A 363,454-nucleotide genomic window follows, 5' to 3' on the forward strand; every position below is an offset into this window, starting at 1 on the left:
CATCCCGGGCCGGCTGCGCAGACGCCCGGTGCAGAGCCCGGACGCCGACCCGCAGCTGCGCGGCCTCGTCCTGGTCGACCTGCCCGACCACGACTCCGCCGCCGTGCAGCACCGTGAGCACGTGGACCGCATCCTCGGGCTCGTCGACGCCGTGATCTGGGTCGTCGACCCGGAGAAGTACGCCGATGCCGTGCTGCACGAGCGCTACCTGCGGCCCATGGCGGGCCACGCGGAGATCATGTTCGTCGTCCTCAACCAGATCGACCGGCTGCCCGGGGAGGCCGCCGACCAGGTCCTCGACGATCTGCGGCGCCTCCTGGACGAGGACGGGATCGCCCTCGGGGAGTACGGCGAGCCGGGCGCGACGGTGCTGGCGCTGTCCGCGCTCACCGGGGACGGGGTCGGCGAACTGCGGGAGGCGATCGGCCAGTTCGTGGCGGAGCGCGGGGCCGCTGCCCGGCGGATCTCCGCCGATGTGGACGCGGCGGCCGAGCGGTTGCGGCCCGTCTACGCCGCGCGGCGGCGCGCCGGACTCAGCGAGGAGGCACGCGAGGAGTTCGCGGCGCGGCTGGCGGACGCCGTCGGCGCCACCGCCGCGGGCGACGCCGCCGAACGGGCGTGGCTGCGCAATGCCAACCGCGCCTGCGGCACCCCGTGGCTCCGGCTGTGGCGCTGGTGCCACGCCCTGCGCGGGGCCGCCACCGGGCGCCACGCGGTGCGCACGCAACCGGACGAGGAGGCCACGGCCCGGCAGCGCGTCGAACAGGCGGTGCGCACGGTGGCCGACCAGGCCGCGACCGGCCTGCCGGCGCCCTGGGCCCAGGCGGTGCGGGAGGCCGCCGTACGCGGGGCCCAGGGGCTGCCCGAGGCGCTGGACGAGCTGGCGACCCGGGCCGGGCTGCCCCCGGGGCGGCCGCCGCGGCCGGGTTGGTGGCCGGCGGCGGTGCTCGGGCAGGCCGCCATGACGCTCCTTCAGATTCTCGGCGGCCTGTGGCTGGTGGGCCAGATCGCCGGTGTCATGGCGCCGAACCTGGGCGTGCCGGTGCTGCTCATGCTCGCGGGCATCGCCGGCGGTCCGCTCGTCGAGTGGAGCTGCCGGATGGCGGCACGCGGCCCGGCCCGGCGGTACGGCCAGGAGGCGGAACGCCGGTTGCGCGAGGCGGCGGCAGGATGCGGACGGGCCCGGGTGCTGGATCCCGTGGCGGCGGAGCTGCTGCGATACCGGGAAGTGCGGGAGCAGTACGTACGGGTGCTGGGGTCGGGGGCGGGATGAGCCGGCGGGGGCGGTAGAAGTACGAGGTCTTCGGCGTACGAGGTCTTCCACGCACGCCGTGTTCGACGTACGAGGTCTGCGAAGTACGGAGGGGACGGGACGACGTACACATACACCTCCCGGGACGAGGGGGCCGTGGGCCGGCCGTCCCCCGTACGGGTGGCGGAGTTTTCCACAGGCAGGTGACGGTCCACAGGGCTCAGCGGGCTCGTCCCGGCGGAGGCAGTCTGGTGGCGCGGCGATCGCGACGGACGCGGTCGGCGCGGCGGACGCAGCCGTACGGGACGGGCCCGTACGTGTGTCGGCCCGGCGAGCGGCCGGGCGAGGGAGGGACTCACGATGAACGAGACAATGGTCTGCGCAGTGGGGAACGTGGCCACGCAGCCGGTGTACCGGGAGCTGGCGTCGGGCGCGGCGACGAGGTTCCGGCTCGCGGTGACCTCGCGCTATTGGGACCGAGAGAAGAGCACGTGGACGGACGGGCACACCAATTTCTTCACGGTGTGGGCCAACCGCCAGCTCGCCACGAACGCGATGGCCTCGCTGAACGTGGGCGACCCGGTCGTCGTGCAGGGCCGGCTCAAGGTGCGTGTGGAGAGCCGGGACGGCCAGAACCGGACCTCGGCCGACATCGACGCGGTGTCGATCGGCCACGACCTCGCGCGCGGCACGTCCGCCTTCCGGCGCTCGGGCAGGCCCGAGCCGGGCCCGGCGGCCTCGCCCCGGCAACCGCCCGAGCCGGCATGGGAGACACCTGCGGCCGCCGAGGGCCGGCCGCAGGCGGAACCGGTTGCCGTGACGTGACGTCGGAGAGGTGCCGAGACTCCCCGGCCGAACCGCGGCTCGTCGACGAGCGCGCTCGGGAAAGCTCCCGTGGCCCTGCCGATGTCCTCTGCTCGCAAAGGGTGTTGGCGATAACGATTCCGATTCGGATCAGCCATCCGAGCATATGACGGGGGGTGGCGCTGCGGGTGATCTCTAGGATGCCGGACATGGTCCTCGGGGCCTGAAGATTCTGCTGGTGGGACCGTGCCCCCCACGTCAACGGGTCCTGCTCGAAGGGGAATTCTGTGTGTGCTTCGTTCTCTGCGCCGCCCGCGGGCAGGCGAGGGGTGGCGCGTCTCGCCGCCGCGACCCTGATGACCGGGCTCGTCGCCGCCGGCGTGCTGACCGCCGCCGGCCCGGCCGCCGCGGGCACGGCACCGCAGAGCCAGGGCGGCGCGACCGCCACCATGGGCGGCCTGAAGACCTACGGCACCGCAGTCGTCCACGACGACGGCGGCGACTACCAGGTCTCCGCGGGCCTGTTCGAGATGTTCGTCGACGGCGGCGGCATGCTGCAGACGTACTGCGTCGACCTGCACAACCCCACGCAGCGGGACGCCAAGTACCACGAGACGCCGTGGAGCGGCTCCTCGCTCGGCACCAACAAGGGCGCCGGGAAGATCCGCTGGATCCTGCAGCACTCCTACCCGCAGGTGAACGATCTCGCGGCACTCGCCGCCAAGGCGGGCGTCACCAACCTCACCGAGCAGGACGCGGCGGCCGGCACCCAGGTGGCCATCTGGCGTCACTCCGACGGCGCGCGCGTCGACGCGCTCGACCCGCGGGCCGAGAAGCTCGCGGACTACCTGGACAAGAGCGCCCGCGACCTGCCCGAGCCCGCGGCCTCGCTGACGCTCGACCCGCCCGCCGTCTCCGGCCACCCCGGCGGCCGGCTCGGCCCGGTGACGGTCCACACCAACGCGAACGCCGTCACGATCACGCCTCCGGCGGACGCCGCCGCCAGTGGCGTGCGGATCGTCGGCAAGGACGGCAAGCCGGTCACCTCCGCCACCAACGGCAGCCAGATCTTCTTCGACGTGCCCGAGGAGACGTCCGGGGACACCGCGCACGGGCCGGGCGACGCGGCGGGATCCGCGGAGCTGACCGTGCAGGCCTCGACGACCGTGCCGGTCGGCCGGGTCCTCACCTCCGACAGCCGCAGCCAGACCCAGATCCTGGCCGGCTCCAGCGAGTCGACGGTGGCGGCCACCGCGAGCGCCACCTGGGCCGGCGGGGGCGCGATACCCGCGCTGTCCGCGGCGAAGGACTGCGTCAAGGGCGGCGTGGACATCACCGCGGCCAACAAGGGCGACGAGGCGTTCGCCTTCGAGCTGATGGGCGTCGAGCACAGCATCGCCGCGGGCGCGTCGCAGAGGGTTCTGATCCCGTTGCGGGAGGACCAGGCCTACGACTTCACGATCAAGGGACCCAACGGGTTGGGGCAGCGCTTCACGGGTGTCCTCGACTGCCGGATCCAGGGCGGCGCGGGCGGGACGGCCACGCAGACGCTCAGCGAACCGGGCCCCGCGACCGTGGGCGGCACCGCCGGCGGCACCAACCTCGCCGACACGGGCGGCACCAGCACCACACCCCTGATCGCCGCCATAGGGCTCAGCCTGCTGATCCTGGGCGCCACGGCCCTGAGCATCGTCCGCAAGAAGAAGGCCCCGACCCAGGACTGAGCGGCGCCCGCCGCATCACCTGTGGACCTCGGAAACCGCCGGGGTTCGCCCGGCCTCCTCGCTCTAGCCCCCGGACGGCCTGGGAGGTTCCGCTGCCCGGACCACAGGGCGGGCACGCCGAGAGGGTGCGACTCCCAGGCCGCGTTCCCTTCATTCCTTGTTGCGGGCACGGAACACGTTGGCCTTGCAATCCGCCGCGAGGTCCCACGCACCCATGCTGTTCCCTCTCTCCAGGAACCGTGTCACCTCCGACCGGCAGGCGGGGCTGCGGAACAGGCTCGGCGTAACGATGACCAGCAACAGGGTCACCGCGTCCAGTGCTTCGTCGATGCGCTGCTGCCAGTTCTGGCCCCAGGCGACATCGTTGCGATCCTGGAAGATCGCGAACTCCTCGCCTGTCTGTGCCCGCACCTCGGCACCAAGCCGTTCCCTGAACTGGCTGAGCAGGCCGTCATCATGCTGATCGTTGAAACGGACATAGCTCATGAACGCCGCAGGCTGACCGGACACGCCGTACCTCCCCCATCACGGTTTGCAAATCCTGACACACAGTGAGTCGTGACGTGTCCGATTCCTACCGGCCGGGATCTCCAAGCGATGTACAACAGCGCGGTACCGCTCCCCCAGCGACTGTCCCCGTCAGGTAGCGCCTCCCCGGGCGTCATAACGGCCGGTATGACCGTCGCTAACCCATCTGGCTAGAGCTACGGATCAGAAGGCTCCTGACATCCATGACTGACATCAACGACGCCGGACGGGGGCGCACGCCAGTGGCTCTGTCCGGCTGTCGCTCCAGTCGACAACAGCGGCCGGAGCGGGCTCGTATCGAACTCCTAAAGCGGTGCTCAGCGTTAGCCGGCTCAGGCCGACGCGGTAAAGCCGCCTAACTGGTGGACGCCGGCGCCTGTGCCGGAGTCACTGGCCGAGCTGAGCGGCCAGGAACACCGCCGCCACCGAGGGGCGGACTGCGTACGTTGCGCCCGCGCTCCCCTCAGGAGCTTCCCACCAGTAGAACGGAAGCCGCCGCCCGCTGTTGTTGTGTCCCTTGCTCATTCCCCTCACCACGCCTGCCACGCGCTGTGCCGGAGCGCCCTCATTTGGACCGCCCAGGGCCATATCCACCAGCTCCGTGCAGTGGATCTTCCGGCCAGGGTTGCGCAGCAGGTACGCGAGCATCTGCCGGGCCTGCGGTGCGAGTTCTGCCAAGAACCTTGTGGCGCGCTCCAAGTCCTCCGGGCCCCATTCGGGGGCACCGTAGTGCCCCTCTTCGCCAGAGTGCTCAGCCCATCGCGGATCAACCTCAGGCAGATACTCCGTCATGCCCGCCCCCAACAGTTCGTCCCTAGCGTGTGTGTCGTTCGCACCGTACAGATCCGCCAGGACACTAGGTGTCGAATCCGTGTCGAAGTTCTACCGGCAGGCGGCTCAGCTGGGGAAGAGGGACAGGTCAAGAGGAGGTCGGGACGCAGCCACAAAGCGCCTTCTACGCGCCTGCCCCTCGGTTCGCCTCCAGCGCCCCGAGCCAATCGGCGAGTACCGAGAAGTCGGCGTCTTCCAGGCCCTTGGTCGGGTCGACGCGGCGAAGAAGCGACGGCCCAGGATGTTGGGTAGCGACCCACAGGCGGTCCATGCTGCTGATCTCGTCGTCGACCCAGATGAACGGCCGGCGGTTGGCCCACTCGACGAGATGAGGGGTCTTCCAGTGCAGGCCCCGCGGACTGCTGTCGGTACAGGCGTCCGGCCACTCGACGACGGGTAGCCGTGGTAGTCCGATGCGTGGGGCGACGGCCTCGTTTGCCTCTTCCATCCATGTCGACGCCCACACGAGATCACAGCGCAGTGCCGTGAGGCGCGATCCAAGATCAGGATCAAGACGCCCAAGCAGGGGGTTTCCCTGGTCGACGGAAACCTCAGAGTCGGAAGCCGGGGCTTGCAGGCTGCTGGATGCCGCCCCGAACGGGATGAGGGGTCCGTCGACGTCGAGAAAGAGGATGGGGCGCTCCGCTGCGCTTGTCACGGCCGCACCATAGCCCCACATGGCAGGGCGTGACACTCTCAGTCCTGGGCCGTCTCCGGGCCGTGCGAGGGTGCCCGAGGTCGACCGAAGGTGACAGGCGAGTCCAGGGCAGCCGCAAGGAAACCCCAGGTCAGAGCCCCCCGACCTAACGGGTTTCCGCTCAGGGGTGGCGGTCAGGCAAGATGGGGTGTATCTGCCCACTGCCAGATTTCAAGCTGCCGGACGGTTTCTCTTGGCTGAGTTCATTTACACCATGCGCAAGGCGCGCAAGGCGCACGGCGACAAGGTGATCCTCGACGACGTCACCCTGAACTTCCTTCCGGGTGCGAAGATCGGCGTCGTCGGCCCGAACGGTGCCGGTAAGTCGACCGTGCTGAAGATCATGGCGGGGCTGGAGCAGCCCTCCAACGGTGACGCCTTCCTCTCGCCCGGGTACAGCGTCGGCATCCTGCTGCAGGAGCCCCCGCTGAACGAGGAGAAGACGGTCCTGGAGAACGTCCAGGACGGCGTCGCCGGGATCAAGGGCAAGCTCGACCGGTTCAACGAGATCGCCGAGCTGATGGCGACCGACTACTCGGACGCGCTGCTCGACGAGATGGGCAAGCTCCAGGAGGACCTCGACCACGCCAACGCCTGGGACCTCGACGCCCAGCTCGAGCAGGCCATGGACGCCCTCGGCTGCCCGCCCGGCGACTGGCCCGTCACCAACCTCTCCGGTGGTGAGAAGCGCCGTGTCGCGCTCTGCAAGCTGCTGCTCGAGCAGCCCGACCTGCTGCTCCTCGACGAGCCCACCAACCACCTCGACGCCGAGTCGGTGAACTGGCTGGAGCAGCACCTGGCCAAGTACGAGGGCACCGTCGTGGCGATCACCCACGACCGGTACTTCCTGGACAACGTCGCCGAGTGGATCCTGGAGCTCGACCGCGGCCGCGCCTACCCCTACGAGGGCAACTACTCGACGTATCTGGAGACCAAGGCCACCCGCCTCAAGGTCGAGGGTGCCAAGGACGCCAAGCGGCAGAAGCGTCTGAAGGAAGAGCTCGAGTGGGTGCGGTCCAACGCCAAGGGGCGTCAGGCCAAGTCCAAGGCGCGCCTGGCCCGCTACGAGGAGATGGCCGCCGAGGCCGAGAAGATGCGGAAGCTGGACTTCGAGGAGATCCAGATCCCGCCGGGCCCGCGTCTGGGCAGCGTCGTCGTCGAGGTCAGCAAGCTCAACAAGGCCTTCGGCGAGAAGGTCCTCATCGACGACCTCAGCTTCACCCTGCCGCGCAACGGCATCGTCGGTGTCATCGGCCCGAACGGCGCCGGCAAGACCACCCTGTTCAAGATGATCCAGGGCCTGGAGACCCCCGACTCGGGCGACATCAAGGTCGGCGAGACCGTCAAGATCTCCTACGTCGACCAGAGCCGCGAGAACATCGACCCGAAGAAGACGCTGTGGGCCGTCGTCTCCGACGAGCTGGACTACATCAACGTCGGCCAGGTCGAGATGCCCTCGCGGGCGTACGTCTCCGCCTTCGGCTTCAAGGGCCCGGACCAGCAGAAGCCGGCCGGTGTCCTCTCCGGCGGTGAGCGCAACCGCCTGAACCTGGCGCTCACCCTGAAGCAGGGCGGCAACCTGCTGCTCCTCGACGAGCCCACCAACGACCTCGACGTCGAGACCCTGTCGAGCCTGGAGAACGCGCTGCTGGAGTTCCCCGGCTGCGCCGTGGTCGTCTCCCACGACCGCTGGTTCCTGGACCGCGTGGCGACGCACATCCTCGCCTACGAGGGCGACTCCAAGTGGTTCTGGTTCGAGGGCAACTTCGAGTCGTACGAGAAGAACAAGATCGAGCGGCTCGGCCCCGACGCGGCCCGTCCGCACCGCGCCACCTACAAGAAGCTGACCCGGGGCTGATCTTGCGCCACATCTACCGCTGCCCCCTGCGCTGGGCGGACATGGACGCGTACGGCCACGTCAACAACGTGGTGTTCCTCCGCTACCTGGAGGAGGCCCGTATCGACTTCCTGTTCCGCCCGGACAAGGAGTTCAAGCAGGGGTCCGTGGTGGCGCGTCACGAGATCGACTACAAACGCCAGCTCGTCCACCGGCACGCCCCGGTGGACATCGAGCTGTGGGTCACGGAGATCAGGGCGGCGTCCTTCACCCTCACCTACGAGGTCAAGGACGGCGACCAGGTCTACGTACGCGCCTCGACGGTGATCGTGCCGTTCGACTTCGAGGCGCAGCGGCCGCGCCGGATCACCGCGGAGGAACGGGAGTTCCTCGAGGAGTACCGGGACGACGCCGGCCGCGCGGACGGAACCGAGGGCGAGGACGACGAGGAGGGGGCCGTCGCCGCATGACGGTCCTCCACCTCGCCGACGAGAGGGAGGCGGCGGACCTCGCGGCCTTCCTCTCCCGGCTGCTCCACTACGACCGTTCCGCCGCCGTGCGGCTGCAGGCGGCGGGCACGGCGCTCGCGGTGTTCGGGCGGCCCGCCTCCTTCGAGGTCCTGGCGGTGCGCGCGGTCCGGCTCGCCAAGCCCTACGAGGACGGGCTCGACGTCACCCTCGACCGGACCGTCTCCGCGGGCGAGTTCCTGGAGTCGGTGGACGAGCCGGCGGCCACCGCCCATGTGCCGGTTGCGGTGACCGGGCCGCCCTGGGCGGGCGTGCTCCCGCCGCGCGGCGGCTGGCGGCCGGAGCCGGGGCTGCCGCCGGCGGACTCCCTGCGCGCGACGGTCGCCGCCGTCGTCGCCGAGTTCCGTTCCCGGACACAGGAGTTGGCGCCCGAGCGGCGGACGCGGGCCGAACTCGACCGGATGGGGCGGGACATCTGGTCCCGGCCGGTGGGGGAGACCCCGCTGCCCGTGCGGGCCGTGCACGCGGCCCAGTCCCTGGGGTTCCTGAGGTCCGCGCGGGCCGCCGCGGGCGAGGAGGCCCCGGCGGAGCTGTTCGCGTCGGGCGCGTGGCTCCGGCTGCGCACCCCGTACGGATCGATCGCGGTCCGGCGAGCGGGTCTCGGCCCGCTGGGCGTCAGCGTGCGCTGAGCCCTCCGGCACCGCGTCGTGCGGTGCGCGGAGGGAGCGACGCGGCGCGACCCGGCACCCGTCGGTGCGGGGAGCGGGTCACTCGGGGGTGTTCACCATCGACGCGGCCGCGTAGGTCAGGTAGTTCCACAGGGTCTGCTCGTGCTCCGGCGACAGGCCGAGCTCGTCGACGGCGGTCCGCATGTGCCTCAGCCAGGCGTCGTGCGCCGCCCGGTCGACGGTGAAGGGCGCGTGCCGCATCCGCAGCCGGGGATGACCGCGGCGCTCGCTGTACGTCGTCGGGCCGCCCCAGTACTGGATCAGGAACAGCCGCAGACGCTCCTCGGCCGGGCCCAGGTCCTCCTCCGGGTACAGGGCCCGCAGTTCCGGGTCCCCGGCGACTCCCTCGTAGAAACGGTGGACGAGGCGGCGGAAGGTCTCCTCCCCGCCGACCTGCTCGTAGAAGGTCTGCTCCTGAAGCGTGCCGCGCGGAATCTCTTTCACCCGTCCATGGTCTCAGACCGCCGGGCCGAGGACTCAAGCCCTACGTCCACCCCGTCCGGCGGCGGAAGGCCCGCGGTCCCGAGCGTCGGCCCGCGGGAGGCGTACGCCCGGGGGAGCGGGAGGGACGGCCGCCGCGCGCACGGCAGGGGATCACCGCGCGCGGCCGGCCCGCCGGTGGACGCGTCCGGACCACCAGGAGGAGCCGGGTAGGTGGCTCCTCCTGGTCCGAGGTCCCTGGTCGGGACGGGTCCTAGCCGCGCCGGACGGTGATCGTCGTCCAGGCGCCGACGTGGACCCGGTCGCCGTCCTGCAGTGGTACCGGGACGAAGGGCTGGATCGGCTCCTCCGAGCCGTTGACCGTGGTGCCGTTCGTCGAGTTCTGGTCGACGACCGCCCAGCCGCCGTCCGGCTGCTGGACCAGCACGGCGTGCTGGTGCGAGACGCCCGGGTCCTCCGGCGGCACCGACAGGTCGATGTCGGGGGTGTCGCCGGTGGAGTGCCGGCGGCGGCCGATGGTGACCTGGTTGCCGGTGAGGGCGCGCTGCTGCTCGGGCGAGTACGCGGGCAGGTTCAGGCCCGCGGCCTCGGGGCCGGAGCGCTGCATCATCGCCATGAAGTACTCGCGGTCCGGACCGATGGTCGCCGTCCACGTCGCCGGCTGCTGTGGCCGGTGCGGGAAGCCGGACGTGGGCGGGGCCTGCGTGGAGCCGGGCTGCGGATAGCCGTACCCGCCCTGGCCCCCGGGACCGCCCGGGGCGGTGGACGACGGCGGCGAGATCACCCAGTCGTCGTCACCGCCGAAGGACGGAGGGCCCGGCTGCGGCCGGTTCGCCTCCTGCGGGAAGCCGGGCGGCGCCGGCGGACCGGACGGCTGGAACGCCTGCGGGGCGCCTCCCGGGGCCCCGGGACCGGCGGGCGGAACCGGCCGCGAGGGGTCGGGGCCGAAGTGGGAGGGGCCGGACGGGCCGGGGAAACCGGAGTCCTGGCCGAAGCCCGAAGCCCCGGGGCCGCCCGGACCGCCCGGACCGCCAGGACCGCCAGGACCACCGGGACGGCCCGGCGGCTCGGTGCCGAACGGCGGGCCCGGCGGGATCGGCTCGGCGGGCCGGTTCACCTGCGAGGGCCGGGAGCTCTGGTAGTCGAACGCGTCGCCGCCACCGCCGAAGGCGGGGCCGGGCGGCTGCGGGAAGCGGGCGCCCGGGCCGGGCGCCGGCGGGCGCGGCGCGGCCGGGGTGTACGAGGTCGCCGTGTTCGTCAGGAAGTTCCACCGGCACTCCTCGCAGAACGGCGCGCCGCCCTCGCGGGGCGTGCGGCACTGCGGGCAGAGCTCCGGCTCGGCGTCCGGCACGGCGGACAGGTGCGAACGCCCCGCGGGCCCACCGGGCCGACCGTGGCCACCGGGCTGACCGGGGCCGCCGGGGCCCGGCGCGGGCGGGAAGCCGTAACCGCCGACCGGGGGCGGCGGGGGAGGCGGAGGCACGGCACCGGCCATGCGGTGACCGCAGACCTCGCACCAGTCGTCGGAACCCGACTGGTGTCCGTTCGGGCAGGTCGGCATGTCGGCGCTTCCCCCTTTCCTCTTCCGGCCGCTACGGCCGGATTACTCCCACCCCGAGGGGCCGGGCTCGCTGGTGCCGGAATCCCTTCCGGCTCACTTCTTCACGCGAACGGTCTTGGTGGACCGAGTCTCGAGAGTCATCTCGTCGGCCTCCGCGACCTTCGCCTTCAGTCGCACAGTACCCGTCGCCGCATCGACCACGTCCACCACCTTCGCAAGGAGTTTCGCAGTATCCGCGTTCCCGGAGGCTCCGGCGAGCTGTACGGCCCGGCCCAGTTTGGCGGTCGCTCCGTCGAAATCGCCTGCTTTGCGGAGTTCGAGGCCCTGCTGGATGGCCTGGGCCAGTTCGGCCTGGCCGGTGTAGTGGGCCACCTGGGGGTTGATCGAGGTGGAGGCGGCCATGTCGTCGGTCCACACCGCCCGTACCAGGCCCTGGGCGCCGAGACTTTGGGTCGTTCCGTCCTGTTGTGGCACTACCAGCGAGATGCGCGCGGCGAGCATCTCCTGGCCGACCTGGGCCTCGGGGACCCGCACGCAGAGGTGGTAGTCGCGGGACTCGTCGCCCCACGACCCGGTGGGGTAGTCGCCCGCGCGCGGCCCGGCCTCGGTGCGGCGAGCCGTCAACTCCTCGACCGTGGGCGCGACTTGCTTGACGAACCGGATGGTGCTGCCGACCGGTGTCCACACCCGCAGGGCGACGTCCGCGACCTCTTTGCCCATCGCGGTCTCCATCATGTGCGTGAAGTCGGCGGCGAGGGCCGCCGGATCGGCGACGATGTCGGCGGTGCCGAGGAGCGCGGAGGCGATCCCTGTGACTTCTTTCACTTCCCAGTCGGTGCCCACGCCCCGGGCGTCACAGGTGAACCGTCCGGCGCACGCGTCCAGCGAGGCCTTGAGGTCCTGGGGCGACTCGTGCTCGTTGCGCCCGTCGGTGAGCAGGATGCCGTGCCGGATGGCGACGTCCGCCGACGACAGCAGCCGGTCGGCCAGCCGCAGCCAGGTGCCGATGGCCGTGCCACCGCCCGCGGCGAGCTTGCGCAGCGCCTGCTTGGCCTGGTCGCGGGTGGTGGCGTCGGCGACCGCGAGCCTGCCGGCGCCCGGGTAGATCTCCTTGGCGACGTGCGTGCCGCCGATCACCGCGAAGTGCACGCCGTCGCGCAGGGTGTCGATCGCGGCGGCCGTGGCGTCGCGGGCGTTGCGCATCTTCGTCGGCGGGTAGTCCATCGAGCCCGAGCAGTCGACCATGATCGCGACGGCCGCGGACGGGCCCTGGCCGGGCGCGTACAGACGCGGTGCTGTGACCGCGGTCCCGATCGTGCCGCCGCCGGTCGCCGACACCGTGACGATCGCGTTGACCTCGCGGCCGCCCTCCGGCAGGTACTCGTTCTGGTAGACGTCCACCGAGAACTGCGGCACGTTCGACTTCGAGAAATTGGCCATGCCTTATCGGATCCCCCTCATGACCCCCGCGGGCGGGGGCGGCGACAGTGAGCGGGCCGGTCCCCTCCGGCCCGCAGGAGCTTCCCCGTGCCGAGGGGTGCGCCGGGATTGCCGTCGTCCCTCCCGGCGTACGCCCTCAGGCCGATCCTGCCCCCTGCGGCGGCGCCGGGAACGGCAGGACGGCCACTGTTACGTTGTCGTGGCCCCCGCCGTCCAGGGCGTGGCCGACCAGCACCCGCGCGCTGTGCAGAGGGCGCACGGCGGCGTCGAGCGGGACCGCCTCGGCCATCTCCTCGGCCGTCTCCGCGTAGTTCCACAGCCCGTCGGTGCAGACCACGACCACACCCGGCCGGTCCGGCTTGAAGGAGGCGGTGTGCGGCTCCAGTTCGTAGGCGTCCGCGCCGAGCCAGCCGGTGATCGCGTGGGCGCGCTCGTCGGCGTACGCCTCCGCGTCGCTCATCAGGCCCGCGGCGACCATCTGCGCCGCCCAGGAGTCGTCCTCGGTGAGCCGGGCCGGGGGTGCGTCGCGGTCCACCGGGACCCAGTAGACGCGGGAGTCGCCGACCCAGCCGACGACCAGCAGGCCCGCGGTGACCACCGCGCCGACGAACGTGCAGGCCGGCGCGTTCTGGTGGGGGGCGTGCTCGCGGGCCGTGGCGGGCTCCTCGGCGAGCGCCTCGACCGCCTGCGCGGCGGCGACGATCGCCTCGTGCATGGCCTGCTGCGGGTGGGTGCCGCGGGGCAGCGCGGCCAGCAGGGACTCGCTCGCCGCCTGTGAGGCGGCCAGCGAGGCGTCGTCCGGGCGGGTCGCCGAGGAGACGCCGTCGCAGACGACCGCGAGGAGCGCGGGGGAGCCGTCGGGCAGCGCGGTGCCGCCGACGGCGAACGCGTCCTCGTTGCGGTGGTGGCGCAGGCCCCGGTCGCTGACCGCGGCCACCGGACCCGACTCCTGCTCCATGTGGTCCCGCTCGCGCGGCTGGGCGTGCCCGCAGTTCTCGCAGTAGCCGTCGCTGTCGACCCGGCCCGCCCGGCAGGCCACGCACACCGCGGCGCCCTCGGCCGGCGCCCCGCCCTCGGCCGGCGCGGCCCGGCCCGCCGCCGGACGCGGGTCCGGCGCCTGGAGCGGGTACTCCTCGGGCTCGGCCGGGCGGTCGAAGCGGACGCCGGAGGCGGGGGAGGCCGGTGAACCGGTGGCCGGTTGCTGCGGCCGGGCCGCGCCCGGCGACAGGGGCGAGCCGCCCGAGTCCGTGCCCGGCAGGTCCGACGGCAGATGAACGGAGGCCGGGGCCCCGGAGGCGTCCGCCGGGCCGGGGGAGGGCCACCCGGCGCCGCCGTCGCCGGGCGCGGCGGGGTGCGGCAGCGCCGCCCCGTCGCGCATGGTCAGCGTCGGTGTGTCGGGCGAGGGCGCGGCGGCCGCGGACAGGTCGTATCCGCACGCACCGCAGAAACGGTCACCCGACTCGAGGGGCTCCCTGCAGCTCGGGCAGGCGGACAACTGGTGCGTCTGCGACATCGATTACACCCACGTCCGGGGGCGGTAACGGTTGGCACGTTCCACCAGGTCGATCCTCTCCTCGCCGCCGGGCGCCAGTCGGGCCAGCATGCGGTACGAACGCTCCAGGCCGAAGCGGAGGCCCCGCTCGTCCAGGTCGCTGCCGAGCAGCACCCGCCGGGAGGCCGGGCCGGAAGCCCCACCTCCGGAGAGTATCCAGTCCAGGGCGCAGCCGAGGACTTCCGCCGACAACTGCTCACGCCGCGCCGGGTCCAGACCGTACGCCTCCAGCGCCTCCACCTGCCGAGCGGCGGCGGTGAGATCCTCCAGGAACGGCGTGTCGGACGGGACGGCCGTCCGGTGCCGCAGCCGCGCCCGTACGGCCGCCACCCGCGCGGCGGTGCAGTGGACGGACGCCTCCGGCACCGACTCCAGGGTCCGTACGGCGGCCCGCCGGTCACCGGCGGCCAGCTGGACCCGGGCCAGGCCGAACGCGGCGCTGACATGGCTGGGGTCGGTCGACCACACCAGCCGGTAGTACTCGGCGGCGTTGTCGAGCTGGCCGAGCACCTCGGCGCACAGGCCGAGCGCCAGCTTGGGCGCGACCTCGCCCGGGAATGCGTCGTAGATCGCGTCGAAGGCGAGGGCCGCCTCCTCGTGGTCGCCGGTGACGAGGGAGGCCACGCCCCGGTACCAGACGATCCGCCAGTCGTCGGGGTCCTGTTCCTCCAGCGAACGCAGCCCGCGCAGCGCGGTGGCAGACTCGCCGGTCTCCAGCCAGGCGCGGACCTGGCGCAGCCGGGTCTCGGGCGAGGGGGCCGGCGCCGCCGCGAGGGCCTGGACCAGGTCCCCGGGCGAGGACGTCAGCAGACCGGCGAGGAAACCCGCGTTGGGGTCCGACGGGGCGACGTGCGGAACCGGCAGGGCGAGGGCCGCGGCAGGGGTGTGCACGGGCTTCACCAGGCTCATGGTGCCCGGCGTGCCCCCGGCCGCCCCGCCCGGCGCCCCGGGGCCCCCGGCCGTGACCGCGGGCGCGCCCGCCCGGCGGCGCCCGGGCAGCGCCCGGGTCCCCAGCCGTGACACGTCCCCGTCCAGCTTCGGGAACAACTCGGTGTCGGTCACCTTCAGTTCGGGGCCGAACAGGGTGGACAGCGCGGGCCGGGCGTGTCCCGTCTGCAGGGAGACGACCTCCCGCAGGACACCCGTGAGCTGCTCCGCCATCTCCTGCGCGGAGGAGAACCGGCGGGCCGGGTCCGGGTCCGTGGCGCGGACCAGCAGCCGGTAGAAGGACTCGTAGTGGCGGAAGACCTCGATGTGGTCGGGGTCGGGCAGGGAGTCCGCGAAGACGTTCGTGTAGCCCTGGAAGTCGAAGGTGAGCACGGCGAGCGTACGGCCGACCGTGTACAGGTCGCTCGCCACCGACGGGCCGGCCTCCGCGACCTCCGGCGCCTGGTAGCCGATGGTGCCGTAGATGGCCGACTCCTCGTCGTCCATCCGGCGCACCGCGCCCATGTCGATCAGCTTGAGCTGGTCCTCCGTCTGGATCGCGTTGTCGACCTTGAAGTCGCAGTAGAGCAGGTTGCGGCTGTGCAGGTGGCCGAGCGCCTCCAGGGCCTCGATGCCGTACGCGCAGGCCTGCTCCACCGGCAGCGGCTCGCGCCTGCCGTCCGCGGTGCGGCGGGAGTTGGCGATCTCCTTCAGCGACTTGCCGCCGACGTACTCCATCACGATGTAGCCGTCGAGGGAGCCGGTGCGCTGGTCCAGGTGCTCCACGAAGTTGTAGATCCGCACGATGTTGGCGTGCTCGATCTCCGCGAGGAAGCGCCGCTCGGAGATCGCCGCCGCCATCGCGTCCTGGTCCCCGGTGTCCAGCAGGCCCTTCAGCACCACCCAGCGGTCGGCCACCGCGCGGTCCACCGCGAGATAGATCCAGCCGAGGCCGCCGTGCGCCAGACAGCCCGCGACCTCGTACTGGCCGTGCACGATGTCACCGGCCCGCAGCTTGGGCACGAACGAGTACGGGTGGCCGCACTTGGTGCAGAACCCCTCCGTCCGGCCCGGCCGGTCCCCGCGGGCCCGCCCCACCGGAGCCCCGCAGTCCGAGCGCGAGCAGAACCGCTTGCGCTCCGGCACCTCGGGGTTCTCCAGCACCACCGAACGCGGATCGGGCCGCGGCACCTGCGGCACCTGCACCAGTCCGGCGCCCAGCCGGCCGCGGCCGCTGCTGCCCGAGCCCGTGCCGGAACCGCGCACCGACACCGAGCGGCCGCCGGTACGCCCCGAGAGGGAACGCGCGAGCCGGCCCGACACCGAGCGGCGCGACCTGGAGGACTGCGAGGAGGTCCGGACGCTGCGGGCGCTGGAGGGGGAACTCCCGCTGCCCGAACCGCCCGAGTCCCCGCCGCCGGTGACGCCGGTGGGCGGCGAGCTCACCGAGCCGTTCGCCGAGACCACCGGCGCCAGACCGCAGGTGTCGCAGTACAGCTCGCCGCCGCCCACGTCCTCGTAGGCGCCGCCGCAGCCCGGCCGCTGACAGGTCTGCCCCGCACGGCTCATGACTCCCCCCTCCCGTCCTCGGGTCCGCCCTGCTCCGGCACCCGCGGGGAGCCCAGCAGTTCGGCGGCCGCCCGCTGGTAGCGCAGCACGGCCTGCTCGGCTACCCGCAGGTCGCACGGCGCGCTCCACAGCATGCGGCGTGCCGCGTCGTACCGCTCCACCAGCAGCGGGTCCTCCGCCAGCCCGTGCCGGGCCACCTTCGCCCGGTACGCGTCGAGACGGCCGCGCAGCTCGGCGCGCACCGCCAGCGGCGCGGTCACCGCGGTCAACGACTCGCGCGCCCGCAGCAGTTCGTCCTCCGCCTTCTGCTCCAGCGACTCCAGGAGCGGGGACAGCCGGTGCCACTGGGCCTTCCTGCGGTACTCGGCGGCCGTCGCCAGCTGCTCCTGCAGCACGGTCGGCGGGCCGCCGACCACCGGCACCTCCGTCGCGGCGATCTTCGCCAGGACCTCGCCGCGCGCGGTGCGCGCCTCGGCGAGCGTGCGGTCCGCGCGGGAGAGCAGGTCCCGCAGCTTGATCAGCCGCTGCTCGGCGTCCTGCCGGACGCAGAGCACGGCGTCGATCTCCCGGCGCACCTCCTCCAGGGCCCGCGCCTCACCGTCGTACACCGTGGTGTCCGGGCGGCCGCCGCCCGGTGCCGAACTGCCCTGCGCCGGGACCCAGAAGGCGAGCGGGTCGGAGACGACCTCCGCGCGCAGCTTCGTCAGCGTGCGCGTGATGCGTTCCAGGTCGTCGCCGGCCGGGTGCTCGCCGGGGCGCACGCCGACGGAGTGCGCGAGCTTGCGGGTGCGCTGGAGCTCGGCGGCCAGTAAATCTATCCGGGCGGGCAGCGCCGACCACACGGCGTCGGCGACGACCACCATGTCGAGGCTCGTCGCGTACAGGTCGTTCATCCGGTCCACGAGCGCCACCAGGGAGAACCGCTCGCTGAGCCGGGCCGCGCCGCCGTGGAGCGTCGGCGCGTTCGCGGCGGCGGTGGCCGCGCCGGCGACCGTGACCGACTCGCCGCGCAGGAGCTCGGTCAGCTCCACCAGGTCCTCACGGCTGGACCAGCGGCGCCGGGCGCGGATCTCGCGGGCGGTGCGCAGCGCGCCGCTGTAGGCGTCGAAGTACGCCCACAGCAGCGTGATCGACGCCTCCGCGGCCGCCCAGCGCTCCTTGGTACGGCCGGTCAGCTCGGCGCCCTCGAGAAGTCTGCGGCCCGCGTGGTCCTGCAGGGCGAGGAGCGAGGTCTCGATCGCCTCGTGCTCCGCGCCGAGCCGCGCCAGCGCACGGTCCACCTCGTCCCGGTCCATCACCGGCCCGGCGGGGTCCGTGACGCCCATCGATCACCTCTCGCTGCTCGTGCGGTCCGTCGTACAGGGGTGCGGCCGGCGGTCACCGGTAGCTCGCCGCCGGCGGAGTCGCCGACTCCGAGTCCCTACCCAGCGTGGGGGAGAGCCACTTGTCGTACGACGTCTTCCAGCCCCCGTCCTTGCGGTAGTCCTCCAGCACGCGGTTGACCCGGCGTACCAGATCCTCGGCGCGCAGATTCATCGCCACGCCGTAGTACTCCTTGGTGAAGGTGTCGCCCTTCAGGGCCACCGTCGGGTCCTGCGCGGCCTGGCTGGCGGCGAGCGCGCCGTCGGTCACCACCGCGTCCACCTCGCCCAGTTGCAGCCGCACCAGGCAGTCCAGCTGGTTGGGCACGGTGGTGGAGACGTCGGCGGAGGCGGGGATCCGGCCGGACGCGCGGTCCGCGGCCAGGCGGTCGTGGGCCGTGGAGCCGCTGGCCGAGCAGATCCTGCGGCCGGCGAGCGACGTGTCGTACCCCGTGATCGTCGACGTCTTCGGGGCGAGCACCTGCTGACCGGTCAGGAAGTAGGGCGCGGAGAAGGCCACCTCGCCCAGGCGCTTGCAGGTGATCGTCATGGTGCGGACCACCATGTCGACCCGGCCGCTGCGGATCGCGGGGATCCGCTCGTTGGTGGGGATGGCCTTGAACTGGATCTTGTCCTCGTCGCCGAGGATGTCCCGGGCGATCCGGTGGGCGAGGTCGATGTCGAAACCCTCCAGCTCGCCCGAGGAGTTGTTCGGGTTGCGGTAGCCCCAGCGGTAGCTGTTCTGGTCGACGCCGACCGAGAGGTAGCCGCGCTCCTTGATGTCCCGCACCGTCTCGCCCTCGGCGCCCGACGGGGCCGGGCTGCGGTTCTGCGCTTCGCCGTCCTTGCAGTCGCCGGCCCTGGCCTGGGTGGCGTGGGCCGTCCGCCCGCCGCCGGACGGGACGCCGTCGGGGCGGTCGTGCGGGCGCGTGAGCGGCAGCAGCAGGACGAGTGCCAGCGCGAGGGCGCAGACGGCCGCCATCGCCCCGACACCGCCCCAGCCCTTCAGGCCGGCCCGCAGACGCCGTGCTCGCATCGTCACGCCCCCTTTCACCGGTACTCCGACAGCCGTCGCCCGATGCCCAGCAGGGCTCCGGCCGCGCCCAGGACCGCGAGTGCCGCGGAGCCCGCGGTCAGGCCGGTCATCGCGGCCCGGCCGTTGCCGGCGGCCTGCTGGAACTCGCCGGTCTCGTGGGCGAGCGCCGACTTCAGCGATGTGTCCACGTTGTCGAAGCACTCGCCGGTCGACTGGTCCGCGGCGGCGGTGCCGATGACCTTGTCGCGCGCCTTCTGGTAGTCGCCCGAGTCGTTGGCCTGGCGGGCCAGCGCGTGCCGCGACTTCCACACCTTCATCGACTGGCCGGCGACCTTCACCGGCTTCGCCCCGGCCGGGTCGTCCGCGAGGGCGCCGGCCCGCGCGAGCGTTCTGCCCAGGGCGGCGATCTCCTGGTCGTACGCCCAGTCGTAGGCGTCCATGACCCTGCCGTCCGGCAGCTCCTTCGTCTCCGCCCCGCGGCTGACCAGGGTCAGGTTCTCGTCGCTGCGGGCCTTCAGGGAGGCGATGCGGGCGTCGTGCAGCACGCTGAGCGAGCGGACGCCGTGCGCGTAGGAGCCGTTGAGGCCCGCCCGGGCGACGGTGTGGCCGACGACGACCCACAGCAGCACCACGGCGGTGGCGGCGGAGGCGGCCACCAGGCCGTGGTTCAGCACCCGGTTGGTGCGCCGGTAGTTGCGGTGCTGGGCCCAGCCCAGTGCGGCGAGGGCGAGGACACCGAGCGCGATCGCGGCCCACGGGTAGGGGGTCGCGTCCGCGTAGTCGGCGCGCAGGCGCTGGTTCTCCTTCTGGTAGAGGTCCTCGGCCGCCGGGAGCATCTGCTTCTGCATCGTCTCGTTCGCGGTGCGCAGGTAGGCGCCGCCGACCGGGAAGCCCTGCCGGTTGTTGGCGCGGGCGGACTCCACCAGGCCCTTGTAGCGCGGCAGGAGTTCGTTGAGCCGGGTGATGGTGGCCGCGGAGGGCGAGCCCGGGTCGGAGTTGGCGGCGGCCGTGACGAGCTTCGCGGCCGCCGTGCGCACGTCGCTCTCGTAGCGCTCGCGGGTGGCGGTGGTCTCCTGCAGGCCCGCGAGATAGCCGCTGGTCGCCATGGTGTTGGCGTCGGCGAGGGAGCGGTAGATGTCGGCGGCGTCGGAGCTGAGCGGCTGGCTGCTGTGCAGCACGTCGTCGGCGGCGGTGGCCCGGTCCGTCGTCTGCCAGGCGGTGACGGCCCCGAAGGCCACCACGAGGACGGCGAGGACGGCGCCGATGATGCGCAGCCGGCCGGGCTCGGTGGTCGCGGCCGCGCGCAGCCGGTCGACGCCCTCGGCGAACGCGGTGCGCCGCGGCCGCTCGGGCGGGCCCGGCGGCACGGGCGCCGTGGGGACGGACGACGGGCCGGGCTGCGGTGGAACGGCGGGCATCGTGGGCAGGACGGAACCCGCGGGCGCCGCACCGCTGTTCGGCGGGTGTGTCACTGCTGACCTCCCCCAGGGTCATCCGTCGCCGCAAGTATCGCTGCCGGGGCCGACATCCGCACCGGCCTTCGCCCGATCTTGATCCGATCGCAGCGCAGTCGCCTCGCGGAGGGCGCACGGCACGACACTGCGCACCACCCCCCGCCCATGAATACGCCGGGTGGATCGGTTCGGTTCCCATGGCGGGAAGGCGGTGCGGACGCTCACCGCTCGAAGTGCGCCCGCACCCTCGACCGCGCCCCGGCCGGCGCCCCCACGTGGTCCAGGCCCAGCAGCGCCGCGCCCAGCACCGGAGGTGCGGCGACCACGTGCGGCACCGCCTTCGGGGCGCGCTCCGCCAGCAGCGCGCGGACGCGGTCGTCCAACTGCGGGTGCCGTGCGGCCAGGACGCTCCCGCCGAGCAGCACCGGCGTCTCCTCGTCCAGCAGGTCCAGCCGGGTCAGCGCCACCGCCGCCATCACCACGACCTCCTCGGCGAGCCGGTCCACGAGGGCGCGGGCCACCGCGTCACCGGCCGCCGCCGTGGCGAACAGGACGGGGGTCAGCTCGTGCCGGCGGTGGGCGCCGATGTGACCGAGGTGCAGTGCCTCGACGAGGGCGTACATCGAGCCGAGCCCGAAGTGGGCCGGAAGCGTGCGCGCCAGCGCCGTGGGAGCCCCGCGGCCGTCCTCCGCGCGGGCCGCGTGCCACAGCGCCTCCTCCGCCAGCACCCAGCCGCCGCCCCAGTCCCCGGAGACACGGCCGAGCGCCGGGAAACGGGCGGTGCGTCCGTCGGGGCACATGCCGACGCAGTTGATGCCGGCGCCGCACACCACGGCGACCCCGCGCGGCTCGGCCACGCCCGCGCGCAGGATCGCGAACGTGTCGTTGCGCACCTCGACCGTCGCGCCCCACGCGCGCGTGTGCAGGGCCGCCGCCAGCCGCTCCTCCTCCACCGGGAGATCGGCGTTGGCCAGACAGGCCGAGACATGGGAGACGGCGGTGACGCCGGCCGCCGCGCGGGCCCGCCCCATCGCCTCCTCCACCGCCTCCTCCAGCGCGTCCACCGCCGCCCCGACGCCCACGGCCGGCGGGCGGAACCCGCCGCCGCGGCCCGTGCCGAGGACGGTTCCGTCGGCCGCGACGACGGCGGCGTCGGTCTTGCTGTTGCCCGCGTCGATGGCGAGGACGCTCGCGGTCAGGCCCACGCGAGGTGCTCCCGGTTGTGCGCGATCAGCCGGTCGGTCAGGGTCTCGGCGAGGGCGTACTGGCCGATCAGCGGATGGGCGAGCAGGGCGCGGAACACCCGGTCGCGGCCGCCGCGCAGCGCCGCCTCCAGGGCGAGGTCCTCGTACGCCGTCACGTGAGCCATGAGGCCCGCGTACAGCGGGTCCACGGCGGGCACCGGCAGCGGGGCCGCCCCCTTCGGGCCCACCGCCGCCTGCACCTCGATCACCGCGTCATCGGGGAGGAAGGGCAGCGTGCCCCGGTTGGGGGCGTTCACCACCTGGTACGGGCTGCCTCCCCCGCCGAGCAGGGCGGCCGCCAGGTCCACCGCCGCCTCCGAGTAGTAGGCCCCGCCGCGCCCGGCGAGCAGGGCCGGCTTCTCGTCGAGCGCCGGGTCGCCGTACATCTCCAGCAGTTGCCGCTCCATCGCGGCCACTTCGGCGGCCCGGGACGGTTTCGTGCGCAGCTCGTCCACGACCTGGTCGTGCGCGTAGTAGTAGCGCAGGTAGTAGGAGGGGACCACGCCGAGGCGGTCCAGGAGCGTGCGGGGCAGGCGGAGGTCCTCGGCGATGCGGTCGCCGTGCCCGGCCAGCAGCCCGGGCAGGACGTCCTCGCCCTCGGGGCCGCCCAGGCGCACCCCGGTCTCCCAGGTGAGGTGGTTCAGGCCCAAGTGGTCCAGGTGGACGTCCGCGGGGGAGAGGCCCAGCAGGGCGGCGAACTTCCGCTGCAGGCCGATCGCCACGTTGCACAGGCCGACCGCCCGGTGCCCCGCGCGGAGGAGGGCGCGGGTGACGATGCCGACCGGGTTGGTGAAGTCGATGACCCAGGCCCGCGGGTTGGTACGGCGGATCCGTTCGGCGATGTCCAGCACCACCGGGACCGTGCGCAGGGCCTTGGCGAGGCCGCCCGCGCCCGTCGTCTCCTGGCCGACGCAGCCGCACTCCAGCGGCCAGGTCTCGTCCCGCTCGCGGGCGGCCTGCCCGCCGACGCGGAGCTGGAGCAGGACCGCGTCCGCGCCGTCGACGCCCGCGTCCAGGTCGGAGGTGGTGACGATCCGGGCGACGTGGCCCTGCCGGGCCAGGATGCGCCGGGCCAGGCCGCCCACCGACTCCAGGCGGTCCGCGGCCGGGTCGACGAGCACCAGCTCCTCGACGGGCAGGGTGTCCCGCAGACGGGCGAAGCCGTCGACGAGTTCGGGGGTGTAGGTCGAGCCTCCGCCGACCACGGTGAGTTTCACAGGCGGTCCCTTCACTCCGGTGAGCGTGACGCCCTCGGCGAACGCCTTCTGGAAAAGAGAGGTCTACGGCGGCCGGCGCGCGGTGTCGAAGACCTCGTCGCGGGTGGTGGCGAGCGCGCTCTCCAACGCCCCGCGCAGCACAGGCCGTTCGCGGACCTCGCCCACGACGAGCCGCGGGCGGGAGGCGGCCAGCTCCGCCAGCTCGGCCTGGACGAGCGCGCGCAGCACCTCGCCGCCGGAGGTGAGCGCGGCGCCGCCGAGGACGACGAGCTCGGGGTCGAGGACGGAGACGAGGGAGGCGAGACCGGTGGCGAGCCGGGTCGCGTACGCGCGCAGCAGCTCGTGGTGGGGGCCGGTGGCGTGGTCGGCGGCGCGGGCGAGCAGCGCGGCGGCTGCCTCCGCGTGCGGGCCGGTGGGTACGTCCTCGACGCCGAGCTGCCGGGCCAGCTCCGGCAGCGCCCGACAGCCCGCCAGCTCCTGGTAGCCGCCGCTGTTGGCCCTGGTCACCCGGCGGACCAGCGGCGCGCCCGGCACCGGCAGGAAGCCGACCTCGCCGGCGCCACCGGTCCAGCCGCGGTGCAGCCGGCCGCCGAGGACGAGGGCGGCGCCGAGGCCCTCCTGGTTCCACAGCAGGACGAAGTCCCGGTGGCCGCGGGCCGCGCCGAGCCGCTGCTCGGCCAGGGCGACGAGGTTGACGTCGTTCTCGTACCCGACCGGCATCGGCAGCGCGGCGGCCAGTTCTTCGAGGAGGGCGGGGGAGTGCCAGCCGGGCAGGTGGGAGGCGTAGCGCAGACGGCCGGTGCGGGGGTCGAAGGCCCCGGGGGTGCCGATGACGAGCCGGTGGACGTCGGCCCGGGACAGGCCGGCCGCCTTCACCGCGCCGTCGAGGGAGTCGGTGACCTGCCCGACGACGGGCCGGCCCGGGCCCCGGCCGGGGGTGGGCAGCTCGTACGTGCCGACCGTGCGGCCGGTGACATCGGCGACGGCGGCGAGGATCCGCTGGGGCGTCACGTCCAGTCCGGCCGCGTACGCCGCGGCCGGGTTGATCGCGTACAGCCGGGCGCCGGGGCCGGGCCGGCCCTCGGTGGTGCCGGTGGCCAGGACCAGCCCCGCGGCCTCCAGGCGGGCCAGGAGCTGCGAGGCGGTCGGCTTGGACAGGCCGGTGAGCCTGCCGATCCGGGTCCGGGACAGCGGCCCGTGCTCCAGGAGCAGGTCGAGGGCGGCGCGGTCGTTCATGGCGCGCAGGACGCGCGGGGTGCCCGGCGTACCGGCGGTTCCGGCCATGCGTCGTGCACCTCACCTTCGGCTGCCCGATCCGCGTGTGCACGGGTGATCGGCAACCCTCACCGCCAGCACTGTTAGGAAAGTTTCCTATTCCGGGAAGGTATTCCCGGCGCGAGGGGGCGTCAAGAGAGAGGGGGCGTCTAGAGAGACGACACCCCCGCCGCAACGGAAGTCGTTGCCTGCGGGGGCGTCGTGCCGCCTGCGGGGGTGCGTCCTACTTCGGCGTCGGCCGCGGCGCGGTGAGGGGGGTGGCGGCCTCCGACTGCGGAGAGGCCGAGTTGGAGTACACCGAGGGCGCGGCCACCGTCGCCGTCGGGTCGGCGGGCTCCTCCTCCGCCGGGGCGGTCGCGCCGCCGACGATACGGATGTCGGCCGCGTCGAAGGCGCGCTTGACGCGCCAGCGCAGCTCCCGCTCGACCGAGAGGGCCTTGCCGGGCATGGTCTTCGCGGAGACCCGGACCACCATCGAGTCCAGCAGGACGCTGTCCAGGCCGAGGACCTGGATCGGGCTCCACAGGAGCTCGTTCCAGGGCTCCTCCTTGGTCATCTTCTCGGCGACCTCGTCGAGCGTGGCCTTGACCCGGTTCAGGTCCTCGGCCGCCTTGACGGTCACGTCCACCCCGGCCGTCGCCCAGCCCTGCGAGAGGTTGCCGATCCGCTTCACCTCGCCGTTGCGCACGTACCAGATCTCGCCGTTGTCGCCGCGCAGCTTGGTCACGCGCAGCCCGACCTCGATCACCTCACCGGAGGCGATCCCCGCGTCGATCGTGTCGCCGACCCCGTACTGGTCCTCCAGGATCATGAAGACACCGGAGAGGAAGTCCGTGACCAGGTTGCGGGCACCGAAACCGACCGCCACACCGGCGACACCGGCCGACGCCAGCAGCGGGGCCAGGTTGATCTGGAAGGTGGCCAGCACCATCAGCGCCGCGGTGCCGACGATCAGGAAGCTCGCCACCGAGCGCAGCACCGAGCCGATCGCCGCGGAGCGCTGCCGGCGGCGCTCGGCGTTCACCAGCAGGCCGCCCAGCGCCGTCCCGCCCGCCCCCTGCGCGGCGGTGCGGTTCATCCGGTCGATGAGCTTGGTGATCGCCCGCCGCACCGCGACTCTCAGCACCGCCGCGATCACCAGGATCAGCAGGACCCGCAGGCCGATCGCCAGCCAGGTGGACCAGTTCTGCTCGACCCAGCCGGCGGCGTTCGTCGCGCTCTGCTGGGCGTCCTGGAGCGTAGGGACCGCCGGGTCCGTCGTCCCGGACCGGGACGGCGACGGCGACGGACCGGCAGCCAGCAGGGCGGCGGGCAAGGACACGGCAGGTACCTCCAGATGCGTCCGCCCTCCGGCGCGGCGGTCAATGTCGTCTGGGTCACGATCAGGTCACCGGACGGGCAGAACCCCACATTATCGGGGCGCGGTGTGCCGATTCCCGTGAACTTCCGAGGAGGTACGGCGCCCACCGGCTCTGAACTGGCCGTGTGAACGGGGCGCCCCGCGGGGGATGAATACGGATGTGGTCGAAAACACTCCCAGCCCGTTACCGGGACATGGTGGCGCCTCCACCTGGTATGAGGGGAGACTGGCTGCAGATCGTCCCGGCGCGAGCCACGCGCCGCCGACGCCCAAGGAGGCATCCGTGCCGCATGTCCTGGTCCTCAACGCGTCGTACGAGCCACTCGGCGTCGTACCGCTCCGCCGCGCGCTGGTCCTCGTCCTCGAGAACAAGGCGGTCTGCCTCGAGGAGTCCGGCGCCTTCCTGCACAGTACGACCGTCACCGTCCCCGCACCCAGCGTGGTCCGGCTCAAGCGATTCGTGCGGGTTCCCTACCGGGGGCCCGTTCCGCTGACCCGGCGGGCGCTCTTCGCGCGCGACGGCGGCCGGTGCATGTACTGCGGTGGCGTCGCAACCAGCGTCGACCACGTCATCCCGCGCTCACGCGGGGGCAAGCACGTCTGGGACAACGTGGTGGCCTCCTGCCGCCGCTGCAACCACGTCAAGGCCGACCGCCACCTCGTCGAACTGGGCTGGCGGCTGCGTCACAAGCCCGCGCCGCCCACCGGTCTGGCCTGGCGCATCATCGGCACCGGCCATAGGGACCCGCGCTGGCTGCCCTACCTGCAGCCGTTCGGCGCGGACGACGCCCTGGCCCGGATCGACGGCATTTCCGCCTGACGATCCGGGCTTTCGTGTGGCCGCGCCCCGGCACGGGGGTGCGCAGGCGCGGGGGTGCGCCCCGGCACGGGGGCGCGCTCAGGCGTAGCGCAGTTCCGCCGGGTGCGTGGAGCGGTGGAGCAGGGGCAGGGAGGCGGCCGCGGCCAGCAGGCAGACGGCGTACACGCCGAGCGGGACGAGCAGTGCCACGTACGGGACCGGCAGCTCGAGGCGTCCCTCGGCCACGACCAGCCCGTACAGGGTGCCCGCCGCCATGCCTCCGGCGCCCGCCACCAGGACGGAGGGGCCCAGCGGCAGCGCGGTCTCCAGCAGCAGGGCCCGCGCGAGCACCGCCCGTGGCACTCCGGCGGCGACCTGCGCGGCCAGGCCCCGGCGCCGGGTGGTCACGGACTCCGCGGTGCCCACGGCGAGCCCGGCCGCGGTGATGACGAGGGCGACGAGGATGGCGGCCGCGGTCAGGTTCAGGCCCGTCGTGTAGAAGGACATTCCGGTCGCGCCCCGGCGGCGGGACGCGTCCACGTCCGCGGCCAGCGCCTGCCGGACGCCCGCGAAGCAGCTCCCGACGACCGTCACCAGCAGTACCGCAGCGTGCGTCCGGGCCGCCGCCCACGGGTCGTCCCGCAGCCGCTCCGCCGCGATCAGTACGGCCGCCGACCCGGTGCGGGCCGCGAGCAGCCCTCCGGTCAGCCGGGAGACGGCGCCCGCCAGGAGCACGGTGCCCGCCCCGACCGCGAGCACCGTCCCGAACACGGCCAGCGGCACGGTCCCGGTCGGCCGGCCGGACTCGCCGAAGGACGTACTGGCGACGGCCACGGGTGCAGCCACGGCCACGACCAGCAGCGCGCCCAGGAACAGCAGCCCCGGCCCCCGGCCCGTCCCGGGCCGCGTCCGGCGTGCCCAGCCGAGCGGCGAGGCCACCACCCGGCGCAGCGCCAGCACCCCGGCGGCCGTGCCCAGCACCGGCACCCCGGCCGCCACCAGCGCGACCCCGGCCCAGGCGAGCCCGGGCGGGCGTTGCCATGCGCCCAGCAGCGCCGTCACCGTGACGGCGGTGGCGAGCGCCGAGCCCAGCAGGCAGGCCAGTCCGTTCTCCAGCGCAGCGATCCGCCGGACCTGGCCCGGCTCCGCGCCGGCCAGCAGCAGCGCCGCCGCCCGCCGGTCGCGGTGCACCGCCCCGATCCGGGCGCACTGGCCGAGGAAGCCGAGCACCGGGACCAGCAGGAGCAGCAGGACGACGATCACCCCGGACCGCTCGCCCGGGTTGTCCAGCAGGCCGTCGCCCACGGACACGCTGAAGTGGCCGCGGAGCGAGGCGAGCACCGCCGCCGCGAGGCCGAGCCCCGTCGCACCCAGGGCCCCCACCGCCGTCAGCGCGATCCGCCACCACTCGTGCCGGTCGGATCCCCGGATCAGCAGCCAGGCCAGCCGCAGGTCGGACCTCACGCGGCCACCCCCAGCGGAACCGTCACGCCGTCCTGCAGCCGCACCTCGCGGTCGGCGTACGCCGCGACCTGGGCGTCGTGCGTGATCAGCAGCACCGCGGTGCCCGACGCGCGGGCCGCCTGCACGAGCGACGTCATCACCTGCTCGCTCGCCAGCGAGTCCAGCGCCCCGGTCGGCTCGTCCGCGAAGACCACCTGCGGACCGGTCACCAGCGCCCGCGCCAGTGCCGCCCGCTGGGCCTCGCCGCCGCTCAGCTCCCCCGGACGCGCGTCCCGCCGGGCCCCGGCGCCGAACCGCTCCAGCCACGTGCCCGCCTCCTCCCGGGCTCGCGCCCGCGCGGTGCCGGCGAGCATCAGCGGCAGCGCCACGTTGTCGAGGGCGGTCAGCTCGGGTATCAGCTGGCCGAACTGGAAGACCACGCCGAAGTCGGTGCGGCGCAGTTCGCCGAGGCGCCGCTCCGGCAGCGTGTCGAGGCGCTCCCCGCGGTACGTCACCGAGCCCCCGTCCGGCCGGACGATCCCGGCCAGGCAGTGCAGCAGGGTGGACTTGCCGCTGCCGCTGGCACCGGTCACGGCGACGATCTCGCCGCCGCTCAGCTCCAGTCCGGCGCCGCGCAGTGCCGGGTTCCGGCCGTGGGCCTTGACGAGGTCTCGGGCCACCAGAAGGGGCACCGGTGAGGTGGTCATGCTCGGTCGACCTCCGTGGTCAGATGGGTGAGGCGGGCCTGCGTGGTGCTCATCCAGCGCAGGTCGGCGTCGAGGTGGTTGAGGGCGTAGTCCGCTGAGAGGACGGTCGCCAGGGCGGCGCCGGGGGCGGTCTTGACCGCCGTCAGCTCCCGCATCCGCGCCATGTGGGCGGCCCGCTGGGCCGCCAGGTGCGCGGCCGGGTCGCCGTCGGTGAGGATCGCGACGACGACTTTGGCGAAGATCTCGTTGGTCACGAACGGCGCGGGAGGCGTGACCTGGGCCGCCCAGGCGGCCACCTCCCGGCCGCCCTCGGCGGTGACGCGGTACAGGGTCCGTTCCGGGCCGCCGTCGGAGTCGGTGCCCTCGACCTCGGCGAGTCCGTCGCGCACCAGGCGTTGCAGGGTCGTGTAGACCTGCCCGTAGGCCAGTGGACGGGCCTCGGGGAAGTGGTCGTCGTGGCGCCGCTTGAGGTCGTAGCCATGGCTCGGCCCTCCGGCGAGCAGCCCCAGCAGGATGTGGCGGGTGCTCATGACGATCATTATGTACTCAAGATATGTACTGAGTGAATAGCTGCGCAGAGAAACCTCCGGGAGATACCTCCAGGGAGCAGCTCCGGGAGAACTCCCGAAGAAGCCCCTCCGGGAGGCCGTCCGAGAGCGGAGGGGCCAAGGCCCTAGTCGGCGGCGACCGCGTACGCCTCCACCGACCACAGCGAGTACCCGAACCGGGTGGCCCGCTTGTCGCCCTGCACGCGTACGTACCGGACGTCCCGCTCGTCCATCCGCAGGACCTCGCGGCCGCCCCGGCCGTCCCGCACGGTCGTGGCGGTGCGCCAGCGGCGGCCGTCGGCGGAGACCTGGACCCGGTACGCGGCGGGGTACGCGTCCTGCCAGCGCAGCGCCACCTGGCCGAGCCGCACCGGGGCGGCCAGCTCCACCTGCCACCACGCGCCGTCGTCGACCGGTGAGGACCAGCGGGTCCCGGGGTCGCCGTCGTTCGCCGCGGACGCCGGGAAGTCGGGGGTCTCGTCGCCGGACGACCTCGCGGTGCCGGTGCGAGCCACGTCGGGGCCCGCGGTGCGCGGGAAGGTGCGGACCGTCAGGGTGCGGGTCACCCCGGCGAAGGAGACCCGGACCTCGTACGGCCGGGACGGCGCGTCCTTCGGCACGGTCACCTCGACGGGTACGGTCACCGTCGTCCCGCGCGTCACCGTCAGCGGCCCGGCCGGGGCGTGGACCGTGATGCCCCTGGGCGCCTCGACCGTCACCCGGCCGGTCGCGTCGGCCGGGCGCAGGGCGGTCAGTTCGGCCGTCACCCGCTGCGTGCCGCCGATCTGCGCGTCCACCTCTTTGCGCGCAGGCTCCAGCCGCACCGCCGGGGAGTCGGCGAACCACGTGACCAGATGGCGCACCCGGGACGGATCGGCCCCGGTCACCCGGACCGCGTCGACGAGCGTGCCGGCCGCCGGCGAAGGCACCACGGCCGGGGGCCGCGTCCAGGCGCCGGACGTCGTGGGCGAGGGCGGCGCGACGGCCGGCGGGCGGGTCCGCGCACCGGTCGCCGGGAGCTGCCCGGCCCCGACTTCCGTCGCCCCGCTCCGCGCCAGCGTCCCGACCCGGCGCCAGCCCTGCCCGGGGACGTGCACCTCGACGTCCCCGCCGGTGCCGGGATCCGCCAGCACCGTCACGGCGGCCAGCGGGCGCGCGTGCGGGAGGCGGACCGTGCGCCCGTCCGCCGCGCCCGGAGCGGCGGACGGCTCGTGCGCCAGGCCCGCCCAGGTCTCGTACGCCGTCCCCGCCCGGTCGAGGAAGGGGTCCAGCACGCCCTTGCCGACGGTCGCCCCGCCGCGCCTCACCTCGGCCCGCAGCCGGCCCAGGGACCGGTACGCCGTCCAGGCCGCCGCCGCGTCACCGGCGCGCTGGGCGCGCAGCATGTCGAGCGCCACCGTCCCGGCCTCGCCGTAGCGCGCCGACTGCGCCGACCACGGGGCGACCTCCGCCGCCAGCCCGGCGTCCGGGGCCAGGCGCCGCGGCATCTCGCGCAGCACCGCGAAGGCGGCGCGCAGCTGCTGCTCGGCGGTGTCGTCGGCGGCCCGGTCCGTGCTCGTCCGGGCCTGCCACAGGGCCGCGATCAGCGGGCGCAGATACGCCGACTCGGTACCGCCGAGCACCGACGAGGCGTCGTTCCCGGCCAGCGCCGACAACGCCTCGGCACGCCGTCCGTCGCCCCCCGCCAGATCGGCGATCGCTGCCCGCCAGGAGGCGTCGGGGCGGTAGTCGCGCGGGTTCCAGGCGTAGTCCGCCGCCGTGAACAGCGGGATGCGGGACGCCTCCGCCTGCTCCATCGCGTTGGCCAGCAGCGCCGCCGAGCCGCCGGCGACGGCCGGTTCGCGGCCCGTGTAGGGGCCGAGGAAGATGCGGTCCTCGGCGTAGTCGTTGACCGGGTAGTTGTCCATGGTCACCAGCGGGTGCCCGAAGGCCTCCCGGGCCCCGGCCAGCTCCTGTCCGGTGATGGTCCGGGGCACTACGCCCACGCCCGTCCACGCGACCTGGACCTCCTGGTCCAGCGCGGTGGCCAGTGCCGTCCGGTAGGGCGTGGCCCCGTCCTCGTAGTACTCGGTCGGCATCAGGGAGAGCTGAGCCGCGCCGGGGTGTCGCTCGGCCAGGTGGCGGGCGACCGCGTTCGCCACCCGCGCCTGCGCCCGCGCCGCCGCCCGAGGCCCGGAGCCGAACCGCCCTGCGTCCGCGCCGCAGTGCCACTCGCTGTAGCTGACGTTCTGGAACTGCAGCTGGAAGGCCCGGAAGCCGAGCGCCCACATCGCGTCCAGCTTCCGCGTCAGCGCCCGCACGTCGGCGTCCGAGGCGAAGCACAGCGACTGTCCGGGGGCCACCGCCCAGGCGAGCGTGACGTGGTTGCGCCGGGCCCGCTCCGCCAGCTCGCGGAATTGCGCGCGCTGCCCGGCCGGATACGGCTCGCGCCAGCGCTCCTGCCGGTACAGGTCGTCGCCTGGGGCGTAGAGGTACCGGTTCTGCTTGGTCCGGCCCATGAAGTCGAGCTGCCCGAGCCGCTGCTCCTGCGTCCAGGGGGTGCCGTAGAAGCCCTCGGCGGTGCCGCGCACGGCGGTGCCGGGCCAGTCGCGGACGGTGACCCGGGGGATCGTCCCGTCCGGGCGCACGAGCTGCCGCAGCGTCTGCACGGCGTGGAAGAGGCCGTCCTCGCCGGCTCCGGTGAGGGTGACGGTCGCCGGGGCGGCGGTGTCTCCCCGGCCGGGGGCGCCGGGGGTGGTGACGCCGGGACCGATGACGGGCCCGCCGGCGGCGGCCTGGCCGGGTGCGGTCTGGTCGGGGACGCCCCGGTCCACGGTGAGGAGGTAGCCGCCGGAGGGCAGGGCGTGGCGCGGGTCGCCGTGCGGGCGCTCGCTTTCCGCCCGCACCACCAGGGCACCCGCCGGAACCGGCTCACCGGCGCCGACCTCCGTGATCGTCCGCGCCCCGGCCCCGCGCAGCAGCGCGCGCAGCGCGTCGAGGGCGTACGGGTCCGCCGCCGCGTCGGCGACCAGCGCGACCTGGTCGGTGACCCTGACTGTGCCGCCGGCCGCCCGCAGGGACTGCGGACGCGGCCACACGGCGACGTCGGAGGAGGACGTGGCGGGCTGCTCCGGGTTCGTGGTCTCCGTGCCGGGCGCCGGCGGAGCCGCGACGGCCGCCGGAGCGGCCCCCAGAGTGCCGGCGACGACAGCGAACGCGAGGGCGGCCGCCCCCTTCCCGCGCCGAAGCTGCACGGACCCCCTCCTCCTCGTCGGCCTTCCCCAAGGCGGTGTCGAAGAGCTTCGAGCCCACCATCCGGGCGCCGGGGTGTCAATGAGAGTGGCCGTTGTGTCGCTTTTGCCCCAGCCTGAAGAAAGTGGAATGTGAGCAGTGGCACGGTCTTCACGTTGTACGTCTGCGATCGCGCGCACTGGGTAGGGCTGCGGTAATCCGCTGATGTCGTTTCGACAAGGAGGCTTACCCGTGGCGCACCTTCTGCTCCCGGCCCCGTCCAAACCCGCCGCGGAGCCGCTCACCGCGGACTCCGCCGCCGACCCCTACCTGCTCGTCTACAGCGCGGAGAGCGCCTCCACCGAGGCCCCCCTGACCAGTGAACCGCCGCTGCCCGACGCCGAGCCGCTGACCAGCGAACCGCCGCTCGCCGAGACCACCCCCCTGACCAGCGAGACCGCCGCCGAACCGGACCCCTGCTGCGCGGAGATGTAGATGACGTCGTTACGGCCGGCCGAACCCCCCGACGCGGATCTGACCCGCCTCGCCGACCTGCACGGCGTCGCGACCTCCTACAGCCCCTCGCCGGACCGCACGGTCGCCGCGTCCGCCGCCGCGGTCGTCGCCGTCCTGGCCGCCCTCGACGTCGACGCGGGCACCCCCGAGGCCGCCCGCGCCGCGCTCACCGCCCGCGAACGGGAACTGGGAGCACGACTGCTGCCCCCCACGGTGGTGTGGTGGGGCGGGGTCGGGGCGAGTGCGGGGGGTGGTGGGGGGCCCGCCGGGGGCGCGCCCGGTGCGCGCGGAGCCGGTGATGCGCCGGGTGCACGCGAGGCCGGCGATGAGCTTGATGCCGAGGTTGCGTTTGGTGCTGATGAGGCCGGCGACGCCGCCATAGCGCCTGAGGCGCCTGAGGCGCCCCGGGCGGGCCGTGAGCCCGGGACCCCGCGCTCGCCCGAGGCCCTCCTCGCCGCGCTGCCCACCGGCACCCGAGTGCGAGTCGAGACCGAGCAGGGCGAGGTCCGCGACCGCGTCGACGGCCTCCCGTACGGAGTGCACCGGCTGACCGTCACCGCGCCGGACGGGCGCACACAGCTGACGCACCTCGTCATCGCCCCGGCCCGGCTGCCCACGCCGTCGGGACGCTCGTACGGCCTGCTCGTCCAGCTCTACTCCCTCCTCTCCCGGCACTCCTGGGGCATGGGCGACCTCGGTGACCTGGCCGAGCTGAGCGCCTGGGCGGGGCGGGCCCTGGGCGCCGGATTCGTGCAGGTCAACCCGCTGCACGCGGCCGTGCCCGGCGCGCCGACCGACCCCTCCCCGTACCGCCCCTCCTCGCGCCGCTTCCCCGACCCCGTGCACCTGCGCGTCGAGAGCATCCCCGAGTTCGCCTACGTCGAGGACCGCGAACGGCTACGGACCCTGCTGGAGCAGGCCGAACGGCTGCGCGCCGGCGTCCTCGACAAGGGCGCCCTGATCGACCGGGACGCGGTGTGGGACCTCAAGCGGCAGGCACTGGAACTGGTCCGCCGGGTCCCGCTCGGCCCCGGCCGCCGCGCCGCCTACGCCGACTTCCTCGCGCGGGAGGGCCAGGCCCTGGAGGACCACGCCACCTGGTGCGCCCTCGCCGAGGTGCACGGCTCCGACTGGCACGGCTGGCCCGAGGGGCTGCGGAACCCGAGGTCCGCGGAGACCGCCCGCGCCCGCGCCGACCTGATGGACCGCGTCGACTTCCACTCCCGCCTCGCCTGGCTCACCGACACCCAGCTCACCGCCGCCCAGAGCACGGCGCGTGAGGCGGGCATGCCGATCGGGATCGTGCACGACCTCGCGGTGGGCGTGCACCCCGAGGGCGCCGACGCCTGGGCCCAGCAGGACCACTTCGCGGCCGGCATGTCGGTCGGCGCCCCGCCGGACGCCTTCAACGCCCGCGGCCAGGACTGGGGCCTGCCCCCCTGGCGCCCCGACCGGCTGGCCGAGTCCGGGCACGCCCCGTTCCGCCGCCTGCTGCGCGCCCTGTTCCGCTACGCCGGAGCGCTGCGCATCGACCACGTCATGGGTCTGTTCCGGCTGTGGTGGGTCCCGCAGGGACGACCGCCCACCGAGGGCACCTACGTCCGCTACGACGCCGAGGCCATGCTGGCCCTCCTGGTGCTGGAGGCCTCACGGGCCGGGGCCGTGGTGATCGGCGAGGACCTCGGCACCGTGGAGCCCGGGGTGCGCGAGACCCTGGACCGGCGCGGGGTGCTCGGCACCTCCGTACTGTGGTTCGAACGGGACTGGGACGGCGACGGCCGCCCCCTGCCCCCGGAGCGGTGGCGCGCCGACTGCCTGGCCACCGCCACCACCCACGACCTGCCGTCCACCGCGGCCCGGCTCACCGGCGAGCACGTCGAACTGCGCCACCGCCTGGGCCTGCTCACCCGGCCGCTGGAGGAGGAGCGCGCGGAGGCGGCGGCGGACACCGGGGAGTGGCTGGCGCTGCTGACGGAGCTGGGGCTGCTGCACGGCACGAGCGGCGGCCGCGGCACACCCTCGGAGGAGGCCGAGATCCAGGCCGTGCACCGCTTCCTGCTGCGCACCCCCGCCCGCATGATCGGCCTCTGGCTCCCGGACACCGTGGGCGACCGCCGCCCGCAGAACCTCCCCGGCACCTGGGACCAGTACCCGAACTGGCGCCTGCCGGTCGCCGACGCCGAGGGCCGCCCGGTGACCCTGGAGGAACTGGCGTCCTCCACCCGGCTGCACGCGCTGACGGACGTACTGCGGGAGGGAGTGCCCGGGGAGCGCCGGGAGGGCTGAAGGACGGCGCGGGCCTGCGCCTCGCCGTCTGACGCATGACGGATGCATGACGATCCCGCGCCCGGCCACATGACGATCCCGCGCCCCGCCGCGCACCGGTGCCGCTCCGGCCCATACGGCACCCCGGGCGCGCGGCCCGTTCCGGCGTTCGCTACTTTTGCACCGTGGACAAGAAGAACGCCCTGCGCGCCGGCGCCCTGGCCGCCGGTACGACGCTGATGATGCTGCTCATGTCGTCCCCCGCGCTCGCGCTGACCCGCGACGACGGCGACGACCCCGGCTCGGGCCTGAGCGTCATCCAGACGCTGGGCCTCTACGTCGTCCTCCCGATCGTGCTGTTCGTGGTCATCGCCGGCCTGGTCATGGTGCTGAGCAAGTCCAGCGACAGGCAGGACACCGGCCGCAGCGCCGACGCCAGGCTCTGAGTCACCGGCGCTGCCGCAACGGCGCGCCGCCGCACACACCCGCCCCGAGGGCGCCGACCCCGACGTACGTGCACGCACCGCCGTACGACGCCGAGGCCGGCGCCCTCGGCGTTTCCACCGGCGCCCGCCCCGGCCTCGGCGGGCCGGCCCCGGGGGCCGGGATCGGCGTGGGCGCCGCGGGTCAGGGACTCGGCGCGGTCAGGTACCGCTGCAGCGTGGGCGCCAGCCAGGCCACGATCTCCGGACCGGACAGCTCCACGGCCGGCCCGAAGCGCAGGACGTAGCGGGTGAGCGCGAGCCCCAGGAGCTGTGAGGCGCACAGCGCGGCCCGCCCGGACACCTGCTCGGGGTCGGGGCACACCTGCTGGGCGACCGGCAGCAACTGCTCCCGGAACACCGACTGCATCCGCTCGGCCCCGGCGGGGTTGGTGACACCGACCCGCAGGATCGCGGTCAGCTCGCCGTTCCCCTCCCACAGCGAGAGGAAGTGCGACACCAGCGCCCGCCCGATCTCGCCGCGCGGCAGCGCGGTCAGGTCGGGCAGCCGCAGATCGAGGGTGACGGCCGCGGCGAAAAGACTCTCCTTGTTGCCGAAGTAGCGCATGACCATCGACGGATCGATGCGCGCGTCCTTGGCGATGGCCCGGATGGTGGCCCGTTCGTACCCGTCGGCGGCGAAGCGCCGGCGCGCCGCGTCGAGGATGGCACCGCGGGTGGCGTCGGAGCGGCGTGCGGGGGAGGGCGGTGGGGGCGGTGGGCCCTGGCTGGCGTCGACCATGTCAACAACCGTAGGCCAACGTAGGTAGGCCAACAAGCGTAGGCGTGCGTCAACAGCTGTTGGCCAACAAGCGTTGACAGGCTTGTTCCGCGACCCCTACTCTTACCAACAAGCGTTGACCAACGTTTGTTGGCCAACGACCGCTGGCAGCCCAGGAGGGCCCACATGACCGGCACCACTGGCACCACGGGAACCACCGACACCAACGCTTCCGCCCCCACCCCAGGCCCCGCCCCCATCGCAGCCCCGGTGATCGTCGTCGGCGCAGGCCCCACCGGCCTCCTTCTCGCCGGCGACCTCGCCACAGCCGGCGTCCCCGTCACCCTCGTCGAGAAGCGGCCGCACCGGATCAGCAACCTCTCGCGCGCCTTCGTCCTGCACGCCCGCGCCCTGGAGCAGCTCGACGCGCGGGGCGTCGCCGACGGCCTGGAGGCCGTGGGCCGTCCCCTCGACCGGCTCCAGCTCTTCGGGCGGCTGGGCGTCGACCTCACCGACCTGCCCTCCCGGTTCCGCCATGTGCTCGTGCTTCCGCAGTACGAGGTGGAGAAGGTGCTGGAGCGGCGCGCGGTCGAGGCCGGCGTGGACTTCCGCTACGAGACCGAGGTGACCGGACTGGCCCAGGACGGCGACGGCGTGACCGTCGAGGTCCGCGGGCCCGGCGGGCGGCCGGAGTCGCTGCGGGGCGTGTACGTCGTCGGCGCCGACGGGATGCGCAGCGAGGTGCGGGAGGCGATCGGGGTGCCGTTCCCGGGGCGGTCGGTGATCCGGTCCGTCGTGCTCGCGGACGTGCGGCTCACCGAGCGGCCCGGCACGCTGCTCACCGTCAGCGCCGTCCGGGATGCCTTCGCCTTCCTGGCGCCCTTCGGGGACGGCTACTACCGCGTCATCGGCTGGCGGCGCGGCCACGAGGTCTCCGACCGTGAGCCCCTGGACCTCGACGAGGTCAGGGAGATCACCCGGCTCGCCCTCGGCCGTGACTACGGGATGCACGACGCCCGCTGGATGTCCCGCTTCCACAGCGACGAGCGGCAGGCGCCCGCCTACCGGGTCGGCCGGGTCTTCCTCGCCGGCGACGCCGCCCACGTCCACACCCCGGCCGGCGGTCAGGGCATGAACACGGGCCTGCAGGACGCGGCCAACCTCGGCTGGAAGCTCGCCCAGGTCGTGTCCGGCCACGCTCCCGAGGCCCTCCTCGACACCTACCAGGCCGAACGCCACCCCGTCGGCCGGTCCGTGCTCCGCAGCAGTGGCGGCATCATCCGCCTCGCCATGGCGCACCGCCCCTGGACCCTCGCCCTGCGGGCCGCGCTCGTCACCGTCCTCGACAGGGTCGGCCCCGCCCGCCGCAGGGCGGCCGGTCGGATCACCGGCATCGGCTATCGCTACGCCGCTCCGCGCGGCTCCCACCCTCTCGTGGGCACCCGTGTCCCGGACGTGGCCCTCGCGGGCGGCGGCCGCCTCTACGAGGCGCTGCGCGGCGGCCGCTTCGTGCTGATCGCCCCCCGCCCCCACGACGTCGGCCCCGACCGCGCCGCCCGGCTCACCGCCGCCCGCTGGGCGAGCGACCGCCGTACGGCCGTGCTGGTGCGCCCCGACGGACACGTGGCCTGGGCCGCCGACAGCGCCGAGCCCGCCGCGATCGAGTCCGCGCTCGCCGCACACGTGGGCTGATCGACCCACCTGGCACAGAGGCCCGGCGCGGCCGAGCCCGCGCACCCTGCGCCTCGGTCCAGCAACCGTCCCGGCAGACACGCCGGTCGGGGCAGCGCCCGGGGCAGTCGTGGGGCCGCTCGCGCTCGCGTGGCGGCGACTGACCACGGGCGGTCCGCTGATCGCGCCGTCGCCCTCCTGACCGAGGGAGCACCACCCGGGCCGTCCGCGTCACCCGGGCCGTCCGCGCCGCCCGGGCCGCCCGCGTCACCCGCGCCGCCCGCGTCAACCACGCCGCCCGCGTCAACCACGCTGGACGGCCGGGCCGCCGGCGGCCACCGCCACCCCGCCCCGGCCCCGCGCCGACGGCGAAGGGGCACCCGGCGGATCGCCGGGTGCCCCTCACGCACGTACATCCGAGGTGGTTACGATCCGGCCGCCGCCGCGTCCGCCGCCTGGGCCTTCAGAGCCCGTTCGACGCCCGCGCGGGACTCCGAGACCAGCCGGCGCAGGGCCGCGCTCGGCTCGGCGGAGGCCAGCCACGCGTCCGTCCGGCGCAGGGTGTCCTCGGACACCTGGATCGCCGGGTACAGGCCGACGGCGATCTGCTGGGCCATCTCGTGGGAGCGCGAGTCCCAGATGCCCTTGACCGCCTCGAAGTAGGTGTCCGTGTACGGCGCCAGCAGTTCGCGCTGGTCGGTCTGGACGAAGCCCCCGATGACGGCCTCCTGCACGGCGTTCGGCAGCTTGTCGGACTCGACGACCGACGCCCACGCCTCCGCCTTGGCCTCCGGGGTCGGCCGGGCGGCCCGGGCAGTGGCCGCGTGCCGCTCGCCGGCGGCCGTCCGGTCACGCTCGTACTCGCTCGCGATCTCCGCCTCGTCGAAGCGGCCCACGGCCGCGAGCCGCTCCACGAACGCCCAGCGCAGCTCCGTGTCGACGACCAGGCCCTCCACCGTCTGCGAGCCGTCCAGCAGGGCGTCCAGCAGATCGAGCTGCTCCGGCGTCCGGGCCGTCCCCGCGAAGGCGCGCGCCCAGGCGAGCTGGTGGTCGCTGCCCGCCTCGGCGGCGCGCAGATGGGCCAGGGTGGCGTCGGTCCAGCGGGTGAGCAGGGTCTCGCGGGCGGCCGGGTCGGCGTACAGGTCGATCGCCAGCTTCACCTGGCGGTGCAGCGACTGCACGACACCGATGTCGGACTCCTTGCCGATGCCGGACAGCACCAGGGACAGGTAGTCGCGGGTGGCGAGCTCGCCGTCGCGGGTCATGTCCCAGGCCGAGGCCCAGCACAGGGCGCGCGGCAGCGAGTCGGCGAAGTCGCCCAGGTGCTCGGTGACGAAGGCGAGCGACCGCTCGTCCAGGCGGACCTTCGCGTACGACAGGTCGTCGTCGTTGAGCAGGACCACGTCCGGGCGGCGCCGGCCGGCCAGCTGCGGTACGGCGGTCAGCTCGCCGTCGACGTCCAGTTCCACGCGCTCGACGCGCACCAGCTTGCCGCTCGCCTCGTCCCGCTCGTAGCAGCCGACGGCGATGCGGTGCGGGCGCAGGGTGGGCTCGCCCTTCGCGCCGGCCGGGAGCGCCGGGGCCTCCTGGCGGACGGCGAAGGAGGTGATGACCCCGTCGGCGTCCGTCTCGATCTCCGGGCGGAGGACGTTGATGCCCGCCGTCTCCAGCCACTTCTTCGACCAGGTCTTCAGGTCCCGGCCGGAGGTCTCCTCCAGGGCGCCCAGCAGGTCGGACAGGCGCGTGTTGCCGAACGCGTGGCGCTTGAAGTACGCCTGCACGCCCCGGAAGAACTCGTCCATGCCGACGTAGGCGACGAGCTGCTTGAGGACGGAGGCGCCCTTGGCGTAGGTGATGCCGTCGAAGTTGACGAGCACGTCGTCCAGGTCGCTGATCTCCGCCATGATCGGGTGGGTGGAGGGCAGCTGGTCCTGACGGTAGGCCCACGTCTTCATCGAGTTCGCGAAGGTGGTCCACGCGTGCGGCCAGCGGGAGTCCGGCGCGTACGCCTGGCAGGCGATCGAGGTGTAGGTGGCGAACGACTCGTTCAGCCACAGGTCGTTCCACCACTCCATGGTGACCAGGTCGCCGAACCACATGTGCGCCAGCTCGTGCAGGATGGTCTCGGCGCGCATCTCGTAGGCCGCGTCGGTCACCTTGGAGCGGAAGACGTACTGGTCGCGGATGGTCACCGCACCGGCGTTCTCCATCGCGCCCGCGTTGAACTCGGGGACGAAGAGCTGGTCGTACTTCCCGAACGGGTAGGCGTAGTCGAACTTCTCCTGGAACCACTCGAAGCCCTGCCGGGTCACCTCGAAGATCGCGTCGGAGTCGAGGTACTCGGCGAGGGAGGGCCGGCAGTAGATGCCGAGCGGCACGCTCTGCCCGTCCTTCTCGTACACGCTGTGCACCGAGTGGTAGGGGCCGACGATCAGGGCCGTGATGTACGTCGAGATGCGCGGCGTCGGCTCGAAGACCCAGACGTTCTCCTGGGGTTCGGGGGTGGGCGAGTTGGACACGACGGTCCAGCCCTCGGGCGCCCGCACGGTGAACTGGAAGGTGGCCTTCAGGTCCGGCTGCTCGAAGGAGGCGAAGACGCGGCGGGCGTCCGGCACCTCGAACTGGGTGTAGAGGTAGGCCTGGTCGTCGACCGGGTCGACGAAACGGTGCAGGCCCTCGCCGGTGTTGGTGTACGCGCAGTCGGCCGCGATCCGCAGGATGTTGCGGCCCTGGAGCAGGCCCGGCAGCGCGATCCGCGAGTCCTTGAAGACCTCGGCGGGGTCGAGCGGGTCACCGTTGAGGGTGATTTCGTGGACGGCCGGGGCCACCAGGTCGATGAAGGACTCGGCGCCGTCCTGGGCGGTGTCGAAGCGGACCGTGGTCACGGACCGGTAGGTGCCGCCCTCCTGTGCTCCGGAGAGGTCGAGATCGATCTCGTACGAGTCAACGGTGAGCAGCTGCGCCCTCTGCTGCGCCTCTTCGCGAGTCAGGTTTGTGCCAGGCACGCGGTCATCTCCTCGTGATGTGTGGGTGTGGTCATCCTTCCACGTCACATCTCCGGCGGGCGCCTCCTGGGCGATCCCCGAGGCCGCGGCGCGGCCGAACGCGTTCGACGGCCCGTCCGTGGCGCTCGTCCACGTCCGGGCCGTCGGGTACGGCTGCCCGCCCTGCGGGGCGGAGGGAGCCAGAGTCTCTCTTTCGGATCAGGCCGGCTCCGCGCGACGGTGCCTTCCGAGGTGTCCGGGCGGCGTCTGGTGCGTGCCGGGCGCCGCGAGCCCGGCAAGATCCGAAAGAGAGGGCCTAGTCGCGCAGCTCCGCCGCCACCAGCTCCGCGATCTGGACGGCGTTCAGGGCCGCACCCTTGCGGAGGTTGTCGTTGGAGAGGAACAGGGCCAGGCCGTTGTCCACGGTCTCGTCGCGGCGGATGCGGCCCACGTACGACGAGTCCTTGCCGGCCGCCTGGAGCGGGGTGGGAATGTCGGAGAGGGCCACGCCCGGGGCGCCGGACAGCAGCTCGGTCGCACGCTCCGGCGACAGCGGCCGGGCGAAACGGGCGTTGACCTGGAGGGAGTGGCCGGAGAAGACGGGGACGCGCACGCAGGTGCCGGAGACCTTCAGCTCGGGGATCTCCAGGATCTTGCGGGACTCGTTGCGGAGCTTCTGCTCCTCGTCGGTCTCGTTCAGGCCGTCGTCGACCAGGTTGCCGGCCAGGGGGACCACGTTGAAGGCGATCGGGCGCTGGTAGACGGCCGGTTCGGGGAAGTCCACCGCCGCGCCGTCGTGGGTGAGCTTGTCGGCGTCGGCGATCACCTTCTGCGCCTGGCCGTGCAGCTCCGCCACGCCCGCGAGGCCCGAACCGGACACCGCCTGGTAGGTGGCGACGACCAGCGCCTGCAGGCCGGCCTCCTCGTGCAGCGGCTTCAGCACCGGCATCGCGGCCATCGTCGTGCAGTTCGGGTTGGCGATGATGCCCTTGGGCCGGTTCACCGCCGCGTGCGGGTTCACTTCGGACACGACCAGCGGCACGTCGGGGTCCCGGCGCCAGGCCGAGGAGTTGTCGATCACCACGGCGCCCTGCGAGGCGACCTTCTCGGCCAGCGCCTTGGAGGTCGCGCCGCCCGCGGAGAACAGCACGATGTCCAGACCGGTGTAGTCCGCCGTCGACGCGTCCTCCACCGTCACGCCGTCGAGGACCGTCCCCGCCGAGCGGGCCGAGGCGAACAGACGCAGCTCGGTGACCGGGAAGTCGCGTTCCGTGAGGATTCTGCGCATGACCGTGCCGACCTGACCGGTGGCTCCGACGATTCCGACCCTCACCATGACTCCCTACGTACGTGTGCTGTGCGTGCGTGTGCGCTCGGCCGAGCCTTTCCATCATGCGGCCGACCCCGACCCACGTGTCCAGTTCTTTGCGCGGCGTGCCCGAGGAGTGGGACGAGCGGCATCGCCCCACGGCTGCGGTCCTTCGGGCCGCACCCGCGTTGAGCTGCAGGAATTCGCCCTGCGGGGCCCGCGGGCCGCAAGCTGTGCTGCCCCGCCCCTGCCCGGTCCGGCCCGGCGCATACGGCGATGTGACGTACGCCTCTGCCCCGTGGCGTGGAGTCCCGGGGCAGTGGACCGAACGTTCCGGGCGGCTGCGGCGTCGTAGAGGGGACACGGTGAGGGGGTGGCTTGTGCTGCGCGGAAGGGCGCGCCGCGGGCGCGGGACGGACCGGGGCGCGGACGATCCGCTGGACGCGGCCCAGGAGCGGCGGGTGCGGGCGGTGCTCGCGCTCGGCGGGGTACCGCAGGCGGACCTGTCGGACGGGGTGCAGCAGGTCCGCCTGCGGCTGTTGGAGCGCGCCGCGAGCGGGCAGGAGGCGCCGCGGGACGTCTCGGCGTGGGCCGCGGTGGTCGCCTCCCGTCTGGCGATGGACTGGCACCGGGCCAAGCGGCGGCAGGAGCGGCTCGGGGAGCGCCTGGCGGCGCTGCGGCCGGCCGAGCACGCCGCGGGCGAGGAGGCCCGGCTGCTCTCCCTCGCCGTCGTCCAGGGCCTGGACGAGCTGCCGGACGCCCAGCGGCAGGTCCTGGTGCTGCGCTTCTACGCCGACCTGCCGGTCCGTTCGATCGCCGAGCAACTCGGCCTTCCCGAGGGCACGGTCAAGAGCAGGCTGCACGCGGCGGTCCGGGCGCTGCGCGACCGGCTGCACGAGAACGAGGTGGTGTGACATGACCGCCGCAGACGGGCGCCACGACGGCGTCGACCCGCTGCTGGCCGCGCTCGCGGACGAGCCGCTGCCGCCCGGGGCCCGCGCGGACCCCGCCTTCATGGCCGCCTACCGGGAGTCCCGTGCGGACCTGGACCTGATCCGCCGACATCTGCACATCGCCGGAGACGCGCTGGCGCAGCCGCCCGAGCCGCCCGAGTCACGGCCCGACCGGGCAGGTGAGGGGTGGCAGGAGGGCCGTCCGGCGGACAGGAGGCAGCGGACCCGTCCGGCCGGCGGGCGCCCGTCGGGGAGCCCCGCCCCGCAGGCCGGGCAGCGGTCCCGGGGGCGGCAGGGCGTACGGGCGTTCGTGCTCGGGGCCGTCGGCGCGGCCGCCGTGGTCGCCGTGGCCGCCGTCGGGTCCGGTGTGCTCGGGCCGGGGTGGCTCGCGGCGCCGGGCGGCGGCAACGACAAGGCGAGCAGTGCGGACAGGGCGAGCGGGGACGAGAAAGCGGGCGGTGACGCAGGGGCGAAGGGTGACGGCGAGGCGGGCGCCGGGCGGGGTCCCGGCCTCTCCTTCGCCGCGCCCGGCTACCTCGCCTGCGCCCGCCTGGTCGTCGAGGGCGACGTCACCGGCGTCCGGCCGATCGCGGACACCGGCAGGGAGCGGGTCACCCTGCGCGTGACCCGCTCCTACAAGCCCGCGAGGGCGAGGGCCGAGGTCACGTTCCCGGTCGACGGCCCCGGCGCCTTCCGCCGCGGCGACCACGTCCTGATCGGCATCCCGGGGCGCGCCGGCTCGCCCGACCTCTGGGCCGTCGGCGAGCGGGACGTCACCCGCGAACGGGCCGCCGTCGAGCGCGCGTTGCCCGAGTCGGCAGCCCTTCCCTGCGACTGAACACCGGCCTGGAGGGCGGCACCGCCCCCGGCCACAGGCCGGGCGGGTCCCGCACCTGGCCGCCCCGGGCACGGCCGGGCGTCGGGTCCGGCGGTGGCATCCGTCCGGCAGGGAAGGGCGCGGTCGCCGCGCCCGCAACCGGCCCCGGGGGGCGGGTCCGGCGCGACGCCCGCGCCCGCGTCGCCCCGGACACGGCCGAGGGCGGGCGTCCGTGCCGGACGCCCGCCCTCCTGTGGGTGTATCGCCCTACTGCGTGACCTTCTCGATCTTCACGTTGCCCAGGCCCGCGACCGTGCCGCGCGCGTCGACCAGCTGCACCCGCCCGAAGAACTCACGTCCCTCGGGGGCCGCGGCCGCGGCCGTGACCTGCCCGGTCACCGTGGCCGAGTCGCCCGTGCCCAGCTTCACCGGCGCCGAGCCGTCCACCGTGACGTTGCCGAGCGCGGAGGAGAAGAACACGTCCCGGTAGTCGTACGCCGTCGAGCCGGACGGTACCGAGTAGCCGACGACCTCGACGGTGTAGGTGCCGGCGGCCGGCTCGGCGATGGACACCGCCTCCTCCGAGTCGCCGTCCGCGGACTGCGCGACCTTCTTGCCGCTCGCGTCGTAGACCGTCAGGTCCAGGTCGGCGGCCGTGTCGCTGACGTTGCCGATGGCGACGTCCAGCGACTGGGCGCCCTCGGGGACGACCACGGTCGTGGTCTGCTTCTCGGCGTTCTTGATGGTGGGCCGGGCCGTCTTGGACGAGCCGAGCGGGCCGCCGACCAGCTTGCCGTCGAGGGGCGCGAACCTGTTGGTGACCTTCCAGGAGGCGGTGGCGGGGGTGCCGACCTTCGCCTCGGGCACGGTCACGGTCTCCGGGTCGAAGACCGCGCCGAGGACGGAGACGTCCAGCTTGTAGGTGTTGTCCAGCAGCGGCGAGGTGCGGCGCGACTCGACCTCGACCTCCCAGACGCCCGGCTGCGGGTCGGCGTAGGAGCGCACGTCGGGCTTGCAGCCGTTGCCGTCGAGGTAGTTGTTGTAGCAGTACGGCGTGGAGGTGTTGTCGACCGGAGTGCCGTACGGGTGGATGGCGATGAACCGGGTCTGGCTCTTGTCCGCCAGCCCGCCGATCGCGACCTCCAGCGACTTCGCGCCCTCGGGCACGGTCAGGAAGTACGACCGCGTGCTGTTGCGCTGCACCGAACCCGACGTGGACCAGGTGTAGGCGACCGGCGACGCGACCACGACGGTGGTGAGGATCTGCTTGTCTACGCCCTCGGTGAACGGGTCGTCGACCTCGAGGATCGCGCTCTTGACGCCCGCGGAACCCGGAGCGGCCTGGACCCGCACGGTCACCGGCTGGTTCAGCGGCAGCTTCACCAGCGGCGAGCCGACGATCCGGAACGTGTCACCGGCGTTGTTCGCGAACTGCAGCGTGTGCCAGACCCCGCGGTCCGGGCCGGAGGTGCGGGTGACGGTGACGTCGTACGTCTTCTTCTCGCCGGCCTTGAGACCGCCCTCGCGGTCGTACAGACCGGTGCCGAAGCCCGGCGTCTTCAGGAACTGGTCCAGCGCGGTGTCGACCGGGGCCTTGACGGTGTAGTCGTGGGCGGTCGCGTCGAAGCGGATCGCGTCCCAGGCGTCGACGACGTCGATGCGGCCCGCGCCCTCCTCGTAGGCCTGAACGCCCTTGATGTGGTGGGCGGTCGAGGTCACCGCCGTGCGCAGATCCGCGGGCTTGAGCTCGATGCCCTTCTGCTTCGCCGCGCTCAGCAGCAGCGCGGAGGCGCCGGTGGCCTGCGGGGACGCCATCGAGGTGCCCTGGAGCATGGAGTAGCCGGCCGGCAGCGAGTAGCCCGCCTCGGCGACCGGGGAACCGGGCAGCCAGGTCTGGGTGGTGTTGATCGCGGCGCCGGGGGCGACGAGGGTCGGCGTGAAGCCGCCGTCCTCACGCGGGCCGCGCGAGGAGAACGGCATCATCGCGTACGGCTTCTTCACCGCCGAGCCGTAGTTGGCGGCCCAGGTCTCCTTGGAGATGCCCGCGCCGACCGAGATCACCTTGTCGGCGAGGCCGGGGTCGCCGATGGTGTTGGCGCCGGGGCCGGAGTTGCCCGCGGAGATCACCAGCTGCACGCCGTAGGTGTCGATGAGCCGCGTGTAGAGCTCGGCGCGCGCGTTGTTTCCGTCGTTGAGCGCGGGCAGGCCGCCGATCGACATGTTGACGATGTCGACGCCGCGGTTGACGACGAGGTCGATCATGCCCTCGGTGAGCGCGACGTTGGTGCAGCCGCCGCTCCAGGTGCAGGCGCGCGAGGAGACGAGCTTCGCGCCGGGTGCGGCGCCGTTCATCTTCCCGCCGAACAGGCCGTTGGCGGCGGTGATGCCGGCGACGTGGGTGCCGTGCTCGGACTCGATGACGCCGATGTTGACGAAGTCGGCCTTCTTGCCGACCCAGGACCCGCCGTAGGGGTCCATCGAGACGTCCTTGCGGATCTGCACCACGAACGGCTGGCGCTCGACGACGTCCGTCTTCGGGTCGTCGGTGCCGAACCAGCCGATCTGGAAGCCGTCCTTGTACGGCTTCATCGGCTCGTCGTCGGTGAAGTCGCTGTTGTTGTTCAGGTCGACGCGGACCGTGCCGGCGGCCGCGTCGTACAGGACGCCCCAGGAGTCGGTGGTGTCGCCGTCGCGGTTCGCGTCGCCCTTGGCGTCGCCGCCCGCGGTGACGGACTCCCTGAAGGTGCTGACCTGGTAGGAACCGGCCGGGGCGGTCCAGGTCTGGTTGCCGTAGGTGAAGCTGGGCCCGGAGACGGAGGTCACCATCGGGCGCCAGGTGGCGTCGCCGTCGACAATGGGGTCCGTCGCCGTCACCCAGTCGACGATCTTCCGCTCGCCGGTGGTGGTCTTCTGCAGCGCCGGGTGGCCGAGGTCCACGCCGGAGTCGAGGATGCCGATGGTCACGCCCCGGCCGTCCGCCTTCGGGTTCTGCCGTACGAAGTCGACGGCGCCGGTCTCGAAGGAGGGGTTGTACGGGTTCGCGGCCGGGGTGTCCTTGCCGGGCCCGGAGTAGGTGGCCGCCGCGGTGCCCTGGGCCCCCTTGGCGGTTTCGGCGCTCGGCGGCGGGTCGTCGAGCGCGATCTCCTGCCGCAGGTCGATGGCGTGCACGGAGGACAGCTTCTCGGCGGCGGCGATGGCCGCGTCCGCCTCGGCCGTGGGCACGGTGGCGCGGACGTAGCCGAGCTTGTCGTAGGCGCGGCCGACGGAGCCGCCGTCGACCGCCTCGAGCTGCCGGGCGACCTGCTCGGTCTGCCCGGGCGCCGTCGCGACCATCATGGTGACGTTCTTGGCGCCGTCGGCCTTGGCCTCGGCGAGCAGGTCGGCGTCGTCCGAACCGAGCTTGGCGCTCGCCGACTTGACGGCCGGGTCGGCCGGGGAGGGACTGTCCTGGGCGGTGGCCAGGGGTACGGGCCCGGCCGCGGAGAGCGCGGCCACCACGCCTGCGGCCACGGCGATGCGGGCCAGGCGTCTGGCGCCCGTGAGCGGAGCGCGCTGGGGATCGGAGGTCATCGGCATCCCTTGGAGGTAAAGGAACCAGGCGAGCGGCGATCGAGTCGATCGCCCCAGTCCGGAATTCGGAGCCGGACGATCGCTCAGCTTTACCCAAGGGAAAGTTGTTTGGGGAGAGTTGACTCTGGCGGGATGGACTCATGGCGTACTTCCGCCATGCGCCACAGGGGAGATAGCCGTGCAAAGGGTGACGTGTCTCCCGATGGTGCCCCGTTCGACCGGGGCCTCCGGCCGGGCGCGGTCGCCGGCGGCCGGATGCAGCCGCGGGCGGCAACCCCGGCTTCGTCCGGGTGCTGTCGCCGCGCGCACCGCGGACCCGGCGGGACGTGGCCTGTCCGGCGGATCGTCCGCGTCCGCCGCACGGTCCGCCGGACAGGCCGTAATGTCGCGGTGTGCGACAGAAGTTGAGGGTGGCGGCCTACGCCGTGTGCGTCCGTGGCGGGCACCTCCTGCTGGCCCGCGGCCGGGACGACGACGGCGTACCGGAGTGGACCCTGCCGGGCGGCGGGGCGGAACACGGCGAGGACCCCCACGACACCGTGCTGCGGGAGGTGGGGGAGGAGACCGGCTACCGCATCGAGATCGCCGGCCTGCTCGGCGTGGACTCCCTCCGCCGCCGCGTCCCGCGCCGTCTCGGCCGCACCGTCGACCGCCACGCCGTACGGCTCCTGTACGAGGGCCGGATCACCGGCGGCGAACTGCGCCACGAGGTCGGCGGCACGACCGACATGGCGGCCTGGCACCCGCTGGACCAGGTGCCCGCCCTGCACCGGATCGCCCTGGTCGACACCGCGCTCGTGCTGTGGCGCGAGCGGCCGCCCGCGGGACGCGCGCCACGCCCCTAGGTCGTGGTGTCGAACTCCCGCCTGCCGTGCGAGTTTGACGACAGGACCCGGCAGCTCTCCGGTACCCCGGAAGATGAACACCGCGTGACCGGTTCCGGGCCGCCCGGAGAGCGCTCGCGGACGCGCGTGGTGGGCCGAGATCCACGTACCGTGATCGGCGCCGCGCGTTGCCGTCACGTTCACGCACAGGCCACTCCCGGTGCGAAGCATCGAATGCGAGCGGGAAGTTCGCGGCAGCGAGCGCCCGTGACCACTGCCGACGCGTTCGCACCCGGGGAGACCGCGCCATGTCGCGCACACGCTCTGTCACCGCCTCCGTGCCGGGGGTCCACCGGCGCTCCGTCCTCGCCGCCGCGGGAGCGGTGTCCCTCTCCGCGGGCGTCGCGCACGCCCTGCGGGCCACCGACAGCCAGGCCGCCACCGGCCACCGCGCCGGCGCCGAGGGCTCCGGCCAGGCGCCGGTGGCGTCCTCGCGCAAGGCCCCGGCGGCGCCTCTCGCGCCGTACACCAAGGGCACCACCGTCGCGGGCGTCGCCGCCCCCCGCACCGCGTCCGGCTACCGCCGGCTCGGGGACGGACCCGGATGGCAGCGCGTGGTGCGCCGCGAGCTGGCCGCGCCCAAGTCGGGCCGCGCCGCCCGGCGCACGGCGCTCGCCGCGTTCGTGCAGTTCACCGACCTGCACCTGATGGACGTCCAGCACCCGCTGCGCCTGGAGTACCTGCGCTCCGCCGACCCGCACGCCTGGCGTCCGCACGAGGCGCTCACCGTGCCGGGCGCCGTCTCACTGGTCGAGCGGGTCAACGCGCTGCGGGGCGCCCCCGTCACCGGCTCCCCGCTGCACTTCGTGATGACCACCGGCGACAACACCGACAACAACGCCCACTGTGAGCTGGAGTGGTTCATGAAGATCATGAGCGGTGGGCGCATCACGCCCAACTCCGGCGACCCGCGCCACTACGAGGGCGTCCAGAACAGCGGACTGAAGCTGTACTGGCAGCCCGACTCGGACACCCGTGACGCCGACAAGCAGCTCGGCTTCCCGCACCTGCCCGGCTTCCTGGCCGCCGCGGTCCGCGAGGTCCGCAGCCCCGGCCTCAACCTGCCCTGGTACTCCACGGTCGGCAACCACGACGCCCTGCCGCTCGGCTGCTACGCGCACGGCGACTCCTACCTCACCGAGTACGCCATCGGCGGCCGGAAGCTCATGAACCTGCCGCCGGCTCAGGCGAAGAAGCTCCAGGACGCCGTCAAGAACGGCACGGACCCCAGGGGCGTGGACTTCCGCGACCTGCTCAAGTCCCACAGTCGCGACATGCGCGCGGTCACCCCGGACGAGAAGCGGGCCCCGTACACCCCCGCCGACTACCTCAAGGCCCACCTGGACCCCGCCCACGCGGGTCTCGGCCCGGCCGGCCACGGCTACTCCTCCGCCAACCTCGACGCGGGCACCCAGTACTACAGCTTCCGCATCGCCGACGACGTCGTCGGCATCAGCCTCGACACCACCGACCCGGGCGGCCATTACGAAGGGTCCGTCGGGACGGCCCAGTTGAAGTGGCTGGACCGCACACTGGGCGAGAACAAGGACGCGTACGTGGTCGTCTTCAGCCACCACACCAGCAAGACGATGACGAACACCCGCCCCGACCCGGCCCGTCCGGGCGAGCGCCGGCACAACGGAGCCGAGGTGGTCGCCCTGCTGGCCGGCCACAGCAACGTGCTGGCCTGGGTGAACGGCCACATCCACCGGAACGTCGTCACCCCGCACTCCGCGTCCGGCGGACACTCCTTCTGGGAGATCTCCACCGCCTCGCACGTCGACCATCCGCAACTCGCCCGTGTCGTGGAGCTGGTGGACAACAAGGACGGCACCCTGTCGCTGTTCACCACGCTGGTGGAGTCCGCGGCCCCGCACCGCACGGACTTCGCCGACCTCAGCCAGACCGGACTGGCCGCCCTGTACCGCGAGCTGGCCTTCAACGCGCCGGGCGCCAACAAGGCGCTGGCGGGCGATCCGGAGGACCGCAACACGGAACTGGTGCTGAAGAAGGGCTGAGCGGCGGTGGGGCGGGAGCCCCTGCGCACGAGGAGGGGCCCCGTTCGGGCGGTGGCCCCTCCCCTCCCCCCCTGGCGATCCGGCCGCTCCCTACCGGGGCAGCACCACCACGTACGCGGCGGGGTCCCGGTCGGCCGCCGCCATCAGCGCCGTACGGACCACCGTCGCCTGCTGGTCCATCGTGTCGCGCAGCCTGCGCGGGGTGATGTGCACGACCGTGATGCCGAGACGCTCCAGATGCTCCCGCTTGCGGGTGTACTCCGACCCCTCGGGCTCGTCCTCCGGCCGGTCGTCCGGGCGGGGCGCGCGGGTGTCCAGCTCCACGGCGACCGCCCGCTCGGGCCAGTACGCGTCCACGCCGCCCAGGTGGGGGCCGCCCGGCAGCCGCAGGTCCACGTTCCACACCGGCTCCGGCAGGCCGTACTCCCGCACCATGCGGTACAGGCGGGTCTCCGCGAGCGCCCGCCCCTCGGCCAGCAGCGAGTTCACCGCGTCCACCACGTGCGCCCGGCTCAGCAGCCGCGCCTCGGTCAACTCCCGTACCACCGCTGCGGGTTCGCAGTGCCCGCCGCGCACCGCCTCGGTCAGCAGCCGCCGTACGGCCTCCCCGTCGGTCAGTTCGGCCACCGCATCCGCGAGGGCGCGCGGCACCGGGGCCACCGGCAGGCCAGTGACGGTCTCGGGCGCGGGCAGGGCGCCGGTGCGGACGATCCGCGCCGGGCCGGCCGAGCGCACCCGACGCAGCCGGGGCACCAGCACGTCGATCCGCTCCAGCGACGGCAGCGGTGGCGCGGCGCGGAAACCGTGCAGGGTCAGCGCCGCCAGGCCCGTGATCAGCGCCTCCGCGTACACCGGGCGGGGCGGCTCGCCCGCGGTCGGCTGGACCGGCACCCCGGGGGCGATGTGCGGGGCGGACTCGCGCGCCGCGTACATGAGTACCGCGTGCAGGCGCTCCTCGCTCGTCGGCGGCCCCGGGTGGAGCAGGTAGACGCCGGGGAGGAACTGCTGCCAGCTGCCGCCCGGGCGGCACCGCTCGGCGGCCTCGGCCGCCGAGACGCCGTGAGCGCGGAGCTGAGCGGCCGTCAGAACCCGACGTGGGCCGTCGGCGAGGTGGCGGAGCGGACGGGAGGAGAGGGGGGTGTTGTGGTTCATGTCCCGGGAATTCCCGCGTCCCGTCTCCCCCTTAACCCCTGTTACACGCCCGTCGGCAAACCCGGACAGGCCCGTCCTCAAGGACGGGTGTTCGGATGCCGAAAACCCCTGGTCCGCTCGGGGGCGGGCCAGGGGTTACGGCATGTCCTGCCTGAACTTCGTAACGGTTACCGAGGACTGAATCCTTGGCCAGAGGCGGCGGCCTCGTCACACGCCTGTCCGCGCAGCGCCCGCGCCAGGTCGTCCCGCGCCTCCAGTACCAGGCGGCGCAGGGCGGGGGCGGCCTGCTCGTGCGCGGCGAGCCAGGCGTCCGTCGCCTCCAGCGTCTCCCGGGAGTCCCGCAACGACGGGTACAGGCCGCCCACCACGTCCATCGCGATCTGGATCGACCGCTCGGCCCACACCCGCTCGATCGCCGCGAAGTACTTCGGCGCGTACGGCGCGAGCAGCTCGCGCTGCGAGGGCCGCGCGAAGCCCGCGATGGTCGCCTCGGTGAGCGCGTTCGACAGTGCGTCCGACTCCACCACCTGCGCCCACGCCTGCGCCTTGACGGCGGCCGAGGGGCGCGCGGCCAGGCAGCGCACCTGGTGGCGCTTGCCGGAGGCGGTGTCGTCCCGGGCCAGCTCCTCGGCGAGCGTCTTCTCGTCCGCGACCCCGTGCACCGCCAGCGGCTCCAGGAACGCCCAGCGCAGCTCCTGGTCGACGTCGAGACCGTCGATGCCGGCCGTGCCGGACAGCAGGTCCGACAGCAGGTCCAGGTCCTGCGGGGCGTGGGCCACCTTCGCGAAGAAACGGGCCCAGGCGAGCTGGTGCTCGCTGCCCGGCTCGGCCTGCCTCAGCTCGCGCAGCGCGCCCTCGGCCACGAGCGCCCCGCCCGTCTCCCGCCAGGCGGGCGCCGCGTAGTGGACGAGCGCGGAGTCCGTCCACGCGTGCAGCATCTGCAGCACGCCGATGTCGGACTCGCGCCCCGCGAACCGCAGCACCAGGCCGACGAAGTCCCGCGCCGGCAGCAGCGCGTCCCGGGTCAGGTTCCACAGCGCCGACCAGCACAGCGCGCGGGCCAGGGGGTCGGTCAGCTCGCCGAGGTGCTCGCGCAACGTGGCCAGCGAGGTGTCGTCGAAGCGGATCTTGCAGTACGTCAGGTCGTCGTCGTTGACCAGGACCAGCTCGGGCGCGTCCGCGCCGGCCAGCTCCGCCACGACCGTGCGCGGACCCTCGACGTCCACCTCGGCGCGCGCGTACCGCTCGAGGGCGCCGCCGTCGCCGCGCCGGTACAGGCCCACCGCCACCCGGTGCGGGCGCAGCTCCGGGTGCGCCTCGGCGGCCTCCTGGAGCACCGCCAGCTCCTGGATCCGGCCGTCCGGGCCGAGCAGCACCTGCGGCGTCAGCGAGTTGACCCCGGCCGTCTGCAGCCACGCCCGCGCCCACGCGCCCATGTCGCGGCCGCTGGTCTCCTCCAGCACCTCGAGCAGGTCGCCCAGCCGGGTGTTCCCGTACGCGTGCCGCTTGAAGTAGCGCCGCGCGCCCTCCAGGAAAGCGTCCTGGCCGGCGTACGCCACGAGCTGCTTCAGCACCGAGGCGCCCTTGGCGTAGGTGATGCCGTCGAAGTTGAGCTTGGCGTCCTGCAGGTCGCGGATGTCAGCCGTGATCGGGTGCGTGGAGGGGAGCTGGTCGGCCCGGTACGCCCACGCCTTGCGGCGGTTGGCGAAGGTGACCCAGCCGTCCGTGAAGCGGGTCGCGCCGACCAGCGAGAACGCGCCCATGAAGTCCGCGAAGGACTCCTTCAGCCACAGGTCGTCCCACCACTCCATGGTGACCAGGTCGCCGAACCACATGTGCGCCATCTCGTGCAGGACGACGTTCGCCCGGCCCTCGTAGGACGCCCGCGTCACCTTGCCGCGGAAGATGAACTCCTCCCGGAAGGTCACCAGGCCCGGGTTCTCCATGGCGCCGAGGTTGTACTCGGGCACGAAGGCCTGGTCGTACTTCCCGAAGGGGTACGGGTAGTCGAAGTGGTCGTGGAAGAAGTCCAGGCCCTGCTTGGTGACCAGGAAGACGTCGTCGGCGTCGAAGTGCTTGGCCAGGCCCTTGCGGCAGAGCGCGCCGAGCGGGATCTCCAGCCGGGTGCCGTCCTCGAGGACCCGCTCGTAGGAGTCGGTCACATGGTGGTACGGGCCCGCCACGACACAGGTGATGTACGTGGAGATCGGCTTGGTCTCCGCGAACCGCCAGACCCCGTCGTGCAGTTCCCCCGCTCCGTTGCTCCACACCGTCCAGTCCTCCGGCGCGCGCACCTGGAAGCGGAACGGTGCCTTGAGGTCGGGCTGCTCGAAGTTGGCGAAGACCCGGCGGGAGTCGGCCGGCTCGTACTGGGTGTAGAGGTACACCTCGCCGTCTTCGGGGTCGACGAAGCGGTGCAGGCCCTCGCCGGTGCGCGAGTAGGCGCACTGGGCGTCGACGACCAGCTCGTTCTCGGCGGCGAGGTCCTCCAGCCGGATGCGGCAGCCGTCGAAGACCTCGCCCGGGTCGAGGTCCTTGCCGTTGAGCGAGACGGCGGTGACGCTCGGTGCGAGAAGGTCCGCGAAGCTCGTGGCGCCGGGCTCGGCGCAGCGGAAGCGGACGGTGGTCACGGAGCGGAAGGTCCGCGCCCCGTCCCCGGCCTCCCCGCCCACCGCGGAGCGCACGTCGAGGGACACCTCGTAGCCGTCGACCGAGAGCAGGGCGGCCCGCTCCCGGGCCTCGTCGCGGGACAGGTTCTCACCGGGCACGGGCGGTACTCCCTCAGCTGGGTCTCGGATGTCGGACACGACGGAACAGGACCGATCCTGCCATGTGCTCCTGTCGCCGGACAGCAGGGAATGGGACGCGCGAGGGCGATGTTGCCTGTTGAAGTACGTGTACGGTCCGCAGCCCGGTCACCGGGCTCCGTCCGAGGAGAAGCATGTCCGAGACCGCGACCCCGTCCGGCAAGACCCCCGTCGACTTCTGGTTCGACCCGCTGTGCCCGTGGGCCTGGATGACGTCCCGGTGGGTGCTGGAAGTGGAGAAGGTGCGGGACATCGAGGTCCGCTGGCACGTCATGAGCCTCGCGGTGCTCAACGAGCCCAGGCTGGACGAACTTCCCGAGAAGTACCGGGAGATGCTGACCACCAAGGCGTGGGCGCCGGTACGGGTGGTGACCGCGGCCTGGCAGAAGCACGGCGCGGACGTCCTCGGCCCGCTCTACACCGCGCTCGGCACCCGCTTCCACAACCGCGGCGAGGGCCCGACCGTCGAGGCGATCGCGGGCGCGCTCCAGGACGCGGGCCTGCCCGCCGACCTCATCGAGTACGCGGACCAGGAGGACTTCGAGTACGACGCCGAGCTGCGCGCCTCCCACAAGGAGGGCATCGACAAGGTGGGCCAGGAGGTCGGCACCCCGGTCATCGCCCTGCCCGGCGCCGACGGCGAGCAGATCGCGTTCTTCGGCCCGGTCGTCACCCCGGCCCCCAAGGGCGAGGAGGCCGCCCGCCTGTGGGACGGCACCGTCGCGGTCGCCTCGATCCCCGGCTTCTACGAGATCAAGCGAACCCGCACGGCGGAGCCGGACTTCAGCAACCTGTGAGCCTCACTCCGGTTCGGGCATCTTGACCGGCGGGTCGAAGGGCTTGTCGTCCCAGGCGTACCGGATGTTGCGGCAGTCCCCGCCGGGAGTGACGCAGATCCAGTAGTCCTCGACGTACGTCTTCTTCACCAGCGCGCGGATGAACGCGCGCTCCCGGTCGTCCCGCGGCTGCCGGTGCGGCTCAGAGGCGCCGCAGGTGTAGCAGTGGTAGGTCATCTCCCTCGGCATACCCCCACGATGACCCGGAATCCGGCATACCGGAACAGGAAGGCCCCCACGTGTCCGCGTGGGGGCCTTCCGGGTGGCGGCGGGGGTCAGTTCCGGGCGCGGGCACGCTGCCAGGCGTACCCGATCGCGGCCAGGACCAGGGTCATGACGCCCGTCGAGTAGAGCTGCACCCGCGTGTCGGGCTGCCGGGCCATCAGGACGAAGATCGCCGCCATGCCGGCCAGGGCGACCCACGTCAGCCACGGGAAGCCCCACATCCGCACGACCAGCTTCTGCGGCGACTCCCGCTCCAGCCGGCGCCGCAGACGCAGCTGCGAGACGGCGATGAAGATCCACACCACCAGGATCACCGCGCCGATCATGTTCAGCAGCCAGGGGAAGACGTCGTCCGGCCGCCAGTAGCTGAGCAGCACGCACGCGAAGCCGAAGACGCAGGACACCAGGACGGCGATCCGCGGGGCGCCGCCGGAGACCCGGGCCAGCGCGCGGGGCCCCTGACCGCGCCGCACCAGGGAGTACGCGATGCGGGAGGAGCCGTAGACGTTGGCGTTCATCGCACTCAGCAGCGCGACCAGCACCACCACGTTCATCAGCTGGCCGGCACCCGGGATGCCCAGGTGGTCGAGCGCGGCGACGTACGGGCCCTTGGCCACGACCTCCTTGGAGTCCCAGGGGACCAGGGTGACGATGACCGCCATGGAGCCGATGTAGAACACCGCGATCCGCCACATCGCGGTGCGCACGGCGCTCGCGACGCCCTTGACCGGGTTCTCCGACTCGGCGGCGGCGATGGTGACCGTCTCCAGACCGCCGTAGGCGAACACCGAGGCGAGCAGCCCGACGACCAGGCCCTCGCCGCCGTGCGGGAGGAAGTCGGTGAGGTTCGAGGCACCCGGGGAGGAGGTGCCGGGCAGGACACCGGCGACGGCCAGCACACCGAGCACCAGGAACAGCGTGATCGCGCCGACCTTCAGCGCGGCGAACCAGAACTCGAACTCGCCGAAGTTCTTCACCGCGGCCAGGTTCGTGGCGCAGAAGACCACCATGAACAGCGCCACCCACGCCCACTCGGGCGTGCCCGGCAGCCAGCCGGTGACGATCTTCGCCGCGCCGATCCCCTCCAGCCCGACGGCCGTGCAGAGCAGGACCCAGAAGGACCAGCCCGCGGTGAAGCCCGCCCAGGGACCGAGCGCCCGCTCGGCGTGCGCGGAGAAGGACCCCGACGAGGGGTAGGCGGCCGACATCTCGCCGAGCATCCGCATCACCAGCATCACGAGGATCCCGGAGAGGGCGTAGGCGACGACGATCGAGGGGCCGGCGGCGGCGATTCCCGCGCCGGAGCCGACGAACAGGCCGGCGCCGATGACGCCGCCGAGGGCGATCATCGACAGATGGCGCTGCTTCAGGCCGTGGGACAGGGTGGCGTCGTCCGCCTCGCGTGGCGTCTCGACGGTGGTGCTGCTGGGCATGGGCGCGACTCGTCCAGTACGGGTGTGGGGGGCGAAAACGGTCCACAGTCTGGGCAACCTCTCCGCCCGGACGAAGCGGCCGCCCACCATCCGGACACGCGACGTACGAAGGGTGAGCGGGCGGCTACGCGGCGGGCCGGTACGGCGACCGGAACCCGGGCGGGGCGGCGGGGAGCGTCCGACGGGCGGCACCGCGCCACGACCGGGCCCGCGGGAGGTTTGGCGGAACCCTACAGTCGCCTCAGCGGCCCCCGATGTGAGGTGGGCGCCTCTGCCTCCGTGACCGGCATCACGCCATCTCGCGTGTAGGGCGCACCGTTTGTGCGGAGCCCACCAAACCGTGGTTCCCGCCTTTGTCGATCGCTGACGGTGATCGGCTCGACCGCCCTGGGATAGCGTCACCGTGTCCCACCCTGTCCCTCACCCGCGGAGTCCCCATGAGCACCGCCACCGCCACCGCTCGCCCCGGCGAAGTCCTCGCCGACCTCCTGCCCGCGTCGCGCGTGCGCGATGTCGCGCTCGTGCTCGGCGGTGCCGCGCTCACCGGCCTCGCCGCCCAGATCTCCGTGCCCGTGCCGGGCTCCCCGGTGCCGGTGACCGGTCAGACCTTCGCAGCCCTGCTCGTCGGCACGACACTCGGTGCCGGCCGCGGCTTCCTCTCCCTGGCCCTGTACGCGCTCGCGGGCGTCGTCGGCGTGCCGTGGTTCGCGGAAGGCGCCTCGGGAGCGGGGGCGGTCTCCTTCGGCTACGTCCTCGGCATGATCCTCGCCTCCACCGTCGTCGGGGCCCTGGCCCGCCGCGGAGCCGACCGCGGCGTGCTGCGCATGGCGGGCACGATGATCCTCGGCGAGGCGGTCATCTACGCCGTCGGCGTCCCCTACCTGGCCGCCGCCACCGGCATGTCCGCCTCCGCCGCCGTCGCGGCCGGCCTCACCCCGTTCCTGATCGGCGACGCCCTCAAGGCCGCCCTGGCGATGGGCGCGCTGCCCACCGCCTGGAAGTTCGCCGGCAGGCGCTGACGCGGCGACGCCCCTGGAGAAGGCTCGCCGGGCCGAAGTCCTACCGCGACTTCGGCCCGGCGAGCCTTTTTCATGTCCGGGAGTCGAGGAGCCGGCCGGGACCTGGTCCCTCCTTTCGGCCTCGGCGCCGGCCACGCTCTCGCCGAGGCCCGATCAGCCCTGCCGTCGGTCCCGCGGCCGTCCCCGCGACCACCACAGCCCGGCCGCGCCCGCCGCGACCAGCGCCGCGGCCGCCGCGCCCAGCGGCAGCACGTCCCGCCCGGCCCCCGTCCGGGCCAGCTGGTCGCCCCCCGGGGCGACCGGCTCGTTGTCGGTGCCGAGCAGCAGCGGGGTGGCCGGGGCGTTCGGCGACGGGTTCGCCGCACCGAAGGGCACCGGGCCCTGCTGCCAGTAGGTCTTCTTTCCGTCCGCGGTCTGCACGGGCAGGCAGATCTTGCCCTCCTTGGTCAGGTCGTACGTCGCGGCGACGGCGTACGACGTGGTCCTTCCGGGCGCCAGACGGCCGACGGTGCAGCTGAAACCACTGTTCGAGCCGGCCGGGAGGTCCTTTTCGGCGATCGCCTGGCAACCCGGCACACCGGTGACCCGGAGGCCGCCGAAACCGACGACCAAAAGCCTGATGTCCCCGCTGTCCTTGGTTCCTCCGTTCTTCACCGTGGCGGTGATCGCCGTCTTTTTCGAATGATTGTCGACCGAGATCTTCCTGGGCAGTGCGGTGGTCACCCGCACTCCCGCCGGTGCCTTGTCGACGACTTTTCCGCCCTGACCGCCGCCCGTCCCCGGGGCATCCGCCCCGGCCGGTGCGGAAAGGATCACCACCGCCGAGAAAGATGCCACGACCAGCGATGTCGCGATGGCACTCAGATGACGAGAACTCATGTTCGTCCCCCTTGGCTGCGCCTGAATTCGCAGTACTTGAAGAGGTACCACAAGATTTCTCCGCACTATGCTGGTACGGCCCCAAGTGTGACCATCGTGTTCCCGCAGGGGCTGTTCGGTGCGTTGTCGAGGGGGGTGCAGCGAATTGCCGGGGAATTCGATGAACGGCGGTGTTCCAGGGCTATTGGTGACGGGGCGTTATCGGCTGGTCGAAAGTATCGGTCAGGGGGGAATGGGGCGTGTGTGGCGGGCCGCCGACGACATGCTCGACCGGCAGGTCGCGGTCAAGGAAATGCGGATAGACGGCCGGGACCCGGAGGACACCCGCACCCGCCGGGAACGCGTCCTGCGCGAGGCCAGGGCCACGGCCCGTATCGACCACCCCAACGTGGTGCGCGTCTACGACGTGGTGGACGAGGGCGAACGGCTGTGGATCGTCATGGAGCTCGTGGCGGGCCGCTCGCTGGAGCAGATCATGGTCGCGGAGGGGCCCCTCGGCCCGCGCGAGGCGGCACGCATCGGCCTCGGGCTGGTGGCCGCGCTGCGCCAGGTGCACGCGCGCGGGGTGCTGCACCGCGACATCAAGCCGGGCAACGTCCTGGTGGGGAACGGCGGGCGGCGGATCGTCCTCACCGACTTCGGGATCGCCGCGATCCAGGACACCGAGGCGCTCACCATGGTGGGCATGTTGGTCGGCTCGCCCGACTACATGGCACCCGAGCGCGTCTCCGGCCGCCCGCAGGGGCCGCCGTCCGACCTGTGGTCCCTGGGCGCGACGCTGTGCGCGGCCCTCGGCGACCGCTCCCCGTTCTCCCGCGGCACCACGCTCGCGACCCTGCACGCGGTCCTGTACGAGGCACCGCGACTCCCGCCCGGGGCGGGCCCGTTGCGGCCGGTCCTGACCGCCCTGCTCAGCAAGGACCCGGCCCTGCGGCCGACCCTGACCGACCTGGAGACGGCACTGGAAGCGGTGGCCTCCACCACCGTCGCACCCGGACCGGCACCCGCACCCCCGCCGGCACCCTCACCCCCACTGGTACCCCCACCGGCACCCGCCCCGGCACCCCCACCCGCGCCCCCGGCGCCGACCGCCGGGACGTCCCTCGACCCGGCGGCCCCCTCACGCGGCGGGCGCCGTACCACCGTCGTCGCCGCCGCGGGCGTGGCGGTCGCCGGCACGGTCCTCGGGGTGGTCCTCGCCACGACGGACGGCGGAGCGCGCCACGACACCCCGGGCGGCGCCCCTCCCTCGCCGCCGTCGTCGCCCGCCGCCGTGACCACCCCGCCCCCCACCGTCGAGGGGACGTCCCGGCCGCGGAGCCTGCCCCCGGGTGCGCACCGGGAGGCGGGCGGGTTCGCGTGGGCACCGCCGCAGGGGTGGCGTCGGGACGTGAAGACGGGCGCCGAGGTGCACTACACCGCTCCCGACGGCACCCAGGAGCTCGTGGGGAAGTCCTCCCTGGCCCGTGGCGACCTGATGGAGACCTGGCGCGCCTACGAGCGGGACGCCCGTCGGGGGCGGGACTACCGCAAGATCCGTCTGGAGCGGACGGCCTTCAGGGGCCACCCGGCGGTCCTCTGGGAGTACACCTTCACGCTCAAGGGCACCCCGTGGCACGCCCGGCTGCTCGGCTTCGACGCGAACGGCACGTCGTACCAGGTCAGCACCTGGTACCAGCCGGGGGTGGCGCCCCAGGCACTGACCACGTACGACCGGGTCAGGGAGAGCTTCACGGTGCTGTAGAAGACAGAAGACGGTGCTCCAGGAAGAAGAAGGAGAGGGAGTCCCGGGGCGGGACTCCCTCTCCTGTGGTCTGCGCGAGGCCAGGTCAGCCGGCCGAGACCTTCTCCGACTCGGCGGCGGGTGCCGCGACCGCCGCCCGGTCGCCGGTCATCTTCTGCTTGACGACGGCGATCACGATCACGACCGCGGCGACCAGCAGTGACAGCAGCACCGTCGTCCGCCCGCTGCTCTCGCCCTCGGTGTCGGTCAGCATGTAGCCGAGGACGAAGACGATGAGCGCGGCCGTGGCCCAGGTCAGGTACGGGTACAGCCACATCTTCACGACGAGCTTCTCCGGCGCCTCGCGCTGGATGATCCTGCGCATGCGCAGCTGCGAGAAGCAGATCACCAGCCACACGAACAGGGCGACCGCACCGGAGGAGTTGACGAGGAAGAGGAAGACGGAGTCCGGGAACTTGTAGTTGAAGAACACCGCGACGAAGCCGAAGACGACCGACACCACGATCGCGGCCATCGGCACACCGCGGCTGTTGGTCCGCGCGAACGCCTTCGGGGCGTCACCGCGCTCGCCGAGCGAGAACGCCATGCGGGAGGCGGTGTAGAGGCCGGAGTTCAGGCAGGACAGCACCGAGGTCAGCACGATGAAGTTCATGATCTGACCGGCGTGCGCGATGCCGAGGGAGTCCAGGGCGGCGACGTAGGAGCCCTTGTCGGTGATCGCCTTGGAGTCCCAGGGGAGCAGGGAGACCACGACGAGGATCGAGCCGAGGTAGAAGACGCCGATACGCCAGATGATGCTGTTGGTCGACTTGGTGACCGCGCGCTGCGGGTCCTCGGACTCGCCGGCGGCCAGGGTCGCGATCTCGCTGCCCATGAAGGAGAAGACGACGAGCAGCACGCCGGTGAGGATGGCGCCGGGGCCGTGCGGCAGGAAGCCGCCGTGGCCGGTCAGGTTGCCGAAGCTCGCCTGGTCGGCATGGACGCCGGGCAGCACGCCGAAGATGGCCAGCAGGCCGACGATGATGAACGCGCCGATCGCCACGACCTTGATGCCGGCGAACCAGAACTCGAACTCGCCGTAGGAGCCGACGGAGACGAGGTTGGTGGCGGTGAGCACCACCATCACGATCAGGGCCCATCCCCACTGGGGCACGGCGGGGATCCAGCCCTCGAGGATCTTGGCGCCGGCGGTCGCTTCCACGGCCAGCACGACGACCCAGAAGAACCAGTAGAGCCAGCCGATGGAGAAGCCGGCCCAGCGGCCGAGCGCGCGGTCGGCGTGCGCGGAGAAGGAGCCGGAGGTCGGGTTGGCTGCGGACATCTCGCCGAGCATGCGCATCACGAGGACGACGAGCGTGCCGACGAGGGCGTACGACAGGAGGATGCCGGGTCCCGCCGTGGCGATACCGGAGCTGGAACCGACGAACAGTCCCGCACCGATGACACCTCCGATGGCGATCATCGTCAGGTGTCGGTTCTTGAGTCCGGCCTGGAGCCCCGAACCTGGTTCTTCGGGGCTTCCGTGGCCGCTTCCGGCCTTCTGCAGGGTCGGCTGCGAGGTCATGGAGGGATTTCCTTTGCGCCGGGTGAGCGGTTTCCCCGTACGAGCGGAGTACGAGTCGGACCAGTGAATCCGAGGCAAAGGGATTCGTGAACCTTCGAAATGCAATCGTTACTTGAGGTTCTCTTGAGGTTTGTAATGTCGCTCACATTTTTTCGGGGGGTGTGATAACCCCGTAACCCGGGGCGTCTGCCCGGGAACCGGCGTGTCACACTCGGACCATGCGCGTGTATCTCGGCTCGGACCATGCGGGCTTCGAACTCAAGAACCACCTCGTCGAGTGGCTCAAGGCGGCGGGCCACGAGGCCGTCGACTGCGGGCCGCACATCTACGACGCCCAGGACGACTACCCGCCCTTCTGCCTGCGGGCCGCCGAGCGCACGGCCGCGGACCCCGACGCCCTCGGCATCGTGATCGGCGGCTCCGGCAACGGCGAGCAGATCGCCGCGAACAAGGTCAACGGCGTCCGGGCGGCCCTTGCCTGGAGCGAGGAGACCGCCTCGCTCGGCCGGCAGCACAACAACGCGAACGTCGTGGCGGTGGGTGCGCGCATGCACACGGTGGAGGAGGCGACGAAGTTCGTCGAGACCTTCCTCGCCACCCCCTTCTCCGGTGACGAGCGTCACATCCGCCGCATCGACATGCTCACGGCGTACGAGACCACGGGCGACCTCCCCCCGATCCCGGCCCACCACCCCCAGCAGTAACCCGCGCCCGCCGGTCCGCGGCGGCGACGGCTCCCGCACCCGGGTGTGGGGCGGGAGCCCGGGCCGGGCGCCCGAAAAGGAGACCCGCACGTGCCAGAGGGGCACACCATTCACCGGCTGGCCCAGGACTGCGCGGCCCGCTTCGCGCACGGCGCCCCGCTCACCGTCCGCAGCCCCCAGGGCAAGTTCGCCGACTCCGCCGCCCTCCTCGACGGCAGCCCCCTGCACACCGCCGAAGCCCACGGCAAGCACCTCTTCCTGGGCTTCCGCGACGGCGACTGGGTCCACGTCCACCTCGGCCTCTTCGGCAAGGTCACCTTCGGCGACGCCCCCGCGCCGCCGCCCACGGACACCGTGCGCCTGCGCCTGGCCGACGCCGTCTCCTGCCTCGACCTCCGCGGCCCCACGACCTGCGCGCTGATCACCGACGCAGAGAAGGCGGCCCTGCACGACCGTCTCGGCCCCGACCCGCTCCGCCCGGACGCCGACCCGGCCGCCGCCTACGCCCGCGTCCGCCGCAGCCGTACGACGATCGCCGCACTTCTGATGGACCAGAAGGTCATCGCCGGCGTCGGCAACGTCTACCGCGCCGAGGTCCTCTTCCGGCACGGCATCGACCCGTACCGCCAGGGCCGGGACATCACGCCCTCCGAGTGGGACGCCCTCTGGAGCGACCTGGTCGAGCTCATGCGCGAGGGCGTCCGCAACAACCGCATCGACACCGTTCGCCCCGAACACACCCCGGAGGCGATGGGCCGCCCGCCCCGCCGCGACGACCACGGCGGCGAGGTGTACGTCTACCGCCGGGCCACCCTGCCCTGCCACGTCTGCGCCACCGAGGTCCGCACCGCCGGCCTCGCCGCCCGCAACCTCTTCTGGTGCCCCACCTGCCAGACCGGCGCCGGCCGGTGACCGTCCTGCCGCGGCGCGGGTGACCGTCCTGCCCCGGCGGGCGGCGGCAAGCGCGGCGAGGTGTCAACGGCTGAGCACGGAAGCGGCTGTTGACGGCCTGGGAGGCGTCTGTGAAGTTGAGTCTCCAACGAGGGATAAGTCAGACCTCCCGTGCGAAGAGGCTGCTCGGCTGGATAGGGTCCCGAACTGATGGCAGCAGGACGAGGGCGGCGCGCGGAAGCCGAGACGTTCACGGCCCGGTTGAAGAAGCAGTGGCACCGGGCCCGCGTCGGCGTGCGCAGAGCCGCCGTCGACTACTTCCGCGGGAACGGCTCCGACTGGGTGGCGCTCGGCGGCCTGCTGCTGACCATCCCGCTGATCGCGGCCGTGACGCTCGCCAACCCCGTGTGGTTCGCGCCGGTCGCGCTGGTCCTGCCCATCGTCGCCGGAGGACTGCTGCTGCGCCCGGCCAGCCTGCTCGGCCTGTACGCGGCGGCGGCCACCGCGCTCATAGTGGAGTCCGTGCGGCTCGGCCCGTACACGGAGGGCCCCTCCCGGGTGACCCCCGGCACGGTGCTGGTGGTCGCCGCGTGCGGGTTCTTCGGGTTGCTGATCGCGCAGTTCCGCAGCCGGGTCGGCGTGCCCTGGCGGCGCGGCGGCACCATGCTGTTCGACCTGCGGGAGCGCATCCGCGTACAGAGCAAGCTGCCGAAGCTGCCCGACGGCTGGCACCGGGAGATGGCGCTGCGTCCGGCCGGCGGCCAGTCCTTCTCGGGCGACTTCGTGGTCGCGGCCCGCACCAACGGCGGCCGCACCCTGGAGGCCGTCCTCACCGACGTCTCCGGCAAGGGCATGGACGCCGGCTCCCGGGCGCTGCTGCTGTCCGGCGCGTTCGGCGGCCTGCTGGGCAGCCTGCCCCCGCACGCCTTCCTGCCGGCGGCCAACGGCTACCTGCTGCGCCAGGACTGGGAGGAGGGCTTCGCCACCTCGATCCACCTGGTGCTGGACCTCGACTCCGGCGACTACGAGCTGTACTCCGCGGGGCATCCGCCGGGCCTGCAGCTCAGCGCGGGCAGCGGCCGCTGGGAGGAGAAGACGGCCGAGGGCCCCCTCCTCGGGGTGTACGACGGTGCCCAGTTCGACCCCGTCAAGGGCTCGCTGAGACCCGGCGACGTCCTGATGCTGTTCACCGACGGCCTGGTGGAGACCTCCGACCGGGACATCGTCGAGGGCATCGACCGCCTCACCGGCGAGGCCGACCGCTATGTCGCCGGCGGCTTCCACGGCGCCGCCTGGCATCTGATCGAGGCGGTGGCGAAGGACGTCAACGACGACCGGGCGCTGCTGCTGATCTGCCGTGAGGGGCCGACGGCCCAGGCGCTGCCGCGCTGAGCGGCCACCGCGACCGGCACACTGGCGCTATGACCGACACGCGCCCCCCGCTCACTCCGGCCGAAGTCGAGGCCGTCGCCCGCGCCGCCCACGAGGGCCAGGCCGACAAGGCGGGCCGCCCCTACGCCGAGCACCTGCGGGCCGTCGCCGAGGGGGTGCGGGCCCGCGGCGGCGACCCGGACCAGATCGCTGCGGCCTGGCTGCACGACTCCGTCGAGGACGGCGCGCTCTCCGCCCGCTGGCTGCACGAGGCCGCGCTGAGCCGCCGGACGAAGGACATCGTGCTGGCCGTCACCAAGCGGGCGGGGGAGGAGCCGGAGGCGTACGCGCGGCGGATCCTCGCCACGCCCGGCGCTGCGCTGGTGAAGGAGGCCGACCTGGCGCACAACGCCGACCCCGGCCGTCTCGCGGTCCTGGACGAGAGCACCCGGAAACGACTGACCGAGAAGTACGCACGGATGCGCGCGCTTCTCGGTCTGACGGAAGAGGGGGACAAGAGGGTCAGGGGGGACGAGCTGGACGAGGCGGTCCAAGAGGGGCCGGGAGAGCCGGGGGAGAGCGGGAACCCCGGCAGCGGCGGCGGGGCTAGGCGCTGACCTTCTCCCGCTCGCGCCGTTCCGCCTTCGCGCGCTCGCGGGCCAGTGCGGCCGCGTCCTGCTTGAAGGCCCACTCCATCTTCGGCTCCATCGCGAACCGGAAGACCCGCCGCACCGGCGAGGTGCACAGCAGGGTGACGACGGCCGCGGCGAGCACGGTCACCGCGATCTCGCCGAGAGGGCGGTGCAGCGCGGGGTGGTCGAACCAGCCCCGGTAGTCGCCGGCCTTGATGAGGAAGCCGTGCAGCAGGTAGCCGTAGAGCGTGCCGGCGCCGAGCGAGGTGAACCACATGCTCCGGCGCGGCACCCAGGCGAAGAAGCAGGCGGTCAGCAGCAGCGAGCAGCCGAACATCGCGAGCACCATGATCGGGCCGGTCCACCAGGGCGCACCCAACTCCTGCGCGGAGTCACGGTGGTAGAACCACGCCGTGGTCATGTGGGGCACCGCCCACCAGCCCACGGCCAGCGCCGCGGCGAACACGGGCACCGACAGGATCCGCACCGACCGGCGGCGCACCATGTGGAAGTGCTCGGCCTTCATGCACAGTCCGAGCACGAAGTAGGGCAGGAACTGCAGGACGCGCTGGAGGTCGAGGTCGTCGCCGATGCTGGAGGCGACCGACGCCAGCATGGCGATGCCGAGGGCGATCGGCAGCGGGTGGCGCACCAGCTTCCAGATCGGGGTGGTCAGCCGCCAGATGAGCAGCGCGCACAGGAACCAGGTGAGGAACCAGGGATCGAGGAGGCTGATGTCGTGGTCGGGGGCGTGGTCGACGACGCGCTTGAACAGCGAGTAGCCGGTCTCGAAGACGACGTACGGCACGACCACGCCCGTGATCAGGCGCTTGAGCCGGTCGGGGCGCATGTCGAAGCTGCGCGAGAAGAAGCCGGAGATGATGATGAACGCCGGCATGTGGAAGCTGTACACGACCGTGTACGCGGCCTCCACGATCCGGCTGTCGCCCTTGAGCGGTTCCCAGACGTGTCCCACCGCCACCAGGACGATCGCCAGGTACTTGGCGTTGTCGAAGAACGCGTCGCGCTGTTTGCCCGGCCTGCCGCTCTGTTCGGCGGGCTTGCGCGGGCTCGGCACTCCGGGCGCCGGCGACTGTGCCGGAGGGAGCGGCGATCTGTTCTGGCCGGGGGACGAGGCAGCGTGGAACATCTGAGGCACCCTAGCGTTGTCTACGGGATTCCGTAAAACCCCCGACGTCATTCCTGGCTATCCGCTGCGGGTACCCGGGATTTGGCGAAGAAGACGTGACCGTGAGGGTGACTGCGGACACATCGCGGGTGTCGTTTGTGCACATCTCATGCACCCTCAATGTCCAGATATGTTATGACTGATGGGGTCATAGGGCCGTGTCTGCGCCAACAATTCGAATTACCTGCGCACGCGATGTGTGGACATGGAAACGACAGTGCTCCATTTCCGTCGCGGGTGTGCCCTCGAATTGCCGTGCGGCGGGGGCCTCTTGACCGCCTCCCACCGGGGGTTCCGCCCGGCCGGGGACGGTTGGTGACACGGTCGTGACCGATGTTGCGCCAGCGGCCGCATACGCGGGGCGGGTTGGTGGCACGATGGTTCTGGCGGGGGCGTGCGGGGCAGGCGTCCCCGGGCCGGGAGAGCGGAACCGACCGAGGGTGTGATCAGTTGTGGCCATTTCACTGTCTGTGGTGGTGCTGTTGGCGATCATCCTGGTGGTGTTGCTCCGGGGAGGATCGATCAAGGCCGGTCCGGCCATCGTCGCCATGCTCTTCGGCTTCTTCCTCGCCTCCACCGGCATGGCCCCGTCGATCAACCGCTTCCTCAACTCGATAGCGGAGACGATCAACTCGATCAGCTTCTGACCGCCGCGTTCGCGCCCCCGATGCCGGGGTCGGTGTTTCACGGTCGTCAGGGTGTAGGTGCATCCCGGCTTGAGCTCGACGGTGCCCCCGTGGGGTTCACCTCGTTGATCGCCGTCACCAGTTCGCCGGCGCTGCAGGTGGTGAGGGTGACCGTCGTCGCGGCCGCCGCGGTGGCGGGGGCGACGCCCAGCGCGGTGAGGGCCGCCGCGGCGGCCGCGGCGGCCGGGACCGCGCGTCGGCGGCCTCCGTCCTGGTGGGAGTGACGCATGCTCTGCCCTTCCTTCGCGACATGGGCGCGTGGATGCGGGAAAGGGGAAAGGCGGACCGTAGTGACATGTCCCGCGAAACGCCCCGCTCCGGACCGGCGGCGGCGTGTTCCGCTCGATCGATCGAGTCATTGAATGCGAGCGGAGCTGTCGAGTTGCCGAATGCGCGGAGGGCAGGTCGGCCGGCGAGGGCCCGCACGCGGACCCGGAAAGCACTCGGGCCGGGTCGGAGGGGAGAACCTCCGACCCGGCCCGGGCCGTACAGAGCGGGCGACGGGAATCGAACCCGCGTAGCCAGTTTGGAAGATCGCGTATGCGGGTGGGTGCTGACCAGGCGAGACGCTGACCTGGGCGTTTCCGGTGCGTTGGCCGCGACTCCCCGCTGTTCCCCGTCCGGCCCCCTGCGGCGGGCACGCGGAGGGCACGGTGCTTCGCTGTCAGACGCCGTCTCTATGAGCCGTCCCCGGTCGGGCGTGGTGCCCGAGTGCTGGAAGTCTTCACGCCCCCTCGATCGTCGGCCGACCACCCCGCCTCGGCAGCACTTCAGGGATCGGTTCCCCGGCCGCGGGCGAGTCCGGCTGCCACTACAGGTAAAACGGTCATAAAATCTGCATTAACGGGCACAAACGGACATTAAACGGAATAGAGTGGGCACTGTGCAGCCAAGGGGTGCATCACCGGGATAGTCCCGACGCCAGGAGAATCTCAATGACCTACGGAACGATGGCCGCTCCCGAGTCCAACCCCCGCGCCAACGCCGCTTTGGCTGCCGACTGCGAGGTGTGCAACGGCTGGGGAACCGTGATCACTTCCCAGGGGCGGCACGAACTGTGCCAGGCCTGCCAGTCCCCCGCCGAACGCGAGTGCCACGACAGCAGCTGATTGCACGGGGTGCTAGGTCCATGCATGCACTCTGGATCAACAACCTCTTGTCCATGTGCGGGTCGCACCAGACAGAGCGGTCGGTGTAGCGACTTTGGCCGGGAGCTGCTTTGGCGCGAGTGATCATGGCCCCGTAAGCTTCCGGCGCGTCGGGCAGTCTGTGGACCTGCCCGGTAAAGCACGACGTTGGGGCCATGATCTTCGAGGCTCGCGCCAAAGTGGCTGGCTAAAGTCGCGGAGCCGACCGCCCCAGCCACGACGTGTTCTGACCTCATGCACTGTGTGCCTACCTCTTGGGCGGGAGCGGGCGGCCGGCGGTGCCGAGCGGGGCGGAGACATGAGCGCGGGCGCCGCCGGCCGCCCGCGCCCGCCCGGAGGAGCGAAGCGACGACGGGTGCTTGATGAGGTAGAGAAACCCGTAACGGGCTCCCTGGGCGATCAAGCACCCCGGCTGCTGGGCGGCCTACTGAAGGTCGTACTCCGCCGCTAGAACACGCCCTGGGCCCATGAAGTCGCGGGCGTACTCGGTGATCTGTCCGTGCTGGTCCCAGTAGTGGTTGGCCATGCTCAGTACAGCGGTGCCGGGGTCGAGGTCCAGGAGCGACGCGACGTTCTCCGGCAGCTCCTCGATCGACACAGTGTCTCGGCGCTTCACGGCTCGGCGGCCGGTGCGGTCCTCGATCAGACCGAACGAGGCAAGGACGTGCCCGCCACCGTGCGGGATCACCCCCGGGTCTTCGCCACCCTCACCGCCCCCTCGTTCGGTCCCGTGCACAACCGGCCCGACTCCGGCCGCTGCCGCTGCGGCGTCCAGCACGCCGCCGACGACCCGGCACTCGGCACAGCACTCGACCTGGAGCGGTACGACTACGCGGGCGCAGTGCTGTGGAACAACCACGCCGGGGACCTGTGGCGGCGCTTCACGATCTACCTGCGCCGGGACATCGCCGCCCGCGCCGGGCTTACCCAGGCGGCCTTGCAGGAGGCGTGCCGGGTCTCCTTCGGCAAGGTTGCCGAGTTCCAGAAGCGGGGCGCCGTGCACTTCCATGCCGTGGTCCGCCTCGACGGCCCGGACGGACCGGACACCGCGCCCCCGGCCTGGGCGAGCGTCGCCCTCCTCGATGACGCGATGCGCCGCTGCCGCTCGGGTCGCCGTGCCCGTCCCGCCCGCCGGCACTTTCGCTGGACGCGTCCTGCGCTGGGGGACCCAGGTCGACGTGCAGCCCATCGGGGCCCTCGGCCAGGAGGAGCTGACGGAACAGGCCGTGGCCTCCTACGTGGCCAAGTACGCCACCAAGGCCGCCGAGACCACGGGCACGGTGGACCGCCGGATCGGGGAGCTCTCCGAGCTGGACAAGCTGCCCGTGCCCGACCACACCCGGCGGCTCATCGAGGCGTGCTGGGTCCTGGACGACGCCTACCCGGATCGGCTGCTGGCGCGGTGGGCTCACATGCTCGGCTTCCGCGGTCACTTCTCGACCAAGTCCCGGCGCTACTCCACCACCCTCGGCGCCCTGCGCCAGGTGCGCGCCGACTACCGCGCCCGCCAGGAACGCCGCGAACGCGGCCTCTCCGAAGACCTCGACGACACGGAGGGCTCCACGCTCGTGCTCGCCCACTGGACCTACGCCGGACAGGGCCACACACCCGGCGAATCCTGGCTCGCCGCCACCATCGCCCGCAATATCCGACTGAACCGCGAGACCGCCCGCGACGCCCTGACCGAGCTGCGAGACGAAGAGACCACGGGGGAGTGGTGACCATGGAACGACTTCTCGACGTGCACCAGGTGGCCAAGCTGCTCGGTACGACTGTGCGCTTTCCCAGGCGTCTGATCGAAGAGCGGCGGATCGCCTTCGTCAAGGTCGGTCGACACGTCCGCATCCCGGAGAGTGCCGTGTCCGCCTTCATCACCGACCACACCGTCCAGCCGGTCACTACTCGTCCGGGAACGCTCAGGAGGGTTGCCTGATGCCCGCGAAACGTCGACAGTTCGGCCGCGTGCGCAAGCTTCCGTCCGGCCGCTACCACGCCCGATACGTCGGCCCCGACGGGTTGCTGCGGCCCGCTCCGGACACCTTCCGCACGAAGAGGGACGCGGACGCCTGGCTGGCCGACAAACAGACCGAGATGCGCCGTGGCGGCTGGCACGACCCGGATGCCGGGAAGGTCCCGTTCGGCTCGTACGCCGCTGCGTGGATCAAGGAACGGGAGTTGACGGGCAGGACGCGTCAGCTCTACGAATCGCTGCTGCGACTCCACCTCGCACCCACCTTCGGCGGCGTCAACGTCTCGGAAATCTCGCCTCCGCTCGTGCGACGTTGGCGCGCTGATGCCCTGGGGGCCGGCACCGGGCCGACTACGGTGGCCAAGGCGTACGCCCTGCTGCGCGCGGTCATGACGACGGCCGTGTCGGACCAGATGATCAGGCGCAACCCGTGCCAGATCAAGGGCGCCAGCACCGTGCACACCCCCGAGCGTCCGACCGCCACCGTGCAGGAGGTCTACGACCTGGCCGACGCCGTCCCGCACCGCTACCGGGCGCTGGTGCTGATGGCCGGGTTCCTCGGTCTGCGCTTCGGGGAACTGGTCGGGCTGCACCGTCGTGACGTCGACCTGGACCAGGGCACCGTGCGCGTTCGCCGTGCCGTTGCCGAACTCGACAACGGGCAGCGGCAGATCAGGGCGCCCAAGAGCGCTGCGGGCAAGCGCACGGTCTCCATTCCTGCGGCGATCGTGCCGGACATCGGGGAACACCTGGCGCGCTATGCCGAATCGGGGGCCGATGGGCGCGTCTTCATCGGAGCCAAGGGCGCGACTCCTCGACGGAACCACTTCAACCGTTTGTGGCGCAGGGCGTGCAGCGATCTCGGCATCAAGGGGCTGCATTTCCATGATCTTCGGCACACGGGAAACACGTTGGCGGCCTCGACTGGAGCCAGCACGCGCGAGCTGATGGCGCGGATGGGGCACAGCACCGCGCGGGCCGCGCTGATCTACCAGCACGCCAGTGCCGACCGTGATCGTCTGATCGCCGATGCCGTGAGCGGGCTCGTCGACAAGGGCCGACGGCGCAAGGGGCACGCGGGGGACACGCAGGACTGAACGGAGCCCAGGGAAACGCTCAGGGCCAGGCGGAGGAACTAGCCTCCGACCTGGCCCTGAGCCAGTTGGAGCGGGCGACGGGAATCGAACCCGCGTAGCCAGTTTGGAAGACTGGGGCTCTACCATTGAGCTACGCCCGCACACATCGCGCCGCGGACCAGGTGATCGCGGCACAGAAGGCATCGTAGCGGGTCGTACGGGGTCGACGCACACCCCTTCTGTGAAGGGGGGGTGCACGGGTGCGCCGGAGCGGATCGCGCGCGCCGCGATGCGCCGGGACGCTCGTGAAATGCGGCAGCCCCGCTGCCTGCGGGCATGTACCCTACGTGTCGCACCAGACGGGGTGTGGCGCAGCTTGGTAGCGCGTCCGCTTTGGGAGCGGAAGGCCGTGGGTTCAAATCCCGCCACCCCGACCACCCGCCGGCTCCGGGTCGGCGCCACCTCGCATGATCGCCTTTTGGGGCGCTGTGCGGCTGCGGTTACTATGCAAGCTGCGCGCCCGTGTCTCAGTATCTGAATCCTCCCGGGCGGCGAAATCCGCCGGACCTGTCTGGCTCCGGCAGAAACCAAGAAGTCAGCCACAAGGAGACCGAACCGTGAAGAGCGCCGTGGAGACCCTGAACCCGACCCGGGTTCGGCTCACTGTCGAGGTGCCCTTCGAGGAGCTCAAGGACAGCCTCGACGCGGCGTACAAGAAGATCAACCAGCAGGTCACGGTGAAGGGCTTCCGCAAGGGCAAGATCCCGGCCCGCGTCATCGACCAGCGGTTCGGCCGCGGTGCCGTCCTGGAGGAGGCCGTCAACGACGCGCTTCCGAAGTTCTACACCGAAGCGGTCAACGAGGCCGAGCTGAACCCGCTGGGCCAGCCCGAGGTCGACATCACCGAGCTGAAGGACGGCGAGACGCTGAACTTCACCGCCGAGGTCGACGTCCGCCCGGCCGTCGAGATCCCGGACTACTCCGGCATCGAGGTCGAGGTCGACGCCGTCGAGGTGACGGAGGAGGACGTCGAGAAGGCGGTCGAACAGCTGCGCGAGCGCTTCGCCTCGACCAGCCCGGTCGAGCGCGCCGCCGAGGACGGCGACGTCGTCACCATCGACCTGGAGGCCAAGGTCGACGGCGAGGTCCTCGAGGACGGCGTCGCCAACGGCGTCTCCTACACCATCGGCTCCGGCGAGCTGCTGGACGGCATCGACGACGCCGTGAAGGGCCTGTCCGCGGACGAGGAGGCCACCTTCACCTCCGAGCTCAAGGGCGGCTCGGCGGCCGGCAAGGAGGCCGAGGTCACCGTCAAGGTCACCCAGGTCGCCGCGCGCGAACTGCCCGAGCTGGACGACGACTTCGCGCAGCTCGCCTCCGAGTTCGACACCCTCGAGGAACTGCGCGCCGACAGCCGCAAGCGCCTGGAGAGCATGAAGCAGTACGACCAGGCCACGCAGGCCCAGGAGCGCGTCCTGGACAAGCTGCTCGAGCTGGTCGAGGTCCCGGTCCCCGAGAAGCTGCTCGAGGACGAGATCAACACCCGCAAGCACAACCTCGAGCACCACCAGCTCGGCCAGATGGGTCTCACCCTCGACAAGTACCTGGAGCTCCAGGGCAAGACCGCCGAGGAGTTCGACACCGAGACCCGCGAGGCCGCGGTCAAGGGCATCAAGACCCAGTTCGTGCTCGACGAGCTCGTCAACAAGGAGAAGCTCAACGTCAGCCAGGAGGAGCTCACCGAGCACCTCATGCGGCGCGCGGCCTCCTCCGGCATGTCCCCCGACCAGTTCGCCCAGGCGGTCGTCCAGCAGAACCAGGTTCCGCTGCTGGTCGGCGAGGTCGCCCGCGGCAAGGCCCTCGCCGTCGTGGTCGAGGCCGCGACCGTGAAGGACACCAACGGCGAGATCGTCGACCTGGAGGATGAGGACGAGGCGGAGGAGACCGCCGAGGCCGCCGAGACCGAGGCCGCCTCCGCCGAGGGCGAGGGCGAGGAGAAGGCCGAGGCCTGATCCCGCGCACCCTCCGACGCGGCCACGACGGGCCCCGGGACGCTCACCGCGCCCGGGGCCCGTCGCCGTACCGCCCTGCCGCCGCACCACCCGTCGCCGTACCGCCCTGCCGCCGTACCCACCTGCCGCCGTACCGCCCTGCCGCCGCACCCACCCGTCGCCGAGTCGCCCCGCCGGTCGTACCGGCTCATGGCCGTACCACGTACGGGATTGTCGCCGGACATGCGCTGACAGCGAACAGTCGCGGAACCGGGATGGCACCCGCCTGCCTGCGCGTTAGGGTCCATGAATACGAGGGCAGGGGAGTCCCCGAAGCCGCCCCGGACGGCGGCGAGCCGGGGTCCCACGCCCCGGCAGAACACGTGAGACGGCCCGGCGCCGTCGTAAGACGAGCAGGTGGATACGTGACGAATCTGATGCCCTCCGCCGCCGGCGAGCCTTCCATCGGTGGTGGCCTCGGCGACCAGGTCTACAACCGGCTGCTCAACGAGCGGATCATCTTCCTCGGCCAGCCGGTCGACGACGACATCGCGAACAAGATCACCGCGCAGCTGCTGCTCCTTGCCGCCGACCCGGACAAGGACATCTACCTGTACATCAACAGCCCCGGCGGCTCGATCACGGCCGGTATGGCGATCTACGACACCATGCAGTTCATCAAGAACGACGTGGTGACCATCGCCATGGGCCTCGCGGCCTCGATGGGCCAGTTCCTGCTGAGCGCGGGCACCCGCGGCAAGCGCTTCGCGCTGCCCAACGCCGAGATCCTGATCCACCAGCCCTCCGCCGGCCTGGCCGGCTCCGCCTCGGACATCAAGATCCACGCCGAGCGGCTGCTGCACACCAAGAAGCGCATGGCCGAGCTGACCGCGTTCCACACCGGCCAGTCGGTCGAGCAGATCACCCGGGACTCGGACCGCGACCGCTGGTTCGACGCCCACGAGGCCAAGGAGTACGGCCTCATCGACGACGTGATCCCCACGGCCGCCGGCATGCCGGGCGGCGGCGGCACCGGGGCCTGAGCCGCTCCCACGGGGCCCTGAGGGCCCCGTGGGCCCAGCCGCGCCAGCCGCGCCCCGCAGGGCCCTGCCGAGCCCCCTGCGGGGCCGCAGCAGCCCCAGCCCGCCCCTCAGCCGACCGCCCAGCCCCTTTCCAGGAGACACCGTGAACGACTTCCCCGGCAGCGGCCTCTACGACCGCACGCGCGCCGAGTACACCGGCCCCTCGGCCGAGTCCCGCTACGTGATCCCGCGCTTCGTGGAGCGCACCTCGCAGGGCGTCCGCGAATACGACCCGTACGCGAAGCTCTTCGAGGAGCGCGTGATCTTCCTCGGCGTCCAGATCGACGACGCCTCCGCCAACGACGTCATGGCGCAGCTGCTGTGCCTGGAGTCGATGGACCCCGACCGGGACATCTCGGTCTACATCAACAGCCCCGGTGGCTCCTTCACCGCGCTGACGGCCATCTACGACACGATGCAGTTCGTGAAGCCGGACATCCAGACGGTGTGCATGGGCCAGGCCGCCTCGGCCGCGGCCGTGCTGCTCGCCGCCGGCACCAAGGGCAAGCGCATGGCCCTGCCCAACGCCCGTGTGCTGATCCACCAGCCCTACAGTGAGACCGGCCGCGGCCAGGTCTCCGACCTGGAGATCGCCGCCAACGAGATCCTGCGGATGCGCTCGCAGCTGGAGGAGATGCTGGCCCGGCACTCCAACACGCCGCTGGAGAAGATCCGTGAGGACATCGAGCGCGACAAGATCCTCACGGCCGAGGAGGCGCTGGAGTACGGCCTCATCGACCAGATCATCTCGACCCGCAAGATGAACAACGAGAACGTGCGCTGACGCGCCGGATGTATCGTCTGCCGCCCCTTGGCCCGGTTTGACCGTGCACGTCGCAGTGAACCGCGCCAAGGGGGGCCCGAACCAGGGGCCCGGCAAGGTACCGTCGACATAAGGCAGCACCAGGAGCCGCTGGACCTAGGCGTCTCCCAGGCGAAGGGGAAGCACACCGTGGCACGCATCGGTGACGGCGGCGATCTGCTCAAGTGCTCGTTCTGCGGCAAGAGCCAGAAGCAGGTCAAGAAGCTCATCGCAGGGCCCGGTGTGTACATCTGCGACGAGTGCATCGATCTCTGCAACGAGATCATCGAGGAAGAGCTCGCGGAGACCAGCGAGGTGCGCTGGGAGGAGCTTCCCAAGCCCCGCGAGATCTACGAGTTCCTCGACGGGTATGTCGTCGGCCAGGAGGCCGCGAAGAAATCCCTGTCCGTCGCGGTGTACAACCACTACAAGCGGGTCCAGGCAGGTGAGAACGGTGGAGCGCAGGGCCGCGACGACGGCATCGAGCTCGCCAAGTCCAACATCCTGCTCCTGGGCCCCACGGGCTCGGGCAAGACACTCCTCGCCCAGACCCTCGCCCGCATGCTGAACGTGCCGTTCGCCATCGCCGACGCCACGGCGCTGACGGAGGCGGGCTACGTCGGCGAGGACGTCGAGAACATCCTGCTGAAGCTGATCCAGGCCGCCGACTACGACGTCAAGAAGGCCGAGACCGGGATCATCTACATCGACGAGATCGACAAGGTCGCGCGGAAGAGTGAAAACCCCTCGATCACGCGGGACGTGAGCGGCGAGGGCGTCCAGCAGGCCCTGCTGAAGATCCTGGAGGGGACCACGGCGTCGGTCCCGCCGCAGGGCGGCCGCAAGCACCCGCACCAGGAGTTCATCCAGATCGACACGACGAACGTGCTGTTCATCGTGGGCGGCGCCTTCGCCGGCCTGGAGAAGATCATCGAGGGCCGCGCGGGCGCCAAGGGCATCGGCTTCGGCGCGACGATCCGCTCCAAGCGGGAGCTGGAGGCCAAGGACCAGTTCGAGGACGTCATGCCCGAGGACCTGGTCAAGTTCGGCATGATCCCCGAGTTCATCGGCCGGCTGCCCGTCATCACCTCGGTCCACAACCTCGACCGCGAGGCCCTGCTCAAGATCCTGGTCGAGCCGCGCAACGCCCTGGTGAAGCAGTACCAGCGCCTGTTCGAACTCGACGGCGTGGAGCTGGACTTCGAGCGCGAGGCCCTCGAAGCCATCGCCGACCAGGCCATCCTCCGCCAGACCGGCGCCCGTGGTCTGCGCGCCATCATGGAGGAGGTGTTGATGTCGGTGATGTACGAGGTCCCCTCCCGCAAGGACGTGGCCCGCGTCGTCATCACCGCCGACGTCGTGCACTCCAACGTCAACCCGACCCTGATCCCCCGCGAGGCCCGCGGCCGCGGCCCGGGCGAGCAGAAGACGGCCTGAGGGTCTCAGCGCTGACGGGCAGGCACCCAGCGCAGGGTGCCTGCCCGTCGGCGTGTCGGACCAGAGACGATCTGATCGTGCCATCCTCCCGGCGCGAACTGGGGTTCACCCTGTCGTCGTGGTCAGATGAGTCCGACCAAGTCGGACGTGTGATCGAATATCTGGCTGTGTAAAACGGGAGGACTCAGAATGACTTTCCAGAGGGCGAGGCGCATCGCGGCCGCGGCCAGGGTGGTGGTGGCGGCAGGGGCCCTCCCGATCCTCGTGGCCTCACCGGCGAGCGCCACACAGGGCGCCTGCAGCAACTACGTGGCCAGGCATGGATACTTCGCCGGCCCGAAGGTGAAGGCGGCGTGCGGTCACGAGCATCTCCCGATCGGGGCCAGCCCTCTGTGCCTGACAGGGCTGCTCAGCATCCAGGTGGACATAGCCACCGCACAACGCGCTTGCAGGCTTGCCTGAGCCAAGCCGCCAGGACGGGACGGGGCGCCGATGGAAAATCGCTGGGCGCCCCGTTGGGTGTATCTCTGCGTCAGGCCTTGACGCGAACGTCGTTGCGGAGCTTGGCGGCCAGGGACGCCGTCTCGTCGACCGAGTCGCTCCCGCCTGTGGCCAGGGAGGCGAGGCTGAACGTCATCACGTCGGCCACGGTGCTGTGGTCGCCCCAGATGCAGATGGGCATCTTCACCGTCTTCGCTCCACCGGCGGCCGCTGAGGACGAGCTGTCGTTCGCGAACTCCGCCACCTGGCACTTCATGACGCCGTGGGTGAATCCGGACGGAGTCACCGTCTGCGGGCTGCCGATCAGCCGGCCCTTGTCCTTCTCGTCCTTCTCGGACTCCGCCTTGATCTTGGCGAACATGGCGTCCACGACGGCCTCGGGGTCGTCGATGGTGCCGTACACGCCGCTGAAGGCGAGGTTCTTGGCGGACAGGCCCGTGCCGTTCTCGTACGACGCGCTGACGTCCTTGGCGTCCTTCACGCCCCACTTCTTGAAGTCGGACAGGTCGTCGTGGCTCATCGAGTCCGGCGAACCGCTCTTGGCCGACTTCTTGTACGTCCCGTCGATCACCGTCGCCGGGGTCGTCAGCTTGTGCGGGCCGTCGTCGGCCACCGAGCCGCCGCTGGTGCCGGAGAGCAGGAAGTACGCCCCCACCGCGATCGCCGCCACGACCGCCACCGCGCCGATGATCAGGCCCGTCCTCTTGCCGCCGCCACCGGAGGCCGGGGGCTGCGGGGCGCCGTAGGGCTGCTGACCGTAGGGCGGCTGCTGGCCGTACGGGCCCGGCTGGGGCGGGACGCCCTGCGCGGGCTGCTGCGGGTAGCCGTAGCCGGGCTGCGGCTGGGCCGGAGGAGCCTGCTGGGGGTAGCCGTAACCGGGCTGGGGAGCCTGCGGCTGCTGGCCGTAGGGACCCGGCTGACCGTACGGTCCGGGCTGCTGGGGCTGCCCGCCGTACGGGCCCGGCTGGTTGTGACTCATTTCTGGGTTCCCCTCCAGATACTTATGTGTTCACGACATCCTGGCGCAGACCCCTCCGACCAGGGGTGGCGGGGTGCGGACCGTTACACAACAAACGCGTTTCGGGACGGCGTCGTGACACCTCTAAACTGACCCCGTGACCGAGAACGCTCAGCAGCAGCCACCAGCGCCCCACACCGAACTGCCGACCCAGTACGCGCCGGCCGACGTAGAGGGGCCGCTGTACGAGCGCTGGGTGGAGCGCGGTTACTTCGAGGCGGACGAGAAGAGCGACAAGCCGCCCTACACCGTCGTCATCCCCCCGCCGAACGTCACGGGCAGCCTGCACCTGGGCCACGCCTTCGAGCACACGCTCATCGACGCCCTCACCCGCCGCAAGCGCATGCAGGGGCACGAGACGCTGTGGCAGCCCGGCATGGACCACGCCGGCATCGCCACGCAGAACGTCGTCGAGCGGGAGCTCGGCAAGGAGGGCAAGTCCCGGCACGACCTGGGCCGTGAGGCGTTCGTCGAGCGCGTCTGGCAGTGGAAGGCCGAGTCCGGCGGCCAGATCAGCGGTCAGATGCGCCGCCTCGGCGACGGCGTCGCCTGGTCGCGCGAGCGCTTCACCATGGACGAGGGCCTCTCCCGGGCCGTCCAGACCATCTTCAAGCGGCTCTACGACGACGAGCTGATCTACCGCGCCGAGCGCATCATCAACTGGTGCCCGCGCTGCCTGACCGCCATCTCGGACATCGAGGTGGAGTACCAGGACGACGACGGCGAGCTGGTGTCGATGCGGTACGGCGACGGGGACGAGTCGATCGTCGTCGCCACCACCCGTGCCGAGACCATGCTCGGCGACACGGCCGTCGCCGTTCACCCCGACGACGACCGCTACCGCCACCTGGTCGGCAAGCTCATCAGGCTGCCGCTGACCGACCGCTCCATCCCGGTCGTCGCGGACGAGCACGTCGACCCGGAGTTCGGCACCGGCGCCGTCAAGGTGACCCCGGCGCACGACCCGAACGACTTCGAGATCGGCCAGCGCCACGACCTGCCGTCCCTCACCGTCATGGACGAGCACGCGGTCATCACCGCGCACGGCCCCTTCCAGGGCCTGGACCGCCTGGAGGCCCGCTCCGCCATCGTCGGCGCGCTGCGCGCCGAGGGCCGGATCGTCGCCGAGAAGCGCCCCTACGTCCACTCGGTGGGCCACTGCTCGCGCTGCAAGACCACCATCGAGCCGCGCCTGTCGATGCAGTGGTGGGTCAAGGTCGGCCCCCTTGCCAAGGCCGCCGGTGACGCGGTCCGCGAGGGCAAGGTCAAGATCCACCCGCAGGAGATGGAGAAGCGCTACTTCGACTGGGTCGACAACCTCCACGACTGGTGCATCTCGCGGCAGTTGTGGTGGGGCCACCGCATCCCGGTCTGGTACGGGCCGAACGGCGAGGTCGTCTGCGTCGGCCCCGACGACGAGGCACCCACGGGCGAGGGCTGGCGCCAGGACACCGACGTCCTCGACACCTGGTTCTCCTCCGGCCTGTGGCCGTTCTCCACGCTGGGCTGGCCCGAGCAGACCGAGTCGCTCGCGAAGTTCTACCCGAACTCCGTCCTGGTCACCGGGTACGACATCCTCTTCTTCTGGGTCGCCCGGATGATGATGTTCGGCCTGTACGCGATGGACGGCACCCCCCCGTTCCACACCATCGCCCTGCACGGCATGGTCCGCGACCAGTTCGGCAAGAAGATGTCGAAGTCCTTCGGCAACGCGGTCAACCCGCTGGACTGGATGGACAAGTACGGCTCCGACGCCCTCCGGTTCACCCTCGCCCGCGGCGCCAACCCCGGTGTCGACGTCCCGATCGGCGAGGACTGGGTCCAGGGCTCGCGCAACTTCGCCAACAAGATCTGGAACGCCACCCGCTTCGCGCTGATGAACGGCGCCACGGTGGACGGCCCGCTGCCGGATTCGGCGAGGATGTCGTCGACCGACCGCTGGATCCTGTCCCGCCTCAACTCGGTCGTCGCCGAAGTCGACGCGTTCTACGACGACTTCCAGTTCGCCAAGCTCTCCGACGCCCTCTTCCACTTCGCCTGGGACGAGGTCTTCGACTGGTACGTCGAACTGTCCAAGACCACCTTCCAGGCGGGCGGCGAGGCGGCCGAGGTCTCCAAGCGTGTCCTCGGCGAGGTCCTCGACGTCACGCTCCGGCTGCTGCACCCGGTCGTCCCGTTCGTCACGGAGACCCTCTGGACCACCCTCACGGGCGGTGAGTCGGTGGTCGTCGCCGAGTGGCCGTCCGCTGTGCTTGTTCCTGGGGCCGACGCCCCGGGCGGCTTCCGCGACACGGCGGCCGAGCGGGAGATCGAGACCCTCCAGTCGGTCATCACCGAGGTCCGCCGCTTCCGCGCCGACCAGGGTCTCCAGCCCGGCCAGCGGGTCCCGGCCCGCCTCAGCCTGGACGGCACGGCCCTGGCCCCGCACGAGGCCGCCATCCGGCAGCTGCTCCGCCTCCAGCCGGAGGGCGAGGGCTTCACCGCCACGGCGACCCTGCCGGTCGCGGGCGCCGAGGTCGCGCTGGACCTGTCCGGCACGATCGACGTGGCCGCCGAGCGCAAGCGCCTGGCCAAGGACCTCGCCGCCGCCGAGAAGGAGAAGGCGCAGGCCACGGCGAAGCTCGGCAACGAGGCGTTCCTCGCCAAGGCCCCGGAGAACGTGGTGGACAAGATCCGTACCCGCCTGGCCAAGGCCGAGGAGGACATCGCCCGCATCCAGGCACAGCTGGAGCGCCTGCCGCAGGCGTAGGACGCAGGTCCTGCACGCGCACCGTGGACGAAGGCCCCCGCAGTTCCCACTCCGGGAGCCTTCGTCCACGTCTGTCACCGGGGCTCCGTAGACTGGCCCCGTGAGCGACCTCCCCCGGCACGACGACGACGCGCAGCCCGAGCCCCTCGACTCCTTCGACGAGATCGTCTCGGCCGAGACGACCCGCGACCCCGACCTGGCGGTGATCGAGGCCGGCAGCCGCACCCTGCGCACCCAGGGCGGCCCGCCGACGGCCGAGGTGCCGGCCCGGCCCGAGGACCCCGAGGTGGACAAGGCCCTGCGCGAGGTCGAGGGGGAGCTGGCCGGCCGCTGGGGCGAGACCAAGCTGGAACCCTCCGTCAGCCGCATCGCCGCACTGATGGACGTCCTGGGCGAGCCGCAGCGGTCGTACCCGTCGGTCCACATCACCGGCACCAACGGCAAGACCTCCACCGCCCGCATGATCGAGGCCCTGCTCGGCGCCTTCGAGCTGCGCACCGGCCGGTACACCTCGCCGCACGTGCAGTCGGTCACCGAGCGGATCAGCCTGGACGGCGCCCCCATCTCCGCCGAGCGCTTCATCGAGACGTACCAGGACGTCAAGCCGTACGTGGAGATGGTCGACGCCGCGCAGGAGTACCGCCTGTCCTTCTTCGAGGTGCTCACCGGCATGGCCTACGCCGCCTTCGCGGACGCGCCCGTCGACGTGGCCGTCGTCGAGGTCGGTATGGGCGGCACCTGGGACGCCACCAACGTGATCGAGGCCGACGTGGCCGTGGTGACCCCGATCGACCTGGACCACACCGACCGCCTCGGCTCCACCCCCGGCGAGATCGCGGGTGAGAAGGCCGGGATCATCAAGCAGGGCGCCACCGTGATCATGGCGCAGCAGCCCGTGGACGCGGCCCAGGTGCTGCTGAAGAAGGCCGTCGAGGTGGACGCCACCGTGGCCCGTGAGGGGCTGGAGTTCGGCGTCGTGGCGCGGCAGGTCGCCGTCGGCGGCCAGCTGCTGACCCTGCGCGGCCTCGGCGGCGAGTACCCGGAGATCTACCTGCCGCTGCACGGCGCCCACCAGGCGCACAACGCCGCGGTGGCGCTCGCCGCGGTCGAGGCCTTCTTCGGCGTCGGCGCCCAGCGCGCCGAGCCGCTGGACGGCGAGACCGTCCGCAAGGCCTTCGCGTCCGTCGCCTCACCGGGCCGCCTGGAGATCGTGCGCCGCTCGCCCACCGTCGTCCTGGACGCCGCCCACAACCCGGCGGGGGCCCGGGTGACGGCCGAGGCGGTCGGCGAGGCGTTCGACTTCAGCCGGCTGATCGGCGTGGTCGGCGCGAGCGGTGACAAGAACGTGCGGGGCCTGCTGGAGGCCTTCGAGCCGGTCTTCGCCGAGATCGTCGTGACCCAGAACTCCAGCCACCGCGCGATGGACGCCGACGAGCTGGCCGCGATCGCCGTCGAGGTGTTCGGCGAGGACCGCGTCCAGGTCGAGCCCCGGCTGCCGGACGCGCTGGAGGCCGCCATCACGCTCGCCGAGGAGGAGGGCGAGTTCGCGGGCGGCGGTGTGCTGGTCACCGGTTCCGTCATCACCGTGGGTGAGGCCCGACTGCTCCTCGGGAGGGGCTGACATCTCGTGCGTACGCTCTGTTCCTCGACCCTGATCGGCGAGTTCTTCGTCATCGGCTTCGCCGCGCTGGTCGCGATGAAGGACCCGGACCTGGCCACCGCGACGGTGTGGACCGTCAGTGGCGTCGCCATGCTGCTGAGCGTCCTGCTGTGCGGGGTGGTGACCCGCCCCGGCGGCGTGTACCTCGGCTGGGCCCTGCAGCTCGCCCTGATCGCCTCCGGCGTCGTGGTGCCGATGATGTACTTCCTGGGCGTGGTCTTCGCGGCGCTGTGGTGGGCCTCGGTGCACTTCGGCCGGAAGGTCGACGCGGCCAAGGCGAGATTCGCCGCCCAGGCCGGGGCCGGCTCCTCCGAGGCTGACGCTGCGTAACAGGGCCGAGGACACGCCCTGTAACCTCGTCCCACCGCACCCTTGTCAGGAGAAGGAGTCTCCCCGTGACCCAGCGCACCCTCGTCCTCCTCAAGCCCGACGCCGTCCGTCGTGGCCTGACCGGCGAGATCATCAGCCGTATCGAGCGCAAGGCCGGCTGGCAGATCACCGCGCTGGAACTGCGCACCCTGGAGCAGGACACCCTGGAGCAGCACTACGGCGAGCACCGGGGCAAGCCCTTCTACGAGCCCTTGGTGGAGTTCATGTCCTCCGGCCCGGTCGTGGCCATGATCGTCGAGGGTGAGCGGGTGATCGAGGGCGTGCGCGCCCTGGCCGGCCCGACCGACCCGATCGCCGCCGCGCCCGGCTCGATCCGCGGCGACTACGGCGTGATCGTCCGGGAGAACCTGATCCACGCCTCCGACTCCGAGGAGTCCGCCGCGCGCGAGGTGAAGATCTTCTTTCCCGGCCGGGCCTGAGTCTCCTCGCCCCACCTCCGCACGGCTGACGCGAATGTCTTCTGACGCCGCGTCAGCCTGGCGACCCGCCTGACCTGGGACGGCCGGAAGAAAACGGCCGCCCCGGGGCATATCCGCGCCGATCGGGGGAACGCGTGCCCCCGATGGCCCGTCTCCGGAAGCGAGCAGGTGCGCCATCTGCTGACAATGGCGGAGACCCTCGCGCAGTGTTCGTGCAGGCGCGTCTACGATGGAAGCCTTCACGTCACAGCACCCACCTCGCCGTACCTGAAATGCCCTCAAAAGCTCCCAGGGAAGGCCAGACGAATCCTGATGGGGAACTCAATGTCGTTCATCGGCCGTGACATGGCTGTCGACCTCGGGACCGCCAACACGCTGGTGTACGTCAGGGGTCGCGGGATCGTACTCAACGAGCCGTCCGTCGTCGCGATCAACACGAACACCGGTGGAATTCTCGCGGTCGGCGCCGAAGCCAAGAAGATGATCGGCCGCACGCCCGGCAACATCGTCGCCGTCCGCCCGCTGAAGGACGGCGTGATCGCCGACTTCGAGATCACCGAGCGGATGCTCCGCTACTTCATCCTGAAGATCCACAAGCGGCGGTATCTGGCCCGGCCGCGGGTCGTCGTCTGTGTGCCCTCCGGCATCACGGGCGTCGAGCGCCGTGCCGTCATCGAGGCGTCGTCCCAGGCCGGCGCCCGCCAGGTGCACATCATCGAGGAGCCCATGGCCGCGGCCATCGGCTCCGGCCTGCCGGTCCACGAGGCCACGGGCAACATGGTGGTGGACATCGGCGGCGGCACCACGGAGGTCGCGGTCATCTCGCTCGGCGGCATCGTCACCGCCCAGTCCATCCGCGTCGCCGGCGACGAACTGGACAACGCGATCATCCAGCACGTCAAGAAGGAGTACTCGCTCCTGCTGGGTGAGCGCACGGCCGAACAGATCAAGATCACGGTCGGTTCGGCGTACGAACTCGACACTGACGAGCACACCGAAATCCGCGGCCGGGACCTCGTCTCCGGGCTGCCGAAGACCGTCGTCATCTCGGCCGCCGAGGTCCGCAAGGCGATCGAGGAGCCGGTCAACGCGATCGTGGACGCGGTCAAGACGACCCTCGACAAGTGCCCGCCGGAGCTGTCCGGCGACATCATGGACCGCGGAATCGTTCTGACAGGCGGCGGAGCGCTGCTGCGCGGTCTGGACGAGCGGCTGCGCCGGGAGACCGGTATGCCGATCCACATCGCCGAGGACCCGCTGGACAGCGTGGCGCTCGGATCCGGCAAGTGCGTCGAGGAGTTCGAGGCGCTCCAGCAGGTCCTGGACGCCCAGCCGCGCAGATGACACAACACTTCGATTCCGCCGTGCGAGATGTTCTCCTCTCGTGCGGCGGATCGTTGATATAGAGGCATAACATCCCCCAAACGGGCTCCGTGGGCCGGTGTTTTCGGCATTGCCGGCCCGACCGGCGTTCTCCGGGCCATTCGGGTCATGCGGGTTGTCCGGGTCGTTCACGTCGTCCGGGTCGTCTGGGGGCAATTCCCGATTCCTATGAGGAAGGCACGGCCGCCGCACGTGAGGGACACGAAAGAGAGCCGGCTGCTCCTGGTACTGCTGATCGCCATCGCGTTCGCGTTGATCACGGTGGACATCCGCGGGGGGCAGAACTCCCCCGTGGACGGCGCACGGCAGGCCGCCGCCACCGTCTTCGGCCCGATCGAGAACGGCGTGTCGGCCGCGGTGAACCCGGTCGGCAACGCGGTCTCCGCGGTCCGCGACTCCGGTGAACGGCACGACCGGCTCGCCGCCCTGGAGAAGGAGAACGCCGCCCTCAAGGCCCGGCTCGGCAGCGACGACCGCAGCCGCAGCCGCCTCAAGCAGCTCGACAAGATGCTGAAGGTGGCGGGCCAGGGCCAGTACGGCATCAAGGGCGCCGAGGTCATCGCCATAGGAGCCGCCCAGGGCTTCTCCTGGACCATCACCATCGACGCCGGCGCCAACGACGGCATCAAGCGGGACATGACCGTCCTCAACGGCGACGGCCTGGTCGGCCGCGTTACCACCGTCGGCCCCGACTCCGCCACCGTACTGCTTGCCAACGACCCCGACTTCACCGTCGGCACCCGCATGGAGAGCAGCGACGAACTCGGCTTCGCCTCCGGGCAGGGCGACCGCCCGCTGCGCGTGCAGCTGCTCAACGGCAAGGCCGACGTGAAGAGGGGCGACCGCGTGGTCACCTTCGGCTCGCAGGCCGACCGGCCCTTCGTGCCCGGCGTGCCGGTCGGCGTCGTCTCCCGCGTCGACCCCTCCGGCGGCGACCTGACCCGCACCGTCTACGTCACCCCGTACGTCGGCTTCACCAAGCTGGACCTCGTGGGAGTGGTCGTCGAGGCCCCGAAGAAGGACCCGCGCGACGAGGTCCTGCCGCCGAAGCCCAAGCCGACCCCGACGCCGACCGTGACCGTGACGGCCACCCCGTCCGCCGACGCGACCGCCACCGACCAGCCGCAGCAGTAGGAGCTCGAAGTCCCATGCGTCTCAACCGGATCCTGCTCTCCAGCGCTCTGGTCGTCGTCGCCCTGGTCGTCCAGGTGAGCGTGCTGTCCCGGCTGCACCTGCCGGGCGCCGTGCCCGATCTGCTGCTGCTCACCGTCCTGGGCCTGGCCATGGTCTACGGCCATGTCGGCGGCGCCCTCGTCGGCTTCGGCGCGGGGCTGCTCGCCGACCTCGCCCCGCCCGCCGACCACGCCGCCGGCCGCTACGCCCTGGTCCTGTGCGTCATCGGCTACTGCGCCGGGCTCATCAAGCCGGAGACCGGGCAGGTCAAGTCGGCCAGCGGCCCCATGGCCGTGGTGGTCGCCGCCGCGATCGGCTCCACCCTGCTGTACGCCGGTGTCGGCGCCCTCGTCGGCGACACCGCAGCCCGCCATGTCGGCCTGGCCGGTCTGCTGTTCACGGCCGCCCTGTACGACCTGCTGCTCGCGCCCTTCGTGGTCCCCGGCATCATGGCGCTGGCCCGCCGCGCGGAGAACGACCCGCTCGCCGAGACCACCGGCGCGGCCGGCAAGGCCACCGACATCTCCGCCGGCTGGCTCTCCGCCGGCACCGGCCTGCGCATCGGCGGCCAGCGCAACGGCCTGCGGGTCAAGGTGGCCCGCGCCCGCACCGCCCGGGCCGGCCGCATCAAGGGGGTCAAGCGGCTGTGAATCCACGGCAGTCGGCCGCAGCCGGCCGCACGGCTCCGCCGTGTCCGGCCGATGCGGCCGCGACAGGTACGACCACGACCCGCACACCCACGCACCACCGCGCGCACCCGGAAAGGGGGAGGCAGCCGCAGTGACCGACGCCCACCCGTCTCCCACCACCACCCTTGAAGGAATGGGCGTGGCCCATGACTAACATTCCGGAGACCGGACGGACCCCACGGGTCCAGACCCGGCTCGTCGTCGTCCAGATCCTCGTCCTCTCCCTGCTCGGCACCCTCGGCGGCCGCCTGTGGTTCCTGCAGATCCGCAACGGCGCCGAGTACCAGAAGGAGGCGTCCGGCAACCACGTCCAGCAGGTCGTCCAGCCCGCCGTACGCGGCTCGATCCTGGACGCCCGCGGGGTCCCGATCGCCGACAACGAGACCCGCCTGGTGGTCTCCGCCTCCCGCACCGACCTGCTGAAGCAGAAGGACGACGGCAAGGCGGTCCTCGCCAAGCTCGGCGGCGTCCTCGGCATGGACCCCAAGGAGGTCGAGCAGAAGGTCCGGCTGTGCGACGCCCAGACCCCGCAGCCGTGCTGGAACGGCTCTCCGTACCAGCCCATCCCCATCACCGACGAGGCCACCCCGAAGCAGGCCCTGCAGATCCGCGAGCGCGCCGAGGACTTCCCCGGCATCACCGCCGAGCCGGAGGCCGTGCGCCGCTACCCCGCGCCCGGCAAGTCCAACACCTCCCAGGTGCTCGGCTACCTCTCGCCGGTCACCGACGGCGAGATCCAGCAGGCCAAGGACACCGACTCGCCCTACCTGCGCTCCGACATGGTCGGTCGCTCCGGTCTTGAACGCCAGTACGACAAGGAGCTGCGCGGCAAGGCCGGCGTCACCCGCTACGAGGTGGACAACCTCGGCCGGGTCATCGGCAAGGCCCGGTCCGACGCCGCCGAGCCCGGTTCCAACCTCGTCACCTCCATCGACTCCCGCGTCCAGCGGGTCGCCGAGTACCAGCTGGACAACGCGATGAAGGTCGCCCGGCAGCAGTTCGACAAGATCACCGGGGAGAACTACAAGGCCGACTCCGGCGCCGTCGTGGTGATGGAGGCCAAGACCGGCCGCATCGTCGCCATGGCCTCCAACCCGACGTACGACCCGAACGTCTGGGTCGGCGGCATCTCCGCCAAGGACTACAAGGCGCTGACCGGCAAGAACTCCGACTACCCGCTGCTGAACAGGGCCATACAGGGCCAGGCGGCGCCCGGCTCGACGTTCAAGGTCGTCTCCACGGCCGCCGCCGTCCAGGCCGGCTACGTCTGGGACGGCAACTATCCGTGCACCAGCTCGTACTCGGTCGGCGGCCAGGTCTTCAAGAACTTCGAGGGGGAGAACTTCGGCCCGATCTCGCTCGGCCGGGCGCTGGAGGTCTCCTGCGACACCGTCTTCTACGGCCTCGCGGACCGCGAGTGGAAGAGGGACGGCGGCATCAACCCGAAGAAGGGCCAGCCCAAGGACTACTTCTTCAAGACCGCCCACCAGTTCGGCCTCGGCAAGGAGACCGGCATCGACCTGCCCAACGAGGTCACCGGTCGCGTCCCCGACCGCCAGTGGAAGCTGAACTACTGGAAGGCCAACAAGGACGCCTGGTGCAAGAGCGGCAAGAAGGACGGCTCGTACGTGGAGAAGATCGCGTACGAGAACTGCCTCGAGGGCAACAAGATGCGCGAGGGTGACGAGATCAACTACTCCATCGGCCAGGGCGACACCCTCGTCACGCCGATCCAGGAGGCCGTGATCTACGGCGCCGTCGCCAACGGCGGCACCATGTACCAGCCGACCATCGGCAAGGCGGTCATCAGCGCCGACGGCAAGACCGTCCAGGAGATCAAGCCGAAGAAGAAGGGCAGGCTGCCGGTCAGCCAGGCCACCCTCAAGGGCATGAACGACGCCTTCGCCGGCGTCATCACCCGCGGTACCGCCGCCTGGAAGTTCGGCGGCTGGCCGCAGGACAAGATCGCCCTGCACGCCAAGACCGGTACCGCCGAGGTCTACGGCAAGCAGACCACGTCCTGGCTGGCCACGTACTCCAAGGACTACACGGTCATCATGACCATCGCCCAGGCCGGTACGGGTTCCGGCGCCTCCGGTGAGGCCGTCCGCAACATCTACAGCGCCCTGTACGGCGTCCAGGACGACGGCTCGATCGACAACAAGAAGGCCCTGCTGCCCAGCCCGGAGAAGAGCCTGCCGAAGATCCAGCCCGACGGCTCGATCAAGGCGCCCAAGGTCTCCAAGGACCCGGCGGAGGACCAGCAGGCCACCAAGCAGGACGACACCGCCCCGGACGGCGGGCAGACGCCGGCGACCAGCCCTTCGCCCACCACGGGCAACCGCGACACCCGCAGGCGACCGCGGAAGAGGGGAAGCCGGAGGATCCTCACATGACCGGCGTGAACAGCTTCTCCGTCTCCGGATACGGCCCCGAGCGGGCCGGGTGGACACGGGTCTTCGCCCGCGACTCGATGGCCCGCCGGCTCGACTGGCCGATGCTGCTGTCGGCGCTCGCGCTGTCGGCGATCGGCTCGGCCCTGGTCTTCTCGGCCACCCGCAACCGGACCGAGATCAACCAGGGAGACCCGTACTACTTCCTGCTCCGGCACCTGATGAACACCGGCATCGGGCTCGCCCTGATGATCGGCACGGTCTGGCTCGGCCACCGCGCCCTGCGCAACGCCGTGCCGATCCTCTACGGCCTGTCGCTCTTCGGCATCCTGCTGGTGCTCACCCCGCTCGGCTCCACCGTCAACGGCGCGCACTCGTGGATCGTGTTCGGCGGCGGCTTCTCGCTCCAGCCCTCGGAGTTCGTGAAGATCACGATCATCCTGGGCATGGCGATGCTGCTCGCCGCCCGGGTCGACGCGGGCGACAAGCCGTACCCCGACCACCGCACGGTCGTGCAGGCGCTGGGCCTGGCCGCGGTGCCGGTCCTGATCGTGCTGCTCATGCCCGACCTCGGGTCGGTCATGGTCATGGTCATCATCATCCTCGGCGTGCTCCTCGCCTCCGGCGCCTCCAACCGCTGGGTCTTCGGGCTCATCGCCGCGGGCGCGACCGGCGCTATCGCGGTCTGGCAGCTGCACGTCCTGGACGAGTACCAGATCGCCCGCTTCGCGGCCTTCGCCAACCCCGACCTCGACCCGGCGGGCGTCGGCTACAACACCAACCAGGCACGCATCGCCATCGGCTCCGGCGGCCTCACCGGCGCGGGCCTGTTCCACGGCTCGCAGACCACCGGCCAGTTCGTGCCCGAGCAGCAGACCGACTTCGTCTTCACGGTCGCGGGTGAGGAACTGGGCTTCCTCGGTGCCGGTCTGATCATCGTCCTGCTCGGCGTGGTGCTGTGGCGGGCCTGCCGCATCGCCCGCGAGACCACCGAGCTGTACAGCACGATCGTCGCCGCCGGAATCGTCGCCTGGTTCGCCTTCCAGTCCTTCGAGAACATCGGCATGACCCTCGGCATCATGCCGGTCACCGGTCTGCCGCTGCCGTTCGTCTCCTACGGCGGCTCGTCGATGTTCGCGGTGTGGGTGGCGGTCGGGCTGCTCCAGTCGATCCGGGTGAAGCGGCCCATGTCGGCGTGAGCCCGCGGGCCGGACGAGCCGCACCCTCCAGGGGCACTGGGGAGCGGGGCAGTGGGCCGCGGGGCCCACTGCCCCGATCGCCGCGCTGCGACTAGATTCGGTTCATGGCGGACACCAAGCGCGAGATCGAGCGGAAGTACGAATCCGACGAGAGCGGTCTGCCGGACCTGACCGGCGTCGGCGGCGTCGCGGCCGTCCTCGACAAGGGCGTCGCCGAACTGGACGCCGTCTACTACGACACCGCCGACGAGCGCCTCGCCGCCGACGGTCTCACCCTGCGCCGCCGCACCGGCGGCTCGGACGCGGGCTGGCACCTGAAGTTCCCGGTCGCCCCCGGCGTGCGCGACGAGATCCGCGCGCCCCTGTCCGACACCGTGCCGGACACCCTCGCCGGGCTCCTCCGCTCCCGCGTGCGCGGCGCCGAACTGCTGCCCCTGGTCCGGCTCCGCTCCCAGCGCGACGTCCGCCACCTCGTCGACGCGGACGGCACCCTCCTCGCCGAGGCCAGCACCGACGCCGTACGCGCCGACCGGCTGACCGGCGACCGCGGCTCGGCCCAGTGGACCGAGATCGAGGTGGAACTCGCCGACGGCGGCGACCCCCGCTTCCTCGACCGGGTGGAGAAACGGTTGCGCAAGGCGGGCGTACGGCCCTCCGCGTCCCCCTCCAAACTCGCCCGCGCCCTCGCCGAGACCGCCCCGGACCGGCGCCCGGCACCCGAGGAGGCCGCGTCCGTCACCGCCGGCGACCACGTCCTCGCCTACCTGCGCGCCCAACGCGACGCCGTCGTCGCGCTCGACCCGGCCGTGCGCCGGGACGTCCCCGACTCGGTGCACCGGATGCGGGTCGCCACCCGCCGGATGCGCAGCGCCTTCCGCAGCTACGGCAAGATCCTCGACCGCACGGTCACCGACCCGCTCGGCGCGGAGCTGAAGTGGCTCGCCGGCGAGCTCGGCCTCGACCGCGACCAGGAGGTCCTGACCGAACGCCTCACCGCCGACCTCGACGCCCTCCCCGCCGAACTGGTCTCCGGACCCGTGCGCGACCGACTCACCGCCTGGTCGCGGGAGCGGCGCGGCGGCTCGCGCCGCCGGCTCCTCGCCGTCCTGGACGGCCCGAGACATCTGGCCCTGCTCGACGCGCTGGACGCGGTGCTCGCGGACCCGCCGCTGCGTCCGGCGGCCGCCGGCAAGCCGTCCAAGGCGATCGCCGCAGCCGTACGCAAGGACTTCGCCACCCTCGCCCGGCTGCTCGACCACGCCCTGGAGCTGCCGCCCGGCGACGAGCGCGACGTCGCCCTGCACGAGGCACGCAAGAAGGCCAAGCGCGCGCGGTACGCGGCGGAGGCGGCCCTGCCCGCGCTCGGCGACCCGGCCGCCGCCCTGGAGCGCTCCGCCAGGACCCTCCAGGGCCTGCTCGGCGACCACCAGGACGGCGTCATGGCCCGCCTCGCCCTGCGGGAGCTCGCCGCCCGGGCGGAAGCGGCGGGGGAGAGCGCCTTCACCTACGGACTGCTGTACGGACGGGAGGAGCGGCGGGCGGCGGACGTGGAGGCGGAGCTGCCCCGGGCCCGGCGGACGCTCGGCGCGGGGACGGCCGGCTGAGCGTACGGGGCAGCCCTCCGACCGGGTTACGCTAGATGGTCACCCCTGTCAGCTCACGAAGGTTTGCGAGATGCCTGCCGAAGCCGCCGAGTCGGTGTTCCCGCAGCTCGAAGCACTGCTCCCGCATGTGCAGAAGCCCATCCAGTACGTCGGCGGAGAGCTCAACTCCACGGTCAAGCCGTGGGAGTCCTGTGACGTCCGCTGGGCGCTCATGTACCCCGACGCCTACGAGGTCGGTCTGCCCAACCAGGGCGTCATGATCCTCTACGAGGTCCTCAACGAGCGGGAGGGCGTCCTCGCCGAGCGCACCTACAGCGTGTGGCCGGACCTGGAGGCGCTGATGCGGGAGCACGGCGTCCCGCAGTTCACGGTGGACAGCCACCGGCCGGTGAAGGCCTTCGACGTGTTCGGCCTCTCCTTCTCCACGGAGCTGGGCTACACGAACATGCTCACGGCCCTCGACCTGGCGGGCATCCCGCTGGAGTCCAAGGACCGGACGATCGACGACCCGATCGTGCTGGCGGGCGGCCATGCGGCCTTCAACCCCGAGCCGATCGCGGAGTTCATCGACGCGGCGGTCGTCGGCGACGGCGAGCAGGCCGTGCTGGACATGACCCGGACCATCCGCGAGTGGAAGGCGGAGGGCCGCCCGGGCGGCCGCGAGGAGGTCCTCCTCCGGCTTGCGAAGACGGGCGGGGTCTACGTACCGGCCTTCTACGACGTCGAGTACCTCGCGGACGGCCGTATCGCCCGCGTGGTCCCCAACAGGTCGGGCGTCCCGTGGCGCGTTTCCAAGCACACGGTCATGGACCTGGACGAGTGGCCCTACCCCAAGCAGCCCCTCGTCCCCCTGGCCGAGACGGTCCACGAGCGCATGTCGGTCGAGATCTTCCGCGGCTGCACGCGCGGCTGCCGCTTCTGCCAGGCCGGCATGATCACACGCCCGGTGCGCGAGCGCTCGATCACCGGCATCGGCGAGATGGTCGACAAGGGCCTGAAGGCGACCGGCTTCGAGGAGGTCGGCCTGCTGTCCCTGTCCTCCGCGGACCACAGCGAGATCGGCGACATCGCCAAGGGCCTCGCGGACCGCTACGAGGAGGACAAGATCGGCCTGTCCCTCCCCTCCACCCGCGTGGACGCCTTCAACATCGACCTCGCCAACGAGCTGACCCGCAACGGCCGCCGTTCCGGCCTCACCTTCGCCCCCGAGGGTGGCTCGGAGCGCATCCGCAAGGTCATCAACAAGATGGTCTCGGAAGACGACCTGATCAGGACGGTCTCGACGGCGTACGGCAACGGCTGGCGCCAGGTGAAGCTGTACTTCATGTGTGGCCTGCCCACGGAGACCGACGACGACGTCCTCCAGATCGCCGACATGGCCACGAAGGTCATCGCCAAGGGCCGCGAGGTCTCCCGCTCCAACGACATCCGCTGCACGGTCTCGATCGGCGGCTTCGTCCCCAAGCCCCACACCCCCTTCCAGTGGGCGCCGCAGCTCTCCGCCGAGGAGACGGACGCCCGCCTGGAGAAGCTCCGCGACAAGATCCGCGGCGACAAGAAGTACGGCCGCTCGATCGGCTTCCGCTACCACGACGGCAAGCCCGGCATCGTCGAGGGCCTGCTCTCCCGCGGCGACCGCCGCATCGGCGCGGTGATCCGCGCGGTCTACGAGGACGGCGGCCGCTTCGACGGCTGGCGCGAGCACTTCTCCTACGACCGCTGGATGGCCTGCGCGGAGAAGGCGCTGGCCCCCTTCGGCGTCGACGTCGACTGGTACACCACCCGCGAGCGCACCTACGAAGAGGTCCTCCCCTGGGACCACCTCGACTCCGGCCTCGACAAGGAATGGCTCTGGGAGGACTGGCAGGACGCCCTCGACGAGACAGAGGTCGAGGACTGCCGCTGGACCCCGTGCTTCGATTGCGGGGTGTGCCCGGCCATGGACACGAACATCCAGGTGGGTCCGACGGGCAAGAAGCTCCTGCCTTTGACCGTGGTCAACAAGTAGCCGGTCGGGCCTCGTGCGCAGCAGGGAACGCAGGGGCCCTTCCGCTGTCGGGAGGCAGGGCGGCGTCATGGCGCGGGAGCTTGCGCAGCCGGTGGCGCGAGCGGCGCGGACGCGGTCCTCGGCGCGGGCGCGCCGTCGGTGCCGCAGCTCCGGTGCGGCGATGCCTCCGGCCGTCCGGTGCGGGTGGCCGGACGCCGCCCACGAGGTCATCATGGGACCGTGACGGAGCTATTCCCACCGATGCCGTTGACGCAGTGGCGGGACACCAAGGAGACCCTGCACCGCTTCGAACAGATCGTGGGCAAGATCCGCCTGGCGGCCAGCGCCCGGCGCAACCACTGGTGGAACGTCCCGTTCCATGTCACGGGGCGGGGCATCACCACACGTCCGATGGGTCAGGTCGACGGGAATCCGATCTTCACGATCGACTTCGACTTCGTCGACCACCGGCTCATCGTCGTGACGCTGGACGGCGAAGAGCGGTCCTTCCCGCTTCCGGGCCAGTCCGTCGCGTCCTTCCACGACGCGACCCTGGACGCGCTGACCGCGCTGGGCGTCCGGGTGGACATCGCCATTCCCAGGCCCTTCGACCTGCCCGACGCCGGCCGGCCGTTCGCCCAGGACACCGAGCACGCGACCTACGATCCGCCGGCCGCCAACCGCTACTGGCGGGTCCTGAGCCAGGTGGCGGCCGTGCTGGAGGAGTTCGCGGCGGGCTACTCGGGAAAGTGCAGCCCGGTGCACCACTTCTGGCACACCTTCGACATCGCCCACAGCCGGTTCTCCGGGCGACAGATCGACCAGCCCCGGCAGGTCGACCCGGTCACCCGGGAGGCGTACTCCAGGGAAGTGATCAGCTTCGGCTTCTGGTTCGGCGACGACACCTTCTCCGAGCCCGCCTTCTACTCGTATACCGCCCCCGAGCCCGCCGGCCTGGCCGGGGAGCCGCTCAGCCCCGCGTCCGCGCGGTGGGTCCCGCGCGGCGACAACCACCTGGCCGTGCTGCGCTACGACGCGGCCCGCGTCGAGACCGATCCCCGTGCCGCCGTCCTCGAGTTCTACGAAAGCGCCTACCGGGCCGGGGCCGGACGCGCCGAATGGGACATCGCGACGCTCGCGTGCCCCGGAGGCATCACGGACGCGATCCGGCGGATCTGACTCCCGGCCCGGCAAGTCCGACGATCGAGCGCGGCCCGTGGACCTGCCCTTCCGAGTCCCCCGGGCTTGACGTCGGACATGTGTCGAGCGTCCGGCGCGCATGGCCGTGCGGCATTCTCAGCCGGTGCGTCTCTCGTCGCGTCACGCGGCATTCGAGCGGGCGGGGCCGCGCCGGGTACGGGCGCAGTCTTGGAGCCATTGGTGTGTGCCCGCGGATGGACACCTCCATCCAGAGCGGCCCGACGGGCAAGAAGCTGCTTCCTCTGACGGTCAGGAACGAGGGTCCGGCGCCGGCTTCGAGCGGGCACGCGCACTGACGGGAGCGTGGCGCTCGGTCGGGTGGTGGAGGCGCTGGCGGGGGTGAGTGAGGAGGAGGTGGCGGCTGCGTCGGCTGCTGTTGATGCTTCACGTTCTCGCCCGCCGGCACCGTCGGCGTCCTGCCGGACGCCGCTGCCGGGCTCTGGAGGTGCTCCGCCTGGCCGAGCCGGGCGGCACCCGCGTTCATGGCTCGGCCCAGCCCGGGGCCTGGCATCGGCCTGGACCGACATGCCGCGCATGGCGTAATAGGCCGCGCGGGCGGGCTTCTCGGGTCACGTTGTGCGCAGGCGGTGACCGGGGTAGGGGCAGGAGGGAGAGGGTGAACGGGGCCATGGGCGAGGAGATCCCGGAGGACCGCTCGGAGGGCTTCGGCGAGCGGCTGCTCGGTGTGCTGCTGGACAGAGCGCCGTATTTGCCGCCGCAGCTGATCGGCCCGCTGCTCGTGGAGGAGGTGGCCAGGATCGGAGGCCGTGACGTCTCCATCCTGCTCCAGGACTACGCGCAGGAGCTGCTGGTGCCGCTGCCGGGCAGAAAACTTCACAGCAGCCGGCCCCAGCCGGTGATCGACTCGCCCGCCGGCCGGGCCTTTCTGCGCGGGCAGGTCGTCGAGGTGCCGCAGGCCCACGACGGCGTCCGGATGTATCTGCCGCTGCTGGACGGCAGCGACCAGGTGGGCGTGATGGCCCTGACCCTGGACGCTGTCCGCGCCGACGACCGGCGCCTGCTGCGCAGGCTCGCCAGCCTGGTCGCCGACCTGCTGGTCACCAAGAACGCCTACACCGACCAGTTCTTCCAGACGCGGCGCCGGGAGCCGATGAGCGTGTCCGCGGAGATCCAGTGGAGCCTGCTGCCGCCGCTGTCGATGTCCGTGCCGCAGGTCGAGGTGGTCGGCATGCTGGAACCCGCCTACCGCGTCGCCGGCGACAGCTTCGACTACGCGCTCAACGACGACATCCTGCACGTCGCCCTGATCGATGCGATGGGTCACGGCCTGGACGCCGCCACGATGGCGACCGTGGCCATCGGCGCCTACCGGCATGCCCGGCGTGTGTTCGTTGGCCTCGCCGAGAAGTACGTGTTCATGGACGATGCCATCTCCCGGCAGTTCGGCCCCGACCACTTCGTCACTGCGCAGCTGATGCAGATGAACATCGCCACCGGTGAGATGGAGCTGGTCAACGCGGGCCACCCCGCGCCACTGCTGGTCCGCAACGGCCGGGTGGTGCGGCAACTGGAGAGCGCGACGACGCTACCCGTCGGCTTCGGCGGTGAGGTGCCCCGGATCAGAGAACACACGCTCCAGCAAGGCGACCGCGTGCTGTACTACACCGACGGCATCATCGAGGAGCACGTCGCCGGCGGGGAGCCGTTCGGCGAGGAACGCCTCACCCGCTGCGTCAATCGCCTGGGGGAGGAGCCGTCGGAGGGGGCACGGGCGGATCTGCGCCGGCTCTCCCACATGCTGAAGAGGGAACGCGGCGGGCACACCAGCGACGACGCCACCCTTTTCATGATCGAGTGGCGCGGAGGAACCGCCGACCACCTCGCGGTCCTTGACTGAACACGGTGGCGCAAGGCGGGTGGCTACCTTCCCGCAGATGGACACCTCCCTCCAGATCGGCCCGACGGGCAAGAAGCTGCTTCCCCTGACGGTCAAGAACGCGGCCCCGGCGCCGGCTTCGAGCGGGCACGCGCACTGACGTGGGCGAGGGCCTCGATCGGGTGGTCGAGGCCTTGGCGGGGGTGAGGAGGACGAGGTGGCCCGCTCAGGAAACACACTGGATCGTCGGGCGCGTCCTCCCTCACAGTGGCGTCATGAGCGATCACTCCGCAGCGCCTGTCGTGCCCGTCGAGGCCTTTGAACCCCCCTACTACGTGGCTGTCTTCACCTCGGTGTCCACCGGGGACCAGAGCGGCTACGGCGAGACCGCCGCACGCATGGAAGACCTGGTGAAGGACGTCCCCGGGTTCCTGGGGATGGATCACGCGCGGACTCCCGGTGGGCTGTCCATCACGGTCGGGTACTTCCGCGACGCCGACGCCCTCACGGAGTGGCGGAGCAATGCCGAGCACCGCGCGGCGCAGAAGCGCGGGCGAGGCGAGTGGTACCGGAGCTACACGCTGCACGTGGCGAAAGTGGAGCGCAGCCACGGGTTCATGCGGGCGTAGGTGCCCGCAGCTGCCCGCGGACGGACCCCTCGGGGACCCGGCGCCTCGTCAGCCGGCCTGGTCCAGGGCGCTCTGCAGGGACTGCTTGTAGCCCTGGCTGGTGTAGGTGGCGCCGGACACCGAGTCGATGTTCGCGCTCTGCGCTGCCAGGGTCTCCCGGTTGAGCTGGGGGATCGCCGTGGAGGAGATCTCCTGGCTCCTCGGCGCGGACGAGGGGGACTGGACGGCGGCCGCATCGGTGATCTTGCCGCCGGTGAGGGTGATCCGTACCTGGACGGGACCGTACTTCGTCTGGACGGTGCCACCCGTGACGGTTCGCGTCGTGGGTGCGGCGGGTGCGGCCGACGTGGTCTTCGGGGCGGAGGGGGCGCTGCTGGTCCGCGCCGGTGCCGCTGAGGAGGAGTGCGACGCCCGCGCGGTCGGGGAGGAGGACGCACGCTTCTTGGCCGTCTTCGTGGGGGAGGCCGACGCGGACGACGAGAGCGACGGCGAAGGAGAGGAGGGCGGCGAGCTGATCACTGCGCCAGGGGACGTGGCGGCCGTGGCGCCCTGGGCGAGCGCGGGATCCGTGTGCGGCTTGAGGGCGAGGAGCAACACCACGGTGGAGACGGTGGCGGCGCTGACCAGCACCAGCTGTCGCAGGGGATGCCTTTTCCTCATGCCTCTCTCAGCGCTCTTCTGGCCACCGGTGTCACAGGGGTCCAGGAGTTCCAGGATCAGAACTCGAAGGATTCGTGGTGGATGCGGCGGTCGGGTACACCCGCCTCGCGGAGCGCCGCGTAGGACTCCTCGGCGAGGCCCGGCGGCCCGCACACGTACACGTCGTGCAGGGCGATGTCCGGCAGGATCCTGCGCAGCAGCTTCGCGGTGATGGCGGGCCGCCTGCCGTCGGCGCTGTTGACCGCGTACAGCAGCTGGGCGTGGCGTGCGTCCGCGATCGCCTCCAGTTCGGCCCGGAGTGCCAGGTCCTCGGCGGTACGGGCCCGGTAGAGCAGCGTCAGGTCTCCGGGACCGCCCGGCAGGGTTTCGAACAGTGCTCGCAGCGGTGTGATGCCCGCGCCACCGGCCAGCAGCAGCACCTTGCCGCGGCTGCGGCGGGCCGCCGTCATCGCGCCGTACGGGCCCTCCGCCCACACCCGTGTGCCCGGCCGGAGCCCGGCGAGCGCGCGGCTGTGTTCACCGGCCGCCTTCACGGTGATCCGCAGCAGGTCGGGTCGGGGCGGCGCCGAGAGCGAGTACGGGTTCGCGCTCCATCGCAGTCCCTTGGTCAGGAACCGCCAGCGGAAGAAGTGACCGGCCTCCGCGCCCAGCCGGTGCAGCCGCCTGCCCCGGATCAGTACGGAGACCACGCCGGGTGCCTCCTGCGTCACCGACTCGACCCGCATGCGGTGCCGGAGGTTGAGCCGTACCGGGACCAGGACCCGGTACCAGAGCGCGAGGGCGCCGACCACGACGTAGAGGGCGTACCAGGCCGTGCGGGCGGTGGTGCTGTCGACGAAGTCGCCGCCCGTGGCCAGTTGGTGCCAGAAGGCGAGGTAGACGGCGATGTAGGTGAGCAGGTGCAGGTAGTACCAGGTCTCGTAGCGCATGCGGCGCCGTACGACGCCGGCGGAGACGAATCCGACGAGGAGCAGGATCAGCGTGCCGACCGTCGCCTTGATCATCTCGGGGTAGCCGGTCACGACGGAGACGGTCTCCGGCACGATGCCGGTGCCCCCCTGGACCGCGTACCCGTACAGGGTCAGAAGGACATGGGCGATGGTCAGGCACAGCGCGTAGCGGCCGCTCATCGCGTGCCAGCGTGTCACCCGGTCCGAACCCACCCGGCGTTCGAGGGCGGGGACGCGCGCCATCTGCGCGACGGTCAGGGCGATCACATAGCCGGCGAGGAGCCCGAAGATCCGGCCCGCGTTGGTGAGCCGGTCAGCCGTGTTCGCGGCGACGGCGGGGGTGTCGTGCCACCAGAGCCAGAGGACGGCTGCCGCTCCGGCCCAGGCGAGGGCGAGGAGGGGTATCGCGGGGGAGCGCCGTGGGCGGATCCGGCGCATGGCCTGTCGTCTTCCCGCCCGGCTGTGCCGGATCGTGGTCAAGGCTGGTTTCCTTCGCTCGCCTGATGCCCGGGCACCCTACATCGGCCGGAAGCCTTCACAACATGGCCGGAAGTCTTGCATCGGGTATGCGCAGTCGCCCTTCTCCAGAGGGCCGATTCCCGGGTCTCGGGTGACCGCGTTGGCCGGAAACGGCGAGTCGGTGCCGGGTGTCGTACAAGCTTGCGGTTTCACTGGGTCGACCTGGGAGACGGCGAATGGAAGCGATCCCGCCCCTCAGGCCCGACGACGGCACCACGGTGGGACTCTTCTGGGTCGCCGCAGAGGGTGTCTACGTGGGAGCACCGGCCGCGGCACCGGCCGCCGACGTCGTTCTCCGGACATCAGGGCCGCGCGTCACGGGTCCGCCCCCACGCGACTGGGCATGGTCCGAGATCTCCGGCCTCGAGGTCACCGAGGTCACCGAGGTCACCGAGGTCCCGATCCGTTCCACTCTGCTCCACTCTGCAGCGCTGGGCTGCCCGCGCCGCGAGCTTCGCCGCGGCGGCCCTGGACGCCTGCCGGGCGTCGATGAACAGCAGGTAGTCGGCACGCTCCCGCGCCAGGCCGATCGCCTCGGTGCGGCTCAGGTCGAACCCCTTCCAGGGGCTCTCGTGCAGTCCCCCCGGCAGTTCGGCGAGTGCCTCGCGGATGATCTCCTGGGTGCCGTCGGTCGAGCCCGGTGTCGAGGATGACCCAGGTGTCGACAAGCGGGCGCACGGATTCGAGGCAGCGCCGAATCGCATGGGCCTCATTCTTGACGATCCTATTGAGGCAGACCGTTTTCATGAATTTTTCTTGAAAAGGATCGGGCGGCGACTTTACCGGGCTGAAGAACCCCCTGCAAGGAACAGTGCCGTGGTTTTACATCCATACCGGTGACGGCCGTGACCCGCCTGCCGATCCGGTTGCCCCCGGCTGTGTATAAGTGGGCAGTTCCTGACCCCGGCATGGGAGATTCTCATGGTCATCACCGCGCCGCTTCCGTCGCCGCGCGACGAAAAACAGAGCGTCGACACGGCGGATTCCGGCTGGCGTCGGGCCGGCCTGTGGCTCTGGCCGTTCGTCCTCACCTTCGGCCTGACCTGCTACGGACTGACCGACTCTCTGCTCGGCCGCGACGAGTTGGTCACCTGGGACATGGTGAACCGGGGCACCGGCCAGATCCTCGCCACCCTCCGGAACGTCGACGTCGTGCACGGAACGTATTACCTGCTGATGCACCTCTGGGTGGGTCTGTTCGGCGATTCCGTCATTTCCCTGCGGCTTCCCACCGCATTGGCCGTGGCGGGGGCCGCGTCCGTCACCGGTCTCATCGGAGACCGGCTCTTCGGGTCCCGGGCCGGAATTCTCGCCGGAATTCTCTTCGCGCTCGTGCCGGCGGTGAGCCGCTTCGGGCAGGAGGCCCGCAGCTACGCGCTGGTGGTGTTCGCCGTCTGTCTGGCGACGCTCCTGCTGCTCCGGGCGCTGGACCGCCCGCGCTGCCCCTGGCGATGGGCCGCCTACTCCCTCACGCTGGCCGTCGTCGGACTGCTCCACCTGATCGCGCTGTCCGTCGTGCTCGCCCATGTCTGCCTGCTGGTGCCCCAGGCCCGGCGGAACCGCTCCCTGTGGTGGAAGTCCGCTCTCGCCCTGGTGGCGGTGGCCGTCTGTGTCACCCCGGTCGTCCTGCTCGGGAGTGCGCAGGTCCAGCGCCAGCTGTACTGGGTGCCGAAGCCCGACGGCTGGGCGCCGGCGTCCCTCATGCGCGACGTCTTCGCCTCCGCCCCGTGCGCCGGGGCCCTCATCACCCTTGCCCTGCTGGCCCGTTCACCGCGCAGGCCGGCGCTGCTGCTGTGCGGCGCCTGGGCCCTGCTGCCCCTCGCCCTCGTCTGGTGCGCCTCGCAGGGCCGGGTCTCCTACTTCCGGCACGTTTACGTCCTGTTCACCCTTCCGGCCTGGGCGCTCCTCGCCGGTGCCGGGCTGGCCGCGCTCGCCCGGTCCCGGAGGGCCACCGCCGTCCTCGTCGCGGGGCTGGCCGCGCTGACGCTGCCCGACCAGAAGCTGATGAGACAGCCGTTCGAGCACGACGCCCCCGTGCCCGTCGACTACAAGGCGGCGGCCGACCTGATCCGTCGGGGCCACCGGCCCGGGGACGCCGTCGTCTACGACCGTGAGAACACCTGGAAGCTCGACGGCGGGGTCCAGTACTACCTGCCCCGCGGCCTCGGGATGCGCGACGTCTTCCTGGCGAAGCCCCCCGTCGCGATCAACGACCTCTACGCGGTCCAGTGCTCCGTACCGGTCCGGTGCCTCCGGGGCGAGCGGCGCATCTGGCTGCTGACCCAGGGCACCGACTTCCCCTTCGGCGCCATCGACCCGGCGCAGGCGATCGCCTTGCAGAGCCGGTACGAGCTCTTCAGGAGCACGCCGGTGACGGGGATGACCGTGAGCCTCCTCGTGCGCAAGAACGACGGCGAGCCCCGCGTCCGGTGACGCAAGGGGTGTCCGAGAGGTCTTCGCCGAGCTCTCGGACACCCCTTATGCGTGCACCGGTTCGGGCAACCTGCCGCACCGCCCCCCGGACCCGCGAAGTGCGCCACCGTGGGGCGGATTGGTCCAAGCCATGGACAAAAGACCGTGTTTCGGTTGCATTTGCCACAACCGCGAAGACGTCTGCCCCGTGATCGCCCCGAGTTTCGGGAACGGGACACGGGTGGGCCCGGGCGCTGAGCGTCCGGGCCCGGGGCGCATCCCGTCAGGGCGTGCGTGTCTCATGCCGCGAGGGCGTGGCCGGGGTGCAGTACCACCTTCGTGTAGCCCTCGATCCGCTTGTCGAACTTCTCGTACGCCTCCGGCGCCTGGTCCAGCGGCAGTTCGTGGGAGACCACGAAACTCGGCTTGGCGCGCCCGGCGATGATCAGGTCGCGCAACTGGCGGTTGTACCGCTTGACGTTGCACTGACCGGTGCCCATCTTCTGGCCCTTCTCGAACATCCTGCCGATGGAGACCAGTAGTTGGCCGTGCTTGGCGTGCTCGTCGGGGGCACCGGGGTCGGAGGGCACGTACAGACCGGGTACGCCGAGCCTGCCGGTCGCCCGTACCGTGTCGACGAGCGCGTTGAGGACGACGGCGGGCTCCTCGTGGCTGGCGTCGTGCGCCTGTGCCTGGTAGCCGACGGCGTCCACGCCCTTGTCGGTCCCCTCGCCGCCCGTCTTCTCCTTGATCTGCTCGGCCGGGTCCCCCTTCGTGAAGTCGATGGCGATGGCGCCGATCTCCTCCGCCTTGGCCAGCCGCTCGGGCACCCGGTCGACGGAGAACACCTTCGCCGCCCCGCGCAGCAGCGCGGAGTAGGCGGCCATCAGCCCCACCGGGCCGGCGCCGTAGACGGCCACGCTCTCGCCGGGGGACACCTGGGCGAGTTCGCATCCGTGGTAGCCGGTCGGGAAGATGTCGGCGAGCAGGATGAAGTCGGTCTCGAACTGCTCACCCGGCGGCAGCTTCAGGCAGTTGAAGTCGGCGAAGGGCACGCGCATCCGCTCCGCCTGGCCGCCCTTGTACGGGCCCATGGCCACATATCCGTAGGCCCCGCCGGCGAAGCCGGGATTGACCGTCAGGCAGAACCCGGTCTCCCCGGCAAGGCAGTTCTTGCAGAATCCGCAGGCCACGTTGAACGGCATCACGACCCGGTCTCCCTCGGAGAGGGAGGTCACACCGCTGCCGACCTCCTCGACGATGCCGAGGTTCTCGTGCCCGAACACGATCCCCGGCTCCGCGGCCGTACGGCCTTCGTACATGTGCAGGTCCGACCCGCAGATCGCGGACGACGTGACCCTTACGAGGACGTCGTTCGGGTGCTGGATCTGGGGATCGTCGACGTCCCTCACAGCCACGCTGAAGGGCTTTTCGTAGACGACGGCTTTCACCTGGGTCACCTCCGCGTCGAACGCTCGATGACGGCGGCGACGTACCGGCCGCTCCCGGGGACGCACGCGGGGGGCGCACACGGAGGTGCCGGCTCCCGGCTCGTGCCGCTTCGGCCTGGGTGCTCTCGCTTCGCCGCCGGTTGGTTCCAGTACCTCCAGAAAACGCCCGTGCCAGGAGGCCTGCAACCCGCGGCGGGCGGCCTTCCGGGCAGGCGGGGCGAGCTGCATCCGTTCGTACGGTTCGGGCGTCTACGCCGGTATGGATGTGGAGAAGCGGTCGCCGTACGGCCCGCCGCCGTACGGTCCGTCGCCCGAGGGGTGCCTGGTCCGGGCGATCCGGCTGCCCGTGCGGATCGTCGTGCTCGTGCTGGTCCTGCCGGTGCGGATGCTGTGGGACGCGCTCGTCGTCGGCGGGCGGTTCGTCCGCGACACCGTGCTGCGGCCGCTCGGGCGGGCGGCGGCCGTGCTGGGGTGGGCGCTGTTCGTCTGGCCGTGGACGGCGCTGTGGCGGTACGTCGTCGTGCCCGTCGGCAGGGTGCTCGGCCTGCTCGGCCACCTGCTCGTCGTCGTGCCGCTCGCCTGGCTGTACCGCCGGGTGCTGACCCCCCTCGGGCACGCCCTCGCGGGGGTGGGCCGGGGGGCCGCCGCCGCGCTGGCCTGGCTGTACGCCCGGGGGCTCACGCCGGTCGGGCACGCCCTGACCCGGCTGTTCCGGGGGATCGGGCTGGTGCTCGCCGCGGTCGCCGCCGGGGTGTACGCGGGCCTGGCGTGGCTCGTGCGCCGGCTCGTCGTCGTCCCCGCCCGGTGGCTGTACCGATGGGTCCTCGTGCCCGTCGGGCGGGCGGCCGCCTGGTGCGGGCGCGTGATCGTCCGGTGCGGGCGCGGCCTGTGGTGGCTCGGGACCGCGGCCGTCCACGGTGTCGGGTTCGTCCTGTACTGGATCGTCCGTGTGCTCCTCGTGCTGCCCGCGGGCGCGGTGGGCCGCTGGGTGCTCGTCCCCGTCGGCCGGGCGCTCGCCGTCGTCGCGCGCGAGCTGGGGGAGGCCCTCGGGCACGCCTGGCGGGTCGCCGGGCGGATCTCGCTCGCCGTCGGGCGCTTCCTGGGGACCCTCTTCCGCCGGATCCTCGTGGAGCCGGCGCGATGGGTGTACCGCACCGTGCTCACCCCGTTCGGGCACGTCGTGCGGGACACCGTGCTGCGGCCCGCCGCCGAGGCCGCGCGCGCGGTGGGGCGGGCCACCGGGCAGGCCCTGGCCGCCGCCCGCCGGACCGTGCGGCAGGCCCGCGCGGACGTCCGCCGGGCGCTGTTCGGCGAGCCCCGGCGACCGCGGCCGGCGGCCCGGCGGGAACCTCTGGCCCGCGAGACACGTACTCTTGGTAGCAGTACGACCGCTCTCACGAAGGACTGAACGACACTGGGCAAGCGACAGCCCGAAGGCCCGCCGCCCGCACCCGCGGTGCAGCGCATCCGACTGCGCTACACCAAGCGCGGCCGCCTCCGGTTCACCAGCCACCGTGACTTCCAGCGCGCCTTCGAGCGTGCGCTGCGCCGCGCCGAGGTGCCGATGGCGTACTCGGCGGGGTTCACGCCCCACCCGAAGGTGTCGTACGCCAATGCCGCACCCACCGGCACGGGCAGTGAGGCGGAGTACCTGGAGATCGCGCTCACCGCGCCCCGCGACCCGGAGCGGCTGCGCGTCCTCCTCGACGAGTCGATGCCCGCCGGGCTCGACATCGTCGAGGCGGTCGAGGCCCGCACCTCGGGACTCGCCGACCGGCTCACGGCCTCCGTGTGGGAGCTGCGGCTGGACGGCGTGGAACCGGCCGAGGCCGGGCACGCGGTCGCGGCCTTCAACGGAGCCGGGACCGTCGAGGTCCAGCGCCTGACCAAGAACGGCATGCGCACCTTCGACGCCCGCCCCGCGGTCGTGAGCCTGGAGAGCGCAACACAGAGTCAGCAGGCTGATAGGCCGACCGAGCAGCCCTGTGCGATACTGCGGCTGGTTGTTCGGCACGTGACGCCTGCCGTACGACCCGACGACGTCCTGTCCGGTCTCCGCGCCGTGGCCGACCTGGCGCCGCCGGTCCCCGCAGCGGTGACCAGGCTGGCGCAGGGGCTGCTCGATGAAGAGACCGGCACCGTGACCGACCCGCTCGCGCCCGACCGCGAGGCAGACCCGGCCGCCCCGGCCGCTTCAGTAGGGGCCGCCGACACCGCCGCCGCGAAGGCGCCGGCTTAGGGAAGGTTCCGTAAGGACGGACGCCGAAGCGCCGCCCTCGTACTCGGGAGCCACCTGGGTCGGGCAGCGCACCGACCACAAGACTTTCGCCAGGCCGTAAGCGACAAGGCGTACGGAACCGGCGAGACAGGACACAGAAAGCTCCCGTGCGGCGCCCGCGCCCCGGACGGCGGCACCGCGCATCGCGCGAGCCGCGGACGTCACCGGCCATCCCGCCGGACCAGGTGCGGCGCCCGGGAGCCTGACGGGAGATACGCCCGCATGCTCGAGCCGATCGAACCCACCGGGTCCAAGACGGACTCCGAATCGAACACCCCCAGCGACACCCTGCCGCCGCGTCGCCGGCGCCGCGCCGCGTCCCGCCCGGCGGGCCCGCCCGTCGCCTCCTCCGAGGCCACGGCGGAGGTCACCGCTCCGGCCATACCGGCCGCCGGGTCCGCCGACCTCGCGGACGACACCGCGGACCGGGCCGCCGAGGCGGAGCCCGTCGCGGCCGCCGCGGCCACCGGGACCGTCGAGGGCGCCGAGGGCGCCTTCGCGGTCGAAGCCGCCGAGGCCCTCCAGACCGAGGAAGGCGAGGAGGGCGAGGGCCAGGAGGCCGTCGCCGAGCCCGCGCCCACGCGGCGTACGCGCCGCCGGGTCGCCGTGCCCGCCGGTACGCCGGAGGCCTCCCGGGGCGAGGCCGCCGCCGAGACCGTGGTCCCGGCCACCGACGAGGCGCCTGCCGTCGCCGAGCCCGTCGCCGCGTCCGTGGAGGCGGCGACGGACGAGGACGCCGCTCCCCGGCGGACCCGCCGTCGTGCCACGCGCCGAGTCTCCGCGCCCGCCGCCTCCCCGGCGGCCGCCGAGACCACCGATACCGCCGAGATCCTCGTTCCCGCCGCGGCCGCGCCGAGCGCCGCCGCGGAGAGCGACGCGCAGGAGGCCGTCGGCGCCGCGTCCGCCGAAGCCGCCGCCGAGACCGCGGCCGAGGCCGCGCCCCCGGCCCGCACGCGCCGCCGTGCCACCCGCCGGGCGTCCGCGCCCGCCGGTGCGCCCCAGCCGGCCGAGTCCGCCGAACCTGCCGCGTCCCCGGAGGCCGCCGAGGACGCCGTGAGCTCCGCGCCGAAGGCCGCCGAGTCCGCGGAGCCCGCTGCACAGCAGCCCGCCGAGAGCGGCGAGGCCGCCGCCGAGGAGACGGCTCCGCGCCGGACCCGCCGGCGCGCCACGCGCCGTGTGTCCGCGCCCGCCGAGGCCGCCGCCGGTCAGGAGTCCGCCGCCGAGGCGGCGCCGGAGTCCGCCGCGGCCGTGAGCGAGTCCGCCCAGGCCGCCCCGCCGGCCGCCACCGCCGAGCCCGTCTCCGAGGCCGCCGCCGAGGCGCCCGCCGAGGCGAAGGCCGAGGCTCCTGCCGCCGAGGCCCCCACTGAGGAGGCCGCCCCGCGCCGCGCCCGGCGCCGGGCCGTGCGGCGTGCCGCCACCGGCTTCGCCGAGCCCGGCCGGGCCGCCGGCTCCGCCGAGACCGAGGACGAGGGCCCGCGCCGCCCGGCGCGTCCCGCCGTCGCCGTGTTCCAGGCGCCCGTCTTCGCCGAGCCGCAGTTCCAGACCCCGGAGCGGGCGGCCGCCGCTGCCGCCGCCCAGGTCGCGGAGGACGTCGAGGAGCCCGAGGCCACCGAGGCTCCCCGCAAGGAGCGGGCCGGGCAGCCCGAGCAGGGCGAGCAGGGGGAGCAGGGCGGCGCGCGCCGACGCCGTCGCCGCCGGGGCGCCGGTTCCGGCGAGGAGCCCGAGGCCCAGGTCGCCGAGGTCGCCGAGACCGCCGCGGAGGACGAGGAGGCCGAGTCGGCCGAGGAGGCCGCCGACGGCGAGGACTACGAGGAGACCGGTTCGCGCCGCCGCCGTCGCCGCGGTGGCCGTCGCCGCCGTCGGGGCGAGTCGCTGGACGTCTCCGGTGACGAGGAGGCGGAGGAGTCCGAGGAACTCGCCGCCGAGCAGGCCGAGCAGGACGCCGAGGACACCGCCGAGCAGCTCGAGGAGGACGAGGAGGGCCGCGAGGCCGACCAGGAGCAGTCCTCCGGCGGAGGTTCCAGCAGCAGCCGTCGCCGCCGCCGTCGCCGCCGTCGCGCGGGCGACTCCGGCGGGGAGGGCGAGCCGTCCGTCGACGACCCCGAGCGCACCGTCGTCAAGGTCCGCGAGCCGCGCAAGCCCTCCGAGCCGTCCGACGAGGTGCAGTCCATCAAGGGCTCCACCCGTCTGGAGGCCAAGAAGCAGCGCCGCCGCGAGGGCCGCGAGCAGGGCCGCCGCCGGGTGCCGATCATCACCGAGGCCGAGTTCCTGGCCCGCCGCGAGGCGGTCGAGCGTGTGATGGTCGTCCGCCAGTACGGCGACCGCACGCAGATCGGCGTCCTGGAGGACGGCGTGCTCGTCGAGCACTACGTCAACAAGGAGCAGTCGACCTCGTACGTCGGCAACGTCTACCTGGGCAAGGTGCAGAACGTCCTGCCGTCGATGGAGGCCGCCTTCATCGACATCGGCAAGGGCCGCAACGCCGTCCTGTACGCGGGCGAGGTCAACTTCGAGGCGCTGGGCATGGCGGGCGGGCCGCGCCGTATCGAGGCCGCCCTGAAGTCCGGCCAGTCCGTGCTCGTCCAGGTGACCAAGGACCCGATCGGGCACAAGGGCGCGCGTCTGACCAGCCAGGTCTCCCTCCCGGGCCGCTACCTCGTGTACGTGCCCGAGGGCTCGATGACCGGCATCAGCCGCAAGCTGCCCGACACCGAGCGGGCCCGGCTGAAGACCATCCTCAAGAAGATCGTCCCCGAGGACGCGGGCGTCATCGTGCGCACCGCCGCCGAGGGCGCGAGCGAGGACGAGCTGCGCCGGGACGTCGAGCGGCTGCAGGCGCAGTGGGAAGAGATCAAGAAGAAGGCCAAGAGCGGCAACGCGCCGACGCTGCTGTACGGCGAGCCGGATATGACGGTCCGGGTCGTGCGCGACATCTTCAACGAGGACTTCTCCAAGGTCGTCGTCAGCGGTGACGACGCCTGGGAGACCATCCACGGCTACGTCTCGCACGTCGCGCCCGACCTGGCCGACCGGCTGTCGCGGTGGACCTCCGAGGTCGACGTCTTCGCCACGTACCGGATCGACGAGCAGCTCGCCAAGGCGCTGGACCGCAAGGTCTGGCTGCCGAGCGGCGGTTCGCTGGTGATCGACCGGACCGAGGCGATGGTCGTCGTCGACGTCAACACCGGCAAGTTCACCGGTCAGGGCGGCAACCTCGAGGAAACGGTCACCCGGAACAACCTGGAGGCGGCCGAGGAGATCGTGCGCCAGCTCCGGCTGCGCGACCTCGGCGGCATCATCGTCATCGACTTCATCGACATGGTCCTGGAGTCCAACCGCGACCTGGTGCTGCGGCGCCTGCTGGAGTGCCTGGGCCGGGACCGTACGAAGCACCAGGTGGCCGAGGTGACGTCGCTGGGTCTGGTCCAGATGACCCGCAAGCGGGTCGGCCAGGGCCTGCTGGAGTCGTTCTCCGAGACCTGCGTCCACTGCAACGGCCGCGGTGTCATCGTGCACATGGAGCAGCCGGCGGCCGCGGGGAACGGCGGCAAGCGCCGCAAGCGCGCCCGCGCCGGTGCCGAGGTGCCGCACGAGCACGAGGCCGTGGCCGCCGAGACCGCGGAGGAAGAGGCGGAGCGCGAGGCCGAGACGGAGGCGGTCGCGGAGGTCGCCGCGCCGGCCGCGACGCCCGCGCCGGTTCCGCTGTCGGAGGCCTTCGCGCCGGACGAGGAGCTGTACAGCAGCGTCGCCGAGGCCGAGGCCGCGGCCGGCCGTGGCCGTTCGCGGCGCCGGGCGACCCGGCGGGTGTCGGCTCCCGCGGGCGCGCCGAAGGCCGGTGCCGACGGGGCCGCTCCGGCTCCGACGGCGCAGGAGGTGACCGTCCGCCAGGAGGCCGAGCGCCCGGTGCGTCCGGAGCCGGCCGAGGAGGCCAAGGCCGAGCCCGTGGCGGTGGAGGACCCGGTCGTCGCCGCCGCGCGTGCCGCGGCCGCGGAGGCTCCGGCCGCCGAGGAGGCCGCGCCCAAGGGCCGTACGCGCCGTCGCGCGACCCGCAAGGTGTCGGCGCCGGCCGGTTCCCCGACGGGGGCCGAGGCGGCCGTGGTGACGGTGCCCGAGTCCGCGCCGCAGGCCGAGGAGGCCGCCCCGGCGGCCGAGCAGTCGGAGCAGGCCGGACCGGTGGAGCAGGCCGCAGAGGCCGAGGCGGTCGCGGAGAGCGCCGCCCCGGCCCGTCCGCGGCGCCGTGCCGTGCGCAAGGCCACCGCGCCGACCGCGACCGAGGAGACGGCCGTCGTGGTCGTCCCGTCGGCTTCCGAGGCCGAGGGCGTCACCGCCCAGGAGCCCGGTGTCCAGGAGGGCGCCGAGGCGGCCGAGGCCGGCGAGGAAGCGGCTCCGGCCAAGAAGACGGCCCGCAAGGCCGCCAAGAAGGCCACGGCGAAGAAGGCCGCGACCAAGAAGACGGCGGCCAAGAAGACCGCCGCCAAGAAGGCCACGGCCAAGAAGGCGGCGAAGACCGCCAAGACGGCCACGGCCGCGAAGAAGTCGGCGTCGAAGAAGACCGCGGCGGCGCAGCAGACGCTGTCCTCGGTCTCGGCCGCCACCGACGAGGGCTGACGTCCGTCGGCTTCGGGGTGTGCGTGCGGTCCGCGTGACCGGACGCACACCCCGGGGCCCCGGCCCGGTTTGACCCCCTTGGCCATGGCCCCGTAACCTTGACCGTCGGCGTGTCACTGAGTGCGCCACATCCCCGTAAACCTCTTCCTCCCGGTCACGGTGTTGGCCGGGAGAGGTCGCCCACGCATGTCGGGCGGCTGGACTGCGGGGGTGCCGTTCCCGAGCGAGAGAGTGAGATCCGCGTGTACGCCATCGTGCGCAGCGGTGGTCGCCAGCACAAGGTTGCTGTCGGCGACATCGTTGAGGTTGACAAGATTTCCACCGCCAAGGTTGGCGACACGGTCGAGCTCTCGACCCTGCTCGTTGTCGACGGCGACGCTGTGACCAGCGACCCGTGGGTGCTGGCCGGCATCAAGGTCCAGGCCGAGGTCGTGGACCACCACAAGGGCCAGAAGATCGACATTCTGCGCTACAAGAACAAGACCGGCTACCGCCGTCGTCAGGGCCACCGCCAGCAGTACACGGCGATCAAGGTCACTGAGATCCCCACGGCTGCGAAGTAAGGGACTGAGAACAGATGGCACACAAGAAGGGCGCATCGTCCACCCGGAACGGTCGCGACTCCAACGCCCAGCGGCTCGGCGTGAAGCGCTTCGGCGGTCAGGTCGTCAACGCGGGTGAGATCCTGGTCCGCCAGCGCGGCACCCACTTCCACCCCGGTGCGGGCGTCGGCCGTGGCGGCGACGACACCCTGTTCGCGCTGCAGGCCGGTTCGGTGGAGTTCGGTACCCACCGTGGCCGCAAGGTCGTGAACATCGTTCCGGTCGCCTGAGTCGCCTGAATCCCAGGGCTCAGACCGAACGTCTCGCGAGGCGGACCTCACTTCCCGGGTGGGAAGGCGGGTCCGCCTTTCGCGTGTTGTCACCCGTAGTAGATCCACACGTTTCTGGAGGCACTCACCATGACCACCTTCGTGGACCGCGTCGAGCTGCATGTCGCCGCGGGTAACGGAGGTCACGGCTGTGCCTCCGTCCACCGTGAGAAGTTCAAGCCGCTGGGGGGACCGGATGGCGGCAACGGCGGGCGCGGCGGCGACGTGATCCTCACCGTCGACCAGTCCGTCACCACGCTGCTCGACTACCACCACTCCCCGCACCGCAAGGCCACCAACGGCAAGCCCGGCGAGGGCGGCAACCGTTCCGGCAAGGACGGAGAGGACCTGGTCCTGCCGGTGCCGGACGGCACGGTCGTCCTCGACAAGGCGGGCAACGTCCTCGCGGACCTGGTCGGCCACGGCACCTCGTTCGTCGCCGCGCAGGGCGGCCGGGGCGGCCTCGGCAACGCGGCGCTGGCCTCGGCCCGGCGCAAGGCGCCCGGGTTCGCGCTGCTGGGCGAGCCGGGGGACCTGCGGGACATCGTCCTGGAGCTGAAGACCGTCGCCGACGTGGCGCTGGTCGGTTACCCGAGCGCCGGCAAGTCCTCGCTGATCTCCGTGCTGAGCGCGGCGAAGCCGAAGATCGCCGACTACCCGTTCACGACCCTCGTGCCCAACCTCGGTGTGGTGACGGCGGGTTCGACCGTCTACACCATCGCCGACGTGCCGGGCCTGATCCCCGGCGCCAGCCAGGGCAAGGGCCTGGGCCTGGAGTTCCTGCGGCACGTGGAGCGGTGCAGCGTGCTCGTGCACGTCCTGGACACCGCGACCCTGGAGTCCGACCGCGACCCCGCCTCCGACCTCGACGTCATCGAGGAGGAGCTGCGGCAGTACGGCGGGCTGGACAAGCGTCCCCGTATCGTCGTCCTCAACAAGATCGACGTGCCGGACGGCAAGGACCTCGCCGAGATGGTCCGCCCCGACCTGGAGGCACGCGGCTACCGCGTCTTCGAGGTGTCGGCGGTGGCGCACATGGGGCTGAAGGAGCTGTCGTTCGCGCTGGCCGACCTCGTCGCCAGGGCGCGGGCCGCCCGACCGAAGGAGGAGGCGACGCGCATCGTCATCCGGCCGAAGGCCGTCGACGACGCGGGCTTCACGGTGACCCGCGAGGAGGACGGGCTGTTCCGGGTGCGGGGCGAGAAGCCCGAGCGCTGGGTGCGGCAGACCGACTTCAACAACGACGAGGCCGTCGGCTACCTCGCCGACCGCCTCAACCGCCTCGGTGTCGAGGAGGAGTTGATGAAGGCGGGCGCCCGCGGCGGCGATGGCGTCGCCATCGGCCCCGAGGACAACGCGGTCGTCTTCGACTGGGAGCCCTCGGTGACGGCGGGCGCGGAGATGCTCGGCCGGCGCGGCGAGGACCACCGCTTCGAAGAGGCACGCCCGGCCGCCCAGCGCCGCCGCGACCGCCAGGCCGAACGCGACGAGTCCGAGCGCGAGTACGACGGCTTCGAGCCGTTCTGAGCCGTTCTCGGCCGTTCTCGGCCGTGCGAGGTGCAGGACGCAAGGCGTGACACGAGGGGTGCCCCCGGTTCGGGGGTGCCCCTCCGGCCCGCCTGAAGGTGGCCCGCGCGCACGCGCAGGTGACCGACGCGCGCCGCGGGGTGCACCACCAGCTCTCCACGAGGCTGATCCGCGAGGGCGTCCCCGGCGAGGACTTCGACGGTGTGACCGACGCCGGCGGCGTCGTCGTCCTGCGGGGTTCCGCCGGGGGACCTGCGGGCAACGGCGCCAAGGTGTTCAGTCAGAACACCGCGGGCGTCCCGCCCGCCGAGGGGGGCCCACACCTTCGGCAGGGCGCTGCACCTCCTCGACGCCGACCACGACGGCCGGGCCGGCCTCCCCGTCGGCGCGCCGGGGGAGAACGCGGACGCCGGTGCGGTGCGGGTCTTCAGGTCCACGTCCACGGGTGTGACGCCGACGGGCTCCCTCACCTTCGGCGCGGGCACCCTCGGCACCGTCGCGGCCGGCGCCCGCCTCGGCCTCGGATTCGCCCACTAGGGCGGTTCCGGTACCGGGTGCCCCGACACGCCCCGGCGGGCGGGCACCTTCCACGGCCCGTTGTGGCACGCTCACGTCCCTCGCGGCGTGCGTGCCGCGACGGGTCTTCTGCCGTCCGCCGATGCGTCGTGCGCCTGAGCACTCCCGTCCAGCGACCGGACCGTCCGGCCGCGGGAGCTTCCGGTTGTCCAAGAGGACCGTGAGGCAGGGGAGTTCGCGATGACCGCAGCACCGTCGACCGACCGCCGCCGCTTCCTGAGCGCCGGTGCCGCCGTGCTGGGCGCCGCGGCCGCCGCACCGCGGTGGCTCCCGGCCGCCGGCCAGCACGCCGAAACCCCGCTGCCCGAGCACGTGTTCGGCCTCGGCGTCGCCTCCGGCGACCCGCTGCCGGACGGCGTCGTGCTGTGGACCCGGCTCGCCCCCGACCCGCTGAACGGCGGCGGTATGCCCCACCGGGTGGTCCCCGTGGAGTGGGAACTCGCCGCCGACGAGCGGTTCGCGAAGACCGTGCGCCGGGGCGTGGCAGGGGCGCGGCCCGAGTACGGGCACAGCGTGCACGTGGACGTACGAGGTCTGCTCCCGGACCGCGCGTACTGGTACCGCTTCCGCGCCGGCGGCCGGCTCTCGCCCGCCGGCCGCACCCGCACCGCGCCCCACCCGCACAGCCGGAACGGCGCGCTGCGCCTGGCGCTGGCCTCCTGCCAGAACTGGCAGCACGGCTACTTCACGCCGTACGCCGACATGCTCCGGCAGGACCCGGACGTCGTCCTTTTCGTCGGCGACTACATCTACGAGTCCGCGCCGTCGGCGACGGCCGTGCGCCGGCACGAGGGCACGGGGGAGCCGCACACCCTGGAGCAGTACCGCAACCGCTACGCCCAGTACCGCACCGACCCCGTGCTCGCGGCCCTGCACGCGCACACCCCCTGGGTGGTCGCCTTCGACGACCACGAGGTCGACAACAACTTCGCCGGTGAGATCCCGCAGAACCCCCGCAGGCAGACGCACCACGCGTTCGTCGCCCGGCTGACCGCGGCCTACCGGGCGTACTACGAGCACATGCCGGTCCGGGCCACCGCCGTCCCTGCGGGTCCGCACATCCGGATGCACCGGCGCCTTGACTTCGGCCGGCTGGTCCGGCTGAACGTCCTGGACACCCGCCAGTTCCGCAGCCGCCGGCCGACCACGCAGGCCCGGGCCAAGGACCCGGCGCGGACCATGCTCGGCGCCCGGCAGAAGGCGTGGCTGCTCGACGGGCTGCACCACTCACCCGCCCGCTGGAACCTGCTCGCCTCGCAGATCATGATGGCCGGGGCCGACCTCCGGGCCGGCCCGGGCACGCTGTGGTACTGCGACGCCTGGGACGGCTTCCAGGCCGAACGCAACGCTCTGCTCCGGGAGTTCAGGACGGTGCGCAACCCCGTGGTGCTCAGCGGCGACCGGCACCTGACGATGGTCAGCGACCTGAAGGAGGACTTCGCCGACCCGCACTCCGCCGTCGTAGGCGCCGAGTTCGTCGGCACCTCCGTCTCCAGCAACGGGGACCAGGACCAGGCCGCCTTCCGCGCCGAGTGGGACCCGCGCCGGGCGGACAACCCGCACTGGAAGGTGGTCGACGCCCACCGCGGCTACCACCTCTTCGACGTCCGCCAGGACGGCATCGACGCGCGGGTGCGGATCGTGGACACGGTGGCACGGCCCTCGGCGGTCACGAGCACGCTGGCCCGGCTGCGCGTCGAGGCGGGCCGGCCCGGGGTCGCGGTGGTCTGACCGGCACACCGTCGACGTGGGGGCCCGGGCCGCGCCCGGCGAATCGCTCCGTCACCCGCGCCGAGACCGAAATGCTGCGGAATCTTGATGTGGAATTCCGGGGCAATGTCCTTACCGCCGAGCCCTATTACCGACTCGTCCGCAACGGCGTGGTGCCGCCCATGAAGAACGCGTGCGGTCCGGCATCCGGGGAGGTGAAGATCCGCCCCGCCCTCCCGTCGCCGGCGGCCCGGCCGCGGGCGCCGACGGAATCGCCATAAAAACCCGAAGTGTCCGAAGTGTTGCTGCGACGCTGGCCCGTCGAGGCGTCATCGCCCGTGTCGGCCGCCGCGCGATGCGGGGTCACGCACGGCAATGATCGAACCCCTGTGGAGTTACTCACAGCAATTTCCAACGGGTTCCGGGGCATCGCCAATCACCAGCCGTGCAAGGTTAATGACAGGTTGCGCGGGGATATGCGCCGGAGGTCGCTCACCTTGCACAGCGGTAACCACAAGTGGGAGCATTTCCGAGTTCCCGATTGCCCCAAGGTAGGTCACCTGTGTCCCAGCACATAGCCAAGCCCCGTACCACCGCAGTGATCCTGGCCGGTGGTACCGGTCAGCGGGTGGGTCTTTCGATCCCCAAGCAGCTGCTGAAGATCGCCGGCAAGGCAGTCATCGAGCACACCCTGGCCACCTTCGAGAACGCCGACTCCATCGACGACATCATCGTGCTGATGGCGCCGGGCTATGTGCCGGACGTCGAGAAGATCGTCGCCAAGGCCGGGTTCCGGAAGGTCACGAAGATCATCGAGGGTGGCTCGACGCGGAACGAGACCACCGAGCGCGCCATCTCCGCCCTGGGCGAGGGTCTGGCCGAGGGCGAGGACCGCAACGTCCTCTTCCACGACGCCGTGCGCCCGTTGCTGTCGCAGCGCGTCATCGACGACTGCGTGACGGCGCTGGAGCGCTTCCAGGCCGTGGACGTCGCCATCCCCTCGGCGGACACCATCATCGTCACCCGCACCCACGGCGAGGACGGCGAGTTCATCACCGAGATCCCGGACCGCTCCCGCCTGCGCCGCGGCCAGACCCCGCAGGCCTTCAAGCTGTCCACGATCCGCCGCGCCTACGAGGTCGCCGCCGGCGACCCCAACTTCCAGGCCACGGACGACTGCTCCGTCGTGCTCAAGTACCTGCCGGACGTGCCGATCCACGTCGTCGCGGGTGACGAGTACAACATGAAGGTCACCCAGCCCGTCGACGTCTTCATCGCCGACAAGCTCTTCCAGCTGGCCTCCACGGCCGCGCCGGAGCAGAAGGGCGAGGAGGCCTACCGGGAGCTCCTCTCCGGCAAGACCGTGGTCATCTTCGGCGGCTCCTACGGCATCGGCAAGGACATCGCCGAGCTCGCCGAGTCCTACGGCGCGCGTGTCTACGCGCTGGGCCGCTCCACCACCGGCACCCACGTGGAGAACCCGGAGGAGGTCGACGACGCGCTGTCCAAGGCGTACGCGGAGACCGGCCGGATCGACTACGTCGTCAACACCGCGGGCGTGCTGCGCATCGGCAAGCTCGCCGAGACCGACAACGCCACCATCGAGGAGGCGCTGAAGGTCAACTACCTGGCGCCGGTGCAGATCGCGCGCTCCTCCTACAAGTACCTCGCGGAGACCAAGGGCCAGTTGCTGCTCTACACCTCCAGCAGCTACACCCGCGGCCGCGCCGAGTACAGCCTGTACTCCTCCACCAAGGCCGCCATGGTGAACCTCACCCAGGCGCTGTCCGACGAGTGGGCCGGCGACGGCATCCGCGTCAACTGCGTCAACCCCGAGCGCACCGCCACCCCGATGCGCACCAAGGCCTTCGGCCAGGAGCCGGCGGGCAGCCTGCTCTCCTCCGAGGCCGTGGCCCGCACCTCGCTCGACGTGCTGCTCTCGGAGCTGACCGGACACGTGATCGACGTGCGTCAGCAGGACCCGACGGCGGGTGCCTCCAAGGCCTCCGGATTCGAGCAGGCGCTGGCGGGAGTCCTGGACCGCCAGGACGGCGTGGCATAATCATCTGCTAAACAGACATCTGCCCTTCAGGCCTCTGTGGTTTCCCGTTCGCCGGGGGTTCACAGAGGCCTGAGTCCGTCAGTTTCCCCGTCGTTTCGAAATATTCACAGCGTTTCGCAAGGTCCTTTTCCCGTCGATTCGGTATTCCGAGCACATTCACGGTGATTCAAGACCATGCGGAGCATTCACTGACAAAACCGGCACCCCTCCCAGAGCAGGTTCCCCCGTGATATCCACCGCTATACGCGTTGCCCGGGTGGGCAGCGCGGCCGAACTGGCCGCGGCGGCCCTCATGATGCTGGGCTTCCCCTGCGTCATGCTGGCCGCGCTCGTCCCGAGCGTGTACGCCTTCGCGGCCGCGGCCGCCGTGACGTACCTGGCGGACCACTATCTGCACCGCAAGGGCAGCTACCTCGTCAACCGCCTCGGCAAGGTGCGGGCGGGGCTGTCCATCCGCTTCCTGGTCCGCCAGCTGCTCCTCGTCCTGCTGCTCGCCCGCGTCGGCCTCACGGACCACCTGGTGTTCTACGGTGCGACCGCCTGCTTCATCGCCTTCTACGGCCTCCAGGCCCCGCACGGCGCCCTGGTCACCCTGATCCGCAACCGTCGCCGGATGCCGGTCGCCACCCGCAACGTGGACCTGGCCTCCCGCATCCGCATCCCCGACGCGCCGCCGCGCCGCCTGCTGCACCGCTCCGCGGAGAAGATGCTCCACCTCGACCTCCCGGCCGTGGCGGGCGTCCTGGTCGCGGCGGCCACCACGCGGGCGTTGTACGCCTACCTCGGCATCGCCGCCACCCTGGGCCTCGGCATCCTCTACGTCCTCGCCCTGGTGCCGTACGTCCGCGGCCGGAAGGTCCCGCCGAGGGCCGAGACGGTGCTCGCCGCCGTCGACGACTGGCTGCGCGCCTACCAGCCGCAGACCGTGCTGTACTTCTCCGGCTCCCGGGACTCCGCGTACCAGGTCAACATGTGGCTGGAGACGATGGAGCAGCTGGACACCCGCCCGCTGATCATCCTGCGCGAGCGGGTCATCCTGTCCAACCTGGCGCCCACCACGGTCCCGGTCATCTGCGTGCCCGGAGGGGTGCACCTGATGAACATGGACCTGTCCAGCGTGCGGGTCGCGCTGTACGCGGCGAACGTGGGCAAGAACATCCACATGCTGCGCGTGCCCACCATGAAGCACGTCTTCATCGGCCACGGCGACAGCGACAAGCTGGCCAGCGTCAACCCGTTCAGCAAGGTCTACGACGAGGTGTGGACCGCCGGCCGCGCGGGCCGCGACCGCTACGCCATCGCCGACGTCGGCGTCCGCGACGACGACATCGCCGAGGTCGGCCGCCCGCAGCTCGCGCCGATCCAGACCTGGCAGGGCGTGCCCGAGGACCGTATCCCCACGGTCCTGTACGCCCCCACCTGGGAGGGCTGGGACGACAACCCGGGCAATACCTCCATCCTTCTCGCGGGTGAGAACATCGTGAGGAAACTGGTGCAGGCCGACCCGCCGGTCCGCGTCCTGTACAAGCCGCACCCCTTCACCGGCACCCGCAGCGCGCAGGCCAAGGCCGCGCACCAGCGGATCATCGCCCTGGTCGAGAAGGCCGCCGCCGCGCGCGCCGCCGACCCGCGCTTCACCGCCGGGACCGCCGACCAGGCCGCGACGCGGGCGCAGGCCAAGACCGAGCTGGTCCGTATCGAGGCCCGGCTCGCCGCGCTGGCCGGCAGGGGCGGCGAGAAGCGCGACGAGGCCGAGGCCACCCGCGACGGCCTGCTCGACGTGGCCCGGCACGAGGAGACCGCCCGGCTGCGCGCCGAGTGGAACGAGGCCTACTGGCGCTCCTTCGGCAGCTGGCAGCACCGCGTCATCACCGGCGCCGAGCCCCGGCTGTACGACTGCTTCAACGTCTCCGACGCGATGGTCTCCGACATCTCCAGCGTGGTCTCCGACTTCATCGCCAGCGGCAAGCCGTACGCGGTGACGGACTCCGCGGAGCTCGGCGCCGAGGAGTTCAAGCGGAACAACACCGCGGTCCGTGCCGCCGTGATCCTCTCCAACAGCGCGGCCGAGCTGGGCGAGCTGCTCGCCGCGGTGCGCGACCCGGCGGCCGACCCGCTGGCCGGGGAGCGCGCGGAGCTCAAGCAGTACCTGCTCGGCCCGGACGAGCCCACGTCCATCGAGCAGTTCAACACCGCGGTGGCCGACCTCGCGCTCAAGGCCGAGACCCGCAACGTCGGCCAGGCCACCCGCGCCGCCGGCGGCACCGCCGAGACGGCGCTGGCGAACGCGGTGCCGGGACAGCGGATGGCGTCGGCGGGTGAGACGGACGGCGTGACCGCGGGCTGACCGCCGCCGGACGCAAGGCCACCGGACGCACCGGCCCCAGGCGGCCAGGCCCGGTTCCGAGGACAAGACCTTCGGAACCGGGCCTTTCCCGTCTCTTACTCCCGCCGCCTAGCGTCGCTGTCAGTCCGTTCGCCATGTGACCCGTGTCACGAATCCACGGGCCGCACGCAACCCCGCACCGGGGTCGGCCGTCTTAAAGAGGTAGTGATTGATGCGATACGGGAGAAATCTTCCGTTGACCAGGGGGATATGTGAACAGGGGGACGTGTGACCGTGCCGCAGCCTGACGTCAGCGTGATCATCGGGGCGTACGAGGCCATGCCGTACCTGGTCGACTGCCTGGCGTCGGTGGAGGCGCAGACCCTGGACCCGGCCCGGATCGAGGTCGTCGCGGTCGACGACGGTTCCACCGACGGCACGGGGGAGTACCTGGAGGAGTTCGCCGCCCGCGCCCCCATGTCCGTCACCGTCGTCCACCAGGAGAACTCCGGCGGCCCCAGCGCCCCGCGCAACATCGGCCTCGGCAAGGCCACCGGGCGCTACGTCTTCTTCCTGGACGCCGACGACCGGCTCGGCCCCGAGGCACTGGAGCGCATGACCGCCATCGCCGACGAGAACGGCACGGACGTCGTGCTCGGCAAGGTCGAGGGCATCAGGCGCACCGCCCCCAAGTCGATGTGGGGCAGGACGGTGGGGCGCACCGACGTGTTCTCCTCCAACATCAAGTTCACCCTCAGCGCGCAGAAGCTGTTCCGCCGCGCGCTGCTGGAGCGCCACGACATGCGCTTCGACGAGTCGCTGTTCACCGGCGAGGACGCGCTGTTCACCATGGAGGCCTATCTGCGGGCCGACGGCGTCTCGGTGATCGCCGACCACACCTGCTACTACCTGGTGGGCCGCGAGGACGGCAAGCACGTGACCAGGAGCGGCAGCTACACCCTGCGCTTCGACTCCGCGCGCGCCCTGATGAACCTGATCTCCGAGATGGTCCCCGCGGGCGCGAGGCGGGACAGCCTCATGGTCCGCCCCTTCCTCATCACCCTGCTGCCCCAGTTCGGGCCGAAGTTCCTCAAGGACTCCGAGCAGGTCCGGCGGCACAAGATGGAGCTGGCGAAACCGCTGATGGACGCCCACTGGAACGAGGGCGTGGCCTGCCGCCTCCGGGTGCACGAGCGGCTGCGGCTGCACCTGGTGGCCCGGCAGCGGCCCGATCTGCTCAAGGACGTCGTGGAGTTCGTCCGGGCCAAGAAGGAGCCCGAAGCCGTGCTGGAGCGGCGGGGCACCCGGCTCTATCTGGCCTACCCGCACTTCCGTTCCGCCCAGGCGGCCGTCCCCGACCGGATCTACCTCGCCGAGCCGCGCGAGGCCCGCGCCTTCCCGGGCTGGCGGGAGACGCCGTCCTCCTCCTTCGCCCGCCGCGCGGCCCGCAGGATCCGGCGCTTGCTGCGCGGCCTGAGCCCGACGGCCCCGGGCGGACGGACCACGGCGGCCTGAGGAGCCGCCGGGCCGCCGTGCTGCCCGGCTGCCGTTCCTCCTGCCGCCGTTCCTCGAGCCGGCGTCCCTCCTACTGCCGCCCGGACTGCAGCGCCCGCCGGAGCGGGCGGCCCACCGCCCGCCGTGCCCGCCGGTAGACCGAGGACGCCGGGACGGACACCGTGACCGTCCTCGATCCGGCCCGCGCCAGATCGCGCTTCAACCGGGTGTTCTCCAGGGAGAGTTCGAGGACCTGGCGCTGGAGCCAGCCGAACCGGTCGGCGAGCGAGGCGATGTCGGCGTCGTTCCAGGGGCGGATGCCCGGCGGGAAGGCGAGCGAGCGCATCCGCTCGTCGAAGGCGGCGCCGCCGTCGCCATGGGTGAACGTGTTCTCCAGCCCGTTGCGGTCCAGGAACGCGGTGAACCGCTCGAACCGCTCCCGGTGCCCGCCGGTCAGGCCGGTGAAGTCGGCCTGTGCGTACAGGTCCGCCGGGTCCAGGTCCTCGGGCAGCCGGTCGATCCGCCGGTGCGGGATGCCGAAGTAGCGGCACAGCTCCAGGGTGCGCGAGTCGCCGCACAGCACGGTGGCGGGCGTGCCGGCGAGCAGCGCCGCGATGTTGCCGTGGATGCGGGAGCCGAAGGAGAAGTCGAAGTCGCGCAGGTCGTCGATCCAGGTGACCGGGTCGATGTAGACGCGGACCTTGTCCTCCCGGTACATCGGGTGGTCGGGGTGCGTCGGCATCGCCGCCACCCGCCCGTTCGGGTCCGACAGGTCCCGCCAGTGCAACTGCCGCGCGTCGCTGAGGTTCTGGCCGATGAAGCGCAGGTGGGGGTAGCGCGCGTGGGCGCTCCTCAGGACCCGGTCCAGGCCCTGGGACCGTACGGCGGTGTGCGAGCCGTTGACGGCGACGCGGGAGTCGGCGGTCAGCTCCGGTGCCCGTTTGCGCACGGTGAGCCGCTCGCCGTGCAGGAACAGCGAGGGGCAGCCGATGACCTCGACATCGCGGAAGCCGAGGTCCCGCAGGTACTTCTCGGTGAACTCGCCCCGCACGCCGATCGAGGCGCTGCGGTCGAGCACCGCGGAGCAGAACGCGCGCACGGCCGGCTCGATGGGCTTCAGCCGTGCCGCGTCGTAGCTCAGGCCGGTCTGTGCGCCGACGCCCATGACCACGACCGGAATCCGCAGCTTGCCGATCAGGCGCGTCAGCCGCTTCAGTCCGGTCTGGAACGAGGGCCGGAAGGCGTTGGCGAGGGGGACGACGAAGGCGTCGTACTCCTCGTTGATGCGCTCGGCCTCGGCCGCGGCGGTCCGCATCCCGTTGGAGACGACCTCGGTGCCCGGCGTCTGCAGGATCTTGTGGGCGGCGTCGCTGAAGATCAGGTTGCCGGAGTTGGTGGCGATCACGTCCCGCTGGAGTGCTTCCTCCACGGGGACGACGTCGAAAGGGCTCTTCCCCGACCGGAGAAGGATGCGCTTCGTGGGGCGAAGGGTAGCTGGCACGCAGTTCACCCTAAGTTTGTCGGATCTTTAATTTCTATGCGCAACCACCACAACCTTTTTGTCGTACGCATTCCGTGAGCGGGCGACTACGTGCCGCCTACAGGCATCCCGTCCGTACCCTGGACCGATGCGCGGGGGGCGATCCGCTTCGCGTAGATTCGGGCGGGGCAGCCGGAACCGGGCGAGGGGACAGACAGCAAGGTGACAGGGGTAAGGCAGGCCGTGCGCGAGGCCCGCAGGATCGTCGTCAAGGTGGGCTCCTCGTCGCTGACCACCGCCGCGGGCGGCCTTGACGCCGACCGGGTCGACGCGCTCGTGGACGTCCTCGCGAAGAGCCGCAGCGGCGGAGAGCGGGAGGTCGTGCTGGTCTCCTCCGGGGCCATCGCCGCGGGCCTCGCCCCGCTGGGCCTGCGCCGCCGTCCCAAGGACCTGGCCCGCCAGCAGGCCGCGGCCAGCGTCGGCCAGGGCCTGCTCGTGGCCCGCTACACCGCGTCCTTCGCCCGCTACGGCGTCCGGGTCGGCCAGGTCCTGCTGACCTCCGACGACATGAGCCGCCGCGCCCACCACCGCAACGCCTCCCGGACCCTCGACAAGCTGCTGGCGATGGGCGCCCTCCCGGTCGTCAACGAGAACGACACCGTGGCCACCGACGAGATCCGCTTCGGCGACAACGACCGGCTCGCGGCGCTCGTCGCCCATCTCGTCCGCGCCGACCTGCTGGTGCTGCTGTCCGACGTGGACGGCGTGTACGACGGGGACCCCAGCCGGCCGGGCACCTCGCGGATAGCGGAGGTGCGCGGGCCCGCCGATCTGGCGCACGTGGAGATCGGCAGTGCCGGCAAGGCCGGCGTCGGCACCGGCGGCATGGTCACCAAGGTCGAGGCGGCCCGGATCGCCGCCGCGGCCGGCATCCCCGTCGTGCTGACCAGCGCGGTGCACGCGACCGACGCCCTCTCCGGCGGCGACACCGGCACCTACTTCCACGCCACCGGGAAGCGCTCCGCCGACCGGCTGCTGTGGCTTCAGCACGCCTCCACCCCCCAGGGCTCGCTCACCCTCGACGACGGAGCGGTGCGCGCCGTCGTGGACCGCCGCAAGTCGCTGCTGCCGGCCGGGATCGCCGCCGCCGAGGGCGAGTTCACCGCGGGCGACCCGGTCGAGCTGCGCGACGGCTCGGGGCGTCCGGTGGCCCGCGGGCTCGTCAACTTCGACGCCAAGGAGATCCCCCGGCTGATCGGCCGCTCCACCCGTGAGCTGGCCCGCGAGCTGGGACCGGCGTACGAACGCGAGGTCGTACACAGGGACGACCTGGTCATCCTGGAGCCGTAATGGGCCGAAACGTCCGTCCACCTCGGTCCTGAAGGTTGGGGGACGTTCCGTAAAACCGCCCCACGGAGCCGTGCGGCCTGCTCCACTTTTGTCTCAGGGACACATTCCGCATGAGCGCTGCGTGAAGGAGGCCGTCGTGAGACGAGTGCGCCCGGGGGCGGCGGCGTACCGCGGGGGTGCCGGCGGGTCCCCCTCCCGCGCGGCCGGGGAGGAGCGCGCCCTGACCAGCGTGGCGGCGGGGGACCGCTACGAGGAGCCGAGGGACCTGCCGCGGCTGTGGCACATCACCCTCAGCGTCTCCGGTGAGGAGGCCCCGCTGAAGGAGGTGCGGCGCGGCCTGGAGCAGCTCGCCCACGACCACCCCTTCCTGCTCACCAGCCGCTACGCCAACGACCACGCGGAGATCCGCTACTGGGAGGAGGCCCGCGACCTGCACGACGCGGCCGCCGTCGCGCTGCGGCTGTGGGGCGAGCATCGGCAGTCCGCCAAGCTGCCGCCCTGGGAGATCGTCGGCCTGGAGGTCATCGACCGCGAGACCTACCACCAGCGCCTCGCGGAGGGCTACGGCCCGCCGCCCGCGACACCGGTCGGGGTTCACCCGTTTTGACCCCGTCTCGCGGTGTGGAACAGCCGCCGGACGGGTCTGCCCGGCGCACTACCCTTCCCTCATGACCACGCTCTCGCCGTACGACTCGATGTCCCCGGTCATCCGGGCCGCCTACCGTGCCAAGGCCGCCGCCGCCGACCTCGCGCCGCTGCCGCGCGTGGAGAAGGACGACGCGCTGCTCGCCGTCGCGGACGCCCTGGAGGTCCGTACCGGCGAGATCGTCGAGGCCAACGCCAGGGACGTCGCCAAGGCCCGCGAGGCGGGCACCAGCGAGTCCGTCGTCGACCGGCTCACGCTCACCCCGGAGCGGGTGCGCGCGATCGCCTCCGACGTGCGCGACGTGGTGGCGCTGCCCGACCCGGTCGGCGAGGTCGTCCGCGGCAACACGCTCCCCAACGGCATGGACCTGCGCCAGGTGCGCGTGCCGCTCGGTGTGGTCGGCATCGTCTACGAGGCCCGCCCGAACGTCACCGTCGACGCCGCCGCGCTCTGCCTGAAGTCCGGCAACGCGGTGCTGCTGCGCGGCTCGGCCTCCGCCTACGAGTCGAACACCGCCCTGGTCCGGGTGATCCGCGACGCCGTGGGCGGGGCGGGGCTGCCCGCCGACGCCGTGCAGCTGGTGCCGGGCGAGGGCCGGGACAGCGTGCGCGAGCTGATGCGCGCCCGCGGCCTGGTCGACGTGCTGATCCCGCGGGGCGGCGCCTCCCTGATCCGGACCGTCGTCAACGAGTCGACCGTCCCCGTGATCGAGACCGGCACCGGCAACTGCCACGTCTACGTCGACGCCCACGCCGACCTCGACATGGCGGTCGACATCCTGGTCAACTCCAAGGCGCAGCGGGTCAGCGTCTGCAACACCGCCGAGACGCTCCTCGTCCACCAGGACATCGCCGCGGACTTCCTGCCGCGCGCCCTGGACGCGCTCGCCGAGGCCGGGGTCACCGTCCACGCCGACGAGCGGGTCATGGGCTACGCCGAGGACTCCAAGGCCACCGTCGTCGAGGCGACCCCGGAGGACTGGGAGACCGAGTACCTCTCGTACGACATCGCCGCCGCCGTCGTCGACTCCCTCGACCGGGCCGTCGAGCACATCCGGCTGTGGAGCTCCGGCCACACCGAGGCGATCGTGACCACATCCCAGCAGGCGGCCCGCCGCTTCACCCAGCTGGTCGACTCCACCACGGTCGCCGTGAACGCCTCCACCCGCTTCACGGACGGCGGCCAGTTCGGCTTCGGCGCGGAGATCGGCATCTCCACGCAGAAGCTGCACGCCCGGGGCCCGATGGGGCTGCCGGAGCTCACCAGCACCAAGTACATCCTCACCGGAGACGGGCACATCCGGCGCTGAGGGGCATATCGGGGCATATGTGAACGGCATGCGCCGGCCGATCGTGCCGGGGTGCGGGGAGAAGGGCGGAAAGAACGTCTCACCAGGCGGATGAATTTCCATACCGTCTGCCCAAAATGACCCCCCAGGTCTACTCTGGATCCGTGCCGGAGGACGTGGGGGGCACGCCGTTCCCTGACGGCTGGGAGCCCGACGACGACCACGACCGCGGGGTGTCGGACGAAGAGTTCGCCTCCGTGGTCTTCGACGAGGCCTTCGTGCGGGCGGCCGTGATCCACGAGCCCACCGCCGTCGAACGCCTCCTGGCCGCCGCGCAGGCCCGAGCCGAGGCCTCCGAGGCGGAAGCCCACCGCGCCCGCACCAGAGGCGAGCGCTACGAGGACGGCTACGGCCCCGACGGCCCCGGCTTCGGCCCCGGCCACGACGTCGACGACCTGGACGACCCCGACGTCCTGGAGGACCGCTGGGGCGCCCCGGGAACGTACGGCAAGCAGGTGCGCTGGCACCGTCCCGTCGCCTGGCTGCTCGCCCTCGTGATGGGCATCGGCATGGTCGCGCTGGCCTTCGCCGCCGTCTACCGCGGGGCGTCCTCCGGCGGTCGCGACCAGGCGCCGCCACCAGCCTCGACGGGCCCGGACCAGGGCGGCGCCGCGCCCCCCTCCGCGTCCGCCGACCACTACTCCGAGCGGCCCGTCCCGGCGACCCCGCGCACCCCCTGACGGTCCCGGCCGCGCCGTGCCGTTTCTGGTGAGAACCTGTCAGAACTTGACGTGGAGCAGGGCGTTTATGCGGGCTTCCCGAGACCTACCCTGAAGGTATGGGAGGGCCTGGAGACCCACCTGAGGGGACGCCCGAGGGTGCCCCGGGAGGTGCGGAGGACGAATACGGATCCGTCGTGTTCGACGAGTCGTTCATCCGCGCTGCCCGGATCCAGGAGTACTCCGCACGCGAGCGCATGACCGACCACACCCCCGCCGTACGCCGCCGTCCGCCCCTGCACCGCGGTCTGTCCCGGCAGGCGCTGATCCTGGTGCTGCTGATCGCCCTCGCCTTCGGCACCGCGATCTACATGGGCGTGCGCCACCCCTACCGGACCTCCGAGGCCCAGCGCCCCGTCGAGCCGCTGCGGATGACCGTGATCCCGCTCGCCCCCCAGGGCAGGGTGCCCGGGGCCGCCGACCCCGAGTACCTGTACGCGCACAGCCCCGCCGCCCAGTTCGGCGTCGGTGCCGAGGGCATCCCGCTGCCCGCCGTCCGGCGCACCGCGCACTTCTCCGACAGCCAGGTCGTCGCCGCCCTGACCACCGCCAAGGACTACCTCGTCGTGTCCTCGCTCCGCCCCGAGGTGCTCACCGGCGGCCAGGTCCACCCCGTGCGGGCCCTGCTCGACTCCGACCAGCTCGACCAGTTCGACCAGAGCTACGCCCACCCCGCCGCGGACGGCCGGCACGCGCCCACCGGATGGCTCGTCCGCTTCGACCCGGCCCAGGCCGAGCTGGCCGACCGCGGCATCCGGGTGCAGGGCACACTGCAGGCCGTGGAGGCCGACTCCGGCACCCTGGAGGTCACCGCGGACCACACCTTCGTCTACGCGCTGCGGCCGGCCGGCACCGGCGCGAGGACCGAGGCCTCGCTGTTCACCGTCCGGCGCGAGGTGCGGTTCCGCTTCACCCGCGACGACCTGCGCCTGCACCAGGCCCAGCTGGTCGTCTCCTCCGTCGAGGCGGGTCCCCTGTCCTGCGCCGGGGACTCCGCCGGCCACCTGCACCCGCTGCTCGCCGGTCAGGCCGCCAAGGCGGGCGGCCCGGCCGGCACGGACCCGTACGCCACGGGCAGCGCGCCGGCACTCTGCGGCACCCTGGCGGCGAGCGCCCAGCCGAGGGTCTGAGCCGAGCCCGGCTCAGTCCCCGTCCCGCGGCGGCGCGTCCGTCCCCGGCCGCTCGTCGGCGGACCCGTCCTGGGCCGGCCCCTCCTGCGCGGGCCCGTCCTTCGGCGGTGCCGGGGCGGTGAAGCCGTTGAAGCCGCGGCGCACCCGGCCGCCGAGGTCGCCGGCCCCGCCCGCCAGGTCGCTGACCAGCTTCATCAGCGGGTCCTTGGAGCTCTTCACATGGTTGGCGTAGTGCGCCGCCGACTCGCGGAACGAGTCGCCGACGGAGGTGTCCTTGTCCTCGCTGCGCCGCGGGTAGTGGCCGTCCATGAGCCGCTGGTAGTCGCGGGACTCCGCCCACTTCTTCAGCTCGGCCGCCCGCACCGTGGTGAAGGGATGCGTGCGCGGCAGCACGTTGAGGATCTTCAGGACCGAGTCGCGCAGGTCGCCCCCGGCCTCGTACTCCTCGGCCTGCTGGAGGAACGCGTCCACGTTCATCTCGTGCAGATGGTTGCCGCCCGCTATCTTCATCAGCCCCCGCATCGAGGCCCGCAGGTCCTGCCCCGCCAGCAGCCCCGCCCGGTCCGCCGACAGCTCGGACTTGCGGAACCACTCGCGCAGCGCCGTCACGATCGCCATGATCGCGAGATTGCCCAGCGGGATCCACGCCACCCGCACCGCCAGGGTGGTCAGGAACAGCAGGATGGTGCGGTACACGGCGTGGCCCGACAGGGCGTGGCCCACCTCGTGGCCGACGACCGCCCGCATCTCGTGCTCGTCGAGCAGCTCGACCAGGCCCGTGGTGACCACGATGATCGGCTCGTCCAGGCCGATGCACATCGCGTTGGGCTGCGGGTTCTGGCTGACGTACATCGGCGGGACCTTCTCAAGGTCCAGGATGTAGCAGGCGTCGCGCAGCATGTCGTTCAGGTGGGCGAACTGCTGGTCCGAGACGCGGACCGAGTCGGACAGGAACAGCAGCCTCAGGCTGCGCTCGGGCAGCAGGCCGCTGAGGGCCTTGAACACCGTGTCGAAGCCGCTGAGCTTGCGCAGGGCGACCAGGGCGGAGCGGTCGGCCGGGTGCTCGTACGCCCGCGAGGAGAGCCCGGGAAAGCGCCTGCGCTGCCTGCTCGGCACGCGCTCGTGCCCGTCGTGCCCGCGACCGTCTTCGGACATGTGATCCCCCATGGTGTGCGTCGGTGTGTCCAGCGCCCCCCGAAGCAGCGCCCAGCCTAGGCGGAGTTACCGTGGACCGGCAGTACAGCGAAGGAGTCCACGTCATGGAGCACAGCCCCGCAGCCGCCCGGCTCACCGAGGCCGCGAGCGCCGCCGCCCAGCACCAGGGGGCGGGCGACCTGCTCCGGATCGTACTGGTCGTGATGGTGGTGGGCTGTGCGCTCACCGGCTGGTTCCTGTTGCGCGGGTACAAACGGAACGACGACTGAGCCGACCGGAAGGTTCCCGGGGCGACCGCCGTCACCGACAGGCGGAGTCGGCGTGATCGGCGCGGAGACGGCCGCTTACGATGAGCCGACGTCTTTAACCCGCCCACACCCGGATAGGTACTGCCGAAGATGAGCTTCCCCAGCACCGCTGCCCAGTTGGTCAACCTCGCCGAGGGCGAGGGCGGCAACCACGAGAGCCTCAGCCCCTACGTCACCGGCGGCGGCGCCCTCCTCATCCTGCTGCTCCTGCTGTGGATCACCACCCGCTTCAACCGCGACCGCTGAGCGCCGCCGAGCCTCACCGGGGCCCGTCCCGGGACCGCTCCCGCACGCCGGGGCCGTCCGCGGGGATCTGTCGGCCGGAACCCTCGGGCCGGGCCGGTAGGGTCTGCACGCATGGGAGAGCAGGACATGCCTACCGGTCCGGCGAGTGACACGGTGAAACGCCCCGAGCACGGGAGCGGCGGCGGCCCGTCCGTGACGGGCAGGCGCCGCCTCGGTGTCATGGGCGGGACGTTCGACCCGATCCACCACGGGCACCTCGTGGCGGCCAGCGAGGTCGCCGCGCAGTTCCACCTGGACGAGGTGGTGTTCGTCCCGACCGGCCAGCCGTGGCAGAAGACCCACCGCAAGGTCTCCCTGGCGGAGGACCGCTACCTGATGACGGTCATCGCGACCGCCGAGAACCCGCAGTTCTCCGTGAGCCGCATCGACATCGACCGCGGCGGTCCCACCTACACCGTGGACACGCTGCGGGACCTGCGCGCGCTCAACCCCGACACCGACCTGTTCTTCATCACCGGCGCCGACGCGCTCGGCCAGATCCTCACCTGGCGGGACTCGGAGGAGCTGTTCTCCCTCGCGCACTTCATCGGGGTCACCCGGCCGGGCCACCACCTGGCCGACCCCGGGCTCCCGGAGGGCGGGGTGTCCTTCGTCGAGGTGCCCGCCCTCGCCATCTCCTCCACGGACTGCCGTGCGCGGGTCGCCAAGGGGGAGCCCGTCTGGTATCTGGTGCCGGACGGAGTCGTGCGCTACATCGACAAGCGCGAGCTGTACCGCGGCGAGTGAGCCGAGAGGGGCACCGGTGAACGACCGATACGACGCTGGGTACGGGGGCGACCAGTACGAACTCGTCGGCTACGACGAGTACGGGCAGCCTGTCTACCAGCAGGTCCCGACGCAGCAGGCTCCGCAGGAGACGTACGACGCGTACGGGCGGCAGGGCCACGGCTACGACCCGTACGCCACGGGCGGGCAGCAGCAGTCCCCGCCGTCGTACGGCGGCTACGACACCGGCCGGCAGCCGCCCGCCTCCCCCTACGGCCCCCAGGGCGGCCAGGGCTCCTACGACCCGTACGCGTCCGGTGCCCCCGGCGCGGGCGACCCGGGGGCCACGAGGGCGCCGTACGACCCGTACGGCCGGACCGGGGCCGCCGGGCAGCAGCCCCGTGCGGGCGGGCAGCCGCCCCGGGCCGCCGGGCAGACCGCGTACATCCCGCAGCAGGCCGGGCCCGCGCACGAGAGCGCCGAGCGGCGTGACGGGCGCGAAGACCACGGCACCGAGCAGTTCGCGTTCGTGGAGGAGCCGGACGGCGACTCCGAGGACGTGATCGACTGGCTCAAGTTCACCGAGAACCGCACCGAGCGCCGCGAGGAGGCCCGACGGCGCGCCCGCAGCCGGGTCGTCGCCCTCGTCGTGGTCCTCGCGCTGGTCGCGGTCGGCGGCGTCGGCTACCTCTGGTACACCGGGAAGCTCCCCGGGCTGTCGTCGTCCGGCCACACGTCCGGCGGCACGACGCCCGCGGCCGCCCAGAAACGCGACGTGATCGTCGTCCATCTGCACAACACCGCCAAGGGCGGCACCGCGACGGCGCTGCTCGTCGACAACACCACCACCCGGCGCGGCACCACCGTCCTGCTGCCCAACTCGCTCGCCCTGACCGGCGACGACGGCACCACGACGACCCTCGCCAAGTCGGTCCAGGACGACGGCTCCTCCGGCACCCGCGACCAGCTCGACTCCGTCCTCGGCACCGACATCGAGGGCACCTGGCGGCTGGACACCCCCTACCTGCAGAACCTCGTCGACCTGGTCGGCAACATCGACGTCGACACCAACACCGACGTGCCCGACCCGGATGCCAAGAAGAAGGGCTCCGGGCCGCTCGTCCACAAGGGCCAGGGGCAGACCCTCAGCGGCAAGATGGCCGTCGCCTACGCCACCTACCGGGCTGCGGGAGAGTCGCAGAACGCCCAGCTGGAGCGGTTCGGCCAGGTCATGCAGGGCACGCTGCGCAAGCTGTCCTCCGACCCGCAGGGCGCGACGACGACGGTGCAGACGCTGGCGCAGATCCTCGACCCCTCGCTCACCGACAAGGACCTCGGCACCTTCCTCGCCAAGCTCGCCGACCTCGCCAAGGGCGGCGACTACGGGACGGCGGTGCTGCCGGTGCAGAGCGACGGCACGCTGAGCGCCCAGACCAGTGACAGCGTCGTCAAGCAGATCCTCGGCGGCACCGCGAAGAGCCCCGAGCAGGGGGCGGCCGTCCGGGTCTCGGTGCAGAACGCCACCGGCGTCAAGGACAACACCGAGAAGGCCCGCGTCGTCCTGCTCAACGGCGGCTTCACCTTCCTGGAGGGCGGCACCGCCTCCGCCGTCCGGACCACGTCCCAGGTGCTCTACTCCGACCCCGAGGACAAGGAGAACGCCACCGAGGCCGCCAAGACCCTCGGCCTCCCCGCCACCGCGGTGACCAAGGGCACGGTCCGCTCGAACGCCGACGTCTCGGTCGTCCTCGGCCAGGACTACAGGCCGTCGTCCTGACGCGGGAGCCCCGGGCGCCCCCCTGCGGGACCCGGGGCGCGGACCGCATGCGCCCGGCGGTCCGTGAGACCCTTGGGGTCAAAAGACCGCCGACCGAAAGCCGTGCAGTGACCGCAACCGACCGTTCCCTCGAGCTCATCAAGACCGCCGCCCAGGCGGCCGCCGACAAGCTCGCGCACGACATCATCGCCTACGACGTCAGCGACGTACTGTCGATCACGGACGCCTTCCTGCTGGCGTCCGCGCCCAGCGACCGCCAGGTCAAGTCGATCGTCGACGAGATCGAGGAGCGGCTCCAGAAGGAGTGCGGCGCCAAGCCGGTGCGCCGCGAGGGCGACCGCGAGGCCCGCTGGGTCCTGCTCGACTACGTCGACATCGTCGTCCACGTCCAGCACAGCGAGGAGCGCGTCTTCTACGCCCTGGAGCGGCTGTGGAAGGACTGCCCCGAGCTGGAGCTGCCGTCCGACGCCGAGGCCACCCGCGGCAAGGCCGAGGAGCACTCCAGGCTGAAGGCCGCCGAGGAGTCGGCGGACCTGGGCGGTGAGTGGCGATGACCGGAGCCGGTGAGGCGCCGGGCGGGGAACCGGGCCGGGGCCGCCGCGTCATCCTGTGGCGGCACGGCCAGACCTCCTGGAACGTGGAGCGCCGCTTCCAGGGCACCACGGACGTCGAGCTGACCGAGACCGGCGCCGGGCAGGCCCGCCGCGCCGCCCGGCTGCTGGCCTCCCTGCGGCCGGACGCGATCGTCTCCTCGGACCTGCGGCGGGCCGCCCTGACGGCGGCCGAGCTGGCCGCCCTCACCGGCCTCGACATCACCCACGACGAGGGCCTGCGCGAGACCTACGCGGGCGTCTGGCAGGGCCTGACGCACGAGGAGATACTCGCCCGGTACGGCGAGGAGTACGCCGCGTGGAAGCGCGGGGAGCCGGTGCGTCGCGGCGGCGGCGAGCTGGAGACCGAGGTCGCCGACCGTGCCGCCCCCGTCGTGCTGCGGCACGTCGAGAAGCTGCCCGAGGACGGCACGCTCGTGGTGGTCAGCCACGGCGGCACGATCCGCACCACGATCGGGCGCCTGCTCGGTCTCGAGGCCCACCACTGGGAGAGCCTCGGCGGCCTCTCCAACTGCTGCTGGTCCGTCCTCGGCGTGGGCGCGCGCGGCTGGCGTCTGCTGGAGCACAACGCCGGCACCCTGCCGGAGCCCGTCCTCGGCGACGACGACTGAGCCGCCCCCGCCGCTCCGGACCCCGGATTTCACTTTCCGGCAGGTCGCAGGCTAAAGTTCTTCTTGTTCGCCCCGCCGAGCGGGACGAAACACCACACGGTTCCACCGCGTGGCACGAGGGGCTATAGCTCAGTTGGTAGAGCGCCTGCATGGCATGCAGGAGGTCAGGAGTTCAATTCTCCTTAGCTCCACGGACCGACGCTCGCACGAGTTGTCGAAGATCGGTGAAGAAGATCCCGTCCCCGGCAAGGGGGCGGGATTTTTTCTGTGCTCCGCCGCCTTGAGTCACTTGGGCGCCATCAGGCGTATACCTGTGCGGAGGCGCTTCCGGCGTGCGCATTCGCGCAGACCGGGACGGCCGCTGCGGGCTCCGTGGCCGGACTGGTACCGAGGCGTCGCTGACCGTATTGGTCCGGCCGTGGCAGAATCAAACGGCCGGAAGGGGGCGCGGCCCGACGGGAGGGAGTGGCGATGCCTGCGAGCATCCTCGAGGAGGTCGGTCACCTCCTCGGCGCGGCGTTGACCCGGGACACGGTCACCCGCCTCATCTGCCCCTCCTGCGGCTCGCTCCATGTGGCCCAAGTCCTAGGCGACAACGGGGGGATCTCGTACGTGTGCACGGCCTGCGGCCACAGCTGGAGCTGATCGATGGGTGCACACAGGCGGAAGTGCGACTGGTGCGGCAGCGGCACGCCCATCGTCCGGGACATGGAGCCGCTCAACCCGGACTACCAGTACTGGTGCGAGGAGTGCGCACGGGCGCTGATCATAAAAGGCGACCCCATCGAGACGTACCGCGAACTCGAGGGCGAGCCGATCTACGGCAGGCTCCTGGAGGAGCACTGCACGCTGAAGCGCTTCTATTCGTTCGTGACGGCGTGAGGGTGCGTGAGGCCCGACCGGCCCGGCATCCTCTCCCAAGCGGTCAAAACGGGCGCGGGGAAAACCGATTTGGTGCTGCGCTCCGTCCACCTGTAATGTTGGCGTCGCCGCCGGGGAAACCGGGCGGGACGAAGCAAGGGGCTATAGCTCAGTTGGTAGAGCGCCTGCATGGCATGCAGGAGGTCAGGAGTTCAATTCTCCTTAGCTCCACAGAAGTCGAAGGCGGGTCATCCGATCAGGATGGCCCGCCTTCGGCGTTGAGTCGATGTCTCGTACGAGCGGCGGGCCCGCCCCGGGAAGGGAGGACCCGCCGTACGGCTGCTCAGCGGCCCAGAGCGCGCCGGCCCCGGCCCTGGGAGAGGACCGGCAGGTTGCTGCGCGAGGACGCCTGCGAACGGGTGTCCTCCTCCAGACGCAGGGCGAGCGCCGGGCACCGGCGCACCGCGCGCAGCGCCTTGGCCTCCGCGTAGCGCGGGACCTGTGCCTGGGCGACGGTCGGGAAGCCGTCGGCGCCCAGTTCGAAGACCTCCGGGAGGATGTCCGCGCACAGGCCGTGGCCCCGGCACAGCGTCCAGTCGACGTGGATCTTCTGGCGGCTGGGGCCGCTCTCCTCGGCGTCCATGCCGCCGGGGACGCCGGTCGGGGCCCTGCCGCCCTCGAAGAGCGGCAGCACGCCCTCCACGCGCCGCCCGCAGCCGTTGCCCAGGACGTGCGCGGCGAGGTCGTCCGTGAACGCCTTGATGGTCGACTCCAGGAACATCGCGGAGCCGTCCGGGTGCGAGCACGCGCCGCGCCGCTTGACGTTCTTGGCGACCTGCTTGAGCGCTTCCAGGGCGGCCGGTCCGCCGCCGTTCAGGATGTCCTCCATGCCGCGCGCCGCGGCCGGCAGGCCCAGGTAGCAGGGGCCGCACTGGCCCGCGCTCTCCTCGGCCAGCCACCGGGCCACCTGGAGCGACTCGCCCAGCGGGCAGGTGTCCTGGCTGATCGGCAGGATCGCGCCCGCGCCCAGCGAACCGCCCACCGCGTCCAGCGAGTTGCGGGAGACGATCGCCTCGTTGACGGTGGCCGAGTCGATCCACTTGCCGTGGTAGCCACCGGTCAGCACGCCCTGCGGCACCGGCGGGGCGCCGGCGAGCTGGAGGACGTAGCGCAGCGGCACACCCGTCGGGACCTCGATCACCATGGGGCGGGCGACCGCCCCGGAGACGGTGAGCATGACGGTGCCCGGCTCGTCGTACAGGCCGGTGTTGCCGTAGCGCTCGGGACCGATCCGGGCGGCGATCGCCAGCTGCGCGAAGGTCTCGGCGTTGGACAGCAGGGTCGGCGCGCCGCCGACGCCGTTCTGCGAGGCGCTGACCTTGCGGCCCGGCGGGATCGCCGGGCCGCCGTCGATGGAGCGGACCAGCGACGCGGCCGCTCCGGTGACCATGCGCACCGGGTTGCGCTGCACGCTCGCGCGCAGCGCCGACCGGCGGCTGTTGCTGAGGCCGCGTTCGGCGAGCGCGGCCTCCATGGAGCGCTGGGTGGACTCCCGGGTGACCCCCACCACCAGCGTGCGGGCACCGAGCGCCTCCGCGCAGAGCAGGGCGCCGTCCAGGATGAGGTGCGGGGCTCGGTTGATGAGCACCGTGTCCTTGCGGCAGGCCGGTTCGTCCTCGCTTCCGTTGACGACGACGACCGGCCGGACGCCGCGCTTGATCGCCGCTTCGGCGACCGAGCGCAGCTTCTTGTGGAAGGGGAAGCCCGCGCCGCCGCGGCCCTTCAGGTTGATGGCCTCGGAGAGCTGCGCGAGCTGCTCGCCGCCCATCGGTTCGAGCGGCCCGTGCACCTTGAGGTGCATGGGCAGATCGAGTCGTTCGACAAGGTCGAAGCCTGACGTGAGCTGGGGAAGACCGACCACGCGGACTTCTGGTACGTCGGGCAGGGCCTCGTTCACCTATAGCCTCCGGAAGGCGTGTTCCAAGGTTCGCCCGAACCCGGTGCGTCGAAGGAGGCACCGGGGGGTGTTTCAGTGGCGGGACCGCTGTTGTACGTGTCGTTCGAGTTGTACGTGCCGTAGAGCGGGTTCGTCTCACCGGTGTCGTACATGTCACGTCCGCCGTAGCCGTTCGCGCCGGAATTGTTATAGGTGGGGATGTTGTATCCGGTGTCGATCATCGGGTCGTAGGCCGAGCGCTGCGCCTCGCCGACCGGGGGCGGCGACGGGATCGGCCAGCTGCCCGAGGTGCTGCCGGAGCCCTCCACGCGCGGCATCGCCTCGGTGGCCTGCATGTCGTACGGCAGGTCCATGCGGGTGGTCTGACCGGCCGCGAAGGGCTGCCCGCCGCCCGGGGGCGTCGAGACGGCCCGGTAGGCGGCCGCGAAGCCGGGGGCGGGCTCCTGGGCGGCGGGCGCCGGCGTGTCGTACAGCGGCGAGGACGGGCCCGGGACGCGCGGCAGCGGACCCGTCGCGCCCGCGGCGGCGGAGGGCCGGGCCGCCCGGTCGTAGCCCGGCAGTGTGGACTCCGTCGTCCTGGCCCGGCTCGCGTCCAGGTCGTCGAGCTCCGGCCGCTCACCGCCGCCGAGGAGCGTCACGAGCCGGTCGGCGATCCTGCGCTTGACCGGCCGCGGCGCGCCGCGCAGCGCCAGGGCCGCCATGACGCCGAGCAGGGAGAGGCCGTAGAGGATCACGAAGATCGGCTTGGCCTGGCGACCCGCGTAGAGTCCGTGGACGAGCGCGGCGCACCAGGCCGGGTAGGCCAGCATGTGCATGGCCCGCCAGCGGGCGGCCACCGGGGCCGGGGAGGCGAAGTTGCTGCGCAGCGCGCCCGTGATGCCCACGAAGATCATCAGCAGGCCCGCCACGGAACCGAGCCCGATCAGGCCGCCGCTTCCGGTGACGCCGAGCGAGAACGGGATGATCGCGGCGATGAACTGGGTGTGTTCCAGCGCGATCTTCGTGGTGATGTGCAGCAGCAGGAAGGCGATCGAGGCGACGGCCGTCGTGCGGTGCACGGCCTGGCCCACGATCCGCTGGCGGGTGTTGAGGAAGATCCGGTCCTGGGCGACCAGGCCCCAGATCACCGAGCAGCTGAGGGAGACCAGGGAGAGGACGCCCGCGCCGAAGTTCAGGAAGTCCCTGACCGTGTCACCTCCGACCAGCACGATCACGGGTATGAGGAGCAGGACGACAGCCGACGCCATCCCGTAGGCCGAACGGCCGGGTTTGGGAAGCGAGCTGTTACTGCGACGAGGGTTCATGGGGGCAACTCCGAGCGGTCATGTCGGGCAAGCGGTCCCGAGGACGAACTCTAAGCGGCTCAAAACTGAGCAGTAGGCCGTTTCAGTTATTGCGCTGTTATCAAAGAGGTCGCAGGGCAGCGCGTTGTCCCCATAGGTTCTGTTACGCCGGGTAATATTTGAACCTAGTTCAACTTTTCTGTACCTTCACAAGCGGGTGCGGGCCCTCCTGAGGGTGCGGCCGGAAGTCCGTCGCAGCGCGCTCGACGGCTGCGGTACCCTGACGCCATGCGTGCCGTACGCCTTCTGCTTAGCGAGCCGCGCTGATCAGTCCCGACCGCCGGGCGAATCGGATGGTCGGAATCGGCGCGGCGTCCCCTCCTGTGCGAGGGGATTTTTCGTTTCTTGGATGACACAGCCGCTGGCAGAGACGATCGATGGAGCTTTGAGGATCATGAGCGAGACGAACCCCGCCGCAGCCGCCGCCGTTCCGGCCGAGACGGCGCCGCACCGCTACACGGCTGCCATGGCGGCCGAGATCGAGGCGCGCTGGCAGGACGTCTGGGACGCCGAGGGGACGTACGCCGCGCCGAACCCGAAGGGCGACCTGGCGGGCGATCCGGAGCTGGTCGCCAAGCCCAAGAAGTTCATCATGGACATGTTCCCGTACCCCTCCGGTGCGGGCCTGCACGTCGGTCACCCCCTGGGCTACATCGCCACCGACGTGTACGCCCGGTTCCAGCGCATGACCGGCCACAACGTCCTGCACACCCTGGGCTTCGACGCCTTCGGCCTGCCCGCCGAGCAGTACGCCGTGCAGACCGGCACGCATCCGCGCGTGTCCACCGAGGCCAACATGGAGAACATGAAGGCCCAGCTGCGCCGGCTGGGCCTGGGCCACGACAAGCGCCGCTCCTTCGCCACGATCGACCCGGACTACTACAAGTGGACCCAGTGGATCTTCCTGCAGATCTTCGGCTCCTGGTACGACGAGGAGGCCGGCAGGGCCCGCCCGATCTCCGAGCTGGTCGCCCGGTTCGAGAGCGGTGAGCGTGCCGTACCGGGCCACACGCGCGCGTGGAGCGAGCTGAGCGAAGCCGAGCGCGCCGACGTCCTGAGCGAGTTCCGCCTGGCCTACGCCTCCGACGCGCCCGTCAACTGGTGCCCCGGCCTGGGCACGGTGCTGGCCAACGAGGAGGTCACCGCCGAGGGCCGATCCGAGCGCGGCAACTTCCCGGTCTTCAGGGCCAAGCTGCGCCAGTGGAACATGCGGATCACCGCCTACGCGGACCGGCTGCTGGAGGACCTGGAGGAGCTGGACTGGCCCGAGGCCATCAAGCTGCAGCAGCGCAACTGGATCGGCCGCTCCGAGGGCGCCCGCGTCGACTTCCCGATCGACGGCGAGCGCATCACGGTCTTCACCACCCGCCCGGACACCCTGTTCGGCGCCACCTACATGGTGCTGGCCCCCGAGCATCCGCTGGTCGAGAAGTTCACCCCGGACGCCTGGCCCGAGGGCACCCACGACGTGTGGACCGGCGGCCACGCCACCCCGGCCGAGGCCGTCGCCGCCTACCGAGCGCAGGCCGCCTCCAAGTCGGACGTCGAGCGGCAGGCCGAGGCCAAGGACAAGACCGGCGTCTTCATCGGCGCCTACGCGACCAACCCGGTCAACGGCGAGCGGGTCCCCGTCTTCATCGCCGACTACGTCCTGATGGGCTACGGCACCGGCGCGATCATGGCCGTCCCGGCGGGCGACCAGCGCGACTTCGAGTTCGCGCGCGCCTTCGAGCTGCCGATCCACTGCGTGGTCGAGCCGACCGACGGCCGCGGCACCGACCCGTCGGCCTGGGAGGACGCCTTCGCCTCCTACGACGCGAAGCTCATGAACTCCTCCAACGACGAGGTCAGCCTGGACGGCCTGGGCGTCGCCGAGGCCAAGGCGCGCATCACCGAGTGGCTGGAGCGCAAGGGCATCGGCGAGGGCACGGTCAACTTCCGCCTGCGCGACTGGCTGTTCAGCCGCCAGCGCTACTGGGGCGAGCCCTTCCCGATCGTCTACGACGAGAACGGCGTCGCCCACGCGCTGCCCGAGTCGATGCTGCCGCTGGAGCTGCCCGAGGTCGAGGACTACGCGCCGCGCACCTTCGACCCGGACGACGCCGACACCCAGCCCGAGACGCCGCTGTCGCGCAACGAGGACTGGGTCCACGTCACCCTGGACCTGGGCGACGGGCCGAAGAAGTACCGCCGTGAGACCAACACCATGCCCAACTGGGCCGGTTCCTGCTGGTACGAGCTGCGCTACCTGGACCCGCACAACAGCGAGCAGCTGGTCGACCCGGAGATCGAGCGCTACTGGATGGGCCCGCGCGAGGGTCAGCCGCACGGCGGCGTGGACCTGTACGTCGGCGGCGCCGAGCACGCCGTGCTGCACCTGCTGTACGCGCGCTTCTGGTCGAAGGTCCTGTACGACCTGGGCCACGTCTCCTCCTCGGAGCCGTTCCACAAGCTGTTCAACCAGGGCATGATCCAGGCCTACGTCTACCGCGACAGCCGCGGCATCGCGGTGCCGGCCGCCGAGGTGGAGGAGCGCGAAGGCGCCTACTACTACCAGGGCGAGAAGGTCAGCCGCCTGCTGGGCAAGATGGGCAAGTCCCTGAAGAACGCGGTCACCCCGGACGAGATCGCCGCCGAGTACGGCGCCGACACGCTGCGCCTGTACGAGATGGCGATGGGTCCCCTGGACGTCTCCCGGCCCTGGGACACGCGCGCGGTGGTGGGCCAGTTCCGTCTGCTGCAGCGCCTGTGGCGCAACATCGTCGACGAGACCACCGGCGACGTCACCGTCACCAGTGCCGAGCCCGACGAGGAGACGCTGCGCGCCCTGCACAAGGCGATCGACGGCGTCCGCCAGGACCTGGAGGGCATGCGGTTCAACACCGCCATCGCCAAGGTCACCGAGCTGAACAACCACCTGACCAAGGCGGGGGGTGCCCTGCCGCGCCCGGTCGCCGAGCCGCTGGTGCTGATGATCGCGCCGCTGGCCCCGCACATCGCCGAGGAGCTGTGGCACCGGCTGGGCCACACCGACTCGGTCGTCCACCGGGACTTCCCGGTCGCCGACCCGGCGTACGTCGTGGACGAGACGGTGACCTGCGTCGTCCAGGTCAAGGGCAAGGTCAAGGCCCGTCTGGAGGTCTCCCCGTCGATCTCCGAGCAGGAGCTGGAGAAGGTGGCGCTGGCCGACGACAAGGTCGTCGCGGCGCTGGGCGGCGCGGGCATCCGCAAGGTGATCGTGCGGGCGCCGAAGCTGGTCAACATCGTCACGGCGTGACCGGCGGCGTCAGGGTGTGACCGACGGCGCGGCGAGCCGCCTCGGGGTCGTCCCCTACGGGCAGGTTCGGGGTCCTCGTGGAACTCCGGGCCTGCCCGTTGCGTTTACCGTTGAAGGGCGGCGCGGTGTGCGCCGCGATGACCGGAGGAGGAGCGTCGTGGAAACGGTCGCCGCAGTCTTCGCCCTGCTCTTCCTGCTCTTCGTGGTGCTCGGCGCCTACGCCACCGTCAAGGTGGTCGGCGCCGCCAGGCGCAGCGTGGACCGCACGATCACCCAGGCCCGCCGCACCGTCGAGGACCACACGCTGCGGGCCAGGTCCTTCGTCCAGCCGGGCGCGGCGGGCGAGCTGGCCCAGCTCCGGCTCACGCTGCGCACGTCGATGCGTGCCACGCAGGAGGCGCTGCGCGCGGGCGTGCGCGAGGACGAGTCCCTGAAGGAGTCCCTCGCCCTCTTCGAGCGCCTCAGCGCGCACGGGCACGAACTGGACGGCGAGCTCAGGCGCCTGGAGGCCGAGCCGGACCGGGCGACCCTCGCCGAGCGGCTCCCCGCGCTGCGCGAGCGGACCCGGCGGGTCACACAGTCGGCCGACTCCCTGCGCTGGGCGGCCCGCGACCGCGCCCACCGCTTCGCCGACGACGACCTGGACACGCTGAGCGCCCAGATCGACGTGGAGTCCGGCGCCCTGCGCCACTGGACCCGGACCGACGCCCCGGACACGCCGCCTGGGTGGCCCGAGCCCCCGGCCGCCGACGCGGCCGGGCAGACCTGGCCGGACCCACCGGCTCCGTCCCCGGCACAAGAGCCGTCCCGGCCCGCCCTCACCCCCGCGGAACGCCGCGCGGCCCATCCCTGGCAGAAGAAGGCCCGTCCCGAGAGCACGACTTGATCCGGCCACGCGCGCACCCGGTGGAAGGGCCCGGGCTGCCGTCCGGGCACCACGGCAGGTAACCTCCAGCTCATGTCCCGCCATGTCGCGATCGTCACCGATTCAACGGCCTACCTGCCGCCGCGGACGATGCAGCGCCACGGCATCACCGCCGTTCCCCTGACCGTGGTCCTCGGTGACCGGGCGCTCGAAGAGGGCACCGAGATCTCGACCCGCTCCCTGGCCCAGGCCCTGCAGAAGCGGCGCTCCGTCACCACCTCGCGCCCCAGCCCGCAGCACTTCGCCGAGACCTACCGTCGGGTCGCGGAGTCCGGCGCCACCGACATCGTCTCCCTCCATCTGTCCGCCGAACTGTCCGGCACCCACGACGCCGCGGTGCTGGCGGCGCGCGAGGCGCCGGTGCCGGTGCGGGTGGTGGACACCGGGATGGTCGGGATGGCGCTCGGCTTCTGCGCGCTGGCCGCCGCGGAGGCCGCCGAGGCGGGCGGCACCGCCGACGAGGCGGTCACGGCCGCGGAGAAGCGCGCCGGCAGCACCTCCGCCTACTTCTACGTCGACACGCTCGACTATCTGCGCCGCGGCGGCAGGATCGGTGCCGCGCAGGCCCTGCTCGGTTCCGCGCTCGCCGTGAAGCCCCTGCTCCAACTCCAGGGTGGGCGCATCGAACTGCTGGAGAAGGTGCGTACGGCCTCCAGGGCCATCGCCCGGCTGGAGGAGGTCGCGGCCGAACGGGCGGGCGGCGCCGAAGTCGATGTCGCCGTCCACCATCTCGCCGCCCCGGAACGCGCGTCGGCCCTCGCGGACCGGTTGCGGGCGCGGCTGACAGGGCTCGCCGAGCTGCATGTCAGCGAGGTCGGCGCGGTGATCGGGGCGCACACGGGGCCGGGGCTGCTGGGGGTCGTGGTTTCGCCTCGCTGACGGCGGGACGGCGGGACGGCGTGGTGGGGGGACGTCGGTGAGGGCGGGACGGCGGTGACGTTGCGGGGCTGGGGACTGTCACTCGTTCAGGTGGTGGAGTTGTCCACAACCGGCCGGTAGTCCCCGGGAATCGAGCAAGATCATCGCGGTTCGGCCGGTCTGCCCGATCCTCGTCGCATGGCACTTCGATCACGCTCACGACGCACAGCGACCGCGACGAGTGGCCCGGGCCGGGGCCCCGCCTCGGACGGCCGGACCAGGCATCGCCGCCCACCCGACTGGCGTGGGGCCCGGCGCAGTCACCGTCGTGCTTCGGGTGGGGATTCGGGCTCGGGTTGGGTTTCCGGCTCGGGTTCGCGTTCGGCTTCGGCTTCGGCTTCGGCGGAGGAACTGCGCCGCCGGGCGGAGGCGCTGTTCGGCGAACGTGCCGGGCGGGTGGGGGAGTCGGGGAGCGGACCGCCGGGGATCTGGGCGCCGTCCGCGGAGGTTCCGCAGCATGCGGCTGCTTCGCCTTACCCGGAGGGGGCCGCCCGGGCCGGCGTGCGGCGCAGGCCGTCGTGGGCCGAGGTCCCCGAAACGGCCGGTCACGACGTCGAGTCGGGGGACGCACGCGAGGGCGGCACCGGCCCCGCGGCCGCGGTGGACATGGCTTCACCGGCACCGGCACCGGCACCGCGCCCGGCTCCGGCATCGGCACCGGCGCCGGACGGGGCTCGGGCCTGGCGGGAGCGGGCCGGGCTCGCGCTGCGGGACCGGATGCCGCTGTGGCTGCAGGCGCGGTGCGGTCTGGAGCGCGGGAACGTCGTCGCGCTGACGGCGCTGCTCGTCCTGGCCGCGGTCCTGGCCGCGCAGCACTTCTGGACCGGCCGTACCGAGTCGGTGCGGGCGGACCCCGGGGAATTGCATCTGATGCAGACTCGGGCGTTGGTCGCTGGCCTTGAACTGCGGGAAGTGTACCGGCTGGCTGCCTGATGTCTATCGACATCCATCGCGCCCCTGACCTGCGCGTTTTACAGGTGTCATTCATTGGATGCATGATTCCGTCCTCTGGCGAGAGAGGGTGGGGAGTGTCCGAGGGTACGAGGGAAGTGCATGGGGCCGCAGTGCTGGAGCTGGTCTCCGGGGTACGTCTGCTGCACCCCGAGGACGCGGTGCTCGACGCGATGCTGTCGGGCTGGGCACGGCAGCAGCTGGGTGGCCGGGGGCTCCAGCCGGACACTGTCGGCGGCCGACGCCGGGTCATCGAGACGTTCCAGGAGTTCACGAACGAGTACCCGTGGCACTGGACGGCCGCGCACATCGACGAGTGGATGGCGGACCTGGTGATGCGGCACAACCGCGCCAAGTCGACGCTCCGCAACTACCAGGGGGCCATCAGCCTGTTCATGGACTACCTCCTCAACCCGGTCTACGGGTGGGTGGAGGTCTGCCTGGAACGGTTCGGTACGCACCCGACCCCGATCCTCCATGACGGCAACCGGCGCGAACACCTCGTGGACTACGAGGGAGGTGAAGAGCGCCGGCCGATGACGCGGGAGGAGTGCCAGCTGCTCTTCGACCACATCGACGACCGGGTAGACCGGATGATCAAGCGAGGCCGCAAGGGTGCTCTGACGGCCTACCGGGACTCCACCTTGTTCAAGGTGATCTACGGCTGGGGTCTGCGGGCGTCGGAGGCGTCCGGCCTGGACGTGGTGGACCTCTACCGGAACGCGAAGGCTCCGCAGTTCGGCCGGTACGGGATGGTGCACGTCCGCAAGGCCAAGGGGACGAAGGGGTCAGGGCCGCGGCGGCGGAACGTCGCCAGCATCATGCCCTGGGCCGTGGAGGCCCTGGAGGACTACGTCGTCAATGTCCGTCCCCGCTACGGCTTCCCGTCCCACCCCGCCTTGTGGTTGACCGAACGCGGCGGCCGGCTCCGGACGCGCGAGATCGAGGACCGGTTCGCTCTCTACCGCAAGGAGCTGGGGCTTCCGGAGGAACTGGTGCCGCACTGCCTGCGGCATTCGTACGTCACGCACAACATCGAGGACGGCGTCGATCCGAAGTTCATCCAGGAACAGGTCGGCCACCTCTACGCGTCCACGACCGCCCTCTACACCGCGGTCAGCGACGACTTCGCCAACACGATGATGCTCAAGGCCATCGACCTGGCCTTCGACAACGACCCCGGACAGCGGGTCCTGGAACGGAGTGGACGACGATGACGGCGAAGCTCGCCTACAACTGGCACCTACGCGAGGTCATGGCCACGAAGGGCATGTTCTCCACCACCGACCTGCGGCCTCTGCTGGCCGAGCGGGGCATCGACCTGTCCGCCAGCCAGATCTACCGGCTCGTGGTGGAGGTCCCGGAACGGCTCAACCTCAAGGTCTTGATGGCCCTGCTGGACATCCTCGACTGCTCGATGGACGACCTGATCGAGCCGGTCGCTGCGGGCAGGCCGCGGGCGAAGAAGACCGCGGACGGCACCGAGACAACCGGCGTCGGCGACTTCCGGCCCAAGCGGGCGCGGATCACCCGGTCGTGACCGCGGCTTCCCGGACCGCCGTCGACCCGCACGCCGTGATCGGCGAACTGGTCGCCGCGGTCGAACCGGATCTGCCCTCGGGGACCGTCCAGAAGGCGATAGTCCAGGCGGTTCGGTCCAAGTCGGCCGCGTTCCGCCTGGCCCAGGCCCTCGAAGGTGATCCCGGGCTGCTGACGTCGGGCCGGGCCGAAGGCCCGGCCTCGGTCGAACGCTTCACCCACGCCCTCACCGAGCTCGGCGCCGTCCACGTCGTTCGGCCGCCCTGCTCGCGCTGCGGCAAGCTGCGGCGGCTCGCCAACACCGACGGCTCCGGCCGCCGGGTCTGTTCCTCATGCAGCGGCTTCAACAGCCGGAAGGCTGCGGGGTCGGGCTGGTCCTGCACGAGCTGCGGCAACAGCGAGACCCCGAGCTACGGCCTCGACCGCACCGGACGCGAGGTCTGCCGGTACTGCTTCAAGGCCCAGTGCACCGAGGACCCAGCCGCTGACCTGCTCAGCTACCTCGCTGACCTTGCTCTCGGACTCGACGAGGCCGTGCTGCGGACGATGATCGCCGGGGTCACCGGAGGGAACTCGTCGGTCACCCGCCGCCTGCTCTGGGACCTCCAGAACCAGCCCGGCATCCTGGCGGGCCTGGCCCATCACCATGGACCCAAGACCGTCCTCCTGGTCGACCGGCTCCGCGAGGCCGGAGCCCACGGAGTCCCTGCCCCGAAGTGTCCGCACTGCGGCCGCGCGGTCCGGCTGAGCCACTCGATCAACCGGCTGCGGGTCTGCGGAACTTGCTACAACCACTCCAAGGCCGAGCTCTGCAAGTGGTGCGGACGCAACCGCCCCGTCGCGGGACGCGACGACACCGGGGCCCCGGTCTGCAACACCTGCCGCAACAAGGAACCCTCCTACCAGGAGAAGTGCATTGTCTGCGGTCAAGTCGAGGGCGTCGGAGCCCGCACGGCCGACGGGCCGATATGCGCTGGCTGCCGCAAGCCGCCGGTTGTTCAGTGCGGTTCCTGCGGCAAGGTCCGGGCCTGCCTCTTCGCCGGTACCGACTCGCCCCGCTGCCGGACGTGCTCGCGCAAACTGGAGCCCTGCACCGATTGCGGACGCCCCTCGCGCGTCGTCGCCCGGACAGCACGCGGGCCCATCTGCGAGAACTGTTGGGAGAAGGCCCCGGAGGCACACAAGCCCTGCAAGCAGTGCGGCACGGTCGAGCGGCTGTTCCACTACGGTCTCTGCCGGCGATGCGCCGCCGACCGCCAGTTGCGGAAGCTGCTGACGCCGCCGGACGGCAAGCACCGTCCCGAGCTCGACAAGGTCGCCGATGCCCTGTTGAACCTCAACTCCCGCAGGACCCTGCTCTATCTGCGGGAATCAGTGACGGCCGCCCGGTTGGTCACCGACCTTGCCGCCGGGAACTGCGAACTCACCCACGAAGCCCTGGACGCGGCCATGACCAGCCAGAAGGACATGGCCGTCGACTACTTCCGGGCTGTCCTGGTCTCCGCCGGCGTCCTTCCGGTCCGCGACGAGTACATGGCCCGGCTGGAGCGATGGATCGAGCACAAGACCGCGGCCATCGAAGATCCCGAAGACCGCCGCCTGATCATCGCCTACGCCCGCTGGGACCGCATCGCCGGCATCCGGCGACGGGCCCGCGGCAAGCCGATCTCCGCCTACACCAGCGACATCGCCCAGACCCAGATCACCAAGGCCGTCACCTTCCTGACCTGGATCAAGGACCAAGGGGAGACCTTGGCGACCTGCCGACAGCCCCTCATCGATCTCTGGCTCACTTCGGAGAACAACCAAGGCCCCTACGGAGCAAGGACGTTCGTCCGATGGGCGGTCCGCAGCAAGTTCGCCTCCGAGATCAGCATCCCGGCCCGGCCGCGGCGGATCTTCCACCGCCCGCTCGACGCCGACGAACGCTGGGTGACCGCCCGGCGGCTCTTGAACGACGACTCCATCGAGACCAGGGACCGCGTCGCCGGGCTGATGGTCCTGCTCTATGGCCAGTTCCCCGCGAGGACCTGCCGCCTGACCACGGCGCACGTCATCCACGACGAGAACGGCGTCGCTCTCCGCCTCAACAGGACCCCGCTGAGGCTGCCCCCGCCCCTCGACGGCTTGGTCCTCCAGCTCGTCGAGATCGCCCACGACCACGAACGGACGGTGATGTTGAACGAGCACAACGCACCCTGGCTCTTCCCGTCGTTGCAGATGCCCGGTCGGGCGGTGACCAGCAAGCAACTCGCCCGGCGCCTGCGCGACATCGGGCTTCCCACCGAAGCCGGACGATGCGCGGCCCTGCTCGACCTCTGCACACAGATGCCCGCAGCCGTTCTCCAACGCCTGCTTGGGATCAGTCCATCGGCTGCCGAACGCTGGTCGGCCGGGGCTGTCAGGACCGCCTACGCAGCCGAGGTGGCCAGTCGATCATGAACTACTGGCTCTGATCGGCCGGAACGAGGGTGCCTTGGTGGTAGTACATCCGCCACCCAGAGTCCTCATCCAACTTTCGCCAAATCGAACTATGCCGCGACCGCCGTTCGCCGAGGACAGCTTCATACGTCACATGCACGACGCCAGGCGCCAGCACTGTCCCAGCCATACCGACAGGCTCATAGAACGGGCCATCATCAGACGCCCCGGGCTTGTCCGGCAGCTCTGCCAGCATGGCCTGCCGGTCCCACCGGCGGCCAGAAGCACCCACTTCCACGAAGTCGGGATCGAAGAGCTGTCCAGCAAGCTCCCTGGACGCCCGAACACGGGGGCTCATCAACTTCAGCTCGCCCGCGATCGCCTCAGCTACACCATCTGCCTCTTCACTCATCGGATCATCCTGACCCGCTTCCCGCCTCTCGCAACCGATTAACGGGTTGCTCGGCCGAGGACGACGTCCTATTCCGCAGCTCTGAATATCCGAACCTGCCGATACCCGAGGCCGTGCGGGCGGTGGTCCCCTACGGAGGCCGGGAGGAGAGCAGGCAGGCCACGTCCGGAACCTCGGCCGCTCCACCGGGCGCCGGCGCGTCGCCCGGGCCCGGGATCGTGGTGGACGTCAGCGGCAAGGTCCGCCACCCCGGGGTCCGGCGCCTTCCCGCGGGATCGCGGGTCGCCGACGCGCTGCGGGCGGCGGGCGGGGTGCGGCCCGGTACCGAGACCGACGGCCTGAACCGGGCCCGCTTCCTCGTGGACGGCGAACAGGTCGTCGTCGGTGGCCCGGCCCCGGCGGCGGGCGCACCGGCCGGCCCGGCCGCCGGCGGCGCGGCCGGTCCGGGGGCGGCGGGGGCTCCCTCGACGCCGGTCTCCCTCAACACGGCCACGGCGGACCAGTTGGAGACCCTGCCCGGCGTCGGCCCTGTACTGGCCCAGCACATCGTCGACTACCGCACGCGGCACGGCGGCTTCCGCTCGGTCGACCAACTGCGCGAGGTCACCGGCATCGGCGACCGCCGCTTCGCCGACCTGCGCCCCCTGGTCCGGCCATGAACCGGACCCCCGAAGGTGCGGCGTCCGACCGGCTGTCGTCTCCCGGCCTCGCCGCCGCCGGAGGCGCGGCGCCCGACCGGCTGTCGTCTCGCCGGCACACCGTGCCCGGCTGGCGGTCTCCCGGTCACGCCGCTTCCGAAGGCGGGGCGCCTGACCGGCCGTTGTCGCCCGGTCACGCCGCCGCCGGAGGTGCCGCCACGTCCGACCGGCCGTCGTCTCCCCGTCACGCCACCGCCCGAGGTGAGAGGTCTGACCGGCCGTTGTCCCCCCGCCACGCCCCCGCCGGAGGTGGGGCGCCTGACCGGCTGTCGTCTCCTCGGCACACCGGGCCCGGAGGTGCCGCGCCCGGCCGGCCGTCTCCCGGCCGCACCGCCCCCGGAGGTGCCGCCGCGCCCGACCGGCCGTCGTCTCCCCGCCACGCCGCCCCCGAGGACTCCCCGGGCTCCACCGGGGCCCGCCCGCGCCGGTCGGTGCATGCCGTCGCGGGTGGCCGGCTCGGTGTCGCCCATCCTCGGCAGGAGGGGCCGGCGGATCTGCGGCTCGTCCCGCCCGCGCTCGCGGCCTGGGCCACGGCGGCGTCGGCCGTGGACGCCGCGCCGGAGCTGGTCGTGGGCTTCGCGGTCGTCTGCCTCGCCGTCGCGGCCGTACTCCTGGTCGGCCGCCGTAGGCCCCGCGCCCCCGGACTACGGCCCCTCCGCCCGCCGCGAGGGCTGCTCCGTCCCGCCCGGTCCGCCGGATCACCTCGCCCCGCCGGCCCCGCCCAGCCCGCCGGGTCCGCCCGCCCCGCCGGGCCCGTCCGTCCCGCCGCGTCCACGTGGGCGCGTGCCTCCCTGGCCGCCGCGCTCCTCGCCGCCGCCGCGTCGGCCGTGTCCGCCGGGTTGCACGGGGCGGATCTGCGCCGGGGGCCGGTGCCGGGGCTGGCGCGACAGTTCGCCACGGTGACCGCCGAGGTGGAGCTGACCTCGGATCCCCGGCTCACCCGCCCTCGGGTCAGAGGCGATCACATGGGGGCGCCGGCCGTGCTGATCGACGCCGAGGTCCGGCGCGTGGAACGCGGGGACGGCACGACGGCCGTGGACACACGGACGCCGGTGCTGATGCTCGTCGACACCCGCTCCCGGCCGGCGGCCTACTCGCGGGACGCCTCGGCGGGAGTCCGTGGCTCCCGCGGCTCCCCGGACGGCCCGGAGCGCTCGCCCTGGCTCGGGCTGCTGCCGTCCACGCGGCTGAGGGTGACCGCGCGGCTGGCGCCCCCGCTGACGGGAGGCGACCGGATCGCGGCGGTGCTGCGGGTGCGGGGCCGGACGGCGCCCGAGGTCGTGGGCGGGCCGTCCGGCACGCAGCGGCTGGCGGGACGGCTGCGGGCCGGGCTGCGTACGGCGACCGACGGCCTGCCGGCGGACGCGCGGGCGCTGCTGCCGGGGCTGGTCGTCGGCGACACCTCGCGGATCACCCCCGAGCTGGACGAGGCGTTCAAGGAGACGGACCTCGCGCACACCCTGGCCGTCTCCGGCAGCAACCTCACGATCCTCCTCGCCCTGCTGCTGGGCCCGCCCGGCCTGGCCCAGCGCGCCGAGCGCCGCGGTGCCGCGCCGAGGCTCGGCCTCTCCCTGCGGACGACGGCGCTGCTGGGCGGCGCCCTCACCCTGGGGTTCGTCGTCGTGTGCCGGCCCGACCCGAGCGTGCTGCGGGCCGCGGCCTGCGGCGCCGTGGCGCTGCTCGCCCTGGCGACCGGCCGCCGCAGATCGCTGATCCCGGCGCTGGCGACCGCCGTCCTGCTGCTGGTGCTCTACGACCCGTGGCTGGCCCGCAGTTACGGCTTCCTGCTGTCGGTGCTGGCCACCGGCGCCCTGCTCACGCTCGCGCCCCGCTGGAGCGCCGCACTGCGCGGGCGCGGGTTGCCCGCCCGTCCGGCCGAGGCGCTGGCCGCGGCCGCCGCGGCGCAGGCACTGTGCGCGCCGGTCGTCGCCGTGCTGTCGGCGCGGGTGAGCCTGGTGGCGGTGCCGTGCAATCTGCTCGCCGAGGCCGCGGTCGCGCCGGCGACCGTGCTGGGCTTCGCGGCGCTGGCGACGGCGCCGGTGGCGATGCCGGTGGCCAAGGTGCTCGCCCGGTGCGCGAGTTGGCCCGCCGGATGGATCGCGGGCGTGGCCCGGACGGGGGCCGGACTGCCCGGCGGGGGAGTGGACTGGCCGGGCAGTTGGGGCGGGGCGCTGCTCCTGGCCCTCGCCACGGGCGCCGTGCTGCTCCTTGGCCGGCGGCTTCGGAGGTATCCCTGGCTGTGCGGTGTCTGCGCGGTGCTGCTGGTGCTGGTGGTGGTGCGGCCGCCCCCGCTGACGAGGGTCGTCACGGGCTGGCCGCCGCCGGGGTGGCGGTTCGCCGTGTGCGACGTGGGCCAGGGGGACGCGACGGTCCTCTCGGCGGGGGAGGGCACCGGCGTCGTCGTGGACGCCGGGCCCGACCCGGCGCTGGCCGACCACTGCCTGCGCGCGCTGGGCGTCAGGAAAGTCCCGCTGGTCGTGCTGACCCACTTCCACGCCGACCACGTGGCCGGTCTGCCGGGGGTGCTGCGGGGGCGCGCGGTGGGCGCGATCGAGACGACGGGGTACGAAGAGCCCGCGGACCAGGCCGAGTTCGTACGGAGGGAGGCGGCCGAACGGCACATCCCGATCACCCGCGCCGTCGCCGGGGAGCAGCGGCGCACCGGCGCGCTCTCCTGGGAGGTGCTGTGGCCACCGCCGCCTCCGGCGCCGGACCCGGACGGGCCCAACGACGCCAGCGTGGCCCTGCTCGTCCGGACCGGCGGTCTGCGGCTGCTGCTGCTCGGAGACCTCGAACCGCCGTCCCAGCGGGCACTGCTGAGATCACCGGCGGCCGCGCTGCTGGCGGCCGTGGACGTCCTCAAGGTCGCCCACCACGGTTCGGCGTACCAGGACCCGGACCTGATACGCGTGGTGGCTCCCCGGCTGGCGATCATCTCCTGCGGAGCGGACAACCCGAAGAGTCGTGACTTCCAGTTCTAGCACAACGGCCCAGGTCAGCGCAGGGTTTCAGCACCCGCGAGGCAGCGTCGGCCACGCCAACTCACGCGATTCCGGCGCCACTTACGCACGTAGCCTGGTGGCATGACTGAGCCCATAGCGGAGTACGCGGAGTCACACATCATCAGAGCAGCGCGCAACGATGCCGCATACGCGCTGACCATGGCCCAGCGCCCGGAAGTCTCGCGCGATGATCTCTGCCTCTTGATCCTGAAGTTGGCCAATGCCGTTCAGGATGTTGTCAACGTGGCGGAACTGCGCGGGGAACGGCTCAATGCGCCAGCGGCAAGGGCGCTGGAGAAAGCCTTGCGCGAGGCTTTGAGTGGGCGCTGAGCGGTCTTACTGCTCCGGCTCCCCATCGACCACGAATGAACCCTTGTGCGGCAGCGTCTCAATCCGCCCTTGCTCGCGTAGCTCACGCAGCGCCCTACGAACCGTGTGATCCGCTACGCCGAACTGCTGAGCGAGACGCAGGATCGATGGCAGGGCAGCACCGGGCGGGATACGACCAGCGTCGATTTGCTGCGCAAGATCACGGGCCACTCGCTGCCATTCGTACTCAGCCATACAGCCAGGCTCGCGCGGTGCACCGTGGCTCGCATAACCAGACCATGGTGCACCGTGGTGTTCCGTGGCCTACCGTGGTGTATCCAGACACGAAAACGCCCCAGGGCGACCGGGCAAGGGTCGACACCTGGGGCTGACCGGAAAGTAGGTCCGGCTGTGAGAGAGCTTAGGTACCTGGGAACGGACAGCGCGACAGGCAAAAGCGCCTACGTGGTGGCCGAGCCGGGCGGGGTGCTGGAAAAAGCAGCGGACGTGATCGCTCTGCAAACCGGCGCCGTATGGCATGCGCTGGCAAGCGAGATGCTGGACGCCGGACAGCTCAGCGAGGATGAGGCGAACCACATCCTTAGGTGCGTAGTGGAAGCGCTCGGGGAAGTCCTGCCCATCGCAGCGCAGGCGGTTGCCGACAACCCGGCTGCTGACCTACTGGGCTACGGCCAGGCGGGGCGGGATATTGGTGCAGCAATGAGGGACATGAGGGGATAGCAGGGGCCCCGCTCTGGCCCTAAATGATCATGAGGTGCCCGGATCCCAGTAACGGCAAGGGTTCCGGGCACCTGAGTGAGACAAGTGGGCCCATTGCAGAACCACCCCCCGAAACGTCATTACGACATCCTGGGACAGTTGTTGTCTCAGTCCAGCGCACAAGGAAAGGGCCCAGCGCCCACGTGCCAGGCTCAAAGCCAGGTAGGTGGGAGCTGGGCCCTTTCATGCCCTAAACCGTCCTGCACTCCTCACAGGGCGGGTTAGGCAGCGAGTGCAGCGCGGATGCGAGTTGCGCGAGCCTGGCCAATGCGTAGTTCGCTCTGGAGTGCGCGCAGGGTTGGGATGCGGCCCGCACCTCTCTGCATCTCGCGCGCAGTTGCGATGAGCAGATCATCGGATGCACTGGCGGGTGCAGGTGCCGGAATGGCCGTACGGCGCTCTGTGGGGCGCTCAGGCGCTGGGGCAGGCTCGGGGACTGGCGCAGGCTCAGGGGTGCTCACAGGGGCGCTCAGAGCCTTCACGCGGTACAGGACGAGCGGCGCAATGGCGCTGACAGCGATAACGAGCGGAACGGACACGGGAAGTGCGCCGGATGCAACTAGGTGCGACAGCGCATTCGTAATGACGAGTGCAGCGACCACGGCCGGAACATCGCGCCGGACAGCGAATGCACGCAGCGCATAGATGTCGAGTGCGCCAGGTACGCATCCGGCGACGAGTGCGCCGTACCCGCAGGCACGCGCTAGTTCGTATTCGGCGGATGCAGTGGCGATGAGTGCAGCGAGCAGGGCGAGTGTGCCAAGCCAGTCACGGGACTTGATGCGCTCTGTCATGGGGCAGGCACCGCCATAGGCTCACCGGGCGCGTAGATGTGCGCGAAACCACAGGAACAGCCGTGGTCACGACACCGGAACTGCTCGCCCCCATCGGCATCCCCTGCGTAAACCGTCGGCAGAGTTGAACGGGCGCTAGCGGATATCCAGCGCAGTCCGGCGAGGATGGTCTCAGCCTCAGCGCTGCGAATCGGGTTCGGCACACGGAAATAGCCAGACAGCGCGCGCAGTTCAAATGGCAGCAACTCGCGGAACGGCTGGCCGTGGGCGCCCTGCGTATGTGCTTCGATGTGAGCCAGGGTGACGACCTGGACCCGGGGGGCGTGGTTACTCATGGTGAGATCCTTACGGTAGGTGTGCGTATGAACACGCATCGTGATAAGTGCAGGTCAACTCGGTGCCGGCCTGTGGCGTGGGTCACAACCAGGGTGTCTGAACTGGGCGCACCTGACAGCGCCCTCCCCCGCGTTCTCCGTCCCCATGATCATTAGGGGTACCTCCCCGCCCCCCAGTCACTGTGTGTGATGAAATCAAGTCGCGAATTGCGCTGTAACGGCAACACTTAGTGATCATGTGGAGTGATGGTCACGCCCTCTGGCCATGTGCCGTCAGCGGGTAGCAGTGCGCCAGTGGCCAGGAAGTTCCGCACCACATCATCGGGAATAGTGAACGTGTCATGGGCCCGGTAGACCACGCCCTTGTAGAACACACCTGGGCTGAATGCAGCGACCTTTACCAGCATGGCTACTCCGATGTCTTCAGCGAGGCGGACAGGTAAAGGTCAGTTGCCATCGGCGCTAGGCCGTGGCTCATACAGAAAGCCATCAGCCCACGCGCGCTGAGTGTCCGGCCTGTGCTGTAAGGCGCCTGGCGCAGTTCTAGTGCCTGCTCGTCGGACAGCGGGAATACCTCTGCCACGTCGTCAACATGGATTGGAGTACCGGGCGCCATGACAGCGACCACGGCCCAGGTACGTTCGATGACTGACGCCAACTCGGGGCAAGCGGTGCGGGGCGTGCGCTGGCGATTTCTGCGGAACATCGGTTCTCCAGTCATGGAAGGGGCCAGGTCACATACCAGTTTTGGTAGGTGACCTGGCCCGGTTGCTAAGCGCTGCTAGTCGTCTAGGTGGAAGCTGTCCGGCACCGGGCGATAAAGCGCAGCAGCTTTCTCGCTGGTGGTCATCTCGTGCCAGGTGACTTGGTCAATTCCCGGTGGCGGATAGTCCATTGGTGATACCTGCTCAGTCATTGGCGGGCTCACCCTCAGCGAGCAGAGACGCCACAAGCGCAGGGTCGACGTAACGCGCGTCATTGCCAGCGGAGTTGACGAGCGCACGCGCCTGGTCAAGTGGCAGCGTGAGCACTACGCCAGACGAGCCGATGACGTCCACCAGGGGATTGGGCTTGAACCCATCCGCGTAAGTCTTGTGAGCCTCGCGCAGCGACTCCATAGGGCCAGTTGCCATCAGCTCACGGCCATCCGCGCGCTGCACGGAACCAGCGAACGGGGCAGACGAGCGACCACCGTTGACCCGGTCCCGCAGGTGCAGGATCTGACCCATCGCCATACCGGCTGCGTCTCGGGCGCCCTGGAAGACTCGATACGCGTCCTCAGCGGCCGTCACAGCGTCTTCTAGGCGCTTGTGGGCATCCGGTAGCAGGTCACCAGCCACAGCGTCATAGCGGCGCTTCAGCTCAGTCTCAGCGGCCCGGACATCAGCGGCCAGCTTGCGAGAAATGGCCAGCAGCTTGGGGCGCTGGGCGCGAACCTCATCGACCTTGCTGGGCAGCGCCAGGACATCAGCAGGCTTGGCACCCTCGGCCATCGCATCGACAGCAGCGCGGATGTCCTCAGCCTCAGCAAGCGCGGCCCAATTGTCGGACAGAGCGGCTGCGTGCTCAGCCTCGAACGTGTCCAGGGCGTCAAGGGCGGCATCCCGCTTGGCGCTGGCCTTGACGATGTCAGCGGGCAGGAAGTCATCAGCGATGGTGGTTAGCAGATCTTCGGTAGATAGGGCGTGAGCCATGGAATTACTCCTTTGGTGGATTGGGCTTGGCGGCGACACGCTGTACGGCATCCCACACAGCGTCAGCGATACGCTCGCGCTCGTAGTCAGTTAGGTTCTCGGGCAACTCAAGGATGCTGAACGCGTCGTAGTACGCAGCCTCTTGCGCCTGACGCGTGGACAGGTCGAAATTCTGCCGCCGGATTCGGCCGATAGCGACATAGCCCATGCGGCCACATAGGCGCGAAAGGTTACTGGCCATCGCGCTGCGCGTCCTTGGACTCGTAATAGTTGCGGGACGCCTCAGTTCGAGCAGCGATGAGGTCCGCGTGCGCCTGGACTAGCTCAGCAAACGTCTTTACGTCTTCCATCGCTGGCGTGTCCTGAGCCAGCAACGCGCGGCCTACCTTGTCGAGTAGGTCAGAGACCACCTGGCGTTCACGGACTGGGCGGCGGGGCTCATTGGTCATTGTCGGTTTCCTTGCGGATCGGTGGTGGACCACATACCAGTTTTGGTAGGTGGTGATTAGCGGGGGATGCGCAGCAGATTCAGCGCAGCGGACAGGGCGCAGAAAAGTGCGAGCGTGGCGAGCAGGGCGACCAGCATGGGCACTCCGTTTGCTGAGTGGGAACAGTCGCAGGGGCACAGCGCAGGGCGATGACCAGGGCGGACGGCATCGCCGGCAAAAGGTGGGAATTTGCGTAAGCAGCGAGGATGGCGCGCAAGCGGGAGGGGTGTCAGATTTCTTGACACCTGTACATAGGCCCTTATGTCTTTAGGGGGGTTACTACAGGTGACAACTTTTCTGACACCCCCTCACCAGCTCGACCCATCACGCTGTGCGTTTACGCGTTTTCTGCGCGGTTGAAGATGCCGGGGGCGGAACCCAGGGGGTCACTCATCATGCGGACGCCCCGGTAGACCCAGCCATTTGCCTTGGTGCGAACCTCTTCGACCTTCCCGCTGTCAATGAGATGCCGCTTCACGCTGGCAGGGCTGTACTTGTTGGATCGGTCACCGTTCGTGTCTCGCCACTCCTTCAACTCACGGTTGAACGTGGAGCGCTGGACTTCGCAATCCTCGGCGTAGTCGAACAGCTCGCCCACCAGGTCCTTCAGCGGGTCCACGGAATCCTTGTGGAACTCCGTTGCAGCGATGACAGCGAGCGGATCACGCAGACCCTCGGCGTAGTAGCGCTTGGCGCCTTCCACAATCCACGCTGCCACGCCCTCACGCTCCGGGCCCTGAATGGTCGGCTCCAGGTCCGGATCACGCCTATCAGCGAAGCTCTGACCGAACAGAATGGCCTTGGTGCGGGCCCACAGCGCAGCGCCACCGGACGCGAATTCCGGCAGATGGTTGGTTGCCAGGACAATGGTGAACGTGGGCTCAAACGAGAACGTCTTGCCGTGAAGGTGGCGGGTACTCACACGGTCGCCACCACTCATGTTCTTTAGTAGCGCCGTGTTCATCGGCGTGCCCTGGTTACCTTCCTGGGCGACGACCATTCGGGCGCCTCGCATTCCGGCGATTTGCTCAGTGTGGGGCGCCTGTCCGCGTACGTTCTCGAAGATGGAGAACTCAACCTCGCGGATGATGTCAGGGCCGAACACGCTTTGCATGGTGCGTACCGTGGTGCCCTTGCCGTTCCGGCCGTGTGCGCCGTACCAGACCCCTAGGGCGTGCTCCCGTACTTCGCCGGTCACGCTGTACCCAAGGAACGTCTGGAAGTAGCGCTGAAGTTCGGTGTCCTCCGGGAAGACCTCGTCCACAAATCGCAGCCAGCGGGGTGCAGTTGCCTCCGGCCGGTACTCGACCTTGGCGCACTGGGTCAGCATGTCCGCCGGATTGTGCTCGTGCAGTTCGCCGGTCCGCAGGTCCACCGTGCCATTCAGGAACGTCAGCAGGTGCCGTGCGCTGTCGAACTCATCCGCTGTAACTCGCAGGCTGCGCAGGTTCTCAAGCTCAGCGACGATGGCCTTACGGTGCGGACTGTTGAGCATCAGTTTTACGGCACTGTTTACCCACGTGATCGCTGTGGGGTTGTCAGTGGCGTACCGGTGCAATACATGGGCGGCATCCGTGATGGCCTGGAATGCGGCGCCGGTGCCTCCTGTGGCCTCCCAGATGGAACCACTCCAGCGATACCACCCGACGTTTTCCATGTAGCGCAGGTGGTGTCCCGTGTGGCGGGCAACGAATTTCGCGTAATTCACGTGCTGCACCGGGTTGTCACGGTTGTAGTGCAGCTTATCGGGGAGCGTTTCCCAGTTCTCGTTGGGCATGCTCACACGTCCTCATCGTCAAGCAGGTTGGCGGGCTTCTTAGGTGCTGACTTACCGTCAGGAACTTCTACGCCGTTCGCCTTGGCCAGGGCCCGCTTGAAGGACGTTGCATCGGCTGTAGCAGCAGCGAGCGCGAGGGTTGCGTGAGTTTGCGCGAGAGTGGCGTAGGCGGCCTTGTCGTAGTCACTGACACGCCCGCTGGCTACCCGCTCGGCGAGTTCCTCGGCACGCTTGTAATGGTCAATCCCGTTCACGGGTGGTGGTTCCTTCCTTGGCGGGTTGGCTAAGCGCCGAATGTCCAGGCGCGAACAGTGGGAACAGACAGGCCAGCGGTGCGGGCAATCTGCTCTTGGGTCAGGTCGGTGTCTCGGCGGAGCTGGGGAACGATTTCCTTTAGCTCTGTGTCGATGTCCCGTAGCTGCGAGCGCAGTTCTCGTCTCTTCGCTGCCAGGTTCTTGAAGCGGCTTTCAAGCGCGCTCACGTGGGCACTCCGTTCTGTTGATGTTTGGCTATCAATCAGCGGGCAAAGCAAAAGCGCCAGTCGCAGTGACTGACGCTCTGCCCCCACCCGCCAAGGTAGGAAAGCTGTGGAGGCGCGTTTCCGGCCCCTACTGTTATCTGTCGAGTCGATTACCCAAGGGGCTGTTACCGACAGTAACTCCATGTCAACGCACGGTAAGGGGGCGAGGTGGCCCCCTGTGCCTTGTCTAGCGAGTCGAGCGCCCGGTAAACGGAGGCGAACCGCTCAGTGCCTGTCTGAGTGCACGACAAAGCCCCGCCCGACCACGGGGGCCGAACGGGGCAGAGAGGCTGTCAGGCGGACGCTGAGGGGCGCCTAGTCGGTGCCGTGGGTCAACTCATCCGCCATGGCCACGAGATCCGCAGCAGCATCGCTGAAGAACGGGTCTCGCACGTCGAACGAAACTCGCCGCTCATCCAACGTGCGCCACCCTCCCCGTGTCCCTCGCTTGACGTTCAGGTGCGCCCCAGCGTCTTGCAGCAACTGCCGCTTACCGGCCACGTCTGCGCTCGCCCACAGTCGCGAGTACGTCTTGCCAGTCCGGATCTCCTCAGTGCGAGGCTCCACCTTTTCCCGGCTTTCCAGTTCAGCAAGCCGCGTGTCGAGGGCATCTGCGTGCTTTTGCCATGCTGCCTTTGCCGCATTGCTGCGCTGCTTCCCTTGCTGGGCCATGTGCTCTTCGTACTCAGCGGCCGTGGCGTCAATTTCAGGCTGCGGGTCGTATCCAGGAATGGTGCGGGTCTGCGTGACTTCCAGCGCCCCCAATATCCGCAAGAACTCACGCTCCGCGTATTCCTCGGCCCACTCGCGCTTGATGATGGCGGGCGCCTCGCACTCGCGCCCCCTGGTGTGCGCGCTGCACTTGTAGGTGTCGGTCTTGCTGGTGCTCTTGCTGTTGGGGGACGGCCGGTGCAGGTACATGCGTTCACCGCAGCTTCCGCAGTGAACGACTCGCAGCAGCAGCGCCACGGTGTCCACTCGGTCCGCAGGCTTGTTGTTTACCGAGCGCTCGGCCAGAACAGCGGCGATAGCGTCGAATTCCTCGCGGGTGAGTATCGGCTCAGACGTGGCCATGACGGGCGCACCCTCGCTGTCCCGTACAGGCTTTCCGTCGGTGATCTTCCAGCCCAGCAGGCGCTCAGACGTCAGCAGTTCTTTGATGGCGCTGTGTCGCCAGGCAAAGCGGCCACGGATCACGGTTTCACCGGCCTTGCCGCCAGTCTTCCCGCCGGTGTCCCGTCCCTTTTTGAGACTCCAGTGATCACGGGATGACGGAATTCCGTCTTCATTGAGTCCCCTTGCGATTGCAGCGAGACTCTTACCAGGAATGCTCTCGCTGGGGTCTCCCATCAGTTCCCGGATAATGCGTTCAAGGACGGCCACAGCTTCCGGGTCCTGCACCAGCGTCCAGCCGCCACCGTCCAGTGGAGCAGGCATGTAGCCATAGGGCGGACGGGAACCACGCCAGCGAAGAGGCATGACGCGCATTGCCGCCTGTGCGCTGGTGACGCGTTCACGGATGGATTGGGCTTCCATCTGTGCAGCGAATGCGAACAGCGTGACCATGAGTTGGGCCATGGGGTCCAGTCGGTTTCGGAAGTCGAGCACCAGGCGCCCGCCCGGACCCTCCGCAAAGACGATCATCTTGCAGTGCTCGCGTGCCCACTTCGCCAATTCGTGCATGTCGTCCATGGACCGAACGGCGCGATCGAATCGCCAGAAAACAAGGGCGTCGAATTCTTCGGGACGCCGAAGCCAAGAGCCCAACTCCGGGCGCTCAAACGGCGTGGTCTTGCTGGCGCTGACTCCCAGGTCGACAGCTTCCCGGTCGGCCAGGTCGATCCCCTGCGAGGCAGCAGCGCCCCGGTTGGCTTCCCGCTGGCGTTCGGGGCTGGTGGTCTCGTCGGTCAGGACGGACAGGCGGAGGCAGGACACGCCCCTGAGTTGAGTGGTCATGGGGTCGCTCTGTCGAGTCGAGTACCTAGCGCTGGTGGCGCTCCTGACCTGCGCAGATGCCGTCATGGCGGGTGTCTCCAGAACTGCTAGTTGGAGACCCTCCGGAAACCCGTACGGGCACCCGGCCCCCGGCACCGTCGCCGCCCTGCGGTCGGCGGGTGCCGCGGTGCTGCGGACGGACCGGGACGGGGCTCTGGCCGTGACCGGGGCGGGTGCGGGGTTGCGGGTGGCGAGAGACTGACCGCATGAACACCGCTCAGGTCGACGCCTACCTCCGCCGCCTCGGTGCCGAGCGCCCGGCGCGCCCCACCGCCGACGCCCTGCGCCGGCTGCACCTGCGGCATCTGCGGGCCGTGCCCTTCGAGAACCTGTCCGTCCACCTCGGCGAGGAGATCCTGCTGGAGGAGAAGCGGCTGCTGGACAAGGTGGTGGGCGCACGCCGGGGCGGGTTCTGCTACGAACTGAACGGGGCGTTCGGGGCGTTGCTCACCGCGCTCGGCTTCGAGGTCACGCTGCTCGCCGCGCGGGTGTACGGGGAGGAGGGGCGGCTCGGCATCCCCTACGACCATCTGGCGCTGCGGGTGCGCACGGTGGACGGGGGCGACCGGCTGGCCGACGTGGGGTTCGGGACGCACAGCCACTTCCCGCTCGCGTTCGGGGAGCGGGGCGAACAGGCGGACCCCGGTGGCACGTTCAGGGTCGTCGAGGCGGGGCCCGACGGGGCCGGGAGACGCGGGCCGGGCGCGGCAGGTGCGGGCGACGCGGACGGCACCCCGGACGGCTCCGCCGACCTGGACGTCGTCCGGGACGGGGAGCCGCAGTACCGCCTGGAGGTGCGGCCGCGGGTCCTCGGCGACTTCGTGGCCGGGGCCTGGTGGCACAGCACCTCGCCCGCTTCGCACTTCACGCGGTCGCTGGTGTGCTCCCGGCTCACCGAGGACGGGGGGCGGATCACCCTCGGCGGCCGGACCCTCACCACGACGAGCGGTGACGGGACGCGCGTGGTCAGGGACCTGGATACGGACGAGGAGGTGCTCGCGGTGTACCGCGACCGGTTCGGGCTGGAGCTCGCCGCCGTCCCGGCCCTGCGCGGCGGCGCCGGCGGCGGCTGAACCGGGCTCGCGGCGGTGCCGGAGAATGGCCGGGTGAGTGATGTGAGACATGTGCTGGTGCTGCCGGACCGCGAAGCCGCCGAGGAGGCCGCACAGGCGCTGGCCGAACGGTTCGGGACCGACGAGGAGCCGAGGATCGTGCGGGACGCCCTCGCCGGGGAGGACGACGCGGAGGACGCGCAGTGGCTCGTCCTGCTGCGCGACGACACGGAGCGGCTCGACCCCGCGGAGCTGGACACGTTCGCGGCGGAGTGGGACGGCTGGCGCGAGGAGCCGTAGGACTCCGACCCCGCCGCCGGGCCCACTGGCCCACCGGGCCCACGCCGGCCGCGCCACCCGCGCTGCCGCCCACCGCCCTCACCTCGCCCGTGTCCCACCCCGCCGACGCGTCACCCCAATCCCAAACCCACCCACGCCGGCCGCGTCGCCCGGGCCGTCGCCTCGCCGGCGCGGGCGTCGCCCGCGCCTCCGCCCCACCCGCTCCCGCCGCAGGCCCCGTTGTCGGTGCCGCGTGCGATGCTTGGGCCGATGGCCAGGAACACTGCGAACGACGACCCGCTTGCCCCGGTGACGCTTGCCGTGGGGCAGGAGGACCTGCTGCTCGACCGTGCCGTGCGGGAGGTGGTGGCCGCCGCCAGGGCCTCCGACGCCGACACGGACGTACGGGACCTGACCCCGGACCAGTTGCAGCCGGGCACGCTCGCCGAGCTGACCAGCCCGTCGCTCTTCGCGGAGCGCAAGGTCGTGGTCGTACGCAACGCGCAGGACCTGTCGGCCGACACGGTCAAGGACGTGAAGGCGTATCTCGGGGCTCCCGCCGAGGAGATCACGCTCGTGCTGCTGCACGCGGGCGGCGCCAAGGGCAAGGGCCTGCTGGACGCGGCGCGCAAGGCGGGCGCGCGCGAGGTGGCCTGCCCGAAGATGACGAAGCCGGCCGACCGGCTGGCCTTCGTACGGGCCGAGTTCCGGGGACTCGGCAGATCGGCCACGCCGGAGGCGTGCCAGGCGCTGGTCGACGCGATCGGCAGTGATCTGCGGGAGCTGGCGTCGGCGGTGGCGCAGCTGGTCGCCGACGTCGAGGGCACGATCGACGAGGCGATCGTCGGGCGGTACTACACGGGGCGGGCCGAGGCCTCCAGCTTCACCGTCGCCGACCGGGCCGTGGAGGGACGGGCGGCCGAGGCGCTGGAGGCGCTGCGCTGGTCGCTCGCGACGGGTGTGGCGCCGGTGCTCATCACCAGTGCGCTGGCGCAGGGCGTGCGGGCGATCGGCAAACTGCTGTCCGCGAGGGGTGGCCGTCCCGCCGACCTGGCGCGGGAGCTGGGGATGCCGCCGTGGAAGATCGACCGGGTGCGGCAGCAGATGCGCGGCTGGACGCCGGACGCGGTGTCCGTCGCGCTGCGGTCGGTGGCCGAGGCGGACGCCGGCGTCAAGGGCGGCGGGGACGACCCCGAGTACGCCCTGGAGAAGGCGGTCGTGACCATCGCCCGCGCGGCACGCTCCCGAGGCCGGGCCTGACCCTGCCCCGCTAGGGGCGAGAGGCGTCCCCGCACGCCGAAGACCCCGCCCCCCTCCCTTGGGGAAAGGGAGGGGGGCGGGGTCTTCGGTTCACGCTGTTCACGCCGTTGAGCCCGTACCCGCGTGGCGAACGCAGGCCGCGTACGAGCTCGGGGGTGCCGGCCGGGAGCGGATGAGAGAGGGCCCGCTCTGGGTCCTGCCGGCGGTCAGATCAAGGAGTGGGTCAGCCCTTGAGGGAAGCGACCTTGGAAGCCAGCGCCGACTTCTTGTTGGCGGCCTGGTTCTTGTGGATGACACCCTTCGAGACGGCCTTGTCGAGCGCACGCGCGGCAGCGCGCTGCAGCTCGGTGGCCTTCGCGGTGTCACCCGCGGCAGCAGCCTCACGGGCCTTGCGGATCGCGGTCTTCAGGGAGGACTTGACGGCCTTGTTGCGCAGCCGGGCCTTCTCGTTGGTCTTGATCCGCTTGATCTGGGACTTGATGTTCGCCACGAATGAGCCTCTACAGATTCAGGCACGCGAGGATGGACCGCGGACGGCCCGCCTCACGCGCCGGTGATTTCTTGAAGACGTGCCCCGTGCGACCTCCCGAGGAAGGGCATGAGACACAGCGCATCAGAGTACCAGTGGCCCTCCGAGTGGCCCAAACCGGTCACCGGTCCCCGGCCGTGGGACCATGGAGGCTACGTATCGATCCGACCCGAGACCGCAGACGGACAAGCACACGTATGCGGACGCCTCAAGAATCAGGACCCTGCGTGCCCGCGACCCCTCTCCACGCGCCCGAGCCGAGCCGTACCGACCCGGCTCTGATCCGCAACTTCTGCATCATCGCGCACATCGACCACGGCAAGTCCACGCTGGCCGACCGGATGCTCCAGCTGACCGGTGTGGTCGAGCAGCGGCAGATGCGCGCTCAGTACCTCGACCGCATGGACATCGAGCGCGAGCGCGGCATCACGATCAAGTCCCAGGCGGTGCGTCTGCCGTGGGCCCCGACCGGCGATCCGGGCAACACGCACATCCTGAACATGATCGACACCCCGGGTCACGTGGACTTCACGTACGAGGTCTCGCGGTCGCTCGCCGCCTGTGAGGGGACCGTCCTCCTCGTCGACGCCGCCCAGGGCATCGAGGCGCAGACCCTCGCCAACCTCTACCTGGCGATGGAGAACGACCTCACGATCATCCCGGTCCTCAACAAGATCGACCTGCCGGCCGCCCAGCCGGAGAAGTTCGCCGAGGAGCTCGCCAACCTCATCGGGTGCGACCCCGGCGACGTGCTGAAGGTCTCCGCCAAGACCGGTCTCGGTGTCGAGGCGCTGCTGGACCGGGTCGTCGAGCGGATCCCGGCCCCGGTCGGCGTCGCCGACGCCCCAGCCCGCGCGATGATCTTCGACTCGGTCTACGACTCCTACCGCGGCGTGGTCACCTACGTCCGGGTCGTCGACGGCAAGCTCAACAAGCGCGAGCGGATCCGCATGATGTCCACCGGCGCCACCCACGAGCTGCTGGAGATCGGCACCAACTCGCCGGAGATGCTCCCGGCCGACGGCCTCGGCGTCGGCGAGGTCGGCTACCTCATCACCGGTGTGAAGGACGTCCGCCAGTCCAAGGTCGGTGACACGATCACCAGCCAGGCCAAGGGCGCCGAGGAGCCGCTGGGCGGCTACAAGGACCCCAAGCCGATGGTCTTCTCCGGCCTGTATCCGCTGGACGGCTCCGACTACCCCGAGCTGCGCGAGGCGCTGGACAAGCTCCAGCTCAACGACGCCGCCCTGGTCTACGAGCCGGAGACCTCCGCGGCCCTCGGCTTCGGCTTCCGCGTCGGCTTCCTCGGCCTGCTCCACCTCGACGTGGTCCGCGAGCGGCTGGAGCGCGAGTTCGGGCTCGACCTGATCGCCACCGCGCCCAACGTGGTCTACCGCGTGATCATGGAGGACGGCACCGAGCACACGGTGACCAACCCGAGCGAGTTCCCCGAGGGCAAGCTCGCGGAGGTGTACGAGCCGGTCGTGCGGGCCACGATCCTCGCCCCCACCGAGTTCATCGGCGCGATCATGGAGCTGTGCCAGACCCGGCGGGGCACCCTGCTCGGCATGGACTACCTGTCCGAGGACCGCGTGGAGATCCGCTACACGCTCCCGCTCGCGGAGATCGTCTTCGACTTCTTCGACCAGCTGAAGTCCAAGACCCGCGGCTACGCGTCCCTCGACTACGAGCCCACCGGCGAGCAGAACAGCTCCCTGGTCAAGGTGGACATCCTGCTGCACGGCGACAAGGTGGACGCCTTCTCGGCGATCACCCACAAGGACCAGGCGTACGCGTACGGCGTGCGGCTCGTCGCCAAGCTCAAGGAGCTGATCCCGCGGCAGAACTTCGAGGTGCCGGTGCAGGCCGCCATCGGCTCGCGGGTGATCGCCCGCGAGACCATCCGCGCCATCCGCAAGGACGTCCTCGCCAAGTGCTACGGCGGCGACATCTCCCGCAAGCGCAAGCTGCTGGAGAAGCAGAAGGAAGGCAAGAAGCGGATGAAGATGGTGGGTTCCGTGGAGGTTCCGCAGGAGGCCTTCATCGCGGTCCTCTCCAGCGATGACAGCGCGGGGTCGGCCAAGGGCAAGAAGTAGCCAGGGGTTACCCGCGGTTGCCCCGGCAAACCGGGTGGAAAGGGGGTCCGTCATGCGAAAGCGCGGCGGGCCCCTGTGCGTGCGGGCCGTAGCTCTCTGTAGGAAGTGACAGTCCGCTGCCCCTTACGCGGCGGCCGGTCGCGCTTTACTCTGATCCCTGCTCGATAGTTACTCGCGAGTTAAACAAGGTCGCGAGTCACCCCAGCCGCACTGAGCCAGCCGCACTGCCGCGGGCCCCGGAGGATGTCGTGAGCGACGCACAGACCCTGATCGAGAACCGTCCGCCGACTGTGGCGGCCCTCTTCCTGGAGCGCGTGGCGGCCACGCCGGACGCCGAAGCCTACCGCTATCCGGTGCCGCCCTCCTCGGGTACGGGCCCGGACGACTGGAAGTCGCTGAGCTGGGCGCAGGCCGCCGAGCGGGTCTACTCGATCGCGGCCGGACTCATCGAGCTGGGTGTGCAGCCCGAGGAGCGGGTCGCCCTCGCCTCCTCCACCCGGATCGAGTGGATCCTGGCCGACCTGGGCATCATGTGCGCCGGCGCGGCCACGTCCACCATCTATCCGCAGACCAACGCCGAGGAGTCGGCGTTCATCCTCTCCGACTCCGAGAGCCGGGTCCTGATCGCGGAGAACGCCGAGCAGCTGGCCAAGGTGCTGGAGAAGCGCGCCGAGCTGCCCGACCTGCACCACGTCGTCGTCGTCGACCCGGCCGGCGTGGAGACGAGCGACTGGGTCCTCACCCTCGCCGAGCTGGAGAGCCGCGGCGCCGCCCACCTGGAGAAGCACCCCTCGCTCATCAAGGAGCGGGTGGGCGCGATCACCCGGGAGCAGCTCGCCACGCTCATCTACACCTCCGGCACCACCGGCCGCCCCAAGGGTGTCCGCCTGCCGCACGACAACTGGTCGTACATGGCGAAGGCGATCGCCGCGACCGGGCTGGTCGGTGGCGACGACGTGCAGTACCTGTGGCTGCCGCTGGCGCACGTCTTCGGCAAGGTCCTCACCTCCGGCCAGATCGAGGTCGGGCACGTCACCGCCGTCGACGGCCGTGTGGACAAGATCATCGAGAATCTGCCGGTGGTGCAGCCGACGTACATGGCGGCCGTCCCGCGCATCTTCGAGAAGGTCTACAACGGCGTCGCCGCCAAGGCGCGCGCGGGCGGCGCGGCCAAGTACAAGATCTTCCAGTGGGCGTCCGAGGTGGCCCGCGAGTACGCCAAGGTCTCGCAGGACAACTTCCAGCGCACCGGCACCCACGCCGTGCCGTTCGGCCTGGCCTCCAAGCACAAGGTGGCCGACCGGCTCGTGTTCGCCAAGATCCGCGAGGCCTTCGGCGGCAACCTGCGGGCCTGTGTGTCGGGCAGCGCCGCCCTCGCGCCTGAGATCGGCTACTTCTTCGCCGGTGCCGGCATCCACATCCTGGAGGGCTACGGCCTGACCGAGTCCTCCGCGGCCTCCTTCGTCAACCCCGGCGAGGCCTACCGCACCGGTACCGTCGGCAAGCCGCTGCCCGGCACGGAGGTGCGCATCGCCGCCGACGGCGAGATCCTGCTGCGCGGCCCCGGCATCATGCAGGGCTACCACAAGCTGCCCGAGAAGACCTCCGAGGTCCTGGAGGCGGACGGCTGGTTCCACACCGGGGACATCGGCGAGCTGTCCGCGGACGGCTACCTGCGCATCACCGACCGCAAGAAGGACCTCATCAAGACCTCCGGCGGCAAGTACATCGCGCCGGCCGAGGTCGAGGGCCAGTTCAAGGCGGTGTGCCCGTACGTCTCCAACATCCTGGTGCACGGCGCCGACCGGAACTTCTGCACCGCGCTCATCGCCCTCGACGAGGTCTCCCTGATGGAGTGGGCGAAGGAGAACGGCCTCGCGGGCAAGTCGTACGCGGAGGTCGTCGCCGCGCCCGCCACGGTCGAGATGGTCGACGGCTACGTGAAGCAGCTCAACGAGGGCCTGCAGCGCTGGCAGACCATCAAGAAGTTCCGCCTCCTGCCGCGTGACCTCGACGTCGAGCACGGCGAGATCACGCCGAGCCTGAAGCTGAAGCGACCGGTCGTGGAGCGCGAGTACAAGCACCTGATCGACGAGATGTACGCGGGCACCCGCGAGGCCTGAGCGGCCGTACGGAGGGGCGGGTCCCTGCGGGCCCGCCCCCTCACGGCGCTGGTGGTCCCGCTCCTGCCGGACCACGCCCGCCTTGCCCCAGTGGTCCCGCCCCCGCCGGACCACATCCGCGGGCCCAGGGCCTGTCCGGCGGACCCTGCCGCAGACGCGGGGTCCGGCAGGCCCATCTGCGGCGTTGCCGTCGGTTGCCGACGTTCCGCGCCGACGCCCTCCTCCGCCTTGCAGCTGGACGCCCCGGACCCCGCTCACCTGCGCTGATGAGGCGCCGTTGCCGCTCTGCGACCTGATCCGCCGGACAGGCCCCAGTGGCCCCGCTCCCGCCGGATCGAGTCCACCAGCCGGTGGAGCTCGCGGACCTGCCGGTGTGCCTCCGGCACGTCCGGCGGGTCGGCGGCCAGCAGCGCGTCCACAGCGGCCAGCCGGGCGGCCACCGCGGCGCAGTGCGCCTGCTCCTGCGTCAGCGTCCGTTCCAGCTGCCGGTTCTTGCGGTGCAGGTCGAGGAAGACGGAGACCTTCGCGCGCAGCACCCACGGGTCGAAGGGCTTGCGCAGGTAGTCGGCGGCCCCCGTGGCGTACCCGCGGAAGGTGAAGCCGGGGTCGTCCTCCGCGGCGGTCAGGAAGACGACCGGGACGTCCTTGGCCCCCTCCAGCCGCTTGATGCCCGCGGCCGTCTCGAAACCGTCCATGCCCGGCATGTGCACATCCAGCAGGACCACGGCGAACCGCCGCCGCGCCAGCGCCGCCAGCGCCTCCTCACCCGAACGCGCCCGCACCAGAGGCTGGTCGAGGGGTTTGAGGACCGCCTCCAGGGCGGTCAGGTTGTCCTCCATGTCGTCCACGAGGAGGATGCCGGCCGCGTCGTCGGCCGTGCCCTCGGTGGTCATGCTGACGATGCCTCATTCGGTCGTGGTCGTGGTGAGCGGGCGGCGCGCCGCGGGTGCTCGGACTTCGGCCGGAATCCGTCCCTCTTCGAGCAGGCGCGTGGCACTGTTCTCACTCAAGGCGGCCCAGTTCGGTAACTCGGCGCTTATGGGCGCAGTCAGTCTGTCACTCTGTCCGCATCGACCGAGGCGTATTCGTCCGAACTTCTCGGGGAGTTGCCGATGGGGGTCATTCCCACGCAGCGGGAGACCGTCGCCCGTGCCTCCGAGGTGCCCACGCACCCGGGCGCCGAGGTGCTCACGCACCTCGGCGCGGACGGGCACGCGCAGGCGCGGGCGACCCTGCCCGGCGGCCCCCTCGCGCCCGGCTCCGCCCGCAACCTGGTGCGCACGGCGCTGGCGGAGTGGGCGGAACACGGCCACGCCGTCGCCGCCCGGCTGACCGAGGACGCCCTCGTCGTCATCAGTGAGCTGGTCACCAACGCCGTCGTCCACGCGGGCACCGACGTGGAGCTGGCCTGCCAACTGGAGCCGGACAGCGGCGCGTTCGTCGTCGAGGTGTCCGACCACCATCCCTCGCGCGCACCCCGCGACACCTCCGCGGACCCGGCGCACCAGGCCCCCGAGTACGGCCGCGGCCTGCGCCTGGTCGCGGCGCTCTCCGAGGAGTGGGGCATCACCTACCGGACCGGCGCCAAGACGGTGTGGGCGCGGCTGCCCGCCGAGGGCGGCGCCGCGGACGACGACGGGGAGGAGGACCAGGAGGGCGAGGAGTACGCCGGGCAGCGTCACCTCGGCGTGGCCCAGGTCCTCGCGCCCGAGCCGCGGCGCGCCGAGTGGGACCGGGAGTGGCTCGGGCGCGGCGCCCTGTCCTTTCTCGCCGAGGCCTCCGACCTGCTCGCCGGCCAGCTCGACGAGGACCTGGTCGCCGCGCTCACCGGGCAGCTGATCGTGCCGCGCCTGGCCGACTGGTGCGCGGTGTGGCTGGAGGACGAGGCGACCGCCCGCGGCGGCTGGGGCGACGGGACCGGCGCGGCGGGGCCGCGGCTCGCCCGCGTCTGGCACGGCAGCGAGAACCGCATCGAGGAGCTGCGCCGGGCCCTGGAGAAGGACCCGCCGCGCGCGCCCGACGGCGTAAGGTCCGGCCCTGCCCCCTACCCCTGGCCCGGGGAGGCCCTCGGCCCGGCCGGCACCCACGGGTCGGCGCTCGCCTACCGTCTGATCGCGGGCGGCCGCCCGCTCGGCACGCTGGTCATCGGACGGGCCGGGCTGCTGCGCTTCCCCGACGAGATCACCGGGCTGGTCGAGGACCTCGGCCGCCGGGTCGCGCTCGCCGTCGGCGCGGCCCGGCAGTACGCCCGCCAGGCCACCATCAGCGCCGTCCTGCAGCGCGGGCTGCTGCCCGGCGCGGTCGCGCAGATCCCCGGGGTGCGCAGCGCCCTCGTCTACGAGCCGTGCGACAAGGGCGGCCCGAGCGGCGACTTCTACGACCTCTTCCCGGCCGGGGACGGCCGCTGGTGCTTCGCCGTCGGCGACGTCCAGGGCAAGGGCCCCGAGGCCGCCGTCGTCATCGGGCTGGCCCGGCCCTGGCTGCGGCTGCTGGCCCGCGAGGGCTACGGCGTCGCCGACGTCCTGGACCGTCTCAACCAGCTCCTGCTCGACGACGCCACCGAGGCCGCCGACGCCGCCGCGCGGGTCCTGGTGGCCGCGGGCGGCCGCACCCCCGCTCCCGGCGACGGCCCGCAGACCCGTTTCCTGTCCCTCCTCTACGGCGAGCTCGCCCCCTTCGAGGGCGGCGTCCGCTGCACCCTCGCCTGCGCCGGGCATCCACTGCCGCTGCTCCTCGGGCACGAGGGCGACGTCCGTACGGTCGCCCGCCCGCAGACCCTGCTGGGCGTCGTCGAGGACGAGACGTACACCAGCGAGACCTGCGAGCTGGAGCCCGGCGACACCCTGCTGTGCGTCACCGACGGGGTGACCGAGCGGCGCTCCGGCTCCCGTCAGTTCGACGACGGCGACGGACTCGCCACGGCCCTCGCCGGGTGCGCCGGACTGGACGCGGAACTGGTCGCCGAGCGCATCCGGCGGCTGGTGCACGAGTTCGGCGCCGGGCCCCCGGAGGACGACCTGGCACTGATGGTGCTCCAGGCGGAGTGAGCGGCCAGGGCCGGGCGCCCGGAGTGTGCGGCCGAGGGCTGGGGTCTGGCGTGTGCGGCCGAAGGCGGGGGCACGGGCGTGAGTGGCCGAGGGCTGGCGCCGGCCGGGGCCCCGGCGGGGAGCGAACGCCCCGGAGCGGGCGCCCGGCGTGTGCGGCCGAGGGCAGGGGCCTGGCGTGTGCGGCGGGCAGGCGTGCGGCCGGGGCCCCGGCCGCACGTGAGCGTCCTCGGAGCCGGCGCCCGGCCCGGGCCCCGGCGCCGGTGCTGGACAATGGAGGACATGCCTTCCGCACTTCCCGACGGCGAGCCCGTCCCCGACGACGGCGCGCTGCCCGCGCGGGCGCTCGCCGGGGCCGCCGGCCGGCCCCTCGGGTTCTACCTGCACGTGCCCTACTGCGCGACCCGCTGCGGCTACTGCGACTTCAACACCTACACCGCCACCGAGCTGCGCGGCACCGGCGGCGTGCTCGCCTCCCGGGACAACTACGCCGGGACGCTGACCGACGAGATCCGCCTGGCCCGCAAGGTCCTCGGCGACGATCCGCGCGAGGTCCGCACCGTGTTCGTCGGCGGCGGCACGCCCACCCTGCTGGCCGCGGACGACCTGGTGCGGATGCTGCGGGCGATCCGCGACGAGTTCGGCCTCGCACCCGACGCCGAGGTGACGACGGAGGCCAACCCCGAGTCGGTCGATCCGGCGTATCTGGGGGCCCTGCGGGAGGGCGGCTTCAACCGGATCTCCTTCGGTATGCAGAGCGCCCGGCAGCACGTGCTGAAGATCCTCGACCGCACGCACACCCCGGGCCGTCCCGAGGAGTGCGTCGCCCAGGCCCGCGCGGCGGGCTTCGAGCACGTCAACCTCGACCTGATCTACGGCACCCCCGGCGAGTCGGACGACGACTGGCGGGCCTCCCTGGACGCGGCCCTGGGCGCCGGCCCCGACCACGTCTCGGCGTACGCCCTGATCGTCGAGGAGGGCACGCAGCTCGCCCGCCGGATCCGCCGCGGCGAGATCCCGGCGACCGACGACGATGTGCACGCCGACCGCTACCTGATCGCGGAGGAGACTCTCGCCGCGGCGGGCTTCGCGTGGTACGAGGTCTCCAACTGGGCCACCTCCGAGGCGGCCCGCTGTCTGCACAACGAGCTGTACTGGCGGGGCGCCGACTGGTGGGGCGCGGGCCCTGGCGCGCACAGCCACATGGGCGGCGTGCGCTGGTGGAACGTCAAGCACCCGGGCGCCTACGCCGCCGCCCTCGCCGGGGGCCGCTCCCCGGGCGCCGGCCGCGAGCTCCTCACGGACGAGGACCGCCGGGTGGAGCGGATCCTGCTGGAGCTGCGGCTGCGCGAGGGCGTACCGCTGTCCCTGCTGCGGGAGGCGGGACGCGCGGCGTCCCGCCGCGCGCTGTCCGACGGTCTGCTGGAGCGGGGGTCGTACGAGGCGGGACGCGCCGTGCTCACCCTGCGGGGCCGGCTGCTGGCCGACGCGGTGGTGCGGGACCTGGTGGACTGAGGGGCCGGCCCCCGCGGCCGCGTCGACGGCTTCGCCGGCCGCGGGGCACGGTCACGTGCCGCAGGGCACCGTCACATGGTCGATGAGACGCTCGACACATCCCAGCAGATCCGGCTCCAGGTCCCGGTACGAGTGGACCCGGGAGAGGATCCGCTGCCAGGCGGCGCCCGTGTTCTCCGGCCAGCCGAGTGCCCGGCACACGCCCGTCTTCCAGTCCTGCCCGTGCGGGACCCGGGGCCAGGCGTCGATGCCCACGGAGGACGGCTTCACGGCCTCCCAGACGTCGATGTACGGATGGCCCACGACCAGCGCGTGCTCGTCGGTCACCGCCTCGGCGATGCGCCACTCCTTGCTGCCCGGCACCAGGTGGTCCACCAGGACGCCCAGGCGGGCGTCGGGGCCGGGCGCGAAGTCCGCCACGATGGACGGCAGGTCGTCCACGCCCTCCAGGTACTCGACGACCACGCCCTCGACGCGCAGGTCGTCGCCCCACACCTTCTCGACCAGCTCCGCGTCGTGCCGCCCCTCCACGTAGATCCGCCCGGCGCGGGCCACCCGGGCCCGGGCGCCGGGCACGGCGACCGAACCGGACGCCGTGCGGGTGGGCCGCACGGGCCCCGACGCGGGCTTCACCAGCGTCACCACGCGGCCCTCCAGCAGGAAGCCGCCCGGCTGGAGCGGAAAGACCCGGTGCTTGCCGAAGCGGTCCTCCAGCGTCACCGTGCCCGCCTCGCAGCCGACCACGGCCCCGCAGAAACCCGTACCCGGCTCCTCCACCACCAGACCCGGCTCCGCCGGCACCTCCGGCGCGGGCCGGGACTTCTTCCACGGCGGGGTCAGGTCGGCGGAATACTGGCGCATTCGAATGACGATAGGGAGAACGCCGCGGGCGATCAGCGCGACACGCCGAAACGCCGCGCCAGGGCGTCACGCTGTGCCCGGACGAACGCCGCGTCCACCACCGCGCCGTGACCGGGCACGTACAGCGCGTCCTCGCCCCCGAGGTCCAGCAGCCGGTCCAGGGCGGCCGGCCACCGCGAGGGCGCGGCGTCGGGACCGGCCTGCGGCTCCCCGGACTCCTCGACCAGGTCCCCGCAGAAGACCACCGCCGGGTCGCCCGGCACCACGACGGCGAGGTCGTGCCGCGTGTGCCCCGGGCCGATGTCGTGCAGCAGCACCTCCCGGCCGCCCTTCAGCTCGACGACGGCCGTGCCCCGGACCTCCTCCTGGGGACGGACCAGGGTGTCCGCCGCCACCTCGGCGGCCCCGGCCTCCAGCCCGTTGCGCACCGCGTCCGCGCACAGCTCCGCGCGCCCGTCCTCGAACACCGCGCGGGAGCCGCCCGCGGCGAAGACGTGCGCGCCCGCGAACACGGCCGCGCCGAAGACGTGGTCGAAGTGCGGATGCGTGAGTGCGAGAAACCGCACACGGCCGCCGGCCAGCCGCTCCGCCTCCCGGCGCAGCCGGACTCCCTCCGCCAGGCACGACCCGGCGTCGACCAGAAGGGCGCCGTCCTCGCCGAGGACCAGGCCCACGGTGCAGTCCCACACCGGAAGGCGGCAGCGGCCGACCCCGTCCGCCAGCCGCTCCCACCCCAGCTCTTCCCAAGTCACCGTCATACGGCGACGCTAGCCGTGACGGCCGCCCGGGCCCAGCCGCGACCGCCGTCGCGGCACGACCTCGCAGGCCGTCGCCGGACCGGCCTTGCCGCGGGCGTACCCCACAGCCGTACACTGGGCCGGGTGAAGCTGGCACTCGTATGCGCCGAGTGCCAGGCAAGGAGCCGCGGGACGACTTGGAGGTGTGCGCGATGCTCAGCGAACGACGGCTCCAGGTGCTGCGCGCCATCGTCCAGGACTACGTGGGCACCGAGGAGCCGGTGGGCTCCAAGGCCCTGACCGAGCGGCACAACCTCGGTGTCTCGCCCGCCACGGTCCGCAACGACATGGCGGCCCTGGAGGACGAGGGCTACATCGCCCAGCCGCACACCAGCGCCGGACGCATCCCCACCGACAAGGGGTACCGCCTCTTCGTCGACAAGCTGGCCGGGGTCAAGCCGATGACCGCGCCGGAGCGCAGGGCGATCCAGAACTTCCTCGACGGCGCCGTCGACCTCGACGACGTGGTCGCCCGCACGGTGCGGCTGCTGGCGCAGCTGACCCGGCAGGTCGCCGTCGTGCAGTACCCCTCGCTGACCCGCTCGACCGTGCGGCACGTGGAACTGCTGTCGCTCGCGCCCGCGCGTCTGATGCTCGTGCTGATCACGGACACCGGCCGGGTCGAGCAGCGCATGGTCGACTGCCCGGCCCCCTTCGGCGAGGCGTCCCTGGCGGACCTGCGCGCGCGGCTGAACAGCCGGGTCGCCGGCCGCCGCTTCGCGGACGTGCCGCAACTCGTCGAGGACCTGCCGGACGCCTTCGACGTCGAGGACCGGGGCACGGTCTCGACGGTGCTGTCCACCCTCCTGGAGACCCTCGTGGAGGAGAACGAGGAGCGGCTGATCATCGGCGGCACCGCCAACCTGACCCGCTTCCCGCACGACTTCCCGCTCACCATCCGGCCCGTCCTCGAGGCGCTGGAGGAGCAGGTGGTGCTCCTGAAGCTGCTGGGCGAGGCGAAGGAGCCGGGCATGACGGTGCGGATCGGTCACGAGAACGCCTACGAGGGACTCAACTCCACATCCGTGGTGTCGGTGGGCTACGGTTCGGGCGGCGAGGCAGTCGCCAAGCTCGGCGTGGTCGGACCGACCCGCATGGACTACCCGGGAACGATGGGAGCGGTACGCGCAGTGGCACGGTACGTCGGACAGATCCTGGCGGAGTCCTAGGTGGCCACGGACTACTACGCCGTACTCGGCGTGCGTCGCGACGCGTCGCAGGAAGAGATCAAGAAGGCCTTCCGGCGGCTCGCGCGCGAGCTGCACCCGGACGTCAACCCGGATCCGAAGACCCAGGAGCGGTTCAAGGAGATCAACGCCGCCTACGAGGTGCTCTCGGACCCGCAGAAGAAGCAGGTCTACGACCTCGGCGGCGACCCGCTCTCGCAGGCCGGCGGCGGCGCGGGCGGCTTCGGCGCGGGCGGCTTCGGGAACTTCTCCGACATCATGGACGCGTTCTTCGGCACGGCGTCGCAGCGCGGGCCGCGCTCGCGCACCCGCCGGGGCCAGGACGCCATGATCCGGCTGGAGATCGAGCTGGACGAGGCGGCCTTCGGCACCACCAAGGACATCCAGGTCGACACGGCCGTCGTCTGCAACACCTGCAACGGCGAGGGCGCGGCCCCGGGCACCACCGCCCAGACCTGTGACATGTGCCGCGGTCGCGGTGAGGTCTCGCAGGTCACCCGGTCCTTCCTGGGCCAGGTCATGACCTCGCGCCCGTGCCCGCAGTGCCAGGGCTTCGGCACCGTCGTGCCCACCCCGTGCCCGGAGTGCGCGGGCGACGGCCGGGTGCGGTCGCGCCGCACCCTGACCGTGAAGATCCCGGCCGGTGTCGACAACGGCACCCGCATCCAGCTCGCGGGCGAGGGCGAGGTCGGCCCCGGCGGCGGCCCCGCCGGCGACCTGTACGTCGAGATCCACGAGCTGCCGCACCAGACCTTCCAGCGACGCGGCGACGACCTGCACTGCACGGTCACCATCCCGATGACCGCGGCGGCCCTCGGCACCAAGGTGCCGCTGGAGACCCTGGACGGCATGGAGGAGGTCGACATCCGCCCGGGCACCCAGTCCGGCCAGTCGATCCCGCTGCACGGCCGGGGCGTCACACACCTGCGCGGCGGCGGCCGGGGCGACCTCGTGGTGCACGTCGAGGTGCAGACCCCGGGCAAGCTCGACCCCGAGCAGGAGCGCCTGCTGCGCGAACTCGCCAAGCTGCGCGGCGAGGAACGGCCCCAGGGCCAGTTCCAGCCGGGCCAGCAGGGCCTGTTCTCCCGACTGAAGGACGCGTTCAACGGGCGCTGAGACGGTTCCGTTTGCGGCTCTGTTCCGGCCTCTCCGGCCGCCCTCCCGGCCGTCCGCCCGGACCGCCGGGAGGACGGCCGGATGCGGTGCGGTGGACGGGACGTGACACCATGCGGACATGTCCACCGCACTGACCGATCTCTTCCCGTACCCGATCGTGCAGGCCCCCATGGCGGGCGGAGTCTCCGTGCCGCGGCTCGCCGCCGCCGTGTCCGAGGCGGGCGGCCTCGGGTTCCTCGCCGCGGGCTACAAGACCGCCGACGGGATGTACCAGGAGATCAAGCAGCTGCGCGGGCTGACCGGCCGCCCCTTCGGCGTGAACCTCTTCGTGCCGCAGCCGGACTGCGCCGAGTCCGGCGCCGTCGACCTCTACGCCCACCAGCTGGCCGGCGAGGCCACCTGGTACGAGACCGAACTCGGTGACCCGGACAGCGGACGCGACGACGGCTACGACACCAAGCTCGCCGTGCTCCTGGACAACCCCGTGCCGGTGGTCTCCTTCCATTTCGGCGTCCCCGCCCCCGAGGTGGTGGACGCGCTGCACCGCGCGGGCACCTTCGTCCTCGTCACGGCGACCACCCCCGAGGAGGCGCTCGCCGTGCGGCAGGCCGGCGCGGACGTGGTGATCGCGCAGGGCCTGGAGGCCGGCGGCCACCAGGGCAGCCACCGCGACCTGCCCGAGAACGGCTGCCCCGGCACCGGCGTGCTCGCGCTCGTCGCGCAGGTCCGCGAGACGGTGGACATCCCGGTCGTCGCCGCGGGCGGCATCATGCGGGGCAGCCAGATCGCCGCGGTCCTCGCGGCGGGCGCGAGCGCCGCCCAGCTGGGCACGGCGTTCCTCGCCACCCCCGAGTCCGGCGCGCACGCGCTCCACAAGGAGGCGCTGACCGACCCCGTCTTCCCCCGCACGGAGCTGACCCGCGCGTTCTCCGGACGCCCGGCGCGCGGCCTGGTCAACCGCTTCCTGCGGGAGCACGGCCCCTACGCGCCCGCCGCCTACCCCGAGGTCCACCACCTCACCGCGCCGCTGCGCAAGGCGGCCGCCAAGGCGGGTGACGCGCAGGGCATGGCGCTGTGGGCCGGGCAGGGCCACCGCATGGCCCGCGACCTGCCCGCGGGGCGGCTGGTGGAGGTACTGGCGGCCGAACTGGACGCCGCCCGGGCGGCGTTGTCGGGCTTTCCCACGGCCGGGGGTGAGGTGCGATGACCGCACCGGTGTTCGTCGTCGACCAACTCGACCGGATCGGGCCGGAGTTCGTGCTCGACGGCCCCGAAGGCCGGCACGCGGTCTCCGTCAAGCGGCTGCGCCCCGGGGAGGACGTGATCCTCACCGACGGGCGCGGACGCTGGGCCGGGGGCGTGGTGAAGGCCGCCGAGGGCAAGGACCGGCTGGTGGTCACGGACCTGGAGTCCGTGACCGAGGAGCCCGAGCCGTCCCCCCGGATCACCGTCGTCCAGGCGCTCCCCAAGGGCGACCGGGGCGATCTGGCCGTGGAGACCATGACCGAGGTCGGCGTCGACGCGATCGTGCCGTGGGCGGCCTCCCGCTGCATCACGCAGTGGAAGGGCGACCGCGGGCTGAAGGCGCTCGGCAAGTGGCGGTCCACCGCGCGTGAGGCCGGCAAGCAGTCCCGCCGGGTGCGCTTCCCCGAGGTAGCGGACGCGGCGACGGCCAAACAGGTCGCCACCCTGCTCGCCGGCGCGGACTTCGCCGCCGTGCTGCACGAGAGCGGCGAGGAGCCGCTGGCCACCACAGCCCTGCCCACCGCCGGTGAGATCGTCCTCGTCGTCGGGCCCGAGGGGGGCGTGTCCCCGGAGGAACTGGAGCTGTTCGCCCGGGCGGGCGCGAGGCCCTACCGGCTCGGGCGTAGCGTGTTGCGCACCTCGACCGCCGGTACGGCGGCGGCCGCCCTGCTCCTCGGCCGCACCGGCCGGTGGTCCTGACCCGGAGGGGGAGCCCGTGGAACTGGCACAGGTCCGGCTGCTCGTCGGCGACTTCGCCGCCTGCTACCGCTTCTACGCCGATGTGCTCGGCCTGAAGCCGCAGTCGGGGGCGGCGGAGGGGCCGTACGAGAAGTTCAGTCCGGCCACCGGGTCCGCGGGGATAGCCCTCCAGGACCGGGCGATGATGGCCGGGGTGCTGGGCGAACTGGGGGAGGAGGCCAACGGGCACCGCTCGCTGGTGGTGCTGCGCGTGGACGACCTCGACGCGACCTGCGCCCGGATCACCGCCCGTGGCGGGACCCTGCTGCACGGCCCCGCCCCGCTGACCGACCGGATGCGCGTGGCCCACCTCAAGGACCCCGAGGGCAACCTCGTCGAACTCCAGGAGTGGCTGCTGCTGCGCGGCTGACCGCGCGGGTCCGGCACGGTGCCGTGCAGGCCGGCCACGCGCCCCGAGTGGGGGCCACGTACCCGAGGGGGCGGGCGGCGCGCGTGTGGCCGTATGCGCTCTACCGTGCGGGGCGGGCCGGTGGCAGGCTGCCGTGCATGGGGGTACCGAGGCGTATCGGGCAACGGCCGCGCGGGCGACGGGTGATGGCCGTGGCGGGGCTCGCGGCGGTCGCCGTGGGCGGGGCCGTCGCGTGCGACCCCGGCGGGCTGAGCTCCGCGGCGGTGGCGTACACGACCGACAGGACCGCGACCGCGGAACTGAACCGGCGGCACGCCTCCGTGCGCTGGCTGACCTGCACGGCCGGCTATGAGGGCGGGAACAAGGCGTACACGCCGGGGAAGCGGGCGCCCTCGGCGTCCGTGACCACCGCCGCCACCGTCGACTGCCAGGGGCGGACGGAAGACGGCCGGAGGATCACCGTCACCGGGAAGGTGACCCGCGCCGTGGACGGCGCCTGCGTGCGCGGGAACCTGACCGCGAAGGTGGGCGGCAAGGTGTGGTTCCACGTCGACGGCCTCGGCGACTGCGACGCCGCCCCCGGACCGACGTACGCCCCGCCCGTCACCCACCGCCCCACCCACGACGGTCCCGGGCCGACGGTCACGGTGACCGTCACCAGGACCCTGTGGTGCAAGGGCGACCCCACCTGCTGGCCCGTCGAGGGCAAGTGAGGCCGCCCCTTTCCCGCGCCGGTCCGCCCCTCCGGGGCCTGACGTGCGGGAGAAGTGATCGAAACCCCTGTCCACGGGTGCCGTGGCTGCGTAGGGTGATCGGGTGACTCAGCCCACATCGTCAGCAAAGGCGTCGTCGTCTGCGTCGTCCGCCCCGCCGGCCGCCTCCGCCGCGTCGGCGTATCTCCGGTTCCCGCACCTGCACGGCGAGTTGGTCGCCTTCACCGCCGAGGACGACGTGTGGCTCGCGCCCCTCGACGGCGGCCGCGCCTGGCGGGTCAGCGCCGACAACGTGCCGGCGACCCACCCGCGCATCTCGCCCGACGGCGCCACCGTCGCCTGGACCTCCACCCGCGACGGCGCCCCCGAGGTGCACGCCGCTCCCGTCGACGGCGGCCCCGCCCGGCGCCTGACGCACTGGGGCAGCCGGCGGACCCAGGTGTGCGGCTGGACCCCGGACGGGGAGGTCCTCGCGATCAGCACCCAGGGCCAGGCGAGCCTGCGCCGCACCTGGGCGCGGGCCGTCCCGCTCGACGGCGGACCGGCCACCACCCTGCCCTACGGCCCCGTCGGCGACGTCGCCCACGGCCCGCACACCGTGCTGCTGTCCGCACCGATGGGGCGCGAGGCGGCCTGGTGGAAGCGCTACCGCGGCGGCACCGCGGGCAAGCTGTGGATCGACCCCGCCGGCGACGGGCAGTTCGTGCGGCTGCACGAGGACCTCGACGGCAACATCGAGTGCCCGGTGTGGGTGGGCGAGCGCCTGGCCTTCCTGTCCGACCACGAGGGCACCGGAGCGCTGTACTCCTCCCTCGCCGACGGCTCCGACCTGCGCCGGCACACCCCCCTCGACGGTTTCTACGCCCGGCACGCGGCCGGCGACGGCAGCCGCGTCGTCTACGCCAGCGCCGGTGAGCTGTGGCTGCTGGACGACCTCGACGGCGCGGAGCCGCGCCGGCTGGACGTCCGGCTCGGCGGATCCCGCGTCGACCTCCAGCCGCACCCGGTGAGCGCCGCCCGCTGGTTCGACCACGCCTCGCCCGACCACACCGCGCGCGGCAGCGCGGTGGCCGTGCGCGGCGCCGTCCACTGGGTCACCCACCGCTCCGGCCCGGCCCGCGCGCTGGCCGCGCGGCCCGGGGTGCGGGCCCGGCTGCCGCGCACCTTCCGCGCGGACGGGGAGGAGTGGGTGGTGTGGGTGACGGACGCCGAGGGCGAGGACGCCCTGGAGTTCGCTCCCGCCACCGGCGTCGGCGTGGGCGCGACCCCGCGCCGGCTCGCCGCCGGGCAGCTCGGCCGCGTCCTGGAGCTCGCCATGGCCCCCGACGGCAGCCGCGCCGCCGTCGCCTCGCACGACGGGCGGCTGCTGCTCGTCGAACGGGAGACGGGGGAGGTGCGGGAGGTCGACCGCAGCGAGGACGGCGACGTCGGCGACCTCGCCTTCTCGCCCGACTCCGGCTGGCTCGCCTGGTCGCACCCCGGCCCGCGCCCGCTCTGCCAGCTCCGGCTCGCCAACACCACCGACCTGTCGGTCACCGAGGCGACCCCGCTGCGCTTCCAGGACTACGCGCCCGCGTTCACCCTGGACGGCAAGCACCTGGCCTTCCTGTCCAGCCGCTCCTTCGACCCGGTCTACGACGAGCACGTCTTCGACCTGGCCTTCGTGGAGGGCTGCCGCCCGCATCTGATCACCCTGGCGGCGACCACGCCGTCGCCGTTCGGGCCGCAGCGGCACGGGCGCTCCTTCGAGGCCCCGGACAAGGACGAGACGCCCGAGAGCGAGGGCACCCCGGCCACCCGCATCGACCTGGAGGGCCTGGCCGACCGGATCGTGCCCTTCCCCGTCGAGGCCGCCCGCTACTCCACCCTGCGCGCCGCCAAGGACGGCGTGCTGTGGCTGCGGCACCCGGTGCGCGGCGTCCTCGGCGCCACCCGCGCCACGCCCGACGACCCCGACCCGAAGACCGAGCTGGAGCGCTACGACCTCGCCCAGCAGCGCCTGGAGCACCTCGCCGCCGACGCCGACCACTTCGAGGTCAGCGGCGACGGCAAGCGGGTCCTGCTGTGGACCGACGGCAAGCTGAAGGTCGTCCCCAGCGACCGGCGCGCCTCGAACGACGACGACAGCGACTCGAACATCACCGTGGACCTCGGCCGGGTCCGGCAGACCGTCGACCCGGCAGCCGAGTGGCGGCAGATGTACGAGGAGACCGGCCGCCTGATGCGGGACCACTTCTGGCGGGCGGACATGGGCGGCGTCGACTGGGACGGCGTCCTCGGCCGGTACCGCCCGGTCCTCGACCGCATCGCCACCCACGACGACCTGATGGACCTGCTGTGGGAGGTGCACGGCGAGCTCGGCACCTCGCACGCCTACGTCATGGCGGACGGCGGCTACGGCAGCGGGCCCCGGCAGGGGCTGCTCGGCGCGGACATCTCCCGCGACGAGGACGGCAGTTGGCGCATCGACCGGATCCTGCCCGCGGAGACCTCGGATCCCGACGGGCGCAGCCCGCTCGCGGCGCCCGGGGTCGCGGTGCGCGCCGGGGACGCCATCGCCGCGGTGGGCGGGCAGCCGGTCGACCCGGTGACCGGGCCTGGCCCGCTGCTGGTCGGCACGGCCGGCAAGCCCGTCGAGCTGACGGTCTCGCCGTCCGGTGGGGGCGAGGCGCGGCACGCGGTGGTGGTGCCCCTCGCGGACGAGGAGCCGCTGCGCTACCACGCGTGGGTGGCCGACCGCAGGGCCTACGTCCACGAGAAGTCCGGCGGCCGCCTCGGTTATCTGCACGTGCCCGACATGCAGGCGCCCGGCTGGGCGCAGATCCACCGCGACCTGCGCGTGGAGGTGGCCCGCGAGGGACTCGTCGTCGACGTGCGGGAGAACCGCGGAGGCCACACCTCCCAGCTGGTCGTGGAGAAGCTGGCCCGGCGGATCGTCGGCTGGGGGGTGCCGCGCGGGATGCGGCCGTACAGCTACCCGCAGGACGCGCCCCGCGGTCCCGTGGTCGCGGTCGCCAACGAGTTCTCCGGCTCCGACGGCGACATCGTCAACGCGGCGATCAGGGCGCTCGGCATCGGCCCGGTGGTCGGCACCCGCACCTGGGGCGGCGTCATCGGCATCGACAGCCGCTACCACCTGGTCGACGGCACGCTGATCACCCAGCCCAAGTACGCGTTCTGGCTGGAGGGCCAGGGCTGGGGCGTGGAGAACCACGGCGTGGACCCGGACGTCGAGGTGGTGCAGCGCCCGCAGGACCACGCCGCGGGGCGGGACGTCCAGCTCGACGAGGCGATCTCGCTGGCGCTGGCCGCGCTGGAGGACAACCCGGCGAAGACGCCCCCGGACTTGCCGGAGCCCGGCCGGCGCACGGCTCGATAGCATGCCCCCGTACGCGATCAACCGGCGTGAGGAGGCACCCGTATGACCGGGGAGCCGCAGGACGACTGCCTGTTCTGCAAGATCGTGGCGGGGCACGTCCCGGCGACGATCGTCCGTGAGACCGAGACGACCGTCGCCTTCCGTGACATAAACCCGCAGGCGCCCACCCACGTCCTGGTGATCCCCAAGGTGCACCACAAGGACGCCGCCGCGCTCGCCGCCGCCGACCCGGCCGCGGCGGCGGACGTCCTGCGGGAGGCGCAGGCCGTCGCCGACGAGGACAAGCTGGAGAGTTACCGCATCGTCTTCAACACCGGCCACGGCGCCGGGCAGACGGTCTGGCACGCGCACGCCCACGTCCTCGGCGGCCGCGGCCTCGAGTGGCCCCCCGGGTGAGGTGCCGTGTCCGTCCGTGAACTGGTCGTCCTCGGCACCGCCAGCCAGGTCCCGACCCGCCACCGCAACCACAACGGCTACCTGCTGCGCTGGGACGGCGAGGGCATCCTGTTCGACCCCGGCGAGGGCACCCAGCGCCAGATGGTGCGCGCCGGGGTCGCGGCGCACGACCTGAACCGGATCTGCGTCACCCACTTCCACGGCGACCACAGCCTGGGCCTGCCCGGGGTCGTCCAGCGGATCAACCTCGACCAGGTGCCGCACGAGGTCACCGCGCACTACCCGCGCTCGGGGCAGCGGTTCTTCGACCGGCTGCGGTACGCCACCGCCTACCGGGAGACCGTCCCGCTCACCCAGGCGCCGGTCGACACCGACGGCGACCTGGCGGTGACCCCGGCGTACACCCTCCAGGGCCGCCGGCTCTCCCATCCCGTCGAGTCGTTCGGCTACCGGCTCGTCGAGCCCGACGGGCGCCGCATGGTGCCCGAGCGGCTCGCCGCGTACGGGATCAAGGGGCCGGACGTGGGCCGCATCCAGCGCGAGGGGGCCCTGGGCGGGGTTCCGCTGGAGGCGGTGAGCGAGGTGCGGCGCGGGCAGCGGTTCGCGTTCGTCATGGACACCCGGCTGTGCGACGGGGTGTACGCCCTCGCCGACGGTTGCGACCTGCTCGTCATCGAGTCGACCTTCCTCGACGACGAGGAGGGACTCGCCGTGGAGCACGGCCACCTGACGGCCAGTCAGGCGGCGCGGGTGGCCCGGGAGGCGGGCGTACGGCATCTCGTGCTGACCCACTTCAGCCAGCGGTACGGCGAGCCTGGGGGCACCTCCCAGACGGAGTCCGGGGGAGAGTTCGAACGGCAGGCGCGGGCGGCCGGGTTCGAGGGTGAGCTGACCGTGGCGCACGACCTGCTGCGGGTGCCGGTCCCGAAACGGCGCTGAACCGGTTGTTCCGCATCGCCCGCCGGACGCCCGTACGATGCTGCGATGCCCCTCCCCAAAGCTGAACTGCACCTCCACATCGAAGGCACCCTCGAACCCGAGCTGGCCTTCGCGCTGGCCGCCCGCAACGGCGTCGCGCTGCCCTACGCCGACACCGACGCACTCCGCGAGGCGTACCGGTTCGAGGACCTCCAGTCCTTCCTGAACCTGTACTACGAGCTGATGGCCGTGCTGCGCACCGAGCGGGACTTCGAGGACCTCGCCGACGCCTACCTCGCCCGCGCCGCCGCGCAGGGCGTGCGGCACGCGGAGATCTTCTTCGACCCGCAGGCGCACCTGGCGCGGGGCGTGGAGATGGGCACGGTAGTCGAGGGGCTGTGGCGGGCGCTGGGCCGCAGCGAGCGCAGCCACGGCGTCTCCACCCAGCTGATCATGTGCTTCCTGCGCGACGAGTCCGCCGAGTCGGCGCTGCGCACGCTGGACGCCGCGAAGCCCTACCTCGACCGCATCGTGGGCGTCGGCCTGGACTCGGCCGAGGTCGGGCACCCGCCGGTGAAGTTCCGCGAGGTGTACGAGGCCGCCGCCGCGCTCGGGCTGCGGCGCGTGGCGCACGCCGGCGAGGAGGGCCCGCCGGAGTACATCACCGAGGCGCTGGACGTGCTCGGCGTGGAGCGGGTCGACCACGGCCTGCGCTGCATGGAGGACCCCGCGCTGGTCGCCCGCCTGGTCCGGGACCGGATCCCGCTGACGCTGTGCCCGCTGTCCAACGTCCGCCTGCGCACGGTCGACACCCTCGCCGACCACCCGCTGCCCGCGATGCTGGACGCGGGCCTGCTCTGCACGGTCAACTCCGACGACCCGGCCTACTTCGGCGGTTACGCGGGCGACAACTTCGACGCGGTGCGCCGGACGCTGGGCCTGAGCGAGGACCGCCTGCGGGAGCTGGCCCGCAACTCCTTCGCCGCCTCCTTCCTGGAGCACGACGAGGAGCGGCGGCAGCGCTACCTCGCCGAGGTGGAGGCGTACGCCTTCCCGTAGGCGAGGTCCGCTCCGGGGCGGCCCGGGTCAGCGGCCGCCGGGGCCCGGCGCGCCCGCCGTGGCGTGCTGCGGACCCGCGGTGCCGTAGGCGGGGCGCACGGGCGCGGCGGTGCCGTCCACCTCGATCTCCACCACCGGCTGCTCCGGGGCGCCGATCTGCGGCACCGCACCCGAGGGGGCACCGGCGGAGGCGGCGACCACGGCGGCCGGGGTGCCGCCGCGGCGCCGGACCGTGCCGGGCAGCAGCGCGCGTCCGCCCGTGTGCAGGGCCACCGCGGTCATCGGCAGCGCGACCACCAGCAGGCCGACGGCCAGCACCGAGCCCATCACGGGGAATCCGGCCTGGGCGGACAGCACGCTGCCGGCCAGCGGACCCGCGGCCGTGCCGAGCGAGGAGGCCGAGCCGACGAGCACCGCCCAGCGGCCGCGCGGGTCGAGGGATGCGGCGAGGCCGATCAGATACGACAGGACGATCGGGTAGAGCGTGTTCCAGGAGATCTCGCCGGCCGCGAAGGACGTCAGATCGGTCGCGGACGCGCTCAGCACGATGCAGCCCGCGATGAGCGCCGTGCCCGCGCCGACCGGCAGTGCCCGGCCGAGGCGCGGACCGAGCGCCCCGGCCCCGATCACCCCGAGCAGTCCGGCGCCGAGCGACACCGCGAACACCGCGCCGACGGTGACCTCGCCGAGGTGCGCCTGGGTCAGGCCGATGCGGCCGCTCACCCCCCACAGGGAGTTCTGGGCGAGGGACCAGCAGAGCATGGCGGCGGCGAGCACCAGTCCCGAGCGGCGGTGCGGCAGCCGGGAGCCCTCCTGCACGGCCGTGCGTGTGGCCGTGCGCACCGGCAGACGGCCCGTCAGCGGCCACACGGCGAGCGCGCTCAGCGCGATCGCGGCGGGCGGCTGCCCGTGTCCCGGACCGAGGTGAGGCAGCGTCAGGTAGAGGGCGCCGGCGAGCGCGGAGACGGTGAGCAGGCCGAGCGTGGAGATGCGGTGCGGGTCTCTGTGTGCGGCGATCCCGGTGGCGGCGACCGTGGTGGCCGTGCCGGAGCCGAACCCGCCGACGACCAGGCCGGCGACGACCGCCGGGACCGCGTCGGTGAGCGCGGCCCCGCCGTAGCCGAGGACGGCGAGCGCGAGGCCGACGCGGGCGAGCGCGCGGGCCCCGAAGCGCTCGACCCGGGAGGCCAGGAGGAACCCGGCCGTGGCGGAACTCAGCAGCAGGGCGCTGCCGACGGCTCCCGCCTGGGTCGCGGACAGCGGGAGTCCCGTGTCCAGGCGACCGACGGTCGTCGGCAGGAGATACGGAGCGAGGTACCCGGCCGTGAACAGGGCGACGAGCGGCCAGGGGAGGGTACGAGCGGCGGACACGGGCGTTCCCAGGGCATACGAAGGGGAGGGCTCAAAAAGAGGGGGAGGGGCGCCGACCGTCGACGGACAGGAACGCGCGAAAAAATTTGTATCAAGCACGGAGTCGTGGACGGGAATCCAGAACGTGTGATCTGGGACACATTCTGTTTGCGTCTTTGCGGCCCGGGTAGAAGTGCGCGCTCAACCCCGGGTACGGCGCCCGCTGGTGAGTTCCCCGTCCCCCGCTCGGTGTGGTGCACACTGGCCTGATCCGCACCACGTCAGGGAGCGCACCGTGACCGCGTCCAACGCGTCCGCCGGAGAGGGACCGGAGTACATCGTCGGAACACCGCACGCCCACGCCCAGGTCGACCCCCTGGCCGCCCTGCGCACCCCGGACGACCCGCCGTGGGACGTCTACCTGACCGGCACCGTCTTCCTCGACATCATCTTCACCGGGCTCGACTCCGCCCCGGTGCGCGGGACCGAGTCCTGGGCGCGCGGGATGGGGTCGAGCCCCGGCGGCGTGGCGAACATGGCGACCGCGCTGGCCCGCCTCGGCCTGCGCACCTCGCTGGCGGCCACCTTCGGCGACGACCACTACGGCGAGTACTGCTGGGACGAGCTGGAGCAGGGCGAGGGCATCGACCTCTCGCCCTCGCGCACGGTGCCCGGCTGGCACTCGCCGGTCACCGTCTCCATGGCGTACGAGGGCGAGCGCACCATGGTCTCCCACGGCCACGAGCCGCCCCCGGAGGAGCCCGCCCCGGACTGCCCGCCCCGCGCGCGGGCCGCCGTCGCCTCCCTGACCCCGGGCCGGCGCGCCCCCTGGATCGCGGCGGCCGCCCGGAAGGGCACCCGCGTCTTCGCCGACGTCGGCTGGGACGACACCGGGGCCTGGGACCTGGCCGGGCTCGCCGACCTGGAGCACTGCGAGGCGTTCCTGCCCAACGCCGAGGAGGCGATGCGCTACACGGGCACCGCCTGCCCCCGCACCGCCGCCCACGCGCTCACCGCGTACGTCCCGGTGGCCGTGGTCACCCTCGGCGCGGAGGGCGCCTACGCCGTGGACCGACGCACGGGGGAGAGCGCCGAGGTGCCCGCGATCGAGGTCGAGGCGCTGGACCCCACGGGCGCGGGCGACGTCTTCGTGGCCGGTTTCGTCACCGGCTCCCTGGCCGGCTGGCCGCTGGCCGACCGGCTCGCCTTCGCGGGCCTGACGGCCGCCCTCTCCGTGCAGGAGTTCGGTGGCTCGCTGTCCGCCCCCGGCTGGTCCGAGATCGCGGCCTGGTGGCGCCGGGTGCAGTCGGTGGACGGCCAGGACCCGGCGGGCCTGCGGCGGTACGCGTTCCTGGAGGCCCTGGTGCCCGGGGCGGGCGTCGAGCCGTGGCCGCGCAGGCGGGCCGTGCCGACGATCGGCTTCCGCGGGCCGCGGTGACGGGCCGCCCCGGGGCCCGGCCCTGCCCCGGCACCCTCATACCCGTCTGACGGACCCTCACCGGCCGTGCTCGAGTTCGGCGCGTCTCCATGTCGTTGCGGCCTGCCCGTAAACCGTTCGTGCGATGCTCCGACCCGGAGCCCGGCATTGACAGGTGACGTTTGCTGCTCAATTATCCGCGGAATCAAGCACGATACTGCACGGGCTTCGGCACCTCCTGTCCCATGACCCCCGCCGTGACTCCCTCCGTCGAAGGACATGCGTCGTGCGCAGACCATCACCCAGGCCTCAACTGCTCCTCGCCGCCCTGCTCCTGATCCTCGCCCTCCCCGTCGGCACCTCGGCCCGGGCCACCGCGCAGGCAGCCCCCGAACCCGCCGGCACCCCCCGGGTCCACGCCACCGGCGGCGGACTCGCCCTCACCGTCCCGCGCAGCGGCAACGCCCCCGGCTACACCGTTGATGTGACCGAACGTCAGCTCTCGTTCGCCGTACGCCGGTCCGGCCGCACACTCCTCGCCACCGCGGACGGCGACACCGGAGCCCTGCGCTTCCGCACCGGCGAGGACTGGCAGCACGCCACGCGGCTCACCGACTGGTCCTGGACCAAGGGCGTCCTCACCCTCACCGCCGCCACCACCGCCCCCGGCGCCACCGTCGAGGCCCGCCTCACCCCGCGCGCCGACCGCTACCTGCTCGACTGGCAGGTCCGCGGCACCACTCCCGACCGCCTCGGGCTCGCCTACGACCTGAAGTCCGCCGGGCACTGGTACGGCCACGGAGAGGCCCAGACCCCCAGGGGCGGCCCCGCCACCGACCAGCCCTGGCCGCTCGACACCGGGCAGGTCGTGCACCCGTCCTTCAGTCCCGCCTCCTACTACATGATCGACCCGTTCTGGTTCACCTCCAGCGCCACCGGGCTGCACGTCGACACCGGGCAGGTCATGTCCGTGGGGATCAACGAGAGCGAGGACGGCCTCGGCCGCTTCGACATCGACTCCGCCCAGCCGTACCGGGCGACCGTCTTCGTGGAGTCCACGCCCCTGGAGGTCTACCGCGACTACGTCGGCGTGGTCGGCCGGCCCGCCAAGAGCGACGCCACCGACGCGCAGTACGCCCGGCCGGTGTGGAACTCCTGGGCGCAGTTCTACACCCACGTCGACCAGGCCAGGATGCTCGACTACGCGCAGGACCTGCACGACCACCGCGTGCGCGGGCACACCATCCAGCTCGACGACAAGTGGGAGTCCAACTACGGGAACATGACCTTCGACGAGAAGGCCTACCCGGACCCCAGGGCCATGTCGCGCAGGATCCACGACCTCGGCTTCGACTTCGGCCTCTGGGTGACCCTGTGGATCAACCTCGACTCCGACCAGTACCGGTACGCCGCCGACCACGGCTACCTGCTCAGGGACCGCGCCCATCCGGACGCACCGTGCCGGGTCACCTGGTGGAACGGCACCGCCGGGATCGTCGACCTCGCCGACCCGGACGCCCGCGCCTGGTACGTCGGCCGGCTCAAGGACCTGATGAGCGCCTACGGCATCGACGGGCTGAAGTTCGACACCCGCTTCTTCGACGACCGGTGCGCCCCGAGCCCGGGCCACAAGCCCACCGACTACCAGCGGCTCGGCGCCGAACTCGCCGACGAGTTCGACCTGCAGGGCGTCGGCATCCGCGTCCACTGGGACACCACCGCCCACCGCGCCGGATTCGTCACGCGGCAGGTCGACAAGGGCACCGGCTGGAACTCGCTGCGCGCCTCCGTCACCCAGAACCTGGCCATCTCCACGATCGGCTACCCGTTCGTCACCACCGACATGATCGGCGGCTCCAGCGGCCAGCCCGCCCCGAGCAAGCAGGTCCTGGTCCGCTGGGCCCAGTCCGCCGCCCTGCAGCCGCTGATGTACTCCTCCACCTCGCCGGTCGACACCATCGACGTGACCACCGGCCGGAAGGTGACCTACGACGAGGAGACCGTCGCCCTGTACCGCGCGGCGATCGCGCGCCACGAGCGCCTCGCGCCCTACATCCTCGACCAGGTGCGGCACACCCTGCGGACCGGCGACCCGATCATGCGTCCGCTGTTCTTCGACTTCCCGCGGGACGGGGCCGCCTACACCGTCACCGACGAGTGGATGCTCGGCCCGGCGGTCCTGGCCGCCCCCCAGCTCTCCGACAGCCCCACCAGGACCGTCCACCTGCCCGCGGGCGACTGGTACGACGTCGGGCACGGCCGGCGCATCCACGGCCCGACCACTCTCACGGGCTACGCCACCCCGCTCGGCGTCACCCCCGTCTTCGTCAGGGACGGAGCCCCGGGCGCGGCCGAGGCCCTGCGCGCGCTGCGGTGATCCGTCCGTCGAAAAGCCCTTCGGCCCTGTCACCTCCGCGTCGTACCCTTGGAATCGCGAGGCCGCCCTCAGCTACGCGGCCGTGAAGAGGAGGAACCGCAGGCCTTCAGCGCCGGCCCATGACTCAGACACCCACAGCCAGCAGCCCCGCGCAGGGGCAGGCGAGAGCGCAGTTCACCGTCCCCGCCCAGCACCCCATGGTGACCGTGCTGGGTTCCGGCGACTCCCTCCTGCGCGTGATCGAGAAGGCCTTCCCGGGGGCCGACATCCACGTCCGGGGCAATGAGATCAGCGCGGTCGGCGCCCCGGCGGAGGTCGCCCTCATCCAGCGCGTGTTCGACGAGATGATGCTCGTGCTCCGCACCGGGCAGCCGATGACGGAGGACGCAGTGGAACGCTCGATCGCCATGCTGAAGGCGAGCGAAACCGGGGAGAGCGACGGCCAGGAGACCCCGGCCGAGGTCCTCACGCAGAACATCCTGTCCTCGCGCGGCCGCACGATCCGCCCCAAGACGCTCAACCAGAAGCGGTACGTCGACGCGATCGACAAGCACACGGTCGTCTTCGGCATCGGCCCCGCGGGCACCGGCAAGACCTACCTCGCCATGGCGAAGGCGGTGCAGGCCCTGCAGTCCAAGCAGGTCAACCGCATCATCCTGACCCGCCCCGCGGTCGAGGCGGGAGAGCGCCTGGGCTTCCTCCCGGGCACTCTCTACGAGAAGATCGACCCTTACCTGCGCCCGCTGTACGACGCCCTGCACGACATGCTCGACCCGGACTCGATCCCGCGCCTGATGGCGGCCGGCACGATCGAGGTCGCGCCGCTGGCGTACATGCGCGGCCGCACCCTGAACGATGCGTTCATCATCCTGGACGAGGCGCAGAACACCAGCCCCGAGCAGATGAAGATGTTCCTCACCCGGCTCGGCTTCGACTCGAAGATCGTGATCACGGGCGACGTGACGCAGGTGGACCTGCCCAACGGCACGAAGTCCGGGCTGCGCCAGGTCCAGGAGATCCTGGAGGACGTCGAGGACGTCCACTTCTCCCGGCTGACGTCCCACGACGTCGTCCGGCACAAGCTCGTCGGCCGTATCGTCGACGCGTACGAGAAGTACGACACCAAGCTCGGCACGGAGACCGGCGCGCACAAGGGCGGCCGGGCGAAGTCCGGGCACAAGGGGAAGTAGACAAGCACAGCGCCATGTCGATCGACGTCAACAACGAGTCCGGAACCGAGGTCGACGAGCAGGCGATCCTCGACATCGCCCGCTACGCACTCGCGCGGATGCGCATCCACCCGCTCTCCGAGCTCTCGGTGATCGTCGTGGACGCCGACGCCATGGAGCAGCTGCACGTCCAGTGGATGGACCTGCCGGGGCCCACGGATGTCATGTCCTTCCCGATGGACGAACTGCGTCCGCCGTCGAAGGACGACGAGGAGCCCCCGCAGGGCCTCCTGGGCGACATCGTGCTCTGCCCCGAGGTCGCCGCGAAGCAGGGCGCCGAGGCTCCGACGGAGCACTCCATGGACGAGGAGCTCCAGTTGCTCACCGTGCACGGCGTGCTGCACCTGCTCGGCTACGACCACGAGGAACCGGACGAGAAGGCCGAGATGTTCGGCCTGCAGGCCGCCATCGTGGACGGCTGGCGCGCGGAGAGGGGCCTGACCGGCCCGTCCCCGGCTCCGACCGTCTCATGAGCCCGCAGATCGTCCTCGGCGCGATCGCGCTCGTCGTCGTCGCGTGGCTCGCCGCCTGCGCGGAGGCGGGCCTCGCGCGCGTGTCGAGCTTCCGTGCCGAGGAGGCCGTGAAGTCCGGCCGCCGCGGCAGCGCGAAGCTCGCTCAGGTCGCCGCCGACCCGACCCGCTATCTCAACGTGGCGCTGCTGGTCCGCGTCACCTGCGAGATGGCGGCGGCCGCGCTCGTCACGTACGCCTGCCTCCAGGAGTTCGCGGGCACGGCCGAGGCGCTCGTCGTCGCCATCGCCGTCATGGTCCTGGTCTCCTACGTCGCCGTCGGGGTCTCCCCGCGCACCATCGGCCGCCAGCACCCGCTGAACACGGCGACCGCGGCGGCGTACGTGCTGCTCCCGCTGGCGCGGATCATGGGGCCGATCCCGCCCCTGCTGATCCTCATCGGCAACGCCCTCACCCCGGGCAAGGGCTTCCGCCGCGGCCCCTTCGCCTCCGAGGCGGAGCTGCGGGCGCTGGTCGACCTCGCCGAGCAGGAGTCGCTGATCGAGGACGAGGAGCGCCGGATGGTGCACTCGGTCTTCGAGCTGGGCGACACCCTGGCACGTGAGGTCATGGTCCCGCGCACCGACCTAGTGGTGATCGAGCGCTACAAGACGATCCGCCAGGCCCTCACCCTCGCCCTGCGCTCCGGTTTCTCCCGCATCCCGGTGACCGGCGAGAGCGAGGACGACATCGTCGGGATCGTGTACCTGAAGGACCTGGCCCGCAAGACGCACATCAGCCGGGAAGCCGAGAGCGAACTGGTGTCCACGGCCATGCGCCCGGCGGCCTTCGTGCCCGACACCAAGAACGCCGGCGACCTGCTGCGCGAGATGCAGAAGGACCGCAACCACGTCGCCGTCGTCATCGACGAGTACGGCGGCACGGCCGGCATCGTCACCATCGAGGACATCCTCGAGGAGATCGTCGGCGAGATCACCGACGAGTACGACCGCGAGCTCCCGCCCGTGGAGGACCTCGGCGAGGACCGCTACCGCGTCACCGCCCGCCTCGACATCACCGACCTCGGCGAGCTGTACGGCCTGGAGGAGTACGACGACGAGGACGTGGAGACGGTAGGCGGGCTCCTCGCCAAGGCCCTGGGCCGGGTGCCCATCGCCGGGGCCTCCTCGGTCGTCGAACTGCCCGACGGCCGCGAACTGCGGCTGACGGCGGAGGCCTCCGCCGGCCGCCGCAACAAGATCGTGACGGTCCTGGTGGAGCCGGTCGGACCGGCGGTCCCGCCGGAGGAGACGGGGTCGGAGTGACCCCGCGGGAGCTGCGCGCCCTCTGCCTGTCCTTCGAGGCGGCGGTGGAGGACTTCCCCTTCAACCCCGAGACCTCCGTCTTCAAGGTCCAGGGCCGTCTCTTCGCCCTGACGGCCCTGGACGCCCGCCCGCTGACGGTCAACCTCAAGTGCGACCCGGAGGACGCGATCCGCCTGCGCGCGCAGTACCAGGGCCTGATCGTCCCGGGCTACCACATGAACAAGCGCCACTGGAACACGGTCACCGCCGACGGCGGCCTCCCCGACCGTCTCCTGCGCGAACTCGTCGAGGACTCCTACGACCTGGTGGTGGCGGGCCTCCCGCGCGCCCAGCGCCTGCGCCTGGACCGTCCGTAGGACGTGAGGGACCCGGTACCGGGGCGGGCGGCGGGGTGACCTCGGCGGGCGCGGGTGGGGGCTCCGTGTGCGTGGGGTTCGGTGCGGCTTCGTATGCTCGGGGCATGACCGACAGCAACGCGCTCGATCCCGAGGACCGCAAGATCGTCACCCTGGCCCGCTCGGCGCGGGCCCGCAACGGTGTGCCGGAGGGGGCGGCCGTGCGGGACGACACCGGCCGCACCTACGTCGCCGGGACGGTTCACCTGGCGTCGCTGAAGCTGAGCGCCCTGCAGACGGCGGTGGCGATGGCGGTGGCGTCCGGGGCGCAGTCGCTGGAGGCGGCGGCCCTGGTCAGCGAGACGGAGAGCGTCGAGCCCGGGGACCTGGCCGCCGTCTCGGACCTCGGTGGGCCCAGGACGCCGGTGCTGCTCGCCGGTCCCGACGGAGCCGTCCGGCTGACCGTCCCGGCGGGCCCGGCCGCACAGTAGCCCGCAGATCCGGCCCGTCCCGCCGATCCGGCCGGCTGACGCCGACGACCCCGCCGACCGTGCGTCGGCGGGGTCGTCGGCGTCAGCCGGCCGGTGTTCGTCGCGGTGTGCGGTGTCGCTCAGAGCGCGTCGGGGCCGCGCTCGCCCGTGCGGACCCGGACGACCGTCTCGACGGGCACGGCCCACACCTTGCCGTCGCCGATCTTCCCGGTCTGCGCGGCCTTCACGACCGCGTCGATGACGGCCTCGGCGTCCGCGTCCTCCACGACCACCTCGATACGGACCTTGGGCACCAGGTCCACCCGGTACTCGGCGCCGCGGTAGACCTCCGTGTGGCCGCGCTGACGGCCGTAGCCGCTCGCCTCGGTCACGGTCAGCCCGTGCACGCCGAGCTCCTGGAGCGCGGTCTTGACCTCGTCGAGGCGGTACGGCTTGACGACGGCGGTGATGAGCTTCATGGCTGGGTCTTGACCTTCTGGGCGGCGGAGACGAGAGCGGACGCGGCGACCGGGGCGCCGTGGCCCAGGACCCCGTGATCGTAGGCCGTCTCGGCGTGCACCGTAAGGTCCAGGCCGGTCTGCTCCTCATCCTCGCTCGCCCGGAAGCCCATCGCCCTGTCGAGCAGCCTGCCGAGGCCGTACGTCAGGGCGAAGGCGTACACCGCCACGGCCACCACCGCCACCAGCTGTTTGCCGAGCGGGGCGAGGCCGCCGCCGTACAGGAGGCCCTCGGCGCCGCCGGTCATCGCCTTCACCGCGAACAGGCCGATCAGGAGCGTGCCGACGATGCCGCCCACCAGGTGGACGCCGACGACGTCGAGCGAGTCGTCGTAGTTCAGCTTGAACTTCCAGCTCACGGCGTAGCTGCACAGCACACCGGCGGCCAGGCCGACGACCAGGGCGCCGACCAGGGAGACCGTGCCGCAGGACGGGGTGATCGCGACCAGGCCCGCCACCGCGCCGGAGGCGGCGCCCAGCGTCGTCGGGTGCCCGTCGCGCTTCTGCTCGACGAACAGCCAGCCGAGCAGGCCGGTGCAGCCCGCGGCGAGCGTGTTGAGGAAGGCGGCGGCCGCGAGGCCGTTCGCGCCGAGCGCGGAGCCGGCGTTGAAGCCGAACCAGCCGAACCAGAGCAGCCCGGCGCCCGTCACCACCATCGGCAGGTTGTGCGGGCGCATCGCGTCCTTCCTGAAGCCCAGCCGCGGCCCGAGGACCAGGCACAGCGCCAGCCCCGAGGCACCGGAGGTGATCTCGACCGGAAGCCCGCCGGCGAAGTCGAGGGCGCCCAGGCCGGCCCCGATCCAGCCGCCGGGACCCCACACCCAGTGGGTGACGGGAACGTATACGAGCAGCGCCCAGACCGGCACGAAGACCAGCCACGCCCCGAACTTGGCCCGGTCGGCGATGGCCCCGCTGATCAGCGCTGCCGTGATGATCGCGAAGGTGAGCTGGAAGGTGGCGAACAGCACGGTGGGCACGGTGCCGTGGACGCTCTCCGGACCGAGGCCCGCCATGCCGGCGTGACCGAGCCCGCCGACGAGGCCGGCGAAGGCGTCGTCGCCGAAGGCCAGGGAGTAGCCGCCCGCCAGCCACACCACCGTCACCAGGGCGATCGACACGAAGCTCATCATCAACATGTTGAGGACGCTCTTCGTGCGGACCATGCCCCCGTAGAACAAGGCGAGGCCCGGGGTCATCAGCAGGACGAGGGCGGTGGCGGCGAGCAGCCAGGCGGTGTCGCCGGTGTCGATGTGCGCGGCGGCCAGGGGCACGGATTCCACGGGCGGGTCTCCTCGGAAACGGGGGCTGCCCCGAGCCTCACCGGCCCGCGTTTCCTGTCGCGTACGGCCGTGTTTCCGTGACGTTTCGTGTTGCGCGGGGGTTTCCGGAAACTCACCACGGACGGCCGCGGGACGCGGGGTGCGGCGGGGCTCCGTGGATCAGGGACAATGGTCGCCATGAGCGTGCGTACCCAGTCATCCGAGCAGCCGGCCGAGACCGTTCACCGTGCCGGCTTCGCCTGCTTCGTGGGCCGCCCCAACGCGGGCAAGTCCACCCTCACGAACGCTCTGGTCGGGCAGAAGGTGGCAATCACCTCCAACCGGCCCCAGACCACGCGGCACACCGTGCGCGGCATCGTGCACCGCCCCGACGCGCAGCTGATCCTGGTGGACACCCCCGGGCTGCACAAGCCGCGCACCCTGCTCGGCGAGCGCCTGAACGACGTGGTGCGCACCACCTGGGCGGAGGTCGACGTGATCGGCTTCTGCCTGCCGGCCGACCAGAAGATCGGCCCCGGCGACCGCTTCATCGCCAAGGAGCTGGCGGGGATCAAGAAGACCCCGAAGGTCGCGATCGTGACCAAGACCGACCTGGTGGACCCCAAGGCACTGGCCGAGCAGCTCATCGCGATCGACCAGCTCGGCGAGGAGCTCGGCATCACCTGGGCGGAGATCGTGCCGGTGTCGGCGACCGCCGGCAAACAGGTGGACCTGCTGGCGGACCTGCTGATCCCGCTGATGCCCGAGGGCCCCGCGCTCTATCCCGAGGGCGACCTGACGGACGAGCCCGAGCAGGTCATGGTGGCCGAGCTGATCCGGGAGGCGGCGCTGGAGGGCGTCCGCGACGAGCTGCCGCACTCGATCGCCGTGGTGGTGGAGGAGATGCTGCCGCGCGAGGACCGCCCCGCGGACAAGCCGCTCCTCGACATCCACGCGAACCTGTTCATCGAGCGGCCCAGCCAGAAGGGCATCATCATCGGCCCCAAGGGCAAGCGGCTGAAGGACGTCGGCATCAAGTCCCGCAAGCAGATCGAGGCGCTGCTCGGCACCCCCGTCTTCCTCGACCTGCACGTGAAGGTCGCCAAGGACTGGCAGCGCGACCCGAAGCAGCTGCGCCGGCTGGGCTTCTAGGTTCCGGACCCCCGGCGCGGACCGGTCCGCCGGACAGCGACCCGCCGCCGCCCGGGCGTGGTCACCGCTGTGTCCGCAGCACGTCCCGGAACCAGGCGTACGACGCCTTCGGCGTCCTCTCCAGCGTCTCGAAGTCCACGTGCACCAGCCCGAACCGGCGCGCGTACCCCTCCGCCCACTCGAAGTTGTCCAGCAGCGACCACACGAAGTAGCCGCGCACGTCGACGCCCGCCTCGATCGCCCGGTGCAGGGCGCGCAGATGACCGTCGAGGTAGGCGATGCGCTCCTGGTCGTCGAGGCCCTCGTACGAGCATCCGTTCTCGGTGATCATGACGGGTGGGAGGCGGTCGCCGTAGCGGTCGGAAAGGTGGGTGAGCAGCTCCGTGAGCCCCTCCGGGACCACCGGCCAGCCGAAGTCGGTGACCGGGCGGCCCTCGATCTCGCGCAGCGAGAAGGGCAGTTCGGCGGGCAGGGCCACACCGCCGACCTCGGTCTGCGCGCCCCGCGGTGCGCCCACCCGCGCCGGGGCGTAGTAGTTGACGCCGTACCAGTCGACCGGCTCGGCGACGATCTTCAGGTCCGCCTCCACGTCGCCCGGCATCAGCTCCCCGATGCCGTCCGGGTAGCGGCCGAGCAGCAGCGGCTCGCAGAACAGGCGGTTCAGCAGCAGGTCGTAGAAGTCCGCCGCCGCCACGTCGGCCGGGTCCTGGGACGCGGACCAGGTCGGTCCGTGCGAGTTGGCGATGCCGATGTCCGTGGCCCCGGCCGCGCGCAGCGCCCGGACCGCCAGGCCGTGCGCCAGCAGCTGGTGGTGGGCGACGGGGAGGGCGTCGAACAGCAGCCGCCTGCCGGGCGCGTGCACGCCCAGGGCGTGGCCCAGCAGGGTGTGCTCGGCCGGCTCGTTGAGCGTGATCCACGTCGGGACGCGGTCTCCGAGGCGCCCGGCGGTCACCGCCACATGGTCGGCGAACCGCGCGGCGGTGTCCCGGTCCAGCCAGTCCAGCTCCGCCGGCAGGTCCCAGTGGAACAGCGTCGGCACCGGGCGCACGCCCACCCCGCACAGCTCGTCCACCAGGCGGTCGTAGAAGTCGAGGCCGCCGGGGGAGCTCACCCGGGGCCAGGAGACCGAGAAGCGGTACGCGTTCACGCCGAGGCCGGCCAGGAGCGCCACGTCCTCCCGGTGGCGGTGGTAGTGGTCGCAGGCCACCGCCGCGGTGGAGCCGTCCTTCACCCGTCCCGGCTCGGCCGTGAACGTGTCCCACACGGACGCGCGGCGCTCGTCCGCGGCCCCCTCGATCTGGTGCGCCGAGGTCGACACGCCCCACAGGAAGCCGGCCGGGAACTGCGGTATCGGGTCCGTCGCCATGCGCGGATCATCCGTACCGCCGGTAACGGGTGTCAACGCCCGTGCGGGAAAAGGAAGTTGAGCCCCCGGCGGGCGGGCGTGGGGGGCGGGAGCCGGTCACGCGCCCTCCTTCAGCACGCGTGTGACCAGCTCGCGCTGCTCCCGCGTCAGCCGGGGGTCGGCGAAGTACACCGTCCTGCCGTCCACGGTCAGCTCGTAGCCGAAGCCGTCCGGCACTCCGAGCGGTGGTGTGCCCTGGCCGTCGGCCAGCGCCTTGTCGGCCAGGGCTCGCCACTCGTCGGCGTCGGGCCGCCCCGAGGTGTCCACCTCGGCGTGGCGCTCGATGCCCGCGAATCCGCCCGTGCGCCTTACTTCGATACGCATGGGTCCCTGTCTAGTACGGAACTACAGCGTGCGCACCCCGACCTGCTCCCAGGCCTTGCGCACCGCCTCCAGTTCCTCGCCCTCGCCGTAGCGCTCCCGTGCCGTGGAGAGCGTGAGGGTGGCGAAGTCCGCGAACATCGCGTCCTGCTTGAGCCGGCCGCCGGTCAGCACGTCGTACCAGATCTGCCCGGCCCGCTCCCAGGCGTGGCCGCCGAGCGCGGTGGCCACGAGGTAGAAGGCGTGGTTGGGGATGCCGGAGTTGATGTGGACGCCGCCGTTGTCCCGTCCGGTGCGGACGAAGTCGTCCATCGTCGCCGGCTGCGGGTCCTTGCCGAGGACGTCGTCGTCGTAGGCCGTGCCCGGCTCCTTCATGGAGCGCAGCGCCTTGCCGGTCACCCGCGGGGCGAGCAGTCCGGCGCCGATCAGCCAGTCGGCCTCGGCGGCGGTCTGGCCGAGCGAGTACTGCTTGATGAGCGAGCCGAAGACGTCGGAGAGCGACTCGTTGAGCGCGCCGGGCTGGCCGAAGTACGTCAGGTTGGCGGTGTACTGGGTGACGCCGTGGGTCAGCTCGTGGCCGATGACGTCGATCGGGAGGGTGAAGTCGAGGAAGATCTCGCCGTCACCGTCGCCGAACACCATCTGCTCGCCGTTCCAGAAGGCGTTGTTGTACCGCTCGTCGTAGTGGACGGTGGCGTTCAGCGGCAGCCCGTTGGCGTCGATCGAGTCGCGCTCGTAGGCCTTCAGGTACAGCTCGAAGGTGGCGCCGAGGCCGTCGTAGGCGCGGTTGACGGTCGAGTCCTGGTTGTCCCGGTCGCCCTCGGCGCGGACCTTGGTGCCGGGCAGGTCGGTGCCGTGCCGGGCGTCGCAGATGGTGCGGTGCGGCTTGCCTGCCTCGGCCGCGGCGGGCGCGGCGATCGACGGGGCGCCGATGACCGTGGTCAGCCGGCGGTGGGTGCGCTCGTAGGCGTCGCGTTCCAGGGTGCGGCGCGCGGGATCGGCGAGCGCGGGGTCCTCGTGTCGCGCGAGGCGGTCGAGGACGTGGGGCGGCACGATCGTGCAGAAGACGGGCTCGAAGCCCCCGTTGTGGGTCATGCCCGGCACCATCGCACTCGGTTATGCCAATGTCACTACCCGCAACCATGATTGGTGAAATATCCGGGCACTGGATGTAACGCTCCGTGGCGAAGCGCCAGGGGGCGACGGTCGGCGTGATATGGCGCACTGATTGTCCTATTGGTCCCTCTGGTTTCGCATACTGGGACAGGCCAGCGCATCCGGCGCGGCTCGGTTAGGCTGCGGAGCATCATGCGTTTCGGGCTGCTTCTTCTTAGCTGCCGCGGCGAGGGCCTGTAGTCGAGGCCGACTCCCTCCCCGCGGAGTGTGGCGTTGCGCCGTCGGCCGTCCTTCCGGACCCGCGGACCCGCGGACTTTTCGAGGAGCCCACGCCCCCATGGCCAACCGCCAGCAGCCCAGTTCCCTGCCGATCCGCAAGTACGGCCGGTACGAGCAGGTCGACATCCCCGACCGCACCTGGCCGAACCAGCGGATCACCACCGCCCCCCGGTGGCTCTCCACCGACCTGCGGGACGGCAACCAGGCCCTGATCGACCCGATGTCCCCGGCCCGCAAGCGCGCCATGTTCGACCTGCTGGTCCGGCTGGGCTACAAGGAGATCGAGATCGGCTTCCCGGCCTCCGGCCAGACCGACTTCGACTTCGTGCGCTCGATCATCGAGGAAGAGGGCGCGATCCCCGACGACGTCACGATCTCCGTGCTGACCCAGGCCCGCGAGGACCTGATCGAGCGGACCGTGGAGTCCCTGAAGGGCGCCCGGCGCGCCAACGTCCACCTCTACAACGCGACCGCCCCGGTCTTCCGCCGGGTCGTCTTCCGCGGCTCCAGGGACGACATCCGGCAGATCGCCGTCGACGGCACCCGCCTGGTGATGGAGTACGGGGAGAAGCTGCTGGGCCCGGAGACCGAGTTCGGCTACCAGTACAGCCCCGAGATCTTCACCGACACCGAGCTGGACTTCGCCCTGGAGGTCTGCGAGTCCGTCATGGACGTCTGGCAGCCCGGTCCGGACCGCGAGATCATCCTCAACCTGCCCGCCACGGTGGAGCGTTCGACGCCGTCCACGCACGCGGACCGCTTCGAGTGGATGCACCGCAACCTCTCCCGGCGCGAGTTCGTCTGCCTGTCCGCCCACCCGCACAACGACCGCGGCACCGCCGTCGCCGCCGCCGAGCTGGCCGTGATGGCCGGCGCCGACCGCGTCGAGGGCTGCCTGTTCGGGCAGGGCGAGCGCACCGGCAACGTCGACCTGGTCACCCTGGGCATGAACCTGTTCTCGCAGGGCGTCGACCCGCAGATCGACTTCTCCGACATCGACGAGATCCGCCGTACGTGGGAGTACTGCAACCAGATGGAGGTCCACCCGCGTCACCCGTACGTGGGCGACCTGGTCTACACGTCCTTCTCCGGCTCCCACCAGGACGCCATCAAGAAGGGCTTCGACGCCATGGAGGCCGACGCGAAGGCCAAGGGCGTCACGGTCGACGACATCGAGTGGGCGGTCCCGTACCTGCCGATCGACCCCAAGGACGTCGGCCGCTCCTACGAGGCCGTCATCCGCGTCAACTCGCAGTCCGGCAAGGGCGGGGTCGCGTACGTCCTGAAGAACGACCACAAGCTGGACCTGCCGCGCCGGATGCAGATCGAGTTCTCCAAGATCATCCAGGCCAAGACGGACGCCGAGGGCGGCGAGGTCACGCCGAAGGACATCTGGGCGGCCTTCCAGGACGAGTACCTGCCGAACCCGGAGAACCCCTGGGGCCGCATCCAGGTCAGGACCGGCCAGTCGACCACCGACACCGACGGCGTGGACACCCTCACCGTCGAGGCCACCGTCGACGGCGAGGACACCGTGCTGACCGGCTCCGGCAACGGTCCGATCTCGGCCTTCTTCAGCGCCCTGGAGTCCATCGGCGTCGACGTACGCCTGCTCGACTACCAGGAGCACACGATGAGCGAGGGCGCCTCCGCGCAGGCCGCCTCGTACATCGAGTGCGCCATCGAGGACAAGGTCCTGTGGGGCATCGGCATCGACGCGAACACGACGCGTGCGTCGCTGAAGGCGGTCGTCTCGGCCGTCAACCGCGCGGCCCGCTGACCACTCCCACCGGCGAATTCGGGACCCCGGCCGCCCACCGCGGCGGCCGGGGCCCCGTCGTATCTCGGCCATGTGCCCGCGGAGGTCACGGAAAGGTCTCGTCCGGGGTACTGACTCCGCCTCACCTATGTGGCTAACATCACGCCTGCGCGGCAATGTTGCCGTGGGGTTACGGAGGTGCGACGTGCTGCCTGGACGGGGACGAGACGGCCGTGTGGTCCGGCGCGCGTGCGTGCTGGGCACCCGGACCGCGTGGTCGGCCGTCGGCGACGGCGAGTTCTTCTGCCCCGGCTGCGGCGGCGACCGCAACTACCAGCGCCTGAGCGGGCGCCGGCGCTTCACCGTCCTCGGCATGCCCCTGCTGCCGCGCGGTGTGACCGGGCCGGTCGTCGAATGCGCCGCCTGCCGCGGCCACTTCGGCACCGACGTCCTGGACCACCCGACCACCATCCGCTTCTCCGCCATGCTCCGCGACGCCGTGCACACCGTCGCCCTGGCGGTGCTGGCCGCCGACGGCACCTGCGCCCGCCCCGCGCTGGAGACCGCCGCGGCCGCGGTCCGCGCGGCCGGCTTCGACGACTGCACCGAGGAGCAGCTCGCCGTCCTGGTCGAGGGACTCGCCGCGGACACCGGGCGGGTCCACGGGCAGCCGTGCGGCCCGGGTCTGGCCATAGAGCTGCACGAGGCGCTCGACCCGCTCGCCCCGCACCTCGCCCCCGCCGGCCGCGAGTCCATCCTCCTCCAGGCCGCCCGCATCGCCCTGGCCGACGGCCCCTACACCCCGGCCGAACGCGACGCCCTGACCACCGTCGGCGCGGCCCTGACCATCTGCACGGACGACGTCACCCGCCTCCTGGCAGCGGCCCGGACACCGTCCTGACTCCGTCTCCACCGGTTGGATCCAGCGGCGGAGGCCGCGTCAGCGACTCCGGCGATGTCGCAACGAGCTGGAGAAGCGCGACTCCGACACATATGTGCTCGTGAACCGGGCCATCTGGGTTCTTGCCTGCCACGGTCCCGCCGAGGGGCGTCCCCTGGTCGATCGGATCAAGGGATCGGCCCTGCACAATCTCGAGGAACGGCGCAGGTGGCGAGCGTATGGGAGTGAGCAAAGGCCGCGTCTCACAGATCGAGAGCGGCCAGGTTTCCGGAACGGAGGTCGTGGCCCGCTACGTCGAGGCGCTGGGAGGCAACCTCGTGACGGTCGCGGTCTTCGCCGACGGAGAATTGCGGAAGGTCGGCTGACCGGAAGAGACGGACGCCTAGAGCAACCCGGCAGCCGATAGGAACTTCCCCACGTGTTCCACCTCTTCCGGTGACAACGGGATCTGCGGGTCCGCCGTGGACGGGCAGGCGATGACGCCCCGCAGGTGCAGGGCGGCCTTGAAGGCGCCGAGGGCCGAGGAGCCCGGGCCCATGCGGGCCGGGTCGCCGGCGCCGGTCATGCGGAACAGGGCGGCCAGACGCTCCTGTTCCGCGCGGGCGCCGTCCCAGTCGCCCGCGCGGGCGAGGCGGTAGAGGCGTACGTAGCCGTGCGGGTCGACGTTGGCCAGGCCCGGCACCGCCCCGTCCGCGCCCACCGCGAGGGCGGCGTCCGTGATCAGCTCGGAGCCGGTCAGCACGCTGAAGGCGGCGGTCGCCGGGTCGGTACGGGCGCCCGTGACGACCTCCCGGAAGCCCCCCAGATCGCCGCTTGAGTCCTTCAGCCCCGCCAGGACGCCCTCGGCCGCCAGCTCCAGGACCACGGCGGCCGGAAGCCGGGCGGGCACCGACACCGGGATGTCGTAGGCGAGGACCGGGACCGGGCTGCCGGCCGCGACCCGGCGGTAGTGGCGGGCGATCTCCGCCGGGTGGTGAGTACGGGCGTAGAACGGCGCGGTGACCACGACCGCCTGCGCGCCCGCCGCCGTGACCGCCGCGACGTGCTCGAGCACCCGCGCGGTGGTCATGTCGATCGCCCCGGCCAGGACGGGCAGCTGCCCGCCGACGTGCGCGACGACCGCCTCCACCACCTGCCGTCGCTGCCGGTCCGTCAGGAAGGCCGCCTCGGACGTCGACCCGAGCAGGAACAGCCCGTGCACCCCGCCCTCCACCAGATGGTCGACCAGCCGCAGCAGCGAGGGCACGTCCACCTCGCGGTCGGGGGTCAGGGGCGTGCACACGGGCGGGACGACACCCGTCAGCGGGGTGGGAAGAGTCATGAGGACCTGTATAGCCGCCCGCCGCGCCGGGACACGTCGCAGACGCGAGCTCCCCACGGCCCCGACGAACTCCGCGCCCCCTCGGCGGCGGCCGGAAGTGGGACCGCGCGGCGGAGCTGGTGCGGGCCACCCCGGCCGATCGGCTCAGCACGGCCACGGCGCGCACCAGTGCCCGCGGCCGCGGCGAGGTGCCGTGAGCCGAGAGGTCTCACCGGCCGGGAAGCTCCTGCCGTAGGGTGCGGGCGCATGAGTTCGTGGAACGTGTCGACATTGCTGAACATGTCGCGGCTGTCGAGGTGGAGGAGGCCGCGGGCCAGTCGCCGCTACCCGGTCCCGCTCACCCGGCACCAGTTGTGGATGGTCTCGTTGAGCGCGCCGGTGAGCCGTGGCCCGGAGGCCTCGCGGACCACGCTCTACCCGCTGCGGCGGATCGACGACGACAGCTCCCGGCGGTGGCTGGCCGACCAGTGGGAGATCACCACCCCGCGGGAGCTGGCCGACCGGCTCGACTGGCTGGCGGGCGCCGGCTACCGCACGCGGGCGCACCGGCTGCTCGGCGTCGCGCCGCTGGCCTGGGACGCCGCCCTGTACGCGGACATCTCCCGCCGGGGCTTCGCCGCCGGGCTGATCACCGAGGCCGACGCGTGGACGGCGCTCAAGAACATCGTGCCGTCGGTCGCGGGGACGTACGGCTCCTGGCGGGAGTACGCCGACCACTATCTGCTGGGGCGGAAGGTGTGGCGGGACGACCTCAGGGGCCGTACCGGCGCCGTAGGTGCCTCCGACGCCGCTCTCCCCGCTCCGCAGGCCGTCGCGGACGCCCATCTGCGCTCCCTGCTGGACCCGGGGAACCGGGCCAGCCCGTGGAACCTCGCCCCCTGGGACGTCATACGTCACCCCGACCGCCCACGCTGACCCCGTACGCGACAATGGGGCCATGAGTCTGTTCCGCGACGACGGCATCGTGCTGCGCACCCGGAATCTGGGTGAGGCGGACCGGATCATGCTGTGCTCTCCCGGGGGACGACCCCCGGACCCCCGGCCGGACTGCGGCGGGGGTGCGCGATGAGTCTCTTCCGCGACGACGGCATCGTCCTGCGCACCCAGAAGCTCGGCGAGGCGGACCGGATCATCACGTTGCTCACGCGCGGGCACGGGCGGGTGCGGGCGGTGGCGCGCGGGGTGCGGCGGACCAAGTCCAAGTTCGGCGCCCGGCTGGAGCCGTTCTCCCACGTCGACGTGCAGTTCTTCGCGCGGGGGAGCGAGCTGGTGGGCCGCGGGCTGCCGCTGTGCACGCAGAGCGAGACCATCGCCCCGTACGGCGGCGGGATCGTGGCGGACTACGCCCGCTACACCGCCGGGACGGCGATGCTGGAGACCGCCGAGCGGTTCACCGACCACGAGGGGGAGCCGGCCGTGCAGCAGTACCTGCTGCTCGTCGGCGCGCTGCGCACCCTCGCCCGCGGCGAGCACGCCCCGCACCTGGTGCTCGACGCCTTCCTGCTGCGCTCGCTGGCCGTCAACGGCTACGCCCCGAGCTTCGGCGACTGCGCCAAGTGCGGAATGCCCGGTCCGAACCGGTTCTTCTCGGTGGCGTCGGGCGGCTCGGTCTGCGTCGACTGCAGGGTGCCCGGCAGCGTCGTACCCTCACCGCAGACCCTGGAACTGCTGGGCGCGCTGCTCACGGGAGACTGGGAGACCGCGGACGCCTGCGAGCCGCGGCACGTCCGGGAGGGCAGCGGGCTGGTGTCCGCCTATCTGCACTGGCACCTGGAGCGCGGGCTGCGCTCCCTGCGCTACGTGGAGAAGTCCTGAACGACACGACGTCCTGACACGAAGGAGACGAGAGACACATGGTGGTAAGCGGGTTCCTGGGACGCCGGCGCCGCGAGTACAAGGCGCCGGAGCCACACCCGTCCGGTGCCCGCCCGCCGAAGCTGCCCGGCGAGCTGGTCCCCGACCACGTGGCGATCGTCATGGACGGCAACGGCCGCTGGGCCAAGGAGCGCGGCCTGCCCCGCACCGAGGGCCACAAGGTGGGCGCCGAGCGCGTGCTGGACGTGCTCCAGGGCGCGGTCGAGCTCGGCGTCCGCAACATCTCCCTGTACGCCTTCTCCACGGAGAACTGGAAGCGCTCGCCCGAAGAGGTCCGCTTCCTGATGAACTTCAACCGCGACTTCATCCGCAAGACCCGCGACCAGCTCGACGAACTGGGCATCCGGGTGCGCTGGGTGGGCCGTATGCCCAAGCTGTGGAAGTCGGTCGCCAAGGAGCTCCAGACCGCCCAGGAGCAGACCAAGGACAACGACCGGCTCACCCTCTACTTCTGCATGAACTACGGCGGCCGGGCCGAGATCGCCGACGCCGCCCAGGCGCTCGCGCAGGACGTGAAGGCGGGCCGTCTCGACCCGTCGAAGGTCAACGAGAAGACCCTCGCGAAGTACCTGTACTACCCGGACATGCCGGACGTGGACCTGTTCCTGCGTCCGAGCGGCGAGCAGCGCACCTCCAACTACCTGCTCTGGCAGAGCGCCTACGCCGAGATGGTCTTCCAGGACGTGCTGTGGCCGGACTTCGACCGGCGCGACCTGTGGCGGGCGTGTCTCGAGTTCGCCTCCCGCGACCGGCGCTTCGGCGGCGCCATCCCGAACGAGGAACTGCTGGCCATGGAGGGCCGCAGCGAAGACAGTTGATCACTGCCGCTACGATTCCGCCTCATGGTCATGGACATGAACACGGGGCGGGATGCCGCGCGGGACGGGGTCGAACTGGTGTACCAGCCGACGGTGGGGGACTACGCGTCGGCGCTGCGGGCACGCAGACGGGCCGGGCGGCTGGGCCGTATGCAGCGATGGCTGCCGTACGTTCTGCTCGTCTGCGGCGGGCTCGAGGCCGCCCTCGTGATCGCCGGACGCCGTGGTTCGGTGAACGTCGTCGTGTACGCGCTGGTCGCCGCCTGCCTGGTGTGGTTCACGCCGTGGCTCCAGGCGCGGCAGGTGCACCGGCTGTCCCAGCGGCAGGGCACGTTCCGCGCGACGGTCACGGAGGCCGGTCTGGCCCTGAGCACCGACCACACCACCGCCTCCGTGGACTGGGTCGCGCAGCCGCGCTACGCGGAGACCCGGGAGGCGTTCGTCCTGCTGAGCGCTGACAAGAACGCTGTCGGGTTCACCATGCTGCCCAAGCGCGGCCTGAGCGACCCCGCCGAGGCGGACCGGCTGCGGGAGATCCTCGACCGCAACCTGACCCGCGTCTGATCCGCGTCAGCGGTCCGCCGCCGCGCACTCCGCGCAGGTGCCGAAGATCTCCACGGTGTGGGCGACGTTGACGTAGCCGTGCTCCGCGGCGATCGCCTCGGCCCACTTCTCCACGGCCGGCCCCTCCACCTCGACGGCCTTGCCGCAGACGCGGCAGACGAGGTGGTGGTGGTGCTCGCCCGTCGAGCAGCGGCGGTAGACCGACTCGCCCTCGGAGGTGCGCAGCACGTCGACCTCGCCGGCCTCGGCGAGGGACTGAAGGGTGCGGTAGACGGTGGTGAGCCCGACCGAGTCGCCCTTGTGCTTGAGCATGTCGTGGAGGTCCTGCGCGCTGCGGAACTCGTCGACCTCGTCGAGGGCCGCCGCGACAGCGGCACGCTGCCGGGTGGCGCGGCCCTTCACGGGCGGTCCTGCGGTCGTCACCGGATGCCTCCTACTCGATGGCCCGTTCACCTGCTGGGTGCGCCTGCCGGCACGCCCCGTCGGCTCCCGCACGGCCACGTCTGCGCCTGCCGGGCCATTGTGCCAGCCCGGACCGCGTGGGGTCAGACGCCGACCTCGTCCGCGGCCCCCCGGGTGGCCGGAATCGCGCACTCCGCCGGGTCCCCGGAGGGCCGCCCGGTGTCGAGCGCCCGCGCGCGCCGCCGGGCCAGCGGTGCGGCCAGCGCCGTCAGCGCGACGAAGGCCGCGATGGTCAGCAGCACGATCGTCGCGCCGGGCGGGACGTCCTGGTAGAAGGAGGCGACCGTGCCGCCGATCGCGACGACGACGCCGATGCCGACGGAGATGGCGAAGGTGGCCGCGAAGCCGCGGCTGAGCTGCTGGGCGGCGGCCACCGGGACGACCATCAGCGCCGACACCAGCAGCAGTCCGACCACCCGCATCGCGACCGACACCGTGACCGCCGCCGTGACGGCCGTGAGCAGGTTCAGGGCGCGCACCGGCAGGCCGGTCACCCGCGCGAACTCCTCGTCCTGGCTGACCGCGAAGAGCTGGCGGCGCAGGCCCACGGTGACCACCACGACGAAGGCGGCGAGCAGGCAGATCGCCGTCACGTCGGACCGCGAGACCGTCGACAGCGAGCCGAAGAGGGACGACATCAGGTTCGCGTTGGAGCCGCCCGGGGCGAGGTTGACGAGCAGCACGCCGCCGGCCATGCCGCCGTAGAAGAGCATCGCCAGGGCGATGTCGCCGCGGGTCCTGCCGTACCAGCGGATCAGCTCCATCAGCACCGCGCCGAGCACGGAGACGGCCGTCGCCATCCACACGGGGGAGGCGGACAGCAGGAAGCCGAGGCCGACGCCGGTCATCGCCACGTGGCCGATGCCGTCGCCCATCAGGGCCTGGCGGCGCTGCACGAGGTAGATGCCGATGGCGGGGGCGGTGATGCCGACCAGGACGGCGGCGAGCAGCGCCCGCTGCATGAAGTCGTAGTTCAGGAGGTCCATCAGCTCAGCAGTCCCGTCCGGATCGGATCGGCGCCCGGGGCGTCGTGCGGGTGTACATGGTCGTGGCCGGGCAGGGCGTGCTGGCCGACCGCCTTCGGCGGCGGGCCGTCGTGCAGGACGCAGCCGTCGCGCAGGACGACGGCCCGGTCGATCAGCGGCTCCAGGGGACCCAGTTCGTGCAGGACGAGCAGCACCGTCGCACCCGCCGCCACCTGCTCCCGCAGAGTGCGTGCGAGCACCTCCTGGCTGGCCAGGTCGACGCCGGCCATCGGCTCGTCCATGATCAGCAGTTCGGGTTCGGCGGCCAGCGCGCGGGCGATCAGCACCCGCTGGTGCTGGCCCCCGGAGAGGGCGTGCACGGAGTCCCTGGCCCGGTCCGCCATGCCGACCTGCTCCAGGGCACGCCGTACGGCCGTGTGGTCGGCCTTGCGGAAGACGCCGAAGCGGGTGCGGGAGAGCCGACCCGAGGAGACGACCTCGGTGACCGTCGACGGCACCCCGCCCGCGGCGCTGGTGCGCTGCGGGACGTACCCCACGCGCGCCCAGTCGCGGAAGCGGCGCAGCGCGGTGCCGAACAGCTCGATCTCGCCCGCGCCGACCGGCACCTGGCCGATGGCGCTGCGCACGGCCGTCGACTTGCCCGAGCCGTTCGCGCCGAGCAGCGCGACGACCTCGCCGCGGCGCACGGTGAGGTCGATGCCGCGCAGCACGGGGCGCGACCCCAGTTCGGCGCGGACGCCGCGCAGCGCTATGACGGGCTCGTCCACGACGTTGGTGACGTCCATGACGTCCTCCCTCACGGTCACTTGGTGCCCAGGGCCTTGCGCAGGGCCTGGAGGTTGGCGTCCATGACCTGGATGTAGTCACGGCCGCGGGACTTGCCGGTGATGCCTTCGACCGGGTCGAGGACGTCCGTCCGCAGCCGCGCGTCCCGGGCGACGGTCCGGGCGGTGCCGTCGTTGACGAGCGTCTCGTAGAAGACCGTGGTGACCCCGTCGGCCTTCGCCATCCGCTCCAGCTCCTTGACCCGCGCCGCGCTGGGCTCCGACTCGGGGTCGAGGCCGCTGACGGCCTCCTCAGTCAGGCCGTAGCGCTCGGCGAGGTAGCCGAAGGCGGCGTGGGTGGTGAGGAAGACCCTGGTCCTGGTGTTCCTGAGCCCGGTGGCGTACCGGGTGTCGAGGGCCTTCAGCTTCTTCACCAGGGCGGCGGTGTTCTCGCGGTAGTCGGCCGCGTGGTCCGGGTCGGCCTTCTCGAAGGCGCTGCCCACGCCCTCGGCGATGCGCGCGTAGCGCACCGGGTCGAGCCAGACGTGCGGGTCCTTGGCACCGGACTCCTCGCCGCCGTGCGTGTCGTGGGCCTCGGCGTGGCCGCCGACCTCGGTGCCGTGCTCCTCCAGCGTGGTCAGCGAGGTGGCGTCGATCTTCGTCCCGATCTCCGACTGCGCGACGGCGTCGTCGACGGACGGCTGAAGCCCCTTGAGGTAGAGCACCGCGTCGGAGTCCTGGAGCTGAGCGGTCTGCCGGGCGCTGATGTCCAGGTCGTGCGGCTCCTGGCCGGGCTGGGTGAGCGTGGTGACGTGCGCGTGGTTCCCACCGATCTGCTCGGCGAGGAAGGCCATCGGATAGAACGACGCGACGACGTCGAACTTGCCGGTGCCGCCCGCGGCACCCGCGGTCGAGCAGGCGGAGAGGGCTCCGAGGCCGAGGGCGGCGGCCGCCGCGGCCGCGGTCCCGGATATGAGGCGTCGTCGTACGTTCATGACAGTCATTTTCATCAAACATGGAAACCGTTGTCAACAAGCTGGGTCGGAGCCCCGCCGGAGGCCCGCATTCCGCCCGCACCCGGCACCGATTTGATTGAGGGGGAGCCTCCGCCGGTACGCTGAAGCATTCGCTCTGAAGCGTCTCGCTTCGTCGCCCGTCGTCGTAATGAAGAGAGCACCGTGGCCGCCGACAAGATCGACACCATCGTCAGCCTGAGCAAGCGCCGTGGCTTCGTATTCCCCTGCAGTGAGATCTACGGCGGCCAGCGCGCCGCGTGGGACTACGGGCCCCTGGGTGTCGAGCTCAAGGAGAACCTCAAGCGCCAGTGGTGGCGCTACATGGTGACGTCGCGCGAGGACGTGGTCGGTATCGACTCGTCCGTGATCCTGGCCCCCGAGGTCTGGGTCGCCTCCGGCCACGTCGCCACCTTCACGGACCCGCTCACCGAGTGCACCGCGTGTCACAAGCGGTTCCGCGCGGACCACCTGGAGGAGGCCTACGAGGCCAAGCACGGCCGTGTCCCGGAGAACGGCCTGGCGGACGTCAACTGCCCCAACTGCGGCAACAAGGGCCAGTTCACCGAGCCCAAGCAGTTCTCGGGCCTGCTGTCCACCCACCTCGGCCCGACCCAGGACTCCGGCTCCGTCGCCTACCTGCGCCCCGAGACCGCCCAGGGCATCTTCACCAACTTCGCCCAGGTGCAGACCACCTCGCGCCGCAAGCCGCCCTTCGGCATCGCGCAGATGGGCAAGTCCTTCCGCAACGAGATCACGCCCGGCAACTTCATCTTCCGCACCCGCGAGTTCGAGCAGATGGAGATGGAGTTCTTCGTCAAGCCGGGCGAGGACGAGAAGTGGCAGGAGTACTGGATGGAGCAGCGCTGGAACTGGTACACCGGCCTGGGTCTCCGTGAGGAGAACATGCGCTGGTACGAGCACCCGAAGGAGAAGCTCTCCCACTACTCCAAGCGCACCGCCGACATCGAGTACCGCTTCCAGTTCGGCGGCAACGAGTGGGGCGAGCTGGAGGGTGTGGCCAACCGCACCGACTACGACCTCGGCGCGCACGCCAAGGCCTCCGGCCAGGACCTCTCCTACTTCGACCAGGAGGCCGGCGAGCGCTGGACGCCTTACGTCATCGAGCCCGCGGCCGGTGTCGGCCGCGCGATGCTCGCCTTCCTGCTCGACGCCTATGTCGAGGACGAGGCGCCCAACGCCAAGGGCAAGATGGAGAAGCGCACCGTGCTGCGCCTGGACCACCGCCTGGCCCCGGTGAAGGTCGCGGTACTGCCGCTGTCCCGCAACCCGGAGCTGTCCCCGAAGGCCAAGGGCCTCGCCCAGGCCCTGCGCCAGAACTGGAACATCGAGTTCGACGACGCGGGCGCCATCGGCCGCCGCTACCGCCGCCAGGACGAGATCGGCACGCCGTTCTGCGTGACGGTCGACTTCGACACCCTCGAGGACAACGCGGTCACCGTCCGCGAGCGTGACTCGATGAAGCAGGAGCGCGTGTCGCTGGACCAGATCGAGGGCTACCTCGCGAGCCGCCTGCTCGGCTGCTGAGGCCGCCCGCCGCTCGTCACGCCGGTGCCGGGTCCCTTCCGGGGGCCCGGCACCCGCGCGTCGGCGCCCCGGCCGCGGTGAGCCGGAGCGAGCCCGTCGCGGCCGATCCGTGACCGTCCGCGACGGCGCTGCCGGTCACAGATCGAGGTCGGCAGAGAGGGCGGCGTGGTCGGAGGCCTCGTCGGCCTTCGGCGTCACCGTGTCGAAGGACTTGATGGCCGGCGGCGCCCGGACCCCGCGCCGCTCCATGCCGACGTGCTGCACCCGGCCCCACACTGGCGCCGGGAACAGCAGGTAGTCGAGCTTGTCGCTCGGCCTGGTGCCCGAGCCGTGGGTGCCGGGGTCGCCCCGGTAGGCGGGGTGGCTCATGGCGTCCCGCAGGCCGGCGTCCGTCAGCGTCCTGATCGGCGGGCTGTCCAGGAAGTCGTTGAGGTCCCGGCGACCAGCACGTTCGGGGACTGCTCCGCTGCGGCCCGGCGGATCCTCGCGACCTGCTCCGCCTGGGCCGGGCGCAGCTCCGGGTCGTCGCCGGCCTTGCTCTTGAAGTGGTTGCCGAGGACCCACAGGGCGCCCCGTCCAGTTCGATCTCGAACTCGGGGCAGTCGCGGCTGAACACGGGGCCGCCCGGGTGCTCCGGACTGGTGTCGAAGATGTGCGAGCGGACGGACCGGATCGGGTGCCGGCTGAGGATGCCGACGTCGATGCCGCGGCTGTCGTTGCCGTCGGTCAGCGTGTTGAAGGTGTAGGGACGCCTGCCCAGCACCCCGCCCAGGACCTGCGTGTTGAAGCGGTCCAGGGTGAGGCGGTCCTCCACCTCGACGGTGAGCGGGACGTCGGCGTCGATCTCGGCGATCACCCGGCCGGTGTTCTTCACGGCGGCCCGGTCGAGGTCGTCACGCTCGAGCCCGGCCCAACCGGCCCAGGGGCCGCGGCCCCTGGCGACGACGCGGATCTCCGGATCCTGCGGGTGGCCGCTCCTGCGGAAGAGTGCCACGGCGCCGCCGCAACTCGTCGAAGTCGTCGAGGACCTCCTTGCGGTGGGCGTCGTCCGGAAGACCGAAGGCCCGGGGGCGGCGGAACAGGTTCTCGGCGTTGAAGGTGGCGACGCGGATGGTCGTGGCGCGCCTCCCGCGGCGGCGCATGGGATGCCGCGGGGCCGGCGGCAGGCGCCGCCGGGGTGACTGCTCACCGACAACACCCATTCTCCGAGCCGGGGCGGACCAGGTCGAATGCGGCGGCGCCGACGATCTTCGTCGCCGTCCGGGCAGCCGGATGCTGACAAGTAACGAATGACAGATATTGAAATCTGTCATTCGTTATGCCAGGGTGGAGCCATGACGATCCAGACCCGCCCCCTCGGAACCACCGGACCCCAGGTCTCCGCCCTCGGCCTCGGCTGCATGGGCATGTCCGCGCTGTACGGCGACGCGGACCGGACCGAGTCCGTCGCCACCGTCCACGCCGCCCTGGAGGCAGGCGTGACCCTGCTCGACACCGGCGACTTCTACGCCATGGGCCACAACGAGATGCTGATCGGCGAGGCCCTGCGGACCGCCCCCGCGGCCCTGCGCGAACAGGCGCTGCTCAGCGTCAAGTTCGGCGCCCTGCGCGACCCGGACGGCGGCTGGAGCGGAGTCGACGGACGGCCGGCCGCCGTGAAGAACTTCGCCGCGTACTCGCTCCAGCGCCTCGGCGTCGACCACATCGACGTGTACCGGCTCGCGCGCCTCGACCCGGACGTGCCCATCGAGGAGACCATCGGCGCGATCGCGGAACTGGTGGAGAAGGGGTACGTACGCCACATCGGCCTGAGCGAGGTCGGCGCCGACACCGTTCGGCGGGCCGCCGCCACCGCGCCCATCGCGGACCTGCAGATCGAGTACTCGCTCATCTCGCGCGGCATCGAGGACCGCATCCTGCCCACCACCCGCGAACTGGGCATCGGCGTCACGGCGTACGGCGTGCTCTCCCGCGGCCTGATCTCCGGGCACTTCGGACGCGACCGGCAGCTCGCCGCGCACGACTTCCGGGCCCACTCCCCGCGCTTCCAGGGTGAGAACCTCCAGCACAACCTGAACCTCGTCGACGCGCTGCGCAAGGTCGCCGAGCAGAAGGGCGTGACGGTCGCGCAGATCGCCATCGCCTGGGTGCTCTCCCGCGGCGAGGACATCGTGCCGCTGATCGGCGCCCGCAGCCGGCAGCGGCTCACCGAGGCGCTCGGCGCGCTGGACGTGACCCTGGACGAGGGCGACCTCAGGGCCGTCGAGGAGGCCGTGCCGGCCGACGCCGCCGCGGGCGCCCGCTACCCCGAGGCGCAGATGGCACACCTCGACAGCGAGCGCTGACCCGGGCGCCGGGTACGGTCTATGCCATGGCCACCACCGCCGAGACCCTGACCGCCGAACGCATCCTCGAGGCGACCGAGGAGGTGCTGCGCCGCCACGGCCCGGCGAAGGCCACCGTGGTGGACGTGGCCCGCGCGCTCGGCGTCAGCCACGGCAGCGTCTACCGCCACTTCCGCACCAAGGCGGCGCTGCGGGAGGCGGTGACGAAGCGATGGCTGGACCGTACCTCCGAGGCGCTGGCCGACATCGCGGCCGACGGGGACCGCGCCCCCGAGGCACGGCTGCGGGACTGGTTCGCGACCCTGTTCGAGGCCAAGCGCCGCAAGGCGGGCGACGATCCCGAGCTGTTCGCCACCTACTCGGTCCTGGTCGGCGAGAACGGCGCGGCGGTCGGTGAGCACATCGCCGACCTGACCGCCCAGCTGACCCAAATCGTCGCCGCGGGCGCCGACGCCGGCACCTTCACCGCCGCCGACCCGGCCGCCACGGCCCGCGCCCTCTTCCACGCCACGGGCCGCTTCCACGATCCGTGCTACGCGCCGGAGTGGGAACAGGCGGGCATCGAGGACGAGTTCGCGGCGGTGCTGGACCTGGTCCTGCGGGGACTGCGGACCTGACCGCGCGGTCACGGGACCGCGGGGGCGGAGGCGGGTGACCGGCCCGCCGGTGGTCACCCGCCCCCACGTCCCTCGTGCCGCCGTGGGGCCCGCCGGGCGCCCGGCGGACCCCACGGAGCTACCCCACGGTGCGCGGCAGGCGCAGGCTCAGCAGCGCCGTCAGTGCCACGCCCGCGAGCTGGACGAGGAGCGTCGCGACCAGCGCGTCCCGCATCCCCAGGCCCGGGACCAGGGAGAGGAACAGGGTGCCCAGCGTCGCCACGCCCAGCGCCAGCGACGACTGCTGGGTGGTGACCATCACCCCGCTGCCGACTCCGGCCCGCGCGGCCGGCACCTCGGAGAGGACGACCCGGAAGAGCACCGGCAACTGGAGCGCCTGGCCCGCGCCGGCCACCGCCGCGCCGGGCAGCAGTGCGGCCGGCCCCAGGTCCGGCCAGTCCCGCCAGGCGGCCAGCGCCAGCAGTCCCACACCCACCGCCTGGATCAGCGCTCCCGCGGTCACCACGCGGGTGCCGTACCGGGCGACCAGCCGCGGCCCGGCGAGCGAGACGAAGAAGAACACGACCGCCATGGGGGCCAGCGTCAGTCCCGCCGGGACCGGACCGAGCCCCGCGCCGCGCTGCAGGGCCACCGCGACCACGAACATGAAGCCGCTGAACCCGATGGAGAACGGCACGATGATCACCAGCCCGCGTCGCAACGAGGTGAGCGCGAACAGGCTCGGCGGCACCAGCGGCGTACGGCCCCGCCGGTCCGCCCGGCGCTCCACCGCGTAGAACGCGGCCGCCAGACCCGGGAACGCGGCGAGCGACATCCAGGTCCACAGCGGCCAGCCCGCCGCGCGGCCCTCGGTCAGCGGGACCAGCAGCGCCAGCAGGGACGCCGCCAGCAGGACCGTGCCGGGACCGTCCACCGGCTCCGGGCGCGGGGAGCGGGTCTCCGGGACGGCCCGGGCCCCCAGCACCAGGCCCGCGATCACGAACGGCACGTTCACCAGGAACACCGAGCGCCAGCCGGTGCCCGCGACGTCGGCGGCGACGAGGACGCCGCCGAGGATCTGCCCGGCCACCATGGACAGGCCCGCCGTCGCGCCGTACAGGCCCATCGCCCGGGCCCGGCGGGGGCCCGAGGTGGCCGCCTGGATGGTGGCGAGCACCTGCGGCAGCATCGCGGCGGCCGCCGCGCCCTGCGCCACGCGGGCCGCGACCAGCGACCAGGCGTCCGGGGCGAGCCCGCACACCAGCGAGGTCAGGCCGAAGGCCGTCATGCCGCCGAGGAAGAGGCGGCGGCGGCCGAACAGGTCGCCGAGCCGGCCGCCGAGGACGAGCAGGACCGCGTACGCCACCCCGTACCCGGCGACGACGAGTTCCAGGACGGCCTCGCCCGCCCCGAGGTCCCGGCCGATCGTGGGCAGGGCGACGTTGACGATGAAGAAGTCGATCAGAGGCAGTGCCGCGGCCAGCAGCACCGTGAACAGTCCGAGTCCGCCGAGCGCGGGTGGCGCCACCGGTGACCGGACGGTGCGTGAGGAGATGGTTTCGGTCGTCACGGTCACGAGCCTGCGCCCGCCCTCAGGGTGGTACCAGAGTCTTCTTGTCCTGGTAGCGGGAGTACCTGGAAACAGGCTCCGGGCGCGGGCACTGTGGAATCATGACGACCATGGCCCAGGAGACGCCGGTACGTGAAGCCCAGGCCCCGCGCCCCCCGAAGGCGGCAGCCTCGGCGATCCGGCGGCACGAACTCGCCGCCTTCCTGCGGCACCGCCGCGAGCACATCAGCCCCGAGCGGGTCGGCCTGCCGCGCGGCAGCCGGCGCCGCACGCCGGGGCTGCGCCGCGAGGAGGTCGCGCACCTCTCCGCGGTCGGCGTCACCTGGTACACCTGGCTGGAACAGGCCCGCGACATCCAGGTCTCCGTGCAGGTGCTCGACGCCCTCGCCCGCACCCTGCTGCTCGACCCCAGCGAGCGGGCCCACCTCTTCCAGCTCGCGGGCGCCACGGACCCGACCCCGGCGACCACGTGCCCCTCGGTCACCCCGGCCCTGCGCGCCATCCTGGATCAGCTCGAACCCATGCCGGCGTGCCTGCAGAACAGCAGGTACGACATCCTCGCCTACAACCGCACGTACTCCCTGCTGCTGTGCGACCTGGACGCGGTGCCGCCGGAGGACCGCAACTGCATGATCCTTTCCTACACGAACGAGGAGTGGCGCTCCTCGATCGTGCACCTGGAGGAGACCACCCGGCTCATGGCCGCCCGCTTCCGCGCCGCGATGGCCGGGCATCTCGGCGAGCCCGCCTGGAAGATGCTGCTCAAGCGGCTGCGCACGGAGTCGGCGGACTTCCGCGCGGCCTGGGACCGGCACGAGGTGGTCGGCGCCCGCACCAAGCGCAAGGAGTTCCGCAACGCCCACGTCGGCCGCCTCGTCGTCGACCACACCGACCTGTGGCTGAGCCCCGACGTGGGCCCGCGCATGGTCACCTACGCACCGGCCGACGAGGAGACCCGCGAGCGCCTGGGGAAACTGCACGCCATCGCCGCGGCGAGGTGACGCGCTCCGCCGGAGTCGCGGTCCGCGCCGCTGCGACGGACCGCGACCCCGGACTCCAGGGACGCCGCGACGCCGGTGCGGCTGCGCCCGCGACGCCGGTGCGGCTGCGCCCGCGACGCCGGTGCGGCTACGCCGAGACGCCGGTCGTCTGCCGGATCTCCGCCGACTCCAGGCGCCGGGCCGTCCGCTCGGCGGTGTGCCGGGCCCAGCGTCCCGAGGTCACCGCGCCCAGTCCCAGGACCGCCGCCCCGCACGCCACCAGGACCCACCAGCCCGGCCGCGCGGCCGTCACGAACGTGTCCGCGTACGAGGACGAGCCCACGCCCGCGGCCAGCAGCGCCCCGACCACCGCGACCCCGAGCGTCTGCCCGAGCTGCCGGCTGGTAGAGGCGACCGCCGCGGCGACCCCGGCCTGCGCCCGCGGCATACCGGAGACCGCGGTGTTGGTGATGGGCGCGTTGACGAAGCCGAAGCCGATGCCGAACAGGACGTAGCCGACGAGGAGCGTCACGTTCGACGTCTCGGCCTCGAAGGCCGCGAAGAGCACCGCGCTCGCGGTCATCGCGCACCCCGCGACCAGCAGCGGCAGCCGCGGCCCCCGGCTGCCGACCAGCCGTCCGGACAGCGGCGCGCACAGGAACGTCGGCACGGCCATGGGCAGCATCCACAGGCCCGCGTGCAGGGCGTCCAGGCCGCGCACGTTCTGCAGGTACAGCGTGGACAGGAAGAGGAAGCCGCCGAGCGCCGCGAATGCGCTGACCGCGATCCCGGTGGCCCCGCTGAACGGCGCGGAGTGGAAGAAGCGCAGGTCGATGAGGGGTTCGGCGCGGCGCGGCTCGTACCACAGCAGGGCGAGCAGGGCCGCGAGAGCCATGGCAGCGAAGGGCAGCACGGTGCCGGGGCCGGCGTCCGGCGCCTCGATGATCGCGTAGGTCAGCGAGCCGAACAGGGCGATCACCAGCACCTGCCCGACCGGGTCGGGGCGGCGGGGCTTCGGCGCCCGCGACTCGGGGACGAAGCGCAGGGTGAGCAGCAGCGCGGCGAGGGCCACCGGCAGGTTGACCCAGAAGATCGAGCGCCAGCCGACCGACTCCACCAGCAGCCCGCCCACCAGCGGACCGGCGGCCATGGATATGCCGATCACGGCGCCCCAGGCGCCGATCGCGCGGGCGCGCTCGCGCGCGTCGGTGAAGGTGTTGGTGATGATCGACATGGCGACGGGGTTGAGCATCGAACCGCCGACCGCCTGGACCATGCGGAAGACGACCAGCAGCTCCAGATCGGGCGCGAGGGAGCACAGCAGCGAGCCGACGCCGAACACGACCAGGCCCGTGGTGAACACGCGCCGGCGGCCGATCCGGTCCGCGGTGGAGCCCGCGAGCATCAGCAGCGAGGCCAGGACCAGGGTGTACGCGTCGATGGTCCACTGCAGGCCGGAGGTGGCGGCGTGCAGCTCGCGCTGCATCGAGGGCAGGGCGACGTTCAGGACGGTGTTGTCCAGGCTCACGATCAGCAGGCTCATGCAGCAGATCGCGAGCACCAGCAGCCGTCGTCGGTGGCTGAGCTCGGGCATGGGGACCATGGTACGCGGTTCAATAGTGCGGTTAACTAATGACTGATACATGATCTTTGCCCGGTGCCTGCCCGGTTGTCCACAGGCCGGGCGGAGCATCCGCCGGCGTACGGGACAATGGAGCAATGTCCACGCCGACCACCACCCCCGTGTCCCCGTTGCAGATCGGCCCGCACACGGTGCAGCCGCCCGTCGTGCTCGCACCGATGGCCGGGATCACCAACGCGCCCTTCCGCACCCTGTGCCGGGAGTTCAGCGGTGGCAAGGGACTGTTCGTCAGCGAGATGATCACCACCCGCGCCCTGGTCGAGCGCAACGAGAAGACCATGCAGCTGATCCACTTCGACGCGACCGAGAAGCCGCGCTCGATCCAGCTGTACGGCGTCGACCCGGCCACCGTCGGCAAGGCCGTCCGCATGATCGCGGAGGAGGACCTCGCCGACCACATCGACCTCAACTTCGGCTGCCCGGTGCCGAAGGTCACCCGCAAGGGCGGCGGCTCCGCGCTCCCGTACAAGCGGAACCTGCTGCGGGCGATCCTGCGCGAGGCGGTCAGCGGCGCCGGTGACCTGCCGGTCACGATGAAGATGCGCAAGGGCATCGACGACGACCACATCACGTACCTCGACGCCGGCCGGATCGCGGTCGAGGAGGGCGTGACCGCCATCGCGCTGCACGGCCGCACCGCCGCCCAGCACTACGGCGGCACCGCGGACTGGGAGGCGATCGCCCGCCTGAAGGAGCACGTCCCGGAGATCCCGGTGCTGGGCAACGGCGACATCTGGTCGGCCGAGGACGCGGTGCGGATGGTCCGGGAGACCGGCTGCGACGGCGTGGTCGTCGGCCGCGGGTGCCTGGGGCGGCCGTGGCTGTTCGCCGACCTGGTGGCCGCCTTCGAGGGGCGTACGCAGGACGTCGCACGGCCCACGCTGCGCGAGGTCGCCGACGTCATGGTCCGGCACGCCACGCTCCTCGGCGAGTGGATCGGCGACGAGGCACGGGGCGTCATCGACTTCCGCAAGCACGTCGCCTGGTACCTCAAGGGCTTCGCGGTCGGCTCCGAGATGCGCAAGCGGCTCGCCGTCACCTCCTCGCTGGCCGAACTGCGCGCCGGCCTGGACGAGCTGGACCTCGGCCAGTCCTGGCCCACCGGCGCCGACGGGCCCCGCGGCCGCACCTCCGGCAACAACCGCGTGGTGCTGCCGGACGGCTGGCTGAAGGACCCCTACGACTGCGCGGGCGTCTCCGAGGACGCCGAGCTGGACACGTCCGGGGGCTGAACCCCCTACGGCTGAGCACTCACGGGGCTGAGGATCGGGGGCCGGACCGGCCGGCGGCCCAGCCCCCTGCCGGTCCGGCGCGGTCAGCGCTTCGTCGGGTGCGGCGTGGAGCCGTACGCCGTCAGGAACCGGTCGCGGAAGGCGCTCATCCTCCACACCGGGGCGTCGTGCGCGGGGCGCAGCCCGTCCGACCAGCCCCAGCCGGCGATCTTGCGCAGCACCTTCGGGTCCTTGGCGACGATCGCGCAGGGCACGTCACGGCTGGCGTGGTCGCCGCTGACCCGGGCGATGGGCTGGTGGTCGCCGAGGAAGACCAGCACGGTGTTCTCGTTGCCGTACCGCTCCAGCCACTGGGTGAGGGCGGTCACCGAGTACTGGACGGACTTGCCGTACTCCTCGCGGGAGCGGGTGGGGTCGGTGATGATGTCCGCCGGCCGGGTGCCCGCCGCCTCGATGCCCTTGTAGACCGAGCCGTCGCCGAGCCGGTCCCAGCCGACCGTCTTCGGGATCGGTGCCCAGGGCTGGTGGCTGGAGGTCAGGATGACGAACCCCATCAGCGGCTTGTCGCGCTTCCGGCCGTGCTCCAGGCGCTGGAAGGACTCCAGGGCGTACTGGTCGGGCATGGTGGACCAGCTGAACTTCGGTCCCTTGTAGCCCAGCTGGAAGGCGTTGTAGACCTTGTCCAGGCCGTACCACTTCGCCTCCGGCCAGCCCTTCTGCACTCCCGGCATGACCCCGACCGTGTCCCAGGCGCCGGTCTTCTTGAAGGCGTCGGTGAGGGTGAGGTGATCCCCGGCGGTCACCGTGCGGTAGCGGTACTGGTTGTCGATCCACAGGCCCGACATGAACGTGGAGTGCCCGAGCCAGCTCCCGCCGCCGTACGTCGCCGACGTCAGCCAGCCGCTCTTGGCGTGGAAGCCCGCCTTGGCGAGCGCCTGGGTACTGGTGTCGAGGGTCCGGTCGACACCGGGCGCCATGATCGGGTCCTCCACGGCGCTGCGGCCGTAGCTCTCGATGAACGTGAAGATCATGTCCTTGCCGCGCAGGTCGGGCACCAGCTCGCTGCCCGGGGTGCCGCCGAACGCGTCCGCCCGCGCCGTCCTCGCGAACTCACGCTCGTCCCGGATCGTCGAACGCAGCGCCTGCCCGTGGTACTTGAGCATCGCCACCGTGTGCTCGGCGGCCAGCGGGACCCCGCGGACCTCCAGGTTCAGGGACGCGCAGGTCATCCAGAGCGCGCAGAGCAGCAGCAGCCCGCGGGTGGAGCGGGTCCGGTGACGCCCCAGCCAGGTGCCGACGCGGACGACCGCCAGGGCCATCAGCGCGAGCACGGCGAGCACCAGGACGACCAGGCCGACGGTCGCGAGCAGCGCCACCGTCCCGCCCATCGTGTCGACCAGGTAGGACCGGGCGTCGTCGAGGAGCTGCCAGTCCAGGATCACGTTGAAGCTGCGGCCCAGGTACTGGTTGAACTCGATGTCCGTCAGGTTCAGCACCGTCAGCACGCCGAGCGCCACCCCGCCGAGGGCCGCGACGACCGTCCGCGCCCGCCGCGGCAGCGCGATCAGCAAGGCCGCGCCGAGCAGCGCCTCCACCGGGATACGGGTGAACTCCGCGATCCGGAACTGCTCCCTCTTGTTCGGCAGCAGCAGTGCGACGAGGACCACGGCCAGGGCCAGTCCGGTGAGCGCGACGGAGAGCCCCCGGGCGGCCACCGGATGCCCGGCCTTCCACTCACCCCAGGCCCGCCGGACGGCCCGGGGCCGGAGCGCGCGCAGGAAGCGGAGGGGGAGGGTGCGGGGAGCGGGGGAGGCGTCGGCCGGGGTGGATCCGCCTTCGGCTGTGTCCTCCGCGGCCGGTCCGTCTTCCGCGTCGGCCGCGGCGGGCCGGCTCTGGGCTTCGTTGCTCGGGGCGGGCTCGCCTTCGGTTTGGGCGGCCATGGCCTGCTCGCCGTCCGGTCCGTCGGCCGGGGCGGGTCCGTCTTCCGCGGCGTCGGCCGCGGCGGGCCGGCTCTGGGCTTCGTTGCTCGGGGCGGGCTCGCCTTCGGTTTGGGCGGCTATGGCCTGCTCGCCGTCCGGTCCGTCGGCCGGGGCGGGTCCGTCTTCCGCGTCGGCCGCGGCGGGCCGGCTCTGGGCTTCGTTGCTCGGGGCGGGCTCGCCTTCGGTTTGGGCGGCCGTGGCCTGCTCGCCGTCCGGTCCGTCGGCCGGGGCGGGTCCGTCTTCCGCGGCGTCGGGCGCGACGGGCCGGCTCTGGGCTTCGTTGCTCGGGGCGGGCTCGCCTTCGGTTTGGGCGGCCGTGGCCTGCTCGCCGTCCGGTCCGCCGGCCGGGGCGGGTCCGTCTTCCGCGGCGTCGGGCGCGACGGGCCGGCTCTGGGCTTTGCCGCTCGGGGCGGCCGCCCTCCCGGCCGCGTCGCCCGCTGCGACGGTCTTGTCTCCGGTCGCCGGGGCGGCGATCTCGTCACCGTCCGCCGGTTTCACGGGCGTCGGTGGCTCTTCCGGTGGCAGGACTTCGGCCCCGCCCGCCCCGGCCGTACCCGATGACTGGCGTGTACTCGTGTGCTGAGGCACCCCGGAGGTCCTTCCGTGCGCGGCGTGGCGAAGCGGCGGGCCACGCTGGGGAGGGGGGCCCGCCGCACTTCCGTACGGCCTGCCCGCCTCCCCTGTTCACGGCACTCGGCAAACACCCGGCAAACGACCGGCCGGCCGTGACAGCTACGCCCCTCCCACCGCCGTGAGCAGGGCCAGGGGGGCCGAGGCCGAGCGGGACTCGCGGACGCAGGCGTGCGGGTAGGGGACCGGTTCGGCGTGCGTGTCGCGGCCGTAGCCCGCGAGCACCTCGGGGAGGCGGTGGCCGGTGGCGGTCGCCGCGTCGACCAGGCCGTGGGCGACGGTGCGCGCCTCGTCGTGCAGGCCGTAACGGGCGAGCCCCAGCGCGATCAGCGCGTTGTCGTGCGGCCACACCGAGCCGCGGTGGTACGACAGCGGGTGGTACGCGGGCTGCCCGGCGGCAAGTGTCCGTACGCCCCAGCCGGAGAAGAAGTCCGGCTCCAGAAGCCTGCGCCCCACGGCCTCCCCGTACTCCTTGTCCAGCAGCCCCGACCACAGCAGGTGCCCGGCGTCCGAGGCCAGCGCGTCCACCTGGCGGCCCTGGCCGTCCAGCGCCAGCGCGGGAAAGGACCGGTCCGGCATCCAGAAGTCCCGCTGGAAACGGTCCCGCAGATCACCGGCCGCCTGTTCGAGCAGCGCCGCGTAGACCTCGTCCCCCCACGCCGTGCGGGCGATCCAGGCGGTGCGGCGCAGCGCGTCGTACGCGTACCCCTGGGCCCCCGCCGCCATCACCGGGCCGGAGGCGCGGGTGCCGTCGGCCGAGCAGATGGCGCCGGGGGAGTCCTTCCAGTTCTGGTTGGCGAGGCCGCCCCGGTCGGCGCGGTAGACGAGGTAGCCGCGCGAGGTCAGTCCGCCGTGGTCCAGCATCCAGCCGATCGCGGCGCGGGCGTGCGGTTCCAGGCGGCGGGCCAGCGCCGTGTCGCCGGTCCGCTCCACGTACGCGCCCAGCAGGACGAGGAACAGCGGGGTGGCGTCGACCGAGCCGTAGTACCGCCCGAACGGCACCTGGCCGAAGTGCGCCAGCTCCCCGTGCCGCACCTCGTGCACGATCTTCCCCGGCTGGGCGACCGACCGCGTGCTGGTCTCCCCGGCCTGGGTGGCGGCCAGGGCGAGCAGCGTGGCGGCGGCCGGCCGGGGGTGGTGGGGCAGCACGAACAGCGACGTGAGCAGGGCGTCGCGGCCCAGCAGGGTGAGGAACCAGGGGGCTCCGGCGGCCGGCACCCGCAGCTCCTCGCCGTCGGGGCCGGCCGCCGGGACCTGGAGCGCGGCCAGGTCGGCGAGGCCGCGGGCGCAGGCCGCCGCCAGCTCCGGCCAGCCGGTCGGGAAGGCCACCCCCTCCACGAACGCGCCTTCCAGGGAGCGGAGTCGCTCGGTGACGGCGGAGGGGGAGCGCGGCACCCGCACGGCCCGCCGGTCCCCGTGCGGCCGGGCCATCACCCGCATCGTCAGCTCCACCGTGCCGTGCGGTGCCAGCTCCAGCGCCCACACCAGGCGGCGGGCGCCGGTGCCGGTCTCCTCCACGCCGTCCGGTGCGGGGTCGGCGGTCACCGTCGTGCAGGACCGCCACTCGCCGCGCCGGTAGCGGAACTCCACCCCGTCGACCAGGATCTGACGGGAGCGCACGACGCCGGTCTTGGCGTAGGTGCGGTGGTCGGCGCGCAGCTCGAACTGGTCGGTGAAGTCGGCGTCGGCGGTGACCGCGAGGCGGACCGTAGTGGCGACCGGGCGGTTGCTGGTCACCCGCAGACACTCCACGAACGCGCTGTCGGCGACGGCCTGTTCGCGGAAGAGCGTGTACGCCGGCGGCTCGGTGCGCCCGCCGCGCGGCACCAGCACGCAGCGCGCGGCGTCCCCGTCCCCGACCGGCGCCAGCGTCTGCGGGACGGCCCCGTCGACGGTGAGCTGCCAGCGGCTCAGATGCCGGGCGTCGCGCACGAACAGCCCGTCCGGGGAGCTGCCGCCGCGTACGCCGCTGATGTCCCCTCCGTCGCCCACGGCGGCGAACGTCGTGCCGTGCACGAGCAGATGATGCCGGTCCGTCATCCCCGGTCCCCTCCCTTGACGTCCTGGGCTGCCTCGTCGTGCCTGCCGGACATGCCGGTGCCCGTGGGGGACACGGCGTGTCCCAGGGGCTCGTGCAGCAGGTCGAGCGTGAGTGCGGCGGTCCAGCCGAAGCCGAGCGCCCCGCAGGCCTCGCCGGTGTACGGGTCGACGTACTCCGCGAAGCCGGTCGTGTCCGCGGTGTGCAGGGCCGCGTCCCGCAGCGCGTCGGCCGTCTCCCGCTCGCCGTGCACCCGCAGCCCGCGCTCCACCAGCCAGCACGTGTTGAACCAGGCCGGCCCACGCCAGTAGCGGTGCGGGTCGAAGGCCTCGCCGAGCAGGTCGTAGCTCGGGACGAGGCGGGTGCTGGTGCCCAGCCCGAAGTGCGGCCCGCGCAGGGTGCGCACCAGCGCGGCGGCGACCTCACGGGGCAGGCCCGGCAGCAGCAGGGGGACGAGGCCGGAGACACCGCGCTCGGGGATCGGCCGCCCGGTGCGCACGTCCCGGCACAGGAAGATGCCCTCGGCCGGATCCCACAGCCGCCCGATCAGCGCCGCGGTCAGCCGCTCGGCGCGCGCGTGCCGGGCCGTGCCGGTCGCGCCCAGTTCGCGGGCGATCCGCGCCAGCGCGTGTTCCGAGGCGATCAGCAGGGCGTTGAACGCCGGGTCCTCCACCGCGAAGGCGCCCGCCCCGTCGGCGTAGGCCCGGTTCCGGTAGTCCGCCGCCAGCCGCACGTACCGCCCGTAGTCCAGGTCGGTCGGCCGGTCCTCCGGGGCGCCGTGGTCGAGGTCGGCGCGGCGGAAGGAGCGGGCCGGGGCCGGGGTGACCCGCGAGAGCGGGGCGTCCCAGCAGGGGCTGTTGTCCATGCCCTGCTCCCAGGGGTGCACGACGGACGCGAGCCCGCCGCCGCCCAGGTCGCGCCGGTGCAGCAGATAGCGGTGCCAGGCCGCGAGCCGCGGGTGCGCCCGGGCCAGGAAGCCGCGGGCGCGGGACAGCCCCGGGTCGGCGCAGTGCACCAGCCAGGCCGCCAGCGCGTGCACCGGTGGCTGCACGATGCCCGAGGTCTGTACGGTGCGCGGGGCGCCCGTGGCGCGCCCCGCGGTCGACGAGCGCCAGAAGTCGGGGCTCGGGAAGTAGGCGTCGAGGGGCACGGAGGGGTTGAAGACGATGTGCGGGATCCGCCCGTCGCCCCACTGGGCGTCCAGCAGCGTCTCCAGCTCCGTCTGGGCCCGTAACGGGGAGACGTGCCGCAGGCCGACGGCGATGAACGCGGAGTCCCAGGACCACTGGTGCGGATACAGGCCGCGCGAGGGGACCGTGGAGCCGCCCGTCCAGTTGTCCTCCAGCACCCGGGCGGCCCTGACATGCAGCGGATCCGGAGCGGAGGGGGGATCGTATGCGACGGCGGCGGGCGCCGTGTGCCCGTCGTGGCGGGCGGTGAGTTGGGCGGTGCGATCCACTCGGGGCTCCCCGAAAGACGTCCGGCCCGACCGGTTCGGTCGTGGCCACCGTAGAGTTACGTCTATTTAACACGCAAAACCCAATATGTAATGCAGGGTTGGGAAACACAAGGGGGTGCGCATGACGGGACGGAGCACGGCACGGAATCAGGTCGGCGCCGGCGACCTGCTCGAACTCGTGCGCAGCGGCCGGGCCACCACGCGCGGCGCGCTCCAGCAGGCCACCGGTCTGTCCCGGGCGACCGTGGGCCAGCGGCTGGACCGGCTGTTCCGCGCGGGCTGGCTGCGCGAGGGCGCGGGCGGCCCCGTCGACTCCCCGCTGGGCGGACGCCCGTCCATCACCCTGGAGTTCGACGACGCCCACGCGGTCGTCCTCGCCGCCGACCTCGACACACGGCACGCGCGTGTCGCCGTGCTGTCGCTCACCGGCGAGATCCTCGCCGAGCACGGCGGCACCCTGGTCGTCGAGGACGGCCCGGAGGTGGTGCTCGGTGAACTCGGCTCCTGGTTCGCCGAGTTGCTGCGCAGGGCGGGCCACCGCCCGGACGAGGTGTGCGGCATCGGCCTCGCGGTGCCGGGGCCGGTGGACAGCGAGACCGGCCGGGTGGTGCAGCCGCCGATCATGCCGGGCTGGGACGGCTACGACATAAGAGGCCGCCTGGCCCGGGCCTTCACCGAGCACACGGGCGCCCCGCCGGTGCCGGTGCTCGTCGACAACGACGCCAACCTCCGGGCGTACGGCGAACAGCGCACCGGATACCCCGACTGCTCGGCCTTCGTGCTGGTCAAGGTGTCCACCGGGATCGGCGCGGGTGTCGTGGTCGGCGGCTCGATCTACCGGGGCGTCGACGGGGGCGCGGGCGACATCGGGCACATCCGGGTGGGCGCCGAGGCGCTGTGCCGGTGCGGGTCCCACGGCTGCCTCGCCGCCGTCGCGAGCGGCGGCGCCGTGGCGCGGCGGCTCGCGGAGGCGGGGGTGCCGGCCGCCTCCGGCTCGGACGTACGGGACCTGCTGGCGGCCGGGCACCCCCGGGCCACAGCGCTCGCGCGCGAGGCCGGGCGACTGGTCGGGGACGTGCTGGCCACGGTGGTCACCCTGCTCAATCCGGGGGTGCTGATGATCGCGGGCGACCTGGCCGGTACGCCCTTCGTGACCGGTGTACGGGAGCTGCTGTACCAGCGGGCGCTGCCGCGCTCCACGGCCCATCTGGACGTGGTGACCTCGCGGCTCGGCGAGCGGGCGGGGCTGGTGGGGGCCGGGGCGCTGGTCGTGGAGCACCTGTACGCGCCGGACCGGGCGGAGGAGCGGCTGCTCGCGCTCGGCGTGTGAGGGGTCCGTCCGGGTCTGCCGCCGCCGCCCGCACCCGCGTGTGACCCGCCGCCCGCACCGGCGTGTGACCCGCGGGTTTCCTCCCCGGCACCTGTCCGTACACGCGTCCGGATGGTGAAATCCGCGTCCGTGTGACAGCGTGATTCTCGCCACCCCTGATAAGGGTTGCGCTCAGATGAGCGGATCTTGAGCGGCTGCACTTCTCCAAGGGGTGGCACTGAGTGCCATCCCTTGATCGTTCATCGATCGAACTCACTCGTGGCACAACTCGCTCATGTGAGCGGTTGGAGCGGCCTCGCCGGCAATGGTGCGTTCAAGAAGTGAAAACATCGGGCCCCCGTTCTGTGCCCTGCCTTGACTTTCGATCTGCTGGCTGACGATCGGTTACAGGCACATGACGCGCGAGTGGACGTACCCAGGCGCCTTCGATCTGGGTATGTTCCTCGCCGTCAGGGCAGCCACCGAGTCCTCGAGGAGTCGAGACCCGTGTCGGAAAACAAAGATCCCCAGGTAGCCGGGCAGGGCACCAGCGTTGAGGGGGTGAAGTTCGTCTACGACTTCACCGAGGGCAACAAGGACCTCAAGGACCTGCTGGGCGGCAAGGGCGCGAACCTCGCCGAGATGACGAACCTGGGCCTCCCCGTCCCGCCGGGCTTCACCATCACCACCGAGGCCTGCAAGGTCTACCTCGACAGCGGCGAGGAGCCGGCGGCACTGCGTGACGAGGTGAGTGCGCACCTCGACGCCCTCGAGCAGAAGATGGGCAAGAAGCTCGGCCAGCCCGACAACCCCCTCCTCGTGTCGGTCCGCTCCGGGGCGAAGTTCTCCATGCCCGGCATGATGGACACCGTCCTGAACATCGGCCTCTCCGACAAGTCCGTGCAGGGCCTGGCCAAGCAGGCCGGCGACGACCGGTTCGCCTGGGACTCCTACCGCCGCCTCATCCAGATGTTCGGCAAGACCGTCCTCGGTGTCGACGGCGAGCTCTTCGAGGACGCGCTCGAGAAGGCCAAGGAGGCCAAGAAGGTCACCGTCGACACCGAGCTGGACGCGGCCGACCTGAAGAAGCTGGTCACCCGGTTCAAGAAGATCGTCAAGACCGAGGCCGGCCGGGACTTCCCGCAGGACCCGCGCGAGCAGATGGACCTCGCCATCAAGGCGGTCTTCGACTCCTGGAACGGCGAGCGCGCCAAGCTCTACCGCCGTCAGGAGCGCATCCCGCACGACCTCGGCACCGCCGTCAACGTCTGCTCGATGGTGTTCGGCAACCTCGGCCCGGACTCCGGCACCGGTGTCGCCTTCACCCGCGACCCCGCCTCCGGCCACCAGGGCGTGTACGGCGACTACCTCCAGAACGCCCAGGGCGAGGACGTGGTGGCGGGCATCCGCAACACCGTCCCGCTGGCGGAGCTGGAGCAGATCGACAAGAAGTCGTACGACCAGCTCATGCAGATCATGGAGACCCTGGAGAACCACTACCGGGACCTCTGCGACATCGAGTTCACCATCGAGCGCGGCCAGCTGTGGATGCTGCAGACCCGCGTCGGCAAGCGCACGGCGGGCGCCGCCTTCCGCATCGCGACCCAGCTGGTGGACCAGGGCCTGATCGACGAGGCCGAGGCGCTCCAGCGCGTCTCCGGCGCGCAGCTCGCGCAGCTGATGTTCCCGCGGTTCGACGACCGCGCGAAGGTCGAGCAGGTCGGCCGGGGCATCGCGGCCTCGCCGGGCGCGGCGGTCGGCAAGGCCGTCTTCGACTCCTACACCGCGGTGAAGTGGTCCCGGTCCGGCGAGAAGGTCATCCTGGTCCGCCGTGAGACCAACCCCGACGACCTGGACGGCATGATCGCGGCCGAGGGCATCCTCACCTCCCGCGGCGGCAAGACCTCCCACGCGGCCGTGGTGGCCCGCGGCATGGGCAAGACCTGTGTCTGCGGCGCCGAGGAGCTGGAGGTCGACACCAAGCGCCGCCGGATGACCGTGCCCGGCGGGCACGTTGTCGAGGAGGGCGACGTCATCTCCATCGACGGCTCCACGGGCAAGGTCTACCTGGGCGAGGTCCCGGTCGTGCCGTCGCCGGTCGTGGAGTACTTCGAGGGCCGGATGCACCCGGGCGCCGACGACGCCGACGAGCTGGTCGAGGCCGTGCACCGGATGATGGCCTTCGCCGACCGCAAGCGCCGGCTGCGGGTGCGCGCCAACGCCGACAACGCCGAGGACGCGCTGCGCGCCCGCCGCTTCGGCGCCCAGGGCATCGGCCTGTGCCGCACCGAGCACATGTTCCTCGGCGACCGGCGCGAGATGGTCGAGCGCCTGATCCTCGCCGACACCGAGGACGAGCGCGAGGAGTCCCTCAAGCAGCTCCTGCCGTTGCAGAAGCAGGACTTCGTCGAGCTGTTCGAGGCGATGGACGGCCTGCCGGTCACCATCCGCCTGCTCGACCCGCCGCTGCACGAGTTCCTGCCCGACATCACCGAGCTGTCGGTCCGCGTGGCGCTGGCGGAGTCCCGCCAGGAGCCGCACGAGAACGAGCTGCGCCTGCTCCAGGCGGTGCACCGCCTGCACGAGCAGAACCCGATGCTGGGCCTGCGCGGCGTACGCCTCGGCCTGGTGGTGCCCGGCCTGTTCACCATGCAGGTCCGCGCCATCGCGGAGGCCGCCGCCGAGCGCAAGGCCGCCAAGGGCGACCCGCGCGCCGAGGTCATGATCCCGCTCGTCGGCACGGTCCAGGAGCTGGAGATCGTGCGCGAGGAGGCCGACCAGGTCATCGCCGAGGTGCAGGCGGCGACCGGCACGGAGCTGAAGCTGGCGATCGGCACGATGATCGAGCTGCCGCGCGCCGCGCTGACCGCCGGCCAGATCGCCGAGGCGGCCGAGTTCTTCTCCTTCGGCACCAACGACCTCACCCAGACGGTGTGGGGCTTCAGCCGGGACGACGTGGAGGCCTCGTTCTTCACCGCGTACCTGGAGAAGGGCATCTTCGGGGTGTCGCCGTTCGAGACCATCGACAAGGACGGCGTCGGCTCCCTGGTGAAGTCCGCCGCGAAGGCCGGCCGGGAGACCCGCCCCGACCTGAAGCTCGGCGTCTGCGGCGAGCACGGCGGTGACCCGGAGTCCGTCCACTTCTTCCACGAGGTGGGCCTGGACTACGTCTCCTGCTCGCCCTTCCGCATCCCGGTGGCCCGCCTGGAGGCCGGCCGTGCCGCGGTGACCGCCGAGGGCAGCGACCACCGGTAAAGACCCCGGGGTCCTCGTCGTTGTCCCCGACCCTCAAGACCGACGCGACGAGGACTCCGGCCTGCGAAAAGGAGGGGGCGGCACCCTGTGCGGGGGTGCCGCCCCTTCGGCGTGCGTCGACGTCGTGCGGGCGTCAGCCGGCGCGCACCTCGTACGCCGTCACCCGCACCCCCTCGTCGTCCAGGCACTGGCCGGAGAGCAGGTCGAAACGCTGCTTGAGCAGGGGAGAGGCGACGAACGGGCGCCCCTGGTGGGTGCCGGTCAGGCCGCGGGAGAGGACCGCGGCGCCCGTGAACGGGTCGCGGTTGTCGATGCCGTACAGCCGGCCCGACCGGTCGCGGAACAGGGCTGCCTGCCGGCCGTCCGGCAGCAGGGCCGCCACCCCGCGGCCGGGGAGCAGCGTGCTCAGGTCGCAGACGGTGAGCCAGCCGGCGTCGAGCTGGAGCCGGACCTTCAGGTCGGTGGTCTCTGGGGCCAGGGTCATCGCTGGGCGCTTCCTTCCAGGACGTCGTGGGCAGGGCGCCTGCCGATGGAGAGCAGCGGCAGGTCGGGCTTGATCTGGTCGCGCTCGGGGACGAAGCCGACGACCGGGTCCGGGGTGTCGGGGGCGTTGACGAAGGACACGAACCGGGCGAGCTTCTCGGGGTCCTCGATGGTCTCGGCCCACTCGTCGCGGTAGTGCGCCACATGGGCGGCCATCAGTGACTCCAGCTCCTCGCAGATGCCCAGCGAGTCGTGCACCACCACGTCCCGCACATGGTCCAGGCCCCCCGGGATCCGCTCCAGCCACACCGAGGTGCGCTCCAGGCGGTCGGCGGTGCGGATGTAGAACATCAGGAACCGGTCGATCAGCCGGACCAGTTCGGCGTCGGACAGGTCCTGCGCGAGCAGGTCCGCGTGGCGCGGGGTGGCGCCGCCGTTGCCCCCGACGTACAGGTTCCAGCCGCTCGCGGTGGCGATCACGCCGAAGTCCTTCGACTGCGCCTCCGCGCACTCGCGGGCGCAGCCGGAGACCGCCGACTTGAGCTTGTGCGGCGACCTGAGTCCGCGGTAGCGCAGCTCCAGGTCGATCGCCATCCGCACGGAGTCCTGGACGCCGTAGCGGCACCAGGTCTGCCCGACGCAGGACTTCACCGTGCGCAGCGACTTGCCGTAGGCGTGGCCGGACTCGAAGCCCGCGTCCACCAGCCGGGCCCAGATCAGCGGCAGTTGCTCCACCCGCGCCCCGAACAGGTCGATGCGCTGGCCGCCGGTGATCTTGGTGTAGAGACCGAAGTCCCGGGCGACCTCGCCGATCACGATCAGATTCTCCGGCGCGATCTCGCCGCCGGGGATGCGCGGCACCACCGAGTACGAGCCGTTCTTCTGGAGGTTGGCGAGGAAGTGGTCGTTGGTGTCCTGCAGGGCGGCCTGCTCGCCGTCCAGGACGTAGCCGTCGGCGCCGATCGCCGGGGCGAGCGAGGCGATGACCGAGGCGACGGCCGGCTTGCAGGTCTCGCAGCCGTCGCCGCCCCGGGCGCCCTCGCGGCCGTAGCGGTCCAGCAGGTCCTGGTAGGAGGCGATGCGCAGGGCGAGGACGATCTCGTAGAGCTCCTCGCGGGTCTGCGGGAAGCAGCCGCACAGCCCCTTGTCGATCTCGACACCGCTCGCTTCCAGCTCGTCGTTGACCAGCTGGGTGAGCACCTTGACGCAACTGCCGCAGCCGGTACCGGCCTTGGTGCACTTCTTGACCGCAGGCACGGTGGTGCACCGGTGCTCGGTGACCGCGCCGCGGACGGCCCCCTTGGTGACGTTGTGGCAGGAGCAGATCACCGCCTCGTCCGGCAGCGCGGACGGGCCGAGCTGGGCCGGGGCGCCCGCGCCCGCCGGGAGGACCAGCTGCTCCGGCGAGATCGGCGGCACCGAGCCGGTGAGCGCGCGCAAGGTGCCGTAGGCCTCCGCGTCGCCGACCAGGATGCCGCCGAGCAGCGTGCCGTCCCGGCCGACGACCAGCTTCTTGTACAGGCCCGCGCGGGAGTCCGAGTAGACGACGTCCAGGCAGTCCTCGGTGCTGCCGTGCGCGTCGCCGAAGGAGGCGACGTCGACGCCGAGCAGCTTGAGCTTCGTGGACAGGTCGGCGCCGGTGAAGGAGGCCTCGTCCTCGGCGATGGTCGCGGCCGCCGTCTCCGCCTGCTCGTAGCCGGGGGCCACCAGGCCGTACACCCGGCCGTCCGACGCCAGCGCGCACTCGCCGATCGCGAACACGTGCGGGTCGGTGACCGTGCGGCACTGCTCGTCGACGGTGATGCCGCCGCGCTCGCCGACCGTCAGCCCGCAGTCCCGGGCGAGCTGGTCACGGGGGCGGACACCCGCGCTGAACACCACCAGGTCGGTGGCGAGTTCGGAGCCGTCCGACAGCTTCATGCCGGTGACCGCGCCGTCCTCGCCGACGACGATCTCCTGCGTGCCGACCCCGGTGTGGACGGCCAGGCCCATGTCCTCGATGGTGCGCAGCAGAGCCGCGCCACCACCCTCGTCCACCTGTACCGGCATCAGGCGCGGCGCGAACTCGACGATGTGGCTGGTGAGCCCGAGACCCTTCAGCGCGCCGGCCGCCTCCAGTCCGAGCAGGCCGCCGCCGACCACCGCGCCGGTCGTGGCGCGGGTCCGCGCGTACTCCTCGATCGCGAGCAGGTCCTCGATCGTGCGGTAGACGAAGCAGCCCTCGGCGTCCTTGTTGGGGACGGGGGGAACGAACGGGTAGGAGCCGGTGGCCAGCACGAGGACGTCGTAGCCGACGACGAGCCCCGAGCGGGCGGTCACCCTGCGCGCCTCGCGGTCGACCGTCTCCGCCGGATCGCCCACGTACAGCTCGATGCCGTGGTCCCCGATGAACCCCATGTCGGTCATGGAGAGGTCCTCGGGGGTCTTCCCCGAGAAGTACGAGGTCAGCTGCACGCGGTCGTAGGCGGGACGCGGCTCCTCGCACAGCACGACCACGCGGTGCGTGGCGGTCAGGCCGCGCTCGGCGAGCGCTTCGAGGAAGCGCTGGCCGACCATGCCGTGGCCGACGAGCACGATCGTGGGGCGGGGCCGGGCGGCCGTCGTGGACATCAGGAGCCTCCGTCGTTGGTGAGCAGATGGAGCAGGGGGCCGCCGTCCGAGGGGAGCGGCTCCGCCCCCTCCCAGGCGCGGGCGAGCGCGCCGACGGTGCCGAGTTCGCCGACGAGGACCCCGCCGACCAGGCGGTCGTCGCGGACGACGACCTTGCGGTAGGTGCCGCGGGTGGCGTCGGCGAGCCGCACCACGTCGTCGCCGGGCAGCGGCTCGGTCTCGCCGAAGGCGGCGAGGTCGAAGGACGCGTCCCGCCCGGCCAGGGTGAGCCGGGTCAGGGAGCGGGTGCCGGTGTAGCGGGCGGCCGGGCCGTCCGTGTCCCCGGCCAGCGACTCGGCCAGCGCGTACGCCTGTTCGATCGCGGGCGCGGCGAGGCCGTACACCGTTCCGTCGTGCTGGGCGCAGTCGCCCACGGCGTGGATCCGCGGGTCGGACGTGCGCAGCGCGTCGTCGACGAGGACGCCCTTGTGCACCGCGAGCCCGGCGTCCTCGGCGAGCCCCACCCGCGGGTGGACACCGCAGGCCAGGACGACGAGGTCGGCGTCGAGGGCGTAGCCGTCGGCCATCTCCACCGAGCGGACCGCGCCGCCGGCGCAGCGCACGTCCCGCACCCGGCACTCGGTGTGGACCTCCACGCCGAGGTCCGTCAGGTGCCGCAGCACCAGCCGCGACGCCTCCGGGTCCAGTTGCCGTTCCATCAGCCGCTCGGCCTGCTGGGCGAGCACCACCTGTCCGCCGCGCACCGCCAGCGCCCGCGCGGCGGACACCCCGAGCAGCCCGCCGCCGATGACGACGGCCCGCACGCCCGGCCGGACCGCCTTGGACAGGCCGAGGCAGTCGTCCATGGTCCGGAACGCGTGCACACCCTCGGGCAGTTCGTGCCGGCCGGTGGTGAACAGACCGCGCAGCGGAGGCAGTACGGGGTTGGAGCCGGTCGCCAGGACCAGCCTGTCGTATGCGATCTCCGTGCCGTCCGCGCACCGCAGCCGCCGTGCGGCGCGGTCGATGCCGGTGACCCGGGCGCGGACCAGACCGGCGGGTGCCGGAAGGGCGATCACCTCGGGGGCGTACCGGCCGGCCAGCACCTCGGCGAGCAGGACCCGGTTGTACGGGCGGTGCTCCTCCTCGCCGACGAGCAGCGCGGGCGTGCCGAGCTCGGCCAGCCGCCGGGCGAGCGTCACACCCGCGAGTCCGGCGCCGATCACCACCACACGCGTATTCGAGGTCATGTACCGCAGCGTGCGGCGTCGACGTTACCCGGCCGCATCACGTCTGTTTCCCCCGGGGAACGCTGCCCTCAGCGGGAGCGGGGATCAGGTGTGAGGGGTGCGCGGGCGTGCCGGGACGCTGCTGTGAGGTGTGCGGGGGGGCGGGTGGGGGCGGCACTGTGAGGTGTGCGCGGGCCGGGACGGTGCCGTGGGGTGTGCGGGGTGCGCGGGCGGCCAAGCTCTGAAGTCCCTCAGGTGCATGGACGGCACACGCATCGCGTCTCTAGGGTCGCGATCATGCCCGAGATATCGCCGACCGTGGTCGCCCTGCTGTGCCTCGCCGCCCTCGCGGCCGGGTGGATCGACGCCGTGGTCGGCGGCGGCGGGCTGCTGCTGCTGCCCGCACTGCTGCTCGGGCTGCCGGGCGGCACCCCGGCGGCGTACGCGCTCGGCACCAACAAGGCGGTCGGCATCGTCGGCACCACGGGCGCGGCCGTGACGTACGCCCGCCGCGCGCCCGTCGACGTGCGCACCGCCGTCCGCATCGGTCTCGCGGCGCTCGCCGGGTCCGGCGCGGGCGCCTTCTTCGCCGCCGGGATGAGCACCGAGGTCCTCAAGCCGCTGATCATGGTGGTGCTGCTCGCGGTCGCGGCCTTCGTGATCCTGCGGCCCGCGTTCGGCACCGCCCCCGCGCCCGGCCCGGCCACCCGCCGCCAGGTGCTGGCCGCGATCGGCCTCGCGGGCCTCGGCATCGGCTTCTACGACGGCTTCGTCGGCCCCGGCACCGGCACCTTCCTGGTGCTGGCGCTCACCGCGGTCCTGCACCTCGACCTGGTGACCGCCTCCGCCACGGCCAAGATCGTCAACTGCTGCACCAACGCGGGCGCCCTGGCCACCTTCGCCTGGCAGGGCACGGTCCTGTGGCAACTGGCGGCGCTGATGGCCGTGTTCAACCTGGCGGGCGGCACCCTGGGCGCGCGCACCGCGCTGAAGAAGGGCAGCGGCTTCGTCCGCGTGGTGCTGCTGACGGTGGTGTTCGCGCTGGTGGCGAACCTGGCGTACGAGCAGTGGGTGGCGTAGGGGCCTGAGCCCCGGGAGATCGGGCTTCGACTGCGGTGGCCGGGGCGGCCGCGGGCCGGTCGGCGGCTCCCGGTCAACTGCTGCCGGTCAGATGGGCGAAGACGACCACGTTGCCCTGGTAGCCGGTGGTCCGCGAGTAGCCGCCGCCACAGGTGATCACCCGCAGCTCGGGGCGCTTCGCGGCGCCGTACACCTTGCCGTCGGGGAAGTTCCTCGCCGCGTAGACCTCGACCGCGTCCACGGTGAAGCGGGCCACGGAGCCGTCCCGCCGGTCCACCTCGATGGCGCTGCCCTTCTTCACGGCGCCGAGGTCGTAGAAGACGGCCGGTCCCTCGGTGTTGTCGACGTGGCCGGCGACGATCGCGGTGCCGGTCTCGCCCGGGGTGGTGCCCGCCTCGTACCAGCCGGCGAGGTTCTTCTGCCCGGCGGGCGGGACGTCGAGGCTGCCGGAGCTGGTGAGGCGCAGGCCCATCAGCGGGGCGTTCACCCGGATCGAGGGGATGCGGATGCGGTCCGGCGGGGACGGCGGCAGCGCGGGGGCCGTGAGCCGTGCCTCACCGGGGTCGGGCAGACCCTCGGCCACGGAGGGCTGGGGCGGGGCGTGCCCGGCGCCGTGCAGCAGCCAGGCGCCGCCGCAGAGGGCGGCCATGGTGACGGTGGCTATGGAGGTGTTGCCTATCCTGCGCATACGCACTCTCTTCCGGACTCGGTGCCCCGCCCCTCCGGGCCACGAGGGGCGTCGGACCCGGAGGGGGAGAGGCGTGCGGTACTGGCGGACGGACAGCGGAGGGCGCCCGTCAGATCCCGTCGCCTCTCGCCCGGCGGTGCAGGAGCCAGGTACCGCCCGCGGCGGCGACGGCGAGAGCCGCCACGCCGGCCGCGGACTGCACGGGGTCGGGGCCCAGCGCGCCGCCGACCCCCGTCTTCACACTTCCTCGGGGCAGCACCTGCCCGCGCACCGCGGTCAGCGTGACCACCAGGTCGCCCCTGACCTCCTTGCCGCCCTCGGCGCACCGCACGACGATCTCGTACGTGCCCTGCTGGGCGCTCTCCGGCACCCGGAACTGGCCGATCGCGTCGCCCTCGTGCGCGCTGGGCGCCAGCGTGAAGGGCCCGGCACCGACCGCGCTGGCGTCGCCCGCCGCGGTGGCCTTCTCGCCGCACGCCTTCGTGTTCACGGTGACCTGACCGCCCGGCACCACCGGGGACGGGTACACCTCCAGGCCGGCGGTGTCCGCGGCGTACGCGGGCGCGGCGAGGCCGCTCGCGGCGGCTACGGCGAGCGCGGCCCCGGTCAGCGGACGGGCGGGTCGTCGCATCGGTGCTCCTTCGAGCTCTGCGGTGGGTCGCGGCCCGCGGCATCTCCGTGTGCCGCCGTGTCGGTCGCGCCCCTGCCCTTCCGAGATAAGCCGCCCCAGGGCAGGCTCGCCTTTCGACAAAGAGTCAGAAAGTAGGATGAATGGGTGTCCATGAGACGGCCCGAGGGGCCGGGCGGAGCAGGTTTGGGCAGGTCACGGCTGTCATGCTGACGGGCCGTCGAAAACATCCCGAAGGGTGCGGGCCACGGGGGTGAACGGGTGACCGGGCCGCCGTCGTGCGCTGGGCCGCCTCCGTGGCGCTCACCCCGATGCCGTACACGCGCCAGAGGCCGGCCCCACCGGGGGCCGGCCTCCTTCGCGCGGGGTGGTGCGTCGTCCGCTCAGGGGCGGTGCGTCGTGCGCACGGGAGCGGTGCGGCGTGCCGGATCAGCCGACGTTGACTGCGCTCCAGGCCGCCGCCACCGCGTTGTACTCCGCGCTGCCGGCGCCGTAGAGGTCCTTCGCCGCGTTGAGCGTCGCGGTGCGCGCGCCCGCGTAGTTCGTGGACGACGTCATGTAGACGGTCAGCGCGCGGTACCAGATCTTGCCCAGCTTGTCCCTGCCGAGGCCGGTGACCGAGGACCCGTTGCAGGTCGGGGAGTCGTAGCTGACGCCGTTGATCGTCTTCGCGCCGCTGCCCTCGGAGAGCAGGTAGGCGAAGTGGTTGGCGACGCCGGAGGAGTAGTGGACGTCGAGGTTGCCCACCGAACTGCTCCAGCAGTCCGCCGAGTTGCCGTCCTTGGACGGCTTGTCCATGAACCGCAGCGCCGCCTTGCCGAAGCCCGAGCGGACGATCTCCTCGCCGATGAGGTAGTCGCCGGGGTCGGAGGAGTTGTTGGCGTACCACTCCACCAGTGTGCCGAAGATGTCCGAGGTGGCCTCGTTCAGGCCGCCGGACTCGCCCGAGTAGGTCAGCGCCGCGGTCTTCGACGTCACGCCGTGCGACATCTCGTGCCCGGCCACGTCCAGGGCCACCAGCGGCCCGAACGTGCTGCCGTCGCCGTCGCCGTACGTCATGCAGAAGCAGCTGTCGTCCCAGAAGGCGTTGTTGTAGTTGCTGCCGTAGTGGACGCGGTTGTACGAGCCCTTGCCGTCGCCCGCGATGCCGTTGCGGCCGTGGACGTTCTTGTAGTAGTCCCAGGTCGCGTTGGTGCCGTACTGCGCGTCCACGGCCGCCGACGCCCGGTCCGCCGTCGTGCCCGTGCCCCAGTGGTTGTCGGCGTCCGTGAAGAGCGTCGCGGGGGCGCGCTGGAAGCAGATGCCGAAGAAGCAGAGGTCGGTCTTGTTCGCGGCGTCACCGGTGTACGTGTTGCCGCGCGTCGGGTCCTTCATCTGGTACGTGGATCCCGACAGGGTGGTCTCCAGCGGCACCGTGCCGCTGTAGAGCCCCTTGCCGTCGCCGGTGGCCGTCTCGATGCTGTCCCAGCTGTCGATCTGCGCGCCGGTGCGCGCGTCGGTCAGCACCGTACGGGCGACCGGGTTGCCGCGGGAGTCCTGCGCGACGGCGTCGGTGCGCCAGGCCAGGCGCGGGGTGCCGTGCAGGGCGTCGACGAGGAGGTGGGGCTTGGCCGTGACCCGGCGCAGCGTCTCGCCGAGGTTGGCGGCGCGCAGCGCGTTCACCGCGAGGTCGGCGGCCTTGGGCGCGCTCACCGTCGGGGTGACGCTCTGGAGGGAGATGGCGCTCCTGGTGGCCCGGTTGGCGCTGCGGTAGGCGCCGTCGGGGGCCAGGTGGACCACGAAGTCACCGCCGAGGACCGGGAGTTGCTTGTACGTCCGGTCGTAGCGGACGTGCTGGGTGCCGTCCTTGTCGACGACCACGTCCCGTACGGTGGTGTCCTGGGCCGCGGTGAGGCCCAGGGAGGTGGCGTGGTCCGCGAGCGCGGAGGCGGCGTTCTGGATCGCGGTGGACCGGGTCGGTCTGCCGTCCGCGTGCGCGGTGGGGGAGAGTGCGGCGGCCAGCAGGGTGGCTGCGGTGGCGGCTATGCCGGCCGTGGCCAGACGGGAACCTCGGGAGTGCCGTGTCCGACTCATCGTTCTCCTTGAGCGCGGGCGCCCTCGGGCGCGTGGGGGTGGCGCTGGTGATGACTGAGATTTAAGGGGCCATGACATGTCATGTCCATAGCGCAGGCGGGGGGATGTGTGAGGGGAGAGAATCGTTTCTGTGACTCTCCCGTTCTTCGTCTACGGCACTCTTCGCCCAGGTGAGACCAACCACGACCGGTTTCTGCGCGGTCGCACCAGCTCCGAGGAACCCGGCAGGCTGACCGGATCCGTTCTCTACGACGGGCCCGGTTATCCGTACGCCGTCGACGAGCCCGGCGGCGTGGTGCACGGCGAGCTCGTCACCGCACGGCCCGGGGACTACCGGGAGTTGCTGGCCGTCCTGGACCGGCTGGAGGAGTACGCGCCCGGCGACGCGCGGAACCTGTACGAACGGGTGGAGCGGGGGGTCGTCCGCGCGCGCGACGGCCTGGTGATGCAGGCCTGGGTGTACGTCGCCGCGCCGCCCGCCGCGGCACGGCTGCGGGCGGGCGGGAGGCGGATCGAGGGTGGCGACTGGCGGATCCGGAGCTGACGGAACCTCAGCTTCCTCCCCTCGTTCAGGACTTCACGGCCTCCACCCGTACCGCGCACACCTTGAACTCCGGCATCCGCGAGGCCGGGTCGAGCGCCGGGTTGGTCAGGGTGTTGGCGCGTCCCTCGCCCGCCCAGTGGAAGGGCATGAACACCGTGTCCGGCCGGATGCCGGTGGTGATCCGGGCGGGGGCCACCGCCCGCCCGCGCCGTGAGACGACCGCGACCGGGTCGCCCTCGGCCGCCCCGAGCCGCGCCGCCAGCCGCGGGTGCAGTTCGACGAACGGGCCGGGCGCGGCGGCGTTCAGCTCGTCCACCCGCCGGGTCTGGGCGCCGGACTGGTACTGGGCCACCACCCGCCCGGTCGTCAAGAGCACCGGGTACTCGTCGTCCGGTTCCTCCGCGGCGGGCCGGTGCGACACGGCCGCGAACCGGGCCCGCCCGTCCTCGGTGGCGAACCGGTCGAGGAACAGCCGGGGGGTGCCGGGGTGGGGCTCCGGCCCGGGGGCGCCGGACGGGGCGCCGGGGGTGCCGGAGCCGGGAATGCCGGTCGAGGCGCCGGACCGGTGGTCGGCGGAAAGGACTTCGAGCGGCGGGGGAGCAACGGAGACGTCGTCGCGCGCCGGGTCGTCCGCGGCGACGTCCAGGCAGGCGTCCTCGCCGTCCGCCGCGGAGGCGGTGGACGTGGTGGACGTCGCGGTGGAGGCGCCGGTGGACGTGGTGGCGGGCACGGCGGCCCCGTCGCCCTCGCCGCCGTTCGCCTCCTCCGTGTGCTCCGCGTCCCCGGCCGGCGCGGGACAGGGCCAGAACACGCCGTTCTCGTCCGCCAGCCTGCGGTAGGTGATCCCGGAGTAGTCGGCCGGGCCGCCCGCGCTGGCCCGGCGCAGCTCCTCGAAGACCTCCTCGGGGTCGGTCGGGAAGCCCTTCTCCACCCCCAGGCGCGCCGCGAGTTCGTGCAGCACCTCCAGGTCGCTGCGAACCCCGTCCGGCGGGGTGAGCGCGCGCCGCCGCAGCAGCACCCGCCCCTCCAGGCTGGTCGTCGTGCCCGTCTCCTCGGCCCACTGCGTGACCGGCAGGACGACGTCCGCGAGGGCCGCCGTCTCGGACAGCACCACGTCGCACACCGCCAGGAAGTCCAGCGACCGCAGCCGCTCCTCCACATGGGCGGCGCGGGGTGCCGAGACCACCGGGTTGGAACCCATCAGCAGCAGCGTGCGGATGTCCGTGCCGAGCGCGTCCAGCAGTTCGTACGCGCTGCGCCCCGGACCCGGCAGCGCGTCCGGGTCCACGCCCCACACCTCGGCCACGTGCCGACGCGCGGCCGGGTCGGTCAGCTTGCGGTAGCCGGGCAACTGGTCGGCCTTCTGGCCGTGTTCGCGCCCGCCCTGCCCGTTGCCCTGCCCGGTCAGGCAGCCGTACCCGGACAGCGGGCGGCCCGCGCGCCCGGTCGCCAGGCACAGGTTGATCCACGCGCCCACGGTGTCGGTGCCCTTGGACTGCTGCTCGGGGCCGCGCGCGGTGAGCACCATCGCGGCCTCCGGCTCGCAGAACAGCCGTACCGCCTCGCGCAGTTGCGGGACCGGCACCCCGGTGATCCGCTCCACGTGCTCCGGCCAGTGCGCCATGGCCGCCGCGCGCGCCTCCTCCCAGCCGGTGGTGCGCTCGCGGATGTACGCCTCGTCGGTGCGGCCCTCGGCGACGATCAGGTGCAGCAGGCCCAGCGCCAGCGCGAGGTCGGTGCCCGGACGGGGGGCCAGATGAAGGTCGGCCTGCTCGGCGGTCCGGGTGCGGCGGGGATCGACGACGACGAGTGTGCCGCCGTTCTCGCGCAGCTCGTTGAAGTACCGCAGCGACGGCGGCATCGTCTCCGCCGGGTTGGAGCCGACCAGGATCACACAGCCCGTCCTCGGGATGTCCTCCAGCGGGAACGGCAGGCCCCGGTCCAGCCCGAACGCCTTCGTCCCGGCGGCCGCCGCCGACGACATGCAGAAGCGGCCGTTGTAGTCGATCTGCGAGGTGCCGAGCACCACCCGGGCGAACTTGCCCAGCGCGTACGCCTTCTCGTTGGTCAGACCGCCCCCGCCGAACACCCCGCAGGCGTCCGGGCCGTGCGCGGTGCGCGCCCGGGAGAGCCCCTCGGCGATCCGGTCCAGGGCCTCCTCCCAGGTCGCGGGCGTGAGCGTGCCGTCGCCGGAGCGCACCAGCGGGGAGGTCAGCCGCACCCGGGAGGAGAGCACCGCCGGCGCCGTACGGCCCTTGCCGCACAACGCCCCCCGGTTGACCGGGAAGTCCGCGCGCTCGGTCACCTCGACGCCGCCGCCGGGGACGGGCGTGAGATTCATCCCGCACTGCAGGGCGCAGTACGGGCAGTGCGTGGGCGTCGCGGAGGTCTGCATGCCGCCCAGCGTGCGTCGGGCGTGTTACGGGCCCGGGCGGCCCGCTGTTACACGGCCGGGACGGTGACCTCCCCGTCCGCCCCCGCCCGCCGTGAGGTGGAGGTCAGCGGCCGTCGGCCAGGGCGCGGGCCACCCCCGGCTCCTTCGGCCCGAGGAACCGCGGATCGGGCTGGAACAGCACGTCCAGGGCCGCCTTGCCCGCCGCGAAGACCTCGCGGGTTCCGCCGTAATACCAGGTCACGTCGTGCTTGTCCTGCACGCCGACGCCCCAGGAGGCGACGCCCGCCGCGTCGCACAGGGCGACGGCCCGGCGGATGTGGAACGCCTGGCTGATCAGCACCGCCCGGCGCACCCCGAAGATCTTCCTGGCGCGCACGCAGGAGTCCCAGGTGTCGAAGCCGGCGTAGTCGGTCACGATCCGGGGGCCGGGGACGCCGTGCCGGGTGAGGTACGCCCGCATGGCGTCCGGTTCGTCGTAGTCGTCGCGGCTGTTGTCGCCGGTGACCAGGACGGCCCTGATCCGGCCCGCGCGGTACAGCTCGGCCGCCGCGTCGAGGCGGTGCGCGAGGTACGGCGACGGCTCGCCGTCCCACAGACCGGCCCCGAACACGACGGCGACCTCGGTGCGCGGCACGTCCGCCGTGGTGCGCAGGCGGTCACCGGTCACCGTGTACATCCAGGTCGCCGGAAGCAGCGCCAGCACGCACCCGGCCACCAGCGCCTGCACCAGGCGCCGCCGCCCGTCCCGCGTGCGCGGCAGACGCGGCAGACGCGGTCGTGGCGGCCTCGGTCGGCGCATCGGACGTCCCCTCCCCGGGCGGCCCGCTCGGGCCTGCCCCGATCATGGAGGACGCGGCGCGCGGCACCCCGGTTCGCTTCCCGCGCACCACCTTCGCAACAGCCCGCGCACGGCGGACACCGACGCCCGTACGCCCCGAAACGTGCCCCGCTCTCCCTCACACTCCCTCGCGCCGCCCGGTGATCCCGTGGAAAACACCTGTCACGGTCACGCAACGGCGGCGCAATCCGCGGCCGGGAGAATCCCTGCATGACGGCGTCGAACCCTTCTCGCGACGAGTCCTTCCAGCGCCCCGGCGGCCCCCCGCCCGGCGGTGTCCACCTCGACAGCACGGCGCAGATCATGAACAGCATCAGCAGTCACCTGGCCGGCCGGCTCAGCCTGGTCGCGCTCGACGGCAGGCGCCGCCCCGGGCCGCCCGCCCTCGTCCTCGTGGCGCACGGCAGCCGCGACCCGCGCGCGTTGACCACCGTGCGGGCCCTCATGGACCGGGTCCGCGAACTGCGCCCCGGGCTGCCCGTGCGTCTCGGCCACATCGAACTGAACGAGCCGCTGCTCCCGGACACCCTCGCGGACCTGGCGGGCGCCCCCGCCGTGCTGGTGCCGCTGCTCCTCAGCCGTGGCCACCACGTCAAGCGGGACATCCCCGAGGCGGCGGCGGCCGCCCCGGCACACGCGAGGGTGGCCGCCCCGCTCGGCCCGCACCCGCTGCTCGTGGAGACCCTGTACGACCGGCTGGTGGAGGCCGGCTGGCGCCCGGGCGCGGGCGGCGCGGCCCGGCGCGCGAGCGGGGTGGTCCTCGCCGCGGCCGGCTCCCGCGACCCCGAGTCCGCGGCCGACACCCGCACCACCGCCCGGCTGCTGGCCGAGCGCCTCGGCGTGCCCGTCGTCGCCGCCTACGCCTCCGCCGCCACGCCCACCGTCCCGGAGGCCCTGCGCGCCCTGGCCGCCCGGGGCCGCCACCGCGTCGCCGTCGCCTCCTGCTTCACCGCCCCCGGCCGCTTCGCCACCCAGTGCGCCGAGGCCGCGCCCGGAATCACCGCCGCCCCGCTCGGCGACCACCCGGCGATGGCCCGCCTGGTCCTGCACCGCTACGACCAGGTCCTCGCCGCGCCCGAGACCACGGCCGGACCGGCGCTCGCCTCGGCCTGAAAGCGCCACGGGAAACGGACGCTGACGTCCCGAATGTCACTGCCTGCGCTTACTGTCGAGGCATGGAAGGCATCGCTCCCGGGGCACCGCGGACGTACGAGACGGAATCACGGACCTACGAGAACCACGTACCGCCCGTCGGTTACGAGGCGTCGGCCGTCGAGCGCTGGGCCGTCGAGCCCGACAAGCGGCCCGGCCGCACCGCCTTCCAGCGCGACCGCGCGCGCGTGCTGCACTCCGCCGCCTTGCGACGCCTCGCGGGCAAGACGCAGGTGGTCACCCCGGGGACGCGCAGCCAGGTCTGGGACGCCAGCCCCCGCACCCGGCTCACCCATTCGCTGGAGTGCGCCCAGGTCGGCCGCGAGCTGGGCGCCGCCCTCGGCTGCGACCCCGACCTGGTGGAGGCGGCCTGCCTCTCCCACGACCTGGGCCACCCGCCCTTCGGGCACAACGGCGAACAGGCGCTCAACGAGTTCGCGCGCGACTGCGGCGGCTTCGAGGGCAACGCCCAGTCGCTGCGGCTGCTCACCCGCATCGAACCCAAGCGGTTCGTCCGCGACCCGGAGACCGACGGCCTCGTCAGCGTCGGCCTCAACCTCACCCGGGCCACCCTCGACGCCGCCACCAAGTACCCCTGGCCGCGCGGCGCCCACCCCACCGACCCGGCGTCCGGCAAGTTCGGCGTCTACGAGGACGACCGGCCCGTCTTCGACTGGATCCGCAAGGAGGCCCCCGGCACGCGCACGTGCTTCGAGGCCCAGGTCATGGACTGGTCGGACGACGTGGCGTACTCGGTGCACGACGTGGAGGACGGCCTGCACGCCGGCCACATCGACCCCAACTGCCTGCACGCCGAGCCCGAGCGGCAGGCGGTCTTCGAGGTCGCCGTCGGACGGTACGTGCCCGCGGACACCGACACCGAGGAACTCGCGGAGGCCCTGGACCGCCTCCTGGACCAGGAGTGGTGGCCGCACGGCTACGACGGCTCGGCCGTCGCCCAGGCCCGCCTGAAGGACGCGACCAGCCAGCTCATCGGCCGCTTCTGCCTGGCCGCCGAGGGCGCCACCCGGGAGGAGTACGGCAGCGGCCGCCTGACGCGGTACGGCGCCGAGCTCGTCGTCCCGCGCGCCGCCCGCATGGAGTGCGCCGTCCTCAAGGCGGTCGCCGACCGGTACGTGATGCAGCGCGCCGAGCAGGAGCGGCTCCGCGCCGACCAGCGGATCGTGGTCGCCGAGCTGGCCGAGGCCCTCACCGCCCGCGCCCCCGACGGCCTCGACCCGCAGTTCCGCGCCCTGTTCGACCAGGCGGGCGACGACCGTGCCCGCAAGCGCGTCGTCGTCGACCAGATCGCCTCCCTCACCGACGCCTCGGCCCGTTCGCTTCACGCCCGTCTGACGGGGCACATATGACACGGGCGAGGGCCCCGCAGGTGCGCACGGGACCCAGGTGATCCAAGGGGCCCGAAGGTGACCCTCCGTGGCCTGATCGGGTCACTCCCTCTTCCCGCATCACGCTCCGTGCGGGACGCTCGCAGATGGCGGCACCGTTACGAGGAGGCATCAAGTGGTCGACGCGGATCAGACATTCGTCATCGTCGGAGGTGGTCTCGCCGGCGCGAAGGCGGCCGAGACCCTCCGCGCGGAGGGCTTCAGCGGCCGCGTGATCCTCATCTGCGACGAGCGCGACCACCCCTACGAGCGGCCCCCGCTGTCCAAGGGCTACCTGCTCGGCAAGGACGAGCGCGACAGCGTCTTCGTCCACGAGCCCGCCTGGTACGCGCGCAACGACGTCGAGCTGCACCTCGGCCAGACGGTCGTGGCGATCGACCGCGCCGCGAAGACCGTCCACTACGGCGACGACGGCACCCATGTCCGCTACGACAAGCTGCTGCTGGCCACCGGCGCCGAGCCGCGCCGCCTGGACATCCCCGGCACCGGCCTCGCGGGCGTCCACCACCTGCGCCGCCTCGCCCACGCCGAGCGCCTCAAGGGCGTCCTGGCCCACCTCGGACGGGACAACGGCCACCTGGTCATCGCGGGCGCCGGCTGGATCGGCCTGGAGGTCGCCGCGGCGGCCCGCGAGTACGGCGCCGAGGTCACCGTCGTCGAGCCGTCCGCCACGCCCCTGCACGCCGTGCTCGGCCCCGAGCTCGGGCAGCTCTTCGCCGAGCTGCACCGTGAGCGCGGCGTCCGCTTCCACTTCGGCGCCCGGCTCACCGAGATCGTCGGGCAGGACGGCATGGTGCTGGCCGCCCGCACCGACGACGGTGAGGAGCACCCCTGCCACGACGTGCTCGCCGCGATCGGCGCCGCGCCCCGCGTCTCGCTCGCCGAGGCCGCGGGCCTGGAGATCGCCGGCCGCGAGCATGGCGGCGGCATCGTCGTCGACGAGCGGCTGCGCACCTCCGACCCGGACATCCACGCCGCCGGGGACGTCGCCGCCTTCCCGCACGCCCTCTTCGACACCCGGCTGCGCGTCGAGCACTGGGCCAACGCGCTCAACGGCGGACCGGCCGCGGCCCGCGCGATGCTCGGCAAGGACGTCACCTACGACCGCGTGCCCTACTTCTTCTCCGACCAGTACGACCTGGGCATGGAGTACTCCGGCTGGGCGCCCCCGGGGTCGTACGACGAGGTGGTGATCCGCGGGGACGCCGGGAAGCGCGAGTTCATCGCGTTCTGGGCGAAGCAGGGCCGGGTCCTCGCCGGGATGAACGTGAATGTGTGGGACGTCACAGAGACCGTGCAGCGGCTGATCCGTGCCAAGGCGCCCGTGGACACCGAGGCGCTCGCCGACCCGCGCGTACCGCTGGAGAGCCTGGTCCCGTAGCGCGGGGAGTGTCCGTCCCGCCCCGTAGAATTCACGCGTGGCAGGACGGATCAACGACGAGGACGTGAAGGCGGTACGGGACGCGGTCCCGATCGACGCCGTGGTGTCCGAGTACCTCCAGCTGCGGAACGCGGGCGGCGGCAACCTGAAGGGCCTGTGCCCGTTCCACGACGAGAAGTCCCCGTCCTTCCAGGTCAGCCCGAGCAAGGGGCTCTTCCACTGCTTCGGCTGCCAGGAGGGCGGCGACACCATCACGTTCGTGATGAAGATCGATCACCTCTCCTTCTCGGAGGCGGTCGAGCGCCTGGCCGGCCAGGCCGGCATCACCCTGCGCTACGAGGAGGGCGGGTACAACCCCTCCCACCAGCGCGGCGAGCGCATCCGCCTGGTAGAGGCGCACAAACTGGCCGCCGAGTGGTACGCCGAGCAGCTCGCCGCCGGCGCCGAGGCCGAGACCGGCCGGGTCTTCCTCGCCGAGCGCGGGTTCGACCAGGCCGCCGCCCAGCACTTCTGCGTCGGCTACAGCCCGCAGGGCTGGGACCACCTCACCCGCTTCCTGCGCGGCAAGGGCTTCACCGACAAGGAGCTCCTGCTCTCCGGCCTGTCCCAGGAGGGCCGCCGCGGCCCGATCGACCGCTTCCGCGGCCGTCTGATGTGGCCGATCCGCGACATCGGCGGCGAGGTGGTGGGCTTCGGCGCCCGCAAGCTCTACGAGGCCGACAGCGGCCCGAAGTACCTCAACACCCCCGAGACCGCGATCTACCGCAAGTCCCAGGTCCTCTACGGCATCGACCTGGCCAAGAAGGACATCGCCAAGTCCAGCCGCGCCGTCGTCGTCGAGGGCTACACCGACGTCATGGCCTGCCACCTCGCCGGGGTGACCACCGCGATCGCGACCTGCGGCACGGCCTTCGGCGGTGACCACATCAAGATCCTGCGCCGGCTGCTGATGGACAACGGCTCGGCTCGCGTGATCTTCACCTTCGACGGGGACGCGGCCGGCCAGAAGGCCGCCCTGCGCGCCTTCGAGGACGACCAGAAGTTCGCCGCCGAGACCTACATCGCGATCGCCCCGGACGGCATGGACCCCTGCGAACTGCGTCTGGCCAAGGGCGACGAGGCGGTCGCCGACCTGGTCGAACCGCGCACCCCCCTGTTCGAGTTCGCGCTGCGCCAGATGGTGGCGCGCTACGACCTCGACACCCCCGCGGGCCGCGCGGCCGCGCTGGACGAGGCGGCGCCGATCGTGGCGCGGATCAAGAACAGCGGCGCGCAGCACGAGGTCGCGGTGCAGCTCGCCGGGCTGCTCGGCATCCTCGACACCCAGTTCGTGGTCAAGCGGGTGGCGCAGCTGGCCCGTTGGGCGCGCGACGGCGGCCGGGGCCAGGCGCCGGACCGCCAGCAGCAGCGCTCCCCGCAGCGGTACGCGGCCGCCGCGTCCCCGGCCCGCGGTCCCGCCCTGCACCTGCGCAACCCCGTGCACGCCACCGAGCGCGAGTTGCTGAAGCTCGCCCTCCAGCGCCCCGAACTGGTCTCCCCGGCCTTCGACGCGTACGGCGTCGACGAGTTCACCGCCCCGCCCTACGCCGCCGTACGCCAGGCCGTCCTGGACGCGGGCGGCGCGGAGTACGGCGTCCAGGACCCCCAGGAGTACCTGGTGCGGGTCCGGGAGCTGGCCCCCGACGACAGCGTCCGCGCGATGGTCACGGAGCTGGCCGTCGAGGCGATCATGATGCCCAGGGGAGCCAAGGGGGCGGACGAGGTCTACGCGGGCGCCCAACTGGTCACCGTGCGCCGCCGCGCGGTGGAGCGCCGCGTCCGCGACATCCAGTCCCGGCTCACCCGTCTGGGCGCCGGCGGCGACCCGGCCGAACTGGCCGCCGTGCAGAACGAGTTGTGGGTGCTCCAGCAGTACGACCAGGCGCTAAGGGTGCACGGCACCGACGCCCTGTGACCCGCCCTCGAAGGTCGGGGCGACGGCACGGACCAGCCGGTCGACGAACATCTGCTCGTCGTCCCGGTGCTGCGGGTACTCCGCCACGAAGTGGTTCCACTTCACATGGTGCTCGAAGTACTGTGCCCCGCCCCACGGTTCGGCCGGTACCTCCGGCGCCCACGGCGCCGACTCCGTCTTCACCCGCACCGGCGCGAACCCGTCCGCCCGCAGTCGCGCCGCGGTGCTCTCGGCCTGCGTCCTGGCCGCGTCGTGGCTCCTCGCGCCCGTCAGGGTCAGCATGGGCTGCGATCGCATCCGTCCTCGGGCCAGTTCGATGAGGGTGAGCTTCAGGCCGGCCGCGGCCGCCCAGCCGGTGAGCCGCTCGGAGTCGGCGGGGCTGTCGCAACGGACCGTCACATGGCTTTCGTACAAGGATGCGGACACCCGGGGATATTGCCAGATCAGTACGCGCGGGGGCATCCGGGTTTGCCGTCACCGTAATCGCGCGGTCACGGGCCGATCGCAAAAAGTCACCGCACGCCCCTCGTGGCAGTGATGTGTCGTACCCCACACTGGGTCCGGTGCCTGAGTCCTCGGAGCGCGGCCGATCCGTCCCCCACGGGTCCTACACCCCCGCGGTTCCACTCATCGCGTACGGGACGGACAGCGGCGTGGCCGCCGACTCCGCCCCCCGAGTACCGCTGCCGCTCCCCCTGGCAGCGATCATCCTGGAGGTCGCCCCCGTGCAGACCCAGACCCTCGCCCAGACCGATGTCGCCGGCGGCCTCGCGGTCGCCGCCGTACCCCCGCAGGACCGGGTCACGCTCCGCCTGGAGGCGGAGCCGGACGGCCCGGCCGCGGATCCCGCCGGACCCGGGGAACCGCCCGCCGGCGCGCTGGAGGAACCGCCCGCCGAAGCCCTGGAGGACGCCGGGGCCGCCGGGCCGGCCGAGCCCGCCGTACCGGCCCCGACCCGCACCGAGACCGGCGGCCCCTCCTCGGACCTCTTCCGCCAGTACCTGCGCGAGATCGGCCGGATCCCGCTGCTCACCGCGGCCGAGGAGGTCGAACTGGCCCGCCGGGTGGAGGCCGGGCTGTTCGCCGAGGAGAAGCTGGGCAGCACTCCGGACCTGGACAGCCGGCTCGCGCTCGACCTGGACCGGCTCGTGGTGCTGGGACGGATGGCCAAGCGCCGTCTGATCGAGGCGAACCTGCGGCTCGTCGTCTCCGTCGCCAAGCGGTACATCGGCCGCGGGCTGACCATGCTCGACCTGGTGCAGGAGGGCAACCTGGGCCTGATCCGGGCGGTGGAGAAGTTCGACTACGCCCGCGGCTACAAGTTCTCCACCTACGCCACCTGGTGGATCCGCCAGGCGATGTCCCGCGCCCTCGCCGACCAGGCCCGCACCATCCGCGTCCCGGTCCACGTCGTCGAACTCATCAACCGTGTCGTCCGCGTCCAGCGCCGGATGCTCCAGGAGCGGGGCTACGAGCCCACCCCCGAGGAGGTCGCCGGCCACCTCGACCTCCCGCCCGAGCGGGTCAGAGAGGTGCTGCGGCTGGCCCAGGAGCCGGTCTCCCTGCACGCTCCGGTCGGCGAGGAGGACGATGTCGCCCTCGGCGACCTCATCGAGGACGGCGACGCCGCCTCCCCCGTGGAGTCGGCCGCGTTCCTGCTGCTCCGGGAGCACCTGGAGGCCGTCCTGTCGACGCTCGGGGAGCGGGAGCGGAAGGTGGTCCAGCTCCGCTACGGCCTCGTCGACGGCCGTCCGCGCACCCTGGAGGAGATAGGGCGCATCTTCGGCGTGACGCGGGAGCGGATCCGCCAGATCGAGTCCAAGACCCTCAGCAAGCTGCGCGACCACGCCTTCGCCGACCAGCTCCGCGGCTACCTGGACTGACCGGAGGGCCGCTCACCCCGGGCGAGCGGCCCCCCATGACGGCGTACGGCCGGACAGGCCCCCTAGTCGACCTCGGCGACCGCCTGCGCGAACTGGGCCTTGTACAGCCGTGCGTAGGCCCCGTCGGCGGCCAGCAGTTCGTCGTGCGCGCCCTGTTCGACGATGGACCCGTTCTCCATGACGAGGATCGTGTCCGCGTCCCGGATCGTGGAGAGCCGGTGCGCGATGACGAACGACGTCCTGCCGTGCTGGAGTTTGGCCATCGCCTTCTGGATGAGCACCTCGGTACGGGTGTCGACGGAACTGGTCGCCTCGTCGAGGACCAGGATCACCGGGTCGGACAGGAACGCCCGCGCGATGGTGATGAGCTGCTTCTCGCCCGCGCTCACCCCGGAGCCCTCGTCGTCGATCACGGTGTCGTAGCCGTCGGGCAGGGTGCGGACGAACCGGTCCGCGTGCGCGGCCCGCGCCGCCTCCTCGATCTCCCCGCGGGTGACCTCGCGGGAGGCGCCGTAGGCGATGTTCTCCGCGATCGTGCCGCCGAACAGCCAGGTGTCCTGGAGCACCATGCCGATCGCGGAGCGCAGTTCGTCCCGGGACATCCGCGCGACGTCGACGCCGTCGAGGGTGATGCGCCCGCCGGACACCTCGTAGAACCGCATGAGCAGGTTGACCAGGGTGGTCTTGCCCGCGCCGGTGGGGCCGACGATCGCGACGGTGTGGCCGGGCTCCGCCTTCAGGGACAGGTCCTCGATCAGCGGCTTGTCGGGGTCGTAGCGGAAGGAGACGTGTTCCAGCGCGACCCGTCCGCGCAGTTCCTCCGGCCGCGTGGCCGGCACCGGATCCGCCTCCTGCTCCTCCGCGTCCAGGAGTTCGAAGATCCGCTCGGCCGAGGCGACGCCCGACTGCACCAGGTTGGCCATCGAGGCGACCTGCGTCAGCGGCATCGAGAACTGCCGCGAGTACTGGATGAAGGCCTGCACGTCACCGATGGACAGGGCGCCCGAGGCGACCCGCAGCCCGCCGACGACCGCGACCAGCACGTAGTTCAGGTTCGACACGAACATCATCAGCGGCTGCATGATCCCGCTGTTGAACTGCGCCCGGAACCCGGCCTCGTACAGCGCCTCGTTCTGCTCGGCGAACTGCCGCGCCGACTCCTCCTGCCGCCCGAACACCTTCACCAGGGTGTGCCCGGTGTACATCTCCTCGATATGGGCGTTGAGCTTGCCGGTGGAGCGCCACTGCTGCACGAACTGCGGCTGCGACCGCTTGCCGATGCGGGTGGCGACGACGAACGACAGCGGCACCGTCACCAGGGCGACCAGCGCGAGCAGCCAGGAGACGTAGAACATCATCACGAGCACGCCGATGATGGTCAGCAGCGAGTTGATGAGCTGCCCCATCGACTGCTGGAGCGTCTGCCCGATGTTGTCGATGTCGTTGGTGGCCCGGCTGAGCACCTCGCCGCGCTGCCGCTTGTCGAAGTACGACAGCGGCAGCCGCGACAGCTTCGCCTGGACGTCCTCGCGCATCCGGAACATGGTCCGGTTGACCGACCGGTTCACCAGCCGGGTCGCCACCGCCATCAGCAGGCCGGCGAGGAGGAACGTGCCGAGCGCGAGCAGCAGCACGTTCCCCACGGCGCCGAAGTCGATGCCCTTGCCGGGGGTGAAGTCCGTGCCCTTCAGCATGTCGGCGATGTCGCCCTGGCCCCGCTGCCGCATGGAGTCGAGGACCTGCTCCTTGGTCGGCCCGGACGGCATCCGCCGTCCGACGATCCCCCCGAAGACCAGGTCGGTCGCCCGGCCGAGGATCTTCGGGCCGATCACGCTCAGGGTGACGCTGAGGACCACGCACAGGATCAGCCCGTAGATCGTGACCCGTTCGGGTCGGAACCGGGCGATGAGCCGTGCGCCCGACTTCCTGAAGTCCATCGAGCGGTTGTCGGGGCCGCCCCCGGCCATCATCCGCCCCATCGGCCCGGCCATCAGGCAGCCTCCGCTTCCGTCAGCTGGGAGAGGACGATCTCCCGGTAGGTCTCGTTGTCCGCCATCAGTTCGTGGTGGCGGCCGGTGCCGACGACCCGCCCCTCGTCCAGGACGACGATCCGGTCGGCGTCCCGGATGGTGGCCACACGCTGGGCGACGATGACGACGGTCGCCTCCGCCGTCTCCTCGGCCAGGGCCGCCCGCAGCGCCGCGTCGGTGGCGTAGTCGAGGGCGGAGAAGGAGTCGTCGAAGAGGTAGATCTCCGGGCGCTGCACCAGGGTGCGGGCGATGGCCAGACGCTGGCGCTGGCCGCCGGAGACGTTGGTGCCGCCCTGCGCGATCGGCGCGTCGAGGCCGCCCTCCAGCGCGGTCACGAAGTCCTTGGCCTGCGCCACCTCCAGCGCGTGCCACAGTTCCTCGTCCGTGGCGCCCGGATTGCCGTAGCGCAGGTTGGTCGCCACGGTGCCGGCGAACAGGTACGGCTTCTGCGGCACCAGCCCCACCGTCCGGGCCAGCAGTTCGGGATCGACGGTCCGCACGTCCACCCCGTCGACGAGGACCTCGCCCTCGGTGGCGTCGAACAGGCGGGGCACCAGCCCCAGCAGCGTGGACTTGCCGCTGCCGGTCGAGCCGATGACGGCCGTCGTCTCGCCGGGCCGGGCCACCAGTTCGACGGCGCGCAGCACGGGCTCCTCGGCCCCCGGATAGCGGAAGCCGCCCGCGCGGATCTCCAGATGGCCGTGCCGGCGCAGTTCGGTGACCGGCGCGAGCGGCGGCACCACGCTGGACTCGGTGCCGAGGACCTCCTGGACGCGCTCGGCGCACACCTCCGCGCGCGGCACCATCATGAACATGAAGGTCGCCATCATCACGGACATCACGATCTGCATCAGATAGGCGAGGAACGCCGTCAGGTCGCCGATCTGCATCCCGCCGCTGTCGATGCGGTGCGCGCCGAACCACACCACGGCGATGGACGACAGGTTCACCACCGTCATGACGATCGGGAACATCAGCGCGAGCAGCCGCCCGGTGGCCAGCGACATGTCGGTCAGGTCGGTGTTGGCCCGGCGGAAGCGGTCCTTCTCGTAGTCGTCGCGGACGAAGGCGCGGATCACCCGGTTGCCGGTGATCTGCTCGCGCAGCACCCGGTTCACCGTGTCCAGGCGCACCTGCATGGAGCGGAACAGCGGGCGCAGCCGGCGCACGATCAGGGTGACGCAGACGCCGAGCACGGGAACGACCGCGACCAGCACGGCGGACAGCGGTACGTCCAGGCCGAGCGCCATCACGATGCCGCCCACGCACATGATGGGCGCCGACACCATCAGGGTGAACGTCATCAGCGCCAGCATCTGCACCTGCTGGACGTCGTTGGTGGTCCGGGTGATGAGGGAGGGCGCGCCGAAGTGGCCGACCTCGCGCGCGGAGAAGGACTGCACCCGGTCGAAGACGGCGGCGCGCACGTCGCGGCCGAGCGCCGCCGCGGTCCGGGCGCCGTAGTAGACGGCACCGATGTTGCAGACGACCTGCGCCAGCGAGATGCCGATCATCAGGGCGCCGTACGTGAGGATGTAACCGGTGTCGCCCTTCACGACGCCCTCGTCGATGATGTGGGCGTTCAGGGTGGGCAGGTAGAGGGTGGCGCAGGTCTGCACGAACTGCAGCAGCACCAGTACGGCGATGGGTTTTCGGTACGGCCTGAGATAGGTCCGCAGAAGTCGTATGAGCACGCTGGGTCTCTCGGAGTCGGCGGTGGGGAGTGGTCGATGTCCCCTGGCCCCTATCGTCGGACACTCCACCCGTGTTACCTCAACCGATTAACCCGACAGCGGGCCAACGACCGACGGCCCGTCAGCCGTCGGTCCTAGGTCCCCGGTTTCCCGGTCTGCCCCTGAACGGGTGACCGTCGCGGAGGGAAACGTCCCCGTACGGGTGACCGTCCCGCCCGGCCCGAGACCCCGGGCCGCCCCGGTTTCACGACCGGAGCGCGCCGGGGTGGGTCTGCTCGCGCACCGACACGTACTGCTGGCGCACCGCCTGGCCCACCGCCAGGTCGTCGCCGGGCTCCAGGACCTGGGCGACCGCGCCCTGCCAGGCCGGCGGGGTGCGCGGGTCGAGGGCGCCCTGGGAGACGCCGAGCGCCCAGGCGGCCTGCCGGGCGGCGCCGATCGCGGCGTAGTCCGCGGGCTGCGGCACCACGACCTGCGTCCCGAACAGCGAGGGCGCCGCCGCCTGCACGGCGGACAGCTCGGCGGCCGGCCCGAGCAGGAAGATCCGGCGCACCTCCACGCCCCGGCCGCGCAGCACGTCGAGCGCGTCCGCGAGCCCGCACAACATGCCCTCGAAGGCGGCCCGCGCCAGGTGCTCCGGCTTCATGGACTCCCGTCTCAGGCCCGCCAGTGTGCCGGCCGTGTGCGGCAGGTTCGGCGTGCGCTCGCCCTCCAGATAGGGGAGCAGGACGAGCCCGTGGGACCCCGGGGTGGACTTCATCGCCAGGTCGGACAGGCTCTCCAGGTCGGGCAGGCCGAGCAGTTCGGCGGTGCCGCGCAGGGTCCGTACGGCGTTGAGCGTGGTGACGACCGGCAGGTGCATACCGGTGGCGTCGGCGAGCGAGGTGATCATTCCGCTCTGGTCGACGAGCGCCTCGGGATGCACGGCCATCACCGACCCGGAGGCGCCGAGCGACACCACCGCGTCGCCGAGACCCAGCCCGAGCCCGAAGGCTGCGGCCATCGTCTCCCCGGTCCCGGCCGAGATCAGCAGGCCCTCCGGGGTCGTGCCGGCCGCCTCGGCGGGCCCGATCACCTCGGGCAGCGAGACCTGCTGACCGAGCGCCAGCTCGACCAGGTCGGCCCGGTAGGCGCCGGTCGCCGCGGACCAGTAGCCGGTCCCGGACGCACCACCGCGGTCCGTGGTCCGGCGGGCCGGCCGCCCGAGCAGCTGCCACACCAGCCAGTCGTGCGCCTGCAGCAGGCCGGCGATGCGCCGGGCGGCGTCGGGCTCGTTCCTGGCGAGCCAGCGCAGCTTGGTCACCGGCTGCGCGGCCTGCGGCACCGACCCCACCGCCCGCGCCCACGCCTCGCGCCCGCCGAGCGCGTCGATCAGGTCGGCGGCGGCCACCTGGGCCCGCCGGTCGCCGCCGACCAGCGCGGGCCGCACGGTGTTGCCCTGCGCGTCCAGCGGGATCAGCGCGTTCTGCTGCGCGGACACGCCGATGGCCTGCACGCTCTCCAGCAGTCCGCCGCCGGCCGCCTCGCCGAGCGACAGCAGCCACGCCTGCGGATCGACGTCGGCGGGCCGTCCGCCCTCGGGATTCTCCACCGGATGCGGCGCATAGCCCTGCCTGAGCACGGCCCCCGAGTCCGTGTCGCAGACCACGATGCGAGTGAAATCGGGCGAACTGTCCAGCCCGGCGACTATCCCCATGGCTAAAATTCTGCCGCACCGCGAGGGGTGACCGTGCCGGGTCGGTGCCGCAGGGAGCGTCGGGGTGCGGAGCGCGCCTGTGACGTACGTCTCGACGGGCCGCCCCCGTGTGCCGGGAGCGGCCCGTCGGTCGAGGCGTCGTGGGCGCTACGTGTCGCTGGTGCCCCAGTCGTCGGGGCGGTTGCCGTTGGTGTGGCGCCCGCGCAGGGAGTGCACGCGCTGGGTCACCGACTCGGGCATGTGGTCGCCGACCTTCTCGCTCACCGCGTGGTACGCCTTGCCCGCGAACTGACGGCCCTGTTGTGCCGCCGACTCCGCGGTATTGCGCACCGCCGGGTTCTGCGCGACCTGGCGGGCGGACTTCTTCAGCTGCTCGTAGCGCTCACGTCCGGCCCTCGTGCCCAGCACGTAACCCAGAGCGAGCCCGGTGATGAACGTGAGCCGGTAACGCATGGCGGCCACCCTTCCCTTGCGTCGTGGTCCAAGCCCGGGGATACCGATTGGCGGAGCACCCCCCTGCTTGCGCTAATGTATGTGTCGCAGCGAGCGCCCGCCCTCTGGCGAATACCCAGGTAGGTGCGTTCGATGCAACGAGGCATTCCTCCGTAGCTCAATTGGCAGAGCAGCCGGCTGTTAACCGGCAGGTTACTGGTTCGAGTCCAGTCGGGGGAGCTCGGTCCTCCGTAGCTCAATTGGCAGAGCAGCCGGCTGTTAACCGGCAGGTTACTGGTTCGAGTCCAGTCGGGGGAGCATGTCGAACGAGGGCCCTTCGGGGTCCTTTTTCATGTCGTCCTCATGCCCGCGGGAACCGCCGGACCCACGGTGAAGTCCTCAAGGTCATGAGGGGCCGCAGGAAGCCGACCATGGCGAAGCAGGAGATCGTATGAGCGGCTATGCTGCGGCAGACGGCGCGCACACATGTACGCGACGCGCCGTTACGGGGCGGTAGCTCAGCCGGTTAGAGCAGCGGACTCATAATCCGTCGGCCGTGGGTTCGAGTCCCACCCGCCCCACCGCACGCTACGCGTGCAGAAGCGTTTCTAGCTGCGGCGACGCAGAAGCGGGGGACGCCACTCCGCGAGGCGTCCCCCATTCACCCGATGTGATGGCCCCGCCTTCGGCGGACGGGTGAACCGCCCGCACATCAGAGTCGGCGGGACTCGATCGCCACCCGCAGCGCCGTACGGATCTCCTCCGGCGGCGGGGGAGCGTCCGGCTGGGTGCCCGTGGTGATCATCGCGGCCACCGCGCGCAGCTTGGTGTTGGACCGTTGGGAGACCTCCCGCAGGATGTCCCAGGCCTGGCGGGACGTGCAGCCGTGGGCGGCCATCAGGATGCCCCGCGCCTGGTCGATCACCGGGCGGGTGGTGAGGGCCTCGCGCAACTGGTCGAGCTCCTGGCGCAGCAGCAGGAGCTGCTCCGTCCGCTCCGCGGCCACCATGGAGGAGACCGGGGGCGTGGACCGCGGCCGGGCCGGGCGTTCCGCGGGGTTCAGCGGGTCGGTGGTGTCCAGCCCGGCCAGTTCGAGGATCCGGCGGGGCTGGCCGGTCCAGCCGGTGGCCGTCACCGGGACCGCGTGCCGGCGGCCGTACGCGTCGAGGGTGTCCAGGAACTGCAGCGCAGCGGTGTCCATGAAGGTCACCCGGGCCATGTCCAGGTCGATCCGGGGCGAACCCGGCGACACCCCGGCCAGCGCTCTGCTCAGGATGCCCGCGCAGCCGTGGACCAGCTCCCCGCGCGGGGTGAGCACGGCCCTGCCGTCCGCCTCTCTGCGGACGTCGATGACCAGGGTGTCGACCAGGATGTGCGTCCGCCGCGTGAGCGGTCGTGATGCCGTTGAGGCCATGTCCCCGCCTTGTCGTCTCCCCGACCGTCCTCCTCGGGCGTCCTCGTGACGCCGCGTCCCCCGCCGCCGCCGGACGGCGACGCATCTGTGCCCGTGCCCCTTTCCGGGGGGACTAATCGTCAGGAGGAGGACGCGATTCCGGACCGCGTGCCGCGTCCCCGGCCCGCGACTACGAGGACTCAAGAGGACGCAAGAGGACGCAAGAGGACGGGCGGGGACGCGCGGGGAGGGGCGATCCTCACCACAGCGGACCCGCGGGACCCGCGCGTCCCCGGCGACGCGCGCATACTGGGTCGCACCGCCAGGTGTCCAGGAACAGCTAGGGAGACGGCGTGGACATCCCGGACCCCGCTCGCCGTCCACCGCCCCCCGCCGGCGCGGACGCCGCGGACGTACTGCCCGGATCCGACGGAGACCGGGCCGGCGGCGCCGTGACCGGCGCCCCGACCGCCACCGCCCGCGCCGGCGCCTTCGTCCACCCCGCGCTGTTCTACCGCAGCGAGCGGGAGTACCTCGACGGGACGGTGCCCTTCGTGCGGGCCGGGCTGGAGTCCGGCGAGCCGGTGGCGGTGGCCGTGCCCGGCGAGCGGCTGCGGCTGATCGAGGCGGAGCTGGGCGCGGACGCGGCCGGGGTACGGCTGCTGGACATGCGGGAGGCCGGACGCAACCCCGGCCGGATCCTCCCCGGGGTGCTGCACGCCTTCGCCGACGCCCAGCGCCCCGGACGCCGGGTGCGGATCATCGGGGAGCCGGTCTGGGCCGGGCGCACGCCCGACGAGTATCCGGCCTGCGCCCAGCACGAGGCGCTGATCAACCTGGCGTTCCGGGGCCGCGAGGCGACCATCCTGTGCCCGTACGACGCCGTGCGCCTCGACGAGCCGGCCCTCGCCGACGCCCACGCCACCCACCCCGTCGTGATCCCGGCCGGCACCGATGAGTGGCGGGAGAGCGCCGCCTACGCCCCCGAACAGGTCGTCGCGCGGCGCAACGAGCCCCCTGCCGCCCGCGCCGGACGCTCCCGTCCTCGACTTCGCCGCTCCGACGCTGCCGCTGGCCCGGCACGTCGCCACCGCCGGGGGAGCGCGGCCACGGTCTCGCGGGCACCCGGCTGGCGGACCTGGCCCTGGTCGTCGCCGAGCTGACCACCAACAGCGTGGTCCACGGCGGGGGTTCGGGGGAACTGCGGGTGTGGGCGGAGGGCGGACGGGTGCTGTGCGAGGTGCGGGACCGCGGCCGCCTGACCGACCCGCTGGCCGGCCGCCGACCCGCCTCCCGCGACCAGCGCGGCGGTCGCGGCCTGCTGCCGGTCAACCTCGTCGCCGACCTGGTCCGCGTCCACACCGGCGAGACGGGCACCACGGTCCGCTGCTGGTTCGGCGGCTGACCGGGCCCGGCCCGCCCGCGCGCGTCGCACGGCGACGGCCCTACGGGCGAGGGTGCCGGGGGCGGCCTCAGGCGCTCAGGCGCTCAGGGGGTCCAGGACCAGGGGCTCGATCCTGCCCTCCAGCATCTCGCCCAGGCCCTGTACGGCGCACACGTCGGGGCGTTCGGCGATGTGCACCGGCACGCCGGTCGCCTCGCGCAGCATCTGGTCGAGGCCCGGAAGCAGCGCTGAGCCGCCGACCATCATGATCCCGCGATCGGCGAGGTCGGCCACCAGGTCCGGCGGGCACTCCCGCAGCACCCTGCCGATGCCGTCGAGCACGGCCGTCAGCGGCGTCTGGATGGCGTCCCGTACGGCGGCGGTGTCCACCCGCACGGAGCGGGCGAGCCCCGTGGCGACGTCCCGACCGTGGATCTCCGTGGACTCCGGGCCGTGCGCGGTGAGGCCGTTGCCGGACAGGGCCAGTTGCAGTGGCCGTACCGACTGGCTGGGCAGCATCAGCGCGTGCGCGTGACGCAGGTGCTGCACGATCGCGTGGTCGACGGCCTCGCCGCCCACGGGGATGCGCTGGGCGGTGACGATCGAGCCGAGGGAGAGGACGGCCACCTGGGTGGCCGCGGCCCCGCACACCATGATCATGGTGGCCTCGGGCTGTTCCACGGGCAGCCCGCAGCCGACGGCGGCGGCGATCAGGGTGTCGACGAGTTCCACGCGGCGGGCGCCGAGTCCGACGAGCGTCTCGATCGTGGCCCGCTGGGCGAGCGGATCGGCGTCGTGCGGGGTGCAGGCCGCCGCCCGCAGCCGGGGCCGGCGGCGCAGCGACCGGCGCAGGCGGTCGCCGAGCAGTTGCCGCAACATGCGCTGCGCCATCTCGATGTCGACGACGGTGCCGCCGGAGACCGGGCGCACCACGCGGATGTAGTCGGGGGTGCGGCCCGTCATCTTCTCGGCGAACTCGCCCACGGCGATCAGCGCGCCGTTGCGGGTGTTCATCGCGGCGACCGAGGGCTGGTCCACGACCAGCCCCGAGCCCTTGACGTACACACGGGTCCGGGCCGCTCCCAGATCGACGGCGAAATGGCAGCGGCGCAACTGCTCCAGATTGGCGGTCATGGCAGATCCTCCCGAGAGCACGGACCGTGAGGGCCGCCGGCGGTCGGGGCCTCCCTGGCATCGTGCGCGGGAGCGGGGCCCGGGCGCCTTCTGGAGGGGGCCGGGCGGGGCGCCGCTGAACGGGGGTATTCGGCCGTCCCGGTGACGGATGCCGTGGTGCCGCCGGGGTCACGGCGAGCGGCCGGTGTCCGGCCGCTGGTGCTGCAGCAGGGCCTGCCGCTCCGAGGTCAGCCGGACCGTGCACGTCACGGCGAGTCCCGGCACCGGCCAGTGGCGCACCCCGTTCTGCGCGGCGCGCTGGGCGGCGCTCGCGTGCCGGACGGGGTAGCGGCGGGTGATGCGTGACGCCTCGTCGACGAAGCGGCTCAGCAGCCGGGCGCCGACGCCGGAGGGCCGGCCGTGGACCACGGCCACCGGATCGTCGACGTGCCAGGACAGTTCGACCGTCGCCCGGAAGGCGCCCTTGCCCGAACTCGGCAGGGACACCTCGTGGGTGGCCCGGTGGGTGGTGAGGTCGACCTCGTAGTACGTCGTGACCCGCGGTGCGCGGTCGCCGCGCGGCCGGGCCGGGTCCAGCAGCGCCGGCGGGCCGCTGGGCGGGGCGTGCACGAGGGCCGTGCCGCCCGGGACACGGTGACCGAGCCGGGCGGGGTCGCCGGTGCCGAAGGGGCCGCGCACCAGGTCGCCGCCGTCCGGCCCGGCCGCCCCGCGCAGCGGGAGGCACCAGGCGAGCGGCGGGTCCTCGGGGGTGCCCCCGTACAGCGGCCGGAAGGACGGGAAGCCGGGCGCGGCGGAGCTGCGGGCGAACTCCTCGTACAGCGCCGGGGACACGACGACCACCGCGTCCTCGGTGACCCGCCGCACCGCCGACCGCGCCGAGCGGGACAGGACGGACAGCTCGGGATCGCCGGTCCAGGGGGCCCGCCAGAACGACACCCGCAGCCGCGGCACTCCGGCGGTCGCGGCGCCGGCGCCGGGGAGCAGGCGCAGTGCGGCGACCAGCAGGGGCAGGACGGAGACACCGGGCTCGGCGACGACCACACAGCCGTTGCGGCGGCCGAGGACCGCGCACCGGCCGGGGTCGAGACCGCCCCGGGCCACCAGCCCGGTGACGGCGCGGACGAGGGCATCGCGCAGCAGCGGTCGGCCGGGCAGGGCGTCGGACTCGAACGCGATCACGGAGCGGACGCGGTCCCCGCCCGGCGGACCGGTCTCCGCCGGTTCGAGGTCCTCGGGGCCGGCGGTGAGCGACCGGTGCAGGGCGCGCAGCCGGACGCGGGTGGACTCCGCGAAGGGGCCCGGGACCCCGTCGAGGGGGTCGCCGCGGAAGAGGGCGAGGGCCTCCTGGGTCAGGGCCCGCCGGGCCCGCAGGTCCTGCCACGGCGTACGGCGGCGGCGGGCGAGGAGTTCCTCGCAGTGCACGACGTCGAGGTAGCCGCCGGCGGTGTGCAGGGCGTAGCCGTCGGGGAGCGCGGCGAGGGTGCCGGGGCCGAGGTGCCGCACCAGCTCCTCGACGAGGTGGCCGACGCGTCCGCGCGTGGCGGGGCCGGTGGGCGCGGGCGGGTCGGACCAGATGCCGTGGGCCAGTTCGTGCCAGGTCACCCGCCGTCCGTGCCGCAGCAGCAGCACGCACAGCAGCGCCCAGGCCTCGGGGGACTCGGGGGGCGGACCGGCCGGGAGCCGTCCGCCCAAGGAGACGGCGGGCCGCCCGAGCAGGGTGAAGCGCATCCGGTCGGCGTGCTGGGCCGAGTCCAGCAGGGCCGCCGCGGAGCGGGCGGTCAGCCGGCGGCCGTCGAGCTGGGCCAGCAGCGCGAACTCCCGGGGCGCCCGCACGGTGGGGAGCAGCCGGCGCAACAGCCGGTCCAGGACGCGGAAGTCCCGCGCCGGGCTCATGCCCTCGGACTCCTCACCCAGCGCGAACCGGCTGAGCACGACGGTGCCGTCCGGTCGCAGCAGCAGGCCGTCCGCGCCCGCCTGACCGCGCACCAGACCACGCGCGTGCAGCGCCTGGAGTCCCGCGACGGTCTGGCACGCCAGCCGGGCGAAGACCCGGAAGCAGACCCCGGGCCCGCTGCCGGCCTCCAGCTCCGTCAGCGTCACCCCGTCCACGAACTCCGCGACGAGATAGGGGGTGTCGCCCTCGACGCCGTACGCCGTCACCGGCACCACGTGCGGGTCGTCGACCGCAGCCAGCTCCCGCGCCTGGCCCAGGAACCGCTCCGTGGACGCCTGCTCCGGGTACAGGTGCACCACCACCGGGCGGCCGGTCCGCTCGTCCACCGCCTCCCACACCCGCTCGCCGGCGCCCCGCCGGTCGACCAGCCGGAACCGCCCCCCGATCAGCTCGCGGGCGTCGTCGGCGTCCGTGCCGCCGAGCCGCCGTACGCTCCGCCGCCGCACGGCGGCGATCGGGTCCCCGGCCGCGTCCTGCCCGCCGCCCGGCGCCAGCACCCGCAGTTCGCCGGCCCGCACCCCGGCGCGCGCGTCGATCACCGCGCCCACCCGGGCCAGCAGTTCCGCCGTACGGGAGCGGTCCGTGCGCGGCAGGGTGCGCAGCAGGACCTCGCGCACGCCGGGGCGGAAGGCGTACGACCCCGGCGGGCCGTCCGCGGTGGTCAGGACCCCGCTGAGGATCACCTCGGCCAGGTGCTGCGGGCGCGGGGCGTCCTCGATGGCCGCCTGGACCAGCCGCATGACCGGCAACTCCGGCCTGCCCACCGCCAGATGACCCGCGAGCCGGAAGGCCTGCGGCGAGGCGATGGAGCGGAAGCGCAGCACCAGCTCCTCGGGGGACAGCCGGGCCACGTCGCCGCGGCCCTCCTCGTCGACGGGCGCGGGCGGCGGTGCGGCGCACAGCAGCCCCACCGCTCCCGGCAGCGCGGTCCGTGCCGCGGACCCCACCAGCTCCGCCCAGTGCGCCAGCCAGGGCGCCGACGCCTCCAGGACGGGCAGCGGCAGGGCCCCGGCGGGCAGCTCTCCGGACCCGTAGGAGTCCACGGTGCAGGCCGAGTTGGGGGCCGCGCGCCCGGGTGCCGACAGCAGGGCCGGCACGGTCGGCAGGGCGGTCGTCCGCCACAGGCGCTCCGGCAGCGGCTGGACCACCGCGACCGGCATCGCGGCCGCCCAGCGCCGCACGGTGCGGTACCAGCGGCTCCCCTCCGGGCCCTCCCGCCACTGCGCGCCCATGCAGTCGCTGACCACGAGGGCGGCGCTGCGCCCGGCGGTGTGCAGCGGCGGCGCGCTGCCGTGCCGGACGGTGCCGTCGGCCGCCAGCCGGTGCAGTTCCACCGTGCGGAACACGCCGGACTGGCCGAGAGCGGTGTGCAGTTCGCGGATCAGCGGACGCCACACGGGCATCGTCGGCCCGGAGTCGTACACGAGGTGCAGGGTGAGCCAGCGTTCGGTGGCGGGGCGCAGCACGGGCAGCCAGCAGCGGGGGTGGGCGCCGAGCCGGGCGATCCGGTGTGCGGTCGCCTCCTCGTCGACCTCCCGGCCGTGGGGGGCGGGCACCAGGCGCTTGAGCGGACGCAGGGCGCGCTGGAGCGCCAGCGGGTGGGACAGCATCGGGGGGGCGGGGGCGAGCAGCGCCCGGTGGGCGCCGGGCCGGTCCCGGGCGCCGGGCAGGCTGAGCGGGACGCGCCGGCCGGCCTGCCGGTGCGGACGGTCGGCGGGCGGCCGCGGGGGGCCGTCCGGCGGGAGCGCCGGGCCCGGTTCGCTCTCGGGAGGGGGCGGGAAAGGGTCGTGGTCCGCGGTCCGTCCGGAGTCGGCCGTCGGCTCGGGCGTCTCGGGATCGCGCAGGTGTGCTGCCAGCCACAGGACCTCCGCCAGTTCCACCGAGGTCGGCCGGTGGCCGCCGCCGGTCTCGGCGAGCAGGTCGGCCAGCCGGGCCACACCCCCCGGCGATCCGTCGTCAGAAGGCATCCGCGTCGTCCCGGGTACGGCTGAGATACGGCATGACCCGCTCCGCCAGCTCGTCCAGCGAGCCCGCTTCGGCACCGGCGGCGCCGGTCAGGTAGATCGCGTTGAGCAACTGGTCCGTGGCCAGCTCGCCCTCCGTCCCGCGGGCCAGGAAGCGGTCGATGAGCTCCCGGGCGTACGGGCCGGGCTCGCCCAGATGGGCGCGGACGATGCTCTCCAGATGGGCGTCGCGCGGCTGGTGCAGCTCCAGCCGGACACAGCGGCGCAGGAAGGCCGGCGGGAACTCGCGTTCGCCGTTGCTGGTGAGCACCACGAACGGGAACGCCCGGCAGCGGACGCGGCCCCGGGAGACCGTCACCCGTTCGTCCGTGCCGTCGACCATCACCTCCGCGGCCGGGGTGTGGCGGGCGGCGCGGACCAGCTCCGGGATCTCGTACTGGCCCTCCTCCAGCACGTTCAGCAGGTCGTTGGGCAGATCGAGGTCGCTCTTGTCGATCTCGTCGATGAGCAGGGCGCGCGGGCGGCCGTAGGGCAGCAGCGCGGTGCCCAGCGGGCCGAGGCGCAGATGGTCCTGGAGGTCGCCGTCCGGGGGCAGTTCACGGGCGGCCGCGCGGCCGGCGGCGTACAGGCGGGAGAGCGGGTCGTACTGGTAGAGGCCGTCGCGCAGGGTGGTGCGGCTGGTGACGTTCCAGCGCAGCACCGGGCCGAGCCGCAGCTCCCGGGCCACCGCGTAGGCCAGGCTCGACTTGCCGCTGCCCGGCGGGCCGGTGACCAGCAGCGGACGGCGCAGGTAGAGCGCGGCGTTGACGAGCTGGACCGTCTCGTCGCCGGGGCGGTAGGAGCAGGCGCGGTGGCGGCGGTCGGGCGAGGCGGCCGCCCGGTCGGTGTCCTCGGCGGGCGTGGGCAGGACCGGGCCGCCGTCGAAGTCCCGCCAGGGCGGCGGCGCGGGAAGCCGGCCGATGCCGTCGTGGGGCGCGCTCGCGCCGGTGTACACGGGCCACAAGGACATGCGTTCTCCCTAGGGTCGCCGTGGCTCAGCCGACGGGCGAGTGCTGGTAGGCGACGGGGTCGGGCAGGCAGCGGGGGTCCTCCCACAGCAGTGCCAGGTCGTGCGCCCAGTGCGGTTCGGGGCCGTCGGAGGCGTACGCGGCCTCGCGCAGCTCGTGGACGTAGGAGGGCAGTTCGCTCGGCGGCAGGTCCGCCAGGTGCTCGGCCAGGCGGTCCAGGAACTCCGCGCCCCGGCAGTCCTCGTGCGCCGGGCCGCCGCGGCAGCCGGAGCGCGGCCACAGCAGCACCGGCACGGCGGCGTTCAGGCTCGCGGTGAACAGCCGCCGGGTGCCGTCGGCGCGCGGCGGGGTGCCGAACCCGACGATGTCGGCGTCGTGCCGGCGCAGCCCCACGGTCAGTTTCACCGGGTCCTGGCCGAGCGCGCCGCAGCCGACCCGGTGCAGCCGGGCCGACTGACGGTCGTCGAGCTGCCGCCACTTGCGCACCAGCTTGTGCTGGAGCCCGCCGCTGCGCCGCCGCTCCAGGTCCAGCACGACGACCGGCGCGAAGGAGCCGAGCGGGCTGTCGTCGTCGGCGCTGCGCTGCCAGTGCGCCACGTCCGTGTTGAGCCAGCGGCGCGGCAGTACGAAGGCGATCAGCTCCCGTGCGTCCGGGTCCAGTTCGCGGTAGGCCTCGTCGATGCGCTCCAGCGCGTAGCCGCGCACCCCCCGCATCGGCAGGGTGCGCGAGCCCACCACGCGGCGGTGCCGGTCGGTGTAGGCGGACACCTCGACCAGGAAGCGGTCGTCGCCCAGGCCGCTGGGCGCGATCTCGACGAGGATGGGGGACCACCCGGGCCGTGCGGCGGGCCGCGCCGCCGGGGCCGGGGCGCGGTCGGTGTGCGGCCAGGCGCGCAGCGCGTACCGGGTCGGCCCGTCCTCGGCGAAGTCGGCCAGGCGCAGGGCGAACCGGGTCACCGCGGCCGGGTCGGGCACCTCGGCCAGCAGGTACCAGGCCGCGTCCCACAGCGAGCGGAAACCGTGGGCGGGCAGTTCCGGGCCGAGCGGGCCGACGGCCTCGCGGTAGAGCCGCTCGGGAGGGCAGGCCGAGGTGCTCTGCCGGGACACCGCGTCGATGAGCGCGCGCAGCCGCTCCTTGTCCGCGCGGCCGAAATGCGGCGTCGGGATCAGCTCGCCCAGCCGCGGCCAGTAGCGGGCCATGACCTGCGCGGGGAGCATCCGGCCGTTGCGGACGTCGGTGCCGCGCGCGGCGGCGGACACCATGCCGACGACCTGGCCGGTGTCGGCGAGCGTCACCGCCGCGCCGCTGAAGCCGGGCGCCAGCGGCTGGCCGTGCGCGGCCCACGCCTCCAGCTGCACCCACTCCCCGGCGATCAACTGGGTGGCGGTGGCGCGGTATTCGGCGAGGGTGCCCTCGTCGTAGCGCTTGGGGAAGCCGTACGCGACCAGCCGGCGCGGGGGGTCGCCGTACGCGTCGGAGGGGGCGGCGAACTCGGCCGGCTTCATGGGGACGGGGCGGTCGAGTTCCAGTACGGCGAGGTCGCCGGGGTCGGTGGCGCGCCCGGCCCAGCCGCCGTGCCCCACCACGCGGGCCGTCCGCTCCTCGGCGCCGGCCGAGCCGTGGGCGAAGGTCACGCTGACCGCGTCCGTGTTCCCGTGCGCCACCACATGGGCGCAGGTCAGCACATGGCAGTCGGTGACGAGGAACCCGGCGCCCGTCTCCCGCCCGCAGCCGATCCTGGCGTGCCAGGCAGCGCTCGTCATGAGCCGGGCGTGGTCTCCGGGGAGCCGTCGGACCGCCCGGGGGACCAGGAGAGCTTGACCACGAGCTGGCCCTCGACCGCGCTCTTCGCGATGAGGGCACCCGCCTCCGCCGTGAGTTTCACGCCGAACTCGATCTCGACCGCGTCCGGTTTGAGCGAGCCGTCCCGGAAGACGCGCAGCGCGGACTCGGCGGCCGCCCGCACTCCGTCCAGCGCGCCCTCGAAGGTGCGGGTCGCCTGGAGCGCGCCGTCGTCGCCGCGGGCCACCAGCCGGGAGCCGTACTCGTCGTCCGGGGTCTCGACCCGGACCACGGTGCCGTCGGCGGTCCTGAAGTCGACCAAGCCTTCCATCATGCCCCCGTCGTGCTGTCTGTGAGCGTCTCCACTGTGACGGACGGTGCCGGTGTCGTCCGGGAGCAGATGATCCCGCAGATACGCCGTCCGCAAAAACGCGCCACGGCGTCAACCGCCGGTTTCGGCCAACTCGCCCCCCTCACCGACTCGTCGGCGGCGGGGGCGACGGCCTGCCGGCGGGGAGCCGCTCAGCCCCGGGGCAGCGCCCGCTTCATGATCTTCCCCATGTCGTTGCGGGGCAGGGAGTCGAGCAGGCGCACCACCCTCGGCCGCTTGTGCGGGGCGAGCCGGCCCGCCACATGGTCTGCCAACTCCCGCGCGGCGGGCGGAGCCTGAGGGTCGGCCGGGACGATCCAGGCGACGATCCGCTCGCCGAGGTCGGCGTCGGGCTCCCCGGTGACGGCGGCCTCGCGCACCCCGGGGTGCTCCAGGAGCGCGTTCTCGATCTCGCCCGCGCCGATCTTGTACCCGCCGCTCTTGATCAGGTCGGTGGCCCTGCGGCCGACGATGCGGACGTAGCCGTCCGGGTCGCGCACCGCCATGTCCCCGGTACGGAACCAGCCGTCGGCGGTGAAGGCGGCGGCCGTCGCGTCCGGCCGGTTCAGGTACTCGGTGAACAGGTTCGGACCGCGCACCTGGATCTCGCCGACGCTCTCCCCGTCGTACGAGGCGAGAGGCGTGCCGTCGTCCTCGACGAGCCGCAGTTCCACCCCCGGCAGCGGTACCCCGACGGTGCCCGCGCGGGGCTCCCCGTCCGCTCGGACACTGGGCCGGGGGTCCGGGGGTGTCCACCGGGATGAGCACAGCATCAGGGTCTCGGTCATGCCGTACCGCTCGATGACCCGCCGCCCGGTCGCGGCGGCGATCTGCTCGTGGTCGTGCACGGGCAGCGCGGCGGACCCGGAGACCAGCAGCCGGGCCCCGGCGAGGGCCCGGGCCAGCGCCGGGTCGCCGGGCAGCGCCTCCGCGATGCGGTGGTACATGGTGGGCACGCCGAAGAGCATGGTCGCCCCGTCGCCCAGCTCCCGGGCCACGCCTTCCGTGGTGAACCGGCCCAGGTGCCGCACGGTGCCGCCGCGGCGCAGCGGTCCGAGGACGCCGAGCACCAGCCCGTGCACGTGGAACAGCGGCAGCGCGTGCACCAGTACGTCCGCGCCGGTCCACTGCCAGGCGTCGGCGAGGGCGTCCAGCGTGACGGCGACGGCCCGGCGGGAGAGGACGGCGCCCTTGGGCGGGCCGGTGGTGCCGGAGGTGTAGACGACGAGGGCGGGGTCGCCGTCGGCCGCACGGTCCTTCGGCGCGGACCCGCCGCCGTGGCCGGGGGCGCCGTCGAGGTCCACGTCGAGGCGCGCCGGCCCGGCGAGGACGGCGGGCAGGTCGTCACCGGCCGCCGCCAGCACCGTCGTGGGCGCGCTGTCGGACACGATGTGCCCGAGCTCCTTCTCCCCGGACTTCGGGTTGAGCGGTACGGCGGGCACCCCGGCGAGCAGCGCGCCGACGACCGCGACCGCCGTCTCCGGCGCAGGGGTCGCCCACACGGCGACCCGGCCGGCCTCCCGGATCCGGGCGGCCGTGGCCCCCGCGGCGGACGCGAGGTCCCGGTACGTCAGCGTCCGGTCGCCGAACCGCAGGGCGACCCGCTCGCCCGGACTGCCCGCCAGGGCCGGAAAGAGGGAGGACACGCGAGGACTCCTCACACGCTCGGGGACGACACCACCAGGCACCATCAGGACCACACCGCGGCGCACCGCGAGTCCGGCGCCCACTCCCGTTCCTACACCAGACCCCGCCCCCTCGACCGCCCGGCACCCTCGCCCGCGCCCACCGCCCGCTGTCCCGGTCCCGCCGGTTGTTAGCCTGCGAGGCGATCAACGCCGCACCGGACCGCAGGGGACGGACCGCACCGCACCCGGCCGCGCCGCCGTACGAAATGAGGGGGGAGCCCGTCGTGCCCCGCATCGCGCTCGTGACCTGCCGGCCCGGACCCGAGGTCAGTGCCGACCCCGACCTGCCCGCGCTGGTGGAGGCGTTCGCCGCCGCGGGTGCGGAGGCGGCGACCGTGGAGTGGGACGACCCGCAGGCCGACTGGGCCGGATTCGACCTCGCCCTCATCCGGTCGACCTGGGACTACAGCTGGCGGGCCGCCGAGTTCCTGGCCTGGGCCGAGCGGTGCGGCACGCTCACCCGGCTCGCCAATCCGCCGGGGGTCGTGCGGTGGAACACCGACAAGCGCTACCTGGGGCAGCTCGCCGCGGCCGGTGTGCCCACCGTGCCCACCCGGTACATGGCCCCCGGCGAGGCGGCCCGCCTCCCGGACGGCCACGAGTACGTCGTCAAGCCCACCTCCGGAGCCGGCGCCCGGTTCGCCGCCCGCTACACGCCCGCCGAGCGGGACACCGCCGTACGGCAGCTCGCGCGGATGCACGCCGAGGGGTTCACCGCGATGGTGCAGCCCTATCTCCACGGCATCGACGTCACCGGCGAGCGGGCGCTGCAGTTCTTCGGCGGCCGGCTGCTGCACGCCAGCCGCAAGGGCGCCGTCCTCGCCCCCGGCACGCCCTACGACCACAAGAAGGTGGCCCACCCCGAACTCCGGCCCTGGACTCCGACCCCGGCCGAACTCGCCACCGCCGAGCGCGCGCTGGCCGCCGTGCCCGGCGCGCCCGAACTGCTCTACGCCCGCGTCGACCTGGTGGACGGGGAGGACGGCGAGCCCCAGGTGATGGAGCTGGAACTCGTCGAGCCGAACCTGTTCCTGTTCCTGCACCCGCACTCGCTGCCGCTGGTGGTGCGGGCGACGCTGGAGGCCGCTACCCGCTGACCCGGGTCCGCTGCAGCAGCCCCCAGGTGAACTCCGCGACGACCTCGTGCGGTGTGCCGTCCGCGTCCGGCGCGGTGAAGGCCAGCCCCCACCGGGTGGGGGCGGTGCCCTCCAGGGGGCGGGCGGGGGCGAAGGCGCGGGCCGCCTCGTCGACCGTGCAGGACCAGGGGGTGAGGTCCTCCACCGTGCGCAGGCGGGGTGCCGGGGCCTCCGGGGCGCGTACCAGCCACTCGTTCCAGACCCGGCCGTCCGGCCCGGACAGCACCTCGAACCGCAGATCCGGCCACAGCGGTACGGGCCACCGCCGGGCCTCGCAGTCCAGGTCGCCGATCCGGCGGGCCGCCACCGACTCGGGGCTGCCGAGGACCGAGCGGTAGCGGGCGGCGGCGGACCTCGAGCGCGGTGAACGGACCATGGCCTGCCACCGCTTGTTGGCCTCGCGCATCTCGGTGAGGGACACGCCGAGCCGGTGGCGGGCGCCCTCGACCAGGTCCGGATTGTGGTCGGCCATGCGGCGCAGCAGCACCAGCTGAAAGCCGAGCGGGCCGAAGGAACCGGCGGAGTCGGCGGGGCCTGCGGAGCCGTTGGGGTGCGTTCCGGGGGACATGCCCCCATCGTCACCCACGCCGCCCCCCGCCCGGGTCCGGGCCCTCCGGCCCATTGCCCGGGTCCCCCACTGTGACTAGCCTGTGTTCGTCATGCCGATCGCCTGTTGATATTTCGAACATGCCTGGATCCAAGGGAGGGGGCCGGTTGTGGGACGTCTCGTACCTGCTGTGACCCGGGCTCTCGACATCCTCGAGCTCTTCCTCGACGGGGACGGCACGCTCTCCGCCCCCGACATCGTGCGCAGGCTCCAGCTCCCGCGCACCACCGTGCACGAGCTGGTCACGACGCTCGCCGCCCGCCAGTACATCGTCCCGCTGGCCGGGCAGCCGGGACGCTATCGCCTCGGCGTGCGCCCGTATCAGCTCGGCAGCCGCTACGCCGAGCAGCTCGACCTCGCCGCGGAGGGCCAGCAGGTCGCCCGCTCGGTCGCCGAGACCTGCGACGAGACGGTGCACGTGGCGATCCTGGAGGACACCGACGTCATCTACATCGCCAAGGTGGACTCCACGCACGCGGTGCGCATGGTGTCGGCGGCCGGCCGCAGGCTGCCCGCGCACTGCACCTCGGTCGGCAAGATGCTGCTCGCCTCCCTTCCCGAGCAGGAACTGGCCGCCCGCGTCCCCGACGACGCCGACCTGGCCGCCATGACCCCCAACAGCATCACCGACCCGGCCGCCCTGCGCGAGGCCCTGGGCGAGATCCGGCGGCGGGGCATCGCCGTGGAGAGCCGCGAGTCCAACCCGGACGTCAGCTGCGTGGCCGCCCCGGTGCGCGACCGCGCCGGCCAGGTGGTGGCCGCCCTGTCCATCTCGGTGCCCATGATCCGCTGGAGCGAGGAGCGCCGGGCGGAGCTGGAGCAGCTCGCCGCGAAGGGTGCCGCCGAGCTGTCGGAGCGCCTCGGCCACCGGGGCGCCGCATGACCTGGGAGGCGGCGGTGCGCGCCGAGGCCCTGCTCGGCGAGGGGCCGACCTGGGACCCGGCCACCGGGCGCCTGATCTGGGTGGACATCCTCGGCTCCCGGGTGCACACCTACGACCCCGGATCGGGCCGGCGCTCGGTGCGCACGACCGGGCAGCACGTGGGGGCGGCCAGGCCGCGCGCCGGGGGCGGGCTGGTGCTGAACCTGCGGGACGGCGTGGGCCTGCTGGACCCCGACGGCACCTTCCGCTGGCTGCACCGCGACCCGGTCCCGGGCCGCCGCGGCAACGACGCCGCCGTCGCGCCCGACGGCTCCCTGTGGGCGGGCACCATGCGCTACGACGAGGCCCCGGGCGGCGGCACGCTCTCCCGCCTCACCGGCGACGGCTCCGCCGACGTGGTGCTCGACGACGTCACGGTGAGCAACGGCACCGGCTGGAGCCCCGACGGGCGGCTGATGTACTACGTCGACTCGCCGACCCGCCGGATCGACGTCCTCGACCACGACGGTGAACGGGTCTCGGGGCGGCGGCGGTTCGCGGTGGTGGAGGAGGGCGCCGGGTTCCCGGACGGCCTCACCGTCGACGCCGACGGCTGTGTCTGGGTGGCCCTGTGGGACGGTGGTGCGGTCCGCCGCTACGCGCCCGACGGCACGCTGGACCGCGTGGTCGAACTGCCCGTCCCCCGCCCGACCGCCTGCGCCTTCGGCGGTACCGGCCTGACCGACCTCTACGTCACCACGGCCCGCACGGGCCTGCCCGCGCCCCCCGCCCTGGCGGGCTCGCTCCTGGTCCTCCCGGGCGCGGGCAAGGGCCTGCCCCAGCCCCCGTTCAGGGGCTGACGGCCCGGTCGCCCGCCCGCTCGCGTGCCGACCGCGCCGGGCCGCCCGTTCCCGGTTCCCCGGCCGCCGCGCCGGGGGCGGCGGGCCGGTCCGGTGCCGGGGCGGCGGCGCGGGCGCGGACGCGCGCCAGGCGGTCGGGGTGGCCGAGGGCGCGGGAGACCGGGCCGATCTCCCGGAGCAGGTCGGTCGGGTCGGGGCCCGCGGCGCCGTCGCTCTCCGGGCTCCGGGCGCGGGCGTCGGCGGCGTCCAGGATCGCCACCGCGGCGGCGGCCGCCCGTGCCGCGTCGGGCGCGTACCCGAGGGCGAGTGCGGCGTCGTACGCCCGGCTGCGCAGATCCTCGTCGATGCGGCGGGCGAGCGGCAGCAGCACGTCCCGGATGAACGTCTCGCGCCGGGTCAGCCGCAGCTCCGGGCTGGCCCACAGCCCCACCGGCACCCCGCCGCCGCCCACGGTCCGGGTCAGCGCGTACAGGTGCCGCAGTTCGTGGTGCGCGAGCCGGACGCGCCAGCGTTGCTGGAGGAACTGCCCCGCGTGCGGCAGGATGAAGCCGACCGCGATCAGGATGGCCGACAGGCAGGCGACCGGCGGCGCGAGAGCGGTGCTGAGCCAGTCCAGGTCGTGTCCGGTCCAGCGGGTCACGACGGCGGTGAGCTTGGAGGCGTCGAAGATCAGGTTCAGCCCGTAGCCGACGCCGAGGGACTTCAGCCCCCACCGCAGCCAGGCGTCGAGCCCGTCCGTGCGCACCCAGTTCCAGATCAGCCGCCCGGTGATGAGGACCGCCACCGCGTGCGCGATCAGGTAGAGCAGGATCTCCTCGCGCATGAACGGCGTGTTGGCGTAGTAGGTGTCCAGGTCCCGCAGCCGTTCCACGGGGGTGTCGGCGAGGGCGAACAGCACCCACAGCGCGGCGATCACGCCCGCGTAGGCCGAGAGGACCCAGCGCCGGGCGCGGCGGGTCGCGGCGGAGCGGTCCGACAGGCCGTTGCGCCAGGCGATGATCAGCAGCAGACAGGAGCCGCAGAACGCGGTGAGCAGCGAATACACCCAGGGCGCGGCGATGTTGGGCACTCCGGTGACCCGGTTGGTCCAGGCGATCGTCGGCGGCGCCACGAACACGAACACAGCGCAGGCGAGCAGCAGCAGCCCGCCGACCGCCCGCAGCAACGGGTCCTTCCACAGCCGGATGATGGTGGGCAGCTTGATCGCCAGGGCGGCGGTCAGCACCGCCGTGGGGATCCAGAAGGAGATGGAGAACCGTCCGGCCAGCACGGCCGGGTCGAACGCGGCCGGCGCGGACACGGGCGTCACCGGGGGTCACCTCCAGACAGGCCGCCGGTCTTGAGCACGGCGTCACCTCCGCGCCCGCCGCCGGGGCCGAGCCCGGCGCCACCGCTCCCTCGTCCGCCCGCCCGGCGGCCGCGGTACCCGAGGGTGCGCTGGAGGGGGTCGAGGGGCCGGCCGGTGTCCGGCGCGGTGAGGCAGGGCCGGAAGGCGGTCGCCAGGCGGTGGCCGAAGTCGTCGGCCTCCGCCTCGTCGCGCTCGCGCGAGCCGTCGCGGGCGGCCACGGGCGTGCCGCCCTGCTCCAGCGCGGCGGAGAGTCTCGGCCAGAGCCCGGGGCCGCGTCCGCCGGGCTCCCCGGCCAGCGCACGGGCGGCCGCGGCGCGCGTGGGGTGGAGATGCCGGTGCCCGGCGTGCAGATGCCACAACTCATGTCCCAGGATGACCAGCTGCTGCACTGCCTCGGCCCGCTCCTCGACGATGACCAGGTCGAACTCCTGGAACTCCACCCACAGCCCGGTGACTTCGAAGTCGTCCGGGATGCGCTCGAAGCGCAGCTCCACGGGACGGCCGCCTCGGCGGGCGGTCATCTCCTCGCACAGGGCCTGGCACAACTCGCGTATTCCGACGGGAGGGTGGGGGCGGGCGCCCAGCGCGGTGACGAGGTGGGCCGTCAGGGCACGCATGCCCGACGTCTCCCGGGCGCGGAGGGACCGCCGTCGCCGCAGCGCCCCGGCGAGCCGGGCCGCCGTACCGCGCGCGCCCGCGAACGCCATCGCCGTCACCCCTTCCGCTGCCTGTGCCGAGGCAGGTCGTCCGAGCCTACGCGGCCGGAAGTGTTCGCGTCATGTGATCCGACGACCGTTGTTCAACCAGGAACGACCGTTGTGCCGCGACTCCACCCGTCAGCTGTCTGTGCACCGAAGTTCACTTGCTGCACACTTGCGACCGAAGGTGAGCGCCGTCACATCCGTACGGTCGCCGCCCCGTCCCGTGGGGGGATCCCGTCATGAACCATCCGGGCAGACGCGCGAGCGGACACCGGATCGGCACGGCCGTGCGGTGGGCGGGGCGCCTGCTGTGCTGGACGCTGGCCGTCGCCATGGCCGCCGCTGCGGTGGACGCCGTCTTCGCTCCGGCAGCCGACTGGTGGCGGGCCGGGTGGCCGCTGCCCTGGTGCCTGGTCCCGGTGTGCGCGCTGCTGTGGGCCGTACTGCGGGCCCGGGAGAAGCGGGTGCGCGGCGACGGCCGGTGCACCGGTGAGGGCGTACCGGCCGACTTCGACCGCGCCGCCTGACGCGGCCGCGTCCCGCCGCTCACCGCCCGGGCGAGGCCACTGGTGTCACCGGCACCCCGCCCGCCGCGGCGCCGAGCAGCGTCAGCCGCACCCGGCCCGGTCCCGACAGCGTGGTGAACTCGGACAGGACCGCCAGGGCCAGCGTGTTGGTGCCCCGGGTGCGCAGGATTCCGTTCGGCAGTACGAAGGTGTGCTGCGGGCCCACGTCGTTGACGTACTGGCCCATGTTCCAGCCGTTCAGGAAGATCTGCGCGCGGTAGGCGCGGGACGGGTCGTCCTCCATGACCAGACCGATCGAGGCGTCGATGCCCGGCGGCACGGCCAGCGGGAAGGTGGTCCGGTACCAGGTCACGCCCTGGCGGCGCTCGGCCCGCGGGAAGTCCACCGCTTCCCAGTCGCGGTCCGGGAAGCCCGGCAGGTGCCAGCCCTCCCGCTCCCCGAACAGCCCGCCGTTGTTCATCGGCCCGCGCACCGGATCGGGCGCCGCCTCGCCCTGGATGCGCCACCGCACCTTCGGGGACGCGCCGGTGAAGGAGGCCGCGGTCAGGCCGCGCGCCGCCTTGTGTGTGTCCTGGGCCCTGCCGTCCTGGTCGTGCTGCATCCGCCGGACCAGGACCGACAGCACGTGCCGGCCGGGCGAGCGCCGCTCCGGCCGGACCGGGAGGACCGCCGTGTCGGCCCAACTGCCCTTGCGGATCGTCCTGCTGTCCGGCACGGGCATCCGGTGCGTGCCGAGCGGCTCCCCGTCCAGCCAGGCCATCAGCAGGCCCTGGGTGCCGGTGCTGTAGGCGAGCTCGACGGCCTCGATGCCGGTGGAGTCGGTGAAGGTGCCCCGGTACCAGACGTCTCCGTAGTGGAAGCCGTAGTCGTCGGCGAAGAGCACCGGCTGCCCCTTCGGGACCTCGGTGGTGCTGTACGAGGCGGACTTGTCGGCGAGCCGCCACCCCGAGTCGTCGAAGTTCGGCCCGGACTCCGGGTTCTCGGTGCGCGCCCGCCAGCCGCCCAGCGGGGGCAGCTCCACCTTCGGCACGCCGGGCAGCGGCGCGGCGGAGCACAGGCTCGCGGAGCCGCTGACCGAGGTCCGCACCGCGCCGCCGTTCCACACCACCCGCTCGATGCCGCGCGGCCCCCACACCTCCAGACCGGCGGCCTCGACGGTGTCGCCGGTGAGGTGCACCGCGGAGTCGCGCAGGGCGGCGGTGCGCAGCAGTTCGGGGCCGTACACGAGCAGGGAGCCCGACGGGGTGTCGCGCGGCCACAGGCGCACGGAGGCCGCCTCGTCGGCGAAGAGCAGCAGCAGCGGCCGGTTCTCCCCGTCCCCCTGCACCAGCATCCGCAGCAGCCGGCCGCCGCCGAGGGGAGCGGTCACCCGCATCAGTCCCTGGTCGTAGACGTAGGCGACGTCCGGGTCCAGCCGGGTGACCAGCGGCTCCTCGGCGGCCTCCAGGGCCAGGCTCACCATCTCCCCGCTCCATCCGGTGAACACGGCGACGTCCTGCCGCCCGGCGGACATCAGCAGCATCGGCTGCGCGGTGGAGTAGCGCAGCCTGCGCTGCCCCAGCGACAGCCCGGCCACCATCAGCCGGGCGTCCCGGGCGGGCACGGTGACCGGCAGGTCGGTGCCGCCCACGGGCAGCGTCGAGGTGACGTCCTTGTCGTGGTCGTTGCGCAGCACGTGGACGTGGGCGCCGGTGTCCGGGTTGGTCAGGTGGTACGTGGTGAGCCCGGCCGCCTTCACCTCGGGCGCCCGGTCCAGTTTGGCGAAGTCGGGGACGCGCTGCAGCATGTGCCCGATCTGGTGCATCGGCACCAGCTTGTCGGTGGGCTGCCGCCCCTCGTCGAGGGCCGCCCCGTAGTCGTAGGACGTGTAGACGACCGGCGCGGGCAGCCAGCCCCAGGAGGTGCCGCCGAAGGTCATGTAGACGTTGTGCAGGGTGATGCCGTTGGCGAGGTTGGTCAGGTGGAAGCGGCGCTCGTAGGCCGCGTCCCGGGTGCGCCGCGCCTCGGCGTACCCCTTGCCCCGGAAGGACACCCCGCCCCAGGGGTCGAACCAGCCGCCGCCGAACTCGGGCACGAAGCCGGGCGTGTGCGGGCTGGCGGTCGCCCCGCCGGTCCTGCCGCCGGTCCCGAAGTGCCCCCAGTCGGGCGGGGTCCGGGAGGGCGAGGGGTAGCCGTCGAAGCCGTACAGCCAACGCCCCTTCTCCCCGCCGGTGTCGAAGGAGCCGGGGACCCAGTGGCCGTTGCGGCCCTTGTCGTTGTGGAAGAGCGGCACGTCGATGCCGTCGCGGCGCACCTTCCGGTACAGGTGCGCCATGTAGTCGCGGCCGGCCGGCTCGTCGACGTGGGAGTCGTACTCGTTCTCGATCTGGTAGAGCAGCACCGTGCCGGTGCCCCGGGTGTACAGGTGCCGGGACACGATGGCGTCCACGTGGGTCAGCCACGTGTCGACGTGCCGCAGATAGGCGGGGTCGGCGGTCCGGGCGGTGCCCGGCGCGGCCGTCAGCCAGCCGGGGAGGCCGCCGCCGTCGACCTCGGCGTTGATGTAGGGGCCGGGGCGCACGACGACGTACAGGCCGGTCTCGGCGGCCGTGCGCAGGAACAGGTCCAGGTCGCGCACGCCGGTGAAGTCGTACCGGTCCGGCGCGGGGGAGTGGTAGTTCCACGCCACGCAGATGCTCACGGCGTTGTGGCCGTGCGCCCGCATCTTCTGCAGCACGTCCCACCACAGGGAGGGGCTCGGCAGCCGGAAGGGGTGCATCTCGCCGGACCACAGCACCAGCCGCCTGCCGTCCACCAGCAGGGAGTAGTGGTCGAAGCCGACGGTGTGCGGCCGCCCGTCCGCGTGCGGCTCGGGGGGCGGGGGCCCCGTGGGGACGGAGCGCGCCGCGTAGGCCGCGGGTGCCCCCGGGCCGCCGCTGCCGCCCAGGGCCAGGCCGAGCGCGGCGGTGCCGGCGAGGGCGCTGAAGGAACGTCTGCTGAGCGCCAAAGGTATTGCCTCCCGGGCGGCGATCTTACGGGGCGCGGGCCCGGCCATTCTCCACGGGTCCGGGGCCCGCCACGGCCACATGGGGGTCGCGGCGCGGCCGGACGGCGCGGAGCACGCGGTGTGAATGGCCGGACAGCGACCTACGCACCCCCTGACCGGATGCGTACGATGCGACCGCTCCCCGCCTTCACAGCGCATCCATGGTTTCTCCATGGGCGGGGGCATGCCCGTGCCGCTCTCTTGGCATGGACACGCTATTTCACGTCCCAGCACCCCCCACGGACCGAACGGATGGGAGAACCATGGCTGGTGGACTGCTCTTGAGCGGCGCGGTAGCCGCGCTCCTGACCTCCGCGCTGCCCGCGCACCCCTCGTCCCCGGTGGTCACCGACCCGCCGCCGGACAGGATCGTCATCGACGTCGCCACCGTGAACGGCTCCGGCTGTCCGCAGGGCACGGCCGCCGTCGCCGTGTCCCCGGACAACACCGCCTTCACGGTCACCTACAGCGAGTACCTCGCCCAGGCCGGGGGCAACTCCGACCCCACCGCGTTCCGCAAGAACTGCCAGCTCAACCTGATCGTGCACGTCCCGCAGGGCTTCACCTACGCCATCGCCAGCGCCGACTACCGCGGCTTCGCCTCGCTCCAGTCCGGCGCGAACGCCACCCAGAAGGCCTCGTACTACTTCCAGGGGTCCCCGAACACCGCCGTCAAGAGCCACCCGTTCAGCGGCCCGTACAACGACGACTGGCAGGCCACCGACAGCACCGACTGGGCCCAACTGGTCTGGGCCCCCTGCGGAGTGCTGCGCAACTTCAACATCAACACCGAACTGAGAGTCAACGCGGGCACCAGCGCGCCCGGCAAGGTCAGCTTCATGACCATGGACTCCACGGACGGCGACATCAGCACGGTCTACCACCTGGCGTGGAAGGAGTGCCCGAAGGCCTGACCCGGCGGCCGGAGGGGGCGGGCCCGGTCGCGGGACGCCCCTCCGGCAGGCAACCCCGCCGCGTCTCCGGGCATCTTCCTTCACATGGGCGGTCGCTGGAGAACCAGGACGTGGTGGTACACGGCGGTGGTGTGTGCCGTGGCGCTGGTGGCGGCCGGCGCGGGTCTTCTCGCCGCACTGCGGCCCGATTCCGGCCGGTCCGCCGTGCCGGCCGGGGAAGCCGCCGGAGTCCTGAGGATCCGGTCCGCGCCGAACACCTACTACGTGCCGCGGTACACCCGCTCCGGCCGGGCGCCCCTGCCGACCCAGTACCAGGTCGACCTGGGTGCCGCGGCGGCAGCACCCGGCACGGCCCGAGGAGCGGTCCGGAGGATCCGGGTGACCTTCGGCCTGGCCGCCCTCCTCGGGAAGACGGAGATCTGGGGCGTCAACAAGGGCTACGGGTGCGTCCGTTCGGGCGTCCGCGTCACCTGCTCGCTGCACGACATCGACTTCGGGGAGGGGGCGCTCCTCGTTCCCTTCAGCGTGAAGCCCGCACCCGCGGCGCAACGCGGCCCTGCCGGAGACGTCACGATCACCGTGCGCAGCGCCAACGCTCCCACCGTCCACCACACCACCCGCGTGATCGTCGGCTCGCCGTACCTGACCGCGCGGCAGCACTCCGGGACGGTGACCGGGGTGCGCCCCGGCGGCGAGGTGCGGCTCACGCCGGGCTTCGGCAACAAGGGGGACACCGACGTCGACGGCGGTATCAGCGTCCTGGTGTCGGTCTCGGACGCCACGCTGCTGCCCCGGTACGGCAACTGCCGCTACGACAAGTCCAAGGGCGCGACCAAGGCCCAGTGCGACTTCCCCGGGCCGCTGCGCGCGGGGACGGCGTACGAGGCCACCGGACCGTTCACCGCCGTGGCCGGCCGCACCGCGCGCAGCGGCAGCGTCGGCTACGGCGTGTGGCGCACCGGCGACCTCGACTACCGGTCACGGCTGCCCGCGTCGGCTCCCCGCGGCAGCGGTGCCCCGTTGGGGCTGCGCCCCGTCGACGGGACCCGGTTCACCGGCGTCCGGCTGGACGCCGCCCAGGTGGGCACGGCCTCACTGGACTTCGAGACCACCCGGCTCAACGACCTCGAACCCGTCGGCTTCGCCATCAAGGGCAAGGTGGGCCAGGTGGTGGACACCCAGGTGCCGTACCCGCGGAGCTACGGGCGCAGCGCGGTCGGCAACCCGACGATGTGGGTGACCCTCCCGGAGGGCGTCAGCCTGGTCCCCGTGGACCCGGAGAGTCACTCCGGCGACTTCCTCTACTGCGCCCCCGGCCCGAAGAAGGGCGGCCCCGTCGCCTGCCCCGGCCCGGAGGTCGGCGGCACCTTCCTGCGGGTGCGCATCGACAGGCGCGTCGAGGGAGCGCGCGGCAGCATCTCGGTGGCGTCCGATCCGGCCGTCGACCCGGATCAGAGGAACAACACGGCACCGGTGACGGTGGAGTACGCGGACTGAGCGGCCGGACCAACTCCCGTGCGGACACTTCATGACCCTGGCCGGGCCGGCCCGACACCCGGTCCGGTCGTCCGCGGGAGCGGCCCGTGCGCGGCGCGCACGGGCCGTCGCGGCCGTCAGTGGTCGTTGACGAAGCTCACGTAGTAGGAGCCGTTGTCGGCCCCACCCTCGAAGTTGAGGGCGATCCGGTCGTACTCGATCATGTTGTACCGGTAGCCCTCACTGGCGAGGTGCGAGGCGCACGACCCCTTGCCGCCGCGGGCCGTGAGCTTGTAGCCCGAGAGGTTGGCGTCGATGTCGCTGACCGTCACCCAGGCCGAGTGGCCGTTCGCGGACGTGTCGCACACGGACACGATGTCCCCGTGCTCCTTGACGTAGACCTTGACGCCCGCGCCGGAGTACACGTGGTCCCAGGAGGTGCCGCTGGGCGGCGCGACGGCGGCGACGGCGGACGGCGCGGTGATGGTGGTCAGCGTGGCCAGGGCGGCCGCGCCGAACAGGGCGGCGACGGCGCGGGATGCGCTGGTGTGAGGCATGGTCCCCCTCTGATCGTTCTTCTGCTGAAGTGATCACTCTACGATCCGGGCGGTGCCGCGTCTCCCGCACAAGTGCTGCCCGGCCAGGGCGCGTTGGCCTCTCACCCGCCTGATGTGTCCATAGGCAACCGCGAGGACGCGTGGGCCGTCTTACGTCGTATGAGCCGCTGGCAGGGGAACGGGTTGTGGCGGCGCCTGGCCGCGGGAGGTGCCGCGCTCGTCCTGCTCGCGGTGGTCCTGGCGCTCGTGGTGCACGGCGGCGACGGGCAGCGCGCGGGCGGTGCCGACGCCGGTCGCACGAGTCCCGCACCCTCGAATCCCGCCCCTGTACGGATCGCGTCCGCGCCCGCGGCCCCGACGCCCTCCGGGCCCGGCGTCCTCACCGTCCGGTCCGCGCCGAACGTCTACTACCTGCCCCGCTACGGCACCGCAGGGCAGCCGCCGTACACCCCCGAGTTCGCGATCGACCTGGCGTCGTCCGCCACGCCGCCCGCCTCCGGCCCGGGCCCGAGTCTCAGTCCCGAGGTGACGATCGACCTGTCGTCCCTGGACGGAAAGGCCGAGATCGACTGGGTGAGCAAAGTGTGGGGATGCGTCCGTACGGGTCTCCGCGTGCGGTGCAAGCCGCCCGGCGGAAAGCTCACCGTGATGCGGGTACGCGTCGACCGGCGCGTGGAGGGCGCCCGCGGCAGCGTCACGGTGACCTCGGACCCGGCCACCGACCCGAACCAGACGGACAACACCGCGCCGGTGACGGTGGAGTACCTCAGCTAGCGGCGGCGAGTCCGAGGAAGTCGCCCCAGGCCGCGGGGGAGACGGCGAACTGAGGACCCTGCCGGTCCTTGGAGTCGCGGACGTGGACGGTGGCGGGGGTGAGGGCGACTTCTACGCAGTCGCCCTCGCTGCCGCTGCTGTAGCTGCTCTTGAACCAGGCCAGTTCGGACGTGCTCATAGCGCTCCTCGCATCCGCTCCAGCAGACCTCTTGAGTCCTCAGGCGTGAGGGCCTGCGAGCGCAGTTTCGCATACCGCTGCTGAAGGACACTGATCTCTTTCCGGTCGCAGATGAGACGGCCGTTCTTCTGCCCCTCGGAGTAACCGAACCACTGATTGCCCGGCGTCTCCAGCAACTGCAACGGGCCGTCCAGGCCCGCGTGCACCGGCTGCCGCCGCGGCATGATCTGCACCTCCACGTTCCAGTGCCGACCGATCACCCCGAGCAGGTGGTGCAGCAGACCCCGAGTGACGTCCTCGCCGCCGGTGTGCCGGTCCAGAACGGCCTGCTCCACGATGAAGCTGAACGCACACGGCGGCTTCCGGCGGGTCGACAGCAGCTCCTGCCGTTCCAGTCGTGCGGCGACCCGCTCGTCGAGCTGTTCCTCGTCGGGAATCGGCGGCACGCTCAACGACACCGCTCGCGTGTACGCCTCCGTCTGCAACAGACCCGGCACGACCCGGCATTCGTACGTGTACAGGCTGACCGCCGTGGTCTCCAGCCGCGCCCACTGCCGGAACCAAGCCGCCAGTCCCGGCTGACGTGCCAGATGTCCCGCCGCCCGTCGTAACGCCCCCGTGTTCCCCAGGGCCTCCTCCGCCCGTTCCACGAAGGCCGGGTCCGGCATCCGCCGTCCCAACTCCACGGACGCCACCGTGTGTTTGGAGAAGCGCACCAGCTCTCCGAACTCCTCCCGGCTCAGCCCGGCGTGCTCCCGCAGCCCCTGGACCACGGCGCCGAACGTCCGCAGACTGTCCGAGGACACCGGCTCGCCCCCCGTGCCCGTACCCGTTCCCACGACACCATCGACCACTGTCGGTCACCTCCCGCACTCATGGTCACGGCGGGTCACCGGTACTGTCCATTCCGTGACCGCGTACGCTGCCCCGGCGTACGCGGCTCCGACCTGGTGAAGGGCCCCGCGCGACCGCCAGATTGGGCACATGGCACCGCACACCGCCGCCCAAGGGCCGGTCACCGTACGTATGTTCAGCCAGCGCCTCAGCCCGACTCCGCGCGGCGCCCGCCTGGCCCGGCATCTCGCGCTCGCGCGGCTCGGCGACTGGGGCGTCCCGCGCGACTCGGAGACGGCGGACGCGGTTGCCTTGATCGTCGCGGAGCTGGCCGCCAACGCCGTGACCCACGGACGCGTACCGGGCCGGGACTTCGAGCTGATGCTCGCCCTCCTCCCGGGAAGCGTCCGCATCGAGGTGACCGACACCCGCGACGATCGTCGGCCGCCCGGCGCCCGGGACGTACGCGAACCCGCGCCCCTCGCGGAGGCGGGACGCGGACTCGTCCTGGTCGACGCGCTGGCCGACCGCTGGGAGGTGGTCGACCGCGACCCACCGGGCAAGACCGTACGGGCCGAGGTGGATCTGCGGAGCCGGCCCCGCTGCGACTGACCGGGGTCACCTGAGGGGCGGAAGCGTGGGTTGCGCGTTCCGCTCCCCGGAGGGACGGGCCGCGAACGCGGCGCGGCGGTGCGCCCGGCGGAGCGCGCGGCGGGCCATGTAGGGGTGGACGCGGCGCACCACCGCGAAGTAGAGCCGACCGCGCGTGTTGTGCAGCCGCACGGCGGAGGCGAGTGTCACGGAGTCGTCGTCGACCAGAATCGACGCGCGGAAGTCCAGGTGGGACGCGTCCTCGCCGAGCATGAGCTCGTGGTCCTCGGCGCCCCGCTCGGTGAAGGGCAGGACGTGCCGCCAGGCCCGCGGGTCGCGGGGCATGCCGGGGGCGAGCGGCATGCGCCAGGCGTCGGTGAAGTCGGGCCGCTCGAAGGCGCCGTGGAGCAACCGGGCGTTCGCCGGGACCGGCAACCCGGTCGCCCGGACCCACAGGAGCCGGTTGACCAGCAGGGCGCGCCGCGGCCGGCGGGCCGGCGGGTGCGGCAGAACGCCGAGGGCGGCCCGCTCGGCGTTGTCGAAGATCTCCTCGACCATGATGTCGTGCACCGGCTCGATCGCCGTCTTGAAGAAGGCGAACTTGCCGACACTCATGGACACTTCGAGGACGTGGGAGATCCGGCAGTGGCCGGGGCCGAGGGGTTCGACGTCGAGCCGGTGGTAGCCGGTGCCGAGGCCGTCCTCGGTCGTGTCGAAGCGGACGGACCGCCCGGGTTCGTAGGCGGTGACCCGGTAACGGATCCTGCCGTGGCCGCCGTCGGCGCCGACGGTGAGGGGACGGTCCAGGACCATCGCGGGCCAGACCGGAGTGGGGAACAGGGGGTCGTCCGGTGCGGAGAGCCGGTCGACGAGGGCACCGACGGTCTCGGCCGGGGCCTGGACGATCCGCTCGTGAACGTTGCGTAGCGTGGGCATGCCACACCTCCATACGGGAGCGTATGTTGAACCGTACGGTAGCGTATGGAAACATGCACGAGCAGCCGGCCCCCCCGAAGCGGTCCACCCGCAAGCGCCTCACCGCCGACGACTGGGCGGACGCGGCCCTGACCGCGCTCGCCGAACGCGGCCTCGCCGGGGTCGCCGTGGAACCGCTCGCGGTCCGTCTGGGCACCACCAAGGGCAGCTTCTACTGGCACTTCGCCAACCGGGACGCACTCGTCGCGGCGGCCCTCGCCCGCTGGGAGGAGTTGTCCACCGAGCGGATCATCCAGGACATGGAGGCCGCCGAGCCCGACCCCGCCGCCCGGCTCGGCGCGCTCCTGCGCGGCGCGACCGCCACGGCCGCCGAGGATCCCCTGGAAGTGCGACTGCTCGCCGCCGCCGACCACCCGGAGGTCGCGGCGGCGCTCGCCCGCGTCACCGAGCGCCGGGTCGGCTACCTCGCCCACCTCTTCGAACTGCTCGGCTTCCCGACGCCGGAGGCCCGTCGGCGCGGCCTCCTCGCCTACACCAGCTACGTGGGCCACGCCCAACTGGCCCACGCCGTCCCGGGTTCCGTGCAGGACGACCCCGCGTACCTGGCGACCGTGACGGCGGCGCTGCTCAGGACCTGACCGGCCCGAGCCCCGACCCGGGCCTTCCCGCCGGGACCCGCGGCGCAGCGCCGCGTTCCGTCACCGGGCGCGCACGCCCTCGGCACTCGTCGCCGTCCTCGCACCCGCTACCCCGCCTGCCCCATCCCCGCCGCGTTCGGCCAGTTCTGCGGGCTGGGCCAGCCGGTGGCGGGGGCCGGGGTCAGGCCGGGGGCCGGGGCGGTCATGCCGCGTACCTGCGCGGCGGTGAGACCGCCGCGGGCCGGGACGCCCGGAGGGGTGGGGCCGGTCGCGGCGGGCACCGGAGCCGGCACCGGGGTCGGAGCCGGCACGTGCATCGGCGGCGGCACCGGCGCGCCCATCGGACCCGGCATCTGCTGGGCCGCCGCGGGGGCCAGAGGCTGCATCGGAGCCGGAGCCGGAGCCGGAGCCGGAGCCGGAGCCGGAGCCGGAGCCGGAGCCGGAGCCGGAGCCGGAGCCGGAGCCGGCATCGGCATCGGCATCGGAGCGGGCGCCGGGGCGGGAGTCGGTGGCTGGGGGGCGGGGCGGGCCGCCGCCGGCATCGGCATCCCACCGGGCGTCGGCGCGGCGGCGGGGAGCGGCATGCCGGTGCCGGGGCCCGGGGCGGCGGCGATCCCCGGGGAGGCGCCGGCCGCGGCGGCCTGATCGGCCAGCTCCCGCACGCCGGCCCCGTTGGTCTCGTTCATCAGGCGGTCCACCGCCGCCGTACCCGAGCTGTAGGTGGTCCCGGTACCCAGCTCGGATACGGCGGCTCCCCTCCTGGTCCCGTAGAGCACCGACTCCAGGCCGGACACCAGGCGACGCACGTCCACCTGGGGGCGCACCACGAGACGCAGGAAGCGGCTGGACGAACCGATCTTGTTGCCGCACTCGCGGACCAGGATCCGGTGCTCGGTGAGCAGCCGGTCGCGGACCACGGTGCCCTCGGCACCCACGGGCAGGCGCACGAAGAGGAAGTTGCCCTGCGACGGGTAGACCGTCAGACCGGGCAGCGCGGAGAGGTGGCTGGCCATCTCCAGGCGGTCGCGGCGCACCTGCTGGAGGCTCTGCTCGTACTCCGCGCCGTTCTCCCTCAGCATGAACACCACGTGCTCGGCGAAGGAGTTGAGGTTCCACTTCGGCAGCATCGCGCGGACCCGGCCCGCCAGCGCCGGATTGGCGACCAGGTAGCCGAAGCGGACGCCGTGCAGCCCGAAGTTCTTGCCGAGGCTGCGCAGCACGACCACGTTCGGGCGCAGCATCGCCTCCTGGACCACACTGGGTTCGGCCTCGGCGTCCGCGAACTCCAGGAACGACTCGTCGACGACGACGAGGTCCAGATCGGCCATGGCGTCCATGAACTGAACCACGTTCTGCCGGTGCAGGAAGCCGCCGTCGGGGTTGTTCGGGTTGCAGATCACCGCGACCCGGGTGCCCCGCTTGCGGATGAACTCGGCGTACTGCGCGAGGTCCAGGGCGAACCCGCTGGACTCCTGGAGCGGGAACATGTCCACCCGCTTGCCGGTCTCCATGGGCTGGTCGGTCCAGCGGCCGAAGGTGGGCACGGGGATCGCGAGGGACTCACGGACCATCAGGTGGTCGAGCCAGGTGATCAGCTCGGTCGAGCCGTTGCCCATCGCCACGCACTGGGGCGGCAGTTGGAGCAGACCGCACAGCTCGGCCGCGATGGTGTCCGCGCTGCTCGGGTAGTACGTGATGATGTCCCGCAGCCGGGCCGCCATCTCCTCGAACATCTCGGGGGTGGGGAAGTACGGGTTGCACGGAATGCAGAAGTCCACCGGTCCGGCTCCGTCGCCCTCTCGCGCCAGCGCCGCCATCGACGGGCTGTGGGCCGCGTTGCCGCGGAACAGCGAGGTGACGTTGCCGGTCATGGAACCTCCGTATGGGGCGGGCCCGGCCGGGGGGACAGCCGGGCCCGTCGTCTTCGGGTGGCCCGTGCGGGGGAGCACGGGCCGCCCTTACATACGCAGGGGCGGGGGACGCCGTTCAACACGGCGCGGGAGGCCGGGCCCCGCCGGACGGCCGGGCCCGTGCCGCTCACGCACCGGACTTGCGCTTGTTCCACACGTCGAAGCCGACCGCCACCAGCAGCGCCAGGCCCTTGATGACCTGCTGCCAGTCCGTGCCGACGCTGAGGAGGTTCATGCCGTTGTTGAGGACACCGAGCACGAGACCGCCGATGATCGCGCCGAGAACGGTGCCCACACCGCCGCTCATGGACGCGCCGCCGATGAACGACGAGGCGATCGCCTCGAGTTCGAAGTTGACGCCCGCCTTCGGCGAGGCCGCGTTCAGCCGGGCCGCGACCACCAGACCCGCCAGGGCCGCGAGCACGCCCATGTTCAGGAAGACCTGGAAGGTGACCCGCTTGTCCTTGACGCCGGACAGCTTCGCCGCCGGCAGGTTGCCGCCGATGGCGTAGATGTGGCGGCCGAAGACGGCGTTGCGCATCACGTAGCCGTACCCGACCACCAGCGCGCCCAGGATGATGAGGACGACCGGCGCGCCCTTGTAGCTGGCGAGCAGCAGGGTGAGGGTGAGGATCGCGGAGACCAGGGCGACCAGCTTCAGAGCGAACAGCCGTCCGGGCAGCACGTCGAGGGAGAACTCCTGCTGCCGGCGCCGGTCGCGCACCTCCTGCCACACCACGGCCGCCATGAGCACGAGGCCGAGGAGCAGTGTGAGGTTGTGGTAGTTGGTGGTCGGGCCGACCTCCGGCAGGAAGCCGTTGCCGAGGTTCTGCAGGCCGTCCGGGAACGGGCCGAGGGTCTGCCCCTTGAGCAGGATCTCCGTCAGACCGCGGAAGAGCAGCATCCCGGCGAGGGTGACGATGAACGACGGTATGCCGAGATACGCGATCAGGAAGCCCTGCACGGAGCCCGCGACCGCGCCCACCAGCAGGCACAGCACCACGGCGAGCGGCCAGGTCATCCCGTGCTGCACCGTCAGCACGGCGGCGAACGCGCCCACGAAGGCGGTGAGCGAGCCGACCGACAGGTCGATGTGCCCGGCGATGATCACCAGCATCATGCCGATCGCGAGGATCAGGATGTAGCTGTTCTGCAGCACCAGGTTGGAGACGTTGCGCGGCAGCAGCAGGTCCCCGTCCGTCCAGACGGCGAAGAGGACGACGATCAGGCCGAGCGCGAGCAGCATCCCGTACTGGCGCATGTTGCGGCGCAGGCCGTCCAGCATCAGCCGGAGCAGGCCCCCGTCCGCGGCCGGCCCGCTGCCGCCCGGCGGCGCGGGGGCCGGGGTCTTGGCGGTCACATCGGTGCTCATCGCGTTACCACCTCTTTGTCCTGGGTGTCCTTCGTCATCCGACGCATCAGCGCTTCCTGCGTGGCCTCGGCCCGCGGCACCTCACCGGTCAGCCGTCCGGCGGCCATCGTGTAGATGCGGTCGCACATGCCGAGCAGCTCGGGCAGCTCGGAGGAGATGAAGACGACCGCCTTGCCCTGGGCGGCCAGCTGGTCGATGACCGTGTAGATCTCGTACTTGGCGCCCACGTCGATGCCGCGCGTGGGCTCGTCCAGGATCAGCACGTCCGGACCCGCGAAGATCCACTTGCTGAGGACGACCTTCTGCTGGTTGCCGCCGGACAGCTTGCCCACCGGCTCGAAGACGGTCGGCGCCTTGATGTTCATGGACGTGCGGTAGCCCTCGGCGACCTGCCGCTCCTCGTGCTCGTCGACCACGCCCCGCCGGGCGACCTTCCGCAGCGCGGTGAGCGAGATGTTCCGGTGGATGGTGTCCATGAGGTTGAGGCCGTAGTGCTTGCGGTCCTCGGTGACGTAGGCGATCCCGTGGCCGACCGCCTCGGCGACGGTCCTCGTACGGATCTTCCTGCCGTCCTTGAGGACCGTGCCGCCCGCGTACCGGCCGTAGGCGCGTCCGAAGACGTTCATCGCCAGCTCGGTGCGGCCGGCGCCCATCAGGCCGGCGATGCCGACGATCTCCCCGCGCCGCACCTCGATCGACACGTCGTCGACGACCTTGCGCTGCCGGTCGATCGGGTGGAGCACGGTCCAGCCGCGGATCTCCAGCGCCGGGGCCGCGCCCTCCTCCGGGTGGTGCGGGGTGCGCTCGGGGAAGCGGTGGTCGAGGTCGCGGCCGACCATGCCGGAGATGATCCGCTCCTCGGTGGTCCCGGGCGCCTTCACGTCCAGCGTCTCGATGGTGCGGCCGTCGCGCAGGATGGTCACCGAGTCGGCGACCCTGCGGATCTCGTTGAGCTTGTGGGAGATGATGATCGAGGTGATGCCCTGCTTCTTCAACTCCAGGATGAGGTCGAGGAGCTTGCCGCTGTCCCCGTCGTTGAGAGCCGCGGTCGGCTCGTCCAGGATGAGCAGCTTCACCTGCTTGGACAGCGCCTTGGCGATCTCCACCAGCTGCTGCTTGCCCACGCCGATGTCGGCGACCCGGGTCTCGGGGTGCTCGTCCAGGCCCACGCGGCGCAGCAGTTCGGTGGCGTGCCTGAGGGTGTCGTTCCAGTTGATGAACCCGCGCGTGGCGTGTTCGTTGCCGAGGAAGATGTTCTCGGCGATGGAGAGATACGGCACCAGCGCCAGCTCCTGGTGGATGATCACGATGCCGCGGTGCTCGCTCGCCCGGATGTCCTTGAAGTGGCAGACCTCCGAGTCGAAGAGGATCTCGCCCTCGTAGGTGCCGTGCGGATGGACGCCGGAGAGCACCTTCATCAAGGTGGACTTTCCGGCGCCGTTCTCCCCGCAGATGGCGTGGACCTCGCCCTGACGGACCGTCAGTGTGACGTCCGACAGTGCCTTGACACCGGGAAAGGTCTTGACGATCGAGCGCATCTCCAGGACGGGTCCCGCCATGGTCGTGCCTTCCAGTCGTGTGCGGTCGGTTGGCTGCGGCGGGATTACCTGAGCTCGGCCTCGGTGTAGTAGCCGCCCTTGACCAGGACCTCTTCGTAGTTGGCCTTGTCGACGCTCACCGGCTGGAGCAGGTAGGCGGGCACGACCTTGGTGCCGTTGTCGTAGGTCTTCGTGTCGTTGACCTGCGGCTTCTTGCCGTTCAGCACGTCGTCCACCATCGTCGAGGCGACCTCGGCGAGCTTGCGGGTGTCCTTGTAGACGGTCTGTGTCTGCTGGCCGGCGATGATCGACTTCACCGAGGCCAGCTCGGCGTCCTGGCCGGTGAGGACCGGCAGCGGCTTGCTCTTGGAGCCGTAGCCGTCCGACTTCAGCGCCGACAGGATGCCGATGGAGATTCCGTCGTAGGGCGACAGGACCGCGTCGACCCGCTGGCTCTTGTAGGCGGAGGTGAGGACGTCGTCCATGCGCTTCTGGGCGGTGGCGCCGTCCCAGCGCAGGGTGGTGACCTGGTTCAGCGCGGTCTGGCCGGAGCGGACGACCAGCTTCTTGCTGTCGATGTACGGCTTGAGGACGCTCATCGCGCCGTTGAAGAAGTACTTGGTGTTGTTGTCGTCGTTGGAACCGGCGAACAGCTCGATGTTGAAGGGGCCCTTGCCGTTCTTCAGGCCGAGCTTGTCGACGATGTAGCCGGCCTGGAGCCGGCCGACCTTCTCGTTGTCGAAGGAGGCGTAGTAGTCGACGTTCTTGCTGCCGAGGATCAGCCGGTCGTAGGAGATGACCGGGATGTGGGCGTCCGCGGCCTCCTGGAGCACGTTGTTCAGGGACTTGTTGTCGATGGCCGCGACGATCAGGCCCTTGACGCCCTGGGTGATCAGGTTCTCGATCTGGGAGACCTGGGTGTCCGGGTCGTCCTCGCCGTAGACCAGCTTGGTCTTGTACCCCTTGGACTGCAGGTCCTTGACGACGTTCTTGCCGTCGGCGATCCAGCGCTCGGAGGACTTGGTCGGCATCGCGATGCCGATGGTGCCCCCCTTGGCGCTCCCCTTGTCCTCCTTGCTGCCGCCCTGGCTGTTCTGCCCGCAGGCGGACAGGGTCAGGGCGAGGGAGGCGGCTGCGGCTGTCGCGACGAGGACGGCTCTGCCATTGCGCATGATCATCATCCTTGATGTGTGTGCACGGCTCGGTCTGCGGGGCGAGGACGCTCCGGGGGCAGTGCGGGGATGGGCGACCGAGAATGGTTGTGTGGGATTGTGCGCGGCTCTGTGGGCTTGTGTGAAGCCGCGTTTCCGGAACGTTATGAGGGGGTGTCGAATCGCTTCAGCGCGCCGGGCAGCCGCGAGCCGAGCGGCGCCATGCCGCCGTCCGCGCCGTGCCGGGCGAGCAGGTCCAGGGCGAGCCGGCCGCGCCGCACCCGCTCCCGGGCGGTGGCCAGGGTCAGCTCCCGCAGATGGTGTCCGTAGGGGTAGATCCCGGGCGCCTTGGACAGCCCGAACTTCAGATAGAGCGGTGCGCCGCGCCGGATGAGCTCGGCGACCTCGTACATCCGCACATAGCCGCCGAGATCGTCGGGGGCCTCGATGTACATGTCCATGGGGGCGGCGGAGACCCGGCGGATCTCCGTGAGGTGATCGGGCGTCAGGTCGCTGGGCACGTTGACGGAGTCCGCGCCCAGCCGCTCGAAGACCGCGTACGACGCCGGGTTCACCGGTCCGATCAGCGCGGACACCTTGAGCGTGGTGTCGGCCGGGATGATGCCCGTCGCGCGCGCCCGGTGCAGCGTCCACAGCACGCCCTCGTCGGCCACCAGCAGGCACTTCACGCCCAGCTCCGTGGCCCGTACGGCGTCCTCGACGCACCCGGCGACGGCGTCGTGGCCGCGCGCCCTGAGGCCCGCGCCGCGCGAGTCGGAGCGCACCGAGCCGCCGATGTCCCAGGTGCCGCGCGGGCCGGTGAACAGGCACAGCTCGATGGCGCGTTCGGCGGTGGCCTCCACCATCTCGATGATCTCGGCGTCGGTCAGCATCCACACGCCGCTTCCCTGGCTGATCCGGTGGATCGGCACGTCCAACCGCGAGGACTCCTTCAGCACCACCGCCAGTGCCTCGGGCCCCTCGCACGAGGGGACCTCGGTGCGCCAGCGGCCACCGCCGGGGAAGGTGTGGGGCGAGGCGTCGGCGGGGTCGGGGGCGGGGGCGCCCAGGCCGAGCGCGGCAAGCGCCGGTTCACCGGGTCTGCGGGCTGCCGTGGCGGAAGCGTCGGTCACGAGTCGTCCTTCATGTTCGGTATTTCGTACAAGGTTCGCGTCTCTGGGCGTGCGTCGAGCAGGGTGCGCACGCCGGTCACGGCGCCGTCAGGTCGCGCCGTGACCGGCGCACGGCCAGGGGCGGAAAAGGGCTTGGGGAGGAGGGGCCTAGGGGCGGAGCAGGACCTTGCCGACCTTCGGGTCGCCGGACCCGACCAGCTCGATGGCCTGCGAGAACCCGGCGAGCGGCAGCTCATGGGTGACGAGCGGCAGCGGATCGAGCAGTCCGGCCCCGAACACCCGTACCGTGTGCGCCCAGGCGGCCGGCGGTGCCCCGAAGACGGTGTGCACCTCCAGCTGCCGCACCACCAGGTCGGCCGGGTCCAGCCCCTCGGCGCCCGGCGCCGGGATGCCCGTCAGGACCAGCCGCCCGCCCCGCCTGAGCAGGGAGGCGGCCAGCCGTGCCGCGTCCGCCGAGCCGGCGGTCTCGATCACGACGTCGATGTCGTCCGGGAGTTCCCGGTCCCTGGTGCGGAAGTCGGTGGCCCCGAACCGCCGCGACAGCGCCTCCCGGTCGGTACGGGTACCGACGACCAGCAGCTCGGCGGGGGAGCCGGCCTTCAGGAACTGCACGGCGAACATCCCGAGGGTGCCGGTGCCGACCACGGCCACGCGCTCGCCGGGCCGGGCGTTCGCCCTGATCGCGGCGGCCGCGACACAGGCGGCCGGCTCCAGGAGGGCGGCGGTGGTCAGATCGGCGTCCCCGGGCAGGACGTGCAGCAGCCGGGCCGGCAGGGTGAGGGTCCCGGCCATCGCACCCGGCTGGGTGAAGCCCGTCTCCTCGTACCCGGCCGTGCACAGGGTCGTCTCGCCCGCGTGGCAGCGGTCGCAGACCTGGCAGTTGTGGAAGCCCTCACCGACGACCTTGCGGCCCACCAGGTCCGCCGGCACCCCGGCGCCGACCGCCCGCACCGTGCCGGACCACTCGTGGCCCGGGGTCAGCGGGTAACGGACGTACCCCTCGGGCCGGTTGCCCTGGTACACCTCGCGGTCGCTGCCGCAGATCCCGACGGCGTGCACCGCGACCAGTGCCTCGCCCGGTCCGGGGTCGCGCGGGGTGTGGTCCGCGAGCCGGTGCTCGCCCGGCCCCTCGACGACGACGGCGGTGCTCACTGCGACCCCTTCGGCCTGCGCTGCTCCCAGCCCTCGGCCCACAGGTCGAACCGGGCCTGCTGCTGCGGGAACTCGGCGGCCGCGTCGGTGTCCAGCTCGACGCCGAGGCCCGGCGCGTCGGAGAGGTGGAAGTAGCCGTCGACGACCTGCGGGGCGCCCTTGACCACCTTCTTGATCTCCGCGTCCGCGAAGTCGTTGAAGTGCTCCAGGACCTTGAAGTTCGGGGTGGTGAAGCCGACTTGCAGCGAGGCCGCGGTGAGGACCGGGCCGCCCACGTTGTGCGGGGCCACCAGCATGTAGTGGGTCTCGGCGGTGGCGGCCAGCTTCCGGGTCTCCCAGATGCCGCCGATGTGGCCGACGTCGGGCTGGATGATGTCCACGGACTGGCTCTCGAACAGCTCGCGGAACTCGATGCGGTCGTGGATGCGCTCACCGGTGGCGACCGGGATGTCCACCTTGGCGGCGACCTTCTCCAGGGCCTTGAGGTTCTCCGGCGGGACCGGCTCCTCCAGCCAGGCCGGCTTGAAGGGGGCCATCTCCCGGGCCAGCCGGACGGCGGTGGCGGGGGAGAAGCGGCCGTGCATCTCCAGCATCAGCTCGGCCTCCGGGCCGATGGCGTCCCGGACGGCCTCGATGAGCGAGACGGAGTACAGGGTCTGCTCGTGGTCGAGTTCGAAGTGCCCGGTGCCGAAGGGGTCGATCTTCAGGGCCCGGTAGCCGCGGGCGACGACCTCCTGGGCGGCCTTGTGGTAGGCCTCCGGGGTCCGCTCGGTGGTGTACCAGCCGTTGGCGTACGCCTTCACCCGGTCGGTGACGCTGCCGCCGAGCAGTTGCCAGACGGGGACGCCGAGGGCCTTGCCCTTGATGTCCCAGCACGCCGTCTCCACGACCGCGATGCCGGACATCACGATCTCACCCGCACGGCCGTAGTCGCCGTACTTCATCCGGCGGACGAGGTCCTCGACCGCGAACGGGTCGGATCCGAGAATGTGATTGGCCTCGGCCTCCCGCAGGTAGCCGATCAGCGCGTCGGTGTGGCCCAGCATCCGGGTCTCGCCGACTCCCGTGATCCCCTCGTCGGTGTGCACCTGTACGTACGTCAGGTTGCGCCACGGCGTCCCGACCACGTGTGTGCTGATTCCGGTGATACGCACGGCGGTTGCCTCTCGGATGTTCGATATTTCGTCACCTGTTCGAAATGCTGGCGTGACAGTAAGGAGGTGGCGAGGGGGGTGTCAATGGGTCGCGCCAGTACGGTTTCGGCCAGTCTTTCCGGAGCTCTTCCGGTCCCCCACAGAACCTTCACAAAGGTGCCTAGGAACGTTATCTACCGGGAACTTAGTCTTCCCGCGTCATGGACTACTGCCACCCGTGCCGACGGCACCTGAACGGCGCCCTCGCCTGCCCGGGGTGCGGCGCACCCGCCCAGAGCCTCGCCGTGTACGCGCCTGCGGCGGACGAGCGCCCGGCGGCGTACACCCCCGAACAGCGGCACGCGAACGGTGGCTTCGCGCACCCCGGGGGCGATGCCGGGGCCCGCGCCGAGGACGACCCGGACGACGCCGGGCGCGACGCCGGCGACGGTTACGGCGACGACGGCTACAGCGACGACGGCCACGGCGACGACGGCTACGACGACGGTTACGGCGACGACGGCCACGACGACGACGGCCACGACGAGCCGCAGGGGCGGGCGGCCCGGCGCCGGGAGCAGGGCAGGGCGGGACGCAGGGCGCGCGGGCGTGACGACGAGGGCCCGGTCGGCGCGGCCGCGAGCCGCCGCGACCGCAAGGCCGCCGCGCACCGCAGGCGCAGGCGGCGGACCGTGGTGATCACCGCCGGTCTCGTGCTGGCGGCGAGCGGACTGGGGCTGGCCGAACTCGGCGTCGACGCGCCGGGCCTGCCGGGCTTCTCCCACACGGAACCCGCGGCGGCGGGGGGCGACGCGGCGGACGGCGGCGCGTCCGACGGCAAGGGCGGGACCGCCCGCCCGACGGGCGGCGCCGCAAGCGCGGGGGCGAGTGCGGGCACGGCGTCGCCGGACGCGTCGGCCTCGCCGTCGTCGTCGAAGTCCGCCAAGTCCGAGACGCCGAAGCCCGAGGCGAGTACGACGGGCGACCCGCGGCAGTCGGCCACGGCGACATCCGGCACGGGCGCGACGGCCGCCCCGGCGACCACGTCGGCACCGCAGCCCACGGCGACCCCGACCAGCGGGCCGACCTCGTCGGACCCGAGCCCGCAGCCCTCGCCGACGAAGACGTGCAAACGGATCCTGTGGTGGTGTTCCTGAGGGGTGGGAGGGTCCCGGCCGTTCCTGAGGTCTGAGACCTGAGGCCTGAAGAGGCTTTCCCGGCCCACCCGGCTCGGGCCGGCTCAGGCCTCCAGCATCCGGCGCAGCAGGTCCCGCAGCGACAGGCGCTCCTCGTCGGAGAGCCCGGCCAGCGGCTCGCGCGCGAAGCGCAGCCCCTCGCGCAGGTCACGGGCGACCCGGCGGCCCTCCTCCGTCGCCGCCGCCACCTTCACCCGCCGGTCGGCCGGGTCCGGCCGCCGCTCCGCCAGCCCCCGCGCCTCCAGCCGGTCCACGATCCCGGTGACGTTGGACGGCTCGCACTTCAGCTTCTGCGCCAGCCTGCGCATCGGCAGCGGCTCCAGCGACAGCAGGCTCAGCAGCCGCGCCTGGGGTCCCGTCAGCGCGTGCTCCCCGGCGGCTTCCTCGTAGTCCTCGTAGAACCGGGCCACGACGTCCCCGATGAGCTCGACGACCTCCATGGTCAGCGCGTCGGGGCGGCGGGTCTTCGGTGGTGTGGCCATGGCCGTCAGAATACCCCCTTGCTTGACATCCTGAAATATTAAGGAGCATGGTTGTTTCAGGTACTGAAACATTTGCCGTCCGCACCGAGGAGAGGCACCATGTCCGACACCCCCACGCTGCCCGCCGTCAGCCGTGAATGGCACCTGCTCAGCCGCCCGGTCGGGTGGCCGAAGCCGGAGGACTTCGCCCTGGTCGAGGCCGAGCTCCCGCAGCCGCGCGAGGGCCAGGTCCTCGTACGGAACGAGTACCTCTCCGTGGACCCCTATATGCGCGGCAGGATGTCGGCGGCCAAGTCGTACGTCGCCCCCTTCGAACTGGGCAAGGTCATGCAGGGCGGCGCGGTCGGCGAGGTCGTCGCCTCCCGCGCCGAGGGGATCGCCGTCGGCGACCACGTGCTGCACTTCGGCGGCTGGCGCGAGTACGCCGCCGCGGACGCCCAGCACGCCGTCAAGGTCGACCCCGAGGCCGCGCCCCTGTCGACGTACCTCGGTGTGCTCGGCATGACCGGCCTCACCGCCTACGCGGGCCTGCTGCGCACCGCCGCCTTCAAGGAGGGCGACGTCGTGTTCGTCTCGGGCGCGGCGGGCGCCGTGGGCAGCCAGGTCGGCCAGATCGCCCGCCTCAAGGGCGCCTCACGCGTGATCGGCTCCGCCGGTTCCGACGAAAAGGTCAAGCTCCTGGTCGAGGAGTACGGCTTCGACGCCGCCTTCAACTACAGGAACGGCCCGGTCGCCGAGCAGCTGCGCGCCGCCGCTCCCGACGGGATCGACGTCTACTTCGACAACGTCGGCGGCGACCACCTGGAGGCCGCCATCGGCTCCCTCAACCAGGGCGGCCGGATCGCGGTCTGCGGGATGATCTCGGTCTACAACAACACCGAGCCCGCCCCCGGTCCGCGCAACCTCGCCCGCCTGATCCAGACCCGCGGCCGCATCGAGGGCTTCCTCGTCGGCGACCACTACGACCTCCAGCCCCAGTTCGTGGGAGAGGTCGGCCCCTGGGTCCGCTCCGGCGAGCTGAAGTACCGCGAGACGGTGGTCGAGGGCGTCGAGAACACCCTGGAGGCCTTCCTCGGCGTCCTGCGCGGCGACAACACCGGAAAGATGATCGTCAAGCTCTGACGGTCGCCGGGCCGTGAGGATTCCCGGGCTCACGGTCGCCGGGCCTGGACGGCCGTCCGGCCCCGACGGCCGCCGGGCCCCGACCCGGCGGCGCGGCCCTCACCCGGTGAGGGCCGCCCGGAGCACCGCGCGGGCCAGCCTGTCGTTCTCCGGGGCCGCACCGCCGGGGAAGGCGGACCGGCGGCGGGTGTAGCCGTAGGCGAGGCCGCTCGCCGGGTCGGCGAAGGCCTGTGAGCCGGCCGCGCCGCTGTGCCCGACGGCGCCGGCGCCCAGGAACGGATGCCACGTGTCCGCCGTCGCCTGGAAGCCCAGCCCGTACGACCTGTGGCACCGGTCCACCAGGTCGTACCCGGCGGAGTGGAACTGCCCGAACTCCGCGACCGTGTCCGGCTTCAGCAGCGGCGCCTTCCCGTCGACCTCGCTGATCGCCGCCGCGTACAGCCCGGCCAGACCGCGCGCGGAGGCCACCCCGCCGACCGAGGCCGGACCCCGGGAGCGGATCACGCGCTCGTTGGGCAGGGTCTCCAGGTCGGTCGGTTCGGGCCCCTGCCGGTTGAAGGCGATGGAGGAGAGCGAGTGCGGCCCGCCGGGCAGCTCCTCCAGCAGCGCCCGCTGCTTCGGGGTCGGCGCCATCGGCTGCGTGGTGCGGAAGCGGGGTTCCTGCGAGGCGGGCAGGCCGAGGAAGAAGTCCAGGCCGTACGGGGCGCGGACCCGCTCCTCGTGCAGCTCCTGGATCGTCCGGCCGGTCGCGCGCCGCACGACCTCACCGGTGAGCGCGCCGAGGACCAGGGCGTGGTAGCCGAACGCGGTGCCGGGCCGCCAGAACGGCCGCTGGTCGGCGAGGCGTTCGGCGACCACCCGGTCGTCGGCAAGCTCGGCGAGCGTGAACCCGGTGTCGGTGCCCACCAGTCCCGCCCGGTGCGTGATCAGGTCCCGCAGGGTCACCGATCCCTTGCCCTCGGCCCCGAACTCCGGCCAGTAGTACGTGACTTTGCGGTCCAGCTCCAGCGTGCCGTCCTGCACGAGCAGGGCGGCCACGAGATGGGCGGCGCCCTTGGTCGACGCGTGCACCCCGTACAGCGAGCCGCCGTCGTCCGCCGCCCCGGCCCACAGATCGACGACCTTGCGGCCGTGCACGTAGGCGCACAACTGCCCCTCGTAGTCCGGACGTTCCTCCGCCGCGAAGGCGGCGAACTCCTCCCGCACCGGTTCGTAGCCGTCGGCGACGGCGCCGTGGATCTCCTGGGTCATCCGCTCTCCTCAACCTGACCGCTGCCGCTGCTGACACCGTGGGGGGTTCCCTGCTCCGGTACGGCGAGGCGCCCCCGATCGACTCAACCGCGCCGCCGGCCGGGGTGTCGGGGGCGGCGGCCGGGCACAGGGCGGATACGGCCGGCCACGGACCGGAGACGGTTGGGCGACGGTCGTGACACCGGCCCGCCCCGGTGCCGGCGCGCCTCGGTAAAGTTCCGCCCATGCGCGATCTTGGGGCGGGTTTCCGGTATCTCGTGGACGGCCAGCGCTGGATGGCCCGGCACGGAAAGTCGTACGGCTTCGGCCTGCTTCCGGGCCTGATCACCCTGGTCCTCTACACGGCGGCGCTCGTCGCGCTCGCCCTGTGGGGCGAGGACGCCGTCACCTGGGCCACCCCCTTCGCCGACGGCTGGCCGGGCCCCTGGCTCGGCCTCTTCCGCGGCTTCCTCACCGCCGTGCTCTTCGCCCTCGGCCTGCTCCTCGCGGTGGTCACCTTCACCGCGGTCACCCTGCTGGTCGGCCAGCCCTTCTACGAGAACCTCTCCGAGACGGTCGACCGCGACGTCTCGCCCGACGGCACCGCGCCGGAGTCGGGCCTGCCGCTCTGGCGCGAACTGTGGATCTCGGCCCGCGACAGCCTCCGCATCGTCCTCCGCGCCGCGGTGTGGGGGATCCTGTTGTTCGCCCTCGGCTTCCTGCCGTTCGTCGGCCAGACCGTGATCCCGGTGGTCGGCTTCTTCGTGACGGGCTTCTTCCTCACCGAGGAACTGGCCTCCGTCGCCCTGCAGCGCCGGGGCGTCGACCTGCGCGCCCGCCTCGCCCTCCTGCGCTCCCGCCGCACGCTGGTCTGGGGCTTCGGCACACCGCTGGCCCTCGCCTTCCTGGTCCCGTTCGTCGCGGTGCTGCTGATGCCGGGCGCGGTCGCGGGCGCGACCCTGCTCGCCCGCGACCTGCTGGGGGAGGCGATAACCGACGGCGTCGCGCAGGAGCGGGAGGCCGCCGCCGACAGCGAGGCGGAGGCCGGGACGGACCGCTGAGCCCGCCTCGCCCCGCCGCTACGGCGCGGACGCCGGTGCCGCCGTCGCGCCCCTCGCGTCCACCGCGCCCGTCGCCGGTTCCGCCGTCGCGTTCAGCGCCACGGTCAGGATCGCCCGCACCTGCGCGATGATGTCCAGCCGGTTGCGCACGAACTCCGGATCGGTGACCGTGCCCGTCGCCGGGTCGGTGTTCCCGGCCCCGAACTGGAGCACCGGCGTGTGCACATGGCCGCCGGGCAGCGTGCCGCGCAGGCCCAGCCGGTCCCGGAGCAGGGTCGCCCGGTAGGCGATCTCGTTGGAGAGGTAGTCGCCGCCGCCTCCGGCGCGGGCCGTCGAGCCGGGGGTCGGACCGTCCGGCCGCACCACGGGATCGCCGCCGCCCGCCGGGATCTCGGTCACGGAGGTGTGGTCGTACACCGGGAAGCGCCCGGTCTCCGCGGCCGCGATCTCCCGGTACGGCAGCGTGGTGGTCGTCCACTGCGGCTGCGAGGCGGGATCGGCCACCGGGACGGTCCCGGTGCTGCCGACCTCGTCGTTGTCGGGGAAGCCGCCGCGCCAGGCTCCGTTGGTGCGCTCGACGTCGAACCGCCCGACCCGCCCCTGGCTCACGGTCGCGAACAGATCCGCCCCCGGCAGGTACGGCCGCAGCGTCCGCTCCACCGTGCCCTCAGCGAAGTCCCCCCAGCGCACCGGGAACACGACGGTCTCGACGCGCGCCGGGCCCCGGTCCGTCCGGATCAGTGTGCCGTCGAGGGTGAGCGCGGTGGCACCGGACGGGTTGGAGATCCGGATGTCCCGGTCCAGGGTGAACGGGTCGAAACCGGTGACCAGGACCCTTCTCTCGCCCCCCACCCGCGGCCGGCCGAGGTCGGTCTGCCCCCGGGAGGTGCGCTCCAGCACGTCCAGCAGACCGTCCCGCTGGTTGTCGGTGAGGCCGAACTCCGGCTGCCAGGTGCGCACCTGACGCGTCATCGCCAACCGGGCCCAGTACAGCGGCCGGTCGTCGTCCCGGCTGAGGTCCCCGCGCAGCGGCCCGCGCCCCTGCGCCCGGTCCACCGCCCGCCGCCACAGGGCGGTCCCCTCGCGTACGACGACCCGGCGGGCCTGCGCGGAGGAGCGCACGCGCCCGAGGTCGCGGGCGAAGCCGTCGGCCACCGCGTCGAAGCCGGACCGTCCGAGGATCTCCTGGGGCACGGCCTGCTCGAGCCGCCGCTCCTCGGCGGTCGGTGCGGGAGCCCGACCCGCTGCGGCCGCCGTCGCGGTGGGGGAGGTGGTGAGGCCGGCCAGCAGTGCCAGGCCGAGCACGCCGATCCGAACAGGCAGAGATGTCAAGGGGGTTCAGGTCCTTCCGTCGCCGTGGGGCGCGTACCGCCGGACGGCCGCAGTATCGCGTGACGGAAGGGAGGGACGCCATGGGGCGTGATCAGGAAGGCGGGGCGGGCGGACGGCCCGGGCGTGCCGTGCGGCCCCGGGGCAGTCGGCCCCTGCCTTCATGGCCCGGGGCGAGGAAACGAACTCGTGGGCGCGTGTGAAGGGTTCGTACGAGGTTGCCGCGCGGAGCCCGATCACCGGACGCCGGGCCGGTACGGCGATTAACGTCTGATCCGGGACAAGTCCGCCCACGGGCAGCCCCGGTCCGGGACCTGACACCCGGACCGGGGCTGCCCGTGGGTCAGGCGCCGGTGGGGCGGGCGCTCGCGGGTCGGGCGCGGCCGGCCGCGCGTACCCCGAAGCCGTACACCGTCTCCGAGCGGTACACCTCGCCGGGCCGCAGCTCGGTGCTCGGGAACTCCGGCCGGTTCGGGGAGTCCGGGAAGTGCTGGGTCTCCAGGGCGATGCCCGCGCCCGGGGTGAAAGGGGCGCCGAGGTGGTCGGCGGTGTAGACCTGGATGCCGGGTTCGGTCGTCGCCACCGTCAGGACCCGCCCGGACGCCGGGTCGTGCAGCTCCGCGACCTCCTCGGGCGCCTTGGTGACGCCCTTGTCGAGGACGAAGTTGTGGTCGTAGCCGGAGCCGGCCCCACGGGCCTGCCGGAAGTCGAAGCGCGTCCCCGCCACCTCCTGCGGTCCGCCGGTCGGGATCAGCCCGGCGCCGACCGGCGTGTAGCGGGAGGCGGCGAGCCGCAGCGCGTGGCCGGCGGTGTCGCCCGAGCCGCTCAGGTTCCAGTAGGAGTGGTTCGTCAGGTTGACGACGGTCGGCGCGTCCGTGACCGCCTCGTAGGCGATGCGCAGCGCGCCCGCCTCGTCGAGCGTGTACGTCGCCGTGACCTCCAGCCGGCCCGGGAAGCCCTCCTCGCCGTGCGGGCTGACCCGGCTCAGGCGCACGCCGTGCGCGACCGGGGTCACCTCCCACACACGCTTGTCGAAGCCGCGCTCGCCGCCGTGCAGCGAGTTGTCCCCGTCGTTGCGGGCGAGCGTGTGGGCGCGCCCGTCCAGGATGAAGCGGCCCCCGGCGATCCGGTTCGCGTACCGGCCGACCAGGGCGCCGAAGTACGGCCCGGGGTGGTCCAGATAGCCGTCGAGACCGGGGAAGCCCAGCACCACGTCCGCCGGGCGGCCGTCCCGGTCCGGGATCTCGACCGACTGCACGATCCCCCCGTAGGACAGCACCCGCACCCGCACTCCGCCCCGCTCCAGGGTCCAGCGGTGCACCGGAGTGCCGTCGGAAAGTGTGCCGAAAAGTTCAGTCATGTGGGAAACCCTAGGGCCTGCCTTTCGGATCAGGCCGGCTTCGGGCGCGGGTGCCTTCTGAGGTGCGCGACCCACGGCAAGATCCGAACGAGAGGCCCTAGGCCACAGGCTCCCTCGCGGTGACCGTGCGGTAGGCGATCTCGGCCAGCCGGGCCTGCCCGTTCCGGCTCGGGTGGAACCAGTCCCACTGGCTCAGCTGCTCCGTGCCGAAGCGGAAGTCGAAGACCGCGTTGCCGTCGAAGCGGCACCGACGGTCCTTGGCGCAGACGTCCCGCAGCACCTCGTTGTACGCCTCCACCCGGGCCTGCACCCGGTCCCGCCGCCGCACCGCCGCCGCGTCCAGTGCGTCCGCGTCGCCCAGCATCGACGGGCAGATGCCCAGCCTCCACACCTGCTTGCCCAGCGGGTTGGTCCGGCCCTCCGACCACAGCCGCTTCAGGTTCGGCACACTGGCCACGTACACCTGCGTCCTCGGCAGCGCCGCGCGCAGGCGGTCCATCGCCTCCTGGAACGAGGCCCGGAAGTCCGCGACCGGCGTCATCGCGGCGGTGGAGACCCGGCAGGCGTCGTTCGCCCCGGCCATCACGGTCAGCAGCTCGGGCCTGTGCCGCACCGCCTCGGTGACCTGCCGGGGCAGGTCGGACATCCGGGCGCCCGTCACCGCGAAGTTCCAGCTCCGCCGCGCCGCCCCGGTCACCCCGAGCAGCCGTACGGCCAGGCTGTCCACCGCCGCGTCGCTGCCCGTCGCCCAGGACGACTCGGGGCAGTCGGACAGCACCGCGCAGGCGTCGAAGCCGCGGGTGATGGAGTCGCCCACCGCGGCCATCGAGTCCGGGCTGCGGTCCCACACCGGGACCGGCCGCGACGACGGACGGGCCGCCTTCGTGCCGTCCCCCGAGGCGCCGCCACCGCCGGCGTCGCATCCCGCGGCCGCCAGGACCGCCGCCGCCACGACGGCGAGGCAGGCCCGCGTACGGTCGCTTCGCTTCCGCATCCCTGGTGGTCCCCTCGGTCGGCGTGCGGTGCTCTCCACTCATGACAACGCGCCGGGGTTCCCGGCGCCGCCCGGTGCGGCGACGCGCACCCGTACAAGCGTCCCCCCGGGTGAATGGCGGACGTTTCCCGGCCGCCGGACCGACGGTACGTCACACTCCTTGCGCCGCCGCACGGTAGCCTCGCCATCAACGTGGCCCTCAGGCCGCCGCCGTCCGCCCGCCCGCAACACGTCCCGCTCAGCCCGGAGGTCCAGGTGACGACACGTGGAGTTCTGTACGTGCACTCCGCGCCGCGCGCGCTGTGCCCGCACGTCGAGTGGGCCGTCGCCGGGGTGCTCGGCACGCGCGTCAACCTCGACTGGATCCGGCAGCCCGCCGCGCCCGGCACCTGGCGCTCGGAGTTCTCCTGGCAGGGCCAGGCCGGCACCGCGTCCAAGCTCGCCTCCGCGCTGCGCGGCTGGCACCTGCTGCGCTTCGAGGTGACCGCCGAGCCCTGCCCCACCGCCGAGGGGGAGCGCTACAGCTGCACCCCCGACCTCGGCATCTTCCACGCCGTCACCGGCATCCACGGCGACATCCTGATCCCCGAGGACCGGCTGCGCGCCGCCCTGACGCGGTCTCAGCACGGCGAGACGGACCTGGAGGCGGAGATCGCCAAGCTCCTGGGCAAGCCCTGGGACGACGAGCTGGAGCCGTTCCGGTACGCCGGCGAGGGCGCGCCGGTCCGCTGGCTGCACCAGGTGGTGTGATCCTCCGGGACATGCGGAAGGGCCCCCACCGGACGGTGGGGGCCCTTCCGCATGTGCGGGGATGTGTCTCAGACCGTGCGGAACGCGAGCACCACGTTGTGGCCGCCGAAGCCGAACGAGTCGTTCAGCGCGGCGATCCGTCCCTCCACGGGCAGCTTCCGCGCCTCGCCGCGGACCACGTCCGCGTTCGCCTCGGCCTCGGGGTCGATGTTCTCGACGTTGATGGTCGGCGGCGCGACCCGGTGGTACAGGGCCAGCACGGTCGCCACGGACTCCACGCCGCCCGCGCCACCGAGCAGGTGACCGGTCATCGACTTGGTCGCGGACACCGCCATGTGGTCGGCGTCGTCGCCGAAGACCTTGCGCAGCGCCTTCAGCTCGGCGATGTCACCAGCCGGCGTCGAGGTGGCGTGCGCGTTGACGTGCACGATCTCGGCCGGGTCCAGGCCGGTGCGCTCCAGCAGGTTCTGCAGGGCGTGCGAGATGCCGCGGCCCTCGGGCTCCGGCTGCACGATGTCGTGGCTGTCGGCGGAGATGCCCTGGCCGACCGCCTCCGCGTAGACGCGGGCGCCGCGCTTGGCGGCGTGCTCGGCGGACTCCAGGACGATCACGCCGGCGCCCTCGCCCATGACGAAGCCGTCGCGGGCCACGTCGTAGGGACGCGAGGCGCCCTGCGGGTCGTCGTTGTTCTTGGACATCGCCATCATGTTGCCGAACGCGGCGATGGGCAGCGGGTGGATCGCCGCCTCCGTGCCACCCGCGACGACGACGTCGGCGCGGCCGGTGCGGATCATCTCGATGGCGTAGCCGATGGCCTCGGCGCCCGACGCGCAGGCGGAGACCGGCGTGTGCACGCCCGCACGGGCGCCCACCAGCAGGCCCACGTTGGCGGACGGGCTGTTCGGCATCAGCATGGGCACGGTGTGCGGGGAGACGCGGCGGACGCCCTTCTCCTTGAGCACGTCGTACTGGTCCAGCAGGGTCGTCACGCCGCCGATGCCGGAGGCGATGACCGCGCCGAGCCGGTCCGGGTCGATGGCCGGGTCCTCACCGGCCCGGCCGTCGAAGCCGGCGTCCTTCCAGGCCTCCTGGGCGGCGATCAGCGCGAACTGCGCGGAGCGGTCCAGACGGCGCGCCTGCGGCCGCGGGATGACCTCGGTGGGCTCCACGGCGACGGGGGCGGCGATGCGGACGGCCTGTTCCGCGGCCCACTCCTGGTCCAGGGCCTTGACGCCGGAACGACCGGCGACCAGACCCTCCCAGGTGGAGGCCGCGTCGCCACCCAGCGGTGTGGTTGCGCCGATACCGGTGACGACCACGGTGCGATTGGTCGGGCTCACGGGAATTCTTTCTCCAACGGATACGAGGATTCAGCGGCGCCACCGCCGGGTGGCGGGGCAGGTGGCCCGAGGCGCCGGCCGGGAGACCGGCCGGGGCCTGGGGTCTCAGCCCAGGTGATCGGTCGATCAGCCCTGGTGCTTGAGGATGTAGTCGGTCGCGTCGCCGACCGTCTTGAGGTTCTTGACGTCCTCGTCCGGGATCTTGACGTCGAAGCGCTCTTCGGCGGCGACGACGACCTCGACCATGGACAGCGAGTCGACGTCCAGGTCGTCGGTGAAGGACTTGTCCAGCTGGACGTCCTCGGTGGGGATCCCGGCGATCTCGTTCACGATCTCCGCGAGACCGGCGACGATCTCTTCCTGAGTGGCGGCCATGTCGGCGCTCCTTCGTAGATATCCAGAGGGTGTGGCGCCCGCCGCGGCAGCGGCAGGTTGGTGCGTGTCCGTTCCGGATGCATGATCCGGCACGGAGTGCCTAGGGGAGGGTAACGACCGTCGCGGCGTAGACGAGACCCGCCCCGAAGCCGATGACGAGCGCGGTGTCGCCGCTCTTCGCCTCCCCGGTCGCCAGGAGCCGCTCCATCGCGAGCGGGATCGAGGCGGCCGAGGTGTTGCCGGTGGTGCGGATGTCACGGGCGACCGTGACGTGCTCCGGCAGTTTCAGGGTCTTCACCATCGAGTCGATGATCCGCACGTTGGCCTGGTGCGGGATGAAGACGTCCAGGTCGTCCGGGCTGATCCCGGCCGCGTCCAGCGCCTGCTGCGCGACCTTCGCCATCTCGAACACGGCCCAGCGGAACACCGCCTGGCCCTCCTGCGTGATCGCGGGGAACTTGACGTTGCCCTCGCTGTCCAGCGGCAGCTCGGACACGTCGCCGATCCTGAAGCGGTCCCACGGGACGGTCTGCTTGATCGTCTCGGACTTGTCGCCCTCGGAGCCCCACACGGTCGGGCCGATCGCGGGCTCCTGCGAGGGGCCCACCACGACAGCGCCCGCGCCGTCGCCGAACAGGAAGGCCGTGGCCCGGTCCTCCAGGTCGGTCAGATCGCTCAGCCGCTCGACGCCGATGACGAGCACGTACTCCGCCGATCCCTCGACGATCATGCCCTTGGCGAGGGTGAGGCCGTAGCCGAAGCCCGCGCAGCCGGCCGAGATGTCGAAGGCGGCGGCCTTGTCCGTGCCCAGCTTGTCGGCGATCTCGGTGGCGACGGCCGGGGTCTGGCTGAAGTGCGAGACGGTCGAGACGACGACGGCGCCGATCTGCTCGGCGCCGATCCCGGCGTCCGCGATCGCCTTGCCGGCGGCCTCGACCGACATGGCCGCGACGGTCTCCTCCGGCGACGCCCAGTGCCGGGTCTCGATGCCGGAGCGCGAACGGATCCACTCGTCGGACGAGTCGATCGTCTCGAGGATCACCTCGTTGGGCACCACCCGCGTCGGGCGGTAGCCGCCCACGCCCAGGATGCGCGCGTACGGGGCACCCTTGCTGGGCTTGATCTTCGACATGATCGGTCGGCTCCTTAGGGCGTCAGGCGCGGGTGTGCTCGGCGATGAGCTCGCGGGCCGCGTCGAGGTCGTCGGGGGTCTTCAACGCCAGCGTCTTCACACCGGGCAGCGCGCGCTTGGCGAGACCGGTGAGCGTGCCGCCGGGGCACACCTCGACGAGCGCGGTGGCACCGAGCTCCTTGAAGGTCTCCATGCACAGGTCCCAGCGGACCGGGTTGGCGACCTGGCCCACCAGGCGGTCGAGCACCTCGGCGCCGGTGACGACGGCCCCGCCGTCCTTGTTGGAGACGTAGGCGACCTTCGGGTCGGCCGGGGTGAGCTGCCGGGCGGCCTCGGCCAGCCGGTCGACCGCGGGGGCCATGTGACGCGTGTGGAAGGCGCCGGCCACCTTCAGCGGGACGACCTTGCGCACCCCCTCCGGCTTGTCCTCGGCCAGCGCGGCGAGCTCCTCCAGCGTACCCGCGGCGACGATCTGGCCCGCGCCGTTGATGTTCGCCGGGGTCAGGCCCAGCTTCTCCAGGTGCGCGACGGACACCTCGGGGTCGCCGCCGAGCAGCGCCGACATCCCGGTCTCGGTGATCGCCGCGGCCTCGGCCATGGCCAGGCCCCGCTTGCGCACCAGGGTCAGCGCGGAGACGTCGTCGAGGACGCCCGCGAAGGCGGCGGCGGTGATCTCGCCGACGCTGTGGCCGGCGACCGCGCCCGGCGAGATGTCACCGAGTGCCGCGGCCGACAGGAGTCCGGCGGCGACCAGCAGCGGCTGGGCGACGGCCGTGTCGCGGATCTCGTCCGCGTCGGCCTGGGTGCCGTAACGGGCGAGGTCCAGTCCGATGGCGTCCGACCAGGCGGCCACGCGGTCGGCGGCACCGGGGAGTTCGAGCCAGGGAGTCAGGAAGCCGGGCGTCTGGGCGCCCTGGCCGGGAGCGACGAGTACGAGCACTCTCACACTCTCTCTTGGGGACGGGCACGGCCGCCCGTGGGGACAGGGACGAAGAACACGAAGGGGTTTTGTGGGCCTCCGACAAAACCTTAGGCCTGAGGATCTCCATCGGCCAGACGCCCCAGGATCAGCGCGATCCTCAGTGTGAAGGCGGATCGTACATCGGAGGGTGACCAGCCGGTGACATCAGTCACACGTCGGAGCCGGTAGCGCACGGTGTTCGGGTGAACGAAGAGCATTCGGGCCGCGCCTTCCAGACTGCTCGCCTGCTCCAGATAGACGCTGAGCGTTTCCAGCAGCGCGGAGCCGGCCTCCTCCAGCGGTCTGTAGATCTCCTCCACCAGCTGCTCGCGGGCGCTCGGATCACCGGCGATCGCGCGCTCCGGCAGGAGATCGTCCGCCAGCACCGGGCGCGGGGCGTCCTGCCAGGCCGAGCACGCCTTCAGCCCGGCGGCCGCCGCCTGCGCGGAGCGGGTCGCGGCCAGCAGGTCGGGCACGATCGGGCCGGCCACGACGGGGCCGGCGGCATACGGGCCGATCAGCGACTTGGCGACGGCGAGCGGGTTGTCGCTGCCGCCCGCGATGACGACCAGCCGGTCGCCGAGCACGCCCGTGAGGACCTGGAGCTTGGCGTGCCGGGCGGCCCGCCGGATGGCCTCGACGGTCAGCTCGGAGTCGCCGTCCGGGGCGGTGCCCAGCACCACGCACACGTGCTCCGGGGAGTTCCAGCCGAGGGCGGCGGCGCGCGAGACGGCCCCCTCGTCCGCCTCGCCCGACAGGACGGCGTTGACGACCAGGGACTCCAGCCGGGCGTCCCAGGCACCGCGTGCCTCGGCGGCCTGGGCGTAGACCTGGGCGGTGGCGAAGGCGATCTCGCGGGCGTAGACGAGCAGCGCCTCCCGCAGCACCGACTCGTCCCCGGGGGCCGCCACCTCGTCGATGGCGGACTCCATGACCTCGATCGTGGTGCGCACCATCTCCACGGTCTGCCGCAGCGTGATCGCCCGGGTCAGCTCCCGCGGCGCGGTCCCGAACACGTCGGTGGAGATCGCCTGCGGGGCGTCGGGGTGCCGGAACCACTCGGTGAAGGCGGCGATGCCCGCCTGGGCGACCAGCCCGATCCAGGAACGGTTCTCCGGGGGCATGGCCCGGTACCACGGCAGCGTCTCGTCCATGCGCGCGATCGCCTGGGCGGCGAGAGATCCGGAGGACTTCTCCAGCCGCCTCAGGGTCGCGGCGTGCGTATGGATGCCGTGCGCGGCGGCCTCGGGCGTGTTTGATTCGGGTTCGGGCACGGGGACAAGACTGCCTTATCGGGACTCGGGCACGTGCCGCCGGGTGGGGACCGGCCCGTTCGGCCCGGAGCTACGGTGGTGTCCGTGATGGACGTACGGCGCGCGGCAGAGCGCTACGAGGGCGGTGAGGCGGCGGCCGGGATCGAGTCCCGGCACGCCTTCTCCTTCGGCCCGCACTACGACCCGGACAACCTCCGCTTCGGCGCGGTGATCGCCTGCAACGAGGAACGCCTCGCGCCCGGCGCCGGCTTCGACGAGCACCCGCACAGCCACACCGAGATCGTCACCTGGGTGGTCGAGGGCGAGCTGACCCACCGGGACTCCACGGGACACGAGACGGTGGTCCGCCGCGGCGACGTGCAGCGGCTCAGCTCCGCGGGCGGCGTCCGCCACGTGGAGCGCAACGACGGCACGGTGCCGCTGACCTTCGTGCAGATGTGGCTGGCCCCGCTGGAGCCCGGCGGCGACCCCTGCTACGAGATCGTCCACGGCATCGCCGACTCCACGCCGTACGCGGTGCCGGAGGCGGCCGCCATGCTCCACGTCCGGCGGCTGTCGGCGGGCGAGCGGACGGCGGTGCCGGACGGGGCGTACGTGTACGTCCACGTCGTACGCGGCGAAGTGCGGCTCGGCGGCGAGCGGTTGGGCCCGGGGGACGCCGCCCGCATCACGGACGCGAAGGACCTGGAGGCGGCCGCCGAGACCGACGCCGAGCTGCTCGCCTGGGAGATGGCGGCGCGGGCGTGAGACTCAGCGCAGCTCGGCCAGGACCGCGTCCGTGAACGGCGGCCACGCCTCGACCGCCCAGGGCCCGAACGCCCGGTCCGTCAGGGCCACGCACGCCGCCCGCGCGTCCGGGTCGATCCACAGGAACGTGCCGGACTGGCCGAAGTGCCCGAAGGTGCGCGGGGAGGACGAAGCGCCGGTCCAGTGCGGGGACTTGGCGTCGCGGATCTCGAAGCCGAGGCCCCAGTCGTTCGGGTTCTGGTGGCCGTAGCCCGGCAGGACGCCCTTGGTGCCCGGGTACTGCACCGTCATCGCCTCCGCGACCGTCCGCGGGTCCAGCAGCCGCGGCGCCTGGATCTCGGCGGCGAAGCGGAGGAGGTCGTCGACCGTGGAGACGCCGTCCTTCGCCGGGGAGCCGTCCAGCGTCGTCGCCGTCATGCCCAGCGGTTCCAGCACCGCCTGGCGCAGGTACTCGGCGAAGGGGATGTCGGTCGCCTTGGCGACATGGTCCCCGAGCTGCTCGAACCCGGCGTTGGAGTACAGCCGCCGCTCCCCGGGCGGGGCCGTCACCCGGTGTTCGTCGAAGGCCAGGCCCGAGGTGTGCGCGAGCAGATGGCGGACCGTCGCTCCGGGCGGCCCGGCAGGCTCGTCGAACTCGATCGCCCCCTCCTCGTACGCCACGAGCACCGCGTAGGCGGCGAGAGGCTTGGTGACCGAGGCCAGCGGGAAGCGCCGCCCGGCCGGGCCGTGGGTCCCGAGGACCGTCCCGTCGGCCCGTACGACACCCGCCGAGGCGGTGGGAACCGGCCAGTTCTCGATCGACGCCAAGCTGTTCAACGACATGACGCCGAGCCTATGCGGCTCACAGCGCCAGGCGCATCGAGGGGTCGGGCTTGCGCACGAAGCCCAGCGAGGCGTACAGCGGCTCCGCCTCGGCCGACGCGTTCAGGTCGACCTGCCGGGCGTCGCGCTCGCGGAACCAGTCCAGCAGGCTTTCCATGCACCCGCGCGCGTACCCGCGGCGCCGGACGTCCGGGTCGGTCGCCACGCTGAAGACGTACCCCACCCGGCCGCGCGGGTTCTCCGCCCGCCCGATCCGGTACTCCAGCGCCCCCGCCGCCAGCGCGGCCAGCGCCCCCGGCCGCTCCGGGTGGTCGACGACGAACGCCACGAAGTCGCCGTCGGGCTCGGTCAGCCGGGCCCGCAGGGCGGGCAGGGACTCGGCGTGCCAGTCGGTGGACCCGCCGGCCGTGAACACGGAGTCGAGCATCACCTGGCGCAGCCGCAGCACTTCCCCGGCGTCCTCGGGCAGGGCACGTCGTACGAGACTCATGGGCCGCACGGTAGCCACCGCGCCGGCGGCGCGTCCTGTGCTTTTCTCACCGGTTCGGCTTGCTTCGAGTGCGCTCCAAGGTTTTAGCGTGGAGGCCATGACGGTGATGCAGACCACGGCCGCGGCCCGCGAGGCGACCGGGGAGGGCGCGGAGCCGGCCGCCGAGCGGGGCGACCTCTGCGCCGCCCCGCGCCCGCGGCACCCCCGCCCCGACGGACAGGACGGCTACACGATCAGCGAGGTCGTCGCCCTCACCGGCCTGACGGCCCACACCCTGCGCTGGTACGAGCGGATCGGGCTGATGGCCCACGTCGACCGCTCGCACACCGGCCAGCGCCGCTACACCAACCGCGACCTGGACTGGCTCGACCTCGTCGGCAAGCTCCGGCTGACCGGTATGCCGGTCGCCGACATGGTCCGGTACGCCGAGCTGGTGCGTGCGGGCGAGAGCACCTACGCCGAGCGTTTCGAGCTGCTCCAGGCCACCCGCCGGGACGTCCTGGCCCGGATCGCCGAACTCCAGGACACGGTCGCGGTACTGGACCGGAAGATCGGTTTCTACGCGGACGCCGGACGTCCGCACACAGCGGAGAGGACTCCATGAGCGACAGCAGGATCCCGACGGTACGGCTCGGCGACCACGGACCCGAGGTCGGTGTCCAGGGCCTCGGCTGCATGGGCATGAGCTTCGCCTACGGGCCGTCGGACGCCGGGGAGTCGCGCGCCACTCTGGAGCGGGCCCTGGAGCTGGGCGTCACGCTCTTCGACACGGCCGACGCGTACGGCGCGGGCGAGAACGAGCGGTTCCTGTCGCCGTTCTTCACCGCGCACCGGGACGAGGTCGTGATCGCCACCAAGTTCGCCCTGACGATCCCGCCGGACGAGCCGACCAGGCGGATCATCCGCAACGACCCGCCGTACATCCGTCAGGCCGTGGAGGCGAGCCTGAAGCGCCTCGGCGTCGACGTGATCGACCTGTACTACATGCACCGGCGCGATGTGCGGGTCCCGATCGAGGAGAGCGTCGGGACCATGGCCGAGCTGGTGCGCGAGGGCAAGGTCAAGCACCTGGGCCTGAGCGAGGTCACGGCCGACGAGCTGCGGGCGGCGCAGGACGTGCACCCGATCGCCGCCGTGCAGTCGGAGTGGTCGCTGTTCAGCCGGGACATCGAGGCGCACGTCGTGCCGGCGGCCCGCGAGCTGGGCGTGGCCCTGGTGCCGTACTCGCCGCTCGGCCGCGGCTTCCTGACCGGCGGCTTCACCGACGCCTCGAAGGAGCTGACGAGCGACGACTTCCGCCGGACGATGCCCCGCTTCCAGGGCGAGAACGCCACGGTGAACGCGGCCCTGCTGGAGCCGGTCCGCGCCGTCGCCGAGGCGCACGGCGTCTCGCCGGCGCAGGTCGCGCTGGCCTGGGTGCAGCAGCGGTCCGCCGTGCACGGGCTGCCGGTCGTCCAGATCCCGGGCACCCGCAAGCCGCGCCGGGTGGAGGAGAACGTGGCGGCGACCCGGATCGTCCTGACCGACGAGGATCTGACGCTGCTGGAGCCGATCGCGGCGAAGGTCGTGGGCACCCGCTACCCGGACATGTCGTTCGCGTCGAGCGGCCGGGAGTAGCCGGTCGAGCGGCCGGGAGCAGCCGGTTCGAGCGGCCGGGAGCAGGCCGGGGCCGCAGCAGGCGAAGGCGGAGCTACAGCTCCGCGAGCAGCTCCGCCTTCTTCAGCGAGAACTCCTCGTCCGTCACCAGCCCCGCCCGGTGCAGGTCGCCGAGGTGCCGGATCCGCTCCGCGATGTCGGACGGATCGCGGCGCCCCGCCGGGACCGGCACCGGGGCCGGGGCGGCCGGCCCGCAGGCCCGCACCGCCGCAAGCACCGCTGCGGCGAACGGCAGCGACTCGTGCACCGGGCCGTAGCCGAGCCCGAACACCACCGCGGCCGGATCCCGGTCCGGCTGCGGGGGCGGCGTGGAGCCCGCGTCGCGGGGCAGCAGCCGCAGATGTCCCTCGAAGACCTCGGGGGAGCGCCACTCCACCCCGCCCAGGCCGGTGACCGGGAAGCTCTGGTCGCCGGCCTTCCACTTCTCCGACGACGCCCCGGTCCACGACCACCGGTACCGCACGGCCGTGCCGTCGAAGGACGCCCTCCCGTCGTACGCCTTGAACCGCAGCGGCGTCTCGGGCGCGGCCACCAGATGGCGCTCGGCGGGACCGGCGCCGGTGAGGTGCGCGCGCAGTTCGTCGGCGTAGTACTCGGCGAGCGTCTCGCGCTCGGCGGGCAGCACCAGCCGGTAGGGGTCGCAGCCCTCCTTTTGAGCTGTCCCGCGGCCGCCTCCATCAGCGGGTCGGCGCCCGCTCTGGGCTCGGCGCGCAGCACCACGGTCCCGCGTCTGCCCGGGGCGAGCGTCACGTCCGCGAGGGCGGCCAGCGGGATCCGGCGCTCACCGAGCACCTGGAAGAGTTTCGGTGTTCGAATCCCCCGTTCGTAGCGGATGAGCACGGAATCGGACTCGAACTCCCAGGCAGCATGAAATCCGGCCAGCACGTCACCCATGCGGCTCATCGTAGGCGGCACGAGCGTCTTCGTCCCTCCTCGCGCGGACCGCAGTTCCTGCTGTCTCTACGCGCGTCCGGCCTTCGCCGTGCCGGGCAGATCGGCCCGGCACCCGTCGTCGTCACGGGCGCAGCGCACCGCGTCGTACGCGCCGACCCCGATCTCGGCGAAGTTGGTCAGGCTGTCGGTGCCCGGCTCGAAGTAGCCGGCGTGCCCCACGGCCCCGTGCGCCGACAGCACCCGCGCGCCGAAGGCCGAGGAGACCGGGTCGGCGCCGTGGCCGAGCCCGCCGAGCTCCAGGTACGGCACGTCCTGGATCCAGTCGGTGGCGTCGCGCATCGCCCAGACCCGGGCGGAGGTGCGCAGCTGCGCGGCGTCGCGGACCCGCATACCGGGGCTGGCGGCCACCGCCACGTCCGACACCCGCTGCGGCATCGAGCGCGCGGCCACCCCGCACACCACCGAGCCGTAGCTGTGGCAGAACAGCGCCACCGGCGAGCGCCCGGGCAGTGCGTGCAGCAGCGCGTTCAGCCGGACGGCGCCCTCCTCGGCGCGCATCGCGGTGGCCGCGTCGACGCCGAGCCCGCTCGGGGCGGTGTAGTCGGCCCAGGCGATCACGGCCGTACGTGTCCCGGGCCGCGCCGTGCGCTCGGCGCGGTAGAGCGACTTCGCCATGCCGACCGGCGCCGAGTAGGGGCGGTAGCTCTTCTGGAAGGAGAGCAGGTCGGTGTCGACGCCGGGGACGACGACGGAGACCCGGTCGGCCCGCTGGAGGTCGCCGAAGACCTCGGCGACCCGGCCCGACCCCTCGGGGTCGAAGGCGAGGATCTGCCGGCCCTGGCCGAGCAGCGCGGTGTAGCGGTGCATCCGGCGGCCCGCGTCCTGCTGTCCGGCCGGGCTGAGCCGGGCGTCGTGCATCCGGGCCAGCTCGTCCGCGCGCGCCTGGCGCAGCGCCTCCCGGTTCGCCTGGTAGCGCAGCCGCACCGGAGCGCCGTTCATGTTGCCGACCGCGAGCGGATAGCGGTGGGCGAGCCGGGTACCGTCCCGGGCGGTCAGTGACGCGAAGAACCGGGTGAGCCGGGCCGACGACGCCTCCGGGTCCGGCAGCCGGTGGCCGTGCAGGCGCCCGTGCTCCCACGCGGAGAGGGAGGCCTGGACGGCGGCGCTCCCGCGGTGGCTGCGCACGGCGGTCCAGCCGGTGGTCGCGAGCATCACGAAGACCACGGCCAGGGCGAGCAGCGCACGCCAGACGTTCAGGGGCGGGGAGGTGTCGAAGGAAGTCACTGGGAGGACACACTAGGAGAACGGGAGGGTCTCGCGTGAATCCAGTGACGGGGATCACGTTTGGGCCGGGGCGACAAGTTTCCCAGTCCGTACATCAGTCCAAGATCGGTCATCCGTACGCCGGTTCAAGATCGGTGGAGCGCACTCCGCGTCAAGGTCGGGCGGTCGTGCGCCAGTTCCCGGTCAGTGCGGGTCCCACCTGGTCGAGGTGCGCGGCCGTGAGCGCCCGGATCGCCTCCAGCCCGGCGTCCTCGCGCGTGCTCCACTGGCGGCCCGTGACCCTCATCACCGCGCCGAAGACGGCCACCGCCAGCCGCGGCCGCGGATCGGCGGCCACGTCGAGCCCCTCGCGATCGGCGAGCAGCCGCGCGATCTGCTCCTCGGTCTCCGCCGAGCGGCGCAGGTGCGCGGCGAGCAGGACGGGCGTCGACTCGATCACCCGGAACATGCGCAGGTACAGCTCCACCGGCACGACCGCCCCGACCGCGTCGCTGATCGTGTCCCAGCCCTCCAGCACGGCCCCGCGCAGCGCCTCCAGCGGGGCCTCCCCGGGCGGGCGGGTGCGCAGCGACTCGACGAAGTGCGCCTCCACCATCTCCTGCACGGCGAAGGCGGCCTCCTCCTTGCCCGCGAAGTAGCGGAAGAAGGTGCGTTGTGAGACGTCGACCGCCTCGGCGATCTCGTCCACCGTGGTCCGCTCGTACCCCTGGGTGGTGAACAGTTCGAGCGCGGCGCGCAGCAGCGCGTCCCGGGTGCGCCGCTTCTTGCGCTCGCGCAGTCCCGGCCGCGGTGCCGCCTCGGCGGTCCCCGCCCTCTCCATGCGTCTCCCGGATCTCGGAGTCCCAGTGTTTGCCCAGTTCAGCCTATACGGGGGTGACATGTCAGTTACCGACTAGTGAACTCGTTTGTCAACTGTCAGTCGCTGACATTAGCCTCGAACGCATGACTAGTCAGACCACCATCGACTCGACGGGACCGGGGGACCGGGCGCCGGCCGGTCCGTCGGACCCCGTTCCGGCCGGGGGGCTGCGCGGCCACCCGTGGTTCACCCTGATCACCGTCGCCGTAGGGGTCATGATGGTGGCCCTCGACGGCACCATCGTGGCGATCGCCAACCCGGCCATCGCGAAGGACCTGCACGCCAGCTTCGCCGACGTGCAGTGGATCACCAACGCCTACTTCCTCGCCCTCGCGGTCGCCCTGATCACCGCGGGCAAGCTCGGCGACCGCTTCGGGCACCGGCAGACGTTCCTCATCGGCGTGACCGGCTTCGCCGCCGCGTCGGGGGCCATCGGCCTGTCCCACAGCATCGCCGCCGTCGTCACCTTCCGCGTCTTCCAGGGCCTGTTCGGCGCGCTGCTGATGCCGGCCGCGCTGGGCCTGCTGCGGGCCACCTTCCCTGCCGAGAAGCTCAACATGGCCATCGGCATCTGGGGCATGGTCATCGGCGCCTCCACCGCGGGCGGCCCGATCCTCGGCGGTGTCCTCGTCGAGCACGTCAACTGGCAGTCGGTGTTCTTCATCAACGTGCCGGTCGGCGCCCTCGCCCTGCTCCTGGGCCTGCTGATCCTGACCGACCACCGGGCGGCCAAGGCGCCGCGCTCCTTCGACCTCCTCGGCATCGCCCTGCTGTCCGGCGCGATGTTCTGCCTGGTCTGGGCGCTCATCAAGGCGCCGACATGGGGCTGGGGCGACGGCCGGACCTGGGCGTTCCTCGGTGTGTCCGTCCTGGGCTTCGCCCTGTTCTCCTTCTGGGAGACGCGGGTGAGCGAGCCGCTCGTCCCGCTCACGCTGTTCCGCTCCGTCCCGCTGTCCGCGGGCGTGGTCCTGATGGTCCTCATGGCCATCGCCTTCATGGGCGGCCTGTTCTTCGTCACCTTCTACCTGCAGAACGTGCACGGCATGAGCCCGATCGACGCGGGTCTGCACCTGCTGCCGCTCACCGGCATGATGATCGTCGGCTCCCCGCTCGCGGGCTTCGCGATCACCAAGCTCGGCCCGCGCATCCCGCTCGCCGGCGGCATGGTCGCCACCGCGGTCGCCATGTACGGCATGTCCACGCTCAAGGCGGGCACCGGCAGCGCCACCATGTCGCTCTGGTTCGCCCTGCTCGGCTTCGGCCTCGCGCCGGTCATGGTCGGCGCCACGGAGGTCATCGTGGGCAACGCGCCCATGGAGCTCTCCGGTGTGGCCGGCGGTCTTCAGCAGGCCGCGATGCAGATCGGCGGCAGCCTCGGCACCGCCGTGCTCGGCGCCGTGATGGCCTCCAAGGTCGACAACGACCTCGCGGGCAACTGGAAGGACGCCGGACTCCCGCCGCTCACCCCGGCCCAGCTCGACCAGGCCTCCGAGGCGGTCCAGGTCGGTGTCGCCCCGGTGCCCCAGGGCACGCCCGAGGCGTTCGCCGTGAAGATCACGTCGGTCGCGCACGACACGTTCGTCTCCGGGATGAGCCTCGCCTCCCTGGTCGCCGCCGGGGTCGCGGCCGTGGCGGTCCTGGTCGCGCTGCTCACCAAGCGCGGCGAGAACGCCGAGGCGGGCGCGGGCGTCGGCCACATCTGACGGCCGGTCCGGGCCGGTCCCCGCGGGGCGGACCGGCCCGGTTCCCCCATCAGGGTGACTCCGCCGAAGATCGCTCGACCCGGCCGCGCACCGCGGGTCACAGTGGGTCACGTCCTCCGCAGGGGAGGGAGGGCGACCGGCTGCGGCGCGCTGCTGGAGGGGGGCAGCGCGCAGGCAGCGGAATCACCCGCGCGGCGGCCGGAGCCCTCGAGCCGAAGCCGGCGGAGGACCGGAGCCCCGAGAGGGCCGACGTCCGTGGAGAACCCGGACCCCGCGAAGAAGCGCGAGAAGCGGGTGACTTGCCCGGCGGAACCGGGGTACCCGATTCCGTGAACCCCTTCGGAACACCAACTCGGCCAGGGGTTCGAGGAGTTGATGATGGCGGGCTTCGGACACGGAACGCGCGGGTACCCCCGTTCACGTAGCCGTACGTGGTCACGGAACGGGCCGGATCGCGCGACGCTCGGAATCATCGGAGTCGTCTGCGCGATCGCCGGATTCTTCGTGCTGGGGATCGTCCTCGGCCCGGCGGCGGTCGTCTGCGGATGGCTCGCGATGGGCCGCAGCTGGACGGGAGACCGTTCGGTACCGGCCCTGGTCGCCCTCGTTCTGGGCGCCATCGACACGCTTCTGGCGATCCTCTGGCTCGCCGGAGCGGCCGGCCCGGGCAGCGGCATGTTCTGACCCGGGCGCGGTGCGGGACGGGCCCCCGGCGGTCGGCCGGGGGCCCACCTGCGTGGTCAGCGCGGCCACATGCGCCCGCAACTCCCGCACCTCCTCGGTCAGCCGCTCGATCGCCGCCGTCTGACGCCGTTCCTCCACGTCGTCCTTCTCGAACCGGGAGATGAACCAGGCGGCGATGTTCGCGGTCACCACACCGAGCAGGGCGATCCCGGACAGCATCAGCCCGACGGCCAGCATCCGGCCGAGCCCGGTCGTGGGCGCGTGGTCCCCGTACCCCACGGTCGTCATGGTGGTGAACGACCACCACACCGCGTCACCCAGCGTCTTGATGTTCCCGTTCGGCGAGTCCCGTTCCACCGACAGCACGGCCAGCGAACCGAACATCAGCAGCCCGACCACGGCCCCGGCCACATACGTCGTCAGCCGGACCTGCTCGGCCAGCCGCGCCCGCCGCCCGACGAGCAGCACCGTCGCCACCACCCGCAGCAGCCGCAGCGGCTGGAGCAGCGGCAGCACCACCGCGCACAGGTCCAGCCAGTTGCGGCGGACGAACTCCCGGCGCCGCCCGGTCAGCGAGAGCCGCACCAGGTAGTCCACGGCGAACGCCCCCCACACCACCCACTCCACGACCGTGCACGCGGTCGTCACGGACCGGCTCGCCGCGCTGTCCACGATCGGCACCGCGTAGGCGGCGGCGAACGCCACCGCGAGGGCCAGCAGGGGTCGCTGCGTGCGCTGTTCCCAACGGGCCTGCGCCGAGTCTTGCTCCATGGCCGCATCGTAAGGAAACGAACACGGACAAGGGCGGCGGAGCCGTCGGCCCCACCGCCCGTCCGGCGGCCCGGGGCCGGGGCGCGCGCCGCGCCCCGGCCCCGGGCCGGTCCCGCCGGAAACCCCCTACGCGTCGCCTCCCGCCGTACCGGGGTCGGCCGCCATCACGTCGAGCAGCCGGTAGCGGTCCACGGCCTGCTTGAGCACCGACCGGTCGACCTTCCCCTCGCGCGCCAGCTCCGTCAGCACGGCCACCACGATCGACTCCGCGTCGATGTGGAAGAACCGCCGCGCCGCCCCGCGGGTGTCCGCGAAGCCGAAGCCGTCGGCGCCCAGCGACTGGTACGTCCCGGGCACCCACCGCGCGATCTGGTCCGGGACCGACCGCATCCAGTCGGACACGGCCACGAACGGCCCCTCGGCCCCGCTCAGCTTCCGCGTCACCCAGGGCACCCGCTGCTCCTCCTCCGGGTGCAGCAGGTTGTGCTCCTCGCACGCCACGGCCTCGCGCCGCAGCTCGTTCCAGGAGGTCGCCGACCAGACGTCGGCCTTCACGTTCCAATCCTCGGCGAGGAGCCGCTGCGCCTCCAGGGCCCACGGGACGGCCACGCCCGAGGCCATGATCTGCGCCGGGATCTCGCCCGCGGTGCCCACGCCGATCCGGTGGACGCCCTTGAGGATGCCCTCGACGTCCACGCCGGCCGGCTCGGCCGGCTGCTGGATCGGCTCGTTGTAGACGGTGAGGTAGTAGAAGACGTCCTCGCCGTGCGGGTGCTCCTCGTCGCCGCCGTACATCCGGCGCAGGCCGTCCTGCACGATGTGCGCGATCTCGTAGCCGTACGCCGGGTCGTACGCCACGCACGCCGGGTTGGTCGAGGCGAGCAGCTGCGAGTGGCCGTCCGCGTGCTGCAGACCCTCACCGGTCAGGGTCGTGCGTCCGGCGGTCGCACCCAGGACGAACCCGCGCGACAACTGGTCGGCCATCTGCCAGAACTGGTCGCCGGTGCGCTGGAAACCGAACATCGAGTAGAAGACGTACACCGGGATCAGCGGCTCGCCGTGCGTGGCGTACGCCGAGCCGGCCGCGATCAGCGACGCCGTGCAGCCCGCCTCGGAGATGCCGTCGTGCAGCATCTGCCCGGTCGGCGACTCCTTGTACGCCAGCAGCAGGTCGCGGTCGACGGACTCGTATTGCTGACCGAGGGGGTTGTAGATCTTCGCACTCGGGAAGAACGAGTCCATGCCGAAGGTGCGGTACTCGTCCGGCGCGATCAGCACGAATCGCCTGCCGAGCTCCTTGTCCCGCATGAGGTCCTTCAGAAGCCGGACGAAGGCCATGGTCGTCGCGATGGACTGCTGGCCCGAGCCCTTCTTCACGGAGGCGTACGTCTTGTCGTCCGGCAGGGTCAGCGGCTTGGAGCGCACGACGCGCGTCGGGACGTACCCGCCGTGCGACTTGCGCCGGTCGTGCATGTACTGGATCTCCTCCGAGTCCCGGCCGGGGTGGTAGTACGGCGGCGCGCCGGACTCCAGGTCCCGGTCCGGGATGGGCAGGTGCAGCCGGTCCCGGAAGCGCTTGAGGTCGTCGACCGTCAGCTTCTTCATCTGGTGGGTGGCGTTGCGGCCCTCGAAGTTCGGGCCGAGCGTCCAGCCCTTGATCGTCTTGGCCAGGATGACCGTCGGCTGGCCCTTGTGCTCGACGGCCGCCTTGAACGCGGCGTAGATCTTGCGGTGGTCGTGACCGCCGCGCCCCAGGTGCAGGATCTGGTCGTCGGTCATGTTCTCGACCATCGCGCGCAGCCGGTGGTCGTCGCCGAAGAAGTGCTCGCGGATGTAGGCGCCGGACTCTGTGGCGTAGGTCTGGAACTGGCCGTCCGGCGTGATGTTCATCTTGTTGACCAGGATCCCGTCCCGGTCCTGCGCCAGCAGCGGGTCCCAGGTGCGGTCCCAGATCAGCTTGATCACGTTCCAGCCGGCCCCCCGGAAGACCGACTCCAGCTCCTGGATGATCTTGCCGTTGCCGCGCACCGGGCCGTCCAGGCGCTGGAGGTTGCAGTTGACCACGAAGGTCAGGTTGTCCAGGCCCTCACGCGCGGCGATGGACAACTGGCCGAGCGACTCGGGCTCGTCCATCTCGCCGTCGCCGAGGAAGGCCCACACGTGCGAGCGGGAGGTGTCCGCGATGCCGCGCGCCTGCATGTAGCGGTTCATCCGGGCCTGGTAGATCGCGCCGATCGGGCCGAGGCCCATGGAGACCGTGGGGAACTCCCAGAAGTCCGGCATCGAACGCGGGTGCGGGTAGCTGGACAGTGCGAAGGGAGCCGCGGACTTCTCCTGGCGGAAGCCGTCGAGGTGCCGCTCGCTCAGGCGGTCCAGCATGAACGCGCGCGCGTAGATGCCGGGCGAGGCGTGCCCCTGGAAGAAGACCTGGTCGCCGCCGTCTCCCTCGTCCTTGCCCCGGAAGAAGTGGTTGAAGCCGACGTCGTAGAGCGAGGCGGAGGACGCGAAGGTGGCGATGTGGCCGCCGACGCCGATGCCAGGCCGCTGGGCGCGGGAGACCATCACCGCGGCGTTCCAGCGTGTCGCGTTGAGGATTCTGCGCTCGATCTCCTCGTTGCCCGGGAAGAACGGCTCGCTCTTGGTCGGGATCGTGTTGACGTAGTCCGAGCTGCGCATCTCCGGCACGGCGACGCGCTTCTCCCGGGCGCGCTCGATCAGCCGGAGCATGAGATAGCGAGCCCGTTCGCGGCCCCGCTCGTCGACGGCGGCGTCGAGCGAGTCGAGCCACTCCTGGGTCTCTTCGGGGTCGAAGTCAGGAACCTGACTCGGAAGGCCGCCAATGATGATCGGGTTTCGATCGGATCCGGAAGCCACGCTGTTCCTTACCTGTCAGAGGGCGACTTTTCTTGGTCTTTCAGGGGTTTCGCTGCCCTATTCTGGGGTTTCTCTGCCTGTGCCTGCACCGTTCCCCATCGTGTACCTCGCGAGAGCCAAACGTCATCTCTACCGAGGGGTAATCGGGGAACTCCTGTCCTATGGGCCACCCGCGCCGGGTGCTCAACGGCGCAAACCGGGCAGAAGGGTGTGGTGTGTGTCACCGCTGATCGCGATACCGTGTCAGGAGTTGCGGCGACACAGCCGGGATCGTCACCGTTTCGGCGGTCCGAACCGCCGGGTACTTGCGCGATCCGGCCCGCCCGTGTGGACTACGGCCAATGCTTCGCGCACGCGCGTGGCTGAAGACCCAATAACGCAACATCATCAGGAGGCAACCCGTGAGCGCGACCGCGGACCACGCGGAGGAGCGGACTAACCCGGCCGTCAGGCTGGGCTTCCAGCCCGGGCAGGTGGTCCAGGAGATCGGCTACGACGACGACGTCGACCAGGAGCTCCGCGAGACCATCGAGGAGGCCGTCGGCACCGAGCTCGTCGACGAGGACTACGACGACGTGGCCGACGCCGTGGTGCTGTGGTTCCGCGACGACGACGGCGATCTGACCGATGCGCTGGTGGACGCCACCACGTACATCGAGGAGGGCGGGGCCATCCTGCTCCTCACGCCGAAGACCGGCCGTTCGGGCTACGTGGAGCCGAGCGACATCTCGGAGGCCGCGACCACGGCGGGTCTGACGGCCAGCAAGAGCGTCAGCGTGGGCAAGGACTGGAGCGGATCGAGGCTGGCGACGCCGAAGGCCGCGAAGTCCAAGAAGTGACCGTCCGGGGGGTCCGGGGTTCCCGGACCCCCGCCGCGGCCCGCTCGGGCCGCGGCCCCCGCACGCCGGACGGGCCGGCCCGTGCCCGGCCCGTCCGCCTGCTCCCGGTGGTCGCTGCGTAGGGTGGACCTACCCGAACAGCCCCACCGAAGGGATTCCAGGACGATGGCGATCCAGGTCGGCGACAAGGCCCCCGACTTCGAGCTCAAGGACAACCACGGCAGGACCGTGCGCCTGTCCGACTACCGCGGCGAGAAGCACGTGGTGCTGCTCTTCTACCCGTTCGCCTTCACCGGCGTGTGCACCGGCGAGCTGTGCGCCCTGCGCGACAACCTGCCGACGTTCGTCAACGACGACACGCAGCTCCTCGCGGTCTCCAACGACTCCATCCACACCCTGCGCGTCTTCGCCGAGCAGGAGGGTCTGGAGTACCCCCTGCTGAGCGACTTCTGGCCGCACGGCAACACTTCGCGCGACTACGGCGTCTTCGACGAGGACAAGGGTTGCGCCGTGCGCGGGACCTTCATCATCGACAAGGAGGGCGTCGTGCGGTGGACCGTGGTCAACGGACTGCCGGACGCGCGCGACCTGAACGACTACGTGAAGGCGCTCGGCACCCTGTGATCCGACACCTGTGATCCGTCGGCTCCAGGGCCTGCGGGGTGCGGGAACCCGTCACTAGGATCGACACGTTGATCCCCTATCCGATGCACGACGGGGCTCCCCGCCCCCGGACACCAATGGAGGACTCGTGGGAGTCAGCCTCAGTAAGGGCGGCAACGTATCGCTGACGAAGGAGGCCCCGGGACTGACGGCCGTCGTCGTCGGCCTGGGGTGGGACGTCCGTACCACGACCGGTACCGACTTCGACCTGGACGCCAGCGCGCTGCTGCTGAACAACTCCGGGAAGGTCGCCAGCGACCAGCACTTCGTCTTCTTCAACAACCTCAAGAGCCCCGACGGCTCCGTGGAGCACACCGGCGACAACATCACCGGTGAGGGCGAGGGCGACGACGAACAGATCAAGATCAATCTCGCGGGGGTGCCGGCCGACGTCGAGAAGATCGTCTTCCCGGTCTCCATCTACGACGCCGAGAACCGCCAGCAGTCCTTCGGTCAGGTGCGCAACGCGTTCATCCGCGTCGTGAACCAGGCCGGCGGCCAGGAGATCGCGCGCTACGACCTGAGCGAGGACGCCTCCACCGAGACCGCCATGGTGTTCGGCGAGCTCTACCGCCACGGCGCGGAGTGGAAGTTCCGCGCCATCGGCCAGGGATACGCCTCGGGCCTGCGCGGCATCGCCCAGGACTTCGGGGTCAACGTCTGAGGCGTGAGCGCCTGAGGCACGAAACCGCATCTGTCCGGCGTCGCACGGTTTGCGTGCGGCGCCGGACGCGCAGGACAACCACAGCAGCACCATCTCGGGGAGGACCAGCATCATGGGCGTCACGCTCGCCAAGGGGGGCAATGTCTCCCTCTCCAAGGCCGCACCGAACCTGACCAACGTCATGGTCGGACTCGGCTGGGACGCGCGCTCCACCACCGGAGCACCCTTCGACCTGGACGCCAGCGCGCTGCTGTGCGGCGGTACCAACCGGGTGCTGGGCGACGAGTATTTCGTGTTCTACAACCAGCTCAAGAGCCCCGAGGGCTCCGTGGAGCACACCGGCGACAACCTCACCGGTGAGGGCGAGGGCGACGACGAGTCGATCCTGGTGGACCTGGCCCAGGTGCCGCCGCAGTGCGAGAAGATCATCTTCCCGGTCTCGATCCACATGGCCGACGAGCGCGGCCAGACCTTCGGCCAGGTCAGCAACGCGTTCATCCGCGTGGTCAACCAGGCCGACGGTCAGGAGCTCGCGCGCTACGACCTGAGCGAGGACGCCTCCACCGAGACCGCCATGATCTTCGGCGAGCTCTACCGCTACCAGGGCGAGTGGAAGTTCCGCGCCGTGGGCCAGGGGTACGCGTCCGGACTGCGGGGCATCGCCCTGGACTTCGGGGTCAACGTCTCCTGAGCCGCGCCGCGCCCGAGGTGCGCCCCCGCTCCCCGGGGGCGGCCGCGCGGGGCCGCGGTTCCGGTCCGGGGCGGCCCCAGCTCCCTGGGACGGCGGTTCCGCCTCTAGACTCGGGGTCAATGTTGGGTAAAGCCGGGTACGGCGCGGGGGAGACCCTCCCCCAGATTCGTCTGGGAGGGACCCCCAACACACGATGGGGTAGCCAGTGCTTCTGAAAACCTTCGGCTGGTCGTTCGCGGTCACCGCGCTCGGTCTGGTCGCTGCGGTCTTCTACGGGGGGTGGGAGGCCTTCGGCATCGTGGCGATCCTCTCCGTCCTCGAGATCTCGCTGTCGTTCGACAACGCGGTGGTCAACGCCGGAATCCTGAAGAAGATGAACGCCTTCTGGCAGAAGATCTTCCTCACGGTCGGCGTGCTCATCGCCGTCTTCGGCATGCGGCTGGTCTTCCCGGTCGTGATCGTCGCCATCAGCGCCAAGATGGGCCCGATCGAGGCCGTCGACCTGGCGCTGAACAACAAGGACCGCTACCAGGAGCTGGTGACCGACGCCCACCCGGCGATCGCCGCGTTCGGTGGCATGTTCCTGCTGATGATCTTCCTCGACTTCATCTTCGAGGACCGGGACATCCAGTGGCTGCGCTGGATCGAGCGGCCGCTGGCCAAGCTCGGCAAGGTCGACATGCTGTCGGTCTGCATCTCCCTGATCGTCCTGCTGATCACCTCCTTCACCTTCGCCACCCACGCCCACCAGCACGGCGGCGCGCACGTCGACAAGACCCAGACCGTGCTGATCGCCGGCATCGCCGGTCTGATCACGTACATGATCGTCGGCGGTCTTTCCAGCTACTTCGAGGACAAGCTGGAGGAAGAGGAGGAGCGGGAGCACGAGGAGGAGGAAGAGGCCGCGCGCACCGGCAAGGAACGCTCGGCGGTCGTCCTGGCCGGCCAGGCCGCGTTCTTCATGTTCCTCTACCTGGAGGTCCTGGACGCGTCCTTCTCCTTCGACGGCGTGATCGGCGCCTTCGCCATCACCAACGACATCGTCCTGATGGCCCTCGGCCTCGGCATCGGCGCCATGTACGTCCGGTCGCTCACCGTCTATCTGGTCCGCCAGGGCACCCTCGACGACTACGTCTACCTGGAGCACGGCGCGCACTACGCGATCGGCGCGCTGGCCGTGCTCCTCATGGTCACCATCCAGTACCAGATCAACGAGGTGATCACCGGCCTCGTCGGCGTGGTGCTGATCGCCTGGTCGTTCTGGTCCTCCGTGCGCCGCAACCGCGCGCTCGCGGACGGCGGGGGAAAAGCGGCGGGCTCGGACGAGAAGACTGAGGTCTCCTCCGGGGTGTGACCGCCCTCCCGGTGAGGGAACGCTCTGTGCGGGGCGGCCGCCGGGGACACGGCTCGGACCGGGTCCTCGGGCCGCCCCGCGGCATGTGTGCGGGGCCGATGTGCGGGTGAAGGTGGGGGCGGGCAGACATGGGGTTCTTCGACGGGCTGCTGGGCGGACGCGTGGCCGACTTCGACTCGGGCAGCGCGGCGACCAACGCGATCGAGCTGACCAAACGGCACCATCAGGTGTCGCTGACCAAGCAGGGCGCGGCCACCGGGCATCTGCGCGTCAACCTGACCTGGCGGATGCGGACCTCCGACATCGGCGGCTCCGCCCGCGAGAGCCTGCTGCGGCACCCCTTCAAGGCGCTCAAGCCGCCGGAGGTGATGGGGCACAGCCAGAGCATGGTCAACGTCGACCTCGACCTCGGCTGCCTGTACGAGCTCGCCGACGGCACCAAGGGGGTCGTCCAGCCGCTCGGCGGCTTCCTGGGGGACGTGAACTCACCGCCGTACGTGAAACTCAGCGGCGACGACCGGTTCGGTTCCGCGTCCGGCGAGACGATCTACGTCAATCTCGACCACCGGGACGCCATCAAGCGGCTCCTGGTCTTCGTGTACATCTACGACCAGACACCGGCCTTCGACCGCACCCACGCGATCGTCACCCTGTACCCGAGCAACGGCCCGCGCATCGAGATCGGCCTCGACGAGCGGCACCCCCAGGCGCGGTCGTGCGCGGTGGTGCTGATCGAGAACGTGAAGGGCGAACTGCTCGTCCGCCGCGAGGTCAAGTTCGTCTACGGCTTCCAGGCCGAGCTGGACCGGCTCTACGGCTGGGGGCTGCAGTGGGGACGCGGCTACAAGTCGACGGCCGACAGGTGACCGTCCCGCCCTGGGCCGCGGGCCCGTCCGGCCGGCGCGGCGGGCTCAGCGGCCGATGAACTGCGGGCCCTGCGGCGGCAGCCGGAACTCCGGGTCGGGCGCGGTCGTCACCGGCTGGGGATAGCCGTAGCCCGACGGGGACCCCGCGGTGACGGCCGGCGCGGGCTGCTGCGGGTAGCCGTACGCGGGCTCCGGATAGCCGTAGGCCGGCTGCGCGGCCGCGGTCGCCGGGGGCTGCTGCGGGGGACGGGCGTACGTCGGCTGCTCCGGCGGCAGCGGCTGGGCGGTCGTGGGCGGCACCGGCTGCGGGCCCGGCTGCTCCGGCGCGTCCGGCTCCTCCGACTCGTCCACCGAGATGCCGAAGTCGGTGGCGAGCCCCTTCAGCCCGTTCGAGTAGCCCTCGCCGAGCGCCCGGAACTTCCAGCCCTCGCCCCGCCGGTACAGCTCACCGCAGATCAGCGCGGTCTCCTGGCCGGTCTCCGGCTTGATCTCGAAGGAGGCCAGTGGCTCCGCGTCGGCGACGGCCGCGTCGTACAGCAGGATGCACAGCGAACGCACCCGGTCGAAGGCGACCCCGTCGGCCGACGCCACCAGCAGAATCCGCCCGACACCGGACTCGACCCCGCCGAGGTCCGTCTGGATCGTGTCGGTCAGATGCTCGGCGACGCGCTTCTTGCCCAGCCGCCAGACCTTCCCCGAGGGGTGCCGGGGCTGGTTGTAGAAGACGAAGTCCTCGTCGGAGCGCACACGACCGTCGAGGCCGAGGAGCAGCGCCGAGGCGTCGACGTCCGGAATCCCCTGCCCGGGAGTCCAGCGCAGCACGGCGCGTACCGTGGTGGCTTCCAGCGGGACGTTCGACCCCTTCAGCATCGCGTGCGTCATGCGGTCATCCTGCCCTCTCGGTCCTGGTCACGACAACGCGGGGGTGGCCGGAAGCCGACCGGGTATACGACCCCCGTCGAACATGCGCTGACAGGGCCCGGCCACCAGAAATTCATGCCCTGCGGGAACCCCCGACATGGCTCTCTACGTACTATTACCGGCCACACTTCGCCACCTTTCACACACGACTCACGTCACCACGGGGGAGATTCATGCGTCATTTCGGGCACATCGCCCCTGAGGTGCGCCGGCGCCTCTTCCACCAGGAGCCGGTCGCGTTCACCGCCGACTCCCCGGCCCGGCTGCTCTCCACGGCCCTGGGCGCCACGCTCTACAGCCCGGCCACCCGGCCCAGGCTCGCCGACGACATCGTCAAGCAGGCCGGGCGCGGTGTGGTCTCGATGGTGCTGTGCCTGGAGGACTCGATCGACGACGCGGACGTGGTGGAGGGCGAGGAGAACCTGGTCCGCCAGTTCGCCGACCTGGCCGCCCGCGCGGACACCGACCTCCCGCTGCTGTTCATCCGGGTGCGCACCCCGGAGCAGATCCCCGACCTGGTCCGCCGTCTCGGCCCCACCGTGGAGCTGCTGTCCGGATTCGTCCTGCCGAAGTTCACCGAGGAACGCGGAGTCCCCTTCCTGGAGGCGCTCCAGGGCGCCGCGGCGGCCATTGGGCGGCGGCTGTTCGCCATGCCGGTGCTGGAGTCGCCCGAGCTGCTGTACCGGGAGTCGCGCGTGGAGACCCTGGAGGGCATCTTCCGCGCGCTCGACAAGTACCGCGACCGGGTGCTCGCGCTGCGCCTCGGCGTCACCGACTTCTGCTCCTCCTACGGCCTGCGCCGGGCGCCCGACATGACCGCCTACGACGTCCAGGTCGTCGCCTCCGTGATCGCCGACGTGGTGAACATGCTGGGGCGCGCCGACGGCACCGGCTTCACGGTGACCGGGCCGGTGTGGGAGTACTTCCGGGCACCGGAGCGCATGTTCAAGCCGCAGTTGCGGCAGAGCCCCTTCCTTGAGGTGCAGGCGGTCGAGCTGCGCGAGAGACTGATCGAGCACGCCATGGACGGGCTGCTGCGGGAGATCTCCCTCGACCAGGCCAACGGACTGCTCGGCAAGACCTGCATCCACCCCTCGCACGTGCTCCCCGTGCACGCCCTGTCGGTCGTCAGCCACGAGGAGTTCAGCGACGCGGCGGACATCCTGCGGCCGGAGCGCGGCGGCGGGGGTGTCATGAGGTCGGCGTACACGAACAAGATGAACGAGGTGAAGCCGCACCGCGCCTGGGCCGAGCGGACCCTGCTGCGCGCCGAGGCGTTCGGCGTCGCCAGGGAGGACGTCGGGTTCGTGGAACTGCTCGCCGCCGGAATACCCGGCTGACACACGCCTCACCACAGGGAACGCATGAACAACGCAGTCAACAACGGGGTCTGGTCCGGCACCTGGGTCGCCGAGCGGCTCGGGGTCGAACTCGTCGGCGACGACGAACTGACCGGCCTGCTCGGGCTCGCGCTGCGCCGCAACCCCAAGCGCGCGCACCTGCTCGTCTCCAACGTGCTCGGCAAGCACGTCCCGCAGTCGCCGTCGGTGGTGTACGGCCACGGACTCGCCCTCGGCCGACGGGTGCGCGCCCTGCTGGGCGCCGAGGAGGCCGCCGCGGCGGTCGTGCTCGGGTACGCGGAGACCGCCACCGGGCTCGGCCACTCGGTCGCCGACGGGCTCGGTTCCGCGCCCTACCTGCACTCCACCCGGCGCCCGGTGGCCGGCGTAGACCCGGCGGGCGGCTTCCAGGAGTCCCACTCCCACGCCACCTCCCACCTGCTGCTGCCGGAGGATCCGGCGCTGCTGGCCGGGGACGGCCCGCTGGTCCTCGTCGACGACGAGTTCTCCACCGGCAACACGGTCCTGAACACCATCCGCGACCTGCACGCCCGCCATCCCCGGCGGCGGTACGTGGTGGTCGCCCTGGTCGACATGCGCTCCGCCGCGGACACGGGCCGCCTGGCGGAGTTCGCCAACGAGGTCGGGGCCCGGGTGGACCTCGTGGCCGCCGCCTCGGGAACGGTACGGCTCCCGGAGGGCGTGCTGGAGAAGGGCCGGGAACTCGTCGCCCGGCACGAGCGGGCCGCGGCGCTCCCCGCGCAGCGCGCCCGCCGCGGGGCGGTCCGGGTCGAGCTGCGCTGGCCCCGGGAGGTGCCCGACGGGGGACGGCACGGATTCACGGCCGCGCACCGGGACCGGCTGGAGCGGGCGCTGCCCGGGATGGCCGCGCGGATCGCCGAGTCGCTGCCCGCGGGCGCCCGCCGGGTGCTCGTCCTCGGCTTCGAGGAGCTGATGTACGCGCCGCTGCGGCTCGCCCGCGAGCTGGAGCGGGCCGTCGGCGCCGAGGTGCGCTACTCCACCACCACCCGCTCGCCCGTCCTCGCCGTCGACGACCCCGGCTACGCGATCCGCACCCGCGTGGTCTTCCCGGCGCACGACGACCCGGCCGACGGCCCCGGGGAGCGCTACGCCTACAACGTGGCGGGCGGCGGCTTCGACGCCGTCGTCGCCGTCGTCGACTCGGCCGCCGACAGCCCCGCGCTGCACGCGGCCGACGGACTGCTCGCCCAGCTCGCCGCGCACACCCCGCACGTCCTGCTCGCCGTCGTGCCGTCGTACGTCCCCGGGGCGCCGGCACCGCACACCGGCCCCGCCCCGCACGCCTCCGAAAGGCCCCCCATGCTGTCCGAGCCCCTCCGCGGCCCCGCCTTCTCCTCGTACGCGCCCGAGGAGGTCGGCTGGCTGCTGCGGGACCTCTCGGAGGTGACGCTGGAGGCGCCGACCGAGGAGCGCGAGGAGGCCATCCAGAGCGGCGGCGCGCACTACGCGGAGTCGCTCCCCGTGGAGTACCAGCCCAGCGAGCGGTACCAGCGGCTCTTCCACACCGCCCTGGACTCCTCGGCGGCCCGCATCGCCCAGGCCGTGGGCGTGGTCACCGAGACCGTGCTCGCCGAGCGGTCCCCGCGCCCCGTCCTGGTCTCGCTCGCCCGCGCGGGCACCCCGGTCGGCGTGCTGATGCGCCGCTGGGCCGCGTTCCGGCACGGCCTGGACCTGCCGCACTACGCCGTCTCCATCGTGCGCGGGCGCGGTATCGACGCCAACGCCCTGCGCTGGCTGGCCGACCGACATGATCCCGCCGACGTCGTCTTCGTCGACGGCTGGACCGGCAAGGGCGCCATCACCCGGGAACTGGCCGACGCCCTCGAGGAGTTCGAGCGACGCGAGGGTGTCACGGGCTTCGGCCCGGAGATCGCGGTGCTCGCCGACCCGGGCTCGTGCGTGCGGACGTACGGCACCCGCGAGGACTTCCTCATCCCCTCCGCCTGCCTCAACTCCACCGTGTCGGGCCTGATCTCGCGCACCGTGCTGCGCGCCGACCTGGTGGGCCCGCACGACTTCCACGGCGCGAAGTTCTACCGCGAACTCGCCGACGCGGACGTCTCCACGGCCTTCCTCGACGCGGTCTCCGCCCGCTTCGCCGAGGTCGCGGACGGCGTCGGCACCGCCGTCAAGGAACTGCTGGCCGCGGACCGCACCCCGACCTGGGAGGGCTGGGCGGCGGTGGAGCGCATCAGCGAGGAGTACGGCATCCACGACGTGAACCTCGTCAAGCCCGGCGTCGGCGAGACCACGCGGGTGCTGCTGCGCCGGGTGCCGTGGAAGATCCTGGCGCGGGCCGGGGCCGGTGCGGACCTGGACCACGTACGGCTGCTCGCCGAGCAGCGCGGGGTGCCGGTCGAGGAGGTCGGCGAACTGCCGTACACCTGCGTGGGGTTGATCCATCCGAAGTACACGCGCGGGGCGACCGGCGCCGACGGACGGGCGGTGGCCCTCTGATGCCCGTGCTGGTGGCGAGCGACCTCGACCGTACGCTCATCTACTCCGCGGCGGCCCTCGCGCTGACCATGCCGGACGCCCGGGCGCCCCGGCTGCTGTGCGTGGAGGTGCACGAGAGCCGGCCGCTGTCCTACATGACGGAGACGGCGGCGCAGCTGCTCACCGACCTCGCCGACACGGCGCTGTTCGTGCCGACCACGACCCGGACCCGCAAGCAGTACCTGCGCATCAACCTGCCGGGTCCGGCGCCGACGTACGCGATCTGCGCCAACGGCGGCCATCTGCTGGTGGACGGAGTGTCGGACCCCGACTGGCACCGGCAGGTGACCGAGCGGCTGGCCGGCGAGTGCGCGCCCCTGGCCGAGGTGCAGGAGCACCTGGAGCGGACCGCCGACCCGGTCTGGCTGCGCAAGCACCGCGTCGCCGAGGACCTGTTCGCCTATCTCGTCGTGGAGCGCGAGCTGCTGCCCGAGGAGTGGGTGAAGGAGCTGGCCGCCTGGGCGGAGAACCGCGGCTGGACGGTCTCCCTCCAGGGCCGCAAGATCTACGCCGTGCCCAAGCCGCTGACCAAGAGCGCCGCCGTGCGCGAGCTGGCCCGCCGCACCGGCGCCGAGCTCACCCTCGGCGCGGGCGACTCCCTCCTCGACGCCGATCTGCTGCTGGCCGTGGACCGGGGCTGGCGGCCGGGCCACGGCGAGCTGGCCGACACCGCCTGGTCCGCTCCCGCGATCCGCGCCCTGCCGGAGCGGGGGGTCCTGGCCGGGGAGCGCATCGCCCGCGAGTTCCTGCGCACGGCGCGCCAGGGACCCGTCGGCGGTTTGTGAGGCGTTGGCCAACAGTTGATGTTCGTCGCGGTCTACGGTGGTGGTCGGACCGGAACGGCGAGGGGGTCAGGTGATGGACGGCGGCGGCACACGGCTCACCGGGGAACTGCGGGAGCACCGGGACGAGCGGGGGACCCCCGAGGACCCCGCCCGGCGGATGCTCGACGACGTCACGCACACGCCGTGGCCGCTGTTCCCGGGCCCGCAGGCGGTGCGGGAACGGGCCGGGCTGCTGGCGTTCCTGGCCCGGCTGACGGGCGCGTCGCGGATCGTGGAGGTGGGGACCCTCGCCGGACTGCCGGCCCGGTGCCTGGAGGGTGAGCTGCCGCCCGACGGGACGCTGCTGACGGTGACCGGCCCGGACGCCCTGGCGACGCTGCGCGCCCTGCCCGACGAGCCGCACCTCGACCTGGTGGTCGTGGGCGCGGACGCGGACCCCGTCGCGTCCTGGGACGAACTGGTACCGAGAGCCCGGCGCGGCGCCCTGCTCGTGGTGGACGCCGCCGCCGGGGAACTGCCCGCGCGCGTGGCGGCGGACGACCGGGTGGACAGCGTGCCGGTCACGGCCACGGCCGGGCTGTCGCTGGCGCGCCGCCGCTGACGCCCGCCGGGTGCCGTGGCTCCGGCCCGGCGGGGTTCCGTGGTCCCGGTCCGCCGGGGCGCCGCGGCCTCAGCCGCAGCAGCCCCCGCCGCAGCAGCCGCCCGAGCCGCCGCCGGCCCCGGGAGCGGGCGACGGAGCGGACGCCGAGCCGCCGACCGCCACCGTGGAGAGCAGTTTCACGGTGTCGTCGTGGCCCGCGGGGCAGGCCGCCGGGGCGGCGGACTCCGCCATGGGACGGCTCAGTTCGAAGGTGTCGCCGCAGGTCCGGCAGCGGTACTCGTAGCGAGGCATGGAGTCAGATTAGCGGGCGTGATCGGACACACAGAGCTGCTCGTTTCCTATGTGTTGGTTTCTGTCCAGTTCTCGTGCGGAGAAATTGAAAAGATCGCTGATAATTTTGTATAGCCGCGAGAGCCGCGAGACGGCTGGGGATGAGGGGGCCGGCGGCCGCGTTCGCGGCAGCCGTGTCCACCCGCGCGAGCAAGACCGAGTGCGGAGGGAGACTCATCCGTGACCATGGATGGGCAGGGGGCGGGCCCCGCGGAGGAAGGCCGTCGTGCGCGTGCGCGGCGGGGGGCGCCGAAACGGGGTCAGCGCCGTGCGGACGGTGGGGGAGATGGCCGGGCCGGGGCCGCGCTGCCGCCGGACGAGACCATGCAGCTGAAGGTCGGCGACGCGCTGAAGCCGGACGCCACCATGCAGCTGAACGTCGACGCGTTGCGGAAGGCGAACGCCGCCGCACGGCGTGCGGGTGGCCCCGACTCAGGTGAGGCCGTGCCCCCGGACGCCACCGTGCAGTTGCGCGTCGTCAGCCGCGATGAGGCGCGCGGACGCGCCGCCCGCCGCACCGGGCGCCGCGGCCCCGCGCTGCCCCCCGCCGTCACCCGGATCACCTCCGCCGCCGCCCGGCGCCTCGCGCCGCTCAACCGGCTGCTGGCCCCCTACGCCCGGCGGCTGAACCCGTACATCCAGCGGCTCGCGCCCTACGCCCGCAGGCTCAAGCCCGTGTACCCGCGCCCCGGCCGCACCGACTGGCGCCGCTGGCTGCCCACCTGGCGGCAGTGGCTGGGCGCCTGGCTGGCGGCCGTCGGCCTCACCGGGGCGTTCCTGGTCGTCGCCTACGCCGCCACCGACATACCCCAGAACCTGAACACGTACGCCACCCAGCAGGACAACGTCTACTTCTGGTCGGACGGCACGCCCATGGCCCGTACCGGCTGGGTGCAGCGCCAGGCGATGCCGCTGAAGGACATACCCGAGGACGTCCGCTGGGCGGTGCTGGCCGCCGAGAACGAGAGCTTCTACAGCGACCCCGGCATCTCCTTCAAGGGCATCACCCGCGCCCTGTGGCGCACGGTCGGCGAGGGCGACACCCAGGGCGGCTCCACCATTACCCAGCAGTACGTGAAGAACGTCTATCTGACCCAGAATCAGACGGTCGGGCGGAAATTCACGGAGGCCATGATCGCCCTGAAGCTCGACAACAAGATGAGCAAGGACAAGATCCTCGAGGGATACCTCAACACCAGCTGGTTCGGCCGCGGCACCTACGGAATCCAGCGCGCCGCCCAGGCCTACTACGGCAAGGACGTCAGCAAGCTCAACGCGGGGGAAGCCGCCTTTCTCGCCTCCCTGCTCAAGGGCGCCGGCCTCTACGACCCGACCCTCAACGCGGCCAACCACGCCCGCGCGGTCGAACGCTGGAACTGGATACTCGACCGGATGGTGAAGATCGGCAAACTGTCGCCGGCCGAGCGCGCCAGGTACCGCACCTTCCCCGAGCCGCTCAAGAGCAACCCGCTCTACGACACCGGCGAGCAGAGCGACTACCTGGTCGAACTGGCCGCCAGCTACGCGAAGAAGGCCGGCGGCCTCTCCGACAAGAAGTTCGACCTGGGCGGCTACCAGATCTACACGACCTTCGACCGCAAGCGGGAGACCGCACTCACCGACGCCGTCACCAAGGCCCGCAAGAAGGCCAAGGCGGACGACGCGGGGACGGCGAAGTCCGCCCACTACGGCGCCGCCTCGGTCGCCACCGACGGCCGGATCCTCGCCGTCTACGGCGGCCCCGACCACCGCACCCAGGGCTACAACGAGTCCAACGCGACCACCGTCCCCGCCGGTTCGGCCTTCCTGCCCTTCGTGTACGCGGCCGGCCTCGAACACGGCGTCACCAAGCGGCGCGACGCCCCCCGCGAACAGGTCTACCCGGAGAGCGTCTACGACGGCGACGACGCGGTGCCCGTCACCACCCCCGAGGGGCCCTACTGGGACCGCAGCGGCCGCAAGGTCGCCGCGCACAACGACGGCAACAAGTCCTGGGGACGCATCAGCCTGCGCAAGGCACTCGCGGAGTCGGTCAACACGCCCTTCATGCAACTGGGCATGGACACCGGCCTGGACAAGGTCAAGCAGACCGCCCTTGCGGCCGGACTGCTCCCCTCCAGCCTCGGCCCGCAGGTGCCCGGTCTGTCCCTGGGCACCTCCACACCGAGCGCGATCCGCATGGCCAACGGCTACGCCACCTTCGCCGCCGGGGGGATGCACACCGAGCCGTACTCGGTGCGCCGTATCACCCGCAACGGCTCCACCGTGCGGCTGGAGACCCCGGCCCGCAACCGCGCCGTCGGAGCCCAGGTCGCCGCGGAGGTCACCCAGGCGCTCGGCGACTCCTTCCGCACCGCCCACCCCGCCGCCGCGCCCGCCGCCGCCCCGGTGGGCGGAAAGGCGGGCACCACCGCGGGCGACACCGCCGCCTGGTACGTCGGCACCGCGAAGTCCGTGTCGACGGCCGTCGTCGTCTACCGCATCGACCTGGCCAAGAGCCTCGAACCACTGCCACTGAAGGGGATCGCCGGCCCACCCGCCGACAGCGTCCCCTACGGCATCTGGGCCGGCGCCATGGACCCGCTCGGCTGACCCCGCGCGGCCCGGCCGCCCCGCACCCGCACCGATGACCGCCCACGCAGATTTGAGCCGCCCATGAAGTCGCAGTCCGGCCGCCGCCGCAAGGCCCGCGCGCCCCGTCGCACCGCCCGCCCCGAGTTCGTGACCCTGGCCGCCCTCCTGGTCGTCGCGTCCGTCGTGGCGGGCTTCCTGGCACTGACCCGCCCCGACTCCACCGCGCCGACCGCGTCCGCCGGGAGCAAGGGCGACTCCAAGGGCGCCGCCAAGGCAGCCCCCAAGGAGCCCAAGTGGGACGGCAGAACCAAGGTGCTCGGCGACGGCTCGACCTCGTACACCGGGCCGCAGAAGGGCGAGTTGAAGCCCGTACCGCTCAAACCGGGTGAGAAGCCGCCCCAGTTCGTCGTCTTCTCCTGGGACGGCGCCCTCCAGGGCGACGACAGCCTCTTCTCCCACTACCGGGAACTGGCCAAGCAGTACGACGCCCACATGACCTTCTTCCTCACCGGCATCTACCTGCTGCCCAAGAGCAAGAAGGACCTCTACCACCCGCCCCAGCACCCGCCGGGCTCGGCGGCGATCAGCTACGCCACCGACGAGCACATCCGCACCACCCTGGAGCAGTTGCGCGCCGCCTACCAGGACGGCAACGAGATCGGCACCCACTTCAACGGCCACTTCTGCGGTGCCAAGGGCGGCGGCGACTGGAGCGTCGAGGAGTGGAAGAGCGAGATCGACCAGTTCTACGACTTCGTGGAGAAGTGGAAGACCAACACCGGCTTCACCGACATCGCCCCGCTGCCCTTCGACTTCCGCAGGGAGGTCACCGGCGGCCGCGCACCCTGCCTCGAGGGCCAGCCCAACCTGCTGAAGGCGATGAAGGATTACGGCTGGCGCTACGACGCCAGCTCCCCGGGCGACTTCCAGATATGGCCGTCGAAGAAGAGCGGCGTGTGGGACTTCCCGCTGCAGATGCTGCCGTACGAGTCGGGCAAGTACCAGGGCCTGTCCATGGACTTCAACTTCCTCTACAACCAGTCCGAGGGCGAGACCAAGGGCGACCCGGTCAAGTACCCCGAGTGGGAGCAGCAGACCGTCGACAGCTACATGGCCGGCTTCAACCGCGTCTACTACGGCAGCCGGGCACCGCTGTTCATCGGCAACCACTTCGAGGACTGGAACGGCGGCATCTACATGAAGGCCATCGACCAGGTCGTCAAGAACGTGTGCACCAAGAAGGGCGTGAAGTGCGTGTCCTTCCGGGAACTCGCCGACTGGCTGGACGTGCAGAAGCCCGAGACCCTGCAGCGGCTGCGCGGCCTGGACCCGGCACAGGCCCCGGACTGGTCCACAGTCGTCAAGTGACGTCCGACGGGGGTGAGGTGTTTTCCGACGGTGCTCAAGTGACGCCTGAAACAGTCTGATTCCACTTGCGCATCCCCTCTTCACAACCGTCGCACGGCCCGTGCGAAGATGCGATTGACCGGTAGGCGTACCGGCGTAGAGGGGAACATCATTGAAATCGAGAAGATTGAGCCGTAAGCGGAGCCGTACGACCATCATCGCGGCGGCCGCAGCCTCGGTGGTCGCCGGCGTGGCCCTGGTGCCCAACTGGAGCGCCGGCGCGGCGGTCACCGACGACCCGACGGTGGACCCGGCGACCAAGGCCACCTTCCAGCGACTGGCCGACGCGGTCTTCACCGACCGCACCAACGCCCTGGTGGACCAGGCCAAGGGCGGGGACGACAAGCAGCGGACGTCCGGCTTCTCCGGCAGGGTCAGGCTGTCCGGCACCCAGTCGCACCAGGAGAGCTCCGCGCTCGCCGAGCTGCGCGGCCGCAAGTCCCGTCTCGCCCGGCTGGGCGAGAAGTACAGCGCGGCCAGCACCAGCGTCACCCTGGACGCCACCCAGGTGAAGGGCCGCAGCGCCAAGGTCGCCGTCACCGAGACCACGACGCTGACCTACGAGAAGGTCAAGGGCACCGAGCCGAAGACCACCGGCTTCCAGGCCCACCACGAGCTGACGTTCAAGGCCGACCGCAACGGCGACTGGCAGCTCACCGGCATCCGCGACACCGACAGCGGCTACCTCGCGGTGAACCAGGTGGCCAAGCCTGCCGTCGCCGCCCCGGACACCGCCGCCGACGACGGCCCGCCCGAGGCCACCCGCGCGTCCACCGCGTGGCCCGCCCCGGCCAAGGCCAAGAACTTCTCCGCCACCGGCTACGACTACAAGGCCATGGTCGCGTACGCGAAGAAGTACTGGAGCAACTACAACCCCGACTACCCGGACTTCAACGGGCAGGGGGCCGGCGGTGACTGCACCAACTTCGTCAGCCAGTCCCTGAAGGCGGGCGGCTGGAAGCACGTCCCCGGCTACACCAACGACTTCCACAAGTGGTTCGGCAACTCCGAGATCCAGTCGGACTCGTTCGTCGGCGTCAACGAGTTCTCCTGGTTCGCCCTGTCCTCCAAGCGGGCCACCAGCCTCGCCAACGTCTACCAGGCGGACCTCGGCGACGTCGTGCAGATGGACTTCAACAAGGACGGGTCCAAGGACCACACCATGATCGTCACCTACCGCAGCCCGCAGGGCGTGCCGTACGTGACGTACCACTCCACCAACACCTACAACAGGTCGGTGGCGAGCCTCGTCGCGTCCTACCCGAACGCCGCGTTCTACGCCTACCGCACCTGAGCGGTGTCCCCCAGGGGCCGGGAGCCGGGCCTCAGCGACCGGCTCCCCGCTCCTCCCGGATCCGCGCGACCACCCCGGCCGCCGCCCGGCGCACCGCTTCGGTCTCGGTCAGGAAGTGCCAGTAGTCGGGATGCCGTCCCTCCAGGCCCGCGATCGCCCGCTCCAGCCGGGCCACCGCGTCGTCCAGCGGGCGGGCGTGCCGCGGGTCGGGCGCCGACCGGCCCGTCATCGCCAGCCGCTGGGCGTCCCGGATCGCGAACCGGGTCCGCTCGATCTCCGCGTGCGGATCCTTCTGCACGGCGTTCAGCCGCTTCAGGCGCTCCCCGGCGGCCGACACGGCCTCGTCGGTGGTGTTCAGCAGCGCCCGCACCGTCGACAGCAGCGCGGTGGCGTCCGCCCAGCGCTGCGCGTCGCGCGCCGCCCGCGCCTCCTTCAGCTTCAGCTCGGCCTGCCGGACGTTCTCCGCGGCCTGCTCCGGCACGTGCTGCAGATCCTGCCAGCAGGCGGCCGTGAACCGTCGCCGCAACTCGCTGAGCACGGGATCGACCTGCCCGGCGCGCGTGGTCAGCGCCTGCGCGCGGGTGCGCAGCGAGACCAGCCGGTGGTCCGTCTCGGCGGCCCGCTCCGGCAGCCGCAGCGCCTCGGCCCGGATCGCCTCCGCGTCCCGCGCCACCCGCTCGGCACGCTCCAGCGTCTGCGGCACACCGTGCTGTCCCGCCCCCTGGTTCAGCCGGGTCAGCTCGGGCGAGAGGGCGGCCAGCCGGGCGGCGAGATCGTCCGCCGCGAGCCCCGACCCGCGGACCGCGTCCAGGGCGTCGCTCGCCGCGAGCAGCGCCTGGCGGGCCCGCTCCACGGCGGGCGCGAGACGGGCCAGCTGGGTCTCGGCCTTGCCGAGCAGCGGCCCCAGACCGTCGGCGAAACGATCCAGCTCCTGCTTGACCCGGACCAGCTCCTCCCGGGCGGCGGTCAGCTCGGCGCGCGCCCGCGCGGCGGTGGCCGCCTCCAGGTCGTCCCGGTCCAGGTCCTGCGCGTCGACGGCCTGGATGTAGCGTCCGCTGGCCTCGTCGATGCGCCTGCCCAGCGCCTCGAAGTCGGCGACCGCGCGGCGGGCGGCCGGGGAGGAGTCGACCGCCGTGATCGTCTCTATGGAGATCCGCAGATCCCGCTGGGCGGTGTCCAGCTCGTAGAAGGCGGCCGCGGCGGCGTCCTTCGCCGCCTGCGCCTCGGCCCGCTGGCTCTCGGCCCGCCCCCCGAACCAGCGCCGGGTGCCGCCCCCGGCGAACGCGGCCGGCAGCGCGAGCGCGGCCAGCACCGGCAGCCCCACCAGCGTGAGCACGTCCCGGACGGCCGCGGGGGTGCGCCGGGGCCGTGGCCGTCCGTACGGCGAGTGCGGCTGCCGAGGTGTCGCCGGTGTCGCCGTCACATCCCTCTCCCGTGCCGTGGTCCGCCCTGCGTGGAGACATTCTCCCACCCGCAAAGGACGAAAACACGGCCCGGTCAGTTCGCCGCCCGCGCCACGATGCTCCCGTCACCGGGCCGCCCCGGTCCCTGGAAACGGGTTTGGAGGTGAGCGCCCCCGACAAGGTAGGCTGTCGGCTCGTCGCGGGTGCGTAGCTCAGGGGTAGAGCGCCTGCCTTACAAGCAGGATGTCGGCGGTTCGAAACCGTCCGCGCCCACCGGTTGTACGACGCGAGCAGGGCCCAGGCCGACGGGTGGCGACCCGGAGGGGCTGGGCCCTTTCGTGTACCGGCGAGCGGTGTCGTCAGCTGGTGGGGCGCAGGCCCACGGCCCGGGTCTCGTCGTCGAAGCGCACTTCCAGCAGATGGGTCACCGCGTCCCGGTTCAGGGGGCCGAAGACATGGGGGAACTCCGTTTCCTCGGGTACGCCCGGCGGTGGGGCGGGCGCGGCGCGCTCCCACTCCAGCCGGGCGGCGAGCCGGTCCTCGTCGAGGACGAGCGCCAGCAGGGGGCGCGGCGCGGACCGGTAGAAGGCGTTGACGACGGCGAGCGTCGTGGGCTCGTCGGGGGAGCAGTGCACGAAGCCGTCCACGGTGAGGGAGGCGGGCGCGTAGGGGCGGTCGGGGGAGCGGGTCCACTCGGTGAGCGGTACGACGTGGTAGATCATGCTTCTTCCGGGTCCTCCGGGGACTCGTGGGCGTGCTTGAGCAGGGAGCGCGCCGCCACGCGGTCCTGGCCGGTGAGCTCGGACCAGTAGCGGTGCGTGCTGACGAACACCGCGAGTTCGTGCTCCCGCCGGCGGAGTTTCTCGACCTCGGCCTGTTCGTCGGCCGTCCAGCCCGGGGAGGCCGGGCGCTCCACCTTGCGCCAGCCGCCGTCGTCGCTGAAGCCGTCGAGCGGCTCCACCGACCAGGGAAGCCGCTTGAGCAGGGCCGACAGCTCGGACCTGACCTGATGCAGCTCCTCCTGACCGGCGCGCAGGTCACTCGGGAAGTCGTAGGTCGTAGCCACGGCGCAATGCTACGCCTGTTCGAATTCGGCTGGCGAGTTCCAAACGGGGGTTCACGCGAACGAGTGGGGGGCGGCCAAGGCCGTTGTCAGACCGTCGCCCTACGGTGGCGGGCATGGACGAGACCGAAGCGACGGACCGGACGCAGGTACGGCTGGAGCCCTGGGGCGAGGACGACCTGTGGCTGCTGCGGCTGCACAACAGCCCCGAGATGACCGCGCACCTGGGCGGTCCCGAGACCGAGGAGCAGCTCACCGCGCGCCACCGGCGGTACGTCGCGCTGGAGTCGGGGCGGATGTACCGGGTGGTGCGGACGGGCGGCGGGGAGACGGTCGGGGCGATCGGTTTCTGGGAGCGCCCATGGGTGGACGGGACGGTCTGGGAGACCGGCTGGGCGGTGTCGCCCGGCTTCCAGGGGCGGGGGTTCGCGGTGCGGGCGGCGCGGGCCGTGGCCGAGGAGGCGCGGGCCGCGGGCCGGCACCGGTGGCTGCACGCCTTCCCGAAAACGGACCACGCCGCCTCCAACGCCGTCTGCCGCCGAGCCGGGTTCACGCTGCTCGGGCCGGTCGACTTCGAGTATCCGAAGGGGCACCCGATCACCTCGAACGACTGGCGCCTCGACCTCGCCGGCTGACCGGCCCGGCGCTCGCCGTCAGTGCCCGGCGGCCCGCAACTCCGCCACCAGACGGGCCGTCACGGGCACGGATATGCCGTGACGGTCGGCGGCGCGGAGCAGGGCGCCGCCGATCGCGTCCACTTCCAGGGGGCGGCCGGCCTCGGCGTCGCGCTGCATCGACGACTTCATGTGCGGCGGGAAGGCGTCGTAGCGGGCGAGCGCCCGGGCCGGGTCAAAGGGGCCGCCGCAGGCGCGGCTGACCGTGGCCGTCTCCTCGACCAGGGCCGTCAACTCCTCGCGGTGCTGGGCGCGTACGTCCCCGAGCGGCATTTGGTGACGGGTCGTCAGCAGGGCGAAGGGGGCGAGGAAGGACATCTTCGCCCACAGGGTGGCCGCCTCGTCGTCCAGCACCCGGGTCTCCGGGCCCGCGGCCCGGAGGGCGGCGGCGAGCGTGTCGAGGCGGTCGCGCGGCACCGTCGCGCCGGTCAGGTCGATCTCCGCGAAGGGGCTGCCGTGTTCGATCACTCCCGGGGACACACGGGTCGACTCGACCCTGATCACGGCCGGGGCCACCCGGTCCGGGCGGTAGCGGACGCGCAGTTGCGCGGGGTGCTCGACGCCGTTGAGGAACGGCACGATCAGGCCGTCGCCGAGCGCCCGGGCCGGGATGCGGCGGAGCGCCGGGCCCAACGCCGTGTGCTTGACGGTGATCAGGCACGCGTCGACCGGTTCGCGCAGCTCCGTGTCCGCCGCCACGCGGGCGGTGAAGTCTCCGAACTGCCCGCTGTGGACCCGGAGTCCGGTGTCGCGCAGGGTGCGGACGGTGTCGGCGCCGGCCAGGCAGATGACCCGGTGGCCGGCCCGGGCCAGCAGCGCGGCGAGCAGGCCGCCCACGCCGCCGGGGCCCAGGACGGCCACGGTGAGTTCGTCGTTCGCCATGAGGGACTGTCCTCTCGTCGGTCGGCCCCGGGACGGTGGCCGCCTCGGTGACGATCATGACAGCCGCGCCGGGTGCGTGGGGCGCGGCCGGGTGGATCGGGCGGAGGGCTGGTGGATCGGGTGGATCGGTCGGGCCCGTGACGGGCCCGCCGGGACGGTGACCGGGCGGACGGTGGCGCCCGGCTCCCGGCCGTACGGTCGCGCCGCGCCTACAGCCTGACCGACGCGCCCGGCGTGAGCAGGTGCAGGCGCTCGGTCAGGCCCGCGTCGGCGAACGCCTTCGTGAGGGCCGCCCCGTCCTCCGTGAAGTGTCCCCAGTGCTCGAAGTGCAGCGGGACGACGTGGCGGGCGCCGAGGATCCGCGTGGCCTCGGCCGCCTGCTCGCTGGTGAGGGTCAGGGTGGCGTCCGGTACGAGAGGGGTGCGGGCGGCGCCCGCGAACAGCAGCGCCACGTCGAACGGGCCCTCGCGGCCGGCGATCTCCCGGACCAGTTCCAGGGAGGCGTTGTCGCCGCTGACGTAGACCTTGGGCAGGCCCTCGCCGGACAGGACGAAGCCGGTGACCTCGCCGACCAGGGGCTCGGAGCCGGCCGGGCCGTGCAGGGCGGGGACGGCGGTGACGCGCAGGGTGCCGCCGCCGGGGCTCGGGAGGCCGGTGTGCTGCCAGGCGGGCAGGGCCCGCACGGGGGCGCCGAGGCGGGCCCGCGCGGACGCCGTGGACAGGGTCAGCGCGGTGCCGGACAGGTAGGCGCGGCCCGAGCCGTCGAGGTTGTCCGGGTGCTGGTCGTGGGAGAGCAGTACGGCGTCGACCGGGCCGACGTCGGCGGGCGTGAGGGCCGGGGCGGCGGTCTTCACCAGCGCGCGGGAGCCGATGGGGTACTCCCCGGGCGCGTCGAAGGTGGGGTCGGTGAGCAGGCGCAGGCCGGCGAGCTCCACGACGGCGGTCGGGCCGCCGATGTAGGTGATCTCCACGGTGGTCATGTCCCGGCAATTTCCGGACAGGCGGAGGTATTCCCTCCGGGTCCGGGGAGGGAGACTGGGGGCATGTGCCGGAGCATCAAGACACTGCGTCCGCCCGCGTTGCCCGAGGAGGCCACGGAGGAGGAGATCCGCGCCGCCGCGCTGCAGTTCGTGCGGAAGGTCTCCGGGTTCCGGGCGCCCGCCGCGCACAACCGGGAGGTCTTCGACCACGCGGTCGAGGCGATCACCGAGGCGACGGCGGAGCTGCTGGCGGGCCTGGAGGTGCGCGGGCGCGCCGCGGCGCCGGGCGGGTCCGGGGCGGCATAGAAGCCGGTCCCCCGCGGGGCGGCTACGCCGCCTGCGCCGGCTTCGGCTCGCGGCGCACCAGGTAGGTCGCGCCCGCGCCCGCCGCGAACAGGGCCGCCACCGACACCGCCGTCGCCAGCCAGGCCGCGCCCAGCCACCGGGTGCCGAAGTAGCCGAGGGCGACGCTGTACGTGGCCCAGGACAGGCCGGCCAGGGCGGACCAGGGGAGGAACTCGCGGACGCGGCGGTGCGTGGCGCCGGCGCCGAAGGAGACGACCGAGCGGCCGGCGGGGGCGAAACGGGCGAGCACCACCAGGGCCCCGCCGCCCCGCGACAGGGCCGTGCCGAGTCGTTCCTGCGCCGTGCTCAGGCGGCGGGAACGGGATATCGCGCGGTCCAGACGCTCGCCGCCGCGCCAGGCCAGCCGGTACGCCACCAAGTCGCCCAGCACCGACGCGGTGGCCGCGCAGAGGGTCAGGGCGAGGATGTCGGGCACGTTGTGCGGGACGTGGCCCGTCGCCGCGCCCGAGCCCGCGGCCGCCGCCGTGGCCGCCGTGACGATCAGGACACCGCTGGGCAGGACGGGCAGGAACACGTCGAGCAGGACGGAGAGCGCCACCACGACGTAGATCCACGGAGTGCCGGTGACCGACCCCACGCTCGCCAGACTCTCCAGCACCGGTACTCCCCCTGTCGCCCCCCGTGGACCGGACCGTGCCGTGCCGCGACGTCGCGGGGGAGCGGCAGGGGCGGCCTGTGAACAGCCATACAGCGTACGCCGAAGGCGTGACAGAAGGTTCACGGGGGGCTCGTGACTGCGGCACGGCTTTTCACCGGCGGGGACGGTGCCGCCAGGGTGGCCCGTCGCGCCGCCCGGCGCGCCGAGCGCGCCGATCACGTCCAGGGGCCGGGCGGCGCCGTGGCAGACGAAGAGACCGGAGAGGCCGAGAAAGCCGGCAAGGCCGGAGAGACCGGAGAGGAGAGGTCGGAGAGGCCGGGGAGGCGGGGGAGATCACCGGGCCAGCTCGGACTCCGCGACCGTTTCCAGCAGGGGCCGCCCGTCCCGCCCCGCCCGCGCCCGCTCCAGCCGCAGTCGTGCCGAACGGCCGCGCAGGGTCAGGGTCATCAGCTGGTTGCCGAACCAGGGCCCGCCGGTCCTGCGCCAGCTGACCGGCGGCTGCGGGCAGCGTCCGTGCCGGGCCAGCCGGCGGCCGAGGGCGCGGGCCACCGCGCTCCACCCGAAGCGGAAGCCGAGCCGTATCGACAGAGGCACCGAGTTGTGGACCGGCGAGCAGGTGAGCTGCAGGACCCGGGCGCCGGGGCCGCCGTGCCCGGCGGTGGCGGGCCACTTCGGTTCGGCGACGTAGGCGTGGTGGACGTCCCCGGACAGCACGCACACCGTCGCGGGCGCCTCGGGCCCCGACCCGGCCTCGGCGATCAGGGCCGCCAGCTCCGCGAAGGACTCCGGGAACGCGGCCCAGTGCTCCAGGTCGGCGCCCCGCCGCAGCCGCTCCCCGTACCGCGCCCAGCGTGCCCCGCGCTCGCCCCGGCACAGCGCCGCGTTCCACGTCTCGGCGTCGTGCACCAGGTGCGGCAGCAGCCAGGGCAGCGAGGTCCCGATGAGCAGGTGGTCGCAGGAGCCGGGCTCGGCCAGCGCCTGCTCACGCAGCCACCGCGCCTCGGCAGGATGGAGCATGGAGCGGCTGTCCTCGGCCAGCACCCGGGCCGCCCGCGAGTCCACCATCAGCACGCGCACCCGGCCGAAGTCGCGCCGGTAGCTCCAGCGCACGGAGGCCGGGTCGGTGTCGGCCTCGGCGGCGAAGGCGCGCAGGACGTCGGTGCCGTCGGGGGAGGACCGTACGGCCGCGTAGACCGGGTCGGCGGCCACCTCGCCGGGGGAGAGGTTGCCCAGGTGCTGGTGCACCCAGTACGACATCAGGCCGCTCAGCAGCCGCTCCTGCCACCAGTCGGTGTCCCGCATCTCGGCCAGCCAGGCGGCGGAGGTGTTCCAGTCGTCGATGACGTCGTGGTCGTCGAAGATCATGCAGCTGGGCACGGTGGACAGCAGCCAGCGCACCTCCGGGTCCAGCCAGGACTCGTAGTAGAGCCGGGTGTACTCCTCGTAGTCCGCCACCTCGCCGCCCGGTGGGTCGGACAGGTCCCGGCGGGCGGCGAGCCACTGCCGGGTCGCGTCGGAGGTCTCGTCGGCGTACACCTGGTCGCCGAGGAGCAGCAGGACGTCGGGGCGTTCGCCCTCGGGGGCGGCGGCGATCCGCGCGGCCAGGGTGTCCAGGGCGTCCGGGCCGACCTTGTCCCTGCCGTCGGCGGGCGGGGCGGCCCAGCGGCAGGAGCCGAAGGCGACGCGCAGCTCGCCGGGGGTCTCGGAGCCGGTGGAGGTGCGGATGACGGAGGGCGGGAAGGGCGTGCCGGGCAGCGGCCACACCCGCGCTCCGTCGAGGAGGACCTCGTAGGGCGTGGTGGTGCCGGGGGTGAGGCCGGTCACCGGGACGAGGGCGTAGTGGTGGCCCTCGATCTGGAACGTGCGGGCCGTGCCGCCGGCGCCGTCGGCGCAGCGGACCTCGGCCGCGCAGGGGCGACTCGTCTCGACCCAGACGGTCGCGGACGAGCCGTCGGTGTACCTCAGCAGTGGTCCCAGGCGCAGTCCGGCCATGGTCATCCCTTCCTCCGTCGCCCCGTACGGTACGGAACGACGGAGGTCAGCGGGGAGATCCCGGAGGTCAGCAGTTCGCGAGGTAGCCCTGCAGTGCGCTCTTCTCGGCCGAGTCGACGGAGAGGTTGTAGTAGTACTTCACCTGCACCCAGGCGCGGACGTAGGTGCACAGGTAGGCAGAGCGGGACGGGACCCAGGTGGCCGGGTCCTGGTCGCCCTTGGCCTGGTTGACGTTGTCGGTGACGGCGAGGAGCTGGGGGCGGGTCAGGTCGTTGGCGAAGGCCTGGCGCCCGGAGGTGGTCCACTTGCTCGCGCCGGAGTCCCACGCCTCGGCCAGCGGGACCAGGTGGTCGATGTCCAGGTCGGAGGCGGCGGTCCAGGTGGCGCCGTCGTAGGGGGAGTACCAGCTGCCGCTGGTGGCCGCGCAGGAGGAGTCGGTGACGACGTTCGTGCCGTCGCGCTTGAGGACCGTCTCGCGCGTGTTGCAGGTGCCGCTGATGGTGATCCAGAGCGGGAACAGGTCGCGGCTGTAGCCGGTGCGGTTCTCGGTCGCCACGGTGAGCGAGGCGAGGTAGGTGCGGGCGGTGGAGGCGCTGACCGGGGTGGGGAGGGCGGCGGAGGCGTTCGGGCCGTTGAGAAGGCCGACGGTGCCGAGGAGGCCGGTGAGCGCCGCGAGTATGCTCAGCCGTCGACGCGCGTAGAGCTTGGGCATGCCAACTCCTGTGGGGGTGTGGGGTGTTGGTGCGCGGGCAGGGGAATGCTCGCGGCACCGTGTTGCGGAGAGGTGTGCGTGCGGTAAGAAGCTAATGACGCGTGCATGACACAACAAGGGGTGTGACGAGACTTACGGCCCCTTCGGGACGGCCGGGGCGTCCCGTACGATGGACGGCGTTGAAGGGGAGTAGCTCTTCGCCGGACCGTCGACATACTGCTCAGCTCGCCTGAGCCGGCGCCCGGAGGCAGGCCTCGGACCACGGGGCCGGCCAGCGAGACCTTCGGCCAGCAGTGCACCCCCGTGCCGTACGGCGCGGGAGGCCCGTGTGCTGCCGTGCCGAGGTGTCTCATCGCTGGTCACAGCACTCTCGGCGGGGCAGCCCCGACCGATTGAGGAATCTTGATCAGCATCACCGTCCTGGCGCTCGTCTTCGGCGTCGTCTTCCTGGCCGAGCTGCCGGACAAGACGGCCCTCGCCGGACTCGTCCTCGGCACCCGCTACCGCGCCTCGTACGTCTTCGCCGGTGTCGCCGCCGCCTTCCTGCTGCACGTCACGCTCGCCGTCGCGGCCGGCAGCGTGCTGACGCTGCTGCCGCAGCGGATCGTGCACGCGCTGACCGGCGTGCTCTTCCTGGGCGGTGCGGCGATGCTGCTGCTGAAGAAGGACGACGACGAGGAGGAGGTCCGGCGGCCCGGGGACCAGTCCTTCTGGAAGGTCGCCGGGACCGGGTTCATGCTCATCCTCGTCGCCGAGTTCGGTGACCTGACGCAGATCATGACGGCGAATCTGGCGGCCCGCTACGACGATCCGCTGTCGGTCGGTCTGGGTGCGGTGCTGGGCCTGTGGGCGGTCGCCGGCCTGGGTATCGTCGGCGGAAAGGCGCTGATGAAGCGGGTGCCGCTGACGCTCATCACCAAGATCGCGGCCGTGCTGATGACCGGTCTCGGGGTGTGGAGCCTGTACGAAGCCGTGGCGGGCTGAGCTGAACGGCGTGTGAAGGCTTGCCGAAGCCGGTGGCGGGAAGCGGGATTTATTTTGTACCGTCGAGAAACAAAGTGGCTCCCGCCCGTTTCCCCTGACCGGCGGGCGGGGCCGCCTTGTCCCCCAAGGCCCGTTTCCCCGGCCCCCGCCTTCCCCGTCGCGCCCTGGAGCTGCCGATGACGGCCACCGCCGTGCTCACCGCCCGCGCCCTCCTGCTGGACATGGACGGCACGCTCGTCAATTCCGACGCCGTCGTGGAGCGGATCTGGCGCCGCTGGGCGGATCGGCACGGGCTGGACGGCGACGAGGTGATGAAGGTCGTCCACGGCCGCCAGGGGCACGCCTCGATGGCGCTGCTGCTGCCGGACCGGCCGGTGGAGCGGAACCTCGCCGACAACGCCCTGATGCTCGCCGCCGAGACCGCCGACATGGACGGTGTCGTCACGATTCCCGGCGCCCCGGCCTTCCTCGCCGCGCTGCGGGCCGGCGGCGTGCCGCACGCGCTCGTGACCTCCGCCGACGTGCCGCTGTCCACCGCCCGCATGGCCGCCGCCGGCCTTCCGCTGCCCGACGTACGCGTCACCGCCGAGTCCGTCGGCGCGAGCAAGCCCGACCCCGAGGGCTTCCTGAAGGGCGCCGCGGAACTGGGCGTCGACCCCGCCGACTGCGTGGTCTTCGAGGACTCCGGCGCGGGCATCGCGGCAGGACGCGCCGCGGGGATGCGGGTGATCGGCGTCGGGCCGCGCGCCGGCCTCCACCACCCGGACGCGCTGGTGCGCGACCTCACCGAGGTGCGGGTGGATCCGGCGGGCGACGGGGCGGTGCGGCTGCACATCGGGTGACGGGGCGCTCGCCCGGGTCGGGGGTGTCCCGGTCATCGCGTCCGCCCGTCCGGGCTTCGGTGGTTCCGCGTCGGGCGGGGTCGCTGGCGCGGGGGCGAGGGGGTGGCGCCTCGGTCCGTCTGCCCGTCTGCCCGTCCGTCCTTCTGCCTGTCCGTCCGTCTGCCCGGTCATCGCGTCTGCCCGTAGGGGCTTCGGCGGTTGCGCGTCGGGCGGAGTCGCTGGCGCGGGGCGGGGGCGTATCGCCTTGGCCCGTCCTCCCGTCCTCCCGTCTGCCGTCTTGCCGTTCGCCCGTCGGGTCTTGGCCTCTCCGCCTCGGGTGGGGGCCGCCTGCGTGCAGCGGGATGGCCGTCCCGCGTTCCGCCGCCTGTCCCTCGGAGTGCCGGCCTCTGCGCCTCGGCCGGCGGGGCGCCGGCGTGTGGCGGGTGGTGGCCGTCCGGGTTCTCCCTCCTGACGCTCGGGCTTGTCCCGCCTCCCCTCAGGGCTCCGACGTCTCCGCCTCCAGGCTCGCCCGGGTCGCCGGCCCGTACACGCCCGCCTCGTCCGTGCGGATGCCGCGGGCCCATTGGTAGGTGCGTACGGAGTCCTCGACCTGCCGGCCGAAGCGGCCGTCGGCAGGGCCGGTGTAGAGGCCCAACTGAGCCAGCCGCAGCTGGAGTTCGGTGACCTCGGGCCCCTGGTCGCCGCGGCGCAGCACGGGGGCCGGCTGCACCGTGGTGGTGGCCCGGACGGTTGCCGCGGTCTGCGTCGGCCCGGCGGTCCGGGCCCCCGACCCGGCGCCGGAACGCGACGGCGAGGGCGAGGCGTCCGAAGCCGAGGCCGACGGGGACGGAGACGGGCTCAAGTCGGCGGACGGCCGGGGCCTCGCGGGCGCCGGCGGCGCGGGTGGCGCGACGGTCGTGGGCCCGGACGACGCGGTGGTCGCCGGGGGCACGTCCGGCACCCGCACCCGCACCTCCCGGGGCGCGGCCCCGTCCCGCACCGGTTTCTCGTACGCGAGCAGCCCGCTCGCCAGCCCGGCTCCCGCCACCACCGCGGCCACGGCCCCGGCCGCGGCGAGCAGGGCGGTCCGGCGGGTACGGCGGGTGCGGCGCGGCTCGTCGCCGGTGGCCGGTGGGCCGGGGGTGCCTGGTGAACGCGTGCGGTCCGGCGCATCGGTGGTGTCCATCGGGCCGGCGGTGCCGGGTGGCCGGACGGTGCCCGGTGGGCTTGCGGCGCCCGGTGGTCCGACGGGGCCCGTCGGGTGGGTGGTGTCCTGCGGGTGGCGAGGGGGGCCCGCTGAGCCCGCGTCGACCGGGTCGAACAGGCTGAGGTCGGAGGCGCCGGGATCGGCTGTCGGCGCGACCAGCGGGGTGGGCGGACGGGCGGGCAGCGGGGTGGCCCGCCCGGCGGACGCCGCGCGCGGCGGCATGGCCGCCTCCACGGCGGGCAACGGCCGGGTGGTGTCGTCGTCGAGGACGGGGGGACCGCTCTCGGCCCCGGGCGCACTGTCCCCGGCGCCGGACCCGCCGTCCGGCGCGCCGTTCCCGGATCTCGCCGCGTCCGGCGCCGCGCTGCCCCCTTCCCCGCTCGTGCCGATGTCGACGTAGGGCCGGATGCGCAGCGGGTCGAAGTCCTCGGCCGCGGCCGCCTCCGCCGTCCTGGTGTCGCGCAGGGCGTCCGCCGCGCGCTGCCCGCAGGGGCACGACGGGCTGCCGTCGGCCTCCCGGGGCGTCCCGCACTCCGGGCAGGCATGCCCCCTCGGCTCCTCCACGCGTCGCCCCCTCCCGTGAGAACTCCAGAGATTATGCAGATCCTCTTCACGCCGTCTCCCCGAAGCCCCCGGAATGGCCGCGTCCAACAGGACTCGACAGGCCATAACGGGACACACCATTGACGATGGGAGAGGTCACGAGAGCCTCGGGAGGTCCGTATGGCCGGGGATGCGCACGGTGTGCCGGGAACCACCGGCGAGGTGAGGGACGTACGTCCCGCACCCCCACCGCCGCCGCAGCACGGCGCCGCCGTCGCCGAGCACGTCTCCGGCAACGTGCTGGTGTCGATCGGCGCCCTGCTCCTCGGCATGCTGCTGGCCGCGCTCGACCAGACCATCGTCTCGACGGCGCTGCCCACCATCGTCAGCGACCTCGGCGGACTGGAGCACCTGTCCTGGGTGGTCACCGCCTACCTGCTGGCCTCGACCGCCGCGACCCCGCTGTGGGGCAAGCTCGGCGACCAGTACGGGCGCAAGAAGCTGTTCCAGACCGCGATCGTCGTCTTCCTGATCGGCTCCGCGCTGTGCGGCATGGCGCAGAACATGCCGCAGCTGATCGCCTTCCGCGCTCTGCAGGGCCTCGGCGGCGGCGGGCTGATGGTGCTGTCGATGGCGATCGTCGGCGACGTCGTCTCGCCCCGCGAACGCGGCCGCTACCAGGGGCTGTTCGGTGCGGTGTTCGGCGCGACCAGCGTGCTCGGCCCGCTGCTCGGCGGACTGTTCACCGAGCATCTGACCTGGCGCTGGGTCTTCTACGTCAACCTGCCCGTCGGCGTCGTCGCCCTCGCCGTGATCGCCGCCGCCCTGCACATCCCCCGCAAGGCCCAGCGCCACGTCATCGACTACCTCGGCACCGTCCTCATCGCCTCGGTCTCCACCTGCCTCGTCCTGGTCGCCTCACTCGGCGGCACCACCTGGGGGTGGGGCTCCCCGCAGATCGTCGGCCTCGCGCTGCTGGGCGTCGTGCTCGCCTGCCTGTTCGTGGCCGTGGAGCGCCGGGCGGCCGAGCCGGTGCTGCCGCTGAAGCTCTTCCGTGTCCGCACCTTCACCCTGTCGGCGGTCATCAGCTTCATCGTCGGCTTCGCCATGTTCGGCGCGATGACCTACCTGCCGACCTTCCTCCAGGTCGTGCGGGGCGTCTCGCCCACCATGTCCGGCGTGCACATGCTGCCGATGGTGTTCGGCATGCTGCTGGCCTCCACCGGGTCCGGGCAGATCGTCAGCCGCACCGGCCGCTGGAAGGTGTTCCCCATCGCGGGCACCGCCGTCACCACGATCGGCCTGCTGCTGCTCCACCGGCTCGACGAGCACAGCTCCACCGCCGCGATGAGCGGCTGCTTCTTCGTCTTCGGCCTGGGACTCGGCCTGGTCATGCAGGTGCTGGTCCTCATCGTGCAGAACGCCGTCAGCTACGAGGATCTCGGCGTCGCCACCTCCGGCGCCACCTTCTTCCGCTCCATCGGCGCCTCCTTCGGCGTCGCCATCTTCGGCACGGTCTTCGCGAGCCGGCTCGGTGACAAGCTCGCCGCCTCCTTCGCGGGCCTCCGGCTGCCGGCCGGGGCCTCCCCGGACGCCCTCGCGTCCGACCCGCGCGGCATCGCCGCCCTGCCGCCCGCGCTGCGCCCGGCGGCCCTGCACGCCTACGCCTCCGCCATCACCGACGTCTTCCTCTACGCCGCTCCCGTGGCCCTCCTCGGCTTCCTGCTCTCGTGGTTCCTGAAGGAGGACAAGCTGCGTGGTTCGGTCACGGCACCGGACGTCACGGAGACCCTCGCCACCAACCCCGTCGAGCGGTCGTCGTACGACGAGGTGTGCCGGGCCCTGTCCGTGCTGGGCACCCGCGAGGGGCGGCGTGAGATCTACCGTGAGATCACCGAGCGGGCGGGCTACGACCTCCAGCCCGCGTCCAGTTGGCTGCTGCTGCGGATCAAGAAGTGCGGCTGGGTCGAGCCGGCCGAGCTCGCCGAGCGCAGTCCCGTCCCGCTCGGTGTCATCCTCGGCGCCGTCCGCCAGATCGAGGAGCGGAGGCTGGGCGAGCGGCGGGGCCTCGACCTCGTCCTGACCGACCGGGGCCGCGAGGCCGCCGAACGGCTCGCCGCCGCTCGTGAGGAGTCCCTCGCCGCGCTGCTCGGCGACTGGTGGGGACCGGACCGGCCGACCGATCTGGTGCAGCTGGTGAGGGAGCTGACCGACGAGATGTGCGGCTCCGACTCCGAGCGGCCGCACGACGTGCGGGCGGTGACCCGGCTCCCCTGAGCGGGGAGGTCCGGGAGCCCGTCAGATCAGCGGCTTGGTGAACCAGTGCTCGGCGTACCGGTCGTCGTTGTGCGGCGCGGTCTCCCGGTAGCCGAGGCGCGCGTACAGGGCGCGGGCCTCGACCAGGTCGCCGCGGGTGTCGAGGATCATCCGCCCGGCGCCGAGCGCGCGTGCCGCGTCCTCGGCCGCGGCCACCAGGACGGCCGCGCCGCCCTTGCCGCGCATCTCCTCGTAGAGGAAGACCCGGGTCAGTTCGGCGGTCGAGGCGTCCAGCAGCCGGACGCCCGCCGTACCGGCCGGCACGCCGTCGTGGCGCGCGACCAGCAGCCGGCCGCCGGGCGGCGCGAGGTCCGCGCCGGACCGTGCGGCGATCTCCCGCTCCAGCTCCCCGGGGTCGGTGCGGCGCCCCTCGTGCAGCAGGTACCAGCGGTCGCTGACCTCCGTGTAGTACGCCCGCCACAGCGCGGCGGCGACGGGGGAGTCGTGGGGTTCCGGGCTCACGGTCCAGCTCATGGGCGCCATTGTCGGCGGCGGACCCGGCGGGTCGGCAACCGAATAAGCGCGGCCTCCGTCCGGGCCGCCCGGCCGGGACCGTTTGTCGACTGTCTTCCGGGCAACCCGAACGGAGAACCGGCCAGTTGGGCCGAACACACCCGGAAGGCATCATGTCCACAGGTTTGATCATCGCTTTGATCGTGATCGTGGCGGCCGTCGCCGTGGTGGCGGGCGTCCTTGCCGTGCGTGCCCGGGGCCCGCACGGCGGACGGAACCTGCAACGGCGCTTCGGACCGGAGTACGAACGGACCGTCGCCCGGCACGACGGCGACACCCAGGCCGCCGAGCGCGAGCTCGCCGCCCGGGTGGAACGCCACGGCGACCTGCGGCTGCGGCCGCTGGAGCCCGCCGACCGCGAGCGGTTCGAGGCGCGCTGGACGGCCGTGCAGGAGCGGTTCGTCGACACGCCGCGGGATGCGGTGGCCGAGGCGGACCGCCTGGTCTCCGAACTGGCCGGTCACCGGGGCTTCCCGGACGGCGGGCAGTACGAGGAGCAGTTCGCCGCGCTGTCGGTGCACCACGCCTCGCACGTGCACGGCTACCGGCGGGTGCACCGCGCCGCGCAGGCGCCGGTGGACGGTCCGCAGGAACGCCGCGCGAGCACCGAGGAACTGCGCGAGGCCCTCGTGGAGGCCCGCGCGCTGTTCGAGGAGCTGCTCTCGACCACCGGCGGCGACACGGGCCGTCCGCACCATGACACCGGTGCCGGCGACCGTCACGCCCCGGCCCGCACCAAGGGCGGCGCCCACCTTCCGTGGGCCCTCAACCGGCATCGGACGAAGGAGAGCTGAACGAGATGACCGATCTGACACCGGACAGGGACGCGGAGCGTCTGTCGAAGGGCGATCGTCTGTCGAAGGAGGAGCGCCTGCCGGACAGCGGGACGGCGGGGAGGGAGACGGCGGACGGCCGGGGCGCGACGACGGGCGGGGAGACGGCCGCGGGTCGTGGGGGCCCGGGCCGTGAGGAGCCGTCCGTGGGCCGTGCGGACCTGAACCGTGACGAGCCTGCCGCCGTCCGCGAGCCGGTGGCCGGCGAGGAGAGGGCCGTGGGCTGGGACGGTGGGGCCGGCCGGGAGACGTCCATGGGCCGACCCCGGGCGGCCGGGGAGGAGCCGCTCGGCACGGCCGCCGGTGGCGCGGGTTCCCGGCGAGGAGCCGAGCCCGGCGAGGACCCGGCGCTCACCGGGCACACCTCGCCCGGTCACGACACCCTGCCCGGCGGTCGTACGGCATCGGACGGGGCGGCGGCTCGGGGCGTGGACGTGGACGGCGTGGACGCCGTCGCGGGCCGTGGCTCCACCGCGGCCGGCCGCGATGCCCGGCCGGGACGGAACGACGAGTTCTCCCCCTCGGCGACTACGACTACGGGTACGACAGCGACCGGCGCGACCGGTACGCACGGCGCGCACGGTGCCACCGGCCTGCACGGCACCACCGGCGCGCACGGCGCGCACGGCGCCGAGGGCACCGGCTCCCCGCTCCTCCCCGGTGACGAGTGCGACAAGATCGGCGCGCGGCTGCGGGAGACGGTCAGCGGGTTCGTGGACAGGCCGCAGGACGCCGTCCAGGAGGCGGACCGGCTGGTCGAGGAGCTCGCGGCCCGCTTCACGGAGGCCCTCGACGAGCGGCGCAGCACCCTGCGCGCCGCCTGGCGACGCTCCGGCGGCGAGGGCACGTCCGCCACCACCCCCGACACCGAGCGACTCCGGCTCGCCCTGCGCGACTACCGCGAACTGGCCGACCGGCTGATGCACCTCTGAGAACCGAGAATCCCGAGCGGCGTGGGCAGGCGACGGAGGCAGGACGCCGCACCCCCGCCGTTCCGGCACCCGGGCGCGGCACTCGCCCCGCCCGTCGCCTCTACCGCGCCGCCCGGCCCCCGCGCCGCTCACGCCACTCCCGGACGACCTCCTCGACGTCGTACCGCTTGAGGCCGAGCGGGGGGCCGGGCGGCGGCTTGAGCATCATGTCGAGGATCTTGGCGTTGATGTCCGTGAGGATCTTCCGGACGATCCGCTCCGAAGGGGCCGCACGGGCGGCCGCGAGCGCGTCCTCGGCCTCCTTGCGCAGGGCGAGCGACGGGGGCAGCACCGACAGGCCCTCGCTGACCATCTTGCGCTTGACCCACCACAGTTCTTCGTAGGACGTGTCGCCGGGCAGGGGCTTGCCCGTACCCGGCAGCCGGTCGAACTCCCCGCGCGCCTGCGCCTCACGGATCTGCTTGTCGACCCAGGACTCGAACGGCACACCGGGTGGCTTTCGCTCGGTCATGCGTCCATTGTGCCGGACGGGCCCGGGCCGGGCGATTTATCATGCCGCCGCGGTGCGCCAACCAGGCGCTCCGCCAACGGCATTGGCGCGGCTGAGTACGAGGAAGCGGCTCGGGCGCCCCGAAACACGAGGAGCGCACGTGCTCGAACTGACCATGGCCACCGTCTCCGGCGCGGACGAGGGTGCCACGGCCGGCATGCTCATGGCCGACGCGCCCAGCGAACCGGGCGCCGTGCTGCGGGTGGGCCGGGACCGGGCCGTGTGCCGCCTGGTGACGCCCGAGGACTGGCTGTTCGTCTCCCGGGTGCACCTGGAGTTCCAGTGCGGTCCCGACGGCGGCTGGCAGGTCACCTGGCTGCGCGGCTCCCAGGCAGACCCGTCCTCCGAGGTCAGACTCGTGATCGGCGAGTACGCCCAGGCCCTCGCCTACGGCGGGAGCGTCGGGCTGCCCCGGGGCGGCGCCGGCGAGATCGTCATCCAGGACCGCACCGGCCCGCGCAGCGTCAACGTCGGCTTCTTCCACGAGGTGTGACGCCCGGGCGGGCCCGGGCGCCGCCGCCGCGAGGGCCGGTGGCGCCGCCCGGCAGTGACCACGCCACCGCCCGGCCGTGACCACGCCACCGCCTGCCAGGAGCTACGTCACCACCCACGCCAGGGGCTACGCCACCACCCGGGCCAGCGCGAAGCCGTCGTAGCCCTTGCTGCCCACCGTCTGGATCGCCGTGCCCTGCAGTCGCGGGTGCGCGGCGATGAGTTCGAGCGCGGCCCGGGTGCCGCGCACGCTCGGGTCGGTGCTCGTGGGGTCGGTCACGCTGCCGCCCCGGACGACGTTGTCCAAGATGATCAGGCTGCCCGCGCGGGTCAGCTTCAGGGCCCACTCCACGTAGTGCGGGTTGTTGACCTTGTCTGCGTCGATGAAGACCAGGTCGAAGGGGGGCGGGTTCTCGTCGGCGAGCTTGGGCAGCGTCTCCAGGGCCGGGCCCACCCGCACCTCGGCGATCCGGTCGACGCCGGCGTGGGCGAGGTTGCGGCGGGCGACGTCGGCGTGGTGGGCGTCGTACTCCAGCGTGACCAGGCGGCCGTCGGCGGGGAGCGCGCGGGCGAGCCAGATCGTGCTGTAACCGCCGAGCGTGCCGATCTCCAGGATGGCGCGGGCGCCCTGGATCTGGGCGAGGAGGTGCAGCAGCTTGCCCTGGTTCGGCGCGACGTTGATGTGGGGCAGGCCCTCCGCGTCGCTGTCGCGCAGCGCGGCCCGCAGCGCCTCGTCCTCGGGGGAGAGCAGCGCGGTGAAGTAGGCGTCGACGTCGTCCCAGAGCTGCGAGTCGCTCATGCACAGAACCTTTCGTGCGACTAGTTAGATAATCTAAGTAGCTTCGCTAACGAATATAGCCGTACGAGAGCGCCGATGTCAGTGATTTTCAACCGATCGGAGGAGGAGCCTGCACCGGCGGCGGAGGCGGCACCGGGCGCCGGGAGCGCCGTACCGCGTACAGCGCCGCGGCGGCCACGGCGAGCGCGGCACCGCCGCCCGTGGTCAGCAGCCACGCCGGGACACCGGCCACCTCACGCAGCCGGTCCGCGTAGACCACCTCTCGGTACGGCGTGTCGGTGGCCGTACGGCGCAGGGAGTGGTCGCCGGAGATACGGGCCGGGAGCGGGAACTCTTCGCCGGCCGGCGGAGGCCGTCGTCAGCCGGCCGGCGAAGCCGACGCGCCAGGGGCTGCCGCCGATCGTGGTGGCCGGTTCCATGCGGTGGGCGGCCAGGACGAACAGGGAGAGCGACTGGGGGCTGCGGGCCAGCCGGGACAGGCGCATCGGATAGACCGGGGCGTCGGCCGCGAAGGTGAGGTGCAGCGGATCGAGGGTGCCGTTGAGGGCCGTGGGCCCGCTGCCGTCCCGCGGCGTCAGGCGGATCGCCACGTACTCCCAGCGCCGCTCCACGTAGGGCTTGAGGGCGCGGTCCAGTCGGCCGGGCAGGGTGAAGCCGTGGGAGTGGAGCCAGCCGGCGAGCGCGTCGGGGTCGGTCGCGGTCAGTCGGGCCACGTCGAACGGGCCGAGCCGCTGGCGCCCCACCACCCCGACGCCGCCCGCGCCGGCCGCGCCCGGCGGGGCCGCGCCCACGCTGTCGCCGGAGTCGTAGGGCCAGTCGCCCCGCTGCGGCCAGAAGTGGTGGCGGGTGCGGTGCGCGGGGGCGGAGGCGGCGGCGAGCTGGCCGAAGAGCGCCGGGTCGCCGAGCCGGACGGTCGCCCGGTGCGGGACCGGCATGATCCACGCGGCCCGGCCGGCGTTCCCGGTGACGGTCAGGCGCATCACGATCTGTTCCTGCCGCCCGTCCCAGCGGACGGCGGACACCTCACGGCCGACCGCGATCCGGCGGTCGGGGTCCGTCACCATGGCGCCGCAGCCGCACGCGTAGGCGGGGGCGACGAGCGAGGCGAGCTGGACGCCCAGCAGGGCCAGTACGACCGTCAGCACGCGCACGCGGTGCCCGCGCACGCGGGCCCTGGCACGTCGCGGAAAGCCGACCGCACCGATTCGGAGTTTCTCCATGGACCAACGCCCCCCGTCCCGTCACCGCCAGGGGATCAGACGGTGGGACGGAGGGCGTGGTTCCAGGGGAGGCAAGGACCTCCGGGCGGCCCCGTACGGGCCGCTCGCGCGGTCAGTGCCGGACGGCGTCCTTCGGGGCGTCCTTCTCGGCACCGGCGGCCTTCGCGGCACCGGCCTCCGTGCCGGAGGCGTCCTCGGCGCGCTCCACCGCAGGGGCGGAGCCCGGCAGCGGGCGGCCGGCCGACTCGGCCATGAACCACACCGCCGCACCACCGATCAGCGACGCCGCCATCATGTAGTAGGCGGGCATCATCACGTTGCCCGTCGCGCCGATCAGCGCGGTCACCACCAGCGGGGTCGTACCGCCGAACAGGGACACCGAGATGTTGAAGCCGATCGACAGGGAGCCGTAGCGGACCCGGGTCGGGAACAGGGCCGGGAGCGCGGCCGGCATGGCCGCGGTGAAGCAGACCAGCAGCAGGCCCAGGGCGCCCATGCCCAGCGCGACCGCCGGCAGGCTGCCCTGGCGGATCAGCAGCAGGGCCGGGACCGACAGGAACAGGAAGCCCGCGCAGCCGGCCGCGATCATCGGGCGGCGGCCGATCCGGTCGCTCAGCGCACCGGCGAACGGCTGCACGACCATCATCAGGACCATCACGCCGAGCACCACCAGCAGCCCGTGCGTCTCGTCGTACTTGAGCTCGCTGGTGAGGTAGCTCGGCATGTACGACAGCAGCATGTAGTCCGTGACGTTGTAGATCAGCACCAGGGCCATGCACAGCAGCAGCGGCTTCCACTGGCCCGCGACCATCTCGCGCAGCGGCACCTTCGGGCGGTGCGACTCCGCCTTCTCGGCCTCCGCGGCGAACGCCGGGGTCTCCTCCAGACGCAGCCGCAGGTAGAGGCCGATGATGCCCATCGGGCCGGCGATCAGGAACGGGATCCGCCAGCCCCACGAGGTCAGGTCCCCGGTGGACAGCAGGGCCGTCATCAGGGTCACCAGGCCCGCGCCGCCGACGTAGCCGACGAGCGTGCCGAACTCCAGCCAGCTCCCGAGGAAGCCGCGCTTCTTGTCGGGGGCGTACTCGGCGATGAAGGTGGTCGCGCCCGCGTACTCGCCGCCGGTGGAGAAGCCCTGCACCAGACGGGCGGCCAGCAGGAGCAGCGGGGCCCCCACGCCGATCGTCGCGTACGACGGGATCAGGCCGATCGCGAAGGTGCCGACCGCCATCAGGATCATGGTGGTGGCCAGGACCCTCTTGCGGCCGATACGGTCGCCGAGCGGGCCGAAGACCATGCCGCCGAGCGGGCGGACCAGGAAGGCCGCGGCGAAGGCGCCGAACGTGGACAGCAGCTGCGCCGTCGGGTTCCCGGACGGGAAGAAGACCTTGCCCAGGGTCACCGCGATGTAGCTGTAGACACCGAAGTCGAACCATTCCATCGCGTTGCCCAGCGCGGCGGCCTTCACGGCGCGCTTGACGAGGGCCGGGTCGATGACGGTGGCTTCCTGATTCCTGGAAACGGACTGGGACGGGGGAACAGCGACTGTTGCAGCCGACAAGGGTTCGCTCGCCTACCTCTCGACGGGGACAGGGACGCGACCCACGCGACGGCGCTGACGTGCGGGCCGAAAACGACCCGCTCACGGCGGGCCCAAAAGCGACCATACGGGGGATTGCACCCCTTACGGACCGTGCGAAGTTCGTTGCATACCGCACGTAAATGTGTGCTCAACAGGTATTTCCGCCCGCTCCCCGGGCACTTTCCGGCCGTTCGCCTGTGACGCTTCTCGCGCCCCACCGCGGGAACCGCACCGCCCCCGCACTATCGTCAACCGGATAAAGGGGAGGCTGACGTCAGGTGAAGCGGGGATGGCCTGCGTCTCTTTCCGGGGGTGGGGCGAGCCTCATAGGGTTCGTCCAGGGATCCCGGCGCACGCCAAGGCGCGATGCGTGGGGCAGGTGGGGCGGGAGGCCGACGGGGCGTGGCGAATGCGGAGCACAGCGGGCAGGCGGCGGGGGCACTAGGGGCAGCGGCCACCGGCGCGACCAGGGACCGCCTGCACGCGGCGCGGCTGGGCCTCTGGCTGATCGCCGCGGTCCTCGCCGTACGGCAGATGACCGTCGTCCTCGCCAGCCCGCGGGGGGACCGGCTGACGGACCTGGAGACCTGGGTCGGGCCGCACGGTGTCCTGCACGTCACCGGGTCCCTCTACGACTCGACCCGGTTCACCGGCACCCCGTTCAGCGGTCTGGTCCTCAAGCCGCTGACCAGGGCCGCCGAACAGGCCCTCGGCTGGGGCTGGACCTTCGGCACGCTGCTGCTGGTGGCCGCGCTCGGTCTGGTCGCCGCCCGCGCCCTGCCCCAGCCGGTCAGCCGCCGCAGCTCGCTGCTGGCCGCGCCCGTCGCGATCAGCCTGCTCATGCTGTCGCTGCCGGTGCGCAACACGCTCCGGCTCGGCCAGACCAGCATCATCCCGGTCCTGCTCGTGCTGCTCGGCTGCTTCGTGGTGCGCGGGCAGCGGGCCGGCGGCGCCCTGATCGGCCTCGCCGCCGCGCTTCAGCCCACCGTGTTGCTGTTCGCGCCGCTGCTGTGGTTCACCGACCGCCGCCGCGCCGCCGCGTCCACCGGTGTCACCTTCGCCGCGTGCACCGCGCTCGCCTGGGCCGCGATGCCGCACGACTCGTACACCTACTGGGTCCACCACATGGCCGGGGTCGGACTCGGCGGCCGCGCCGACGCCCTCGCCAACCAGTCGCTGCACGGCGCCCTGCTGCGCCTCGGCCTGACCGGCCCGGTGGAGATAGCCCTGTTCCTGGTGCTAGGCGCGGCCGTCGCCGCGCTCGGCGTGCGCCGCGCCGTGCGCTACGCCCGGGACGGACAGCTCCTGCTCGCGGTCGCGATCACCGGCTGCGCGGCCGTAGCCGTGTCGCCCACCGCCTGGCAGCACCAGCTGCTGTGGGTGCTGCTCGCGGTCGTCGGCCGGGTCGGCACACGCGCCTCCGACCGGTACGTGTGGCCGGTGGCCGTGGTGCTGGTCATGACTCTCCCGGCGAAGATGATGCTGCCGAACGTGCCGGTCATGAACCCGCTGCGCGACGACGTCGTACTGCTGGCCGCGCTCGCCGCCGCCACCGTCGTGCCGTTCCTGTCCCGCGCGGACGAGCACTACCGCGTGCCCGTCCCCACGGAGTACGCGGCCCCGGTCCCCGCGCGCCTGCGGCACGTCCCCCTCGTACCGTTCCTGCGCCGGGTCCTCACCCGCCCGAACCTCCTGCTGGAACTGCTGCTCATCCGCGTCACCTACGCCGCCTACTCCTCGGTGCGGCTGAACGTCCAGGGCGACCGGGCCACCGCCGAGGCGCACGGCCACCAGATCCACTCCCTCGAGCGGGCCCTGTTCATCGACATCGAGCACTGGGCCAACCACACGCTGGTGGGGCTGCCGTGGCTGGAGCGCTTCCTCAGCTTCTACTACGAGAGCTTCCACTTCGTGGTGCCGCTGAGCATCCTCGCCGTGCTCTACGTCCGGCGGCCGGTGGACTACCGCTGGGCACGCACCGCGCTGGGCTTCGCCACCCTCCTCGGCCTGCTCGGCTTCTGGCTCTACCCGCTGGCCCCGCCCCGGCTCATGCCGGGCTTCGGCTTCATCGACACCGTGCACGGCGTCCAGGACTTCGCCAAGCCGGACTACGGCGCGATGACCGCCCTCACCAACCAGTACGCCGCGATGCCCTCCCTGCACTTCGGCTGGTCCCTGTGGTGCGGCATCGTGATCGCGGTCGTCGCGCCCAGGTGGTGGATGAAGGTGCTGGGCCTGCTCCACCCCCTGTTCACCGTCTCCGCGATCGTGGCGACCGCCAACCACTGGGTCCTGGACGCGGTCGGCGGCGCAGCGGTCGTCGCGACCGGCTTCGCGCTGACCTACGTCCTGTCGGGGCCGCGTGCGGCAGCGGCGCCCGCTCCGGTGAGGGAACCGGAGGCCGGAGCGGGCGCCGCCGCGCTCGCCGCACGCCGGCCGGCCTCCTAGGAGCAATACCGGTGACTTTGGTGGGTTCTGGTCGTTGGGTGGGTTGTGCCAAGGCCGGGTCAGGTGAAGTCGTCGGGGGTTGATCGGTTCTCGGATCG

General features: G+C 72.4%; 302 protein-coding genes, 8 tRNA genes and 6 pseudogenes (1 of these 316 cut by a window edge). 175 read left to right on the forward strand and 141 right to left on the reverse strand.

Features of this window, described 5'->3' with window-relative positions; all coding sequences use genetic code 11:
* The 3 genes from ACF1A5_RS12715 to ACF1A5_RS12725 form a co-directional block, all read left to right on the forward strand.
* Positions 1 to 1,273: the 3' portion of a GTPase gene (locus tag ACF1A5_RS12715; protein WP_392193117.1), read on the forward strand. It extends 464 nt beyond the left edge of the window; the window shows 1,273 of its 1,737 coding nt (coding positions 465–1,737); its start codon lies beyond the left edge, outside the window; it ends in the stop codon at positions 1,271 to 1,273.
* 339 nt (positions 1,274 to 1,612) lie between these two features.
* Positions 1,613 to 2,077 carry a single-stranded DNA-binding protein gene (locus ACF1A5_RS12720; RefSeq protein ID WP_392192851.1) on the forward strand — a complete coding sequence of 155 codons (465 nt, stop codon included), beginning with the start codon at positions 1,613 to 1,615 and terminating at the stop codon, positions 2,075 to 2,077.
* A gap of 335 nt (positions 2,078 to 2,412) precedes the next feature.
* Positions 2,413 to 3,780 carry a Cys-Gln thioester bond-forming surface protein gene (locus ACF1A5_RS12725; RefSeq protein ID WP_392193118.1) on the forward strand — a complete coding sequence of 456 codons (1,368 nt, stop codon included), beginning with the start codon at positions 2,413 to 2,415 and terminating at the stop codon, positions 3,778 to 3,780.
* A gap of 150 nt (positions 3,781 to 3,930) precedes the next feature.
* Here ACF1A5_RS12725 and ACF1A5_RS12730 read toward each other — a convergent pair whose 3' ends face one another.
* From ACF1A5_RS12730 to ACF1A5_RS12740, 3 genes are all read right to left on the reverse strand, one after another.
* Positions 3,931 to 4,290, reverse strand: coding sequence for a TIR domain-containing protein (locus ACF1A5_RS12730; RefSeq protein ID WP_392192852.1), 360 nt, complete (start codon positions 4,288 to 4,290; stop codon positions 3,931 to 3,933).
* Positions 4,291 to 4,695: 405 nt separating this feature from the next.
* A complete protein-coding gene (locus ACF1A5_RS12735; protein WP_392192853.1) occupies positions 4,696 to 5,100 on the reverse strand; it encodes a DUF6416 domain-containing protein in 405 nt (134 codons plus the stop codon).
* A gap of 163 nt (positions 5,101 to 5,263) precedes the next feature.
* Positions 5,264 to 5,797, reverse strand: a complete 534-nt coding sequence (locus ACF1A5_RS12740; RefSeq protein ID WP_392192854.1) for an HAD domain-containing protein — start codon at positions 5,795 to 5,797, stop codon at positions 5,264 to 5,266.
* Between the two features lie 232 nt (positions 5,798 to 6,029).
* Here ACF1A5_RS12740 and ettA point away from each other — a divergent pair, with 232 nt between their 5' ends.
* From ettA to ACF1A5_RS12755, 3 genes are read left to right on the forward strand one after another with little or no spacing between them, the layout of a single operon-like run.
* Positions 6,030 to 7,694 carry an energy-dependent translational throttle protein EttA gene (ettA, locus tag ACF1A5_RS12745; protein WP_392192855.1) on the forward strand — a complete coding sequence of 555 codons (1,665 nt, stop codon included), beginning with the start codon at positions 6,030 to 6,032 and terminating at the stop codon, positions 7,692 to 7,694.
* Between the two features lie 2 nt (positions 7,695 to 7,696).
* Complete coding sequence (locus tag ACF1A5_RS12750) at positions 7,697 to 8,143, forward strand: acyl-CoA thioesterase (protein ID WP_392192856.1); 447 nt, start codon at positions 7,697 to 7,699, stop codon at positions 8,141 to 8,143.
* Entirely contained in the window at positions 8,140 to 8,829 is a 690-nt protein-coding gene (locus ACF1A5_RS12755) for a hypothetical protein (RefSeq protein WP_392192857.1), read from the forward strand. Before ACF1A5_RS12750 ends, ACF1A5_RS12755 begins: the two co-directional genes overlap by 4 nt.
* A gap of 78 nt (positions 8,830 to 8,907) precedes the next feature.
* Here ACF1A5_RS12755 and ACF1A5_RS12760 read toward each other — a convergent pair whose 3' ends face one another.
* The 12 genes from ACF1A5_RS12760 to ACF1A5_RS12815 all read right to left on the reverse strand — a co-directional run bounded on the left by ACF1A5_RS12760 (position 8,908) and on the right by ACF1A5_RS12815 (position 25,266).
* Complete coding sequence (locus ACF1A5_RS12760) at positions 8,908 to 9,312, reverse strand: globin (RefSeq protein ID WP_392192858.1); 405 nt, start codon at positions 9,310 to 9,312, stop codon at positions 8,908 to 8,910.
* Between the two features lie 250 nt (positions 9,313 to 9,562).
* Positions 9,563 to 10,870: an FHA domain-containing protein gene (locus ACF1A5_RS12765; protein ID WP_392192859.1), complete on the reverse strand. Its 1,308-nt coding sequence runs from the start codon at positions 10,868 to 10,870 to the stop codon at positions 9,563 to 9,565.
* 93 nt (positions 10,871 to 10,963) lie between these two features.
* A complete protein-coding gene (locus tag ACF1A5_RS12770; protein WP_392192860.1) occupies positions 10,964 to 12,310 on the reverse strand; it encodes a VWA domain-containing protein in 1,347 nt (448 codons plus the stop codon).
* Between the two features lie 136 nt (positions 12,311 to 12,446).
* Positions 12,447 to 13,823 carry a protein phosphatase 2C domain-containing protein gene (locus ACF1A5_RS12775; protein ID WP_392192861.1) on the reverse strand — a complete coding sequence of 459 codons (1,377 nt, stop codon included), beginning with the start codon at positions 13,821 to 13,823 and terminating at the stop codon, positions 12,447 to 12,449.
* 3 nt (positions 13,824 to 13,826) lie between these two features.
* Entirely contained in the window at positions 13,827 to 16,358 is a 2,532-nt protein-coding gene (locus tag ACF1A5_RS12780; protein WP_392192862.1) for a tetratricopeptide repeat protein, read from the reverse strand.
* Positions 16,355 to 17,683 carry a hypothetical protein gene (locus tag ACF1A5_RS12785; protein ID WP_392192863.1) on the reverse strand — a complete coding sequence of 443 codons (1,329 nt, stop codon included), beginning with the start codon at positions 17,681 to 17,683 and terminating at the stop codon, positions 16,355 to 16,357. The genes ACF1A5_RS12780 and ACF1A5_RS12785 overlap by 4 nt, the downstream gene beginning before the upstream one ends.
* 52 nt (positions 17,684 to 17,735) lie before the next feature.
* Complete coding sequence (locus ACF1A5_RS12790; protein ID WP_392192864.1) at positions 17,736 to 18,755, reverse strand: glutamate ABC transporter substrate-binding protein; 1,020 nt, start codon at positions 18,753 to 18,755, stop codon at positions 17,736 to 17,738.
* Positions 18,756 to 18,769: 14 nt separating this feature from the next.
* Complete coding sequence (locus ACF1A5_RS12795; RefSeq protein WP_392192865.1) at positions 18,770 to 20,227, reverse strand: hypothetical protein; 1,458 nt, start codon at positions 20,225 to 20,227, stop codon at positions 18,770 to 18,772.
* A gap of 203 nt (positions 20,228 to 20,430) precedes the next feature.
* Positions 20,431 to 21,414 carry an N-acetylglucosamine kinase gene (locus tag ACF1A5_RS12800; protein WP_392192866.1) on the reverse strand — a complete coding sequence of 328 codons (984 nt, stop codon included), beginning with the start codon at positions 21,412 to 21,414 and terminating at the stop codon, positions 20,431 to 20,433.
* Positions 21,405 to 22,670 (reverse strand): 6-phospho-beta-glucosidase, encoded by a 1,266-nt coding sequence (locus tag ACF1A5_RS12805; protein ID WP_392193119.1) that lies wholly within the window; start codon positions 22,668 to 22,670, stop codon positions 21,405 to 21,407. Before ACF1A5_RS12805 ends, ACF1A5_RS12800 begins: the two co-directional genes overlap by 10 nt.
* Before the next feature lie 63 nt (positions 22,671 to 22,733).
* Entirely contained in the window at positions 22,734 to 23,954 is a 1,221-nt protein-coding gene (locus ACF1A5_RS12810; protein ID WP_392192867.1) for an ROK family protein, read from the reverse strand.
* A 214-nt stretch (positions 23,955 to 24,168) separates the two neighbouring features.
* Positions 24,169 to 25,266 (reverse strand): mechanosensitive ion channel family protein, encoded by a 1,098-nt coding sequence (locus tag ACF1A5_RS12815; RefSeq protein ID WP_392192868.1) that lies wholly within the window; start codon positions 25,264 to 25,266, stop codon positions 24,169 to 24,171.
* Positions 25,267 to 25,588: 322 nt separating this feature from the next.
* Here ACF1A5_RS12815 and ACF1A5_RS12820 point away from each other — a divergent pair, with 322 nt between their 5' ends.
* Complete coding sequence (locus ACF1A5_RS12820; RefSeq protein ID WP_356180599.1) at positions 25,589 to 26,125, forward strand: HNH endonuclease; 537 nt, start codon at positions 25,589 to 25,591, stop codon at positions 26,123 to 26,125.
* Positions 26,126 to 26,203: 78 nt separating this feature from the next.
* On the opposite strand, the gene ACF1A5_RS12825 is transcribed toward ACF1A5_RS12820, so the two are convergent.
* From ACF1A5_RS12825 to ACF1A5_RS12840, 4 genes are all read right to left on the reverse strand, one after another.
* Positions 26,204 to 27,568, reverse strand: coding sequence for an ABC transporter permease (locus ACF1A5_RS12825; RefSeq protein WP_392192869.1), 1,365 nt, complete (start codon positions 27,566 to 27,568; stop codon positions 26,204 to 26,206).
* A complete protein-coding gene (locus ACF1A5_RS12830) occupies positions 27,565 to 28,254 on the reverse strand; it encodes an ABC transporter ATP-binding protein (protein ID WP_392192870.1) in 690 nt (229 codons plus the stop codon). Before ACF1A5_RS12830 ends, ACF1A5_RS12825 begins: the two co-directional genes overlap by 4 nt.
* Positions 28,251 to 28,784 (reverse strand): PadR family transcriptional regulator, encoded by a 534-nt coding sequence (locus ACF1A5_RS12835; RefSeq protein ID WP_392192871.1) that lies wholly within the window; start codon positions 28,782 to 28,784, stop codon positions 28,251 to 28,253. Before ACF1A5_RS12835 ends, ACF1A5_RS12830 begins: the two co-directional genes overlap by 4 nt.
* Before the next feature lie 143 nt (positions 28,785 to 28,927).
* Complete coding sequence (locus ACF1A5_RS12840; RefSeq protein ID WP_392192872.1) at positions 28,928 to 32,035, reverse strand: beta-N-acetylglucosaminidase domain-containing protein; 3,108 nt, start codon at positions 32,033 to 32,035, stop codon at positions 28,928 to 28,930.
* Positions 32,036 to 32,264: 229 nt separating this feature from the next.
* On the opposite strand from ACF1A5_RS12840, the gene ACF1A5_RS12845 reads away from it, so the two are divergent.
* The 3 genes from ACF1A5_RS12845 to ACF1A5_RS12855 all read left to right on the forward strand — a co-directional run bounded on the left by ACF1A5_RS12845 (position 32,265) and on the right by ACF1A5_RS12855 (position 35,239).
* A complete protein-coding gene (locus ACF1A5_RS12845) occupies positions 32,265 to 32,507 on the forward strand; it encodes a hypothetical protein (protein ID WP_392192873.1) in 243 nt (80 codons plus the stop codon).
* Positions 32,508 to 34,814 carry a 4-alpha-glucanotransferase gene (malQ, locus tag ACF1A5_RS12850; protein WP_392192874.1) on the forward strand — a complete coding sequence of 769 codons (2,307 nt, stop codon included), beginning with the start codon at positions 32,508 to 32,510 and terminating at the stop codon, positions 34,812 to 34,814.
* A 164-nt stretch (positions 34,815 to 34,978) separates the two neighbouring features.
* The gene (locus ACF1A5_RS12855) at positions 34,979 to 35,239 is read left to right on the forward strand and encodes a hypothetical protein (protein ID WP_392192875.1); all 261 of its coding nucleotides are present in this window, start codon (positions 34,979 to 34,981) and stop codon (positions 35,237 to 35,239) included.
* Between the two features lie 181 nt (positions 35,240 to 35,420).
* On the opposite strand, the gene ACF1A5_RS12860 is transcribed toward ACF1A5_RS12855, so the two are convergent.
* Complete coding sequence (locus ACF1A5_RS12860; RefSeq protein WP_392192876.1) at positions 35,421 to 36,017, reverse strand: TetR family transcriptional regulator; 597 nt, start codon at positions 36,015 to 36,017, stop codon at positions 35,421 to 35,423.
* A 165-nt stretch (positions 36,018 to 36,182) separates the two neighbouring features.
* On the opposite strand from ACF1A5_RS12860, the gene ACF1A5_RS12865 reads away from it, so the two are divergent.
* Complete coding sequence (locus ACF1A5_RS12865) at positions 36,183 to 37,688, forward strand: FAD-dependent monooxygenase (protein WP_392192877.1); 1,506 nt, start codon at positions 36,183 to 36,185, stop codon at positions 37,686 to 37,688.
* Positions 37,689 to 38,092: 404 nt separating this feature from the next.
* Here the strand turns inward: ACF1A5_RS12865 and pepN (ACF1A5_RS12870) are convergent, their stop codons facing one another.
* Together pepN (ACF1A5_RS12870) and ACF1A5_RS12875 are read right to left on the reverse strand one after the other, a co-directional pair.
* The gene (gene pepN, locus ACF1A5_RS12870; RefSeq protein ID WP_392192878.1) at positions 38,093 to 40,672 is read right to left on the reverse strand and encodes an aminopeptidase N; all 2,580 of its coding nucleotides are present in this window, start codon (positions 40,670 to 40,672) and stop codon (positions 38,093 to 38,095) included.
* Between the two features lie 295 nt (positions 40,673 to 40,967).
* Positions 40,968 to 41,984: an aspartate-semialdehyde dehydrogenase gene (locus ACF1A5_RS12875; protein WP_392193120.1), complete on the reverse strand. Its 1,017-nt coding sequence runs from the start codon at positions 41,982 to 41,984 to the stop codon at positions 40,968 to 40,970.
* Between the two features lie 356 nt (positions 41,985 to 42,340).
* Here ACF1A5_RS12875 and ACF1A5_RS12880 point away from each other — a divergent pair, with 356 nt between their 5' ends.
* The gene (locus ACF1A5_RS12880; RefSeq protein ID WP_392193121.1) at positions 42,341 to 42,874 is read left to right on the forward strand and encodes an RNA polymerase sigma factor; all 534 of its coding nucleotides are present in this window, start codon (positions 42,341 to 42,343) and stop codon (positions 42,872 to 42,874) included.
* Position 42,875: 1 nt separating this feature from the next.
* Positions 42,876 to 43,751, forward strand: coding sequence for a hypothetical protein (locus ACF1A5_RS12885; protein WP_392192879.1), 876 nt, complete (start codon positions 42,876 to 42,878; stop codon positions 43,749 to 43,751).
* Between the two features lie 246 nt (positions 43,752 to 43,997).
* On the opposite strand, the gene ACF1A5_RS12890 is transcribed toward ACF1A5_RS12885, so the two are convergent.
* The gene (locus tag ACF1A5_RS12890; RefSeq protein WP_392192880.1) at positions 43,998 to 47,300 is read right to left on the reverse strand and encodes a S8 family serine peptidase; all 3,303 of its coding nucleotides are present in this window, start codon (positions 47,298 to 47,300) and stop codon (positions 43,998 to 44,000) included.
* A 392-nt stretch (positions 47,301 to 47,692) separates the two neighbouring features.
* Between ACF1A5_RS12890 and ACF1A5_RS12895 the strand changes: the two genes are divergently transcribed.
* Together ACF1A5_RS12895 and ACF1A5_RS12900 are read left to right on the forward strand one after the other, a co-directional pair.
* Entirely contained in the window at positions 47,693 to 48,145 is a 453-nt protein-coding gene (locus ACF1A5_RS12895; RefSeq protein WP_392192881.1) for an NUDIX hydrolase, read from the forward strand.
* A gap of 287 nt (positions 48,146 to 48,432) precedes the next feature.
* On the forward strand, positions 48,433 to 50,202 hold the full coding sequence (locus ACF1A5_RS12900; RefSeq protein WP_392192882.1) for a TIGR03767 family metallophosphoesterase: 1,770 nt from the start codon (positions 48,433 to 48,435) through the stop codon (positions 50,200 to 50,202).
* A 90-nt stretch (positions 50,203 to 50,292) separates the two neighbouring features.
* On the opposite strand, the gene ACF1A5_RS12905 is transcribed toward ACF1A5_RS12900, so the two are convergent.
* Positions 50,293 to 51,354, reverse strand: coding sequence for a hypothetical protein (locus ACF1A5_RS12905; RefSeq protein WP_392192883.1), 1,062 nt, complete (start codon positions 51,352 to 51,354; stop codon positions 50,293 to 50,295).
* A 167-nt stretch (positions 51,355 to 51,521) separates the two neighbouring features.
* Entirely contained in the window at positions 51,522 to 54,122 is a 2,601-nt protein-coding gene (gene pepN / locus ACF1A5_RS12910; protein WP_392192884.1) for an aminopeptidase N, read from the reverse strand.
* Between the two features lie 173 nt (positions 54,123 to 54,295).
* On the opposite strand from pepN (ACF1A5_RS12910), the gene ACF1A5_RS12915 reads away from it, so the two are divergent.
* Positions 54,296 to 54,958 (forward strand): DsbA family protein, encoded by a 663-nt coding sequence (locus ACF1A5_RS12915; RefSeq protein WP_392192885.1) that lies wholly within the window; start codon positions 54,296 to 54,298, stop codon positions 54,956 to 54,958.
* Between the two features lie 3 nt (positions 54,959 to 54,961).
* On the opposite strand, the gene ACF1A5_RS12920 is transcribed toward ACF1A5_RS12915, so the two are convergent.
* Positions 54,962 to 55,186 carry a hypothetical protein gene (locus ACF1A5_RS12920; RefSeq protein ID WP_392192886.1) on the reverse strand — a complete coding sequence of 75 codons (225 nt, stop codon included), beginning with the start codon at positions 55,184 to 55,186 and terminating at the stop codon, positions 54,962 to 54,964.
* Positions 55,187 to 55,272: 86 nt separating this feature from the next.
* Positions 55,273 to 56,655, reverse strand: coding sequence for an amino acid permease (locus ACF1A5_RS12925; RefSeq protein WP_392192887.1), 1,383 nt, complete (start codon positions 56,653 to 56,655; stop codon positions 55,273 to 55,275).
* Between the two features lie 437 nt (positions 56,656 to 57,092).
* Between ACF1A5_RS12925 and ACF1A5_RS12930 the strand changes: the two genes are divergently transcribed.
* A complete protein-coding gene (locus tag ACF1A5_RS12930; protein WP_392192888.1) occupies positions 57,093 to 57,674 on the forward strand; it encodes a biotin transporter BioY in 582 nt (193 codons plus the stop codon).
* A 153-nt stretch (positions 57,675 to 57,827) separates the two neighbouring features.
* On the opposite strand, the gene ACF1A5_RS12935 is transcribed toward ACF1A5_RS12930, so the two are convergent.
* A complete protein-coding gene (locus tag ACF1A5_RS12935; RefSeq protein WP_392192889.1) occupies positions 57,828 to 58,553 on the reverse strand; it encodes a hypothetical protein in 726 nt (241 codons plus the stop codon).
* A 160-nt stretch (positions 58,554 to 58,713) separates the two neighbouring features.
* Between ACF1A5_RS12935 and ACF1A5_RS12940 the strand changes: the two genes are divergently transcribed.
* The gene (locus ACF1A5_RS12940; RefSeq protein ID WP_392192890.1) at positions 58,714 to 60,297 is read left to right on the forward strand and encodes a serine/threonine-protein kinase; all 1,584 of its coding nucleotides are present in this window, start codon (positions 58,714 to 58,716) and stop codon (positions 60,295 to 60,297) included.
* 85 nt (positions 60,298 to 60,382) lie between these two features.
* Here the strand turns inward: ACF1A5_RS12940 and ACF1A5_RS12945 are convergent, their stop codons facing one another.
* On the reverse strand, positions 60,383 to 61,861 hold the full coding sequence (locus tag ACF1A5_RS12945) for an amino acid permease (protein WP_392192891.1): 1,479 nt from the start codon (positions 61,859 to 61,861) through the stop codon (positions 60,383 to 60,385).
* 218 nt (positions 61,862 to 62,079) lie between these two features.
* Between ACF1A5_RS12945 and ACF1A5_RS12950 the strand changes: the two genes are divergently transcribed.
* From ACF1A5_RS12950 to ACF1A5_RS12965, 4 genes and pseudogenes are all read left to right on the forward strand, one after another.
* Entirely contained in the window at positions 62,080 to 62,565 is a 486-nt protein-coding gene (locus ACF1A5_RS12950; protein ID WP_392192892.1) for a ribose-5-phosphate isomerase, read from the forward strand.
* A gap of 90 nt (positions 62,566 to 62,655) precedes the next feature.
* Positions 62,656 to 63,477, forward strand: a complete 822-nt coding sequence (locus ACF1A5_RS12955) for an Fpg/Nei family DNA glycosylase (RefSeq protein ID WP_392192893.1) — start codon at positions 62,656 to 62,658, stop codon at positions 63,475 to 63,477.
* A 189-nt stretch (positions 63,478 to 63,666) separates the two neighbouring features.
* Complete coding sequence (locus ACF1A5_RS12960) at positions 63,667 to 64,848, forward strand: PP2C family protein-serine/threonine phosphatase (protein ID WP_392192894.1); 1,182 nt, start codon at positions 63,667 to 63,669, stop codon at positions 64,846 to 64,848.
* 29 nt (positions 64,849 to 64,877) lie between these two features.
* Positions 64,878 to 65,330, forward strand: a pseudogene (locus ACF1A5_RS12965) (HD domain-containing protein); the annotation flags it as partial.
* Between the two features lie 103 nt (positions 65,331 to 65,433).
* Here ACF1A5_RS12965 and ACF1A5_RS12970 read toward each other — a convergent pair.
* Entirely contained in the window at positions 65,434 to 66,537 is a 1,104-nt protein-coding gene (locus ACF1A5_RS12970; RefSeq protein WP_392192895.1) for an acyltransferase family protein, read from the reverse strand.
* A 563-nt stretch (positions 66,538 to 67,100) separates the two neighbouring features.
* On the opposite strand from ACF1A5_RS12970, the gene ACF1A5_RS12975 reads away from it, so the two are divergent.
* On the forward strand, positions 67,101 to 67,295 hold the full coding sequence (locus tag ACF1A5_RS12975; protein ID WP_392192896.1) for a hypothetical protein: 195 nt from the start codon (positions 67,101 to 67,103) through the stop codon (positions 67,293 to 67,295).
* Between the two features lie 46 nt (positions 67,296 to 67,341).
* Here ACF1A5_RS12975 and ACF1A5_RS12980 read toward each other — a convergent pair whose 3' ends face one another.
* Positions 67,342 to 67,563, reverse strand: a complete 222-nt coding sequence (locus tag ACF1A5_RS12980; protein WP_392192897.1) for a hypothetical protein — start codon at positions 67,561 to 67,563, stop codon at positions 67,342 to 67,344.
* 706 nt (positions 67,564 to 68,269) lie between these two features.
* Here ACF1A5_RS12980 and ACF1A5_RS12985 point away from each other — a divergent pair.
* Positions 68,270 to 68,443 carry a hypothetical protein gene (locus tag ACF1A5_RS12985; protein ID WP_392192898.1) on the forward strand — a complete coding sequence of 58 codons (174 nt, stop codon included), beginning with the start codon at positions 68,270 to 68,272 and terminating at the stop codon, positions 68,441 to 68,443.
* 463 nt (positions 68,444 to 68,906) lie between these two features.
* Here ACF1A5_RS12985 and ACF1A5_RS12990 read toward each other — a convergent pair whose 3' ends face one another.
* A complete protein-coding gene (locus ACF1A5_RS12990; RefSeq protein ID WP_392193122.1) occupies positions 68,907 to 69,260 on the reverse strand; it encodes a UTRA domain-containing protein in 354 nt (117 codons plus the stop codon).
* Here ACF1A5_RS12990 and ACF1A5_RS12995 point away from each other — a divergent pair.
* From ACF1A5_RS12995 to ACF1A5_RS13005, 3 genes and pseudogenes are all read left to right on the forward strand, one after another.
* A pseudogene (locus tag ACF1A5_RS12995) lies at positions 69,141 to 70,203 on the forward strand (replication initiator); the annotation flags it as partial. The gene ACF1A5_RS12990 and the pseudogene ACF1A5_RS12995 sit on opposite strands and share 120 nt — an antisense overlap.
* Before the next feature lie 2 nt (positions 70,204 to 70,205).
* The gene (locus tag ACF1A5_RS13000) at positions 70,206 to 70,415 is read left to right on the forward strand and encodes an excisionase family DNA-binding protein (protein ID WP_392192899.1); all 210 of its coding nucleotides are present in this window, start codon (positions 70,206 to 70,208) and stop codon (positions 70,413 to 70,415) included.
* Entirely contained in the window at positions 70,415 to 71,548 is a 1,134-nt protein-coding gene (locus tag ACF1A5_RS13005; RefSeq protein WP_392192900.1) for a tyrosine-type recombinase/integrase, read from the forward strand. Before ACF1A5_RS13000 ends, ACF1A5_RS13005 begins: the two co-directional genes overlap by 1 nt.
* Before the next feature lie 66 nt (positions 71,549 to 71,614).
* Here the strand turns inward: ACF1A5_RS13005 and ACF1A5_RS13010 are convergent.
* Positions 71,615 to 71,688, reverse strand: a tRNA-Gly gene (locus ACF1A5_RS13010).
* Between the two features lie 199 nt (positions 71,689 to 71,887).
* Here ACF1A5_RS13010 and ACF1A5_RS13015 point away from each other — a divergent pair.
* The 5 genes from ACF1A5_RS13015 to clpX all read left to right on the forward strand — a co-directional run bounded on the left by ACF1A5_RS13015 (position 71,888) and on the right by clpX (position 76,839).
* Positions 71,888 to 71,964: transfer RNA gene (locus tag ACF1A5_RS13015), tRNA-Pro, on the forward strand.
* Between the two features lie 180 nt (positions 71,965 to 72,144).
* On the forward strand, positions 72,145 to 73,539 hold the full coding sequence (tig, locus tag ACF1A5_RS13020; RefSeq protein WP_392192901.1) for a trigger factor: 1,395 nt from the start codon (positions 72,145 to 72,147) through the stop codon (positions 73,537 to 73,539).
* Between the two features lie 416 nt (positions 73,540 to 73,955).
* On the forward strand, positions 73,956 to 74,561 hold the full coding sequence (locus tag ACF1A5_RS13025) for an ATP-dependent Clp protease proteolytic subunit (RefSeq protein WP_189705719.1): 606 nt from the start codon (positions 73,956 to 73,958) through the stop codon (positions 74,559 to 74,561).
* Between the two features lie 142 nt (positions 74,562 to 74,703).
* Positions 74,704 to 75,384, forward strand: coding sequence for an ATP-dependent Clp protease proteolytic subunit (locus tag ACF1A5_RS13030; RefSeq protein ID WP_356180691.1), 681 nt, complete (start codon positions 74,704 to 74,706; stop codon positions 75,382 to 75,384).
* 168 nt (positions 75,385 to 75,552) lie between these two features.
* Positions 75,553 to 76,839, forward strand: a complete 1,287-nt coding sequence (clpX, locus tag ACF1A5_RS13035; protein ID WP_392192902.1) for an ATP-dependent Clp protease ATP-binding subunit ClpX — start codon at positions 75,553 to 75,555, stop codon at positions 76,837 to 76,839.
* Positions 76,840 to 77,371: 532 nt separating this feature from the next.
* Here the strand turns inward: clpX and ACF1A5_RS13040 are convergent.
* Positions 77,372 to 78,319: a hypothetical protein gene (locus tag ACF1A5_RS13040; protein WP_392192903.1), complete on the reverse strand. Its 948-nt coding sequence runs from the start codon at positions 78,317 to 78,319 to the stop codon at positions 77,372 to 77,374.
* 136 nt (positions 78,320 to 78,455) lie between these two features.
* Here ACF1A5_RS13040 and ACF1A5_RS13045 point away from each other — a divergent pair, with 136 nt between their 5' ends.
* The 14 genes from ACF1A5_RS13045 (at position 78,456) to ACF1A5_RS13110 (ending at position 97,670) form a co-directional block, all read left to right on the forward strand.
* On the forward strand, positions 78,456 to 81,107 hold the full coding sequence (locus tag ACF1A5_RS13045; RefSeq protein ID WP_392192904.1) for a valine--tRNA ligase: 2,652 nt from the start codon (positions 78,456 to 78,458) through the stop codon (positions 81,105 to 81,107).
* Between the two features lie 100 nt (positions 81,108 to 81,207).
* Positions 81,208 to 82,728, forward strand: coding sequence for a bifunctional folylpolyglutamate synthase/dihydrofolate synthase (locus ACF1A5_RS13050; RefSeq protein WP_392192905.1), 1,521 nt, complete (start codon positions 81,208 to 81,210; stop codon positions 82,726 to 82,728).
* A gap of 6 nt (positions 82,729 to 82,734) precedes the next feature.
* Positions 82,735 to 83,097 (forward strand): DUF4233 domain-containing protein, encoded by a 363-nt coding sequence (locus tag ACF1A5_RS13055; RefSeq protein ID WP_392192906.1) that lies wholly within the window; start codon positions 82,735 to 82,737, stop codon positions 83,095 to 83,097.
* 65 nt (positions 83,098 to 83,162) lie between these two features.
* Positions 83,163 to 83,576: a nucleoside-diphosphate kinase gene (gene ndk, locus ACF1A5_RS13060; protein ID WP_392192907.1), complete on the forward strand. Its 414-nt coding sequence runs from the start codon at positions 83,163 to 83,165 to the stop codon at positions 83,574 to 83,576.
* A gap of 324 nt (positions 83,577 to 83,900) precedes the next feature.
* Positions 83,901 to 84,920: a rod shape-determining protein gene (locus tag ACF1A5_RS13065; protein WP_356180712.1), complete on the forward strand. Its 1,020-nt coding sequence runs from the start codon at positions 83,901 to 83,903 to the stop codon at positions 84,918 to 84,920.
* Positions 84,921 to 85,151: 231 nt separating this feature from the next.
* On the forward strand, positions 85,152 to 86,093 hold the full coding sequence (mreC, locus tag ACF1A5_RS13070; protein ID WP_392192908.1) for a rod shape-determining protein MreC: 942 nt from the start codon (positions 85,152 to 85,154) through the stop codon (positions 86,091 to 86,093).
* Positions 86,094 to 86,107: 14 nt separating this feature from the next.
* Positions 86,108 to 86,782 (forward strand): rod shape-determining protein MreD, encoded by a 675-nt coding sequence (gene mreD / locus ACF1A5_RS13075; protein ID WP_392192909.1) that lies wholly within the window; start codon positions 86,108 to 86,110, stop codon positions 86,780 to 86,782.
* A 185-nt stretch (positions 86,783 to 86,967) separates the two neighbouring features.
* The gene (gene mrdA, locus ACF1A5_RS13080; protein ID WP_392192910.1) at positions 86,968 to 89,217 is read left to right on the forward strand and encodes a penicillin-binding protein 2; all 2,250 of its coding nucleotides are present in this window, start codon (positions 86,968 to 86,970) and stop codon (positions 89,215 to 89,217) included.
* Positions 89,214 to 90,413: a rod shape-determining protein RodA gene (rodA, locus tag ACF1A5_RS13085; protein ID WP_392192911.1), complete on the forward strand. Its 1,200-nt coding sequence runs from the start codon at positions 89,214 to 89,216 to the stop codon at positions 90,411 to 90,413. Before mrdA ends, rodA begins: the two co-directional genes overlap by 4 nt.
* Before the next feature lie 104 nt (positions 90,414 to 90,517).
* Positions 90,518 to 92,017: a CHAD domain-containing protein gene (locus ACF1A5_RS13090; protein WP_392192912.1), complete on the forward strand. Its 1,500-nt coding sequence runs from the start codon at positions 90,518 to 90,520 to the stop codon at positions 92,015 to 92,017.
* A 70-nt stretch (positions 92,018 to 92,087) separates the two neighbouring features.
* The gene (locus ACF1A5_RS13095; RefSeq protein WP_392192913.1) at positions 92,088 to 94,025 is read left to right on the forward strand and encodes a TIGR03960 family B12-binding radical SAM protein; all 1,938 of its coding nucleotides are present in this window, start codon (positions 92,088 to 92,090) and stop codon (positions 94,023 to 94,025) included.
* Between the two features lie 240 nt (positions 94,026 to 94,265).
* Positions 94,266 to 95,183 (forward strand): DUF5996 family protein, encoded by a 918-nt coding sequence (locus tag ACF1A5_RS13100; RefSeq protein WP_392193123.1) that lies wholly within the window; start codon positions 94,266 to 94,268, stop codon positions 95,181 to 95,183.
* Between the two features lie 649 nt (positions 95,184 to 95,832).
* Entirely contained in the window at positions 95,833 to 97,062 is a 1,230-nt protein-coding gene (locus tag ACF1A5_RS13105; RefSeq protein WP_392193124.1) for a PP2C family protein-serine/threonine phosphatase, read from the forward strand.
* A 254-nt stretch (positions 97,063 to 97,316) separates the two neighbouring features.
* Positions 97,317 to 97,670: an antibiotic biosynthesis monooxygenase family protein gene (locus tag ACF1A5_RS13110; RefSeq protein WP_392192914.1), complete on the forward strand. Its 354-nt coding sequence runs from the start codon at positions 97,317 to 97,319 to the stop codon at positions 97,668 to 97,670.
* 48 nt (positions 97,671 to 97,718) lie between these two features.
* Here ACF1A5_RS13110 and ACF1A5_RS13115 read toward each other — a convergent pair whose 3' ends face one another.
* From ACF1A5_RS13115 to ACF1A5_RS13125, 3 genes are all read right to left on the reverse strand, one after another.
* A complete protein-coding gene (locus tag ACF1A5_RS13115; RefSeq protein WP_392192915.1) occupies positions 97,719 to 98,330 on the reverse strand; it encodes an FMN-binding protein in 612 nt (203 codons plus the stop codon).
* A 56-nt stretch (positions 98,331 to 98,386) separates the two neighbouring features.
* Entirely contained in the window at positions 98,387 to 99,718 is a 1,332-nt protein-coding gene (locus ACF1A5_RS13120) for a ferric reductase-like transmembrane domain-containing protein (protein ID WP_392193125.1), read from the reverse strand.
* A gap of 383 nt (positions 99,719 to 100,101) precedes the next feature.
* Positions 100,102 to 100,467: a hypothetical protein gene (locus ACF1A5_RS13125; RefSeq protein WP_392192916.1), complete on the reverse strand. Its 366-nt coding sequence runs from the start codon at positions 100,465 to 100,467 to the stop codon at positions 100,102 to 100,104.
* 253 nt (positions 100,468 to 100,720) lie between these two features.
* Between ACF1A5_RS13125 and ACF1A5_RS13130 the strand changes: the two genes are divergently transcribed.
* Positions 100,721 to 102,232, forward strand: a complete 1,512-nt coding sequence (locus ACF1A5_RS13130; RefSeq protein WP_392192917.1) for a glycosyltransferase family 39 protein — start codon at positions 100,721 to 100,723, stop codon at positions 102,230 to 102,232.
* A gap of 278 nt (positions 102,233 to 102,510) precedes the next feature.
* On the opposite strand, the gene ACF1A5_RS13135 is transcribed toward ACF1A5_RS13130, so the two are convergent.
* Complete coding sequence (locus ACF1A5_RS13135; protein ID WP_392193126.1) at positions 102,511 to 103,662, reverse strand: glutathione-independent formaldehyde dehydrogenase; 1,152 nt, start codon at positions 103,660 to 103,662, stop codon at positions 102,511 to 102,513.
* A 259-nt stretch (positions 103,663 to 103,921) separates the two neighbouring features.
* Here ACF1A5_RS13135 and ACF1A5_RS13140 point away from each other — a divergent pair, with 259 nt between their 5' ends.
* The 10 genes from ACF1A5_RS13140 to ACF1A5_RS13185 all read left to right on the forward strand — a co-directional run bounded on the left by ACF1A5_RS13140 (position 103,922) and on the right by ACF1A5_RS13185 (position 121,135).
* Positions 103,922 to 105,070, forward strand: a complete 1,149-nt coding sequence (locus ACF1A5_RS13140; RefSeq protein WP_392192918.1) for a hypothetical protein — start codon at positions 103,922 to 103,924, stop codon at positions 105,068 to 105,070.
* 48 nt (positions 105,071 to 105,118) lie between these two features.
* Positions 105,119 to 105,901, forward strand: a complete 783-nt coding sequence (locus ACF1A5_RS13145; protein WP_392192919.1) for a TIGR03936 family radical SAM-associated protein — start codon at positions 105,119 to 105,121, stop codon at positions 105,899 to 105,901.
* 261 nt (positions 105,902 to 106,162) lie between these two features.
* Positions 106,163 to 110,548 carry a ribonuclease E/G gene (locus ACF1A5_RS13150; RefSeq protein ID WP_392192920.1) on the forward strand — a complete coding sequence of 1,462 codons (4,386 nt, stop codon included), beginning with the start codon at positions 106,163 to 106,165 and terminating at the stop codon, positions 110,546 to 110,548.
* Positions 110,549 to 110,790: 242 nt separating this feature from the next.
* Positions 110,791 to 111,111, forward strand: coding sequence for a 50S ribosomal protein L21 (gene rplU, locus ACF1A5_RS13155; RefSeq protein WP_003990208.1), 321 nt, complete (start codon positions 110,791 to 110,793; stop codon positions 111,109 to 111,111).
* A gap of 14 nt (positions 111,112 to 111,125) precedes the next feature.
* On the forward strand, positions 111,126 to 111,380 hold the full coding sequence (gene rpmA / locus ACF1A5_RS13160) for a 50S ribosomal protein L27 (protein ID WP_356180782.1): 255 nt from the start codon (positions 111,126 to 111,128) through the stop codon (positions 111,378 to 111,380).
* A gap of 129 nt (positions 111,381 to 111,509) precedes the next feature.
* Positions 111,510 to 112,946 carry a GTPase ObgE gene (gene obgE / locus ACF1A5_RS13165; protein WP_392192921.1) on the forward strand — a complete coding sequence of 479 codons (1,437 nt, stop codon included), beginning with the start codon at positions 111,510 to 111,512 and terminating at the stop codon, positions 112,944 to 112,946.
* A 756-nt stretch (positions 112,947 to 113,702) separates the two neighbouring features.
* On the forward strand, positions 113,703 to 115,253 hold the full coding sequence (locus ACF1A5_RS13170; RefSeq protein ID WP_392192922.1) for an alkaline phosphatase D family protein: 1,551 nt from the start codon (positions 113,703 to 113,705) through the stop codon (positions 115,251 to 115,253).
* 541 nt (positions 115,254 to 115,794) lie between these two features.
* A complete protein-coding gene (locus ACF1A5_RS13175; protein ID WP_392192923.1) occupies positions 115,795 to 117,294 on the forward strand; it encodes a D-ribitol-5-phosphate cytidylyltransferase in 1,500 nt (499 codons plus the stop codon).
* 226 nt (positions 117,295 to 117,520) lie between these two features.
* Positions 117,521 to 119,641 carry a hypothetical protein gene (locus ACF1A5_RS13180; RefSeq protein WP_392192924.1) on the forward strand — a complete coding sequence of 707 codons (2,121 nt, stop codon included), beginning with the start codon at positions 117,521 to 117,523 and terminating at the stop codon, positions 119,639 to 119,641.
* Between the two features lie 267 nt (positions 119,642 to 119,908).
* The gene (locus tag ACF1A5_RS13185; protein WP_392192925.1) at positions 119,909 to 121,135 is read left to right on the forward strand and encodes a glycosyltransferase family 2 protein; all 1,227 of its coding nucleotides are present in this window, start codon (positions 119,909 to 119,911) and stop codon (positions 121,133 to 121,135) included.
* Between the two features lie 70 nt (positions 121,136 to 121,205).
* Here the strand turns inward: ACF1A5_RS13185 and ACF1A5_RS13190 are convergent, their stop codons facing one another.
* Positions 121,206 to 122,543, reverse strand: a complete 1,338-nt coding sequence (locus ACF1A5_RS13190) for a polysaccharide pyruvyl transferase family protein (protein WP_392192926.1) — start codon at positions 122,541 to 122,543, stop codon at positions 121,206 to 121,208.
* A 294-nt stretch (positions 122,544 to 122,837) separates the two neighbouring features.
* On the opposite strand from ACF1A5_RS13190, the gene proB reads away from it, so the two are divergent.
* From proB to ACF1A5_RS13215, 5 genes are all read left to right on the forward strand, one after another.
* Positions 122,838 to 123,944, forward strand: a complete 1,107-nt coding sequence (gene proB, locus ACF1A5_RS13195; RefSeq protein WP_392193127.1) for a glutamate 5-kinase — start codon at positions 122,838 to 122,840, stop codon at positions 123,942 to 123,944.
* Between the two features lie 145 nt (positions 123,945 to 124,089).
* Complete coding sequence (locus tag ACF1A5_RS13200; protein WP_392193128.1) at positions 124,090 to 124,551, forward strand: hypothetical protein; 462 nt, start codon at positions 124,090 to 124,092, stop codon at positions 124,549 to 124,551.
* Between the two features lie 61 nt (positions 124,552 to 124,612).
* Positions 124,613 to 125,899 carry a glutamate-5-semialdehyde dehydrogenase gene (locus tag ACF1A5_RS13205; protein ID WP_392192927.1) on the forward strand — a complete coding sequence of 429 codons (1,287 nt, stop codon included), beginning with the start codon at positions 124,613 to 124,615 and terminating at the stop codon, positions 125,897 to 125,899.
* A 116-nt stretch (positions 125,900 to 126,015) separates the two neighbouring features.
* The gene (locus tag ACF1A5_RS13210) at positions 126,016 to 126,618 is read left to right on the forward strand and encodes a hypothetical protein (RefSeq protein WP_392192928.1); all 603 of its coding nucleotides are present in this window, start codon (positions 126,016 to 126,018) and stop codon (positions 126,616 to 126,618) included.
* A 98-nt stretch (positions 126,619 to 126,716) separates the two neighbouring features.
* Positions 126,717 to 127,787: a hypothetical protein gene (locus ACF1A5_RS13215; protein WP_392192929.1), complete on the forward strand. Its 1,071-nt coding sequence runs from the start codon at positions 126,717 to 126,719 to the stop codon at positions 127,785 to 127,787.
* 12 nt (positions 127,788 to 127,799) lie between these two features.
* On the opposite strand, the gene ACF1A5_RS13220 is transcribed toward ACF1A5_RS13215, so the two are convergent.
* Entirely contained in the window at positions 127,800 to 128,942 is a 1,143-nt protein-coding gene (locus tag ACF1A5_RS13220; RefSeq protein WP_392192930.1) for a M48 family metallopeptidase, read from the reverse strand.
* A gap of 104 nt (positions 128,943 to 129,046) precedes the next feature.
* Between ACF1A5_RS13220 and ACF1A5_RS13225 the strand changes: the two genes are divergently transcribed.
* The 10 genes from ACF1A5_RS13225 to ACF1A5_RS13270 all read left to right on the forward strand — a co-directional run bounded on the left by ACF1A5_RS13225 (position 129,047) and on the right by ACF1A5_RS13270 (position 134,352).
* Positions 129,047 to 129,211, forward strand: a complete 165-nt coding sequence (locus ACF1A5_RS13225) for a hypothetical protein (RefSeq protein ID WP_392192931.1) — start codon at positions 129,047 to 129,049, stop codon at positions 129,209 to 129,211.
* A gap of 129 nt (positions 129,212 to 129,340) precedes the next feature.
* The gene (locus ACF1A5_RS13230; protein ID WP_392192932.1) at positions 129,341 to 129,496 is read left to right on the forward strand and encodes a hypothetical protein; all 156 of its coding nucleotides are present in this window, start codon (positions 129,341 to 129,343) and stop codon (positions 129,494 to 129,496) included.
* Positions 129,497 to 129,607: 111 nt separating this feature from the next.
* Positions 129,608 to 130,282 (forward strand): nicotinate-nucleotide adenylyltransferase, encoded by a 675-nt coding sequence (gene nadD, locus ACF1A5_RS13235; protein ID WP_392192933.1) that lies wholly within the window; start codon positions 129,608 to 129,610, stop codon positions 130,280 to 130,282.
* 16 nt (positions 130,283 to 130,298) lie between these two features.
* Positions 130,299 to 132,038: a LytR C-terminal domain-containing protein gene (locus tag ACF1A5_RS13240; protein WP_392192934.1), complete on the forward strand. Its 1,740-nt coding sequence runs from the start codon at positions 130,299 to 130,301 to the stop codon at positions 132,036 to 132,038.
* A gap of 107 nt (positions 132,039 to 132,145) precedes the next feature.
* Entirely contained in the window at positions 132,146 to 132,592 is a 447-nt protein-coding gene (gene rsfS, locus ACF1A5_RS13245; RefSeq protein ID WP_392192935.1) for a ribosome silencing factor, read from the forward strand.
* The gene (locus ACF1A5_RS13250) at positions 132,589 to 133,260 is read left to right on the forward strand and encodes a histidine phosphatase family protein (RefSeq protein ID WP_392192936.1); all 672 of its coding nucleotides are present in this window, start codon (positions 132,589 to 132,591) and stop codon (positions 133,258 to 133,260) included. Before rsfS ends, ACF1A5_RS13250 begins: the two co-directional genes overlap by 4 nt.
* A 118-nt stretch (positions 133,261 to 133,378) precedes the next feature.
* Positions 133,379 to 133,451, forward strand: a tRNA-Ala gene (locus ACF1A5_RS13255).
* A gap of 280 nt (positions 133,452 to 133,731) precedes the next feature.
* Positions 133,732 to 133,905: a hypothetical protein gene (locus ACF1A5_RS13260; RefSeq protein ID WP_392192937.1), complete on the forward strand. Its 174-nt coding sequence runs from the start codon at positions 133,732 to 133,734 to the stop codon at positions 133,903 to 133,905.
* A 3-nt stretch (positions 133,906 to 133,908) separates the two neighbouring features.
* Positions 133,909 to 134,142: a hypothetical protein gene (locus ACF1A5_RS13265; RefSeq protein ID WP_019523121.1), complete on the forward strand. Its 234-nt coding sequence runs from the start codon at positions 133,909 to 133,911 to the stop codon at positions 134,140 to 134,142.
* A gap of 137 nt (positions 134,143 to 134,279) precedes the next feature.
* Positions 134,280 to 134,352, forward strand: a tRNA-Ala gene (locus tag ACF1A5_RS13270).
* Between the two features lie 112 nt (positions 134,353 to 134,464).
* Here ACF1A5_RS13270 and ACF1A5_RS13275 read toward each other — a convergent pair.
* Positions 134,465 to 136,078: an NADH-ubiquinone oxidoreductase-F iron-sulfur binding region domain-containing protein gene (locus tag ACF1A5_RS13275; protein ID WP_392192938.1), complete on the reverse strand. Its 1,614-nt coding sequence runs from the start codon at positions 136,076 to 136,078 to the stop codon at positions 134,465 to 134,467.
* On the reverse strand, positions 136,075 to 137,325 hold the full coding sequence (locus ACF1A5_RS13280; protein WP_392192939.1) for a cytochrome b/b6 domain-containing protein: 1,251 nt from the start codon (positions 137,323 to 137,325) through the stop codon (positions 136,075 to 136,077). Before ACF1A5_RS13280 ends, ACF1A5_RS13275 begins: the two co-directional genes overlap by 4 nt.
* A gap of 490 nt (positions 137,326 to 137,815) precedes the next feature.
* Here ACF1A5_RS13280 and leuS point away from each other — a divergent pair, with 490 nt between their 5' ends.
* The 7 genes from leuS to ACF1A5_RS13315 all read left to right on the forward strand — a co-directional run bounded on the left by leuS (position 137,816) and on the right by ACF1A5_RS13315 (position 147,473).
* Positions 137,816 to 140,698, forward strand: a complete 2,883-nt coding sequence (gene leuS / locus ACF1A5_RS13285; RefSeq protein ID WP_392192940.1) for a leucine--tRNA ligase — start codon at positions 137,816 to 137,818, stop codon at positions 140,696 to 140,698.
* A gap of 157 nt (positions 140,699 to 140,855) precedes the next feature.
* A complete protein-coding gene (locus ACF1A5_RS13290) occupies positions 140,856 to 141,584 on the forward strand; it encodes a hypothetical protein (RefSeq protein WP_392192941.1) in 729 nt (242 codons plus the stop codon).
* A gap of 72 nt (positions 141,585 to 141,656) precedes the next feature.
* Positions 141,657 to 142,502: a DegV family protein gene (locus tag ACF1A5_RS13295; RefSeq protein ID WP_392192942.1), complete on the forward strand. Its 846-nt coding sequence runs from the start codon at positions 141,657 to 141,659 to the stop codon at positions 142,500 to 142,502.
* A gap of 645 nt (positions 142,503 to 143,147) precedes the next feature.
* Positions 143,148 to 143,474: a hypothetical protein gene (locus ACF1A5_RS13300; protein WP_392192943.1), complete on the forward strand. Its 327-nt coding sequence runs from the start codon at positions 143,148 to 143,150 to the stop codon at positions 143,472 to 143,474.
* Positions 143,475 to 143,590: 116 nt separating this feature from the next.
* Entirely contained in the window at positions 143,591 to 144,709 is a 1,119-nt protein-coding gene (locus ACF1A5_RS13305; protein ID WP_373463614.1) for a tyrosine-type recombinase/integrase, read from the forward strand.
* The gene (locus tag ACF1A5_RS13310) at positions 144,706 to 145,032 is read left to right on the forward strand and encodes a helix-turn-helix domain-containing protein (protein ID WP_392192944.1); all 327 of its coding nucleotides are present in this window, start codon (positions 144,706 to 144,708) and stop codon (positions 145,030 to 145,032) included. The genes ACF1A5_RS13305 and ACF1A5_RS13310 overlap by 4 nt, the downstream gene beginning before the upstream one ends.
* Positions 145,029 to 147,473 (forward strand): hypothetical protein, encoded by a 2,445-nt coding sequence (locus ACF1A5_RS13315; RefSeq protein ID WP_392192945.1) that lies wholly within the window; start codon positions 145,029 to 145,031, stop codon positions 147,471 to 147,473. The genes ACF1A5_RS13310 and ACF1A5_RS13315 overlap by 4 nt, the downstream gene beginning before the upstream one ends.
* A 1-nt stretch (position 147,474) precedes the next feature.
* Here ACF1A5_RS13315 and ACF1A5_RS13320 read toward each other — a convergent pair whose 3' ends face one another.
* Positions 147,475 to 147,864: a DUF4440 domain-containing protein gene (locus ACF1A5_RS13320; RefSeq protein WP_392192946.1), complete on the reverse strand. Its 390-nt coding sequence runs from the start codon at positions 147,862 to 147,864 to the stop codon at positions 147,475 to 147,477.
* Here ACF1A5_RS13320 and ACF1A5_RS13325 point away from each other — a divergent pair.
* From ACF1A5_RS13325 to ACF1A5_RS13335, 3 genes are all read left to right on the forward strand, one after another.
* On the forward strand, positions 147,849 to 148,523 hold the full coding sequence (locus ACF1A5_RS13325; protein ID WP_392193129.1) for a helix-hairpin-helix domain-containing protein: 675 nt from the start codon (positions 147,849 to 147,851) through the stop codon (positions 148,521 to 148,523). The genes ACF1A5_RS13320 and ACF1A5_RS13325 overlap by 16 nt on opposite strands.
* A 470-nt stretch (positions 148,524 to 148,993) precedes the next feature.
* Positions 148,994 to 151,543, forward strand: a complete 2,550-nt coding sequence (locus ACF1A5_RS13330; RefSeq protein WP_392192947.1) for a ComEC/Rec2 family competence protein — start codon at positions 148,994 to 148,996, stop codon at positions 151,541 to 151,543.
* 102 nt (positions 151,544 to 151,645) lie between these two features.
* On the forward strand, positions 151,646 to 151,894 hold the full coding sequence (locus tag ACF1A5_RS13335) for a hypothetical protein (protein WP_392192948.1): 249 nt from the start codon (positions 151,646 to 151,648) through the stop codon (positions 151,892 to 151,894).
* Positions 151,895 to 151,900: 6 nt separating this feature from the next.
* Here ACF1A5_RS13335 and ACF1A5_RS13340 read toward each other — a convergent pair whose 3' ends face one another.
* Positions 151,901 to 152,128: a winged helix-turn-helix domain-containing protein gene (locus ACF1A5_RS13340; RefSeq protein WP_392192949.1), complete on the reverse strand. Its 228-nt coding sequence runs from the start codon at positions 152,126 to 152,128 to the stop codon at positions 151,901 to 151,903.
* Between the two features lie 210 nt (positions 152,129 to 152,338).
* Here ACF1A5_RS13340 and ACF1A5_RS13345 point away from each other — a divergent pair, with 210 nt between their 5' ends.
* On the forward strand, positions 152,339 to 152,614 hold the full coding sequence (locus ACF1A5_RS13345; protein ID WP_392192950.1) for a hypothetical protein: 276 nt from the start codon (positions 152,339 to 152,341) through the stop codon (positions 152,612 to 152,614).
* A gap of 829 nt (positions 152,615 to 153,443) precedes the next feature.
* Here ACF1A5_RS13345 and ACF1A5_RS13350 read toward each other — a convergent pair.
* The 8 genes from ACF1A5_RS13350 to ACF1A5_RS13385 form a co-directional block, all read right to left on the reverse strand.
* Positions 153,444 to 153,782: a hypothetical protein gene (locus ACF1A5_RS13350; protein ID WP_392192951.1), complete on the reverse strand. Its 339-nt coding sequence runs from the start codon at positions 153,780 to 153,782 to the stop codon at positions 153,444 to 153,446.
* Between the two features lie 908 nt (positions 153,783 to 154,690).
* Positions 154,691 to 155,476: a hypothetical protein gene (locus tag ACF1A5_RS13355; RefSeq protein WP_392192952.1), complete on the reverse strand. Its 786-nt coding sequence runs from the start codon at positions 155,474 to 155,476 to the stop codon at positions 154,691 to 154,693.
* Between the two features lie 4 nt (positions 155,477 to 155,480).
* Complete coding sequence (locus ACF1A5_RS13360; RefSeq protein ID WP_392192953.1) at positions 155,481 to 155,717, reverse strand: hypothetical protein; 237 nt, start codon at positions 155,715 to 155,717, stop codon at positions 155,481 to 155,483.
* A complete protein-coding gene (locus ACF1A5_RS13365; RefSeq protein ID WP_392192954.1) occupies positions 155,707 to 155,925 on the reverse strand; it encodes a hypothetical protein in 219 nt (72 codons plus the stop codon). The genes ACF1A5_RS13360 and ACF1A5_RS13365 overlap by 11 nt, the downstream gene beginning before the upstream one ends.
* A gap of 376 nt (positions 155,926 to 156,301) precedes the next feature.
* Positions 156,302 to 157,741: a phage/plasmid primase, P4 family gene (locus ACF1A5_RS13370; RefSeq protein WP_392192955.1), complete on the reverse strand. Its 1,440-nt coding sequence runs from the start codon at positions 157,739 to 157,741 to the stop codon at positions 156,302 to 156,304.
* Between the two features lie 2 nt (positions 157,742 to 157,743).
* Positions 157,744 to 157,995: a hypothetical protein gene (locus ACF1A5_RS13375; protein WP_392192956.1), complete on the reverse strand. Its 252-nt coding sequence runs from the start codon at positions 157,993 to 157,995 to the stop codon at positions 157,744 to 157,746.
* Between the two features lie 29 nt (positions 157,996 to 158,024).
* Positions 158,025 to 158,222, reverse strand: coding sequence for a hypothetical protein (locus ACF1A5_RS13380; RefSeq protein ID WP_392192957.1), 198 nt, complete (start codon positions 158,220 to 158,222; stop codon positions 158,025 to 158,027).
* A 354-nt stretch (positions 158,223 to 158,576) separates the two neighbouring features.
* Complete coding sequence (locus tag ACF1A5_RS13385; RefSeq protein ID WP_392192958.1) at positions 158,577 to 160,217, reverse strand: recombinase family protein; 1,641 nt, start codon at positions 160,215 to 160,217, stop codon at positions 158,577 to 158,579.
* Between the two features lie 245 nt (positions 160,218 to 160,462).
* On the opposite strand from ACF1A5_RS13385, the gene ACF1A5_RS13390 reads away from it, so the two are divergent.
* From ACF1A5_RS13390 to holA, 3 genes are all read left to right on the forward strand, one after another.
* Positions 160,463 to 161,329 carry an arylamine N-acetyltransferase gene (locus ACF1A5_RS13390; RefSeq protein ID WP_392192959.1) on the forward strand — a complete coding sequence of 289 codons (867 nt, stop codon included), beginning with the start codon at positions 160,463 to 160,465 and terminating at the stop codon, positions 161,327 to 161,329.
* Positions 161,330 to 161,362: 33 nt separating this feature from the next.
* Positions 161,363 to 161,608 carry a hypothetical protein gene (locus ACF1A5_RS13395; protein WP_392192960.1) on the forward strand — a complete coding sequence of 82 codons (246 nt, stop codon included), beginning with the start codon at positions 161,363 to 161,365 and terminating at the stop codon, positions 161,606 to 161,608.
* Positions 161,609 to 161,857: 249 nt separating this feature from the next.
* The gene (gene holA / locus ACF1A5_RS13400; protein ID WP_392192961.1) at positions 161,858 to 162,847 is read left to right on the forward strand and encodes a DNA polymerase III subunit delta; all 990 of its coding nucleotides are present in this window, start codon (positions 161,858 to 161,860) and stop codon (positions 162,845 to 162,847) included.
* A gap of 223 nt (positions 162,848 to 163,070) precedes the next feature.
* Here holA and rpsT read toward each other — a convergent pair whose 3' ends face one another.
* On the reverse strand, positions 163,071 to 163,337 hold the full coding sequence (gene rpsT / locus ACF1A5_RS13405) for a 30S ribosomal protein S20 (protein WP_356180869.1): 267 nt from the start codon (positions 163,335 to 163,337) through the stop codon (positions 163,071 to 163,073).
* A 266-nt stretch (positions 163,338 to 163,603) separates the two neighbouring features.
* Here rpsT and lepA point away from each other — a divergent pair, with 266 nt between their 5' ends.
* Together lepA and ACF1A5_RS13415 are read left to right on the forward strand one after the other, a co-directional pair.
* Positions 163,604 to 165,472 carry a translation elongation factor 4 gene (lepA, locus tag ACF1A5_RS13410; RefSeq protein ID WP_392192962.1) on the forward strand — a complete coding sequence of 623 codons (1,869 nt, stop codon included), beginning with the start codon at positions 163,604 to 163,606 and terminating at the stop codon, positions 165,470 to 165,472.
* Positions 165,473 to 165,720: 248 nt separating this feature from the next.
* Positions 165,721 to 167,595, forward strand: coding sequence for an AMP-dependent synthetase/ligase (locus ACF1A5_RS13415; protein ID WP_392192963.1), 1,875 nt, complete (start codon positions 165,721 to 165,723; stop codon positions 167,593 to 167,595).
* A gap of 254 nt (positions 167,596 to 167,849) precedes the next feature.
* Here ACF1A5_RS13415 and ACF1A5_RS13420 read toward each other — a convergent pair whose 3' ends face one another.
* Positions 167,850 to 168,488, reverse strand: coding sequence for a two-component system response regulator (locus tag ACF1A5_RS13420; RefSeq protein WP_392192964.1), 639 nt, complete (start codon positions 168,486 to 168,488; stop codon positions 167,850 to 167,852).
* Between the two features lie 219 nt (positions 168,489 to 168,707).
* On the opposite strand from ACF1A5_RS13420, the gene ACF1A5_RS13425 reads away from it, so the two are divergent.
* Positions 168,708 to 170,642, forward strand: a complete 1,935-nt coding sequence (locus tag ACF1A5_RS13425; RefSeq protein WP_392192965.1) for a SpoIIE family protein phosphatase — start codon at positions 168,708 to 168,710, stop codon at positions 170,640 to 170,642.
* Positions 170,643 to 170,921: 279 nt separating this feature from the next.
* The gene (hemW, locus tag ACF1A5_RS13430; protein ID WP_392192966.1) at positions 170,922 to 172,154 is read left to right on the forward strand and encodes a radical SAM family heme chaperone HemW; all 1,233 of its coding nucleotides are present in this window, start codon (positions 170,922 to 170,924) and stop codon (positions 172,152 to 172,154) included.
* Positions 172,155 to 172,205: 51 nt separating this feature from the next.
* Here hemW and ACF1A5_RS13435 read toward each other — a convergent pair whose 3' ends face one another.
* Together ACF1A5_RS13435 and ACF1A5_RS13440 are read right to left on the reverse strand one after the other, a co-directional pair.
* On the reverse strand, positions 172,206 to 173,015 hold the full coding sequence (locus ACF1A5_RS13435; protein WP_392192967.1) for a DUF3097 domain-containing protein: 810 nt from the start codon (positions 173,013 to 173,015) through the stop codon (positions 172,206 to 172,208).
* 32 nt (positions 173,016 to 173,047) lie between these two features.
* The gene (locus ACF1A5_RS13440) at positions 173,048 to 173,773 is read right to left on the reverse strand and encodes an MBL fold metallo-hydrolase (protein WP_392192968.1); all 726 of its coding nucleotides are present in this window, start codon (positions 173,771 to 173,773) and stop codon (positions 173,048 to 173,050) included.
* Positions 173,774 to 173,964: 191 nt separating this feature from the next.
* On the opposite strand from ACF1A5_RS13440, the gene hrcA reads away from it, so the two are divergent.
* The 10 genes from hrcA to ACF1A5_RS13490 all read left to right on the forward strand — a co-directional run bounded on the left by hrcA (position 173,965) and on the right by ACF1A5_RS13490 (position 184,933).
* Positions 173,965 to 174,981, forward strand: coding sequence for a heat-inducible transcriptional repressor HrcA (gene hrcA / locus ACF1A5_RS13445; protein WP_392193130.1), 1,017 nt, complete (start codon positions 173,965 to 173,967; stop codon positions 174,979 to 174,981).
* On the forward strand, positions 174,982 to 176,115 hold the full coding sequence (dnaJ, locus tag ACF1A5_RS13450) for a molecular chaperone DnaJ (protein WP_392192969.1): 1,134 nt from the start codon (positions 174,982 to 174,984) through the stop codon (positions 176,113 to 176,115). It begins immediately after the preceding gene.
* A 118-nt stretch (positions 176,116 to 176,233) separates the two neighbouring features.
* On the forward strand, positions 176,234 to 177,322 hold the full coding sequence (locus ACF1A5_RS13455; RefSeq protein ID WP_392192970.1) for a nitronate monooxygenase: 1,089 nt from the start codon (positions 176,234 to 176,236) through the stop codon (positions 177,320 to 177,322).
* Positions 177,319 to 178,059 carry a 16S rRNA (uracil(1498)-N(3))-methyltransferase gene (locus ACF1A5_RS13460; RefSeq protein ID WP_392192971.1) on the forward strand — a complete coding sequence of 247 codons (741 nt, stop codon included), beginning with the start codon at positions 177,319 to 177,321 and terminating at the stop codon, positions 178,057 to 178,059. The genes ACF1A5_RS13455 and ACF1A5_RS13460 overlap by 4 nt, the downstream gene beginning before the upstream one ends.
* A 16-nt stretch (positions 178,060 to 178,075) precedes the next feature.
* Positions 178,076 to 178,468, forward strand: a complete 393-nt coding sequence (locus ACF1A5_RS13465) for a VOC family protein (RefSeq protein WP_392192972.1) — start codon at positions 178,076 to 178,078, stop codon at positions 178,466 to 178,468.
* A 137-nt stretch (positions 178,469 to 178,605) separates the two neighbouring features.
* On the forward strand, positions 178,606 to 179,181 hold the full coding sequence (locus ACF1A5_RS13470) for a hypothetical protein (protein ID WP_392192973.1): 576 nt from the start codon (positions 178,606 to 178,608) through the stop codon (positions 179,179 to 179,181).
* A 211-nt stretch (positions 179,182 to 179,392) separates the two neighbouring features.
* A complete protein-coding gene (locus ACF1A5_RS13475; protein ID WP_392193131.1) occupies positions 179,393 to 182,560 on the forward strand; it encodes a S41 family peptidase in 3,168 nt (1,055 codons plus the stop codon).
* Positions 182,561 to 182,602: 42 nt separating this feature from the next.
* Complete coding sequence (locus tag ACF1A5_RS13480) at positions 182,603 to 182,956, forward strand: HIT domain-containing protein (RefSeq protein ID WP_392192974.1); 354 nt, start codon at positions 182,603 to 182,605, stop codon at positions 182,954 to 182,956.
* Positions 182,957 to 182,962: 6 nt separating this feature from the next.
* On the forward strand, positions 182,963 to 183,895 hold the full coding sequence (locus tag ACF1A5_RS13485) for a ribonuclease Z (protein ID WP_392192975.1): 933 nt from the start codon (positions 182,963 to 182,965) through the stop codon (positions 183,893 to 183,895).
* Between the two features lie 45 nt (positions 183,896 to 183,940).
* Positions 183,941 to 184,933, forward strand: a complete 993-nt coding sequence (locus ACF1A5_RS13490) for an adenosine deaminase (protein WP_392192976.1) — start codon at positions 183,941 to 183,943, stop codon at positions 184,931 to 184,933.
* A 27-nt stretch (positions 184,934 to 184,960) separates the two neighbouring features.
* On the opposite strand, the gene ACF1A5_RS13495 is transcribed toward ACF1A5_RS13490, so the two are convergent.
* Positions 184,961 to 186,304: an MFS transporter gene (locus tag ACF1A5_RS13495; protein ID WP_392192977.1), complete on the reverse strand. Its 1,344-nt coding sequence runs from the start codon at positions 186,302 to 186,304 to the stop codon at positions 184,961 to 184,963.
* A gap of 274 nt (positions 186,305 to 186,578) precedes the next feature.
* Here ACF1A5_RS13495 and ACF1A5_RS13500 point away from each other — a divergent pair, with 274 nt between their 5' ends.
* From ACF1A5_RS13500 to ACF1A5_RS13530, 7 genes are all read left to right on the forward strand, one after another.
* Positions 186,579 to 187,721 (forward strand): carbohydrate kinase family protein, encoded by a 1,143-nt coding sequence (locus ACF1A5_RS13500; RefSeq protein ID WP_392192978.1) that lies wholly within the window; start codon positions 186,579 to 186,581, stop codon positions 187,719 to 187,721.
* A gap of 265 nt (positions 187,722 to 187,986) precedes the next feature.
* Positions 187,987 to 190,077, forward strand: coding sequence for a glycoside hydrolase family 31 protein (locus tag ACF1A5_RS13505; RefSeq protein ID WP_392192979.1), 2,091 nt, complete (start codon positions 187,987 to 187,989; stop codon positions 190,075 to 190,077).
* Positions 190,078 to 190,196: 119 nt separating this feature from the next.
* Entirely contained in the window at positions 190,197 to 191,267 is a 1,071-nt protein-coding gene (locus ACF1A5_RS13510; protein WP_392192980.1) for a PhoH family protein, read from the forward strand.
* Between the two features lie 14 nt (positions 191,268 to 191,281).
* Complete coding sequence (gene ybeY / locus ACF1A5_RS13515; RefSeq protein WP_392192981.1) at positions 191,282 to 191,779, forward strand: rRNA maturation RNase YbeY; 498 nt, start codon at positions 191,282 to 191,284, stop codon at positions 191,777 to 191,779.
* Positions 191,776 to 193,080 carry a hemolysin family protein gene (locus tag ACF1A5_RS13520; protein ID WP_392192982.1) on the forward strand — a complete coding sequence of 435 codons (1,305 nt, stop codon included), beginning with the start codon at positions 191,776 to 191,778 and terminating at the stop codon, positions 193,078 to 193,080. Before ybeY ends, ACF1A5_RS13520 begins: the two co-directional genes overlap by 4 nt.
* Entirely contained in the window at positions 193,077 to 193,436 is a 360-nt protein-coding gene (locus ACF1A5_RS13525; RefSeq protein ID WP_392192983.1) for an MmcQ/YjbR family DNA-binding protein, read from the forward strand. Before ACF1A5_RS13520 ends, ACF1A5_RS13525 begins: the two co-directional genes overlap by 4 nt.
* 104 nt (positions 193,437 to 193,540) lie before the next feature.
* Positions 193,541 to 193,906, forward strand: coding sequence for a cytidine deaminase (locus tag ACF1A5_RS13530; protein ID WP_392192984.1), 366 nt, complete (start codon positions 193,541 to 193,543; stop codon positions 193,904 to 193,906).
* Between the two features lie 119 nt (positions 193,907 to 194,025).
* Here the strand turns inward: ACF1A5_RS13530 and ACF1A5_RS13535 are convergent, their stop codons facing one another.
* Both ACF1A5_RS13535 and ACF1A5_RS13540 read right to left on the reverse strand, forming a co-directional pair.
* Positions 194,026 to 194,364, reverse strand: coding sequence for a P-II family nitrogen regulator (locus tag ACF1A5_RS13535; RefSeq protein ID WP_356180933.1), 339 nt, complete (start codon positions 194,362 to 194,364; stop codon positions 194,026 to 194,028).
* Positions 194,361 to 195,674, reverse strand: coding sequence for an ammonium transporter (locus ACF1A5_RS13540; protein WP_392193132.1), 1,314 nt, complete (start codon positions 195,672 to 195,674; stop codon positions 194,361 to 194,363). Before ACF1A5_RS13540 ends, ACF1A5_RS13535 begins: the two co-directional genes overlap by 4 nt.
* Positions 195,675 to 195,860: 186 nt before the next feature.
* Here ACF1A5_RS13540 and era point away from each other — a divergent pair, with 186 nt between their 5' ends.
* Positions 195,861 to 196,814, forward strand: a complete 954-nt coding sequence (era, locus tag ACF1A5_RS13545; RefSeq protein ID WP_392192985.1) for a GTPase Era — start codon at positions 195,861 to 195,863, stop codon at positions 196,812 to 196,814.
* A 61-nt stretch (positions 196,815 to 196,875) separates the two neighbouring features.
* Here era and ACF1A5_RS13550 read toward each other — a convergent pair whose 3' ends face one another.
* The 3 genes from ACF1A5_RS13550 to ACF1A5_RS13560 all read right to left on the reverse strand — a co-directional run bounded on the left by ACF1A5_RS13550 (position 196,876) and on the right by ACF1A5_RS13560 (position 199,635).
* Positions 196,876 to 198,180 carry a GH1 family beta-glucosidase gene (locus ACF1A5_RS13550; RefSeq protein WP_392192986.1) on the reverse strand — a complete coding sequence of 435 codons (1,305 nt, stop codon included), beginning with the start codon at positions 198,178 to 198,180 and terminating at the stop codon, positions 196,876 to 196,878.
* A gap of 96 nt (positions 198,181 to 198,276) precedes the next feature.
* Complete coding sequence (locus ACF1A5_RS13555) at positions 198,277 to 198,543, reverse strand: protealysin inhibitor emfourin (protein ID WP_392192987.1); 267 nt, start codon at positions 198,541 to 198,543, stop codon at positions 198,277 to 198,279.
* 21 nt (positions 198,544 to 198,564) lie between these two features.
* Positions 198,565 to 199,635, reverse strand: a complete 1,071-nt coding sequence (locus ACF1A5_RS13560) for a M4 family metallopeptidase (RefSeq protein WP_392192988.1) — start codon at positions 199,633 to 199,635, stop codon at positions 198,565 to 198,567.
* A 358-nt stretch (positions 199,636 to 199,993) separates the two neighbouring features.
* Here ACF1A5_RS13560 and leuA point away from each other — a divergent pair, with 358 nt between their 5' ends.
* The 3 genes and pseudogenes from leuA to ACF1A5_RS13575 all read left to right on the forward strand — a co-directional run.
* Positions 199,994 to 201,715: a 2-isopropylmalate synthase gene (leuA, locus tag ACF1A5_RS13565; protein WP_392192989.1), complete on the forward strand. Its 1,722-nt coding sequence runs from the start codon at positions 199,994 to 199,996 to the stop codon at positions 201,713 to 201,715.
* A 184-nt stretch (positions 201,716 to 201,899) separates the two neighbouring features.
* Complete coding sequence (locus ACF1A5_RS13570; protein ID WP_392192990.1) at positions 201,900 to 202,595, forward strand: TerB family tellurite resistance protein; 696 nt, start codon at positions 201,900 to 201,902, stop codon at positions 202,593 to 202,595.
* 212 nt (positions 202,596 to 202,807) lie between these two features.
* A pseudogene (locus tag ACF1A5_RS13575) lies at positions 202,808 to 202,960 on the forward strand (transcriptional regulator); the annotation flags it as partial.
* 17 nt (positions 202,961 to 202,977) lie between these two features.
* Here ACF1A5_RS13575 and ACF1A5_RS13580 read toward each other — a convergent pair.
* Positions 202,978 to 203,916: a dihydrodipicolinate synthase family protein gene (locus ACF1A5_RS13580; RefSeq protein ID WP_392192991.1), complete on the reverse strand. Its 939-nt coding sequence runs from the start codon at positions 203,914 to 203,916 to the stop codon at positions 202,978 to 202,980.
* Positions 203,917 to 204,162: 246 nt separating this feature from the next.
* Here ACF1A5_RS13580 and ACF1A5_RS13585 point away from each other — a divergent pair, with 246 nt between their 5' ends.
* From ACF1A5_RS13585 to ACF1A5_RS13600, 4 genes are all read left to right on the forward strand, one after another.
* On the forward strand, positions 204,163 to 204,831 hold the full coding sequence (locus ACF1A5_RS13585) for a DUF1266 domain-containing protein (RefSeq protein WP_392192992.1): 669 nt from the start codon (positions 204,163 to 204,165) through the stop codon (positions 204,829 to 204,831).
* A gap of 150 nt (positions 204,832 to 204,981) precedes the next feature.
* A complete protein-coding gene (gene recO / locus ACF1A5_RS13590) occupies positions 204,982 to 205,731 on the forward strand; it encodes a DNA repair protein RecO (RefSeq protein WP_392192993.1) in 750 nt (249 codons plus the stop codon).
* A gap of 38 nt (positions 205,732 to 205,769) precedes the next feature.
* On the forward strand, positions 205,770 to 206,609 hold the full coding sequence (locus tag ACF1A5_RS13595; RefSeq protein WP_392192994.1) for an isoprenyl transferase: 840 nt from the start codon (positions 205,770 to 205,772) through the stop codon (positions 206,607 to 206,609).
* A 30-nt stretch (positions 206,610 to 206,639) separates the two neighbouring features.
* The gene (locus ACF1A5_RS13600; protein WP_392192995.1) at positions 206,640 to 207,173 is read left to right on the forward strand and encodes a hypothetical protein; all 534 of its coding nucleotides are present in this window, start codon (positions 206,640 to 206,642) and stop codon (positions 207,171 to 207,173) included.
* Between the two features lie 6 nt (positions 207,174 to 207,179).
* Here ACF1A5_RS13600 and ACF1A5_RS13605 read toward each other — a convergent pair whose 3' ends face one another.
* The 4 genes from ACF1A5_RS13605 to ACF1A5_RS13620 form a co-directional block, all read right to left on the reverse strand.
* On the reverse strand, positions 207,180 to 207,596 hold the full coding sequence (locus ACF1A5_RS13605; protein ID WP_392192996.1) for a Fur family transcriptional regulator: 417 nt from the start codon (positions 207,594 to 207,596) through the stop codon (positions 207,180 to 207,182).
* Between the two features lie 122 nt (positions 207,597 to 207,718).
* Positions 207,719 to 208,621, reverse strand: a complete 903-nt coding sequence (locus ACF1A5_RS13610) for a metal ABC transporter permease (RefSeq protein ID WP_392192997.1) — start codon at positions 208,619 to 208,621, stop codon at positions 207,719 to 207,721.
* A complete protein-coding gene (locus ACF1A5_RS13615; protein WP_392192998.1) occupies positions 208,621 to 209,406 on the reverse strand; it encodes a metal ABC transporter ATP-binding protein in 786 nt (261 codons plus the stop codon). Before ACF1A5_RS13615 ends, ACF1A5_RS13610 begins: the two co-directional genes overlap by 1 nt.
* A 17-nt stretch (positions 209,407 to 209,423) precedes the next feature.
* Positions 209,424 to 210,380, reverse strand: a complete 957-nt coding sequence (locus tag ACF1A5_RS13620) for a metal ABC transporter substrate-binding protein (RefSeq protein WP_392192999.1) — start codon at positions 210,378 to 210,380, stop codon at positions 209,424 to 209,426.
* 183 nt (positions 210,381 to 210,563) lie between these two features.
* On the opposite strand from ACF1A5_RS13620, the gene ACF1A5_RS13625 reads away from it, so the two are divergent.
* The gene (locus tag ACF1A5_RS13625; protein ID WP_392193000.1) at positions 210,564 to 211,946 is read left to right on the forward strand and encodes a glycine--tRNA ligase; all 1,383 of its coding nucleotides are present in this window, start codon (positions 210,564 to 210,566) and stop codon (positions 211,944 to 211,946) included.
* Between the two features lie 135 nt (positions 211,947 to 212,081).
* Here ACF1A5_RS13625 and ACF1A5_RS13630 read toward each other — a convergent pair whose 3' ends face one another.
* Positions 212,082 to 212,315 carry a hypothetical protein gene (locus ACF1A5_RS13630; protein ID WP_392193001.1) on the reverse strand — a complete coding sequence of 78 codons (234 nt, stop codon included), beginning with the start codon at positions 212,313 to 212,315 and terminating at the stop codon, positions 212,082 to 212,084.
* A 965-nt stretch (positions 212,316 to 213,280) separates the two neighbouring features.
* Between ACF1A5_RS13630 and ACF1A5_RS13635 the strand changes: the two genes are divergently transcribed.
* Positions 213,281 to 214,291: an aldo/keto reductase gene (locus tag ACF1A5_RS13635; protein WP_392193002.1), complete on the forward strand. Its 1,011-nt coding sequence runs from the start codon at positions 213,281 to 213,283 to the stop codon at positions 214,289 to 214,291.
* 26 nt (positions 214,292 to 214,317) lie between these two features.
* Positions 214,318 to 214,908 carry a TetR family transcriptional regulator gene (locus tag ACF1A5_RS13640; protein ID WP_392193003.1) on the forward strand — a complete coding sequence of 197 codons (591 nt, stop codon included), beginning with the start codon at positions 214,318 to 214,320 and terminating at the stop codon, positions 214,906 to 214,908.
* Positions 214,909 to 215,026: 118 nt separating this feature from the next.
* Here the strand turns inward: ACF1A5_RS13640 and ACF1A5_RS13645 are convergent, their stop codons facing one another.
* A complete protein-coding gene (locus ACF1A5_RS13645; protein ID WP_392193004.1) occupies positions 215,027 to 216,457 on the reverse strand; it encodes an MFS transporter in 1,431 nt (476 codons plus the stop codon).
* Positions 216,458 to 216,567: 110 nt separating this feature from the next.
* Here ACF1A5_RS13645 and ACF1A5_RS13650 point away from each other — a divergent pair, with 110 nt between their 5' ends.
* Positions 216,568 to 217,458: a helix-turn-helix transcriptional regulator gene (locus ACF1A5_RS13650; RefSeq protein WP_392193133.1), complete on the forward strand. Its 891-nt coding sequence runs from the start codon at positions 216,568 to 216,570 to the stop codon at positions 217,456 to 217,458.
* A gap of 127 nt (positions 217,459 to 217,585) precedes the next feature.
* On the opposite strand, the gene ACF1A5_RS13655 is transcribed toward ACF1A5_RS13650, so the two are convergent.
* Entirely contained in the window at positions 217,586 to 219,031 is a 1,446-nt protein-coding gene (locus tag ACF1A5_RS13655) for an MFS transporter (protein ID WP_392193005.1), read from the reverse strand.
* A 125-nt stretch (positions 219,032 to 219,156) separates the two neighbouring features.
* Here ACF1A5_RS13655 and dusB point away from each other — a divergent pair, with 125 nt between their 5' ends.
* The gene (gene dusB / locus ACF1A5_RS13660; RefSeq protein ID WP_392193006.1) at positions 219,157 to 220,311 is read left to right on the forward strand and encodes a tRNA dihydrouridine synthase DusB; all 1,155 of its coding nucleotides are present in this window, start codon (positions 219,157 to 219,159) and stop codon (positions 220,309 to 220,311) included.
* A gap of 83 nt (positions 220,312 to 220,394) precedes the next feature.
* On the opposite strand, the gene ACF1A5_RS13665 is transcribed toward dusB, so the two are convergent.
* The 3 genes from ACF1A5_RS13665 to ACF1A5_RS13675 all read right to left on the reverse strand — a co-directional run bounded on the left by ACF1A5_RS13665 (position 220,395) and on the right by ACF1A5_RS13675 (position 226,417).
* Entirely contained in the window at positions 220,395 to 222,251 is a 1,857-nt protein-coding gene (locus ACF1A5_RS13665; protein WP_392193134.1) for a CDP-alcohol phosphatidyltransferase, read from the reverse strand.
* Between the two features lie 771 nt (positions 222,252 to 223,022).
* Positions 223,023 to 224,960, reverse strand: a complete 1,938-nt coding sequence (locus ACF1A5_RS13670; protein WP_392193007.1) for a glycogen debranching N-terminal domain-containing protein — start codon at positions 224,958 to 224,960, stop codon at positions 223,023 to 223,025.
* Positions 224,957 to 226,417, reverse strand: coding sequence for a hypothetical protein (locus tag ACF1A5_RS13675; protein WP_392193008.1), 1,461 nt, complete (start codon positions 226,415 to 226,417; stop codon positions 224,957 to 224,959). The genes ACF1A5_RS13670 and ACF1A5_RS13675 overlap by 4 nt, the downstream gene beginning before the upstream one ends.
* 121 nt (positions 226,418 to 226,538) lie before the next feature.
* Here ACF1A5_RS13675 and ACF1A5_RS13680 point away from each other — a divergent pair, with 121 nt between their 5' ends.
* Positions 226,539 to 227,747: an ROK family protein gene (locus ACF1A5_RS13680; protein ID WP_392193009.1), complete on the forward strand. Its 1,209-nt coding sequence runs from the start codon at positions 226,539 to 226,541 to the stop codon at positions 227,745 to 227,747.
* 486 nt (positions 227,748 to 228,233) lie between these two features.
* Entirely contained in the window at positions 228,234 to 230,981 is a 2,748-nt protein-coding gene (ppdK, locus tag ACF1A5_RS13685; protein WP_392193010.1) for a pyruvate, phosphate dikinase, read from the forward strand.
* A gap of 133 nt (positions 230,982 to 231,114) precedes the next feature.
* Here the strand turns inward: ppdK and nirD are convergent, their stop codons facing one another.
* The 3 genes from nirD to ACF1A5_RS13700 are packed head-to-tail and all read right to left on the reverse strand — an operon-like array spanning position 231,115 to position 235,303.
* Entirely contained in the window at positions 231,115 to 231,465 is a 351-nt protein-coding gene (gene nirD, locus ACF1A5_RS13690; RefSeq protein ID WP_392193011.1) for a nitrite reductase small subunit NirD, read from the reverse strand.
* The gene (gene nirB, locus ACF1A5_RS13695; protein ID WP_392193012.1) at positions 231,462 to 234,074 is read right to left on the reverse strand and encodes a nitrite reductase large subunit NirB; all 2,613 of its coding nucleotides are present in this window, start codon (positions 234,072 to 234,074) and stop codon (positions 231,462 to 231,464) included. Before nirB ends, nirD begins: the two co-directional genes overlap by 4 nt.
* Entirely contained in the window at positions 234,074 to 235,303 is a 1,230-nt protein-coding gene (locus ACF1A5_RS13700) for an NAD(P)/FAD-dependent oxidoreductase (protein ID WP_392193013.1), read from the reverse strand. Before ACF1A5_RS13700 ends, nirB begins: the two co-directional genes overlap by 1 nt.
* Positions 235,304 to 235,579: 276 nt before the next feature.
* On the opposite strand from ACF1A5_RS13700, the gene ACF1A5_RS13705 reads away from it, so the two are divergent.
* Positions 235,580 to 236,362, forward strand: coding sequence for a sulfite exporter TauE/SafE family protein (locus ACF1A5_RS13705; protein WP_392193014.1), 783 nt, complete (start codon positions 235,580 to 235,582; stop codon positions 236,360 to 236,362).
* 73 nt (positions 236,363 to 236,435) lie between these two features.
* Here the strand turns inward: ACF1A5_RS13705 and ACF1A5_RS13710 are convergent, their stop codons facing one another.
* From ACF1A5_RS13710 to ACF1A5_RS13720, 3 genes are all read right to left on the reverse strand, one after another.
* The gene (locus ACF1A5_RS13710; RefSeq protein ID WP_392193015.1) at positions 236,436 to 237,050 is read right to left on the reverse strand and encodes a class F sortase; all 615 of its coding nucleotides are present in this window, start codon (positions 237,048 to 237,050) and stop codon (positions 236,436 to 236,438) included.
* A gap of 109 nt (positions 237,051 to 237,159) precedes the next feature.
* Positions 237,160 to 237,681 carry a hypothetical protein gene (locus ACF1A5_RS13715; protein WP_392193016.1) on the reverse strand — a complete coding sequence of 174 codons (522 nt, stop codon included), beginning with the start codon at positions 237,679 to 237,681 and terminating at the stop codon, positions 237,160 to 237,162.
* A gap of 426 nt (positions 237,682 to 238,107) precedes the next feature.
* Positions 238,108 to 239,751, reverse strand: a complete 1,644-nt coding sequence (locus ACF1A5_RS13720; RefSeq protein ID WP_392193017.1) for a M4 family metallopeptidase — start codon at positions 239,749 to 239,751, stop codon at positions 238,108 to 238,110.
* 130 nt (positions 239,752 to 239,881) lie between these two features.
* On the opposite strand from ACF1A5_RS13720, the gene ACF1A5_RS13725 reads away from it, so the two are divergent.
* Positions 239,882 to 240,295, forward strand: coding sequence for a gamma-glutamylcyclotransferase family protein (locus ACF1A5_RS13725; RefSeq protein ID WP_392193018.1), 414 nt, complete (start codon positions 239,882 to 239,884; stop codon positions 240,293 to 240,295).
* A 25-nt stretch (positions 240,296 to 240,320) separates the two neighbouring features.
* On the opposite strand, the gene ACF1A5_RS13730 is transcribed toward ACF1A5_RS13725, so the two are convergent.
* On the reverse strand, positions 240,321 to 242,690 hold the full coding sequence (locus ACF1A5_RS13730) for a molybdopterin oxidoreductase family protein (protein ID WP_392193019.1): 2,370 nt from the start codon (positions 242,688 to 242,690) through the stop codon (positions 240,321 to 240,323).
* A gap of 103 nt (positions 242,691 to 242,793) precedes the next feature.
* Positions 242,794 to 243,489 carry a vancomycin high temperature exclusion protein gene (locus ACF1A5_RS13735; protein ID WP_392193020.1) on the reverse strand — a complete coding sequence of 232 codons (696 nt, stop codon included), beginning with the start codon at positions 243,487 to 243,489 and terminating at the stop codon, positions 242,794 to 242,796.
* 249 nt (positions 243,490 to 243,738) lie between these two features.
* Between ACF1A5_RS13735 and ACF1A5_RS13740 the strand changes: the two genes are divergently transcribed.
* From ACF1A5_RS13740 to dnaG, 4 genes are all read left to right on the forward strand, one after another.
* Complete coding sequence (locus ACF1A5_RS13740; protein ID WP_392193021.1) at positions 243,739 to 244,641, forward strand: sirohydrochlorin chelatase; 903 nt, start codon at positions 243,739 to 243,741, stop codon at positions 244,639 to 244,641.
* 62 nt (positions 244,642 to 244,703) lie between these two features.
* The gene (locus ACF1A5_RS13745) at positions 244,704 to 246,050 is read left to right on the forward strand and encodes a deoxyguanosinetriphosphate triphosphohydrolase (protein ID WP_392193022.1); all 1,347 of its coding nucleotides are present in this window, start codon (positions 244,704 to 244,706) and stop codon (positions 246,048 to 246,050) included.
* Positions 246,051 to 246,204: 154 nt separating this feature from the next.
* Complete coding sequence (locus ACF1A5_RS13750; protein WP_392193023.1) at positions 246,205 to 247,470, forward strand: NAD(P)/FAD-dependent oxidoreductase; 1,266 nt, start codon at positions 246,205 to 246,207, stop codon at positions 247,468 to 247,470.
* 37 nt (positions 247,471 to 247,507) lie between these two features.
* Positions 247,508 to 249,424, forward strand: a complete 1,917-nt coding sequence (gene dnaG / locus ACF1A5_RS13755) for a DNA primase (protein WP_392193024.1) — start codon at positions 247,508 to 247,510, stop codon at positions 249,422 to 249,424.
* On the opposite strand, the gene ACF1A5_RS13760 is transcribed toward dnaG, so the two are convergent.
* Positions 249,395 to 249,850 (reverse strand): hypothetical protein, encoded by a 456-nt coding sequence (locus ACF1A5_RS13760; RefSeq protein ID WP_392193025.1) that lies wholly within the window; start codon positions 249,848 to 249,850, stop codon positions 249,395 to 249,397. The genes dnaG and ACF1A5_RS13760 overlap by 30 nt on opposite strands.
* 137 nt (positions 249,851 to 249,987) lie before the next feature.
* On the opposite strand from ACF1A5_RS13760, the gene ACF1A5_RS13765 reads away from it, so the two are divergent.
* Positions 249,988 to 251,307: an RNA polymerase sigma factor gene (locus ACF1A5_RS13765; RefSeq protein WP_392193026.1), complete on the forward strand. Its 1,320-nt coding sequence runs from the start codon at positions 249,988 to 249,990 to the stop codon at positions 251,305 to 251,307.
* Between the two features lie 62 nt (positions 251,308 to 251,369).
* Here the strand turns inward: ACF1A5_RS13765 and ACF1A5_RS13770 are convergent, their stop codons facing one another.
* The 4 genes from ACF1A5_RS13770 to ACF1A5_RS13785 all read right to left on the reverse strand — a co-directional run bounded on the left by ACF1A5_RS13770 (position 251,370) and on the right by ACF1A5_RS13785 (position 257,180).
* Positions 251,370 to 253,298 carry an ABC transporter ATP-binding protein gene (locus ACF1A5_RS13770; protein ID WP_392193027.1) on the reverse strand — a complete coding sequence of 643 codons (1,929 nt, stop codon included), beginning with the start codon at positions 253,296 to 253,298 and terminating at the stop codon, positions 251,370 to 251,372.
* A complete protein-coding gene (locus ACF1A5_RS13775) occupies positions 253,298 to 255,031 on the reverse strand; it encodes an ABC transporter ATP-binding protein (RefSeq protein ID WP_392193028.1) in 1,734 nt (577 codons plus the stop codon). Before ACF1A5_RS13775 ends, ACF1A5_RS13770 begins: the two co-directional genes overlap by 1 nt.
* Positions 255,032 to 255,275: 244 nt before the next feature.
* Entirely contained in the window at positions 255,276 to 256,727 is a 1,452-nt protein-coding gene (locus ACF1A5_RS13780) for an FGGY family carbohydrate kinase (protein ID WP_392193029.1), read from the reverse strand.
* Between the two features lie 147 nt (positions 256,728 to 256,874).
* Positions 256,875 to 257,180: a YtxH domain-containing protein gene (locus ACF1A5_RS13785; RefSeq protein ID WP_392193030.1), complete on the reverse strand. Its 306-nt coding sequence runs from the start codon at positions 257,178 to 257,180 to the stop codon at positions 256,875 to 256,877.
* A gap of 146 nt (positions 257,181 to 257,326) precedes the next feature.
* Between ACF1A5_RS13785 and ACF1A5_RS13790 the strand changes: the two genes are divergently transcribed.
* The 3 genes from ACF1A5_RS13790 (at position 257,327) to ACF1A5_RS13800 (ending at position 257,740) form a co-directional block, all read left to right on the forward strand.
* Positions 257,327 to 257,399, forward strand: a tRNA-Asn gene (locus ACF1A5_RS13790).
* 5 nt (positions 257,400 to 257,404) lie between these two features.
* Positions 257,405 to 257,477 (forward strand) — tRNA-Asn (locus ACF1A5_RS13795).
* 189 nt (positions 257,478 to 257,666) lie between these two features.
* Positions 257,667 to 257,740 (forward strand) — tRNA-Ile (locus ACF1A5_RS13800).
* Positions 257,741 to 257,871: 131 nt separating this feature from the next.
* Here ACF1A5_RS13800 and ACF1A5_RS13805 read toward each other — a convergent pair.
* The gene (locus tag ACF1A5_RS13805) at positions 257,872 to 258,573 is read right to left on the reverse strand and encodes an ANTAR domain-containing protein (RefSeq protein ID WP_392193031.1); all 702 of its coding nucleotides are present in this window, start codon (positions 258,571 to 258,573) and stop codon (positions 257,872 to 257,874) included.
* Between the two features lie 332 nt (positions 258,574 to 258,905).
* Here ACF1A5_RS13805 and ACF1A5_RS13810 point away from each other — a divergent pair, with 332 nt between their 5' ends.
* Positions 258,906 to 259,715 (forward strand): anti-sigma factor RsbA family regulatory protein, encoded by an 810-nt coding sequence (locus ACF1A5_RS13810; RefSeq protein WP_392193032.1) that lies wholly within the window; start codon positions 258,906 to 258,908, stop codon positions 259,713 to 259,715.
* Positions 259,712 to 259,957 (forward strand): ATP-binding protein, encoded by a 246-nt coding sequence (locus ACF1A5_RS13815; RefSeq protein WP_392193135.1) that lies wholly within the window; start codon positions 259,712 to 259,714, stop codon positions 259,955 to 259,957. The genes ACF1A5_RS13810 and ACF1A5_RS13815 overlap by 4 nt, the downstream gene beginning before the upstream one ends.
* 75 nt (positions 259,958 to 260,032) lie before the next feature.
* Here ACF1A5_RS13815 and ACF1A5_RS13820 read toward each other — a convergent pair whose 3' ends face one another.
* From ACF1A5_RS13820 to ACF1A5_RS13845, 6 genes are all read right to left on the reverse strand, one after another.
* Positions 260,033 to 261,070: a rod shape-determining protein gene (locus tag ACF1A5_RS13820; RefSeq protein ID WP_392193033.1), complete on the reverse strand. Its 1,038-nt coding sequence runs from the start codon at positions 261,068 to 261,070 to the stop codon at positions 260,033 to 260,035.
* A gap of 168 nt (positions 261,071 to 261,238) precedes the next feature.
* Positions 261,239 to 264,991, reverse strand: a complete 3,753-nt coding sequence (locus ACF1A5_RS13825) for an SAV_2336 N-terminal domain-related protein (protein ID WP_392193034.1) — start codon at positions 264,989 to 264,991, stop codon at positions 261,239 to 261,241.
* On the reverse strand, positions 264,981 to 265,997 hold the full coding sequence (locus ACF1A5_RS13830; protein WP_392193035.1) for an AAA family ATPase: 1,017 nt from the start codon (positions 265,995 to 265,997) through the stop codon (positions 264,981 to 264,983). The genes ACF1A5_RS13825 and ACF1A5_RS13830 overlap by 11 nt, the downstream gene beginning before the upstream one ends.
* Before the next feature lie 25 nt (positions 265,998 to 266,022).
* Positions 266,023 to 267,759: a trypsin-like peptidase domain-containing protein gene (locus tag ACF1A5_RS13835; protein ID WP_392193036.1), complete on the reverse strand. Its 1,737-nt coding sequence runs from the start codon at positions 267,757 to 267,759 to the stop codon at positions 266,023 to 266,025.
* On the reverse strand, positions 267,756 to 268,109 hold the full coding sequence (locus ACF1A5_RS13840) for a CU044_2847 family protein (protein ID WP_392193136.1): 354 nt from the start codon (positions 268,107 to 268,109) through the stop codon (positions 267,756 to 267,758). Before ACF1A5_RS13840 ends, ACF1A5_RS13835 begins: the two co-directional genes overlap by 4 nt.
* Positions 268,110 to 268,300: 191 nt before the next feature.
* Positions 268,301 to 269,794 (reverse strand): acyl-CoA synthetase, encoded by a 1,494-nt coding sequence (locus ACF1A5_RS13845; protein WP_392193037.1) that lies wholly within the window; start codon positions 269,792 to 269,794, stop codon positions 268,301 to 268,303.
* Between the two features lie 266 nt (positions 269,795 to 270,060).
* On the opposite strand from ACF1A5_RS13845, the gene ACF1A5_RS13850 reads away from it, so the two are divergent.
* The gene (locus ACF1A5_RS13850) at positions 270,061 to 270,933 is read left to right on the forward strand and encodes a RimK family alpha-L-glutamate ligase (RefSeq protein ID WP_392193038.1); all 873 of its coding nucleotides are present in this window, start codon (positions 270,061 to 270,063) and stop codon (positions 270,931 to 270,933) included.
* Here ACF1A5_RS13850 and ACF1A5_RS13855 read toward each other — a convergent pair.
* Positions 270,923 to 271,540, reverse strand: coding sequence for a hypothetical protein (locus ACF1A5_RS13855; RefSeq protein ID WP_392193039.1), 618 nt, complete (start codon positions 271,538 to 271,540; stop codon positions 270,923 to 270,925). The two genes, ACF1A5_RS13850 and ACF1A5_RS13855, sit on opposite strands and share 11 nt — an antisense overlap.
* Before the next feature lie 148 nt (positions 271,541 to 271,688).
* On the opposite strand from ACF1A5_RS13855, the gene ACF1A5_RS13860 reads away from it, so the two are divergent.
* On the forward strand, positions 271,689 to 272,462 hold the full coding sequence (locus tag ACF1A5_RS13860; protein WP_392193040.1) for an IclR family transcriptional regulator: 774 nt from the start codon (positions 271,689 to 271,691) through the stop codon (positions 272,460 to 272,462).
* The gene (locus ACF1A5_RS13865; protein ID WP_392193041.1) at positions 272,459 to 273,301 is read left to right on the forward strand and encodes an SMP-30/gluconolactonase/LRE family protein; all 843 of its coding nucleotides are present in this window, start codon (positions 272,459 to 272,461) and stop codon (positions 273,299 to 273,301) included. The genes ACF1A5_RS13860 and ACF1A5_RS13865 overlap by 4 nt, the downstream gene beginning before the upstream one ends.
* Here the strand turns inward: ACF1A5_RS13865 and ACF1A5_RS13870 are convergent.
* Both ACF1A5_RS13870 and ACF1A5_RS13875 read right to left on the reverse strand, forming a co-directional pair.
* A complete protein-coding gene (locus tag ACF1A5_RS13870) occupies positions 273,291 to 274,601 on the reverse strand; it encodes an MAB_1171c family putative transporter (RefSeq protein ID WP_392193137.1) in 1,311 nt (436 codons plus the stop codon). The genes ACF1A5_RS13865 and ACF1A5_RS13870 overlap by 11 nt on opposite strands.
* A 5-nt stretch (positions 274,602 to 274,606) precedes the next feature.
* On the reverse strand, positions 274,607 to 275,356 hold the full coding sequence (locus ACF1A5_RS13875; RefSeq protein ID WP_392193042.1) for a toxin-antitoxin system, toxin component family protein: 750 nt from the start codon (positions 275,354 to 275,356) through the stop codon (positions 274,607 to 274,609).
* Positions 275,357 to 275,589: 233 nt separating this feature from the next.
* Between ACF1A5_RS13875 and ACF1A5_RS13880 the strand changes: the two genes are divergently transcribed.
* Positions 275,590 to 275,877, forward strand: coding sequence for a hypothetical protein (locus ACF1A5_RS13880; protein ID WP_392193043.1), 288 nt, complete (start codon positions 275,590 to 275,592; stop codon positions 275,875 to 275,877).
* Between the two features lie 19 nt (positions 275,878 to 275,896).
* Here ACF1A5_RS13880 and ACF1A5_RS13885 read toward each other — a convergent pair whose 3' ends face one another.
* Positions 275,897 to 278,863 carry a beta-galactosidase gene (locus ACF1A5_RS13885; protein ID WP_392193044.1) on the reverse strand — a complete coding sequence of 989 codons (2,967 nt, stop codon included), beginning with the start codon at positions 278,861 to 278,863 and terminating at the stop codon, positions 275,897 to 275,899.
* 302 nt (positions 278,864 to 279,165) lie between these two features.
* Between ACF1A5_RS13885 and ACF1A5_RS13890 the strand changes: the two genes are divergently transcribed.
* Both ACF1A5_RS13890 and ACF1A5_RS13895 read left to right on the forward strand, forming a co-directional pair.
* On the forward strand, positions 279,166 to 279,816 hold the full coding sequence (locus ACF1A5_RS13890; RefSeq protein WP_392193045.1) for a DUF4360 domain-containing protein: 651 nt from the start codon (positions 279,166 to 279,168) through the stop codon (positions 279,814 to 279,816).
* A gap of 138 nt (positions 279,817 to 279,954) precedes the next feature.
* Complete coding sequence (locus ACF1A5_RS13895) at positions 279,955 to 281,313, forward strand: hypothetical protein (protein WP_392193046.1); 1,359 nt, start codon at positions 279,955 to 279,957, stop codon at positions 281,311 to 281,313.
* A gap of 116 nt (positions 281,314 to 281,429) precedes the next feature.
* Here ACF1A5_RS13895 and ACF1A5_RS13900 read toward each other — a convergent pair whose 3' ends face one another.
* Positions 281,430 to 281,849, reverse strand: a complete 420-nt coding sequence (locus ACF1A5_RS13900) for a hypothetical protein (protein ID WP_392193047.1) — start codon at positions 281,847 to 281,849, stop codon at positions 281,430 to 281,432.
* A gap of 159 nt (positions 281,850 to 282,008) precedes the next feature.
* On the opposite strand from ACF1A5_RS13900, the gene ACF1A5_RS13905 reads away from it, so the two are divergent.
* On the forward strand, positions 282,009 to 282,623 hold the full coding sequence (locus tag ACF1A5_RS13905) for a hypothetical protein (RefSeq protein WP_392193048.1): 615 nt from the start codon (positions 282,009 to 282,011) through the stop codon (positions 282,621 to 282,623).
* On the opposite strand, the gene ACF1A5_RS13910 is transcribed toward ACF1A5_RS13905, so the two are convergent.
* Positions 282,616 to 282,801, reverse strand: coding sequence for a DUF397 domain-containing protein (locus ACF1A5_RS13910; protein WP_392193049.1), 186 nt, complete (start codon positions 282,799 to 282,801; stop codon positions 282,616 to 282,618). The two genes, ACF1A5_RS13905 and ACF1A5_RS13910, sit on opposite strands and share 8 nt — an antisense overlap.
* Complete coding sequence (locus tag ACF1A5_RS13915) at positions 282,798 to 283,655, reverse strand: Scr1 family TA system antitoxin-like transcriptional regulator (RefSeq protein WP_392193050.1); 858 nt, start codon at positions 283,653 to 283,655, stop codon at positions 282,798 to 282,800. Before ACF1A5_RS13915 ends, ACF1A5_RS13910 begins: the two co-directional genes overlap by 4 nt.
* Positions 283,656 to 283,785: 130 nt before the next feature.
* Here ACF1A5_RS13915 and ACF1A5_RS13920 point away from each other — a divergent pair, with 130 nt between their 5' ends.
* Entirely contained in the window at positions 283,786 to 284,247 is a 462-nt protein-coding gene (locus ACF1A5_RS13920) for an ATP-binding protein (protein WP_392193051.1), read from the forward strand.
* Positions 284,248 to 284,253: 6 nt separating this feature from the next.
* Here ACF1A5_RS13920 and ACF1A5_RS13925 read toward each other — a convergent pair whose 3' ends face one another.
* Entirely contained in the window at positions 284,254 to 285,162 is a 909-nt protein-coding gene (locus tag ACF1A5_RS13925; protein ID WP_392193052.1) for a DUF2867 domain-containing protein, read from the reverse strand.
* A 53-nt stretch (positions 285,163 to 285,215) separates the two neighbouring features.
* On the opposite strand from ACF1A5_RS13925, the gene ACF1A5_RS13930 reads away from it, so the two are divergent.
* A complete protein-coding gene (locus ACF1A5_RS13930; protein WP_392193053.1) occupies positions 285,216 to 285,800 on the forward strand; it encodes a TetR/AcrR family transcriptional regulator in 585 nt (194 codons plus the stop codon).
* Positions 285,801 to 285,907: 107 nt separating this feature from the next.
* Here the strand turns inward: ACF1A5_RS13930 and ACF1A5_RS13935 are convergent, their stop codons facing one another.
* From ACF1A5_RS13935 to ACF1A5_RS13965, 7 genes are all read right to left on the reverse strand, one after another.
* Positions 285,908 to 287,671: a pyridoxal phosphate-dependent aminotransferase gene (locus ACF1A5_RS13935; RefSeq protein WP_392193054.1), complete on the reverse strand. Its 1,764-nt coding sequence runs from the start codon at positions 287,669 to 287,671 to the stop codon at positions 285,908 to 285,910.
* Positions 287,672 to 287,837: 166 nt separating this feature from the next.
* Positions 287,838 to 289,082, reverse strand: coding sequence for a multiple monosaccharide ABC transporter permease (gene mmsB, locus ACF1A5_RS13940; protein ID WP_392193055.1), 1,245 nt, complete (start codon positions 289,080 to 289,082; stop codon positions 287,838 to 287,840).
* A complete protein-coding gene (mmsA, locus tag ACF1A5_RS13945; RefSeq protein ID WP_392193056.1) occupies positions 289,079 to 290,641 on the reverse strand; it encodes a multiple monosaccharide ABC transporter ATP-binding protein in 1,563 nt (520 codons plus the stop codon). The genes mmsB and mmsA overlap by 4 nt, the downstream gene beginning before the upstream one ends.
* A gap of 44 nt (positions 290,642 to 290,685) precedes the next feature.
* The gene (gene chvE, locus ACF1A5_RS13950; protein WP_392193057.1) at positions 290,686 to 291,798 is read right to left on the reverse strand and encodes a multiple monosaccharide ABC transporter substrate-binding protein; all 1,113 of its coding nucleotides are present in this window, start codon (positions 291,796 to 291,798) and stop codon (positions 290,686 to 290,688) included.
* Positions 291,799 to 291,935: 137 nt separating this feature from the next.
* On the reverse strand, positions 291,936 to 292,904 hold the full coding sequence (locus ACF1A5_RS13955; protein ID WP_392193058.1) for a hypothetical protein: 969 nt from the start codon (positions 292,902 to 292,904) through the stop codon (positions 291,936 to 291,938).
* 147 nt (positions 292,905 to 293,051) lie between these two features.
* Complete coding sequence (locus ACF1A5_RS13960; protein ID WP_392193059.1) at positions 293,052 to 294,056, reverse strand: zinc-binding dehydrogenase; 1,005 nt, start codon at positions 294,054 to 294,056, stop codon at positions 293,052 to 293,054.
* Positions 294,053 to 295,210, reverse strand: a complete 1,158-nt coding sequence (locus ACF1A5_RS13965) for a mandelate racemase/muconate lactonizing enzyme family protein (RefSeq protein WP_392193060.1) — start codon at positions 295,208 to 295,210, stop codon at positions 294,053 to 294,055. The genes ACF1A5_RS13960 and ACF1A5_RS13965 overlap by 4 nt, the downstream gene beginning before the upstream one ends.
* Before the next feature lie 200 nt (positions 295,211 to 295,410).
* On the opposite strand from ACF1A5_RS13965, the gene ACF1A5_RS13970 reads away from it, so the two are divergent.
* Entirely contained in the window at positions 295,411 to 296,346 is a 936-nt protein-coding gene (locus ACF1A5_RS13970) for a hypothetical protein (RefSeq protein ID WP_392193061.1), read from the forward strand.
* An 83-nt stretch (positions 296,347 to 296,429) separates the two neighbouring features.
* Here ACF1A5_RS13970 and ACF1A5_RS13975 read toward each other — a convergent pair whose 3' ends face one another.
* Complete coding sequence (locus tag ACF1A5_RS13975) at positions 296,430 to 296,867, reverse strand: MarR family winged helix-turn-helix transcriptional regulator (RefSeq protein WP_392193062.1); 438 nt, start codon at positions 296,865 to 296,867, stop codon at positions 296,430 to 296,432.
* A gap of 99 nt (positions 296,868 to 296,966) precedes the next feature.
* On the opposite strand from ACF1A5_RS13975, the gene ACF1A5_RS13980 reads away from it, so the two are divergent.
* A complete protein-coding gene (locus ACF1A5_RS13980; protein ID WP_392193063.1) occupies positions 296,967 to 297,989 on the forward strand; it encodes an NADP-dependent oxidoreductase in 1,023 nt (340 codons plus the stop codon).
* Positions 297,990 to 298,088: 99 nt separating this feature from the next.
* Here ACF1A5_RS13980 and ACF1A5_RS13985 read toward each other — a convergent pair whose 3' ends face one another.
* Positions 298,089 to 299,240 carry a serine hydrolase domain-containing protein gene (locus ACF1A5_RS13985; RefSeq protein ID WP_392193064.1) on the reverse strand — a complete coding sequence of 384 codons (1,152 nt, stop codon included), beginning with the start codon at positions 299,238 to 299,240 and terminating at the stop codon, positions 298,089 to 298,091.
* Positions 299,241 to 299,464: 224 nt separating this feature from the next.
* On the opposite strand from ACF1A5_RS13985, the gene ACF1A5_RS13990 reads away from it, so the two are divergent.
* Positions 299,465 to 300,280 (forward strand): EI24 domain-containing protein, encoded by an 816-nt coding sequence (locus tag ACF1A5_RS13990; RefSeq protein ID WP_392193065.1) that lies wholly within the window; start codon positions 299,465 to 299,467, stop codon positions 300,278 to 300,280.
* 18 nt (positions 300,281 to 300,298) lie between these two features.
* Here the strand turns inward: ACF1A5_RS13990 and ACF1A5_RS13995 are convergent, their stop codons facing one another.
* From ACF1A5_RS13995 to ACF1A5_RS14005, 3 genes are all read right to left on the reverse strand, one after another.
* On the reverse strand, positions 300,299 to 301,612 hold the full coding sequence (locus ACF1A5_RS13995; protein WP_392193066.1) for a pyroglutamyl peptidase: 1,314 nt from the start codon (positions 301,610 to 301,612) through the stop codon (positions 300,299 to 300,301).
* Between the two features lie 340 nt (positions 301,613 to 301,952).
* Complete coding sequence (locus ACF1A5_RS14000; protein ID WP_392193067.1) at positions 301,953 to 302,969, reverse strand: aldose epimerase family protein; 1,017 nt, start codon at positions 302,967 to 302,969, stop codon at positions 301,953 to 301,955.
* 97 nt (positions 302,970 to 303,066) lie between these two features.
* Entirely contained in the window at positions 303,067 to 303,963 is an 897-nt protein-coding gene (locus ACF1A5_RS14005) for an SGNH/GDSL hydrolase family protein (RefSeq protein WP_392193068.1), read from the reverse strand.
* Positions 303,964 to 304,218: 255 nt separating this feature from the next.
* On the opposite strand from ACF1A5_RS14005, the gene ACF1A5_RS14010 reads away from it, so the two are divergent.
* Positions 304,219 to 304,713 carry a DUF3145 domain-containing protein gene (locus ACF1A5_RS14010; protein ID WP_356185528.1) on the forward strand — a complete coding sequence of 165 codons (495 nt, stop codon included), beginning with the start codon at positions 304,219 to 304,221 and terminating at the stop codon, positions 304,711 to 304,713.
* Between the two features lie 68 nt (positions 304,714 to 304,781).
* Here the strand turns inward: ACF1A5_RS14010 and fabF are convergent, their stop codons facing one another.
* From fabF to fasR, 5 genes are all read right to left on the reverse strand, one after another.
* On the reverse strand, positions 304,782 to 306,053 hold the full coding sequence (gene fabF, locus ACF1A5_RS14015) for a beta-ketoacyl-ACP synthase II (protein ID WP_392193069.1): 1,272 nt from the start codon (positions 306,051 to 306,053) through the stop codon (positions 304,782 to 304,784).
* 126 nt (positions 306,054 to 306,179) lie between these two features.
* Positions 306,180 to 306,428 carry an acyl carrier protein gene (locus tag ACF1A5_RS14020; RefSeq protein ID WP_135785772.1) on the reverse strand — a complete coding sequence of 83 codons (249 nt, stop codon included), beginning with the start codon at positions 306,426 to 306,428 and terminating at the stop codon, positions 306,180 to 306,182.
* 100 nt (positions 306,429 to 306,528) lie between these two features.
* Positions 306,529 to 307,560: a ketoacyl-ACP synthase III gene (locus ACF1A5_RS14025; RefSeq protein ID WP_392193070.1), complete on the reverse strand. Its 1,032-nt coding sequence runs from the start codon at positions 307,558 to 307,560 to the stop codon at positions 306,529 to 306,531.
* 22 nt (positions 307,561 to 307,582) lie between these two features.
* Positions 307,583 to 308,500, reverse strand: a complete 918-nt coding sequence (locus ACF1A5_RS14030) for an ACP S-malonyltransferase (RefSeq protein ID WP_392193071.1) — start codon at positions 308,498 to 308,500, stop codon at positions 307,583 to 307,585.
* Between the two features lie 89 nt (positions 308,501 to 308,589).
* A complete protein-coding gene (fasR, locus tag ACF1A5_RS14035) occupies positions 308,590 to 309,795 on the reverse strand; it encodes a fatty acid biosynthesis transcriptional regulator FasR (protein ID WP_392193072.1) in 1,206 nt (401 codons plus the stop codon).
* Between the two features lie 87 nt (positions 309,796 to 309,882).
* Here fasR and ACF1A5_RS14040 point away from each other — a divergent pair, with 87 nt between their 5' ends.
* A complete protein-coding gene (locus ACF1A5_RS14040; protein ID WP_392193138.1) occupies positions 309,883 to 310,542 on the forward strand; it encodes a pirin family protein in 660 nt (219 codons plus the stop codon).
* Between the two features lie 3 nt (positions 310,543 to 310,545).
* Here ACF1A5_RS14040 and ACF1A5_RS14045 read toward each other — a convergent pair whose 3' ends face one another.
* Positions 310,546 to 311,364, reverse strand: a complete 819-nt coding sequence (locus ACF1A5_RS14045) for a serine hydrolase domain-containing protein (protein WP_392193073.1) — start codon at positions 311,362 to 311,364, stop codon at positions 310,546 to 310,548.
* 19 nt (positions 311,365 to 311,383) lie between these two features.
* Positions 311,384 to 311,854, reverse strand: coding sequence for a GNAT family N-acetyltransferase (locus tag ACF1A5_RS14050; protein ID WP_392193074.1), 471 nt, complete (start codon positions 311,852 to 311,854; stop codon positions 311,384 to 311,386).
* 97 nt (positions 311,855 to 311,951) lie between these two features.
* Here ACF1A5_RS14050 and ACF1A5_RS14055 point away from each other — a divergent pair, with 97 nt between their 5' ends.
* Positions 311,952 to 312,458 carry a MerR family transcriptional regulator gene (locus tag ACF1A5_RS14055; RefSeq protein WP_392193075.1) on the forward strand — a complete coding sequence of 169 codons (507 nt, stop codon included), beginning with the start codon at positions 311,952 to 311,954 and terminating at the stop codon, positions 312,456 to 312,458.
* Positions 312,455 to 313,471, forward strand: coding sequence for an aldo/keto reductase (locus ACF1A5_RS14060; RefSeq protein ID WP_392193076.1), 1,017 nt, complete (start codon positions 312,455 to 312,457; stop codon positions 313,469 to 313,471). The genes ACF1A5_RS14055 and ACF1A5_RS14060 overlap by 4 nt, the downstream gene beginning before the upstream one ends.
* A 73-nt stretch (positions 313,472 to 313,544) precedes the next feature.
* Here ACF1A5_RS14060 and ACF1A5_RS14065 read toward each other — a convergent pair.
* The 3 genes and pseudogenes from ACF1A5_RS14065 to ACF1A5_RS14075 form a co-directional block, all read right to left on the reverse strand.
* A pseudogene (locus tag ACF1A5_RS14065) lies at positions 313,545 to 314,404 on the reverse strand (DUF4429 domain-containing protein).
* A gap of 66 nt (positions 314,405 to 314,470) precedes the next feature.
* On the reverse strand, positions 314,471 to 315,688 hold the full coding sequence (locus ACF1A5_RS14070; protein ID WP_392193077.1) for an alpha/beta hydrolase: 1,218 nt from the start codon (positions 315,686 to 315,688) through the stop codon (positions 314,471 to 314,473).
* 151 nt (positions 315,689 to 315,839) lie between these two features.
* Positions 315,840 to 316,508 carry a TetR family transcriptional regulator gene (locus tag ACF1A5_RS14075; protein ID WP_392193078.1) on the reverse strand — a complete coding sequence of 223 codons (669 nt, stop codon included), beginning with the start codon at positions 316,506 to 316,508 and terminating at the stop codon, positions 315,840 to 315,842.
* A 122-nt stretch (positions 316,509 to 316,630) separates the two neighbouring features.
* Between ACF1A5_RS14075 and ACF1A5_RS14080 the strand changes: the two genes are divergently transcribed.
* Together ACF1A5_RS14080 and ACF1A5_RS14085 are read left to right on the forward strand one after the other, a co-directional pair.
* On the forward strand, positions 316,631 to 318,250 hold the full coding sequence (locus ACF1A5_RS14080) for an MFS transporter (RefSeq protein WP_392193079.1): 1,620 nt from the start codon (positions 316,631 to 316,633) through the stop codon (positions 318,248 to 318,250).
* 375 nt (positions 318,251 to 318,625) lie between these two features.
* Entirely contained in the window at positions 318,626 to 318,934 is a 309-nt protein-coding gene (locus ACF1A5_RS14085) for a small hydrophobic protein (protein WP_392193139.1), read from the forward strand.
* 51 nt (positions 318,935 to 318,985) lie between these two features.
* Here ACF1A5_RS14085 and ACF1A5_RS14090 read toward each other — a convergent pair.
* Together ACF1A5_RS14090 and aceE are read right to left on the reverse strand one after the other, a co-directional pair.
* Positions 318,986 to 319,705, reverse strand: a pseudogene (locus ACF1A5_RS14090) (potassium channel family protein); the annotation flags it as partial.
* Between the two features lie 126 nt (positions 319,706 to 319,831).
* Positions 319,832 to 322,579 carry a pyruvate dehydrogenase (acetyl-transferring), homodimeric type gene (gene aceE / locus ACF1A5_RS14095; RefSeq protein WP_392193080.1) on the reverse strand — a complete coding sequence of 916 codons (2,748 nt, stop codon included), beginning with the start codon at positions 322,577 to 322,579 and terminating at the stop codon, positions 319,832 to 319,834.
* A gap of 401 nt (positions 322,580 to 322,980) precedes the next feature.
* Here aceE and ACF1A5_RS14100 point away from each other — a divergent pair, with 401 nt between their 5' ends.
* The 6 genes from ACF1A5_RS14100 (at position 322,981) to ACF1A5_RS14125 (ending at position 327,656) form a co-directional block, all read left to right on the forward strand.
* Positions 322,981 to 323,418: a DUF3052 domain-containing protein gene (locus ACF1A5_RS14100; protein ID WP_392193081.1), complete on the forward strand. Its 438-nt coding sequence runs from the start codon at positions 322,981 to 322,983 to the stop codon at positions 323,416 to 323,418.
* A gap of 165 nt (positions 323,419 to 323,583) precedes the next feature.
* Complete coding sequence (locus tag ACF1A5_RS14105) at positions 323,584 to 324,042, forward strand: peroxiredoxin (RefSeq protein WP_392193082.1); 459 nt, start codon at positions 323,584 to 323,586, stop codon at positions 324,040 to 324,042.
* A 127-nt stretch (positions 324,043 to 324,169) separates the two neighbouring features.
* Complete coding sequence (locus ACF1A5_RS14110; protein ID WP_356185605.1) at positions 324,170 to 324,745, forward strand: calcium homeostasis/redox stress adaptation protein; 576 nt, start codon at positions 324,170 to 324,172, stop codon at positions 324,743 to 324,745.
* A gap of 112 nt (positions 324,746 to 324,857) precedes the next feature.
* Positions 324,858 to 325,436 (forward strand): TerD family protein, encoded by a 579-nt coding sequence (locus tag ACF1A5_RS14115; protein ID WP_392193083.1) that lies wholly within the window; start codon positions 324,858 to 324,860, stop codon positions 325,434 to 325,436.
* Between the two features lie 205 nt (positions 325,437 to 325,641).
* A complete protein-coding gene (locus ACF1A5_RS14120; protein ID WP_392193084.1) occupies positions 325,642 to 326,790 on the forward strand; it encodes a DUF475 domain-containing protein in 1,149 nt (382 codons plus the stop codon).
* A gap of 128 nt (positions 326,791 to 326,918) precedes the next feature.
* Positions 326,919 to 327,656: a Tellurium resistance gene (locus ACF1A5_RS14125; RefSeq protein ID WP_392193085.1), complete on the forward strand. Its 738-nt coding sequence runs from the start codon at positions 326,919 to 326,921 to the stop codon at positions 327,654 to 327,656.
* 45 nt (positions 327,657 to 327,701) lie between these two features.
* Here ACF1A5_RS14125 and ACF1A5_RS14130 read toward each other — a convergent pair whose 3' ends face one another.
* On the reverse strand, positions 327,702 to 328,538 hold the full coding sequence (locus ACF1A5_RS14130; RefSeq protein ID WP_392193086.1) for a TerD family protein: 837 nt from the start codon (positions 328,536 to 328,538) through the stop codon (positions 327,702 to 327,704).
* A 212-nt stretch (positions 328,539 to 328,750) separates the two neighbouring features.
* Here ACF1A5_RS14130 and ACF1A5_RS14135 point away from each other — a divergent pair, with 212 nt between their 5' ends.
* The 4 genes from ACF1A5_RS14135 (at position 328,751) to ACF1A5_RS14150 (ending at position 333,841) form a co-directional block, all read left to right on the forward strand.
* On the forward strand, positions 328,751 to 329,917 hold the full coding sequence (locus ACF1A5_RS14135) for an HpcH/HpaI aldolase/citrate lyase family protein (protein ID WP_392193087.1): 1,167 nt from the start codon (positions 328,751 to 328,753) through the stop codon (positions 329,915 to 329,917).
* Between the two features lie 24 nt (positions 329,918 to 329,941).
* Positions 329,942 to 332,416, forward strand: coding sequence for a phosphoribosyltransferase (locus ACF1A5_RS14140; protein ID WP_392193088.1), 2,475 nt, complete (start codon positions 329,942 to 329,944; stop codon positions 332,414 to 332,416).
* Entirely contained in the window at positions 332,416 to 333,240 is an 825-nt protein-coding gene (locus ACF1A5_RS14145) for an HAD family hydrolase (RefSeq protein WP_392193089.1), read from the forward strand. The genes ACF1A5_RS14140 and ACF1A5_RS14145 overlap by 1 nt, the downstream gene beginning before the upstream one ends.
* A gap of 73 nt (positions 333,241 to 333,313) precedes the next feature.
* Positions 333,314 to 333,841 carry an O-methyltransferase gene (locus tag ACF1A5_RS14150; RefSeq protein WP_392193090.1) on the forward strand — a complete coding sequence of 176 codons (528 nt, stop codon included), beginning with the start codon at positions 333,314 to 333,316 and terminating at the stop codon, positions 333,839 to 333,841.
* A 69-nt stretch (positions 333,842 to 333,910) separates the two neighbouring features.
* Here ACF1A5_RS14150 and ACF1A5_RS14155 read toward each other — a convergent pair whose 3' ends face one another.
* A complete protein-coding gene (locus ACF1A5_RS14155; protein WP_392193091.1) occupies positions 333,911 to 334,132 on the reverse strand; it encodes a zinc ribbon domain-containing protein in 222 nt (73 codons plus the stop codon).
* Positions 334,133 to 334,495: 363 nt separating this feature from the next.
* Between ACF1A5_RS14155 and ACF1A5_RS14160 the strand changes: the two genes are divergently transcribed.
* The 3 genes from ACF1A5_RS14160 (at position 334,496) to ACF1A5_RS14170 (ending at position 339,446) form a co-directional block, all read left to right on the forward strand.
* Entirely contained in the window at positions 334,496 to 336,763 is a 2,268-nt protein-coding gene (locus ACF1A5_RS14160) for a transglycosylase domain-containing protein (RefSeq protein ID WP_392193092.1), read from the forward strand.
* 63 nt (positions 336,764 to 336,826) lie between these two features.
* A complete protein-coding gene (locus ACF1A5_RS14165; RefSeq protein WP_392193093.1) occupies positions 336,827 to 338,113 on the forward strand; it encodes a hypothetical protein in 1,287 nt (428 codons plus the stop codon).
* Between the two features lie 217 nt (positions 338,114 to 338,330).
* Positions 338,331 to 339,446 (forward strand): amidase domain-containing protein, encoded by a 1,116-nt coding sequence (locus tag ACF1A5_RS14170; RefSeq protein ID WP_392193140.1) that lies wholly within the window; start codon positions 338,331 to 338,333, stop codon positions 339,444 to 339,446.
* 31 nt (positions 339,447 to 339,477) lie between these two features.
* Here the strand turns inward: ACF1A5_RS14170 and ACF1A5_RS14175 are convergent, their stop codons facing one another.
* Positions 339,478 to 340,869, reverse strand: a complete 1,392-nt coding sequence (locus tag ACF1A5_RS14175; RefSeq protein ID WP_392193094.1) for a hypothetical protein — start codon at positions 340,867 to 340,869, stop codon at positions 339,478 to 339,480.
* Between the two features lie 181 nt (positions 340,870 to 341,050).
* Here ACF1A5_RS14175 and ACF1A5_RS14180 point away from each other — a divergent pair.
* Positions 341,051 to 341,122: transfer RNA gene (locus ACF1A5_RS14180), tRNA-Val, on the forward strand.
* Positions 341,123 to 341,208: 86 nt separating this feature from the next.
* Here ACF1A5_RS14180 and ACF1A5_RS14185 read toward each other — a convergent pair.
* Complete coding sequence (locus tag ACF1A5_RS14185; RefSeq protein WP_392193095.1) at positions 341,209 to 341,571, reverse strand: DUF952 domain-containing protein; 363 nt, start codon at positions 341,569 to 341,571, stop codon at positions 341,209 to 341,211.
* Positions 341,568 to 341,915: a hypothetical protein gene (locus ACF1A5_RS14190; RefSeq protein ID WP_392193096.1), complete on the reverse strand. Its 348-nt coding sequence runs from the start codon at positions 341,913 to 341,915 to the stop codon at positions 341,568 to 341,570. Before ACF1A5_RS14190 ends, ACF1A5_RS14185 begins: the two co-directional genes overlap by 4 nt.
* A gap of 113 nt (positions 341,916 to 342,028) precedes the next feature.
* Between ACF1A5_RS14190 and ACF1A5_RS14195 the strand changes: the two genes are divergently transcribed.
* Positions 342,029 to 342,547 carry a GNAT family N-acetyltransferase gene (locus tag ACF1A5_RS14195; protein ID WP_392193097.1) on the forward strand — a complete coding sequence of 173 codons (519 nt, stop codon included), beginning with the start codon at positions 342,029 to 342,031 and terminating at the stop codon, positions 342,545 to 342,547.
* An 18-nt stretch (positions 342,548 to 342,565) separates the two neighbouring features.
* Here ACF1A5_RS14195 and ACF1A5_RS14200 read toward each other — a convergent pair whose 3' ends face one another.
* Both ACF1A5_RS14200 and ACF1A5_RS14205 read right to left on the reverse strand, forming a co-directional pair.
* Positions 342,566 to 343,468: a ketopantoate reductase family protein gene (locus tag ACF1A5_RS14200; protein WP_392193098.1), complete on the reverse strand. Its 903-nt coding sequence runs from the start codon at positions 343,466 to 343,468 to the stop codon at positions 342,566 to 342,568.
* A 209-nt stretch (positions 343,469 to 343,677) separates the two neighbouring features.
* Positions 343,678 to 344,448, reverse strand: coding sequence for an MBL fold metallo-hydrolase (locus ACF1A5_RS14205; protein WP_392193099.1), 771 nt, complete (start codon positions 344,446 to 344,448; stop codon positions 343,678 to 343,680).
* 63 nt (positions 344,449 to 344,511) lie between these two features.
* Here ACF1A5_RS14205 and ACF1A5_RS14210 point away from each other — a divergent pair, with 63 nt between their 5' ends.
* Entirely contained in the window at positions 344,512 to 344,754 is a 243-nt protein-coding gene (locus ACF1A5_RS14210; protein WP_392193100.1) for a DUF2277 domain-containing protein, read from the forward strand.
* A 22-nt stretch (positions 344,755 to 344,776) separates the two neighbouring features.
* Here the strand turns inward: ACF1A5_RS14210 and ACF1A5_RS14215 are convergent, their stop codons facing one another.
* From ACF1A5_RS14215 to ACF1A5_RS14225, 3 genes are all read right to left on the reverse strand, one after another.
* Positions 344,777 to 345,412: a DedA family protein gene (locus tag ACF1A5_RS14215; RefSeq protein ID WP_392193101.1), complete on the reverse strand. Its 636-nt coding sequence runs from the start codon at positions 345,410 to 345,412 to the stop codon at positions 344,777 to 344,779.
* A 333-nt stretch (positions 345,413 to 345,745) separates the two neighbouring features.
* On the reverse strand, positions 345,746 to 347,404 hold the full coding sequence (locus tag ACF1A5_RS14220; protein WP_392193141.1) for an alkaline phosphatase D family protein: 1,659 nt from the start codon (positions 347,402 to 347,404) through the stop codon (positions 345,746 to 345,748).
* A gap of 67 nt (positions 347,405 to 347,471) precedes the next feature.
* On the reverse strand, positions 347,472 to 348,116 hold the full coding sequence (locus tag ACF1A5_RS14225) for an HNH endonuclease family protein (RefSeq protein WP_392193102.1): 645 nt from the start codon (positions 348,114 to 348,116) through the stop codon (positions 347,472 to 347,474).
* 402 nt (positions 348,117 to 348,518) lie between these two features.
* Here ACF1A5_RS14225 and ACF1A5_RS14230 point away from each other — a divergent pair, with 402 nt between their 5' ends.
* Complete coding sequence (locus tag ACF1A5_RS14230; RefSeq protein ID WP_392193103.1) at positions 348,519 to 349,100, forward strand: TMEM165/GDT1 family protein; 582 nt, start codon at positions 348,519 to 348,521, stop codon at positions 349,098 to 349,100.
* 176 nt (positions 349,101 to 349,276) lie between these two features.
* A complete protein-coding gene (locus tag ACF1A5_RS14235; RefSeq protein WP_392193104.1) occupies positions 349,277 to 349,942 on the forward strand; it encodes an HAD-IA family hydrolase in 666 nt (221 codons plus the stop codon).
* 475 nt (positions 349,943 to 350,417) lie between these two features.
* Here the strand turns inward: ACF1A5_RS14235 and ACF1A5_RS14240 are convergent, their stop codons facing one another.
* Positions 350,418 to 351,692, reverse strand: coding sequence for a peptidoglycan-binding protein (locus ACF1A5_RS14240; RefSeq protein ID WP_392193105.1), 1,275 nt, complete (start codon positions 351,690 to 351,692; stop codon positions 350,418 to 350,420).
* Positions 351,693 to 351,851: 159 nt separating this feature from the next.
* Between ACF1A5_RS14240 and ACF1A5_RS14245 the strand changes: the two genes are divergently transcribed.
* Complete coding sequence (locus ACF1A5_RS14245; RefSeq protein ID WP_392193106.1) at positions 351,852 to 353,948, forward strand: MDR family MFS transporter; 2,097 nt, start codon at positions 351,852 to 351,854, stop codon at positions 353,946 to 353,948.
* Between the two features lie 21 nt (positions 353,949 to 353,969).
* Here ACF1A5_RS14245 and ACF1A5_RS14250 read toward each other — a convergent pair whose 3' ends face one another.
* Positions 353,970 to 354,461 (reverse strand): GNAT family N-acetyltransferase, encoded by a 492-nt coding sequence (locus ACF1A5_RS14250; protein WP_392193107.1) that lies wholly within the window; start codon positions 354,459 to 354,461, stop codon positions 353,970 to 353,972.
* Positions 354,462 to 354,613: 152 nt separating this feature from the next.
* Between ACF1A5_RS14250 and ACF1A5_RS14255 the strand changes: the two genes are divergently transcribed.
* Together ACF1A5_RS14255 and ACF1A5_RS14260 are read left to right on the forward strand one after the other, a co-directional pair.
* A complete protein-coding gene (locus ACF1A5_RS14255) occupies positions 354,614 to 355,294 on the forward strand; it encodes a hypothetical protein (RefSeq protein WP_392193108.1) in 681 nt (226 codons plus the stop codon).
* A 5-nt stretch (positions 355,295 to 355,299) separates the two neighbouring features.
* Positions 355,300 to 356,265 carry a hypothetical protein gene (locus ACF1A5_RS14260; RefSeq protein WP_392193109.1) on the forward strand — a complete coding sequence of 322 codons (966 nt, stop codon included), beginning with the start codon at positions 355,300 to 355,302 and terminating at the stop codon, positions 356,263 to 356,265.
* 100 nt (positions 356,266 to 356,365) lie between these two features.
* On the opposite strand, the gene ACF1A5_RS14265 is transcribed toward ACF1A5_RS14260, so the two are convergent.
* Positions 356,366 to 356,776: a DUF1992 domain-containing protein gene (locus tag ACF1A5_RS14265; RefSeq protein WP_392193110.1), complete on the reverse strand. Its 411-nt coding sequence runs from the start codon at positions 356,774 to 356,776 to the stop codon at positions 356,366 to 356,368.
* A 139-nt stretch (positions 356,777 to 356,915) separates the two neighbouring features.
* Here ACF1A5_RS14265 and ACF1A5_RS14270 point away from each other — a divergent pair, with 139 nt between their 5' ends.
* Complete coding sequence (locus ACF1A5_RS14270) at positions 356,916 to 357,308, forward strand: hypothetical protein (RefSeq protein ID WP_392193111.1); 393 nt, start codon at positions 356,916 to 356,918, stop codon at positions 357,306 to 357,308.
* Between the two features lie 126 nt (positions 357,309 to 357,434).
* Here ACF1A5_RS14270 and ACF1A5_RS14275 read toward each other — a convergent pair whose 3' ends face one another.
* The 3 genes and pseudogenes from ACF1A5_RS14275 to proP all read right to left on the reverse strand — a co-directional run bounded on the left by ACF1A5_RS14275 (position 357,435) and on the right by proP (position 360,887).
* Positions 357,435 to 358,106, reverse strand: coding sequence for an O-methyltransferase (locus ACF1A5_RS14275; RefSeq protein WP_392193112.1), 672 nt, complete (start codon positions 358,104 to 358,106; stop codon positions 357,435 to 357,437).
* An 88-nt stretch (positions 358,107 to 358,194) separates the two neighbouring features.
* Positions 358,195 to 359,326, reverse strand: a pseudogene (locus ACF1A5_RS14280) (DUF2330 domain-containing protein).
* Between the two features lie 112 nt (positions 359,327 to 359,438).
* Complete coding sequence (proP, locus tag ACF1A5_RS14285) at positions 359,439 to 360,887, reverse strand: glycine betaine/L-proline transporter ProP (RefSeq protein ID WP_392193113.1); 1,449 nt, start codon at positions 360,885 to 360,887, stop codon at positions 359,439 to 359,441.
* Positions 360,888 to 361,310: 423 nt separating this feature from the next.
* On the opposite strand from proP, the gene ACF1A5_RS14290 reads away from it, so the two are divergent.
* A complete protein-coding gene (locus tag ACF1A5_RS14290; RefSeq protein WP_392193114.1) occupies positions 361,311 to 363,356 on the forward strand; it encodes a bifunctional glycosyltransferase 87/phosphatase PAP2 family protein in 2,046 nt (681 codons plus the stop codon).
* Positions 363,357 to 363,454: the final 98 nt, after the last annotated feature.

This window comes from Streptomyces sp. NPDC014864, assembly GCF_043081525.1.
GTDB lineage: Bacteria > Actinomycetota > Actinomycetes > Streptomycetales > Streptomycetaceae > Streptomyces.

Excerpts from the sequence above, each read along its gene's own strand:
- ACF1A5_RS12720 (WP_392192851.1), top strand. The coding sequence starts at position 1,613 with ATGAACGAGACAATGGTCTGCGCAGTGGGGAACGTGGCCACGCAGCCG.
- ACF1A5_RS12725 (WP_392193118.1), top strand. The coding sequence starts at position 2,413 with ATGACCGGGCTCGTCGCCGCCGGCGTGCTGACCGCCGCCGGCCCGGCC.
- ACF1A5_RS12735 (WP_392192853.1), bottom strand. The coding sequence starts at position 5,100 with ATGACGGAGTATCTGCCTGAGGTTGATCCGCGATGGGCTGAGCACTCT.
- ACF1A5_RS12755 (WP_392192857.1), top strand. The coding sequence starts at position 8,140 with ATGACGGTCCTCCACCTCGCCGACGAGAGGGAGGCGGCGGACCTCGCG.
- ACF1A5_RS12765 (WP_392192859.1), bottom strand. The coding sequence starts at position 10,870 with ATGCCGACCTGCCCGAACGGACACCAGTCGGGTTCCGACGACTGGTGC.
- ACF1A5_RS12770 (WP_392192860.1), bottom strand. The coding sequence starts at position 12,310 with ATGGCCAATTTCTCGAAGTCGAACGTGCCGCAGTTCTCGGTGGACGTC.
- ACF1A5_RS12775 (WP_392192861.1), bottom strand. The coding sequence starts at position 13,823 with ATGTCGCAGACGCACCAGTTGTCCGCCTGCCCGAGCTGCAGGGAGCCC.
- ACF1A5_RS12780 (WP_392192862.1), bottom strand. The coding sequence starts at position 16,358 with ATGAGCCGTGCGGGGCAGACCTGTCAGCGGCCGGGCTGCGGCGGCGCC.
- ACF1A5_RS12785 (WP_392192863.1), bottom strand. The coding sequence starts at position 17,683 with ATGGGCGTCACGGACCCCGCCGGGCCGGTGATGGACCGGGACGAGGTG.
- ACF1A5_RS12790 (WP_392192864.1), bottom strand. The coding sequence starts at position 18,755 with ATGCGAGCACGGCGTCTGCGGGCCGGCCTGAAGGGCTGGGGCGGTGTC.
- ACF1A5_RS12810 (WP_392192867.1), bottom strand. The coding sequence starts at position 23,954 with ATGGCCGGAACCGCCGGTACGCCGGGCACCCCGCGCGTCCTGCGCGCC.
- ACF1A5_RS12830 (WP_392192870.1), bottom strand. The coding sequence starts at position 28,254 with ATGACCACCTCACCGGTGCCCCTTCTGGTGGCCCGAGACCTCGTCAAG.
- ACF1A5_RS12835 (WP_392192871.1), bottom strand. The coding sequence starts at position 28,784 with ATGAGCACCCGCCACATCCTGCTGGGGCTGCTCGCCGGAGGGCCGAGC.
- malQ (WP_392192874.1), top strand. The coding sequence starts at position 32,508 with ATGACGTCGTTACGGCCGGCCGAACCCCCCGACGCGGATCTGACCCGC.
- ACF1A5_RS12860 (WP_392192876.1), bottom strand. The coding sequence starts at position 36,017 with ATGGTCGACGCCAGCCAGGGCCCACCGCCCCCACCGCCCTCCCCCGCA.
- ACF1A5_RS12865 (WP_392192877.1), top strand. The coding sequence starts at position 36,183 with ATGACCGGCACCACTGGCACCACGGGAACCACCGACACCAACGCTTCC.
- ACF1A5_RS12885 (WP_392192879.1), top strand. The coding sequence starts at position 42,876 with ATGACCGCCGCAGACGGGCGCCACGACGGCGTCGACCCGCTGCTGGCC.
- ACF1A5_RS12890 (WP_392192880.1), bottom strand. The coding sequence starts at position 47,300 with ATGACCTCCGATCCCCAGCGCGCTCCGCTCACGGGCGCCAGACGCCTG.
- ACF1A5_RS12900 (WP_392192882.1), top strand. The coding sequence starts at position 48,433 with ATGTCGCGCACACGCTCTGTCACCGCCTCCGTGCCGGGGGTCCACCGG.
- ACF1A5_RS12905 (WP_392192883.1), bottom strand. The coding sequence starts at position 51,354 with ATGAACCACAACACCCCCCTCTCCTCCCGTCCGCTCCGCCACCTCGCC.
- ACF1A5_RS12915 (WP_392192885.1), top strand. The coding sequence starts at position 54,296 with ATGTCCGAGACCGCGACCCCGTCCGGCAAGACCCCCGTCGACTTCTGG.
- ACF1A5_RS12920 (WP_392192886.1), bottom strand. The coding sequence starts at position 55,186 with ATGCCGAGGGAGATGACCTACCACTGCTACACCTGCGGCGCCTCTGAG.
- ACF1A5_RS12925 (WP_392192887.1), bottom strand. The coding sequence starts at position 56,655 with ATGCCCAGCAGCACCACCGTCGAGACGCCACGCGAGGCGGACGACGCC.
- ACF1A5_RS12930 (WP_392192888.1), top strand. The coding sequence starts at position 57,093 with ATGAGCACCGCCACCGCCACCGCTCGCCCCGGCGAAGTCCTCGCCGAC.
- ACF1A5_RS12935 (WP_392192889.1), bottom strand. The coding sequence starts at position 58,553 with ATGAGTTCTCGTCATCTGAGTGCCATCGCGACATCGCTGGTCGTGGCA.
- ACF1A5_RS12940 (WP_392192890.1), top strand. The coding sequence starts at position 58,714 with ATGAACGGCGGTGTTCCAGGGCTATTGGTGACGGGGCGTTATCGGCTG.
- ACF1A5_RS12945 (WP_392192891.1), bottom strand. The coding sequence starts at position 61,861 with ATGACCTCGCAGCCGACCCTGCAGAAGGCCGGAAGCGGCCACGGAAGC.
- ACF1A5_RS12950 (WP_392192892.1), top strand. The coding sequence starts at position 62,080 with ATGCGCGTGTATCTCGGCTCGGACCATGCGGGCTTCGAACTCAAGAAC.
- ACF1A5_RS12960 (WP_392192894.1), top strand. The coding sequence starts at position 63,667 with ATGGCAGCAGGACGAGGGCGGCGCGCGGAAGCCGAGACGTTCACGGCC.
- ACF1A5_RS12980 (WP_392192897.1), bottom strand. The coding sequence starts at position 67,563 with ATGCGTCACTCCCACCAGGACGGAGGCCGCCGACGCGCGGTCCCGGCC.
- ACF1A5_RS12985 (WP_392192898.1), top strand. The coding sequence starts at position 68,270 with ATGACCTACGGAACGATGGCCGCTCCCGAGTCCAACCCCCGCGCCAAC.
- ACF1A5_RS13000 (WP_392192899.1), top strand. The coding sequence starts at position 70,206 with ATGGAACGACTTCTCGACGTGCACCAGGTGGCCAAGCTGCTCGGTACG.
- ACF1A5_RS13005 (WP_392192900.1), top strand. The coding sequence starts at position 70,415 with ATGCCCGCGAAACGTCGACAGTTCGGCCGCGTGCGCAAGCTTCCGTCC.
- ACF1A5_RS13025 (WP_189705719.1), top strand. The coding sequence starts at position 73,956 with ATGCCCTCCGCCGCCGGCGAGCCTTCCATCGGTGGTGGCCTCGGCGAC.
- ACF1A5_RS13040 (WP_392192903.1), bottom strand. The coding sequence starts at position 78,319 with ATGAGTCACAACCAGCCGGGCCCGTACGGCGGGCAGCCCCAGCAGCCC.
- ACF1A5_RS13065 (WP_356180712.1), top strand. The coding sequence starts at position 83,901 with ATGTCGTTCATCGGCCGTGACATGGCTGTCGACCTCGGGACCGCCAAC.
- mreD (WP_392192909.1), top strand. The coding sequence starts at position 86,108 with ATGCGTCTCAACCGGATCCTGCTCTCCAGCGCTCTGGTCGTCGTCGCC.
- mrdA (WP_392192910.1), top strand. The coding sequence starts at position 86,968 with ATGACTAACATTCCGGAGACCGGACGGACCCCACGGGTCCAGACCCGG.
- rodA (WP_392192911.1), top strand. The coding sequence starts at position 89,214 with ATGACCGGCGTGAACAGCTTCTCCGTCTCCGGATACGGCCCCGAGCGG.
- ACF1A5_RS13090 (WP_392192912.1), top strand. The coding sequence starts at position 90,518 with ATGGCGGACACCAAGCGCGAGATCGAGCGGAAGTACGAATCCGACGAG.
- ACF1A5_RS13095 (WP_392192913.1), top strand. The coding sequence starts at position 92,088 with ATGCCTGCCGAAGCCGCCGAGTCGGTGTTCCCGCAGCTCGAAGCACTG.
- ACF1A5_RS13100 (WP_392193123.1), top strand. The coding sequence starts at position 94,266 with ATGCCGTTGACGCAGTGGCGGGACACCAAGGAGACCCTGCACCGCTTC.
- ACF1A5_RS13105 (WP_392193124.1), top strand. The coding sequence starts at position 95,833 with ATGGGCGAGGAGATCCCGGAGGACCGCTCGGAGGGCTTCGGCGAGCGG.
- ACF1A5_RS13110 (WP_392192914.1), top strand. The coding sequence starts at position 97,317 with ATGAGCGATCACTCCGCAGCGCCTGTCGTGCCCGTCGAGGCCTTTGAA.
- ACF1A5_RS13115 (WP_392192915.1), bottom strand. The coding sequence starts at position 98,330 with ATGAGGAAAAGGCATCCCCTGCGACAGCTGGTGCTGGTCAGCGCCGCC.
- ACF1A5_RS13120 (WP_392193125.1), bottom strand. The coding sequence starts at position 99,718 with ATGCGCCGGATCCGCCCACGGCGCTCCCCCGCGATACCCCTCCTCGCC.
- ACF1A5_RS13130 (WP_392192917.1), top strand. The coding sequence starts at position 100,721 with ATGGTCATCACCGCGCCGCTTCCGTCGCCGCGCGACGAAAAACAGAGC.
- ACF1A5_RS13140 (WP_392192918.1), top strand. The coding sequence starts at position 103,922 with ATGGATGTGGAGAAGCGGTCGCCGTACGGCCCGCCGCCGTACGGTCCG.
- ACF1A5_RS13150 (WP_392192920.1), top strand. The coding sequence starts at position 106,163 with ATGCTCGAGCCGATCGAACCCACCGGGTCCAAGACGGACTCCGAATCG.
- rpmA (WP_356180782.1), top strand. The coding sequence starts at position 111,126 with ATGGCACACAAGAAGGGCGCATCGTCCACCCGGAACGGTCGCGACTCC.
- obgE (WP_392192921.1), top strand. The coding sequence starts at position 111,510 with ATGACCACCTTCGTGGACCGCGTCGAGCTGCATGTCGCCGCGGGTAAC.
- ACF1A5_RS13170 (WP_392192922.1), top strand. The coding sequence starts at position 113,703 with ATGACCGCAGCACCGTCGACCGACCGCCGCCGCTTCCTGAGCGCCGGT.
- ACF1A5_RS13205 (WP_392192927.1), top strand. The coding sequence starts at position 124,613 with ATGACCACGCTCTCGCCGTACGACTCGATGTCCCCGGTCATCCGGGCC.
- ACF1A5_RS13210 (WP_392192928.1), top strand. The coding sequence starts at position 126,016 with ATGACCCCCCAGGTCTACTCTGGATCCGTGCCGGAGGACGTGGGGGGC.
- ACF1A5_RS13215 (WP_392192929.1), top strand. The coding sequence starts at position 126,717 with ATGGGAGGGCCTGGAGACCCACCTGAGGGGACGCCCGAGGGTGCCCCG.
- ACF1A5_RS13220 (WP_392192930.1), bottom strand. The coding sequence starts at position 128,942 with ATGTCCGAAGACGGTCGCGGGCACGACGGGCACGAGCGCGTGCCGAGC.
- ACF1A5_RS13225 (WP_392192931.1), top strand. The coding sequence starts at position 129,047 with ATGGAGCACAGCCCCGCAGCCGCCCGGCTCACCGAGGCCGCGAGCGCC.
- ACF1A5_RS13230 (WP_392192932.1), top strand. The coding sequence starts at position 129,341 with ATGAGCTTCCCCAGCACCGCTGCCCAGTTGGTCAACCTCGCCGAGGGC.
- nadD (WP_392192933.1), top strand. The coding sequence starts at position 129,608 with ATGGGAGAGCAGGACATGCCTACCGGTCCGGCGAGTGACACGGTGAAA.
- ACF1A5_RS13250 (WP_392192936.1), top strand. The coding sequence starts at position 132,589 with ATGACCGGAGCCGGTGAGGCGCCGGGCGGGGAACCGGGCCGGGGCCGC.
- ACF1A5_RS13260 (WP_392192937.1), top strand. The coding sequence starts at position 133,732 with ATGCCTGCGAGCATCCTCGAGGAGGTCGGTCACCTCCTCGGCGCGGCG.
- ACF1A5_RS13265 (WP_019523121.1), top strand. The coding sequence starts at position 133,909 with ATGGGTGCACACAGGCGGAAGTGCGACTGGTGCGGCAGCGGCACGCCC.
- ACF1A5_RS13280 (WP_392192939.1), bottom strand. The coding sequence starts at position 137,325 with ATGGCGTCGGCTGTCGTCCTGCTCCTCATACCCGTGATCGTGCTGGTC.
- leuS (WP_392192940.1), top strand. The coding sequence starts at position 137,816 with ATGAGCGAGACGAACCCCGCCGCAGCCGCCGCCGTTCCGGCCGAGACG.
- ACF1A5_RS13295 (WP_392192942.1), top strand. The coding sequence starts at position 141,657 with ATGTCCCGCCATGTCGCGATCGTCACCGATTCAACGGCCTACCTGCCG.
- ACF1A5_RS13300 (WP_392192943.1), top strand. The coding sequence starts at position 143,148 with ATGGCTTCACCGGCACCGGCACCGGCACCGCGCCCGGCTCCGGCATCG.
- ACF1A5_RS13310 (WP_392192944.1), top strand. The coding sequence starts at position 144,706 with ATGACGGCGAAGCTCGCCTACAACTGGCACCTACGCGAGGTCATGGCC.
- ACF1A5_RS13320 (WP_392192946.1), bottom strand. The coding sequence starts at position 147,864 with ATGAGTGAAGAGGCAGATGGTGTAGCTGAGGCGATCGCGGGCGAGCTG.
- ACF1A5_RS13335 (WP_392192948.1), top strand. The coding sequence starts at position 151,646 with ATGACTGAGCCCATAGCGGAGTACGCGGAGTCACACATCATCAGAGCA.
- ACF1A5_RS13340 (WP_392192949.1), bottom strand. The coding sequence starts at position 152,128 with ATGGCTGAGTACGAATGGCAGCGAGTGGCCCGTGATCTTGCGCAGCAA.
- ACF1A5_RS13350 (WP_392192951.1), bottom strand. The coding sequence starts at position 153,782 with ATGAGTAACCACGCCCCCCGGGTCCAGGTCGTCACCCTGGCTCACATC.
- ACF1A5_RS13355 (WP_392192952.1), bottom strand. The coding sequence starts at position 155,476 with ATGGCTCACGCCCTATCTACCGAAGATCTGCTAACCACCATCGCTGAT.
- ACF1A5_RS13360 (WP_392192953.1), bottom strand. The coding sequence starts at position 155,717 with ATGGCCAGTAACCTTTCGCGCCTATGTGGCCGCATGGGCTATGTCGCT.
- ACF1A5_RS13365 (WP_392192954.1), bottom strand. The coding sequence starts at position 155,925 with ATGACCAATGAGCCCCGCCGCCCAGTCCGTGAACGCCAGGTGGTCTCT.
- ACF1A5_RS13370 (WP_392192955.1), bottom strand. The coding sequence starts at position 157,741 with ATGCCCAACGAGAACTGGGAAACGCTCCCCGATAAGCTGCACTACAAC.
- ACF1A5_RS13385 (WP_392192958.1), bottom strand. The coding sequence starts at position 160,217 with ATGACCACTCAACTCAGGGGCGTGTCCTGCCTCCGCCTGTCCGTCCTG.
- ACF1A5_RS13390 (WP_392192959.1), top strand. The coding sequence starts at position 160,463 with ATGAACACCGCTCAGGTCGACGCCTACCTCCGCCGCCTCGGTGCCGAG.
- holA (WP_392192961.1), top strand. The coding sequence starts at position 161,858 with ATGGCCAGGAACACTGCGAACGACGACCCGCTTGCCCCGGTGACGCTT.
- ACF1A5_RS13420 (WP_392192964.1), bottom strand. The coding sequence starts at position 168,488 with ATGACCACCGAGGGCACGGCCGACGACGCGGCCGGCATCCTCCTCGTG.
- ACF1A5_RS13425 (WP_392192965.1), top strand. The coding sequence starts at position 168,708 with ATGGGGGTCATTCCCACGCAGCGGGAGACCGTCGCCCGTGCCTCCGAG.
- hemW (WP_392192966.1), top strand. The coding sequence starts at position 170,922 with ATGCCTTCCGCACTTCCCGACGGCGAGCCCGTCCCCGACGACGGCGCG.
- ACF1A5_RS13435 (WP_392192967.1), bottom strand. The coding sequence starts at position 173,015 with ATGCGCCAGTATTCCGCCGACCTGACCCCGCCGTGGAAGAAGTCCCGG.
- ACF1A5_RS13440 (WP_392192968.1), bottom strand. The coding sequence starts at position 173,773 with ATGACGGTGACTTGGGAAGAGCTGGGGTGGGAGCGGCTGGCGGACGGG.
- hrcA (WP_392193130.1), top strand. The coding sequence starts at position 173,965 with ATGCTCAGCGAACGACGGCTCCAGGTGCTGCGCGCCATCGTCCAGGAC.
- ACF1A5_RS13455 (WP_392192970.1), top strand. The coding sequence starts at position 176,234 with ATGTCCACCGCACTGACCGATCTCTTCCCGTACCCGATCGTGCAGGCC.
- ACF1A5_RS13460 (WP_392192971.1), top strand. The coding sequence starts at position 177,319 with ATGACCGCACCGGTGTTCGTCGTCGACCAACTCGACCGGATCGGGCCG.
- ACF1A5_RS13470 (WP_392192973.1), top strand. The coding sequence starts at position 178,606 with ATGGGGGTACCGAGGCGTATCGGGCAACGGCCGCGCGGGCGACGGGTG.
- ACF1A5_RS13480 (WP_392192974.1), top strand. The coding sequence starts at position 182,603 with ATGACCGGGGAGCCGCAGGACGACTGCCTGTTCTGCAAGATCGTGGCG.
- ACF1A5_RS13490 (WP_392192976.1), top strand. The coding sequence starts at position 183,941 with ATGCCCCTCCCCAAAGCTGAACTGCACCTCCACATCGAAGGCACCCTC.
- ACF1A5_RS13510 (WP_392192980.1), top strand. The coding sequence starts at position 190,197 with ATGACTCAGACACCCACAGCCAGCAGCCCCGCGCAGGGGCAGGCGAGA.
- ybeY (WP_392192981.1), top strand. The coding sequence starts at position 191,282 with ATGTCGATCGACGTCAACAACGAGTCCGGAACCGAGGTCGACGAGCAG.
- ACF1A5_RS13520 (WP_392192982.1), top strand. The coding sequence starts at position 191,776 with ATGAGCCCGCAGATCGTCCTCGGCGCGATCGCGCTCGTCGTCGTCGCG.
- ACF1A5_RS13530 (WP_392192984.1), top strand. The coding sequence starts at position 193,541 with ATGACCGACAGCAACGCGCTCGATCCCGAGGACCGCAAGATCGTCACC.
- ACF1A5_RS13535 (WP_356180933.1), bottom strand. The coding sequence starts at position 194,364 with ATGAAGCTCATCACCGCCGTCGTCAAGCCGTACCGCCTCGACGAGGTC.
- era (WP_392192985.1), top strand. The coding sequence starts at position 195,861 with ATGAGCGTGCGTACCCAGTCATCCGAGCAGCCGGCCGAGACCGTTCAC.
- ACF1A5_RS13550 (WP_392192986.1), bottom strand. The coding sequence starts at position 198,180 with ATGGCGACGGACCCGATACCGCAGTTCCCGGCCGGCTTCCTGTGGGGC.
- ACF1A5_RS13555 (WP_392192987.1), bottom strand. The coding sequence starts at position 198,543 with ATGCGTATCGAAGTAAGGCGCACGGGCGGATTCGCGGGCATCGAGCGC.
- ACF1A5_RS13560 (WP_392192988.1), bottom strand. The coding sequence starts at position 199,635 with ATGACCCACAACGGGGGCTTCGAGCCCGTCTTCTGCACGATCGTGCCG.
- leuA (WP_392192989.1), top strand. The coding sequence starts at position 199,994 with ATGGCCAACCGCCAGCAGCCCAGTTCCCTGCCGATCCGCAAGTACGGC.
- ACF1A5_RS13580 (WP_392192991.1), bottom strand. The coding sequence starts at position 203,916 with ATGACTCTTCCCACCCCGCTGACGGGTGTCGTCCCGCCCGTGTGCACG.
- ACF1A5_RS13585 (WP_392192992.1), top strand. The coding sequence starts at position 204,163 with ATGAGTTCGTGGAACGTGTCGACATTGCTGAACATGTCGCGGCTGTCG.
- recO (WP_392192993.1), top strand. The coding sequence starts at position 204,982 with ATGAGTCTCTTCCGCGACGACGGCATCGTCCTGCGCACCCAGAAGCTC.
- ACF1A5_RS13595 (WP_392192994.1), top strand. The coding sequence starts at position 205,770 with ATGGTGGTAAGCGGGTTCCTGGGACGCCGGCGCCGCGAGTACAAGGCG.
- ACF1A5_RS13600 (WP_392192995.1), top strand. The coding sequence starts at position 206,640 with ATGGACATGAACACGGGGCGGGATGCCGCGCGGGACGGGGTCGAACTG.
- ACF1A5_RS13610 (WP_392192997.1), bottom strand. The coding sequence starts at position 208,621 with ATGGACCTCCTGAACTACGACTTCATGCAGCGGGCGCTGCTCGCCGCC.
- ACF1A5_RS13615 (WP_392192998.1), bottom strand. The coding sequence starts at position 209,406 with ATGGACGTCACCAACGTCGTGGACGAGCCCGTCATAGCGCTGCGCGGC.
- ACF1A5_RS13620 (WP_392192999.1), bottom strand. The coding sequence starts at position 210,380 with ATGAACGTACGACGACGCCTCATATCCGGGACCGCGGCCGCGGCGGCC.
- ACF1A5_RS13630 (WP_392193001.1), bottom strand. The coding sequence starts at position 212,315 with ATGAGCCACCCCGCCTACCGGGGCGACCCCGGCACCCACGGCTCGGGC.
- ACF1A5_RS13635 (WP_392193002.1), top strand. The coding sequence starts at position 213,281 with ATGACGATCCAGACCCGCCCCCTCGGAACCACCGGACCCCAGGTCTCC.
- ACF1A5_RS13640 (WP_392193003.1), top strand. The coding sequence starts at position 214,318 with ATGGCCACCACCGCCGAGACCCTGACCGCCGAACGCATCCTCGAGGCG.
- ACF1A5_RS13650 (WP_392193133.1), top strand. The coding sequence starts at position 216,568 with ATGGCCCAGGAGACGCCGGTACGTGAAGCCCAGGCCCCGCGCCCCCCG.
- ACF1A5_RS13655 (WP_392193005.1), bottom strand. The coding sequence starts at position 219,031 with ATGCCCGAGCTCAGCCACCGACGACGGCTGCTGGTGCTCGCGATCTGC.
- dusB (WP_392193006.1), top strand. The coding sequence starts at position 219,157 with ATGTCCACGCCGACCACCACCCCCGTGTCCCCGTTGCAGATCGGCCCG.
- ACF1A5_RS13665 (WP_392193134.1), bottom strand. The coding sequence starts at position 222,251 with ATGGCCGCCCAAACCGAAGGCGAGCCCGCCCCGAGCAACGAAGCCCAG.
- ACF1A5_RS13670 (WP_392193007.1), bottom strand. The coding sequence starts at position 224,960 with ATGACGGACCGGCATCATCTGCTCGTGCACGGCACGACGTTCGCCGCC.
- ACF1A5_RS13680 (WP_392193009.1), top strand. The coding sequence starts at position 226,539 with ATGACGGGACGGAGCACGGCACGGAATCAGGTCGGCGCCGGCGACCTG.
- nirD (WP_392193011.1), bottom strand. The coding sequence starts at position 231,465 with ATGACCCTGGCCCCAGAGACCACCGACCTGAAGGTCCGGCTCCAGCTC.
- nirB (WP_392193012.1), bottom strand. The coding sequence starts at position 234,074 with ATGTCCACGACGGCCGCCCGGCCCCGCCCCACGATCGTGCTCGTCGGC.
- ACF1A5_RS13700 (WP_392193013.1), bottom strand. The coding sequence starts at position 235,303 with ATGACCTCGAATACGCGTGTGGTGGTGATCGGCGCCGGACTCGCGGGT.
- ACF1A5_RS13705 (WP_392193014.1), top strand. The coding sequence starts at position 235,580 with ATGCCCGAGATATCGCCGACCGTGGTCGCCCTGCTGTGCCTCGCCGCC.
- ACF1A5_RS13710 (WP_392193015.1), bottom strand. The coding sequence starts at position 237,050 with ATGCGCAGGATAGGCAACACCTCCATAGCCACCGTCACCATGGCCGCC.
- ACF1A5_RS13715 (WP_392193016.1), bottom strand. The coding sequence starts at position 237,681 with ATGCGACGACCCGCCCGTCCGCTGACCGGGGCCGCGCTCGCCGTAGCC.
- ACF1A5_RS13720 (WP_392193017.1), bottom strand. The coding sequence starts at position 239,751 with ATGAGTCGGACACGGCACTCCCGAGGTTCCCGTCTGGCCACGGCCGGC.
- ACF1A5_RS13730 (WP_392193019.1), bottom strand. The coding sequence starts at position 242,690 with ATGCAGACCTCCGCGACGCCCACGCACTGCCCGTACTGCGCCCTGCAG.
- ACF1A5_RS13735 (WP_392193020.1), bottom strand. The coding sequence starts at position 243,489 with ATGCGCCGACCGAGGCCGCCACGACCGCGTCTGCCGCGTCTGCCGCGC.
- ACF1A5_RS13740 (WP_392193021.1), top strand. The coding sequence starts at position 243,739 with ATGACGGCGTCGAACCCTTCTCGCGACGAGTCCTTCCAGCGCCCCGGC.
- ACF1A5_RS13745 (WP_392193022.1), top strand. The coding sequence starts at position 244,704 with ATGGAAGGCATCGCTCCCGGGGCACCGCGGACGTACGAGACGGAATCA.
- ACF1A5_RS13770 (WP_392193027.1), bottom strand. The coding sequence starts at position 253,298 with ATGGCCGGGCCGATGGGGCGGATGATGGCCGGGGGCGGCCCCGACAAC.
- ACF1A5_RS13780 (WP_392193029.1), bottom strand. The coding sequence starts at position 256,727 with ATGGGGATAGTCGCCGGGCTGGACAGTTCGCCCGATTTCACTCGCATC.
- ACF1A5_RS13785 (WP_392193030.1), bottom strand. The coding sequence starts at position 257,180 with ATGCGTTACCGGCTCACGTTCATCACCGGGCTCGCTCTGGGTTACGTG.
- ACF1A5_RS13805 (WP_392193031.1), bottom strand. The coding sequence starts at position 258,573 with ATGGCCTCAACGGCATCACGACCGCTCACGCGGCGGACGCACATCCTG.
- ACF1A5_RS13820 (WP_392193033.1), bottom strand. The coding sequence starts at position 261,070 with ATGACCGCCAATCTGGAGCAGTTGCGCCGCTGCCATTTCGCCGTCGAT.
- ACF1A5_RS13825 (WP_392193034.1), bottom strand. The coding sequence starts at position 264,991 with ATGCCTTCTGACGACGGATCGCCGGGGGGTGTGGCCCGGCTGGCCGAC.
- ACF1A5_RS13830 (WP_392193035.1), bottom strand. The coding sequence starts at position 265,997 with ATGTCCTTGTGGCCCGTGTACACCGGCGCGAGCGCGCCCCACGACGGC.
- ACF1A5_RS13835 (WP_392193036.1), bottom strand. The coding sequence starts at position 267,759 with ATGACGAGCGCTGCCTGGCACGCCAGGATCGGCTGCGGGCGGGAGACG.
- ACF1A5_RS13840 (WP_392193136.1), bottom strand. The coding sequence starts at position 268,109 with ATGGAAGGCTTGGTCGACTTCAGGACCGCCGACGGCACCGTGGTCCGG.
- ACF1A5_RS13855 (WP_392193039.1), bottom strand. The coding sequence starts at position 271,540 with ATGTCCCCCGGAACGCACCCCAACGGCTCCGCAGGCCCCGCCGACTCC.
- ACF1A5_RS13865 (WP_392193041.1), top strand. The coding sequence starts at position 272,459 with ATGACCTGGGAGGCGGCGGTGCGCGCCGAGGCCCTGCTCGGCGAGGGG.
- ACF1A5_RS13875 (WP_392193042.1), bottom strand. The coding sequence starts at position 275,356 with ATGGCGTTCGCGGGCGCGCGCGGTACGGCGGCCCGGCTCGCCGGGGCG.
- ACF1A5_RS13880 (WP_392193043.1), top strand. The coding sequence starts at position 275,590 with ATGAACCATCCGGGCAGACGCGCGAGCGGACACCGGATCGGCACGGCC.
- ACF1A5_RS13890 (WP_392193045.1), top strand. The coding sequence starts at position 279,166 with ATGGCTGGTGGACTGCTCTTGAGCGGCGCGGTAGCCGCGCTCCTGACC.
- ACF1A5_RS13900 (WP_392193047.1), bottom strand. The coding sequence starts at position 281,849 with ATGCCTCACACCAGCGCATCCCGCGCCGTCGCCGCCCTGTTCGGCGCG.
- ACF1A5_RS13905 (WP_392193048.1), top strand. The coding sequence starts at position 282,009 with ATGAGCCGCTGGCAGGGGAACGGGTTGTGGCGGCGCCTGGCCGCGGGA.
- ACF1A5_RS13910 (WP_392193049.1), bottom strand. The coding sequence starts at position 282,801 with ATGAGCACGTCCGAACTGGCCTGGTTCAAGAGCAGCTACAGCAGCGGC.
- ACF1A5_RS13920 (WP_392193051.1), top strand. The coding sequence starts at position 283,786 with ATGGCACCGCACACCGCCGCCCAAGGGCCGGTCACCGTACGTATGTTC.
- ACF1A5_RS13925 (WP_392193052.1), bottom strand. The coding sequence starts at position 285,162 with ATGCCCACGCTACGCAACGTTCACGAGCGGATCGTCCAGGCCCCGGCC.
- ACF1A5_RS13930 (WP_392193053.1), top strand. The coding sequence starts at position 285,216 with ATGCACGAGCAGCCGGCCCCCCCGAAGCGGTCCACCCGCAAGCGCCTC.
- ACF1A5_RS13935 (WP_392193054.1), bottom strand. The coding sequence starts at position 287,671 with ATGACCGGCAACGTCACCTCGCTGTTCCGCGGCAACGCGGCCCACAGC.
- mmsB (WP_392193055.1), bottom strand. The coding sequence starts at position 289,082 with ATGAGCACCGATGTGACCGCCAAGACCCCGGCCCCCGCGCCGCCGGGC.
- mmsA (WP_392193056.1), bottom strand. The coding sequence starts at position 290,641 with ATGGCGGGACCCGTCCTGGAGATGCGCTCGATCGTCAAGACCTTTCCC.
- chvE (WP_392193057.1), bottom strand. The coding sequence starts at position 291,798 with ATGATCATGCGCAATGGCAGAGCCGTCCTCGTCGCGACAGCCGCAGCC.
- ACF1A5_RS13970 (WP_392193061.1), top strand. The coding sequence starts at position 295,411 with ATGGACTACTGCCACCCGTGCCGACGGCACCTGAACGGCGCCCTCGCC.
- ACF1A5_RS13975 (WP_392193062.1), bottom strand. The coding sequence starts at position 296,867 with ATGGCCACACCACCGAAGACCCGCCGCCCCGACGCGCTGACCATGGAG.
- ACF1A5_RS13980 (WP_392193063.1), top strand. The coding sequence starts at position 296,967 with ATGTCCGACACCCCCACGCTGCCCGCCGTCAGCCGTGAATGGCACCTG.
- ACF1A5_RS13985 (WP_392193064.1), bottom strand. The coding sequence starts at position 299,240 with ATGACCCAGGAGATCCACGGCGCCGTCGCCGACGGCTACGAACCGGTG.
- ACF1A5_RS13990 (WP_392193065.1), top strand. The coding sequence starts at position 299,465 with ATGCGCGATCTTGGGGCGGGTTTCCGGTATCTCGTGGACGGCCAGCGC.
- ACF1A5_RS14000 (WP_392193067.1), bottom strand. The coding sequence starts at position 302,969 with ATGACTGAACTTTTCGGCACACTTTCCGACGGCACTCCGGTGCACCGC.
- ACF1A5_RS14005 (WP_392193068.1), bottom strand. The coding sequence starts at position 303,963 with ATGCGGAAGCGAAGCGACCGTACGCGGGCCTGCCTCGCCGTCGTGGCG.
- ACF1A5_RS14020 (WP_135785772.1), bottom strand. The coding sequence starts at position 306,428 with ATGGCCGCCACTCAGGAAGAGATCGTCGCCGGTCTCGCGGAGATCGTG.
- ACF1A5_RS14025 (WP_392193070.1), bottom strand. The coding sequence starts at position 307,560 with ATGTCGAAGATCAAGCCCAGCAAGGGTGCCCCGTACGCGCGCATCCTG.
- ACF1A5_RS14040 (WP_392193138.1), top strand. The coding sequence starts at position 309,883 with ATGGACGTACGGCGCGCGGCAGAGCGCTACGAGGGCGGTGAGGCGGCG.
- ACF1A5_RS14045 (WP_392193073.1), bottom strand. The coding sequence starts at position 311,364 with ATGTCGTTGAACAGCTTGGCGTCGATCGAGAACTGGCCGGTTCCCACC.
- ACF1A5_RS14050 (WP_392193074.1), bottom strand. The coding sequence starts at position 311,854 with ATGAGTCTCGTACGACGTGCCCTGCCCGAGGACGCCGGGGAAGTGCTG.
- ACF1A5_RS14055 (WP_392193075.1), top strand. The coding sequence starts at position 311,952 with ATGACGGTGATGCAGACCACGGCCGCGGCCCGCGAGGCGACCGGGGAG.
- ACF1A5_RS14060 (WP_392193076.1), top strand. The coding sequence starts at position 312,455 with ATGAGCGACAGCAGGATCCCGACGGTACGGCTCGGCGACCACGGACCC.
- ACF1A5_RS14075 (WP_392193078.1), bottom strand. The coding sequence starts at position 316,508 with ATGGAGAGGGCGGGGACCGCCGAGGCGGCACCGCGGCCGGGACTGCGC.
- ACF1A5_RS14080 (WP_392193079.1), top strand. The coding sequence starts at position 316,631 with ATGACTAGTCAGACCACCATCGACTCGACGGGACCGGGGGACCGGGCG.
- ACF1A5_RS14085 (WP_392193139.1), top strand. The coding sequence starts at position 318,626 with ATGATGGCGGGCTTCGGACACGGAACGCGCGGGTACCCCCGTTCACGT.
- ACF1A5_RS14105 (WP_392193082.1), top strand. The coding sequence starts at position 323,584 with ATGGCGATCCAGGTCGGCGACAAGGCCCCCGACTTCGAGCTCAAGGAC.
- ACF1A5_RS14115 (WP_392193083.1), top strand. The coding sequence starts at position 324,858 with ATGGGCGTCACGCTCGCCAAGGGGGGCAATGTCTCCCTCTCCAAGGCC.
- ACF1A5_RS14125 (WP_392193085.1), top strand. The coding sequence starts at position 326,919 with ATGGGGTTCTTCGACGGGCTGCTGGGCGGACGCGTGGCCGACTTCGAC.
- ACF1A5_RS14130 (WP_392193086.1), bottom strand. The coding sequence starts at position 328,538 with ATGACGCACGCGATGCTGAAGGGGTCGAACGTCCCGCTGGAAGCCACC.
- ACF1A5_RS14135 (WP_392193087.1), top strand. The coding sequence starts at position 328,751 with ATGCGTCATTTCGGGCACATCGCCCCTGAGGTGCGCCGGCGCCTCTTC.
- ACF1A5_RS14140 (WP_392193088.1), top strand. The coding sequence starts at position 329,942 with ATGAACAACGCAGTCAACAACGGGGTCTGGTCCGGCACCTGGGTCGCC.
- ACF1A5_RS14145 (WP_392193089.1), top strand. The coding sequence starts at position 332,416 with ATGCCCGTGCTGGTGGCGAGCGACCTCGACCGTACGCTCATCTACTCC.
- ACF1A5_RS14150 (WP_392193090.1), top strand. The coding sequence starts at position 333,314 with ATGGACGGCGGCGGCACACGGCTCACCGGGGAACTGCGGGAGCACCGG.
- ACF1A5_RS14155 (WP_392193091.1), bottom strand. The coding sequence starts at position 334,132 with ATGCCTCGCTACGAGTACCGCTGCCGGACCTGCGGCGACACCTTCGAA.
- ACF1A5_RS14160 (WP_392193092.1), top strand. The coding sequence starts at position 334,496 with ATGCAGCTGAAGGTCGGCGACGCGCTGAAGCCGGACGCCACCATGCAG.
- ACF1A5_RS14165 (WP_392193093.1), top strand. The coding sequence starts at position 336,827 with ATGAAGTCGCAGTCCGGCCGCCGCCGCAAGGCCCGCGCGCCCCGTCGC.
- ACF1A5_RS14185 (WP_392193095.1), bottom strand. The coding sequence starts at position 341,571 with ATGATCTACCACGTCGTACCGCTCACCGAGTGGACCCGCTCCCCCGAC.
- ACF1A5_RS14195 (WP_392193097.1), top strand. The coding sequence starts at position 342,029 with ATGGACGAGACCGAAGCGACGGACCGGACGCAGGTACGGCTGGAGCCC.
- ACF1A5_RS14200 (WP_392193098.1), bottom strand. The coding sequence starts at position 343,468 with ATGGCGAACGACGAACTCACCGTGGCCGTCCTGGGCCCCGGCGGCGTG.
- ACF1A5_RS14205 (WP_392193099.1), bottom strand. The coding sequence starts at position 344,448 with ATGACCACCGTGGAGATCACCTACATCGGCGGCCCGACCGCCGTCGTG.
- ACF1A5_RS14210 (WP_392193100.1), top strand. The coding sequence starts at position 344,512 with ATGTGCCGGAGCATCAAGACACTGCGTCCGCCCGCGTTGCCCGAGGAG.
- ACF1A5_RS14220 (WP_392193141.1), bottom strand. The coding sequence starts at position 347,404 with ATGGCCGGACTGCGCCTGGGACCACTGCTGAGGTACACCGACGGCTCG.
- ACF1A5_RS14225 (WP_392193102.1), bottom strand. The coding sequence starts at position 348,116 with ATGCCCAAGCTCTACGCGCGTCGACGGCTGAGCATACTCGCGGCGCTC.
- ACF1A5_RS14235 (WP_392193104.1), top strand. The coding sequence starts at position 349,277 with ATGACGGCCACCGCCGTGCTCACCGCCCGCGCCCTCCTGCTGGACATG.
- ACF1A5_RS14245 (WP_392193106.1), top strand. The coding sequence starts at position 351,852 with ATGGCCGGGGATGCGCACGGTGTGCCGGGAACCACCGGCGAGGTGAGG.
- ACF1A5_RS14250 (WP_392193107.1), bottom strand. The coding sequence starts at position 354,461 with ATGAGCTGGACCGTGAGCCCGGAACCCCACGACTCCCCCGTCGCCGCC.
- ACF1A5_RS14255 (WP_392193108.1), top strand. The coding sequence starts at position 354,614 with ATGTCCACAGGTTTGATCATCGCTTTGATCGTGATCGTGGCGGCCGTC.
- ACF1A5_RS14260 (WP_392193109.1), top strand. The coding sequence starts at position 355,300 with ATGACCGATCTGACACCGGACAGGGACGCGGAGCGTCTGTCGAAGGGC.
- ACF1A5_RS14265 (WP_392193110.1), bottom strand. The coding sequence starts at position 356,776 with ATGACCGAGCGAAAGCCACCCGGTGTGCCGTTCGAGTCCTGGGTCGAC.
- ACF1A5_RS14275 (WP_392193112.1), bottom strand. The coding sequence starts at position 358,106 with ATGAGCGACTCGCAGCTCTGGGACGACGTCGACGCCTACTTCACCGCG.